This window comes from Streptomyces sp. BoleA5 (assembly GCF_000373665.1).
Classification (GTDB): Bacteria; Actinomycetota; Actinomycetes; order Streptomycetales; family Streptomycetaceae; genus Actinacidiphila.
Map to the genome: position 1 here is coordinate 285,626 of NZ_KB892091.1, position 461,373 is coordinate 746,998.

The 461,373-nt window shown below is 72.8% G+C and carries 390 protein-coding genes and 16 pseudogenes (1 of these 406 running past the window's edge); 227 read left to right on the plus strand and 179 right to left on the minus strand.

Annotated elements, in window-relative coordinates; genetic code table 11:
- The first annotated feature begins 65 nt into the window (after positions 1-65).
- A complete protein-coding gene (locus B085_RS0105250; protein WP_018557514.1) occupies positions 66-3,485 on the plus strand; it encodes a WD40 repeat domain-containing serine/threonine protein kinase in 3,420 nt (1,139 codons plus the stop codon).
- Between the two features lie 470 nt (positions 3,486-3,955).
- On the opposite strand, the gene B085_RS0105255 is transcribed toward B085_RS0105250, so the two are convergent.
- The 4 genes and pseudogenes from B085_RS0105255 to B085_RS0105265 all read right to left on the minus strand — a co-directional run bounded on the left by B085_RS0105255 (position 3,956) and on the right by B085_RS0105265 (position 6,007).
- Entirely contained in the window at positions 3,956-4,285 is a 330-nt protein-coding gene (locus B085_RS0105255; protein ID WP_018557515.1) for a hypothetical protein, read from the minus strand.
- A gap of 85 nt (positions 4,286-4,370) precedes the next feature.
- Positions 4,371-5,111, minus strand: a complete 741-nt coding sequence (locus tag B085_RS0105260) for a class I SAM-dependent methyltransferase (protein ID WP_026250700.1) — start codon at positions 5,109-5,111, stop codon at positions 4,371-4,373.
- A gap of 30 nt (positions 5,112-5,141) precedes the next feature.
- Positions 5,142-5,420: pseudogene (locus tag B085_RS50485) on the minus strand (IS5/IS1182 family transposase); the annotation flags it as partial.
- Between the two features lie 59 nt (positions 5,421-5,479).
- Entirely contained in the window at positions 5,480-6,007 is a 528-nt protein-coding gene (locus B085_RS0105265; RefSeq protein WP_018557517.1) for a YbhB/YbcL family Raf kinase inhibitor-like protein, read from the minus strand.
- 865 nt (positions 6,008-6,872) lie between these two features.
- Between B085_RS0105265 and B085_RS0105275 the strand changes: the two genes are divergently transcribed.
- The gene (locus B085_RS0105275) at positions 6,873-7,883 is read left to right on the plus strand and encodes an NAD(P)-dependent alcohol dehydrogenase (RefSeq protein ID WP_018557519.1); all 1,011 of its coding nucleotides are present in this window, start codon (positions 6,873-6,875) and stop codon (positions 7,881-7,883) included.
- Between the two features lie 513 nt (positions 7,884-8,396).
- On the opposite strand, the gene B085_RS0105280 is transcribed toward B085_RS0105275, so the two are convergent.
- The 6 genes from B085_RS0105280 to B085_RS0105305 form a co-directional block, all read right to left on the minus strand.
- On the minus strand, positions 8,397-10,817 hold the full coding sequence (locus B085_RS0105280; RefSeq protein WP_018557520.1) for a glycosyl hydrolase family 95 catalytic domain-containing protein: 2,421 nt from the start codon (positions 10,815-10,817) through the stop codon (positions 8,397-8,399).
- 204 nt (positions 10,818-11,021) lie between these two features.
- Positions 11,022-12,083 (minus strand): ABC transporter permease, encoded by a 1,062-nt coding sequence (locus B085_RS0105285; RefSeq protein ID WP_018557521.1) that lies wholly within the window; start codon positions 12,081-12,083, stop codon positions 11,022-11,024.
- Entirely contained in the window at positions 12,076-13,593 is a 1,518-nt protein-coding gene (locus B085_RS0105290; protein ID WP_018557522.1) for a sugar ABC transporter ATP-binding protein, read from the minus strand. Before B085_RS0105290 ends, B085_RS0105285 begins: the two co-directional genes overlap by 8 nt.
- A gap of 11 nt (positions 13,594-13,604) precedes the next feature.
- Positions 13,605-14,675, minus strand: a complete 1,071-nt coding sequence (locus B085_RS0105295) for a sugar ABC transporter substrate-binding protein (RefSeq protein WP_018557523.1) — start codon at positions 14,673-14,675, stop codon at positions 13,605-13,607.
- Positions 14,676-14,781: 106 nt separating this feature from the next.
- Entirely contained in the window at positions 14,782-15,537 is a 756-nt protein-coding gene (locus B085_RS0105300) for an SDR family NAD(P)-dependent oxidoreductase (RefSeq protein WP_018557524.1), read from the minus strand.
- Complete coding sequence (locus B085_RS0105305) at positions 15,534-16,841, minus strand: enolase C-terminal domain-like protein (RefSeq protein WP_018557525.1); 1,308 nt, start codon at positions 16,839-16,841, stop codon at positions 15,534-15,536. The genes B085_RS0105300 and B085_RS0105305 overlap by 4 nt, the downstream gene beginning before the upstream one ends.
- A gap of 305 nt (positions 16,842-17,146) precedes the next feature.
- Between B085_RS0105305 and B085_RS0105310 the strand changes: the two genes are divergently transcribed.
- The 15 genes from B085_RS0105310 (at position 17,147) to B085_RS0105380 (ending at position 34,330) form a co-directional block, all read left to right on the plus strand.
- The gene (locus tag B085_RS0105310) at positions 17,147-17,866 is read left to right on the plus strand and encodes a FadR/GntR family transcriptional regulator (RefSeq protein ID WP_018557526.1); all 720 of its coding nucleotides are present in this window, start codon (positions 17,147-17,149) and stop codon (positions 17,864-17,866) included.
- Positions 17,867-17,949: 83 nt separating this feature from the next.
- Complete coding sequence (locus B085_RS0105315; RefSeq protein ID WP_018557527.1) at positions 17,950-18,141, plus strand: hypothetical protein; 192 nt, start codon at positions 17,950-17,952, stop codon at positions 18,139-18,141.
- Entirely contained in the window at positions 18,141-19,130 is a 990-nt protein-coding gene (locus tag B085_RS0105320; RefSeq protein WP_026250702.1) for an aldo/keto reductase, read from the plus strand. Before B085_RS0105315 ends, B085_RS0105320 begins: the two co-directional genes overlap by 1 nt.
- Positions 19,127-20,080, plus strand: coding sequence for an amidohydrolase family protein (locus tag B085_RS41300; RefSeq protein ID WP_078619760.1), 954 nt, complete (start codon positions 19,127-19,129; stop codon positions 20,078-20,080). The genes B085_RS0105320 and B085_RS41300 overlap by 4 nt, the downstream gene beginning before the upstream one ends.
- Positions 20,077-21,357, plus strand: coding sequence for a nickel-dependent lactate racemase (larA, locus tag B085_RS0105330; RefSeq protein ID WP_018557530.1), 1,281 nt, complete (start codon positions 20,077-20,079; stop codon positions 21,355-21,357). The genes B085_RS41300 and larA overlap by 4 nt, the downstream gene beginning before the upstream one ends.
- Positions 21,354-22,043: a nickel pincer cofactor biosynthesis protein LarB gene (gene larB, locus B085_RS0105335; protein WP_018557531.1), complete on the plus strand. Its 690-nt coding sequence runs from the start codon at positions 21,354-21,356 to the stop codon at positions 22,041-22,043. Before larA ends, larB begins: the two co-directional genes overlap by 4 nt.
- A complete protein-coding gene (gene larC / locus B085_RS0105340; RefSeq protein ID WP_018557532.1) occupies positions 22,040-23,230 on the plus strand; it encodes a nickel pincer cofactor biosynthesis protein LarC in 1,191 nt (396 codons plus the stop codon). Before larB ends, larC begins: the two co-directional genes overlap by 4 nt.
- Positions 23,220-24,047: an ATP-dependent sacrificial sulfur transferase LarE gene (gene larE, locus B085_RS0105345; RefSeq protein WP_018557533.1), complete on the plus strand. Its 828-nt coding sequence runs from the start codon at positions 23,220-23,222 to the stop codon at positions 24,045-24,047. Before larC ends, larE begins: the two co-directional genes overlap by 11 nt.
- Before the next feature lie 212 nt (positions 24,048-24,259).
- Positions 24,260-24,583 (plus strand): hypothetical protein, encoded by a 324-nt coding sequence (locus tag B085_RS0105350; RefSeq protein ID WP_234018496.1) that lies wholly within the window; start codon positions 24,260-24,262, stop codon positions 24,581-24,583.
- A complete protein-coding gene (locus B085_RS0105355; RefSeq protein ID WP_018557535.1) occupies positions 24,580-24,951 on the plus strand; it encodes a hypothetical protein in 372 nt (123 codons plus the stop codon). The genes B085_RS0105350 and B085_RS0105355 overlap by 4 nt, the downstream gene beginning before the upstream one ends.
- 343 nt (positions 24,952-25,294) lie before the next feature.
- Complete coding sequence (locus B085_RS0105360; protein WP_018557536.1) at positions 25,295-26,545, plus strand: DUF418 domain-containing protein; 1,251 nt, start codon at positions 25,295-25,297, stop codon at positions 26,543-26,545.
- 883 nt (positions 26,546-27,428) lie between these two features.
- A complete protein-coding gene (locus B085_RS41305; protein WP_018557537.1) occupies positions 27,429-28,379 on the plus strand; it encodes a hypothetical protein in 951 nt (316 codons plus the stop codon).
- Between the two features lie 88 nt (positions 28,380-28,467).
- A complete protein-coding gene (locus tag B085_RS0105370; RefSeq protein WP_018557538.1) occupies positions 28,468-29,436 on the plus strand; it encodes a sugar phosphate isomerase/epimerase family protein in 969 nt (322 codons plus the stop codon).
- Positions 29,437-29,552: 116 nt separating this feature from the next.
- Positions 29,553-32,882, plus strand: coding sequence for a PQQ-dependent sugar dehydrogenase (locus B085_RS41310; protein ID WP_199789151.1), 3,330 nt, complete (start codon positions 29,553-29,555; stop codon positions 32,880-32,882).
- A 281-nt stretch (positions 32,883-33,163) separates the two neighbouring features.
- Entirely contained in the window at positions 33,164-34,330 is a 1,167-nt protein-coding gene (locus B085_RS0105380) for an ROK family transcriptional regulator (protein WP_018557540.1), read from the plus strand.
- 253 nt (positions 34,331-34,583) lie between these two features.
- Here the strand turns inward: B085_RS0105380 and B085_RS0105385 are convergent, their stop codons facing one another.
- Complete coding sequence (locus B085_RS0105385) at positions 34,584-35,270, minus strand: DUF6193 family natural product biosynthesis protein (RefSeq protein WP_158689662.1); 687 nt, start codon at positions 35,268-35,270, stop codon at positions 34,584-34,586.
- A gap of 572 nt (positions 35,271-35,842) precedes the next feature.
- Here B085_RS0105385 and B085_RS0105390 point away from each other — a divergent pair.
- Positions 35,843-36,772: a hypothetical protein gene (locus B085_RS0105390; RefSeq protein ID WP_018557542.1), complete on the plus strand. Its 930-nt coding sequence runs from the start codon at positions 35,843-35,845 to the stop codon at positions 36,770-36,772.
- Between the two features lie 348 nt (positions 36,773-37,120).
- Here B085_RS0105390 and B085_RS0105395 read toward each other — a convergent pair whose 3' ends face one another.
- From B085_RS0105395 to B085_RS45455, 3 genes are all read right to left on the minus strand, one after another.
- Positions 37,121-39,181, minus strand: a complete 2,061-nt coding sequence (locus B085_RS0105395; RefSeq protein WP_018557543.1) for a prolyl oligopeptidase family serine peptidase — start codon at positions 39,179-39,181, stop codon at positions 37,121-37,123.
- Between the two features lie 209 nt (positions 39,182-39,390).
- Positions 39,391-40,779, minus strand: coding sequence for a diaminopimelate decarboxylase (gene lysA, locus B085_RS0105400; RefSeq protein WP_018557544.1), 1,389 nt, complete (start codon positions 40,777-40,779; stop codon positions 39,391-39,393).
- Positions 40,780-40,783: 4 nt separating this feature from the next.
- Positions 40,784-41,323: a helix-turn-helix domain-containing protein gene (locus tag B085_RS45455; RefSeq protein WP_018557545.1), complete on the minus strand. Its 540-nt coding sequence runs from the start codon at positions 41,321-41,323 to the stop codon at positions 40,784-40,786.
- Between the two features lie 308 nt (positions 41,324-41,631).
- Between B085_RS45455 and B085_RS45460 the strand changes: the two genes are divergently transcribed.
- The 12 genes from B085_RS45460 to B085_RS0105465 all read left to right on the plus strand — a co-directional run bounded on the left by B085_RS45460 (position 41,632) and on the right by B085_RS0105465 (position 55,403).
- Complete coding sequence (locus B085_RS45460) at positions 41,632-42,660, plus strand: MurR/RpiR family transcriptional regulator (RefSeq protein ID WP_018557546.1); 1,029 nt, start codon at positions 41,632-41,634, stop codon at positions 42,658-42,660.
- Between the two features lie 133 nt (positions 42,661-42,793).
- Positions 42,794-44,167: a M20/M25/M40 family metallo-hydrolase gene (locus B085_RS0105415; RefSeq protein ID WP_018557547.1), complete on the plus strand. Its 1,374-nt coding sequence runs from the start codon at positions 42,794-42,796 to the stop codon at positions 44,165-44,167.
- 240 nt (positions 44,168-44,407) lie between these two features.
- Positions 44,408-46,255 (plus strand): ABC transporter substrate-binding protein, encoded by a 1,848-nt coding sequence (locus tag B085_RS0105420; RefSeq protein ID WP_018557548.1) that lies wholly within the window; start codon positions 44,408-44,410, stop codon positions 46,253-46,255.
- 3 nt (positions 46,256-46,258) lie between these two features.
- Complete coding sequence (locus B085_RS0105425; RefSeq protein ID WP_018557549.1) at positions 46,259-47,317, plus strand: ABC transporter permease; 1,059 nt, start codon at positions 46,259-46,261, stop codon at positions 47,315-47,317.
- Positions 47,314-48,279 (plus strand): ABC transporter permease, encoded by a 966-nt coding sequence (locus tag B085_RS0105430; protein ID WP_018557550.1) that lies wholly within the window; start codon positions 47,314-47,316, stop codon positions 48,277-48,279. The genes B085_RS0105425 and B085_RS0105430 overlap by 4 nt, the downstream gene beginning before the upstream one ends.
- Positions 48,280-48,284: 5 nt before the next feature.
- Complete coding sequence (locus B085_RS0105435) at positions 48,285-49,325, plus strand: ABC transporter ATP-binding protein (protein WP_051101983.1); 1,041 nt, start codon at positions 48,285-48,287, stop codon at positions 49,323-49,325.
- Complete coding sequence (locus tag B085_RS0105440) at positions 49,322-50,350, plus strand: ABC transporter ATP-binding protein (protein ID WP_018557552.1); 1,029 nt, start codon at positions 49,322-49,324, stop codon at positions 50,348-50,350. Before B085_RS0105435 ends, B085_RS0105440 begins: the two co-directional genes overlap by 4 nt.
- Positions 50,351-50,406: 56 nt before the next feature.
- Positions 50,407-51,201 (plus strand): hypothetical protein, encoded by a 795-nt coding sequence (locus B085_RS45465; RefSeq protein ID WP_018557553.1) that lies wholly within the window; start codon positions 50,407-50,409, stop codon positions 51,199-51,201.
- 32 nt (positions 51,202-51,233) lie between these two features.
- Complete coding sequence (gene menC, locus B085_RS0105450; protein WP_018557554.1) at positions 51,234-52,388, plus strand: o-succinylbenzoate synthase; 1,155 nt, start codon at positions 51,234-51,236, stop codon at positions 52,386-52,388.
- Positions 52,385-53,224, plus strand: coding sequence for a M55 family metallopeptidase (locus B085_RS0105455; protein WP_018557555.1), 840 nt, complete (start codon positions 52,385-52,387; stop codon positions 53,222-53,224). The genes menC and B085_RS0105455 overlap by 4 nt, the downstream gene beginning before the upstream one ends.
- A complete protein-coding gene (locus B085_RS0105460; protein WP_018557556.1) occupies positions 53,217-54,386 on the plus strand; it encodes a M20/M25/M40 family metallo-hydrolase in 1,170 nt (389 codons plus the stop codon). The genes B085_RS0105455 and B085_RS0105460 overlap by 8 nt, the downstream gene beginning before the upstream one ends.
- A gap of 87 nt (positions 54,387-54,473) precedes the next feature.
- Positions 54,474-55,403, plus strand: a complete 930-nt coding sequence (locus B085_RS0105465; protein ID WP_018557557.1) for a S66 peptidase family protein — start codon at positions 54,474-54,476, stop codon at positions 55,401-55,403.
- A 130-nt stretch (positions 55,404-55,533) separates the two neighbouring features.
- Here B085_RS0105465 and B085_RS0105470 read toward each other — a convergent pair whose 3' ends face one another.
- The 3 genes from B085_RS0105470 to B085_RS0105480 all read right to left on the minus strand — a co-directional run bounded on the left by B085_RS0105470 (position 55,534) and on the right by B085_RS0105480 (position 58,797).
- Positions 55,534-56,733 carry a serine hydrolase domain-containing protein gene (locus B085_RS0105470; RefSeq protein WP_018557558.1) on the minus strand — a complete coding sequence of 400 codons (1,200 nt, stop codon included), beginning with the start codon at positions 56,731-56,733 and terminating at the stop codon, positions 55,534-55,536.
- Between the two features lie 112 nt (positions 56,734-56,845).
- Positions 56,846-57,577, minus strand: coding sequence for a response regulator (locus tag B085_RS0105475; protein ID WP_051101954.1), 732 nt, complete (start codon positions 57,575-57,577; stop codon positions 56,846-56,848).
- Positions 57,574-58,797, minus strand: coding sequence for a sensor histidine kinase (locus tag B085_RS0105480; protein WP_018557560.1), 1,224 nt, complete (start codon positions 58,795-58,797; stop codon positions 57,574-57,576). The genes B085_RS0105475 and B085_RS0105480 overlap by 4 nt, the downstream gene beginning before the upstream one ends.
- A 1,837-nt stretch (positions 58,798-60,634) precedes the next feature.
- On the opposite strand from B085_RS0105480, the gene B085_RS0105500 reads away from it, so the two are divergent.
- On the plus strand, positions 60,635-61,369 hold the full coding sequence (locus tag B085_RS0105500) for a hypothetical protein (protein WP_018557564.1): 735 nt from the start codon (positions 60,635-60,637) through the stop codon (positions 61,367-61,369).
- A 367-nt stretch (positions 61,370-61,736) separates the two neighbouring features.
- Here B085_RS0105500 and B085_RS0105505 read toward each other — a convergent pair whose 3' ends face one another.
- From B085_RS0105505 to B085_RS0105515, 3 genes are all read right to left on the minus strand, one after another.
- Positions 61,737-62,243 carry a DUF1153 domain-containing protein gene (locus B085_RS0105505; RefSeq protein WP_158689663.1) on the minus strand — a complete coding sequence of 169 codons (507 nt, stop codon included), beginning with the start codon at positions 62,241-62,243 and terminating at the stop codon, positions 61,737-61,739.
- A 135-nt stretch (positions 62,244-62,378) separates the two neighbouring features.
- On the minus strand, positions 62,379-62,876 hold the full coding sequence (locus B085_RS48440) for a hypothetical protein (protein WP_234018497.1): 498 nt from the start codon (positions 62,874-62,876) through the stop codon (positions 62,379-62,381).
- 1,203 nt (positions 62,877-64,079) lie between these two features.
- Complete coding sequence (locus B085_RS0105515; RefSeq protein ID WP_018557566.1) at positions 64,080-64,601, minus strand: hypothetical protein; 522 nt, start codon at positions 64,599-64,601, stop codon at positions 64,080-64,082.
- 235 nt (positions 64,602-64,836) lie between these two features.
- Between B085_RS0105515 and B085_RS0105520 the strand changes: the two genes are divergently transcribed.
- Positions 64,837-66,249 carry a helix-turn-helix domain-containing protein gene (locus B085_RS0105520; RefSeq protein WP_018557567.1) on the plus strand — a complete coding sequence of 471 codons (1,413 nt, stop codon included), beginning with the start codon at positions 64,837-64,839 and terminating at the stop codon, positions 66,247-66,249.
- A gap of 287 nt (positions 66,250-66,536) precedes the next feature.
- Here the strand turns inward: B085_RS0105520 and B085_RS0105525 are convergent, their stop codons facing one another.
- The 3 genes from B085_RS0105525 to B085_RS0105540 form a co-directional block, all read right to left on the minus strand.
- Complete coding sequence (locus tag B085_RS0105525; RefSeq protein ID WP_199789152.1) at positions 66,537-67,193, minus strand: TetR/AcrR family transcriptional regulator; 657 nt, start codon at positions 67,191-67,193, stop codon at positions 66,537-66,539.
- Between the two features lie 196 nt (positions 67,194-67,389).
- Positions 67,390-68,325 (minus strand): SDR family NAD(P)-dependent oxidoreductase, encoded by a 936-nt coding sequence (locus B085_RS0105530; protein WP_018557569.1) that lies wholly within the window; start codon positions 68,323-68,325, stop codon positions 67,390-67,392.
- Between the two features lie 988 nt (positions 68,326-69,313).
- Positions 69,314-71,413 carry a restriction endonuclease gene (locus B085_RS0105540; protein WP_199789153.1) on the minus strand — a complete coding sequence of 700 codons (2,100 nt, stop codon included), beginning with the start codon at positions 71,411-71,413 and terminating at the stop codon, positions 69,314-69,316.
- A gap of 381 nt (positions 71,414-71,794) precedes the next feature.
- On the opposite strand from B085_RS0105540, the gene B085_RS0105545 reads away from it, so the two are divergent.
- On the plus strand, positions 71,795-72,448 hold the full coding sequence (locus B085_RS0105545) for a class I SAM-dependent methyltransferase (protein ID WP_018557572.1): 654 nt from the start codon (positions 71,795-71,797) through the stop codon (positions 72,446-72,448).
- A gap of 168 nt (positions 72,449-72,616) precedes the next feature.
- Here B085_RS0105545 and B085_RS0105550 read toward each other — a convergent pair whose 3' ends face one another.
- Both B085_RS0105550 and B085_RS41335 read right to left on the minus strand, forming a co-directional pair.
- The gene (locus B085_RS0105550; RefSeq protein WP_018557573.1) at positions 72,617-73,636 is read right to left on the minus strand and encodes a nitrilase-related carbon-nitrogen hydrolase; all 1,020 of its coding nucleotides are present in this window, start codon (positions 73,634-73,636) and stop codon (positions 72,617-72,619) included.
- Between the two features lie 550 nt (positions 73,637-74,186).
- The gene (locus B085_RS41335) at positions 74,187-74,384 is read right to left on the minus strand and encodes a hypothetical protein (RefSeq protein ID WP_158689664.1); all 198 of its coding nucleotides are present in this window, start codon (positions 74,382-74,384) and stop codon (positions 74,187-74,189) included.
- A gap of 346 nt (positions 74,385-74,730) precedes the next feature.
- On the opposite strand from B085_RS41335, the gene B085_RS41340 reads away from it, so the two are divergent.
- Positions 74,731-74,949 (plus strand): PLDc N-terminal domain-containing protein, encoded by a 219-nt coding sequence (locus tag B085_RS41340; protein ID WP_018557575.1) that lies wholly within the window; start codon positions 74,731-74,733, stop codon positions 74,947-74,949.
- A gap of 331 nt (positions 74,950-75,280) precedes the next feature.
- On the plus strand, positions 75,281-76,582 hold the full coding sequence (locus B085_RS0105565; RefSeq protein ID WP_018557576.1) for an amidohydrolase family protein: 1,302 nt from the start codon (positions 75,281-75,283) through the stop codon (positions 76,580-76,582).
- A gap of 117 nt (positions 76,583-76,699) precedes the next feature.
- Here the strand turns inward: B085_RS0105565 and B085_RS0105570 are convergent, their stop codons facing one another.
- A complete protein-coding gene (locus tag B085_RS0105570) occupies positions 76,700-77,089 on the minus strand; it encodes a hypothetical protein (RefSeq protein ID WP_026250708.1) in 390 nt (129 codons plus the stop codon).
- 82 nt (positions 77,090-77,171) lie between these two features.
- Here B085_RS0105570 and B085_RS51855 point away from each other — a divergent pair.
- The 3 genes and pseudogenes from B085_RS51855 to B085_RS46560 form a co-directional block, all read left to right on the plus strand.
- Positions 77,172-77,494, plus strand: a pseudogene (locus B085_RS51855) (IS982 family transposase); the annotation flags it as partial.
- 10 nt (positions 77,495-77,504) lie between these two features.
- A complete protein-coding gene (locus B085_RS0105575) occupies positions 77,505-78,368 on the plus strand; it encodes an LLM class flavin-dependent oxidoreductase (protein ID WP_018557578.1) in 864 nt (287 codons plus the stop codon).
- Between the two features lie 772 nt (positions 78,369-79,140).
- Positions 79,141-80,124 (plus strand): helix-turn-helix domain-containing protein, encoded by a 984-nt coding sequence (locus B085_RS46560; protein WP_234018514.1) that lies wholly within the window; start codon positions 79,141-79,143, stop codon positions 80,122-80,124.
- A 284-nt stretch (positions 80,125-80,408) separates the two neighbouring features.
- Here the strand turns inward: B085_RS46560 and B085_RS45470 are convergent, their stop codons facing one another.
- Positions 80,409-83,072, minus strand: a complete 2,664-nt coding sequence (locus B085_RS45470; RefSeq protein WP_158689666.1) for a PQQ-binding-like beta-propeller repeat protein — start codon at positions 83,070-83,072, stop codon at positions 80,409-80,411.
- A gap of 1,247 nt (positions 83,073-84,319) precedes the next feature.
- Entirely contained in the window at positions 84,320-84,592 is a 273-nt protein-coding gene (locus B085_RS0105590; protein WP_026250709.1) for a DUF3253 domain-containing protein, read from the minus strand.
- A gap of 133 nt (positions 84,593-84,725) precedes the next feature.
- Here B085_RS0105590 and B085_RS49155 point away from each other — a divergent pair, with 133 nt between their 5' ends.
- The 5 genes from B085_RS49155 (at position 84,726) to B085_RS0105610 (ending at position 88,342) form a co-directional block, all read left to right on the plus strand.
- Positions 84,726-84,989: a hypothetical protein gene (locus B085_RS49155; RefSeq protein WP_158689667.1), complete on the plus strand. Its 264-nt coding sequence runs from the start codon at positions 84,726-84,728 to the stop codon at positions 84,987-84,989.
- A complete protein-coding gene (locus B085_RS0105595; protein ID WP_018557580.1) occupies positions 84,986-86,104 on the plus strand; it encodes a sensor histidine kinase in 1,119 nt (372 codons plus the stop codon). The genes B085_RS49155 and B085_RS0105595 overlap by 4 nt, the downstream gene beginning before the upstream one ends.
- 15 nt (positions 86,105-86,119) lie before the next feature.
- Positions 86,120-87,250, plus strand: a complete 1,131-nt coding sequence (locus B085_RS0105600; RefSeq protein WP_018557581.1) for an endonuclease/exonuclease/phosphatase family protein — start codon at positions 86,120-86,122, stop codon at positions 87,248-87,250.
- A gap of 69 nt (positions 87,251-87,319) precedes the next feature.
- A complete protein-coding gene (locus tag B085_RS41355; RefSeq protein WP_158689668.1) occupies positions 87,320-87,499 on the plus strand; it encodes a hypothetical protein in 180 nt (59 codons plus the stop codon).
- A 270-nt stretch (positions 87,500-87,769) separates the two neighbouring features.
- Positions 87,770-88,342, plus strand: coding sequence for a TetR/AcrR family transcriptional regulator (locus B085_RS0105610; protein ID WP_026250711.1), 573 nt, complete (start codon positions 87,770-87,772; stop codon positions 88,340-88,342).
- 239 nt (positions 88,343-88,581) lie between these two features.
- Here B085_RS0105610 and B085_RS0105615 read toward each other — a convergent pair whose 3' ends face one another.
- Positions 88,582-88,773: a hypothetical protein gene (locus B085_RS0105615; protein ID WP_018557584.1), complete on the minus strand. Its 192-nt coding sequence runs from the start codon at positions 88,771-88,773 to the stop codon at positions 88,582-88,584.
- Positions 88,774-89,293: 520 nt separating this feature from the next.
- On the opposite strand from B085_RS0105615, the gene B085_RS0105620 reads away from it, so the two are divergent.
- Positions 89,294-90,127 carry a GNAT family N-acetyltransferase gene (locus tag B085_RS0105620; RefSeq protein ID WP_158689669.1) on the plus strand — a complete coding sequence of 278 codons (834 nt, stop codon included), beginning with the start codon at positions 89,294-89,296 and terminating at the stop codon, positions 90,125-90,127.
- A gap of 172 nt (positions 90,128-90,299) precedes the next feature.
- Complete coding sequence (locus tag B085_RS0105625; protein ID WP_018557586.1) at positions 90,300-91,034, plus strand: GNAT family N-acetyltransferase; 735 nt, start codon at positions 90,300-90,302, stop codon at positions 91,032-91,034.
- Positions 91,035-91,147: 113 nt separating this feature from the next.
- Here B085_RS0105625 and B085_RS0105630 read toward each other — a convergent pair whose 3' ends face one another.
- Positions 91,148-92,137 (minus strand): phosphotransferase family protein, encoded by a 990-nt coding sequence (locus tag B085_RS0105630; protein WP_026250712.1) that lies wholly within the window; start codon positions 92,135-92,137, stop codon positions 91,148-91,150.
- Positions 92,138-92,881: 744 nt separating this feature from the next.
- On the opposite strand from B085_RS0105630, the gene B085_RS0105635 reads away from it, so the two are divergent.
- From B085_RS0105635 to B085_RS0105645, 3 genes are all read left to right on the plus strand, one after another.
- Positions 92,882-94,963, plus strand: coding sequence for an NPCBM/NEW2 domain-containing protein (locus B085_RS0105635; protein ID WP_018557588.1), 2,082 nt, complete (start codon positions 92,882-92,884; stop codon positions 94,961-94,963).
- A gap of 629 nt (positions 94,964-95,592) precedes the next feature.
- A complete protein-coding gene (locus B085_RS0105640; RefSeq protein WP_037731232.1) occupies positions 95,593-96,258 on the plus strand; it encodes a maleylpyruvate isomerase family mycothiol-dependent enzyme in 666 nt (221 codons plus the stop codon).
- A 117-nt stretch (positions 96,259-96,375) separates the two neighbouring features.
- Positions 96,376-96,924, plus strand: coding sequence for a GNAT family N-acetyltransferase (locus B085_RS0105645; RefSeq protein ID WP_018557590.1), 549 nt, complete (start codon positions 96,376-96,378; stop codon positions 96,922-96,924).
- A gap of 57 nt (positions 96,925-96,981) precedes the next feature.
- Here B085_RS0105645 and B085_RS41360 read toward each other — a convergent pair whose 3' ends face one another.
- Positions 96,982-97,800 (minus strand): 2'-5' RNA ligase family protein, encoded by an 819-nt coding sequence (locus tag B085_RS41360; protein ID WP_018557591.1) that lies wholly within the window; start codon positions 97,798-97,800, stop codon positions 96,982-96,984.
- A 274-nt stretch (positions 97,801-98,074) separates the two neighbouring features.
- On the opposite strand from B085_RS41360, the gene B085_RS0105655 reads away from it, so the two are divergent.
- The gene (locus tag B085_RS0105655; protein WP_018557592.1) at positions 98,075-99,544 is read left to right on the plus strand and encodes a DEAD/DEAH box helicase; all 1,470 of its coding nucleotides are present in this window, start codon (positions 98,075-98,077) and stop codon (positions 99,542-99,544) included.
- Positions 99,545-99,672: 128 nt separating this feature from the next.
- On the opposite strand, the gene B085_RS0105660 is transcribed toward B085_RS0105655, so the two are convergent.
- On the minus strand, positions 99,673-100,545 hold the full coding sequence (locus tag B085_RS0105660) for a helix-turn-helix transcriptional regulator (protein WP_018557593.1): 873 nt from the start codon (positions 100,543-100,545) through the stop codon (positions 99,673-99,675).
- A gap of 189 nt (positions 100,546-100,734) precedes the next feature.
- Here B085_RS0105660 and B085_RS0105665 point away from each other — a divergent pair, with 189 nt between their 5' ends.
- Together B085_RS0105665 and B085_RS0105670 are read left to right on the plus strand one after the other, a co-directional pair.
- On the plus strand, positions 100,735-101,496 hold the full coding sequence (locus tag B085_RS0105665) for an SDR family oxidoreductase (protein ID WP_018557594.1): 762 nt from the start codon (positions 100,735-100,737) through the stop codon (positions 101,494-101,496).
- 137 nt (positions 101,497-101,633) lie between these two features.
- Positions 101,634-102,503, plus strand: a complete 870-nt coding sequence (locus B085_RS0105670) for an LLM class F420-dependent oxidoreductase (protein WP_026250715.1) — start codon at positions 101,634-101,636, stop codon at positions 102,501-102,503.
- A 163-nt stretch (positions 102,504-102,666) separates the two neighbouring features.
- Here the strand turns inward: B085_RS0105670 and B085_RS0105675 are convergent, their stop codons facing one another.
- The 3 genes from B085_RS0105675 to B085_RS0105685 are packed head-to-tail and all read right to left on the minus strand — an operon-like array spanning position 102,667 to position 106,103.
- The gene (locus B085_RS0105675) at positions 102,667-103,545 is read right to left on the minus strand and encodes a geranyl diphosphate 2-C-methyltransferase (RefSeq protein WP_018557596.1); all 879 of its coding nucleotides are present in this window, start codon (positions 103,543-103,545) and stop codon (positions 102,667-102,669) included.
- A gap of 52 nt (positions 103,546-103,597) precedes the next feature.
- A complete protein-coding gene (locus B085_RS0105680) occupies positions 103,598-104,647 on the minus strand; it encodes a family 2 encapsulin nanocompartment cargo protein terpene cyclase (protein ID WP_018557597.1) in 1,050 nt (349 codons plus the stop codon).
- Positions 104,648-104,663: 16 nt separating this feature from the next.
- Positions 104,664-106,103: a family 2B encapsulin nanocompartment shell protein gene (locus tag B085_RS0105685; RefSeq protein ID WP_018557598.1), complete on the minus strand. Its 1,440-nt coding sequence runs from the start codon at positions 106,101-106,103 to the stop codon at positions 104,664-104,666.
- Positions 106,104-106,899: 796 nt separating this feature from the next.
- Between B085_RS0105685 and B085_RS0105695 the strand changes: the two genes are divergently transcribed.
- Positions 106,900-107,319, plus strand: a complete 420-nt coding sequence (locus B085_RS0105695) for a hypothetical protein (protein ID WP_018557599.1) — start codon at positions 106,900-106,902, stop codon at positions 107,317-107,319.
- 40 nt (positions 107,320-107,359) lie between these two features.
- Here the strand turns inward: B085_RS0105695 and B085_RS0105700 are convergent, their stop codons facing one another.
- A complete protein-coding gene (locus B085_RS0105700; RefSeq protein WP_018557600.1) occupies positions 107,360-107,779 on the minus strand; it encodes a CoA-binding protein in 420 nt (139 codons plus the stop codon).
- A gap of 252 nt (positions 107,780-108,031) precedes the next feature.
- Here B085_RS0105700 and B085_RS41370 point away from each other — a divergent pair, with 252 nt between their 5' ends.
- Both B085_RS41370 and B085_RS0105715 read left to right on the plus strand, forming a co-directional pair.
- Positions 108,032-108,334 carry a permease prefix domain 1-containing protein gene (locus B085_RS41370; RefSeq protein ID WP_324603858.1) on the plus strand — a complete coding sequence of 101 codons (303 nt, stop codon included), beginning with the start codon at positions 108,032-108,034 and terminating at the stop codon, positions 108,332-108,334.
- 331 nt (positions 108,335-108,665) lie between these two features.
- On the plus strand, positions 108,666-109,034 hold the full coding sequence (locus tag B085_RS0105715) for a DoxX family protein (protein ID WP_018557602.1): 369 nt from the start codon (positions 108,666-108,668) through the stop codon (positions 109,032-109,034).
- A 73-nt stretch (positions 109,035-109,107) separates the two neighbouring features.
- Here the strand turns inward: B085_RS0105715 and B085_RS0105720 are convergent, their stop codons facing one another.
- Positions 109,108-109,818: a class I SAM-dependent DNA methyltransferase gene (locus B085_RS0105720; protein WP_018557603.1), complete on the minus strand. Its 711-nt coding sequence runs from the start codon at positions 109,816-109,818 to the stop codon at positions 109,108-109,110.
- 660 nt (positions 109,819-110,478) lie between these two features.
- Between B085_RS0105720 and B085_RS0105725 the strand changes: the two genes are divergently transcribed.
- From B085_RS0105725 to B085_RS0105740, 4 genes are all read left to right on the plus strand, one after another.
- A complete protein-coding gene (locus B085_RS0105725; RefSeq protein ID WP_004986771.1) occupies positions 110,479-110,682 on the plus strand; it encodes a cold-shock protein in 204 nt (67 codons plus the stop codon).
- 366 nt (positions 110,683-111,048) lie between these two features.
- On the plus strand, positions 111,049-112,548 hold the full coding sequence (locus B085_RS0105730; RefSeq protein WP_026250717.1) for a DEAD/DEAH box helicase: 1,500 nt from the start codon (positions 111,049-111,051) through the stop codon (positions 112,546-112,548).
- 45 nt (positions 112,549-112,593) lie between these two features.
- Positions 112,594-112,992: a CBS domain-containing protein gene (locus B085_RS0105735; protein WP_018557605.1), complete on the plus strand. Its 399-nt coding sequence runs from the start codon at positions 112,594-112,596 to the stop codon at positions 112,990-112,992.
- 48 nt (positions 112,993-113,040) lie between these two features.
- Positions 113,041-113,349, plus strand: a complete 309-nt coding sequence (locus tag B085_RS0105740) for an SCO5918 family protein (RefSeq protein WP_018557606.1) — start codon at positions 113,041-113,043, stop codon at positions 113,347-113,349.
- 398 nt (positions 113,350-113,747) lie between these two features.
- On the opposite strand, the gene B085_RS0105745 is transcribed toward B085_RS0105740, so the two are convergent.
- Positions 113,748-115,394: an alkaline phosphatase D family protein gene (locus B085_RS0105745; protein ID WP_026250719.1), complete on the minus strand. Its 1,647-nt coding sequence runs from the start codon at positions 115,392-115,394 to the stop codon at positions 113,748-113,750.
- A 274-nt stretch (positions 115,395-115,668) separates the two neighbouring features.
- Positions 115,669-117,285, minus strand: coding sequence for a purple acid phosphatase family protein (locus B085_RS0105750; RefSeq protein WP_026250720.1), 1,617 nt, complete (start codon positions 117,283-117,285; stop codon positions 115,669-115,671).
- Positions 117,286-117,498: 213 nt separating this feature from the next.
- Here B085_RS0105750 and B085_RS0105755 point away from each other — a divergent pair, with 213 nt between their 5' ends.
- Positions 117,499-117,756, plus strand: coding sequence for a hypothetical protein (locus tag B085_RS0105755; RefSeq protein ID WP_018557609.1), 258 nt, complete (start codon positions 117,499-117,501; stop codon positions 117,754-117,756).
- A 153-nt stretch (positions 117,757-117,909) separates the two neighbouring features.
- Here the strand turns inward: B085_RS0105755 and B085_RS0105760 are convergent, their stop codons facing one another.
- The 3 genes and pseudogenes from B085_RS0105760 to B085_RS41375 all read right to left on the minus strand — a co-directional run bounded on the left by B085_RS0105760 (position 117,910) and on the right by B085_RS41375 (position 124,940).
- The gene (locus B085_RS0105760) at positions 117,910-121,977 is read right to left on the minus strand and encodes a carboxypeptidase regulatory-like domain-containing protein (protein WP_018557610.1); all 4,068 of its coding nucleotides are present in this window, start codon (positions 121,975-121,977) and stop codon (positions 117,910-117,912) included.
- A 1,177-nt stretch (positions 121,978-123,154) separates the two neighbouring features.
- Positions 123,155-124,186, minus strand: coding sequence for a methyltransferase (locus B085_RS0105765; RefSeq protein WP_018557611.1), 1,032 nt, complete (start codon positions 124,184-124,186; stop codon positions 123,155-123,157).
- Between the two features lie 321 nt (positions 124,187-124,507).
- Positions 124,508-124,940 (minus strand): annotated as a pseudogene (locus B085_RS41375) (hypothetical protein).
- 495 nt (positions 124,941-125,435) lie between these two features.
- Here B085_RS41375 and B085_RS0105775 point away from each other — a divergent pair.
- Positions 125,436-126,035 (plus strand): hypothetical protein, encoded by a 600-nt coding sequence (locus B085_RS0105775; RefSeq protein WP_018557613.1) that lies wholly within the window; start codon positions 125,436-125,438, stop codon positions 126,033-126,035.
- A 107-nt stretch (positions 126,036-126,142) separates the two neighbouring features.
- Here B085_RS0105775 and B085_RS41380 read toward each other — a convergent pair whose 3' ends face one another.
- Positions 126,143-126,625, minus strand: coding sequence for an SDR family oxidoreductase (locus tag B085_RS41380; RefSeq protein ID WP_234018498.1), 483 nt, complete (start codon positions 126,623-126,625; stop codon positions 126,143-126,145).
- 257 nt (positions 126,626-126,882) lie between these two features.
- On the opposite strand from B085_RS41380, the gene B085_RS0105785 reads away from it, so the two are divergent.
- Positions 126,883-128,097 (plus strand): hypothetical protein, encoded by a 1,215-nt coding sequence (locus B085_RS0105785; RefSeq protein ID WP_018557615.1) that lies wholly within the window; start codon positions 126,883-126,885, stop codon positions 128,095-128,097.
- 208 nt (positions 128,098-128,305) lie between these two features.
- Here B085_RS0105785 and B085_RS0105790 read toward each other — a convergent pair whose 3' ends face one another.
- From B085_RS0105790 to B085_RS51375, 4 genes are all read right to left on the minus strand, one after another.
- The gene (locus B085_RS0105790; protein WP_018557616.1) at positions 128,306-129,106 is read right to left on the minus strand and encodes a class I SAM-dependent methyltransferase; all 801 of its coding nucleotides are present in this window, start codon (positions 129,104-129,106) and stop codon (positions 128,306-128,308) included.
- Between the two features lie 27 nt (positions 129,107-129,133).
- Positions 129,134-130,738 (minus strand): MFS transporter, encoded by a 1,605-nt coding sequence (locus tag B085_RS0105795; RefSeq protein ID WP_018557617.1) that lies wholly within the window; start codon positions 130,736-130,738, stop codon positions 129,134-129,136.
- Positions 130,739-131,387: 649 nt separating this feature from the next.
- Positions 131,388-132,512 carry a hypothetical protein gene (locus B085_RS0105800; RefSeq protein WP_018557618.1) on the minus strand — a complete coding sequence of 375 codons (1,125 nt, stop codon included), beginning with the start codon at positions 132,510-132,512 and terminating at the stop codon, positions 131,388-131,390.
- 25 nt (positions 132,513-132,537) lie between these two features.
- The gene (locus tag B085_RS51375) at positions 132,538-132,660 is read right to left on the minus strand and encodes a hypothetical protein (protein ID WP_018557619.1); all 123 of its coding nucleotides are present in this window, start codon (positions 132,658-132,660) and stop codon (positions 132,538-132,540) included.
- Between the two features lie 448 nt (positions 132,661-133,108).
- Between B085_RS51375 and B085_RS0105810 the strand changes: the two genes are divergently transcribed.
- Positions 133,109-135,472, plus strand: a complete 2,364-nt coding sequence (locus tag B085_RS0105810) for a glycosyl hydrolase family 95 catalytic domain-containing protein (protein ID WP_018557620.1) — start codon at positions 133,109-133,111, stop codon at positions 135,470-135,472.
- A 538-nt stretch (positions 135,473-136,010) separates the two neighbouring features.
- A complete protein-coding gene (locus B085_RS0105815; RefSeq protein ID WP_018557621.1) occupies positions 136,011-136,466 on the plus strand; it encodes a VOC family protein in 456 nt (151 codons plus the stop codon).
- Positions 136,467-136,488: 22 nt separating this feature from the next.
- Here the strand turns inward: B085_RS0105815 and B085_RS0105820 are convergent, their stop codons facing one another.
- Entirely contained in the window at positions 136,489-137,769 is a 1,281-nt protein-coding gene (locus B085_RS0105820; RefSeq protein WP_106434834.1) for an MFS transporter, read from the minus strand.
- Between the two features lie 418 nt (positions 137,770-138,187).
- On the opposite strand from B085_RS0105820, the gene B085_RS0105825 reads away from it, so the two are divergent.
- Positions 138,188-141,979 carry a S8 family serine peptidase gene (locus tag B085_RS0105825; protein ID WP_234018499.1) on the plus strand — a complete coding sequence of 1,264 codons (3,792 nt, stop codon included), beginning with the start codon at positions 138,188-138,190 and terminating at the stop codon, positions 141,977-141,979.
- A gap of 213 nt (positions 141,980-142,192) precedes the next feature.
- Entirely contained in the window at positions 142,193-145,630 is a 3,438-nt protein-coding gene (locus tag B085_RS51600; protein WP_051101957.1) for a phosphocholine-specific phospholipase C, read from the plus strand.
- 450 nt (positions 145,631-146,080) lie between these two features.
- Here the strand turns inward: B085_RS51600 and nhaA are convergent, their stop codons facing one another.
- A complete protein-coding gene (gene nhaA, locus B085_RS0105835; protein WP_037731239.1) occupies positions 146,081-147,397 on the minus strand; it encodes a Na+/H+ antiporter NhaA in 1,317 nt (438 codons plus the stop codon).
- 348 nt (positions 147,398-147,745) lie between these two features.
- Here nhaA and B085_RS0105840 point away from each other — a divergent pair, with 348 nt between their 5' ends.
- The 5 genes from B085_RS0105840 to B085_RS0105860 all read left to right on the plus strand — a co-directional run bounded on the left by B085_RS0105840 (position 147,746) and on the right by B085_RS0105860 (position 152,723).
- Positions 147,746-149,152, plus strand: coding sequence for a molybdopterin-dependent oxidoreductase (locus B085_RS0105840; protein WP_078619769.1), 1,407 nt, complete (start codon positions 147,746-147,748; stop codon positions 149,150-149,152).
- Between the two features lie 2 nt (positions 149,153-149,154).
- Positions 149,155-149,667 carry a lipoprotein gene (locus B085_RS0105845; RefSeq protein ID WP_037731241.1) on the plus strand — a complete coding sequence of 171 codons (513 nt, stop codon included), beginning with the start codon at positions 149,155-149,157 and terminating at the stop codon, positions 149,665-149,667.
- A gap of 386 nt (positions 149,668-150,053) precedes the next feature.
- The gene (locus B085_RS0105850) at positions 150,054-151,190 is read left to right on the plus strand and encodes a molybdopterin-dependent oxidoreductase (protein ID WP_026250726.1); all 1,137 of its coding nucleotides are present in this window, start codon (positions 150,054-150,056) and stop codon (positions 151,188-151,190) included.
- A 2-nt stretch (positions 151,191-151,192) separates the two neighbouring features.
- Positions 151,193-151,618 carry a hypothetical protein gene (locus B085_RS0105855; RefSeq protein ID WP_037731368.1) on the plus strand — a complete coding sequence of 142 codons (426 nt, stop codon included), beginning with the start codon at positions 151,193-151,195 and terminating at the stop codon, positions 151,616-151,618.
- A gap of 52 nt (positions 151,619-151,670) precedes the next feature.
- Complete coding sequence (locus B085_RS0105860) at positions 151,671-152,723, plus strand: NAD-dependent epimerase/dehydratase family protein (protein WP_018557630.1); 1,053 nt, start codon at positions 151,671-151,673, stop codon at positions 152,721-152,723.
- Between the two features lie 170 nt (positions 152,724-152,893).
- Here the strand turns inward: B085_RS0105860 and B085_RS0105865 are convergent, their stop codons facing one another.
- On the minus strand, positions 152,894-154,006 hold the full coding sequence (locus tag B085_RS0105865) for a sensor histidine kinase (RefSeq protein WP_018557631.1): 1,113 nt from the start codon (positions 154,004-154,006) through the stop codon (positions 152,894-152,896).
- On the minus strand, positions 153,996-154,715 hold the full coding sequence (locus tag B085_RS0105870; protein ID WP_018557632.1) for a response regulator transcription factor: 720 nt from the start codon (positions 154,713-154,715) through the stop codon (positions 153,996-153,998). Before B085_RS0105870 ends, B085_RS0105865 begins: the two co-directional genes overlap by 11 nt.
- Positions 154,716-154,832: 117 nt before the next feature.
- Here B085_RS0105870 and B085_RS41390 point away from each other — a divergent pair, with 117 nt between their 5' ends.
- The 9 genes from B085_RS41390 (at position 154,833) to B085_RS0105915 (ending at position 166,742) form a co-directional block, all read left to right on the plus strand.
- Entirely contained in the window at positions 154,833-155,561 is a 729-nt protein-coding gene (locus B085_RS41390) for a glycosyltransferase family 2 protein (protein WP_037731369.1), read from the plus strand.
- Positions 155,558-156,214, plus strand: a complete 657-nt coding sequence (locus B085_RS50500) for a TIGR04282 family arsenosugar biosynthesis glycosyltransferase (RefSeq protein WP_018557634.1) — start codon at positions 155,558-155,560, stop codon at positions 156,212-156,214. The genes B085_RS41390 and B085_RS50500 overlap by 4 nt, the downstream gene beginning before the upstream one ends.
- Positions 156,211-157,050 (plus strand): class I SAM-dependent methyltransferase, encoded by an 840-nt coding sequence (locus B085_RS41395; protein WP_018557635.1) that lies wholly within the window; start codon positions 156,211-156,213, stop codon positions 157,048-157,050. Before B085_RS50500 ends, B085_RS41395 begins: the two co-directional genes overlap by 4 nt.
- Positions 157,047-158,498: a glycosyltransferase family 87 protein gene (locus tag B085_RS0105890; RefSeq protein WP_018557636.1), complete on the plus strand. Its 1,452-nt coding sequence runs from the start codon at positions 157,047-157,049 to the stop codon at positions 158,496-158,498. Before B085_RS41395 ends, B085_RS0105890 begins: the two co-directional genes overlap by 4 nt.
- 424 nt (positions 158,499-158,922) lie before the next feature.
- Positions 158,923-160,029: a maleylacetate reductase gene (locus B085_RS41400; RefSeq protein ID WP_051101958.1), complete on the plus strand. Its 1,107-nt coding sequence runs from the start codon at positions 158,923-158,925 to the stop codon at positions 160,027-160,029.
- Positions 160,022-160,909 (plus strand): dioxygenase, encoded by an 888-nt coding sequence (locus B085_RS41405; protein ID WP_018557638.1) that lies wholly within the window; start codon positions 160,022-160,024, stop codon positions 160,907-160,909. The genes B085_RS41400 and B085_RS41405 overlap by 8 nt, the downstream gene beginning before the upstream one ends.
- Positions 160,890-163,802 carry a BTAD domain-containing putative transcriptional regulator gene (locus tag B085_RS41410; protein ID WP_018557639.1) on the plus strand — a complete coding sequence of 971 codons (2,913 nt, stop codon included), beginning with the start codon at positions 160,890-160,892 and terminating at the stop codon, positions 163,800-163,802. Before B085_RS41405 ends, B085_RS41410 begins: the two co-directional genes overlap by 20 nt.
- Positions 163,803-163,908: 106 nt before the next feature.
- Positions 163,909-164,403 (plus strand): flavin reductase family protein, encoded by a 495-nt coding sequence (locus B085_RS0105910; RefSeq protein WP_026250728.1) that lies wholly within the window; start codon positions 163,909-163,911, stop codon positions 164,401-164,403.
- A gap of 95 nt (positions 164,404-164,498) precedes the next feature.
- A complete protein-coding gene (locus B085_RS0105915) occupies positions 164,499-166,742 on the plus strand; it encodes a LuxR C-terminal-related transcriptional regulator (protein ID WP_026250729.1) in 2,244 nt (747 codons plus the stop codon).
- On the opposite strand, the gene B085_RS0105920 is transcribed toward B085_RS0105915, so the two are convergent.
- A complete protein-coding gene (locus B085_RS0105920) occupies positions 166,715-168,229 on the minus strand; it encodes a 4-hydroxyphenylacetate 3-hydroxylase family protein (RefSeq protein WP_018557642.1) in 1,515 nt (504 codons plus the stop codon). The two genes, B085_RS0105915 and B085_RS0105920, sit on opposite strands and share 28 nt — an antisense overlap.
- A gap of 158 nt (positions 168,230-168,387) precedes the next feature.
- Between B085_RS0105920 and B085_RS0105925 the strand changes: the two genes are divergently transcribed.
- The 3 genes from B085_RS0105925 (at position 168,388) to B085_RS0105935 (ending at position 173,222) form a co-directional block, all read left to right on the plus strand.
- Positions 168,388-171,213: a helix-turn-helix transcriptional regulator gene (locus tag B085_RS0105925; RefSeq protein ID WP_018557643.1), complete on the plus strand. Its 2,826-nt coding sequence runs from the start codon at positions 168,388-168,390 to the stop codon at positions 171,211-171,213.
- A 588-nt stretch (positions 171,214-171,801) separates the two neighbouring features.
- Positions 171,802-172,395 (plus strand): malonic semialdehyde reductase, encoded by a 594-nt coding sequence (locus B085_RS0105930; protein ID WP_026250730.1) that lies wholly within the window; start codon positions 171,802-171,804, stop codon positions 172,393-172,395.
- Between the two features lie 350 nt (positions 172,396-172,745).
- The gene (locus B085_RS0105935; protein WP_234018500.1) at positions 172,746-173,222 is read left to right on the plus strand and encodes a cupin domain-containing protein; all 477 of its coding nucleotides are present in this window, start codon (positions 172,746-172,748) and stop codon (positions 173,220-173,222) included.
- A gap of 199 nt (positions 173,223-173,421) precedes the next feature.
- Here the strand turns inward: B085_RS0105935 and B085_RS0105940 are convergent, their stop codons facing one another.
- Together B085_RS0105940 and B085_RS0105945 are read right to left on the minus strand one after the other, a co-directional pair.
- Entirely contained in the window at positions 173,422-174,342 is a 921-nt protein-coding gene (locus B085_RS0105940) for a MurR/RpiR family transcriptional regulator (RefSeq protein ID WP_018557646.1), read from the minus strand.
- A 62-nt stretch (positions 174,343-174,404) separates the two neighbouring features.
- Positions 174,405-176,183, minus strand: coding sequence for a serine hydrolase domain-containing protein (locus B085_RS0105945; protein ID WP_018557647.1), 1,779 nt, complete (start codon positions 176,181-176,183; stop codon positions 174,405-174,407).
- Positions 176,184-176,743: 560 nt separating this feature from the next.
- Here B085_RS0105945 and B085_RS41415 point away from each other — a divergent pair.
- Together B085_RS41415 and B085_RS51380 are read left to right on the plus strand one after the other, a co-directional pair.
- Positions 176,744-180,148, plus strand: a complete 3,405-nt coding sequence (locus tag B085_RS41415) for a S8 family peptidase (protein ID WP_018557648.1) — start codon at positions 176,744-176,746, stop codon at positions 180,146-180,148.
- Positions 180,149-180,246: 98 nt separating this feature from the next.
- Positions 180,247-180,372: a hypothetical protein gene (locus B085_RS51380; protein WP_018557649.1), complete on the plus strand. Its 126-nt coding sequence runs from the start codon at positions 180,247-180,249 to the stop codon at positions 180,370-180,372.
- 72 nt (positions 180,373-180,444) lie between these two features.
- On the opposite strand, the gene B085_RS0105960 is transcribed toward B085_RS51380, so the two are convergent.
- Positions 180,445-181,632, minus strand: coding sequence for an alpha/beta hydrolase family protein (locus tag B085_RS0105960; protein WP_018557650.1), 1,188 nt, complete (start codon positions 181,630-181,632; stop codon positions 180,445-180,447).
- A gap of 352 nt (positions 181,633-181,984) precedes the next feature.
- Here B085_RS0105960 and B085_RS41420 point away from each other — a divergent pair, with 352 nt between their 5' ends.
- On the plus strand, positions 181,985-182,437 hold the full coding sequence (locus B085_RS41420; RefSeq protein WP_051101989.1) for a MarR family winged helix-turn-helix transcriptional regulator: 453 nt from the start codon (positions 181,985-181,987) through the stop codon (positions 182,435-182,437).
- 22 nt (positions 182,438-182,459) lie between these two features.
- On the opposite strand, the gene B085_RS0105970 is transcribed toward B085_RS41420, so the two are convergent.
- The 3 genes from B085_RS0105970 to B085_RS0105980 all read right to left on the minus strand — a co-directional run bounded on the left by B085_RS0105970 (position 182,460) and on the right by B085_RS0105980 (position 184,947).
- Complete coding sequence (locus B085_RS0105970) at positions 182,460-182,759, minus strand: SDR family oxidoreductase (RefSeq protein ID WP_018557652.1); 300 nt, start codon at positions 182,757-182,759, stop codon at positions 182,460-182,462.
- Between the two features lie 83 nt (positions 182,760-182,842).
- A complete protein-coding gene (locus tag B085_RS0105975) occupies positions 182,843-184,339 on the minus strand; it encodes an FGGY-family carbohydrate kinase (RefSeq protein WP_018557653.1) in 1,497 nt (498 codons plus the stop codon).
- A 242-nt stretch (positions 184,340-184,581) separates the two neighbouring features.
- On the minus strand, positions 184,582-184,947 hold the full coding sequence (locus B085_RS0105980) for a DoxX family protein (RefSeq protein WP_018557654.1): 366 nt from the start codon (positions 184,945-184,947) through the stop codon (positions 184,582-184,584).
- Between the two features lie 104 nt (positions 184,948-185,051).
- Here B085_RS0105980 and B085_RS0105985 point away from each other — a divergent pair, with 104 nt between their 5' ends.
- Complete coding sequence (locus B085_RS0105985) at positions 185,052-185,426, plus strand: winged helix-turn-helix transcriptional regulator (protein ID WP_018557655.1); 375 nt, start codon at positions 185,052-185,054, stop codon at positions 185,424-185,426.
- A gap of 186 nt (positions 185,427-185,612) precedes the next feature.
- Complete coding sequence (locus B085_RS0105990; RefSeq protein ID WP_018557656.1) at positions 185,613-186,362, plus strand: lysophospholipid acyltransferase family protein; 750 nt, start codon at positions 185,613-185,615, stop codon at positions 186,360-186,362.
- 289 nt (positions 186,363-186,651) lie between these two features.
- On the opposite strand, the gene B085_RS0105995 is transcribed toward B085_RS0105990, so the two are convergent.
- The gene (locus B085_RS0105995) at positions 186,652-186,963 is read right to left on the minus strand and encodes a hypothetical protein (protein ID WP_234018501.1); all 312 of its coding nucleotides are present in this window, start codon (positions 186,961-186,963) and stop codon (positions 186,652-186,654) included.
- A 335-nt stretch (positions 186,964-187,298) separates the two neighbouring features.
- Here B085_RS0105995 and B085_RS41425 point away from each other — a divergent pair, with 335 nt between their 5' ends.
- Positions 187,299-187,667 carry a hypothetical protein gene (locus tag B085_RS41425; protein ID WP_018557658.1) on the plus strand — a complete coding sequence of 123 codons (369 nt, stop codon included), beginning with the start codon at positions 187,299-187,301 and terminating at the stop codon, positions 187,665-187,667.
- Here B085_RS41425 and B085_RS0106005 read toward each other — a convergent pair.
- Together B085_RS0106005 and B085_RS0106010 are read right to left on the minus strand one after the other, a co-directional pair.
- On the minus strand, positions 187,657-188,385 hold the full coding sequence (locus tag B085_RS0106005) for a DinB family protein (protein WP_018557659.1): 729 nt from the start codon (positions 188,383-188,385) through the stop codon (positions 187,657-187,659). The genes B085_RS41425 and B085_RS0106005 overlap by 11 nt on opposite strands.
- Positions 188,386-188,543: 158 nt before the next feature.
- On the minus strand, positions 188,544-189,569 hold the full coding sequence (locus B085_RS0106010; protein ID WP_018557660.1) for an NlpC/P60 family protein: 1,026 nt from the start codon (positions 189,567-189,569) through the stop codon (positions 188,544-188,546).
- 441 nt (positions 189,570-190,010) lie between these two features.
- Between B085_RS0106010 and B085_RS45480 the strand changes: the two genes are divergently transcribed.
- Both B085_RS45480 and B085_RS49160 read left to right on the plus strand, forming a co-directional pair.
- Positions 190,011-190,439: a hypothetical protein gene (locus B085_RS45480; RefSeq protein WP_018557661.1), complete on the plus strand. Its 429-nt coding sequence runs from the start codon at positions 190,011-190,013 to the stop codon at positions 190,437-190,439.
- 45 nt (positions 190,440-190,484) lie between these two features.
- Positions 190,485-190,748 carry a DUF6210 family protein gene (locus B085_RS49160; RefSeq protein WP_158689670.1) on the plus strand — a complete coding sequence of 88 codons (264 nt, stop codon included), beginning with the start codon at positions 190,485-190,487 and terminating at the stop codon, positions 190,746-190,748.
- A gap of 113 nt (positions 190,749-190,861) precedes the next feature.
- Here the strand turns inward: B085_RS49160 and B085_RS0106030 are convergent, their stop codons facing one another.
- From B085_RS0106030 to B085_RS0106050, 5 genes are all read right to left on the minus strand, one after another.
- Positions 190,862-192,094 carry a L,D-transpeptidase gene (locus tag B085_RS0106030; RefSeq protein ID WP_018557664.1) on the minus strand — a complete coding sequence of 411 codons (1,233 nt, stop codon included), beginning with the start codon at positions 192,092-192,094 and terminating at the stop codon, positions 190,862-190,864.
- Between the two features lie 26 nt (positions 192,095-192,120).
- Positions 192,121-192,918 (minus strand): L,D-transpeptidase family protein, encoded by a 798-nt coding sequence (locus B085_RS0106035; protein ID WP_018557665.1) that lies wholly within the window; start codon positions 192,916-192,918, stop codon positions 192,121-192,123.
- 422 nt (positions 192,919-193,340) lie between these two features.
- A complete protein-coding gene (locus tag B085_RS0106040; protein ID WP_018557666.1) occupies positions 193,341-194,573 on the minus strand; it encodes a CU044_5270 family protein in 1,233 nt (410 codons plus the stop codon).
- A complete protein-coding gene (locus tag B085_RS0106045; RefSeq protein ID WP_037731243.1) occupies positions 194,570-195,145 on the minus strand; it encodes an RNA polymerase sigma factor in 576 nt (191 codons plus the stop codon). The genes B085_RS0106040 and B085_RS0106045 overlap by 4 nt, the downstream gene beginning before the upstream one ends.
- 325 nt (positions 195,146-195,470) lie before the next feature.
- A complete protein-coding gene (locus tag B085_RS0106050) occupies positions 195,471-195,917 on the minus strand; it encodes a nitroreductase family deazaflavin-dependent oxidoreductase (protein ID WP_026250733.1) in 447 nt (148 codons plus the stop codon).
- Between the two features lie 250 nt (positions 195,918-196,167).
- On the opposite strand from B085_RS0106050, the gene B085_RS0106055 reads away from it, so the two are divergent.
- Positions 196,168-197,790, plus strand: coding sequence for a flavin monoamine oxidase family protein (locus tag B085_RS0106055; RefSeq protein ID WP_026250734.1), 1,623 nt, complete (start codon positions 196,168-196,170; stop codon positions 197,788-197,790).
- 126 nt (positions 197,791-197,916) lie between these two features.
- On the opposite strand, the gene B085_RS0106060 is transcribed toward B085_RS0106055, so the two are convergent.
- The 5 genes and pseudogenes from B085_RS0106060 to B085_RS0106080 form a co-directional block, all read right to left on the minus strand.
- The gene (locus B085_RS0106060) at positions 197,917-198,651 is read right to left on the minus strand and encodes a pyridoxamine 5'-phosphate oxidase family protein (RefSeq protein WP_420706577.1); all 735 of its coding nucleotides are present in this window, start codon (positions 198,649-198,651) and stop codon (positions 197,917-197,919) included.
- Between the two features lie 87 nt (positions 198,652-198,738).
- Positions 198,739-200,010 (minus strand): MDR family MFS transporter, encoded by a 1,272-nt coding sequence (locus B085_RS0106065; RefSeq protein ID WP_018557671.1) that lies wholly within the window; start codon positions 200,008-200,010, stop codon positions 198,739-198,741.
- On the minus strand, positions 200,007-201,158 hold the full coding sequence (locus B085_RS0106070; protein ID WP_018557672.1) for a PLP-dependent cysteine synthase family protein: 1,152 nt from the start codon (positions 201,156-201,158) through the stop codon (positions 200,007-200,009). Before B085_RS0106070 ends, B085_RS0106065 begins: the two co-directional genes overlap by 4 nt.
- Before the next feature lie 110 nt (positions 201,159-201,268).
- On the minus strand, positions 201,269-201,709 hold the full coding sequence (locus tag B085_RS0106075) for a hypothetical protein (RefSeq protein WP_158689671.1): 441 nt from the start codon (positions 201,707-201,709) through the stop codon (positions 201,269-201,271).
- 61 nt (positions 201,710-201,770) lie between these two features.
- Positions 201,771-202,550, minus strand: a pseudogene (locus B085_RS0106080) (glycosyl hydrolase family 65 protein); the annotation flags it as partial.
- 359 nt (positions 202,551-202,909) lie between these two features.
- Here B085_RS0106080 and B085_RS0106085 point away from each other — a divergent pair.
- The 3 genes from B085_RS0106085 (at position 202,910) to B085_RS0106095 (ending at position 204,607) form a co-directional block, all read left to right on the plus strand.
- Positions 202,910-203,176: an SHOCT domain-containing protein gene (locus tag B085_RS0106085; RefSeq protein ID WP_018557675.1), complete on the plus strand. Its 267-nt coding sequence runs from the start codon at positions 202,910-202,912 to the stop codon at positions 203,174-203,176.
- A gap of 33 nt (positions 203,177-203,209) precedes the next feature.
- On the plus strand, positions 203,210-203,851 hold the full coding sequence (locus B085_RS0106090) for a CBS domain-containing protein (RefSeq protein ID WP_018557676.1): 642 nt from the start codon (positions 203,210-203,212) through the stop codon (positions 203,849-203,851).
- An 84-nt stretch (positions 203,852-203,935) separates the two neighbouring features.
- A complete protein-coding gene (locus B085_RS0106095) occupies positions 203,936-204,607 on the plus strand; it encodes a helix-turn-helix domain-containing protein (protein ID WP_018557677.1) in 672 nt (223 codons plus the stop codon).
- A gap of 263 nt (positions 204,608-204,870) precedes the next feature.
- Here B085_RS0106095 and B085_RS50505 read toward each other — a convergent pair.
- Positions 204,871-205,234 (minus strand): annotated as a pseudogene (locus B085_RS50505) (zinc ribbon domain-containing protein); the annotation flags it as partial.
- 4 nt (positions 205,235-205,238) lie between these two features.
- Positions 205,239-205,630: pseudogene (locus B085_RS46570) on the minus strand (SAM-dependent methyltransferase); the annotation flags it as partial.
- Positions 205,631-206,330: 700 nt separating this feature from the next.
- Between B085_RS46570 and B085_RS0106110 the strand changes: the two are divergent.
- Entirely contained in the window at positions 206,331-209,960 is a 3,630-nt protein-coding gene (locus B085_RS0106110; RefSeq protein ID WP_018557680.1) for a S8 family serine peptidase, read from the plus strand.
- 461 nt (positions 209,961-210,421) lie between these two features.
- The gene (locus tag B085_RS0106115; protein WP_018557681.1) at positions 210,422-213,853 is read left to right on the plus strand and encodes a CARDB domain-containing protein; all 3,432 of its coding nucleotides are present in this window, start codon (positions 210,422-210,424) and stop codon (positions 213,851-213,853) included.
- A 48-nt stretch (positions 213,854-213,901) separates the two neighbouring features.
- Here B085_RS0106115 and B085_RS0106120 read toward each other — a convergent pair whose 3' ends face one another.
- The gene (locus tag B085_RS0106120) at positions 213,902-214,624 is read right to left on the minus strand and encodes a class I SAM-dependent methyltransferase (RefSeq protein WP_018557682.1); all 723 of its coding nucleotides are present in this window, start codon (positions 214,622-214,624) and stop codon (positions 213,902-213,904) included.
- A gap of 218 nt (positions 214,625-214,842) precedes the next feature.
- Here B085_RS0106120 and B085_RS0106125 point away from each other — a divergent pair, with 218 nt between their 5' ends.
- Both B085_RS0106125 and B085_RS0106130 read left to right on the plus strand, forming a co-directional pair.
- Complete coding sequence (locus B085_RS0106125) at positions 214,843-216,060, plus strand: lycopene cyclase family protein (protein WP_018557683.1); 1,218 nt, start codon at positions 214,843-214,845, stop codon at positions 216,058-216,060.
- Complete coding sequence (locus B085_RS0106130) at positions 216,051-217,619, plus strand: NAD(P)/FAD-dependent oxidoreductase (protein WP_018557684.1); 1,569 nt, start codon at positions 216,051-216,053, stop codon at positions 217,617-217,619. The genes B085_RS0106125 and B085_RS0106130 overlap by 10 nt, the downstream gene beginning before the upstream one ends.
- Before the next feature lie 35 nt (positions 217,620-217,654).
- On the opposite strand, the gene B085_RS0106135 is transcribed toward B085_RS0106130, so the two are convergent.
- The 5 genes from B085_RS0106135 to B085_RS0106155 all read right to left on the minus strand — a co-directional run bounded on the left by B085_RS0106135 (position 217,655) and on the right by B085_RS0106155 (position 224,268).
- Positions 217,655-218,671 carry a DUF5914 domain-containing protein gene (locus tag B085_RS0106135; RefSeq protein ID WP_018557685.1) on the minus strand — a complete coding sequence of 339 codons (1,017 nt, stop codon included), beginning with the start codon at positions 218,669-218,671 and terminating at the stop codon, positions 217,655-217,657.
- Complete coding sequence (locus B085_RS0106140) at positions 218,668-219,669, minus strand: phytoene/squalene synthase family protein (RefSeq protein WP_018557686.1); 1,002 nt, start codon at positions 219,667-219,669, stop codon at positions 218,668-218,670. Before B085_RS0106140 ends, B085_RS0106135 begins: the two co-directional genes overlap by 4 nt.
- Positions 219,666-221,183, minus strand: coding sequence for a phytoene desaturase family protein (gene crtI, locus B085_RS0106145; RefSeq protein WP_018557687.1), 1,518 nt, complete (start codon positions 221,181-221,183; stop codon positions 219,666-219,668). The genes B085_RS0106140 and crtI overlap by 4 nt, the downstream gene beginning before the upstream one ends.
- Positions 221,184-221,229: 46 nt before the next feature.
- The gene (locus tag B085_RS41440; RefSeq protein WP_018557688.1) at positions 221,230-222,294 is read right to left on the minus strand and encodes a polyprenyl synthetase family protein; all 1,065 of its coding nucleotides are present in this window, start codon (positions 222,292-222,294) and stop codon (positions 221,230-221,232) included.
- Between the two features lie 519 nt (positions 222,295-222,813).
- On the minus strand, positions 222,814-224,268 hold the full coding sequence (locus B085_RS0106155; protein ID WP_026250736.1) for an MFS transporter: 1,455 nt from the start codon (positions 224,266-224,268) through the stop codon (positions 222,814-222,816).
- A gap of 165 nt (positions 224,269-224,433) precedes the next feature.
- Here B085_RS0106155 and B085_RS0106160 point away from each other — a divergent pair, with 165 nt between their 5' ends.
- The 5 genes from B085_RS0106160 to B085_RS41445 all read left to right on the plus strand — a co-directional run bounded on the left by B085_RS0106160 (position 224,434) and on the right by B085_RS41445 (position 229,218).
- Positions 224,434-224,874 carry a MarR family winged helix-turn-helix transcriptional regulator gene (locus B085_RS0106160; protein WP_018557690.1) on the plus strand — a complete coding sequence of 147 codons (441 nt, stop codon included), beginning with the start codon at positions 224,434-224,436 and terminating at the stop codon, positions 224,872-224,874.
- A gap of 138 nt (positions 224,875-225,012) precedes the next feature.
- Positions 225,013-225,708, plus strand: a complete 696-nt coding sequence (locus B085_RS0106165; RefSeq protein ID WP_018557691.1) for an SDR family oxidoreductase — start codon at positions 225,013-225,015, stop codon at positions 225,706-225,708.
- A gap of 282 nt (positions 225,709-225,990) precedes the next feature.
- Positions 225,991-226,461, plus strand: coding sequence for a cation:proton antiporter regulatory subunit (locus tag B085_RS0106170; RefSeq protein WP_018557692.1), 471 nt, complete (start codon positions 225,991-225,993; stop codon positions 226,459-226,461).
- Between the two features lie 2 nt (positions 226,462-226,463).
- Positions 226,464-227,756: a cation:proton antiporter gene (locus B085_RS0106175; protein WP_018557693.1), complete on the plus strand. Its 1,293-nt coding sequence runs from the start codon at positions 226,464-226,466 to the stop codon at positions 227,754-227,756.
- Positions 227,757-227,934: 178 nt separating this feature from the next.
- Positions 227,935-229,218: an MFS transporter gene (locus tag B085_RS41445; RefSeq protein WP_234018502.1), complete on the plus strand. Its 1,284-nt coding sequence runs from the start codon at positions 227,935-227,937 to the stop codon at positions 229,216-229,218.
- 6 nt (positions 229,219-229,224) lie between these two features.
- Here the strand turns inward: B085_RS41445 and B085_RS0106185 are convergent, their stop codons facing one another.
- Positions 229,225-230,097 (minus strand): LysR family transcriptional regulator, encoded by an 873-nt coding sequence (locus tag B085_RS0106185; RefSeq protein ID WP_234018503.1) that lies wholly within the window; start codon positions 230,095-230,097, stop codon positions 229,225-229,227.
- A 328-nt stretch (positions 230,098-230,425) separates the two neighbouring features.
- On the opposite strand from B085_RS0106185, the gene B085_RS0106190 reads away from it, so the two are divergent.
- The 7 genes and pseudogenes from B085_RS0106190 (at position 230,426) to B085_RS0106215 (ending at position 242,774) form a co-directional block, all read left to right on the plus strand.
- A complete protein-coding gene (locus tag B085_RS0106190; protein ID WP_234018504.1) occupies positions 230,426-237,757 on the plus strand; it encodes a non-ribosomal peptide synthetase/MFS transporter in 7,332 nt (2,443 codons plus the stop codon).
- Between the two features lie 79 nt (positions 237,758-237,836).
- Complete coding sequence (locus B085_RS0106195; protein ID WP_018557696.1) at positions 237,837-238,757, plus strand: pyridoxal-phosphate dependent enzyme; 921 nt, start codon at positions 237,837-237,839, stop codon at positions 238,755-238,757.
- Complete coding sequence (locus tag B085_RS0106200) at positions 238,747-239,700, plus strand: fatty acid desaturase family protein (protein ID WP_018557697.1); 954 nt, start codon at positions 238,747-238,749, stop codon at positions 239,698-239,700. The genes B085_RS0106195 and B085_RS0106200 overlap by 11 nt, the downstream gene beginning before the upstream one ends.
- A 191-nt stretch (positions 239,701-239,891) precedes the next feature.
- Positions 239,892-240,341: pseudogene (locus B085_RS49910) on the plus strand (PAS domain-containing protein); the annotation flags it as partial.
- 195 nt (positions 240,342-240,536) lie between these two features.
- Positions 240,537-241,073 (plus strand): NUDIX hydrolase family protein, encoded by a 537-nt coding sequence (locus tag B085_RS49915; RefSeq protein ID WP_026250738.1) that lies wholly within the window; start codon positions 240,537-240,539, stop codon positions 241,071-241,073.
- A gap of 169 nt (positions 241,074-241,242) precedes the next feature.
- Positions 241,243-242,268: a hypothetical protein gene (locus B085_RS0106210; protein ID WP_018557699.1), complete on the plus strand. Its 1,026-nt coding sequence runs from the start codon at positions 241,243-241,245 to the stop codon at positions 242,266-242,268.
- A gap of 110 nt (positions 242,269-242,378) precedes the next feature.
- The gene (locus B085_RS0106215; protein ID WP_018557700.1) at positions 242,379-242,774 is read left to right on the plus strand and encodes an ATP-binding protein; all 396 of its coding nucleotides are present in this window, start codon (positions 242,379-242,381) and stop codon (positions 242,772-242,774) included.
- 66 nt (positions 242,775-242,840) lie between these two features.
- On the opposite strand, the gene B085_RS0106220 is transcribed toward B085_RS0106215, so the two are convergent.
- A complete protein-coding gene (locus B085_RS0106220; RefSeq protein WP_018557701.1) occupies positions 242,841-243,572 on the minus strand; it encodes an SDR family oxidoreductase in 732 nt (243 codons plus the stop codon).
- A gap of 176 nt (positions 243,573-243,748) precedes the next feature.
- On the opposite strand from B085_RS0106220, the gene B085_RS41450 reads away from it, so the two are divergent.
- The gene (locus B085_RS41450; RefSeq protein WP_018557702.1) at positions 243,749-244,588 is read left to right on the plus strand and encodes a helix-turn-helix transcriptional regulator; all 840 of its coding nucleotides are present in this window, start codon (positions 243,749-243,751) and stop codon (positions 244,586-244,588) included.
- A 288-nt stretch (positions 244,589-244,876) separates the two neighbouring features.
- Here the strand turns inward: B085_RS41450 and B085_RS51385 are convergent.
- Positions 244,877-245,023, minus strand: a pseudogene (locus B085_RS51385) (hypothetical protein); the annotation flags it as partial.
- Positions 245,024-245,115: 92 nt separating this feature from the next.
- Positions 245,116-245,211 (minus strand): annotated as a pseudogene (locus B085_RS46585) (carboxymuconolactone decarboxylase family protein); the annotation flags it as partial.
- A gap of 94 nt (positions 245,212-245,305) precedes the next feature.
- Between B085_RS46585 and B085_RS0106240 the strand changes: the two are divergent.
- The gene (locus B085_RS0106240) at positions 245,306-245,656 is read left to right on the plus strand and encodes a hypothetical protein (protein WP_018557705.1); all 351 of its coding nucleotides are present in this window, start codon (positions 245,306-245,308) and stop codon (positions 245,654-245,656) included.
- Positions 245,657-245,757: 101 nt separating this feature from the next.
- On the opposite strand, the gene B085_RS0106245 is transcribed toward B085_RS0106240, so the two are convergent.
- From B085_RS0106245 to mmsA, 3 genes are all read right to left on the minus strand, one after another.
- Positions 245,758-246,870 (minus strand): sugar-binding protein, encoded by a 1,113-nt coding sequence (locus B085_RS0106245; protein WP_018557706.1) that lies wholly within the window; start codon positions 246,868-246,870, stop codon positions 245,758-245,760.
- Between the two features lie 79 nt (positions 246,871-246,949).
- Complete coding sequence (gene mmsB, locus B085_RS0106250; RefSeq protein ID WP_018557707.1) at positions 246,950-248,248, minus strand: multiple monosaccharide ABC transporter permease; 1,299 nt, start codon at positions 248,246-248,248, stop codon at positions 246,950-246,952.
- Positions 248,245-249,792, minus strand: a complete 1,548-nt coding sequence (mmsA, locus tag B085_RS0106255) for a multiple monosaccharide ABC transporter ATP-binding protein (protein WP_018557708.1) — start codon at positions 249,790-249,792, stop codon at positions 248,245-248,247. Before mmsA ends, mmsB begins: the two co-directional genes overlap by 4 nt.
- 265 nt (positions 249,793-250,057) lie before the next feature.
- Here mmsA and B085_RS0106260 point away from each other — a divergent pair, with 265 nt between their 5' ends.
- On the plus strand, positions 250,058-251,248 hold the full coding sequence (locus B085_RS0106260; RefSeq protein WP_018557709.1) for an ROK family transcriptional regulator: 1,191 nt from the start codon (positions 250,058-250,060) through the stop codon (positions 251,246-251,248).
- A gap of 229 nt (positions 251,249-251,477) precedes the next feature.
- Here the strand turns inward: B085_RS0106260 and B085_RS0106265 are convergent, their stop codons facing one another.
- Positions 251,478-252,830, minus strand: a complete 1,353-nt coding sequence (locus B085_RS0106265) for a sensor histidine kinase (RefSeq protein ID WP_018557710.1) — start codon at positions 252,828-252,830, stop codon at positions 251,478-251,480.
- Positions 252,827-253,486 carry a response regulator transcription factor gene (locus tag B085_RS0106270; RefSeq protein ID WP_018557711.1) on the minus strand — a complete coding sequence of 220 codons (660 nt, stop codon included), beginning with the start codon at positions 253,484-253,486 and terminating at the stop codon, positions 252,827-252,829. The genes B085_RS0106265 and B085_RS0106270 overlap by 4 nt, the downstream gene beginning before the upstream one ends.
- 112 nt (positions 253,487-253,598) lie before the next feature.
- Here B085_RS0106270 and B085_RS41455 point away from each other — a divergent pair, with 112 nt between their 5' ends.
- A complete protein-coding gene (locus tag B085_RS41455) occupies positions 253,599-254,174 on the plus strand; it encodes a PepSY domain-containing protein (protein WP_018557712.1) in 576 nt (191 codons plus the stop codon).
- Positions 254,175-254,194: 20 nt separating this feature from the next.
- Here B085_RS41455 and B085_RS0106280 read toward each other — a convergent pair whose 3' ends face one another.
- The 3 genes from B085_RS0106280 to B085_RS0106290 form a co-directional block, all read right to left on the minus strand.
- On the minus strand, positions 254,195-254,818 hold the full coding sequence (locus B085_RS0106280) for a histidine phosphatase family protein (protein WP_018557713.1): 624 nt from the start codon (positions 254,816-254,818) through the stop codon (positions 254,195-254,197).
- Between the two features lie 89 nt (positions 254,819-254,907).
- Positions 254,908-255,285, minus strand: a complete 378-nt coding sequence (locus tag B085_RS45485; protein ID WP_158689672.1) for a hypothetical protein — start codon at positions 255,283-255,285, stop codon at positions 254,908-254,910.
- Between the two features lie 95 nt (positions 255,286-255,380).
- The gene (locus B085_RS0106290) at positions 255,381-256,391 is read right to left on the minus strand and encodes a hypothetical protein (protein ID WP_018557715.1); all 1,011 of its coding nucleotides are present in this window, start codon (positions 256,389-256,391) and stop codon (positions 255,381-255,383) included.
- Between the two features lie 251 nt (positions 256,392-256,642).
- Between B085_RS0106290 and B085_RS0106295 the strand changes: the two genes are divergently transcribed.
- Complete coding sequence (locus B085_RS0106295) at positions 256,643-260,395, plus strand: S8 family serine peptidase (RefSeq protein WP_078619776.1); 3,753 nt, start codon at positions 256,643-256,645, stop codon at positions 260,393-260,395.
- Between the two features lie 418 nt (positions 260,396-260,813).
- Here the strand turns inward: B085_RS0106295 and B085_RS0106300 are convergent, their stop codons facing one another.
- On the minus strand, positions 260,814-264,092 hold the full coding sequence (locus B085_RS0106300) for a GH92 family glycosyl hydrolase (RefSeq protein WP_018557717.1): 3,279 nt from the start codon (positions 264,090-264,092) through the stop codon (positions 260,814-260,816).
- A gap of 396 nt (positions 264,093-264,488) precedes the next feature.
- On the opposite strand from B085_RS0106300, the gene B085_RS41465 reads away from it, so the two are divergent.
- Positions 264,489-264,869, plus strand: coding sequence for a hypothetical protein (locus B085_RS41465; protein ID WP_018557718.1), 381 nt, complete (start codon positions 264,489-264,491; stop codon positions 264,867-264,869).
- Between the two features lie 456 nt (positions 264,870-265,325).
- On the opposite strand, the gene B085_RS0106310 is transcribed toward B085_RS41465, so the two are convergent.
- Positions 265,326-266,057, minus strand: a complete 732-nt coding sequence (locus B085_RS0106310) for a hypothetical protein (protein WP_018557719.1) — start codon at positions 266,055-266,057, stop codon at positions 265,326-265,328.
- Positions 265,991-266,718: pseudogene (locus tag B085_RS50515) on the minus strand (macro domain-containing protein). Before B085_RS50515 ends, B085_RS0106310 begins: the two are co-directional and overlap by 67 nt.
- 107 nt (positions 266,719-266,825) lie before the next feature.
- Here B085_RS50515 and B085_RS0106320 point away from each other — a divergent pair.
- The 3 genes from B085_RS0106320 to B085_RS0106330 all read left to right on the plus strand — a co-directional run bounded on the left by B085_RS0106320 (position 266,826) and on the right by B085_RS0106330 (position 269,542).
- Positions 266,826-267,713, plus strand: a complete 888-nt coding sequence (locus B085_RS0106320) for a hypothetical protein (protein ID WP_158689673.1) — start codon at positions 266,826-266,828, stop codon at positions 267,711-267,713.
- A 174-nt stretch (positions 267,714-267,887) separates the two neighbouring features.
- Positions 267,888-269,039 (plus strand): methyltransferase, encoded by a 1,152-nt coding sequence (locus tag B085_RS0106325; protein WP_018557722.1) that lies wholly within the window; start codon positions 267,888-267,890, stop codon positions 269,037-269,039.
- Positions 269,040-269,089: 50 nt separating this feature from the next.
- Positions 269,090-269,542: an archease gene (locus tag B085_RS0106330; RefSeq protein ID WP_018557723.1), complete on the plus strand. Its 453-nt coding sequence runs from the start codon at positions 269,090-269,092 to the stop codon at positions 269,540-269,542.
- A gap of 28 nt (positions 269,543-269,570) precedes the next feature.
- Here the strand turns inward: B085_RS0106330 and B085_RS0106335 are convergent, their stop codons facing one another.
- Positions 269,571-270,983, minus strand: a complete 1,413-nt coding sequence (locus B085_RS0106335; RefSeq protein WP_026250740.1) for an RtcB family protein — start codon at positions 270,981-270,983, stop codon at positions 269,571-269,573.
- Positions 270,984-271,276: 293 nt separating this feature from the next.
- Here B085_RS0106335 and B085_RS0106340 point away from each other — a divergent pair, with 293 nt between their 5' ends.
- The 6 genes from B085_RS0106340 (at position 271,277) to B085_RS0106365 (ending at position 276,420) form a co-directional block, all read left to right on the plus strand.
- Positions 271,277-271,633, plus strand: coding sequence for a PRC-barrel domain-containing protein (locus tag B085_RS0106340; protein ID WP_018557725.1), 357 nt, complete (start codon positions 271,277-271,279; stop codon positions 271,631-271,633).
- A gap of 33 nt (positions 271,634-271,666) precedes the next feature.
- Positions 271,667-271,834, plus strand: coding sequence for a hypothetical protein (locus B085_RS49920; protein ID WP_018557726.1), 168 nt, complete (start codon positions 271,667-271,669; stop codon positions 271,832-271,834).
- 88 nt (positions 271,835-271,922) lie between these two features.
- Positions 271,923-273,803, plus strand: a complete 1,881-nt coding sequence (locus B085_RS0106350; protein WP_018557727.1) for a transketolase — start codon at positions 271,923-271,925, stop codon at positions 273,801-273,803.
- 319 nt (positions 273,804-274,122) lie between these two features.
- A complete protein-coding gene (locus B085_RS41475; RefSeq protein WP_158689674.1) occupies positions 274,123-275,184 on the plus strand; it encodes a hypothetical protein in 1,062 nt (353 codons plus the stop codon).
- 169 nt (positions 275,185-275,353) lie between these two features.
- Positions 275,354-275,803 carry an SRPBCC family protein gene (locus B085_RS0106360; protein ID WP_018557728.1) on the plus strand — a complete coding sequence of 150 codons (450 nt, stop codon included), beginning with the start codon at positions 275,354-275,356 and terminating at the stop codon, positions 275,801-275,803.
- Between the two features lie 176 nt (positions 275,804-275,979).
- Positions 275,980-276,420, plus strand: a complete 441-nt coding sequence (locus B085_RS0106365; RefSeq protein WP_018557729.1) for an ATP-binding protein — start codon at positions 275,980-275,982, stop codon at positions 276,418-276,420.
- A 47-nt stretch (positions 276,421-276,467) separates the two neighbouring features.
- On the opposite strand, the gene B085_RS0106370 is transcribed toward B085_RS0106365, so the two are convergent.
- Positions 276,468-276,686 carry a hypothetical protein gene (locus B085_RS0106370; protein WP_018557730.1) on the minus strand — a complete coding sequence of 73 codons (219 nt, stop codon included), beginning with the start codon at positions 276,684-276,686 and terminating at the stop codon, positions 276,468-276,470.
- A 143-nt stretch (positions 276,687-276,829) separates the two neighbouring features.
- On the opposite strand from B085_RS0106370, the gene B085_RS0106375 reads away from it, so the two are divergent.
- Together B085_RS0106375 and B085_RS0106380 are read left to right on the plus strand one after the other, a co-directional pair.
- Positions 276,830-277,186 carry a hypothetical protein gene (locus B085_RS0106375; protein ID WP_018557731.1) on the plus strand — a complete coding sequence of 119 codons (357 nt, stop codon included), beginning with the start codon at positions 276,830-276,832 and terminating at the stop codon, positions 277,184-277,186.
- 48 nt (positions 277,187-277,234) lie between these two features.
- Entirely contained in the window at positions 277,235-277,774 is a 540-nt protein-coding gene (locus tag B085_RS0106380) for a hypothetical protein (RefSeq protein ID WP_018557732.1), read from the plus strand.
- A gap of 10 nt (positions 277,775-277,784) precedes the next feature.
- On the opposite strand, the gene B085_RS0106385 is transcribed toward B085_RS0106380, so the two are convergent.
- From B085_RS0106385 to B085_RS0106400, 4 genes are all read right to left on the minus strand, one after another.
- Positions 277,785-280,643 (minus strand): FAD-binding and (Fe-S)-binding domain-containing protein, encoded by a 2,859-nt coding sequence (locus B085_RS0106385; RefSeq protein WP_018557733.1) that lies wholly within the window; start codon positions 280,641-280,643, stop codon positions 277,785-277,787.
- Positions 280,644-280,685: 42 nt separating this feature from the next.
- Positions 280,686-281,864: an anhydro-N-acetylmuramic acid kinase gene (locus tag B085_RS0106390; RefSeq protein ID WP_018557734.1), complete on the minus strand. Its 1,179-nt coding sequence runs from the start codon at positions 281,862-281,864 to the stop codon at positions 280,686-280,688.
- An 85-nt stretch (positions 281,865-281,949) separates the two neighbouring features.
- Positions 281,950-283,536, minus strand: a complete 1,587-nt coding sequence (locus B085_RS0106395) for a sodium:solute symporter (protein WP_018557735.1) — start codon at positions 283,534-283,536, stop codon at positions 281,950-281,952.
- Between the two features lie 10 nt (positions 283,537-283,546).
- Complete coding sequence (locus tag B085_RS0106400; protein WP_026250743.1) at positions 283,547-284,542, minus strand: N-acetylglucosamine kinase; 996 nt, start codon at positions 284,540-284,542, stop codon at positions 283,547-283,549.
- Positions 284,543-284,747: 205 nt separating this feature from the next.
- Between B085_RS0106400 and B085_RS0106405 the strand changes: the two genes are divergently transcribed.
- The 5 genes and pseudogenes from B085_RS0106405 to B085_RS0106430 all read left to right on the plus strand — a co-directional run bounded on the left by B085_RS0106405 (position 284,748) and on the right by B085_RS0106430 (position 288,310).
- A complete protein-coding gene (locus B085_RS0106405; protein WP_018557737.1) occupies positions 284,748-285,698 on the plus strand; it encodes a MurR/RpiR family transcriptional regulator in 951 nt (316 codons plus the stop codon).
- 49 nt (positions 285,699-285,747) lie between these two features.
- Complete coding sequence (gene murQ / locus B085_RS0106410; protein WP_018557738.1) at positions 285,748-286,644, plus strand: N-acetylmuramic acid 6-phosphate etherase; 897 nt, start codon at positions 285,748-285,750, stop codon at positions 286,642-286,644.
- A gap of 171 nt (positions 286,645-286,815) precedes the next feature.
- Positions 286,816-287,408 (plus strand): annotated as a pseudogene (locus B085_RS46600) (ATP-binding protein); the annotation flags it as partial.
- Between the two features lie 102 nt (positions 287,409-287,510).
- Positions 287,511-287,885: a DUF488 domain-containing protein gene (locus B085_RS0106425; RefSeq protein ID WP_026250745.1), complete on the plus strand. Its 375-nt coding sequence runs from the start codon at positions 287,511-287,513 to the stop codon at positions 287,883-287,885.
- Between the two features lie 44 nt (positions 287,886-287,929).
- The gene (locus B085_RS0106430) at positions 287,930-288,310 is read left to right on the plus strand and encodes a thioesterase family protein (RefSeq protein WP_026250746.1); all 381 of its coding nucleotides are present in this window, start codon (positions 287,930-287,932) and stop codon (positions 288,308-288,310) included.
- 38 nt (positions 288,311-288,348) lie between these two features.
- Here the strand turns inward: B085_RS0106430 and B085_RS49925 are convergent, their stop codons facing one another.
- A complete protein-coding gene (locus B085_RS49925) occupies positions 288,349-288,522 on the minus strand; it encodes a hypothetical protein (protein WP_018557743.1) in 174 nt (57 codons plus the stop codon).
- Between the two features lie 134 nt (positions 288,523-288,656).
- On the opposite strand from B085_RS49925, the gene B085_RS41485 reads away from it, so the two are divergent.
- Entirely contained in the window at positions 288,657-289,034 is a 378-nt protein-coding gene (locus B085_RS41485; protein ID WP_018557744.1) for a hypothetical protein, read from the plus strand.
- On the opposite strand, the gene B085_RS41490 is transcribed toward B085_RS41485, so the two are convergent.
- Together B085_RS41490 and B085_RS41495 are read right to left on the minus strand one after the other, a co-directional pair.
- Positions 288,980-289,534: an SDR family NAD(P)-dependent oxidoreductase gene (locus B085_RS41490; protein ID WP_018557745.1), complete on the minus strand. Its 555-nt coding sequence runs from the start codon at positions 289,532-289,534 to the stop codon at positions 288,980-288,982. The genes B085_RS41485 and B085_RS41490 overlap by 55 nt on opposite strands.
- A 15-nt stretch (positions 289,535-289,549) precedes the next feature.
- Positions 289,550-289,999 (minus strand): hypothetical protein, encoded by a 450-nt coding sequence (locus B085_RS41495; protein ID WP_018557746.1) that lies wholly within the window; start codon positions 289,997-289,999, stop codon positions 289,550-289,552.
- Positions 290,000-290,189: 190 nt separating this feature from the next.
- Between B085_RS41495 and B085_RS0106455 the strand changes: the two genes are divergently transcribed.
- The gene (locus B085_RS0106455; protein WP_018557747.1) at positions 290,190-293,909 is read left to right on the plus strand and encodes a S8 family serine peptidase; all 3,720 of its coding nucleotides are present in this window, start codon (positions 290,190-290,192) and stop codon (positions 293,907-293,909) included.
- 548 nt (positions 293,910-294,457) lie between these two features.
- On the plus strand, positions 294,458-294,661 hold the full coding sequence (locus tag B085_RS41500; protein WP_018557749.1) for a hypothetical protein: 204 nt from the start codon (positions 294,458-294,460) through the stop codon (positions 294,659-294,661).
- Positions 294,662-294,728: 67 nt separating this feature from the next.
- Here the strand turns inward: B085_RS41500 and B085_RS0106475 are convergent, their stop codons facing one another.
- Complete coding sequence (locus B085_RS0106475; RefSeq protein ID WP_018557750.1) at positions 294,729-294,989, minus strand: hypothetical protein; 261 nt, start codon at positions 294,987-294,989, stop codon at positions 294,729-294,731.
- A 300-nt stretch (positions 294,990-295,289) separates the two neighbouring features.
- Between B085_RS0106475 and B085_RS0106480 the strand changes: the two genes are divergently transcribed.
- Positions 295,290-296,195 (plus strand): LysR family transcriptional regulator, encoded by a 906-nt coding sequence (locus tag B085_RS0106480; protein ID WP_018557751.1) that lies wholly within the window; start codon positions 295,290-295,292, stop codon positions 296,193-296,195.
- 73 nt (positions 296,196-296,268) lie between these two features.
- Complete coding sequence (locus B085_RS0106485; RefSeq protein ID WP_018557752.1) at positions 296,269-297,138, plus strand: alpha/beta fold hydrolase; 870 nt, start codon at positions 296,269-296,271, stop codon at positions 297,136-297,138.
- Between the two features lie 42 nt (positions 297,139-297,180).
- On the opposite strand, the gene B085_RS0106490 is transcribed toward B085_RS0106485, so the two are convergent.
- On the minus strand, positions 297,181-297,384 hold the full coding sequence (locus B085_RS0106490) for a CGNR zinc finger domain-containing protein (protein WP_018557753.1): 204 nt from the start codon (positions 297,382-297,384) through the stop codon (positions 297,181-297,183).
- Between the two features lie 98 nt (positions 297,385-297,482).
- Here B085_RS0106490 and B085_RS51860 point away from each other — a divergent pair.
- Positions 297,483-297,593, plus strand: a pseudogene (locus B085_RS51860) (short-chain dehydrogenase); the annotation flags it as partial.
- Positions 297,594-297,739: 146 nt separating this feature from the next.
- On the opposite strand, the gene B085_RS0106495 reads toward B085_RS51860, so the two are convergent.
- The gene (locus tag B085_RS0106495) at positions 297,740-298,384 is read right to left on the minus strand and encodes a DUF2238 domain-containing protein (RefSeq protein ID WP_018557754.1); all 645 of its coding nucleotides are present in this window, start codon (positions 298,382-298,384) and stop codon (positions 297,740-297,742) included.
- A gap of 195 nt (positions 298,385-298,579) precedes the next feature.
- On the opposite strand from B085_RS0106495, the gene B085_RS0106500 reads away from it, so the two are divergent.
- From B085_RS0106500 to B085_RS50520, 4 genes are all read left to right on the plus strand, one after another.
- A complete protein-coding gene (locus tag B085_RS0106500; RefSeq protein ID WP_018557755.1) occupies positions 298,580-299,053 on the plus strand; it encodes a carboxymuconolactone decarboxylase family protein in 474 nt (157 codons plus the stop codon).
- 26 nt (positions 299,054-299,079) lie between these two features.
- Positions 299,080-300,003: an RNA polymerase sigma-70 factor gene (locus tag B085_RS0106505; RefSeq protein WP_018557756.1), complete on the plus strand. Its 924-nt coding sequence runs from the start codon at positions 299,080-299,082 to the stop codon at positions 300,001-300,003.
- Between the two features lie 76 nt (positions 300,004-300,079).
- Positions 300,080-300,685: a GNAT family N-acetyltransferase gene (locus tag B085_RS0106510; protein ID WP_018557757.1), complete on the plus strand. Its 606-nt coding sequence runs from the start codon at positions 300,080-300,082 to the stop codon at positions 300,683-300,685.
- Positions 300,673-300,894 carry a hypothetical protein gene (locus B085_RS50520; protein WP_018557758.1) on the plus strand — a complete coding sequence of 74 codons (222 nt, stop codon included), beginning with the start codon at positions 300,673-300,675 and terminating at the stop codon, positions 300,892-300,894. The genes B085_RS0106510 and B085_RS50520 overlap by 13 nt, the downstream gene beginning before the upstream one ends.
- 152 nt (positions 300,895-301,046) lie before the next feature.
- Here B085_RS50520 and B085_RS0106520 read toward each other — a convergent pair whose 3' ends face one another.
- Positions 301,047-301,541 (minus strand): PaaI family thioesterase, encoded by a 495-nt coding sequence (locus B085_RS0106520; protein ID WP_018557759.1) that lies wholly within the window; start codon positions 301,539-301,541, stop codon positions 301,047-301,049.
- A gap of 94 nt (positions 301,542-301,635) precedes the next feature.
- Between B085_RS0106520 and B085_RS0106525 the strand changes: the two genes are divergently transcribed.
- Positions 301,636-302,103 (plus strand): winged helix-turn-helix transcriptional regulator, encoded by a 468-nt coding sequence (locus B085_RS0106525; protein WP_018557760.1) that lies wholly within the window; start codon positions 301,636-301,638, stop codon positions 302,101-302,103.
- Positions 302,104-302,433: 330 nt separating this feature from the next.
- On the opposite strand, the gene B085_RS0106530 is transcribed toward B085_RS0106525, so the two are convergent.
- The 3 genes from B085_RS0106530 to B085_RS0106540 all read right to left on the minus strand — a co-directional run bounded on the left by B085_RS0106530 (position 302,434) and on the right by B085_RS0106540 (position 306,290).
- On the minus strand, positions 302,434-303,534 hold the full coding sequence (locus tag B085_RS0106530; RefSeq protein WP_018557761.1) for a PucR family transcriptional regulator: 1,101 nt from the start codon (positions 303,532-303,534) through the stop codon (positions 302,434-302,436).
- A gap of 218 nt (positions 303,535-303,752) precedes the next feature.
- A complete protein-coding gene (locus tag B085_RS0106535; protein ID WP_018557762.1) occupies positions 303,753-304,577 on the minus strand; it encodes a helix-turn-helix domain-containing protein in 825 nt (274 codons plus the stop codon).
- 87 nt (positions 304,578-304,664) lie between these two features.
- A complete protein-coding gene (locus tag B085_RS0106540) occupies positions 304,665-306,290 on the minus strand; it encodes an FAD-binding oxidoreductase (protein ID WP_026250747.1) in 1,626 nt (541 codons plus the stop codon).
- A 115-nt stretch (positions 306,291-306,405) separates the two neighbouring features.
- Here B085_RS0106540 and B085_RS0106545 point away from each other — a divergent pair, with 115 nt between their 5' ends.
- Positions 306,406-307,017, plus strand: coding sequence for a TetR/AcrR family transcriptional regulator (locus B085_RS0106545; RefSeq protein WP_018557764.1), 612 nt, complete (start codon positions 306,406-306,408; stop codon positions 307,015-307,017).
- A 45-nt stretch (positions 307,018-307,062) separates the two neighbouring features.
- Here the strand turns inward: B085_RS0106545 and B085_RS0106550 are convergent, their stop codons facing one another.
- Positions 307,063-307,803 carry a sulfite exporter TauE/SafE family protein gene (locus B085_RS0106550; RefSeq protein WP_018557765.1) on the minus strand — a complete coding sequence of 247 codons (741 nt, stop codon included), beginning with the start codon at positions 307,801-307,803 and terminating at the stop codon, positions 307,063-307,065.
- Positions 307,804-308,092: 289 nt separating this feature from the next.
- On the opposite strand from B085_RS0106550, the gene B085_RS0106555 reads away from it, so the two are divergent.
- From B085_RS0106555 to B085_RS0106580, 6 genes are all read left to right on the plus strand, one after another.
- Entirely contained in the window at positions 308,093-309,730 is a 1,638-nt protein-coding gene (locus B085_RS0106555) for a phosphodiester glycosidase family protein (RefSeq protein ID WP_018557766.1), read from the plus strand.
- Between the two features lie 133 nt (positions 309,731-309,863).
- Positions 309,864-310,979, plus strand: a complete 1,116-nt coding sequence (locus tag B085_RS41505; protein ID WP_063740999.1) for a PP2C family protein-serine/threonine phosphatase — start codon at positions 309,864-309,866, stop codon at positions 310,977-310,979.
- Between the two features lie 42 nt (positions 310,980-311,021).
- Positions 311,022-311,243, plus strand: coding sequence for a hypothetical protein (locus B085_RS0106565; protein WP_018557768.1), 222 nt, complete (start codon positions 311,022-311,024; stop codon positions 311,241-311,243).
- A gap of 85 nt (positions 311,244-311,328) precedes the next feature.
- Complete coding sequence (locus B085_RS0106570; RefSeq protein ID WP_018557769.1) at positions 311,329-312,024, plus strand: TetR/AcrR family transcriptional regulator; 696 nt, start codon at positions 311,329-311,331, stop codon at positions 312,022-312,024.
- A 41-nt stretch (positions 312,025-312,065) separates the two neighbouring features.
- Positions 312,066-313,280: a cytochrome P450 gene (locus tag B085_RS0106575; RefSeq protein ID WP_018557770.1), complete on the plus strand. Its 1,215-nt coding sequence runs from the start codon at positions 312,066-312,068 to the stop codon at positions 313,278-313,280.
- Between the two features lie 51 nt (positions 313,281-313,331).
- The gene (locus B085_RS0106580) at positions 313,332-313,553 is read left to right on the plus strand and encodes a ferredoxin (RefSeq protein WP_018557771.1); all 222 of its coding nucleotides are present in this window, start codon (positions 313,332-313,334) and stop codon (positions 313,551-313,553) included.
- A 13-nt stretch (positions 313,554-313,566) separates the two neighbouring features.
- Here B085_RS0106580 and B085_RS41510 read toward each other — a convergent pair whose 3' ends face one another.
- Positions 313,567-314,514 carry a N(4)-(beta-N-acetylglucosaminyl)-L-asparaginase gene (locus B085_RS41510; protein WP_018557772.1) on the minus strand — a complete coding sequence of 316 codons (948 nt, stop codon included), beginning with the start codon at positions 314,512-314,514 and terminating at the stop codon, positions 313,567-313,569.
- Positions 314,515-314,624: 110 nt separating this feature from the next.
- Complete coding sequence (locus B085_RS0106590; protein WP_018557773.1) at positions 314,625-314,807, minus strand: hypothetical protein; 183 nt, start codon at positions 314,805-314,807, stop codon at positions 314,625-314,627.
- Between the two features lie 299 nt (positions 314,808-315,106).
- Here B085_RS0106590 and B085_RS51610 point away from each other — a divergent pair, with 299 nt between their 5' ends.
- Positions 315,107-315,982, plus strand: coding sequence for a DivIVA domain-containing protein (locus tag B085_RS51610; protein WP_018557774.1), 876 nt, complete (start codon positions 315,107-315,109; stop codon positions 315,980-315,982).
- Positions 315,983-315,991: 9 nt separating this feature from the next.
- Here the strand turns inward: B085_RS51610 and B085_RS0106600 are convergent, their stop codons facing one another.
- Positions 315,992-316,738, minus strand: coding sequence for a class I SAM-dependent DNA methyltransferase (locus tag B085_RS0106600; RefSeq protein WP_018557775.1), 747 nt, complete (start codon positions 316,736-316,738; stop codon positions 315,992-315,994).
- 145 nt (positions 316,739-316,883) lie between these two features.
- Here B085_RS0106600 and glgA point away from each other — a divergent pair, with 145 nt between their 5' ends.
- From glgA to B085_RS41520, 3 genes are read left to right on the plus strand one after another with little or no spacing between them, the layout of a single operon-like run.
- Complete coding sequence (glgA, locus tag B085_RS0106605) at positions 316,884-318,065, plus strand: glycogen synthase (RefSeq protein WP_018557776.1); 1,182 nt, start codon at positions 316,884-316,886, stop codon at positions 318,063-318,065.
- Positions 318,066-318,082: 17 nt separating this feature from the next.
- Positions 318,083-319,300, plus strand: a complete 1,218-nt coding sequence (gene glgC / locus B085_RS0106610) for a glucose-1-phosphate adenylyltransferase (RefSeq protein WP_037731253.1) — start codon at positions 318,083-318,085, stop codon at positions 319,298-319,300.
- Positions 319,301-319,302: 2 nt separating this feature from the next.
- Entirely contained in the window at positions 319,303-319,680 is a 378-nt protein-coding gene (locus B085_RS41520) for a hypothetical protein (protein ID WP_018557778.1), read from the plus strand.
- Between the two features lie 15 nt (positions 319,681-319,695).
- Here B085_RS41520 and B085_RS0106620 read toward each other — a convergent pair whose 3' ends face one another.
- Positions 319,696-320,115, minus strand: a complete 420-nt coding sequence (locus B085_RS0106620; protein WP_018557779.1) for a PPOX class F420-dependent oxidoreductase — start codon at positions 320,113-320,115, stop codon at positions 319,696-319,698.
- A gap of 945 nt (positions 320,116-321,060) precedes the next feature.
- On the opposite strand from B085_RS0106620, the gene B085_RS0106625 reads away from it, so the two are divergent.
- Complete coding sequence (locus B085_RS0106625) at positions 321,061-322,068, plus strand: zinc-binding alcohol dehydrogenase family protein (protein WP_018557780.1); 1,008 nt, start codon at positions 321,061-321,063, stop codon at positions 322,066-322,068.
- A gap of 100 nt (positions 322,069-322,168) precedes the next feature.
- On the opposite strand, the gene B085_RS0106630 is transcribed toward B085_RS0106625, so the two are convergent.
- The 3 genes from B085_RS0106630 to B085_RS41525 all read right to left on the minus strand — a co-directional run bounded on the left by B085_RS0106630 (position 322,169) and on the right by B085_RS41525 (position 324,370).
- Positions 322,169-322,630 (minus strand): group III truncated hemoglobin, encoded by a 462-nt coding sequence (locus tag B085_RS0106630; RefSeq protein ID WP_018557781.1) that lies wholly within the window; start codon positions 322,628-322,630, stop codon positions 322,169-322,171.
- Entirely contained in the window at positions 322,627-323,061 is a 435-nt protein-coding gene (locus tag B085_RS0106635; protein ID WP_018557782.1) for a hypothetical protein, read from the minus strand. The genes B085_RS0106630 and B085_RS0106635 overlap by 4 nt, the downstream gene beginning before the upstream one ends.
- Positions 323,062-323,698: 637 nt before the next feature.
- Positions 323,699-324,370, minus strand: coding sequence for a hypothetical protein (locus B085_RS41525; protein WP_018557784.1), 672 nt, complete (start codon positions 324,368-324,370; stop codon positions 323,699-323,701).
- Positions 324,371-324,629: 259 nt separating this feature from the next.
- Here B085_RS41525 and B085_RS0106650 point away from each other — a divergent pair, with 259 nt between their 5' ends.
- Positions 324,630-326,459: a glycoside hydrolase family 15 protein gene (locus B085_RS0106650; RefSeq protein WP_018557785.1), complete on the plus strand. Its 1,830-nt coding sequence runs from the start codon at positions 324,630-324,632 to the stop codon at positions 326,457-326,459.
- Between the two features lie 478 nt (positions 326,460-326,937).
- On the opposite strand, the gene B085_RS0106655 is transcribed toward B085_RS0106650, so the two are convergent.
- Positions 326,938-327,465, minus strand: a complete 528-nt coding sequence (locus B085_RS0106655; RefSeq protein ID WP_018557786.1) for a GNAT family N-acetyltransferase — start codon at positions 327,463-327,465, stop codon at positions 326,938-326,940.
- Positions 327,466-327,638: 173 nt separating this feature from the next.
- Between B085_RS0106655 and B085_RS0106660 the strand changes: the two genes are divergently transcribed.
- Positions 327,639-330,185 (plus strand): SpoIIE family protein phosphatase, encoded by a 2,547-nt coding sequence (locus B085_RS0106660; RefSeq protein WP_018557787.1) that lies wholly within the window; start codon positions 327,639-327,641, stop codon positions 330,183-330,185.
- A gap of 140 nt (positions 330,186-330,325) precedes the next feature.
- Entirely contained in the window at positions 330,326-331,270 is a 945-nt protein-coding gene (locus tag B085_RS41530; RefSeq protein ID WP_018557788.1) for a hypothetical protein, read from the plus strand.
- 28 nt (positions 331,271-331,298) lie between these two features.
- Here the strand turns inward: B085_RS41530 and B085_RS0106670 are convergent, their stop codons facing one another.
- The 3 genes from B085_RS0106670 to B085_RS0106680 form a co-directional block, all read right to left on the minus strand.
- Entirely contained in the window at positions 331,299-332,273 is a 975-nt protein-coding gene (locus B085_RS0106670; RefSeq protein ID WP_018557789.1) for an alpha/beta fold hydrolase, read from the minus strand.
- Positions 332,274-332,660: 387 nt separating this feature from the next.
- Positions 332,661-333,503 (minus strand): prephenate dehydratase, encoded by an 843-nt coding sequence (locus tag B085_RS0106675; protein ID WP_018557790.1) that lies wholly within the window; start codon positions 333,501-333,503, stop codon positions 332,661-332,663.
- Between the two features lie 451 nt (positions 333,504-333,954).
- Complete coding sequence (locus tag B085_RS0106680; protein ID WP_018557791.1) at positions 333,955-334,863, minus strand: helix-turn-helix domain-containing protein; 909 nt, start codon at positions 334,861-334,863, stop codon at positions 333,955-333,957.
- 196 nt (positions 334,864-335,059) lie between these two features.
- Between B085_RS0106680 and B085_RS0106685 the strand changes: the two genes are divergently transcribed.
- The 4 genes and pseudogenes from B085_RS0106685 to B085_RS41540 form a co-directional block, all read left to right on the plus strand.
- Positions 335,060-335,995 carry an alpha/beta hydrolase gene (locus tag B085_RS0106685; protein ID WP_018557792.1) on the plus strand — a complete coding sequence of 312 codons (936 nt, stop codon included), beginning with the start codon at positions 335,060-335,062 and terminating at the stop codon, positions 335,993-335,995.
- Between the two features lie 52 nt (positions 335,996-336,047).
- Positions 336,048-336,710 carry an MBL fold metallo-hydrolase gene (locus B085_RS0106690; RefSeq protein ID WP_018557793.1) on the plus strand — a complete coding sequence of 221 codons (663 nt, stop codon included), beginning with the start codon at positions 336,048-336,050 and terminating at the stop codon, positions 336,708-336,710.
- Positions 336,711-337,033: 323 nt separating this feature from the next.
- A complete protein-coding gene (locus tag B085_RS50535) occupies positions 337,034-337,294 on the plus strand; it encodes a hypothetical protein (RefSeq protein WP_237497620.1) in 261 nt (86 codons plus the stop codon).
- Between the two features lie 236 nt (positions 337,295-337,530).
- A pseudogene (locus B085_RS41540) lies at positions 337,531-338,079 on the plus strand (DUF1684 domain-containing protein); the annotation flags it as partial.
- A 158-nt stretch (positions 338,080-338,237) separates the two neighbouring features.
- Here B085_RS41540 and B085_RS0106710 read toward each other — a convergent pair.
- Together B085_RS0106710 and B085_RS0106715 are read right to left on the minus strand one after the other, a co-directional pair.
- A complete protein-coding gene (locus B085_RS0106710) occupies positions 338,238-339,650 on the minus strand; it encodes a CoA transferase (protein WP_018557798.1) in 1,413 nt (470 codons plus the stop codon).
- Between the two features lie 167 nt (positions 339,651-339,817).
- Entirely contained in the window at positions 339,818-340,330 is a 513-nt protein-coding gene (locus tag B085_RS0106715; RefSeq protein ID WP_018557799.1) for a DUF4863 family protein, read from the minus strand.
- Positions 340,331-340,695: 365 nt separating this feature from the next.
- Between B085_RS0106715 and B085_RS41545 the strand changes: the two genes are divergently transcribed.
- Entirely contained in the window at positions 340,696-341,739 is a 1,044-nt protein-coding gene (locus tag B085_RS41545; protein ID WP_018557800.1) for a PP2C family protein-serine/threonine phosphatase, read from the plus strand.
- A 94-nt stretch (positions 341,740-341,833) separates the two neighbouring features.
- On the opposite strand, the gene B085_RS0106725 is transcribed toward B085_RS41545, so the two are convergent.
- On the minus strand, positions 341,834-342,502 hold the full coding sequence (locus B085_RS0106725) for a TetR/AcrR family transcriptional regulator (protein ID WP_018557801.1): 669 nt from the start codon (positions 342,500-342,502) through the stop codon (positions 341,834-341,836).
- A 157-nt stretch (positions 342,503-342,659) separates the two neighbouring features.
- On the opposite strand from B085_RS0106725, the gene B085_RS0106730 reads away from it, so the two are divergent.
- Positions 342,660-343,538, plus strand: coding sequence for an alpha/beta fold hydrolase (locus tag B085_RS0106730; protein WP_018557802.1), 879 nt, complete (start codon positions 342,660-342,662; stop codon positions 343,536-343,538).
- Between the two features lie 51 nt (positions 343,539-343,589).
- On the opposite strand, the gene B085_RS0106735 is transcribed toward B085_RS0106730, so the two are convergent.
- Positions 343,590-344,867 (minus strand): FAD-dependent oxidoreductase, encoded by a 1,278-nt coding sequence (locus B085_RS0106735; RefSeq protein ID WP_051101962.1) that lies wholly within the window; start codon positions 344,865-344,867, stop codon positions 343,590-343,592.
- A 61-nt stretch (positions 344,868-344,928) separates the two neighbouring features.
- Here B085_RS0106735 and B085_RS0106740 point away from each other — a divergent pair, with 61 nt between their 5' ends.
- Complete coding sequence (locus B085_RS0106740) at positions 344,929-346,152, plus strand: cytochrome P450 family protein (RefSeq protein WP_018557804.1); 1,224 nt, start codon at positions 344,929-344,931, stop codon at positions 346,150-346,152.
- A gap of 88 nt (positions 346,153-346,240) precedes the next feature.
- Here the strand turns inward: B085_RS0106740 and B085_RS0106745 are convergent, their stop codons facing one another.
- From B085_RS0106745 to B085_RS0106755, 3 genes are all read right to left on the minus strand, one after another.
- Complete coding sequence (locus tag B085_RS0106745; protein ID WP_018557805.1) at positions 346,241-346,711, minus strand: SPW repeat protein; 471 nt, start codon at positions 346,709-346,711, stop codon at positions 346,241-346,243.
- Positions 346,712-346,914: 203 nt separating this feature from the next.
- Positions 346,915-347,304 (minus strand): hypothetical protein, encoded by a 390-nt coding sequence (locus tag B085_RS0106750; RefSeq protein WP_018557806.1) that lies wholly within the window; start codon positions 347,302-347,304, stop codon positions 346,915-346,917.
- Entirely contained in the window at positions 347,301-347,585 is a 285-nt protein-coding gene (locus B085_RS0106755; protein ID WP_018557807.1) for a ribbon-helix-helix domain-containing protein, read from the minus strand. The genes B085_RS0106750 and B085_RS0106755 overlap by 4 nt, the downstream gene beginning before the upstream one ends.
- Before the next feature lie 126 nt (positions 347,586-347,711).
- Between B085_RS0106755 and B085_RS0106760 the strand changes: the two genes are divergently transcribed.
- The 3 genes from B085_RS0106760 (at position 347,712) to B085_RS0106770 (ending at position 350,213) form a co-directional block, all read left to right on the plus strand.
- Positions 347,712-348,374 carry a maltokinase N-terminal cap-like domain-containing protein gene (locus B085_RS0106760; RefSeq protein ID WP_018557808.1) on the plus strand — a complete coding sequence of 221 codons (663 nt, stop codon included), beginning with the start codon at positions 347,712-347,714 and terminating at the stop codon, positions 348,372-348,374.
- A gap of 432 nt (positions 348,375-348,806) precedes the next feature.
- Positions 348,807-349,601, plus strand: a complete 795-nt coding sequence (locus B085_RS0106765) for an SDR family NAD(P)-dependent oxidoreductase (protein ID WP_018557809.1) — start codon at positions 348,807-348,809, stop codon at positions 349,599-349,601.
- 153 nt (positions 349,602-349,754) lie between these two features.
- Entirely contained in the window at positions 349,755-350,213 is a 459-nt protein-coding gene (locus tag B085_RS0106770; RefSeq protein WP_018557810.1) for a GNAT family N-acetyltransferase, read from the plus strand.
- A gap of 27 nt (positions 350,214-350,240) precedes the next feature.
- On the opposite strand, the gene B085_RS0106775 is transcribed toward B085_RS0106770, so the two are convergent.
- The 3 genes and pseudogenes from B085_RS0106775 to B085_RS46625 all read right to left on the minus strand — a co-directional run.
- Positions 350,241-350,936 carry a hemerythrin domain-containing protein gene (locus tag B085_RS0106775; protein WP_018557811.1) on the minus strand — a complete coding sequence of 232 codons (696 nt, stop codon included), beginning with the start codon at positions 350,934-350,936 and terminating at the stop codon, positions 350,241-350,243.
- A 136-nt stretch (positions 350,937-351,072) separates the two neighbouring features.
- Positions 351,073-351,864 carry a hypothetical protein gene (locus B085_RS0106780; protein WP_018557812.1) on the minus strand — a complete coding sequence of 264 codons (792 nt, stop codon included), beginning with the start codon at positions 351,862-351,864 and terminating at the stop codon, positions 351,073-351,075.
- 163 nt (positions 351,865-352,027) lie between these two features.
- A pseudogene (locus tag B085_RS46625) lies at positions 352,028-352,483 on the minus strand (RNA-guided endonuclease TnpB family protein); the annotation flags it as partial.
- Positions 352,484-352,716: 233 nt separating this feature from the next.
- Here B085_RS46625 and B085_RS0106790 point away from each other — a divergent pair.
- Positions 352,717-353,928, plus strand: coding sequence for a CaiB/BaiF CoA transferase family protein (locus tag B085_RS0106790; RefSeq protein WP_018557814.1), 1,212 nt, complete (start codon positions 352,717-352,719; stop codon positions 353,926-353,928).
- 79 nt (positions 353,929-354,007) lie between these two features.
- Here the strand turns inward: B085_RS0106790 and B085_RS0106795 are convergent, their stop codons facing one another.
- A complete protein-coding gene (locus B085_RS0106795; RefSeq protein WP_026250752.1) occupies positions 354,008-354,814 on the minus strand; it encodes a DUF6461 domain-containing protein in 807 nt (268 codons plus the stop codon).
- A gap of 120 nt (positions 354,815-354,934) precedes the next feature.
- Between B085_RS0106795 and B085_RS0106800 the strand changes: the two genes are divergently transcribed.
- The 3 genes from B085_RS0106800 (at position 354,935) to B085_RS0106810 (ending at position 358,149) form a co-directional block, all read left to right on the plus strand.
- A complete protein-coding gene (locus tag B085_RS0106800; protein WP_018557816.1) occupies positions 354,935-355,570 on the plus strand; it encodes a TetR/AcrR family transcriptional regulator in 636 nt (211 codons plus the stop codon).
- Positions 355,567-356,946, plus strand: coding sequence for an MFS transporter (locus B085_RS0106805; protein WP_018557817.1), 1,380 nt, complete (start codon positions 355,567-355,569; stop codon positions 356,944-356,946). The genes B085_RS0106800 and B085_RS0106805 overlap by 4 nt, the downstream gene beginning before the upstream one ends.
- A 279-nt stretch (positions 356,947-357,225) precedes the next feature.
- Positions 357,226-358,149 (plus strand): oxidoreductase, encoded by a 924-nt coding sequence (locus B085_RS0106810; RefSeq protein WP_018557818.1) that lies wholly within the window; start codon positions 357,226-357,228, stop codon positions 358,147-358,149.
- Positions 358,150-358,175: 26 nt separating this feature from the next.
- Here the strand turns inward: B085_RS0106810 and B085_RS0106815 are convergent, their stop codons facing one another.
- From B085_RS0106815 to B085_RS0106825, 3 genes are all read right to left on the minus strand, one after another.
- Entirely contained in the window at positions 358,176-359,102 is a 927-nt protein-coding gene (locus tag B085_RS0106815; protein ID WP_018557819.1) for a universal stress protein, read from the minus strand.
- 610 nt (positions 359,103-359,712) lie between these two features.
- Positions 359,713-360,600 carry a universal stress protein gene (locus B085_RS0106820; protein WP_018557820.1) on the minus strand — a complete coding sequence of 296 codons (888 nt, stop codon included), beginning with the start codon at positions 360,598-360,600 and terminating at the stop codon, positions 359,713-359,715.
- A 50-nt stretch (positions 360,601-360,650) separates the two neighbouring features.
- Complete coding sequence (locus tag B085_RS0106825; protein ID WP_018557821.1) at positions 360,651-361,223, minus strand: hypothetical protein; 573 nt, start codon at positions 361,221-361,223, stop codon at positions 360,651-360,653.
- 246 nt (positions 361,224-361,469) lie between these two features.
- Between B085_RS0106825 and B085_RS0106830 the strand changes: the two genes are divergently transcribed.
- On the plus strand, positions 361,470-362,378 hold the full coding sequence (locus B085_RS0106830; RefSeq protein WP_018557822.1) for an alpha/beta fold hydrolase: 909 nt from the start codon (positions 361,470-361,472) through the stop codon (positions 362,376-362,378).
- A gap of 161 nt (positions 362,379-362,539) precedes the next feature.
- Here the strand turns inward: B085_RS0106830 and B085_RS0106835 are convergent, their stop codons facing one another.
- The 3 genes from B085_RS0106835 to B085_RS49930 all read right to left on the minus strand — a co-directional run bounded on the left by B085_RS0106835 (position 362,540) and on the right by B085_RS49930 (position 365,574).
- Positions 362,540-363,646 (minus strand): type III polyketide synthase, encoded by a 1,107-nt coding sequence (locus tag B085_RS0106835; RefSeq protein WP_018557823.1) that lies wholly within the window; start codon positions 363,644-363,646, stop codon positions 362,540-362,542.
- A gap of 361 nt (positions 363,647-364,007) precedes the next feature.
- On the minus strand, positions 364,008-365,213 hold the full coding sequence (locus B085_RS0106840) for a cytochrome P450 (protein WP_018557824.1): 1,206 nt from the start codon (positions 365,211-365,213) through the stop codon (positions 364,008-364,010).
- Positions 365,214-365,418: 205 nt separating this feature from the next.
- Positions 365,419-365,574: a DUF6131 family protein gene (locus B085_RS49930; protein WP_018557825.1), complete on the minus strand. Its 156-nt coding sequence runs from the start codon at positions 365,572-365,574 to the stop codon at positions 365,419-365,421.
- A gap of 624 nt (positions 365,575-366,198) precedes the next feature.
- Between B085_RS49930 and B085_RS0106850 the strand changes: the two genes are divergently transcribed.
- Both B085_RS0106850 and B085_RS0106855 read left to right on the plus strand, forming a co-directional pair.
- Positions 366,199-367,560 carry a carbohydrate-binding protein gene (locus B085_RS0106850; RefSeq protein WP_026250754.1) on the plus strand — a complete coding sequence of 454 codons (1,362 nt, stop codon included), beginning with the start codon at positions 366,199-366,201 and terminating at the stop codon, positions 367,558-367,560.
- 137 nt (positions 367,561-367,697) lie between these two features.
- Positions 367,698-367,907: a hypothetical protein gene (locus B085_RS0106855; RefSeq protein WP_018557827.1), complete on the plus strand. Its 210-nt coding sequence runs from the start codon at positions 367,698-367,700 to the stop codon at positions 367,905-367,907.
- Positions 367,908-367,999: 92 nt separating this feature from the next.
- On the opposite strand, the gene B085_RS0106860 is transcribed toward B085_RS0106855, so the two are convergent.
- Positions 368,000-369,226, minus strand: coding sequence for an MFS transporter (locus B085_RS0106860; RefSeq protein ID WP_018557828.1), 1,227 nt, complete (start codon positions 369,224-369,226; stop codon positions 368,000-368,002).
- Positions 369,227-370,057: 831 nt separating this feature from the next.
- Positions 370,058-372,130, minus strand: coding sequence for a SpoIIE family protein phosphatase (locus tag B085_RS0106870; protein ID WP_018557830.1), 2,073 nt, complete (start codon positions 372,128-372,130; stop codon positions 370,058-370,060).
- Between the two features lie 188 nt (positions 372,131-372,318).
- On the opposite strand from B085_RS0106870, the gene B085_RS0106875 reads away from it, so the two are divergent.
- On the plus strand, positions 372,319-372,885 hold the full coding sequence (locus B085_RS0106875; RefSeq protein WP_018557831.1) for a DJ-1/PfpI/YhbO family deglycase/protease: 567 nt from the start codon (positions 372,319-372,321) through the stop codon (positions 372,883-372,885).
- 47 nt (positions 372,886-372,932) lie between these two features.
- On the opposite strand, the gene B085_RS0106880 is transcribed toward B085_RS0106875, so the two are convergent.
- Positions 372,933-373,592, minus strand: coding sequence for a response regulator (locus B085_RS0106880; protein ID WP_018557832.1), 660 nt, complete (start codon positions 373,590-373,592; stop codon positions 372,933-372,935).
- Positions 373,589-374,545, minus strand: a complete 957-nt coding sequence (locus B085_RS41555) for a HAMP domain-containing sensor histidine kinase (protein WP_018557833.1) — start codon at positions 374,543-374,545, stop codon at positions 373,589-373,591. Before B085_RS41555 ends, B085_RS0106880 begins: the two co-directional genes overlap by 4 nt.
- Before the next feature lie 263 nt (positions 374,546-374,808).
- On the opposite strand from B085_RS41555, the gene B085_RS41560 reads away from it, so the two are divergent.
- Together B085_RS41560 and B085_RS0106895 are read left to right on the plus strand one after the other, a co-directional pair.
- A complete protein-coding gene (locus B085_RS41560; RefSeq protein ID WP_018557834.1) occupies positions 374,809-375,090 on the plus strand; it encodes a DUF3040 domain-containing protein in 282 nt (93 codons plus the stop codon).
- A gap of 170 nt (positions 375,091-375,260) precedes the next feature.
- A complete protein-coding gene (locus tag B085_RS0106895; RefSeq protein WP_018557835.1) occupies positions 375,261-376,844 on the plus strand; it encodes a multicopper oxidase family protein in 1,584 nt (527 codons plus the stop codon).
- Between the two features lie 44 nt (positions 376,845-376,888).
- Here the strand turns inward: B085_RS0106895 and B085_RS48475 are convergent, their stop codons facing one another.
- Positions 376,889-378,136 (minus strand): DUF6777 domain-containing protein, encoded by a 1,248-nt coding sequence (locus B085_RS48475; RefSeq protein WP_078619780.1) that lies wholly within the window; start codon positions 378,134-378,136, stop codon positions 376,889-376,891.
- A gap of 274 nt (positions 378,137-378,410) precedes the next feature.
- Between B085_RS48475 and B085_RS0106905 the strand changes: the two genes are divergently transcribed.
- The 4 genes from B085_RS0106905 (at position 378,411) to B085_RS41565 (ending at position 383,349) form a co-directional block, all read left to right on the plus strand.
- Positions 378,411-380,504 carry a SpoIIE family protein phosphatase gene (locus B085_RS0106905; protein WP_018557837.1) on the plus strand — a complete coding sequence of 698 codons (2,094 nt, stop codon included), beginning with the start codon at positions 378,411-378,413 and terminating at the stop codon, positions 380,502-380,504.
- A gap of 123 nt (positions 380,505-380,627) precedes the next feature.
- Positions 380,628-381,188, plus strand: coding sequence for a hemerythrin domain-containing protein (locus tag B085_RS0106910; RefSeq protein WP_018557838.1), 561 nt, complete (start codon positions 380,628-380,630; stop codon positions 381,186-381,188).
- 186 nt (positions 381,189-381,374) lie between these two features.
- Positions 381,375-381,902 carry a hypothetical protein gene (locus B085_RS0106915; RefSeq protein ID WP_026250756.1) on the plus strand — a complete coding sequence of 176 codons (528 nt, stop codon included), beginning with the start codon at positions 381,375-381,377 and terminating at the stop codon, positions 381,900-381,902.
- 94 nt (positions 381,903-381,996) lie between these two features.
- Positions 381,997-383,349, plus strand: a complete 1,353-nt coding sequence (locus tag B085_RS41565; protein ID WP_037731407.1) for an FUSC family protein — start codon at positions 381,997-381,999, stop codon at positions 383,347-383,349.
- Positions 383,350-383,427: 78 nt separating this feature from the next.
- Here B085_RS41565 and B085_RS0106925 read toward each other — a convergent pair whose 3' ends face one another.
- The 3 genes from B085_RS0106925 to B085_RS0106935 all read right to left on the minus strand — a co-directional run bounded on the left by B085_RS0106925 (position 383,428) and on the right by B085_RS0106935 (position 386,385).
- Positions 383,428-384,255: an alpha/beta fold hydrolase gene (locus B085_RS0106925; protein ID WP_018557841.1), complete on the minus strand. Its 828-nt coding sequence runs from the start codon at positions 384,253-384,255 to the stop codon at positions 383,428-383,430.
- A 174-nt stretch (positions 384,256-384,429) separates the two neighbouring features.
- Positions 384,430-385,164, minus strand: coding sequence for an SOS response-associated peptidase (locus B085_RS0106930; RefSeq protein ID WP_018557842.1), 735 nt, complete (start codon positions 385,162-385,164; stop codon positions 384,430-384,432).
- Between the two features lie 624 nt (positions 385,165-385,788).
- Positions 385,789-386,385, minus strand: coding sequence for a TetR/AcrR family transcriptional regulator (locus B085_RS0106935; protein ID WP_018557843.1), 597 nt, complete (start codon positions 386,383-386,385; stop codon positions 385,789-385,791).
- Positions 386,386-386,545: 160 nt separating this feature from the next.
- Here B085_RS0106935 and B085_RS41570 point away from each other — a divergent pair, with 160 nt between their 5' ends.
- Together B085_RS41570 and B085_RS0106945 are read left to right on the plus strand one after the other, a co-directional pair.
- Positions 386,546-387,466 (plus strand): NAD(P)-dependent oxidoreductase, encoded by a 921-nt coding sequence (locus B085_RS41570; protein ID WP_018557844.1) that lies wholly within the window; start codon positions 386,546-386,548, stop codon positions 387,464-387,466.
- On the plus strand, positions 387,463-388,329 hold the full coding sequence (locus B085_RS0106945) for an SCO6745 family protein (protein ID WP_018557845.1): 867 nt from the start codon (positions 387,463-387,465) through the stop codon (positions 388,327-388,329). Before B085_RS41570 ends, B085_RS0106945 begins: the two co-directional genes overlap by 4 nt.
- Before the next feature lie 31 nt (positions 388,330-388,360).
- Here the strand turns inward: B085_RS0106945 and B085_RS41575 are convergent, their stop codons facing one another.
- From B085_RS41575 to B085_RS49170, 4 genes are all read right to left on the minus strand, one after another.
- Positions 388,361-388,762 (minus strand): SsgA family sporulation/cell division regulator, encoded by a 402-nt coding sequence (locus B085_RS41575; protein ID WP_018557846.1) that lies wholly within the window; start codon positions 388,760-388,762, stop codon positions 388,361-388,363.
- A 39-nt stretch (positions 388,763-388,801) separates the two neighbouring features.
- Positions 388,802-389,296 carry an ATP-binding protein gene (locus B085_RS0106955; RefSeq protein WP_018557847.1) on the minus strand — a complete coding sequence of 165 codons (495 nt, stop codon included), beginning with the start codon at positions 389,294-389,296 and terminating at the stop codon, positions 388,802-388,804.
- Positions 389,297-389,381: 85 nt separating this feature from the next.
- Entirely contained in the window at positions 389,382-390,716 is a 1,335-nt protein-coding gene (locus tag B085_RS0106960) for a PP2C family protein-serine/threonine phosphatase (RefSeq protein WP_018557848.1), read from the minus strand.
- Between the two features lie 599 nt (positions 390,717-391,315).
- A complete protein-coding gene (locus B085_RS49170; protein ID WP_018557849.1) occupies positions 391,316-391,909 on the minus strand; it encodes a TetR/AcrR family transcriptional regulator in 594 nt (197 codons plus the stop codon).
- 232 nt (positions 391,910-392,141) lie between these two features.
- Here B085_RS49170 and B085_RS0106970 point away from each other — a divergent pair, with 232 nt between their 5' ends.
- Positions 392,142-393,443 carry an MFS transporter gene (locus B085_RS0106970; protein WP_018557850.1) on the plus strand — a complete coding sequence of 434 codons (1,302 nt, stop codon included), beginning with the start codon at positions 392,142-392,144 and terminating at the stop codon, positions 393,441-393,443.
- 61 nt (positions 393,444-393,504) lie between these two features.
- Here B085_RS0106970 and B085_RS0106975 read toward each other — a convergent pair whose 3' ends face one another.
- Positions 393,505-393,957, minus strand: coding sequence for a lipocalin-like domain-containing protein (locus B085_RS0106975; RefSeq protein WP_018557851.1), 453 nt, complete (start codon positions 393,955-393,957; stop codon positions 393,505-393,507).
- 95 nt (positions 393,958-394,052) lie between these two features.
- Here B085_RS0106975 and B085_RS0106980 point away from each other — a divergent pair, with 95 nt between their 5' ends.
- Positions 394,053-394,682, plus strand: coding sequence for an isochorismatase family cysteine hydrolase (locus B085_RS0106980; protein WP_018557852.1), 630 nt, complete (start codon positions 394,053-394,055; stop codon positions 394,680-394,682).
- A 1-nt stretch (position 394,683) separates the two neighbouring features.
- Entirely contained in the window at positions 394,684-396,261 is a 1,578-nt protein-coding gene (locus tag B085_RS0106985) for an aldehyde dehydrogenase (NADP(+)) (protein WP_018557853.1), read from the plus strand.
- A gap of 211 nt (positions 396,262-396,472) precedes the next feature.
- Here the strand turns inward: B085_RS0106985 and B085_RS0106990 are convergent, their stop codons facing one another.
- Complete coding sequence (locus tag B085_RS0106990) at positions 396,473-397,498, minus strand: terpene synthase family protein (protein WP_158689676.1); 1,026 nt, start codon at positions 397,496-397,498, stop codon at positions 396,473-396,475.
- 290 nt (positions 397,499-397,788) lie between these two features.
- Here B085_RS0106990 and B085_RS0106995 point away from each other — a divergent pair, with 290 nt between their 5' ends.
- The 3 genes from B085_RS0106995 (at position 397,789) to B085_RS0107005 (ending at position 400,177) form a co-directional block, all read left to right on the plus strand.
- A complete protein-coding gene (locus tag B085_RS0106995) occupies positions 397,789-398,298 on the plus strand; it encodes a hypothetical protein (protein ID WP_026250757.1) in 510 nt (169 codons plus the stop codon).
- 117 nt (positions 398,299-398,415) lie between these two features.
- Positions 398,416-399,195 (plus strand): class I SAM-dependent methyltransferase, encoded by a 780-nt coding sequence (locus tag B085_RS0107000; RefSeq protein WP_018557856.1) that lies wholly within the window; start codon positions 398,416-398,418, stop codon positions 399,193-399,195.
- Between the two features lie 22 nt (positions 399,196-399,217).
- A complete protein-coding gene (locus B085_RS0107005) occupies positions 399,218-400,177 on the plus strand; it encodes a GNAT family N-acetyltransferase (protein WP_018557857.1) in 960 nt (319 codons plus the stop codon).
- 10 nt (positions 400,178-400,187) lie between these two features.
- Here B085_RS0107005 and B085_RS0107010 read toward each other — a convergent pair whose 3' ends face one another.
- The gene (locus tag B085_RS0107010) at positions 400,188-400,454 is read right to left on the minus strand and encodes a hypothetical protein (RefSeq protein WP_018557858.1); all 267 of its coding nucleotides are present in this window, start codon (positions 400,452-400,454) and stop codon (positions 400,188-400,190) included.
- Between the two features lie 401 nt (positions 400,455-400,855).
- On the opposite strand from B085_RS0107010, the gene B085_RS0107015 reads away from it, so the two are divergent.
- Together B085_RS0107015 and B085_RS0107020 are read left to right on the plus strand one after the other, a co-directional pair.
- The gene (locus tag B085_RS0107015) at positions 400,856-401,995 is read left to right on the plus strand and encodes a hypothetical protein (protein WP_018557859.1); all 1,140 of its coding nucleotides are present in this window, start codon (positions 400,856-400,858) and stop codon (positions 401,993-401,995) included.
- 1,145 nt (positions 401,996-403,140) lie between these two features.
- Positions 403,141-405,240, plus strand: coding sequence for a PhoX family protein (locus B085_RS0107020; RefSeq protein ID WP_026250758.1), 2,100 nt, complete (start codon positions 403,141-403,143; stop codon positions 405,238-405,240).
- 416 nt (positions 405,241-405,656) lie between these two features.
- Here B085_RS0107020 and B085_RS0107025 read toward each other — a convergent pair whose 3' ends face one another.
- From B085_RS0107025 to B085_RS0107055, 7 genes are all read right to left on the minus strand, one after another.
- On the minus strand, positions 405,657-406,901 hold the full coding sequence (locus B085_RS0107025; RefSeq protein WP_018557861.1) for a cytochrome P450 family protein: 1,245 nt from the start codon (positions 406,899-406,901) through the stop codon (positions 405,657-405,659).
- Positions 406,901-408,154, minus strand: coding sequence for a cytochrome P450 (locus B085_RS0107030; RefSeq protein WP_018557862.1), 1,254 nt, complete (start codon positions 408,152-408,154; stop codon positions 406,901-406,903). The genes B085_RS0107025 and B085_RS0107030 overlap by 1 nt, the downstream gene beginning before the upstream one ends.
- Positions 408,151-408,795: a GTP-binding protein gene (locus B085_RS41580; RefSeq protein WP_018557863.1), complete on the minus strand. Its 645-nt coding sequence runs from the start codon at positions 408,793-408,795 to the stop codon at positions 408,151-408,153. Before B085_RS41580 ends, B085_RS0107030 begins: the two co-directional genes overlap by 4 nt.
- Positions 408,776-409,135 carry a DUF742 domain-containing protein gene (locus B085_RS0107040; protein ID WP_018557864.1) on the minus strand — a complete coding sequence of 120 codons (360 nt, stop codon included), beginning with the start codon at positions 409,133-409,135 and terminating at the stop codon, positions 408,776-408,778. The genes B085_RS41580 and B085_RS0107040 overlap by 20 nt, the downstream gene beginning before the upstream one ends.
- Entirely contained in the window at positions 409,132-409,575 is a 444-nt protein-coding gene (locus tag B085_RS0107045; RefSeq protein ID WP_018557865.1) for a roadblock/LC7 domain-containing protein, read from the minus strand. Before B085_RS0107045 ends, B085_RS0107040 begins: the two co-directional genes overlap by 4 nt.
- A complete protein-coding gene (locus B085_RS41585; protein ID WP_018557866.1) occupies positions 409,572-411,113 on the minus strand; it encodes a sensor histidine kinase in 1,542 nt (513 codons plus the stop codon). Before B085_RS41585 ends, B085_RS0107045 begins: the two co-directional genes overlap by 4 nt.
- 462 nt (positions 411,114-411,575) lie before the next feature.
- Positions 411,576-412,820, minus strand: a complete 1,245-nt coding sequence (locus tag B085_RS0107055; RefSeq protein WP_051101995.1) for a YbfB/YjiJ family MFS transporter — start codon at positions 412,818-412,820, stop codon at positions 411,576-411,578.
- Between the two features lie 145 nt (positions 412,821-412,965).
- Between B085_RS0107055 and B085_RS0107060 the strand changes: the two genes are divergently transcribed.
- Positions 412,966-413,562 (plus strand): TetR/AcrR family transcriptional regulator, encoded by a 597-nt coding sequence (locus B085_RS0107060; RefSeq protein WP_018557868.1) that lies wholly within the window; start codon positions 412,966-412,968, stop codon positions 413,560-413,562.
- 25 nt (positions 413,563-413,587) lie between these two features.
- The gene (locus tag B085_RS0107065; RefSeq protein ID WP_018557869.1) at positions 413,588-414,553 is read left to right on the plus strand and encodes a phosphotransferase family protein; all 966 of its coding nucleotides are present in this window, start codon (positions 413,588-413,590) and stop codon (positions 414,551-414,553) included.
- Positions 414,554-414,575: 22 nt separating this feature from the next.
- On the opposite strand, the gene B085_RS45495 is transcribed toward B085_RS0107065, so the two are convergent.
- Positions 414,576-415,502: a hypothetical protein gene (locus B085_RS45495; protein ID WP_018557870.1), complete on the minus strand. Its 927-nt coding sequence runs from the start codon at positions 415,500-415,502 to the stop codon at positions 414,576-414,578.
- 149 nt (positions 415,503-415,651) lie between these two features.
- On the opposite strand from B085_RS45495, the gene lepB reads away from it, so the two are divergent.
- From lepB to poxB, 7 genes are all read left to right on the plus strand, one after another.
- Entirely contained in the window at positions 415,652-416,398 is a 747-nt protein-coding gene (gene lepB / locus B085_RS0107075) for a signal peptidase I (protein WP_018557871.1), read from the plus strand.
- A 133-nt stretch (positions 416,399-416,531) separates the two neighbouring features.
- Positions 416,532-417,320: an IclR family transcriptional regulator gene (locus B085_RS0107080; RefSeq protein ID WP_018557872.1), complete on the plus strand. Its 789-nt coding sequence runs from the start codon at positions 416,532-416,534 to the stop codon at positions 417,318-417,320.
- Positions 417,321-417,972: 652 nt separating this feature from the next.
- Positions 417,973-419,082 carry a PP2C family protein-serine/threonine phosphatase gene (locus B085_RS41595; RefSeq protein ID WP_018557873.1) on the plus strand — a complete coding sequence of 370 codons (1,110 nt, stop codon included), beginning with the start codon at positions 417,973-417,975 and terminating at the stop codon, positions 419,080-419,082.
- Positions 419,083-419,141: 59 nt separating this feature from the next.
- The gene (locus B085_RS41600) at positions 419,142-420,629 is read left to right on the plus strand and encodes an ATP-binding SpoIIE family protein phosphatase (RefSeq protein ID WP_051101964.1); all 1,488 of its coding nucleotides are present in this window, start codon (positions 419,142-419,144) and stop codon (positions 420,627-420,629) included.
- Between the two features lie 724 nt (positions 420,630-421,353).
- The gene (locus B085_RS0107095) at positions 421,354-422,349 is read left to right on the plus strand and encodes a helix-turn-helix transcriptional regulator (RefSeq protein WP_018557874.1); all 996 of its coding nucleotides are present in this window, start codon (positions 421,354-421,356) and stop codon (positions 422,347-422,349) included.
- Positions 422,350-422,396: 47 nt separating this feature from the next.
- A complete protein-coding gene (locus B085_RS0107100; RefSeq protein WP_018557875.1) occupies positions 422,397-423,749 on the plus strand; it encodes a DUF4419 domain-containing protein in 1,353 nt (450 codons plus the stop codon).
- Positions 423,750-423,845: 96 nt separating this feature from the next.
- Positions 423,846-425,585: a ubiquinone-dependent pyruvate dehydrogenase gene (gene poxB, locus B085_RS0107105; RefSeq protein ID WP_026250761.1), complete on the plus strand. Its 1,740-nt coding sequence runs from the start codon at positions 423,846-423,848 to the stop codon at positions 425,583-425,585.
- 28 nt (positions 425,586-425,613) lie between these two features.
- Here poxB and B085_RS0107110 read toward each other — a convergent pair whose 3' ends face one another.
- Both B085_RS0107110 and B085_RS0107115 read right to left on the minus strand, forming a co-directional pair.
- Complete coding sequence (locus tag B085_RS0107110) at positions 425,614-426,003, minus strand: hypothetical protein (protein WP_018557877.1); 390 nt, start codon at positions 426,001-426,003, stop codon at positions 425,614-425,616.
- A 124-nt stretch (positions 426,004-426,127) separates the two neighbouring features.
- On the minus strand, positions 426,128-427,006 hold the full coding sequence (locus B085_RS0107115) for a DMT family transporter (protein ID WP_018557878.1): 879 nt from the start codon (positions 427,004-427,006) through the stop codon (positions 426,128-426,130).
- A gap of 193 nt (positions 427,007-427,199) precedes the next feature.
- Between B085_RS0107115 and B085_RS0107120 the strand changes: the two genes are divergently transcribed.
- Positions 427,200-427,640: a GNAT family N-acetyltransferase gene (locus B085_RS0107120; protein ID WP_018557879.1), complete on the plus strand. Its 441-nt coding sequence runs from the start codon at positions 427,200-427,202 to the stop codon at positions 427,638-427,640.
- Positions 427,641-427,694: 54 nt separating this feature from the next.
- On the opposite strand, the gene B085_RS0107125 is transcribed toward B085_RS0107120, so the two are convergent.
- Both B085_RS0107125 and B085_RS0107130 read right to left on the minus strand, forming a co-directional pair.
- Positions 427,695-428,456 (minus strand): MBL fold metallo-hydrolase, encoded by a 762-nt coding sequence (locus tag B085_RS0107125; RefSeq protein WP_018557880.1) that lies wholly within the window; start codon positions 428,454-428,456, stop codon positions 427,695-427,697.
- A gap of 149 nt (positions 428,457-428,605) precedes the next feature.
- Positions 428,606-428,809, minus strand: a complete 204-nt coding sequence (locus B085_RS0107130; RefSeq protein ID WP_018557881.1) for a cold-shock protein — start codon at positions 428,807-428,809, stop codon at positions 428,606-428,608.
- Positions 428,810-429,258: 449 nt separating this feature from the next.
- Between B085_RS0107130 and B085_RS0107135 the strand changes: the two genes are divergently transcribed.
- Positions 429,259-430,227 (plus strand): Ppx/GppA phosphatase family protein, encoded by a 969-nt coding sequence (locus tag B085_RS0107135; RefSeq protein WP_202470447.1) that lies wholly within the window; start codon positions 429,259-429,261, stop codon positions 430,225-430,227.
- On the opposite strand, the gene B085_RS48060 is transcribed toward B085_RS0107135, so the two are convergent.
- Complete coding sequence (locus B085_RS48060; RefSeq protein WP_018557883.1) at positions 430,192-431,436, minus strand: PP2C family protein-serine/threonine phosphatase; 1,245 nt, start codon at positions 431,434-431,436, stop codon at positions 430,192-430,194. The genes B085_RS0107135 and B085_RS48060 overlap by 36 nt on opposite strands.
- Positions 431,433-433,148: an ATP-binding protein gene (locus tag B085_RS48065; protein WP_018557884.1), complete on the minus strand. Its 1,716-nt coding sequence runs from the start codon at positions 433,146-433,148 to the stop codon at positions 431,433-431,435. Before B085_RS48065 ends, B085_RS48060 begins: the two co-directional genes overlap by 4 nt.
- 116 nt (positions 433,149-433,264) lie before the next feature.
- Between B085_RS48065 and B085_RS0107150 the strand changes: the two genes are divergently transcribed.
- The 12 genes and pseudogenes from B085_RS0107150 to B085_RS0107200 all read left to right on the plus strand — a co-directional run bounded on the left by B085_RS0107150 (position 433,265) and on the right by B085_RS0107200 (position 441,587).
- Positions 433,265-433,651 carry a hypothetical protein gene (locus B085_RS0107150; protein WP_086020675.1) on the plus strand — a complete coding sequence of 129 codons (387 nt, stop codon included), beginning with the start codon at positions 433,265-433,267 and terminating at the stop codon, positions 433,649-433,651.
- On the plus strand, positions 433,651-434,082 hold the full coding sequence (locus tag B085_RS0107155; RefSeq protein ID WP_037731260.1) for a response regulator: 432 nt from the start codon (positions 433,651-433,653) through the stop codon (positions 434,080-434,082). Before B085_RS0107150 ends, B085_RS0107155 begins: the two co-directional genes overlap by 1 nt.
- A gap of 105 nt (positions 434,083-434,187) precedes the next feature.
- Positions 434,188-434,646, plus strand: coding sequence for an ATP-binding protein (locus tag B085_RS0107160; protein ID WP_018557885.1), 459 nt, complete (start codon positions 434,188-434,190; stop codon positions 434,644-434,646).
- A gap of 155 nt (positions 434,647-434,801) precedes the next feature.
- Positions 434,802-435,368 carry an NADPH-dependent FMN reductase gene (locus B085_RS0107165; protein ID WP_018557886.1) on the plus strand — a complete coding sequence of 189 codons (567 nt, stop codon included), beginning with the start codon at positions 434,802-434,804 and terminating at the stop codon, positions 435,366-435,368.
- 53 nt (positions 435,369-435,421) lie between these two features.
- Positions 435,422-436,273, plus strand: a complete 852-nt coding sequence (locus B085_RS0107170) for a PP2C family protein-serine/threonine phosphatase (RefSeq protein WP_106434840.1) — start codon at positions 435,422-435,424, stop codon at positions 436,271-436,273.
- A 9-nt stretch (positions 436,274-436,282) separates the two neighbouring features.
- Positions 436,283-437,512 carry a PP2C family protein-serine/threonine phosphatase gene (locus B085_RS0107175; RefSeq protein ID WP_018557888.1) on the plus strand — a complete coding sequence of 410 codons (1,230 nt, stop codon included), beginning with the start codon at positions 436,283-436,285 and terminating at the stop codon, positions 437,510-437,512.
- Positions 437,513-437,635: 123 nt separating this feature from the next.
- Positions 437,636-438,247, plus strand: coding sequence for a DUF1349 domain-containing protein (locus B085_RS0107180; RefSeq protein ID WP_018557889.1), 612 nt, complete (start codon positions 437,636-437,638; stop codon positions 438,245-438,247).
- A 46-nt stretch (positions 438,248-438,293) separates the two neighbouring features.
- Positions 438,294-438,530: a hypothetical protein gene (locus tag B085_RS41605; RefSeq protein WP_324603856.1), complete on the plus strand. Its 237-nt coding sequence runs from the start codon at positions 438,294-438,296 to the stop codon at positions 438,528-438,530.
- 366 nt (positions 438,531-438,896) lie between these two features.
- Positions 438,897-439,298: a hypothetical protein gene (locus tag B085_RS48490; RefSeq protein WP_106434841.1), complete on the plus strand. Its 402-nt coding sequence runs from the start codon at positions 438,897-438,899 to the stop codon at positions 439,296-439,298.
- Positions 439,299-439,660: 362 nt separating this feature from the next.
- Positions 439,661-439,921, plus strand: a pseudogene (locus B085_RS50540) (aldehyde dehydrogenase family protein); the annotation flags it as partial.
- Positions 439,922-440,000: 79 nt separating this feature from the next.
- Positions 440,001-440,564 (plus strand): aldehyde dehydrogenase family protein, encoded by a 564-nt coding sequence (locus B085_RS50545; RefSeq protein ID WP_018557893.1) that lies wholly within the window; start codon positions 440,001-440,003, stop codon positions 440,562-440,564.
- 252 nt (positions 440,565-440,816) lie between these two features.
- On the plus strand, positions 440,817-441,587 hold the full coding sequence (locus tag B085_RS0107200) for a hypothetical protein (protein ID WP_018557894.1): 771 nt from the start codon (positions 440,817-440,819) through the stop codon (positions 441,585-441,587).
- Positions 441,588-441,619: 32 nt separating this feature from the next.
- On the opposite strand, the gene B085_RS0107205 is transcribed toward B085_RS0107200, so the two are convergent.
- Entirely contained in the window at positions 441,620-442,543 is a 924-nt protein-coding gene (locus tag B085_RS0107205; protein ID WP_018557895.1) for an RNA polymerase sigma-70 factor, read from the minus strand.
- A gap of 411 nt (positions 442,544-442,954) precedes the next feature.
- On the opposite strand from B085_RS0107205, the gene lexA reads away from it, so the two are divergent.
- A complete protein-coding gene (gene lexA / locus B085_RS41620) occupies positions 442,955-443,653 on the plus strand; it encodes a transcriptional repressor LexA (RefSeq protein WP_078619785.1) in 699 nt (232 codons plus the stop codon).
- 21 nt (positions 443,654-443,674) lie between these two features.
- Here the strand turns inward: lexA and B085_RS0107215 are convergent, their stop codons facing one another.
- On the minus strand, positions 443,675-444,349 hold the full coding sequence (locus B085_RS0107215; RefSeq protein WP_018557897.1) for a ThuA domain-containing protein: 675 nt from the start codon (positions 444,347-444,349) through the stop codon (positions 443,675-443,677).
- 106 nt (positions 444,350-444,455) lie between these two features.
- Positions 444,456-445,391 carry a hydroxymethylbilane synthase gene (hemC, locus tag B085_RS0107220; RefSeq protein WP_018557898.1) on the minus strand — a complete coding sequence of 312 codons (936 nt, stop codon included), beginning with the start codon at positions 445,389-445,391 and terminating at the stop codon, positions 444,456-444,458.
- Between the two features lie 156 nt (positions 445,392-445,547).
- On the opposite strand from hemC, the gene B085_RS0107225 reads away from it, so the two are divergent.
- Complete coding sequence (locus tag B085_RS0107225; RefSeq protein ID WP_018557899.1) at positions 445,548-447,278, plus strand: phospholipid carrier-dependent glycosyltransferase; 1,731 nt, start codon at positions 445,548-445,550, stop codon at positions 447,276-447,278.
- Between the two features lie 50 nt (positions 447,279-447,328).
- Here the strand turns inward: B085_RS0107225 and B085_RS0107230 are convergent, their stop codons facing one another.
- Entirely contained in the window at positions 447,329-448,252 is a 924-nt protein-coding gene (locus B085_RS0107230; protein ID WP_018557900.1) for an SAM-dependent methyltransferase, read from the minus strand.
- 205 nt (positions 448,253-448,457) lie between these two features.
- Between B085_RS0107230 and B085_RS0107235 the strand changes: the two genes are divergently transcribed.
- Positions 448,458-449,366: an NUDIX hydrolase gene (locus B085_RS0107235; protein ID WP_018557901.1), complete on the plus strand. Its 909-nt coding sequence runs from the start codon at positions 448,458-448,460 to the stop codon at positions 449,364-449,366.
- A complete protein-coding gene (locus tag B085_RS0107240) occupies positions 449,363-450,256 on the plus strand; it encodes a phosphotransferase family protein (RefSeq protein WP_018557902.1) in 894 nt (297 codons plus the stop codon). Before B085_RS0107235 ends, B085_RS0107240 begins: the two co-directional genes overlap by 4 nt.
- Here the strand turns inward: B085_RS0107240 and B085_RS0107245 are convergent.
- Entirely contained in the window at positions 450,224-450,565 is a 342-nt protein-coding gene (locus tag B085_RS0107245; RefSeq protein WP_018557903.1) for a hypothetical protein, read from the minus strand. The two genes, B085_RS0107240 and B085_RS0107245, sit on opposite strands and share 33 nt — an antisense overlap.
- Positions 450,566-450,889: 324 nt before the next feature.
- Here B085_RS0107245 and B085_RS50555 point away from each other — a divergent pair, with 324 nt between their 5' ends.
- From B085_RS50555 to B085_RS0107255, 3 genes and pseudogenes are all read left to right on the plus strand, one after another.
- Positions 450,890-451,138, plus strand: coding sequence for an FCD domain-containing protein (locus B085_RS50555; RefSeq protein WP_026250765.1), 249 nt, complete (start codon positions 450,890-450,892; stop codon positions 451,136-451,138).
- A 15-nt stretch (positions 451,139-451,153) separates the two neighbouring features.
- Positions 451,154-451,441 (plus strand): annotated as a pseudogene (locus tag B085_RS49940) (FCD domain-containing protein); the annotation flags it as partial.
- Between the two features lie 71 nt (positions 451,442-451,512).
- Complete coding sequence (locus B085_RS0107255) at positions 451,513-453,090, plus strand: Na+/H+ antiporter (RefSeq protein WP_018557904.1); 1,578 nt, start codon at positions 451,513-451,515, stop codon at positions 453,088-453,090.
- A 57-nt stretch (positions 453,091-453,147) separates the two neighbouring features.
- On the opposite strand, the gene B085_RS0107260 is transcribed toward B085_RS0107255, so the two are convergent.
- From B085_RS0107260 to B085_RS0107285, 6 genes are all read right to left on the minus strand, one after another.
- Positions 453,148-453,420, minus strand: coding sequence for a UBP-type zinc finger domain-containing protein (locus B085_RS0107260; RefSeq protein ID WP_018557905.1), 273 nt, complete (start codon positions 453,418-453,420; stop codon positions 453,148-453,150).
- A gap of 114 nt (positions 453,421-453,534) precedes the next feature.
- Positions 453,535-454,062: a GNAT family N-acetyltransferase gene (locus B085_RS0107265; protein ID WP_018557906.1), complete on the minus strand. Its 528-nt coding sequence runs from the start codon at positions 454,060-454,062 to the stop codon at positions 453,535-453,537.
- A gap of 107 nt (positions 454,063-454,169) precedes the next feature.
- Positions 454,170-454,742 carry a Clp protease N-terminal domain-containing protein gene (locus tag B085_RS0107270; RefSeq protein ID WP_018557907.1) on the minus strand — a complete coding sequence of 191 codons (573 nt, stop codon included), beginning with the start codon at positions 454,740-454,742 and terminating at the stop codon, positions 454,170-454,172.
- 2 nt (positions 454,743-454,744) lie between these two features.
- Entirely contained in the window at positions 454,745-454,954 is a 210-nt protein-coding gene (locus B085_RS0107275) for an HTH domain-containing protein (RefSeq protein WP_018557908.1), read from the minus strand.
- An 88-nt stretch (positions 454,955-455,042) separates the two neighbouring features.
- On the minus strand, positions 455,043-455,402 hold the full coding sequence (locus B085_RS0107280) for a DUF6204 family protein (protein ID WP_018557909.1): 360 nt from the start codon (positions 455,400-455,402) through the stop codon (positions 455,043-455,045).
- A 42-nt stretch (positions 455,403-455,444) separates the two neighbouring features.
- Positions 455,445-456,596, minus strand: coding sequence for a PP2C family protein-serine/threonine phosphatase (locus B085_RS0107285; protein WP_018557910.1), 1,152 nt, complete (start codon positions 456,594-456,596; stop codon positions 455,445-455,447).
- A gap of 350 nt (positions 456,597-456,946) precedes the next feature.
- Here B085_RS0107285 and B085_RS0107290 point away from each other — a divergent pair, with 350 nt between their 5' ends.
- From B085_RS0107290 to fdh, 5 genes are all read left to right on the plus strand, one after another.
- Positions 456,947-457,324: a DUF2255 family protein gene (locus B085_RS0107290; RefSeq protein WP_018557911.1), complete on the plus strand. Its 378-nt coding sequence runs from the start codon at positions 456,947-456,949 to the stop codon at positions 457,322-457,324.
- 29 nt (positions 457,325-457,353) lie between these two features.
- Complete coding sequence (locus B085_RS0107295) at positions 457,354-458,025, plus strand: SDR family NAD(P)-dependent oxidoreductase (protein ID WP_018557912.1); 672 nt, start codon at positions 457,354-457,356, stop codon at positions 458,023-458,025.
- 162 nt (positions 458,026-458,187) lie between these two features.
- Positions 458,188-458,928 (plus strand): SDR family NAD(P)-dependent oxidoreductase, encoded by a 741-nt coding sequence (locus B085_RS0107300; protein WP_018557913.1) that lies wholly within the window; start codon positions 458,188-458,190, stop codon positions 458,926-458,928.
- Positions 458,929-458,988: 60 nt separating this feature from the next.
- The gene (locus B085_RS0107305) at positions 458,989-460,179 is read left to right on the plus strand and encodes a cysteine desulfurase family protein (RefSeq protein WP_018557914.1); all 1,191 of its coding nucleotides are present in this window, start codon (positions 458,989-458,991) and stop codon (positions 460,177-460,179) included.
- 81 nt (positions 460,180-460,260) lie between these two features.
- A protein-coding gene (gene fdh / locus B085_RS0107315; protein WP_234018505.1) for a formate dehydrogenase crosses the window boundary here: on the plus strand, positions 460,261-461,373 show its 5' end (the start). The gene runs 2,178 nt beyond the window's last position; only the first 1,113 of its 3,291 coding nucleotides appear in the window; the start codon lies at positions 460,261-460,263; its stop codon lies beyond the right edge, outside the window.

Here is a 461,373-nt window from a genome sequence, read left to right on the forward strand (position 1 = left end):
CGGGGTCTTCTGCGTCCATGCCCTCCAGGACAGCGACTCTGCCGCCACCACGAGGGGGAATCGCAGTGAACGCACCTACGCCGTCGGCCGTTTGGGCGACCGGCGAGACCGTCGACGGCCGGTACCGGGTGATCGGCGAGCTCGGCCGGGGCGGGATGGGCGTCGTGCACCGCGTACGGCATCTCGCCTGGGGCATCGACATGGCGGTGAAGAGTTCACGGCCCGAGCTGTTCCGGAGCTCCGGCGATCAGGAGCTGTTCGTCAGGGAGGCGGAGACGTGGGTGTCCCTCGGACTCCATCCGAACGTCTGCGCCTGCCATTACGTACGGGTGATCGACGGTGTCCCCCGCGTGTTCGCCGAGTACGTCGACGGCGGCAGCCTGGCCGACTGGATCCGCGACGGGCGGCTCTACGCCGGGGATGCGCGACAGGCCCTCGCCCATGTGCTCGACACGGCGGTCCAAGCGGCCCGTGGGCTCGAGCACGCCCATGGCAGAGATGTGGTGCACCAGGACGTGAAGCCGGCCAACGTGCTGCTCGACGGCACGGGGGCCGCGAAGATCACCGACTTCGGTCTCGCCCGGTCCAAGGCCACCACGGCCCTGACTGACCTCCAACTGGGCCCGGGTGTCAGCGTGCTGGTGCCATCCGGCGGCATGACGGTCGGCTACGCGTCGCCGGAGCAGCTCGCGGGGGAGCCGGTCGGGCGGCGCAGCGATGTGTACAGTTTTGCGGTCTCGGTCCTGGAGATGTTCACCGGCGGTGTGCACTGGGCGGCTGGTTCGGTAGCGGGTCTCGCACTGGAGGAATATCTGGCCGACCCCTCGAATCCGGTCGCGGCGCCGCCGGAAGTCGCCCACCTGCTCCGCCGCTGCCTGCGGCGGCACCCGGCCCACCGGCCGGCCTCGATGGCGGACATCGCGGACGTACTGACCGGGATATACGAGCAGGCGATCGGCTCGGCGTACCCGCGTCCCACGCCCCAGGCCGCCGATCTGCGCGCCGACGAGCTCAACAACCGTGGCCTGTCACTCCTCGACCTGGACCGGGCCGGCGACGCCGAGCAGGCCTTCGGCCAGGCGCTCGCGGTCGACCCGCACCACATCGGGGCCGTGTACAACGGTGGCCTGTTCAGGTGGCGTACGGGGGCGATCACCGATGAGGAACTCGTCTCCCGGCTGCAGGCGATCCCGCGCGGGTCCGGCGCGTCCTCCTGGCAGGTGCAGCTGTTCCTGGCCCGGGTTCACCTCGAACGCGGCGACCTGGCGGCGGCACGCGACCTGCTCCAGGCCCTCGCGCGCGAACGGCCCGACGACACCGACGTTCGGGCGGCGCTGCGGGTGGCGGCCTCAGGAACCGTGGCCGATGCCCGCCACACCGGCACCCGCGAGTTTCGCGAGCCATTCGCGGTGCCGTTCGCACCGGTGGAACTGCTGGCCCGGCACAAGGTGATGGGCTACCTGCCGGTCCGGTTCACTCCGGACGCACGCCTCGCGCTGAGCGGCCACTGGGACGGCGTGCTCCGTCTGTGGGACACGGCGACCCGCACACAGCGGTCGGCGGTCGAGGGCCACCGCACGCAGGTGCTCGGCGTCGACCTCACCCCTGACGGCTCGTACGCACTGTCCACGAGCCGCGACGGCACGGTGCAGTTCTGGGATCTCAGGGCGGGCAGGTGTACCCGCACCATCCGCTCCGCCGCGCGCGACACGGGGTGCCCGGTCAGGTTGAGTGCCGACGGGCGCGTCGGTGTGTGGCAGGGCGTGGACGGGCGCGTCCAGGTCTGGGAACCGCGAACCGGGACCTGCCGGCGGTCGCTCGGGGCGGCACTCAAGGACGGCGCCCTGGACGGCTCGCAGTACGAGGTGAGCGCCGACGGGCGCCATGTCCTCACCGCCGAGGAGGACGGGGCGCGGCTATGGAGCGTGGCCGATGGCCGGTACCGGGTGCTGGCCACCGGCTCGGCGACGCATGCGCTGTGCTTCAGTCCCGACGGGCGGATGGTAGCGGTGGCCGGCAAGGACCGGGTGATCCGGTTGTGGGATGTGGCGGAGGGTCGGCAGGTCCGCAAGTTGCGTACGTTGACGGGGCTGACCGCCGCAGCCGGTCACCTGGCCTTCGGCAACAGTGGGCGGCTGCTGATGTCCGGAACGGCCGGCGATCACACCGTTCAGATCTGGGAGCTGGGCAGCGGCCGGTGCCTGCGGACCTTCACCGCCCACGCGTACGGAATGCACCACGTCGGATTCCCGGACAGCCACGACCGTCTCGGCTGCTCTGTCGGCGGGCATCCCGAACTGCCCATGCATCGTTGGCGGTTGCCCGAGACCGAATACGCCGCCGAGCCGCACGTGATCCAGCCGCGCGAGTACGCAGAGGTCAACCGGCTCGGCGAACTGGCCGAGGAACTGCTCGCCGGCGCACGCCGAGCGATGTCGAACGGCCGACACAGGTCAGCCCTCGGCCTGCTGACCCGCGCGCGAGACGTACCGGGATACGAGCGCGCGCCCCAGGTCCTGGCCGCCTGGCACGATCTGGGCCGGTCGGCGCGCCACATACGGCTGCGCTCCGCCTGGTCGCGGCCACTGGACGCCGGCCACCTCTCCTTCGGCGCCATCACGGCTATCGGTGTCGCCGCGGGTGTCCGGCTCGCCGTCAGCGGGCAGAGCGACGGCACCGTACGGATCTGGGATCTGGACAGCGGCGCGTGCACGCTCGTCCTCGACGATCATCCGGGCAGGGTGGGCGGGGTGGCGCTGAGCGACGACGGCCAGTACGTCCTGTACGAGGGCACCAAGCCGCTCGCGATCATCCGGCGGCGACTGGCGGACGGCGAGTGCCGTCGGCTGACTCCGGACTGGGACATGAGGCGGACCATCAGATTCACCGGCGACGGAAGGTACGCCTGGCTCGGCGGCGGCGACGGTGTCCTTCGCCGATGGGACCTGGACGACGACCGCTGCGTGGCGACGATCAGCCGGAACGGCCCGGTCAACGCGATCTCCACGTCCGCGGACGGACGGCTCGCGGCGGTCGGGGACACCAACGGTGTGGTCCGGCTCCGGGATCTCGACACCGGAGCCTGCCTGCGGACCTGGACCGGCCCTCGGGAACCGATCCTGTCGGCGTGCCTGAGCGCCGACGGCCGACTGGCCATGTCCACACACCAGGTCATGTCCTCGGGCGCCGGGGACGAACCGATCCGGCTGTGGGAGGCCGGTGCCGAACGCTCCGTACGCCAGTTCGCGGGGCACGAGGGCTGGGTCTTCGCCGTGCGGTTCACACCCGACGCCCGGTTCGCCTTCTCAGCGGGCCGCGACATACGGATGTGGGAGGTCGCCACCGGCCGGTGCCTGCACGTGCTCGAAGGGCACCAACAATATGTCCGGCACCTCGAACTCACGCCCGACCTGCGCAACTTGGTCTCGGCGGGAGACGACGGCATCCGGCTCTGGGACCTCGACTGGGAGCTGGAGGCCGGCTGAGCGGAGTGGGACGCGTACTGTCCGACACAGCCGACAGGACGCTCACGTTCACCGTCTCATCCTTCGGAGGCGTTCGCCCTCCCCCACGACCCACGCCGCCCTTCAACCGGATACCAGTCGGCAAAGTGCTTATCTGTGAATAACTCGCCCAACCGGTCACGCACCCACACGGCCGCCGCGCCCCGCGGACACGGTGTCCAGGTGCGCTCCCGTTTCGCGGGCCGATTGCCGCGTTGCCCCGCCCCCGGGCGGCCCGCAGCACGATCTGCACCCGCAGGCGGTCCCGGTGCGGGGTCCTGTGGCCGTAGGCCGCTTTCTTCAGCCGGTGCCGTTCGGCGGCGGCCAGGACGATCGGGCGGGCGGGCGGGCGGGCGGTGGCAACGGGCAAGGCAGGCAGGCCGTTCAGCATAAGCGGATCAGGGCACCCGGAGCTTCCCGCATCCAGCCCGGCTGTTGGCCGCCCAGGTCCATCAGATGATGGACAAGCTGTCCGGCCCGCCGATCTGCCGGATCGCCTCCAGGGGATACGGGGTCTGTCTGCTCTTGAAACGGAACTCGCGGTAATAGTCAGTCATCACTGCGGCAATCGGGGCGTGGCGGGTGCGGATCGCCGCGATCTGCGACGGGATCCCCCTCGGACGTTCCCCTCGGGCGCAGGCGCGCACGAAGGCGGTGCGCTCGTCCCGCTCGTACCCGTACAGCGCAGCGACGAGCCACTGCACAAGGTGGGTGACGGTGTAGCAGCGGTCATAGGTCTGGTGTTCGGCGAAGAAGTCGAAGCTCTCGACGGCTACCTCCACAAGGGCACCACCTCTCTGAAATACCTGGGCCCGTCCCAATCGCTGTCCGGCGAGAGGCTGTCTCCGCGTCTCGACGCGGTGGAACTCACGGTTTGTGGGTTACCCAGAGGAGTTCCGCCGGCCAGCGGTGCGCCCAGTCGGGTGGGTCGGTCTCGTTGTAGCCGTTGGGTGTTCCGGCTTCGGGCCGCGGTTCGATGAGGTCGTCGATGACGAGACCCGCGTCGCGCAGAACCTTGACCCAGCCGCCGTAGGTGAGCTGATAGCTGGTCGCACCGTCGCCTTCGGCGATGGTGTTCAGCCCGAAGTAGTCCTGCTGCAGCGTCGTGGTCACGCGGCTGGCCGCCTCGTCGTAGCAGGCTTCGAACCATGGGCTGGCGACGTTGAACACCAGGCGCCCGCCTGGGCGCAAGACGCGTGCGGCCTGCGGGACAGCCAGGTGCGGGGGCGCCCAGCTGAGCCCACCGAAATCGCAGAACACCAGGTCGAAGCTGTCTGCGGCGAAGGGGAGTTGTTCGGCGGCGCCTTGCACGAGCCGGTAGCCGGCCGCTCCCATCGCGCTTGCCGCTGAGGCGAGTTGGGCTTCGGAAAGGTCGAGCCCGATCACGGTGGCGCCCTCGGCGGCGAGCGCCCTGGACCACTGGCCGGCGCCGCATCCGAGTTCGAGGACGCGCTTGCCAGTGACGTCGCCCAGGGCGTGCAGGTGCGCGTCGGGGATGGAGTACATGCCCCACAGCCGGGGTGCGGCGCCGATTTGCGCGTCGTGCTTGTGCTGGTAGGCGTTGCTGATCTGGTTCCAGAGCCGCCGATTGGCAGGGATGCTGTCCACGTGCCGACTCCAGCACTGCCTGCCGGGGCTGGTCAAGACGAGGTCCAGCCCTGGCCCGGCCCATGATTCCTCCCAGGCCGGGCAGTCGTTGCGGCCCACCGGTGGCGGTCGGCCGGACACCACGACCAGCCGCGTGTCGGCGTCGATGACGCCCTGGTGGTGGGTGGTGCAGGAGCAGTGGTTCTTCGACTGCTCTGCGACCTTGGCCAACTACCAAACGGGCTGAAGAGGATTCGGCCCGAAATGGTCGATCGCCCGGTCAGCGGCCGACCGCGACACCCCGAACAGCGGGGCGAGTTGCCGCGTGGTGGCCTGGGCCTCGTGTGCAACGAGCACCGGAACCTACCGCGGCCGGACGTCCGGCCTGCTCAGCGCTCGAAGGTGCCGTACATGGTCGCCCGCGCGATCGCGTGCGTGAACAGCTGGAAGTCCATCATGGCGGGGGCCGTCGTCTCGGACACGTCCAGGTTTTCCACGTCGACGGCGTGCACCACCAAGAAGTAGCGGTCCGGGCCGTTGCCCGGAGGTGTCGCCGGACCGAGGTACCTCCTGTAACCGGCGTCGTTGGGCAGCGTCACCGCGCCGCCCGGCAGCGCGCTTCCGTCTCCCGCCCCGGCCGGCAGGTCGGTCACGGAGACGGGGAGATTGGCAACGGCCCAGTGCCAGAAGCCCGAGGCGGTGGGCACGTCGGGGTCGAACATCGCGACCGTGAAACTGCGGGTCTCCCCGGGGAAGCCGGACCAGCTGAGCTGCGGTGAGACGTCCGATCCGCCCGCTCCCAGGATGCCGCTCACGTGCTCGCGCGCCAGTTGCTCCCCGTTCGCCAGGGACTGGGAGCTCAACGCGAACCCCGGGATCGGCGGCATGAAGTCGTAAGGCGCATACGGCTTGATCATGACGATCCCTCGCTTTCGCCGTCTTCGACGTGCCGTCCGCGCTCTCGCCGACCCAGACCGTCCTGGCGTTCGCTCACTCGCGCATGCCCGGATCCGTCAGCTCACGCCCGTATCCGCTGCGCTTCGCCCGCCGACGGGGATCTTCGGGTAGCCGGCCGTACATCTGCATGTCGGTCGTGTTGTCCGTCAGCGCCGTCGGCGGACGGAACCGGCCGGGGCGGTCCGGACGCTTGCCGCCCACCGACACCGTGACCCCTTGCTCACGGCATCATCCGCGTGAGCCTCCACGTCATGCGGGGCCGATTCGGTAGACCGGTAGGCCGATGTCGGGCGCCTCGTCCATCGGATACTCCACGACCAGCCGACTGTCACCGGGTCGGCGCCGAAGACAGATACGCCGGTACGGGCACGCTGCACACGGCACCGATACCGCCGCGCAACCACGTGTTCGACGTGGCACTCCCACCCACCAACCGTACGATCCCGCGGCGGAGTCAGCTACCGGGTGACCCGGCGAGCGGCTCAGCGGTGAGCCAGGGCGTGGTAGGAGGGGCACTTGGGACCCACGTGCCTTCTGTGGCGACCAATACATCCCGTGCGGTGCGGTCAGCGGACGACTTCGTGCACACGCGGCAGCGATCTCCCTCGCCCTCCCCCGACTCGGGATGCGCCGCGACGGTATGGGCAGGACCCTGAAGATGTTGGAAGCGGAGCGGCGGCCGTGCGGGCCGGCGAGGCATCCGTACCCTGTCACGCTGTACCGGCCCGCACGGCTGCTTGCCGGCGAAAGCGAGGCACCCCTATGCAGATGCAAGCAGCTCGGATGCACGGATACAAAGAGCCCCTGCGCATCGAAGAAGTCCCCATGCCCGACCCGGGCCCGGACGAGATCCTGCTGAAGGTCGCCGCGACCGGCATGTGTCGCAGCGACTACCAACTCCTCAACGGCTACTTCGAGGGCCCGTTCCCCGTGGACCTCCCCTACATCCCCGGCCACGAGGTCACCGGCCGGGTGGCCGGCCTGGGCAGCGCCGTACCGAAGTCGGTGGGGTACTCCGAGGGCGACATGGTCGTGGTCAACCCCAGCTGGGGCGACGGCACCTGCCGCCAGTGCCGGGAGGGCAACGAACAGCTGTGCAGCGGCAACGGCAGGTGGGTGGGCTTCGGACCTCCCGGAGGCTTCGCCGAGTACATGGCCGTGGAATGCCGCCACGCGATCCCCGTATCGGAGAACGCGGCAAAGGCACCTGAACTTCTCGCCCCGATGACCGACGCGGGCATGACCCCGTACCGCGGGATGCGCAAGCTCCGGGACACCGGCAAGCTCGGCCCCGGCCGCATCGTCGCCGTCACGGGCATCGGAGGGCTGGGCAGCTACGCCGTCCAGTACGCGAAGCTCCTCGGCGGCGGAGCGACCGTGGTGGCCCTCGCCCGCAAGGACGGCAAGCTGGACGTGGCGAAGGAGAACGGCGCCGACCACGGGATCAACGTCCGCGACAAGTCCACCGAAGCCATCCAGGACGAACTGGAACAGCTCACCGGCCGCAGGACGATCGACGCCATCCTCGACTGCGTCGGCAGCAACGCGTCCATCTCGATGGGGTTCGACCTGCTCGGCCCCGAGGGCGTGTTGGCGGCGGTCGGCCTCATGAGCCACCACGTCGAACACAGGCAGTTCCCCTTCGTGGGGACGGAGCTGACCTACATGGGCTCCTTCTGGGGCAACCACCTGGACCTGGTCGAGGTGCTCTCCCTCGCGGAAGCCGGACTCGTCAAGCACAACGTCACCAAAGTCAGGCTCGAGGACATCAACGACAACCTGGAGGCCCTCGGACGCGGCGACGTCGTCGGACGCCAGGTCATCGTCTTCGAGTGACGACCGCACGGTAGACGAGGCCGACGACAGGGCTTCCGTCGGCCGCAGAGATATGTGCTCGCCGCACGGGACGCCGCCAGGCGGCAGGCAGAGCGCGCCCTCGCCTGCGCACGCCCCGATCCAGGGCGTGGGGCGTGCGACCTGGCGACGTGCGAGCTTCCGGAGCGACGGCCACCCGGAAGCACGCCGACGGCCGCGAGTTCGTGCGCCTCCTGTTGTGGCATGCCCGCGCTGCCGGACGAACGGCGGCAGACCGTTCGAGGTGCGGGCGTCGGAAACTGACGTGAGCCCCTTCGCGAAGCAACTCCGCGAAGGGGCCGGGTCCGTGTCCGCCGTGGCGAGGGGCCGCACGGCCTGTTCACGGAATACGAGTCGTTCGAGCGGGGACGACAGCCCCAGGTGCAGGTGCAGGTGCGGGTGACAGCTCCGACGTGAGATCCAGCCGCTCGCCGCTGGTGCGCCGCCCGCGCCGGCTCCCGTCGGGAGGCCCTGCGCGGGCGGCGCCGCGCGGTGTCAGCGCGGCGTGATCACGTAGTCGCCGCCTGCCGTGGCCTCGAAGACGGCGAGGGTGCTCTCCGGACGTTCCACAGCGAACCGAGCAGGGGGGCCGGTGCGGTGCACCGCGACCGGGGCCGCGGTGCGCAGCCGGACGGTGCCGCCGTGCCCCGCCCTCAGGCGGGCACGGGACAGCACGCCGTCGCGCCAGGTGAGATCGACCGTGAGGCCCCCGCGGGCGAGCAGGCCGGTGACCCGGCCCTGCGGGAGCTCAGGCGGCAGTGCGGGCAGCAGATGGACCTCGTCGGCGTGGGACTGGAGCAGCCACTCGGTCACACCGGCGGTGGCGCCGAAGTTGCCGTCGATCTGGAACGGCGGGTGCAGGTCGAACAGGTTCGGCGCGGTGCGGTCGGGCGTGAGCAGGTCGGTGAGGAGCTTGTAGGAGCGGGCGCCGTCCTCCGCACGCGCCCAAAAGTTGATCTTCCAGGCGAGGGACCAGCCGGTGCCGGCGTCCCCGCGCATCTCCAGCGTCTTCAGGGCGGCCTGGAACAGCTCCGGTGTACCGCGCTTGGTGATCTGGTTGCTGGGGTGCAGGCCGTAGAGGTGGGAGACGTGGCGGTGCTGGCGCTCCGGGGCTCCCGCGTCCCAGTCCTGCTGCCACTCCTGCAGCTGTCCCAAGGCGCCGATCCTCATGGGCGGCAACTGGGCCTTTGCCGCCCGCGTCCGGTCGGCGTACGGGCTCGTCACGTCGAGGGCGTCGCAGGCCGCGAGGTAGCCGTCGAAGAGGTCCCGCAGGATCTGGTTGTCCATGGTCGGGCCCGCGCACACCGACACGCCGCCGTGGTGGGCGTTCTCGGGCGACACCGACGGGCAGGTGACCAGGTGTCCCGTGCCGGGGTCGGGAACGAGTGAGTCGAGGAAGAAGCGGACCGCTCCTTCGACCACGGGCAGGCGGCGGAGCAGGGCTTCGCGGTCACCGGTGAAGCGGTAGTGCTCCCATACGGAGGTCGCCAGCCAGGCGCCGCCGGTGGGCCACATCCCCCAGAACGCGCCGTCGACGGGCGCGGTCCCGCGCCAGGCGTCGGTGTTGTGGTGGGCCACCCAGCCGTCCGCGCCGTACTGCACCCGCGCGGTCCTCTGGCCGGCCTGTGCCAGGTCGTCGAGGAGCGCGAAGATCGGCTCCCAGCATTCCAGGAGGTTGGTGGTGGGCGCGGGCCAGTAGTTCATCTCCGTATTGATGTTGATCGTGTACTTGGCGTCCCAGGGCGGTGAGAGCTGGTCGTTCCAGATGCCCTGGAGGTTGGCGGGCTGGGTGCCCGGGCGGGAGGAGGCGATGAGCAGGTAGCGGCCGTACTGGTAGTGCAGGGTGACCAGTTGCGGGTCGTCCGTCTCGGTGAAGGCGGCGACCCGCCGGTCGGTCGGCGCGCCGGCCGCCTCCGTGGTGCCGAGGTCGAGCGTGACCCGGCGGAAGAGCGCACGGTGGTCGGACTCGTGCCGGGAGCGCAGCCGCCCGTACGGGGTGCCGGCGGCGGCGTTCAGCGGGCGCTCGGCGCGGGCACGGTGGTCGCCGGAGGCGTCCCGGTAGTCGTTGTAGCTGGTGCCGACGGACACCAGCAGGGTCACCGCGTCGGCCCCGGTCACCGCGAGCGTGCCGTTCTCGCTGCGTACGGTGCCGCCCTCGGCGTGGGCGCGGACCAGGGCGCGGAAGCGGACCTGGCCGGTGACGCCCTCGCGGGTCTGCCCGGTCCCTTCCAGCGCGGCGGTCATCGGGTCCGGGGACTCGGTCAGGGACTGCTGGGGGCTGTCGAAGGCCGCGGTGAAGGAGAGACCGCCGCGGGTGCCGGCGGTGAGCCGGACCACGATCACCTGGTCGGGGTGGCTGGCGAAGACCTCCCGGCGGTACGTGACTCCGCCGCGCGTGTACGTCGTGGTCGCGACCGCTGTCTCGAGGTCCAGATCGCGCCGGTAGCCGCTGACCTCGCCCGTGCCGGGGATCGTCAGCCGCAGGTTGCCCACGGTCTGGTACATCAGCTCGCCGACCGGGATGCCCATGAAGGAGGAGTTGATCAGGTTCTGGGCGGAGTTCCACTCCCCGGCGAAGACCCTGCGCCGGATCTCCGCGAGGTTGGCCAGGCCCTGGGGGTTGGCGGGTTCGTACGGGCCCCCGGCCCACAGCGTGTCCTCGTTGAGCTGGAGCTGTTCGGTCTCCACGCCACCGAACACCATGGCGCCGAGGCGGCCGTTGCCGAGCGGCAGCGCCTCCAGCCACTGCCCGGCGGGCTTGTCGTACCACAGAGTGAGGGGGGAGGGCTTGCCGGGGGGAGCGCCCGGCGCATCCGGGGCGGGCTGCGGGGCCGCGGTCGCCTCGGCGGCCGGGAGGCCGGCGGCGAGCGCGGTGGACGCGGCTGCGGAGGCGACGAGGAACTCTCTTCGTTCCATGGGTGTGCCAATCCATTCTGTCGCGGGTGTGGGCCGGTCATGGGAGGGCGCGTGCCCCCGGTGGTGCGAGCGCGGCTGTACGCGCGGGCGGCGGAGCCGCCGCCCGCGCTGGTCGTCCTCGGCCGGAGAACGGACCCCCCTTCCTCGGGAAGGCCTGTGGTCCCGGCTCGGTCGTCGTCCGGTCCGGCCGGACGAGGACACGGCCTAGTCCTGGACCTTGCCCCCGGTGATGCGGGACAGCGCCAGGGCGATGAGGATGATCGTGCCGTTGAGGGCGCCGATCCACTGTGCGGGGACGCCGCCGAGGGTGAGGACGTTCTGGATCATGAACAGGAGCAGGATGCCGGTGAAGGCGCCGAACATGGTGCCCTTGCCGCCGTTGAGGCTGATACCGCCGATGACCGCGGCGGCGAAGACGGTGAAGATGTAGCCGTTGCCCTGGGCGGAGGCCACCGAGGCCAGGCGCCCCGACAGGAGCAGGCCGCTGAGCGCGGCGAGGACGCTGGCGCCCACGATGACGGTCCACAGCACCCGGTCGGTGCGGATGCCCGCGGCCTTGGCCGCGTCGACGTTGCCGCCGATCGCGTACAGCGAGCGGCCGAAGCTGGTGAAGCCGAGCACCACGATCCCGACGGCGAAAAGGATCAGGCAGATCCACACCGAGGCGGGCATGCCGGCCCACTGGGCGGTGCCGAGGTAGAGCATCGACGGTGGCAGCTGGAAGAAGGTCTGGCCGCCGGAGATGCCGGTGAGGACGCCGCGCAGCACGATCAGCATGCCGAGCGTCACGATGAAGCCGTTGAGCCCGAACCGGATGATGAACAGGGCGTTGACCACACCGATCAGCAGGCCGACCGCCAGGGTGACGGGCACGGACCATCCGCCGGGCAGCAGACCGAGGCCGTGCGTGGCGCCCGCGGGGACGGTGAGCCAGGCCGCGACCCCGGGGGCGATCCCGACGGTGGACTCCAGGGAGAGGTCCATCTTCTTGACGATCAGCACCAGAGTCTGGGCGAGGACCAGGAGTGCGATCTCGGACATGGTCTGCAGAACGTTGATCAGGTTGTCGGCCTGCAGGAACACCGGGTTGACGAGCTGTCCTACGATCGCCATGACGATGATCGCGGGAACAAGCGCCAGGTCGCGCAGCCGCGCGAAGGCGATTCTGCGTTCCCCTCCTCCCCCGGTGGCCGGCGGCTCGCTCGCGGTGTCCGGCCGCCCGCCGTCCGGGCTCTTCGCGGAGGCCGCGGTCGCGCTCTCAGACATCGAGGTCCACTCCTTCCATCGCGGCCACGAGCTCGTGGTCGTGCCAGTCACCGGCCTTCTCGGCCACGACGCGCCCCTGGAACATCACCAGGACCCGGTCGCAGGTACGCAGGTCGTCGAGTTCGTCGGAGGCGATGAGCACCCCGGTGCCGGACTCGGCGATCTCCTCGACCTTGCCGAGGAGGAACTCCTTGGACCGCACGTCGACGCCGGCGGTCGGATTGATCAGCACCAGCAGTTTCGGGTCGTTGGCCATGGCCCGCGCCATGACGACCTTCTGCTGGTTGCCTCCGGAGAGCCCGGAGACGGGCAGCTGGGGCCCCGGTGTCTTGATCGCCAGCTTCTCGATCATGGAGCGTGCGTAGGCGTCGCGGCGGCGGCCGTCGATGAGCCCGCGTGGGCCCAGACGCTCGGGGATGGTCAGGGTCCCGTTGTCCGCGATGGACATCTCCGGCACGAGTCCTTGTTGGTGGCGGTCCTGCGGGACGAAACCCACCCCTGCCCGCAGGGCCGCCGGCACGCTGCCCGGCCGTGGGCGCACCCCCGCGATCCGCACCGTTCCCGTGTCGGCGGCCCGCAGTCCGACGACCGTCTCCGCGACCTCGGTACGGCCGCTGCCCGCCGCGCCGGCGAGACCGACGATCTCCCCGCCGCGGATCCGGAAGGACACGTCGTGGTAGGCGCCCTCGACGGCGGAGCCTTCCATCGCGAGCACCGTCGGGGACCCGGCGGCGACGGGGCGGCGGGATGGCCCGCCGCCCTTGGCTGCGCCCTCGCCCGTCATGGCGGCCACCAGTTCGGCACGGGGCAGTTCGGCCACGGGAGCGGTGAGGATGTGCCGGGCGTCGCGGAACACCGTCACCGTGTCGCAGATCTCGTAGACCTCCTGCAGGTGGTGGCTGATGAACAGGAAGGTGATTCCCTGCTGCTGGAGGTCCCGGATCCGGGCGAACAGCCGGTTGATGGCGGCTCCGTCCAGCTGTGCGGTCGGCTCGTCGAGGATGATGAAGCGTGCGCCGAACGACAGCGCCCGGGCGATCTCCACGAACTGCCTTTGCTCGATGTCGAGTTCCCCGGCGAGGGTGCGCACGTCCACGTCGACCGACCAGGTCCGCAGGACCTCCCGGGCCCTGTCGCGGACCGTCCGCCAGCTGATCAGGCCGCCCCGGCCGCGACCGTGCCGGTTCAGGAAGAGGTTCTCCGCGACCGTCAGCTGGGGGATGATGGTGGACTTCTGGTAGACACAGGCCACCCGCTGCCGCCACGCGTCCCGTTCGGCGAGCCGGGGAGCCGGCCGGCCACCGAAGGTCACCGATCCCTCGTCCGGTGCCTGGAGTCCGGTGAGGACGGAGACCAGGGTGGACTTGCCCGCCCCGTTGCGCCCCACGAGCGCGTGCGTCTCGCCGGGCCTGATCGTGATCCCGGCGTCGTGCAGTGCGACCGTGGGCCCGAATCGCTTCGTTATCCCCGTCGCCTGGGCGACGGGGGGAGCCGTAACCATGCTGTGCATCGCCCTTCCGGTCAGCCGAGGTTGTTGCCCCACAGGGAGGAGTCGTCGCTCTTGAGGCTGGGAACCCCGCCGTACGTGCCGCCGTCCGCGGTGACGAGCGGGGCGGAGAGCTGGTCCTCCAGCACGCCGTCGCGCACCTGGATGATCGTGCTGTCGTGGTCGGTCTTGCCGGGCTTGAACGTCTTCCCGTCGATCGCCGCCTTGAGGTAGTAGAGCGCGTACTTGGCGTAGAGGTCGGCGGGCTGGGAGACGGTGGCGTCGATCTTCCCCTCGCCGATGTTCTTGAGTTCCTCGGGGATCCCGTCGTTGGAGACGATGAACACGTGCTTCTTGTCCTCCGGACCCACCAGCAGGTTCTTCTGCTTCAGCACCTGGAGGGTGCCGGCGAGCGCGAAACTGGACTGCATGTACACACCCTTGATGTCGGGGTGCGCGGTCAGGTCGGTCTGGAGCTTCTGCGCGGCCAGCGCCCCGTCCCAGTTGGTCGCCTCACCGAAGACCTTGATGGCGGGGTAGTTCTTCTTCATGCACGCGTTGAAGGCCTCGGTGCGGTCGCGGCCGTTGATCGAGGCGAGGTCGCCCTGGAGCATGACGACCTTGCCCTTGCCGCCCAGCTTGGTGCCGAGGAACTGGCAGGCCTTCTCGCCGTAGGCACGGTTGTCGGCGCGGACCACCATGTAGACCTTGCCGGTGTCCGGCCGGGTGTCCACCGTGACGACCGGGATCTTCTTCGCCTCCATCTGCGCCAGCGTGGGCGCGATGGCCGCGGTGTCCTGGGGTGCCATCGCGACGCCCTTCACGCCCTGGCTGATGAAGGTCTGCGCGTTGGCGGTGAGCTTGGCGACGTCGTTCTGCGAGTTGGTGGTCTTCAGCTCCAGCCCGAGCTCCTTCGCGGACTCCGGCGTGTACTTGATGTACGAGTTCCAGAAGTCGGTGTCGGAGCGCGGGTAGTCGACCCCGATCACCGTCGAACCGCCGCTCGCGCCCGGCGCTGGTCCGGAGCCGCCGCAGGCGGTGAGTGCGAGGACGGTCAGGGCGCCGAAGCCGGCGAAGCATGCGTGCCGGGTGAATCTGAGCTTCATTGCTCGTTCTCCTTGCCGGTGGGTCGCGAGGACGTGTCGGATGCCGGGCGCCGGCGGGTGTGGGGGCGGTGCCGCGGCGCGGCGAGTCGGGGGAAACGGGCCGTGGTCAGGTACGCGGGCGGATCCGCAGGCCTTCCATGCCGCCGTCGACTGCGAGGGCGGTGCCGGTGGTGGAGCCCGACGACGGGCTCGCGAGGTGGGCGACGGCAGCGGCGACCTCGTCCGCGGTGACGAGGCGGCCCATGGGCTGACGTGCGCGGAGGGCCGCGCGTTCGGCTTCGGGGTCGGCCGCGCGGGCGAGCAGGCGGCCGATCCACGGTGTGTCGGCGGTGCCGGGGTTGACGCAGTTCACGCGGATGCCGGAGCGCACGAGGTCGGCGGCGGTCGCCCGGGTCAGGGCGAGCACGGCGCCCTTCGTGGCGGAGTACAGCGCCCTGTCGGGCAGCCCGGCGGTGGCGGCCACGGAACAGGTGTTGACGACGGCCGCGCTGCCGGAACGGCGCAGATGGGGCAGCGCCGCGCGGGTCACCCTGACCATGCCGAGGACGTTGACGTCGAAGACCCGGTGCCACTCCTCGTCGGTGTTGTCCTCGATCGTGCCCTGGGCGCCGATCCCGGCGTTGTTGACCAGGACGTCGATGCCGTCGAGCCGCCGCGCGGCCTCTTCGACGCCCGCCCGGACGCTCGCGTCGTCGGCGACGTCCGCGCTGATCCCGATGAGCGGTTCGGGAACCTCAGGCGTGAGGTCGAGGCAGGCGACGCGGGCCCCACGGACCGCCAGCAGACGGGCGGTGGCGAGGCCTATACCGGAGGCGCCGCCGGTCACCACGGCCTTCAGGCCCGCGAACTCGGGCGCGCTCATCTGCCGGTCTCCCCCCTCCACACGGGGCCGTCGGGGTAGCGGTGGTCCTCCCGCGACCGCCGGTGCAGTTCGGCGCTGATGCCGGGAGCCAGCGGCGCGAGGTAGCGGCCGTCGCGGATGCGCACCGGGTCGGTGAAGTGCTCGTGCAGGTGGTCGACGTACTCGATCACCCGGTCCTCGGTGGTGCCGGAGACGGCCACGTAGTCGAACATCGCCAGGTGCTGGACCATCTCGCACAGCCCGACCCCGCCGGCGTGCGGGCAGACCGGGACGCCGAACTTGGCGGCCAGCAGGAGGATGGCGACGTTCTCGGTGACTCCCGCGGTGCGGCTGGCGTCGAGCTGCAGCACGTCGAGCGCGCCCGCCTGGAGCAGTTGCTTGAACATCACCTGGTTGTGGGTGTGTTCGCCGGTGGCCACCTTGACCGGCGCCAGCGCCCTGCGGATGGCGGCGTGGCCGAGGATGTCGTCCGGCGAGGTCGGCTCCTCGATCCAGTACGGGTCGTAGCGCACGAGTGACGCCATCCAGTCGATGGCCTGCTGGACCCCCCACGCCTGGTTGGCGTCCACGGCGATCCTGACATCCGGGCCGACCGCTTCGCGCGCGAGCCGCATGCGGCGTTCGTCCGCCTCGCGATCGGCGCCGACCTTCAGCTTGATCTGGCCGAAGCCCTCGGCGACCGCCTCCTTGGACAGCCGCACCAGCTTCTCGTCGTCGTATCCGAGCCAGCCGGGGGTCGTGGTGTACGCCGGGTAGCCGTGCTCCAGCAGGCGCGCGGTGCGCTCGGCGCGGCCGGGCTCGGCGCGGCGCAGGATCTCCAGGGCCTCGTCACGGGTGAGGGCGTCCTGGAGGTAGCGGAAGTCGACCAGGTCGACCAGCTGCTCCGGGGAGAGTTCGGCCAGCAGCCGCCAGACCGGCTTTCCGGTGCGGCGCCCGTACAGGTCCCAGACCGCGTTGACGATGGCCGCGGCGGCCATGTGGATGGCCCCCTTCTCCGGACCGAGCCAGCGCAGCTGGCTGTCGCCGGTCAGGCGCCGCGAGAAGCCGCCCAGGTCGGCGAGCACCTCCTCCACCGGCAGTCCCACCACCAGCGGGGCCAAGGCCCGTACGGCGGCGACCTCCACGTCGTTGCCGCGGCCGACGGTGAAGGCGAGCCCGTACCCCTCGTCTCCGGCGCTGGTTCGGATGGTCACATAGGCGGCCGAGTAGTCGGGCTCGGGGTTCATGGCGTCGGAGCCGTCGAGTTCGCGCGAGGTCGGGAACCGTACGTCCACCGCCTCGACCGCGGTGATCAGGTCAGGCATGGCTTCCGGCACTTCCGGCTCGGAGGCTCCGGTGCTGTCCCGGCATCATCGCAACCACGCATCCTCATGTGTCAACGAGATGTCCGTACCGCCACAGCAGGGCTCGGACATTGGATGGATTTATAGGGTCGACCCGTCCCGGTGTCCATACCCTCGGAAGGCAAAGGTTTCAGGCACACCATCTGACCGGCCAATATCTGGTGCACTTGAATCTGGCCCCAACTGCAAGCCATCCCATCTCTTTTGCAGCGATGGGATGTATTGCTACGCTGCCGCCGCCCGGGCAACCATCAGGGAGCAGACGGATGTCATTGACCGACAAGGCGATCGACCGCATCAGGGACCTCATTCACTCCGGCGAGCTGCGACCGGGTGCCAAGCTCCCGCCCGAGCAGCAACTGGCCGCCGAACTCGGGCTGTCCCGCAACCTGATGCGGGAAGCGGTGAAGGCGCTGGTCGTCGCACGGGTGCTGGAGATCCGCCGGGGGGACGGCACATATGTGACCAGCCTCGAACCCGAGTTGCTGCTGAGCAGCATCGGGTCCGCGGTGGAACTGCTGCGCGGCGACACCCTGCTGGAGCTGACCGAGGTGCGCCGGCTGTTCGAACCGGTCGCCACCGGGCTCGCCGCCACACGCATCTCGGCCGAGGGGCTGGCGGAGGTCGAACGGCATCTGGACGCGATGCGGGCCGCCCGGGACGACGTGGAGCAGCTCAACCAGCACGACGCCGCCTTCCACCGTGCGGTCATCGCGGCCACCGGCAACGCCACCCTCGCCACCCTGCTGGAGGGGATCTCCGGCCGGACGCTGCGTGCCCGTGTCTGGCGCGGTCTGGTCGACGACGACGCCGCGGCACGCACGGTCGCCGAACACGAGGCGATCCACCGGGCGCTGGCCGCCGGGGACGCCCCCCTGGCCCAGGCGGCCGCCCTCCTGCACGTCAGCACCACCGAGCAGTGGCTGCGCGAGCACCTGGAACCGAACGGCGGCGTCCCGGGCGACGCCGCCGACCCGCGGCATTGACCTCACATCTCATCGCCACCCCGTGGCCGGCCCGAGGACCCGCCGTCCGCGGGCGGGCACGTGCCATCAGCGAGGAGCACCCCATGACCTTCCCGCGCGTCGGCCCGGCGGGCTTCGCACGTCCCCCCGCCCTCGACGCCGACGGCGTCGCCCACGACCTGACACAGCGCGCCGCCGGCATCGCCGGCGTCTTCCCGTCCGGCAACGGCCGCGACGTGGCCGAGGCGGACATCGACCGGCTCGGCCGTCGGCGGCACGTCCTCGGGCGGGGCTGATGATCCCCACCGAACGCCCCTGGTACGCGGAACGAGTTCCTCTGGGACGCTCCGGCGTGACCGTCAGCCGCATCGGGCTGGGCACCGCTCCGCTGGGCGGCCTGTACTCGGCTGTCGGCGGACGGCAGGCCGCCGGCACACTGGACGCCGCCTGGAGGGCCGGGATCCGGTACTTCGACACCGCCCCGCACTACGGTGCCGGGCTCGCCGAGCAACGGCTCGGCGCGTTCCTCACCGGAGCGGGCCGTCCGCGCGCGGAATGCACGGTGTCCACCAAGGTCGGCCGACTGCTCGTACCCGGCGCATCCGCACCGGGAGACGAGGCCTTCCACGGCGATCCCGGACTCGTCAGGGTCCGCGACTACAGTGCCGAAGGCGTCTACCGCTCACTCGCCGAGAGCCTGGAGCGCTGCGGCCTCGACGCCTTCGACGTCGTCCTCATCCACGACCCGGACGAGCACTGGGAGGAGGCCGTCACCGGCGCGTACCCGGCGCTGGCCCGGCTGCGCGACGAGGGAGCCGTACGGGCGATCGGCGCGGGCATGAACCAGACGGGGATACTCACCCGCTTCGTCACCGAGACCGACCTCGACTGCGTGCTCGTGGCAGGCCGCTACTCCCTGCTGGACCACAGCGCGGCCGACGAGTTGCTGCCCGCGTGCGCCGACCGCGGGGTGGGCGTCCTGGTCGGCGGTGTGTTCAACAGCGGCATCCTCGCGAACCTGGCCCCGGACGCCATGTACGACTACGCGCCGGCTCCCCAAGAGGTCCTGCACCACGCGCTCGCCCTCGGCGAACGATGCGCCGAGTACGGCGTCCCGCTGGCGGCGGCGGCGCTGCGGTTCCCGCTGCGGCACCCGGCCGTCACCGGTGTCGTCGTCGGGGCGCGCAGTGCGCAGGAGGTCACCGTGAACGTCGCGCACACCTCCGCGACGATCCCCGAAGAGCTGTGGGCGGAACTCGACGCCCTGGAACGGGACAGACGATGAGCAGGATCGACGCGCACCACCACATCTGGAGGCCGGCACCGGCGCCTCCCCCCTCCCCCGACCCATCCCCGCACAGCGGCCCCGGGCCGCGGCGTCGCGTGCACGCATGGCTCGACGCACCCGAAATGGCCCCGGTGCGGCGGGACTTCACCTTGGAGGACCTGGCACCTGCGGCCCTGGCGGCGGGCATCGACCGGACGATCCTGGTCCAGGTCCTGCCCGACGCCGACGAGACCACGGAGTTCCTGGCTCTGGCCTCGTCGGCGGGGACGGTCGCCGGCGTCGTCGGCTGGGCCGACCTCACCGCGGACGGCCTCCCCGGCACGCTGGACGCCCTGCGGGCGTCGCCCGGCGGCGACCTCCTGGTGGGCATCCGGCACCTGGTGCAGGCCGAGCGGGACCCGGGCTGGCTGACCCGGCCCGACGTGCACCGGGGGCTGCACACGGTCGCGGAGGCCGGCCTCGCCTACGACCTGCTCGTCCTTCCGCGGCAGCTGCCCGCGGCCGTCGCCGCAGTCAGGGAGCTGCCGGAACTCACCTTCGTCCTGGACCATCTGGCCAAGCCGCCCATCGCCGCGGGCGAACTGCGGCCCTGGGCCTCGTCGATCCGCGAACTGGCGGCGCTGCCCAACGTGTTCTGCAAGCTGTCCGGAATGGTCACCGAGGCCGACTGGCACGACTGGGACGTGGCCGCCCTGCGCCCCTTCGCGGACGTGGTCCTCGACGCATTCGGCCCGGAGCGGGTGATGTTCGGCTCGGACTGGCCGGTATGCCTGCTGGCCGCCTCGTACGAGGAGGTCGTCGGCGCCGCGGAGGAACTGACCGCCGGCCTGACCGGGACGGAGCGTTCCCACGTCTTCGGCACGACGGCGGAACGCGCCTATGGCCTGGGCGAGGGGCATCACCGAGGGCGCCCCGGCGAGGGAAGGGCCGCGGAGGGGGCGCGGTGAAGGTACGTCTCGCCTACGGGCGGTCAGGGCTGGACATCGAGGTGGATCCGCGGAGAACGACCGTCGTCGAGCCCGTCCACCACGCCGCGGCCGCGGACCAGCGGGCCGTCCTGCGCGCGGCCCTGCGCGACCCGGTCGCCGGGCCCCCACTGCGTGAGAGGGTGCGCCCTGGGCAGACGGTGGCCATCTCGGCATGCGACGGCACCCGGCCGCAGCCCCGGCACCTGATGATCCCGGCCGTCCTGGACGAACTCGACGGCGTCGTCCGCCGGGAGGACGTCGTGATCCTCGTGGCGACGGGCACCCACCGCGGCAACGACGAGTCCGAGCTGCGGGCGATGTTCGGCGACGACATCGTGGACACGGTGAGGATCGTCAACCACGACGCCCGCGACGCCGGGCAGCTGACATGGATGGGCAGGCACGGCAACGGCGTACCGGTGTGGCTCAACCGGGAATGGGTGGAGGCGGACGTCCGGATCACCACCGGCTTCGTCGAACCCCACTTCTTCGCCGGCTTCTCCGGCGGCCCGAAACTCGTCGCACCCGGGCTCGCCGCACTGGAGACCGTGCTCGTGCTGCACGACGCGGCCCGCATCGGCGATCCGCGCGCCACCTGGGGCATCACCCGTGGGAACCCGGTCCACGACGACGTGCGCGCCATCGCGCAGGCCACGGGGGTCACCTTCGCCCTGGACGTGGTGCTCAACCGGGACAAGGACGTCGTCGCCGCGTTCGGCGGCGATCTGCTGCCGATGCACGCCGCCGCCACGGCCACGGCCGCCCGGATGGCGATGCGCCCGGTGGAGGCGCCGTTCGACGTCGTCGTCACCACCAACTCCGGCCATCCGCTGGACCAGAACCTGTACCAGGCGGTCAAGGGCATGTCGGCGGCCTACCAGGTGGTCCGGCCCGGAGGGACGATCGTGTGCGCGGCCGAGTGCCGTGACGGCTTCCCCGACCACGGCGCCTACCGCCGGGTTCTGGCTTCCGCCCCGTCCCCCCAGGCGCTGTTCGCCGAGATCACCGCGCGGGCCGAGACGGTTCCCGACCAGTGGCAGGTGCAGATCCAGGCCCGCATCCAGTCGGGCAGCCGGGTCATCATGCACACCTCCTTCCTCAGCGACGCGGAGCTGGCGACCGCGCACCTGGAGCAGACCCACGACATCTCCGCCGCCGTCGCCGAGGCGCTGGCCGCCGCGGGCCCCGACGCCCGCCTGTGCGTCCTGCCGGAAGGTCCGCAGACCATCCCGTACGTGGAAGGGGCCCGGCCGTGAACGAGGTACTGGACCTGGGATACGCGCGACTCGACATCGGTCGCGAGGCACGGCAGGGACTGCCCGAGGTCGTGTACGGCCCCGGCAAGACCGTGGAGCAGATCGCCGGCATCGTCGGCGGCCTCCTGGAGCACAACTCCGGGCCCGTCCTCGCCACCCGCGTCGCCCCCGAAACGGCGGCGGCGGTCCTGGAGAGGGTGGACGCCGGCGCGTACGACGAGGAGGCCCGGCTGCTGCACTGGCGTCCGGCGGCCTCCGTGCGCTTCTCCGTCGTGGTGGCCGCCGCCGGGACGTCCGACCGTCCGGTGGCCGCCGAAGCCACCGCTGTGGCCTCGGCCGTCGGTCTGGACACAACGGTCGTGCACGACGTGGGAGTCGCCGGGCTCGACCGCGTCCTGCAGGTGCGCGGCCTGTTGCGGTCCGCCGACGCGGTGATCGTCGTGGCGGGCATGGAAGGCGCCCTGGCCAGTGTCGTGGGCGGACTGGTGTGCGCCCCCGTCGTGGCGGTACCGGTCTCCACCGGCTACGGCGCCTCGCTCGAGGGTGTGACCGCGCTGCTCGCCATGCACGCCTCCTGCGCGGCCGGGGTGACCGTGGTCAACATCGACTCCGGGTTCTCGGCGGCCATGGCGGTCCACCGCATCGCCCGGTCGCGCCCGGCGGCAGGTCGCGAGGACACCGGATGATCTGCTGGATCAACCCGTTCACCGGACTGGCCGGCGACATGCTGCTGGCCGCCCTGATCGACGCGGGAGCACCGCTCGACAGGATCCGGGCCGCCATCGCCGCCACCGGCCTGACCGGCTGGGGCCTGACGGCCGAACGCGTCACCGACCACGGACTGGCCGCCACGCGCGTACGCGTGGAGGTGACCGATCCCCGCACCGAGCGCCGCGCCGCGGAGATGGTCGAGCTTGCCTCCCGGGCCGCTCCACGTCCCGTCGCGGCCCTCGCCGTCGCCGCCCTCACCGCCGTCGCCGAGGCGGAGGGGCGACTGCACGACGCCGACCCTGCCGACGTCCATCTGCACGAACTCGGCGGCCACGACACCCTTGTCGACATCGTCGGCAGCGCCGCGGCCCTGCACGCCCTCGGCGTCAGCGACGTCGTCAGCTCGCCTCTGCCACTCGGCCGGGGCGAGGTGAACTCCGCGCACGGCGTCCTGCCCGTCCCCGCTCCGGCCACCCTCGCCCTGCTGGCCGGGGCGGCCGTCCGGGGCACCGACCTGCCGGGGGAAACGGTCACGCCCACCGGCGCCGCGCTGCTGCACGCCGTCGCCGCCCGCTACGGCCCGCCGCCGCCCATGACACTGGGCCCCACCGGCTACGGAGCGGGCACCCGCCGCCTGCCAGACCGGCCCAACGTCGTCTCCGTCACCCTGGGCTCCCCGGCGCCGGCCGCCCCGGACGCGGCGAACGAGGAGATCGTCGTCCTGGAGACCAATCTCGACGACGTCACCGGAGAGCTGCTCGGGCACGTCATCGCCCGCGCGCTGGACGCCGGTGCCCTCGACGCCTGGACGACCGCCGCGGTGATGAAGAAGGGCAGGCCCGCGCAGGTCCTCCACGTCCTCGCCACCCCGCACCACGAACGGCGGCTGCGCGACCTGGTGCTGGCCGAGACCGGCACGCTCGGCATCCGGCGCGTCGGTGCGACCCGCACCACGCTGCCGCGCGCCTTCGAGACCGTCGACGTCGACGGACACACCGTCCGGATCAAACACGGTCCGTACGCGGCCAAGCCCGAGCACGACGACCTGGCGGCCGCGGCCGGCGCGCTGGGTCTGCCCCTGCGCGCCGTCGCCGCGCGCGCACTGCGTCTGAGCCGGGGACCGGCAACGATGACGAGCCAGGAGGAGAACAGTGACGAGTGACGACGTCCTGGAGCGCCGGCTCCTGGACCGCGTGCGCGCGCTCGGCGGCCCCGTCGCCGTCGCCTACTCGGGCGGCGCCGATTCCGCCCTCGTCCTCGCCGCGGCCGCACGGGCTCTCGGGCCCGAGCGCGTCCTGGCCGTCACCGCCGTCTCGGAGAGTCTGGCCGACGGTGAGCTCTCCCGCGCGCGGCATCTCACCGACGACCTCGGCATCGTTCATCTGGCGCCGCGCACCGATGAGTTGTCCCAAGCCGGTTACCGGGCCAACGGGCCCGACCGCTGCTACTTCTGCAAGTCCGAGGTGCTGGACACCATCACCGCGCTCGCACACGAGCACGGCTTCGACCTGGTGGCCACCGGCACCAACGCCGACGACGCGGCCGATCCGCACCGTCCGGGCATCCGCGCGGGGCGGGAACGCGGCATCCGGACACCGCTCCTCGACGCCGCCCTGACGAAGGCGGACGTGCGCCGCCTCAGCCGGCACTGGTCGCTGCCCACCTGGGACAAACCCGCGACTCCCTGCCTTGCCAGCCGGGTTCGCCACGGCATCGAGGTCACCTCCTACCGCCTGGCACGCATCGACCGCGCGGAGAAGGCGGTACGGGCGCTGGCGGCCGGGGCCGGGGTGCGGGGAATGGGGGACCTTCGGGTCCGCGACCTCGGAGACCTGGCTCGCATCGAGGTGGATCCGGCCCTCGTGGTCCGGATCGCGGCACTGCCGGGCCTCGCCGAAGCCCTCACCGGGGCAGGCTTCGGAGGCGTGCCCCACCGCGTCGAGCCGTTTCGCTCGGGTCGACTCAACTTCGAGGCCTGATCGCGACGTCGGGCAGTAATCGATGGCCGGCAGGCGACCTGCCTGCCCCACCCCCGACCGCCCATGTCCACGGACCCCCGGGAGGCAATCCAGACGAACGGAAGCCAGAACCTGAGCTGCCGCCGGAAAACGCTGCGGCCAGTGGGAACCCGGCCGCCGACGGGGAACGGCAAGCCGCTCCTCACGTGGATACCAGTGATACCGTGGCTACCATGACGGCATCAGAGAAAACAGAGAAGAAGGCCATGAGCCTTCGCTTCCCTGACCCCGACCAGTACGCCGCCATCGCCGCGGCCGCGAAGGCAGCCGACATGAGCATGCAGGACTACGTGCTCTCCGCCGCCTACGAACGCGCCACCGCCGTCGAGCGGGTCTTCCTCGAGGCCGCCAAGCGGCACGGGGACTACACCCGGGATGCCTTCGCCGAGATCGGCGACAACGAGCCCGACACCGAGCGGCGCGCCGCCGCTCAGGCCGCGCGCCGCCGCCTGGACGAGCTGGACGGCGCCGGGGCCGGTCACGGGAACGCCGCGTGATCCACCGCATCGACGTACCGTTCCTGCTGCATGCCGCCGAACAGATCGATGGCGACCCGCAGGTGCACGAGCTGGGACCGCTGTACGCCGCGGTGGCCCGCGTGCAAGCCAGCGCCATGGAACGCGACGTGTACGGCTCCGTCTACCTCAAGGCGGCCGCGCTGCTGCACACCCTGGCCCGGCTGCCCTCCCTGGAGCACTCGAACCTGCAGTTCGCGTGGGTGAGCACCGCCGGATTCCTGACCCTGCAGGGCCACAGCCTGGACTACCAGCCCAAGGTCGCAGCCGCTCTCGTCCGCGACGTGGAGGCCGGCAAGGTCATCGTGGAGGAGATCGCCGTGACCCTTCGCGGCTGGACCGTCCGCTGAGCTCCGGCGAGAACCTTCGCCGCCACTACGATGTTCCGGCCCCGGTCCGGGACGGGTTCCCCACCGCACAGGGACGATGCGACAGGCACATTTCGACCGTGCACTCGTCGGCGGGCGCCCGGCCGGACATCGTCCCCTCACCGCAAACCGCAGACGGTGCGCCGGCCGCAGGAAGCACACGGCTTTCACCACTCGGCATCTCCGCGCAGGCAGGGGTGGCCCGTGCACCGGCGGGGGCGGGACGGTCTCGGGTATGCGTGGCGGAGGCCACAGCCGCCTGGCGGGGGAATTCCCGGCACCTGCCGGATGGCGTGGGACCGGTGACGTCGCGAGTCTGTTGCGCATGACCCACGCATCACCCGGCGCGGCCCAGGTTCCGGCATCGCTCGACAGGGTTTCGGAGGCCGGCTCCCGATTCCGCTCCGCGGCGGCGGGACGGCTGATCGGCGTCGACCTCGCGCGGGGTCTGGCCATCCTGGGAATGTTCGCCGCTCATGTGGGTCCCGACCCCTCCGTGGGCGGTCCGCTCGGCTGGGTGATGGAGCTGGCCCGGGGCCGGTCCTCCGCGCTGTTCGCCCTCCTCGCCGGGTTCTCCCTGATCCTGCTCACCGGCCGGCCGGAGCCGCGTGCCGGCCGGGCGGGCCGGCAAGCCGTGGGACGGGTGCTGATCCGGGCCGTCGTCCTCATCGTCCTCGGGTACCTGCTGACGGACCTGGGCACGTCCATCGACGTGATCCTGTCCTATTACGGTCTTGCCTTCGTCTTCGTCCTGCCCCTGCACCGGCTGCGGGCCCGCACGCTGACGCTGGTCGCGGCGGCCACCGCGCTCGTGCTGCCACAGATCCTGTACGTACTGCGGGTCGCCGTCGACAACGGCGGCTGGAGCGACGCGCTGATCGCGCACGATCCACTGGCCCGGCTGACCCGCTCGGACGGTTTTCTGGAGCTGCTGGTCACCGGCGACTACCCGGTGCTGACGTGGATGTCCTTCCTCATCGCCGGGATGGCCGTGGCCCGGCTCGACCTGCGGCGGCCCGGCGTGCGCGCGAAGGTCGCCGTGTGCGGGGCGGCACTGGCCGTGCTCGGCTACGGCGGCTCCTGGCTGGCCCTGCACCTGGCTCCGGGCGCGCGGGCCGCGATCAGTGCGGCCGCGGACGGCGCACCCGCCGCCTCGGCCTGGTGGTCGGACACGCTGTCCGGCGTCTACGGGGACCAGGTCGTCGACACACCCTCCTGGTTGCTGGTGGCCGCCCCGCACAGCCAGACGACGTTCTCGATCCTCGGCAACACGGGGATCGCACTCCTGGTGCTGGCCACGTGCCTGGCCGTGGTCGAGCGCTCGGCACGCGTGCGGTGGGCGGCCACGCCCTTGATCGCCGTCGGTTCGATCTCGCTGACCGCGTACGTCGGCCACATCATCGCCATCAAGGTCCTGGGCGTCGACGACATGCCCGACTCCGCCGCTCTGCCGGTCCTGCTCTGCTTCGCCGCGGCAGCGATGGTGCCGGCCCTCGCCTGGACCCGGATCTTCCGGCGAGGGCCACTGGAGGTCCTCATGCACGCGGCCACCGCCCCGGCCCGGCTGATCAGCTGAGCGACGGCGAGTGCTTCCGGCGTCCGGTGGCGGAACGCGGAGGATCGTGACCCCCGGCGGGAGCGCGAACGCCGCCCCGCTCTCGCCACCCGGGCACGGCTCCGCCGTGCGGGACGCGGACCGGATCGGGGTCGTGGGCCGGCTGATCCGGTCCGCGTCCGTGGTGGGCCGGGAGAGCTGCTACCAGCTGCTCTTGCAGGGCGGACAGCCGGGTGAGCGTCCCGGAAACCTCGGCGCCGCGGCCGCCCGGGTACGAAGTGGACCCCCTCCACACCGCCGTGGCCGCCGATCGCCGTCGTGGCAGTCCACGACCAGGCCGGACCGGTCAGGAAGGCCGGCATCGGCGAAGGGGGAAACACGGTCGCGCCTCCGGTGGGTACGGCCGGTCCGATCCGGTCCACAGACCGGGCAGACCGAGCAGACCGAGCAGACCGAGCAGACCGAGCAGACCGAGGACTGTCGTGGTGGCGGTTGGCGCAGCGTCACGAGCGTGCTGCAGAGCGTCACCCCTGTCAAGGCGCTATCCAACATTTCATTGAATTCATTTCACGGATGGCTGCGATCTTTTGACGGTTCGCCAAAAAGATTCTGCCGACTCCGTCCAAAGCTCTGGACAGCACTGGGGACCCTGGTTAGCGTTCCAGCCGATCCACACGATGTTGCGTCGATGTAACGCCAGTACGGCCTTGCAACCCACCCGCCCCGCACGCCGGGGCCATATGTGACGCGTCCGTACCGCCGACGAGAAGCCGACCTCCCACCCGCCGCGAGCGGCGGCTCCACCTCGTCACAGCTGTCCCGCACTCCGCAGCACCCCGCCCTGGCGGGGGTTCCCGGCCGCGGCATGTCGTCGCGGCCGTCAACGCAGCAGAAGGGAAGCCCCATGAAGATCCGTTCCTACCTCGTCGCAGTCTCGTTGGTGGCCTCGGGCGGGCTGGTCACGATCGCGGCGCCCGCGCAGGCGGCGCTCACGACGACCTGCGTGGGAGAAGGCGGGGCCGTCACCGTGAGCGGCGCCCTCGTGGTACCGGCCGGCGCGTCCTGCACGCTGACCGGTACGAAGGTCAAGGGCACGGTGACGATCGAGGCCGGCGCCGACCTCGTGGCGAAGGGCGTCACCTTCAGCAGCACCGTCGCCGTCGGGAACAACGCCTACCTGGACATCACCGACAGCAGCGTCAAGGGCGCGGTGACCCAGCAGGGAGCCTTCGGCGTCCACGTACAGAACACCGCGGCGAGCGGCGGCATTTCGGCCGTCGACGGCTTCCTGTACAGCGTCGACTCCACGGTCAAGGGAGATGTCAGAGCCTCCTCGGGCGAGCTGTACATCTCGGGCACCACCGTCTCCGGCGCCGTCACAGGCGACGCGAACCTCTACACCGACGTCTACGACACCACCGTCGGCAAGACGCTCAGCGTGAGCGCCAACACGCTCGGCGGTGTCCTGTGCGCAAGCGAGGTCGAGGGCGACACGGAGTACCGGAACAACTCCGACACCCTCCAGCTCGGCGGCGACGGCCCGCTCAGTTCCTGCGCGCAGGCCACCTACCTCCGCGGCGACCTCGCGGTCACCGACAACAACGCGAACGCGATCCTTGACAACACCATCGTCCGCGGCAAGCTCATCGCCGGCGACAACAGCCCCGCACTCCAGGTGGGCGAACTGGCCCGCGTCCGCGGCGGCATCACCGCGACCACCACCGCTCCCTCGGCGTCACTCGCCCGTGCGTCCAAGGCGGCCCCGCAGGACCGCGGCGCCGACCTCGCCGCGAAGGTGGCGGAGCGTACCGCGCAGGCGGAGGCCGCGGCGGCCGCCGCGGGCACGGGGCTGTGACCCCACTCCGTCCACGGGCGGAAAGCGCTCCGCACCACCGCACACCTCACACCCCACTCTGCTTCGCCGCATCCACCAAGGAGTGACCGTGGGCCACCTGAACAAATCCTTCGACCGCAGAGACTTCCTGCGGGCCACCGCCGGCGCCACCGTCGCGGTCGCCGCGGCCTCCGTCGTCGGCGCCGCGACGGCACCGGCCGCCTCCGCCGCGCCGAGCATCCTGTCCATCCCGAAGGACCGCATCTCCGTTCAGCTCTACAGCGTCCGTGACAAGGTCAGCTCGCTGGGCTTCCGGGTCGTCCTGGAGGAGCTGGCACGCATCGGCTACAAGGAGATCGAGTTCGCGGGCTACACCCAGAACACCTCGATCCTCGGCCGGCAGATCACGCTCCAGGAGATCCGCACGCTCCTCGACGACAACGGTCTGAAGGCGATCGGCAGCCACGTCGGCATCGGGGACCTGCGCTCCAACCTCCAGGCCCAGCTCGACGCGGCGCAGATCCTGGGCATGCCTCACGTCGGCACCGCCAACGCGCCGTCGAACTCCAACACGGTCGCGGGCTACCTCGCCGCGGCGGAAGAGTTCAACACCTGGGGGCAGGCGGCCGCCGCCCGCGGTCTGAAGCTCTACCAGCACAACCACGCCGGCGAGTTCGCCTTCGCCACCGACCAGCCGTCGGTCCGGCTGTACGACGTCTTCCTGCGCAACACCGACCCGCGCTACGTCTACCTGGAGATGGACGTGTACTGGGCCTACGTGGGCCAGCACCGCTGGCCGGGCTTCGACCCCGCGGCCTACGTGCGCAACCAGCCCTACCGCTACCCGCTGTTCCACATGAAGGACGGCGCCGCCAGCACGGGGGCGGACGGCTACTCCATCGTCGAGTTCGGCGCCGGCGTCCTGCCGTACCAGCAGTTCATCCGGGACATCGGCGCCCGCGGCAGCCACGTCGGCGTCTGGGAGCAGGACACCGCTCCCAACACCCAGCCCAACCCGCCGGGTTCGTTCGGCGCCGCGCAGCGCAGCTTCACCGCACTGCAGCAGCTGCTCGCCTGACCGCGGGCACCCCACCGGGCACAGCCCGCCATCGGCGTTCCGCTGCCACGGCCCGATCGGCGGGCCGGCCCGGCCGCGCACCTCCTGACCGGCACAGACCAAGGAGACGCAACACTGTGTACCGTACCCTGAGAGGCCTCATGGCCGGGGTGCTCCTGGCAACGCTGCCCATGCTGGGCGGTCTCGCCTTGGCACCGGCCGCGCAGGCGCGCCCGGACGACACGTCCGCCGCGCAGGCGAGCGCGGCCGCGGACCCCGCCGTGGACTGGTCGAACTACGAGAAGGCCACGCTCAGCAAGGACACCGGCGAGCCGATCGACCTCGCCGTGCTGCCCGATCTGCGCGTGCTGCACACCGCCCGCAACGGCGATCTGCGGATGACCGACCCCGGCACCGGAATCACCAGGGTCGTCAACCACATCGACGTCTACCAGAACTCAGAGATGGGTCTGCAGACCGTCACCCTCGACCCGGACTTCGCCACCAACCACTGGGTCTACCTCTACTACTCGCCGCCGCTGAGCACTCCCGCCGGCGCGGCCCCCGAGCGGCTGCCGTCCGGGCAGACCGACGCGTACTGGAAGCAGTGGGAGGGCTACGACGTCCTCACCCGCTTCAAGTGGACGGGCGACAAGCTCGATCTGTCGACCGCCCAGGAGATCATCCGCGTCACCACCAACCGCGGTCAGTGCTGCCACGTCGCCGGCGACGTCGACTTCGACGCGCAGGGCAACCTCTATCTGTCCACGGGCGGAAACACACCCGCGTCGGGCCCCAATGTCAACGGCTACACCCCGATCAACGACGCGGCCGGCTACAACCCCGGCCTCGACGAGCGCCGCGGCTCCGGCAACACCAACGACCTGCGCGGCAAGATCCTGCGCATCCACGTCCAGGAGGACGGGACGTACACCATCCCGCCGGGCAACCTGTTCCCCGTCGGCACGGAGAAGACCCGTCCCGAGATCTTCGTGATGGGCCTGCGCAACCCCTACCGGATGTCGGTGGACAAGGCCACGGGCGCCGTGATGTGGGGCGACTACGGCCCCGACGCCGGCAACGCCGACCCCAACCGCGGACCGATGGGCTACGTCGAGTGGGACACCACCACCACCGCCATGAACAGCGGCTGGCCGTTCTGCACCGGTGACAACACCCGTCCCTACCGGGACTTCGACTTCGCCACCCTCACCCCCGGCCCCGCCTTCGACTGCGCGGCGCCGGTCAACGACTCCCGCTGGAACACCGGCCTCACGCAGCTGCCCCCGTCGAGGGCGGCCACCTTGTGGTACGGCGACCGCGACAGCGACCAGCCCTGGCCGGAGCTGACCGCCTTCCGCGGTCCTGGCGGCCCCGGGGGCCAGGCCCCGATGGGCGGCCCGGTCTACCACTACGAGGCGTCCAACCCCGCTCCGGGCAAGTTCCCCGCCTACTGGGACGGCAAGGCCTTCTTCGGGGAGTTCTCCCAGGACTACGTCGCCGCCCTGACCCTGGCCGGCCCGGAAGGGCCGGTCACCAAGCTGGAGAACGTCCTTCCCAACAGCCAGCGTTCAGCGAACGGCATCCCGCCGTGGGATAACCCGATGGACCTGGAGTTCGGCCCCGACGGCGCGCTCTACGTCCTCGACTACGGCGACGGCTTCTTCCGGCAGAACCCCGACGCGGGCCTCTACCGGATCGACTACGCGGAGGGCAACAAGGCCCCCACCGCGGTGATCAGCGCCAGTCCCTCCTCGGGCCAGGCACCGCTGACCGTCTCCTTCAGCGCCACCGGTTCCACCGACCCGGATGGCTCCGCCCTCACCTACCAGTGGGACCTCGACGGCAACGGCACGTTCGAGACCTCCGGCCCCACGGCGACCCGCACCTATCCCGACAACGGGCAGCTCCAGGCGCGCCTGAAGGTCACCGACCCCGAGGGCAAGACCGGCCTGACCAGCAAGCAGATCACGGTGGGCAACACCGCTCCGACGGTGGCGTTCACCTCCCCGCCCAACGGTGGCTTCTTCACCTGGGGCGACGTGGTGCCGTACGCCACCCGGATCGACGATCCGGAGGACGGCACCAACGTCGACTGCACCAAGGCCGCCTGGACCCTCGGTCTCGGCCACAACCAGCACGGACACCCGGTGACCAGCGGGACCGGCTGCTCGGGTGCGATCACCACCCCGGCCGACGCCGGCCACGGTGACACGGAGAACGTCTTCGGCGTCCTCGGTCTCACCTACACCGACCGGGGCGCCGGCAGTGTGCCCCCGGCGACCAGCGACGCCCAGGTCGTCCTCAACCCCGCGGTGATGCAGGGCGAGCACTACGACTCGTCCCAGGGCGTCGTGATCACCGATGACGCCACCGCCTCCGGACAGCGCAAGCTGACCGCCTTCGACAACGGCGACTGGATCGGCTACGACCCGGTGTCCTTCGCCGGCATCACCGGCGTGCAGACTCGCGCCACCGGCGCCGGAACCCTGTCGCTGCGCTGGGGCACGCCCAGGTCCGACCCGTTCGCCACGATCACGGTCCCGGCCGGCGACGGCTGGCAGACCGTCAACACGGCGCTCAGTTCGGCTCCCACCGGCACCGGGCAGCTCTACATCACCTCCTCGGGCGACGTCGACGTGGACTCCTTCACCTTCCAGGGGTCCGGTATCGCCGACCGGACCCCGCCGACGGTCACGGCCGCCCTCAACCCGGCGCAGCCCGACGGCAGCAACAGCTGGTACACCGGCAACGTGTCGCTGACCGTCAGCGCCACCGACAACGGGACCGTCAAAAGCCGGGAGTACTCGCTCAACGGCGGAACGACCTGGCTGAGCGCGAACAGCACCGTCACCCTCTCCACGGAGGGGATGAGTTCCATCCGGTACCGGGCGACGGACACGGCCAACAACGTCTCCACGGTGGGCACCGTCGCCGTCCGGATCGACAAGACCGGACCCGCGGTGACGGTCACCGGTGTGACGGCCGACACCGCCTACGGGAACTCCCAGCGCCCGACGCCGGTGGTATCGGTCACGGACGCCGTCTCCGGGGGGCCGACCGCGACCGCGTTGCTGGACGGTACGGCGGTCACGCCGGGGCAGCCCCTGCTGCTGTGGCGGTTGCCGCTGGGCGGCCACGACCTGGTGGTCACAGGCCGTGACGCGGCGGGCAACACCACCACGCGCACGGTGCACTTCACCACCAGCACCTCCTTCGACGAGCTGGACACTCTGATCAGCCAGCTGCGTGCGGAGAACCGGCTGACCGAGCAGGGCCGGCAGCGGCTGACGGTCCGGCTCGCACAGGCCCGGGCGCACGCTGACGCGGGGCGCACCAACCAGGCGGCCGCGGTCCTGGACCAGGTCGCCCAACTGGCCGCGGACACCAAGCTGGTGACCGACGCGGCCGCACGGTCGGCGATCGCCCGCGATGCCCTCGCCGTGAAGGGAGGCCTGACCGGCTGACGCCAGGAGTGCTGCCCGGCGGTCGAAGGTGCCGGGCAGCACCCTGCCAGTGGCTCCAGGGCTCACCGGTGGCCGTCGCGGGACGGCGGCTGCCCCGCCCTGGAGTCCTTCCACATGCCCTCCGGTCCCGAGCTGAGATTCCCGTCGGGCGATTCCCGGCACCGATGCTTTTTTCGTTTCGGATTTAACTTTCGATGATCCGTGTGAAAGCCATTGACGCTTATCGAGTAACGCCCCTAACGTTTTGTCACACATTCGGCCGATACTCGGGAAGTGAGCCTGTGAGCATCCAGTACCGCGTGCTGAGCCTGTTGCGCGACCTCGGACCGCTGTCGCGCGCGCAGCTGTCCGACGAGCTGGAAGTGGCGAGGCCGAGGCTGCTGGCTGAACTCGAAGCCCTGATCGCGGCCGGGAGGGTACTCGAGGCAGGACGCGCCACCTCTCGCGGCGGCCGCCCTTCCACACTCGTCCAACTCGACCCCGAGATCCGGTTCGCGGCGGTGGACCTCGGGGCCAGTTCGATCGACATCGAGATCACCGACGGAGGGCTGAAACCGATCGCCTCCTATGCCGAGGCCGCCGACATCCGCAAGGGCCCGCGTGCGGTCCTGGACAGGGTCAACGAACTCCTGAACGAAATGGCGGACAAGTCCGGGTGCACGCGGTTCGACTCCATAGGCATCGGACTGCCGGGACCGGTCAGCTTCAAGGAAGGCATCTCGGTCTCCCCGCCGATCATGCCGGGCTGGGACCGCTTTCCCGTCCGGAACACCCTCACCGACGCGCACGGCTGCCCGGTCGTGGTGGACAACGACGTGAACGTGATGGCCCTCGGCGAGAGGTACGCCGGGGTCGCCAGGTCCGTCGACAACCTGCTCTTCGTCAAGATCGGCAGCGGCATAGGCTGCGGTGTCCAGGTCCACGGGCAGATCTACCGCGGGTCGGAGGGATCCGCGGGCGACATCGGCCACATCCAGGTCGCGGCGGAGGGACCGGCCTGCGCGTGCGGCAAGACCGGCTGCCTGGAGGCCTTCTTCGGCGGTGTGGCCCTGGCCCGGGACGCCACCGCCGCCGCCCGTTCGGGGCAGTCGCCGGCGCTGGCCGCACGCCTCGCCGCGGGGGGCAGCCTCACCGCGGTCGACGTGGCGGAGTGCGCGGCCGGCGGAGACGTCACGTGCGTCAACCTGATCCGGGACGGCGGCCACCGGGTGGGGCAGGTCCTCGCCACGCTGGTCAGCTTCATCAACCCGTCGATGATCGTGATCGGCGGCGGCGTCTCCGGGCTCGGCCATCTGCTGCTCGCCGAGATCCGCAGCGTCGTCTACAAGGGCTCGCTACCGCTCGCCACCGGAAACCTGCAGATCGTGCTGTCGGAACTCGGCCCGCGCGCCGGAGTGGCCGGCGCGGCGCTACTGGCCAGCGAACTCGATTTCAAGAGCCATCTCTGACGAAGAGGGCGTGTTCGCCGGCCACCCCGCCTGAAGGTGCCGCTGGGGGCGTGACGTGCCGATCCCCGGCGGCCATCTCCGCCTCTGCCTGACGGCATTGAGCGGGTCTACCTCAGCCAGGTGGCCATGGTGCTGCACCGACTCGGGGAGACGCCGCGTCGCTCGGCCCACATGTACGGAGCATGAAGCCTCGTCTGCCTGGGCTGCACGATCATCTGCTGGAGACGCCTCAAGAACTCATGAGGTCGCCGTGTCATGATCCCAAAGGTCGCGGGACAGCATCGTCGGGCAAGCCATCCACGATCATGGCGACCGTTGTTGCCGCACCGTCCACCTCCTGAACACGGCCGTCGGCGAAGGTCACCTCGAATCGGCCGTTGCCGAGCGGTCTGGTCCGCGGCAGGTCGTGACAGATGGGCGGCGCAGCCCGGCGGCTGAAGGTCAGCCAGAACATGGAGCGTCCGGGCGACAGGACCCGAAGTCGCGACTGCTCGAAGGCGGATTCGATGAGGTCCTGCCAATCAGCGTCCTGCCTGCGTGCGGCAGACTCGCGCATCTTCTGCCACCGAGCCGGCACGGCCTCACCTCGCTCATGGGCCTCGGCCAGCTCCCAGGTCCTCAGGAAGGCCCATTGCGAGGTCAGTTCGCGCACCCTGGCCCCCTGTACCCAGGTGCATAGTGCGCCGGCCACCTCGGCCAAGTCCTGCGTGCTGCCCGAGGCCATGAGGACTCCGTGGGCCCAGCAGTCAACCAAGAACTCGCGCTCGTCGCCGGCCAACAGAACAGTCGCCGAGCGGTCGTCGGCATCCATCTTCGCGGCGACGTAGCGCCAGCCCGGTGAGGACGTCAACTCGACCGGAAGCGCACGGCCCTCGCGATCGACCGCTGCCTGGAGAGCGCTCCGGAGCGAACCAGCCTCCACTACCTCGGGATAGATCATGGCGTACTTGTACAGGGGATGCGCGGCATCCGTCGACAGCACATGGCAGCAGCGCCGTGATCCTTATCGGTGTCGGTCCCCACCAGTCGTCCCACAGCCCCGCCGCAGTCGACACCACTGGCCACCAGGTGGCCCGGCGCCGGTCCGTCGTCAACGCCGGAACCTACGGTGAGCTGCATTGAGCGCCGCATCTCGGTCGAGGGCGCCGGCGGCCTGGGCCGCTCGCTCGTCGAGCAACTGGCCTTCGGAGGCGAGAACGTCGTCGACGTGCCCTCCGCTCTGTCGGCTCGAGCCCGACTGCCGGCCACCGGCGGAGGCCCAAGACCGACGTCAAGAGCCCTCGTCGCCCTCTTCCGGCCGCTACAGCCTCTTCCTCCGGCTCCGAACATGACTGCCCATGGTTTGGCTTGGCGTCCGTCCCGGCCCATGGGCTTGACCTTCACACGGTGTCAGGGTCTGCACTGGACGCGCTGGTGTGCTCCACCTACCGGATGCAACTTGAGGGCCACCGCGGGGTTGACGGGGCTGCCGCAACCCTCCATCGCTTCCCGACCGAAGAAGGCAGGGCAACAGTGACGCACTACATCGGCTCCGGCCCCTACTGCTACGCCAACTCCCTGTCCATGGTTCTCGGCGAGTCGTCCCCGTCTCCGGCAGTCATCGAGGTGCTGACCGGCTCACCGTTCGGCTTCGAGTTGCTCGGCGGCACTCTGCCACTGTTCGACCCCTGCGGCTGGGACCCGGATCACGGTCTGGACGCGGCCATCGGCCTGCTCGGCGCGCGCTGCACGCGTACCGCCGGCGGGACCGCGGAGGAGGCGGAAGAGCGGCTGCGCGAGGCCGTCGCCCGCGGTCCCGTGCTGGTCGGTCCCGTCGACATGGGGCTGTTGCTCCACCAGCCGGGAACGCCCACCGCCGACGGCGGCGACCACTTCGTGGTCGTGCTGGAGGTCGACGGCCGCATAGCGGTCTTCCACGACCCGCACGGTCATCCCTACGCGGCACTACCGGTCGCGGACCTCCTCGCCGCCTGGGAGGCGATGGCGGTCGGCTACAGCACTACCCCGTACGTGATGCGTGCCGGCTTCGTGCAGGAACGGAAGGTCTCGGCGAAGGAGGCGCTGCTCAGGTCGCTGCCTGAGGCGGAGCGTTGGCTGGCGGGCCGTCACGACCGGCCGGTGCCTCCGGGGACCCTCGCAGGCGCCGCCGGAGTGGAGGCGCTGGCCGCCCTTGTGGAACGAGGACCCGACGACGGCTTGCGTGGCTTCCTGGCGCACTTCGCGATCCGAGTCGGTGCGCGCCGTCTCTCCGATGCCGCGCGCTGCCTGGAGTCGCTGGGGCTCTCCGGCGCGGCGTCCGTAGCGGCCGGGCAGGCACGGCTGGTCGGCGGTCTTCAGCACCCGCTGGTCACGGGCGACGACCGGGTTGCCGCGGACGCACTGCGCCGGTTGGCGCCGACCTACGAGCGGCTGCGGACCGAGCTCTCGTCACGCACTGTGTGAAGCGTCTCCGGCGAAGTCGCCAGCGCGGCACGGTCACCGTGCACGTCGGTGCCCAGCGCTGCCATTCAAGCAGATGGGGCGGCAACACCGCCGCCGAGGCCGCTGTCCCCTGACCGGACGGGCCCGGCGCGCCTCAAGGTGCGCCGGGCCGCCCGGGGTCTACCACCAGGCGTCGTGTCCGCTGCCGCCGGCCTGGCCCGCGAAGCCCGCGGTTTCGACGGCTCCCGGCCGGGCGCGTCGACATCGGGTCAGGCGGCGGAACGATCGTCGCCGCCGTGTGGCACGGCGCGAACGGCGGCTCCTACCGCCCGATCAGGCGTCCGTGTCGGGGTTGAACCGCACCGGGAGCTACGACTCGGCGTCCAGGGGGACGTCGGGGGCGATGTGGGCGCCGAGGACTTCGCGGTAGAGGGCGACCTCGGCCAGCAGCGAACGGCGGACGCTGTCGGCGCGACGGAAGCCGTGTCCCTCGCCCTCGAAGAGCAGGAAGCGGTGCCACACTCCGCGTTCGGCCAGGTTGTCCACGATGCGCGTGGCCTGGTCCGGGCGGCAGATGAAGTCGTCCGCGCCCTGGAGCATCACCAGCGGCACGGTGATGCCGTCCGCGTTCGCGGCGGGTGAGACCTCGTCGAACCGGGCCTGGTCCTGCGGAAGCACACCGACCAGGGTGTCCACGTAGCGGGACTCGAAGTCGTGGGTCTGCTCCGCACGCCACCGCGCGGGTTCGCTGATCGGGTAGAGGACGGTCCCCGCGCAGAAGACGTCGGTGTGGGCCAGGCAGGCCAGGGTGGTCCAGCCGCCGGCCGAGCCGCCGCGCACGGCCGTGCGGGCGGGGTCGGCCAGGCCCTCATCGGCCAGTGCGCGGGCGACCGTGACGCAGTCGTCGACGTCCACCACTCCCCACTGCCCGCGCAGCCGGTCGCGGTAGGCCCTGCCGTAACCGGTGGAGCCGCCGTAGTCGACGTCCGCGACGGCGAAGCCCCGGCTGGTGAAGAAGGAGTACTCCAGGTCGGCGGTGACGCCGGTGGAACTCGTCGGGCCGCCGTGCACCTGCACCAGCAGCGGCGGCAGTTCGCCCTCGGCCGCGCTGACGGAGGGATGGGTGGGCCGGTGCAGCACGAAGTGGACGGGCCGGCCCTGCGCGTCGTACGCGGTGCGGCGTTCCGGCAGGGGCTGCCAGGGGGCCAGCGGATCCACGGACTCGGGCCTGGTGCGCCGTGCCGGACCGGAACCGGGTGCCACGGGCACCGAGAGCAGGGCCGAGCCGAGCGCCGGGGACGCGGCCCTGACCAGGATCCGTTCGCCGTCCGACCACAGGTCGCCCTGGAATCTGTCCCAGCCGTCGGCGAGGTCGGTCAGTTCGCCGTCCTCTGGCGACCAGCGGGCGAGCCGCTGCGTGCCGTTGCCGTGCGGAAGCACTACGCCGTGCGGTGTGACGGTGAACCAGCTCGCGCCGACCCGCCAGATGGGGCCGGCGCAGTCCTCCCGCAGGGGCAGGACGTTGGTGATCGCGATGGCTGTCGGCCGGTCGGTGGCCAGGTCGACGCGGTGCAGGTTCCACCAGCCGTCCGGGTCGGCCATGGCGTAGAGGGTGTCGGGGTTCGCCCACGCGGCCTGGGCGACGGAGACCTCGGTGCCGTCGTGGCTGCCGCCCAGGAGCCGGACGGGTTCTCCCGCGACGCCGTCATGCAGGTCGGCGACCATCAACTCGGAGCTGTCCCAGGGCATATGAGGGTGGTCCCAGCCGATCCAGGCGAGCCGTCGGCCGTCCGGTGAAAGGCGGTGTCCGCAGAGGAAGTGGTGCGAGCGGGCGACGACGCGCAGCACGCCTGGGTCGTCGGCGGCGGCGCCGGACAGCGGCACGGCGACGATCTCGCGGGTGGTGCGGACGGCCGGATCGGCGTCGTGGGCTCCGGTGGCGGCACGGGTGGTCTCGCGCACGCACCACACCTCGGTCCCGTCGGGCCCGGTCACGGGATCGGCCCAGCACGTCTCGCGGCCGGGCGGGTCGGCGGGGGTGAGCGGGACGGGCACGGGGAGCGCATCGTCCCCGGCGGTCCCGAGGCGGGGCACCTCCGCGCGGTACAGCCGCTGGTCCCGGTGGTCGGTGTAGACCAGCAGGTGGCTGCCGGAGGCCGGGGCCGCGGCGCGCACCCAGTACGGCTTGCCGCCGTAGCCGAGGGAGCGGTTGCGCACGGACACGCCGGGGGCGAGCACCGGGACGGGCTTCTCGTGGCCGGGGGCGTTGCGCAGCAGCCGTACGGTCGCGGTGGCCGGGTCGGAGGCGCACCACCAGTTCTCGTCGCCCGCTCCGCAGGGCCAGGCGGTGGATCCGGAGGCGTCGGCGACCGCTTCTGCGGTGATCGGGGACGGCCAGGTGCCGTAGGGCAGATGAGAGGTGGAGGGCATGGGGTGACTCCGAGTGCAGGGGTGGGGCGGCGGTGTGTGCGGTGGGGCGGCGCGGGCATGGGTCTGTGCGCGCACCGCCCCTGGGTGGATGCTTCCGGTGGCGTACCGGCTGGGGGCACGCGCATCTCCCCCACACGTCATGGGAGTCGGGCGTCACTCGATCCTGTCGGAGGACGGCCCGGCGGAGACGGGCGGACGGGCCCGGGGGCTCACCCGGCGGTGAGCCGCACCGGCTCGCCGTGGGCGTCGCGGCGACGCAGGTCGGCCGGGGTCTCCCGGCGGACCATGAGGCGGGCGCGGCCGTCCCGTACGGCGACGACGGCGGGCCTGGGCTGGGCGTTGTAGTTGCTCGCCATGGCGTGGTGGTAGGCGCCGGTGGCGGGGACGGCCAGCAGGTCTCCCGTGGTGACGCCCGAGGGCAGGGCGATGTCGGGCACGACCACGTCCCCGCTCTCGCAGTGGCGGCCGACGACCACGGCGTGCACCGGTTCGCCTTCGGCGGGGCGGTCGGCGGTCCACGCGGTGTAGCGGGCGAGGTAGAGGGAGGAGCGCAGGGCGTCGCTCATCCCGCCGTCGACGGAGACGAACCGGCGGCGCAGTCCGTCCTTGACGGCGCCGACGCGGTAGAGCGTGACCCCGGCCGTACCGATCATCGACCGGCCGGGTTCGACGGCGAGCCGTATGGGTGAGCCGGGCAGCACGCGCTCCAGGCCGGCTCGCAGGGCGGCGGTGAACGCCGCCGGATCCAGGCGGGGTTGGCCCGGCAGATAGGGAATGCCGGCGCCGCCGCCGAGGTCGATCTCCGCCACCGCGATGCCGTGCCGCTCGCCGAGCAGCGCGACGAAGGCGCCGACCCGTTCGGCGGCGAGGGTCAGCCCCTCGGTCGCGGTGATCTGCGAGCCGATGTGGGAATGGACTCCGGCGAGCCGCAGGGAGGGGCGCGCCGCGACGGCGAGCACGGCCTGCTCGGCGTGGCCGCCGCGCACCGGGAAACCGAACTTGACGTCGTCGCCGCCGGTGGCCATGTAGTCGTGGGTCTCGGCGGCGACGCCGGGGGCGATCCGGACGTAGACGTCCTGGACGCGGCGGGCCGCGGCGGCCGCGGCCGCCAGCCGGTCGATCTCCTCCAGGCAGTCGACGACGACCACGCCGACGCCGTGGGCGACGGCCGCCTCCAGTTCGGCGACGGACTTGTTGTTGCCGTGGAAGACGATCCGGGCGGCGTCGAAGCCGGTGTCCACGGCGAGTTGGAGTTCGCCGCCGCTGCACACGTCCAGGTGCAGCCCCTCGGAGTCGACCCAGCGGACCATCTCCGCGCACAGGAAGGCCTTGGAGGCGTAGTGCACCCGGTCCGCACCGGACTCGCGCCACAGCCGGGCGCGGTGGCGGAAGTCGGCCTCGTCCACCACGTACAGCGCCGTGCCGCAGGCGTCGGCCAGGTCGTCCAGGGCGACGCCTCCGACGTGCAGACGGCCTTCGACGGTCCGGGCGGTCAGCGGCCACACCTCGGGGGCCGACTCGGGTGAGGCGGCAGCGGCCAGTCCGTCGGGCAGCGGGGTCCCCGCACGCGGCGCGGGCAGGGAGGGAGCGGAGGACACGGGGCTACTCCTCGGTGAGGACGACGAGCATCAGCAGGTCGTCGCTCGGGTCGGTGAAGTGGTGTTCGTCGGTGGCGGCCAAGTGGCAGCTGTCGTTGGTGCGCAACAGGCGTCCGGTCCCCGCCACCGTCACCCGGCAGGAGCCGGCCAGGACGAGCACGAACTCCTCGCCGGGGTGGGCGGTGGGGCGGTCGTGGTCGCCGAGGTCGGCGTGGAGCAGCCGGGCGCCGACGCGGCTCGCGCCCGGTGCTGTCAGGTCCCAGATGCCGTGGTGACCGTCGACACCGGCGAGCAGCGGAGCGGGTGCGTACCGCGGCGGGAAGCCGGGGGCGGCGGTGCCCGGCCGGGCACCGCCGAGGAGTTCGGCGGCCGTGACGCCGAGGGCGTCGGCGATCTGGCAGAGGGTGCGGACCGTGGGATTGGCGGCGCCCGACTCCATCTGCGAGACGTAGGCCGGTGAGACACCGGCCCGTGCGGCCACCGCGCTGAGGGTGAGGCCGGCGGCCCGGCGCACACGGGCGACGGAGGCCGCGAGCACGTCCACGGTGTCGGCGCTGCCGGGGACCGTGGCGCGACCGGAAACGGTGGGGTCGACCGCGTCTGCCCCTGTGGCCGGTTCGGCGCGCTGTTGTCCGGGATCGTCCGGTGATGGCGGCGAAATCCGGTCCGGTGCAGGGGAATCGGCCGGGGAGTTTTCCACCCCTGTGACTCTTGACGAGGTCATGTGGCGACAGTAAGACTCACGCATCACTTAGATCAAGCAATCTGGCACCGTCGTTTAACTGTCAGCAGAGAGGCAGTTCGGCACCCGGACATCCGGGTGTGGACCGCCCCGAGTGGGAGAGGAGAGCAGTGACCCGTCCGCTGGCGCCGACGTCGACCCTCGAGCTGCTGCGTGCGGCGGCCGAGCTGTGCGGGCCCACCGCCCAGCGCCTGTTCGCGGTGCTGGCGGAGGACTACCCGGCCTCACTGGAGCGCCGCCCGGGGCAGTTGCTGCGCGCCGCTCGCGCGACCGCCGCGGACCTGGACGGGCTCCTGGCGGCGGCGGGAGTCGCCTCGACCGACGACCTGCGCATGCTGGCGGCCCGCGAGATCGGTCTGCGGCTGGCCGAGCCGGATCTGCGGTTCACCAGCCGTGAGCCGCAGTCCGAGCCGCGTGAGCGGTCGGCGCTTCGCCGGATGATCACCACGGAGGAGGACAACCTCCGCCGCACGCTGGCGGACCTCCAGGCCAACGGGGCCCTGGAGGTGGCGGCCGCGGCCCTGCTGCGGGCGCGGCGGAGATGGGTGCTGGGCGACCTGAAGTCGGCCGGTTACGCCTCTTTGCTGACCAGCGACCTCACCAGCAGCATGCGGGACGTGTTCCTGGTGCAGCCGGCCACGGGCGCCGCGGTCAACGCCATCAGCGACGCACACGCGGACGACGCCCTGGTCGTGTTCAGCTTCCGCAACTACAGCCGCCTGACGGTGGACGTGGCACGCGAGTTCCACGTGCTGGGCGCCTCGGTGATCGCGCTGACCGACAGCTACACCAGTCCGGTGTGCTCCTTCGCCTCGCACGTCCTCGCGGTGGACACGCGCAGTGAGTCGCCGCACCACTCCCCGACGGCGGTGGTGGCCGCGGCCCACGTCCTGGCGGCCCTGGCCGCCGCGGGCGCCAAGGGCGCCGCCCGTCGCAGCCGGCGTCGGACGGAGGTATTCCGTTCCCTGGGCAGCTACGGTCTCGGCCGTCCGGCCTCGGACGCGGCTCCGGACACCTTAGGGGACGCCGACGGCGCCACCGGCCTCCCGGCGACCGCCGCCGGCGCCCCCGGCACATACGCGCCGGACGCCGCCGACTCGCCCTCCTGCCCCGGCGACCGTCGCCCGCCCGCGCAGTGACCGTCCCCTCTGCCCGTGCTCGTCACCCGCCCCACCCGCTCCCCCACCTCCGCATGCCCGTCTCGCGGAGCCAACGGCGGCGCGAGGTTCGCCCTCAGCCTCTGCCGCCGGGAAGGCATCTGGTCCTCTCTGTATGAATGATCCCGCCAGCCATCAGGACAGCGCCGCCCTCTCCACCGCCGAGGACGCCGCCCTGACCGCGGAAGTCACCGAGCTGTGTGCCCGCTTGATCCGCTTCGACACCAGCAACTACGGCGCGGGCGACTCCCGCGGTGAGCGGGAGGCGGCCGAGTGGACCGCCGGACTGCTCTCCGACTCCGGTTACGAGCCCGTCGTGCTGGAGTCGGCGCCGCGCCGGGCCAGCACGGTGGTCCGCATCCCCGGCGAGGACCGCGCCGCACCCGCGCTGCTGGTCCACGGCCATCTGGACGTGGTCCCGGCCGAGCCCGCCGACTGGAGCTTCGACCCGTTCTGCGGGGAGATACGCGACGGGGCGATCCTGGGCCGGGGCGCGCTGGACATGAAGGACATGGACGCGATGATGCTGGCCGTCGCCCGCTCGTGGGCGCGCCGTGGCGTGCGTCCGCCGCGTGACGTCGTGATGGCCTTCGTCGCCGACGAGGAGGACACGGGCGAGCTGGGCGCGGGCTTCCTCGTCGACCGGCACCCGGGCCTCTTCGAGGGGGTGGCCACCGCGATCGGCGAGTCCGGCGGCTACTCGGTGCACCTGCCCGACGCCTCACGGCTCTATCCGGTCGCCGTCGGCGAGCGCGGCAGCGCCTGGATGGACCTGACCGCGCGCGGCGCGGCCGGCCACGGTTCCCGTCCCGGGTCTGACAACGCTGTCGCGACCCTGGCCGCGACCCTGGCCGCGCTCGCCGCGCACCGCTGGCCGGTCAGGACCGTGCCGGCCGTGGCCGCCCTGCTGGAGGGCCTCTCCACCCACCTGGGCATCACGGTCGACCCCGCGGACCCCGCGTCGCTGGCGCAGTTGGGCGAGGCGGCGAAGCTGGTCGGGGCCACGGTCGCCAACACGCTCAACCCCACCATGCTGAAGGCGGGTTACAAGCACAATGTGATCCCCAGCGAGGCGACGGCGGGTGTGGACGGCCGGATTCTGCCGGGCGCGGAGGAGGAGTTCTTCGCCACCGTTGACGCGCTGCTCGGCGAGAAGGTCTCCCGCTCCTTCCACAGCTTCGCCGCCCCGGTCTTCGCCGACCACACGTCCCGTGAGTTCGCGGCGATGGCGGCGGCGCTGCGCCGGGCCGATCCCGAGGCGCTGGTCCTTCCGTTCATCATGTCCGGCGGCACCGACGCCAAGGCGTTCGCCCGGCTCGGCATCGAGTGCTACGGCTTCGGTCCCGGCCTGACCCCGCCCGGCTTCGACGCCTGGCGGTACGTGCACGGGGTCGACGAGCAGGTCCTGGTGAGCAGTCTGGAGTTCGGCGTGCGGGTACTGGAGGACTTCCTGCGCAGCGACCCTCTCGCCGTGCGCACGGACGGGTGACCGGGTCCCGCACCGCCTGAACCACCTTGCCGCACCGTCGCCAGGTCCGCACCGGCCGCCCTCCGCCGGACTGCCCCGGGAGTACCCGCCCGCACCCGCACACCCCGCACCCGCACCCGCACGCACCGACAGATGCCATATACACCCGATCACCGCGCCCCCCACGGCCCGTACGTCACTCGTACCCCCTTCCCGTCCCCACGCGGCCCCGGCCGCCCGCACCTCCTGGAGAAGTTCACGATGACCACGTCCAGCCCCTCGCGCAGAAGCGGCCGCACCGCCGCCGCCGCGCTGGCCGCCTCCCTGCTGCTCGGCACCACCGCGGGCCTGCTCGCCGCGCCCGCCGCCTCGGCCGACGACGGCGGCAAGACGCTGCGGATGCCCATCACGGGCATCGGCATCGACTCGCTCAACCCGTTCCTCGCCTACTTCGCGGGCAGCCTCGACGTGTTCTCCGGCATCTATCCCACGCTGGACACGGTGGAGCAGGACGGCACCGTCAAGCCGTACCTCGCCGACTCCTGGACGACCTCCGGCGACAAGCTCACCTGGACCTTCAAGATCCACAAGGGTCTGAAGTGGAGCGACGGCAAGCCGATCACGGCCGAGGACGCCGCCTGGACCTTCAACCTGATCATGACGAACTCCACCGCGGCCACCGCCAACGGCTCGCTGGTCGGCAACTTCGCCTCGGTCACCGCGCCGGACGACACCACTTTGGTCGTCAGGACCAAGAAGCCGCAGGCCACCATGCTCTCGGTCAGCATCCCGGTGTCCGGCATCCCGATCGTGCCCAAGCACATATGGGAATCACACGTGAAGGATCTGAAGACCTACAAGAACGACAGCTACCCGATCGTCGGCTACGGACCGTGGACGCTGACGGACTACAAGCCCGAGCAGTACGTGAAGTTCGACGCGAACAAGGACTTCCTGCTCGGCGCGCCCAAGTACGACCACATGATCCAGCAGGCGTTCAAGAACACGGACGCCGCCGTCGCCGCGCTGCGATCCGGCCAGCTCGACTACGTCGGCGGTCTCAACCCCACCCAGTACAAGGCCCTCAAGGGCCAGTCCGGCATCAAGGCGTTCGAGGCTGTCGGCAACCGCTGGAACGGTATCGAGGTGAACGGCGGCGCCCGCACCCGTGACGGCAAGAAGATCGGCACCGGCCACCCGGCCCTCGGCGACGTCAAGGTACGAGAGGCGCTGGCCCTGGCCATCGACCGGGCGACGATCGTGAAGAAGGTCCGCGACGGCCTGGCACAGGTCGGCGCCAGCTACCTGCCGCCGTCGCTCCCGCAGTACGCCTGGCAGCCCTCCGAATCGGAGAAGTTCGGCTTCGACCCGGACAAGGCGAACTCGACCCTCGACGAGGCGGGCTACAAGAAGGGGTCCGACGGGATCCGGGTCGACCCGAAGTCCGGGCGCAAGCTCGAGTTCCGTCTCGGAATCCACTCCGACGACGACGGGGACGCCAAGGTCTCCACCTATCTCACGGGCTGGTTCAAGGAGATCGGGGTCAAGGCCGACATCCAGGCGATGAGCTCCTCCAAGCTCAACGCCGATCTGGCCAAGGGCGACTGGGACATCCTGATGGACTCCTGGTCCACCGGGCCGGACCCGACGTACCTGCTGGGCATCCAGACCTGCTCGGCGCTGCCCGACAGCAAGGGTGAGGGCGGCAGCACGGACTCGTTCTTCTGCGACAAGGACTACGACGACCTGTTCCTGCGTCAGCAGAGCGCCTTCGACGACGGGGAGCGCGCCGATCTGCTGAAGCAGATGCAGGCGATCCTCTACAAGGCCAACGAGAACATCATGATCTACAACGCCAGCGGCCTCGCCGCGTACCGCACCGACCGGGTGGACGGGATCGTGACGGGCAAGGCGGACTCCGCCGGCGCCTTCCCCGCGCAGTTCTCCTTCGCCCAGTACCTGAACGCGGCCCCGGTCAAGGCCTCGGCCTCCTCCTCCGGCGGCAACTCCGGCACGGTGATCGGCGTGTCCGCGGCCGTGGTCGTCGTCCTGGCCGCCGGCGGTGTGTTCCTGGCGCGCCGCCGCTCCTCCTCCGACGACCGCGAGTAGGCCGTGGCCGACACCATCGACGTCACCGGCGCCGTCGCGGCGGGGCCCGACGGCGCCCCGGGCGGCGGGCGCCGCAACGGCACCGGCTTCGCGCGCTACCTGGTCACGAAGCTGACGGCCGCGGCGGTCAGCTTCCTGGCCACGCTCGTCATCGGCTTCGTCCTGTTCAGCCTGATGCCGTCCGACCCCGTCCAGTCCATCACCCGCGGCCGTCCCACCAGCGACGCGCAGATGGCCCGGCTGCGGCACCAGCTGGGCCTCGACCAGTCGGTGCCGGAACGCTTCCTCCATTTCGTGACCGACACCCTGACCGGCCACCTCGGCACCTCCTGGGAGTTCCAGCAGCCGGTCAGCACCCTCATCGGCGACCGGCTCTGGCCGACGCTGCTGCTGATGGGCACCGCCACCGTGATCTCCGTCCTGCTCGGTCTCTGGCTGGGTGTCAGGTCCGGCTGGCGGCAGGGCAGCTGGCTGGACCGGATCGCCACCGGCGCCTCACTGACGCTGTGGTCGGTCCCCACCTTCTGGCTCGGCATGATCCTGCTGATCACCTTCAGCGTCGGCCTCGGCCCGTTCCCCGGCTTCCTGCCCGCGGGCGGCATGACCGACCCCGCGATCACCGGCGGCCTGGACCACGTCCTCGACGTGGCCGAGCACCTGATCCTGCCCTGCCTGACCATGGTCCTGGTGGTCTTCGCCCAGTACGTGGCCGTCATGCGCTCGTCGATCATCGACGAGCTGGGCAGCCCCTACCTGCTCACCGCCCGCGCCAAGGGACTGCGCGACGACGACGTACGGCGCAGGCACGCCGTGCCGAACGCCCTGCTCCCCTCGGTCACCATGATCTTCATGCACCTGGGCACCGTGCTCGGCGGTGCCATCACCGTGGAGACCGTCTACTCCTGGCCGGGCCTGGGTCAGCTCAGCTACCAGGCCCTCAAGGTCCCCGACCTGCCACTGCTGCAGGGCACGTTCATCGTGTTCAGCGCGTCGGTGATCCTCATGAACCTCCTCGCCGACGTGATCTACCGCTTCCTCGACCCCCGGGTGCGTGCCCAGTGACCGACCACGAACCCTTCACCAAGACCGACGCACCGGTCGCCGCAGCACCGCAGGCGGGCGCCGGCCCGGCCGTACCGGTCGCACCTGTCGCTGCGAAGCCACGCCGCAACGGATCCACCGGTTTCGTACGGTCCTTCGTGCGCATCCGGTCCGGGGTGGCGGGCCTCGGCATCCTGGTCGTGTTCGGCCTGCTCGCCCTGTGCGCACCGCTGTTCATCACCGGCGACGACCTCGACGTCATCAAGGTGGACGGACCCTCCCTGCACTCCCCCACCGACGGCTACCCCCTCGGCACCGATCAGGCGGGGCGCTCCATCCTGCTGCTGGTCATCTGGGGAGCCCGCTCCTCCCTGTCCATCGGTCTGATGGCCACCGTGCTGACGGTGGCGCTCGGCAGCGCCGTCGGCCTGGTCGCCGGGCACTACGGCGGCTGGATCGGCAAGGCGCTGATGCACCTCACCGACTGGTTCATCGCCCTGCCCAGCCTGCCCCTCGCGATCTCGCTGTCGGCGGTGATCGGGCAGGGAACCGCCTCCATCACCATCGCCATCGCGGTCACCAGTTGGTCGTCCACGGCCCGCCTGGTGCGGGCGCAGACCCTGGCCGTGGAGGCGAAGCCGTTCATCGAACGGGCCAGGGCGCTGGGAGCGGGCGGGCCGCAGGTGATGCTGCGGCACGTCCTGCCGAACGTCACCCCGCTGATCCTGGTGTCCTCCACGCTGACCGTGGCCGCGGCGATCCTGTCCGAGGCGACCCTGACCTTCCTCGGCCTCGGCGACCCGACCGGCATCTCCTGGGGCGCGATGCTGAACTCGGCGCTGAGCGGCGGCGCCGTCACCTCCGGCGCCTGGTGGTACCTGTATCCGCCGGGCGTCGCCATCCTGATCGTCGTCCTCGGCTTCACCCTGACCGGCCGCGCCGTGGAGACCATTCTCAACCCGAGGTCGGTGAAGACACGGTGAACGCGATGCTGGAGGTCAGGGACCTCAAGGTCACGTACCGCGGCGGCGGGCGCACGGTGCCCGCCGTGCGCGGGGTGGACCTCACGCTGGACGCCGGGCAGACGCTCGGCCTGGCCGGCGAGTCCGGCTCGGGCAAGTCCACCCTGGCGATGAGCCTGCTGCGGCTGCTGCCGGCCGCCGCCGAGGTCACCGGCCAGGTGCTGTACCAGGGCGAGGACCTGCTCACCGCCAAGTGGAGCCGGATGCGCGCGGTGCGCTGGGCGGAGGCCTCCGTGGTCTTCCAGGGCGCGATGACCGCCCTCAACCCGGTGCACACCATCGGCGACCAGGTGATCGAGCCGATCCTGCTGCACGGCCGGCGGGCCGGCGAGGAGGGTGGCCGGATCACCGAGAAGCAGGCCCGCGCCCGCGCGGCCGAGCTGCTGGAGTCGGTGGGCGTCCCGGCGCGGCGGATGCGCAGCTACCCGCACGAGTTCTCCGGCGGGCAGCGCCAGCGCGTCATGATCGCCATGGCGCTCGCCTGCCGCCCGAACCTGATCATCGCGGACGAGCCGACGACGGCGCTGGACGTGATGGTGCAGGCCCAGATCCTGGACCTGCTGACGGACCTGGTCCGCGAGGAGGGCATCGGCGTCATCATGATCAGCCACGACCTGTCCGTCCTCGGGCAGATGTGCGACCGGCTGGCGGTGATGTACGCCGGTGAGCTGGTCGAGTCCGGACCCTCACGCCTGCTCCTGGACGACCCGAGGCACCCCTACACCCGGGCGCTGTCCCGCGCCTTCCCGACCATCGGGGACCCCGCCTCGCGCATGGCACCGTCCGGGCTGCCCGGGGACCCGCCCGACCCGGCCGCGCTCGGCTCGGGCTGCCCCTTCGCCGCCCGCTGCCCCGACGTGCACGAGGTCTGCGACGGCGCCCCCGTCGCCCTGTGGCCGGCCGGCCCCGGACGGCAGTCGGCGTGCCTGCGGGTGCTGCCCGGATTCCCGAACGTCGCCACGGCCTCGGACGCGACCGGACCGTCCGCGGAAGGAGCCCGCTCATGACAGCCACCCCCATCGGCACGGTCACCGGACCCACCGCGGACACGGCGCCCGCGCTGGAGGTCCGTGATCTGCACATCACCTATCCACCACGAGCCGGCCGCGGCCCCGCCCGGGCGGTGGACGGCGTCGACCTCCAGCTGGGACGCGGCGAGATCCTCGCCCTGATCGGCGAGTCAGGCTGCGGCAAGTCCACCCTGGCACGGGCCCTGACCGGACTCGTCAGGCCCACGTCCGGCGAGGTGCTGTACGACGGCGTGCCGCTGCGCTACACCAGCGCCGCGCTCAAGGCGCACCGCCGCGAGGTCCAGTTCGTCCTCCAGGACCCCGGCGGCGCCCTGAACCCGCGCCAGAACGTGTTCGACGCGGTCGCCGAAGGGCCCCGGCTGCACCGGATGAAGGAGGGCCTCGAACAGCGCGTGCACTCCGCCCTGTCGAAGGCCGGTCTGCGCCCTCCGGAGCAGTTCCTCTCGCGCTTCCCGCACGAGATGTCCGGCGGTCAGCAGCAGCGCGTGGTGATCGCGGGCGCCCTGGCGCTGGAACCCTCGGTGATCGTCGCCGACGAACCGGTGGCCTCGCTGGACGCCTCCGTACGCGGCGAGATCCTCAAGCTCGTCCTCGACCTGCGCCGCGACCTCGGCCTCTCCTCCCTGGTGGTCAGTCACGACCTGGGCCTGGCCTGGAACATCGCCGACCGGGTGGCCGTGATGTACCTCGGCCGCATCGTCGAGGTGGGCACCGTGGAGGAGGTCCTGCTCGCGCCGAAGCACCCGTACACCAAGGCGCTGCTGTCGGTGGTGTCGGCGGAGGGCGCGCGCGGTGAGCGGCCCCAGCTCCTCCAGGGCGAGCCACCGGACCCGACCGCCGTACCCGGGGGCTGCCGGTTCCACCCGCGCTGCCCGGTGTGGGCCGGCCTCGACACGCCGGGTCGCGCGGAGGCCGGCTGCGACCGGCGGACGCTGCCGATCCTGCCCGCGCAGGCTCCGACCGGCGGTCAGGCCGCGTGCCATCTCGCGGGCGCGTCGTGAACTCGACCGCGACACCGAGGTCCGCCGCCCGCTCCCGGCAAGGTCCGCCGCTGGTCGTGCGCGATGTGGACGGCCCGCTGGAAATGGCGGACTGCGTCGCACTGTACGAGCAGGTCATGGGGCTGCGCCGCGACGACGGCAGTCTCAACCCGCGCCTGCTGACCGCCCTCCAGGACAACAGCGGCCTGGTGGTCGGCGCCTACCTCGGGGACGCGCTGGTGGGCTTCACCTACAGCTTCCTCGCCCGGGAGCAGAGCGCCGACGGGCAGGCCCCGCGCCTGTACCAGTACTCGCAGCTGGCCGTGGTGGCGCAGGAACGCCAGGGCCTGGGCATCGGGCGCCTGCTCAAGCTCGGCCAGCGCGACCGCTGCCTGGCCGAGGGGACGACGCTGATCCGCTGGGCGTACGACCCGATGCAGACCCGCAACGCCCACTTCAACCTGGACGTGCTCGGCGCGATGGTGGACGCCTTCAAGCCCGCGATGTACGGCACCTCGGGCTTCGGCGCCGCCACCGGCGAGTCCACCGACCGCTTCATCGTCTCCTGGCGGCTGGACACCCCGGCACGGCCGGAAGCGCCCGCTCCCCCGCCGCCCCCGGACGGGTGGAGCGTCGGCCGGGTGTACGACGACGGCGACGACCGGATCGTGGTGCTGCCCGACGACTGGCACCGGTTGCGCGCCGAAGCCGGGCCGGAGCACGCCGCCCGGCTGCGCGGCCGCCTGACCGACGCGTTCGCCCGGCTGCTCGCCGACCGCACGCTCGTGTCCTGCGTACGCCTGCCGGGCGGGCTCGCCGCTTATCGCTTCATCCCCCGTGCCGCCGCACACGGCACGGACCCTCGCCCCTGACCGGGGCCCCGCACGGTAGGACGACCGCACACATGACCGTCACCCTTGCCGAGATCGAGCTGGCGCTGGTCCGACTCGATCTCGTCCATTCCTTCGAGACCAGTTCGCACCGCAAGTCGTACCTGGAGCACATCGTGGTCCGCGCGACCGCCGAGGACGGCAGCGTCGGCTGGGGCGAGTGCGCTTCTCCGAGCGACCCGTACTACTGCGGCGAGTCCACGTGGAGCTGCTGGCAGGTGCTGGGCGAGTACTTCGCCCCGATGCTGCTCGGCAGCCCCTGGGACCACCCCGACGACGCCGCCCGGCTCACCGCCAGGGTGAGCGGCAACCACTTCGCCCGAGCCGGCCTCGACATGGCCTGCTGGGACCTGTACGGCCAGCGGCGGGGAGAACCGCTGGCGGACCTGCTCGGCGCCGGCGCCCGCAGCGTGCCCGCCGGGGTCAGCCTCGGCATCGAGCCGACGATCGACGCGCTGCTCGCCCAGGTATCCCGGCACGTGGCCGACGGCTACCGCCGCGTCAAGCTGAAGATCCGCCCCGGCTGGGACCTCGAGCCGGTCCGCGCCGTCCAGGACGCCTTCCCCGGCGTCGCCCTCCAGGTCGACGCCAACACCGCGTACCGGCCCGAGCAGGAGGCGGTACTGGCGGAGCTGGACGGCCGCGGGCTGCTCATGATCGAGCAGCCGTACGCAGCGACGGACCTGCTCTCCCACGCCCGGCTCGCCGCCCGCCTGGACACCCCGGTCTGCCTGGACGAGTCCATCACCACCCCGGACGTGCTGCGCACCGCGCTCCACCTGGGCGCGGCCGACGTCGTCAACATCAAGGTGTCCCGGCTCGGCGGGATCGGCCCGTCGAAGACCGTGCACGACCTGTGCCTGGACGCCGGGGTGCCGGTGTGGTGCGGCGGGATGCACGAGTTCGGCATCGGCAGGGCCGCCAACCTGGCGCTCGCCGGTCTGCCCGGCTTCACCCTGCCCTCGGACGTCTCCGGCTCGGACAAGTACTACCGGCGGGACATCGTGACGCCGGCGATCCGCGCCGTGGACGGCATGGTCCCCGTGCCCCGGTCCCGGCCCGGCATCGGCCTCGACGTGGACCTCGACCAACTGGGCCGGCACACCATGCGCACCTGGACCATCCGTCCCCGCGCCCGTCACACCACCTCTGAGGAGAAGGCAGCATGAAGGTCCTGATCTCCGCCGACATGGAGGGCGTCACCGGCGTCACCTTCCCCGACGACTGCGAGCCCGGTCACGCCCGCTGGGAGTACAACCGGCGGTTCCTCACCGCGGACGTCAACGCCGCAGTCGCCGGTTTCGCCGCCGCCGGCGCCACCGAGATCCTCGTCAACGAGGCCCACGCCGACCAGCGCAACCTGCTCCTCGACCGGCTCGACAAACGCGCCACGCTGCTGATCGGCACGCACAAGCCGCTCGGCATGATGGAGGGCATCGACCGCTCCCCGGACGCGGTGGCCTTCGTCGGCTACCACACCGGTGCCGGCCAGCCGGGCGTCCTCGCGCACACCTACCTGCCCAACACCATCACCGCCGTGCGGATCAACGGCGAGCCCGCCTCGGAGGGCCGCATGAACGCGCTGCTCGCCGACGAGTACGGCGTCCCGGTGGTCCTGGTCACCGGCGACGACCTGTGCTGCGAGGACGCCCGTGGCTGGGCACCGCACGCCGCCCACGCCGTGGTGAAGACCTGTGTGGACCGTTACTCCGCGATCTGCCTGCCGCCCGAGGTGAGCGGCCCCCGGATCACCGAGGCCGCCCGGGAAGGCCTCGCGTCCCTGCCCGCCGGCATCCGGCCGGCGGCCCCGCCCGCCGCGGGCTACACCTACGAGGTGTCCTTCGACGCCGCCCACCTGGCGCCGGCCGCGAGCTACATACCGGGCGTCGTCCAGACCGACCCGCTGACCGTGCGGTTCACCCTGCCGACGATGTACGAGGCGATCCGCTGCTTCCGCGCCCTGACCCGGGTGGTCACCTCTGCCGTGGAGAACTGCTATGGCTGACCCGCACGAACTCCTCGCCCTGGCCCGCACGATGGCCGACCCGGTCCTGGAACGCTGGCAGACCCTGGTCGCGTTGGAGACACCGTCCGGCGACGCCGGACGTGCCGCCGTGTTCGGCGAGCGGCTCGCCGCGGGTCTCGCCGCCACCGCCGACAGCGTCCGGCAGCCGCCGGGACCGGACGGCGCCCACCTGGTGGCGTACTGGAACGGCCGCGAGGCGAAGGACGACGAGGGGGACGGCCCGCAGGCGGGGCACACGCTGCTCGTGGCCCACAGCGACACCGTCTTCCCGGCCGGGACGATCTCCCGGCGCCCGTTCGCCCTCGCCGAGGACGGCGACACGGTCACCGGTCCCGGAGTCTTCGACATGAAGGGCTCCCTGGTGGCCGTCGAGCTGGCCATGGACCTGCTGTCCCGCACGGGCGCCTCGCCCAGGCGTCCGGTACGCCTGGTCGTGGTCAACGACGAGGAGATCGGCAGTCCCGACGGCAGCCGCCTCGTGGCCCGGCACGCCGAAGGCGCCCACGCCGTCCTCGGTCTGGAACCGCCACTGCCAGGCAGAGCGTTGAAGATCGGCCGGCGTGGCGTCGCCCGGGTGCGGCTGAGCGTGCGCGGGGTCAGCGCCCACGCGGGCCTCGACGCCGCCCTCGGCGTCTCGGCGATCGACGAACTCGTCGACCAGCTCACCGGGTTGCGGGCGACGGCCACCTCCCTCCCGGACGCCGCACTGAACGTCGGCACGATCACGGGCGGCACCCGCGCCAACGTGGTCGCCGACCACGCCGAGGCCGAGATCGGCCTGCGCTACACGACGCCCGAGACCGAACAGGCGCTGCTCCGGGCCCTGCTGGAACCGACCGCGGTGCGGGAGCGGGCCGCCCTGTCCGCCGAGCTGCTCTCCCACCGCCCGGCCTGGGCGATGGACCCCGCAAACCCCCTCGCGGCCGAACTGATCGCGCTCGCCGCCACACTGGGCATGGAACTGCCCATCGGCTCCTCCGGCGGTGCCGGCGACACCAACCTCACCGGCGCGCTCGGCATCCCGACGGTCGACGGCCTGGGCCCCGCGGGCGCCGGCGCCCACGGCGAGGACGAACACGCCTCGCTGTCCTCCCTGCTGGAAAGGGCCGCGCTGATCGCCGCGTTCCTCGACACCCACTGAACGCCGCACCGGCGTCCGGCGCAGCGTCCCTCGCGGGCACCGGCCGCCGGCCACTTCCGCACACCCACCCTTCTTCCAAGGAGCCGCATGCCCACCCTGCCCGTCGGGGGGCTCATCCGCCCCGCAGCGCCCAAGCCCGGTGACCGCGTCGCCGTCATCGCCGCCAGCGGGCCGCCCAACCAGGAGAACCTGAAGGTCGGCCTCGAGTCCCTGCGCGGACTCGGCCTCCAGCCGGAGGTGTTCGCCTCCGCCCAGGCGGACGGCGAGTACCTCGCCGGTGACGACGCGCTGCGCGCCCGCGACCTCACCGCGGCACTCACCGACCCGGCGTTCACGGCGGTCTTCTGCGCGGCCGGCGGCTACGGCGCCCAGCGCACCCTGGAGCTGGTCGACTGGGACGCCGTCGGCACGCCCACCCCACGTACCGTCATCGGCTTCTCCGACGTGACGGCGCTGCTGGAGGCGGTGGCGGTGAAGCTGGGCTGGACAGGACTGTTCGGGCCGATGCCCGCCATCCGCGGCTTCCATCCGGGCCGGGCCGACTTCGACGGGCTCGCCACGCTGCTCACCGACCCGGCATCCGTCAAGGAACTGCGCTTCCCCGACTCCCGCGCCCTGGTAGGCGGCACCGCCGAGGGCGTCACACTCGGGGGCACGGTCACCCTGCTCGCCTGCTCCCTGGGCACCGACACCTCACTGCCCGCGCGCGGCGGCATCGTCCTGCTGGAGGACGTGGACGAGGAGACGTTCCGGCTCGACCGGTTCCTCACCCAGCTGCGGCGCAGCGGGTACTTCGACGGCGCCGCCGGCATCGTCTGCGGCACCTTCACGGGCTGCGGCACACGCGAGCGCGTCGAGGAGCTGCTCCACGACCGCCTCGGCGACCTCGGCATCCCGGTCCTGGTCGGCGCCGACATCGGCCACGGCGTACCGCAGCAGACGTTCCCCATCGGCACCCCGGCCGCGCTCGACGCCGACGCGGGCGTCCTCACCTTCCTGCAGCCCGTGCTCGCTTGAGCCGTCGCGGGCGGACGACTCCCTTGTGTGGTCTGCCCGGAGTCCACGGCTGGAGGACCCCGGTGCCTGTGGCCTGCCCCTGGAGGGGCAGGCCACAGGCACCGGGTGACGGGTCAGGGCACCGGCGCGCTCAAGCGGACGGAGCGCCGAACGCCGCCACGATCAGGGCCAGTTCCGTGGAGTTCATGTCCTCGCCCTTCGCGTCCGTTGCTCCGACGTCGAGCACCATCGTGCGCGACAGGTCGCGGGTGGCGGCGATGGCGCTGGTGTAGCCGTACCGGCTGCCCGTCTTGCCCCAGACCTCGCGGCCGCCGAGTGTGATCACTGACAGCCCAGCACTGTAGGAGGCGGGGGCGCCGGAACCGTACTCGCGCACCGACGCCGCCGGCAGGGTGAACATCTCCTCCAGTTGCGGCCGGGGCACCACGCGGCCGGTGAACAGCGCCCGCAGGAACCGCTCCAGGTCGGCGGTGGTGGAGATGATGTCGCCCGCCGCCCAGCTCTCCGTCTGGCCCCATATCGTCACGTCGCGGAGCTCGGTCGTACCGTCGGCATGCGCGAAGCGCTGGTAGCCGTGGTTGTGGGGCCCCTCGATGCGCGGATCGGTGCCGGGGTAAGAGGTGTCCCGAAGCCGCAGCGGCCGCAGGACGCGGCGGCCGACCTCCTCGGCGTAGGGGCGTCCGGTGACCTTCTCGATGAGCAGACCGAGCACGGTGTAGTTGATGTTGAGGTAGTGCTGCTTCGTGCCGGGCGCGAACTCGGGTGCCTTCGCGGTCGCGTTCTCGACCATGCTCTCGGGCGGGTGCAGATCGAATCGGTGGGCGTAGGCCTCCTCGACGGTGCCGCCCGGCATGTCGGCCCCCGGGATGCCGCTCGTGTGGTCGAGCAACTGCCGCACCGTGACGTCCCCGTACGCCGCGGGGACCAGAGCCGGCAGGTAGCGGCGTGCGGGCGCGCCGAGGTCCACCTTTCGCTCGGCGGCGAGCTGCAGAACCACCGCTGCCGTGAAGACCTTCGTCACCGAGCCGGCCCGGAACCGGCCTCGGGGATCGGCCGGGCGTCCGGTGTCCAGGTCGTGCACGCCCGCGCTGCCGCGCCAGGTGCCGTCCGTTCCACCGACGCGTACGAGTGCGGCAGTGGTGTCGGAGTCGGGCAGGGAACCGAGCGCCGCGCACAACGCCGCTGTGTCGAGCCCGCCCGGGTCCGCGGCCGAGGTACACCTGGACGGCGACGGCGGCGCGGTTGATGCCACCGCCGCCTGTGTCACGGGGAAGGCCGCGGCACTCAGGGCGAGGAGGACGGCCAGGGCGGTACGGGTGCGGGCGTTCATCGGGTGATCTCCTGACGACGGGAAACGGCGCGTGCCGCCGTTGCCTGCCATCCTGTTGATCACAGCCCCCGAGGGGATCGCCCGGGCGAGCGGTCTTCTTGCGGGCCTCGACTCACCCCCGCGGGGGATCCGGCGACCCCTTCTCCCCCGGCCGAGGGATCGTCTGCGGGAGCCCCGCGGCGGCCGGTGCCCCCGCGGTCACGAGCCCGGTCTCGTAGGCGCAGATGACGGCCTGGATGCGGTCCCTGAGCCCCAGCTTGGCCAGCACGTTGCCGACATGGGTCTTCACGGTGTGCTCGCTGACCGTCAGCGCGGCCGCGATCTCGGCGTTGGACAGTCCCCGGGCCAGATGCAGCAGGGTCTCGCGCTCACGGGTGGTCAACGTGTCGAGCGCGGCCGAGGAAGGTGCCCACGCCGGCCGGGGCCGGCTCCTGAACTCCTCGACCAGCTTGCGCGCCACCGTGGGGGCGAGCAGGGAATCGCCCTCGGCGACCACGCGCACCGCGTGGACCAGGTCGTCGCGCCTGACGTCCTTGAGAAGGAAGCCGCTCGCCCCAGCGTGCAGCGCCTCGTACACGTACTCGTCGGAGTCGAAGGTGGTGAGCATGATCGTCCGGCAGTCGGTCGCCGTGCTGATGGCGCGGCACGCCTCGATGCCGTCCGTGCCCGGCATCCTGATGTCGAGGAGCGCCACGTCCGCGCCCTGGAGTCGCACGGCCTCCACGGCCTCGGCGCCGTCCGCCGCCTCCGCGACCACCTCGATGCCGGGCTGGGCGTCGAGGATCATGGCGAAGCCGCTGCGTACCAGCTCCTGGTCGTCGGCCACCACCACTCGAATGGTCACCCGTCCACCTCCGTGAAGACGTCGGCCAGCGGAAACCGCACTCTCACCCGGAACCCTGTGCCGTCCGGGCCCGGGCCCGTCTCGGCGGTCCCGCCGAGCGCCGCGGCGCGCTCGCGCAGCCCGATCAGGCCGTGCCCGGTGCTCCTGTCCGGCCGGCCCCCGGAGCCGACCGGGGCTCCCCTGCCGTTGTCGGTGACCGTGACCTCCACGGTCTCGGCACCCAACTCCACGCGCACGGTCGCGGATTCGGCCGACGCGTGTCTGACCACGTTGGTCAGCGACTCCTGCACGATCCGGTAGACGGTCGCCTCGGTGGCGGGCGGCAGCGATCGCGGAAGGCCGACGGTCACGTACTCGACGGCGAGGCCGCCCGAGGCCACCTGCTCCACGAGCAGCGGAAGATCGGCGAGAGCGGGCAGGGGTCTGCGGGACGCGGGCTCCGGCGCTCCCGTGTCCTGCCTGAGCACCCCCAGCATCCGGCGCAGCTGCGTCATCGCGTCCCGTCCCGTCTCGGAGATGGCCTCGAAGGCCGCCTCGGCCCGCTCCGGCGCCGTGCGGACCGCGACGGGGCCGGCCTCGGCCTGCACGACCATCAGGCTCACCGCGTGCGAGAGGATGTCGTGCATCTCCCGTGCGATCCGGGCCCGTTCGGCCGCCGCCGCCTGCTCCGCCTCGATGCGGTTCGCCCGTTCCAGCTGGGTCGCCCGGTCCTCCAGGGCCGCCGTGTAGGCCTTCCGGGTGTGCGTGAGACGGCCGAATCCGTACGCCGCGCCGAAGAGGAACAGCGAGAACAGCAGCTCCCTGGCCTCACCGGAGTTCAGCGCCACCGACGGAAAGATCAGCACCAGCGTTCCCGCCCCCACGGGGATCCGCCACCTTGCCGGGGTCAGCTCGGCGACCGTGTAGAGCGCCACCAACGCGTTGTACGGCAGGGGCTGCCCCGGCCCGTCGAGCGTGAACCGGTAGAGCACCTGAGCGGCGAGGACCGCGGCGAGGACGGTCACCGGCGCCCTGCGCCGCCACAGCAGCGGCAGCACCCCCAGCGTCGTGAGACCGTACGACGCCCAGGTGGCGGGCGGCAGTGACGGCGCACGCGGCACGACGAACGGGATCGTCTCGGCCGCCTGAACGAGCAGCATCAGCGCCGCGTCCACCACCCAGGGGTTGGCGAGCGGCAGTCGAAGGCGGGAGGCCGAGTGCCTCGAGCAGCGGGCTGCCATCACGGTGTACCGGCGGGCCGACCGGACCGCGCCGCCTCCCGGCCCTGTCGGGCCGGGTACACCGCGGTGATCCGGTCCCAGAACCCGCCGCGGCGCCCGTCGTCCCGGACACGCGCATGGTCCGCGGTGTCCGAACGAACGGCCTGCGGACCCCGCTTCCCACTCGCCGTGCGGCCGCTCGTCCCTGCCACTTCCGCTCCCCTGCGCCGTGAATGCCGGTGCTGACCTTGCCAGGCTCGGGCCCGGTACGTCGACCTGCCGCGAACGGTGACCGCGGGAAGCGGAATATCTCACGGCCCTCGAGCCCGCGAGGGGCCACGGCGCCGGCAGCCGTTCGCACCGCTGGGCGAGGACCTGGCGGTGCCCGCTCTACGGGGCGTCACGGACGGGCAGTTCCAAGGTCCGGGCAAGCCCCTGGATGCTCTCGTCCACGTGTTGCAGGTGACGCAGCACCCGCCGGGCCGTGTGGACGTCCACGGAACGCGCCCCGCCGGAACCGGCTCCGAGCCGGGCGGAGATCCCGCGGCCGCGCTCGAGCGGGGTGGGATGGCCGGTCTGGTACGAGGCGTCATCGAATTCCGGGCAGCAGTACGTACACAGGCGAGTAGGTCTCGGGCTACAGCCGGCATTGCGCTTTCCCTGACCGGAAGCGGAGCCGCGGTAGCATACGTGATCTTCGTCGTTGCTCATCCGTATGACGGCGTGCTGTGAGTCGTCGGGTGCAGAGAGCGCCGACGCCGTACCGACCGCTCGAGGACGCGCGGTCGCAAACGGGTTCTGGTACCGCCGCTTCAGGAGCGAGGCGGGACGATCAGCGGCCTGACCTGTGGATTCCCCACCTCGGACGTAGTGGGCGGCGTGTCCCCCTGCGCAACCGCGATTCTCCTTGACCTCCCGCATGTTCTGGCGGAGGCCCGCGCGCCAAGGCAGGATCGAGGGGACACCGGCCAGGAACCTTCGGCGAGGGCTTGTGACTGACGAAGACCCAACTGCGAACGTACCCCTTGGCGTTCGTGGATCTGCAGGCGTGATCCTGCTGATACTTGCGCTCGTTGCCGGTGCCGCGATCGTCCTTCTGATGCCCTACTTGCCGGCACTCGTGGAGTTGGTACTTGTGGGCGGGGAAGTGGAATAGCGCCTGCCCCGCTCCACGCGCGACCGTCCCGGCCACGCCGACCCGGGGTCTGACAGCCACGGAATTCTACGGGGTCGGCATCCCCCACAGCAGGACGCCCACGAAGATCAACGCTGGAATGGCGAGAGCCGCGACCATCCCGGCAAGGCACCCCCACATGGTCAGTCTGGCGCTCGTTCTCGCGTAGTCGTCGCTCTTGGGCACACCTCATTCAACCGTCACTCAGGTCTGCTGCACGATCGGAACCCCTCCACCACGCATCACGGCTCGGCATTGGCCATGTCCCGAGGCGCCGAGTCAGTCCTACTGGAAGTCGTGCGGCACCGCTCGAGCCCACGGAAATGGCGTTCTCAAGGGCCGAACCTTCCAAGTGCCCACGCTGTCGGCAGTGGCGACGTTCCCACCGCCGGCTGCGGGGAGGTGGGGTATGCCGTGTTGGTGTCCGGTGCCGGGGGCCAGACGGACTCGCGTCAATGGGCGGGCACCGGGTGCCTCTCCTCGCGGGTTTGCGAAAGCGGCCCCCCGACCACATGGTGCAGCGACACGCCGCCATCCCGAAGGCCTTCACCATGGCTGCGGATTCACCGGGCGGCATAAGCTGCGGGCGGTGCCCCCGTTCGATGCGTCACACGGATCGTCACCACGACCTGCGATGGCCCGGCCACGCAGCTCGCCGGCACCGGTGATGAGGAAGGTCAACCGATGAGCGCGCGTTTCGAGGAGATCGACTGGCGCCCGACGCCCATGGGCGAGATCAGTCTGCGCCGTCGGCGAGACCCGGAGACCGGCAACGACGTGTACGAGGTGAAGCTCGGTGACGAGTTCCTGATGTCCAGCCTCTTCACCGCAGGCGAGATCGCCCTCACCCGACTCGGCCTGGCCGAAGCACCGGGTACCGAACTGGACGTCGCAGTGGGCGGGCTCGGCCTCGGGTACACGGCAAAGGCGGCACTGGACGACCCACGGGTGCGCTCGCTCGTCGTGGTCGAGGCGCTTGCCGAGGTCATCGAATGGCATCAACGCGGCATGGTGCCGCTCGGCGCCCGATTGGCGTCGGACCCCCGCTGCCGGCTCGTCCAGGGTGACTTCTTCGCGATGGCCGGCGACCCGCACGGACTGGACCCCCGGACACCGGACCGTCTCTTCCAGGCCATCCTGCTCGACATCGACCACTCACCACGCCATGTTCTCCACCCACGCCACGCCGCGCTCTACCAACCCGCAGGACTACGCGCACTCGCCGAACACCTCCACCCGGGCGGCATCTTCGCCCTGTGGTCCAACGACGCGCCGGACGAGAACTTCACCGCCGTACTCACACAAGTCTTCGCGGAATCGGAAGCCCACGTCGTCGAATTCGACAACCCGCTCCAATCAGGCACAGCGGCCAACACCGTCTACGTGGCGAGAAAAGCAGCAGACGCACACCTCACCTGAGCAGGCCGCCGCCAAGGTCCCTTGCCCGCCTGCCCTGACCCCGGACACGACAGCGGTCCCCCACCCGGCGTAGGTACGGGAGCCGCTGCCCGTCGCAGCCGGACAGGCGACCGGCCCGGTCCGCTCCACCGCGGCGACCCGCACCGACTTGATGTCGGGCCAACCGGCGGCAACGGGGATCGGCAGGCACCCGACCACGCGCCCCCCAGTCTTCGATGCCGTTCAATTGAAGGACCGCAACGTTGCCGAACATTGCTTGAGCCGGTTGATGACTCGTTCGACGGCGTCGCATCCGAATGCCCCGGCCGCACCGGGCCGGGGCATATCGGCGGGTTCGGGGCTCACGGTCGCCCGCACGCCGGGGACATCAGGTCGAGAAGGGGAAACCCTGGCCGGACAACCCGAGCCAGTCTCCGTCCAGAACCTGTTCCTTCCATATGTCGAACGTCTTCTCGGGCACCTTGTACTTCTCGGCGACCTCGGCGCGGGTGGCACGGCCGGACGTCACGGTCAGGACGATCCGCGCCTTGTCCACCGCCGACAGCCTCTCTGCGGGTTCGGACGGCAGGTCAGCGAGCCGCAGACACGCGGCCCCACCCGGCTCGCCCGGCCGGCCCGGTTGCCCCGGCTCGCCGGGCCGGCCGCCCTGGCCGCCTTCCCCGCCGCGGGCGCAGCCCGCCAGAAGACCGGTGACGGAGTCGCTTCCGCGAGCACCGTCCCCGCCTGGGCTGCCGTCGTGGCGGGTCTGTGCGGGCGATGCTTCTGAGGACGAGCCCTGGAACGAGCAGGCACCGCCACCGGCGACCGCGGCCGCCATCACCACCAGGGCCAAAGGACGCTTCCATACACGATGTGACTGCATCGGCTTCTCCACATCCGTCGGAGAGGGACTTCGGGTCCCGTCCCGGCCCCAGGGGCCAGGCCGGGACGGGACTGAGGGTGCGGGGCCCGCACCTCACGGAGGGTGCGGGCCGTCCGCAACGGGTCGCCAGGGGATCGCAAGGGGTGCTCAGAAGATGCTGATCCCGCCGGCGCCACCGACACCGCCGGAGCCACCGGGGCCGAAGACGCTGCCGCCACCGCCGCCGGCCTTTCCGCCGTTCCCGCCGTCGCCGAAGACACTGTTCCCGCCGGAGCCTCCGTTGCCGCCGCCACCTCCCGCGCCGAAGACGCTGCCCCCACCGGAGCCCGCGCCGCCGCCGTTACCGGCGTTGCCGAAGATGCTGCCCCCGCCGGAACCACCGTTGCCGCCCCTGCCTCCGTTCCCGAAGACGCTTTCGCCGCCGCCACCCCCGCCACCGCCGCCCCCGCCGGGGCCGAAGACGCTGCCCCCACCGGCACCACCGGTCCCACCCGCCCCACCGTTGCCGAAGACGCTGCCCCCGCCGGAACCACCGGAGCCACCGGACCCGCCGGGACCGAACACGCTGCTGCCCCCCGCGCCGCCCTCGCCGCCCTTTCCGCCGTCGGTCACCACAGCTGCCGCGGCGGTGGTGCTCCTGCTCACCTCCACCGTCGCCGCCGAGGCCGGCAGTGCGATGGCTCCGGAGATCAAACCAGCCGAAGCGAAGAGCACCACCGCTCGAAGCCCACGCCGCGGGGAACGAACCTGACCAGAACTCTGAGTGCTGTGAAACATGACGGAACTCCTCAGAAAAGAGAATTCAATGGGATTGCCGGAGAAATATCCGGACCGACAACGGGAAATTTGGTCGTTGATTCCTGCTGCCGGGGCCTGCCTCGTATTTCCTGTCCGGCGAGGCCCGTATCTCCATTAGGCCCGGCCACAGTGCCGGGGTCACGTTCCGACAACACGGGACTTGACGTGGGCGAAAAGAGCGTTCAGACTCCGCGCGGTCGCGCGGCGGCGTCGTACCGCCCCGTCATCACGGCGCGGGCTGCGGCAGACAGCCGGCCGCGGGGGGCGCACGGCTGGGACAGCCAGAGCGCGGTCGTTGTCGGCGGGACGAACCCGATCGAGCGGGGCGTCACCGAAAGGCGCGGAAAACCGCGGGCCGGCCGGGCGTCGTGCCTGCGGACCGGCTCCAGAACGGCATCACGGACACCGCCTGACGCAACACCCCACCGGCTTCTCCTCTTCACGGGGGAGGCCGACGGCGGCGAGGGCAGTGCGGGGCAGCGACGCGCGCCGTGTGGGCCGCGTACTCCCGGGTTGTTTGCGGCAGATCTGCACGCGCTGACCGGCTCGCCGGGCGTTCGTGGTGCCATGGAGGCGGATACCCTCGCCGAACTGCGGGAACGGCATGAACCCGGCCCGGGCGTTCCCCTACAGCCGCACAACGGCCGGAAAGCCGGCCGCCGAACAGTGGCGCCAGGAAGCACGCCGGATCAGGCGAGCGAGCCAGGGCCGGTCCCGCAGCGGCGTGGCGACGACGGACGCGGAAGACGGCACTGGTGAGGGGCCCCACCGCGCTGCGGTCGGGCCCCTCGTGGTCCTCCTGCTCATCGTCCCGACAGAGGGTGTCTGCCGGCCGCGCCACCGTTCACCGTGTCGCACCGACGCCGTACGCCGATCGCGTCACGACGCGCCCGAGCAGTCGGTGGAGCCTGTGTGGGCAGGGCGGCCGCCCGGGGGCAGGCGCCCCCGAAGATCGAGAGCGGGACGGTACCCGGTCCCGGTAGGGCATCCGTCCTCCCGTCCTGGGGCCCAGGCCCGGGCCGGGAGGCACCCGGCGGCACGGTTGTGCCGTCAGCCGCTGCTCGCGGTGCTGATGCCGACGATGTGGTCGTACCGCTCCAGCAGCACGAAGAGCTTGATCTTCTGCGTCGTTCCCCCGCTGCCGAAGGTCAGCGTGACGATGACCTCGTGGCCGTTGCCCACAGCGCCGTTGTCGGTCACGGTCCAGCGCGCCGGGACGTTCTGGGCGCGCAGGACGCCGTCCACCCCGTTCTCCTCCTCCCAGGCCGCCAGGCGCCGGGCGAAGTCGGGCGTCAGGTAGTGATTGCGAAGAACCGTGGCCAGGGTGCCGTCCGGGTCCTCGTAGTCGCCCTTCGCGTCGATGTACGCGCCGTAGAAGTCCGCGACCCGGGTCATCGCCTGGCCGGGGGTGCCGCTGACCGACCGCGGTGCGACGGCGGACACCTTGGCGGGGGCAGGGGCGGACGCCTGTGCCGACGACGTGAGCCCCAGCGGGAGGGCCACGGCGGCGACGACACCTGCGATCAAAGCGGTGCGGCGGACGTGCTTGCGGGTGGTCGTGTTGCTCTTCATCAGTGTGCTTCCCCGATTCGATGGGTTCGGACGTGCGTCGCTGTTCGCGGGGCAGCTCCCTCGACCCACCTGGTGCAGGGGCGGCTCCGGCGACACCACGAGCGTCGGCGCCGGCGCGGTCCGGGCACAACGCACGGAGCCCCATCCGCAACGGTGGAACCGTCCCAGGCCTGTTGACCTCTCCTTATAGGGAGTGCCTGGGATGCCGTCCTGGGACACGAGACAGGGGGAAGCGGTGCCGTCCCAGGACGAGGTGGAGGAATTCGCGGCGCTGCTGCGGCATCTGAAGGCCCGCACCGACCGCAGTTACGCGGCACTCGCGCGCCGCCTGAACATGAACGCCTCGACGCTGCACCGGTACTGCGCGGGGGACGCCGTGCCGCTCGGCTTCGCACCCGTGGAACGGTTCGCCGCGATGTGTCAGGCCAGTGCCGCCGAACGGATCGAGCTGCACCGGCGGTGGGTCCTGGCGGTGGCGGCACGGCAACGGTCCCGCACGGCGACCGAGTCCGTCACGGAGGACGCCGTGAGCCGCCCGGCCGACGGCGAAAGCCCCTCGGCGCCCGGGGCGGACCAGCCCGCTACCGCTGCGGCCGCCGACTCCGTCTCCACGACGGCCGCCGACCCGGCGCCCGCAGAAGCGTCGGGCCCCCCGCACGACCGCCGGCAGACCACCGCAGAGCGCCTTGCCGACCCGTCTCACGAGCACGACCCTGCGCCGCGCCCCGCCTCGCGGCCGCCCCGGCGCAGGCGCCGCACGGCGGTCACCGCAGCTGTCGTGACCGCGCTGATCGCCACCCTGGGCACCCTGGCCGCCCTGCCGTCCGGGCTCTCCTGGACCACCGGTGACAACCAGGCGTCCGATACGACGACCACGAAGAGCGCGGGCGCAGGACACGGCCACACGGCACCGTCCCCACCCGTCACCCCCACGCGCAGCCGACCGCGCGGCACGCCCTCGCCTAAGACACCCGCCGCGGGCAACCCATCGCCGGGCCCGTCCATGAACTCCTCCGCCACGGCCGTCCCCGCCGCCCCGCCTCTCACCTGGACCGCGAACTCCCAGCTCTGGGAACTCGGTTGCCTGCACGACTACGTCATCGACAAGACACCCCAGCAGGTGCCGCCGCCCCCGGTCCCGCAAGACGCCGCCCCATGGGCGCGTACGCAAGGAGCGGTGCACGGCGGCCACACAATCGTGGGCATCTCGGTGCAGGGGCGCACCGACGCAGCCGTCGTCCTGGAAGCCCTGCGGGTCCGCGTCGTGGGGCGGGCCGCACCGGTGAAGGGCACCGTCTACTCCACAGGCCAGGGCTGCGGCAGCGACATCAGCCCCCGCTCGTTCACCGTGAACCTGGACATGGACCGACCGATCGCCCGTCCGTCCCCGGGCAGTGAGCACGCGACGAGCACCCCTGCGCTGCGCATGCCCTACCGGGTGTCCTCAAAGGACCCCGAAGTACTGCTGGTCGATGCCCGAACGGCCCACTGCGACTGCCGCTGGTACCTGGAACTCGACTGGTCCTCACAGGGCCACACCGGCACCGAGCGCATCGACGACCACGGCCTGGCATTCCGCACCAGCAGCATCGAGGGCCTGCCGCGCTACTGGTACGCACGTGACGGCTGGACCCCCCTCACAAGCTGAGCAGAACCGACCACGCACCGAGCCGCCTGCCCCGAATCAGAGCCAGGACGGAAGGCTTGGACACACGGCTCGGCGCCGGGGTTCCCGCGTGCCGTCCAGATCCGGATGACCACTCCGCACCCCGAACACCGGACGCCGAACGCCGGACGCAGAGCCCACCCGGTGAACCCGCCCCGGCAGCATGCAGCGCGGCGCGTCCTGGCGGGCCGGGGCGTCGTGGGGGAAAGCCGCGTCGAAGGCGTCGGCCCGGTCGGCGACGAAGGCCGGAAGACTTCGGCTCGTAAGATTCATTCGCGCCCCGTGCCCTGTCCGGCCTCCGTGGGGCGGCGGTAGGCGCCGTACCACCAGATCCGAGCGAGTTCGCGGGCGAAGGCCGCGTCACGACTGCCGTCGTCGACCTGGATGTGGTGCGCGATCGCCTGGGCGCCGCCCCAGACGATGATCCGGCTCGCGGAGACGGCGTCGAGGTCCGCCGTCGTCGCGCCGGCGGCCTGCTCGGACAGCACCGTGCGCAGCGTCGTCTCCTCGAAGCCTTCGAGATTGGCGGTGTAGAAGTCGCCCACCGCGGAGTCGTACGCCGCCGCCTCCCGGACGGCGGTGATCACGCCATGATGGGCGCGGTGGATCCTGATGACGTCCTCGAAGAACCGGGCGAAGCGGTCGGCCCCGTCCTCGCCGGCGGCTGGGTCCCACTGTCGTGCCAGTGCCAGCAGCGACTCTCGCAGGCCGTCGGTGAGCCGCACCAGAACATCGGACTTGCTCTGGAAGTGCGCGTAGAACGTGGCCCGCGACACGCCCGCCTCCTCCAGGAGCTTCTGGACGCTGATGTCGGAGAAGGCCGTACCGGAATCGAGAAGCCGCTCCAGGGTGGACGTCACCTGAGTCCGGGTCGCGGCCGAACGCGCGGCGTAGCTGTCGGCCTGGCGTCGGGTCACGGGTCTCATCAGGCGTCCTCCAGGGTGTGTCGTGCCTCGGATCGACCCGGCTCGGCGAAGGAGGTCCGTGATGGGGTGGCTGTGATCCTCCGGAGCGGCCGCCCCACCTTTCCCGAGGTGGGAGCGGCCACGTGCCGATGGGGGACCTGCCGACGGATCGCGCGGGCGTCGGGTCGGCCCCCCATTGTGCACGGCGGTCTCCGGGTCAGCGCACCACAGGGAGGGCGTAGTCCCACAGCCGGTCCGCGGCGGCCGGGTCCACCGACCACTTCGCGACACCCGCCATCACGTCGGGACCACCATCGACGACCGGTGATTCCTGATTGTCCTCGAAGTACCGCCCTGTCACGTCGTCGAGGAGCGGTGAGGCGGCCAGCAGCACCGTGGTGGCGGCTCCCTGGGCCGGGGTCTTGAAGTAGTCGGGGGTGAGCAGGTTGCCGTCCGCGTCCATGGCACCGATGGCTTGCATCGTCGCCTTGTCCATGTGGCGGGCCAGGTTGGTGTGGATCCACCCCGGCGCGCAGGCGTTGGCGGTGATTCCGTGCTCGGCCCACCGACGGCTGATTCCGACGGCGAGCAGCACGTCCGCGGTCTTCGACTGCGCGTAGGCGGCGAACGCGTCGTAGGGGTGCCGCTCGAACTGGGGGTCGTCGAAGTCGAACCCCGCCCGCAGCTGGGCGCCCGAGCTGAGCACGACCACGCGCGGCTTCTCGGCCGCCTGCAGAGCGGTGTGCAGACCGACCGCCATGGCGAAGTGGCCGAGGTAGTTGGTGGCGAGCTGCATCTCCCAGCCCTGTGCGTTGACCTTGTGCGTCGGGAGCATCATCACGCCGGCGTTGGCGACGAGGCCGTCGAGCGGCCCACTCCAGCCGTCGCAGAAGGCACGGACGGAGGCCAGGTCGGCGAGATCGAGTGCGACGGCCCGCGTGCCCGGCAGCTCCTTGACCAGCGGCTCGGCGTCAGCGGGGTTCCGGGTGGCGATCGTGACCTGCGCTCCCGCCCCGGCGAGCGCGCGCACCGTCTCGACACCGAGGCCGGACGCCCCTCCGGTCACGATCATCCGGCGCCCGCTGAGATCGACTCCATCGAGTACCTCAGCGGCGGTGGCCCGCATCCCGAACGGGGTGGTTATCAGCGTCATGGATGTGCCCTGCCTTCAAAAAGAACTGGTTCCTGGCCCGGCCGGTGACGTCTCTCACCGCCTCGGCCAAGGCATCACAGAAGAAACCATACACCGTGTTCAGACTTTGATTCTGAGTACGGCGTGCTGGCCTGCGACTCGGCCCCGCCACGACGCGGCGGGGCCTGGGGAAGAACCTGAGCAGGGACATCGGTGGGACGCGCAAGCTGGTACGTCGCTTCACGGACCCCAGTGTGGCCACCGACATCGGCCGGCTCGCCGACATGCTCCGGGACGACGTCCGCTGCTCGATGCCGCCCACGCCAGGCCTGTCCCTGGACGCAAGGCGGTGCTGACCGGCTGGTCGGAACGATGCGCGGCGTGCGGCGGTGCCAACGCCGGGCGCGCAGTAGCGGCAGAACTCCGGGAACTTCGACCCCTCGGTTTGCGGATGCGGGCCACCCTCGGGACTCACCTCGCGGCGTGAATGCAACCGCTCGACTGCGGCAGGTCGAGCTCGGGCACGACCAGTCGCCGTTGTCCGCGAGCCTCGCACGCACTGTTGAGCGGTGGCTCCATCCTCGCTCCCGTGATGGCCACTCGGCGACCAACACGCGTGCGCAGCACGAGCGACATCCCGTCTGTCCAGTCGCCGGCACGCCAGTGGCCGGTGACCTGGGTCTGACCGTCCGGCCGACGGTGCATCGCGACCACCATGAAGTGGAACCAGTCGCCATTGCCCCGACCCGCCCGCTGGTACAGCTCTCCGCACTGAGCGCACGCAACGGTCGGCCGGGACGAAGATGCGTCACCAGCAGTCACGAGGCCCCAGCCCTTCCTATGGGCGGCAAGGACTCATTCACGGAGGGCATTCCGCAGTTGCCGCTGCCTCGAGTCATCTGGTTTGCGTCGCGATGCTCCTGCGGGGGAAACCCCACTGCACGCGCCGAAGCAGCGCAGGTACGCGGCGTACCCCACGCGCCTCGCCACCAGGAGACGGAGCCGGCAGCTACGACACCTCGATGCCGTGCTCCTGCACCAGGGCTTCCAGGCCGCCGGGGTATCCCTTGCCTCCGATGACGAAGTCCCAGTCGCCGCTGGCGCGGCGGCGGAAGGAGCCGAGGACCAGGGCTGTTTCACCGCGGCGGCCGTCGGATACCTCGAGGCGGCCCAATTCCTCGCCATCGGAGCTCAGGAGCCGAACAAAGGCGTCGGTGAACCCCGACAGGTCTGCCTCAGGATTCATGACGGGGTCGATCGCCGCCGCAAGGACGAGCCGGTCCGCCTGCTCGGGCAGCGCGTCGAATGCCACGCGCAGGGCGGCCTTGTCCGGGACGAGGGCGGTCACCGACCGCACACTTCCGTCCGGGGTCTGAGGGTTGTTGAAGAACACGAAATGGTCGTCGCTCAACACCCGGGATCCCTGGCACACCAGGGCGCACACGTCCAAGGCGACACTTCCCGACCACGACATGCCCAGCACGTTGTCGTCGCGCGATGAGCCGGCGGTCTCCGTCGGCGCCGGCCGTTGCGGCGGGGCGCTCGGAGCGGCGCCGCCGAGCCTGCCGCTCAGTCCGTGGCGGTGCAGGAGGTCCACCAGTTCGGTGCCCGCGATCAGTTCCAGCGGTTTTCCGTTCGCGAAAGTGTGCGAGCCCGGCCCGAACTTGGAGGTGGTGACGAGCACGCCCTTGTTGGCGCCAGCGTCCTGCACGGTGCCGTACAGGTCACGCACGGCGCTTGGCGGCACCGTGTTGCGGTAGCGCTTGACCTGGACGACGACCTTCCCGCCGCGGATCGGGGCGGGATCCTCGGCCTGCACGTCGACACCGCCGTCGTTGGAACGCTGAGTCGTCACCGCGTCCATGCCCATGGCGCGGAACAGGTCCGCCACCAGCGACTCGAAGGCGATCGGATCCATCTCGTAGAGATCCGGCTCCTCCTGCCCACCGTGGCTGACCATGCCCGTCCCGCCGACGTCGCCCGGCAGCCGGTACGGCCGTATCGCGGTGCGCTGGTCAGGGCGGGGTGACAACTGCCCGCGCAGCCCGTCGGCCAGGCAGTCCACAGCGCTGACCTGCTCCAGGTTCAGCGGAGCAAACGACGTACGCGCGGCCATCACCGTCGCCACGAAGATTTCCGCGCGCCGGCCGGTCGCGGGATCGTGGTCGTCGACGAAGCCGTTGAGTGCGACCGATTCCAGAACCGCGAACTCGTCAGCGGCGAACAGGTCCCGCAGCGCCAGCAGGACGCATTGGGCGAGGACATCGCGGTACAGCTCCCGGCGCTGCGCCACAGGGCGGGCGGTCTCCTTGTCCTGGTCCGCGCCGGGCATGTACCGCACCAGCTTCGCCTCGGGGACGATGTCGTACTTCGGCAGCTCCCAGTTCACCACCAGCTGCCGCGCGGGCGCGTCGTACGCGGCAGTCAGCCGGCGCGGCAGGCCCTCCGGCCAGCCGGCCGAGGCATACAAGGCGGCCGAGAAGTATTCCACCACCGCCTCGGGGTCCCCGTCGCGAACGGCGCCGGCCAGCTGCGTGATGCCGGCGTTGTGGCCGCGGATCTCCGCCAGCCGAACGGCCGCCCACTCGTCGTACTGCTGCCGATAGGCCGCCAACTGCTGCTGACGCTGCGCTTCGGCAGCCTGGGCCGCATGCCAGTCACGCTCAAAGCGGTCCCGGGCCTCCTGCTGGGCCTGAGCCCGCCGGTTCGCCGTCCAACCACCGGGCGCCGCCTGGTACTGATTCGGGTCGGGCATCGCCACGGGATGGGCCAGCCGGCCGGGCGTGAACGGCTCGAGCTCCTCGGAACACGCCAGAGCATCCAGCCGGAACGCCGGCGCACGGCACCCGGCCGCCAGCAAGGTCCGCAGCTCCTCGACACGGGCCTCCAGCTCACGCGTGCGCCGCTGCGCATCGGCCTCCCGGTGCTGCCGATACGCCGCCTGCTGCTCACGTCGGCTCCGAGCCAGATCACGCTCGTATGCACGCTGTTGCCGCTCCGCACTCCTTTGCTGCTGCACCCGGGCCCGCTGTTGGGCCTCCACCTGCCGCTGCTGCTGACGCTGCGCCTCAGCCCACATCCCGATCAACCCACCGGAGCGACGACTCATCGCGAAACAGGCCCTCCCCTGGGACACCATTGTCCCACCCCACCCCCACGCCGGTCCCCCGACCAGCAACAACCAGACAACTCTAATCCGTAACCACCCGGTCACCCACCCCACAGCACAACATCCGAGCACCAGCACCAAGCGCGCAACACGATCAGCCTCACGACACTCAGCACGTACCGGACCCGGTGGACGGCACCCGCTTGCTCGCGATTCACGGGGTGATCGACCGGATCGTCGGGCGACGCACCACGGCCTTCCGGCTGAGCACGCTCGGACTCTCCGGTCGGACGGTCCATGGCAGAACGGCAGAAGCGCGGACAACGGACAGGCAAATCCCTGACACGGCCCGTCCGTTCGTTGGTCTATAGGGTCGCCCGCATGGCTGAGCCCTCCTTTCTGACCGCCGTGCGCGAGTCGTACGACACGGTCGCCGCTGATTACGTCGAACGTGTCCCGCCCCCAGCCGCGATGGACCCGCTGTCACGCGCGATGCTGGCCGGGTTCGCCGAACTCGTGCGGACGGCCGGTCCGGGGCCGGTCGCAGACCTGGGATGCGGCCCCGGCCGCGTGACGGCGCACCTGGCCGGGCTGGGGGTCTCGGCCTTCGGCGTCGATCTCTCGCCGAAGATGGTCGGGCTGGCCCGGCGCGCCTATCCCGACCTGCGGTTCACCGAGGGCTCGATGACCGTCCTGGAGATGACGGACGACGCGCTCGGCGGCATCCTGGCCTGGTACTCCACCCACCACACGCCCCCGCAGTGGCTGCCGGTGGTGTTCGCCGAGTTCAGCCGCACGCTCGCGCCCGGCGGCTACCTGCTCTGGGGAGACTATGTCGGCGATGAACGGCTGCAGCCGGCCCAGGGCTACGGCCGTCCGGTGTCCTACGAGTCGTATCTCCTGCCACTGGACCGTGTGGTCGGCCTTCTGGAGCAGGCCGGACTGGTGGTCATCGCAAGGCTGGAGCAGGAGCCCGGGGGACGGGGGAACAGACCGCGCGCCTGCCTGCTGGCCCGCAAACCCGAGAAGTCCTGACAGGGTTCGTTTCTGCGGCGAGCCCGCTCGCGTCCGAGCGCCGTCACGGCGCGGCGGTAAGGCCGCCGGGTTGAGAAGACGGGCTTCGTTCGGAAGCAACGCCCGCACCAGGTCCCGGCACGCGCACGCGCACGCGCGCCGGACCCGACGCCGACAGGAGGCGGCACCTCACAGAGGCAACGCCCCGGGGCCCGCCGCAGCCCCGACTTCGGAGTGCAGGGCGTCGCGAGATGCGTGAACGGGATGGACCGGCGTGTGGCTGCTGCGGTCATGCAGCGGAGCGGTGGGTGTGCGGTCGATCTGCAGGTTGAGGAATTCGGGGCGGCTGTAGTGTCCCCGGGCGTCCATCAGGCGCTTGCGCCGGTCGATCAGCGTCAGGTCCAGGTCCGCGATGACCTCTCCCTCACCTGAGGTGAGCGGCTCGCCGATGATGCCGCCTTCGGGGTCGACGATGGCGGTGAAGAACCCTTGGGAGAAGACCCCGGCCGGGGCACCGGTGTCCGCGTCGAGCTGCGCCTGCTGGTCGGCGTCGAGCCAGGCGGTGGCGTTGACCACGAAGGCAGCCGCCTCCAGGGCGTGCTGACGGATGGCGACCTCCATCTGCCCGGCGAACAGCGGGCCGCCGAAAGCGCCGGGGAACATCGAGGCGTGGATCTGCTCGCCGTCGGCGATCAGGGCGTAGCGGGCGAGGGGCTGGTAGTGCTCCCAGCAGGCGAGCTGGCCGACACGGCCGACCGCACTGTCCACGGCACGCAGCCCCGAGCCGTCGCCCTGGCCCCAGAGCATGCGCTCGTGGTACGTCGGCGTGATCTTGCGGCGCCGCTGGAGCAGCGTGCCGTCGGCGTCGAACAGCAGTTGTGTGTTGTAGAGGGAGCCCCCATCGCGCTCGTTGACGCCGATCGAGACCACCATGCCGGCCTCACGGGCTGCCGCGCCGATCGCATCGGTGTCGGCGGACGGCACGGTCACCGCCTCCTCCATCAATCGCAGGTGCTCCTTGGCCATGAGGTACGGCGGCTGCACGAAGGAGAAGTACGGGTAGTACGGGACCACGGTCTCCGGAAAAACGGCGAAGCGGACACCCCTCTGCCCCAGCTCCCGGATCTTGTCCACGACCTTCCCGATCGTGCCTGCTCGGCTGTAGAGGACGGGGCTGATCTGAACGGCTGCTGCCTTCACCAGGGTCATGATGCGGTTCCTTCTCGAGATGCGGGGTCGGCGCTCCGGGCGCCGTGGTGTCCGTGGACGGAGCTCAGCAGGCGGAGGGACCGACTGCTTCCGGCCCGGGAAACCCCGGCCCGGGCCGGCCCCCGGGGGGCCGAGCTGCACTGACGGCTCTGTCCAGGTGGCCTCTGCGGCCAGTCTCAATAGGAGCATATGCTCCTATTCGCGTACAGGCAATGGCCGGCTCCCCTACGGTGAGGATGTGGGAACGGGCTACCCGCGAGCACACGGCCGGCTTCCCGGGAATCCGCTGCACGATTGCGCCGTGCGTGGCGCGACGCGACCCGTCCCGCACTCCGCGCGACATCGCGGCCGAGGGTCCACGCCCGCTACCGCCTGCGACGCTGCCGCACGATCGAGGGGCAGCCCGCCGAAGACGACCCCCACCCCCGCGCTCCACGCCGGACTCCATCTGCCCGGCGAACCCGCAGGTCAGACGAGAAAGTCATGCCGGGGCAGAAGTACACCCCGGCCGGACTTCGCAGAGACCGCTACGCCGAAGCCCACACGAAGGTCATTTGTCGTACTGGTCGGTGTACTGCGGCCCGTCCGACTCGGCCTTGCATCCCTCACTGCCGTTCGGCTGGCCATGAGAGAGCACGAGAGCGTAGGACTGTGGAACGAAGTCGCAGCCCTTGCCGGACCACTGGGACGCGAGGAACGTCCAGCCGACGGCAGCAGCGGCGAGCGTGTATTTGGCCTTCACGTTCATACCAATGATCACGCCTCGGTCACACCAGGCCATCACGACCTGGCTTGGGATTTATGCGTAATTATGACCGGATTATGATCAAATGCGCGACCCGACCTTTCGATGCGCGTGCCGCACGGCAACCGCCCCCAGGCCTGGCCGAGGCCGCGGTGTCCGCGTCCACGGCGGCGCGCCGCATGGCGCAGGGCCACCTCCGAGGACGTCTGCGTGCCGTGCCCGCCGTCGTGGCCGTAGGTCGCCGGAGGGTGTCCTGAGCTCCATGAGATACGCGTTAGGATCACCCGGCAGTGGGGCCGGGCCGCGCCGCACGCAAGCGGGCAGGCGCCCTTCCACATGAGGTGACTCGATGACGTCAGTGCTGGTCTACGCGATGTACGCACTGGTCGCGGCGTTGTGGGTCTATGCCCTGGTCGACTGCATCAGGACCCCAGCGGCACACATTCGGGTGCTGCCCAAGATCGGCTGGCTGCTCGCCATGCTCCTGCTCCCCGTTCTGGGCGCCATCGCCTGGCGGAACGTGGGCAAGCGATCCGCTCCGGTCGAGGGCCGGCCGTCCACGGCCTGAGCTCGGCTCGGACGGTCGAGGAGCGCAGGTCGGAGACGACGGCCGTCTCGAAGTGCGCCAGCTGGTCCGGCTCATGGGTGACCCGGCTGGGAAGTCCGGCGGAGTGCCGCCAGGCGATGCTGCGTTCATGGCCGCGTAGGCTGGATGGGTCACCGGCCAGGGCGGCCTGCAGCGGGTTCCACAATGTCGCCGATCCCGCACACCGCGAGGCCGGTCATGCCGTGGAGGAGGGGCGGCTCCCTTCCCGCTGGGCAGCCCGTTAGCCTGACAGCGTGTGACGCTCGGGCGTCCCGCGCCTGCCCATCAAGCGCACCCGTTCGGGAGGGGCCTCGTGCCCAAAGCTACGGCGATCGTCAACGCGAGGGTCTTTGACGGCATCCGGCTGCGGGACTGGACGTCAGTCCGGTTCGCCGCCGGCACCATCACCGACTGCGCCACCGGTCCGACCGCCCACCACGGCGACGAGGTGATCGACGCGCATGGCGGCACCATCCTGCCGGGGCTGATCGACTCGCACATCCACCTGGTGCCCGGAGCTCTCGCGCAGGGGCTCACCTTCGGTGTGACCACCGCACTGGACATGTTCAGCCAGGCCGACGTCATGACCGCGGCCAAGCGACAGGCCGACGCTCGCCCGGACGTGGCCGACGTGCGTTCGGCGGGAATCGGTGCCACCGCGCCTGGCGGGCATCCCTCGGCGATGTACACCCCGTTCCCGACCCTGACCGGCCCGGAGCAGGCCGAGCGGTTCGTCGCGGACCGGGTGGCCGAAGGCTCCGACTTCGTGAAGGTCTTCGGCCCCTCGGGCCCAGCGGGTCCATGGGCGACGCCGTCTCTGAACCCGGCCACGATCACCGCGCTGACCGAGGCAGCGCATCGTCGCGGACTTGTGGTCGTCGCGCATGTCAACTCCCTGGCCGGGGTGCGTGAGGTCGTGTCCGCGGGCGTCGACGTCGTCGCACATGTGCCCGTGGACGGCGAACTGGACAGGACCCTGGCCGGGCGGATCGCCGAGGCCGGAATCGCGGTCGGCCCGACGCTGGCAACCGCCGAGAACGTCCTGGGCGAACCGGGCGGCGCCGCCGTGGCCGCGGACCCGCGACTCGCCGGAATGCTCGATGAGGCACAGGTGCGGAGGCTGACCTCCGGCGCGTCAGCGCAGCACGGGCGGAAGACGCCGCCCTATTCCCGTGCCGAGGAGAACGTCGGCCGCCTGGTGGACGCGGGCGTCACGATCCTGGCCGGAACCGATGCCCCGAACCCGGGAACCGTGTTCGGGGCGAGTCTGCACCGGGAACTGGAACTGCTCGGCCGCTGCGGCATGACGCCCGCTCAGGCACTGAGCGCCGCGACCGCCGCTCCGGCACGCGTGTTCGACCTCGCCGACCGCGGGCACGTCGCACCGGGTCAGCGCGCGGACCTCGTACTCGTGTCCGGCGACCCACTGACCGACGTCACCGCGACCCGGGCCATCGAACGGATCTGGCGGGCAGGCGTCCCCTGTGACCGACGTGCGTTCGTCGCCGACGCCGCCGAGACGCGGGAACTCGAGGCCTTCGACGCCCGGGTCGCCAAGGTCGTGGCGGCCGTCCGCGAGCGCCGCTACGGCTTCGGCCAGGCCAAGCCCCACTAGTTGATCAATTTCAGGCGATGCCTGTGGCAGGGTGCGGGGTGAGCGGCGGCCGAAGCCACCGCGAGACGGGCAGGCGGTGGGCTGCCGGGCCCCGGTGGTCGAGGTGGCGGCGGGCGGTCAGGCGTCAGGGTCGACTTCGGGGTGCGTGAAACGCACAGGTTTGCCCAGCGACCGGGCGTAGGCGATCTCGGCTCGGGTGCTGTCTCCGATGTAGTCGCCGACCACGAGGACCTCATCAGCGAGCCGGATCTTCGCCCGGTGCAGATCGTCGAGTCGGACCTTCAGCGCCTCGGCCTCGACAGGATCGGACCACAGTTCGTGCGGCGACTTCATGTCACAGCCCGGTTTGACGACGATCTTCCCGGCCGCGGTCTCCCGGAGATCGGCCTCGTTCATCTCGGCCATGAAGCGGGTGGAGCCGCAGATCACGACGATACGCGGGAGGCTCAACAGCTTCTTGGCGTCGGCGAGCTTCTCCTCGGGGGTGAGCAAGTGCGGGTATGACAACGGTTCCTCCTGGTGGCGTGGTCCATGGGGTGCCTGCGGAGACGAGAACAAGGGTGTCCAAGATCGTTTTGTGACGAACGACGTGGAAACCCTCTCGACAGCACACCATGCGACGAGCATCCCGACCTGGCCGGCCTGCGTCACGCCCCGCCTGGGCGATGCCGAACGGTCGCCCTCGCCGTGATGCAGGCCATTGTCGGCCACACCTCCGAGGCCGAACGGCTTCGCCATGCCCGTGCCCACCTTCCCCAGCAGCCCGGATGCGACACAGGGCTGCGCAAGGCCGCCGGTCAGATGCGAGACGGCAACCGGAACCTGGCCACCACCGTGGACTCCACGCCGGTGGAATGCGGCCGAAGCCGCCCGCCTCCGAAAGCGATTGCCCCGTCAGCGGCCGACTGGGCATCCTGCTTCGATGCGCTTCTCGATCAACATCCCCAACTTCGGTGATTTCGCCGACCCACGCAACGTCGCGACCGTGGCCGTTGCCGCCGAACAGGCCGGCTGGGACGGGCTCTTCGTCTGGGACCACGTACTGCACCGCAGGCATCAGGGGCGTCCCTTCGGCGACCCCTGGATGCTGCTGACCGCCGCCGCGCTGGCGACCTCCCGGATCCGACTGGGCGCTCTGCTGACGCCGGTTCCCCGTTACCGTCCCCAGCAGCTGGCCCGCCAGGTGGCCACCCTGGATCACCTCAGTGGCGGCCGCGTGATCTTCGCCGCGGGCCTGGGCGGTCCGGTCGAGGACGAATACGGCAGCTTCGGCGACACCGCCGAGCCGCGCCTTCTCGCCGAACGTCTCGACGAGGGGCTGGAGGTGCTGAGGCATTTCTGGACCGGGGAGCCGGTGAACCACCGAGGCCGGCACTACGAGGTCCGGGACGTGACGCTGCTGCCCGCCACCGTGCAACAGCCCGGCCCGCCGGTGTGGATCGGCGGTTTCTGGCCGCGCCGGGCACCCATGCGGCGGGCAGCGCGGTGGGACGGTGCGGTACCGCTGTTCGAGACGGCCCGGCATGGACATGTGCCGGATGTGGCGGAGGTACAGGAACTGGTCGGTTACGTACGCACACAACGCGCCACCGAGGCCGAACGCCCCTTCGAGATCGTGCTCGGCGGTGCCACGTCCCCGGACGCGGCGAAGGCCCGGGACGTGATCGGGCCGCTGTACGACGCAGGCGTCACCTGGTGGGACGAGCGACAGGTCCAGAGCGATCCGGACCTGGACCGGCTTCTTCCGGTGCTGCGCCGCGTCGAAGCGGGGCCGCCGGTGATCTAGCACCGCCTTCACCGGCCTCAACCGGGCCCTCCTCCGCCGCCGTCTTCGACAGATCCGCTACACCAACGGCCCCGTCGACGGCTGCCCCGCCGATTCGGGAGCGCGGGCCAGAGAGCGTCCAGAGCCTGCGACGACGCCATCCTGGTCCGCGCCACTCGAGCCGTAGGACGTAGTCGACGGAGAGACCGGAAGTCTCAGCCCAAGGAGGACCGCAGGACCGACTACCTGCCCGCAGGCATGGCGACGCTCAGCCCCGCCCAGAACCGCCTCGCGGACCCTGCCGCATGGAACATGCCTCCTCGCGGACCTCGGCATTCGACCGCGGACCATCAGCTTCGCCGAATGGCTCTGTCGCCACCTCATCGGCGAAGACATGACGGGCCCCAACAGGGCCTTCCATCCCGGTCTCGAGCGGATGCCACATCTGCCGATGCCGGCGGGCGAACACGCAGGCCCTGGCACGGCCCCGACCGGCCTGCGAAAAACCAACCGGGCCGACGGCGGCCCGCCCCTCAGCAACGTGAGGCTCCATGCCGACAGGTTGATCTGGCCGACGTCCCGTCGACCCGCGCAGACCTGCGCCCGGGTCGGACAGGAGCGCGAGTCGTTCGAGGGCGGCTGCGATCTCGCCTGTCCACGACCGGACCGGCAGCGCGGCAGAGCATGCAATGAGCTGCCGGACCTGACCTCAGGAACGGAGCCGCTCTGGACGAGCATCGGTTTCCCGACACGCAATCACGGACAGGCACCCTTATACACTTTGCACGTGACCATGCCAGACATCTCGGCCGTCGACTCGGCGTCCAACTCCAGTGCGCCTCGAGTGCACATCCAGGTTGCACTGGCCCACGCGAAACGCGACGAGTTGCTGCGGCAGCGGTGGCGGAATCTGAACGACGCTCGCCCATGGCATGCACACTCGCTGCGAGTTCCCAGACAGTACACGACAGGCCATTACCGGTGCTGGTTGGATTCCTCCACGATCGGGGACATCGCGGTAAGCGAACAATACGGCGACGCGGTGGAAGGCATCATAGGCATGAAGCGAGCCACGGAGCGACGTACAGTGGTTCACATCATGCAAAGCGGCGGGCTGAGTCTCACCGAGGCAGGTCGTACCGTTCAGGTCACACCGGGCACGCTGTGCGTCCGGGACGCACAGGTGCCGAGGGAGTTCTCGTACCGGCCCGGCACACGCGCGCGGGTTCTGCTGCTGCCCTCCGAAACACTGGCCGACACAGGACTCGATCGGTTGCCGACGCTCACGCTCATCTCCCAGAACGCACCCGAAGCGCGACTGCTACTGGGACAACTTCATCTGATCCGCGAAACGCGGAATGATTTGAGTCCGGCAGGCGTCCGCGCCGCTCAGCGGTCTGTGCTGCAATTGCTTGCCGGGGCACTGATGGCCCGTGGGGTCTCCGCCGATTCCACCTTCCGCCCTTCGCTTCGCACAGCTGCCCGCAACTGCGTGGAAGCCCGCCTCCTGGACCCCCAGTTGTCTCCCGCCGAGGTAGCAAAAACGCTGTCGGTTTCCGTCCGCACACTGCACCGAGCGTTTGCAGAAGTCGATGAATCCCTGATGGCCTATGTACGGCGGCGCCGTCTGGAGCGGGCACGCGAAGAACTCATCGCCCTTGACGGGAGATACACCGTGTCCGCCCTGGCCGCTCGATGGCACTTCGCCGATGTGAGTCACTTCAGCCGGGCCTTCAAGCGGCAGTTCGGCGAAACACCGAGTTCGCTCGCGCACTGACGCCGGAGCGCAGTCAAGTCCCGCTCCCGGCCCCTTGCACACGCCCTGTCTACCGGGCGTTCCAGGTCCCCGGCTGGACAGAGATGCGGTGGACCGATCTGCTGTGGGGGCGCCAAGTACGCTGCGGGAACGTCCTCCGGAAAAGCCGGAGAACCAAGCGAGTCCTGCGACTCTCAGTGGCTCGCCGCCGCGTCCTGCCGAAGCAGTCTTCGGCAGGACGCGGCGTGGTGTGCGTTCCATCCCATGCCGAGTCAGTGGGCTGGGCTGGGCTGGGCTGGGCTGGGCTAGTGAGCCGACACCGGGGTGGTGACGTTGCTGAAATGGTTGGCACTGGCAGCGTTGGGCGCCGTGACGGGGCCGTGTGTCCAGACGCCGAGGACGTTGTTCGCGATCGTGTTTCCGGTGATCTGAATGGACATCGGGTCCACCGTGCTCAACAGGATGCCGGTGGTCTGCAGATCGTCGGTGGTGCCCGTGTCGGTGTCGCCGACGGCGTTGTTCGTGCCGATCTGGTTGTCGTTGACGATGTTGTTGCCCAGGTCCAGACCGGACGCACTGCCGTGCACGGCCACAGCCGCCCAACCGTTGCCGGTCATCACGTTGCTCTGCACGGTGTTGCCGTAGACCGCGCCGCCGGCCACGGCCGAGGCGAGGGTGACGCCACCTCCGCCCGCATCGAGCCCGTTGTCGAAGACGTTGTTACCGGTGATGGTGTTGCCGAAGACGCCTCCGGCACTGGGGGCGCGCACGCCGCCGGGAGCCGCCGCGCCGTTGCGGGAGACCAGGGTGAAGCCGGATCCCGAGGCGTTGCCGTGAACGGAGTTCCCGCTGAAGGTGCTGCCCGACGCGGGACCGGTCTCGTCGCTGATGACGATGCCGGAGCCGTTGCCGCTGACGGTGCTGGCCAGCACCGTCGCGTTGGAGCTGCCGAGCAGGTGGATGCCTCCGCCGCAGTCACCGGGCCTGCCCGACGTCCGCCGGCACGAGAAGTAGGAGTTGGCGACGGCGTCCGCGCCCGTACCGGTGTTGTTGCCCGAGACGATGACGTTCGCGATGGTCGCGTTCTTCACACTGTTGACGAGGATCCCCTCGCCGACGGCGTTCTTCACCGTGAACCCGGTCACCGTGACGTCGGGCGCGCTGATCTCGATGCCGTTGATCAGGCCGGTGGCGTCGATGGTGACGTTCGAACGGGCTTCGAGGGCCAGCGGCTTGGTGACCGCGACGTTCTCGTGGAACGTGCCGTTGCAGACGACGACCCGACCGCCGCCGGCCACTGCCTTGACAGCCGCGTTGATCGAGCTGTACGCGGGAGTGCTGCAACTGGTGTCCGCCGCGGAGGCGACGGCGGTGGGCGAGACGTAGACCGTCTGCGGGAGGGTCTGCGGCAGGGAGAACGCGTAGAGCTTGTTGTTGTCGCCCTTGGTCGGGAAGAACGGGCCCATGTTCTGCGTGTGGTAGCCGGAGCCCCAGTAGACCGAGCCGTCCACGATCGACGCACCGCCGAGGACCGCGCCCCCGCTGGGGAAACCCCACTTGACGGCGCCGGTCGCGGCGTCCAGGGCGTACATGTTGTTGCCGGTCGGGTTCGTGGCCCCGCCGTAGACGACGCCGTTCGCGCTGGACACGAAGGACATGGGGGACGCCGAGTCGGGCGTCGCCGTCTCCCACAGGATGTTCCCGGTGGCCGGGTCGAGGGCGGCCCAGAACCCGCCTGTGGTGGTGGACTTCTGCCCGGTCGCTGACGTGAGGGTGATGGGCAGGTGGTTGGTGTTGGTGTTGGCGACGTAGATGCGCTTGCCGTCCACGGCCGAGCCCCACTGGAGGCCGCCGAGGTTGCCGCCGGGACCGACCGCCGTGGCCCAGACGATCTTCCCCGTGAGCGGGTCGAGCGTCCAGTAGACGCCGCTCTTCTGGCCAATGCCGAGCAGGTCGGTGGACTTGCCGTTGACCGTGGTGGTGAAGAGGTTGGGCGCGGAGCCGAAATCGAAGTCGTCACCGAACCGCTGGCCGACGGTCCAGGTGTCGGCGGTCAGGGTCTTGGTGGCCCAGGCGATCTCGCCGGTGTGCAGGTCGAAGGCGACGATGGAGTCCTGGTAGTTGTCGTCGGCCCCGGGATCGCAGCCGGTCTCGTCGGGGGAGGTGCAGACGCCGGGCGGTACGGTGTAGTTGTTGCCCGTGCCGACGTACACCAGTCCGGTCTTCGCGTCGACCACCGGGTTGCTGCCCCAAACGGCGCCGCCGGTGTAGCCCTCGGGGACCACGTACGTCTTCCACAGCTTCCTGCCGGTGACGGCGTCCAGGGCGACGACGCTGCCGCGGAACGTGTACGGCGGCGCGTACTTCTCGGCCTTGGACGACACGCCGACATAGACGACACCGTCGGCGATGACGGGCGACGACGTCACGACGGCGGCTGGATCCGCGTCGATCTGGGTCTTCCAGAGCCGGCTGCCGCTCAGGGCGTCGATCCCGAAGAGGTACGCGCCGTCCGTGCTGTTGCTGCGCTGTTCGCCCGATCCCGTGACTATCGTGCCGTTCCAGTACGCCGGGCTGAGCCGCGAGATGTCGCCCGCGATCCCGGTGTAGTCGCTGATCTGGTGACTCCAGATCTTCTGACCGGTCGTCGCCTGCACCTTGTAGAGGTTGCCTGCCCAGTCCGGCGCGTACACGTAGCCGCCCACCACGGTCGGCGTCGCCGAGACGCTGTCTCCTGTGGTGAAGGTCCACTTGGTCTTCAGATCGGCCACGTTGCCGGTGCCGATGGTGCGCTCGGCGGCCGCGTTGTGCGTGTCGCCGAGGTCGCCGCCCGCGTACGGCCAGTCAGCCGCGGCGGCCCTCGGTGCGACCGGGGTCGCGGCGGTCGCAGACGGTGCGGCCGCCACGGCGGTGGCGGGCAGGGCCGCTGCGAGTGCGGCCATCGCCAGCCCGGCCAAGTGGGCTCGCACCCGCCCTCGCCTTGCGGGGGCGGGTATCCGGGGTATGGACATGAAGAGGAGTCTCCCGTTGCTTGCTGATCTTGCGATCGAGAGCTTAGAGACACGCTGCCGAGCCAACCGGACACCTTCAGGGCACCGGATACGGCCTTCGTGCACAAGCAAGGGATGAGCCCGGCCCGTTTTCTTGAATGCTCCGGGAGGTTCTCGGGACGGTTCGCACGTGTGGGGCGGGGGGCTCCGCCTCGTAGCGCAAGGCTTTCCCGCACCAGTAGACGCAGAGAGTATCCGCGACGGAGTCCTGCACGATTTCATCAACGCCGCGAAGTCCCGAAGCTTCGTGGACGGGATTTACGGGATCGCCCTGAACCGGATGCAAGGGCGTCGCAACGTGTCTGGCGAAAGCGCAGGTCCGTCACCCAGAAGGCCGTGCCGAGACGTGCCTGAAGCGGCTACTCAGGCCGGGCAGATCAGCACCGTCCCCATGCGATCACGGCACGATTACCAAGACGTTTTCACGTGCCCATCAGTCTGCCCCCGGGTGAACATCACGCCCGGCTACGAGTCGGCGAATCAGCGTACGAGTTCATGGAATGTGCGTATGCGCGGAAGAGGCGAGGCTCATGAGTCGCAGGTCGCGAGGCAGTACGCGGCCGAGGCACCCATCGGCATCCACGCTCATCCCGGGGGCGCCGGGCAAGTGTGGCACGGAAGTTCATGTGCCTGGCACTCACCTTCCAGGTACCTCAGCAGGAGTTCGCCGTCTGTACCGTCGCGCTGGGGCTGATGCTTGCCGCGCGCCGTTCGCTCCCGCCGTCGGCAGGGGGTGCGTTTCCCGCCGGCCGACGTCGGCGGTTCAACCGGATCAACGGCTTCCAGTGGCTCCTGATCGTCGCCATCGCCGTGGTGTGCGCTCGCGCCGGGATGCCGGTGCTCGTTCCCCCGCTGGTGGCGATCGTCGTCGGGCTCCACTTCCTCCCTCTCGCAGTGGTGTTCGAGCAGCCCCGGCTGCGGGTGCCGGCGGCGCTGCTGATCGCGGCCGGGGTATCGGGCCTGGCCCGTATGGCTCGCGAAGGGCCCGGACGGGACCGTTCGCTTCGTGGTGGGCCTGATCGCCGCGCTCTCCCTGTGGGGTATGGCGATCTGGACGGTCACCGGTGCGGCATCCGATGCCGCGCGTGCCGTGAGGGAGTGAGGGTGCCCCGGCACGTGGTGGTCGTCCTGCCTGGGGGTGTGCCCCACGAGGAGCGCCCGCGAGGTCAGCGCAGGCGCCGGATACGGATGGGGCCGCGCGCCTTGGCCGGGTCGACGGGGCGGCCCGACTGAGTGATCTCCACCTCTCGCGCCGTGGCCAGCCGCCCGGCCGCGCGCCGGGCCGGTTCCATCAGCGCGCGCCAGCCGTCGTCATCCCCTTCGTAGACCGCCCGGGCGGCGTCGGAAGGGCAGATCGTAGAGGTCGGGGCACGACGGTCCAGCAGTTCCAGAATGGCTCGCTCCAGCCGCTGGTCCGTCTGCCTTTCGGGCTGCGGCACTCATCCAGTCTCCCAAAACCATGAGCCAGGTGCGTGGGCAACGCGCCCTCGCGCCCCGGGTCCGGGCGGGGGCGCCCGCACCTCCGGGATTTTCGATACGCCGACGATATGTGGCGACTCATACCCTCGGAACATGCACGTGTCGATCATCGAGGACGAGCCCGCACGGGCGACCGTGGCCAAGGGCCCGCGGCTCGATCCGTTCCGCCGTGGCCTCCTCCGCGACGGCCACCACGTCCCGTCGGCCGGGAAGCGGTACGTCGCTCTCGAAGGAGAAGCCGCGGACCCGTTCGCCCCTGCCGTACGCATCGTGGTCCCGGCTGTGCGCGAACGGCCCGGTGACCGCGTGCCGTGGCGAGACGCGGCCGGCGGCCGGCCACGAGGGAGGAGAGCGTGAACAGGCAGCCCGGGCTCAGCGTCCGTTTCAAGCTCACCCTCAGCTACGCCGGTTTCCTCATGTTCGCCGGCCTCCTGCTGCTCGCGGCGGTATGGGTGTTCCTCCTGCGCTACGTCCCCGATCGCGCGATGCTCATCAACCCCGATGACAGGCTCAACAACGGTGTCTTTCCCGTCCGGTCCGTGCTCCTGGACGTCTTCGTTCCGAGGGCGGCCGCGGTCCTGGCGTTCCTGCTGGCGTTCGGGCTCGTGGGCGGGTGGATTCTCGCCGGCCGCATGCTCGCCCCTCTCACCCGCATCACGGACGCCACCAGCACCGCCGCGAAAGGATCCCTCTCCCACCGGATCCGGCTGCCCGGCCGCAACGACGAGTTCCGTGAACTCGCCGACGCCTTCGACACGATGCTCGCCCGTCTGGAGGCGCACGTGGCCGAGCAGCGGAGGTTCGCGGCCAACGCCTCGCACGAACTGCGCACCCCGCTGGCGATCTCGCAGGCGCTTCTCGATGTGGCCCGCAGCGATCCGGCGCAGGACCTCGGCGAGATCATCGGCCGCCTGCACGCCGTGAACACCCGCGCGATCGACCTCACCGAAGCGCTGCTCATGCTCAGCCGCGCCGACCAGAGGTCCTTCACCCGGGAACCCGTCGACCTCTCCCTGCTCGCGGAGGAGGCCGTCGAGACCCTGCTCCCGCTCGCCGAGCAGCGCGGTGTCACCATCGAGACCTCCGGTGAGATCGCTCCGGCCTTCGGCTCACAGGCGCTCCTGCTGCAGTTGACGACGAACCTCGTCCACAACGCGATCGTTCACAACCTGCCCGACCGGGGGGCGGTGTGGCTGGAGACCACCGCCGGCCCCGAGACCGTGGTGCTCACGATCGAGAACCGCGGCCAGAAACTCTCCCCGCAGTTGGTCTCGACGCTCACCGAGCCCTTCCGGCGCGGCACCGAACGCATTCGCACCGACCATGCGGGGGTCGGACTCGGGCTGGCCATCGTCCGGAGGATCACCGAGGTGCACGACGGTGCCCTCACCATCACCCCGCGCCCTGAGGGCGGACTCCGTATCGATGTCCGGCTGCCCGCACCGCCGGCGCTTTCCCCGAAGGACAACTGACAGGTGACTGACGCTGTGCGAGAAGTTCCGGACACGCGGAAGCAGGACGACGTCCAGGGGCGCGCCGAGATCGTGGACACGGGCCGGGACGGGCAAGGCGGCGCCGCCCGCGGGGGCACCGGCTCGGGTGGCCGTCGGGCGCGTGTCCGCCGGGCGCTCCGCGGCCTGCGCGGGCCGGAACCGTGGAGACGTGGTCCGGTGCTCACGGCGCTGGCACTGCTGCTCGGCCTGCTCATGCTGCTGCACGCGGAGATCACGGACAGGGGCGGTCTCGGCAGCCTGGTGGAGACGTTCCTGCCCTGGTTCGGCCTGATCATCGCGATGCTCCTTGCCGTGGCCTTGTGGCGCCGCTCCGCCGCGGCGGTGGTCGCCCTGCTGCTGCCGGTCGTGGCCTGGCTGAACCTCTTCGGCGGGATGCTTCTCGACAAGTCCCAGCCGGGCGGCGACCTCACCGTGGTCAGCCACAACGTCAACGCCGAGAACCCCGACCCGGTCGGTACCGCCCGCGAGCTGGCCGCTTCCGGGGCGGACCTGCTCGCGCTCGAGGAGATGACCCCGCAGACCACGGTCGTGTACGAGCAGGCGCTGGCGAAGGCGTACCCCTTCCACACGGTGCAGGGCACGGTCGGGCTGTGGAGCAAGCTGCCGCTGTCGCACTCCTGGTCCGTCGACGTCCTGCGCGGCAACGTCGGGCCGCTGGCGAAGACCCGTAAGGCCGAGGACCTTCCCGTGGACCCGCCCCGGGCGCTGCGCGCCACGGTGGCGACGGAGCGGGGGCCGCTGGCCGTCTACGTGGCGCATCTGGGGTCGGTGCGGCTGATGCCCAGAGGGGGCTTCTGGACGGACTCGCGTGATGCCGGCGCGGTCGCCCTGGCCAAGGCCGTCGTCGCCGAGCGGAACGAGCGGGTGGTGGTGCTCGGCGACATGAACGGCACCGTCGACGACCGCGTCTTCCGCGGCCTCACCTCGCGGTTGCGGTCGGCCCAGGAAGCGGCCGGGAACGGCTTCGGCTTCAGTTGGCCGGCGTCCGTCCCGATGGCGCGGATCGATCAGATCCTGGTCAGGGGTGTGCAGCCGAGGAGCTCGTGGGTCCTGCCGGCCACCGGCAGCGACCATCTGCCGGTGGCGGCAGGCATCAGCTGGTGACTCCCCGGCCGCGTGGATGGGCGGGTCGCCTCAGTGGTGGGAGCCCGGCTCGCTCTCGTGGTGAGCACGGTGACGGGAATCGCCGGGACGGCGCTGGCCGCCGCGCGCGGCACCACGACCGCTGCCCTGGCCACCGCCGCGGTCGGCACCGTCCTCACGTCGATCGCGGGGTGGCTCCTGACACGGGCGCGATCCCGCCGCCGTGAGCTGCTGCGGCTGCGCGGCGTGCTCCGCGGGGACGGCGCGTGACGGAGCGCGTCCCGGTCGTGGGCGGGGGCTTCACGCGACGTGTAGCGGGGAGGCGGGGAATCGGGGCGGCGCGCAGGTTGGGGGCCGACGGCCGCCGAACGTACGAGCCGGCCCACTCGGCCGCGGGTGCCGGATCGTCCCCGCACGGCCTGTCGGGAGCGGGGGCGGTCACCGAGGCCGGCGACCGACGGCGGCAAGTGTTAGACGTCAGGCATAATCTTAGATGTCGGGTGTCGATACACCGGCCGTCGGCGCTACGGAAGGTGAAGGATGAGTCGCGTCTCGCAAGCAGAAGCAAAAGCCAACCGAGAGCGAGTGGTGGCCGCGGCATCTCAGCTGTTCCGCGAGAACGGTGTGGCCAAGGTCGGCATCGCGGACGTGATGAAGACGATCGGACTCACCCAGGGCGGCTTCTACAAACAGTTCGCGTCCAAAGCCGCGCTCGTCGACGAAGCAGCCGCGAAGGCTTTCGCCGACAACCTCGAGGAACTCAAGGCCCTGGACCAGGAAGCCGGGGAGCATCAGGCGGCCTGGCGGTCGCTGCTCGACTCCTACCTCTCCGTCGAGCACCGCGACGACCCCGGCCACGGCTGCCCCGCAGCCGGCTTCGCGGGCGACGTCGCGCGTGAACCGGAGCACAGGGAGACCTACGCCAAGGGCATCGGGGAGGTCGCGCAGTGGATCGCGCCCGGGGACGCCGGACTTGCGGCCTACGCCACCATCGTCGGCGCCATGCTCCTTGCCCGTGCTACCGCGGGCACGCCGCTGTCGGAGCAGATCCTTCGGGCCGCACATGAAGCGGTGGCGACGGCCGCCGACAGCCGGCAGGCGGCGACCGACTGACGGACCGCACGGTGGGGCGTGTTCATGTGCGCCCCCGTGTCGCCGCCGCAGTCCGCTGATACGGCATCGCCACTGGTCGTGAAATGACCTGCCCTCCCCCCTCGTTGATCGCGCCCCCGCCGCCTGTTCGGCGTCGCGACCAGCGCGGAGGGCCACCGGCCTGAGGCGCGCAGGAACAGGGACCGCGGGCCGGGGGCGGATGCCCCGGCCCGCGGCGGTGAGCGTGCCCGTCCCCGCGGTCAGCGGGCGTAGCGTCCGGCGGGTTGCGTGAGGGACAGGCCCGGGACGAGTTCCTGGCGGGCGTTCTCGTACGCCTCCCAGTCGGCGTAGTCCGGCAGCGAGGGAATCGTGACCAGCTCGCCGGCGTCGAGGCCGGCGAGCGCGGCGGCGAAGGCGGGGACGGGAACGCCGTCGCGGGTGGCGCGGGACACGACAAGGCGCCAGGGCAGGTGCGCGGTGCCCAGGCCGTGGCCCGGGCGCAGTCGACGTACTGCCCGAGCGTTCCGGTCGCCGGGACGTGCTCGATGTCGGCCTTCTGCGCCGCCAGTCCGGGGTTGACCTGCAATCCTGCCGCCGGACCGACCACCCGATCGTGACGCGCAACCCTCGCACCGTCGGGCGCCTTCCCCTTTACAGCGGGGCGATACGACCGGGCCCCATAGATCATGAGTGACATCTATCACGTGGACGCCGCGCACCGAGGGCCGTCATGATGGACTCGCACGTCGCGCGCGACACACATCCTGCTCTGACGAGGTTCCAATGACCCTGCCGCCACCCCGTAGCTGACCGCGGGCGCCTGGTTGACGTTTGCCGGTACGTACGTCATCCGCGGAGCGAACAAGGCCCTCCCGCCCTGCGCCCGGGCACTGAACTCCTTCGCGCCGACAAGACCCCGCCCCCTTCCCCGTGAGCAGGAGATCCCTTCTCGTGACCTGGTCCATCACGGACATGCCCGCAGTGTTTCGCTCCGAGGCCGGGGCGTTCCTCGACGCACGTCCCGATCTGCACACCATGCTGCTGTCCGGGCTCGACACGATCGAGCGTCTGCACTCCGCGGGCGACACACCGCCCACGGTGCTGGGCTGGTGGCGCGAGCCGGCCGAAGCCGCGACGTCGGCCGCGTTCGTGTGGATGCCACCTCACCTGCTGACCGCGAGCCGCCTTTCACCGGAGGCGGCCGCGGACCTGGCCGCACTTCTGTCCGCCCAGCCGCACCCGTTCACACAGCTCCTGGCCGACGACGCGTCGGTCCGCGTCTTCTCGACCGCCTGGCAGACGACCACCGGTTTCGCCCCGACGAACGGACCACACCTCCGCCTCCACCGCCTCCGGCAACTGGAGCGCCCTGATGTCGCACCCCCTGGGGCGCCTCGGGCGGCAACCGACGGTGACCGGGCTCTTCTCCACGACTGGTGCACCCGCTTCGTCGCGGAAGCCGGCTCGCTGGGGGCCGACCTCGGGGCATTCATCGACGAGCGGATCGCCCGGGCGGGCTGGCGCTTGTGGACCGTCGAGGGCGAACCGGTGGCCATGGCCGCCATGACGGCGGTGGTGGCCGGCATGGCGCGCCTCACCCCCGTCTACACTCTGCCCGAACACCGCGGCATGGGCTACGGCTCCGCCGTCACGGCAGCGGTCTCGCAGGCGGCTATGGACGCCGGGGCGGAACACGTACTCCTCTTCACCGATCTCGCCAACCCGACGAGCAACAGCGTCTACCGGCGTATCGGATACCACCCCGTATCGGATTACCGAATCGTGGTGACAGGCGCCCCAGGGTGAAGACGACCGCACGAAACACAGAATCCCTCGCGGACCGACCACGTCCGAGGCCCAGCCAGAAATGACACGCATGACGAACGCAGCAAGTGGAGCCGACGTACCGCTCACGGAGGGCGCACTCCCGGAAGAGCACACCTCTGGAGACCTTGGGCACGCCGGGACTCTGGCCCGCGTGACCGCCAACTTCCGGCAGTACCTGACCGGTTGGGGCCCAGCGGAACACGGGGACAGTGACCTCGAACACTTCCGCAGCGGCCTGGCCGCACCGCAGTTCAACGGGGTGGTCCGCGTCCGCTCCCTGGATGCGGCCGAGCAGCTCACGGCCACCGCGCGAGAGCGGCTCGCGGGAGTGCCCTGGTGGTGGTGGGTCGGCCCGGACAGCCCCGTGGACACGTCGGCGGCCCTCGCCGCACACGGAGCGAGGGAACTCACCACGATCCCCGTGATGGTCAGGCCGCTCGACCAGGAAATGGACCCGACGGAACCACCGGCCGGCCTGCGGATCGAAGCGGTGACCGATCGCGGCCACCTGCCGGAGCTGGTGCGCACCTACAGCGCGTCCATGGGGGTGGCACCCGGCCTCGAGTCCGACATCGTGCGGGTCGAGTCACAGCGTCGGGACAACGCGGACATCGTCCGACTGGCGGCGGTCCTCGACGGCCGCGTGGTCGGCACGACCGTGGTGATCGCGGCCCACGACGTGGCCGGGATCTTCATCGTCCACGTCGCGGACACGCACCGCCGACGCGGCATCGGCAAGGCGCTGACCGCGGCGGCGCTCCGCGTGGGACAGGACCGCGGTATGCGGCTGGCGGCACTCGCCGCCAGCCCGGCCGGCGAACCCCTGTACCGGAGCTTCGGTTTCGTCGAGGTCTCGCAGTACCGCCTCTTCGCCTTCCCCGCCTAGCCCGACCCTTGCGGCTGTGCGACCGGCCGTGGTTCGCGGCCCTTCATGCCCGCCGTGCCCGCCGCTTCGCCCGCGCACCACACGACCACACCCTCGCGTCGAGGCACGCGGCACTACCGGGTCAGCAGCGCGAGCGCCTCCTTCGCGTTGTGGTCGGCGATGCCCCGCATCAGTGCGCGGTGCGGGAAGTCGCCGTCCAGGATGCGCAAGGGGCCAGCCACCAGGGACAGACGCATCGCGAGCATGAACAGATCGAGCCGAGCGGGATCGAGCCCGGGGCGCGACAGGGCCGGGTAACGCTCACCGAAGCGGAGCTGCAAGAAGACGTGCTCCCACTCGACATCGAAGAACATCAGGCCCTCGATGTCGATGAGGACGGGGTGTCCCTGGGCATCGACCAGGACGTGGTCGGGCCCGAGTTCGCCATGGATCAGCCTGTGTTCCGTGCGCGGGGTGACCCGTGCGGCCAGCTCCCGCAGGCGGTCACGCAATGGGGCCGCGGCCGATCCGATCCGGGGGTCGCGTTCGGCCGCCTCCGCGAGATCCTCGAGGGCACGCTCGAACACGACCTGTTCGCAAGAATCGCCGCTCGCCTTGTCGCCCCGCTCCAGCACGTCCACCCTGCCGAAGCGGCGACCGCGCTGCCGGTGCATCACGCCGAGCATGGCCGCCAGTTCGCTCAGGGCATCCGATGCGCGTGCGGGATCCGTCCTCAGGAGTGCTTCCAGCGTGGGTCCCGCAACGTCCTCGACCACTGCGACGTCGGCAGGATGGCGGCGCCGGCTGTCGTCGGCCAGGACCAGTGCCGGAACCCGGACCCCGATGCGGTCCAGCGTCCGCTGAGCGGCCAGGAAGGGAACCAGTCCGGAGGCGGGAGCGAGCGGGTGGCCCGCGTCGACGCCCTCCGCGGACGGCCAGAAGTTCTCGCCATCGGCCCAGCTGTAGACGATCACACTCGCCGCACGTGAACCGCGCACATGAACCCGGTAGACCCCCTTCTTGCTCCCGCCACGCAACCGGTCCACCCCGACGACGTCTACTCCCGATCCCAGTGCCTCCCGCACGATCCCCGACAGCACTGCGATGTCCGTGAACTGGCGCATCCGCCGAGCCTATCCGCGGGCCGGCCCGCGGCGAACCCGGTGCCGTCCCACGGCCGGGGAGGGCCGAGCACGCGAGCCAGGCGGCCGTGAAGGGAGCACAGGGGCCGGGAAGGTGTCCGGACGACCAGTCGGTTGCCGGCGTGAGGACCACCCGGCGAAGTGTCCCGCACCCGCGCCGCGCCCCCCTCGCCTCCCGATCACACCGGGCAACCTCGTACAGCCGACGGAAGCCGAGCGCCCTCTTGTACCGGTCCCGGCACCGCGCCGATGCGGCCGTTCGTATACAGGGAGGCGGCCGGCACGGGGACGCCGTCGCGGCAACCGCGGCGGTGGACGACACCGGCCGGTACGTGGTTCGTCACGGTGAGACGTCGCGGGTCAGGGCCGTGGCCCTCCGCCGCAAAGGCTTCCGCCGGCACAGACACCGCGGGTCGCCTCATATGCCTTATCTGACGTCACCTCATGGATGGTCCGATTGGTGACGGTTGGATACGCGACGCGGTCCGTCGCGGTGTACGTCACCGGCGCCGTCCCCGCGACCCGGCCCCACCAGTAACTCTTAATTTAGGAATTATTATTGACGCACGCTCGTAACCCCTGCAGGATCCTGGAAACGAGATCGCAGGCGCGCGGGCATGGACGGATCCGAGGACACCACCGCACCCCCGACGAGGGAGCGGCACCTCAGGGTCATGACCGGGACGGGTCGGCACGCCTGATCGATCGGACAGCGAAGGATCCGATGTGAAACGACATCTCACCGCCCTCCTCGCCCTCGTGGCAGGCTTGCTGGCGCTGCCGGCACCCGCCTACGCGAGCCCGGCGGCCACCACCGCCACGGCAGAGACGCCGGCAACCGGGCAGGTGCTGAGCCCGACGCCGTACATGGGCTGGAACACCTACTACGCGTTCGGTGGCGATCCCACCGAGGCCGAGATCAAGTCGACAGCCGACTTCCTGGTGACCAGCGGCCTGCGCGACGCCGGCTACCAGTACGTCTGGATCGACGGCAACTGGGCGGCGCCGACCCCGCGCAGCGCTGCCGGCGACCTGACGCCCAACCCCGCCCAGTTCCCGAACGGGCTGTCGCCGCTGGTCGACTACATCCACTCCAAGGGCCTGAAGGCCGGCATCTACACCGACGCCGGCCCCTACATCCCGGGCAAGTGCGGGCTGGGCAGCCACGGCTACTACCAGCGTGACGCGGACCAGTTCGCGGCCTGGAAGTTCGACGCGGTCAAGGTGGACTACCTCTGCGGGATCGCCGCGGACCTCGACCCCGAGACCGTCTACACCGAGTTCGCGCAGGCGCTGCGGAACAACGCCGCCAAGCGCCCCATGATCTTCAACCTCTGCAACCCGGTGACCTCCCCGGACTGGGGCGACTACCCGGAGGAGCAGCAGTCGACGTACTCCTGGAGCTACGCGCCGAAGATCGCGCAGTCCTGGCGGACGTACACCGACGTGGGCTTCGTCGACGAGATCAAGTTCAAGGACGTGCTGCGCAACTACGACGCGAACGCGCGGCATCCCGAGGCCGCGGGTCCCGGGCACTTCAACGACCCGGACTACCTCGGTCCCGAGCACGGGATGTCCGACGAGGAGTTCCGCACCCAGATGACGCTGTGGTCGGTGGCGGCCGCCCCGCTGATCATCGGCAGCGACGTCACCAAGCTGGGCAAGACCTCGCTCGGCACTCTCTCCGACCCCGATGTGCTCGCGATCAACCAGGACCCCGCCGTCGTCCAGGCCGTCCGCGTCGGCCCCGCCGGTACGACGGAGACCTGGGTGAAGCGGCTGGCCAACGGTGACCGTGCCGTCGTGCTGCTGAACCGGGGCGAGAGCCCTGCGACCCTGACCACGAAGGCGTCGTCGGTCGGCCTCACCGGGGACCGGTTCACCCTGAAGAACGCCTGGACCAACCAGGTCACCGAGAGCGCCGGCACCATCAGTGCCGCCGTCCCGGCCCACGGCGCGGCTCTGATCCGGGTCGGCCGGGCCACCGGCAAGCCCGGTGTTCCGCACGTCGTCGCCGGTCTGCCGCAGCTGACGCAGGTCGGCGGCGACACGGTGCCGGCCGGAACCGCCCCGCTGGTCGCCGGCGGCGACCAGGCCCGGGTCGAGGTCACCGTCCGCAACGACGGTGCGCAGCCGGTCTTCACCCCGCGGGTCGACCTGGCGGTGCCCGCCGGCTGGACGGCCAGTCCCATCGGCAACGCGCCGAAGCTGCTGGACTCCAACCGCTCCGCGACCTTCGCCTTCACGGTGACCCTGCCGGCAGGCGCCGCGCCCGGCAACGTCACGCTGACCGCCACCACCTCGTACGAGGTGACCGGCAAGAAGCGGCTGCGGCAGGAGACGTCCACGGCGATAGTCGTCGCACCGGCGGCACCTGACGGCGACGTCGCGCTCTCGCACCACCAGTGGATCAGCGCCACCAGCGGCTGGATGAGCCCGACGGTCGACCTGAGCGTCGGCGGCTGGTCGCCGATCAGCATGCTCGGCCAGGTCCACCCGACCGGCATCGGGGTCGCCTCGCCGTCCACGATCCGCTACTACCTCGGGGACCGGTGCACCCGGCTGACCGCGACCGTGGGCATCGACGACGCGGTACGCAACGTCGGCCCGGAGGGCGGCACGTCCACCTTCCAGGTCATCGGTGACGGCAAGGTGCTGTTCGACAGCGGTGTGCTGACCCGTGACGACACCCGTCAGGCCGACGTCGACCTGACCGGCGTCCGGGTCCTCGACCTCGTGGTCGGCGACGCCGGCGACGGCGGCTACAACGACCGCGCCAACTGGGCGGGCCTCGACGCCACCTGCTGACCCGGACCGGCCGCACCCAGAGACACCACACCCGGGTGCGGCCGATCCGCCAAGCCTTTCGACACGCCTCTCGACACGCCGTGACGCGCTTACGCGTCACGGCGTGTCGCGTTGCCGGCCCGCGACGGGGAGCGCACCACTTCCGCGCCCAACAGCCCACGGCTTCGGCGTCGTGCTCGTCGGTCCGCGGAAGGAGCTGGTCCGCGATCCGGCGTGCCACGCACCGCAGTGCCCCACGCGGCCTCCTGCCATGGCCCGCCGGCTCCGAGATGTCGTCGGCGCGGCCGTTCGCCGACCACGCCGGCCGGTCGGCGACGTGCTGCTACTGTGCGGACGCCCTGCCCCCGGCCGACCACCGAGCCTGGAGAGCACCCGCAGATGGCCCACACCTCGGGATCCTTCCCCTCCGCCGCCGCCTACGCCGACGGCGTGGTGGGCGGCACCGCGCGACTCATGAGAAGGAGCATCACCAGCCTTGCCGCAACCGGACCGGATGCCGGAGAAGACATGACTCGCGGGCGATGACTTCGCCCGCAAGGAGGAGTCTCCCTCACGAATGCCCCTGCCGGAGGCCCCGCTTGGTACCGCCCGTGATGCAGCGCACGACCCGTGACAGGAGACACTTCCCCATGACCGATCCGGAGCTGACAGCAGACCAGGACCACGGGACCGGGGTCTGGCCTTTGATCCGCGCCGAGCGAGCGGCCCTGGCGGCCGACCTCGCAGATCTGAGCGACGAGCGCTGGACAACGCCATCGCTCTGCAGCGGATTGACGGTGCGTGAGGTACTGGCGCACCTCACCGCGTCAGCGAGCCTCAATGCCGTGCGCTGGATGGCCGGAGTGATCCGCTGCAGGTTCGACTTCGACAAACAGGTCGCCATGCGACTTGCCGAGCACCTGGGCACCACACCCGGCGAAACCCTCGAACGGTTCCGCCGCATCATCCCCAGCACCACCAAGCCCCCCTTGCCCGCCATCGCCATGCTCGGCGAGACAATCGTCCATGCCGAGGACATCCGGCGCCCGCTGGGCATCCGTCACGACTACCCCATCGAGGCCGTGACCCGGGTCGCCGAGTACTACCGGGGCTCCGACCTCGTGGTCCTCGCCAAGGGACGCATCGACGGACTGGAACTCGTGGCCGACGACGGCCCCTTCACCACCGGCACCGGGCCCCTCGTCTCCGGCCCCACCCTGGCCTTGATCATGGCAACGACCGGACGGGCTTCCTACTGCGACGACCTCGAAGGAGACGGCGTGGAACTCCTCCACGGCCGCTGCCAGGCCGCGTGACTCCGCGTCCCGGGTCGTGGTGTCGGGTCCGGCCCCACCCCGGCGAGCGACGGCACACCCGAGGCCCAGGGCCAAACCGCTGGACACGCCGCGGAGGGCTTCGACACCATCCGCACTGTGACAGATGAACCCACCCGCCGGTCCCCAGCCATCGCCGGCCTGCGGTCGGTGAGATTCGTCGATCTGACCGGCACGGCCATGAGCGCCCTGCTGGACGACGACCTCGCCCGTGCCAGTACCGAAGCCGGAGTCGGGCTCACGGACTACTTCCTCACTGATCAGGCGAAATGGGTCTGGCGGTATCGGGTAGACCAGTTGGCCTCGGACCCCCGTAGCGCAGGGTGGCTCACCCGAGCCGTGGTGGCCGAGCCCGAAGGCGTCGTCGTGGGGTACGCCGGGTTCCACGGGCCGCCCGATGAGGCGGGCATGGTGGAGATCGGCTATTCGGTGGCACCCGGCCACCGTCGTCAGGGGTACGCCAGGACGATGTTGACCGAATTGTTGCGTCGCGCCGCCGCCGAATCCGGAGTCAGGACGGCCAGGGTGACGATCAGCCCCCAGAACACCGCATCTCTGGCCACCGTTTCGGGATTCGGCTTCGTCGAGGTCGGAGAGCAGTGGGACGAGGTGGACGGCCTCGAACTCATTCTTGAAGTCCCGGTCTGAGTGAGCCGAGCCCGGATGGCGGATCTTCGCCCCACGGGGCCTCACGTGCCGACCCGTTCAAGGTTTCCGGTCACGCGGCTCCGCGCAGGTTGACGGAGCGGAGATCCGTGGTGCGCGCAGGGCGAAGTCCGCCTGCTCACGCCACGCGGTGCCGTCGAAGACCAGCAACTGCACCGAACTCACGCGTGCCGTGACCGGCGGCCGACCCGCCAGATCGGCCTCAACGGCGTCCAACACACCCGGCTCCTGGTCGTGCGCCACCGTCAGATGCGGAACGACCTCGGCGAACCGGCCTCCGTACGGCGGTGCCTCGGGCCACCGGTCGGCGACGGCCAGAGTGAGCGCCCGCAACTGCCCGTCCGGCTCCGGGGCGAGGTAGAGGACGCCCGGAAAGCGTCCGCACCTGCGGAAACGAACATCGAAAGCACTGTGGGAGCAGAAGAGTTCGCTCATGACGCCCAGGACCCGATCATCGACTTGGTCCTGGCTCAGAAACGGGTAGAGCACCGACACGTGCGCCGGGACCCCGGCCCTCGCCGAGGCGTCGAACAGCTCACGCCAGCTGCCCACGACGGGCTCGGCCTCGGGCACCTTGACGATCAGCGCTGTCTCGCCTGCCTGATACCGACCCACGCCGTCCGCCGCCATGGCGACATGATGCCGGCCGGTGAGATCAGGAACTCCACGAACGCCTGCGGAGCTGCGCGAGAGGTGCGGATCGCCGCCGCTGATCGCCCAGGCGGGATGTCCCCACTTGATCGCCTCGCTCGCCTCCGGAGCCCCTTCGAAAGCCGGCGCCCGTACCTGCTCGAGCGCCTCCCGGCTCTTCCCGGTGGTCCTTTCGATGTACGCGTCGACGGTCTGCGGCCTGTCCATGGCGCCAGTCTGGCACCTCCCGCCGCCTCGCAGCCGTGCTCAGCGCGGGCCCGCACGGAGAATCGGGCCGGGCGGGTAAACTCGCGGGGAAGTGCGATCCCGCAGGCATCGGTACCCGGCGTCGGCACGCACGACGCAGCTGGACCCCACGCGGTATCGACGGGACCACCCGCTGTCGGTCACCGTTTTGTCTTCGGCTCGTTCTGGCGACTCCCCGGCCGCGCATTCCGCCGGGAATTCCCTCGATGCGTGCCCCGTCGAGGAAGGTTCGCCCATGAACCGTTCGCCCCGGAACGACCACCGCTCCGGCCCGGCCGGCCGTTCGCGCCCGCAGGCCCCCGGCCGCTCCGGCGGCAAGGAACGGCCCGCCGGCCCGCAGGCAGAATTCTCGGCACCCGTGACGGTGACCCCGGCGCTGCCGCCGATGACGGCGTTCACCGAGCTCAAGCTGCCGCCAGCGCTGCTGAAGACCCTGACCGATCTCGGCGTGCACGAACCGTTCCCCATCCAGGCCGCCACCCTGCCGGACGCGCTGGCCGGCCGGGACGTGCTCGGCCGGGGGCGTACCGGCTCGGGCAAGACCCTGGCCTTCGGCCTGCCGCTGCTGGCCCGCACGGCCGGACAGCGCGCCGAGCCCAAGCGGCCCCGCGCACTGGTCCTGGTGCCGACCCGTGAGCTGGCCCAGCAGGTCACGGACGCGCTCACCCCCTACGCCCGGGCGCTGGACCTCCGGCTGGCCACCGTGGTCGGCGGCCTGTCGATCGGCCGGCAGGTCGGGGCGATCCGCGCGGGGGCCGAGATCGTCGTCGCGACGCCCGGGCGACTGAGCGACCTCGTCACGCGCCGTGACTGCCACCTGGACCACGTGCGCATCACGGTCCTGGACGAGGCGGACCAGATGGCCGACATGGGGTTCATGCCGCAGGTCACCGAGCTGCTGGACCAGGTGCGGGCCGGTGGCCAGCGGATGCTGTTCTCGGCCACGCTCGACAACAACATCGACCTCCTGGTCCGCCGCTACCTGACCGACCCGGTGGTCCACTCGGTCGACCCCTCGGCCGCGACCGTCGTCGCCATGGAGCACCACGTGCTGTACGTGCACGCCGCCGACAAGTACGCCGCCGCCACCGAGATCGCCGCCCGCGACGGCCGGGTGATCATGTTCCTGGACACCAAGCACGCGGTCGACCAGTTCACCAGGCACCTCGAGGGTTCCGGGATCCCGGCGGCGGCCCTGCACAGCGGGAAGTCCCAGCCGCAGCGCACACGGGCGCTGGCCCGCTTCAAGACCGGCGAGGTGACGACGCTGGTGGCCACCAACGTCGCCGCCCGGGGCATCCACATCGACGACCTGGACCTCGTGGTCAACGTCGACCCGCCCGGCGACTCCAAGGACTACCTCCACCGCGGTGGCCGGACCGCGCGGGCCGGCCGGTCGGGCCGGGTGGTGACCCTGGTGACCACTCACCAACGCCGCGACGTGACCCGGCTCCTGTCCGACGCGGGCATCCGGCCGACGATCACCCAGGTGCGTTCCGGCGAGGCGGCGCTGAGCCGGATCACCGGGGCCAAGGCCCCGTCCGGCGTCCCCGTCGCGGGCGCACCGGCCGCGAGCACGCCGGCCCGTGGTGGAGCCCCGTTCCGCGGCCTGGGCACGAGGCCCGGCCGGGAGTCGCGCAAGGCGGCCGAGGCCCGCCAGATGGCGGCGGCCCGCGAGGCCGCCCGCATCCGCCGGGGCAAGTGACCCCGCGCAGGCCGCGCCACTCCACCCGTCGCCCTGGCCCGGGCATTGCACAACGCGCCGGTGAGCGGCCCGCCGTCGGGTTCACCGGTCCGTAACGAAGACACGGTCGGCGGACCGGCACCCACTCGTCAGGGTGCCTTCGGATGTGGCGCGTCCGTCCGCCCGTCATGGGCCTCACCGGCGGACCCGCTCTGTGCGAGGGCGGTCAGGAGCCGCAGTTTCTCGTCGCTGTCGCTGTCCTTGTCCGGGTAGTAGACGACCAGGATGACGTCGTCGACGGGGAGTTTGTCGCGGTGGAGGCGGAGTTCACCGACGACGGGGTGGTTCACCGTGGCCGTGCCCCCGTCCAGACGGCGCACGTCGTGGCGGGCCCACAGGGTGCGGAACGGCTGACTGCTCAGCGCGAGCTCTCCGACGAGCTCGACGAACCGGGGGTTGTCCGTGTCGTCCCCGATCGTGGTGCGCAGGGCGGCGACGAAATCGGCGGCCGCCTTCGTCCAGTCGCGCTGGAAGGCCTGCTCCTCGGGGTCGAGGAACAGGGAGCGAAGCCGGTTCTCGCCCGGCCGCAGGCGGGGGGAGAGCGCGAGCGCCATCGCATTGGAGGCCAGGACGTCGAACGCGCGCCCTTCGACGAACGCGGGGATCTGAAGGTGGGCGAGCAGTTCGTGCACGCGTGCCGGTACGTGCTCGGGCCGCTTGCGGCGCGGCGCCCTGGGGCGTGCCGCGGTCAGGCCGAGCAGATACGTCCGCTCGATGTCGTCGAGCTGCAGGACGCGCGCGAGTGATTCGAGGACCTGGGGCGAGGGGTTCGTGTCACGACCCCGTTCCAGGCGCAGGTAGTAGTCGGGGCTGATTCCGGCCAGCAGGGCCACTTCCTCACGGCGCAGGCCGGGCACGCGGCGATTGCCACCGGGCGGGAGCCCTGCCTGCGCCGGGGAGACCAGCTCACGCCGGGCACGCAGGTAGCTTCCGAGCCGGTTGCCGGATTCCTCGTCCCTCATACCGCCACCGTAATGCGGTCCGCGGAGGTCAGAGGGGGCCCTGCCAGGACCAGGGAAAACCGGGGCCCTGCCACCCCCCGCGCATTCCGTCGAGACTTCGGTACCACTGCTTCGAAAAAGACAGCGGCCATCGCTGTCCGCGCCGCGGACCTGAGTTCCGCCGGCGCCCTGGACCGAAGGGAAGATCTTGTGGATCTCTCCAACCGCACCGTGCTCGTCGTCGGCGGAACCTCGGGTATCGGCCGAGAGCTGGCCCGCCGCTTCGCCGCGGCGGGCAGCACCGTGGCCGTCGGCGGCCGCAGCCCGCAGGCGCTGTCGGAACTCGCCGACGAGGGCTTCGGCACATTCCCCGTCGACGTCACCGACAGTTCCTCCGTCGCGTCTTTCCGTGACGTCGTGCTCGCCCGGTACCCGGGACTGGACACCGTGGTGACCATGTCCGGCGTCATGATCACGGAGGACCTGCGCGACCCCGCACACTTCGAGGTGGCCCAGAGGACGATCGACACCAACCTGGTCGGCACGATCAGGGTCGTCGACGCCTTCACCCCCCACCTGATCCGGCGGGGAGCCGGCACGTTCATCACCGTCACCTCGGGCATCGCCTTCCTGCCGTTCCCGCCCATGCCCAGTTACGCCGCCTCGAAGGCCGCGGTGCACGCCTACTCCGAGGCACTGCGGGCGCAGCTCGACGGCACCGGTGTCGGCGTCGTCGAGCTCGTCCCCCCGGCCGTCGCCACGGCGGGCCAGGAGAAGGTGAACCCGCACGCGCTGCCGCTCGACGGTTTCGCCACCGAGGTCATGCACCTGCTCTCACAGGACCCCACCCCGCGCGAGCTCCTCGTGAAGGGCGTCCTCATGCACCGCTGGGCCGAGCGGGACGGAACCTACGACGACCTCGTCGCACGGCGCTCCCAGGCCCTGACCATGCTCCCCGGCCGCGAAGGCTGACACCCCCACCGGGCCCGGGCAGGGGGTGCGGGGCCCCGGCCGTACGGGTGACGCGCCGTACCGCCTCCGTGAACGGCGTGCCACGTCGCCCGAACGCGTCCGCGCTCGCCGCTTAGGGTGCCGCCAGGAGGTGGCGGATGCGAGTGGGACTGCACGCGCTCGGCATCGGTGACGGTGCCCGTCCGCAGGTCATCGCGGCGGTGGCCACGGCGGCGGAGACGAACGGCTTCGCCAGGCTCTGGTGCGGCGAGCACGTGGTGCTGGTGGACGCGCCCGCTTCCCGCTACCCCTACTCCGCGGACGGCCGGATCGCGGTGCCCGCGGACGCGGACTGGCTGGACCCCCTGCTCGCCCTGAGCTACGCCGCGGCCGTCACCAGCCGGATCGAGCTCGCCACCGGTGTGCTCCTGCTGCCCGAGCACAACCCGGTCGTGGTCGCCAAGCAGGCCGCCACCCTCGACGTGCTCTCAGCCGGACGCTTCACCCTGGGGGTGGGTGCCGGCTGGTCCGCCGAGGAGTTCGCGGCGCTCGGAGTCCCCTTCGCCGGGCGCGGGCGGCGCACCGAGGAGTACCTCGCCGCGATGCGCGCCCTGTGGACCGGTGATCCCGCCTCCTTCGCCGGGGAGTTCACCCGCTTCGACGCGATCCGGGTCAACCCCAAGCCGCTGCGCGGCGGCCGGCTCCCGGTCGTGATCGGCGGCAACAGCGACACCGCCCTGCGGCGCGCGGCCGGGCTCGCCGACGGCTGGTACGGCTTCAACGTCCCCGTCGTCGACGTCCCCTCCCGTGTGGCCGTCCTCGCCGACGAATGCGCCCGCCACGGCCGTACCCCGGACGACCTCACGGTCGCCGTCGCCCTGAGCGACGGCACACCCGAGCACCTGCCCGCGCTCACCGCGGCAGGCGTCTCCGAAGTCGTCGTCGTCGCCGCACCCCCGCGCTCGCCCGACGCGGCGGCCGCCTGGGTCGCGGAACTCGCCCGGACGTGGATCGCACCCGGCCACTGAGCGGTTCAGGCGGCCGGCACCACCCGCCCGCTGAGGGGTCTCCTCGCGGGAGGACCCATTCGCCGCCGACACGGCGCCCCTCACCGGCGCGGCTGTCACGCGCCGGTGAGGGGCGGTTGCCCGTGGGCGGCGTCCACGGGCACGGGGATCGCCGTGCGAAGGGTCAGACCCGGTCGGCCACGATGAGCAGGTACTGGAAGCTGCCGTTGCGGTAGGCGGTCAGGAACGTGTCCTCGATGCCGGTGACCAGATGGTCCGCCTTCTTGCGCAGCTCCCAGTAGGGGATCGCGGCCTCGGTCAGGTCCTCGACGTGGACCGGTACCAGACGGTGGCGCGCCATCGCCCGGAAGTACGCCGAGCGTGGGTGGATGTCGCAGATGTAGTGCGCGTTGATCAGGGACACCTCACGTGAGGCCTGGCCGTAGGTGTCGTTGTAGCAGCCGGTGACGGTCACGTACCGACCTCCGCGCCGCAGCAGACGGGCGTGCTCGGCGAACAGCAGGTCCAGCTCGACGTACATCGTGGACTCGTTGTTCCAGGACGCCGCGTATCCGCCGGTCTCGAACCCCGTGTCGAGCATGTTGCGGTGGTGGTAGCGGACCTTGTGGCCGATGCCGCGGGCACGGGCCTGCTCGTTGGCGAAGTCGGCCTGCTTCGTGGAGAGGGTGACCCCGTCGGCGTGGCAGCCGTAGCGCAGATGCGCGACGACGCTGCCGCCGCCCCGTCCGCAGCCGGCGTCGAAGACGCGTTCGTCCGCGGACAGGTCGCCCAGGTGGGAGGCGAGGAGTTCGGCCTGGGCGTGCTCCAGGCGGTGCAGTTCAGCGGTGAGGCGCTTGCGCCGGATGCCGGGATCGGGTTCGTCGAGGACCGAGGTGTCGGCCTCCCCGATGCCGTAGTGGTGGTGGTACAGGTCGTCGATCTTTCCGAGTTCGAGGTTGACCGGGTTCTCCTCGGCGTTCCAGTAGTCCGCGATCCGGGTCTGGTAGGTCGACTGGGCCGGGACCGGAAGAACCGCGGGCCGGGCGGCAGGGGCGTTGGTCAAGTGGTGCTCCTCGTGGTGCGGGTGCCGTGTGCCAGTGGGTCACAGGCGGTGGTTACCAGTAGTCGGGCAGGTGGTAACGGTGGCTGTTGGTGGCGTGCCACTCGTGGTTGCCGGACACCCAGGCGGCGAGCCCCCGGGCGTAGCGCTCCACGACGGGCGAGGTCGCCGAGAGCAGGGCCGACTCCTCTTCGAAGGCCGCCATGATCGTGTTGTGGATCTCGACCGAGCGCAGGTAGGCGGCCTTCAGCCCGCACCGCTCGTTGGCGGCGACGACCTGCGGGAGGTTGAGGTGTGACGGATCGCTGGCCAGTTCCTTGGTGAAGGAGTACAGGTCGTTGACGATCGTCGTGGCGTTGCAGGCGAGGGCCGTGATCCGCTGGATCTCGGGGCGGGCGTAGGCCGGCTCGGGCAGTTCGTAGCCGTCGACGGCGTCCACGATGGACAGGCAGGGGCGGAAGTTGTTGAACTGCCGCATCACCAGGTACTCCCAGACCTGGGGCACGTACCGGGTCTCCGCCCAGGCGGCCTCGGCCAGGTAGCCCAGGTGCAGCCGGGCGACGTCGTGGACGAACCGGTCGGTCTGGCTGGGTGTCGCCAGCGCGGCGAAGTCCCGCAGCGCGAGGTGGTAGGAGCGCAGCGGGCCGTCCGCCCGGACGCCCTGCCGCCACTCCTCCTCCAGTTCGGGCGTGCCGTGGTACGGGTCGAGTGCCGACTGGGCGATGACCAGTCGTCCGCCCAGGCCCTTGCGCGCTCCCCCGCGGCCCTCGTCCTCCTCGCAGTAGCAGGAGTCGACGATGTTCTCGGCGAGCAGCAGCTTGCCGGCGGCGGTGAGGCGGTCCAGGTCGGCGGCGCCCGGGTGCTGGAGCACGACGGCGCGACCGAACTGGAAGCCGGCGAAGTCGCCCTGCCAGGCCGAGGGGAACAGGTCGTTCGCGCGGGCCCAGGTCTCCACCCGCAGGTCGACCTGCCGCACCTTCTCCGGGTCGGCGGGCACCGCGGGCCGGTACAGCAGCCCGGGGATCGCGCCGGTGCGCCGCGCTCTCGCGCCGCGCACCGGGCTGGGAGGTCCGGGCAGGGTGAAGGTGGTGGGGTGTGTGGTCACGGGGCGCTCCAGGCCGTCATTCGGGGAGCCGGCCGACCTGGACGTTCTCCAGGATCCCTGCCGCGTCGGGCACGAGGACGGCCAGCGAGTAGTAGGCGGTGACGAGGTAGCTGATGATCGCGGCGGAGTCGATGCCCATGAACCGGACGTTCAGGCCCGGCTGGTGCTCCTCGGGGATCCCGGTCTGGTAGAGGCCGACGACGCCCTGGTCGGCCTCGCCGGTGCGCAGCGCGATGATGCTGGTGGTCTGGTCGTCGCGGATCGGGATCTTGCCGCAGGGCAGGATCGGGACCCCCCGCCACGCCGGCACCTCGTGGCCGTCGACGGTCGCGGTGCCGGGCATCAGACCGCGCCGGTTGCACTGCCGGAAGAAGGCCGCGATCGCCTTGGGATGCGCGAGGAAGACCTTCGTCTTGCGGCGCATCGACAGCAGTTCGTCCATGTCGTCCGGCACCGGCGGGCCGGAGAAGGTGCTGACCCGCTGGCCGTGGTCGACGTTGTGCAGCAGGCCGAACTCACGGTTGTTGACGAGCTCCCACTCCTGGCGTTCGCGGATCTCCTCGACGGTCAGGCGCAGTTGCTGCTCGGTCTGGTCCATCGGGTCGTTGTAGAGGTCGGCGACCCGGCTGTGGAGCCGCAGCACGGTCTGGGTGAGGGACAACTGGTACTCGCGCGGCGCGAGCTCGTAGTCCACGAACCCGCCGGTGAGCGTCGGCTCGCCCACGTGGCCGGCCTGCACCGGCACATCGGCCTCGCCCTTGCGGTTCATCGGCCGGTGCTGCCGGTCCACCCAGGACCGCAGGTGCGTGCCGAGGGAGGGCGCCCGTTCGGTGAGGTCCTCGACGGCGGCCCAGGGCATGGAGAGGACCACCCCGGCCGTCTCGGCCCGCACCGAGGCCGACCACAGCGGATCGGACTGCCCCACGGCCTCGTCGCCCAGCTGGTCGCCGTCCGTGACGACCCCGATGATCCCCTCGTCGCCGTACTTGCCGCGGGTGTAGCGGGTGAACCGGCCGTGGACGACCAGGTACACCTCCGTCACGGGCTGGCCGGCCTCGAAGAGCACCTGGCCCGCGCGTACCTCCTGGGGCCGGAAGTGGCCGGCGATCTCACGCAGGACGTCCGTGTCGTCGTAGCCGCGCAGGACCGGCAGCTCGGTGAGCGACTGCGGGATGACGCGGATGTCGTCGCTCCCGTTGTGCTCGAAGTGCACGCGGCCGCGGTTCGTGCGCAGTTGCAGGCGCCGGTTGACCCGGTACGTGCCGCCCTTGACGTCCACCCACGGCAGGGCCTTCAGCAGCCATCGCGAGGTGATGGCCTGCATCTGCGGCTGCGACTTGGTGGTCGTGGCGAGCTGGCGCGCCGCGCGGGTGCTCAGGCTGGTGAGCTGCTCGGCCGTGGGATCACGGGCGGGCTCTTCGACGGCGGAACCGGTGGCGCTGTCCAGTGTGGACACATCCCCTCCAGCAGGGCTGGTGAACGAACGGAGGCGACCGCGGCGGCCGGTGACGACGTGACCGCGGTGACCCTGTGATCCACTCAAGCAGCCCGGATCCGGCGCGAGGTACGGCGTGAACGGGGCGGATCAGCGCTCCAGGGGTGGCAAACCTGCTGTTGGGGGCAGGAGTGGCCGAGAGAGTGCTCCTGCGCCACCGGACCGCTTCCGTGAGCCGTGTGACGTGTCCCCCGGCAGGGATTGGCGGGCGGGAACGCCGTCACCGGGACGCCGCCACGCGCCGCTCCGGCTCCCCGACGGCACTCCGGCGGCCGTCTCGGCGCCGCCTGGCGGGCCAGGCCGGTACCGGTGGCCGCCTGCGCGCCTGCCCGCCGCGGGGCCTCGGCCGCCCATGGCGCACGCCTCGTCACCCGTCCGGCGGGGGGCGTGCGAGCGCCGAACGCGTACGCCTGCCGGACCCGCGAATCCACGGTGCCCGCGGTCCCGGGCCGGCGGCGGCGTCCCGGACGACTCGCGACGCTACTCGCACACCCCTCGGGCGTGTCGTCGAATGCCCGCCTGCCCCGCGGCGCATTCGACGACACGCCCTGGGATGGCCCGGCCGCGCCGCCCACTCACCGCATGCGCGGCGCGGCCCGGGGAGGACGCCGATGACCGACCACACGGGCACACCCGCCACGGGCCGGGCACCGGCCGACCCGGCGCGGCTGCAGCTGGAGTTTCCGGCACCGTGACCGGCTGATGGACCCCACCGCGCCCGGCGCGCAGGTCTGGCAGGTGGACATCACTGCCGACGGTGAGCCTGCAGACCACCAGTGGCCTGTGGTGGAAGGCCGTCGACCTGCGCGAGCGCCTGACGGACGAGGGACCCTTCACCGCCGAAGTGGCACGGCAGATACTCCGACCGGACGGGGCGTTCACCGACGACTTCGACGACCTGATCCAGAGAGCCGGCTACCTGCTCGTCCTCTACCGATGCGAGATGAAACCACCGTGGGACGACCCTCTCACGGTGGCCGGGGTGGTCACCTCCGTCATCGACCGGCTCACCGACACCTTCTTCGCCGTGGTCCTTCCCCGCGCCGGCGCGCCCGGCAGCGTCGGCGCGCACCTGCTGGAACCGGCGGGGAGGATGCTGGCCGCCGTCGAGGGCCGCCGGCCGCGCCCTGGCGCATCGCACGTCCCGGTTCAGCGGCCACTGACGGGCGCCGCCTGAACGGTGGTGACGGGTGATCACGCCGGGCGGGCGGCGGGAGTCACCCCAGTCCCAGCCGGGGTATCTCCCGCCCCGGGGAGCGGTCCATCACCATCAGCAGGCCGGCGTCGCGCGTCCTGGCGTAGGCGGCCTCGTCGATGACGTCCACCTGGAACCAGACCGCCTTGGCGCCGATCGCCACGGCCTGGTCGGCGACATCTCCGGCGAGCGCGGAGTTCACGAACACATCGACCACGTCCACCGCGAAGGGGATCTCCGCCAGGGACGCGTAGCCCTGCTCACCGTGTACCGTCTCCGCCTTCGGGTGCACGGGCACCACCCTCTTGCCGAGCCGCTGCAGCTTCTCGGCCACGCGATAGGCGGCCCGATCCGGGTTGTCGGACAGACCCACCACGGCCCACGTGTCACCGGCCTCGGTGAGTATCCGCCTGATCGTCACGTCGTCGCCGTAAGTCGTCATACCCGGAACCCCCGTTCGCGGGTGGGCACCGCACCGCCCACCGCCGACCGCATCACCATGGAAGGGGCCGGGCCCCTGAGCTTCGTCTGCAGCATGGAGCAACTCTAGGCGGCTAGAATACTGTATGCAATACGTCCGTCGCGGCGATCGGATCGGTGCTGACCCCCATCTCACCACCCAGCGCGGCCACATGAACGCGCCGGCCGGCAAGCCGATCCCGTCGAGGACTACGTCACGGCCCTGACCGCCGCGCTGCACGGCCCGGCCCTGATCAAGGCCAGGATGATCGAAGAGATACGCGGCGGCCTCGCGGACACGGTGGCCGCGTACACCAGCGCGGGAACCGCGCACCCGCGCGCCGCCCGCCTGGCGGTCGACGAGTTCGGGACCGTCGACGAGATCGCGCCGGGCTGCCAACGTGAACTGACCGTCGCCCAGGCCCGGCACACCGCCCGGGCTGTCGCCCTCACGGCTCCCTTCCTGGTCGCCTGCTGGTATCCGGCCCGTACGACCCGTCAGGATCAGCCGGTGTGCGGGGATCCGGAGTCTCGGTGACGCAGGCCGAGGCGTCGGTCCACGGTCCGCCGCAGGTGCTGTCGCGGAGCATTGCGAACAGGTCGTCGGCCCGGCGGCCGGGTGGTGTTCGGCGTGCGTGCCCGTTCCCGAAGCCTTCGGCGGCTGCTCGTCCGGCGCCGTTTCCGCTGGTGAGATCTCGCTCACGATGGCGCGTCCCGACCGGTGGGAATTTGCTTGACGCGTCAAGTAATGTTCTCATGGGATCCGGGATCGAATCAATCCGGGAGCACCGTTCGCACGGGTGACCATCGGGCGCGCGGGCCATCGCGCCGCGCTTGCCTTCACTTCTTCTTCAGGACTAGGAACCATCGTGTACACAGCCGCTGTCATCCTCAGCGTTCTGCTCGCCCTCGTCTTCCTCGCCGCCGGCGCACCCAAGGTGCGGCTCAAGGGGCCCGTGCCCGAGGGCCTCATCCACAAGGGGCTCGGCTCCGGGCTGGTCCGGTGCGTGGGCATCGCAGAGGTTGCCGCGGCCGTCGGGCTGGGCGTCGGCATCTGGTGGCAGCCGCTGGGCATCGCGGCTGCCGCAGGCACGGTGGTGGTGCTCATCGGCGCGATCGGCTTCCACGTGAAGAAGGGCGAGTACGCCGACAGCGCGACCCGCAACGCCGCGGTGACCCCCATCGTGCTGCTCCCCGTGGCCGTGGCCACCGCCCTGACGCTGGCCGCGTCCCTGTAGCAGGTCGACCCGGCAGCCCGCATAGAACGCCGGAGGGTCCTCGGTTCCGTGTACCGGGATGAGGCGGCCGCCGTCAGCCCTTGCGGGCCATGACCAGCCGGGCGTACGGGGCGCCGTCCGGGCGGCGGCCGAAGTCGGGCAGTACCGCGGTCCGCACCGTGAAGCCCGCCGCGGTCAGTTCGGCGCGCACGGCGCGCAGCGGGAAGGTGCGGTAGTACATGATGAACGGCGGGCGCCAGACCGCGTTCCGTACGCGCATGGCCGCGTCGAACCCGGCGGGCACCCAGTACCTCCGGGAGGAGATGCGGGGCGGCGCGAACACCGGGAAGGCGAAGAGCCCGCCGGGCCGCAGGGCGCGGTGCACCCCGGCGAACAGGGCCGGCCGGTCGGTGGCCAGGAAGTGGCCGAAGGCGCCGAAGCTGACGGCCAGGTCGAACTCGGCGGCGAAGGGCGGTCTCCGCGCGTCCGCGCGTATCCATTCCCCGTCCGGGTGGGCACGGCGCGCCTCGGCGAGCATGCCGGCGCTGAAGTCCACTCCCGCGACCCGGCCCCGGCACAGCGGGTGCAGGACCCGCAGGCCGGCCCCCGTGCCGCAGCACACGTCCAGCCCGTCACCGAAGGGACCGAGCGGGCGCAGGGCGGTGGCGGTCGCGTCGAGGATCCGGTCCGGCGTGCGGAACGGCGTGTGGTCGAACCTCGGCGCGAGCAGGTCGTATCCGCGCTCGACGGAGGAGAAGGCCTGCACGGCCAGCTCGCGCAGCGAGGGCCCTTCGGGTGAGAACATCCCCTCAGGGTAGAGCCGTTGGCCACGAAGACCGGCGGCTGTCGGCGAAGCGGTCCGGGACCTCCGCGGGACCGGTGAGCCAAACCGTTCCGTAGAAACAATTCCTGACGTCGAATTCGAGCGCCCTCTGGACGCCGGTCAGGACGACGAGTTTGCCGCGTCCGCCTGAACCGGGCGGCCGCGAACGACTTCACCACGAATCGGCGGCGTCGGCCTCGTCGCGGGCGGGGGGCTCGGCTCCCGACGGTGCGCGACGGTCCTCGGTACCGAGGGTCAACGCCCTTGGTGGCGCCGGTCCCTCATTGACTGCTGTGCGCGGCGCGGCCCCGCCCCCTTCACCGAGTCCTCGTGGCGTTGGCGCCGCGCGAACAGTGCGTTCCGGGAGGCTCAATATCTGCGCTCGCGAAGTGAGAAATCGGCGCGACACGCGATGAGGTATCTCACGGGATCGCCGGTGCACGGTTATCAACCGTGCACAGACGATCGCACCGTGCTACTCTCAAAAAAGTTGCAGTTGTGGTTCCCGAAAAGTGCCCTCACCGGCCCGCGCCCATGAGAGCAGTCCTTTATACCGGTCATCTGCTGGCGGGGTAATCATTGCGGCGACGCGGGTTCCGTACCGTACGGGCTCCGGGCACTGCCCCAAAGGAGATTCAGCACATGGCTACTGGCACCGTGAAGTGGTTCAACGCGGAAAAGGGCTTCGGCTTCATCGAGCAGGACGGTGGCGGCGCGGACGTGTTCGCCCACTACTCGAACATCGCCGCCCAGGGCTTCCGTGAACTCCTCGAAGGCCAGAAGGTGAGCTTCGACATCGCACAGGGCCAGAAGGGCCCGACGGCCGAGAACATCGTTCCCGCCTGACGCTGAAACAGGCACACCGCAGCTGGGGCCCGCACCTTGGGTGCGGGCCCCAGCTTGCAGCGCGTCGGTACACACTCTGCCCTGCTCACGCCGTGACGATTTCACCGCGGGCAGGCTCTTGAGGGCGCCGCGATCCCCCATCGGCAGCAGATGTCCGCTCAAGGCTCCGGATGAAAATCCGTCAGAGCCTCTCGACGCCCAAAGCCTCGGTCTTGGGGACGTGGACCGGACCGCCCGACCCGTTCAGCGCTCTCAGCCCGCGGGCATCGCCCGCCGGCCATATTTACTTGGCCCATTCTTGCGATTCCCTGTACTGCGCAGCGCAGCAGAGTCCCTAGAATGCGGCCGCTTTGAGGAAGGTTCTGAATGAGCCGCACACGCATGAAAGACGGTTTCACCGCCACCCGCGGCGGAAATTCCGGCGCAGGAAAGAACGGCGTCCGCACGAGGACCAGCGACCCAAGCCGCTCCGGCGGCCATCGCCACCGCCCCGCCGCACCGCAGGGGGAGTTCGCCCTGCCGGAGACACTGACTCCGGCACTGCCCGCCGCTGGGGCGTTCGCCGACCTCGACATGCCCCGGCCACTACTGGTGACCCTCACCGCGGAGGGCGTGACCGTGCCGTTCCCGATCCAGGCGGCGACGCTGCCCAACTCCCTGGCGGGCCGCGATGTGCTGGGCCGCGGGCGAACCGGGTCCGGCAAGACCCTCGCCTTCGGCCTCGCGCTGCTGGCTCGTACCGCCGGACGGCGCGCCGAGCCCCGGCAACCGCTGGCCCTGGTGCTGGTGCCCACCCGCGAGTTGGCCCAGCAGGTCACCGACGCTCTCGCCCCCTACGCGCGTTCGATGAAACTCCGACTGGCCACCGCGGTCGGCGGGATGCCGATCGGTCGTCAGGCCGGCGCGCTCCGCGACGGCGCGGAGGTGCTCGTCGCGACGCCGGGCCGGCTGAGGGACCTCGTCGAGCGCGGTCACTGCCGGCTCGGCCAGGTCGCCGTCACCGTCCTGGACGAGGCCGACCAGATGGCCGACATGGGCTTTATGCCCCAGGTAACGGCGCTGCTGGACCAGGTTCGCCCCGAAGGACAGCGAATGCTGTTCTCGGCCACCTTGGACCGCAACGTCGACCTGCTGGTCCGCCGCTACCTGCACGACCCGGTGGTCCACTCCCTGGACCACTCCGCCGGCGCGGTCAGTACGTCGGAGCACCACGTGCTGCACGTGCACGCCGCCGACAAGCTGCAGACGACGACCGAGATCGCTGCCCGGGAGGGCCAGGTGATCATGTTCCTGGACACCAAGCACGCCGTCGACCGACTCACCGAGCACCTGCTCGACAGCGGCGTCCGCGCCGCCGCCCTGCACGGCGGCAAATCGCAGCCGCAGCGCACCCGAACCCTGGCCCGGTTCAAGTCCGGGCACGTCACGGTTCTGGTCGCGACCAACGTCGCCGCGCGCGGGATCCACGTCGACAACCTCGACCTGGTCGTCAACGTGGACCCGCCCGGCGACCACAAGGACTACCTGCACAGGGGCGGCCGCACGGCCCGCGCCGGCCGGTCCGGCATCGTGGTCACGCTGGTCACCCCCGACCAGCGCCGCGACGTGGCCCGTCTCATGCAGCATGCCGGAATCCGCCCGCAAACCACCCAGGTCCACCCTTCCGGGGCGGACCTGATCCGCATCACCGGCGCGCAGACTCCGTCGGGTATCCCGGTGGTCATCACCGCGCCCGTGGCCGAGCACAAGGACAACGGCCCCGCCTCCCGCGGACGACGCAACCGCGTCAGCGCTCAGGAGCGCCGCACCATCCGGGAGGCACGCCGCACAGATCAGTGGCGGTCCGTCGGCGACGCCGCGGCGTAGGACCGTCCCGGTCATGACGCCCACCACTACTCCAGGAGGCACCTCTTGACGCTGGCGCATTACTTGCCACGCCCTTCGGATTCCGCTCACGGGACCGTGGCCGAAGCCATGGACGCGCCCGGACCGCAGGTCTGGGACGACATGACCGTCGAGGTGGCCCTGTCGGTCATGGCCAGTGCACGTACCGGACATCTGATCGTCTGTGACGAGGACGGCCGGTGCACGAGTTTGGTCACCCTCGCCCAGCTCACCGCCTTCCGTGACGGCTGCACCTATACCGATCAGGTCCGCCTGCGGGAAGTCGCCCATGACGGGGGGCCGTTCGCCTCACCGATGACCAAGATGGCCGAGGCGCAGCACATCATGTGCCACCGCCGGCTCACGGCCGTGCCCGTCCTCGACGAGCACGGCTGCGCTGTGGGTGTACTCACCCGCTCACGTTGACCCGTCGCCCGCCGGTCCCACTGCTTTCCACTCCCCCTGTGAGGCACCATGCGCTGCGTCATCGCCCGTTTCGCGTTCGACCTGTCCAAGAGTGGGGTGGTGGCGTCGATGAAGGGCGTCAGACCCGAGCCGGTCACCGGTGAGTCCGTGATCATCGGCCGCCGTCGCTACTCCGTCATGCAAGTGGGCGAGGTCGTCACCCGGCAGGACCGACGTGACTTCACCTCCGGCGAGGTACTCCGGGCGATGGCCCGCCTCGGCTTCACCTGCCGCGACCTGCCTGCCGCGGCACCGGCGCGCGGGCTCACGCCGCTCCAGGAGGCCTCGGCTCTGCTCGGCGTCCCAACCGCCGGGTAGCCAGGGCGAAGGCCGGCCGGCGCGGCACGAGGGCTCGGCCGGCGCATGCCCGCCGGGGCCCCACCGTGCGGGAGGTCGGAAAGGCGTCGGCAGAGTCGGCGCATCCTGCGATCGGGCGGGACATCGGCTGGGCTCAGCGGCCCTCATCTCGTCGAACGGGACGAGCGCGGCATTCGTCCGGGGGCCGCGCCGCCGCGTCGGCAAAGCCAGCGGACTCGGTGTGAGACGGGTCGGCTCGGCCTGCGGGCCGGCCGGCATGTCCGTGGCTACCGCTGGTGCATGCCGCACGGGACGCTCAAGTCTGTCGAGTACCGCGTGCCGGCCGGGCCGAACGCCGCGAGACCCCCGGGGGACATCCCCCCGGGGGTCTCGCGGCAAAACCGCTACCTGCCGGACGGTCAGGCGGGCGTGAGTCCCGGGTTGCCGGCCTCGGTGACGAAGGAACCGGCCGTGGTGATCGGGGCGTCCGGCGTGGTCACCGCGGACACCGTCTTGAAGTCGGCGCGCGCCTCGTCCTTGCCGAGGGTCACCACGGCGTAGCCGCGGCGGCCGTTGTAGAACTTCAGGTGCGGGTTGGCCTGCATGTAGGTGGCCCAGTTGGACGGCTTGTCGGAACCGTCCTTGCCGCTGGAGATCGAGCTGGTGACGATCTCCGTGCCGAGGGTCTTCGACGCCGGGTCGTCGAAGTCCTTCTTGATGTCGAAGCCGTAGTGGACGTGGACGTCACCGGTGAGGACGACGAGGTTGTCCCGGCCCGCGGACTCCCAGCCGTCCAGGAGGCGCTGCCGGGAGGCCGGGTAGCCGTCCCAGGAGTCCATGGAGACCTTGAAGTCGGGCGTCGAGCGGTCCTTGCGCTGCGCGAAGGTGACCTGCTGGGGAACGACGTTCCAGGTCGCCTTCGAGGAACGCCAGCCGTCGACCAGCCAGCGCTCCTGGGTGGCGCCCGTCATCGTGCGAGCCGGATCCTGCGACTCCGGGCCCGGAACCTGCCAGCCGTCACCGTACGCCTGGTCCGAGCGGTACTGGCGGGTGTCGAGGATGTCGAACTGGGCGAGCCGCCCGAACTGCAGGCGCCGGTAGAGCTGGGCCTCGGGGCCCAGCGGGAGCTGCCGGCGGCGCAGCGGCTGGTTCTCCCAGTACGCGCGGTAGGCCGCGGCCCGCCGCAGCAGGAACTCCTCCGGGGGAACGTCGTTCTCGGGGGTGTCGTCCGCGTAGTTGTTCTCCGTCTCGTGGTCGTCCCAGGTCACCACGAAGGGGTGCGCCGCGTGGGCGGCCATCAGGTCGGGGTCGGACTTGTAGAGGGCGTACCGGAGCCGGTAGTCCTCCAGCGTGAGCGTCTCGCGGTTGAAGTGCGAGGGCAGCACGCGGTCGGTGTAGGCGCGGGCGCCACCGGTCGCGGTCACGGCGTACTCGTAGAGGTAGTCGCCGAGGTGGAAGACCGCGTCGAGGTCCTCGTCGGCCAGGTGGCGGTAGGCGGTGAAGTACCCGTCGTGGTAGGCCTGGCAGGACACCGCCGCGAGACGCAGCTCGGTCAGGCGGGCGCCCTTCGACGGGGCGGTGCGGGTACGGCCCACGGGGCTGACCCACTGGCCTACGCGGAAGCGGTAGTACAGGACGCGGTCGGCGTCCAGGCCGCCCACCTCGACGTGGACGGCGTGGTTGTACTCCGGGTGCGCGTCGACCGTTCCGCGCTCGACGACACGGGTGAAGCGCTCGTCGTGGGCGAGTTCCCAGCGCACCTTGAAACGCTTCTGGGGCAGGCCGCTGCCGCTCTCGTACGGACGGGGGGCCAGCCGGGTCCACAGCAGCACCGAATCGGGCAGCGGGTCGCCCGACGCCACGCCCAGCGTGAAGGGGTTCTCGGTGATCTTCACGGCGCCGGCCTCGGCCGCGGCGGCGGTGCCCCCCAGCGGGATGTTCACGGCGAAGGCCAGCGTGGCCGCCGCCCCGGTGACGGTCAGAAAACGGCGCCGGTCCATGTGGCGCACGGCGTCGCGAAGTTCGGCGGAGTGCCCGGACGGGGAAGGTGATGCGGAAGGCTGCATGAGCGTGCATTGCAGTGGCCCGGGGCGGCGTACAGCCACCGAAAGGTTGGCGCGTACATGTATGGAGGGTGACCGTTGGCCCCGTCACCGGCACGAAGCCCGTCCTTCACGAAACCCGCACGAACGCGCCATGTATCAGGGCCGGTTCGTTCCACGTCCCGCAGCCTTCAGCGGCTGCTCCGAGCGGCCGAGGGCTCCTGGCGGCAACGCCTGGGGCCCGGGACGTCGTCCCGGGCCCCAGGCGTTGCCCGCTAACGCTGCCGGTCGCGGGGGGTCAGTGCCGGCCGTGGCCGCCGTCGCTACGAGGGCGCTGGAGCGTGAACTTCTCGAAGACCGACAGCTCACCCGTGGGCGTGATGATGTTGTAGTAGGTGACGTGGATGCGGGTCATGTCACCGGGGTGCCGGCCCGGGTCGACGGAGAACTCGGCGAAGCCGTACGGATGCTCGGCGTCACGGACGCCGATCCAGACCGCCGTCTCCTTCTCCTTGACCGAGTTGTACTTGCCGACGTGCTCCATCTGGACGTACGCCGAGTGGTGCCCGTGGCCGTCGGCGTCGTCGGTGGTGAAGCTGTTGTTGGTGATGCCGGACACGCCGCCACCGCCGAGGACCATGTGCGTCGTGCCGTGCGCGCTGTCGATCACGTCGAGTGCGGTCTGACTGGGGTTGGGTGTGAGGGTGACGCTGCCGGGGACGACGCCGCGCACCGCCAGCGAGCGCTCGTAGTCGTGCTCGTGGCCACACACCACCAGGTCGACGCCGTACTCGTCGAACAGCGGGCCGTACGCCGCGCGCAGCGCGACGTCGGCGCCGTTCGCGCCGGTCGCGGAGCTGATCATCACCTGGTGCATGCAGACGACGATCCAGTCGATGTCCTTCGAGGCCCGTGCCGACTTGAGCTCCTTCTTCAGCCACGCGAGCTGCCGGCCGCCGGAGTAGCCGTTGATGTAGACGTCGCCGCCCTCCTGCAGGGCGATGTCGTCGTTCTGCAGGGCGATCACCTTCACCGAGCCGACCGTGAAGGAGTACCAGAGATTGTCCAGTTCGGGCTGGGTCTCGGTCGAGGGCAGCTCGAAGTAGGTCTGGTACGCGTCGAGACCGAGCTTGCCGTTGCCCAGCTCGATCTCGTGGTTGCCCGCGCACGGCATCCACGGACGGAAGCGCGCCGAGCGGCTGTTGTTGGTGAGGAAGTCGCGCCAGACGCGGATGCGGTCGGGCCCGGTGTTGGCATAGCAGAGGTCACCGTTGAGGAGGTGGAACAGCGGGCCGACCTTCTCGACGCCGGTGACGATGTCGGCGGCGGCGGGCGTGGCGTTGGGCTCGAAGTCCCGGCCCGAGGCGTCGGCCGGGTTCGCACCGGTCTTCCACGTCACACTGGGCGCACCCTGGTCGCCGAAGCTGGTGAAGGTGAACGGGGCCCGGCCGGACGGCGCCGTGTGGAAGGTGCCGGCGTCGGGGGTGGCGCCGTCGTGCTGGGCCGCGTACAGGTAGTCGGTGTCGGCCTTGAGCTTGCTGAGCAACGCGTGATGGACCCAGACGGTCCGCCCGGAGGTGCCGTCCACGTACGTCTTCGTCGTCGCGTGCGCGGTGGAGCCGAAGCCGCCGCTCAGCGTGCCGTAGACGACCCGCGGGTTCCTGACGGCCGCGTCGGTGACCCACGAGACGACCATCTGGCTGCGTGGGTCGGCGCCGAAGGTCAGGTGCAGGCCCTGGACGGGCGTGGTGGCCGAGCCGGTGGTGAGACCGGTGACCTCCGACGTCGCCGGGACCGCCTCGGCGGTTCCGGCGCCGAGGACAAGCGGCCCGGCGGCGGCGCCGGACACTGTCGCGCCGAACAGGCCGAGCGCGTTGCGACGAGAGATTCTGGTGTGCTTGGGTTCTTCCGACATTCCGGGGGCCTTTCGCGTCGTCGGGTGCAGTCGCACACCGACGGGACAGCGGCGCTCCGAACCTGACAGCGGGCTGCGGCAGGTCATCAGCGGTGCGCGCACTCACGGACGCTAGGAAGCACGGTCGACCGGAGCGGTGGGACAGGTATGAACGGCAGATGGCGGTCACCGCAACGGACGGTCGTGCACGGCGCCCTGGCTCTGTCTCGGCTCATGCCGTGGAGCGAGGCGCTGCCGCCGGACGAGGTGGACGACCGGGAGGTCACGATCGCCTGGCTGCCCGCTGACGACCGCACGGAAGAGGCCGTCGCCCGCCTCCGTCGGTGTCCCGGCCGCCGGGCGGCAACCGACCTGGTGCGCCTGCTCGTCCGGCAGGGCCGCCGCGCGGAGGCCGTGGCCGTCGTCCCCGACATGAGCACGCAGCGTGCGGAGAAGCGGCGCCGTCTCGGGAAGCGGGAGGAGGCCGAGTAGGCCCCCCGGGACGCCGGGACGCCGGGGGGCACGGGCACGGCCGGCCCCTCGGGGGGACCGGCCGTGCCCGTGCCGCGGGTCACGCCGCAGGGGTGCGCCGACGGCCCGTTCCCGGGGCCGTCGGCGCCGTTCCCGGCGCTTCCCCTTCTCGTGCTACTTGCGCTTCAGGGTGAAGTCGGCGGTGACCGTCGCTCCCTTCGTCAGTTTCACCGTCGTGACGGTCGGCTGGTAGCCGTCCTTGGCGACGATGACGGTGAGCGGGTTGTTGCGGACGTCGAGCCACAGGGCGTACGTCCCGTCGGCGGACGTGGTGAGCGTGTAGCTCGCGGCCCAGCTGTCGATCTGCACGGTCGCCCCGGCCAGCGGCGCGCTGCCGCCGGTGGCCTTGTTGCCCAGGACGACGCCGGTGATCTTGCCCCAGGTCTTGGGCGGGTTGACGTGCAGGCTCACCGGGATGGGCGCCGTGGAGTACGGCGTGTCGGTGCCCACGCTCAGGCTCGCGGTGAGGTCGCCGGGCTGGGTCACCGAGGCGGCCTTGGCGTCCAGCGTGACGGAGACGGTCGCGCTGGCGCCGGGCTGCAGCGTGAGCTCCTGGACGCTCTCGCTCAGCCAGTCGACGTCGCCCGCGCCGCCCTGGTCGTAGCCGGGCAGCACCTCGACCTTGGTGATCGGCCTGCCGGGGGCGTTGCCGCCGCCGACCTTGTAGAAGCCGGCCGCACCGCCGCCGCGGTAGGTGGCGACGTTGGCGTTGGGGAGGGTGCCCCAGGTGCCGGACTTCGGGTCGAAGGCCTGGCCGCGGTTGGTGAGGGCGTTGTTGCCGACGCCGCCGACCATCAGCAGACGGCCGTTGGCCGCGGCGTAGGAGGTACCCCACTGCGGGGCCGGGACGTCCGCGAGCTGCGACCAGCTGTCGGTGCCCGGGTCGTAGGCGTAGGAGTGGACGACGTCGTTCTCGCTCGCGCCGAGACCGCCGGCGCAGTAGATCTGGCCGTCGATGGCGCCGCAGGCCTCCCACGAGATGGGCTCGGGGTAGGCGGCGATCTGGGACCAGCTGTCGGTGCCCGCGTCGTAGACGCCGGCGTCGGTCGTGCCGCAGAAGTCGGCGCCGCAGCCGCCGATCATGTACAGCTTGCCGTCCAGGACGGCCGTGCCGGAGCCGGCGTACGGCTTGGGCGCGGACGCACCGGTGGTCCAGCTGTCCGACTGCGGGTCGTAGACCTCCAGCTTCGCGTCCGGGGAGCCCGACGCGCCCCAGCCGCCGACGGCGTAGAGCTTGCCGTCGATGACCCCGTGCGCGGGGCTCTCACGGGTGTCCGACGCGCTCGCAAGCTTCGTCCAGCTGCCGGCGACCGGGTCGAGGACGTACAGGTCCTTGACGTCGGCCGATCCGTTGTAGCCGAAGGCCGAGTAGACCTTGCCGTCCAGCGTGTCGACGGCGTTGTCCATGAGGGCGCCCGGCAGGTCCGGGGCCGTCTGCCAGGTGTCGTCGGCCGGGGCCGCCGCGGTCGGGCCCGCCTTGGCGGACGCCTTGTGGGCCTTGCTGGACAGCGGGTTGAAGTCACCCTTCACGGTCTGCAGGGCGGCACCCTCGGCCTGTTGGGTGAACCCTCCGGACTGTTCGCCGAGTTTGACCGTGGCGGCGGCGCCGCCGGTGTTCTTGACGGTCAGGTTCTGCGTCTTGGAGCCGCCCCAGGCGACGGTCGCGGAGACCGAGGCCGGGGTGATGGTGACCTTGCCGGCCTTGAGCTTGAAGTTCGCCTGGACGGCGCTGTCGGCCCCGACCTTGACGTTCTTGCTCAGGGAGGTGTACTTCGCCTTGGCCGCGGTGAAGGGGTGGCTGCCGAAGGCCGTCGAGACGAACGAGTAGAAGCCGTCGGAGAGGTTCGGGTCCTCCGGGGTGGCCGTCGTGATGGTCTTCTCGGTCGGCTTGTCCTGGCTGGTGACGGTGGCACCCACGACGCCCGTACCGGTGTTGGCGTCGGTCACGGTGCCCACGACCAGGCCGGCGGGGATCGCGGTCAGCTGCCGGTCGCCGACGAAGACGTCGTCGACGGCCCACCACCAGCCGAAGCTCCCGGCGAAGTGGAAGCGCAGCTGAACCTCGGGCTTGCCGGCGAAGTCGGCCAGCGACGCCTCGATGCGGTCGCCGGTGACGTCCGCGCCGGGCGACCAGACCCTGGTCCAGTGCTCGCCGCCGTCCGAGGTCGCCTCGAGGGCAGCGGACTGCCCGCCGTACTGCTTGTACTCGGTACTGAACGCCACCTCGGGGTCGTTCTTGCCGGTGAAGTCGTAGACCGGGCTGAGCAGCGAGCTGTCCTGGACGGCGCCGCCGCCGAAGTGGTCGCTGTCGATGACGGCGAACGCGCCGTCACCGCCGGTGTGGTTGCCCCGGTCGCCGGGGTCGTCGAACTGCCAGCCGCCCGTGGTGTCCTCGGCGTTGACCACCTTCCAGCCGGTGGGCGGGACGTCGGTGGCGTCGAACGGCTCGGTCGTGCCGGTCACGTCGACGCGGTATCCGGGCGTGTTCGCCGTCCAGGAGTCCGCCGGGACCGCGATGCCCACGGTCTGCGCGGAGTCCCCGACGGTGATCTTCTTGCTGACGGCCTTGTATCCGGGCGTGGCCGACGCGACGTGCAGGGTGTAGGAGTGCCCCTCGGGCAGGTCCATGCTGTACGAGCCGGTCGCGGGGTCGGTCCACACCACGCCGGGGACGCCGTCCGCGGTGATCTTGGCGTAGAGCGGCCAGCCGTGACCGGAGCCGTCGGTGACCTTGCCGGCGATCGTCTGGCTGGGCACCGCGGTGAGGGTGAAGTTCTCCGTGACCGTGGCGTCGTCGTCCACCACGACCCCGTCGGCGGAGTCGCCCGCGTAGCCGAAGGCCTCGACGGAGACGTCGTAGGTTCCGGTGGGCAGGGTCAGGGAGTACGCGCCGGAGGCGTCGGTGTGGGTGACACCCGTGCCCGCCGTCACCGTGGCACCGCTGACGGCCTTGCCGGTGGCGCCGTCGGTCACCGTTCCGGAGATCACGCCGTGCGCACCGGTGCGGAACGCGGCCAGACCGGCCGGCGTGCCGAGACCGGTCGGGCCGTCGAAGCCCTCGGCGCCGTTGCACAGGTACGACGGGGAGCAACTGCCGTTGCTGCCGGTGGTGATGTCGTTGATGCCGCTTCCGGCCGCGTAGGGGTACGCGTTCGGGTACGAGCCGGCTGCGGGGGTGCCGGCGGCGGCGTACACGGAGGCGATGATGGGCGCCGAGACGCTGGTGCCGCCGTAGACCGCCCAGCCGCCGTGGCCGTAGGTCTGGTAGACCGCCACGTCCTCGGCGACGGCCGAGACGTCGGCCAGTGCCCGGTTGTCACAGCCGGTGTCGTGCTGGAAGGCGGGCTTGGGCTCGTACAGCGAGCAGCCGGAACCCGCCAGGCTCCACGCCGACTCGGTCCATCCGCGCGTGGTGGACGGGGCGCGGGTCAGCGTGGTGCCGCCGACCGCGGTCACGTACTGCGAGGCCGCCGGGTAGCTGACGCCGTAGCCGTAGTCGCCGGTGGACGCGGTGATCGCGACCCCGGGGTGGTTGTAGTGGGCGTCCAGCTCCGTGGTCTCCGACGGGTCCTCGCCGTTCCCGCCGCGGTAGTCGGTGCCGTAGGAGTTCGACACGTACTTCGCGCCCATCGCGACCGCCTGGTCGACGGCGGCGGACAGGCTCTCGAAGCTGTTGTCGTCGGCCTCGACCAGCAGGATGTGCGCGTTGGGCGCGGACGCCGAGACCATGTCGAGGTCGAGCGAGATCTCGCCGGCCCAGCCGGGGTCCGGCGCGGGGTAGTCGGTGCCGCCGCGCTGGTCGACCTTGCGGAAGCATCCGTTGTCCGTGGTGCAGGCGGGCAGCCCGAACTGCGCCCGGTAGACGGCGAGGTCCGCTTCGGCGGTGGGGTCGTCGAAGGCGTCGACGATGGCGACGGTCTGTCCGGCGCCGCCGTCGGCCGGCAGGCCGTAGGCGCTCTGCAGGTCGCCCGCACCGTAGCCGGACGGTGTGTCGGCGGCGGGCATCAGGCCCTTGACCGGCTGCACGTCGGTGCGGCGCAGGGCGAAGCAGCTGAAGTGGCCGGGCTTGGCCGTGTCGCAGGTGGGTTCGAAGGAGCGGCGGACGCCGGTGCCCGAGGCGGCGGAGTTCGCGCCCGCGGCTCCCGAGGCTAAGGCCGGTGCCTGTACGCCGAGCACCGCCATGGCAGCGGCGCCGAGGACTGCCAGGCCTCTGGTCACCGTCCGGCGAAACGGGTGGGGGGTTCCTGCTGGTCTGCGCAACGTGACTCCCATGCGTGCTTGCAGGGATCGTGAGCCGTGCACGGCTCCTGGCGACGGCGGACGTCGGAGCGTTCGCCGGAGCCCATTAGCGTGTTCGGTTCTGTTCATGTCAATAAGGAGCCTGAGGCGACGAATGTGACGCAAGGTCATGACACGAGTGCGGAATGTGCGCGCCGCGTTGCGACTTTAGATGTTTTGGGCGAAACGCATGGTGCTTTCGTGTTCGCTGAGTGAACGCCACGCATTCGCTGTTCGAAACTGTTCACTGGGCGTATCGGGGGCGTGTATACGACACGCGACGCAAAGCCGCCAGCGCCCATCGGGCACCCGATCCGGCTCCCGTACGGCCATCCGCGCTGGTCAGCTCTCCCCTCCGGGGACAACTCGGCCGCGCCTGGGACCCGCTGGGCCGCAGAATACCTTTGCCGGCCCTTGACCTGCCCGTCTCCCCGCCCGATCGGGCCACAGGCTCCGTCGACGCCCGGCCAGCCGGGCCGGGCTTTCATGATCGTCCGCCATGGCGCCCGGCGGGCGCCGTGCGGGGACGTGACGGCTCCCGATGCCGGGGCACCCGCGGCCGATGCGCCGCGCTGGGCACCTACGAGAGCAGCCGGACAGAGGCGGCGCCGGCTGACCTGGCCTGCGCGCGGATGCCGCCCCCTCCCCCACTCGCAGGCGGTCCACAGTCACGACGCCGTCGCCGGCTGCTTGTCCGCCACCACCCCCCTTGTGGCTGCCCGTCCACGCGGACGCGGTGACTGTGCTGGTGGGGCCGGGCGCGTGGTTCATCGATCGCGTCCGGGTGCGGGGCGAGGCCGCCGCCCGGCCGAACCCGTCTCGGCAGGGCTGAGCGACCCGTGCGCAGCGCCGGCCGCCAGGCCCCCGCACTGCGGCGGCCATCCGCCGCACGGAACTGCTCATCGGCGCCTCCTCCCCCGCTCCCTCGGTCAGCGGGCCCGAGCCGCACACGCGCCTGATATCGGGAGACCTCCGACGCCTTCGACACCGGCACGCCGGCCCGGGTGCGTGACGTCGCAGAGCGCCCGCACCGACGTTCAGTGCCGGACGCTGCCGCGAAGGCTCCACCGAGGACCAGGGATCAGTCGGTCTCCAGCTCGATGATCTTGAACTGGAATCCGGTCGGGGTGACGGCCGTGCGCCGCCATCCGGATGCGGCGAAGAGCGTGTCGAATTCGGGGAGATCGCGCTCCTGCCCGGGCAGCATCGCCAGCATGTGCATGTCCGCGAGCGGTTCGAAGCCGGGCGCTCCTATCTCCCCGATCACGTTCTCCACGACGACGACCCGCGCGCCCGGGAGTGCGGCGGCACGGCAGTTCCGGAGGATCCTGACGCAATCGGCGTCGTTCCAGTCGTGCAGGACCATCTTGAGGAGGTACAGGTCAGCCGGCGGGACGGACTCGAAGAAGTCCCCGGTGACCGCTGTGAACCGGTCGGTCAGCCCCTGCTTCCCGGCCGAGGCCTGCGCCGCGGCAGCGGCATGGGGCAGGTCCAGGCTCTGCCCGCGCAGCGTCGGGTTCGCCAGCAGGAGTCCTTGCACCAGCGCCCCCGTACCCCCGCCGACGTCGACCGCGACCGTGCTGCGGGTGGTGTCGAGCGCCTGGGCGAGGTCGCGGTTGAGCTGTTCCGACATGCCCGACATGGCGACCGAGAAGAGTTCCGCCTCGGCGGGGTTGTCACCGAGGTAGGTGAAGAAGTCCGTGCCCAGCGCGCTTTCGATCTGGGTGCCGCCCTTTCGGACAGCCTCCGGGAACCGCTCCCAGGCACGCCAGTGAGAGGGCCCCGCCCACGTGAGGGCCACCTCCCGCAGGGTGTTCGGTGCCCCGGTGCGGAGCAGCCGGCTGAGCGGGGTGTCGGAGAACCGGCGTTCACCCTGGTACTCCACCAGGCCCAGCGAGGCGCAGGCGCGCAGGAGCCGGTACGTGGTGGCGGGGTCGCTGGACTCCCGTTCGGCTATCTCCTCCGCGCCGAGGGGCCCATCGGCCAGGTGGTCGGGGATGGAGAGGTCGACTGCGGCCCGAACGATCTGCGTCACCCAGTATCCGCTGAGCATCTGCAGCAGAACGCCGGCGCTTGCGGCTTCGGAGGGTGGGTTCTGGCGATTCTCGGTCATCGGAAAGCACACCAATCAGAACTGGTTCAACGGTCAACCAACTGTAGCCCGGGGTGAGACGCCGAACGTGTGCCCCCTACACCAAAAGCGCGCAATCGCAGAACATTCGGCACAGCTTCGGCGGAACGTTCACCGCGATTCACGATCCGGGTCCCGGCACGAGCCGAGGGCCCCGCGCGTCGTGACGGGAACGTGCGAACCATGCCCGCGCACGGCCCCGCCCGACTCCTCGGGCGACCCGCCACGACACGCGCGCAGTCCGCAGCCGGGCCACTGTCCTCGTGGCGGCCATCCACGGGCGGCCGTGATCAGCGCGCGTCGCTACAGCTCGTAGTCCCGGGCCAGCTCTTCCCAGCGAACGCCGCGCAGAGCAAGGTCAGCGTCCTCGCCCCGACGGCACGTCCCGGCCGGGCTGGAACCAGGCGACGGTGAGGACGGAACGGTGCAGCACCGGGTCGGCCTGAGGAGCGACCGCTGTCGAGTGGAAGACGCCTGTGCAAGCCACGGAAGGCAGCACCTCAACAGGACCGAAGGCGCCGGCGGTCTGGTCCGGGTACTCACGCGAGGGCGGAACGAGATGGAACGGCGTGGAAGGAAAATCGCGTTCGCCCTGCCGCTTGAGGCCTCTGACCTTCATGTCGTTGATGCGCTTGCACGGGTAGCCCTCCAGCATCCCCCCGTAGGTCGACGACATCCGCAGCTCGGAGAGCTCGATGGAACGACCGGACGAGAGGAGTACGTGGCTCAGGGACATGCCGACAGCCTATGCGCACGCTTCACTTCCGATACACGCCCTGGCTCCCGCCGCGGGTTCTGCGTACCGGGTTCGACAGCGAGCATGCCGTCCCCCATGAGGGCCTGCCGCCCGGCCTGGCGTGGCCGACCGAGCGGCCGGGCCGGGCCAGGCCGAGCCGGGCGCTTCACCGATCGTTGCGCGCGCCCCGAACCGCCCGCCGTACGGCAGGATTTCGGACCGCTTCCATGCAGGTGGGGGCGCCCCGCGCCGACGTGTTGTCAGACCTCCGCACTACACTCACCGCGCGTGGCTCCTCCTGCCCGGCGTGCTGTCTCTGCACGTACCGGCATGGGGAGCCGGACACCTCGGGATCCGTCCGGGGCGGCGCAGTCAACACGCCCACCGCTTGGCCATGTGACGCCCTGTCACCGGCAGGTCGTGCAGTGGGCGGTGGCCACGTCGCATGCCGCGGGTCGCCGAACCGTCCGTGGTTACACGAAGAAGGGAAAGAACGTGAACACCGAGAAGGTTGCAGCCCGACGTCTCACGGCCGAGGAGGTTTCGGAGCTGGGCCTCCAGGACGAGATCTTCGTCCCCGCGGAGATGGAGGAGCTTCGGCTCGACTGCTTCGTACCGGCGACTCTCACCAAGTCGGGCAAGAATTTCGAGGGCGGGTCCTTCACCGCGAGGACCGTCTTCGGCGACGAGGTCCACGTCCTGCCGGACAACGCCGAGGAGCGCGGTATATGGGTCGCCGACAAGGCGGGTGAGGAGATCGAGGTCCTGCAGAAGGCCGGCGTCCTCCTCAACCTCGCCCTCTTCGTGCCCGACGGGAACGCGGAGTCCCTGGCGTCGCTCTACGCCGCCGCCCGGGAGGCGTTCGGCGCGGGGATCGTCCAGCGCTGGAACGAGGAAGTCGTCGCGGTGCCGGACGTCAAGGTCGACCTGTTCGAAGAGCCGGCCCGCGGGCGGAAGGGCACGGGCGGCCAGAACCGCGACCGCCGCGCCCTGGACATCTACCCCACCCGCGTGCGGTTCATGGAGGCCAGCGCCGGCTGGAAGTTCGTCCTCGAGCCGCACCAGGAGCACGTCGACGACACGCCGACGATCTGAGCCGACGGGCCCCAGGCCTCCCATCGGCACGACGCCCCCTCCGGACCGGAGGGGGCGTCCTCGTGCTCGGCCGGGCCCGGCCCGGCTCGGCTCGGCTGTCGGCACCGTCAGGCGATGCCGCCGTTCAGGGTGAGGTCGATGGCGTTGGCCATCGGGCTCTCCAGCAGGAACAGGCAGCCGTCGACGATGTCCGCCATGGTCGCGAGCCGACCGGTGAGCGTCATCTTCAGTGCTCCGTCCTGCAGTTGTTCGTTGTCCACGACGAAGGGGCTGTCCACGATCGCCCACGGGTGCAGCGAGTTGACCCGCACCGGTGCCAGTTCGACGCTCAGCGTGCGCACCAGGCCCTGCACGGCGGCGTTGACCGCCGTCAGCGTCGTCGAACCCGGGTACGGGAAGTCCTTGGCCATGCCGCCGAACAGCAGCACCGAGGCGTCCGCGGACATCCGGGGATACAGCGTGGTGACCACGGCCGTGTAGCCGACGATCTTCGTCGTGGCCAGGGTCGTGGCCGCGGCCACGTCATAGGCGCGGGCGGTGTTCCTGTCGCGGACCATGCCGACCAGCGCCAACCGGTCCACCTGGGGCACCGGTTCGAGAGCGGCGGCGATGTCCGCCGGACGGCTCAGGTCGAGTGCCAGGCCCGTGACCGTACCGCTCGTGGCGGCGCCCGGACGAACCTCGAGAGGTCACTGTAGCCCGGCCGGTCACGCGCGCTGTGGCACCGCCCGGGAGCCGGGCGATTCAACCCGAGGACAGCCGAAGCGTCAGTCAGTGGGCGGGTCAGACCCCCGAGCGGTGCCAGGTCCCAATCTCCATGTCAGTGAGGGATGTCATCCTCGGCTCCATGGATCACCCTGCGCGGATCACCGCGTTCACAGGTCTTGTCGGACCGCCGCCCGGCCCGGCGCCCGCCGTCGACTGGACGGCGGTCGAGGGCTGGCTTGGCACCCCGCTGCCCGGTGACTACAAGGCGCTCGTGTCGGCGTACGGTGCGGCCGAGATAGGCGGCCCGGGTGCGGCGATCCGGCTGCACCCCCCGTGCGTCAGCACCGACGGCCGCTTCGAGTACGCAGCATGGATCGTCGAGACGCACCGGCACTCGGCGATCCGGCCCGGCATGTTCACCGCGCATCGGCGCCCCTTCCTGCCCGAGGAGGGCGGCCTGCTCGCCTTCGCCACGACGAGGAGCGGCGACCACCTCTTCTGGAACACGGGCGCGTCGGACGACCCCGACGAGTGGCCGGTCACCCTCATGACCACGAATGTGGCAGTCGGGGTGAGTGAGCCCTGGGTGGACTATGAAGTCCCGTTCCTGGAGCTGCTGTTCACGCTGCTGCGCACCGGCGTGCCGCACCCGGGCGAGCCCGGCGGGCTGCTGGGCCCGTTGTCCTCACAGATACGGGTCTGGCCGCCGCTGGCCGGGGCCGCACCCTGGTCGCCCCCGCCTGCGGGCACCGCCGTGGATGCGCGGCAGCGCGCGGCGCTCACCGAGGGTTCGGGCCTCGACGCCGTCATGGCGCTGGTTCCACCGCCCCTGGAGCCGTATCTGGGCGAGGGCACATGGGAGCAGGTCTTCGAGCGGCTCGGCACCCGGCTGCCGCCGGACTTCATGGCGCTCGCGGAGCGGTACGGGGCGGGCAACTGGAGCTGGTGGCTGGACATGAGCGCCCCACTGTCCCTTGACCGGCCACGGGAGCAGGGGCTCGCGGCCACCGTCGAAGGCATGCTTGACGGATACCGCCAACTGCGCGCCGCCCATCCCCAGTACTACCCGATGCCCGCGTGGCCCGAGCCCGGCGGCTTCCTGCCGTTCGCGTCGACGATCGACGGGGACCAGATCGGCTGGTGCGCGGACGGCCCGCCCGAGACATGGCGCGTAGCCGTCAACCCACGCCACTGGGATCAAGGACCGCCCCTGCCAGGCGACTTCACGGCGACCCTGCTCACGTGGTTGCGCGGCGGACCCGCCGGATCCGGCTTCCCCGGTCTGACCGGCCGGGACCTGCATCCGCTGGACGTCATGTTCTTCGAACCGTATGGGCCGGGCGCGCCGTGGTGAAGGCTCCAAGACCACGGGCTGGGGCCTCAGCATCGTTGCGGACTTTGATCAAACTTCTGGCCGCTCGTTGATCTACAGGAGTCCCTTTGCCGCCCAACCCCCTTGCCCCGCAGGCCGCAAACGCAACGCAACGGTGTCGATCTTGGCGTGTTTCCACCACGTCCGGCGGGGCGCGGGGATCCAGGGCGAGACCGGCCCGAACGCTGCTCTACGGGCTGCGGAGCGCCACGGCCAGGACGGCCGGGTCCCTCCTCCCCGGCAGGGGAACGAAGCCGTGCCGGGCGAGGTCGGCGGCCATCCGGGCCCTGGTGGCGGGCCACATCCAGAACGTCTCGGTGTGCTCGCGCAGCACCCGTCGCGGGTCGCGCACCCAGTAGTCGAAGCGGGTTCGGATGCGGTTCCCCTCGGCCGACATCACCAGCCGCCCGCCGTAGAGATGCCCTCCTACGCGCTGTTCGGGGTAGACCTTCACGACGTCCCGGGAGGGGAGCCGGGACGGGGGCAGTTGCAGGATCAGGGATCCGCCGGGCACGAGGGCCCTGGCCACGGAGGGCCACAGTTCGCGGCGGGCCGCGGGCGGCACGGCGGCGACCGTGTTGTGGCACACGGCGACGTCCGCGACCGACCGCAGCCCCGCCTGCCGGAGTGTGCTCGGGTGCACGGTGACCCTTCCGCGCAGTTCTGCGGGCAGCATGGCGAGCCGCGTCATCAGGGGTGCGCGCATGGCGCGGGCGGGCTCGACGGCGTGCACGCGCACGCCCGACTCGGCGAGGCTCATCAGCGTCACCCGTCCGGTGCCGGCGCCGATGTCCAGGACGCCCAGGCGGGCGTCGGCGACGTCACGGCCGTACAGGCGGCGGACCCGCTGCTCGTCCTGCCGGGCCTGGAGGAGGTCGTAGAACTCGGCGCTCACCGTGTAGTCGTCGTCCTCGGTCGACGGGGCCGGCGCGGCGTCCACGGGCGGCGCGGGGAACCTCTCGAGAACCACGGTGTGCTCGTCCTCCTTCACGGTTCGTTCCTTGATGCGGTTCGGGGGTCAGTCGGCGGCGCGGCGGTGGGCGAGCCGCGGCACCGGCGGGGGCTCCATGAGCCAGCCGTGCACCCGGACATGCAGGTGGTGGGGGGCCGTCGCGGTCTGCCGGAGCGTGCCGAAGGCCAGGGCCGCGCCGATGGCGAGCAGGCCCGCGCACAGGGGCATCGCCTGGCTGTACGACGCGTCGAAGGCGGTGGCCGAGCGGTAGGCGTCCGGGCCCATCCCGGCGAGCAGCGGCAGCGCCGCCACGGCGACCAGCCCGGAGGCCCGGGCCGCGGTGTTGTTGATGCCGCTGGCCAGCCCCGCGTTCGCGGCCCGGACCGACGACAGCAGTGTCACGGTCAGCGGTGCGACCAGGACGACCATGCCGGCGCCCATGACCAGCAGGGCGGGGAGGACGTCCCGCAGGTAGGAGGCGCCGGGGCCGACCCGCAGCATCATCAGCATGGCCGCGCCGCAGACCAACGGGCCCACGGTCAGCGGGACGCGCGGCCCCAGCCGCTTGGCGAGCTCTCCGGAGGAGGACGAGAACGCCAGCATCAGCACCGTGTTCGGCAGCATGGCGGCACCGGCCGCCAGCGCCGAGTACCCGACGACGATCTGCAGTTGCAGGGCGGTCAGGAAGAAGAAGCCGCCCGTTCCCGCGTAGACGCACACGGTGATGAGGTTGACCGAGGTGAACTGCCGGGAGGAGAAGACGGACAGGGGCATCATCGGGTCGGCGCTGCGCCGTTCCACGAGGACGAAGGCGGCGCCGGCCAGGACGCTGCCGACGGCGGCGGCGACGGCCGCGGGCCCGGCGTCACGGGCCTCGGTCAGCGCGTACGTGGCCAGGGCGAGGGTGAGCGCGCCCAGGGCCGCGCCCGGAACGTCGAAACCGTGGTGCCGGCGCACCGGGGCACCGGCAGCGGCGGCCGGCCGAGGGTCCTCGCCCGCGGACTCCGGGACGTGGCGCAGCGCGACCGGCACGCACAGGACGGCCAGCGGCACGGACAGCAGGAACGTCCAGCGCCAGCCGGGACCGTCCACCAGCCAACCGCCCAGGAAAGGGCCGAGAGCCGCGCCGACGCCGCCGAAGCCCGACCACAGGCCGACCGCGCGGGGCCGGTCGTCGGGGTGGAAGGAGGCCTCGATGATCGCCAGCGACCCCGGGGTGAGGAGGGCCCCGCCGACGCCTTGCAGGGCGCGGGCGGCGATCAGCGTGCCGGTGCCGGGGGCCAGTCCGCACAGCAGGGAGGCGACCGCGAACCACACGACGCCCAGGACGAAGATCCGGCGCCGTCCGAAGCGGTCCCCGAGGGAGCCGCCGAGCAGGATCAGCCCGGCCAGGGTGAGCATGTAGGCGTTCACCGTCCACTGCAGGGCCGCGAGGTCGGCGTCGAAGTCGGCCCCGATGTGGGGCAGTGCGACGTTGGTGACCGTCGAGCCGAGCTGGACCACGCCGGTGCCGAGCACGGTGGCGAGCAGGATCCACCGGCCCCGGGCGCTGGACGTGCGGATGGCGGGCTGAGCGTCCGCGGGCTGCTGCCGGGAGGACGGGGCGGGGGCGGTGCGTGCCGTGGCGTGTCCTCGCGTCGGCCGTGGACGTGGACGCGGGCGGTCCGTCATCGGGGTCCTCCGGGTTCCGGTGCGCGGGGCGGGCGAGGGGGCGGTGGGCGCGCGGGCCGGCTCGGGCGGCGCGGCGCGGTAGGTATGACAGCGGGGTGCCCCGAGGTGTGACACCGCCCCGGCCGCCCCCTCGTCCGGCGGGACGGCGGAACGACATCCCGGGACCGGAACCGCGGCCGCCCCCTCGTCCGGCGGGACGCGTCTCGGCGGACGATCCGCGCCGTCGGCCGTGGACTGCCCCATCATCGGGGGCGAGCGCGCTGAGGCCGCCGCGGGGCGTACGGCATGCGGCTCAGGAGCTGGTGGACGTGACCGCCGCGGCAACGGCCGGGGGGGGCGCGGGCCCACGTCTCGGGTCGCGGGGAATCCGGGACGGCCCGACGGCGTACTCGGGCCGTGCGGGATCACCGGGGCCGTCGGCGTAGGGGCCGAGGCCTCCCCTCACCGAGAGCCGCGCCTCCGGCGCGGGTCGCAGGCCCGCCCCGGTGGCCGGCGCCGGCGCCTGCTGCATGCCTAACCGGGGCGGCGTGGGGAAGACGCGCGCGACGGCCCGGTCCGCGCCGCGGCGGTGCACTCACCAGGGCGGGCGCAGCCGGGCCTGTTCGACCGCCTCACCGCTTCGTCGGGCGCGCCCCGGCCTGACTCGCCGTCACCCGCCGGTGCGGCCCCAGCGGGCGGCGCCCTCCCCGGTGTCCGGCAGTTTGCCGTTCGCGGCCTTGGCGGCGGCGATGCCGCGGGCGAGCTGGAAGGCGGCGACCGGGTCGGCCTTGTCGGTCCACGGTTCCGCGCCGCACCACGGGCCGATGAGCCGGAACTGCTCGAGCGCGGCCTCGTGGTCGCCGTTCTCGCCCAGATAGTGCGCGAGAAGGTGACGCAGGCGGGGCAGTTCCCGGGCGTCCCCGCGCGCCTGGGCGAGCGACCGGTCGACCTCCGTCAGGACGTCCTTGACCCGGGCCGTGGTCACGGGCGCCACGACGCCGTGGCGTTCGGTGAGTTCGGACAGGGCGTGCAGGTAGATGCCCGCGAGGGGACTGCCCTCCGGGGCGTTGCGCACGGCACGCTCGGCGAAGTCCATCATCTGATCGTCGGTGCCGCACCACTTGGCGCACCAATACTGCAGGGCCTGCCAGTGGCCCGAGTAGTGGTGCGGGGCGCGCTCGGCCAGTCCCTCCCACAGCGTGTGGAACCGCATGCCGCGGTAGTTCAGGGCGCGCGCGGTGGTGATCATGACGACCCACGGGCCGGGGTCGCGGGGTGCGAGCCCGGCGGCGTGCTGCGCGGCCTCCATGGCGGCGGGCAGCATCCGCTTGAAGCGGCGCATGCGCTCGGCGGGGACCTGGTTCGCGTACCCGGGTCCCCGGATCTCCCAGGCCCGGTGCACGAGCAGTTGCGCGTGGAGCGTGGCGGCGTCCCCGTTGTCCGGGTCGTTGCGGCGCCACTCGCCCAGCCAGTCGTCGTCCTGCCCGGCGATCTCCTGCAGCAGTTCCAGCCGGTGCCAGCGCTCGTCCCACTCCTCGCCCGCGCGGTCCACGTATGAGGCAGCCGTGCGCCAGTCGCCTTCCCAGGCGGCGTCCGCGACCGCCTGCATCTCCTCGATCCGGTGAGCGGGCAGGGGCGGCCCGGCCCGTCGGGGGTCGAGCATCGCGACGGGCACCATCCCGTACTCGGTGGGATCGAACCGGGTGCGGACCCATCGCTTGAGGCGGGCCTTGTGCACGGGGGCGAGGAGGTTCATCACACCGGAGATCATCCGGACGGCGGTCGCCCGGGGCAACCCGTCAACCTCCCCCTCCCGGGCGTCAGGCGTCCGCGTCCCCGGTGGGCTCACCGCTGTCTGCCCGGAAGCGGTGGAGCCGGGCAGGCGGATGCTCGATCGGCAGGTCGGGGCGCCAGGTGGTCACGTCGAGGAGCAGACCGAGCAACTCGACGTCCTCATCGCGTGCGAGGCAGCCGGTCTCCTCCCTCGGCGTCGCCGTGATGACCGTCGAGGCAAGCCCTCTGCGCCGGCTCGCCGGCCCGGTCGGCGTCCCCGATCGTCCGCTGCAAGCCCTGCGCCTGCCCCTGCGAGCCATTCGACACCGCGCCGCACGCCACCGTCGATGGTCCTGCTCTCCAGGGCGGGTGCGCACCGCTCCGGCTGCCCCGGAGCGCCGCCAGTCAACATGGCGATACATCCGACGTACTTGAGGCGTACCGCCCGGAACTCCCCTCCCCCGATGACGAAATCGCGAACCAAAAGGGCATAAGTTCAGCATGGACCACAGCAAAGGTCGGGTTAATCTGGCCGCAGCCGTTGACGTGGACGAAACAAGTTGATTATTTATGAATACTTTTTGTGGGCTCCTGCAACCCCGGAAGGGAAGCCTTGCCGTGTCCGCTTCTTCCCGTCGTGACTTCCTCCGCATCGCCGGTGCCACCGGCGGAGGCCTCGCCCTGTCGGGCGGTCTCCCCCCGTTCGCCGCGCACGCCGCTCCCGCCCGCCCGTCCAGCGTGGACATCGTCCCCGAGGGCAAGGCGACGTCGATCTGGTACCGCACGCCCGCCGACGAGGCGCGCATCATCCAGGAGGCCCTGCCGGTCGGCAACGGCCGGCTCGGCGCACTCGCCGGCTGTGATCCGGCGGACGACTTCCTCTACCTGACCGACGGCTCGTTCTGGACCGGCGGCCGCAACGACACCCTCACCGACGACGGCCAACTCCCCTACGGCCCCGATGACTTCGGCAGCTTCGGGCTCCTGGCCAAACTGCGCGTCGCACTGCCCGGCCACACCGCCGAGTCCGTGACCGCCTACCGCCGCCAACTGGACCTGAGCAACGGCGTGGTCTCCGCGGCCTACCGGCACGAGGGCAACACGTACCACCGCGAGGTGTACGCGAGCCACCCGGACGACGTGGTCGTCGTCCGGCTCACCGGAGGCCCGCACACCGGCACCGTCTCGCTGGCCGGCACCCACGGCGAGACCACGACGGGCGGGGGCGGGCAGCTCTCCTTCGCCGGGAAGCTCAAGAACGGCCTGCGCTACGCCGCCGCGGTCACCGCGGTCAGCGCCACGGGCCGGGTCAGCGTGCACGGCGACAAGCTGTCCTTCGCCGGGTGCCGTGAGCTGCTGATCGTGGTGTGCGGCGGCACCGACTACTCCCCCGACGCGGCGAAGGACTTCCGCGAGCCGGGCACCGATCCCCTCGCCGTGGCGCGCGCCAAGATCGCCGCCGCGGCGAAGGTGCCGGGGAACGAGTTGCTCAAGACCCACGTCTCGGACTACCACCGGCTCTACAACCGGTTCACCATCGACCTGGGCCAGTCCACGGCGCTGCAGCGGTCGCTGGACTCCTGGTCGCGCATAGCCGTGCGGTACACCGACGACTCCACGCCGGACCCGGAACTGGAGGCCGCCTACGTCCAGTACGGCCGCTATCTGACGATCACCGGCTCCCGCGACTGGCTGCCGATGAACCTGCAGGGCATCTGGGTGCACAACAACACCCCGGACTGGTACGCCGACTACCACACCGACATCAACGTCCAGATGAACTACTGGCTGGCCGACCCGGCGGGCCTCGGCGAGAACTCCCTCGCCCTCGCCCGCTACTGCGTGTCCCAGCTGCCCGTCTGGACCGACGTCACCAAGCGGCTCTACAACAGCGACCGCAACCGCTTCCGCAACAGTTCGGGGAAGATCGCCGGCTGGGCGGTCGCGTTCTCCACCAACATCCACGGCGGCAGCGGCTGGGCCTGGCACCCCTCCGGCAACGCCTGGCTGTGCAACTCGCTGTGGCGGCACTACGAGTACAGCCAGGACCGCGAGTACCTGGAACTGATCTACCCGGTCCTCAAGGGCGCGGCGGAGTTCTGGCAGGCGCGGCTGATCACCACCACCGTCAAGGACGAGGACGGGACCTCGCGCGAGGTCCTGATCGACGACACCTCCTGGTCGCCGGAGCACGGTCCTGACGGCAAGGGCAACACCTACGGCCAGGAGCTGGCGTGGGAGCTGTTCGAGGAGTTCACGACCGCCTCCCGCGTGCTCGGTCGGGACACCGAGCTGGCCGCCGAGCTGCACGCGATGCAGGCCGAGCTCTACCTGCCGCGGGTCAGCCCGAAGACCGGCTGGCTCGAGGAGTGGATGACGCCCGACAACCTCGGCGAGGTCACGCACCGGCACCTGTCCCCGCTGATCGGCTTCTACCCGGGCGACCGGATCGCCGCCGACACCGGTTCACCCGAGCTGCTCGAAGGGGTCCGCGCGCTGCTGACCGCCCGCGGCATGGACAGTTACGGCTGGGCGTGCGCGTGGCGGTCGCTGTGCTGGTCCCGGCTGAAGGACGCGGAGAAGGCCTACCAGCTGTACCTGACGGTCCTGCGGCCGTCCATCACCAACAGCAACGGCACCTCGGCCAACTGGTTCGACATGTACAGCCAGGGCAGTTACACGATCTTCCAGATCGACGCGAACCTGGGCGGTGCCGCCGCCGCGCTGGAGATGATCCTCTACTCGCGGCCGGGCGTCATCGAGCTCCTGCCCGCGCTCCCGGCCGCCTGGGCGGCCAGGGGTTCCGTGACCGGCGTCGGCGCCCGCGGCGGCTTCGAGGTGGACCTGGCCTGGCGCGACGGGAAGGTGACCGAGGCGACCGTCCGCAGCACCGGCGGGACCACGACCGAACTGCGCGCCGGCGGCGTCCGCAAGCGGCTCACCCTCAAGCCCGGCAGGTCCGTGACGGTGCGGATCTCCTAGTCCCGCCGCCGTCCGGTGTGCCGCACGCCTCCTCGCGGGTGCGCCGCACCGGACGGCCGTCGCACGTCCACAGCGGCCGCGGGAGCGGCGCCGGTGCGACGTCGTCCGCCACGCGCGGCGGCTGACCGGGGTACGACAGCTCCACGCCCTGCTGGGCGGGTTCCATCTGACCGGCCCCGCCTTCGAACCCGTCATCCCTCCCACGGTCCGCGCGCTCCGGGACTTCGCGCGCGGCTGGTCGCCCCCGGGCACTGCACCGGCCGGCGGGCGCAGCACGCCCTCGCCGCGGCGATGCCCGACGCGTGGGCCGCCGGCAGCAGCGGCACCACGCGTCGCCTCGTCCCGGCCTGGCCCGCGGCCGGACGATGGCGACGGTGCACGGCACAGGACCGCCCGCGTGTCACACAATCGCGGCCGCGCCGGTCGACCACTGCGTAACGGTGCGCACCCCGGACCGTGGACCTCTGCGCCGCACGGCTCGGCCGCGCACCGCAGGCGGGACCCGGGGCCACCCCACCTCGACGAAGGGTGACCAACGATGCCCGCTTCGCCCGCCGACCTCCCCGTGCCCGAGCACGGCCTGCTCCTGACGCACTTCCTGACCGTCCGGGACGTGGCGGTCTCACGCCGCTTCTACGCCGACGTCTTCGGCGGCGAGGTCGTGATGGAGGAGAACCCCGCGATCGTGAAGGTCGCCAACAGCTGGCTCATCATGAACCCCGGCGGCGGCCCCACCCCCGACAAGCCGGACGTGACCCTGGAGGTGCCGCAGGTGACCGACCGTGTGTCCGGCTTCCTGAACGTGCGCGTCGCCGACATCGCCGCCTTCCACGCGCACGCCGTCGCCAAGGGCGCCCGCTTCCTGACCGAGCCTTTGGACCGCGGGTCCGAACTGCGCTGCTACCTGCGCGACCCCGACGGCTACCTCATCGAGGTGGGTCAGGCCACCGGCCTGCTCCGCGGGATCCTGGCCGATCCGCCCGCCGCCTCCTGACCGGCCGCGTCCTCCACGCGCCTCACGGCAGCGCGGCCTGCGAGGCGGCGTGGGGGACGGTGCCGTCCGGGGCGTGGGGGGCCGCCGGGAGGCGCCTTACCTGGGGAACGCACAGCAGGGCGATGGCGGCGGCGACCCCGATGACCGTCATCGCATAGAGGGTGGGCCGTACGCCGAGGGCCTCGGAGACCGGGCCGGCGAGTGTCAGGCCGAGCGGCATGAGACCCGACGACAGCAGGTAGTCGTAGGAACTCACACGGGACAGGGCGGCCTCCGGCACATGCGTCTGCAGCGCGGTCTCCCAAAGGACGAAGAAGAGCGAGACGGCGACGCCGGTGACCCCTTCGAGGATCGCGATCAGGGCGACCGGGCCGCCGCCGCCGATGATGACCGCCTGGCAGGAGGCCACCGCCAGCGCGGCGGCGGCCAGGGCCATGGGGCGCGCGATCGTGAGGCGGTAGGCGCAGACGTCCCCGACGACGGAGCCGACGCCGAAGGCGGCGACCACCACCGACCAGCTCGCCGCGCCGCCCCACTCTCGTTCGGCCAGGACCGGTCCCAGCACGAACACCGACGGCAGCACGACGACGTGGTAGACCGCGATGGCCGCCATGCCGGACCACACCCAGGTACGGCTGCGCACCTGCGCCCAGCCGGCGCGCAGTTCCCCGAGGAACGTCGTCGCGGTGGCGGTCGGGCCCGTGCCGGGTTCCGTCCCGCGGGGGCTCAGGCGGGCCAGGAACGCGGCACTGACCGCGAAGGTGAGGGCGTCCAGAGCCAGTGCGCCGCCGGGGCCCGCCAAGGCGATCAGACCACCGGCCAGAGCGGGACCGAGCACGAGTCCGGACGACTGCACGAACCCCCGCAGGGCGTTCGCCTCGCGCAGCCGGTCGGGCGCGACGACCAGCGGCAGCAGGCCCGTCGAGGCGGGCATGAAGAACGCGTCCGCCGTACCGAACACGGCCATCAGCAGGACGAAGGCGGGGACCCCGGCGACGCCGGTCAGCAACGCCACGGCGAGGAGCCCCTGGGAGGCGAACCGCACCAGGTCGGACAGGAGCATGATGCGGTGCCGCCGGAAGCGGTCCGCCCACACACCGCCCACCAGGGTGAAGAGCAGCGTGGGCAGCAGCCCGGCGGCGGCCACCAGGCCGACGTCGGACGCGGACCCGCCCGCCGAGAGCACGGCGAAGGGCACCGCCACGAACGACACCCGGTCGCCCAGCACCGACAAGGACTGCCCGATGAACAGGCGGGCGAACTGCGGCTCGTCACGCAGCACGCCGGGAATCAGGGATTTCACGACTGACCGATCAGGGGCAGGGGGACACAACGGGCAGCGCCCGATCGTAAGGAACACCGGCTCGCCGGTCACCTGGTTTTCCCGGGGCGGCGGGGCGTGGCCCGCGAACCCCCGGGCGGCGTGTGGCGCCCTTGTGACATGGCCCAGTTGTGCCAGGCGGGATCGCTGACAGGGCACGCCGGCACACCGGATGATTCCGAACGGCTGCTGAACCGCAGTTGTACGAGGGTCCTCGGGCGCACCTGTGCGGGCTTCACCCGCGCGGGGCCCCGGCCTTACGTTCCCGGACCGCCGACGGCGGCGGGGTGTCACGACGACGGTCCATGCCACCCGCTCACGAACGCTCTGCCCGCGTGCCGGGATGACAGAAGGGGTGCAGACACCGATGAGACGGATCCGCCTTTGGGCGGCGATAGCGATGTCAGCGACAGTGGCGACGGGTGCTGTCGCGCCCGCCTCCGCCCAGGCCCCCTCGGGGTCCGCCGCACGGACGCCGGCGCCGCAGGACCGTACGACCACCGTGCGGTTGATCACCGGCGACCGGGTCACCGTCAGCGATGCGGCGAACGGCAAAAAGACGGCCTCGGTGCAGCGCGCCCCGGGTCGCGAGAAGGTGTTCTTCCAGATCGCCGAGAAGGATGGCGCCCTGACGGTGCTGCCCTCGGACGCGGCGGTGCTGGTCCGCGCCGGGCGGCTGGACGCGGACCTGTTCGACGTGACGGCCCTGGTCGCCCAGGGATACGACGAGGCGCACACCGACGCCCTGCCCATGATCGTGTCCACGCCGGGGAGTTCCGAGCGTGCGGCGGCCAAGAAGACCGACGCGCTCGCGAAGTTCCACGAGAACTCCGCCGAGCCGCGGCACCTGGCGAGCATCGACGCCCAGGCGCTGCGCGTGGGCGCCGAGGATCTGGCCGCGTTCTGGAGGCAACTCGCGCCCCAGGCGGGCGCGTCGGTGGCGAGCGCCGCCGCGGCGACCCCGAAGGTCTGGCTGGACCACAAGGTGCGCCCCACCCTGGACCGCAGCACCGCGCAGATCAACGCGCCCGCCGCGTGGGCGGCCGGTTTCCACGGTGAGGGCGTCAAGGTCGCCGTCCTGGACACCGGCGCCGACCAGACGCATCCGGACCTGGCGGGCCGGGTGAGCGAGGCGAAGGACTTCTCCGACAGCGGCTCGACCCTGGACCGCTTCGGCCACGGCACGCATGTCGCCGCCACCGCCGGCGGCAGCGGAGCGGCCTCGGGCGGCCTGCGCAAGGGTGTCGCGCCGAGCGCCGACCTGCTGATCGGCAAGGTGCTCGGGGACAACGGTTCCGGCAGCGAGTCGCAGGTCATCGCGGGCATGGAGTGGGCCGCGGCCGAGGGCGCCAGGGTCGTCAACATGAGCCTTGGCGCCGACATGCAGACCGACGGCACCGATCCCATGAGCCAGGCGGTCAACGAGATCTCCCGCAGCAGCGGCGCGCTGTTCGTCGTCGCCGCCGGCAACACCGGCGAGCTGGGCGAGATGACGGTGGGGTCGCCGGGCGCGGCCGACGCCGCCCTCACCGTGGGCGCCGTCGACCGGGACGACTCTCTGGCCTCCTTCTCCAGCCGCGGCCCGCGCCCCGGCGACAAGGCGGCCAAGCCGGACATCACCGCTCCGGGTGTCGGGATCGTCGCCGCGCGCGCCGCGGGCACGACCATGGGTACCCCGGTCGACGACAACTACGTCTCGGCGAGCGGTACCTCCATGGCCACCCCGCACGTGGCCGGCGCGGCGGCGCTGCTGGCCGGACAGCACCCCGATTGGACGGGCGAGCAGCTCAAGGACGCGCTGGTCAGCACGTCCCACACGGTGTCAGGGCAGGTGCCGACCGAGCAGGGCGGCGGCCGTGTGGACGTCAAGGCGGCGTTCACCGCCCCCGTGACGGCCACCGGGACGATCGTCCTGGGCCCGTTCGAGCGGGAGGGATCCCCCGTACAGCGGGCCGGCGTGGTCCGCTACACCAACCACTCCGGCGAGGAAGTGCCGCTGAGCCTGAGCGCCGCGCTGACGGCCAAGGGCGGCAAGGCGCTCCCCGCGCAGGCGCTGACGCTGGGCGCTGACACGGTCCGTGTCGCCCCGGGCGCGACCGTCGAGGTGCCGGTCGCCGTCGACCCGGCGAAGGCGGGCCGCGGCTCCTACTACGGCTACGTCACCGCCACGTCCGCGGACGGGACGTCGGTCCACACCACCCTGAGCCTGTGGGTGCGCGCCCCGATGCACAAGCTCACCACCGAGTCCTTCGGGCCCGACGGGCAGCCCACGATGTGGTCCCTGCTGAACGTCTACGGCGGGGACGCCGAGGTCCGGTTCACCGACCTGGGAGTCGCCGAGGTCGAGGAGGGCACCTACCTCGTCGGCGGCACGCTGGCCGAGGACACGAGCGACGGCGTCCGCCTGATCCAGGTCGTCGAGCCCGAGGTGAAGGTCACCAAGGACACGACCGTCACCCTGGACGCGCGCAAGGCCAAGCTGGTGCGGGTGCAGACGCCCAAGCCGGCCGAGCGGCGCAACAACGTGACATACCAGATGTACCGGAAGATCGACGGGGTGCCGCTGACGCTGGGCATCTACTACGAGGACGGCGGCGGGTTCGTGGACCTGTACGCGAATCCCACGTCGAAGGTCACCGAGGGCGACTTCGAGTTCAACGCCCGCTTCGAGATGACCGCTCCCGAGCTCAGGACCGAGGTCCGCGGCGCCGACTTCGACCTGCGGCCGTTCTACGCCAAGCACTCCACGCCGTTCGACCCCCGGGGCGAGCAGCTGGTCGCCGTGGACGCGGGGACGCGGGACAAGCCCGACCTGCGGCCCGCCACCGTGCGCGGCAAGCTCGCCGTGATCCGCGACGAGTACGCGCTGGACGGGTACGACCTGGCGGAGACGGCCGCCAAGGCCGGCGCCAAGGGCGTCGTGATCGTCCTGCCCGAGGGCCTCATCGCCTGGACCCGCTGGAAGCCGATGGACACCCGCTCGGCGCTGCCCGTCGTCAGGATGACCGCGGGCGACGGCGCCAGGCTGCTGCAGTACATGAAGCAGCGCAAGCCCGTCGTCGACATCTCCGGGACGGTCGCGAGCCCGTACCTGTACGACGTCGCGACGCAGTGGCGGCAGATCCCGCAGGACCTCACCTACACCGTCTCGGACCGCAACACCGCGCAGGTGAAGGCGTCCTACGCGAGCAACGGCGACCTGCACTGGACCAGCGAGCAGCGCTTCAGCTGGCGCCCCTACACCGACGTCGCGTGGGAGACCTCGCGCTGGGTGCCGACGGGAACGCCCCGTACCGAGTACGTCACCTCCGGCGACACGCAGTGGATGCACGACGTCGACTTCATGGCCGGTCCCGAGCAGTTCTACGCCGGGGCGCTGCAGTCGGGTCTGCGCGACACCCCGCGCACCTTCAAGGCGGGCGAGAAGGCCACCGAGGAGTGGTACAGGGCCGTGGTGCGGCCGTCCATCCCGCGCGGCTGGGACCGGCCCGCCGTCCGCGAGGGTGACGTCCTCAGCCTGGCGATCCCGGAGTACACCGACGCGGTCGCCGGCCACTGGGGCCGCAGGCAGGTCGCCTCCTTCGGGGGTGGCGTCGGCGCAAGGAGCGGGGCGCCCGGGACGACGGACGATCCGTCCTACATCGACGGCGACACCGTGGCGGCGGTCCTCTACCGCGACGGCAGGAAGGTGACCGAGGCCGCGGACGCCTGGCGGGACTTCTCCGTCCCCGCCGGAGCGGCCGAGTACCGTCTGGACCTGACGACCGAACGCGACACCGAGTTCTGGCAGACCGGCACGAGGACCTCCACGTCCTGGACCTTCCGCTCCGGCACCGCGGCGAAGAAGACGCTGCTTCCGCTCCTCCAGGTCGACTACGGCGTGCCCGCCGACCTGGGGAACACCGTCGGCGGCGGCAAGCGGCACGAGATCGGCCTGACGGTCCGGAACCAAGACGGCCTCGCCGCCCCCACCGGGGTCAGGCTCGAGGTCGAGGCCTCCTTCGACGACGGCAGGACCTGGAAGGGCCAGGTCCGCGTCAAGGACCGCGGCCGCGACCGGTTCACCGCCACCATCGAACGGCCGGGCGACCGGCGGGACGGCGGATACGTGACCCTGCGCGTCACCGCCGTCGACAAGGCGGGCAACTCGGTCCGGCAGACCGTGGAACGCGCCTACCGGTTCGGCTCGTAGGCACATCCGTCCGACCGGCGGAGCGGGTGCCGGGGCTCGGCCCCCGGCACCCGCTCCGTCATCACCCGCCCGTGGTCACCCGGCGCCGCGCGTGCCGAATGCACGTGGACACGCCGACCGGCAGGGGAACGTCCGGTGCCGCCCGGTGAACGGTCGACGAAGATCGGTGACCCAGGGTTATGTCACGCGGTGGAGGCGATCTAGCCTCCGGGCATGTCTGACGTTTCCCGCCGTAAGGTCCTCGGCGCCCTCGCCGGTGGAACCGCGCTTTCCTTGCTGCCCCCCTCCCTGCACCAGGCGATGGCCGCACCCATGCCGCGCGGCGGCATGCGGGCCATCGAGCACGTGATCATCCTGATGCAGGAGAACCGTTCCTTCGACAACTACTTCGGAACGCTCAAGGGCGTGCGCGGATTCGGCGACCGCACTCCGCTGCGGCTGCCCACCGGAGGAACCGTCTTCGAGCAGCCCCGGCCCGGCGGCGGCGAGGTCCTGCCCTTCTCGGCCCGGCGGGCGGCGCTCGACGCGGGCCGCCCCGAGAGCGACATCCAGTACCTCGGATCGCTCGCGCACGGGTTCTCCGACGCCAACCAGGCCCGGGGCGACGGCTGGTGGAACGACTGGGTCGCCGCCAAGAGCCAGAGCACCATGGCCTACTACGACCGGCACGACATCCCGCTGCAGTACGAACTGGCCGACCGCTTCACCATCTGCGACTCCTACTTCTGCTCCGTCCACGGCTCGACCAACCCCAACCGGAACTACCTGTGGACCGGTACGACCGGTTACGAGCCCGACGGCGTCAACCGGGCCGTCACCAACGCCGCGTACGACTACGGCCACGCCGGCTACGACTGGACGACGTACCCCGAGCGCCTGGAGGCCGCCGGCGTCTCCTGGCAGATCTACCAGGAGTGGGACAACTTCACCGACAACGCGGTGGAGTACTTCCGGCCCTGGAAGGAGATCGGGCGGAAGATCCTCGCCAGGGTCGGCGGCGGATACGCCACCACCGAGCAGTTCTACGACAGCCTGTGGGACAGGACCGCGGATCAGCGCCAGGCCGCGCTGGCGGAGTTCCAGCGGGGTGTCGACGCGCTGACCGAGGCCGAGCGGCGGCTGTTCATGCGCGGCGCGTACCGCTCCGAGCCGGACACCCTCGTCGGGCGGCTCGCCTCGGACATCGCAAAGGGCACGCTGCCGCAGGTCAGCTGGATCGTTCCGACGGCGGCCCTGTCCGAGCACCCGGGCAGCTCCACCCCTGTCGGCAGCGCCAACCTCGTTTACGACCTCCTCGACGCGATCGCCCGCGACCCCAAGACCTGGTCCAGGACGGCGCTGTTCATCAACTTCGACGAGAACGACGGCTACTTCGACCACGTGCCCGCGCCGGTCGCGCCGAAGCCGGCCTCGGGCAACGGCGACGACTGGTTCAAGGGCAGCCCCGTCGGTCCCGGCCCGCGCGTGCCCATGACGGTCGTGTCGCCCTGGACGGTGGGCGGTTTCGTCAGCTCGGAGGCCTTCGACCACACCTCGGTCATCCGGTTCCTGGAGAAGTGGACGGGCGTCCACGAGCCCAACATCAGCCCCTGGCGTCGCAGCGTCTTCGGTGACCTGACCTCCGCCTTCGACTTCGACCGCGCGCAGCGGCAGCCCGAGGTCGAGCAGCCCGCCGCGGTTCCGGCACCGATAGGCCGGTGGAACCCCGTACCCCCGAAGGACCAGTCGCTCCCGGAGCAGGAGTCCGGCACCCGACGCACCCGCCGCTCCCCGTACCGGCTGTCCCTGCGTGCGCAGGTCACCCGCTCCGCCGTGGAGCTGCGGCTCGGCAACGAGGGCGGCACCGGCGCGACGTTCACCGCCTACCCCGGCGACGGCTCCGCCCCACGGGCCTGGACCGTGTCCGCGGGCAGGAGCGCCGACGAGACGGTGGGGTACGGCGCCGACGGCTACGAACTGCAGGTCCACGGCCCCGGTTGGTCGGTGTGGGAGCTGCGCGGCGCCGGTGCGGGCGGCGAGGCGTACCTCGTCGAGCACCCCGCGCCCGGCCAGGTGACGGTGGTGTGCTCCAACCCCTCCCCCACCACCCGGACGTTCCTGGTCGGCGAGTCGGCCCACTCCGGGGGCCACGGCGACCGTGTGGAGACCGTCACCCTGGGGCCCGGCAGGTCCCACTCCGTGCGTCTGCGCCTCCCGGACCACGGCTGGTACGACGTGGTCGTCGTCGACCGGGACGACCCGTCCTTCCTGCGGCGTATGACGGGCCGTCTGGCCGACGGCAGGCCCGGCGTCACCGATCCGGAGACCGGCACGGCCCCCGCCCTCGCCGCGGCCATCGGCCTTCCGGCGCCGCCGCCGAACCTGGACACGCCGTTCGCCCAGGGCAACCCGACCGATGTCGTGGTCACCGTGCGGAATCAGGGCCGGCACCGGCTCGACGACCTGTCCGTCGCCCTTCTCGCCCCGTCCGGCTGGACGGTCCGGCGGGGCGGCGGGGCACCGACCGCGCTCCAGGCCGGTGACTCGGCCGACGTGCGCTTCACGGTCACGCCCGCCGGGAACGCCACCACCGGCCGGCTGGACGTCGCCGCGCACGCCGACGGCGACGGGCTGCTCCGGATCGCCGACGCCCGCGTCAGGACCGGGGTCGCCCCGGCCATGAGCCTCGCGCTCACCGGTCCGGCGAGCTCCCCCGGAACGGACGGCACGGTGCTCTCGCCGGGCAGGCCCCTCACCGTGACGGCCACCGTCACCAACGCCGGCGGCACGCCCCTCACCGGTGTCGCGGCCACGCTGGCGCTCCCCGAGGGCTGGACCGCGACCGCGAAGGGCAGCACGCCCACATCGGTGCCCGCCCGCTCGTCGGCCTCGCTGGCCTGGGACGTCGTCGCGCCCGCCGCCGCGGCTCGCGCCTCCGGCACTCTCAGGGCGACCGTCGCCGCGCAGCTGAACGGCGCCTCCACGCAGGCGTCGGCGTCCCTTTCCGCCAGGACCGGTCCCGTCATGACCGGCCATCTGCTCGCGGAGGACTTCGAGTCCCTCGCCCCCGCGCTCGCCCCGGCGGCCGATCTGAGCCGGCCCGGACTGCTGGGCTGGACCCGGACCGCCCCCGAAGGCTGGACGGTCACCAACGCCCCGGCCATGCCGCAGGGCACGCGGGAACTGCAGGGCTGGAGCTTCCTGTCCAAGCAGTTCTGGTTCCCCGCCGGGCAGGACCGCCCCGCCTTCGGCCGGGCCCTCGGCGTGGTGGCCGTGGCCGACCCCGACGACTGGGACGACACCGGCAGCCCCTCCGGCCGGGGCCGCTTCGACTCGACCCTCAGCACCCCGGCGGTGGCCATCCCCTCGGGCACGTCCACCCTCCACCTGGGCTTCGACTCCCACTACCGGCAGGAGAGCCCGCAGGAGGCCGAGGTCACCGTCACCTTCGACACCGGCGCCCCGGTCCGGCTGCTCCACTACAGCAGCGCGACGTCCGGGAACACCAACCTGGGCGAGGACCAGCAGAACCGGCTCGTCCGGCTCTCCTGCCCGGTCCCCGAGGGGGCGACCTCGGCGAAGGTCGGCTTCCGGATCTTCAACGCGGGCAACAACTGGTTCTGGGCGATCGACAACGTCCGTCTGGGCACCTCCTCGATCGCCGACGCCTGACCGAGCAGACCGGCCTTGGCGGGGCGGCGGGCAGCGACCCGCCGCCCCGCACCGCGCCCTCGGGGTATCAGCGGTGCCGAACGGCGGCGCGCCCCCTGCGCTCCGGGGGCACCCGCGCGCCGCGACGTCACTCGGACGGCCGCCGCGATCGCGATCGACTGATCGGCCTCGCGAGCGTGACCGCGGGGTTCCCGCCGTGGCGAGGGCGCCCCCGTGGACACGAGCGACCCGGGCGGAACGGCCCGCACCGGCACCGGCCGCTTCCTCGAAGCCGGCGCGCACACCCCGGACCGGGCGGACCACGTGTCCGGCCACGGTCGGTGCCGGCCCGGTCCCTCGGTTCCTCCCCGCGAGCAGGCCGCACAGGGCAGCCCCACAGGCTCCGCACGCTCGCCCGGCGCACGACGGCCACTTGCACACGGCTGAGGCGCGGGCCCGCCGCCCCGGCTTTCAGTCCGCCTGTTCGGCTGTTGCGGGGCTCGTGTCGCCGCGCTGGTAGATGTCGGGAATGCCGTCCCCGTCCGCGTCGACGTCCTCTTCCGCGCACAGCCGCCGGTACAGCCGGTTCCGCCGGTGCAGGAGCAGCGAGGCGACGCAGGCCGATGCCAGGGAGGCGACGAGGACGGCCGCTTTGACATGTTCCCCTTGGGCCGGGGGGAAGGCGAGTTCGCCGATCAGCAGGGCGACGGTGAAGCCGATTCCGCCCAGGGTGGCGAGGCTGAACACATCGGCCCAGGCCAGGTCCGGGTTGAGGCGGGCACGGGTGAAGCGGGCCGCGAGGTAGGTACCCGCGAAGATGCCGATGATCTTGCCGATGAACAGGGCCACGACCACACCCAGCGGCTCCGGGCGGGTGAACACCTCGCCCAGTGCGCCTGCGGAGACCGCGACGCCCGCGGCGAACAGCGCGAACAGCGGGACCGCGATCCCCGCGGACAGCGGGTGAAGCAGGAACCCGGTGCGCTCGGCAGGCGAGGCTATCTCGTCGTCGTCCCGTGTGGTGCGCAGGATCAAGCCCATGGCGACGCCCGCGACGGTGGCGTGCACGCCGCCGTTGTACATCAGCGCCCAGATCACCAGCCCCAGCGGCACGTACCACCACCAGCCGGTGACCCGCAGCCGCTGGAGCCCGTAGAAGACCACCAGCGCGGCCACCGCCCCCAGCAGAGCCCACAGGTTCAGGTCGGAGGTGAAGAAGACCGCGATCACCAGGATCGCGCCCAGGTCGTCCACCACCGCGAGGGTCAGGAGAAAGGCCCGCAGGGCCGCGGGCAGGTGGGTGGAAATGACCGCCAGCACGGCGAGTGCGAAGGCGATGTCGGTGGCCATCGGCACGGCCCAGCCCTGCAGGCTCCCGCCGCCGAGCGCGGCGACCGTCACATACAGCCCGGCGGGCACGATCATCCCGGACACGGCCGCGACGACCGGCAGCGCGGCGGTCGCCGGCGTGCGGAGTTCCCCGACGACGAGTTCACGCTTCAGCTCGATCCCGGCGACCAGGAAGAAGACCGTCAGCAACCCGTCCGAGGCCCAGTGCCCGACCGACAGGTCCAGCCCGAGAGCGGGAACGCCGAAGTGAAAGTCGCGTACCGCCCCGTATGCTCCGCTCCACGGGCTGTTCGCCCACACGAGCGCCACCACCGCGGCACCCAGCAGGACCAGCCCACCGACCGTTTCCGTCCGCAGGGCCCGGGCAACCGCCCGCCGCTCCGGCCATGGGAGCACACCGAGGAACAGAGGAGGGCGGGAAGGGGGGGTAGGGGCCACAGGGGGCGAACCTCCGGGGTGTCGACGACGGAGCGCACACGGCTCCACAACGCCGACCAGACTTCCCGGCACACCGGGCGCCTTTTCTTGACGCCTTACTGACACCCTAGCGACCGATCGTCACCGCCCCCAAGTGCTCCTGGCCGGGTCGCCGGGAGCCGTGTTCCGCGGCCGCCGTCGGGTGCGCAGAGGTCACTCGCCTGCCCCGATCACAGGTCCTTTCGGTCGGTGATTCCCGGTCCTTGGTGGCGGCGGAACGATCTGCGGCCGAGCTCGGGATATGTGTGGGTGGCTGGATCACGGCCGCTGCCCTGCTCGGCGCGCGCCCTGGCTGCGGAGGGTCGGTTCATGAGCGGACGCGGACAGCCATCGTCGGCCGGACGCCCGGAGGGTCCGGAGGAGTCCCGGCCTGCCCCACGGCGCCACCGCAGGAGGATCGTTCCGGCCCTTTCCGTCCGCGCGGGCGCGGTCGGGCGGCGGATCCGTTCGGCGCTTGCGCGTCCCGGTCCTGTACGGCCCGATTTCTGGCGCAGTCCCATCCGGGGGCCGTGGCTGACCTCGGTCTTCGGGCTCGTACTGCTGTTCGGCATCCCGGTGATGTTCGTGACCGGCGTGCTCTCCTACGCCGCGTACAACCCGGACCTGGGGCCGATCAACGACCAGACTCCCGACAAGGGCCTGCTGGGGTTCTATCTCTTCGACTGGCCGACCCGTCCTCAGTGGCTGTACCGGCTGACCCAGGGCGTCCATGTGACGCTGGGCGTCGTCCTCGTGCCGGTGGTGCTGGCCAAACTGTGGTCGGTCATCCCGAAACTGTTCACGTGGCCGCCGCTGCGGTCGGTCGCGCACGCCCTCGAGCGCCTGTCGCTGCTCCTGCTGGTGGGCGGGGTGATCTTCGAGTTCGTGACCGGCATCTTCAATGTGCAGCTCTTCTACGTCTTCCCCGGCTCCTTCTACACCCTGCACTTCTACGGCGCCTGGGTGTTCATCGCCGCGTTCGTCGTCCACGTGAGCCTCAAACTGCGCCGGATGACGCGCGCGCTGCTCAGTCGCGATCCGTTCCGGGAACTGCGCACCGGGGTCTCCGAAACCCGGCCGGAGCCCCCCGACCCGGACGGCCTGGTGCCGGTCGCGCCCTCCGCTCCCACCATGAGTCGTCGCGGCGCCGTGGGGATGGTCGGCGCCGGATCACTCCTGCTGCTGGTGGTCACCGCGGGGCAGAGCATCGGTGGCCGACTGCGGGACACCGCCCTGCTCGCGCCGCACAACCGTGATCCGGGCAGCGGTCCGAACGGCTTCCAGATCAACAAGACCGCCGCGTCCGTCGGCGTCACCCCCGAACTCGTCGGCCCGGCCTGGCGGCTCGAGCTGCACGGCAGCGGACGGCCCCTGGCCTTCACCCGCGAGCAGTTGCTCGCCATGCCGCGGTACGCCGCGGCGCTGCCGATCGCGTGCGTGGAGGGCTGGTCGACCACGGATCAGCACTGGGAGGGCCTCCGGCTCGCCGATCTCGCGGCCCTGAGCGGAGTACGCACCGCCGCGAGCGTGCTGGTCGAGTCCGTCCAGCCGCCCGGCCCCTACAGCTCCGTGATGCTTCGCGGAAACCAGATCCACGACCCGCGGGCCCTGCTCGCCCTGCTGGTCAACGGAGTGGACCTGTCCATGGACCACGGCTTCCCGGCGCGTGTCATCGTGCCGGCCAACCCCGGGGTCAACAACACCAAGTGGGTGCACCGACTCACCTTCCGGACGTGATCATGTCCCGTTTCCCGCGCTGGTACGGCGCCAACCCCCTCCACCTGCTCGTCCTGATCTGCTCACTTGCCGTCACCGGCTACGCCTGCGTCAGGCTGTTCGCACAGCGGCCCGTCGAAGTGGCGATCTGGCTGGTGGGGGCGGCGGTCCTGCACGACCTCATCCTGCTGCCGCTCTACTCGCTCGCCGACCTCTCGGCCCGCTCGGTGCTCCGGCACCGGGCCCGGCACATGCCGACACCGGCGTGGATCAACTACCTGCGGGTGCCCTCCTTCCTGTCCGGAGTGCTGCTCCTGGTCTGGTTCCCCCTGATCTTCCGGCTTCCCGGCCCCTACCGAGGCGCCACCGGGCTCACCGACGCCATCTACATCGGCCGGTGGCTCGCCGTCACCGCCATCCTGTTCGGCGTGTCCGCCTTGCTCTTCGCCCTCAAGCTGGGCCGGATCCACCGGCAGGGGCCGGACGACGAGGCACAGCCTCCGAGGGCGCCGCGGCAGCCGAGCAGTACCGGCTGATGCACCTGGCGGCGACTCTGACGCAGGCGAGAGGCACGCAGGACGTCGTCGATCCGGTCGCCGACCGACTGGTGCCCGCCTGCGGATCCCGGGGGCTCGCCCTGATGACGAGGTCCGGGCGGGGTGAGGCGCGACGTCCGACCTGGGCCCGGCTGAGCGAGGTGGCGGCCGGGGGCGGTGCTGGAGCCGTTGCCGATTCGATCGCCACGGCCGCGCTTCCCCGATTCCCTCGACGACCGGCAGCACCATGTGGCTGCCCGCCCGTGGCCATGGCGTCCGTGTGACGCCACGGCGCCTCGGCGGCGGCCTGGTGAAGGCTGGGACGTCCCTGTTCCGTAAGGGGCTCGGGTGTTCCGCGGCGGCGTGGCGGCGGCTGGGATGGACGCATGAGATCACGTTTGCTCCCCCCGCGGTTCAACGGCAGGCTGCACGACGCCCGAACGGCGACGTCGATCGGGCGATGGCTCGGGATCGCCTTCATGGTGTGTTTCGCCACCGGTCTGATCAGCCATGTGCTGCAGCATCCGCCCGCATGGCTGTCCCCTGATCTGCCGAGCCGTCCGGTGTGGGGTTACCGGCTGACGCAGGGCCTGCACGTCGCATCGGGTGTCGCGGCGGTCCCGCTGCTGCTGGCGAAGTTGTGGACGGTGTACCCGCGGCTGTTCTCCTGGCCCGCGGTCCGATCGGTACGGCACGCCCTGGAGCGGTCGTCGGTGGCCGTGCTCGTGGCGGCGGCGGTCTTCGAGGTGGCCACCGGTCTGCTGAACACCGCGCAGTGGTACCCGTGGCCGTTCTCCTTCGTACCGGTGCACTACGCCGTGGCCTGGCTGGCGGCCGGATCGGTCCTGCTGCACCTCGCGGTCAAGGCCCCGGAGATCCGCGCGCACTGGGGCCGGCGGTCGCCGGGAACCCTGGCCCTGCCCGAGGAGGACGGGCCCGACCGGCGCTCGCTGCTGGCCGCGGTGGCGGCGGCGGCCGGTGCGGTCACGGTGACCACCGTGGGCCAGTCCCTCACCCCGCTGAAGGACCTCACCCTGCTGGCGCCCCGCCACCCGGACCACGGCCCGAGCGGCCTGCCCGTCAACCGCACCGCCGCCGCGGCCGGCGTCGGGCTGATCACGGCCGACCGCTTCCGCCTGACGGTCACCGGACCGCGGCCCCGCACGCTGACACTCGACGAGCTGAGGAACCTCCCCCAGTACGAGGCGCGGCTGCCGATCGCCTGCGTGGAGGGCTGGAGCAAGTCGGCGCGCTGGGCGGGTGTACGGGTGGCGGACCTCCTGGACCTCGTGGGGGCCCCGCCGCACGCCGGGGTACGGGCGGTCTCCCTGGAGACGCACGGCGGCTACCGGGTCTCCGAGATGGGGCGGGAGTACGCGCGCGACCCGCTGACCCTGCTCGCCCTGCGCCTGAACGGCGAGGAACTCACGCCGGACCACGGCTACCCGGTGCGTCTGATCGCGCCGAACCGGCCGGGTGTACTGCAGACCAAGTGGGTCGGCAGGCTGGAGGTGACGGCGTGAGGGTGAGCGTGACGCGACTCCTCACGGGCGCGGTCGGTCTGGTGCTCGCGGGCGTGGGCGGCTGCCTCCTGGTGGAGGTGCCGGATGTGACGGGTGTCCTGATCTGGCTCGGCGGGGCGGTGCTGCTGCACGACGTGTTGATCGCGCCTTTGGTTCTGCTCATCGGGTCGGCACTGGTCCGCGGGTGCGTGCGGGGCGCTGTCCGCGGGGCGTTGCTGGTCGGCGGCGCCTTGACGACGGTCGCCCTGCCGGTGCTGCTGCGCCCCGGGAAGCCGGCCAACCCTTCGGTCCTGCCCCTGGACTATCCGCGCAACTGGCTGGTCACGCTGCTTGCGGTGGCGGTGGTCGCGGCCCTCGTACCGGTCTTGCGGAGTGCTCTTCGCAGCCGCCGGCGGTCGCGTGCGGCGGGAAGGCTTACGAACCGCTGACGTGTCGGCGTCGTACGGTCGCCGGGCGGGCCGGCGGCCGTACGGTCGAGGCATGTTGATCCTGCTCACCGGAGGCGCGGGCTTCATCGGCTCGCACATCGCCGACGCACTCACCGGCGCCGGGCACGAGGTGCGCGTCCTCGACGCACTGCTGCCCGCCGCGCACCGCACTCCCCCGCCCGTCCCCGCGGGGGTGGACTGGCGGCAGGCGGACGTCCGGGACGCCGCCGCGGTGTCCCGGGCGCTGCGGGGCGTGGACGCGGTCTGCCATCAGGCGGCGATGGTCGGCCTCGGCAAGGACTTCGGCGACGCGCCCGCCTATGTCGGCTGCAACGACCTGGGCACGGCGGTGCTGCTGTCAGGCATGGCCGAAGCTGGAGTCGGATCGCTGCTGCTGGCGAGTTCGATGGTGGTCTACGGCGAGGGACGCTACGAGTGCCCGTCGCACGGTGCCGTGAGCCCGGGACCGCGCACGGTGGCCGAACTGCGGGCGGGGCGCTTCGAGCCGCCCTGTCCGCGGTGCGGCGAACCGCTGGCGTCCGGGCTGGTGGCCGAGGACGCCCCGCTCGATCCGCGCAACGTCTACGCCGCCACCAAGCTGACGCAGGAGCACCTCGCCTCCGCGTGGGCGCGCGTGGTGGGCGGACGGGTGATCGCGTTGCGCTACCACAACGTGTACGGCCCGGGGATGCCGCGCGACACCCCGTACGCCGGCGTCGCCTCGCTGTTCCGCTCCGCGCTGGAGCGGGGTGAGGCGCCAAGGGTGTTCGAGGACGGAGGCCAGCGGCGCGACTTCGTCCATGTACGGGATGTGGCCGGCGCCAACCTCGCGGCCCTGGACGGTCTGCCCGGTCTGCCGGAGGGGACCGCGCGGGCGTTCAACGTGGGCAGCGGTGAGCCGCACACCGTGCTGGACATGGCCGCCGCCCTGGCCGAAGCGCACGGCACGCGGACACCGGTGGTGACGGGCGAGTACCGGCTCGGCGACGTCCGCCACATCACGGCCTCCTCGCGCAGGCTGCGCGAGGAACTGGGCTGGCGGCCGCGGGTGGCGTTCGCCGAGGGGATGGCGGAGTTCGCGACCGCTCCGCTGCGCGACGCCTGACGGGAGCTACGGAACCGGGGCATGCTCGGTTCCGTAGCCGTCGGCTGGTGAGCACGTTCGACGCAGGGCCTTCGAGTTCCGAGGTCGGACCGCGCCCCCGCCGGTCGGCCGGGATGCAAGACCGCTGATGGGGTGGTGTGCCCGTCCGGCCGCCCGGCCGCACAGGGGTCTCAGGCGGCGGCGGGCAGCCGCACCTCGAACCGGCAACCGCCGGGGACGTTGCACACCGCCGCCCGGCCCTTGTGCGCCTCCACGATCCCCCGCACGATCGCCAGGCCCAGACCCGCGCCGGCGGGCGGGGTCCGCGCGTCGGTACCGCGCCAGCCGGTGTCGAAGACACGCGGCAGGTCCTCCGCGGGAATCCCGCCGCAGCCGTCCGTGACAGACACCACGACGCTGTTCGCCTCCCGGCGTGCGGAGACCGCGATCGTGCCGTCCGCGGGAGTCCGGTGGATCGCGTTGACGAGCAGGTTGGCCAGTACGCGGGACATCTCGCGGCCGTCGACCTCGACCGGGACCGGCTCGACCCCGTCCCCGACGATTCGCACGCCGTGCTCCCTGGCGAGGGTGGCGGCACCCGCGAGCGCGTCGCCCACGAGGTCGTAGACGGACATGCGCGTGGTGTTGAGGGCGAGGACGCCGGCCTGGATACGGGAGAGCTCGAAGAGGTCGCCGACCATGCCGCTCATGCGTTCGACCTCCGCGCGGATGCGGGAGTGGTAGACGCCCGGATCGTCCATGATGCCGTCCTCCAGGGCCTCGGTCATGGCCTGCAGTCCGGCGAGGGGGGTGCGCAGGTCGTGGGAGATCCAGGCGACCAGTTCGCGGCGGGATTCCTCCAAGGCCCTCTCCCGCTCCCTGGACGCCGAGAGCTTCGCGCTCGTGGCGGCCAGTTCACGACCCAGTTCGGCCAGTTCGGCTGTCGGTGCGGCGGCGGGCGGGGTGAAACCGCCGCCGTCGCCGAAGGCGCGGGTGGCCTCGGCCAGAGCCCGGCTGCCGCGGACGACCCCGCGCCCGAGCGCGAGGGCCACCGCGAGTGAGACGACCGCCGCGATGGAGCAGACCATGGTCACGACCCACAGGTCGTGGTCGGACAGGAACATGGCCCAGGACACCAGCATGGTTCCGGCGAGCATGGCCGCGACCGTGACGACCGCGACCACCGCCAGGGAAAGCGCCACCGAGCGGCTGCGCAGCAGCCGCAGAACGCCGGTGCCGAGCAACCCGGCGGCGGCGGCGCCGATGGCCGCGTAGACCACGATGAGGAGGGTGTCATGCACCATCGAGGGCTCCCTCGTCCGCGGCCGGGGGGTCGAACCGGTAGCCCACGCCCCACACGGTGCTGATCAGGCGGGGGCGCGCGGGGTCCACCTCGATCTTCTCCCGCAGCCGTCGGACGTGGACGGTGACCGTCGACAGGTCGCCGAACTCCCAGCCCCACACCCGGCGCATGAGCTCCTCCCGGCTCGTGGCCCGTCCGGGATTGCGGAGGAAGAACTCCAGCAGATCGAACTCGCGGATCGTCAGGGCGAGTTCGGCTCCGTGGCGGGTGACACGGCGGGCGCCGGGATCGAGGGCGAGGGTGCCGGCACGCAGCCCGGATCCGTCCGGGGCACCCCGCGCGGCGCGGTCTCCGGTGCGGCGCAGCACCGACGCCACCCTGAGCACCAGTTCGCGGGGGCTGAAGGGCTTGGTGACGTAGTCGTCGGCCCCGACCTCCAGCCCGAGGACGCGGTCCTCCTCGTCGCCCCGCGCCGTCAGCATGATCACGGGGATCGGGCCGTTGTCGCGGATGCGGCGGCAGACCTCGAGGCCGTCCATGCCGGGAAGCATCAGGTCCAGGACCACGAGGTCCGGCGCCCGGACGGCGGCCAGGGCCACGGCGGAGGGTCCGTCGAAGGCCACCTCGGCGCCGAAGCCCGCCCGGTTCAGGTAACCGACGACGACCTCGGACACGGTGGCGTCGTCGTCGACGACGAGTACGTGTTTCACGTCGTCGAGTCTCGCACCCGGCCTTCGGCCGACGGCGGGAACGGTGGCGGACGTCAGGGATCCGTAAGACGCGTGGATCCCTTTTGGGGCTTTTGCACTCGTAGGGTGAGTGGGGTGATCGAGACTCCCCCTTCTCCTCCCGCCGCCGTGGACGTGGTACTTCCCTGCCTCGACGAGGCCGGGGCCCTGCCCTGGGTGCTGGAACGCATCCCCTCGGGCTGGCGCGCGATCGTCGTCGACAACGGGTCCACCGACGGTTCGGCGGACATCGCCCGCAGCCTCGGGGCGCACGTGGTCCAGGAGCCGCGGCACGGTTTCGGGGCCGCCTGCCACGCGGGCCTCACCGCCGCGACAGCGGACGTCGTCTGCTTCTGCGACTGCGACGCCTCGCTCGACCCCACGCTGCTGCCCGCCGTCGCCGGAGCCGTCCTCGCCGGCACCGCCGACCTCGTCCTGGGGCGCCGCAGGCCCGTGACACGCGGCGCCTGGCCCCTGCACGCCCGGCTGGCCAACCTGGAGTTGGCCCGGATGGTCCGGCGGCGCACCGGTCTGCGCCTCCACGACCTGGGACCGATGCGCGCCGCGCGCCGTGAGCCCCTGCTCGCCCTGGCCCTGACGGACCGTCGCTCCGGCTACCCCCTGCAGATGGTGGTCCGCGCCGCCGACGCGGGCTGGCGGGTGGCGGAGACGGACGTCCCCTACCGGCCGCGCACGGGCCGCTCCAAGGTCACCGGCACCTGGCGCGGTACGTGGCAGGCGGTACGGGACATGCGTTCCGTCCTCGCCGAGCCGCCGGCCGCCGACTCGGTGGCCGCCGCGGCGACCGGACGGGCAACGGAACGATGAGCGCCCGCGGTCCGGCCTCGGGAGCCGTCACACTGCTGGTCATCGCGAAGGAACCCGTCCCGGGGCGGGTCAAGACACGGCTCACCCCTCCCTACACACCCCGGGAAGCCGCCGCACTCGCGCAGGCCGCCCTCACCGACACACTGCACACGGTGCTCAGGGCCCCCGCCCGGCGCCGCGTCCTCGTCCTCGACGGTGCTCCCGGTCCATGGCTGCCGCCCGGCTTCGAGGTCGTACGCCAGGAAAGCGGCGGCCTGGACGAACGGATCGCGGCCGCCTTCGCCTGCTGCGACCGCGAACCGGCCCTCCTGCTCGGCATGGACACCCCGCAACTCACCGCGGACCTCCTCGCGGAGGCCGGACACGACGGCCACGACGCATGGTTCGGTCCGGCCGAGGACGGCGGATTCTGGGCGCTGGGCTTCGCCGATCCGGGCTGCGCCGCGGCCCTCGTGCGCGGCGTGCCGATGTCCACCGCCCACACCGGCGCGGCACAGCGGCGCCGGCTCGTCGAAGCGGGGCTCGACGTCGGCGACCTGCCGGTGCTGCGAGATGTGGACACCGCCGCCGACGCCGCGGAGGTGGCCGCGTGCTGCCCGCCGGGCTCGCGCTTCGCCACCGTGCTCGACTCGCTCGCGAGGGCGGGTCGGTGAGCGGCACGGCGGGCGGTCCGGATCCCGTCCTCGCGGAACGGACGCAGCCGAACGGGGCCCCGCGGAGGACCCGGACGACGGGCCTGCCGCCCGGCATCCCCGCGCGGCCGGGCGAGCCATGGTCCGACGACCCCTACGCGCACGCCCTGCGGACCGGTCGGGGCCCGCTTTTCCTGCGCCGCCTGTCGCCGCCGCCGCGGCCGTACGGCACCGCGGAGGAAGCGGATCAGCTGCTGCCGCTGGACGTGGAGCGCTGGTGCGCCGTGCCCGACGCCGCCGACACCGTCGTCCTGAACCGCTGCACCGGCCCCGTCCTCGACGTGGGCTGCGGACCGGGACGCCTGGTCTGCGCCCTCGCCGCCCGGGGCGTGCGGGCACTCGGCGTGGACGTGAGCCCCGCCGCGGTGGCCCGGACCCGGCGGCATGGGGGCTCCGCCGTGCGCCGTTCCGTGTTCGACCGCCTTCCGGGGGAGGGCCGCTGGGGCAGCGTCCTACTGCTGGACGGCAACATCGGCATCGGCGGGGACCCGTTCGCCCTCCTGGCCCGCCTGCGCACCCTGGTCGCGCCCGGCGGGCGCCTCCTGGCGGAGGCCGCGCCGCGCGTGGAGGAGGAGCGTCTGACCGTCCGGGTCGAGGACAGCCGGGGCCGGCACGGCCGCCCCTTTCCCTGGGCCCGCGTCGGCAGCGCCGTCCTGCTGAGCACCGCCGAGGCGGCGGGGTGGACACCGGCCGCCCGGTGGACCGCCGAAGGACGCCCGTTCGTCGAACTGCACCGCCCGCGTTCCGGGCACCGCGACGCCTGCCTCACGGCCGCCGAAGGGCCCGGACGGCCATGAGTGACACAGCCGCCGCACAGCACGGGTCCCCGCCGTCCGGCCGGCCGGCGGCCGCGAACCGGACACCTGCCCGACTCCGCACCGTCGCCGTCGCGGTCCTTCTCGCCGCACTGGCCGCCGTCGTCATCGGCACCCTGCGCGCGGGCGACAGCCAGAGCCACCCCGGCCGACTGCTGGCCGGATACGCCGTCGCCTGGACGCTGTTCGCCGCCGCTGCATGGGCCGTCCGCAGGGTCCCGGCGCGCGCCGCCACCGCGCTGGTCCTGGCCGGCGCCGCCGCCGTGGCGCTCGCCGGGCTCGCCGCCCCGCCGCGCACCAGCACCGACATGTACCGCTACGCATGGGACGGCCGTGTCCAGGCCGCCGGAATCTCGCCCTACGCCCATACGCCCGCCGCGCCGGAACTCGCCGGGCTGCGTGACGCCTGGCTGTTCCCCGCCGGGGGCTCCTGCCAGGGCTGGGGACTGACCCGAACGGACAGCGGCGTGTGCACCCGCATCAACCGCCCCGACGTCCCGACCATCTACCCGCCGGTGGCCGAAGGCTGGTTCGTCACCGTCCATGCCCTCTCGCCGCCCGGCAGCCGCCACAAACCGCTCCAAGCAGGCGGCGCCCTGCTGGCGTTCGCAACGACCGTCGCCCTCCTCGCGGTGCTGCGCCGGCGCGGCGACCCCCGCCGGGCTCCGGCTCGTGCCGCGTTGTGGGCGTGGTGCCCGGCCGTCCCCTTCGAAGCGGTCGACAACGCCCACATCGACACCCTCGGCGTCCTGCTGACCGTGCTCGCCCTCGGGACCGCCACCTCCGGCGCCCGGCGCGGAGCGCTGCTCGGTGCCGCCGTGGCCGTGAAGCTGCTGCCCCTTCTGACGCTGCCCGGCGCGCTCTCCGGGGAGCGCAGCCCTGCGCGTGTCCTGCGCACGGTGTCGGCGACGGCCGCCGTGGTCGCGCTCGCCTACGTGCCGTACGTCGCCGCGTCGGGCGCCGGCGTCCTGGGCTACCTGCCCGGATACCTGGCGGAGGAGGGCTACGAGCCCGGCGACGTGCACCGCTTCGCGCTGCTGCGCCTGCTGCTGCCGGACACCGCCGCGGGAGCGGCCGCGGTCGCGCTGCTCGCACTGCTGGCCCTGTACGTATGGCGGCGAGGCGACCCGGCCCGCCCCTGGCGCGGAGCCCTGCTGGTGACCGGTGCGGCACTGCTGCTGGTCTCGCCCAACTACCCCTGGTACTCACTGCTCGTGGTCGGCCTCGTCGCGCTCGACGGCCGCTGGGAGTGGCTGGCGGTCACCCTCGCCGGAACGGTCCTCTACCTCGGGGGCGGGCTTGTGACCGGTACCTCACTTCAGACGTGCGCGTACGGTGCGGCCGCCGTGTGCGTCGTGGTCGGCGCGTGTCTGCGCGCCGGCCCGCCACGGCGGCTCCTGGACGGGTTGCGCTTGCGGTCGCGCACCTGACCCACCTGGATCCGGCCTCCGGCCTGAAGAGCCTCACCCCGGCCGGGGGCGCACGGCGCACGATGGAAATCCAGGAGCGGGAAAAACCGCGCGCCAATACGCGGATCGACTGATCCGGAATTCGCCGCGCACCCGGGCCTGTCCACGGAGAGCGGCATTGTCGAATTGTTCCGCGCATTGCGCGTCCGGTGGGAGGCAGCCCGCACCCGGAGCGCATCGCGCACCTGTTCACAGCTTTCGTGCTGCGCGCATCACCAGCATGGGGGATATCCGCTCCCGTCCGGCGACCCGGGCGGCCGACCATCCGTCCCGTGAATGAGGTAATCGGATCGTGCTGAACACCGTCGCGCGAAGGATTCATTGACGCCGCACCGCACGGACGACAAGACTCCAATTCCGGTGAAGAAATATGCGAGGGGCAGTCATGAAGTCGTTCGTGCACAGAGGACAGATCACGAAAGTGGTCTTCGGCAGCGGAACGCGCGCCGGGCTGGCCACCGAGGTCGAGGCGCTGGGACGCGGCAGGGCCCTGGTGCTGTGCACCCCCGGGCAGACCGCCCAGGCGGAGGAGGTGAGTGAGATCCTCGGGGCGCTCACCGCCGGCGTCTTCGACCAGGCGGCGGCCCACACCCCCGTGGCGGTCACCGGGAAGGCTGTCGACGCGGCGCGGGCCGCCGACGCGGACTGCCTGGTCTCGGTGGGCGGCGGCTCGGCCATCGGCCTCGGCAAGGCCGTCGCGCTGCGCACCGGGCTTCCGCACCTCGCCCTCCCGACCACCTACGCCGGTTCCGAGATGACGCCGATCCTGGGCGAGACCCAGGACGGCGGGAAGACCACCCGGCGGCTGCCCGAGGTCCTGCTCGACACCGTCGTGTACGACGTCGATCTCACCCTCACCCTGCCGCCCCACGTCGCCGCCGTCAGCGGGCTCAACGCCATGGCCCACGCCGTGGAGTCGCTGTACGCCCAGGACGGCGACCCGCTCGCCTTCCTGACGGCCGGTGAGGCTCTCGACGCCCTCGCGGTGGCGCTCCCGGAGATCCTGCGCGATCCCGCGGACACCGAGGCGCGGGCGACCGCGCTGTACGGTGCCTGGCTGGCCGGGACCTGCCTGGGCACCGTCGGCATGGCCCTGCACCACAAGGTGTGCCATGTCCTTGGCGGTTCCTTCGACCTGCCGCACGCTCAGACACACGCCGTCGTACTTCCCCACGTCGTCGCCTACAACGCCCCGGCGGCCGAGACGGCCATGGCCCGGATCAGCCGGGCGCTGCCCGGCCCGGATCCCGTGGGCGCCGTCTTCCGCTTCGCGCGCGGCATCGGCGCCCCCCGGGCCCTGCGCGACCTGGGCATGCCCGAATCGGGCATCGCCGAGGCCGCCGACCTGGTCGTCCGGGACGGCTACTGGAACCCCCGACCCGTGCACCGAGACGCCGTGCGCGACCTCCTCCGACGGGCCTGGGCCGGCGAACCCCCGGCCCGGGCCGCCTCCGGCCCTCACTACGACCCGACGGGAGCCCGTCATGCGTGACCTCACCGACACCACCATCACCGAGGCCGTCATCTCCACCGTCAGCGAAGCGAAGGACGCCCGCCTCGCCGGCATCCTCGAGGCGCTGGTCCGCCACGCGCACGACTTCGTCCGTGAGACCGGCCTCACCGAGCAGGAGTGGGCGCGCGGCATGGACTTCCTCACCCGCACAGGGCAGAAGTGCACCCCCACGCGGCAGGAGTTCATCCTGCTCTCCGACGTGCTGGGGATCACGATGCTGGTGGACGCGCTCGGCAACCGCCGCGCGGCGGAGTCGACCCAGAACAGCGTCCTCGGCCCCTTCTTCCGCGACGACCGTCCACACGCGGCCGACGGCGCGGACATCTCCGGGGGACTGCCCGGCACACCCTTCTTCTTCGAGGGCCTGGTCACCGACGACCACGGCACACCGGTCGCGAACGCCGGGATCGACGTCTGGCACAGCGACGCGGACGGCCACTACGACGTGGACGTGCCCGGGCTGTCGGACCCCGCCATGCGCGCCCTGCTGCGCACCGACGACGAGGGCCGCTTCCGCTTCCGCTCGATCCGCCCGTCGAGCTATCCCATCCCGGACGACGGGCCCGTGGGCGAGATGATGCGGGCCACCGGCCGGTCCGTCATGCGTCCCGCGCACCTGCACGTCATGATCACCGCCGAGGGCTTCCAGCGTGTGACCACCATGCTCTTCCCCGCCGACGACCTCTACCTGGACCAGGACCCGGTCTTCGGCGTCAAGCAGTCGCTGGTGACGGAGTACGCGAGCCACCCGGCCGGCACCGGACCGTTCGGCACGCGGACAGATGAGCCCTACACCCTGCTGCGTCACACCTTCGTGCTCGAGCCGGGACGGTCGGCTCATGACCCGCGGCCTTCCTGACGGGCCGCTCCCGGGGCTGCCGGATCTTCCCGCCGGCGTCGTCCCGCGGCCGCGGGTGACCCGCCGCATCCTTCAGGCGCTGGCCGGGCGTCCGGTGCTCGTCGTCGCGGCCTCCGCCGGGGCGGGCAAGACGACCGCGGTGCTCCAGGCGGCACGGGCCCTGCCCGGCCCGGCCGCCTGGATCCCGCTGGGCGGCCTCGCCACCGGTGACATCGCCTCCGAAGCGCTGCGAGGCCGTCTGGCGCGGGCGGTGCCCGCCACCGGGACGGGGTCGCTCGTGGTCGACGGACTGGAGCACATCGCGGGCCGCGCGGCGGCCGAGGACGCGCTCAGTGCGCTCGTCCTGCAACCACCGCCGCGGCTGCGGCTGGTGCTCGTCACCCGGGCGGATCCACCGGAGGGCATCGCAGGTCTCGGCGACGTCCATCGCGTGGCCTTCCTCGACGACGCCGACCTCGCCTTCGACGTCTCCGAGGCCGCCCGGGCCCTGCGCCCAGCCGGTCTGGAGGAGCAGGCGCATTTCCGGGTGCGGGCCATGAAGGGCTGGGTCACCGGTGTCCTGCACGACTGGTGGGCCACCGATCCCGCGGCCGGCCGGCTCGACCTGCTCTGCGCCGGCCTGCTGCGGCAGCTCACCGCGGCGGAGGCGGCGCTGCTGGTCGCCACCAGCGTGCTGGACGAGGTGACGGCCGAGTCCGCCAACGCCCTCGGGCTGTCCTGCCCGGACCGCACCATGGCCGCCCTGCGCCACCGCCGGCTGCCGCTGGCGTGGTCCCGCGACGGCACGCGCATGCGGCCGCTGCCACGGTTCCGCGGGTACCTGCGCAAGCGCGCCGACACCATGGGCGAGAACGCCCGGCGTGAACTCAGGCGCCGGCACGCCACGTTGCTGGAAGCGTCAGGCCGTCACGAGGAGGCCGTGACGGAACTGCTGATGGCCGGAGAACCGGCGGCGGCACGGCGTGCCGCCGAACAGGTCCTGCCCGGTGTCCTGGACCGGCTGGACCTGGCCACGGCGGAGAGCTGGCTCGACCGGATGCGGCCCACGCCCGGCCCCCCGGCCCCGGAGCTCGTGTCCGCCGCACTGCGCGTCGCGTTCGGCCGCGAGCAGTGCTGGCGGGGGCTGCGGCTGGCCGACGAGCACGGGCCGTCCTGGTGGGGCGCGCTGCCCGGACAGCCCGGCGGCAGCGAGGACCTGGCGCTGCTGCTGTGGTGCTTCTGGCACGCGGGCAGGACCGACGAGGCCCGGCAGATGCTGCGCGTCATGTCCCCCGGCCGCCACCGCGACATCGCCGCGGCCCTCATGTCCCTGGCGGACGGCACCCCCCTCACACCGCTTCCGGACCTGCGGGCCGACGCCGCGGGCCCGGTCGAGGTCATGCTGATGCGGATCGCCTACATGGGCGGCAGAATCGACGAGTTGCAGGGCGACCCCGCTCCGCCAGGCGCCTGGCGCCTGGCGACCGGTGCCCCCTGGACGGTGGCGGCGCTCCGCGCGACGGGACGCATCTCCCGGGCCGGCGAGATGTACGCGTCCCTTGGTGAGGGACCCCGTCCGGTGTGGCTGACGGCCATCGACGACGTGGAGCTGATGGCCGACCTCGGACGGCATGAGGAGGCCTGGGCCGCACTGGAAGCCGGACGCCGGGCCGTCGCGGCGACCGGCTCACGTGTGTACGAGATTCTCAGCCTGCTGCTGGAGGCCAAACTGGCCCTGCGGCTCGACGGCGACGTCGCGCGCGCCACCCGGGCGCTGACCGAGGCGGCCCGCCACGGCAGTGCCCGGTACGCCTTCACCGGGGAACTGGCCGGCACCTGGCACGGACTGCAACTCCTCCTGGCGGGCCGGGACGGGGAAGCGGCCCACCGACTGGCCGTCACGGTCGCCGCCATGACCACGGGCAACCGGCTGCTGGAACTGCCCACCGCGGCCGTCTACCTGAGCGAGGCGATGTGGCGCGCCGGTGACGCGGAGGCCGCGGACGCCGCGGCCGACCTCGCCCTGGGTGTCGCATCCGCCCGGGGCGGCCGCCATCTGCTGCTGCAGGCGCTGGACGATGTCCCGGCGGTCGCCGTACGCAGGGCCGACGCCGAGCCCTCGCACTCCTCGCCCTGGCACGAACTCGTGGCGGCCTTGTCCTCGGGGCGGGTGGCACTGAGCGCCCCCGCCTCGCCGCGGCTGATCCTCGAGGAGTTCGGGGTGGTGAGGCTGTGCGCGGACGGGCGGGAGGTCCGTCCACGGCTGGCCAAGAGCACGGAACTGCTGGCGTTCCTGCTGAACAGACCGGGGGCGACCGCACGACGCGCGCTGCTGCTCGAGTCCCTGTTCCCCGGCCGGAGCGATGCCGCCGGGCGCAGCTACCTGCGGCAGGCGGTGTACCGGCTGCGGGAGGTGCTGCCCGAGGGGGTGGCGCTCCTGCAGGAGGATGACGTGCACCGGCTGACGCCCCATGCGTCCGCGGCCGGGTCCTCGGGCACCTTCGGGCGCCTGCTGGCGGAGGCCGGCAGGCAGGACGGCGAACACCGCTTCAACACCCTGCTGGAGGCGCTGCGGACGGCGGGAAGGGGCCCCTACTTCGAGGGCGTCTCCACCCCGTGGCTGGACGCCCGCCGCGAGGAACTGGCGGCGGCGTTCACCCAGGCGCAGGTCGACGCCGGCGCCGTCGCCCTGCGCCTGGGCCGGATCCGCGAGACCCGGGAGCTGGCGGCGGCGGCGCTGGCCCGCGATCCGTACCGCGAGCAGGCCTGGCGACTGGCGCTGGCGGGTGCCGAGGCGGCCGGGGACGACGGCGAACTCATCGAGCTGTACCGGGGCTACCTGCGGGCCATGGCCGATCTCGGCGTACGTCCGTCTCAGGATATGAGACGTCTGGTCGAGCGGCTGCGCCGATGAGACGTGAACCCTCCACCACAGTGCGGTTTCCCCGGCATTAACAGGTGGCGGCGCACAGTTCACCACGTCCACCAGGGCTCGGCTCACTCCTTCCCGGAGGTCTCCCATGACTGAAACCCTCGACATGTCCGTCGCCTTTCGCGCCACGATGGGACGCCTGGCCACCGGGGTCAGCGTCATCACCACCAGGACCGCAACCGCCTCTGTGGGCATGACGGCCAGTGCGGTCTCCGCACTGTCGCTGGACCCACTGCAGCTCATCGTGTGCATCGGCAACCACCTGTTCACCCGCACCGCGATCGCCGAGCACGGGCGCTTCGCCGTCAACGTCCTCGGCGAGGACTGCGAGCACCTGGCCCGCACGTTCTCCGCTCCGGTGCCGGACCGCTTCGCCGGCGTGGCCGTGGACGAGGACCACGGGGTGCCGGTGCTCCGGGACGCCATCGCCACGGTGGTCTGCGACGTCGCCCAGGCCCTGCCCGGTGGCGACCACACCATCTTCGTCGGCGACGTCAGGCACTTCGAGCACCGGGCACAGGCCCGCCCGCTGCTCTATTTCGCGGGCGGATTCGGTGTCCTGAGCCCGCAGAGCGGTCTCTGACGACCGCGACCCCCTCAAGTCCCCCCGGTGCCCGGTGCCGTGTCGTGCCCGCCGGGCACCGGGGGCCCCGACCGGTCGGCCCGATGGGAGGCCCCGTGCACACCATTGCCGCGCACAAGCTCCACCCGCCCACGCCGCCGAGGCAGTTCGTGCCGCGGCCGCGACTGCTGCGCCGCCTCGACACGGCGGCCGAACCCGTGGTCGTCGTCTCGGCGCCCCCGGGCGCCGGCAAGAGCGTGCTGCTCGCCGACTGGGCCCGCGCCCTCGAGGCCCGGGACGGCCGCGTGGCGTGGCTGGAGGTGGACGCGTACGACAACACCCCGGCACGGCTGTGGGCCGGCATCCTCGCGGCGCTGCGGCCTCTGCGGCCCGGGCTGCCCACTCCCCCACCCGCCGGGGCCTGGACGCTGGAGGCCTGGGTCGAGGACCTGCTGCCCCGCCTCCTGGGCGCGCTGGGCGAGGGCGAGCCGCTCACCCTGGTGCTGGACGGGCTGGACCGGCTCACCGACAGGGCGGCGCTGCGCTGCCTGGGGGACTTCCTGACCGCGCTGCCCGGCGGTGTGCGGGCCGTGCTGGCCACCCGTCACCTCCCCGGGGCGCCGGTCCCGGCGCTGCGTGCCCGGGGCCTGGTCGCCGACCTCGGGGCGGACGAGTTGCGCTTCACCCCCGCGGAGGCCGCCGACCTGCTGGCCGGCTCGCCCGGCGGTCCTCCGGGCGAGCGGACGCTGCGCGAGCTGTACCACCGGACCGAGGGGTGGGCGGCGGGTCTCTGCGTCCTGGGGCGCGCACACACCACGTCCGGGGCCGCCGCCCCTGGCGGCGGGGCCCGCGCCGTCGCCGACTACCTCGGCACCGAGGTCCTGGACCGGCTGACCACCGAGCAGCGCGCCTTCCTGCTGCGGACCAGTGTCCTGCACGAACTGACCCCGGGGTCGTGCCATGCCGTCACGGGAAGCCACCACGCCGGAGTCCTGCTGAGGGAACTCGCACGGACCGTCCAGTTGCTGCTGCCCTCCGCCACCGCCCCGGGGGCCTACCGCCATCACCGGGCGTTGCGCTCCGTACTGGCCGGGCTCCTGGCCGCCGAGGAGCCCGGAGGAGCAGCGGCACTGCACCACGCGGCCGCGCGCTGGTATCGCGAACAGCAGCGCACGACGTCCGCCGTACGGCACTTCGTCCAGGCCGGCGACTCCCCGGGCGCGGTCGCGACCGTCCTCGACGCCTGGGAGGAGGCACTGGCGGGGGGCCGGACCGCGGACGTCGCGCGGTGGCTCGGCATGCTGCCCCCTCGCGCGGTCCGCTCCGACGCCCGGCTGTGCGTCGTGGCGGCGATGACCGCGCTGTGCGAGGGGGACCCCGAGGCGGCGGAGCGCTGGCTCGACGTGGCGAAGGCCCGGCCCTCCTGGCAGGGCACCGTGGGGGACGGGGGGACCGTGGCGCAGGCGGCGGCCGTGGCCCGTGCCCTCGTCCGCTGTCTGCGAGGGGAAGGCCCGGCCCTGTCCGGCGCGGGCGACGTTCACGGTGCCTCTTCGCTGACCGGCTGGCGGGCGCTGGCCCTCGTCGCGCAGGGCACCGCACTGCTGTGGCAGGGGCGTACCGAGGAGGCGGACGTCCGCCTCACCGAGGCGGTCCGCGACGCGCACGGCGCCCGGCACACGCTGGTACTGGTCCGTGCCCTGGGCTCGCGGGCCCTGTGCGCCTATCTGGCCGGGCGCCCGGCACGGGCGCGTACCCTCGTGGAGCAGGCGCTGGACGCGGCCCGTGCCGAGGGGCTGACCGGCCACTTCACTACCGCGCCCGCCCAACTGTGCCGGGCGGGGCTGCTGTTGGACGACCTCGCCCCCGGCGCCCGTGCCGAGGCCGCCGAGGCCCTGGCCGGCGCCACGAGGGCGCTCACGGCGACCGTCCACGGCGGCGAGCCGCCACTGCGGGCACTGGCCGGCGTCATCGCGTCGGGGCTGCCGCGCGGCCTTCGCGGCACCGTGCCCTTGCCCGCACAGGACGAAGGGGGTGCCGTTCCGCAGGTGCTCGGCGGTCTGCTCGAGCGCCTGCGAACGGCCCGGCCCGCCCCGGCCGCCGCCCGGCCGCTGCCGCCGCGGGCGCAGGACCTGTCCCCCGGGGAGCGCCGGATCCTGCGCGCGTTGTGCGGCCCGCTCACGCTGCGGGAGATCGCCGCTGAGCTGCACGTGTCCCGCAACACGGTGAAGACTCAGGTGAGTGCGGTCTTCCGGAAGCTCGGCACGCACAGCCGCAGCGGCGCGGTGGCCCGGGCCCGGGAGTGCGGCATGCTGCATCCCGGGCCCGGCACCGCCTACGAGGCGTCCTGCCGGCGGGCGTAGTCCGCCTGGGCCGTGTACGCGGTGTCCTGCTCCTCGGTGGCGCCGTCGATGCCGCACAGCTTCCGGGCGAGGTCGGCGATCGGCCCGCTCGGGGACAGTTCGGCGCGCTTCATGGTGAGCGTGCGGATCGCCAGCAGCGGCGTGCCGTTGAAGTTCTCGAACGTGCTGATGCGGTCGCCCCAGTCGGACAGGAACAGGTCACGGATCACCCGGCTGATCTTCAGCCGGTCGTGCGGCCTGCCGGCCGGGCCGGTCTGCAGTGCCTCCAGCCAGGGCCGCAGCTCCGGGCGCTGCCACTGCCCCTCGGTGGGGAAGATCAGCGAGGCGCGTCCGGCCAGGTCGATCACCTCGTTGACCATGCGGGCGATGTTCTCCAGGTAGTACGCCCGCCCGTAGTCGAACATCAGGACGTTCGGCTTGTACAGGCCGCCCGGGGTGGTGAAGCCCTCCTCCTCGCAGGCGATCACATGGGCCTTCAGCGTCTGGTGGAACCCGGCGAACTGCGAGATGCGCGCCTGCACCGGGGGCAGTTGGTACGTGCCGATGTGCTCGGTGATCAGGAGAGTGAGCCCCAGCATCAGCTCGGCGCGCACCATCTGCCGCACCAGCGCCTGGTAGTGCAGCCAGTCGAAGACGCGCTGCGGGTACAGCGCGGCGTGCTGGGGGTTGCCGATGTGGAACACCCGGTCCCAGGGGATCAGCACGTCCTCGAAGAGGATGACGCTGTCCAGCTCGTCGCCCTGCGAGGCCAGCGGGTGCTCGACGTCCTCGCCGTCGCGGACGTTGCTCTCGCGGCAGATGATGGTGACGCCGGGCGCGTTGGGGGGGACGGCGCCGAAGACGACCTGCTCCGCCTGGATGCCGGGGCGGTAGAACACGCCGATGTGGATCCAGTCGCCGAAGGCCGCGCCGGTGCCGATCGCCTTCACGCCCCGCACGGTGATGCCCTCGTCCGAGGTGGCCACCACCTTGAGCGCGGGCGACTCCGCCTGCGCGGACTCCCGGGAGCGGTCGGTCTGCGGGTCCACGAACGCCGGCGTCGTGTTGAGGTCGCCGTCCCGAACGACGTTCCAGAAGTCGCGGATCCCCTCGGTGAGGTCACGGCCACCGGTGCCCACGGCCTGGCTGCTCCACGGCTCCGGGTCGTCGACGTACGTCAGCAGGACGTAGTTGTTGACGTCGGGCGTGCGCGGGGTCGCGCCTCCGCCCAGCTCGCGCAGCACGGTCTCGATGTAGCGCCGCTTGCGCTTGAGGTCGTCCTTGCTGCGGTGCTGGAACCAGGTCATGGACCGCCGGACGCCGTCCTCGTCCACGAACGTCATGACGTCCTGCAGGTCCGCGCGGTGGTGGAGGTCGTAGAACTCGGCGATCCGCCGGGCGTACGCCCTGGTCTTCGGGTGTGTGGCGACGTTGTCGACGAGTTCGTCGCCCACCCACAGCTTCCGGCCGTCGTCGAGCGCCGCCAGGTATTCCTTGCCTGTACGCACGTCGTGCTCCTTTCCGGGACACGCGATCTGGACGGGACGGAGCCTGCGCCCCGACGGGGTGAGAACGCGCCCCGCCGCGGGACTTCACCCCGGGTGAAACCACCGGTCGCGGGCTCTCCGCCGTTGAGGAGGCCGGGCGCCTGCGGCACGATTGCGGCATGCACGATGCGGTCTCCCGGACGACGTACTCCCCCCGCCTGAGGGGCCGCGACGACGAGATCGCCGCCCTGCGCGCGGCCCTGGACTCGGTACTGCGCGGGGAGGGCACGTGCGTCCTCCTGGAGGGCGCGTCCGGCACCGGCAAGAGCGGACTGCTGACCCGCCTGGACGAGCTGGCGGGCGCGGCGGGGTTCGACGTCCTGTGGGTGCGGGCGGACGAACTCGACCAGTACGCCCCGCTGGCCGCGCTGTACTCCGCGGTGCACGGCCCCGCCGCCGCTGCCGGCGGGTCCCCCGACATCGCCGGCGACCGGCGCCTGTGGCTGCTGGACGGCATCACCGACGCCCTGGAGGAGCGCTCGCAGCGCGCCCCGGTGGCGGTGCTCGTCGACGACGCCCAATGGGCGGACCCGGCCACCTTGTTCGCCCTGCGGACGCTGCCCGGACGGCTGGCGGCGTCCCGGGTCCTGTGGGTGATCGCCGTACGCTCCGACGCCGCACGGGCCGACGTCACCCGGATGAGCCGGGCGCTGCGCGACCGGGGGGCGCAGGGGGTGACCCTCGGGCCGCTGCCGGCCGCGGCACTGGGGCAGCTGGCGGCGGACGTCCTCGGGGCCGCGCCCACCCCCGCCCTGTCCCGGCTGCTGGACGGCAGCGCGGGCAACCCCTTCCTGGCCATCGAACTCCTGCGTTCGCTGCGCGACGCCGACGCGCTCGGATTCCACGGCGGCACCGCGACCCCCCTGACCCGGGAGATTCCCGCCGGATTCCGGCGCGGCGTCCAGGAGCGGCTGGACCGGCTCCCCGAGGACGCGCGGCATCTGCTGCAGATCGGCTCGGTACTGGGCCGCGCATTCGACCTCGGCACCGTCGCCCGCATGCTCGGCAGGCCGGTCGGCGGGCTGCTGTCCGCCGTGGACGGTGTCATGCGCGCGCAGCTGCTGGTCGGCGCGGGCCGCCGGTTCGCCTTCCGGCACGACCTGATCCGGCAGGCCGTCCACGACGAGCTCCCGCTGCCCCTGCGAGTGGCCCTGCACCGGGACGCGGCCGACGCCCTGCGGGACGGCGGCGGGGACCGGGCGGAGATCGCCTGGCACCTCGTCCTCGCCGGAGGGGCCATCGACGACGCGTCCCTGCACACCCTGACCACCGCGGTCCGGGACCTGTCGCGCACCGTCCCGGGCTCCGCCGCGGACCTCGCCCGCCAGGCCGCGGACCTGCTGCCCGCCCATGACGCGCGGCGCGTCGAGCTGCTGACGAACGCCGCCGAACTCCTCGGCTGGACCCGGCGGGTCACGGAGGCGCTCGAACTGGTCGACGCCACCATCTCCGAGGGGCCGGCACCCGCCCAGGAGGCCGCGCTGCGGCTGGTCGGCGGCGAGATCCACCAGGCGGCGGGCGACGACGCGGCGGCCATGACGCATCTGGAGCGGGCCCTGGAGCTGCCCGACCTGCCCGAGGACCTGCGCGTGCGGCTGCTCAAGGCCAAGGCGACCGCGCACATCCACCGCCGCGAGATCGCGGCCGCCGAGGAGACGGACACCGGGCTGGTCGAGGCGGCGTACCGCAGCCCCGATCCGGCCGTCGTCGTCAGCGCCATGGTCTTCCAGTCGCAGACCGCCTTCTACCGCGGCCACTTGTCCCGCGCCCTCGAACTCGCCGAGCACGCCACCCTGCGTGCCGCCACGACCGCCGACGAACTGCGGCTGCGGCCGCCCCGCATCCCCGCGCTGTGGCTCGCCGTCGCCCTGGTGTCCACCGACCGGTTGGAGGACACCACACGCGTCCTGCGCGAGGGCCGGCGGTCCGCCGAGTCCCTCGGCCTCGGCTGGTCGCTGCCCCACTGGCACGCCTGCCAGGCCGTCACCTTGCTGGAAGGCGGCGCCCTGGACGACGCGGCCGTGGAGGCCGAAGCCTGCCTGGCGGTCGCCGCCGAACTGGAGACCGCCCGCGCTGTGCCCCTCGCCCGCGCGGTCCTGGCCCTCGTCGACACCGCTCGCGGCGACATCACCCAGGCCGGGGCCCATCTGCGGGCGGCGACGGCGACCACCCCCGGCGGCACCCCCTACGGCCCCTGGACGGCGCTCGCCCACGCCCGCGTGCTGCGGGCCCAGGGACGCGCCGGCGCCGCGGCCGAGGCGATCGGCGCCTTCCGCTCCGGGGACCGAAGGGCCTGGCTGCTCTCCCTGCCCCCGGGCCACTGGCCCGCGCTGGCCCGCACGGCACTGCGCGGCGGGGACCGCGCGACGGCCGGGGAGATGGCCTCGGTGGTACACGCCGTCGCCGAGGAGAACCGCGACCAGGGCGTCGTCCTCGCCGTACGGGACCACATCGACGGGCTCCTCCACGACGACCCCGCGGCACTGCGGGCCGCCGTCGCCGGACACCGTCTCGACGCCCGCCTTCCGGCACTGGCCGCGGCCCACGAGGACCTGGGCGCCCTCCTGGCCGCGACGCGGGGCCGTTCCGACGAAGCGGTCGCCGCGCTGGAGGAGGCGGCACGCCTCACCGCCGCGATCGGGGCCGTCCACGACCACGAGCGCGTCCGCCGCCTCCTGCGGGACCTCGGGGTGCGCGCCGCCGCCATGACACGCCGGGCGACCGCCACCTCCGGCTGGGAGAGCCTGACGGAGTCCGAGCTGAAGGTGGTGCCGCTCGTCGCGGAAGGGCTCACCAACCGGGCCGTCGCCGACCGCCTCTACGTGTCCGTCCACACGGTCAACACCCATCTGAAGCACGTCTTCACCAAGCTCGGCATCAACACCCGTGTCGAACTGACCCGGTTGGCGGTGGAACGGGCGCGCGCCGGTACCGACCGGCCTTGAGCGAACGGGCCGCCGAGATCCCTTGAATGGGCGATGCCCGGCCCTGCCACCCCTCCCGATGCTGGTGACGGGGCAGGCCACCGGCCCGGTGGCCGCCCCGCCCAGTTCCGGGAGTGAGTGACCATGACGACCGCACGCGGATACCGCGGCTCTCTCCAGGGTGTCGTGGCGGCCGGCGCGGCACCTCACGGCTACACCCTGGCGCTGTGGACGGCCACCGCGGTCACCGTGTCCGCACGGGACACACCGTCCGCCACGCAGGCGCTGGCGCTGCTCACCGGCGCCACGCTCACCTACGTGGCGGTCGGGGCCGCCGCCCACGGAGGCGCCGGACGCCCACTGGCCCCCACGGCACCCCCGGCAGGGCCGGTGTGGGCCGCACTGCACCTGCCCACGGTCGCCCTCGGCGCCGCGCTGTGCCGGCTGCTGGCGCATACCCTCTCCGGCCTCCCGCTGTGGGGGCTGGTCGGGGCCACCGCCACCGGTGTGTATCTGCTCGGCGCGGCTGCCCAGTTCCGGTGGGCCGGGTCCGCCCGGCGTCCCTCACTCCCGTCACCCGTTCCGACCGCACCGACCCGAGGAACCGCCATGACGCTCGTGCTCGACCCCGCCGCACAGGACCTGCTCTTCCGTGAGGCGCGCACCGCCAACACCTTCACCGACGCCCCGGTCACCGACGAGCAGGTCCAGGAGATCTACGACCTGGTCAAGTACGGTCCGACCTCCATGAACCAGCAGCCGCTGCGGATGGTCCTGGTCCGTTCCGACGACGCCCGCGCGCGCCTGGTCCGGCACATGGCCGAGGGCAACAGGAAGAAGACCGAATCCGCCCCGCTCGTCGCCCTGCTCGCCGCCGACAACGAGTTCCACGAGCAGCTGCCCACCGTCTTCCCGCACTTCCCGCAGGCGAAGGACGTCTTCTTCGCCGAGCGCACGGTCCGTGAGCGCTCGGCCGCCCTCAACGCCGCGCTGCAGGTGGGCTATTTCATCATCGGCGTCCGCGCCGCAGGTCTCGCCGCCGGCCCGATGACCGGCTTCGACGCCGACGCGATCGACAAGGAGTTCTTCCCCGAGGGCGACCGCTCCGTCCTCGCCGTCGTCAACATCGGCAACCCGGGAACGGACGCGTGGTTCGCCCGCAACCCGCGGCTGGCCTACGACGAGGTCGTCAGCACCGTCTGACGCGGGAGGGCGGACAGACCGCGCTGACGCCCCCGGGCCCCGCCCCGGGGGCTCGGCCGTACCCGGCCACGTCGGCGTCACCGCACCCCCGTCATGGCGTAGCCCGTACCGGGGTCCTCGGGTGAGGACGGCGCGCATTCCCGGAACGGGTGGGCGGCTGCCGCTCCGCACGCGTCCACTCCTCCGGCCGGCATCCGCAGCCCGAGCGGACGGGCCGATTCCGTTTTAGGCTCCTCGACGGGTTCCGGGCGCCGCGGTACGCATGCGCGGACCGGAATCCGTCGAGTCGTTCCGGACCGGATCGCGCACCGTTACCTCGGAGAACGTGAAGAGGACAGGAGATCGCCGCCATGACCCGAATGGCGTTCCGTCGAGGCCTGCTCGCTGCGGGTCTCACCATGGCCGCGGTCGCCGCGTGCGCTCCCGCGGCAAAGGACGTCGAGGGCGATGCGCCCGCCGCCGCGGTCTCCTCGGAGCCGTCCACGAGGCCGCCCGACAAGCTGTCCATCCAGTTCGAGCAGGCTCTTCCGAACGTGAAGGGCAAGACGTTCACCTCGGCCGTCGTCGACTATCCGCCCAACGGGAGTACGCCCCCGCATCACCACGGGCAGGCCTTCGTCTACGCCTACGTGCTCAAGGGTGCCGTGCGCAGCCAGCTCGCCGGCGAGGCTGTTCACACCTACCGCCAGGGCGACTACTGGATCGAGCCGCCCGGGGCGCACCATGTCCTGTCGGAGAACGCCAGCCGTACGGAGCCCGCGCGACTGCTGGTCGTCTTCGTCAGCAACACGGGCGAAGCGATCAAGGTCAACGATCCGTCGAGCTAACGGAAACCTCCAGCCGTCGGAGGCCGGTCGTCCGCGTCGATGCGCGACTCGCACTCCGCACCGGGCGGGGCGACCGGGCAGGGCGCGGACGTCCGGTAGAGCAGCGGGGCCGCGCCGCGCTCGGTTCCGCAGACGGCTGCCACGAGATCCTCGAACGCGTACCTGACGGCGCGACGGCGTACAGGCCCCCCGACGCGGCTCACCTCGGCCGCCTGCCTCCGGCCGGGCGTGGGCCGAGACGCTGCCCGCTGACGGCTTCGTACGTCGCCGCCAGGGCCTTCCCCGACTGTTCCGGATGCCGCTGCGCGATCCCGATGAACAGGCAGTCGATGACCGTCAGCTGCGCGATGCGGCTGGCCATCGCGCCCGACCGGAACGTGGTCTCGCGCGCCGCGGTGGTCAGCACGAGATCGGAGACCTCGGTGATGGGCGAGCGGGGGAAGTTGGTCAGGGACACCGTGGTGGCTCCGTGCCTCCGGGCCACCCTCAGTGCCTCGACGGTGTCGGCGGTGGCGCCGGTGTGGGAGAGTCCGAAGGCCACGTCCCCGGTGCGCAGCACGGCCGCCGACGTCAGCATGATCTGCGTGTCGCTCCAGGCGAAGCCGACTCTTCCGATCCGGTGCAGCTTCTGCTGGAAGTCGGCGGCCACGAAGGCGCTCGCGCCCACTCCGTACACATCGACGCGTCCCGCGCCCGCCATCGCGTCGACCACGTCGCCGAGCACCGCCACGTCCAACTGCGCGCCGGTCTCCTCCACCGCCCGGGCGTCGGCGAAGGCGACCTTGCCGACGATGCCGGCCAGGTCGTCGGTGGAGGTGATGTCGTCGCCCAGGTGGCTCTCGGCGCGCGCCCCGGCGCGGGCGGCCTCGGCGGCCATGGCGATCCGCAGTGCGGGATACCCGTCCAGACCGACCGACTTGCAGAACCGGATCACCGTGGTCTCGCTGGTGCCCGCCGCGGCGGCCGCCTCGGAGATGCTCCGGCGGGCCGTCCGGGCGGGGCTGTCCAGCACCGCCCGGGCGACCCGCTGCTCCGCCCGGGCGAGGCCGGGCAGGAGCGAGCGGATGCGCACCAGGAGGGCGCTGTCCTGCAGGTCGTCAGCCGTGTTCTCGGTCACCACGCGGGAAACCTACTGAGGGCCCTGCCGCAGGTCAACGCGGAGCCGGCGCCCCGGCGCGGGCGTCAGTGCCCGCCGCCCGCCGGGAGTTCCCGCCAACCGGCCGAGGTCAGCGGGGCGCCCGGCTTGTCGCCGTCGAGCAGGACGTGTGTCCCGTCGGTGACCCGCAGCCCGCTGAGGTTGACACCGCGCCCCTCGTAGACCGAGTCGGTGGTGTAGCGCCAGCGCAGTTCCAGACCGGACGCCGCGTCCGGGACCTCCGCGTGCACCCGCCACCAGGCGCGTACGGCCTGCCCGGACAACGAGGTGACGTCGTCGGCGGGAGCACCGGTACCGGTGACCCGCAGCGCCACGGGCTGCCAGGTCGCGCCGCCGTCGGAGCTGGCCTCGAGACGGAGGCGATCCGTCGATTCGGTGTTCACGAAGGACCTGAAGTCGACGTCGACCGTCCCGGAGGCGTTCAGCGGACCGGTGGTCAGCGTGCTGGTGGCACCACCGCCCTGTCCCGAGAACCACGAGCGGCCGCCGCCGGGCGCCTTGACCGGCATCGCCTGGGCGAGGGCCCCGGCGATACCGCGGCGGGCGGCGTTGGTGGACGGGGTGGTGCGTGTGGCGTGGACCCGGTTGGTCAGCAGGACGGCGAACGACCGCGACTCGGGGTCGATGACCAGCGAGGTGCCCGTGAAGCCGGTGTGACCCATCGTGCGCGGGCCGGACAGACCGCTCATGTACCAGATCTGGTCCAGCTCGAAGCCGAGGCCGTGGGAGTCGCCGGGGAAGGCCTGGTTGAAGTTCTCCTCCAGCAGCGAGACACCGTGCCGGCTGAGGACCCGGTGGCCGCGGTAGGTGCCGCCGTTGAGGATGGCCTGGGCCAGTACGGCGAGGTCGTCGACGGTGGAGAAGACGCCCGCGTGCCCGGCGACGCCGCCCATGGCCCAGGCGTTCTCGTCGTGCACCTGACCGTGCACCAGGCCCCGTGCGGGGGTGGTCTCGTACTCGGTCGCGGCGATCCGCGGCAGCTTCGAGGCCGGTGGGTTGTATCCCGTGTCGGTCATGTGCAGGGGCCGGGTGATGTCCTCGCGGACGAGGGTGTCGAGGCTGCGGCCGGTCACCTTCTCCAGCACCAGCTGCATCGTGAGCATGTTGAGGTCGGAGTAGGTGTACGTGGTCCCGGCCGGGTTCACCGGCGTGGTGTCCAGAATGGCCTTCACCCGTGACGGGATGTCGGGGTAGCCCTGCCACAGCGCCGGCTCGGGGTCGGGTGCGAGGCCGGAGGTGTGGGTGAGCAACTGCCTGACGGTGATGGCGCCCTTGCCGTTCACCGCGAACTCGGGCAGGTACTCGGCGACCGGGCTGTCGAGCCGGATCCTTCCGGCCTCCAGTTGCTGTACGGCCACCAGGGACGTGAACAGCTTCGACAGCGAGGCCAGATCGTAGATGGTGTCGGTACGCGCGGGTGTCCACCGGTCCTTCGGCAACTCGGTCTGCGGGGCCGAGTACCGCGTCGCGTAGCCGGTGGCACCGCGCTCGACGACCTTGCCGTCGTGGACCATCAGACTGGTGGCGCCGGGGAAGAGGTAGCCGGCGCCGCTCGCCGGGTCCGCCCAGGCGGCGACCTGCTCCTCGAAGGCGGCGATCGGGGCGGGGTCGAGCCCGGCGGCCCTGGGAGAGGCCGGCCGCAGCACGGTGCCCGCGGGCGCGAACCCGGCATACGGCTGGTCGAAGCGGCGGCCGCCGCCGTCTGTCCCGGCCGCGGCCGACGTGGCGGCCGTGGCTCCGGCCGGCAGGGCGAGGGCGGCCACCATGGCCGACGCCGCGGTGAGTGCGAGTACAGGAATCCGCATGGGTACCTCGTTGGTGAGGAGTTGGCTTCGCTGTGCGGCACGCCTCCGGCCTGGCCGGCCGCCGGCCGGGTCGCGTGGACGCTGGGCGGTCAGGGGAAGGTGCCGTGGTCACTCGGCACGTCGGCGGGGAGGTCCGGCCCCCGGAGGCAGAAACTCGTTAACCAACTCGGAGCGATGTTCGTAAGTTAGTAACCAAACCGAGGACGGTCAACAGCCGGTCCGATGCGGGCCTTCGGACCGGCCGGAGCCGCGGCCCGCCCATCCGCACCGAACTGACGCACCGTCAACGCCGGTCACCGGCAACCCCGCCAGGCCGCGGCGCGGAACCGGGAGAGGAGGCCGATTCCCCCTGCGGCGACGCACACCGCTAGGCAACCTTGATCAAATGTGCTTTTCTCGTCGCTCGTGACCAGGACTCGATCCGGAGTTCGAACCGAGCGGGGCGTCAGCATCCAGGCACCCGGCTCCCGGACCGGGTCCCGGGTGCCCGGCGACCGCCGGGCCCCCAACTGCCCGCCGTCCGCGCACAGGTCTCCCGGGCGGCTCGAAGGTACTCATACATGCGCATACACGCCCGATGGGCCCTGCTGCCGGCACTCGCCGGTCTGCTCGCGGGGGCCGTGCCCGGGGCCGCCCAGGCGTCGCCGGCCCCCCTGCCCCTCCGACCCGACGCCGGTGCCGCGTCCTCCGAAGGCGGAACGGTCCGCACCCTCACACTGATCACCGGCGACAAGGTCACCGTCACCCGCGGCGCCAGTGGCACTCCCGGCGTGGGCGTGCGGCCCGGCCCCGGCCGCACCCGCGTCGGCTTCCAGGTGTCGCACCAGTGGCACGGGGCCGACCACCACATCTCCGTGGTTCCGTCGGACGCGCAACCGCTCCTGGCCGCCGGCAAGCTCGACCCGCGCCTGTTCGACGTCACCGAGCAGCTCGACGCCGGGTACGACGACGCCTCGAGCGACTCCCTGCGGCTGATCTACTCCGGCCGCCGCGGCACGTCCGACGCCGCCCGCGGCGCGCTCCTGCGGCACGGCGCCAGGATCACCCGGACACTGGACGTCCTGAACGGCGGCAGCGTGGCGCCGGCCAAGCGGGACGCCGCCGCGTTCTGGACGTTCGTCAGCGGCACGCAGGGGCTTCGCGGTCCGCTGGACAAGGTGTGGCTCAACGGCGTCAGCCGGGTCGCCCTCGCCGAGAGCACCCGCATCATCGGCGCCCCGGAGGTCTGGGACAGCGTCGACTCCAACGGTGTGCACGTCACGGGCAAGGGCGTCACCGTCGCCGACCTCGACACCGGCTACGACCCCACCCATCCCGACCTGGCGGACAAGGCCGGCGGCGACCGCGCCAGGGACTTCACCGGCACCGGTTCGGTGGTGGACGGCAACGGACACGGCACCCACACCGCTTCCACCATCGCGGGCACCGGCGCGGCCTCCGGCGGGACGTACAGGGGCGTCGCCCCCGACGCGAAGCTGCTGATCGGCAAGGTCTGCACCGACGACGGCTTCTGCCCCGACGACGCCGTCATCAACGGTATGACCTGGGCGGCCGAGGCCGGCGCGACAGCCGTCAACCTCAGCCTGGGCTCCGCCCCCTACGCGCAGAGCGACCCGCTCACCGAGGCCGTCGACGCGCTGACCGCCGAGCACGGCACCCTGTTCGTGATCGCGGCAGGCAACGAAGGCGCCCCGGCGGCCGACTACTTCGGCGGGACCGTGGGCTCCCCCGGCATCGCCGACTCCGCGCTCACCGTCGGCAGCACCACCAAGCAGGACGCGCTCAGCACCTTCTCCAGCCGCGGTCCGCGGATCGGGGACTTCGCCGTCAAGCCCGACATCGTCGCCCCGGGCCAGGACATCACCGCGGCCCGCGCCGCGGGAACCGCCATGGGCGACCCCGCCGGCCCCTCGTACGTCACCGCGTCCGGCACCTCGATGGCGACCCCGCACGTCACGGGGGCGGTGGCGCTGCTCGCGCAGAAGCACCCGCAATGGAAGGCCGCCGACTTCAAGTCGGCGCTCACCAGCGCCGCCAAGGGCCTGCCCGGCCTGACCGCCTACGACCAGGGCACCGGCCGGCTGGACGTGGCCCGCGCCGCCGGGCAGGACGTACGCGCCACCTCCGGCAGCGTAAGCCTGGGCAAGGCCGACTATCCGCACGACGACGTCACCCGGACCGGCACCGTCACCTACGCCAACGACGGCGCCGAGGACGTCACGCTCCACCTCTCCGTCGACGCGTACGGGCCCAGGGGCAAGGCCGCGCCCGCGGGGGCCTTCGCCCTGTCGGCCGACACCGTGACCGTCCCGGCCGGGGGCACGGCGTCCGCCGGCATCACCGCCACCGTGGACGACACGATGGCGGGTGCCTACGGCGGTTCGGTCGTGGCCACCACGGACGACGGCGCCACCACCGTCCGCGACGCCTTCGGCGTCTACGCCGAACCCCTCACCCACGCGCTGTCGCTGACCGTCCTCGGCCTCGACGGCAGGCCCGTCGGACCGGACATCAGCGTCTCCGCCTTCGACAGCCGGACCGGCCTGCAGTACAGCCTCCCCACGGACGCGGACGGCAAGGTGTCCATGCAGCTTCCGGAGAGCGAGTACGACATCTCCGCGAGCAAGTTCGACCCCGTGGCGCAGACCTCCGTCCTCTTCTCCCGGCCCGGCGTCGGCCTCACCTCCGACACCCCGGTCGTCCTCGACGGCCGCGAGGCGACGCCGGTCGAGCTCACCGTCGACAGGCGCGGCGCCCGGAACGACGGCATCTTCGCCAGTACGACCTCGATCAGCGCGGACGGCCGGTACGGCACACAGAAGTTCGTGCTGGGCTTCCCGGGCAGCCGCGTCTACGCCACGCCGACCACCAAGGTCGGCAGTCACCCGTTCTGGTTCCTGGCCACCCAGCGCTGGAGCGGCACGGTCCGCGGGATCGCCGGCCGGCCGGCCCGGAGCTACGCCTACAACCTGGCCGTCAACAGCAAGGGCGCGGTCCCCGCCACCCTGACCCGCCCCGTCCACGACCGCACCCTCGCCCGGGTCGAGGAGACCTACGCCGACCAGGGCGGCAAGCCGCTCGGCGTACGGATCGACACCCCGGTCCCGACCTACGGCGCCATCACCTTCGTCGACGGCAACCAGATCCCCGTCCCCGGCAGGCAGACCCGGTACTACACCGACGACCCGGCGATCGTCTGGGACCGCACCCTCGGCATGCGCGCGCAGGACACGGCGGGCTACGACGAGATCCAGTTCGCGGGCACCACGCGGTTCACGCCGGGCCGCAGCTACAGCCGGGGATGGAACCAGGCGCCGCTGCGCGCCCGGTCGGTGGAGGCCGTGCGCCTCGAGGACCGGATGGCCCTCACCCCCGGCCTGTTCTCCTCGGCCGCCGCGGACACCCCGACCCACTCCGGCGAGGCCCGGGACACCACGGGCTCGTCGGCCCTCTACCGCGAGGGAGAGAAGATCGCGTCGCTGGACTCCCTGGGCCGGCTCGAGACGGCGGTCCCGTACGAGAAGGCGACCTACACCCTGACCTCCTCCGGCACCCGCACGGTCGGCTGGTCGAGTCTGGGCAGCAGGGCGTCCGCCACCTGGACCTTCGCCTCGGCACGCCCGGCCGGACCGGAACCGGCGGAGCTCCCGCTGATGAACGTACGGCTCGGCGGCCCGGTGGGCGCCTCGGGCACCGTCACGGGCGGCCGCCCGTACCTCTTCACCGTGACGGCCGAGCGGGGCGGCGCGGCGGCCACCCGGAAGCTGGGTGTCCAGGTCTCCTTCGACGACGGCAGGAGCTGGAAGACCCTCGACGTCCGGCGTGCGGGCGACCACGGCTTCGTCAAGCTGACACCGCCCTCGGCCGGCGGTTACGCCTCGATCCGCCTCACCGGCGCGGACACCTCGGGCAACACCGTCGACCAGACCGTCATCCGCTCGTTCCGGGTGGCACGCGGCCGGTAGGGCGGCCGCGTACGACGACGCGACCCCGGCACGCGGCCTCTGCGCCGCGTGCCGGGGTCGCGTCGACTGCGACCAGGGCCGTGCCGCGGCTTCACCCGGTGAGCGCTTACACCGCGCCGGGGTGGGAGTTAGCGTCAAAAGAAGTCACTCATTTTGACTATTTCGCCCTCGACATGCCGTTCGCCGTCCTCGTCGGCCAGATCTCCGCCGCGTACGGCGATTGACTCCCTCCTCCCCCGGCGCCGGGGCCTCCGGTGCCGGGACCGCCGTCGGCCCCGGCACCGGACGTCGCAGGGCTACGCGCCGCTCGACCTCCACAGCCGAAGCCGCTCGTCCAGCCAGGCACGCGTCACTCCCCAGGCGTGTCCGTCCGGGTCGATCACGTCGAAGTGGTCCGCTCCGGGCGACACGACGAGCGTGACGTCCGCCCCCTTGGCCGCGGCGGCCTGCGCGTACGTCTGCGCGTAGGCCGGCGGGATCACCTCGTCGGCCGACCCGTGGACGATCAGGACGGGGACGGGGACCCCGCCGGCGGCGAGTTCGACGGGGGAAGCCGCCGCGTACCGGTCCGCGTGTTCCGCGACGCTCCCTCCGAGCAGCAGGCGGGTGATGCCGTCACCGGCCCGCTCCGCCACCGCCGGCCACGCCTCGGCGTGGGAGGGCGGCGGCACGTTGGGCGGGATGTCGGGGTCGGGATCCGTCAGGCCGTCGCCGAGTGCCACGGAGTCCGCGTCGACCAGGTCCAGCACGCCGGCCAGCGACACCACTCCGATGGGTTCGACCTTGGGATGCGCGCCGGGCAGGCCGTCCGGCTGGGCGGAGCGGTGCGCGACCCAGGCGGCCAGGTGACCGCCGGCCGAGTGGCCGACCACCAGGACGCGGGCGGTGTCGACCGCCGGATCGAGGTGCGCGACGGCGTCCACGGCCGCGGCCATGTCGTCGAAGGTCCCCGGCCAGCCGCCACCGGGTTCACCGATCCTGCGGTACTCCACGTTCCAGACGGCGAAGCCGCGCGACACGAGGTCCTCGGCGAGCGGCACGACCTGACGGCGGTCGAACATGGCCGTCCACCATCCGCCGTGCACCAGCACCACGACGGGGAAGGGCCCGTCACCCTCGGGCAGGTACAGCTCTCCGACCTGGGACGGCTCGGGTCCGTAGGCGATGGTCCGCACGGCCCGTGAGCCGTCGGCGGCGTCGTCGTAGCGCACTCCGCTCTCGGCGCCGACGAGTTCGTCGATGGTGGCGAAGAACGCGGCGATCTCCGGGAGGTTCGCCCCCTTCGCGCGCGACTCGTCGAAGGCCAGCGCATCCGCCCATTCGACGATGTCCAGCCAGGTGTCGTCGGCGACGCGTACGAGGCGTGCGGCGACGAAGCCCCGGCGGTCCTTCCGGAACGCCGACAGCATGCCGGACCGCGCCGACAGCATCTCCGACGTCCTGTCCGGTGCTACGACGAACCTGGTCAGCTCGATGACAGACATCCCCAGCTCCTGACGAGGTGGTGCAGCGAACGCATTTGGTAAGCAGATTTGATAGTCACTAATCTTGACTACTTACCCTAGGCGCCCGAGGGGACGGCCGCAAGCTCGAACGGAGCGCCCCGGCGAGAAGGCAGGCCGGGGCTCGAGACGCCGCCAGGACCGCGCCGCCGCGGGCTGGACGCGCCCCCCGTGCCGCCGCGGATCGGCGAGGGGTGACGCGCCCGGATTGCGGGGCCGTCACCCGGCGAGGCCGTCCCACTACGATCGGCCGTAGTCATGGACACACGACACAGAGGGGTGGCCGGCCGTGCGGCGCAGTGAACGGAAAGTGACGGATCCCGACATCGGGATCATGTCCGCACGCCTACTCTTCTCCGTCCAGAAGGAACTCTTCGAGAAGCTCGCGGAGCAGGGCCATCCCGAACTGCGCCCCCAGCACGGCGCGGTGCTGGGCTACATCGACGAGGAGGGCAGCCGCGCGACGGACCTGTCCCGGCTGTCGGGAACCCACAAGCAGGTGATCGGGAATCTGATCGACGAGCTCGAAGCCCTCGACTACGTGGAGCGCCGCCCGGATCCCAGCGACAGGCGCGCGAAACTGATCGTGCCCACGCCCCTGGGACGCGACCAGATGCGCAAGTCCGATGCCATCATGGCCGCCATCGAGCAGCGCCACGCCGAGGAGATCGGCGAGCGGGAGTACGCACGCTTCAAGGCGGCTCTGCGGCGGATCACCACACTTCAGACGGAGCACTTCGACGACGCCGCGGCCCCCCGCAGGCGCCGCTCCGCGGCCGGCGGCTGACGAACCGGCCGCCCGGCGGCTCTTAAAGGCGGGCCGTCATCCCGCCGTCTATCGCGAGCGCCGCTCCGGTGATGAACCCGGTCTCGTCGCTCAGCAGGAACGCCGCGAACGCGGCGATCTCGTCCGGCCGGGCCAACCTCGCCGGCGGGCGCATCCTTTCGGCCGAGCGCCAGGCTTCCTCCGGGGTCGGGGCGGGGTCGCCCCGCGCGAGTGAGCGCGACAAGGGCGTGTCGACGCCGCCGGTGATCAGGGCGTTGACCCGGTGCCGGTCGGGGCCGCGTCCAGGGCCGCCGAGCGCGAGGCGGAAGCAGACGGTAATCAATCTTGACTGTCCTGAATTTTACGATTAAGGGTAAACGTCCCCATGCTCGGCGGCAAAGGCCCTCGGCCGGCCCCGGGCCCATGTCATCCCGCTCTGCCGGACTCCTCACCCGCGGCTTCACGCTGGAACCGGGCGAGGGCGTGGACCGTGTCGCGTGTCGCCGGATACAGGTTCCGGTACAGGCCGTGCAGCCTGTCGTACGCGGCCTGGGCGGCCGGGTCCGGAACGCATCGGTCGCGGACCGGGTTCCACGACGCGGTCGCCGCCGGGTCCGCCAGGTCGGCGGCGAGCCGGGCGGCTCCGTAGGCGGCGCCGACGGTGACGGTGGGGACGTCCTGGGGCAGCCCGGTGACGTCGGAGACGATCTGCGTCCACAGCCTGCCCTGGGTGCCCCCGCCGACCGCGACGACCCGTTCGATGCCGGCGCCCGCGCGCCGCATGGCCTCGATGTTGTGACGTACGCCGTGCGCGGTGGCCTCCAGCGCGGCCCGGTACAGGTCGCCGCGGGTGTGCTCGACGGTGAGACCGGCGATCACCCCACGCGCGTCCGGGTCGGCGACCGGGGTGCGCTCGCCGGCGAAGTACGGCAGCATCACGAGGCCGCGAGCCCCGGCGCCGCTGTCCGCGGCCTCCGCCAGCAGGGCCGCGCGGTCGGGTGCGCCGAAGAGGCCGCGCAGCCAGTCGGTGACGGCTCCGGAGGTGGCCATGCCACCGGCCAGGGAGCGGGTGCCGGGGTGGGCGCCGACGGTGCTCCACAGCTCGGGCACGCGCAACTGCCGGGCGACGGTGGCGATGAGGAACATCGTCGTGCCGTACATGAGCATCAGGTCGCCCGGTCGTGTCGCGTCGACACTGACGGCCTCGGCCCAGGCGTCGATGGTGCCGGTGAGAACGGGTGTGCCCGGCGCCAGCCCGGTCGCGGCCGCCGCCCCGGCCGTCACCGTCCCGGCCTCCTCGCCCGGCCAGCGCAGCTCGGGAAGGTCCGCGTGCGGCCATACCGCCTCCACCCAGGGGCGGTACCAGTCCTGCGCCCGGGTGTCATAGAAGGGTACGGACTGGCTGGCCGAATGGTGGTCCAGCACGTAGGCGCCGGTGAGCCGGTGGGCGAGGTAGGAGGCCGGCATGAACAGCCGCCGTGCGGCGTGGAACACCTCCGGCTCGTGCTCGGCCACCCAGGCCACCTTCGGGCCCACCGCCTGCGTGGACAGCACGCTGCCGCACCGGTCGAGGACGGCCTGGCGGCCGAGTTCGGAGTCGAGCCGGGCGATCTGCGCGACGGCCCGCGTGTCCACGCCGTAGAGCACCGCGGGGCGCAACGGCCGGTTCGCGGCATCGGCCAGCGCGACGCACGGGCCCATGCCGCTGACACCGACCGCCTCCACCCGTGCGCCGCCGGAGAGCAGTTCACGGGTGATGCCGCGGAACTCCCGCCACCATGCCTCCGGGTCCATCTCGACGTGGCCGGGTCTCGGGCGGGAGACGGTGTGCGCGCGCACCGCGGTCGCGACCACCGCGCCCGAGGCGTCGACCAGGACGCCCTTGCTGCTGGAGGTGCCGATGTCGACGCCGAGGAAGGTCATGACCGCATGTCACCACACGGACCGGCTCCGACGCCGGACAAGCGGTCACCGGGGCGCGGACGTGCCCCTGCCGCCGAGCCCGCGCTCGGAACCGGTTCGTGTCGATGCTCCCGGCAGGATCTCGCGGGCGCGGTCCCCCACCGGACGGAACGCGGCGGGCCCACGCACCGACCGGAAACCAACGCATGGCAACGCTGCGGCAGCTGACCACTCGTCAGCGGTCCCGGAGGACGGGGCGGCGGTCAGAGCCGCGTCGTCCCGAGCCAGGCGACCGCGACGGCGGTCGCGAGCAGGACGATGTTCAGACCGATCTGCCGCGCCTCCCCGCGCGAGACGTGGACGACGATCCCGCCGACCTGGATCAGGGCGAGTCCGATCGCCGCCGCGGCGGCCAGCCAGGGCGCGAGCCCGGTCAGCGGCGGAAGGATCAGGCCCGCCGCGCCGAGAACCTCCGCCGTCCCGATGAACCTGACGAGCGCCATCGGAACGCGATCGACCCAGCCCATCATGGGCTGGAGCCGTTCCCGGCTCTGCGCGACCTTCTTTCCCCCCGCATAGAGGTAGAACACCGCCAGCAGCACGGCGACGATCCAGAAAGCGACGTTCACAGCGACCCCCTGGGGACGTGCCGGGCGTGAGTGGCCTCATCATGGGTGACTGTCGGCGGGCCTGCAAAAGGCACACGGATGTGCGCAAGGCACAGGGAGTTGTGATGTCGCAGTACGAGCACACCTGCATGATCCGCGGCGACGGCGGACGGACGATCCGCGCGGTGCTGGACCGTATCTGCGACAAGTGGACGCTGCTGATCGTGGTGACCCTCGACCAGGGGCGCCTGCGCTTCTCCGACCTGCACCGCCGGATACCCGGTGTCTCGCAGCGGATGCTGACCCTGACCCTGAAGAACCTGGAACGCGACGGCCTGGTGTCCCGCACGGCGTACGCCGAGGTCCCGCCCCGGGTCGAGTACGCGCTGACCCCCATGGGCCAGAGCCTCATTCCGCCCGCTCTCGCCCTCGCGGGCTGGGCCACCGAGCACATCGCGGAGATCGAGGCCAGCAGAGCCGCGTACGGCGAGCGCCTGTGACCTTTCCGGACCCGAAACGAGTTGATCGTTGCGTCATGCAGCAATTAGGCTCTTGCATGGTCAAGTAAATGGCCGGTCCCCGTCATGGGATCGCCGGGACACCTGACACGGCACCGGTCTGCCACGCACCGGGAAACGACAGAACGAGCGGCCCGACGGCGCCGCGCGAGCAGAGGAGGACCCGGGGTGACCGGCAGATCGCACAACCCGTACGGCTTCTGGTACCGGCTGGCCGCGGCCATCGCGAAGCCCGTGCTGTTCGTCCTGGTCAGACACCGGTGGCGCGGACACGAGCACATACCCGCCGAGGGCGGTTTCATCACCGCCGTCAACCACATCTCGTACTTCGACCCGCTCACCTACGGGCACTTCCAGTACAACAGCGGCCGGCCGCCCCGCCTCCTCGCCAAGGCGTCCCTCTTCACGATCCCCTTCGTCGGCATGGTGCTGCACAAGACCGGCCAGATCCCCGTCCACCGCGGGACCGCCGACGCCGCGCACGCGCTCCGGGACGCGATAGCCGCCGTGAACAGGGGCGAGTGCGTCGCGGTCTACCCCGAGGGCACCGTCACCCGCGACCCGAAGCTGTGGCCGATGACCGCCAAGACCGGTGCGGCGCGTATCGCGCTGACGACCGGCGCGCCCGTCATCCCGGTCGCCCAGTGGGGCGCCCACCGCATCGCACCGCCGTACGCGCGCGGAGGCCGCGGCAACCGCCGCGTGTGGCTGGTGCCCCGCCAGACGGTGCACGTCGTGGCCGGGCCGCCGGTCGACCTCAGCCGCCACCACGGCAAGGACATCACCCCCGACGTCCTCAAGGCCGCCACCGAGGACATCATGACGGCCATCACCGCGCTCCTCGCCGACATCCGCGGCGAGCAGCCGCCCGCCGAGCGCCACTCCACGCGCCGTGCCGCGCGTCAGCACGCCGAGTAGTCGTACGACCGCCGTCCACGGACGTCGCCACCGGCGGCGGGAACATGTCGCCGGTGGCGACGAGCCGACCCCTACGACGAAGCTGCGACGTTCGCTGATGGCGGGGAAGTACGCGGGGATCGTCGAGGGCCTGTACCGGTGACGGGCGGCGGGCCCCCCGGAGGCCGCTAAACGGGTACCGGCGGCGGGCCCCCCGGAGGCCGCTAAACGGGTACCGGCGGCGGCCCCGAGCGTGGGCCGCCTGCACACGCCGGATGACCAGCCGGAAACGCCCCCGCGCTGAGGCGGGTCAGACCGGTTCGAAGCCGCTCCGGAAGACGCCGCCGTACTCCCCTGGCGTCTCCCAGCACGTGTAACGGCGGCCGGGAAGATCGGGCGGGTCGATCCCCAGTTGCTCCGCCAGGACGTCGGCGCCGGTCCTGCGGGTCCGGGAGGGGTCGTCGGCGGCCTGGTAGAGGGCGTGGGCGCCGCGCAGTCCGATCACCAGGTACTCCACACGCCTCCCGGCGCCGACCGCCGGTTCCCCGTGGTGCTGTTCGTGCCGGCCGTCCATGGCCTGCCCGCAGAATCCGCATCGCGGGTCGTCCCGTGAAGTGTCCACGGCGGGCATCGTACGGCTTCCCCCGGACACGCGTGGCCACCATCCGTCCTCACCCCGGGATCGGGACTGCGGATCGCCCGGCGGCCGCACGCTCGTGAGCGATCCGGAAGGGGCGCCCTACCCGCACTGCCGCTCCCGCGCCTTGGCCGACGTGCGCGTGGTCGCGATGGGCTCGAGCAGCCGCCGCGGGGTGTTGAGCGCGCTGGAGACGGGATCGAGGTCGGTTCCCCCCGGCTTGAAGCCGGGTCCCGGTTCGATGCGGATGTCCGGGACCGGGACGGCCGCGCCGCAGGCTCGGGTTCGTCTCCGGCATCCAGGGGCGTCTGGTGCTGCCGATGGTCGGCGCCTACGGCGCCGGCACATGGGCGCTGGAGGCACTCGCCGAGACGCTCGCGATCGAGGCGGGTCACTTCGGCGTCAAGGTGAGCGTCGTACAGCCCGGCGCAGTCTCCTCCGGTGGCGGTGAGCGGGCGAAGGTGTTCCTGTCGGAGAACGATCCCTGCACCCCGCTCTACGAGGCCCTGCCCGCGCTCCGGGGCGAGCTCATCACCCCCGAGGACGTGGCCGCCGCGGTGGCCGACACGATCGAGCGACCCGTGCCCGCGTTGCGTGTGCCGGTGGGCGCACCCGCCGAGAAGGTCCTGCGCGCCCGCAAAGAGGCCCCGGAGGACGAACCCTTCCTCGCGACGGAGATCAACTGGTGAGGTTGCCGGAATTGCCGCTCGCCCGCCACAGGTCGCGGAGCAGCGCGATCTCGGCCATGTGGTGGATGAGTTCCAGGTTGGCCCCCGCCAGCACGGCGGCGAACGGCTCGGCGGGGTCGGAGCCGTACGGGTACTGGGAGAAGCCGATCGTGTCGAGTTGCTCCTCGGTGACGGTGGCGACGCTGTCACGCCAGCGGTCGATCACGGCCCAGAAGCGCTGGAGCGCCACCGTCGCGGACGGCGTGAAGTCGACCAGCAGTCTGGGATCCTGACGCCGTTCGCCGAAGGTCCACTCCCATCCGCCCGCGAAGCAGAAGTGGAGGTGCCCCAGGCGCCATGCGATCGTCGTGACCGGCGTTTCGTCGGGCTCCGTTGGACCGGTGTGGGCCAGCACCTCCTCGACCCGCGCGACACTCACGCTCCAGTCCTCGGCGATCTTGTCGACGCTCATCCCGTCGGCGGCCTGCCGGGCGACTTCGGCGTACTCGCTCGCCGGAATGTCCGGGGCGCCCAGGTCGAGCACCCACTCTCCCGGCCCGAACGCCCTGGGCGTCGTCGCCGCACCCCGCTGCCGGATCGACCAGCAACCGGGTACGGGCTCCCAGAGGTACTCCTCGTCGCCGAGGCCCGCCAGCCGTACCCGGGCCATCTCCCTGGCGTGGTCGAACTGGTCGAGCAGCAGACCCAGTCGGTCGGTCCGCGCGCCCTCTGTCTCCATGGGGCGGCTCCCTTCTCGTCGGTTTCACACCTCGTCGCGCTCCGGGAAGTTAGCGGCTCGCGGCCCGGGATGCGAACGAATTGAGTGCCAATAGATCTGTGGTGTGTATTTCTTGAGGTGTCGTCAGTACCTTGCGCCCGGTGTCCGGCAGTGCCGCATCAGATGCGGACGCCGAACTGGAACGGCATGTTGTTGATCGACTCGTAGCGCACGAAGGTGCCGGTGCGCGGCGCGTGCAGGACCAGGCCGTTGCCCGCGTAGAGCCCCACGTGGTGCAGATCGCCGTAGAAGAGGACGAGGTCGCCGGGCATCAGCTGGCTCATCGACAGCCGGGTGCCGGCGTTGGCCTGCCCCTGGGAGGTCCGCGATATCCGGGCACCGGCCTGGGCGTAGGCCCAGGAGGTGAGGCCGGAGCAGTCGAAGGCGCTGGGACCGGACGCGCCGTAGACGTACGGCAGGCCGGTCTTGGTCTTGGCGGCGGACAGGGCCGCGGCGGCCAGCGAGGAGGCCGGCAGGTCGTTGCCCAGGTCGACCCGCTCGTTGGAGCGGTTGGCGCGGTTCTCCGCGGCCTCAAGGGACGCCCGCTGGGCGGCGGTCAGCGAGTTGAGCAGCTTCTGCGCCTCGCCGAGCTTCGCCTGGACTTCCTTCTTCTTCTTGCCCAGTTCGGTGCGGGTCTCGTCGAGCTCGTCGAGCTTGCTCGCGGCCTCCGCCTTCTGCTGGTTGAGGGTGCGCTTCTTCTCGGCGATCTGCTGGAGNCCCTCGGCCTGCTTGGTGCTCAGCTGGTCGAGAGTGGACGCCTTGTCGAGGTAGCTGTCCGGNTCGGCGGAGAGGAAGAGCTGGAGCGAGGGGTCGATGCCGCCGCTGCGGTACTGGGCACTGGCCAGGGTGCCGAGGTCGTCCTGCAGGTCGTTGAGCTCGGACTGCTGGCGGGCCACCTCGTCCTGCAGGTCCTCGACCTGCTTCTGCAGCTTCTGCTGCTTCTCCTTGGCGCCGTTGAACTTCTCGGTCGCCTGCTCGGCCTGCTCGTAGAGGCCGTCGACCTTGGCCTTCACGCTCTTGACGGAGGGCTTGGCGGGAGCGGCCTGGGCCGCCTGCGCGGACAGGGCGACGGCTGCTGCGGCGGTCGCGGTGAGCACGGTGACACGTGTGCGACCGGCCTGCTTGGGACGACGGTGGGACGCCACTGGCGCGAGCTCCTTCTTCCTCCAGCCGCCTGCCGTATGCATCGCGAACTGTGTTCCCGTCGCACGCGCGGCATTTCGGATCGGCGGGACCTCCGCCGCCATCCTGAATGGATGATCGACCGGGCGGAGGTTCGGGGAATGACCTTAATCATCTCCGCGCGAGCGAATCAAACCCTCGGCCGGAAAAGGGAGTCGGACGGCTGTTTCTTTACCTGCCTTGACAGTTGACCGACGGTGTGGCGCAGGTCACATCTCGAGAAGTTGCCTCAGCGCCGGACGAATTTCGGCCGAATCGAGAACGACCCCGGTTACGCATGACCGATACCGCGGACGGGATTTCCCGGATTCACGTGCGATATGAAATGAGGAGGCCTTTCCGGTGACCCGATACCGGCGGTGCTGTACCCTCATCCGCGTCCGATCGAGGGGAGGGGTCGCCAAGTGAAGTTCTGGAGGAGCCTGTTGCTCTCCCTGGGTACGGCCGTCGCCATGTTCTTCACCTGGGTCTACGGGATCTTCAGCGGCGGCTTGGACGTGGCGGAGACTTGCGAGCTCTTGGCGGGCCGGACCTATGACGAGGCCTACCGGATCGAGCACGTGCGGGAGTACACACGGGTGTTTCCCCTGCACAACAAGTGCAATGCCTCATTCGACCTGGTCCCGGGCTGGGTCAATCCGGCCATCGTCCTCCTGGGACTGGCAACCGTGTTCCTGCTGGGCAGGGCGATGGTGGGGACCGTCAACCACATCAAGGCCCGCCTGCGCAGGAATTCCGGGGGCGCTGTAGGCGCCCCGCCGCACAATGACGACTGTGCGGATGACCGAGCACACCATCCCCCGGGCCCGGCACCGGACGCCGGCGCGTTCTGACCTGCTCGGCGACGCGATGCTCCCGCCGATCGGCACATCCACCACGTGGCCCGTGACCGTGCCGTGCGACGCGGTCACCGAGAAGGACTGGTAGGTGATGCCCGGCGCGACCGTCACACCCTCCGCCACCCGGACCCGCCCGGCGGCGTCCGCCTGGCCGGCGCCCGTCCCGAGCATCCGGACGGCACCTCGGAGCAGCCGCATGCGTTGCGGGTGGACGAGAGCCGGATCCGTGACGCCGACGAGGCCTGGATACCGGTGATCACACCGGACGGGCCCGCGGTGCTGGTGTGGTTCAACTCCGACTGAGACAGCGGACGTCGGGGTCTTCCCGGCACACGCTCCCCGGGCCCCTCCACGGGAGCGTCGCACACGACCGCGCCCGGTACCGCACGAGGTCGAGCACGGCCCCGCCCGCGCGCCTATGCGAGCGCCGACCCCGCCTTCCACCGCTCCCAGGACATGTTCCAGCCGTTGAGGCCGTTGTCGGGGGCGATCGTATGGTCGCGGGAGTGCTTGACGACGACCACGTCGCCGATGAGGGAGTTGTCGTAGAACCAGGACGCGTCCTGCCCGGAGTCGCCTCCGCCCCGCACGTCGTTGAGCCCCACGCAGCCGTGGCTGACGTTGGAGTGCCCGAAGACGGAGTCCGGTGCCCAGTAGTTGCCGTGGATGAAGGTGCCGGAGGTGGACAGCCGCATCGCGTGCGGGACGTCGGGGATGTCGTACTCCCCCGCGTATCCGACCGTGGCGCCGTCCATGCGGGTGCTGACGAGCTTCTGGGAGATCACCATCTGCCCGTTGTACGTGGTGCTTCCCGGCGCGCCGGAGGTGATCGGGATCGTGCGGACGGTGTCGCCGTCGCGGACGACGCGCATGATGTGCGTGCCGGCGTCGACGGTGGAGACCTGGCGGCGGCCGACGGTGAAGCGGACGGTCTTGTCCTGGGTGCCGTAGGCGTTCGCGGCGCCCTTCACCCCGTCCAGGCGCAGGCTCAGGGTGACCTTGGTGTGCGCCTTCCAGTACGTCTCGGGGCGCAGGTCCAGACGCTGGTTCCCGAACCAGTGACCGACGACCTCCTGGCCGCCGTCGCTGGTGACGCGTATGCCGCGTTCGACGGCCTTCTTGTCGGTGACGGGCTTGTTGAAGTTCAGCGATACGGGCATGCCGACGCCGACCGTCGAGCCGTCCTCGGGGGTGAAGGTGCCGATGAGGCGGTCGTCCTTCGTGAGGGTGGTGAAGGACAGGCTGCGGGTCTGCTTTCCGCCCGCTTCGTCCTCGGCGTGGACAACGAGACGGTACGCGGTGCCGTAGGACAGGGCGGCGTCCGGGGACCAGCGGCGGTGGTCGGCGGCCGCGGTCCCGCGTACCGGGGTTCCGCCCGCTGTGGTGAGGGTGACGGAGGAGATCGTCCCGCCGGAGACCTCGACGTCGCCCGCGCCGCCGACGGACGCGTGCCGGTCTCCGTCGGCGGCGCCCGTGCTGAGCCGGAAGGCGGCCGCCGCGGCCCGCGGCCCGGTCGAGGACGCCTTGGTGGAGGGCGCGGCCCCCTGCGCCGCGGGCGCGGTGGCGGGCTGCCCGGCGGCGCAGGCGGTGAGCACCGACGCCCCGACGACGGCGAGGGCGATCACGGTGAGGTTGGGCTGGGACGACACGCTTGCTCCTGTTGGCCGCGGAACTGTCATCGGGCGAGAGAGGCCGCGTCGCCCATGACGACGACGGGGTGGTCCGCGGGGTCCAGCACCCGCAGCAACTGCTTCATGTGCGCCTTGGCGATGCTGACGCAGGCGTGGGTGGGGCCGCCGTGGTCGACGTGGATCCATATGCCGCCGCCGCGGTTCGCCCCCATGGGCTGGGCGCCGTTCATCGGCGACGTACCGGGCTGCCGGTTGTAGTTGATGGCGATGACGTAGTCGAAGGAACCGGCGAGCGACTCACCCAGGAAGCCTCGGGCGTCGGTGGAGAACCCGTTGGAGCGGTGGTAGGTCAGCTTGGTGCCGGGGTCGGCCAGGAGTCCCCCCGCGTCGGTGAGACCGAACACCCCGATGGGGCTGTGCAGATCGCCCGCGTAGTGCTTGTCGGTCCAGCCCTTGTAGCCGTTGTGGGCGTCCCACACCGCTCCGGGACGCCAGCCGCCGTCGACGCGCTCGTAGAGCACGACCTTGGACTTCGCGGACTCCTTGCCCGCTCCCGTGACCAGGACGACTTGCCGGGTGTCCGCCGGGATCCGCGACAGTGTCCTGGGGCCGAGCCCCGGCAGCAGTTCGGGGTACTGCGGCTTCGGCGGGGCCGACGTCCGCGGCGTGGCGGGCGCGTCGGCGGGCTGCCCGGACGCCGGCGGCGCGGCGTCCTGGACGACCGCGGCCGTCTCGGGGGCCGGGGCGGGGTTCTTCTCGGGCAGGTGCTGGTAGGCGGCGATCCCCAGTGAGGAGACGACCACGGCGGCGGCCGCGGATATGTAGGGCCTGTGCAGGCGCATGGGTGCAAGCGCTTTCTCGGGAGGACGGGAGATCAGGAGGGGGAAGCCCCTCGGCGGGGCTCGCTGGACCGGATGACCGGGTGGTGTCCGTGGGCGATGCCCGTCCACGCCCACCGGCTGGCCGACCCGGTGCCGTACGCCCGGGGGCGCTGCCGGTGGCGTGGGCTCGCTCCTGGGCGGAAGGGGTGGTCTCACACCCGTTCAACCGGGCGGACGTCGGATCGGGTTGCCCGGATCCGGGGAGCCGCCGGGACGGTTCGGCCGTATCGGGCCGGGTCGGGCGGCGGCCGGGGGCCTCGGCGGTCGCCCGGGGATCCGCGGCGTCGCGTCAGCGGCGGATCCCCGGGTCCGTCAGTCGGCGCCCGCCGGGGGCCGGTCGCCGTGGTGCGGTGTTCCCACCGGGCCGGCGGTGCGGCCCGGGTTCAGCCGCGGGCGTTCTCCGGCACGGTGATCTGGTGCTCGCCCCAGCTCATCCTGGTGGTCGCGTTGTAGTTCACCGTCGTACCGGCGCCGAGCCCGGCTTCCTCGGCCCGGGCGGACGGTTCGACGAGCACGAGCACGTCACTGAGCATGGCCCCGGTCGACGGGTCCACGATCAGCCGCTCCCTCACCGTCCCCAGGGGTCCCGGGTAGCCGACGGGGAAGTCGACCCCGACGCCCTCGCGTCCCAGGGGATCGGTGACCCGTCCGGTCACCCGGACTCCGGGCAGATCGGCCATCACCCGGTACGCGGCCGCCCGGACGGCGGGCTGCACGGGCATCGTGACGAGGTTGCCCGCCTGGCGCAGCATCCAGGCGCTGCGGTTCGAGGTGCCGGTGTCGGCCCCGTTGTCCTGCGCGTACAGCCGCTCCAGGTACCGGCGCAGGCCCCCGCTGGTGGAGGGCAGTGCGCGCAGGTCCTTGTAGGTGACGTTGTCCGGGCCGACGGCGTAGATCTTGTCGTCGGCGTTCGTCCGCATGACCAGCGGCCGCCGCCCGGTTCCCATCACGGTGACGAGCCTGCCGCTCCCGGCCTTGTTCGAGACCTCGAACTCCACCGTGCGAGGCGAGCCCGCGGCCTGCCAGCGGGCGACGTCCGCCGCGGTCCGGGGCTCGGTCACGGAGTCCAGGCCGGAGACCTCCAGGCTTGCGGTGCCGGGCCGCACGCCCACCGACCACTCGTCGGTGGACGCGCTGCGCACGGCGAAGAGGTGCCCCTCGTCGCCGGCGACGTCCACGTTCTCCGAGCGCGTGGTGGTCTGCCAGTACGTGCCCTCGGCGACGGCGCTCTCGGCCTTCCTGGCCGCGCTGAGGAGTTCGATGTGGCCGTCGACGCGGAGGTCCGCGCCGTCGCCCGGCGCGGCCGTTGCGGCGGAGGACGGCGGCTGGGCGGTCGGACGGTCGGCGGGCTCCTGCCAGTCCACGGTGCTCACGACCACCACGGACGCCGCCACGGCGGCGAGGGCCGCGGCCCCCAGCGACCGGAAGGCGCTCCTGCGGCGCGGCGCGAGGAAGCGTGCCGCGCGGCCGTCCGTCGCTCCGGCGACGATGCGCGCGAGGTCCTCCCGCTGCCGCGCGGGGTCCACGAGCCGGGACGGGTCCAGTTCCTCGGGCCGCGCGTCGGCGAGCACCTTCAGGACGTCGGGCCGCCCGGACGGCTTGCGGGTGTTCTTCACGCGGGTGCTCCTTCGCGGTGGCTGCGGTACGGGGTCTCTGCGGGAGGTGCGGACGCCGGCTCCGGCTCGGGAACGGCGGGCGCCGCCTCCAGGGCCTTCTCCAGCCGGCGACGGGCCCGGTACAGGCGGACGGTCAGCGTGGCGGTGGTGCAGTCCAGGACCTGTGCGGCCTCCTTGGCGCTCAGGCCGTGCCAGGCGATCAGCGTCAGGAGCTCCCGGTCGGCCTCCGGCAGGCCCGCGAGGGCCTGCAGCGCGTCGTGCCGGCCGGCGACCTCCGCCGCGACGTCCGCGGTGTCGGTCCGGGCGCCGCTGCTGATGCGCTGCGCCTCCTCGGCGGCGAGGAGGTACTGGTGGGCGTCCCGGCGGCGCAGCTCGCGCACCAGGTTGCGTGCCACACCCAGCAGCCACGGCAGAGCGGGGTCGGGGACGTCCCGCACCCGCCGCCAGGCGACGGTGAACGTCTCGCTGGTGATGTCCTCGCCCACCTGCCGTCCGACCAGGCTGGTGGTGTAGGCGAGCACACGCGGATAGCACTCCTCGTAGACGTCCCGGAAGCGTTGGGCATGTGTCACGCGCCGTCCCCTCATCTCGCACTCTCACCATGCAATGAGCGCGGCGGCCCGCTTCTTACAGCCCGGGTCGAGATTTTCCGCGGATGTGGTCCACATCACGCCGGGGACGGGGTTCCCGGCGGCGGTCAACGGCCTGGAGGCGCAAGGTCGCCGTGGTGAGCGGGCGCGGGCGGCCGGTGGTCGGGCGTCGAGGGGCCGGAAACCGAAGCGGGCGACGGTCCGGACCGCGAGCGGCACGCCCGGCCGACCGCCGCTCGGGGACCCCGCCCGGACCGACGACGGCCGCCGCCCCTTCGCGGGGCGGCGGCCGTCGGAGCGGAACAGGTCAGTGGGGTGCGGCCGCCGGCTCCAGGACGAAGACCGGGATCTCACGGTCGGTGTTCTTCTGGTACTCCGCGTAGTCGGGCCACGCCTCCACCGCGCGCTCCCACCACTCGGCCCGCTCGTCCCCCGTGACCTCGCGGGCCGTCATGTCCTGGCGCACGGGGCCGTCCTGCAGCTCCACCCGGGGATCGGCGACCAGGTTGTGGTACCAGACCGGATGTTTGGGAGCGCCTCCCTTGGACGCCACGACCGCGTAGCGGCCGTCGTGCTCCACACGCATGAGCGGCGTCTTGCGGATCCTGCCCGACTTGGCGCCCAGCGTCGTCAAAACGATCACCGGCCTGCCGCGCAGCGTGGTCCCGTCGGTTCCTCCCGAACCCTCGTACAGCTCGACCTGGTCGCGGACCCACTGCTCGGGGCTCGGCTGGTACTCACCCACCAAAGGCACGTCGTTCTCCCATCTCTGCATGCGACTTCGCCAACCTCAACATCCTCACCCACCCCCCGCCTTCCCGGCGACACCGCCGCTACGCGCCGCCGGTCCCGCTGCCGATCACCCGAACGGCCGGGGGGCGGTCATCGACGTCCGTTCACACACACGACACGCGAAATGGCTCTGTCATGTCCCAGCCACACCATCCGTAACAGCCCGCCCTGAAGATCGGCATGCACACCGGCAGATCGAGAGAGGGCGACTCATGACGCAGGGGCAGCCAACAGGGCTCGACCGCAGGGGATTTCTGCGCGCCGTCGGCATCACCGGCGGTGCCGGAGCAATGTTCGCCACCATGGGCGCGCTGGGGCTCGCGCCGACGGCCGAGGCAGCCGGCCGAGGAGGCGACTTCCGCGCGCCGAGCACGGCCGACTTCCACCTCACGGGGCGCAGAGCGGGCAAGGTCGTCGTGCTGGGTGCCGGACTGGCCGGGCTGACGACCGCGTACGAACTGGGCAAGGCCGGATACGACTGCACGATCCTGGAGCCGCGCGACCGGCCGGGCGGCCGCAACTACACCGTGCGCGGCGGGGACACCCACACCGACCTCGACGGGCACACCCAGACCGCGGGCTTCTCCCGGGGCCAGTACCTCAACGCCGGACCCGCCCGGCTGGCGCAGTGGATGGTCACGCTGGACTACTGCCGTGAACTCGGCGTCCCCATCGAGGTCTTCACCAACTCCAACGCCGACGCGTACATCTACCACGAGTCGGCGGGCATGCGCCCCGGGCAGCCCGTGCGGTACCGCACCGCCAAGGCCGACACCTTCGGGTACGTCAGCGAACTCCTCGCCAAGGCCACCGACCAGGGCGCCCTGGACCAGGAACTGACCACCCAGGACAAGGAGCGTCTCCTGTCGTTCCTGGAGGACTTCGGCGAGATCGGCGGACGATCCGACGGATGGGCGTACGCAGGGGGCGCCAACCGGGGCTACGCCACCTGGCCCGGCGCCGCGGGCACCCCGGGTGCCCTGCTCGGGGACCTGCCCACCGCCTCCGAGGTCTTCGCCTCGGGTGTCGGGCGGCACTTCGCGTTCGAGTTCGAGTTCGACCAGGCGATGCTCATGTTCCAGCCGGTCGGCGGTATGGACCGGATACCGCGGGCCTTCGCCCGCGCCATCGGCGATCACCGGATCCGCTACTCCTGCCAGGCCACCTCGCTGGTGCAGTCGGCGGGCGGCGTCGCCGTGGGCTACACCGACCCCGGCGGACGGCCGCGGCGGATCGAGGCGGACTACTGCGTCGCGGCCATCCCACCGCATCTGCTGGCCAGGCTCACGCACAACCTGGGCCCCGACGTCCAGACCGCGCTCACCACCATCCGCCCCTCGTCGGCGGGCAAGATCGGCCTGGAGTACCGCAGCCGCTGGTGGGAGACCGACCACCGCATCTACGGCGGCATCACCGAGACCGACCTGGACCTCTCCCACATCTGGTACCCGTCCTACGGTCACCACGGCAGGCGCGGCGTCATCGTCGGCTACTACAACACCGGGTCCAACGCCGACGCCTATGCCGCTTTGACGCCCGCCGAGCGTGAGGCGCGCGCCGTCATGCAGGGCGTGAAGATCCACGGCGAGAAGTACCGCAGCGAGCTCTCGAATTCCTTCTCCATCGCGTGGAAGCGCGTCCGGCACCTCGAAGGCGCCTGGCACAGCATCCCCGGCGGCACCGACGCGGCGGTCTACAAGCCCCTCAACGAGCCCACCGGACGCGTCCTGTACGCGGGCGACTGGCTGTCCTACATGGACGCCTGGCAGCACGGCGCGATCCTCTCCGCGCGCAAGGCCGTCACCACGCTGCACAGCCGCGCGCTGAAGGCCTGATCGCCGCCGGCGCGAGACGAGGTGGCCGGCCGGGAGATCCGGACGGACACCTCGTCCCGGCGAGGGTGCCGCCCCGACGGTCGGCCGCCGCGCGGCCCGCTCGGGCGACCGGGCGCGCCAGTGGCGTCACCCGGGCTGTTCCGGGTCCTGGTCCCCGGCCGGGGGCAGCGACCGGATGGCGCGCCCGCTCACCTCGCCCGGCACCACGCGGATCCACAGCGGCCGGGTCCCCCCGGCCCACGGTTCGCCCCCGGGGCGCCTGCCGAGTGCCTCCGCGGCGGCGGTGTCGGTGATCGGCTCGGCGGCGCCCCTCACCAGGACGCTCCAGCCGAGACGCCTCTCCTCGTCGACGAAGTCGGTCTCGAAGGCGAGCTTCGTGCCGGGGGCGACGGCCGCGGCGCCGGCCGGATCCGTGCGGTAGACGACCGTCCGCCCGTCGACCAGGAAGTTGACGGGCACCAGCACGGGAGCCTCCTCCCCGGTCCCGGCCGTGTGGGCCACGCGGCCGATGCCGTGGGTGCCCAGCCGTTTCCAGCACTCGCCCTCGGACAGCCGCTGCAGCACCGGCCGGGCCGCCGGGCCGCCCCGTCCCGGTGGCGCTTGGCGGGAGCCCGAGGCCAGCTCCTCGTACGACACCCCGAGCACGTGCGCGACCCGCTCCAGCGCGGCGGCGTCGAAACCGGAACCCAGCTCCTCGACCTGCCGCAGGTACGCCGTCGACATCCCGGCCCTGGTGGCCAGTTCCTCGCGGGACATGTTCAGTTGCTCACACCGCACGGCGACACGACCGGCCACGTCCTCGCCGTTCGAAGGGCCTCCGCCCGCCGCTCCGCCCTGGTCCGGACCACCCTGCACAGCCACTCACCTCCCGCGTCACGTCTGTCTCTCCTCAGCCCAGCAGACGCACCGGCCGCCCGCCAGTCCAGAGCCGGCGGGCGCCGGCGAAGGTCAGGCGAGGGCCGGCTCGCGGGTGGCCGCGGCGAGCCCCCCGGCCCGCGACAGCAGCTGTACGCAGAGGGCGCACAGCAGGCCGGTCGCCGTCAGGGCCAGCCAGGGCAGCCACGGCTTGTGGCTGTCGTCGGCGATGCCCCAGACGGCGCCGGTCGCGAGGTTGCCCACGGTGATGCCCACGCCGGAGACGGTGTTGTACCAGCCGTAGTGGGTGGCGACGAGGCGCTCTCCCGAGAGGGTGACGATGGTGTCCATCTCGAAGGGGTAGACCACCGCACTGCCCACCGCCAGCAACGCGACGGCGGTGACGAGCAGGGCCACCGCGATCACGGCGCTCGGCGTCCCGCCGGACGGGTCGGGGCTCACGGCGAGGGGCGTGAAGGCCAGGCCCATCAGCAGGATCCCCCCGACGATCGCCTGTGGTCCGCTCCAGCGGGCGCGGACCCAGCCGGTGATGCGGAGCTGCCCGAGGACCGCCACGACCGCCGAGACGATGAACAGGCCGCTGGTGACGGCCTGTCCGCCGCTGCCGAGCAGTTTGTGCGCCTGGAGGGGAAGGGCCAGGTAGACCTGGAAGGACAGCACGTAGGAGCCGATCATGGCCAGGGAGAAGAGCATGAACGGCCGGTTGCCCAGCACCTGCCGCCAGGAGCCGAGGACGCCCGCCGCCGCGCCGGAGTCGCCGGCGTGTCCCGGCCTGCGGTCGGGCAGCGCCCGGCACTGCAGGACGGTGAGCACGGCGAAGACGGCCGCCGCCGTCAGGCACACGGCGCGGAAGTCCAGGGCGAGCAGGGCCAGGCCGACCAGGGGGCCGATCAGGACGCCCGCCTGGTAGAAGACGTTGAACAGGGCGAAACCCTCCACCCGCCGCTCGCCCGCCTGAACGGCCAGGTAGGCGCGGACCGCGGGGTTGAACAGCGCGCCGGCGAACCCCGCGGCGGCGGAGGCCGCCACCAGTGCGGGCAGTGAGTCGACCAGCCCCAGCAGCGCGAAGCCGACGGTGCGCAGGGTGCAGCCGATGATGATGGGCGTCTTGTAGCCGAATCGGTCGGCGATGGTCCCGCCGAGTACGAACATGCCCTGCTGGGAGAAGTTCCGTACGCCCAGGACGAGGCCGACGGCCCAGGCGGCCAGGCCGAGGCCGCCGGCCAGGTGGTCGGCGAGGTAGGGCATGAGCATGTAGAAGCCGAGGTTGATGGCGAACTGGTTGGCCATCAGCAGCCGGGCCGGGGTGTCGAAGGAGCGGACCTGCCGCCACAGGCCCCTCATCGGGCGCCCTCGAAGGACATGCCGTCGAGCCGGCTGTCCGGCGCGGCTGCCAGCGGGTCCCGGACGGTGGTGCAGCGCGTCCAGCGGCCGACGACGGTCTCGCCCGGGTGGGCGATCTCGTCGGGGTCCTCGGAGGGTTCGTGGTGCAGCAGGCCGTGGTCCCGGCAGTAGGGGTCGTCGAAGACGGTCCCTACGTAGCGTTGCGGGCCGTCGGGGAAGATCGTCACGATCCTGGTCTCGGGCGGCAGCGTCCGGGCCAGCCAGCGGGAGACCAGGGCGACGGCGCCGACACTCCAGCCGCCGGTGGCGTAGTGGTCGCGGGCGAGGCGGCGGCAGGCCCACACCGCCTCCGCGGCGGCCACCCAGTGCACCTCGTCGAAGGCGGGGTAGTCGACGTTGCGGGGGTGGATGCTGCTGCCCAGGCCGCGCATGAGCCGTGCGGCGGGCGGCTGGCCGAAGATCGTCGACCCGGTGGTGTCGACGCCGACCAGCCGCAGGTGCGGGAAGAACGCGCGCAGCGGGCCGCTGACCCCGGCCGAGTGTCCGCCGGTGCCGACGCTCGCCACCAGGACGTCGATGCGGCCGAGCTGGGCGACGAGTTCATGGGCGAGGACGGCGTAGGCGGCGACGTTGTCCGGGTTGTGGTACTGGTCCGGGCACCAGGCGGCCGGCTCGGCGGCGAGGAGTTCCCGCACCCTGTCGCGGCGGGCCTGCTGCCAGCCGCCGACCGGGTGCGGTGCGGTGACCACGTCGACGGTCGCCCCGTAGGCGGTGAGCAGGGCGACCAGGGGCGGTTCCATGCCGGGGTCGGTGACCACCGTGACCGGGTGCCCGTGCACGGCCCCCGCGAGGGCCAGGCCGAGGCCGAGCGTGCCGCTGGTCGACTCCACGATCGGGGCCCCGGGGAGGAGTTCGCCGCGGGCGCGGGCGGCCTCGATCATGTACAGCGCCGAGCGGTCCTTGATGCCGCCGGGGTTGAAGCCCTCGAGTTTGGCCCAGAAGCCGCGGCCGTCGGGGACGAAGGGCGATCCGACCCACAGCACGGGCGTGTTGCCGACCAGCCCGGCCGGGGTGCGGCGCGGGGGCGCGGTGGCGGCCAGGAGTTCGGCCGGGGAGGTGGGCGTGCCGGGATAGGGAAGGGTGCTCATAGGTGTCTCTCCTGCCGCCGTCGCCGTGGCGCGGCCGCTGCTCGTACGGGTCCTGGGAGCGCGTTCGGCCGTGCCCGCCGCGCGGTGCGCCGGGCGGGGCCGGGGTGCTCTCAGGTCCGCGATACGCAGAGCAGGCTCAGGGTCGCGGGGCCGGGCCGTGCGGGTGCGCAGGGATGCCCGGCGCCTCCGGGCGCGGCCCGGACGGGGTGGATCGCCGGTACCGGTGCCCGCGGCGTGCCCTCGGCGCCGGGGGCCGCGGGGGCGTCGGCCCATCGCAGGCGGGGATCGGGCAGCCGGTCGAGGGCGACCCCGCACAGCGCGTGGTGGTCGTCCTGCGGCCTGCCGCCGCGGGCGAGGTCCTGGTCCGCGAGCGAGGCGCCGCCCCCGGGCCGGCACAGGGCAGAGTCGGACGAGGCGGCGGCGAGGGTGTCGTTGCCCGCGCGGTCCGGGCCGTGCGCGCAGGCCAGCAGATGGACCCCTGTCAGCACGAGCATGCCCAGCAGCAGGAGAACTCCGCGCGGGGGGACGCGCCGACCCACTCGCCACATCATGCTACGTACAGTAGTCGATCATTCGCTGTGCGCATCCGTCCGTCCGCCCCGCGGGCATGTGTCATCGGGGCGGCAGGTCGAGCCGCCGGAAGCGGCCCGGCGGAACGGACCAGGTCCGGCCGCCGAGGCGGACCCGCAGGGGTGCCGCGGCGGAGGTGGGGACGGCGATGCTGACGAGGTCCCCGCCGACGTGGATCCGCACGCCCCAGTGGTCCCGATAGCGCACCGTGAAGGCGAACGGCGAGAGCTGCGGCAGCGGCACCGGATCGAGCCACAGGGCGTCCTCGCGGGCTTCCAGGCCGGTCAGGCCGCGCTGCACGAGGTCGAGGGTGCCGGCCATGGCGCCCAGATGGATGCCCTCCTCGGTGGTGCCGCCCTGGATGTCGGTGACGTCGCCCAGCAGTGCCTCCTCCGCGCACGACCAGGCGCCCGCCGGGTCGGCCCTGGCCGGCACCCAGGCGTGCACCAGTCCGCTGAGGGTGGATCCGTGGCTGGTGCGCCGCAGGTGGTAGTCGACGGTCGACCGCCACGTGCCGTCGTCCATGGGGCACCCCAGACGCCCGAAGAGGCGGTGCAGTTCGCCGGGTGGGAACAGGTAGCCCAGCATCAGCACGTCGGCCTGCTTGGACGCCCGGTAGCGGTTGACGGAGTCCCCCTCGGCCTCCAGGATCCGGTCCAGCCGGCGGATGTCCCCGTACCGTGCGCGGCGGCCCTCCCAGTCCAGCTCCTCCAGCTCGCCGTAGCCCGCGAACTGGCTGAGCACACCGTCGTGTCGGGGGACGTACAGCCTTCGCGAGACGTCCTCCCAGGATGCCCACGCCCCGCCCGAGGTGGCGGGGCGGGGCGGCCGCGACCGGCAGGTCCGCGTCATCGAGCGGAGTGGGCAGCACACCGCGGGCGTGCGCCATACCCGCGTACCGGCGGCGTGGACAGGTGCGCGCATGGGCCACTCGGCCCGGGCGGAGGGACGTCCGGCCGTGTCGGTGGCCCCACCGGCCCAAGCGGCGCCAGGTGGAATCGACCGACAGTGGGACCGGAGGGCACGGGCTCTACTGTGCGCAGGGAGGCGGGTCGACGCACCACCGCGGGGTCGGCGATCCGATGACCGGGGCGGGTCGCTTCCGTGCGGCCGTCCTCCCACAGCGGTGATCCGGCCGGCAACGGCGGCAGCGGTCCGGGCGCCGCGGTGAGGAGGACACGATGTTCGTCTACGGCGACATGAACGGCTGGGGCTGGGCCCTGATGTCCCTCGGCTGGCTGGTACTGCTGGTCCTCGTCGGCCTGGCCGTGACCGTGCTGCTGCGGCACGCCCCCGACGGCGGTGCGGATCGTATCGTCCACCGGCATCACCCGGAAGCGCGGGCGCTGCTCGCGGAGCGGTACGCCCGCGGCGAGATCGACGACGAGGAGTACTGGCGTCGGCTCGCGATACTGGAGGCCACGGCTCACCGGCAGGGGTCGAGGTGACCTGACCCGGCACGCTCGTCGAAGGAGGCGGCCATGAATGGCGACCGGCATCCGGCGTCGGTGGGCGACGTGATGACCAGGAAGGTCGTCGCGGTCGCCCTGGGCACGTCGTTCAAGGAGATCGTGCGGACCCTGGAGCGGTGGAAGGTCAGCGCCCTTCCCGTGGTGGCCGAGGGCACCCGGGTCGTCGGCGTGGTCTCCGAGGCGGATCTGCTCCGCAAGGAGGAACGCCGCGAGGACGACGCCCCACCGGTCGGCGCGGTCCCGGACAAGGCGTCCGCGGTCACCGCCGGGCAGCTGATGACGGCCCCGGCGATCACCGTGCGCGAGGACGCGCCCCTGGCGCAGGCGGCGCGGACGATGGCGCTGCACCGTGTGAAGCGGCTGCCCGTGGTCGACGCCGACGGCGCGCTGCGGGGTGTGGTGAGCCGGGGGGACCTGCTCAAGGTGTTCCTGCGGACGGACGAGGATCTCGCCGGTGACGTGCGCGGACTCCTCGCGGGTGAACTCCTTCCCGAGGCCTGGCAGTTCGTGGACATCGAGGCGGCCGACGGGGTCGTGACGGTGAGCGGCCTGCTCAGCGACCGGTCGCTGGTGCCGGTCGTGGCCCGGATGGTGCGCTCCGTCGAAGGTGTGGTGGACGTGCGCTTCGACCTCACCTCGGGCCGCGTGTGAGACCGGGCCGCCCGCGCGGCGCCGCCGGATCACGGCGATCGACCGGGGGGACACCCACTGGGAACAGGAAGGAACGTGACCGCCATGACGAAGCATCCCTCGCCCACCGCGACCACCGCGGCCGGGGACATCGGGCGGCGCATCACGATGCGCCGTGAGGAGCTGGGCCTGTCCCGGGAGGACGTGGCGGCACGCACGGGCATCGCGCCGGGCTATCTGCGGTACGTCGAGCATGATGCCACCGCCGCTCCCGGCGTCGCGACGCTGCGGGGCCTGGCCAGGGCGCTGGACACGAGTGTGTCCGCGCTCGCCGGCGGCGACGCCGACCTGCCACCCGGCCGCGGGCGGGCGGCGGGACACGCGGAACTGGTGGAGCTGGGCCGCGACGAGTGCTGGGAGCTGCTGTCCACGCACGGGGTCGGCAGGATCGCCCTGACGATGCCCGAGGGGATCACCGTCGTGCCGGTCAACTACTGCGTCGCCGAGGGCACCATCGCCTTCCGCACCTCTCCGGCCGCCACCCCGGCGGAAGCCACCGACACCAAGTGCGCCTTCGAGGTGGACGAGGTGGACGACGCCCTGAGCCAGGGCTGGAGCGTGCTCGTCCGCGGCATGGCGCACACCGTCACCGACCCCGCGGGCGTCAGACGGCTCGAGGAGCAGGCCTACACCGGGCCGTGGGCCGGCGGAGAGCGCGATCTGTGGCTGCGCATCACCCCGTCGACCGTGACGGGCCGCCGCATCGTGGTGGGCTGACACGCCGACGGCCGGAGGACGCGCGTGCCCCGTCGTCCTGGTCCCGATCGTCCGACCGCCGGGCCGCGCCCCCCGGTACCGGCCGGACCCGCACGAGGGCCGGAAGGCCCCTGCGCACGGCGGGGCCGGGGAAGCAGGCAGGGGACGGGGACCGGGCCCCGCCCGCGAGGAGGACGTCATGCACGGCAGCCCGCACGTCGTCGGCGACGTGATGACGCGATCCGTCGTCGCGGTCGGCCGGGACGCCTCGTTCAAGGAGGTCGTCACGACGATGGAGGAGTGGAAGGTCGGCGGACCAGCGGTCTGTCAGCGCTTGCACGATCGGCACCTGCCGGGTGAGACCAGCCCGGACCGGCATCACGCGCGCGGCGTTCTTGTCCCTGGGGGACACGGCTCCGACGCGGTGCAGGTGTAGGTACGTTCCGACAGCGGACGTGCGTTCTTGGTTCTCGCTCCGCGCGACGCGCAGTCCATGGTGGTGTACGCGGGATGCACCAGGCGCACGTCCCGCCCGTGCTTGCGGCCCATCTCGATCAGAGCCGCCTTCGTGGCGCCGATCGCCGAGTCCCCCGCCTTGCGCGCCATGGTCGTCTTCGCCAGGAACTTCGGCCGAAAGTCCTCCACCGCGCCGGCGGGCGTCGGCCTCGAGGAAGTCCGTGACGCCTTCGGGACGTCCGGTCAGCAGGGCCAGTGCGTGGTGCAGCACCAAGGGGTCGTTGTGCGTGCAGACGACCTTCGCCGCGGGGGTCAGGCGCTGGAGGATCTGGTGCGGGTCGGGTTCGGTGGGGATGCCCGAGCCGATGTCGAGGAACTGGTCGACGCCCTGAGCGGCGAGCCAGGCGTCGGCCGTCGCATGAACCGCCGGTTCTGCCGGGCGGCGTCACGTGCCTCGGGCGGCGGCTTCCCGCCCACGGCCTCGTCGGCGGGGTAGTTGTCCTTGCCGCCCGGCAATCAGCCGTACACGCGGACCGGATGGGCCCGGCCGGTGGCGATCCGCGGTGGACGGGGCGTGCCGATGGTCACGACGGACTCCGTCGCCCCGGGGGTCGGCCGTGCTGTCGGTCCCGGCGGTCTGGCAGAGCAAGCAGCCGCCGAGCACGGCGACTTGGCCGATGCGACGCCCCACCACGGGCTTTGGCGCCACAAATGGCGACATCTTCGGGTGCTCCCGGATTCACCGAACAACCATGGGCGCGTGTCTCTTTCCGCCCGCCACATCAAAGGGTGCGAGCGACCACCCCGCCCCATCGAAACTTTCGCGGGAGGCGGACCCCCGTGACCGTATCGACGTCGAATTCGAAAGCTTCCCGCGAGTAAACCTCCGGGCCGCTCCGCGACGCGTCGCGCACATCGCTGCCGTATGGGCGAATCCCCAGGTCAGCGAAGCTTTCTGAGGTTATTTCAGTTAATGTTCGACCGGTCGTCAACTCCGGATCCCCGGACCCCGCCCACCGGCTCGGAAATAACGCACGCTACAGTCCGTTAGTTCGGGGTTCAAGTGCTTTACACGAGCTCTTCAAGAGTGATCAGATTCCTCCGATCGTCCACTCTGGAGGGCAATGTGAGACCCCGTTTCCCCCGAAGATTCACAGCGGCCGCAGCCACAGCTCTCGTCGCCGCTCTCGTGACACCCGGAGCGGCGCACGGCGCTCCTCCCTCCGCGCCCGGCGCGACGACTACCGAAGCCGCGGCCGCGGGGCAACGCCCGCCCACGACGGTCACGTTGATCACCGGTGACAAGGTGACGGTGGCGCAGGGGCCGAAGGGCACCGCCCCCGCGGTCCAGGTCGAACGCGCACCGGGGGCCACGGGCTCGGTGCGGGTCGCCACCGAGGGCCGGGACACCTACGTGTACCCCGACGAGGCGATGCCGTACATCGCGACGGGACGCCTGGACAAGCAACTCTTCAACGTCACGCAGCTGCTGGCCCAGGGCTACGACGACGCGCATCTCGACGCGCTCCCCCTGATCGTCACGCGCACCGAGGGCTCCGCCGCCCTCGCGAAGAGAGCCGAACTCCCCGGGGCACGGACCACGCTCAGCCTCCCCTCCGTTCGTGGTGAGGCGGTCCGCACCGAGCGGTCGAAGGCCGCGGACTTCTGGGCGGCCCTCACCGGCACCGCGCAGGACGCCGGTCAGCCGTCGGCACGCCTGGCCGGCGGCGCCGAGGAGGCCGCGGCCGCGCCGCGCTTCACCGCCGGCGTCGACCAGGTGTGGCTCGACGGCAAGGCGAAGGCGACGCTCGCCGACACCACCGCGCAGGTCGGGGCGCCCGCCGCGTGGGCCGCGGGCGGCACCGGGGCCGGGGTGCGGGTGGCCGTCCTGGACAGCGGGGTGGACGCCGGCCATCCCGACCTGGCGAACCGCATCGTGGCGTCCCGCAGCTTCGTACCGGGCGAGAACGTCGTCGACCGCAACGGGCACGGCACCCACACGGCGTCCACCGTCGCCGGCACGGGCGCCGCCTCGGGCGGCAAGGAGCAGGGGGTCGCCCCGGGCGCCGACCTGCTGGTGGGCAAGGTCCTCGGCGACAACGGATTCGGGACGATATCCGGGATCATCGCCGGCATGGAGTGGGCGGCGCGGACCGAGCACGCCAAGGTCGTCAGCATGAGCCTGGGCGTCAGTGGCTGGCACACCCAGGACGATCCGATGAGCCAGGCCGTGAACCGGCTGAGCGCCGAGACCGGCGCGCTCTTCGTCATCGCCGCGGGCAACGACGGGCCCGGGGACTACAGCCTCGCCGCACCTGGGACGGCCGACGCCGCGCTCACCGTGGGCGCGGTGGACGCGTCCGACCACCTCGCCGAGTTCTCCAGCGCCGGGCCGCGCATGAACGACGGCGCCCTCAAGCCCGACATGACCGCCCCCGGGGTGGACGTACTCGCGGCGCGCTCGCAGTACCTGGAGTGGGGCGAGGGCTTCTACCGGGTCGACAGCGGGACGTCCATGGCCACGCCCCATGTCGCCGGGGCGGCGGTGCTCCTGGCGCAGAAGCACCCGGGATGGACGGCTCGGCAGATCAAGGACGCCCTGATGGGCACCAGCGTCCCGACCCCCGACTACAGCCCCTACCGGGCGGGTACCGGCCGGCTGAACGTGGCGGCCGCGTACGGCCAGGACCAGGTCGTCGCGACCGGATCGGTCGACGCGGGACTCGTACGGTGGTCGCCCGGTACGCAGCGGCAGCCGGTCAAGCGGAAGATCACCTACACCAACACCACGTCCCGACCCCTCACGTTGCGGCTCTCCGTCGACCGCGGCGACTCCCCGGCGCGGGTGTTCGCGGTGTCCGGCGACCGCGTCACGGTGCCGGCGAACGGCACGGCCACCGCCGAGGTCGTGGTCGACGCCCAGGGCCTCGCGGCGGGCCAGTACGCCGCCCGGGTCACGGCGCGCCACGCGGGCGGTGAGGTGCACACCGCGGTGGGGATCTCCGTCGAGTCCGAGAAGCACGACCTCACCATCCGACTGAAGGACCGTGACGGCCGGCCCGTGAGCGGCGAGGTCGAGATCAGGAGCACGGACGGCGCCTCCACGTACCTGTGGATCCCCGACGGGTCGCTCACCAGCCGCTGGGCTCCCGGTTCCTACATGGTCTCGTCGTTGGCGGACGTGCAGGGTGTCGGCGGCCGCCACTCCCTCGGGCTCGCGGTGCTGACGGCCCCCGAGGTCGAGCTCACCGGCGACCGGGTCGTGGAGCTCGACGCCTCCCGCGCCCGCCAGGTGAAGGTGGCCACACCCCGGCCGACCAGCGTGGTGAGCAGCAGGATCGACCTGTACCGCTCCTTCACCTCCGCCACGCCCACCCCCGGCGACGGGAACGCCCTGCGCGAGAGGATCTGGCCCTCGGCGGCCTACGACAGCCTGTGGGCGCTGCCGACCAAGGACAAGGTGAGAAAGGGCAGCTTCGCCTTCACCACCAGGATCCGCGCCGAACAGCGGCCGCTGGCGGTCACCTACCGCGGACGCCTCCTCGACGACGCCCTCGTGCAGCCCGGTTCCCGGCCGCTGCGGGACGGCACTTCCCGTCTCGACGCCGTCTTCGCCGGCAACGGCACGCGGGCCGAGTACGCCGGAGTGTCCGCCCGCGGCCGCGCCGTGGTGATCCGCGGCGGCGACGCCGTGTCCCCCGCGGATCGGGCGGCCGCCGCGCGTGCCGCCGGTGCGGCGCTGCTCCTCGTGGTCAACGACGGTGAGGGCCGCGGGAGCGACTGGTACGGGGACCCCGACAAGGTGACGGCCGGGCAACTCCCGGTCGCCTCGCTGACCCTGGACGAAGGGGAGGCGCTGATCAAGGAGATCGGCGCCGCGGGCCGGAAGGGCCTGCGGCTCGCGGTCGAGGCGCATCCGGCGCCGGCGTACCTGTACGACCTCCTCGACCAGCACCTCGGCGGGGTGCCCGCGGATCCCTCCGCGAGGACGGACGCCCGCAGCCTCGCCCGCGTCGACCTCGACTTCACCCCGCCCCCCGGACGGCGGGTCACCGAGTCGCGGCTGGACTTCCCGTCGTACGACTACCCGCCGTACAAGGGGTTCTCGCCCAACGCCCTTCCCGCCGACGTGGTCGCGCCCGGACGGCGCACCGACTGGGTCACCGCGGGTGTCCAGTGGCAGCAGAACGCCGGGCTGGAGGGCTGGGGCGGCTCGTCGACCGACCTGATGACCTACCGGCCGGGCAGTGCGCAGAAGGACCGCTGGTTCGGGCCGATCACCCGGCCCCGCATGATCGCATCCGATCTGCCGTACCGCGGCGAGAACGCGATGAGCGCCTACATCCAGGGGTTCGGCGACGCGGGGTCGGCGCACAGCGGCGGATCGGGCATGTACCAGGCGATCTCGTTCTACCAGGGCGACCGGGAGCTGTCCCGGATCGAGGGCTACCCCTGGTTCGGGGTCGGTGACCTGGCGCCGGAGAAGCTCCCGTACCGGCTGGTCGTCGACACCAAGGGTGACACGGCGCTCAGCCCCTACTCGACCGCCACACGCACCGAGTGGCGCTTCACCTCCGGCGCCCCCGAGAGCGTCCAGGCCGTTCCCTTGGTGCAGCTGGACTACGGCACGGACCTTGACGCGGAGGGCAGGGCGGAGCGCAGGACGGAACTCGGCGTCACCCCGGTCGTGCTCGGCAGTCAGGCTGCCGGGGACGCGGTCTCCGCGGTCCGGCTCGAGGTGTCCTACGACGACGGGGCCACCTGGCTGCGACAGGGGCTCAAGGCGAAGAAGGGCACCTGGCAGGCGGCCCTGAACGCGCCGGGCCGGGCGGGCTACGTGTCGATCCGTGTCACCGCCGAACAGCGCAACGGCGGCGGCGTCACCCAGACCGTCACGCGGGCCTTCGGCCTGAAGTGACACCGTGAGGGGCCGGTGCCCGGTGCGACCACGCATCGGGCACCGGCCCCTTCGCGTTCCCCGCAGCCGGCGATCTTGCGTAGTGCACTCAATAATTTGCGTTGACTGCGAGCGCCCTGCCCACCGATGCCGTCCCTCCCACGGACCGCCCGGAGGATCTGCCTGGCGCTATGCCGCAGGCGCTTCAGAGCTTCCGCGCGCAAGTGCTCCGCAAGCAGCGCAAGCACGGTCCACCCTCAAGTACGGCCGGATTACGAGCTGTTGACAAACCCGAGACGTCCGAGAAACCTAATGACGCGCTTTCCGCAAGAACTTGACTGCCTTACTCAATTGGCGTGCATGGCCGGCTCTTGTGTCGGGACGGCACCCGCCGGTCCCTGCTTCCCGCGCTTCCCCCGCTCCCCCTGGTTCCTCCTCGCCCGCCCGCCGCGCGCCCCGCCCCCCACGGAATTGAGGACCCCATGCGTTGGAGACCCCTCGGCCGACGGTCGCTGTCCGCCACCGCCCTGGCCGGGCTCATGACCCTCGCGCTGTTGCCGATGTCCGCCCCCGCACAGGCAGCCCCCACGGCCTCGGACGCTGCCGCCGCCGACGTCAACCTCGCTCTCGGCCGCCCCGCCACCGCGAGCGGCTCCCACGGCGAGTACCCGGCCGGGAACACCACCGACGGCACCCAGGCCTCCTACTGGGAGGGCCCGGCCGGCTCCTTCCCCCAGTGGGTGCAGGTCGACCTCGGCGCTACCCGCAGCGTCGACCGGATCGTGCTCAAACTGCCCTCCGGATGGGAGACCCGGACCGAGACGCTCTCCCTGCAGGGCAGCACCGACGGCTCCTCGTTCGGCACGCTCGCCGCCTCGGCCGGACGGGTGTTCAACCCGGCGCAGGCCAACGCCGTCACCGTGGACCTGGCAACCCCCTCCGACGCCCGGTACGTCCGGGTCAATGTCACCGGCAACACGGGCTGGAGTGCCGCGCAGCTGTCGGAACTGGAGGTGTACGGCGAGGAGGGCGGCCCGACCGACCCTCCACCCACCGGCACCAACCTGGCGCGCAACAAGCCGGTCGAGGCCACCTCGTCGGTGCACAACTTCGTGGCCGCCAACGCCACCGACGACTCCACCTCCACCTACTGGGAGGCGGCCGGCCACCCTGCCGATCTCACCGTCAAGCTCGGCTCGGCCGCGGACGTCACCGGCGTCGTGGTCAGGCTCAACCCCGACCCCGTGTGGGGGGCCCGCACCCAGGCCGTCCAGGTGCTGGGCCGCGCGCCGTCCGGGACCGGCTTCACCTCGCTGCGTGACCGCGCCGACTACTCCTTCAGTCCCGGCACGGGCAACGCGGTGACCATCCCGGTCAGCGGGCGCTGGGAGGACGTACGGCTGCGGTTCTTCGCCAACTCCGGCGCGCCCGGCGGCCAGGTCGCGGAGTTCCAGGTGGTCGGCACCGCCGCGCCCGCTCCCGACCTCACCGTCACCGGTCTGAGCTGGTCACCGGCCACCCCGTCCGAGCGGGACGCGGTCACCGTGAACACCGGGGTACGCAACGCCGGCACCGCGCGCTCCGCGGCGACGACCGTGGACGTGAGCGTGGAGGGCACGGTCGCCGGATCCGCCTCGGTGCCCGCCCTCGACCCGGGCGAGTCCGCCACCGTCGCCGTCTCCGCCGGCACCCGCGCGGCGGGCAGTTACGCGGTCTCGGCGGTCGTCGACCCGCGCAACACGGTGGCCGAGCTGGACGACAGCAACAACAGCCGCAACGCCGCGGACCGCCTGGTCGTCAGCCAGGCCCCCGGACCGGACCTCGAGGTCACCGGCATCACCACCAACCCTGCCAATCCGGCCGTGGGTTCGTCCGTCTCCTTCACCGTCGCCGTGCACAACCGCGGCACGACGGCCGCGGCGGCGGGTTCGGTGACCAGGCTGCAGGCGGGCTCCACCACGCTGAACGGCACGACCGGCCAGGTCGCGGCGGGCGCGACGGTGGACGTCGCCATCAGCGGCACCTGGACGGCGACCGCAGGCGGCGCCACCCTCACGGCCACCGCGGACGCCACCGGCGTGGTCGCCGAGACCAACGAGAACAACAACGTGCTCGCCAAGCCCCTCGTCGTCGGACGCGGCGCGGCCGTGCCGTACACCGAGTACGAGGCGGAGAACGGCCGCTACCAGGGCACCCTGCTCACGGCCGACGCCAAGCGGACCTTCGGGCACACCAATTTCGCGACCGAGTCGTCGGGCCGCAAGTCCGTCCGGCTGGACTCCGGCGGCCAGTACGTCGAGTTCACCTCCACCACCTCCACCAACTCCATCGTGGTGCGCAACTCCATCCCCGACGCCGCGGGCGGCGGCGGATCGGACGCCACGATCAGCCTCTACGCCGACGGCGCCTTCGTGCAGAAGCTGTCGCTGTCCTCCAAGCACAGCTGGCTGTACGGCAGCACCGACGACCCGGAGGGGCTGACCAACCGGCCCGGCGGCGACGCACGGCGGCTGTTCGACGAGTCGCACGCACTGCTGTCGCGCACGTACCCGCAGGGCACCACCTTCCGGCTGCAGCGTGACGCGGGCGACTCGGCGGCCTACTACGTCATCGACCTGATCGACCTGGAGCAGGTCGCCCCGGCGCTGACCAAGCCGGCCGACTGCGCCTCGATCACCGAGTACGGGGCCGTCCCCGGTGACGGGCTCGACGACACCGACGCCATCCAGCGGGCGGTCACCGCAGACCAGAACGGCCAGATCCCCTGTGTGTGGATCCCGGCCGGGCAGTGGCGGCAGGAGCAGAAGATCCTCACCGACGACCCGCAGAACCGGGGCCAGTACAACCAGGTGGGCATCCGGGACGTCACCATCCGCGGCGCGGGCATGTGGCACTCCCAGCTCTACACCCTGACCCCGCCGCAGAACGCCGGGGGCATCAACCACCCGCACGAGGGCAACTTCGGCTTCGACATCGACCACAACACCCAGATCTCCGACATCGCCATCTTCGGCTCGGGCACGATCCGCGGCGGCGACGGCAACGCCGAGGGCGGCGTCGGCCTCAACGGGCGCTTCGGCAAGGACACGAAGATCACCAACGTCTGGATCGAGCACGCCAACGTCGGCGTCTGGGCCGGCCGGGACTACTCCAACATCCCCGAGCTGTGGGGGCCCGGCGACGGGCTGGAGTTCACGGGGGTGCGGATCCGCAACACCTACGCCGACGGCATCAACTTCGCCAACGGCACCCGCAACTCCACCGTCTTCAACTCCTCGTTCCGCAACACCGGCGACGACGCCCTCGCGGTGTGGGCCAGCAAGTACGTCAAGGACACCTCCGTCGACGCCGGCCACGACAACCACTTCCGCAACAACACGATCCAGCTGCCCTGGCGCGCCAACGGCATCGCGGTCTACGGCGGCTACGGCAACACCATCGAGAACAACATCGTCTCCGACACGATGAACTACCCGGGCATCATGCTCGCCACCGACCACGACCCGATCCCCTTCTCGGGCCAGACCCTCATCTCGGGCAACGCCCTGTACCGGACGGGCGGCGCGTTCTGGGGCGAGGCGCAGGAGTTCGGCGCCATCACGCTCTTCGCCCAGGCCACCGACATCCCGGGGGTCACCATCCGGGACACCGAGATCCACGACTCGACCTACGACGGCATCCAGTTCAAGACGGGCGGCGGCTCCATGCCCGGTGTCAAGGTCACCGGTGTCCGCATCGACAAGTCCGTCAACGGCTCCGGCATCCTCGCGATGAGCGGCGCCCGCGGCAGCGCCACCCTCACCGACGTCACGATCACGAACTCCGCCCAGGGTGACGTACTGATCGAGCCCGGCTCCCAGTTCACCGTCACCGGCTCACCGAACGGCGCGTCCGCAGCACGCAGGTCCTTCTGAGAACGGCGGGGTCCCCGGCTCACCACGAGCCGGGGATCCCGCACCCTGTCACACCCGCCTGCCGGCCGGCGCCCGCGCCACGAACGTGTGCGCGACCCCGGTCTGCCAGCCCGGCAGGGGAAGAACCCGGACGTGCGTGAATCCCGCCCCCCGCATCCGTGCGGCGAAGGCGCCGGCGGTGTCGAACGCGAGAACGCTGCGCCACAGGTGCTCGTACAGGGGGCGGTCCCCGGCGAGTTGCCCGACGGGCAGCAGCAGTCCCCTGCACACCGCCGTCCACACCGCGCGATGGCGCGTCCGGCCGCTGAGGGTGTACTCGTGGATCGCGATGCGCCCACCCGGGGCCATCGTGTCCCGCACCCGGTCCAGGACCAGATCGGGATCGGCCACGTTGCGGAAGAGGTAGGCGGCGAACACCGCGTCGAACGGCCCGGCCGCCCCGGCTTCCGCGAGCCGCTCGGCCGGAGCGTGCAGGAACGTGACACCGGGGCCCCATCGCTTGCCGGCCGCCACCTGAAGCATGCCTGCAGAGGAGTCGACCGCGGTGATCCGGGCCCGCGGGGCCGCGGTGAGCAGGGCGGCGGTGGACGCACCCGTGCCGCATCCCAGGTCCAGCAGCCGCATCCCTCCCCCGCCGGCGTGCATTCCCAGCCGCCGGGCGGACCGTCGCAGATGAGCGTGGTAGCCCGGATTGGCGGCGACCATCCGATCGTAGAGCGTGGCGGCGTGGTCGAACGCGGACGCGAGTTCACCACCGTGCATCACGGTCATGACGGACTCCTCTGCTGCCGGGACAGGTGACGGGACGCACGCGCACCACGCCCTGCCGCTGTCCATCCCACCGCCGCTCCCGTCGGAACGCACCTCGGCGGAGCCGTCCACGGACGGGTCAAGAACCGCGTGTCCGACCCGGCCGTGCCCCCTTCCGGCGGCGGCAGGGGCGATCATCGCCACGACCGCTTCGCACCGCCGGCCTCCGGGAGGATCCATTGGACGATGCCGGTATCCGGGGTGCCGTCGACATCGCGATCGTCGGGGCGGGCGCCGCCGGACTGTCATTGGCGCACCGCCTGACGGCCTCGCCGGGCCCGGCCGGTCGCCCCGTCTCGCTCGTGCTCGTCGAGCCCCCGACGGGTTCCCCCGTGCGCTCCCCCGCCCGCACATGGTGCTTCTGGGGGGACGAGTGCGACGAGTTCGAAAGCCTGGTCACCGCCCGCTGGGACCGGCTGCGGATCACGGCCGGGGACGGCCGCCGCGTCTGCTTCACGTCCCGCCGCGCGTACCGGATGATCCGTTCGGCCGACTTCCTCCCCGGAGTCGAAGGCGTACTCGCCCGTCGGCCCGGCGTGATGAGGGTGGAGGCGACAGTGGACCAGGTGCGTGACGCGCCCGGAGGCGCCGAGATCACCGGCCATGACGCGGCGGGCCGTCCGGTCCGGCTCCACGCCCGCTGGGCCTTCGACTCGCGGCCCCCGAGCGAACTGCCGCCGGCCCGCACCACTCTCCTGCAGCATTTCAAGGGCTGGTTCGTCACCGTCCGTGCCGACCGCTTCGAGCCCGGTGTCGCCGATCTCATGGACTTCCGCACCCCCCAGCCCGCCCAAGGACTGTCCTTCGCGTACGTGTTGCCCTTCACGCCCCGCGAGGCACTGGTCGAGTACACGGAGTTCTCCGCCGCGCCATTGACCGGGTCCGCCTACGATGCGGCGCTGGAGGACTACGTCCAGCGCGTACTGCGGCCGGCCGGACACGTGGTCACCGCGGTCGAACAGGGCATCATCCCCATGACGGACGGGCGCTTCCCCCGGTCTGCCGGAGAGAGCGTGTTCCGCATCGGTGTGGCCGGCGGTGCCGCCCGGCCCTCCACCGGGTACGCCTTCGCGGCGATCCAGCGGCAGTCGGCCGCGATCGCCGCCTCCTGGCACGCGGGCCGGACTCCGCGTCCACCGGCGCTGCACGCTGCCCGCCACCGCCTCATGGACGCCGTCATGCTGCGCGCCCTGGCGACCGGCCGGGCCGGTGGGGCGGCCTTCTTCGAGGCCCTGTTCCGCCGCAATCCCCCGGAGCGGGTACTGCGCTTCCTAGATGGCACGTCGACGCTGCGCGACGAGTGGGCCATCGGTCTGGGCACGCCGGTGCCGGCCATGCTGCGTTCTCTCCTGGAACTCCCACTGCTTCCGCGACGAAAGGCCACCGCATGCCCCTGATCCGCCCGTTCCGGCCGACGCGCCCGGGCCGCGACCGCAGGGCCGTCCTGTGGCCGGCGCGGGACGGCGCCGACCGGGTGCCGGCTCCCGCACCACACGCGGCCGTCGTGGGTGGAGGCATCGCGGGGATCGCGGCGGCCGTCGCGCTCGCCGAGCGCGGCGTGCGCGTCGACCTGCTGGAACGGGAGGACGTGCTCGGCGGCAGGGCCGCAGGATGGCGGACCACTCTGGCCGACGGCCGGCAGGTCACGATGAGCAGGGGCTTCCACGCCTTCTTCCGCCAGTACTACAACCTCCGTGCGGTGCTCCGCCGGGCCGACCCGGGCCTCGAGCGGCTGCGGCCGCTCGCCGACTACCCGCTGCGGCGCGCCACCGGTACGAGCGACAGCTTCCGCAACGTGCCGCGTACACCGCCGTGGAGCGTGCTGGGTTTCGTCGCGCTCAGCCCGTCCTTCGGCTGGTCGGGCCTGGCGCGGATGAACCCGCGGGCCGCCCTGCCGCTCCTGGACGTCAGCATCCCGGACGTGTACGAAAGGCTCGACGCGGTGAGCGCGTCGGCCTTCCTGGACGACGTCCGTTTCCCGGAGGACGCCCGGGACCTGGCGTTCGAGGTGTTCTCCCGCAGCTTCTTCGCCGATCCGAAGGAACTCTCCGCCGCGGAACTGGTGCTGATGTTCCACATCTACTTCCTCGGCTCCTCCGAAGGACTTCTGTTCGACGTGCCCGGCGAGCCTTACCCGCAGGCGCTCTGGGACCCACTCGCCGACCACCTGTCCGGTCTGGGGACCGTCATCCGTACCGGCAGCACCGTCCATGCCGTGACCCCCGACGCGGGGGGTTTCCGCCTGTCGGTCGCCGCCACCGCTGCGTCCCGGACGCCGGAGGAGCACCGGTACGACGCGGTCGTCCTCGCCCTCGACGCAGGAGGCCTGCGGAGCGTGGTCGCGGCGTCGCCCGGTCTGGAAGGGGCCAGTTGGCGTGCGGGGGTCGAACGGCTCCAGCCGGCCCCGCCCTTCCTGGTCTCGCGCTACTGGCTGGACCGCCCCGTACGCTCCGACCGGCCGGGATTCCTCGGGACGAGCGGATACGGCCCGGTGGACAACGTCACCGTCCTCAGCCGCTGGGAGGGAGAGGCGGCCCGCTGGGCGAGGACGACCGGCGGCTCGGTGGTGGAACTCCACGCCTATGCCGTCGGCCCGGCGGCCGACCGCAGCGCCGTCCAGGCGGCCATGCGGCGCGAACTGTCGCGGATCTACCCCGAGTGCGCCGGGGCGGCCGTGGTCGACACCCGCCACGAATGGCGGCAGGACTGCCCGCTGTTCTCCGTCGGCGGCTACCGGGACCGCCCCACCGTGCGCACCCGCCACCCCCGCCTGGTGATCGCGGGCGACCACGTGCGCAGCGCGCTCCCCGTCGCCCTGATGGAACGCGCGGCCACCACGGGAACCCAGGCGGCGAACGCCCTCCTGGCGTCCTGGGGAGTGCGCGGCCACCCGCTGTGGTCGGTCCCGGTGGGCGGGCGCAACCGTGTCATGCGCGTCCTGTCACGCCGGGGCTGAAGGCGTCGCGCCGGCACCGCGCACGAGACGGGGCTTCAGCCGGGGAACCGGCCCTGGCTCCGCAGGGCGTAGCGGCGCTCGGCGTAGGCCAGGTCGTCGCGCCACAGGCGGGCGGCGCAGTGCCGCAGGACTGGCCGCAGCAGCGGCGCGCTCCGGCGCACGAGGGCGAAGCCGGGGCGCGCCGAGTGGGCGACGACGGCCTCGGTCACGGCGGTGCGCGGTCGTCCGTCGCTGCCGGGCCCCAGGGGGGTCGCGTGGGTCTCGACGACGCTGGTGGCCCCCTCCCCGGAGACGATGCGCATCACTACGGTGCGCGGCCCGGGTGCGGTGAACTCCGCCCGCACCGGAACACCGAGACGTCCGCGCACACGGAAGGAGACGTCGACCAGGAAGCGGTCCTGCGCCGTGTCGGAGGCGTCCGTGTCGTGGGCGGCGGGCGCCTCGACGACGGTGAGGTCGGCGAAGGAGTAGGGGTGGAACCAGGCCCCGTGCCACGGGTCCAGCCGGTTGGCGACGACGTCCTCGGGCTCGCACCGCCCGGCGACGGTCATGACGGCCGCCAGCGAGGCTCCCGGGGCGGGGCGCGCGGGCACGGCGGGCGCCGGTGAGGGTTCCTCACCACCGACGGCGTCCAGCCGCACCCACACCAGGAGGCCGTCGTCGTGGGCGGGGTAGGGTTCCCACCCCGGGCGTCCCGAGGGCTTCAGGTCGAGGCCGTGCCAGTGGCAGACGATCGTGCCGTCCCGCAGGAAGCTGTCGCACAGCGGAGCACCCAGGTGCGGGCAGGCCCCGGGGGCGGCTCGTGCGTGTCCTTCCCGGTCGCGCCACAGCACCACCTCAAGGCCCGCAACGCTCCTGCCGGTGACGCGGCGCCCGTCGACCTCCGTACTTGCGGCCACCACGTACCAGTTGCCGGACGGACGGGCCTGGGCGCGCTTCAGCGCGGACGCGATGAGGGCGGGCCTGGCGTCACGCCAGGTGGGCGGCTGATCCTGCCACTTGCCGGCGCTGAGCAGCGCCAGCGGATGCAGCGGACGGCCGGAGCGGCTCATACGGTCGACTCCTCGGGCGTGTCGGATGTGGCGCCGCACTGCACCGGCCGCGAGCGCGCACGGTGGGTGACGCGGCTGGAGACGACACCGACGAGCCCGCGGGCGGCTTCACGGGCGCGGCGGTGCCGGGGCACGGCCACGCGCCGGTGGAGCACCGGGTAATCGGCGGCCTCGATCTCGTCGAGGATGCCCCGGTAGAGCACCAGGGCCGTTCGGACGCAGGGGCGTGAGACGGGAGCGAGCATGGGAATGCCGACGGCGGCCCGCCGGTACACACCACGGGTGAGGGCGGCGGTCTCACGGAGGGCGCCGCGGACTCGCGGGTCGGTGGTACCGCGCCCGCGGCACCAGGTCAGTAGCGCGCGATCCGCCCCGTGGGCGGTCAGGATGTCACCGGGGATGTAGACACGGCCGCGGTCCAGGTCCTCCCCGACGTCGCGCAGGAAGTTGGTGAGCTGGAAGGCGACGCCGAGGGCGGCCGCGGCGGGGGCGGCCTCCTCCCGGGAGGTGACCGTCCCCAGGACCGGGAGGACTTGCAGGCCGATCACCGCCGCCGACCCGTGCATGTAGCCGGCCAGATCGGCGTATGTGGGGTAGCCGGTGACAGTCAGGTCCATCCGCATGGCGGCCATGAAGTCGGTGAACAGCGCGTGGTCGAGCCGGTGCCGGCGGACGGTGTCGGCGAGGGCGGTGACGACCGGATGGTCCGCCCGGCCCCTGCGCAACCCGTCCAGGAGCGCCGTCTCCAGATCGGCGAGGTCCCGTTGCCTGGCCGCGGGCGCTCCGCCGCCGGGGCCGTGGTCGACGTCGACGATGTCGTCGGCCCAGCGGGCGAAGCCGTAGAGCGCGTGGACGAAGGGGCGGCGGTCCGGTGTGAGCAGCCGGGTGGCCAGGAAGTAGGTCTTGCCGTGCCGCGCGTTCAACGCGCGGCAGCGCGTGTAGGCCTCCCGCGTCGCGGGCTCGGTGATTCCTGCGGCGTCGAGTTCCCGGGCCGTCACCGGACGCTCCTCCGCGGCCCCCGCCGCGCCACCGCGCGGTCCCCCGCGATACGGGCGGCGGCAAGCTTCCCGGAGATCAGCACGGTGGGCACTCCGACACCGGGCACGGTGCCGCAGCCGGCCAGGACGACGTTTCCGGCGCCGCGGACGAGGTTGCGGGAGCGGAAGGGTCCCGTCTGGGCGAAGGTGTGCGCGGCCGAGAAGGGTGTGCCCGCCGCATGCCCGTCCGCTGCCCAGTCGGCGGGCGACACGGTGCGGAGGGTCTCGACGGACGCCTCGAACCCCTCCAGTCCGCGCTTGTCGAGTTCCTCCATCAGCCGATCCCGGTAGGCGGGGGCCGCCTGGCTCCAGTCGACGCGGCCGGTGGCCAGATTGGGGCACGGGGCGAGGACATAGTGCAGGTGCCGGCCCTCGGGCGCGAGCGAGGGGTCGGTGGCGGTGGGCCTGGTGATGAGCAGGGAGGGGTCGCTCATGAGGCGTCCGAGACGGGTCAGTTCCTCGAAGGTGCGGGTCCAGGCGCCGCCGAATGAGAGGGTGTGGTGCGCCAGCTGCGGCCACGTCCGGCGGGTCCCGGCGTGCAGCACGAACGCGGAAGGGGACCACCGCAGTCGGACCGGCCGCCGGGGAACGCGGCCCAGGAGCCGGTGCACCACCGGTAGGTCGGGCGTGAGCACCACGGCGTCGCAGGGGATCCGTTCGCCCTCACTGGTGCGCACGGCCGTCACTCTGCCGCCGTGGCCGCGCTCCAGGGCGGCGACCTCGCTCCCGTAACGGAGGTCCGCACCGGCGCCGGTGGCTTCGGCGGCGAGACCGCGGGCGACGGCGTGCATGCCGCCCCGCGGGAAGTACACGCCGGCGACGGTGTCCATGTAGGCGATGACCGCGTACGCGGCCAGTGCCCGGGCGGGGGGCACTCCGGCGTACAGGGCCTGGAAGGAGAACACCCGTTGCAGGCGCTCGTCCTTGACGAAGCGCGCGATGCGCGGCTGGAGCCGGCCGAATCCGCCGAGTGCCGCCAGCCGGGCGAGGTCGGGGGTGAGAAGGGACAGGGGCGAGTCGAAGTTGACGTCGATGAAGCTGCGCATCTGCACCCGGTACAGCTCGCCCAGCCAGGACCGCAGCCGCCGGTACCCCTGCGCCTCCCGCCCGCCTGCGAACCGGGCGACCTCGGCCTCCATCGCGTCCGGCTCGGTGTGGACGTCGAGGGCGGTGCCGTCGGCGAAGCGCGCGCGGTAGGCGGGATGGAGCGCCTTCAGCTCCACCCGTGAGGCGAGAGAGCCGCCGGTGGCCGCGAACGCGTCTTCGAGAAGGTCGGGCATGGTCAGAACCGTCGGGCCGGTGTCGATGCGGTAGCCCTGGAGTTCGAGCAGACCGGCGCGGCCCCCGGGCCCCGCGGCTCGCTCCAGTACGGTCACCCGGCGGCCGGCGCCCAGCAGGTGGAGGGCGGCGGCGAGCCCTGCCAGCCCCGCGCCCACGACGACCACATGGTCGGTGCGGCCCTGGATGGTCCTCATCGGCGGTCGTCCTCGCGTTCGGGGGTCCGGCGGACCGTGGTGGAGGTCATACGAGGGCGACCTCGCCGATACGGCGGGCGAGCCCGGCCAGTGGGGGGATGCCCCGCGGCGCGAGGAGACCGGTCGTGAGGAGAGCGGCGGCCTCGTCGGCCAGCGCGGCGATGCGGGCCTCCACCGCCCGCACCGCACCGAGTTCCCGCAGCAACCCGCGGAAGGCCTTCATCTCCGCCTCGTCCGCGAGGGGGTTGCCGAGCGTGGCACGGACGCGGGCCTCGGTCCCGGGGTAGCCGGACCGCCGGGCCAGTTGCACCGCCACGGCGGTCAGGTAGGTCGGCTTTCCCGAGCGGATGTCGTCGCCCGACGGCTTGCCGGTCTCTGCAGGATCCCCGTAGAGGCCCAGCAAGTCGTCGCGGAGCTGGAAGGCCAGTCCGGCGCGGCGGCCGAACTCGTGCAGCACCTCGGTGGTGCGGTCGTCCGCGCCGGCGGCGGCGGCCCCCATCGCGAGGGGGCGGGCGACGCTGTAGAGCGCGGACTTCAGCTCGGCGGTGCGCAGCGCCGCCTGCGGGTCGTCGGAGCCTTCCGCCTGCAGGCGCAGCTCCATGTGCTGGCCCACCACCATCTCCGAGCGCATGGCCTGCCACAGCCCTTCGACCCGGCGCCGCACGGCGGTGTCCATCGGAACCGTCCTGAGCAGGTCTTCGGCCCACACCAGAGCCAGGTCTCCGGTCAGCACGGCTTGGGCGAACCCGTAGGCCGGCGAGTCCCCGGACCAACCCGCGCGGCGGTGCTCGAGGGTGAAGTGGGCATGCACCGCGGGGCCGCCGCGGCGGGTGTCCGAACGGTCCATCACGTCGTCGTGGATCAGCGCGCATGCCTGTAGCAGTTCCAGCGCCGCTCCCAGCCGCACCGGCACCGCCGTCCCGTCCGGGTGAGCCGAACCGCCGGCAGCGAGCCAGCCCCACCACACGCATCGTGCGCGCAGTCTGGCCCCGCCCCGTGAGACGAACTCCGTCAGGACGCCGGAGAGAGCGACGTCAGCGGGCAGCACACCCGATCCGGTGAGGCGCCGCTCCGCCATGTAGGCGGACAGCTCGGCCTCGACCGCTTCCACAACCTCGGTGTCCGCTCCCGCATCCGAGCTTCCCACGGCGGCCTCTCGGTCGGTCTCCCGGGCGGCCGTGCTCCGCGCGTGAAGACAACTCCCACTGGTGACCGCTTCCCGCCCCGGCGGCTTCGGCGCCTCGCGCCCGCCGGGAGGGCGGCACCCACCGCGGCGGCGCACGGACACCCAGCGGGGTCGCACGGTCGCTCCCGACTCTGGCACCGGCGCGGCCGCGGCGCATCCGCAGGCCGTCCGCGCGGGCGTCGGGCCCTCGACCGGCCTCGCCGCCGCTACCCGGTCCCACCGGGCGAGCGCCGTCAGGAGCAGTGAGACCCCGTGACACTCGAGCCGTTCGGGTCGAGGGCACTCGGCGGCCCCTGTCCTGTGGATCTTCCCGACGGGTGCGCGGCCGATGACGCTCGCGGGGCCGCACCCCGGCATCGGGGGTGCGGCCCCGCGGGCCTGCGGGCCGCTGCGCGTCGAGCGCCGCAGCGCGGGGTCGGTCAACGCGCGACGGCGGACAGCCGGTCAGCCGGCCGGCGCGGCCTTGCTGAGCTCGGTGGCCGGCTCGGCCCGCGCGTCGCCGGACGCGGCGCGGGCGGCGGGGATGGCCGTCGCGATGAGCGCGGCGAGCAGCGCGATGCCGCAGCCGATCACCAGGCCCGTGCGGAAGCCGCTCTCGGAGGTGAAGGTGTAGCCGCCCGCGGTCGTGGTCATCTGGGAGAGGACGACACCGATCACGGCGGCGCCGACCGAGGTGCCGAGCGAACGCATCAGGGCGTTGAAGCCGTTGGCGGCGGCGGTCTCCGACAGCGGGACCGAGCCCATGATCAGGGCCGGCATGGAGCCGTACGCGAGCCCCACACCGCTGTTGACGACCATGACCGCCAGCATCAGGCCCCAGGCGGTGCCCGTCAGCACCAGCGACAGTCCGTACCCGGCGGCGAGGACCACGGCGCCGGAGATCAGCGTGAACTTGGGCCCGCGGGAGTTGGTCAGCTTGCCGCCGAGGGGAGAGACGATCATCATCATGACGCCGCCCGGCAGGAGCCACAGACCCGCCGCCAGCATGGACTGGCCGAGGCCGTAGCCGGTCGCCTTCGGGAACTGCAGCAGCTGGGGGACGACCAGCATCCCGGCGTACATGCCGAAGCCCACGAAGACCGAGGCCACGTTGGTGATCAGCACCCTGGGCCGGGCGGTGGTGCGCAGGTCGACCAGCGGGTCGCGGGTGCGCAGCTCCCACCATCCCCAGGCCGCGAGTACGACGACGGCGGCACCGAACAGGCCGAGGGTGGTCGCCGACCCCCAGCCCCAGTCGGCGCCCTTGGAGACGGCGAGCAGCAGGCAGACCAGTCCGGCGCCCAGGCCGAGCGCGCCGGGCACGTCGAAGCGCTGGCCCTTGGCTCCGGCGGGAACCTCGGGGATGAAGAACCAGATCAGCACCGCGACGACGGCGGCCAGGCCCGCCGAGCCCCAGAACAGCACGCGCCAGTCGGCGTACTGGGCGATGGCCGCGGCGATCGGCAGGCCCAGGCCGCCGCCGATTCCCATGGAGGCGCTGACCAGGGCGATGGAGGAGCTGAGCCTCTCCGCGGGGACCACGTCGCGGAGCAGGGCGATGCCGAGCGGCACCATGCCCATGCCCATGCCCTGCAGACCTCGTCCGACGATCATCGGCACGACGGACGACGACAGGGCGCAGACCACCGAGCCCGCGATGAGCGGCACCGAGCAGACCACCAGCATGCGGCGCTTGCCCACCAGGTCGCCGAGGCGTCCGAAGACGGGCACGCACACGGCCGCCACCAGCAGGGTGGCGGTGATCACCCAGGCGGCGTTCGACGACGAGGTGTGCAGGATCTGCGGCAGCTCCGTCAGCAGCGGGGTGACCAGCGTCTGCATGATCGCGGCGGTGACGCCGGCCAGGGCCAGCGTGGCGACCACGCCCCCGGCGCGTGCTGTGGGTTGTGGGGCGTTCATGACGACACTCCTCGCCTGGCGGTCGTACGTTCGGGATCGGTGTGCATCGTACATAGGAAGTGCATCACGCACATGATGTGGCTGGTGCACGCCCTGTGCGAGGATGGCGGCGGGCGCCGAAGACGCACACCGGCGGCCCGGTGAACGGCAGGAGGCGGAAGGCACATGGGCAGGTCCACCCACGACGTCGAGTACGAGCAGATGCTCCTCAGCCGCCACGAACTGCTGCGCCACAGGTCCGGCGCCCTGGACCGCAGCGCCTACATCCTCCTCAGCCGCATCCGGGTCCAGGGGCCGATGTCGATCGGCGAGTTGAGCGAGGCCTTCGCACTCGACACCTCCACCCTCAACCGGCAGACCGCCGCGGCGATGCGCGCCGGCCTCGTGGAGCGCATCCCCGACCCCGAGGGCGGGATGGCCCGCAAGTTCCGCATCACCACGGAGGGCGCCCGGATGCTCGACGAGGAACGGGAGGCCATCATCAGCGGCCTGGACAAGGTCATGGCCGACTGGCCCGAGGAGGACATCACCGCCTTCGCCGGCTATCTCAGGCGCTTCAACGCCGACATCGAACGGCTCGCCGGGCGGCCCTGGCCCCGTCCATGAACCCTCGCGGCCGATCCACAGCTGCCTTTCATAATTAAATTCAGGTGTTAACCTCAGTACGTGGGCCGCCTGCGGGGGCCCGCGTCGTCAGCTGTGTACGGAGCCCTGCCGAAAGGGCGTTTCGCAAAGGAAAGCCGCATGGACATCAAGGGAACGGTCGCCCTGGTCACGGGGGCCAACCGAGGGATCGGGCACGCGTTCGCCCGGGCACTCCTGGAGCACGGCGCGGCGAAGGTCTACGCCGGCGTCCGTGATCCGAAGAGCGTGACGGACCCGGACCTCGTCCCGCTGCGGCTGGACGTGACGGACGAGGCACAGGTGGCCGCGGCGGCGGAGGCCGCCGGCGACGTCTCCGTCCTCATCAACAACGCCGGCGTCGGCGGGGCCACCAGCGGACTCCTGACCGGCGGCCTCGACGGCGCCCGCCAGGCCATGGACGTCAACTACTTCGGCACGTGGGCGGTCTCCCAGGCCTTCGCCCCGGTGCTGGCGCGCAACGGCGGCGGGGCACTGGTGAACATGCTGTCGCTGGCCTCCTGGGTCGGGCAGCCCCAGTTCCCCGGTTACGCCGCGTCCAAGGCCGCGCAGTGGTCGCTGACGGACGCCCTGCGCAAGGGCCTGTACGACCAGGGCACCCTGGTCGTCGGCGTGCACTGCGGATTCGTGGACACCGATCTGAGCGCCTGGACGGACGCCCCGAAGATCAGCGCCGCCAGCGTCGCGGAGCTCACCATGGAGGCGCTGGCCGACGACCGGTTCGAGGTCCTCGCCGACGAGCCGACGCGCAGCGTCAAGGCCGCCCTCGCACTGCCCCCGACGGTGCCCGCCGCCTGATCCGGCACCTCGACCACTTCGACCACTTCGACCACTTCGACCACGCCAGCGGTCCCGCCCCCAGGGGCGGGACCGCTGCGGCCGTCGTGCGCATCTCGCGACCGCGCCGCGGGTCGCCCGCACGCCCCGTGTCGCTCCGCATCGCCCCGGCCGGAATAGAACCGTCCGTTTGAACGTAATACGGACGTAAAAGCCGCTGGTCGAGGGCACCCCGCCGACAGTGAAGGCGCGAAGGTGGCCCTCACCGGCGTCCAGAGGTGCGGGCCTGCCTGGGAGGCAGCAGTGGGCATACGGCGGACGACCCTTCCGGGCATCGGGACGCAGTACGACGTGACGACGCGCACCGGGCGGAATCTGTCGGTGGTGGTGCACCAGGACGGGCGGCGGTTCCTCGGCTTCTACGAGGCGGACGATCCCGACGCCTGCGGCACGTCGGTCCCCCTGGAGGCCGAGGAGGCCGCCGGGCTTGCGCGGTTGCTGGACCCGACACCGCTGGAGGCGGTGCGGACGGACGGCATCGGACTCGTCACCGAGCAGATCCCGGTCGGCTCCCGGTCGCCGTACGCCGGGCGGCCGCTGGGCGATACCCGGGCGCGGACGCTGACCGGGGCCTCCGTCGTGGCGGTGATGCGGCGGACGAGCGCGCACCCCTCGCCCGGACCGGACTTCCGGCTCGCGATCGGGGACATCCTCGTGGCGGTCGGCACGCGTGAGGGCGTGGACGCCCTGGCCGCGATCGTGTCCGGGAGTTGAGGATGCACGACACCACCGCGCTTCTCGTGGAACTCGGTGCCGTCATCCTCGGGCTGGGCATCATCGGGCGCTTCGCGGGCCGGATCGGGCTGTCGCCCGTGCCGCTCTACCTGCTGGCCGGGCTCGCCTTCGGGCACGGCGGGGTCGTACCGCTGTCGGCGAGCGAGGACTTCATCTCCGTGGGGGCCGAGATCGGGGTGGTCCTGCTCCTCCTGCTGCTCGGGCTGGAGTACAGCGCCTCGGAACTGGTCGGCAATCTGCGCGCCCAATACCCTTCGGGGGCGGTGGACTTCGTCCTCAACGCGGTACCGGGCGCCGTGGCGGCACTGCTGCTCGGGTGGGGTCCGGTGGCCGCCGTCGCGCTGGCCGGGGTCACCTGGGTCTCCTCGTCGGGTGTCATCGCCAAGGTGCTCACGGACCTCGGCAGGCTCGGCAACCGCGAGACGCCCGTGGTGCTCGGCGTCCTGGTCATCGAGGACCTGGCCATGGCCGTCTACCTGCCGCTGCTGACGACCCTGCTGGCGGGCCTCGGCCTGGCGGCCGGAGGGGTGACGCTGGCGATCGCCCTCGGCACCGTGGGCACGGTCCTGTACCTGGCGTTGCGCCATGGACGGCTGCTCAGCAAGGCGGTCTCGTCCGACAATCCCGAGATGCTGCTCCTGGTCGTGCTCGGGCTGGCGCTGGTGGTGGCGGGCATCACGCAGAAGCTCCAGGTGTCGGCGGCCGTCGGCGCGTTCCTGGTGGGCATCGCCCTGTCCGGTGAGGTCGCCGCCGGTGCGGGCCGTCTGCTGACCCCGCTGCGCGATCTGTTCGCCGCCGTGTTCTTCGTCTTCTTCGGGCTGTCCACCGATCCGGCGGCCATACCGCCGGTGCTGCTCCCGGCGCTGGCCCTGGCGCTGGTCACCACGGCAACCAAGATCGTCACCGGCTGGTACGCCGCCCGCCGGGCGGGCGTCCATCCGCGGGGGCGGCTGCGGGCGGGCGGGGCGCTCGTCGCACGCGGGGAGTTCTCGATCGTCATCGCCGGCCTCGCCGTCGTCACGGAGCCCCGTATCGGGCCGCTGGCCACCGCCTACGTCCTGATCCTGGTCGTCGCGGGTCCGCCGGCGGCCCGCTACACCGAGCCCGCGGTCGCCGCGCTCGGCCGGCTGCTGGGTCGGGACGCGGTCTCGCGGCCGGTGCCGGAACCCGTCGAGGCCGCAGAGGCCTCCGAGGCCGCCGGGGCGGCCGGGGCGGCCGGGGCGGCCGGGACCTTCGAGGTGACGCCGCCCGAGGACTCCACCGCCCGGCGGTGAGGGCGATCGGCGGTCATCTCGGATCGAGATGACCGACATCGCAAGTCATCTCCTTCACGGAGGAAGCAATCCTCCGGCGCGGGCGCTGCAGCAGTCGGCCGGGCAGCGCGAGGCGTCGCCCGACCGACACTCCGCCCGCCCGAACCGCACCATCGGTTCCCGTCACGAGAAGGCCCTCGTGTCCCCCGCGTCCAAGAACCCCTCCACGCGGCGCCCCGCGCCGTCCGCGACCACCCACGGCGTTCCCGGATGGCTGGTCGCGCTGCTGGCCGTCGCCTCCGGGATGACCGTCGCCAACCTCTACTACGCCCAGCCGCTGCTGTCGTCGCTGAGCCGGGTCTTCCACCTCGGCACGGCGGCGGCCGGCACGCTGATCACGGTGACCCAGATCGGCTACGTCGCCGGGATGCTCCTCCTCGTCCCGCTCGGCGACCGGCTGGAGAAGCGCCGGCTGGTCACCGCGCTGCTCGCCGTCACCACCGTCGCCCTGGCGGTGGCGGGGACCGCCGCGGACTTCCCGGTGCTGCTCGTCGCGTCCCTGGTCAGCGGTGCGACCTCCGTCGTCGCGCAGATCCTGGTGCCGTTCGCCGCGGGTCTCGCGCCCGACCACGCCCGCGGCCGGGTCGTGGGCCGGGTGATGAGCGGGCTGCTCGCGGGGATCCTGCTGTCCCGCACGGTCAGCAGCCTGGTCTCCGACGTCGCGGGCTGGCGCTACGTCTACCTCGGCTCCGCGGTCCTGATGGCCCTCCTGGCCCTGGCGCTGCGCGCCGCCCTGCCGCGGCACGCCCCGACGACCTCCCTGCCCTACTCCCAGGTCCTGCGCTCGACGGTCAGGCTGCTACGGACGCATCCGGCGCTGCGGCGCCGGGGGCTGTACCAGGCGGCCATGTTCGGCGCGTTCAGCGCCTTCTGGACCACCGTCTCCTTCCTGCTCACCGGTCCGTTCCACTACTCGCCGATCGGCGTCGCGGTCTTCGCGCTCGTGGGCGCCGCGGGTGCCGCGGTGGCACCGACGGCCGGCCGCTGGGCGGACCGCGGACTCGTACGGCCGGTGACCGGGATCGCCTTCGGCGTGGCGGCCGCGGCCTTCGCCGTGGCGGGCTTCGGGCAGCACAGCATCGTCCTGATCGCCCTCGCCGCGATCCTGATCGACATGGCCGTGCAGACCGCCCTCATCCTCGGGCAGCACACCGTCTACCAACTCGACGCCGCCGCGCGGTCCCGGCTGAACAGCGCCTTCATCGCCGTCTTCTTCGCGGGAGGCGCCCTCGGGTCGCAGCTCGGGTCGCTCGCCTACCACGCAGCCGGCTGGACGGCGGTCAGCGTCCTGGGGGCCGCTCTTCCCCTGGTCGGCCTCGCTTACTGGGGGACCGAACTCCGGGCCGCCCGCAAGGGCACGCCCGCCGCGACCGCTCAGGGCTCGACCGGGCAGAACACGACCGGGCAGGCCGCGTCCCGCTGACCGCGCTCAGCCGCGTCCGCCGGCCGCGGTGCGAGCGGTGATGTGGCGCAGCAGCGCCTCGACGGCGGGCGCGGGATCGCCTCCGGGCCTGACCACCATGACCTTCCAGGAGGGCGCGTGCCGCTCGAAGCGGCGTACGGCGAGGTCCGGGAAGCGGGCGGCAAGCGAGGCGGGCATGACGCAGACCCCCAGGTCGTGCCGGACCAGTTCGGCCGCGGCGAAGATGTCGTTCACCTCGAACACGGGGGTCCGTTCGGTGGTGGCGGCCCGGAACGCCCGGTCCACCTCGGAACGGATCGCCCAACCGGACGGGAAGTCCACGAAGGGCAGGCCGGCGACCTCCTCGAAGGTCACCACGTCGTCCTCCGCGAAACCGCGTCCCGGCGCGGCGACCAGGAGCATCTGCTCGCGGGACAGCAGACGGGTCACCAGCCCCCGTTGCTGCTGCCGGTCGAGGGCCACAACGGCCAGGTCCACCGTGCCCTCCCGCAGGGCCTGCCGGATGTCGGCCACCGCACCCTGCCGCAGGCGCACGGTCACACCGGGGTGTTCCGCGCGCAGGCTGGCCAGCGCCCGGTGCAGACCGGCCCAGACCCCCTGCATCGTGCCCACCGTCACCAGGCCCCGCAGCTCGCCCCGTACGGCGTCGACCGCCGCACGGGCCTCCTCGGCCGCGCGCAGTGCCGCACGGGCGGCCGGCACGAACGCCTCCCCCGCCAGCGTCAGCGACACGCGGTGCGTGGTCCGCTCGAAGAGCGCGCTGCCCAGTTCCCGCTCCAGCGCCCGTACGGTGCCGGACACCGCGGACTGCACGACGTGCAGCCGGTGGGCGGCCGCCGTGAACCCGCCCTCCTCCGCGACCGCGACGACCACTTCCATCTGCCGCAGATCCATGCGTACCCAGCTGCCCTTCCGTCGGCCGGCCGGAAGCCGGTCATCTCCGCCGGCGATGATCCGCTGCTTCCAGCATCGCACCACCGCGGGACCGATGGCCGACCCGCGTGGCACGGATCCGGCAGCCCCTACAAAATGACCATTCGTCACAGCGTCGCATTTGCGTCAACTGCCTTTTCACCAGGCTCCATTCACGTGATCGCAGACGAGGTGACCGAGATCATTCACATCGTCGTCGCGCGCGTCCCACAAATTCACCGAGGCGTTCCGCTTGGTGCCGCCACAGTGCAGGGACAGCTCCCAGGGAGATCGCGTGCGCACTACACCGGCCGTGGACCCGGCCGCTCCGGCCGGACCCACGGTGGCCGATGCCGTCACCTTCGGCGCCATCGAGAATGCGTCGTCGGACGTGTTCGCCGCGATCGAGGAACAGGCTCGGCTGACCCCGGACGCCCCGGCCGTCGTCGACGCGACGGGCACTTCCACCTACGCCCAGCTGCTGGCCGCCGTCACGCCGTTGGCGCGGGCGCTGCACTCGAACGGGGTGCGCGCGGGGGACCTGGTGGGCCTGTCCCTGCCCCGGGGCCGGGACGCGGTCACGGCGATGCTCGCGGTCCTGCGGGCCGGAGCCGGTTACCTGCCGCTCGACCCGGGCTACCCGGCGGCGCGGCTGGCGGTGATGGTCGAGGAAGCCGCCCCCCGAGTGGTGATCGTCCCGGCCGGCGGCACGGACGGGATCGCCGGCTCCCTCCCGGCGGGGACGCCGGTCATCGCGGTCGACGCCGCCGGAACCGCTCGCCTGCCGGGCACCGCCGCGGCGCCGGAGGACCCCGCGTACGTCGTCTTCACCTCGGGCTCGACGGGTCGGCCCAAGGGCGTGGTCGTTCCGCGGCGCGCCCTGGCGCACTTCTGCCGGGCGGCCGGGGAGCGCTACGGCTTCTCCCCCACCGACCGGGTGCTGCAGTTCGCCTCGCTCAGCTTCGACGCCAGCGTGGAGGAGATCTTCCCGCCGCTCACCGCCGGCGCCACGGTCGTCGTCCGGGACGAGGACATGATCAGCCGTCCCGACGTCTTCCTGGACCGCTGCGCCGGACTCGGCGTCACCGTCCTCGATCTGCCGACCGCGTACTGGCACGAGCTCGTCGGGGCGCTCGAGCGCGGCGAGGCCGCGCTCCCAGCGGCAGTGCGCACCGTGATCATCGGCGGTGAGGCCGTCCACCCGGAGGCGGTCATCCGCTGGCAGGCGCAGGTCGGCTCCGGGGTGCGGCTGCTCAACACGTACGGCCCCACCGAGACCTCGGTCGTGGCGACCGCCGCCGACCTCACCACGTGGACCGGCGGCGGTCCGGTGCCGATCGGCACGCCCCTGTCCGGGGTGACCGTGCGGGTCGTCGCCGCGGACGGCACGACGGCGGCGCCCGGTGAGCCCGGCGAGCTGCGCATCGGCGGCACGGGAGTGGCCACCGGCTACCTCGGGCGTGCGGACCTGACCGCGGACCGCTTCCGGGAGGGACCTGACGGGCGGCGGGAGTACCTGTCGGGCGACCGGGTGCGGCGACTGGCGGACGGCGACCTGGAGTACCTGGGCCGGCTCGACCAGCAGGTCAAGATCCGCGGCTTCCGCGTGGAACCGGGCGAGGTGGAGAGCGCGTTGCGCGAGGTGCGCGGCGTCAGGGACGCCGTCGTCCTCGTCGACGAGGGCGCGGGCGCGCCGCGGCTCGCGGCCCACCTCGTCACCGAGGACGGCGCGCCGGGCACGGATGCCGTCCGTCGCGAGCTGGCCGCCCGGCTGCCGCACTACCTCGTGCCCGCCGTCTTCTCCGTGCACGCCGCCTTCCCGCTGACCGTGCAGGGCAAGGTGGACCGCGCGGCGCTGGCCGCCACGCCGCCGCCGGTGTCCCCGGTCGCGGCGGGCGACGCAGGGGGCTCCTCGCCCGAGGCGCTCGTGGCCGCCGTGTGGCGGGAACTGCTCGGCGCCGCTGACATCCGTCCTGGCGACGACTTCTTCGCCCTCGGCGGGGACTCGCTCTCCGCCATCCGCATGATCAGCCGGCTGCGGCACGCGCACGGCGCCGACCTCACGCTCAGCGCGCTCTACGCGGCGCCGACGCTCGCCGAGGTCGCCGGCGTCCTCCCCGCCGCCGACGCCGCTCCGGGGCCGGCTGCGGCCGCGCGCGACGCGGACGAACCCGCCGAGGAGCCGTCGCGGTTCCCGCTCACCGCGCTGCAACGGGACTTCTGGATGGCCGAGCAGGTGAGCCCCGAACTGCCGGTGCACACCCTCGGCATCCGCTACCGATGGGCGGAGCCCGTCCGCCCGGAGCTGCTGCCCCGGTGCCTCGCCGTGCTGGCCGCACGCCATCCCGCTCTGGTGTCCCGCTTCCCCTACGCCGGCGACGAGCCGGTGACGGACGTCGACCGCTCCGCGACGGTCCCGTACGGCGAGGTCGACCTGCGGGACCTGGCACCGGACGCGGCACGGGCGCGGGCGGCCGCGGAGCGCCGCCGGATCGTGACCGAGCGGACCGACCTGGAGCGCGGCCCGGTGGCGCGCGCGGTGCTGCTGCGCACGCCGGACGGGGACGAACTCCTCCTCGCCGTCCACCACCTGGTCTTCGACGGCTGGTCCGTGGGCGTCCTCGGGGACGCGCTGGCCGAGGTCTACGGCGACCTGAGCGCGGGTCTCGAGCCGCGCCACGCCGCCGCCGACCGCCTCTCGGAGGTGGCCCGGCAGGGGACGGCCGCGTCCGGTGACGCCCGGCTCGCGGCGTACTGGCGCGACCGTTTCGACGGCGCAGCGCTGGACCTGGAGCTCCCCGCGGACCGTCCGCGGCCCGCCGTGGCGACCCACCGCGCGGGCCGGGTCACCCGCGACCTCGAGCCGGCGTCGCTCGCGCTGCTGGACACGTGCGCCAGACAGCACCGGGCCAGCCTCTTCATGGTCGTCCTGGCGGGCGTGCAGGTCGTCCTCGGCAGGTACAGCGGGCGCACCGACGTGACGGTCCTGGCGCCGGTGGCGGGACGGGAGGATCCCGCGCTGGACGGCGTGGTCGGTTCCGTCCTCAACATCCTGCCGCTGCGCGGCGACCTGACGGGCGAGCCGAGCTTCGCCGCGCTGCTCGGCCGGGTACGGGACGCGGTCCTGCGCGACCTGGAGCACCAGGGCCTGCCGCTGCCGGAGATCGCGGCGGCGGTGCGGCGGGCCGGCGGGGGCAGGCCCGACCCGCTGAGCCGGGTGAGCGTGACCGTGCACAACACGGCGGCGCCGCGCGACCCGCTCCTGGCCTACGCCGGGGACGAGGCCCCCGCCGCGACCATGGCGGACCTGGCGATCGGCCTGGACTTCCCCGCGGACGGACCGGTCCTGACCGTCGACTACGCGGCCGAACTCTTCGACGCCGAGCGGGTCGAGGCCTTCGTGGACCACCTGCTCACCCTCCTGCACGCCGCGGCCGCCGCACCCGGCACCGAGGTGGGCCGGCTGCCGCTGCTCACCGAGGCCGAGCGCCACACCGTCCTCCACACCTGGAACGACAGCGCCGCGGCGATCCCCCCGGCGCACAGCCTCCAGGAGGTCTTCGAACGCTGCGTCGCACGGAGGCCGGACGCGCCCGCGCTGACCTCGGGCCCGCGCACCGTCAGCTACGACTGGCTCAACCGGCGGGCGAACCGCATCGCGCACCTGCTGCGCGAGCGGGGCGTGCGCCCGGGCGAGCGCGTGGCGATCTGCCTGGACCGCGGGATCGACCTGTTCGCGGCGATGTGGGGCGTCCTCAAGGCGGGAGGTGCCTACGTGCCGCTGGACCCGGCGTACCCGGGCGAGCGGCTGCGCTACATGCTCGAGGACAGCCGGCCGGTGGCGCTGGTCACCCGGCTCGACCTCGAGGGCGCCCCGGATGCCCCCGGGGGCACGACCGTCCTCGCGCTCGACCGTGACGCCGCGCTGGTCGACGCCGCGGCGGACGCCGATCCGGTGCCCACCGGGACGCCGGACGACCCGGCCTACGTCATCTACACCTCCGGTTCCACCGGCCGCCCGAAGGGCGTGGAGGTGACCCACCGCAACCTGGTGCACGCCGCCGCCATGTGGCAGCGCGCCTACGACCTCGACCCCGACTGGACGTACCAGCAGGCCGCGAGCTTCTCCTTCGACATGTTCGTCGGCGAGACGCTGCGCGCGCACTGCACCGGCGGCCGGCTCGTCGTCGTCCCGCGCGAGACGCTGCTGGACCCGGCGGAGCTGTACGCGCTCATGCGCGACGAGGGCGTCCAGTGCACCGAGCTGGTGCCGGCCGTACTGCGGGCGCTGCTGGCCCACGCCGAACAGGCCGGGGAGCGGCTGGACTTCGTGCGGCTGCTGATCGGCGGCGGCGAGAAGTGGCAGGTGCGCGAGTACCAGCGGGCGCGGCGTCTCGTCGGCCCCGGCAACCGGGTCGTCAACGCGTACGGCGTCACCGAGGTCACCGTCGACAACGTGTACTTCGACGGGGACGTCGACGACCTGCCCGCCGAGGCGCCGCTGCCCATCGGCCGTCCGTTCCCCAACAACCGGGTGTACGTGCTGGACGCGTACGGGGCGCCGGTGCCGCCCGGTGTGGTGGGTGAACTCCATCTGGGCGGCGCCGGGGTGTCGCCCGGCTACCACGAGCGGCCGGAGCTGACCGCGGAGCGGTTCGTCCCCGACCCGTACGCCGACCCGCACGCCGCCCCGGACGGCGTGGTCGGCACCGCGCGCATGTACCGGACCGGGGACAGCGCGCGCTACCGCCGCGACGGCACCGTGGACTTCCTCGGCCGGCTGGACGACCAGGTCAAGGTGAACGGCTACCGGGTGGAGCTCGGCGAGGTCGAGGCCGCGCTCGGCGCGCTGCCCGGGGCGGCGGCCTCCGCGGCCGCGGTGCACACCCTGCCCTCCGGGGCCGCCCAGCTCGTCGGCTATCTCGTGGCGGCGCCGGAGGCCGCGCTCACCGAGGCGGCGGTGCGCGAGGCCCTGGCGACCGGGCTGCCCACGCACATGGTGCCCGCGCGGGTGGTGTTCCTGCCGCGGCTGCCGCTCACCCCGAACGGCAAACTCGACCGGCGCGCCCTGCCGGCCCCGCCCGACGCCTCCGACGCCCCGGCACGCACTGCCCCCCGGAACGCGGCCGAGCGGCGCATCGCGGCGATCTGGGCCGGGACGCTGGGCGTGGAGGAGGAGGCGATCGGCATCGACGACAGCTTCTTCTCCCTCGGCGGGGACTCCTTCGCGGCGCTGCGGATCGTCCGGCAGATCGACCCGGGGCTGGCCCTGGTGGAGCTGTACCGCACCCCGACGGTGCGCGCGCTCGCCGCGCTGCTCGCGGACCGCGCGGAGCGCGGCGAGGAGCAGGGGGCCGAGCCGGCGCCGCTGCTGCACCGGTTGACCGGGAAGGACGCGGATCCGGCCGAGGGCGGCGTCACGGTCGTCGCTGTGCCGTTCTCCGGCGGCAGCGCCGTCGCCTACCTTCCGCTGGCCGACGAACTGCCGCCGCAGTGGGGGCTGTACGCGGTCGAGCTGCCGGGGCACGACATGAGCAGACCGGACGACCCGCTGCTGCCGGGCACCGAGGTGGCCGGCCGGGTGGTGGCGGAACTCGGCGCGGTGAAGGGTCCCGTCCTGTTCTACGGGCACTGCCTGGGCACGGCGGTGACGCTGGAGGTCGCACGCCAGGCGGAGGCCGCGGGCGTCGAGGTCGTCGGCGTCGGCCTGGGCGCGAGCTTCCCCACGGCGCGGCTCCCCGGGCGGTTCTTCGACTGGGTGCACCGGCTGGTGCCCACCGACTGGCTCACCTCCGACCGGGAGTACCTGTCCTACCTGCGGGCACGGGGCGGTTTCACCGACCTCGACGACCCCGAGCAGGAGCAGTTCGTGCTGCGCAACGTGCGGCACGACGCGCGGGACGCCGAGGAGTACTACACCAGGGCCTACCAGGACACCGCGGCCCCCAGGCTGCGGGCCCCGGTGCTCAGCGTGGTGGGCTCCCGGGACCGGGTCACCGAGCTGTACCAGGAACGCCACCACGAGTGGGAGCACTTCGCGGACGACGTCTCCCTGGCGGTGCTGCCGAAGGCGGGCCACTTCTTCGTCAGGACGCACGCCGAACCGCTGGCCCGGACGCTGGTGGAGCACGCCGAGCGGTGGCAGGGGCCACCTGCCGCGCAGGACGCCACACCGTCGGACGGAGTTCGGCCCGCCGGGCGGGCGGTCACGGACGGGCAGGGCGGGCGGCCGGCGGAACGCGCCAAGGGCAGCGAGGCCGCGGGGGACACCCGGCACACCACACCGAGCCTGTCCCGGTTCGCCGTCGTGGCACTGGGCCAGTTCCTGTCGATGATCGGCAGCAGCCTCAGCACGCTCGTCCTGAGCATCTGGGTGTACCAGCGCACGGGCTCGATCGCCGACTTCGCCGTGGTCAACGCGGTGGGCATGCTCCCCGGCATCCTCGCCGGGCCGCTGGCAGGAGCAGTGGCGGACCGCTGGAACCGCCGCATGATCATGCTGACCAGCGACGCGGTGGCGGGCCTGGCGATGGGCGGGCTCGGCCTGCTGGTCCTCGGCCGCGGCCTGGAGATGTGGCAGGTCTACCTGGCCGTGTCGGTCACCTCCGTCGCGGGCGCCTTCCAGCGCCCCGCCTACCTGGCAGCGGTGGCCCAACTGGTCCCCAAGCGGTACCTCGGCCACGCGAACGGCATCAGCCAGCTCGGTGTGGGGGTGGGCACGGTCTTCGCGCCCATGATGGGTGCCGGGCTGATCGGGGTCATCGGCGTCTCCGGCGTGATCATGATCGACGTGTGCAGCTTCGCGGCGGGAGTGGTGACCCTGCTGGCGGTCCGTTTCCCCGACACCCTCTTCCGCCGCCGCGACGAGTCGTTCGGCAGGGAGATCACCGGCGGCTGGCGTTACATCGCCCGCCGACCCGGGCTCCGCGCGGCGCTGCGCTTCTTCGTCATCGACCACGCCTTCTACACCCTGGGGTTCGCGGTCATCACCCCCATGCTGCTCATCGAGCAGTCCCCCCTCATGCTGGGCACGGCCCTCGGCGCCGCCGGTGTCGGCGGCCTGTGCGGCAGCCTGGTGATGGGGCTGTGGGGCGGCACGGCCCGCAGGGCGCAGGGCATGATCATCTCCATGGCGGTGGCCAGCCTGGCGATGGTGATGGTCGGCTTCGCCAGCCCGCCGCTGATCATCGCCGGGATGTTCCTGCTGGCCTTCGGCGAGTCCCTGGCCGACGGCCACTGGATCGCCCTCGTCCAGACCAAGGTCGGCCTGGAACTCCAGGGCCGGGTGCTGGCCATCTTCATGACGCTCATGATGCTGACCATGCCCCTCGGCTACCTGGTCGTCGGCCCCCTGGCCGAGCACTACGTGAAGCCGCTCCTGGAGCCCGCGGGCGCCCTGGCGGACACGGTCGGCGTGCTGCTCGGCACCGGGCCCGGACGCGGACTCGCGCTGCTCGTCGTCGTCAGCGGACTGCTGCAACTGGGCTGGGCGGCCCGCGGCTGGGCGAACCGCCGGCTGCGCCTGCTCGAGGACGACCTGCCCGACGCCCTGCCCCCGGCGGAGCTCGGCGATCTCGACGACCTCCAGGGCCACGCCGACTCCCAGCTGGCCGCGGCCCGCGTCTGACACCCCCGCACGCCGGTGCCCGGCACGACCGTGCCGGGCACCGCAGGCACGTCCGTCCACCACCCCCGAAGGAACCGTCATGCCCACCCCCGCACCGCTGTCCGCCGAAGCGCCCTCGGACGCCTTCGGCACCCCCCTCATCGACGTCTCCGCCCTGGTGCCCGGCGCCCGGGTCCTGGTCAAGGACGAGACGCGCTACGCCTCGGGCAGCCACAAGGAGCCCGCCGCCCGCGCCGTCGTCGCCCGCGCCGTGGCCGACGGCCACCGGCACGTCACCATCGCGACCTGCGGCAACTACGGGCGGGCCATGGCCACGGCCTGCCAGGTCGCCGGGGTGGAGTGCACGGTCGTCCTCCCTGCCGGCTGGAGCGACGGCGGCGAGGCGATGCGCGCCGCCGGCGCCCGCGTCCACCTCGTGGACGGGGCCTACGAGGACGCCGTGGACGAGTCCCGCCGGCTGGCCGCCACCGGGGACTGCGTCGACGGCAACGTGGACGGCCCTTACGTCGAGGCCGTGTTCGAGGGGCACGGCATGGTCGTGTCCGCGCTGCGGGCCGCACTGCCCGAGGCGCCCGCGGTGATCTGGCTGCCCGTCGGCAACGGCACGACCGCCATCGCGGTGCGGCGCCAACTGGAGCTGCTCGGCTGGGACACGGTGATCAACGGTGTCGGCTCGGCCGGCAACAACCCGATGGTGACCTGCTGGCCGGGCCCGTACCGGACCCTGCCGCCGGAGTCCGTCTCCACCACCGACCACAACCAGCCGCTCGTCAACTGGCACGCCCTGCAGGGCGACGAGGCCATGGCGGCGATCGCGGCCACCGGCGGTACCGTCATCGGCGCCGACGACCGGGAGCTGTGCGACGCCCGCGACGCGCTGGCCGAGTACGGCGCCTTCCCCACCGCCGCCGGGGCCGTCGCCCTTGCGGGACTGCTCCGCACCGCCCGGTCCGAGGGCCTGGTGCCCGGTACCCACGTGGTGGTGCTCAGTGGCCGTTGACCGGATCCTCCCCGAGCGCGAGAGCGCGCCGCCCGCCGCTGCGGCCGTCCTGTTCGCACGGCTGCGGGTGACGTCCTTCGACGAGCGGGTCTTCCTCGCCAAGCTGGCCGTCCTGGCGCTCCTCACCTGCGCCGCGGCGGCGCTGGCACTGCAGCGCAACCTGTGGGCGGCGGGTGCCGGGATCGTCCTGCTGGCGGCCATGTTCACCCACGCCGTCGAGCTGCAGCACCAGTGCCTGCACCACTCCGCCTTCCGGCGCGCGTTCCCCCACCGGCTGGTCGGCGTGCCCCTGGGAATGCCGCTCCTCGTGGTCTACAGCCACTACCGCGTGCGCCATCTGCAGCACCACCGCTACCTGGGCACCCCGCAGGACACGGAGTTCTTCGGCTTCGACACCCGGGGGCCGCTGACCTTCCGGGCGCTGCTGCGCGGGCTGCTGGACTACCCGCGCCTGGGCACCGTCGGCGCGGACGTCGTACGCGCGGTCACGGGACGCTGGACGTACGCGTTCGGGCACATCGCCCCGGCGATGCGACGGCGGATCGTGACCGAACACGCCCTGCTGGGCGCGGCGGTGGGAGGCGCGGTCGGCCTGGCGTTCCTCGGACACGGCGAGTACGTGCTGCGGTTGTGGGTCCTGCCGCTGCTGCTTGCCGTCCCGCTGCACTTCCTGGTGGAACTCCCGGAGCACCTGCTGTGCGACACGCAGACGACGGACGTGCTGCGCAACACACGTTCGATTCGCGGCAGTTGGCTGAGCACCTGGTTCACCAACGGCAACAACCTGCACATCGAGCACCACGCGGCGATGACGGTGCCGATCAACCGCCTCGGCGAGCGCCACGAGGAGACGCGGTCCCTCGCCGTCCACGTGGAGCGCACCTACGCGGACTTCTACCGGATGCTCTGGCAGGCGCTCAGGAACCGGCCCGCGGCCCCGTAGCGCAACGGTTCCGCCCGGCACCGCCACAAGACACGACGGCCCTTCCCCGCGGCACGGCCGGCTCGCCGGAGCCGCGGGGCGGTCGGCAGGGAAAGAAGGGCTTCCGGGTGGACGACGACATCGATGCGCGCGTCGCGCTGTGGGGGTCGGCCTGCGAGGCCGTGGCCAGGCTCCTCAGCCCGCACGCCGAAGTGGTCCTGCACGACGTCAGGGACGAGCGCGTCCTGGGCGTCTGGAACCCGGTCACGCGACGTACCGCCGGTGACCGGGCGCTGCCGGGCGAGCTGGGGCCGCCGGGGCGTCCGGCGGACGACGTCGACGGCCCGCGGGAGACGCTGCTCCCCGGCGGCCGGCGGGTGTCCTCCGTCAGCGCGGTGCTGCGCGACGCCGAGGGCACCGAGTCGGCCGTGCTCTGCGTCCACCTGGACCGCACACCGCTTGACCGGGCGGCCGCCGTCCTGACCGCGTTCGCCGCTCCGGCCGCCGCACCAGGCGAGCAGACGCCCCTGGCGGAGGGGTGGACCCGGCAGGTGGACCGGGTCATCGCCTCCCGCGTCCGCGTCCGCGTCCGCGCCCGGGGCCGGCCCGCCGAACGCCTGGACCGCACGGACCGCCTCGCCGTCCTCGGCGAACTCGAACGGGCCGGGGTCTTCGCGAGGCGCGGCGCCGTACCCGTCGTCGCCGAGGCCCTCGGGACGTCCCCGCTCGACGATCTACGCGCCGCTCGCCGAGCTCAGGGCAGGAGGGGAACGGGCCTGAGCGCACGTGTCGAGCAGGTTCGCGGCGCACGCCGTCGATCGCCCCCACGTGGCGTTCTCTCCGCGTACGATCACCCGATGGCCGACATGACCGAAACCACGCCCGGCTGGCTGTCTCCGGACGACCTGGAGCTGACCCGCGCACGCATGCCGATCCTCTACGTGGACGCCGTGCCCGTGCGGGTCGACGACAGCGGGGAGGTGACACACATCGGTCTCCTCCTGCGCATCGGGCCGGACGGGAGCGTCAGCCGCGCCCTCGTGTCCGGACGGGTGCTCCACCACGAGCGTGTCCGCGAGGCGCTGGTCCGCCATCTGGAGAAGGACCTCGGCCCCATGGCACTGCCCCGCATCCCGGTCTCCCCGCAGCCCTTCACCATCGCCGAGTACTTCCCGACACAGGGCGTGACTCCCTTCCACGACCCGCGGCAGCACGCGGTGTCGCTGGCCTACGTCGTCCCGGTGGCCGGCGACTGCCACCCCCGGCAGGACGCGCTCGACCTGGTCTGGTTCACCCCGCAGGAGGCGTCGTCGCCGCAGCTGCAGCAGGAGATGCAGGGCGGTCAGGGCGTGCTGCTGCGGCAGGCCCTCGCGCACGTCGGCTGCCTCTCCTGAGTTCCGTGGCGGCCCGGACGGCCCGCTGCCCGGGCCGCCACGCATAAGGGATCACCGCACGGGTACGGGGAGCCACGAGGGGGGCCGGCATCGGCTGCCGGCGCACACTCCGATCGCACGGGCCCCGGTCGCCTCGCGGCCTCGGGAGCCCGCTCCGGGAGGCACCCTGATGAAGCTGTCGTTCCTGCAACCGCTGTTCACCAGGCCGGGCCCGTGGGCGAGCGCCTACCTGGACACCTCCCGGGACATCGAGGATCCCGACCGCGTCATCGCGCGGCGCTGGCGGCACCTGCGGGACGACCTCACGGCCCACGGCGCCGACCCGGCCACCGTCCACGCCCTCCACGCCGCCGTGGGCACCGACGACGACCTGCCCGGACGGCACGGCCAGGCCCTGTTCGCCACCCGCGGGGAACTCGTGCTGGCCGAGGAACTGCCCGAACCGCCACCGCGCGACACGGCCGGGCTCGAGGCCCTGCCGGACGCCCTGCCGCTGGTGGTGCAGCGCGCCCCGGACGTGCCCTATCTGGAGCTGCTCGTCGGCCGCACCGAGGACGGCGAGGGCATCCGGGTCGCCGCCCGGACCGGACGCTGGCCGGCCGGGCGCCCCGACCCGGACCCGGCCGTCCGGCAGACCGTCCCGGTGCAGGAGTGGCCTCTGACCGCGCCACAGCTGGCCGGGGACCTGAGCGACCTGGCCGACCGCGGCGCGGCCGAGGTGCTCGTGCTGGGCCGCGACCCCGGCGACCCCCGGACGGCGGAGATGCTGGTCGACCACATGCCGGAACACCTGAGGAGCGACCTCGTCACGGTCGGCACCGCACGTCCCGCCGGCACTTCCGGCCCGGCCCCTTCGGAGGAGCTCCTCGCCCGTGCGCTCGGCGGCCGCCTCAACGCCGCCGACCGGGCCCGCCTGGAGGCCTACCGGGTGCAGCGGGCGCGGGACCGCACCGCCTGCGAGGGCACCGCGGCCGTCGTCGCCGCGCTGCGGGGCGCCCGGGCGGCGGCCGTGCTGGTCAACGATCCCCCGCCGCCGCCCGGGCAGCTGTGGACGGGGCCGGAGGAACCCGCCGGGGCCGCCCTGCTGCGCGCCGCGGCGAGCAGCGGTGCGGACCTCGTGGTCGTGCCCCGCGGCACCCTCGCCCTGGACGACGGAGTCGGTGTCCTGCTGCACCGGCGCGACCCCGTTACGTAGCGAGCAGCCCGCGGAATCGGCGGTGACCCAGCCTCGTTGTACCTACAGGTACAACGAGAGGGATGGGGATGGACACCGTCGAAGCGGGTCGATGTCGGGGCCGGCGGCCAGTGCCGGCCCAGGAAGAGAGCTGGACGCTCTCGTATCGGCCCGAAGCCCCCGCAGAGGCCCGCAGGCTCACCAAGGAAGCCCTCCGGCGCTGGCAGGTACCGGCAGTCACTGCCGACGGAGTCCTGCTGGTCGTCTCGGAACTCGTCACCAACGCCTTCGAATACGCCCGGCCGCCCATCGTGCTCCATGTGGACCGCGACCGGGGAACCGGACAGGTCCGCGTCGAGGTCACCGACGGCGGACCGGCTCCCTCCGTCGGGGAATGGGCCGCCAGCTGCGGCGACTGCGAACACGGCCGGGGCCTGACCATCGTGGACCAGGTCGCCTCGGCGCACGGCGACCGCTGGGAGACCGGCCGCGCCACCCACTGGGCCGAGCTCGCTCCCGCGGCCTGACAGCGGCGGTACGCGGCACCGGGCGGGCCCTCGGCCCGGTGCCGCCACGAAGAACGCCCAGCCCCGTCAGCCCTGCGCGGTGGGGCGTACGACGAGCTCGTTCACGTCGACGTCCGCGGGCCGGTCGATCGCGAAGGCGATGGCGTCGGCGATGGCGGACGCCGGGATCGCGAGAAGCTCGGCGGCCGCGTGGGCGGCGGCCCTGGCTTCGTCGGAGCCGCCCCGGTCGGTCAGCTCGCTCCGGGTGAAGCCGGGGCTGACCACGGTGACACGGACGTCCCGGCTCTCCTGGCGCAGCCCCTCGGAGAGCGCGGCCACGCCGAACTTGGTGGCGCTGTAGACCGCCGCCGTCGGGTCGACCCGGTGGCCGGAGACGGACGAGACGTTGACGATGTGCCCGCCTCCCTGCCGCCGCATGACGGGGAGCACCGCCGCGATGCCGTAGAGCACCCCGCGCAGGTTGACGTCGATCATCCGCTCCCACTCGTCGACGCGCAGGTCCGCGAGCGGCGAGAGGGGCATCACCCCGGCGTTGTTGACCAGTACGTCGATGCGGCCGTACTCCTCCAGCGCGGCGGCGGCGAAGCCGCGCACCGAGTCCAGGCTGGTGACGTCCAGCTCGCGATGGGCGGCCGAGGCGCCCGAGGCGCGCAGTTCCCCGGCGAGGGCGGCCAGGCGCCCGGTTCGCCGGGCGCCGAGGAGCACCGCGTGCCCCTGCGCCGCCAGACGGCGGGCGGTCGCCTCGCCGATGCCGCTGCTGGCACCGGTGATCAGGACGGTCTTGGGGTTCGACGGCATGGTGGTTCTCGCTTCTCGAAGGTGTCACGGCGGCGTCCTGCCGCGTCCTCCATCCGACAGGGCCGCCGAAGGAGGAGGAAGGGTGCGTGTACCTGGGTGCCGCACACCCACCCGGTGCCCGTGGCCCCGCACGCCCGCCCCCGCTCCCGCCGGCGGGCACCGTTAGCATCGGTGGCATGAGGCAGCCACGCGACAACGAGCTCGGCGCGTTCCTGCGCGCGAGCCGGGCGCGCGTCGAACCGGCCGACGCCGGACTGGCCGCCGGCGGCTCGGGGCGGCGCGTCCGGGGTCTGCGGCGTGAGGAGGTGGCGGTGCTCTCGGGGGTGAGCGCGGACTACTACGCCCGCCTCGAGCAGGGCCGCGAGCGCAACCCCTCCGCCCAGGTCGTCGACGCCATCGGCAGGGCGCTGCGTCTCGCGCCGGACGCCCGTGGGCACCTCCACCAGCTGGCGGGTCTCGCTCCCCGGCTCACGGCGCACGGCCCGCGCGAGCGGGTGCACCCCTCGCTCCTGCAGCTGCTCGGGGCGTTCCCCCGCGCCGCGGCGTACGTGCTCGGCCCGGCCTTCGACGTCCTCGCCGCGAATGCGGTCGCCGAAGTGCTGCTCTCCCCGTTCGGGGACGAGCGGAACATGCCCCGCATCCTGTTCACCCATCCGCGGGGCCAGGAGGTGTTCACGGACCGGGAGCTGCTGCGGCGCAGCACCGTGTACGCGCTGCGCCTCAACGCCGGCCGCTTTCCCGGCGATCCGGACGTCGTCGGGCTCGTCGCCGAACTGACCGAGGTCTCGCCGGAGTTCCGCGCCCTGTGGGAGGACCACACCGTGGGCAGCCTGCCGCGGGCCTTCAAAGTGTTCGTCCACCCGGTGCTGGGGCGGGTCGAACTCACCTACCAGACCTTCGACGTGGTCGACGCCCCAGGGCAGCTGCTGCACGTGGGGACCCCCGAACCGGGCAGCCCGAGTGAGGCGGCGCTGGCCTCCCTCGGTGCCGGCGGCGAAGGAAAGGCCGGTCGCTGACCGGCAACGCTTCGGACGTCGTGTTCTCCTTCGCCGCCGGCACCCCTGTCGCGCCAGGCATCGGCGGGGGGGTTGGTCACGTCGAAGCCCGGCTCCTGGTTCCCCCGCGTCCCCGCGGCGGCCTGAGGCACCCCCGCGTCAGGCGCCCGGGAGGGGTTCCCGCAGGAGGGCCTGTCCCGCGGCGCGGTGCTCGGCGGCGGCGGACGGGGCCGTGGCGTCGAGCACGGCCGCGATCCCCTCGTGGGCCATCGCCTCCTCGTGGCGGTGCCCCAGCCTCGGCGCGAGGTCCAGCGCCTGCCGGTGCAGTCGCAGGGCCTCGTCGGGCAGGCCCGCGAGGCGGCAGGTCTCCCCGTAGGCGTTGAGGAAGTGGATCTTCCACTGCTCCTCGAAGATCTCGTCGAGCAGCGCGAACGCCTCGCGGTGGCTGGCCAGCGCCTCCTCGTAGCGTTACAGTCCGCCGCCGGGACCGTGAGGGTCCGCCCCGGGCGGCGCGTCGGGGACGCGGCCCGGGAGCGGACGGCGCGGCCTCATCCCCAGGCGCCGGCGATCTGCCGGGTCGTGGCGTTGAGGCGGTTGAACAGATTGGTCACGCCGATCATGAGGACGATCGCGGCCAGCTGGCGTGTCACATCGACGGGAGCTGCCCGGTCAAGAGATAGACGGTTCAACTTCTTCTCGCGTGCCGTCCGGGTACCACCGGGGCTGAGGAGGCGCGCCATGCTGCACATCGCCAGGGCCGGGTCGGCGATCGGGGAACGGCGGGGACACGGCCACGAGGCGTATTCCCTCGCGCCGCGGTGCCCGCTCGCGACGGCGTGCCGCGCCACCTCGGCGGACAAGTGGCTGGTGGGGTTCCGGGTCGGCGCCGGGGGAACCGCGGCCACCTGGCTCTACTACGTGGTGGATCACGCGAACGACGCGATGGACGCGAAGGAGAAGGCGATCTCCATGGCCGGTGACGAGATCGACGTCCCGTGCCCGCTCGGGCGCGGGGGCGTGGGCAGGACGGAGATCCGGATCATCCACGACGACGGGATCGGGCCACGGCGTCTGCTGCCCTGCCCGTGACCGGGGCTCCCCCGGCGAGGTCGCCGCGCACGGGCCCGGGAACGCGGCCGCCGCCGGTGCCCGGACGTGATCCGGGCGCCGGCGGCGGCGGTGATGCGCTCCTACTTGGTGAGCGGGGAGAGCTTCGGGTCGTTGGCGTAGGCCTCGGCCGCGTTCTCCTTGGTCACGATGACCGGCGGGAGCAGGTACGACGGGACGACCTTGCTGCCGTTGTTGTACGACTTGGTGTCGTTGATCGTCGGCTTGTCGCCCTTCTGCAGGGACTGGACCATCTTGATGGTCTCGGCGACGAGCTTGCGGGTGTCCTTGTTGATGGTGGAGTACTGCTCACCCGCCATGATCGACTTCACCGACTCGACCTCGGAGTCCTGGCCGGTCACGACCGGGACCGGCTTGCCGGCTCCCTTCACCGAGGTGATGATCGCGCGGGCGAGGGTGTCGTTCGGCGAGAGCACGCCGTCGAGCTTCTTCTTGCCGTTGTAGGTGGAGTTCAGCAGCGAGTCCATGCGGCTCTGGGCGTTCTCCGCCTTCCAGCCCTGGGTCGCGGTCTGCTTGATGTCGGTCTGGCCGGAGCCGACAACGATGTCGCCCTTGTCGATGGCGGGCTTGAGCACCTCCATCGCACCGTCGAAGAAGACCTTCGAGTTGTTGTCGTCCGGCGAACCGGAGAACAGCTCGATCGTGTAGGGGCCCTTGGCCTTCTTCGCCTTCATGCCGTCCAGCAGCGCCTGGCCCTGCAGCTGGCCGACCTTGAAGTTGTCGAACGCGATGTAGTAGTCGACGTCCTTCGTGTTGGTGATGAGCCGGTCGTAGGCTATGACGGTGGCGCCGGCCTGCTTGGCCTGCGCGACCTGGGTGGACAGCTGCGCGGCGTCGGTCGCGCCGATGACGATGACCTTCGCGCCCTTGGTGACCATGGAGGAGATCTGCGCCTGCTGGTCCGCGACGGTGGTCGAGGCGCCCGCGTACTGCACGTCGGCCTTGAAACCGGCGTCCTTCAGGCCGTTGGTGAACAGGTCACCGGCGAGCACCCAGTTCTCCGAGGTCTTCGCCGGGAGCGCGACACCGACCAGGGCGTCCTGCGCGAAGCCGCCCTTGGCGTCGCTGGTGTCCTTGCCGGTGGAGCCCTCGCGTTCGTTGGAGCACGCCGTGCCCAGGGCGAGCAGCGCGGCGGCGCCGATCACGGCGATGCCTCTGGTGATGGTTCTGCGCATGTGGGTTGTGCCCTTTCCGGGTGATGCGGTGAGAGACGAGCGCCGCCTGTGCGGCACCCTGGGGGGTACTGCCGGTCGGTCAGCCTGCGACCGGAGCCTTGTCGGGGTCGGAGGCCGGGTTCGGCGGGTCGACCGGTGCGGACGTCTCGTTCTGGCGGAACGGACGCATCAGGGTGCCGATGATCGAGAAGCGACCCTGGCTCTTGCTGTAGACGTCGAACGCGACGGCGAGGAGGAGGACCAGGCCCTTGATGATCTGAACCATGTCCGAGCCCACGCCCTCCAGTTGGAGGCCGTTGTTGAGCAGCGCCATGACCAGACCGCCGACGATGGAGCCGCTGATGGTGCCGAGACCACCGGACACCGCGGCGCCGCCGATGAAGACGGCCGCGATGGCGTCGAGTTCCCAGCTCAGACCGTCCTGCGGGCCGGATGCCGCGGAACGGGCCACGAAGATCATGCCGGCGAGCGCGGCCAGCACGGACATGTTCATCATGACCAGGAAGTTGACGCGCCGGAGCTTGACGCCGGACAGTTCGGCCGCGCGGGAGTTGCCTCCGACGGCGTAGATGTGCCGGCCCCCGATGGTGTTGCGGGTGTAGTACGAGTACGCGAGCACCAGGGCGATCAGGATGATGCCGGAGATCGGGAAGCTGGTGCCGATCCGGCCGCCGGCGAAGCGCAGTGTGGTGAAGATGATGATGCCCACCATCACGGCCAGGCGGATCCCCGTCACCCACAGCGGCGCGGCGTCGGCGTGCATGACGCGCCGGGTCTGCCGGGCCCGCCACTCGCGCCAGACCACGCCCGCGCAGGCGAGCAGGCCGAGCAGCAGCGTCAGGTTGTTGTAGCCGGTGTCCGGGCCGACCTCGGGCAGGAAGCCGGCACCGATGTCACGGAACCCGGTGGGGACCGGCACGGTGTCCGCGTTGCCGATGTACTGGTTGCCGCCGCGGAACAGGAGCATGCCGGCCAGGGTGACGATGAACGCCGGCACTCCCACGTAGGCGACCCAGAAGCCCTGCCAGGCACCGATCGCCGCGCCGACGAGCAGGCCGAGCAGGATGCCCACCGGCCAGGGGAGCGAGTGCTCCTGCATCGTCTTGGCGACCACGATCCCGGTGAACGCGGCCACCGAGCCGACCGAGAGGTCGATGTGCCCGGCGACGATCACCATCAGCATGCCGATGGCCAGGATCAGGATGTAGGAGTACTGGCTGACCACGGCGATGAGGTTGCCGGAGGTCAGCGTCAGTCCCCCCGTCCAGATCTGGAACAGGAGCACGATCGCGACGAGCGTGGCGATCATGCCGAACTGGCGGGCGTTGGAGGCCGTGCCCCCGAAGAGGTTCTTCTGCAGGTCTGAGATGCGGCTCATGGGCTCGGTGTCTTCTTCATAGAGGTCATCTGTTTCATGAGGAGTTCCGGGTTCGCGTCGCGGCGCGTCACCTCACCGGTGATGGCGCCCTCGAACACCGTGTAGATGCGGTCGCACAGTCCGATGAGCTCGGGCAGCTCCGAGGAGATGACGATGACGCCCTTGCCCTCGCCCACCAGTCGCTGGATGATCCCGTAGATCTCGTACTTGGCACCCACGTCGATGCCGCGGGTGGGCTCGTCGAGGATGAGCAGGTCGGGGTCGGTGAACATCCACTTGGCCAGGACGACCTTCTGCTGGTTGCCGCCGGAGAGCTTGACGACCTCCTCGTCGACGCCGGGGGTCTTGATCCGCAGGCTCTGGCGGTACTCCTCGGCGATCCGGTGCTCGCGCACCGGGTCGATGACCTGGTGGCGGGAGATCTTCGAGAGCTTGGCGGCGACCATCGAGGTCTTGATGTCGTCCAGCAGGTTGAGGCCGATCGACTTGCGGTCCTCGCTGACGTAGGCGAGGCCGTGCCGGATGGCCTCCGAGACCGTCTTGAGGTGGATCTCCTTGCCGTCCTTGAAGACCCGTCCCGACAGGAAGGTGCCGTAGGAGCGGCCGAACAGGCTCATCGCGAGTTCGGTGCGTCCGGCGCCCATGAGGCCGGCGAAGCCGACGATCTCACCGCGCCGCACCGTGAAGGTGGAGCCCTTGCACACGAGCCGTTCCTCGGAGGCGGGGTGCCGCACGGTCCAGTCGCGGACCTCGAAGAACACCTCCCCGATGTCGGGCGTGTGGTCGGGGAACCGGCTGTCGAGCTCCCGGCCGACCATGCCGCGCACGATGCGGTCCTCGTTCACACCGTCGGCCTCGACGTCCAGGCTCTCGATCGTCCGCCCGTCGCGCAGGATGGTGATGGTGTCGGCGACCGCCTCGATCTCGTTCAGCTTGTGCGAGATCATGATCGAGGTGATGCCGCGGTCCCGGAAGCCGCGCAGCAGGTCGAGCAGGTGCTGCGAGTCCGTCTCGTTCAGGGCCGCGGTCGGCTCGTCGAGGATGAGCAGCTTCACGTCCTTGGCGAAGGCCTTGGCGATCTCGACGAGTTGCTGCTTGCCGACGCCGATGTCCTTGACGAGCGTGTCCGGGTCCTCCTTGAGGCCGACCTGCTCCATCAGCTCCAGCGCCCGGTGCTGTGCGGCCTTCCAGTCGATCGAGCCGCGCTTGCGCGGCTCGTTGCCGAGGAAGATGTTCTCCGTGATCGACATGCCGGGGACCAGCGCCAGTTCCTGGTGGATGATGACGATGCCGGCCTGCTCGCTGGCCCGGATGTCGTGGAACCTGACGGTGTCGCCCCGGTAGACGATCTCACCGGTGTAACTGCCGTGCGGGTGGACGCCGCTCAGCACCTTCATGAGGGTGGACTTGCCTGCGCCGTTCTCGCCGCAGATCGCGTGGATCTCCCCCTCCTTCACCACCAGGTTGACGTCCGCGAGCGCCGTCACGCCGGGGAACGTCTTGGTGATGGACCGCATCTCCAGCAGTACCGGGGTGCTGCTCATGCGCGGAGCTCCACGCCGCGGACGCCGCGCAGATCACGCGGGCCCGCCTCCCCAGGGATGCGACATTTCGTGGACATCAACTTGCCTCCGATGACACTGCGCCGTGCCTCCGTGCCGGACCTGTTACGGCTTGGGCACCGGACTTTAAATCCATTTGTTTTACTAAGTCAACGCCCTTGCGCGGTATCGTCATTGCGGCAAGAGAGGAACGCGCGTGCGGCAAGCAGGAACAAACCTCCCCAAAGTCGGGCGGTACAACCGGGCGGTGGTCCTGGACCAGATCCAACTCGCCGACGGGATCAGCCGGGTCGAGATCGCCCAGAAGACGGGACTGACCCCGCAGACCGTCTCGGGGATCGTGCGCCGTCTGCTGGACGAGGGGATCGTGCGCGAGGACGGGGCCAGCCGGGGCGCCGGCGGCGGCAAGCCCCGCACCACCCTGCGGGTCAACGCGGACGCGGGCAACGCCGTCGGGCTCGTCTTCGACCCGGTCGAACTCACCTGCTCCGTGGTCGACCTGCTGGGACGTCCGCTGGTCGTCAAACGGCGGCCCACACCCCCCGGCACCGATCCGACACACGTGGTGGCCGCCATGGCCGACCTGGTCGCCGAGGTGCTTGCCGAGGCCGACGTGCCGCTCGGCAACGTCCTGGGGCTGGGCCTGGCCACCCCCGGGCCGATCGACCAGCGGAACGGCATGATCGTCGCCCCGCCGCAGCTCGCGCACTGGACCCGGGTGCCGCTGCAGCAGATGCTCGGCGACGCCACCGGCCTTCCGGTGACCCTCGACAACGACGCCACCGCCGCCGCGGTCGGCGAGCGCTGGTCGGGCGCGGGCCGGGGCGTGGCGAACTTCGCCTACCTGTTCTTCGGCACCGGCATCGGCGGCGGACTGGTCCTCAACCACCAGGTGTACCGCGGTGGTTCGCTCAACGCCGGCGAGTTCGGCCATTCCACGGTGGTGTCGGACGGTCCTGAGTGCTACTGCGGCAACCGGGGCTGCCTGGAAGGGCTGGCGAACCCGTCCGCGATCGTGGCCGAGACGCACCGCCGCCTCATCGGCGATCCCGGAGGCAGCATGCTGTCACCGGCGTTCGGCCGGGACCCTGCCTCCGTCGACCACGCCGCGGTCCAGCTCGCGGCGGGAGCCGGTGACCCGGTCGCGGCCGCGGTCATCGACGAGGCCGCGCAGCACGTGGCCACGGTCGCGGTGACGATCGCCAACTTCATCGACGTGGACCTGATCATCCTCGGCGGTCACGGCATCCAGCACGTGGAGTCCCGCTACGTCGGCGCGGTCGCCTCCGCACTGACCGCGAGACCCCTGGCCCGGCACATCCGCGTCGTCCAGGTCGAGGCCTCCCCGCTCGGCGCCGACGCGGCCGTCGTGGGCAGCGCCGCACTCGTGCTGCACGCCACCTTCTCGCCGCAGTTGTCGTCGCTCGTCCTGGACTGACGGAGGGCGGACGACGGGGCGCACGGCGGCGCGCACGGCGGGAGTTCCACGAGGGGTGACGTCAGCGTGCCGGCGCGCCGATGAGGCGCTCGACCGCCGCCAGGTACCCGGCGGCGTCCCGTTCGGGATCCCAGGCGCTGTGCAGCGCCAGCCCCTGGTAGATCGCGACGACCAGCAGGAAGGGCAGGGCCGCGACGGCCAGGCGGCGGGGCCGGCCCCGCGCCTGCCGTCACGCCAGAGGCAGCCTGACCCGCAGCAACGCCCCGCCCTGCGGGGCCGATCCGGCGTCGGCGTGGCCGCCGTGCCGGTGGACGATGTCACGGACGATCGCCAGGCCGAGCCCTGCGCCTCCCGCGTCGCGGGTGCGTGACTCGTCCAGCCGGATGAAGCGGTCGAAAACGCGTTCCCGGTCTGCCTCCGGGATGCCCGGGCCGTCGTCGGTCACCTCCAGCACGGCCCACCGGGCGTCGCGGGAGACACGCACCGCGACGGAAGCGGTCGCGTGACGGCGGGCGTTGTCCAGGAGGTTGTCCAGGACGCGTTCCAGCCCCTGCCGGTCACCGCGGACCGTCACCGCCTGCGGGGCCTCGACGGTCACGGGCACCGCGCCCGAGCGCAGCGCGCCCCTCTCGCGGGCCAGTTCGTCCAGGGCCACCGGTTCCATGGGGGTCTCCTCCCCCGCGTCGAAGCGGGCGAGCAGGAGGAGGTCGGAGGCGAGCGCCTGGAGCCTCGTGACGTCGTCCACCGCGCTGTCCAGGTCCAGCAGGGCCGGGTGGGCGGCCGCCACCTCCAGTTCGGTGCGCAGCGCCGCGATCGGGCTGCGCAGTTCGTGAGAGGCGTCGGCCACGAAGCGCCGTTGCCTTTCGACGGCGGCCTGCAGGGCCGTGAGCGTCTCGTTGGTGGCCCGCGCCAGCCGGGCCACCTCGTCGCGGGCCGGCGGCACGGGCACCCTGCGGGACAGGTCGGTACTGGAGGTGATCGCCTCCATCTCGGCGCGGATGGCGTCGACGGGGCGCAGCGCGTTGCGTGCGCCGAGCCAGGTCACCGTCCAGACCACGGCGAGCATCACGGGCAGGCCGGCCAGCAGGAAGACGGCCGCCGTGCGGACGGCGTCCTGTTCGGCGGAGAGGGAGGCGCCCGCGGTGACGGTCCAGCGCTCGCCGTCGCGCTCCCCCGAGAGGACGGCGAACCGGTACGACGCCTGCCTGCCGTCCACCATCGCGGTCCCCGTGCCGTACTCCGCCTCGGTGTCGGCCTCGGTCCCGGTGTCGCCGTCGTCGTCCCGGTCCGGCACCGGCGCACCGGTGATCCGCCGGACGTCCTCCCCGGACGCGAGGAGGGTGCCGCCGCCGTCGGTGACCTGGACCGGGTACTCGTCGCCGTCCGGCAGGTCGAGGCGGTCGTACGGGGTCCCGGCGGCGATCCGCGCGGCGACCTCGCGCGCGGCTACCTCGGCCCGCAGGCCGGCCTGCCCGGTGAGGTTCGCCCGCAGGGCGAGGACGAGGCCGAGGCCCGCGAGGACCAGGGCGACGCCCACCACCGCGGTCGCGGACAGTGCCGTGCGGGCGCGGACCGACCTCATCCGGCCTCCAGCACGTACCCGGCGCCGCGGACGGTGCGGATGGTGGCGGCCCCGAGTTTGCGGCGCAGCGCGCTGACGTACACCTCGACGATGTTGGGGTCGCCGCTGTAGGCGAAGTCCCACACGTGCTCGATGATGTCGGCCTTGGTGACCACCTCGCCGGCGTTGAGCACCAGGTGCTCCAGTACGGCGAACTCCCGCGCCGTGAGCGGGATCTCGGTCCCGTCGCGGGTGACCCTGCGGCGGCCCGGCTCGACGGTCAGCGCGCCGACGGTCACGACGGGTGAGCCGCCGTGGGAGCGCCGCCGCAGCAGCGCGCGGACCCGGGCCAGGAGCACGACGTAGGCGAAGGGCTTCGTCAGGTAGTCGTCGGCGCCGGTGTCCAGGCCCTCCGCCTCGTCGTACACCCCGTCCTTGGCGGTCAGCATCAGGATCGGGGTGTCGTCGCCCGCGGCCCGCAGGGCGGCGCAGACGCGGTAGCCGCTCATGCCGGGCAGCATGATGTCCAGCAGGATCAGGTCGTAGGCCTGCTGCGCGGCCTGGTGCAGCGCCTCCACGCCGTCGTGCACCACGTCGACACCGAAGCCCTCGGCTGTCAGCCCCTTCGCCAGCGAGGCGGCAAGGCTGCGCTCGTCCTCCACGATCAGCAGGCGCATGGGTACAGGGTGCCAAAACGCTCCTGAGGATTCCTTCAGGATCCTTCAGCGTGGCTTCAGGTGCCGCGGGCGACGGTGGTGGTCGTCGGAACACCTACAGAAGGACACCATCATGAGGCGCAAGACGCTGATCGCCACCGCGGCCGCCGTCGCCGTCCTGGCCGGAACGGGCGGCGTCGCGGCGGCCACCATGGCGGACGACGACCGTCAGCGGCCCGCCGCCGTGGCCGCCGACGACCGCGACACCCGCGACGCGGGCGACGACAAGCCCCGCGACGGCGGCACCCGTACGGTGAGCCTCGCCGACGCGGTCACCGCGGCGCGGGCCGAGGCCCCGGGCACCGTGGTGTCGGCGGAACTGGACGAGGACCGCGGACGCACCGAATGGGAGGTCGAGACGCTCGCCGGGGACGGCACCTGGCACGAGGTGACGATCGACGCCGCGAACGGCAAGGTCGTCGCCACCCGCGAGGAGCAGGACCAGGAGGACGCCGACGAGGCCCGGGACGCACTGCGCGGCTCACGCACCGATCTCGTGGAGGCGGCCAAGGCGGCCGCCGGCGCCCGCCCCGGTACGGTCACCTCCGTCTCACTGGACGACGACACCCGCGCCTGGGAGGTCGAACTGACCGGGAACGGCGCCGAGTACGAGGTCCGCGTCGATCCGGCCACCGGCGACACCGCCTGACGCGGGGCCGGGCGGCGGCCTCAGATCCGCCCCCCGGGTGGGAAGCCCGTCCAGCGCAGTTCCTCCGGCAGGTGGCGCATGTCGTTCTGGACCAGGACCGACACGGGCCGCCCCGGCGTGTAGCGGATGACGGTGAGGGCCGCGTTGGCCTGGTTCACACCGAGCCACCGCCATGCCGGGGCGTCCATGGCATGCCTCACCAGCCAGCCCACCAGGAAGTTGTGGGTGACGACCAGTTCGTGCCGCTCCCCGTCGCCCTCGGCGGGGCCGGTGAACTGCTCCAGCGCGCGCAGGGCCAGCGAGGGACCGAGCGCGCGCTCCTCCGCCGTGGTGCCCTCCAGGAAGCGCAGGAGGTGGTCGGCGCTGTCGGGGGGCAGTTCCTCCCGCCGCGGGAAGTACGGGACGTAGTCGCCGGCGGTCTCCGAGACGCGGAGGTCGGCACCGTCCAGGTGCTCCCCGATCAGGGCCGCCGTCTGCGCGGCCCTGGGCAGCGGGCCGTGGTGGACCACAGATATCGGCAGGTCGGCCAGCCTGCGGCCGAGCAGGGCCGCCTGGCGGCGCCCGTCGTCCGACAGCCCGCTCTCGTCCGGCAGGGCCTCTCCGTGCCGGACCAGATAGAGGTAACGTGTGGCCGCAGCCGCCATGCCCGGGCTCCTTCGCGAAGCGTCATGATCGTGTGGTCGACCCTGGGCACGACGCCGCGGACGCCGTCCCGGTTCCCGCGGGCGGAGCGTCAGGGGAGCAGGGCGCCCCGGTAGATCCCGGTGCGCAGCGGCGCGTGCATCATGGCGGAGGGTTCGTGGCGGAACATCCGCTCGGCGATGGCGTAGTCGCCCATGAGGTCCATCACGAACGGCGTCGAGTCCCAGGCGAGGGTCATGAGCGCCGTTCCCGCGTTCTTCCGGAAGGTCATGGACCCGTGGGGCGCGTTGCCCGCGGCCAGGGCGAGGGCGCTCTCCCACGAGCCGCCGGACCGGACGATGGCGCGGACCTCCGCCGCCCGGTGGTCGGGCACCAGGGACTCGTGACGCCGCACGGCCTCCTCGAACGTTCCCGGCGGCGGGACGTCCAACCCGGTGACGCCGTAGTCGACCGATCGCGTCCGGGGCACCCGGACCACCTCGGACGGCGCGGCACACCGCCGCGCCCTCCTCCCATCGTCCCCCTGCGGCGTATCGGCGCGAGTCCGTGCTCTCACCTGCGTGCTCACACCCAGTTGCGCCGGGCCGCCGCGACGCCCGCGCCGAACCGGTTGGTGGTGCCCAGTTCCGTGTAGAGATCCTGGATCCGCCGGCGCAGGGTGCGCGTCGAGACGCCGAACTGGCGGGCGATGGCATCGTCCTTGACGCCGGCGGCGAAGAGCGCGAGCAGGTTCCGCTCCTCGTCGGTGGGTTCGCGCACCGGGTCGCCCGGGTCGCCCGGGGGGTACGGCTGCGGCGCCGGCGGCTGCTGGGCGCCCGGTCCGGCCAGCGGGGCGGCACCGGCCCAGTAGCGCTCGAAGAGCTCGGTCAGGGCCTCCAGCAACGGAGGCGCCTCGGTGTAGAGGGTGTCGGTGCTGTCGGGGCCCAGGCTCAGCGAGACCATGGCCGCCGAGCGGTCCGCCATCGTCAGCTTGACGGGCAGCGAGGACACGACCCTGGCCTCCTCGCCGCGCGACACGAGACTGCCCAGTTCCTGCCCGCCGCCGTCCTCGTCGAAGCTGGCGGCCGCGTAGACGACCCGCACCCGCACGCCGCGGCGTACGGCGGCCTCGTCGAGCGGCCCGTTCGGAGCGAAGAGGAAGGGCGGCCGGGCCAGGCCGCAGATCTCGTACGTGGCGGCCTGGTGCAACCGGTAGTAGCAGTCCCCGACTTCCTCGGGACCGCTGATCGTCCGGGTGGCGGGCTCGCCGGCGCTGGACCGCCTGGCCTCGTCGAACAGCGCGCCGAGCGGCCCGGTGGCGTCGCGTATGGCGGCCAGCTGGCGTTCGCGGGACTCCACCAGTGCCCGCAGCGCGTGCCGCGGATCCACGGTCAGGTACTCGCCGGAGGAGCGGCGGCTCAGCAGTCCGGAGTGGTGCAGGCGTTCCAGCAGGGCCACCGCCGCTCCGGTGCCCAGCCCGAACGCCGCGGTGACGTCGTCGGCCGTGCCGCCACCGCGCGCGAGCAGACCGCGGTAGACGGCCTCCGCCGCCGCGTCGAGTCCGACCAGCTCCAAGGGTACGGCGGCGTCCGTCATCGTTCTCCACCTCGTTCTTCCTGCGCGTGAGCGAATTGACGTCATATCGGCAACGTGTGACAGGTGTGCCGCGGCACGGCGACCGCTCACACCGTGCAGTGTGTCTCGCTTGCCGATCATTGCGCCAATTTGCGCTCTGTCCACTTGGTGACATGGCACAGAAGTGCCAAAGGGCCGCCTTTACAGGGATCCGAACGGATGGCTGACTGCGTTCAACCCCAGCCCATCGATTCCATGAGGTTCCCTTGCGCATGCCTCCGTCCCGCAGACGCGGGTTGACAGCCGCCGTCGCCGCCCTGGTGGTGCTGACGGCCACGGGTCCGGTCGCGTCCGCCGACCCTTCGGCGACGTCCCCCTCCCCCACCGCGACCGGCGCCGCTCCCGCGGCCGCGCGCACCGTCACGCTGATCACCGGTGACAAGGTCACCGTGACCGGGAACGGCCGCACCGAGTCCGTCACCTCGGTCACCGGCCCCAACGGCAGGACCGCCGGCGCCCACGTGATGTCGGTGGGCCCGGACACCTACGTGTACCCCGACGCCGCGGTGCCCTACATCGCGTCAGGAGCCCTGGACGAGGGGCTCTTCAACATCACCGCGCTGCTGGCGGACGGCTACGACGACGCCCGCACCGACCGGCTGCCGCTCATCGTGACCTACACCGATGCCGCGGCACGCTCCCGCACCGCGAAGACCCCGGCGGGCGCGCGCAGGACGCTGACGCTCGACAGCATCCAGGGCGCGGCGATCTCCGCCGAGCACGACCGGGCGGCGGACTTCTGGTCCTCGCTGACCGGCACCGGGGCGAGGGCCGCCGGGACGGCCGCGAAGGCGGCGGACGGCGCTCGACTGGCCGGCGGCGTCGCCAAGGTGTGGCTGGACGGCAAGGTCAAGGCCACGCTGTCCGACACGACGGCGCAGATCGGCGCCCCGGAGGTGTGGGGCGGCGGGGACACCGGGCAGGGCGTGGACGTCGCCGTGCTCGACACCGGCATCGACGCCGCGCACCCGGACTTCGCCGGCCGCATAGCGGCGACGCAGAGCTTCGTGCCCGACCAGGACGTCACCGACCGGCACGGCCACGGCACCCACGTCGCCTCCACCGTCGCCGGGACCGGCGCCGCCTCAGGCGGCACGGAGAAGGGTGTCGCCCCTGGTGCGTCCCTGCACATCGGCAAGGTCCTGGACAACGACGGCAGCGGCCAGGACTCCTGGATCCTCGCCGGCATGGAATGGGCCGCCCGCGACCAGCACGCCAAGGTCGTCAGCATGAGCCTGGGCGGCGGGGCCACCGACGGCACCGATCCGCTCAGCGAGGCGGTGAACCGGCTCAGCGAGGAGACCGGGGCGCTGTTCGTCATCGCGGCGGGCAACTCGGGCCCCTCGCCCTACACCGTGAGCGCCCCCGGTGCCGCCGACGCGGCGCTGACGGTGGGCGCGGTCAACGGCCCCGGCAAGGGGGTGGACCAGCTCGCCGAGTTCTCCAGCCGTGGCCCGCGCGTGGGCGACAACGCCGTCAAGCCCGATCTGACCGGCCCGGGTGTGAACGTGCTGGCGGCGCGCTCGCAGTACGCGCCGGAGGGCGAGGGCGCCTACCAGACGATGAGCGGCACCTCGATGGCGACGCCGCACGTGGCGGGCGCCGCGGCCCTCCTGGCCGCCGAGCACCCGGACTGGACGGGGCGGCAGCTCAAGGACGCGCTGATCAGCACCACGGCGAGCACCATCGACAGGTTCAGCCCCTTCGAGTCCGGCAGCGGGCGCGTGGACGTCGCCGCCGCCGTGAAGGCCACGCTGGTCGCCTCCGGTGACGCCTACGCGCAGACCCACTACCCGTACACGCCGGGTCAGACGGTCCGCAAGGACGTCACCTACACCAACTCGGGCGCCGAACCCGTCACCGTGGACCTGGCCCTGCGCCCGGGTCAGCTGCCCGAGGGACTGTTCACCCTCAGCGACTCGCGGCTGACCGTGCCCGCGCACGGCACCGCCTCCGTCGGCGTCATCACCCACCTCGACGCCGCCGAGGACAACGGCGCCTATGCCACCCGCCTCGTCGCCACCGACACCGACGGCGCGACCCTGGCCCGCACCACGGTCGGGGTGAACAAGGAGGGCCGCCGGACCGTACTGACGGTCACGGCGAAGGACCGGCGCGGCAAGGCCCTGCCCGGCACCCTCATCCTCAAGGACGTGGAGCGCAACACCGCCCCCAAGGCGTTCGCCGTCGACGCCTCGGGCCGCATGGACCTGCGCCTGCCCCCGAGCACCTACTCGGCGTGGTTGAACGCGGACGTGCCCGGCATCGACGGCACGCACACGCTGGGCTTCGCGATGTTCTCGGCGCCGCAGATCGACCTCGACGCCGACCGCACCGTCAGCTTCGACGCCGCGGACCTGCGCAAGGCCGCCGCCGTGACGCCGCAGCCGACCGCCAACCAGTTCATGCGCGTCGACCAGTACCGCTCCAACGGCGACCTGTACCCGTTCATGGACAGCTACATGCCGCAGTACTGGCTGTACGACAGCCTCTGGGTGACCCCGACTCCCAAGGTGAGCACGGGTTCCTACCACTTCGCGACCCGCTGGCGGCAGATCCAGGCGCCGCTGACGTTCTCCTCCGGCTCGCACACCTACGGCGACGTCACCATCCAGAGCCTGTCGCCCAAGCTGCCGGACGGCACGGGCACCTACCGGGCGGTCTGGGCGGGTGACGGCTCCGCGGCCGACTTCCGCAAGGTCAAGGTGCGCGGCCAGGTGGCCGTCGTCCGTCGCAGCGACAGCGTGTCGGCCCCGGACCAGGCCGCCGCCGCGGCGAAGGCCGGCGCACGCCAGCTGCTGATCCTGAACGACGGCTACGGCAAGTACGACCCCTGGGCCGACCTGCCCGAGGGCGCCCCGCTGCCCGTGGCCTCGCTCGGCACCGACGACAGCGCGCGGCTGCTGAGCCGGCTCCGCAAGCCCGGCACCGCGACGCTGAAGGTGGTCTCGCACCCGTACCCCCGCTACGCCTACGACCTGATCCGCCACAACGACGGGGCGGTCCCGAAGGACCCGTCCTACCGGCCCGGCCCCGGCGAACTGGCGCGCATCGACGAGTCGTTCCGCAACACCAAGCAGGGCAGGGCCGTGGCGTACCGCGAGGACGTCTCGGTCATCGGCAACCGGCCCACGCTCGTCGATGCGACGCAGGTCGCGGCCCAGGGCGCCCTCACCTCGTGGGTCACGGCGGGTGAGCGCTGGATCTCCGCGGCCGCCATGCCCGATCTCGGCCAGCGGGGCGTCATCCGCACGTACAAGGCGCGCAGCACGGCCAGTGAGACCTGGTTCGCGCCGATCCAGCGCCCGCGGGCGCTCAACGACGGCATCAGCTGGACGGCCCCCTTCCGGGTCGGCGACATCATCAGCACGTCCAGCCTGCCGGCCTGGGGCGACTCCGGCGGTCACGCGGGCGTGACGTGGGCCGACGGCGACACGTCGAAGATCTCGCTGTACCAGGGCGACGAGCTGCTCGGAGAGGACTACAACGAGCGGATCATCACGGCCGAGGAGCTTTCGCCCGACCCGCGGCCCTACCGGATCGTGGTGGAGGGCAAGCGGAACCTGCCGGACCGTCCGTACTCGACCCGCACCCGGACCGAGTGGGGCTTCGTCTCCAGCACCACGGACTACACGACGCTCACCCCCCTGCCGCTGGTCCAGCTCGACTACGCGGTGGCCACCGACCTGTCCGGCAAGGCGCAGCGGCGGACCGGGCTGACGGTCACCGCCTCGCACCTGAAGGGCGCGGCGGACGCCGGGGCGATCCGCACGGTGACCCTGGAGGTGTCGTACGACGACGGCGCCACCTGGCGCAAGGCGACGCTGCGGCAGTCGGGCAACGGCTGGAAGGCGCAGCTCGACGCGCCGTCGCGGGCCCGCTTCGCGAGCCTGCGGACGACGGCGCGGGACTCGAAGGGGAACAGCGTCAGCCAGACCCTGATCCGCGCCTTCGGCGTCAAGTAGCCGACGGCACGACGGACGAAGGGCCCTTGTCCCCGGTGCTGCACCGGGGACAAGGGCCCTGTCGTCGCTCGGCTTGACCTTGGTGTCGAGCCTGACGCCCACGTTCTTGAGCATCGCCGTGAACAGCTGCGCCTCGTTGGCGGCGCCTTCAACCGAGTCCGTCGCGGGCCCACGAACAATGGGTGGCCATCGCCCGACGGCTCGGAAAATATCCTCCTGCAGCCTGCATCCATACCAGGCGATCCACACCCAAAGAAATGACAATGCGCATTGCCGGACGGAAAAAGGGTTACAAGTCTTCGAGAATTCCCGCTATGACCTGCGCCACCTTATTCGACGCTTATCCGGCGCGCCGCTGCCGACAGCACGGAGGGCGGGCGCGGAATCGCTCCGCGCCCGCCCCTGGGGATCCCCCGGGTCAGTCCACCGCGAGGGTGAAGACGTGCAGGTCCGTGTCGGCCGGGAGCTTCACGCTCGTGATGGTCTTGCCGTCCGGCGCGGCGAAGGGCTTGGTGGCGAAGACGTACGTGGCCACCGGATCCTTGTCGGCGCCCGCCACGTTCCGGTACGCGGTCCTGGCGACCACCTCGTTGCCGAAGCGGACGCTGCCGCCGCCTCCTCCCACGGTCCAGTCGGTGAAGGACAGGTCGACGGAACCGGTGCTGCCGTCGGAGTAGGTGACCGTCGCCGTCGTCTGCTGGTCGCCGTTGACGGCGCTGCCGACGAACGACAACCGCGAGGCGGGAGTGGCCAGTTCGATGGTCTGGCCGGTCGCGGAGGCGTTGTCGGGGCGCCCCGCGGGCGAATCGGGCCAGGTGAAGCCGAGGCCTCCGGTGATCGTGCCCTGCGCGCCGCCGGTCAGGCCCGCCGCGGCGAGGGCCTGACGGGAGTAGCTCCAGCCGCCGCCGTCGTAGTCCGCCTCGTCGTGGTCACCAGAGTCGTCGGAGACGCCCGTGCTGTTGTACGCCGCGATGAGGGAGCCGGGAGCGGCGACCGTCAGGGACACCGGCTGCTCGTACGACGTGTCCCCGTAGGTCACCGCGACCTCGGCGTCGTAGAAGCCCTGCTTGACGTCTCCGGCGGTGGACAGGGTGATGTCCTGGGAGCCGTCCGTGAACGTCCCCTCCGCGGGGGACGCCGTGACGCCGTCGGGCACCTTCACGCGGAAGCTCACCCGCGGTGCCTGACCGCCGCTCAACGACAGGGCGCGGATGCCGACCCTGGTGCCGCCGCCCGGGGCGATCGTCGCCGTGGTGGGGCCGACGCCGACCTGGTGCGGCTGCTCGCCCTCCCGGAATGAGGGCGGCGCGTCCGCGGCGTCCGCTCCCCAGCCGCGGTCCGGGGTGCCCGACAGCGTGTAGTCGAGCCTGCCGCCGTCCTCGACGAAGGAGGCGGGCAGCCACGGCCGGTCGCTGGTGCGGCCGTCGACCTTCAGCGACCGGATGTACGGGGCGTCGGCCGCCGCGCCGGTGGCGCGTATGGAGATGTCGTTGCCGGCGGGGCGGTCGATCTCGATCCGCGGGAACAGCGGGGAGCCCAGGACGAGTTCGGCGCGGGAGGGCACCTGCGGGTACATGCCGAGGGCCGAGAAGACGTACCAGGACGACATCGCGCCGAGGTCGTCGTTGCCGGGGATGCCGCCCGGCTGCGTGGACCACAGGGCGCCCATCGCGGCCCGGACGGTCTCCTGCGTCTTGTAGGGCTTTCCGGCGTAGGCGTAGAGGTACGGCACGTTGATCGACGGCTCGTTGTCCATCTCGGACTTCCCACCGCCGCTGCCGGTGAACGCCCAGCTGCCGTCCGCCGTGTGGAAGAAGGCGTCCAGCCGGTCGAGGGCCTTGTTCCGTCCGCCCATCGCGGCGAACAGCCCGGCCGGGTCGTGCTGCACCATCCAGGTGTACTGGGCGGCCGTGCCCTCGACGAAGCCGTTGCCCGTGGCCGGGGTGAAGCCGGTGACCCAGCTGCCGTCGGCCGCGCGGTTGGCGATGTAGCCGCCGCTCGGGTCGGCCGCGAGGTTGAAGTTGTTCTGCCACCACTGGGAGCGCCGGGCGAAGTCGGCCGCCGTGCGCTTGTCCCCGGCGGCCTTGGCGAGCTGGGAGAGGGCGAAGTCGGCGCCCGACATCTCCAGGGTCTCGGCGGCGCCGCCCCAGGCGTTGGAGACGGACGGCATGTAGTGCAGCTTCAGGTACTTGTCCAGGGAGGGGCGCTGGCCCACGGAGAGGATGGGCTTGCCCGCCGGCGAAAGATCGCGCTCGGTCGGCACGGTCGCGGCCTTCACCAGGGAGTCCAGCGCGCCGCGCAGGTCGAAGTCCGTTCCGCCGAAGGCCCGGATCCCGGCGAGGGCGGCGGGCGACGGGTCGCCGTTCATGACGTGTGTGCCGGACGCGCCGTGCAGCCAGCGGTCCCAGACGCCGCCGTTCTGCCGGGCGAACTCGTACAGCGACTGGGCGATGTCGGAGCCGGTGCGCGGGCTCAGCAGGGTGAGCAGCTGGACCTGGGAGCGGTAGACGTCCCAGCCGGAGAAGGTGCCGTACTGGGCCTGGTGGCCGCGGGCGACCGTGTGGACCTCGCCGTCGCTGCCCCGGTATCTGCGGTCGCTGTCGCTGATGACGTTGGGGTGCATCATCGCGTGGTACAGCGCGGTGTAGAAGGTGGTGCGCTCGGCGTCCGTGCCGCCGCCGACCTTGATCGCGCCCAGCCGCTCGCGCCACGCGCGGCGGGCCGCGTCCCGTACGGCGTCGAAGGAGCGGTGCCGGGGGTTCTCCGCGGCGAGGTTGGCGGCGGCGCCGGCCTGGCTGACGTACGAGATGCCGACCTTGACGTTCACCGGTCCGCCGCCGGGCGCGAACTCCACCCAGCCGCCCGCGCCCTTGCCGGGAACCGGGTTCCCGCCATCGGCGAAGCCGCCGGTGCCGCCGGAGGCGCTGGTGGCTCCGGGGCTCACCTTGTCGTCCTGCCAGGTGCCGGTCGCCTTGAAGGCGCGGTCGAAGCGGGCGGTGAAGTAGAGGGTGTAGTAGGAGCGGCGGCCCTCCGGATCGAGGTAGCCGCAGAAGTTCCCGGAGGTGACGGAGCCGGAGACGGTACGGGTCTTCGGGTCGATGGTCACGGTCGAGTCCGTGGACCCGACCTCGGAGTTGGCGGTGCGGATCAGCAGGGAGGCCGGTTTGTCCGCGGGATAGGTGAAACGGCCGGAGCCCGTCCGCGTGGTGGCCGTCAGGTCCGCGGTGACGCCGGAGGACAGGCCGACCTTGTAGCGGCCGGGCTCGGCGGTCTCGTCGGCGTGCTTGAAGTCGGCGGCGTAGACGGCGTCCTTGGTGTCCGCGGCGGGCGAGGTGGTGACCTCCCCGGCGTACGGGAGGAACGGGATGTCGCCGCTGCCGCCCGCACAGCCGGTGCCCGACATGTGGGTGAGGCTGAAGCCCCGGACGCGGGGGGTGTCGTAGTGGTAACCGCCGGGCGCCGTGGTGCGGGTGGCGTCGCCGCCGGTGGTCTCGGGGCTCCAGGACAGCATGCCCTGCGGCATGACGGCGCCGGGGAAGACGTTGCCGCCGTTCCTGGTGCCGATCAGGGGGTCGACGTAGGAGGTGGGGTCCTGCACGAGATCGGGTGGCGGCGCGGCGGGCGCCGCGAGGGCGGGAGTGGCGCCGCCGACCGCCAGGACGGCGGCCAGCAGCACGGACGTCGGACGCAAGCGCATGACGCGGCCCTTCTTCTCACGGACGGGTCGCGCGCCACGGTCACACAAGCCGCGGGGACAGTAACGCGCCCCACCGGTGTCCCGGAAGACCGCCTCCGCCGCACGCCAACTCCCTTGACAACGTTGCCTCCTGGGCCGCTATAGTCATGACCGGATCAACTGACAACGTTGTCGCGCGCCACGGTTTCGTCACAAGCCCCCACGCCCGTTCCGGCTCCGCCGTCCCCCCGCCGCCCGCCTCACCGTTGCAGTCCCGGCCGCCACCGGCCCCGAGTAGACGACGCCGACAGCGTCCCCGCGTCCACGACGGACCACGTGGGCCGGCCCCGGCGCGCGATGGGCGAACTGCGACGCGTGGTGCGGCCGGACGGCTGGATCGCGCTCACGATCTGACCTGTGCCTCCTGCGGCAGGGCAGGACCTGCTCAGCCGTGCGATCCGGGCCGCCGGCGCTGTCCGGCCGGCCCACTTGCCGGCGCTCGCGCCCGAGGAGGACTTCCCACGTGACGAGGAGGGCCTGACCGATCTCCTCCGCTCGGCCGGCTTGCGGGAGACCGGCTGCGAGACGCTCCGGTGTGACCATCGGACCACTGTCGACGAATGGTGGAGCGGTCCCGCGGCCGGCGTGGCGTTCTCCGGACACCTCGTGCAGAGTCAGTCCTCGGGGACACGGTCCGCGATCGAGAGACACTTCCTCAGGTTCAGCGAGGAGTTCACCGACGCCGACGGCATGCTCACGCTGCCGCACGCGGCCTTGCTGGCCTGGGGACGCCGCTGAAGCCTTGCGCTCACCGTGTTCCGGGCGCCGTCGTCCATCACACACGGCCCCCCGGATGGACGCAGAGGTGACGGAGCCCGGGAGCGGTATCCAGCTACCCGGGCTCCTGAGGTGCCACCCAATTGCGCACACCGGCGGCGTTTAAGAGTCGCGGATCATTCTGAGATCGACGTGTTCTACCTTTGAACTACCGCGCCGCGAAGAGGCGCAGAGGGGAATCGAACCCCCATCCGTCGATGATCGTCCGCGCTCGGTCGATCCGGTGTTCGGCGGCGAATGCTGAGACTGGAGCGAGAGTCTGAGATTAACGGGGCTGCCTCTACCGGTTGGGCCACCCCGGCACGTGGTGCCGGGAGAGGGATTCGAACCCCCACTGATACCCCTGGTCAGCTTCAACGTCAGTTTCAGCTTGCGCTCTCGGCGCACCCCCCGCTCTCACGGGGGGCGTTGATGAGGCTACCCGAACAGGTAGCCGAAGACCGACTCGCCCACGCGCTGGTCGGCGACGTCCGCGCCGTTGGCCTCCTCGCGGGCGAACTTGACGGCCTGCTGCAGCTTCTCGACCCTGCCGAGCAGTTCGTTCACGCGGCGCGCCGGCAGCGCGCCGGAGAACTTCACGGTCGTCCAGTACCCGACGGGCACGTCCTCGTAGTACACCTCGACCTGCGCCGGGTGCTTCTCCGTGGCCTCGGCCTTCACGTGGTTGCGCGGCACCTTCCTGGTGCGGATCGTCCGGACCGGGTCGGTCTTCCAGCAGTCCGTCGACGGGTCCGGGTTCCACGACTCCGACGCGTCGAGGACCGGCAGCTTGCGCACGAACGTGTGCAGGTCGGTGAGCTGCTTCTCCAGGAACAGCAGGTACGGGACGGGGACCTGCGCGAGGAGCACCCGCCCGTCGACCACCACGTCCGCGGCCGCGGTCCGGTTGGCCCAGTCCTTGGTCGCCGTCACGTCGAAGAGCCGCGTCAGGGTGCCCCCGACCGCGTGCAGGACGTCCTCGGCCTTCACCTGGACCCGGGTGGACTCCGGGGGCAGTTGCTCGCCCTCCTCGTCCTTGGGCTGGTACGTCCGCGAGATCCCGGCGAGCAGCGCGGGCTTCTGGACGTCGTGATGGGCCTGGGTCAGTTCCTGGAGGGACTTGGACTTGACGCCCTTTTCCACGGCGATGATCTGATTGAGCTTCGGCACGTCACAGAAATTAGCAGTGCTCGGTGCGCACACACACCCGATTTTTCCGACGAGGGCGGACGGCCGTTCGAGAACCGCACGCGGATATCGTCCTCTCCTGCCTGCCCGAACTGGTCGCGCCCACCGTCCGTCTGCACTCCGCCTGGCTCGAGCCCCACGACGGGTGGGGGCCCGGCCGGCACGAGGACGGCTTCGGGCTGGGGCCGTCCGACGAGGTCGGCTCGCGGGACGGGTTCGCGGCCTGGGTGACGATGCCGGCCGGGCAGTCCGGCCCGGAGGCCGCGGCGGCGGGCCACGACGCCCGTGGCGATCGCGGGGAACTCGACGCTCGCCGCCCCGAGTTCGTCGGCGACCTCCAGGCAGCGGCGGTAACAGGGGGCGAGGACCTCGGCCTCTCCCTGGTCGCCGCCTTCCCCCATGGACCGCCCGCGTGGATCACGTGCCTGACCCGCGGTCCGAGGCCGAAGGCGGGCGCCGCCATCGCATCTCCCGGTGGGCAGGGACCGATGGCGGCACCCGCCTGTGCCAGTCGCGGACCCGCCGCCCGGTGGATGGCGCCGTCCACGCCACCGCCGCCCGTCAGCGACTCGTTGGCCGCGGTCACGACGGCGTCGGTCTCCTCAGCAGGTGATGTCACCTTCACGACGTCGATCAAAGGCATGCCCTGATCATGCCGGACCGCCTGATCGTTCGAGTGTCCGCAGGTTGCTGTATCGTGCAGGGCCGTTGATCGTTGTACAGATTTTTACCCCCAGGGGGGAACTTTTCATGCGTATTCGTCGCCTTGTGGCGATCACCGCTGCGACCGGCACGCTCGCGCTCGGTCTCGCGGCCTGTGGTGACTCCGGCGAGGACGCCGCGCCGAAGTCCGGGTCGACGCAGGGCTCCGCCACGCCGGAGAAGAAGGAGGTCACCCCCGTCGAGGCGCTGCGGAACGCCACCAAGGCGGTGGAGCAGCAGGCCTCCGCGAAGGTCAGCGTCGACTCCATCGATCCGGCGGAGGGCAACACCAAGGCCGAGGGCACGCTGAGCTGGGAGAAGGGCTCCGAAGGGGCAGAGCTCAGCGTGGACGCCGCTTCCGACCCCGACTTGCAGGACATGGCGGGCCCGGACGGCAAGGTGCACATGACGATGGCCGACGGCGGCGTGTACCTCCCCGTCGAGGGGGAGATGGCCGAGGCCGCGGGCGGCAAGAAGTGGCTCAAGCTCGACGGCGGCTCCGCGGAGGACAACCCGGCCGCCGACCTGCCGCACGGGCCCGCCGCGGCCCTCGCCGCCCTGTCCACCGCGGGGGACCTCACCAAGGCCGGTACGGAGCAGGTCGCCGGCGCCGAGGCGACCCACTACACGGGCACGGTGGACATCAAGAAGCTCGCCGCGGACACCGCCGTCCTCGATCTCATCAGCAAGGACGAGCGCGACGCGTACGTCAAGGAACTGCAGACCACCGGCCTCAAGAACACCGTCAAGATCGAGGCGTGGATCGGCGCCGACGACCTCGCCGTGCAGACCGTGGAGTCCGGTAAGACCGCCAAGGGCCCGGCCAAGCTGACGATCGGCTACTCCGGCTACGGCAAGACCTCCGCGATCAAGGTTCCCCCGGCCAAGGACGTCACCACGTTCGCCGAGATGGTGCAGAACGCCGCCCAGGGCTGATCCCCTCGCGTCGGTGGGTGCGCCGCGACCGCGCGCACCCACCGGCCGCGTGACGGGGCCCGCGCGACCTCACCGGCCTGCCGGCCGTACCGCCGGCCCGCGTCGCCGTTGCCGGCGGCGGCCTCGGAGCCCGCAGCCTGGGGCGGCGCGCGCAGCCCGTACCCTGAGGGGGCGATGAACCTCTTCAGCACGCCGTGGGGCGCACTCGAACTGACCCGATTCCCCGCGGAGCCGCGCGAGACGCTGCGGGCGTGGGACGCCGCCGACGACTACCTTCTGCGGCACGTCGCCGAGACGGGCACGGACCTGACGGGCACGACCGTCGTCCTGGGCGACCGCTGGGGGGCGCTGGCGACGGCGCTGGCCGCGTACCGTCCCGCGCAGATCACGGACTCCCACCTCGGGCAGCAGGCCACGCGCGCGAACCTGCGCCGCAATGTGCCGGACGCCGAGGTGCGGTTGCTGACCACGCGCGACGAGCCTCCCGCACGCATCGACGTGCTGCTGGTCCGGGTGCCCAAGAGCCTCGCCCTGCTGGAGGACCAGCTGCACCGGCTGGCGCCCGCGCTCCACCCGGACACCGTCGTCCTGGGTACGGGCATGGTCACCGAGATCCACACATCCACGCTGCGGCTGTTCGAGCGGATCGTCGGGCCGACCCGTACCTCGCCGGCGGTGCGCAAGGCGCGGCTGATTTTCAGCACGCCCGATCCGGCGGCGGCCCGCGGGACGAACCCGTGGCCGCTGCGGTACGCGCTGCCCGACGGCATCGGGCCGGTGTCCGGCCGTACCGTCACCAACCACGCGGGCGTGTTCTGCGCCGACCGCCTCGACATCGGCACCCGCTTCCTGCTCGAGCACCTTCCGGACCGCAAGGGCCCGGACCGCGTGGTCGACCTGGGCTGCGGCAACGGTGTCGTCGGCACCGCGGTCGCCCTGGCGAACCACGACGCAGACGTGCTGTTCGTCGACGAGTCGCACCAGGCGGTCGCCTCCGCCGAGCGGACCTTCCGCGACAACGCGGGCCCCGGGGGCAGGGCCCGGTTCCTCGTCGGGGACGCGGCCGACGCCGTGGACGCCGTCCGGCCCGAGGGGGCCGACCTCGTCCTCAACAACCCGCCGTTCCACTCCCACCAGGCGGTCACCGCCGCGACCGCCCAGCGCATGTTCGTCACCGCCCGGTCCGCGCTGCGGACCGGGGGCGAACTGCTGGTCGTCGGCAACCGGCACCTCGGCTACCACGTGCGCCTGCGGCGGCTCTTCGGGAACTGCGAGGTCGTCGCGTCGAATCCGAAGTTCGTGGTCCTGCGGGCCGTCAAGAGCTGACGGCGGGCCGCCGGACCCTTGAGGCCGCGCGAACCGGGCAGGCGTTCCTCATGGTGGACGAGACCTACGGCGGCGGCGGAGCGGAGGCGGGCGGGCACCGTACGGTGCCGCACACCGCCGATGTGCGGATCGAGGCGTGGGCGCCGACCAGGGAGCAGTGCCTGGTCGAGGCGGTGATGGGGCTGGTCGAGTGCTTCGCGGACGTCGCCGGGGTGCGGCCCGCGTGCGTACGGCGGGTGCCGGTGGCGGAGGCCCCCGACGACGATCTGCTGGCCGACCTCCTCGACGAGGTCATCTTCCGGCTCGAGGTGCACGGGGAGGTGCCCGTCGACGTCGAGGCCGAGTCGGACGACGACGGCGGCGGGCTGGACGTACGGATGGCGGTGGCCGACGTCGCGTCGGTCGAGGTCGTCGGCGCGGTGCCGAAGGCCGTCTCGCTGGGCGAGCTCCACCTGGCGCCCGGCCCGTACGGGTGGACCTGCGCGGCCACGGTCGACGTCTGAGACGTCCGACCGGTCCTCCGGGGCGTGGCTACCCCTTCACCACACCGAGGGGCACCAGGCGGACGACCCTGCGGCACAGTCCGGCGCCCTCGCTGGCCTCGACCACCGCCGAGACGTCCTTGTACGCCTCCGGCGCCTCCTCGGCGAGGCCGCGCCAGGACGAGGCGCGCACGGCGATCCCGCGGGCCTCGAGCCGCGCCCGCAGCTCCCTGCCGCTGACCCCGCGCGCGGCCTGGTGCCGGCTCTTCTCGCGGCCGGCCCCGTGGCAGGTCGAGTGGAACGCCGCACCTCGGGGGACTCCGGTGAGGACGTAGGAGCAGGTGCCCATGGTGCCGGGGATGAGCACGGGCTGGCCGACGCCGCGAAGGTCGGCGGGCAGGTCCGGGTGGCCGGGCGGAAGCGCCCGGGTGGCGCCCTTGCGGTGGACGCACAGGGTGCGCGGCGCCGCGTCCACCTCGTGCTCCTCGATCTTGGCCAGGTTGTGGGACACGTCGTAGACGAGCGTGAGAGGGACGCCCGCCTCGCGGCGGAAGACGCGGCGGGACAGCTCGCCCAGCAGCTGGCGGTTGGCCCGGGCGTAGTTGGCGGCGGCGGCCATCGCGCCGAGGTAGGCGCGGCCCTCGGGCGAGTCGACGGGGACGCAGGCGAGCTGCCGGTCGGGGACCTCGATGCCGTAGCGCCGCATCGCACGGTCCATCGCGCGCACGTGGTCGGAGCAGATCTGGTGGCCCAGTCCCCGGGAACCGCAGTGGATCATCACGCAGACCTGGCCGAGCGCGAGGCCGAAGGCGGCGGCGACCGGCTCGTCGTAGACCTCGGCCACCTCCTGGACCTCCAGGAAGTGGTTGCCCGAGCCGAGGCTGCCGACCTGCCCGAGGCCGCGTTCGCGGGCGCGTGCGCCGACCTGGCCGGTGTCCGCGTCGGCCACCGCCCCGCCGTCCTCGCAGCGGCGCAGGTCGCCGTCCTCGCCGTGCCCCTCCTCCACGGCGTAGCGGGACCCGCCCGCCAGCACGCGTTCCAGCAGGCGGTCGCTGCCCAGGTGCCAGACGGCTCCGGTGACCGCGCCGCGCGGCGTGTCCTGGCCCAGTCCGTCCATGATCGCGGGCAGGGCGGGTCCGATCGCCGCGCGGTCGCAGTCGGCGGCCAGCAGGCGTACGCCGCAGGAGATGTCGAAGCCCACCCCGCCGGGGGAGACCACGCCGCCGTCGGCGACGTCGGTCGCGGCCACCCCTCCGATGGGGAACCCGTAGCCCCAGTGGACGTCGGGCATGGCGTACGACGCTCCGACGATGCCCGGCAGCGCCGCGACGTTGACGACCTGTTCCAGGGCCTTCTCGGCGTGGCTCAGCAGGTCGCGCGAGGCGAACACGACACCGGGCACGCGCATCCGCGCGCGCCGGGTGATGCGGAAACGGTAGGGGTCCTCTTCCACGACTTCCATGACGGCTTCCATCACAGCCTCCGGGGCCGGTCGGCCGGCGAACTCACCCCCCAGGGGTCGCGTTGCCGCCCCCGGCGGCCTCAAACGGCGCCCGCGAGTGGCGGCCGGCACGTCCAGCCGTCCGTGGACGGCCACGGTTTCCGCGAAGGCCTGCGCCCCGGCCGGATCCGGGTTCCGGACGTAGCATGAGAAAACGAGCAGGAACGCACTCACCTGCGACGGTCCGGCCAGGGCGGTCCCGGCGACCGCGCCGGGGCACGGCGCCAGTCCGGCGCTCCACCGAGGAGCAGCTCATGATCCATTCAGCCGATATCCGCGAGTGGCGCGACCGCGACGTCATCGACCCCAAGGGTCACAAGATCGGCGCGCTGGAGGCGGTCTACGTCGACACCGCCACCGACGAGCCCTCCATGGCGACGGTGCGCACCGGGCTGCCCACGCGGCAGCGGCTGGTGTTCGTCCCCCTCGACGAGGCGGTCGTCGGGCCCGGCTACGTCCAGGTCGCCCTGTCCAAGGGACTGGTGAAGAAGGCTCCGTCCATCGGGACGGACGACGTCCTGCCCGTCGAGCAGGAAGGGGAGATCTTCCAGTACTACGACATGGCCTACCACCCGGGCGCCGGCGGCGAACGCAAACTCGCCCGGCGCTGAGCGCACCACGTCGCATCGGGGAGGTGTCCGGCCATGGCGCTCTTTCTCTTCCTGCTTCTGGCGGCCGTCGTCCTCGGCCTCATCGGCGTGGTCACCGACGGTCTGTTCTACCTGCTGATCATCGGCATCGTCGTACTCGTGATCGACCTGGTCTTCGTCGGGGTCAGGTGGCGGCGTTCGCGCCGCGGACTCCTGCGCTGACGCCGGCCGGCCGAGACGAGTGCCACCCGAACCGGTGGGTAGCAGGCATCAGGTACGAAGAATCCTCCGTACGAAGAGGGAATCCGTCATGACGGACCAGAAAGCCGCCGCCCGCCCGATCGGGCCCGACAGCGACCTGGAACAGGTCTTCGAACTCGCCCAGCAGCTCCGAGTGGACTCCGTGCGGGCCAGCACCTCGGCCGGCTCGGGCCACCCCACCTCCAGCCTGTCCGCCGCCGACCTGATGGCCGTGCTGATGGCCCGTCATCTCCGTTACGACTGGCAGCAGCCGAAGAACCCCGCCAACGACCACCTGATCTTCTCCAAGGGACACGCCTCTCCCCTGCTGTACGCGATGTTCCACGCCGCGGGCGCCGTCGACGAGCACGAACTCATGACGACGTACCGCACGTTCGGAGCGCGCCTGCAGGGCCACCCCACGCCCGTCCTTCCCTGGGTGGACGTGGCGACCGGATCGCTGGGCCAGGGCATCGCCTACGGCGTGGGCATCGCCACCGCGGGACGCGACCTGGAGCACGAGCCGTACCGGGTCTGGGTGTTGTGCGGCGACAGCGAGATGGCCGAGGGCTCGGTCTGGGAGGCCCTCGACAAGGCCGGCCAGCGTCAACTGCCCAACTTCGTGGCGATCGTCGACGTCAACCGGCTCGGCCAGCGCGGCCCCACGGAACTGCAGTGGGACACCGAGGCGTACGCCCGCCGCATCGAGGCCTTCGGCTGCCGCGCCCTGGTCGTCGACGGCCACGACCTGCAGTCCGTCGACCGGGCGCTGACCACCGCCGCCGACGGGCAGGCGCCCACCGTCATCGTGGCCAGGACCGTCAAGGGCCAGGGCGTCCCGGAGGTCGCCGACCACGAGGGCTGGCACGGCAAGCCGCTGCCGCCGGACCTCGCGGAGCACGCCATCGCGGAACTCGGCGGCGTACGCCACCTCACCGTCCGCGGCCCGCGGCCGCCCGACGCCGCGCCGCGCCCGCCGACGACGGCGCCGGCCCGCCTGGACCTGCCGCGCTTCCAGATCGGGGACGAGGTCGCCACCCGGGTCGCCTTCGGCAAGGCGCTCGTGGCGGTGGGCGTCCGCCCCGACGTCGTGGTGCTGGACGCCGAGGTCGGCAACTCCACGCACGCGGAGGACTTCGGCAAGGCCTACCCCGACCGCTACTTCGAGACGTACATCGCCGAGCAGCAGATGATCGCCTCTGCCGTGGGCATGGCCGTGCGCGGCTACCGTCCGTACGCCGCGACGTTCGCCGCCTTCCTCACGCGGGCCCACGACTTCATCCGCATGGCGGCCATCTCGCAGATCTCGATGGCCCTGTCGGGCAGCCACTGCGGCGTGGAGATCGGTGCGGACGGGCCGTCGCAGATGGGCGTCGAGGACCTGGCGATGATGCGCGCCGTCCACGGCTCCACGGTGCTCTACCCCAGCGACGCCACGTCCGCGGCCGCGCTGACGGCGGCCCAGGCCGACCTCGACGGCATCTCGTACCTGCGCACCACGCGCGGGGCGTATCCCGTCCTGTACGGGCCGGACGAGTCCTTCCCGGTGGGCGGTTCCAAGACCCTGCGGCAGTCCGGTGCCGACGAGGTCACACTCGTCGGGGCCGGGGTCACGCTGCACGAGTGCCTGGCGGCGGCGGACGCACTGGCCGGCGAGGGCATGGCGGCCCGGGTGATCGACCTGTACTCGGTCAAGCCCGTCGACGCCGACGCCCTCGCGCGCGCCGCCCGCGACACCGGTGCCCTCGTCGTCGCCGAGGACCACCACCCCGAGGGCGGCCTGGGCGAGGCCGTCCTGTCGGCCCTCGCCGCACGGCGCCAGGGGCCGGCCTTCGCGCACCTGGCCGTCCGCGACCTGCCCGGCTCCGGCACGACGGAGGAACTCATGGACGCCGCCGGCATCTCCCGCACCCACATCGCGGAGGCTGCGAGGCGCCTGGCCTCGGGCTGACTCCCCCTCGTCCGGTACGAGCACCGGCGGCCGCCGTCCCCGTGACGGCGGCCGCCGCCACGTCCGAGGGCCCCGCCGGACGCGCCGCATCGGGCAGCCCTTCACCTGGACGGTCTAACGGGTCCGCCGGCCAGGGCGCCCCTCGGCCGTCCGCCCGGACCGGGACCGGGGGCCGGAACACGCCCCGGCCCCCGGTCCCCCGCCGGGCGATCTTCCTCCGCGTCGCCCACGCTGGTGCCGGTGCCCGCCCACCCCGGCGGGCCCGCCGCACGGCAGGGCGGCCTTCGCTGCCGCCACGAACCCCCACAAGGGAGCAGGCATGACTTTGACGACGGATGCGCTCATACCCGCGCTCGAGGATGTGCGGGAGGCACACGCCGCGGTGGTCGACCGGTTCCGGGCCGACATGGCCGTCACCCCGGCCGGTCCCCATCGGCAGACCCTGGAACGTCATGCCGCCCAGACCCGGCACCACATCGCCCGCATCGACACCCACGTCCGGGACATGCGCCCGCGCCACCTGATCCGGGACACCGGCGACATGGTCCGCACCGCGTCGGCGGGCGCGTTCCACACGGCGATGGCGCCCCTGCACATCGGCGCCCGCATGGTCCGCGGGATCCTGCCGGGAGGGGCGCACGCCGACGAGCGCCAACTGCTCAGGAACACCGAGGACGAGTACACCGCCACCGCGCGGGCGCTCGCCGCCTGCCGCGCCGGCGAGAGCATCGCCACCCTCGCCCAGGACGACCGCGCCGCCGCGCTGCTGAGCACGCTGCGCCGGCAGGACGAACAGCTCCTGCGCGAGCTGGAGTCCAGCGTCGAGGACCAGGCGCTGGCGCTGGCCACCACGGCGGCCGGCGACGGCCACCACCCCCACGGTGCGGCCGGCATCGCCGACGTCGCCGTCCGCACGCTGCGCGCCACCGCCCAGCGCCTGCAGGCCGTCTGGACGGGCGGAGGGCAGGGCGGGCAGTCGACGGCCCGTCCCGCCGGGGACGCCGAGCGCCCGGCCGCGAAGGCCCCGAGGGCCCACGCGCCGCTGGCCCGCACCGTGGACCTGCCGCTGGCGGACTACGACCGGCTGCCCGTCGCCGAGATCATCCAGCGGCTGCGCCTGTTCTCGCAGGCGGACCTCTCCATGATCGAGGACTACGAACGGGAGCACGGCGACCGGGTCGGCATCCTCAACGCCATCGAGAACCTGCGCGGCAACCAGCCCTGGCCCGGCTACGACACCATGAGCCCGGATCAGATCACCGCGCGGCTGCGCGGAGCCGAACCGCTGATGGCCCGGCAGGCCATGGACTACGAGCGGCAGCACCGCGGGCGCCCTGACGTCATCAGCGCCGCCAAGCAGCGCACCCGCGCCGCCGTCTGAACCGCCGCCGCACGAGGGTCCCCGCCGTGGCTCCACGGCGGGGACGCTCGTACGGGTCCGAAGGCTGGTTCAGGCGGCGCCGTTTGGCACCGACCCGTTCGGGCAGGCGCGGGCCACGAGGCGAAGGACGCCGCATCCCGAAGCGGATGCCGACCCGGAAGGTGGGCACATGTCGACGGTTGAGGAGTCTGTCGAGGTCGCGGTGCCGGTCACGACGGCGTACAACCAGTGGACGCAGTTCGAGGAGTTCCCCCGGTTCATGGAGGGGGTGGAACGGATCGAGCAGCGCACACCGACCCTGACGCACTGGGTCGCCAAGGTCGACGGCGTCACGCGCGAGTTCGACGCCCGGATCAGCGAGCAGATCCCCGACGAGAGGGTCGCCTGGGCCACGGTCGGCGGTGACGTGCACCAGGCGGGGGTGGTCACCTTCCACCGCCTGGACGACCGGCACACCAAGGTGATGCTGCAGCTCGACCACGAGCCGCACGGCGTGGCCGNNACNGTGGCCGACAAGCTCGGCGTCGTCAGGCGCCAGGCCAAGGGCGACCTCAAGCGCTTCAAGGCGTACATCGAGGCCCGCGGCATGGAAAGCGGTTCCTGGCGCGGCGAGGTGTAGGGGACACTCCCGACCCGCAGGTCCCGGACACCGTCGGGTGTCCGGGACCTGCGCCGTCTACGGGCGACCGCGGCGAGCACCTCGTCCGCGGGCGTCCCCTCCGTTCGCGCCGTCATGGGCGACGGCGGGCGGGGTAGGCGTACCTGTGCCGTCAGGGAGCAGAAGGGAGCACTGCGATGACCGACGCATCATTGAGGGCCGTCGGCTGGGCGCGCTCGTTCCCCGTGTCCGGCGGGGTGAGGGCCGGCCGCAGGTGGACGCGGGACCATCTCGCCGCCCTGGACTGGACGAAGGACGCGCCGGGCACGGTGGACGACATCCTGCTGGCCGTGTCGGAGCTCATCACCAACGCGCACGTCCACGCACACAGCGACGCCGAGGTCGTCCTCACCTGGGACAGCCGGTGCCTGCACGTCAGCGTCCACGATGACGACGACACGGTGCCCGCGCCGCGCGACGCCGGCGTGGACGCCACCGGCGGGCGCGGGCTGGCCCTCGTGGACGGTCTCGCCGACCACTGGCAGACGCACGCCCAGCACCACGGCAAGACGATAACGGCGTGCTTCACGCCGCCCGGCCCGAAGCCGGCCGACCCCGATGACGAGCCGGTGCGCTGAAGCAGTGTCACCGGCGTTCCGGCCTCTGGCCGACCGCGGTCGGCCCGTCAGGGGCGGAACGCGTTCGGGTCGTGAGTGAGAGGGGCGTTGTGCACGGACGCCGAGTTGTACGTCCAACGGTCGTCGGTGGCCTGCCGGCGGCGGGCCTGCTCGATGAGCAGGCCGTCGGCGTTCTCGGTGCGGCGGTTGCTGCGGCGCAGGAGCTTGACGACCAGAAACGTCACGCAGGACACGAGCGCGAACAGAAGAATCCCGAGTTCGACCACAGCAGCTCTCCCCCATGTGTCAACAGCTACTTGACCTGCATCGTAGCCCCGGGACAGTGGCTTGTCCCTCCCCCTTGAGCCGCATTTGAGCTTGTGGGAAACCCGGTTGGCGTCGGAGGACGACGCTGCCATGATCGCCGGTCATGGGAGACGCGAGGACGGTGCGCGCGGTCAACGCGCTGACCGTGGAATGGGCGGGCCGGGCGCTGCGGCAGAGCGAGGAGACCGTGTTCTCCGCAGCGGGGCAGACGGTGACGGCCGCCTTCGGCGCCCTGGGCTACCGCTCGGCCGCCGTCACCGCGATCGGCGTCACGGCCGCGGGCGTACCCGCGTCCACGGCCAGGCGCGTGCGCGCCGAGTTCATCGGCCCGATCGGCTTCCTGACGGTGCACCGGACCTCCCGGCTGGTGCTCAATGCGGGATGGGTGGACGCCCGGCTTCCCGAAGAGGACGAGGACGGATGGGACGAGTCCGACGACGGCGCGGACGGGACGGCGTGACGCGGGCCCGCCCGGCGCCGCGCTCACACCCCCTGCCATGATCGAGACATGACATACGCTCGCCGCCGCTTCGCCGGCACGCTCGGACTGGTCCTGCTCGCGGTCGCCCTCGCGGGGTGCGCCGATCCGGCCGCCACTCCCGGGGCGGGGGGCCGCGACCGCGCGGGGAAGGGCTTCTGCCCGCCGCCGGAGGCACCGCAGGCGGATCCCTCGCCGTGCATCACCTTCGACTGGAACCAGCGGGTGGCGGAGAACCACGCCTTCCGCAGTCCCCTGCCGATCACCGAGGAGCAGCGGCGGCAGGCGGCGCCGAAGGCCGAAGCCCTGGCAGCGGCCCTGACGAAGCTGGCGGCCTCGGGCACCTCGCAGGACGCCCTGCGCGCGGCGGCGGCGCGGGCCCTGTCGCTGACGCCCGATCAGATCGAGCTGAGGGGTGCCCGCTTCGACCCTCTGCGCGACGTGCTGGTCGGCGGTGGCGAGGGGCGGGTCTGCGTCAACGGCTCCGTGGACGGTACGGGGAAGGCGGACGCCGAGGTGGTCGGGCGTACCGCGGACGGGACGTGCCTGCCGGGGCTGGGCGGGCACTGAGCCCGTCCCGTCAGGCGGTCGCCTCGTCCAGCAGTTCCAGTACGTGCCGGTAGGGGCGGCCGGTGGCGCGGGTCATGCCCATCTCGCAGGTGCGGTTGCACGAGGCGTACGCGTCGAAGGCGCCCGCGGTGATCTCCGCCGCCTGGGCGGCCGTCGCGGACCGGGTGACCTCGGGATGGAGCAGGCCGCGGTCCCCGGCGAAGGCGCAGCAGCCCCAGTTGTCGGGGACGGTGACCTTGTCACTGACCGCGGCCGCGACCTGGCGCAGGGCGGCGTCGATGCCCAGGTGGACGGTGGAGCAGGTGGGGTGCAGGGCCAGGGAGCCCGTGCGGCGCGCAGCGGGCAGGGCGGGAAGCAGGTGCTCGGCGGTGAAGGCGACGCTGTCGACGAACCGCAGTGCCGAGTAGCGGGCGCGCTCGGACTCCGCGAGGGTGTCGGCCAGTTGCTCGAGACCGTGGGTGCAGGAGGAGGCGTCGCACACGACCGGCAGCCGCCCGCCGTCGCTGGCCTCCCACAGGGCTTCCAGGGTCCGGCCGGCCATGGTGCGGTGCCCGTCGGTGTAGCCCTTGGACTGCCACGGCGTGCCGCAGCACAGGCCGGTCAGGCCGTCGGGGACCGTGACCTGGACGCCGGCGCGTTCGCACAGCCGCAGGAAGGCGGCGGCCGCGCCGCCGGAGTCCCCTTCGGGGGCGAAGACGCTGCCGATGCAGGCGGCGAAGAACACCGCCCGCGCCCCTTCGGGGCGTCGGGGGGCCGGGCGGGCCGGGCCACCGCGCGGGATGTCGCCGGACCAGGTGGGCACCAGCTCCGTCGCCCCCAGCCTGCGGACCGCGCCGGTGGCGCCGCGCAGGACCGGGGCGGGCAGGACATGGGCGGTGTTGAGGGCCGCGCGCTCCCCGGTGACCGCGCTCCCCCAGTGCCGGGCCGTGGTGTCGCCCAGGCGCTGGGCGGTGGAGCTGTGGCGCCGCGCGCGCAGGCGCTTCATGACCGCGCCGGTGTCGATCGTGACGGGGCACGCGGTCACGCAGAGGCTGTCGGCCGCGCAGCTGTCGACGGCCGCGTAGGCGTAGTCCGCCTCCAGGGTGCGGCGGCGTTCCTCGTCGCCCGCGGCGGTGGCCAGGGCGATCTCGCGCTGCAGGGCGATGCGCTGCCGGGGCGTGGTGGTGACGTCGGCGGTCGGGCAGACCGGCTCGCAGTAGCCGCACTCCACGCACGCGTCCACGGCCGGGTCGACCGCGGGGACGCTCTTCAGGTCACGCAGGTGCGCGGCCGGGTCGTCGGTCAGGAGCACGCCGGGGTTGAGGACGTCGTGGGGGTCGCACAGCCGCTTCAGCTCGCGCATGACCTCGTACAGCTCGTCGCCGTACTGGCGGTGGACGAAGGGGGCCATGGCGCGGCCGGTGCCGTGCTCGGCCTTCAGGGTGCCGCCGGCGTCCAGGACCAGGTCGACCATGGCGTCGGTGAAGCGGGCGTAGCGCTCGGTCTCGGCGCGGGTGTCGAAGTCCTGGGTGAGCATGAAGTGCAGGTTCCCGTCGCGGGCGTGGCCGAAGATGACCGCGTCCTGGTAGCCGTACCGGTCGAAGAGGCCGATCAGCCCCTCGCAGGTGCCGGTGAGCCGCTCCATGGGCACCGCGATGTCCTCCAGGAGCGCGGTCGTCCCGGCGGGGCGTGCTCCGGCGACGGCCGTGTACAGGCCCTTGCGCAGGTGCCAGAGGCGGCCGCGGACCGCGGCGTCGCGGGTGAGCGCGGCCCCGGTGACGGCGGGCAGCCGGTCCAGGACGGGCCGGGCGGCGGCGACGGTCGCGTCGAGCGCCTCGGCGCTGTCCTCGGCGAACTCCACCAGCAGGGCGGCGTGGCGCTCCACGCGCAGCCCGCGCAGTTCCTCGACGGGGTCGGCGGCCTGCTGTGCGACGCGCAGGGAGGCGGCGTCGAGGAGTTCGGCGGTGCGGGCGCCGGCGGCCAGCAGCGCGGGCAGGGCGTCGGTCGCCTCGGCGAGGCCCGGCAGGATCAGCAGGCCGGTGGCGGTGTGCGGCAGCAGGGGGACGGTGCGGAAGACGGCCTCGCCGACGAAGCCGAGGGTGCCCTCGCTGCCGATCATCAGGTGGGCGAGGATGTCGGCGGGGTCGGTGTGGTCGAGGAACGAGTTGAGCCCGTAGCCCATGGTGTTCTTCATCGCGAACAGCCGCTCGATGGTGGCGCGTGAGGCGGCCGAGCCGCGGACCCGGTCGCGCAGCCTGAGCAGCCCGGCGTGCAGGTCGGGCTCGTGGGCGCGCAGGGCGGCGTCCGCGTCGGGTGCGGCGGTGTCGACGACGGTGCCCGAGGGCAGCACGAACTGCAGCGACTCCATGGTGCGGTAGGCGTTGTCCCGGGTGCCGCAGTTCATGCCGCTGGAGTTGTTGGCGACGAGCCCGCCGATGGTGCAGGCGCTCTCGCTCGCGGGGTCGGGGCCGAGCCGGCGCCCGTGCCGGGCCAGCCGCGCGTTGGCCTGACGCACCGTGAGTCCCGGCTGCAGCCGGATGCGCAGGCCCTCGTCGAGGACCTCGGCGGAGCGCCAGTGCGTACGGACGTCCACCAGCACACCGTCACCGCCGGCCTGCCCCGCCAGGCTCGTACCGCCGGAACGCAGCGTCAGCGGCACCCCGGCCCGGCGCGCGCCGGCCATGAGCGCGCCCACCTCGGCGGCGGAGGCGGCGCGCACCACGGCCTGCGGCGTGAAGAGGTACGGCGAGGCGTCGTGGGCGGCCGCGACCCTGCGGGGCACGTCGGTGGAGACCCGGGAGGGGTCGGCCACGCAGTCGGCGAGCCACGCGGCCGGGGCGGGGTCGGCGGTACGGGACGTGATGGCGGGGGTGCCTGCGGAGGTGCTCATGGTTCCTCGGGTACGACGGTGCGACGCGACGGCGGCCGACGGTCAGCGGGCGGGGTCGGTGATCCGCAGCAGGCGGGGCGGCTGTGCGGCTGGTTCGGGCAGGCGCAGCGGGGCCAGGCCGGGGGTGATGCTGCCCAGCAGCGTCGCGCGGCGGGCGCCGGTGCCCGAGGTGAGGGTGCCGGGCAGGCCGTTGACGGTGAGGAAGCCGAGCACGGCGAACGCGAGGGCCTCCTTGGCGTCGGAGGGCAGGCCCAACTCGTCGCTGGGCCGCAGTGTCACACCGGGCAGTTCCTCACCGATCATGCGCATCAGCACCGGGTTTCGGGCGCCTCCGCCGGACACGACCAGGCTGGTGACCCCGTGCGCCCGGCAGGCGTCGGCGACGGTGACGGCGGTGAGCCTGGTCAGGGTCGCGAGGACGTCGTCGGTACCGGGTGCCGGCACGGCGGCCAGGGCCCGCTGCAGGTACGGCAGGTGGAAGAGTTCCTTGCCGGTGCTCTTCGGCGCGGGCCTGCGGTAGTAGGGGTCGTCGAGGAGGACCTTGAGCAGGTCGGGGTCGGTGCGTCCGGCGGCCGCGCGGCGTCCGTCCTCGTCGTAGGCGGCGGCGCCGCCGGTGAAGTGGCGTACGGCCGCGTCCAGCAGGGCGTTGGCGGGGCCGGTGTCGAAGGCCAGGGGCTCCGCGCCGGGGGCGACGACCGTGATGTTCGCGATGCCGCCGAGGTTGAGCGCGGCGGGCACGCCCGGGAGCCCGCGCAGCAGCAGGGTGTCGGTCATGCCGACCAGCGGGGCGCCCTGGCCGCCCGCGGCCACGTCCCTGCTGCGCAGGTCGGACACGACCGGCAGCCCGGTGGCCTCGGCGATCCAGGCCGGCTGGCCCAGTTGCAGGGTGCCGCGGACGGTTCCGTCCTCGACCCAGTGGTGCATCGTCTGGCCGTGGGACACGACCAGATCGGCGTCGCCCCCGCACAGCTCGCCGAGCGCGCGTGCCGCGGCCCCCGCGAAGGCCTGGCCGACTCCGGTGTCCAGGGCGCAGACGTCCCGGGTGGTCGTCGTCGCGGGCGGCAGCGTGGCGGTGATGAGGTCCCGCAGTGCGTCGGCGTAGGGCACGGACAGATGGCCGAGGGGCCGCATGAGCAGGTTCTCGCCGTCCAGGGTGAGGTCGGCGGCGGCCGCCTCGATGGCGTCGTACGAGGTGCCCGACATCAGGCCGATCACGCGCATTGCTTCTCCCAACTCGTCTGTGCGGGCGGTCGTGTGGTGCCCCGGGGTGGGGGCCGCCCGTCGGCGGCCCCCACCCCGGGAGTCCTCATTCGACGCCGGCGCCCGCCGCGACGCGACCCGGACCGCTACCGGACTCCGGTCCGCCGTCGGTCAGCTCGGCCTCGTGCACCTCGCGGACCTCGGGGGCCTTGTGGAACAGGCTCATCACACCGCCTATGACCAGGGTGATCACCACGCCGATCGGCACCAGCCACTGGGCGGCGATGGCGGTCGGCACCGTCGCGCCCGCCACGGTGACGTCGATCTTCACCGAGCGCACGATGTAGGTCATCACGCCGACCGTGACCAGGAAGGCGACGACCGCGTCGATCTCGTTGGCGCGCCTGACGATCCGGCCGAGCAGGAAGGCGCCGAGCAGCGCGCCGTAGGTGTAGCCCGCGATGGTCAGTCCGGTGATGTACACGTTGCCGGTGCTGGTGCTGAATGCGCAGGCGAAGACCGCCATCAGCACGGCCCAGACCAGCGTCATCACCCGGGCGAGCTTGAGCAGCGACTCCTCCGACGGGGTGCTGCGGAAGAAGCTGTGGATGATGTCGGCGACGGTCGAGTTGGACATGGAGTTCAGCGCGGAGGACAAGGAGCCCATCGCGGCGCCGAGGATGCCGGCCACGAGCAGGCCGGAGATCACCACGGGCAACCCGTGCAGGATGAAGTTCGGGTAGAGGTTGTCGGAGCTGTGCAGGCCCAGCTCGGAGAAGCTCTTGCCCTTGTTGTACGACCACAGCAGCGCGCCGACGAGGGAGAAGGCGGCGAACTGCAGGGTGACGAAGACGCCGGAGGCGATCATGGCCTTCTGGCCGTCGCGCAGGGAGCGGGTGGCCAGGACGCGCTGGACGATCAGCTGGTCGGAGCCGTGGCTGGCCATCGCGAAGATGGCGCCGCCGATGATCGCGGTCGGCAGGGCGAACGGGCTGGTGAGGATGTGGGCCAGGTCGAAGTTGGTGTCGAACAGCTTGAAGTGGCCCGAGTGCAGGGCGTCGGAGAAGCCGCTGGTGCCGACGTGGCCGGAGAGCACGGCGATGGCGAGGATGGCGCCGCCGAGGTAGAGGCCCATCTGGATGGCGTCGGTCCAGATGACCGCCTTGATGCCGCCGAGGTAGGTGTAGACGACGGTGATCAGCGTGAGGACGATGATGATCACGCGGTAGCTCGCGTTCACGCCGAACTCGTCGAGCAGCAGCTTGATCGGGATCGCGGAGGCGAACAGGCGGACGCCCTCGGCCAGGAGGCGGGTGAAGACGAAGGTCACCGAGGCGAGTCCTTGCAGCTTCAACCCGAATCTGTTGCCCAGGTACTGGTAGGCGCTGACGAACCCGCCGCGCTTGTACAGGGGGATCAGCACGGTGGCGACGACCACGCGGCCGATGACGTAGCCGAGGGCGAGTTCGACGTTGCCGAAGCCCTGGCCGCTGTAGGCACCGCCGGGCACGCTGATGACGGTCAGCACGCTGGTCTCGGTGGCCACCACGGAGAAGGAGACGGTCCACCAGGGCATGTGGCCCTCGCCGACGAAGTAGTCCTTCGCCGTCTTCTGCCGTCCGGCCAGTCGCAGTCCGATCCAGGCGATGGCGACCAGATAGACGACGATCACGACGAGGTCGAGTTGACGCACGCGCTCGCTCCTAAGCAACAGCCGGCGGGATCACCGGCGTGGTGGGGACAGTGGGTGACGTCGTCCGGCGGACTCGGACGACGTGGGGTTCGTGCGGCACGGTGGCGTCCCGTGCCAGCAGGCGCGCGCCGTCCAGCGGGTCCCCGAGCGGGGGCCGCGGGTCCAGCGGTCGCGCGGAGGCCTCGAGCGCCGCGCGCAGCGGTGCCATGAGCGGTTCGCCGAGGCCGGTCAGCCCGCCGGTGACGGTGACGGGCAGGACCTCGCCGCCGATCCGGGCCGCCGCGGCGAGGACGGCCTCGCCGAGTGCGGTGGCGGCGTCCCGGACGATCTCCCCGGCGACGGGGTCGCCGGACGCGGCGGCGTGGGCCACGTCCGGGGCGAAGGAGGCAGCGGTACGAGCCGGGTTGCCGCCGGCGGCCAGCGCGGCGGGCAGCGTGTCCGGATCGCCGAAGCGCCGGCCGGCCGCGGCCAGCAGCGCGGTGTCCGGTCCGCGGCCGTCGTGGGCGCGCAGCGCGGCCCGCAGGCCGGTGACCCCGATCCACGCGCCGCTGCCCTCGTCGCCGAGCCACGGGCCCCAGCCGTCGACGCGGGCGTACGAGCCGTCCTCGCCGATGCCGATGGCGACCGAGCCGGTGCCGATGGCCAGCACCACGCCCGTACGGCCGCCGAGGGCGCCCGCGTGTGCGGTGACGGCGTCGCTGGTGACGGCGACCTCGTCCGCGGGCAGGTCCTGGAGCAGCAGTCCGGCGAGGGCGCGGGCGGCCTCGGGGGCCGCGGCCGCTCCGGCGGCACCGACACAGACGGCGGCGAGCCGGCCGGGGGCGTGCTGCTCGATCAGCGGCCGGACGGCGGCAAGCACCGCGCCGTGCGCGGCCTCGACACCGCCCTCGGCTGCGAGTCCGGGTGCCCCCGGAACCTCGTGGACGGGGCCGGCGGTGCCGTCCGTGCTGATGAGCACGGCACGGCAGCCCGTCTTCCCCAGGTCCACAGCCACTGCTGCTGTCATGCGGCACGCCCTCGTGTCGTACGGGATCCGGCACGGCGGGTGGTCACGGTCGGCGGTGACCGGCGCGGATCGCGGTGCAGCGAGTATCGGAAGGTAGACCTCCGTATGTCAATAAGTAACTTCACGAAATGCATCACGTAAATTTTTGACGCAGTCGACGGGGCGTGGTTACGCTGACGCCACCCACTCAGGAGGGAACCCATCCATGGCCTCCCAGGACCCGACCCGCACCTCCGCGCAGCCGGCACAGGAGACCGCCTCAGGCGGCGACACCCTGGCCCGCATCCGCGCGGCCCTGCCCGGCCTGGCGCCCTCCGAGCGGCGGGTGGCCGAAGCCGTCCTGGCCGATCCGGCACAGGCGGCGGAGCTGTCCATCAGCGCCCTCGCCGAACGGGCTACCACCTCCGTGGCCACCGTCATGCGCTTCTGCCGGACGATGAAACTGGGCAACTACCCCCAGCTGCGGCTCGCCCTGGCCGCGGCCGCGGCCCGCGAGCACGCGCTCGGCGGCGAGCGCCCGACACCTGGCACCGACATCAGCGCCACCGACACCCTCGAACAGATCGTCCACAAGATCGTCTACAACGAGGTCCGCGCCCTGGAGGACTCCGGGGCCGGACTGGACATCGAGGCGCTCGGCCGGGCCGTCGACGCCGTGGCGGGCGCCCGGCGCGTGGACATCTTCGGCATCGGCGCCAGCGCCTTCGTCGGGCAGGACCTGCACCAGAAGCTGCACCGCATCGGCCACATGGCGTTCATCTGGACCGACCGCCACGCGGCCCTGACCGCCGCCGCCCTCCTCGGCCCCGGCGACGTGGCACTGGCCGTCTCCCACTCCGGGGAGACCGAGGACACCGTCGAGCCCCTCCAGGCGGCCGCCGAACGCGGCGCCACCACCATCGCCCTCACCAACGTCCCGGGCTCCACCCTCGCCGACAGCGCCGACCTGGTGCTCGCGACCTGCGCCCGCGAGACCCCCTTCAGGTCCGGCGCCACCGTCAGCCGGATCGCCCAGCTCGCCGTGATCGACTGCCTGTTCGTCGGCGTCGCCCAGCGCTCCTACGACGCCACGACCGCGGCCCTGCAGAAGACCTACGGAGCCGTGCAGCGCCGCAGGCGCCCGCAGCCCCAGCGCCGCACACCGGCCGACGACTGACGGCCGGCCCCGCACCACACCCCAGCACCACCGAAAGGACGACCGCGCCGTGGACCTCAGCACACTCGGCACCGAGACCCGCAACGAGCGGACCGCCGAACTGGACCGCATGCCGGTCTCCGAGCTCCTCACCGTGATGAACGCCGAGGACCAGACCGTCGCCCTCACCGTCCGGGAGGCGCTCCCCGACATCGGCACCGCCGTCGAGGCCATCACCGAGTCCCTGCGCCGCGGCGGCCGCCTCATCTACCTCGGGGCCGGCACCAGCGGCCGCATCGGCCTGCTCGACGCCGTCGAGTGCCCGCCGACCTTCGGCACGGCGCCCGAGCAGGTCGTCGGCCTGCTCTCCGGAGGCCCGGGCGCCTTCGTCGTGGCCGTCGAGGGTGCCGAGGACGAGCCCGCCCGGGCGGTCGCCGACCTCGACGAGATCGGCGTCGACGAACGCGACACCGTCGTCGGCCTCGCAGCCAGCGGGCGCACCCCGTACGTCATCGGCGGCCTCAAGCACGCCGCGACGCGAGGTGCCGTCACCGTCTCCGTGGCCTGCAACCGCGACGCACTCGTCAGCCGATACGCCGACATCCCGATCGAGGTGCCGACCGGCCCGGAGATCCTCACCGGCTCCACCCGGCTCAAGGGCGGCACCGCCGAGAAGATGGTCTGCAACATGCTCTCCACGGCGTCCATGGTCCGCGTCGGCAAGGTCTACGGGAACCTCATGGTCGACGTGCGCGCCACCAACAACAAGCTGGTGGACCGCGCACAGCGCATGGTCGTCCAGGCCACCGGGGCCGACCCCGACACCGCCGCCGAGGCCCTGACCGCCGCCGGCGGCCACGCCAAGACGGCCATCGTGATGCTGCTCACCGGCACCACCGCCGAGGACGCCGCCCGGCGCATCGAGCAGGCCCACGGCGACACCCGCACCGCCGCCGGCCAGGCCTGAGACCGGCGCCCGCCGGGCCGGGCGGCCCGGCGGTCCCCGTCCACTCACGCCACGGGCGCCACATCCGGAACGCCGCCGTCCGTGCAGGCCCCGGTGATCGGGGGAATCTGCCGCACAGCGCGGCAGTTTCCGCGTGGGGAGGCGAGCCTCCCCACCACACGGCCAAGGCCGACCCTGCAGCAGAGCCTGCTGCCCAGGGAACCGCCCGCCCATAACGCGGTCGACGCCGCCTACGGCTACCGGCCCGCCGACCTCGCCGCGGGCGTGGGCGGCGACTGGTTCGACGTGATCCCGCTGTCCGGGGCGCGCGTCGCCCTGGTCATGGGCGACGTCGTGGGGCACGGGGTGCGGGCGGCCGCGACGATGGGCCTCGCGCGCTCGCCGCGGCCGACGGCGCCCACTGGGACGTACCGGCCGATCCCGCCGCCGTAGCGGCGGTACGCGAGGAGGCGAGCGCGCAGCTCGCGGCCTGGGGACTGCAGGACCGGGCCTTCGCCACCGAGGTCATCGTCAGCGAACTCGTCACCAACGCCCTGCGGCACGGACGCGCCCCCATCCGTCTGCGGCTCATCAGGGACCGATCCCTGATCTGCGAGGTCACCGACGGGAGCAACGCCGCGCCCCATCTGCGCCGGGCGCGCACCTACGACGAGGGCGGCCGCGGGCTCTTCCTGGTGGCACAGCTCTCCTCCCGCTGGGGCAGCCGGCCGACGGACTGCGGCAAGACCATCTGGGCGGAGCAGCAGCTGGACCAGGCCGGCTGAGCCCTGTCGCCGCCCTTCGGAACTCCGGACGGGCCGCAGCGTCGCACCGCCGATAGAGTGAAGATCACGGGGCCCGGCGACCACGGGAAGGCGGCGACGGCCATGGCCGGACGGTTCGGCTACCGGCGGATCTACGAGGACTCCTCGGCGCAGGAGGGCAAGCGCGTGCTCGTCGACCGGCTGTGGCCCCGGGGCGTGAGCAAGGAGCGGGCCCACCTGGACGAGTGGCTCCGCGACGTGGCGCCGTCCTCCGACCTGCGCCAGTGGTACCACCACGACACGGAGCGCTTCTCCGAGTTCCGCGACCGGTACATCGCCGAACTGCAGGACTCCGATCACCGGCCCGCCGTCGAGCACCTGCGCGACCTCGCCGCCCACGACCGGGTCACCCTGCTGACCGCCACCAAGGACGTCGACCACAGTGAGGCGGCCGTCCTCGCCGGCTGGCTGGACTCGGCGGGGGCCGCGGGTCACTAGGCCTCCTCGTCGCCCGCCTCGCGACGGCGCGCTAGCGTGGTGCCATGCGTCATATGGTGACCGATGCCGACACCGCGACGACGGTGGGCAGCGGCGACGTACCCGTCCTGTCCACACCGCAGTTGATCGCCTGGCTGGAGGCGGAGACGGTGCACGCCGCGGCGCCCTTCACGGCGGCCGGCCAGACGACGGTGGGGACGGCGCTGCGCGTCGAGCACGTCCGCGCCACCCCGGTCGGCGGCAAGGTGGACGTCTCCGCGGACCCGCCACCCTCCCCCACCGGGCGCCGCCTCACCTTCCGGGTCCGGGCCGTGGACGACGCGGGCCAGCTCGTCGCGACCGGCGAGATCGACCGTGCCCTCGTCGACCGTGAGAGTTTCCTGGCGGCCGCACTCGGCCCGGAGCAGCCGGGCGAGGCTTCCTGACGAAGGGGGCGACTCGCCCGGCGCCCGTAGTTCATTCATCAGTGCTTGAAGACGTCCTTGGTCCTCTCCTTCGCACCCCGCATCTTGCCGCGCGATTCGAGGGCCGCGCCCTTGGCCGCGAGCTTCTCCTTGTGCATCGCGTGGGCCGCCTTCCGCACCGACTTCCCGACGACCTGCTCCATCTTCGCCTTGGTCTTCTCTCCCGCGCTCATCTCGGCACCTCCACGACCTCTCACCGGCCGCGTGCCCGGGCGGCGGTGACCCAAACCCCCTGCCGGGCACGCGGAGGCGCGGGATCCGGGCCGTCGGATCCCGATGAACGCATTCGTCGCGGACAGGGGGCTCGATGACGTGGCGGCTGGTGCGGGGGGACACCGTGATCGGCAACCTCGGCCATGACGGCTGCGACATGCCGTTCATCCTGCTCCGCTTCACCCCCGAGCCGGGTCGGGAGGCCGTCCGGCCCCACTTCGAGGCGCCGGCGGCGGCCGTCGGCGGCACGGACCCAGACGGCCGACGGCTCTCGGCCGTCGTCAAGGCCTTGCGGGAGATGGAGCTCACCCTCGAGGACGCGGAGGGTCGAGAGCCCTCCCTGCGCGTGTGGCGCGACTGCTTCCTGCACATCCACGGAGCAAACGGCAAGCTGCGCTCTGACCCGGCTCCGCCGGGTCAGAGCAGTGAGGCGGTGACCTCGGCGAGGCGCTTCCGGTACTCCGCGTCGTAAGCCTCGGCGGCCGCCCGGGCCTCCTTCCCGCCCTCGAAGTACCGACCGGTGACGCCCGCCGTCTCCGGCGCGTCGACCAGGCGCCGGGTGGCGGCGACGCCCTGCTCCGGGGAGTCGACCACCTCCATCCCCGAGCGCCGCGACATGGCGGTGGGCATGTAGGTCGCCGGGTGGACGCTGTTGACGGTGATGACGGTGCCGGAGAGTTCCCCGGCGAGGTCGAGGCTGTGGCAGATGAGCGCCAGCTTGGACCGGCAGTAGGCGGCGACGTCGGTGTAGGCGCGGGTGAGCTCGGGGTCGTCGAGGTCGAGCGGCTGCTGGCCGATGGAGGCGACGTTCACGATCCGGGAGGGCGCCGCGCGGTGGAGCAGCGGGAGGAGTTCCCGGGTCAGTACCGGTGCCAGGTAGTTGACGGCGAGGCGCAGTTCGTGTCCGTCGGCGGACGTCTGGCGCCGGGTGCCCTCGGCGTGGAAGCCGACACCGGCGTTGTCACAGCACATGTGACGACGCGTCCGCTACCGCCCGGATCGGGGGTCCACCAGGAGCAGCACGCGGCCGGCGGCCGATGGCCCGGAGAAGGCGCACAGGACGTCCATGCCCCTTCGACCCCGCAGTTCGCGGAGGTCGACGTCGAAGCCGACTTCGCCGGCCGAGAGGAGCCGGAAGACCGCAAGCGCACCGGGAACCGGCGAGACAGGCGGCATCGCCGTCTCCGCGCCCTCCTGACGTGCCAGGACCTCGGCGGCCCGGGGCAGCCGTCCGGCGACGCCTCCCTCCAAGTACGTCCACGCCCATCCGCGCGACCGGACGAGATCGAACACCGCCCGCCAGTCCTCGGCCATGGTGCCGGGCAGGTGGACGTCCGGCAGAGCCCCCGTCAGGTCGGGGTCGAAGAGGTCCTGGACGTCGTCCCACAGCAGATCCGGCAGCGCACCATGCTGCCCGCGGACGCCTACCGGCCGCATCCTGGTCTCGCCGTGTCCCCGAACTCCCGGCCATAGCGGGTCTTGTCGGCACACGACGCCTTTCGGGCGGTCCCGTGATGACACAACTGTGCCATGGCACAAGAACGACGCCTGGATTCCCTTGAGCGCGGGACGCGGCCGCCTCCAAGATCAATGGCCGTCCACTCTTCACATGGCTTGAGGAGTTTCCTTGCCCACGGTTCACATCCCCCGGCCCAGGCCCGGGGCGATCGCGCTCGGCGTGGTCGCCGCCCTGGCACTCGGGGTCATACCGGCCACGGCCGCCGTATCCGCGGACCACGCCGGTCGCGGGCCCGCCGCCGGTGCCGCACAACGCCCGCCCGGCGACGGCGGCACGCACACCGTCACCCTGATCACCGGTGACAAGGTCACCATCGGCACCGCACCCGACGGCACCGCCGTCCGGTCCTTCGAGGGCGTGAACGGGACCACCACCGGTTTCCACCGCGCCGTCGTCGACGGCGCCACATACGTCTACCCCGACGCGGCCCTGCCCTTCGTCGGCGCCGGCACGCTGGACAAGCAGTTGTTCAACGTGACGAAGCTGATCGCAGAGGGTTACGACGACGCGCACTCCGCCCGCCTGCCCCTCATCGTCGGCTACACCGACTCCGCGGCCCGGTCCCGGACCCTGCCGGCCATGGCCGGCTCGAAGGTCGTCCGCCGACTGGACAGCGTCCAGGGCGCGGCCGTCACCCAGGACCGCGCGCAGGCCTCGAAGTTCTGGTCCGCGCTCACCGGGGGTTCCGGTGCCGCGGCCCGCTCGGCGAAACCCTCCTTCGCGGGCGGGATCGCCAAGATCTGGCTCGACGGCAAGGTGAAGGCCGACCTGGCCGACTCCACGGCGCAGATCGGCGCGCCGGAGGTGTGGGCGCAGGGCAACACCGGAGAGGGCGTCAAGGTCGCGGTGCTCGACACCGGCGTGGACGCCGAACACCCGGACCTCGCCGACCGGATCGACACCAGCGCCAGCTTCATCCCGGACGAGCCGGACACCCTCGACTACCAGGGTCACGGCACGCACGTCGCCTCGACGATCGCCGGTACGGGCAGCGCGTCGGACGGCAAGGAGCGGGGCGTCGCCCCCGGTGTCCGCCTGGACATCGGCAAGGTGCTCAACAGCGAGGGCAGCGGCCAGGAGTCCTGGATCATCGCCGGCATGGAGTGGGCGGCCCAGGACCAGAAGGCCAGGATCATCAGCATGAGCCTGGGCGGCGGCGGTGACCACACCGACCCGATGAGCCAGGCGGTCGACCGGCTCAGCCGCGAGACCGGCGCGCTGTTCGTCATCGCGGCGGGCAACAGCGGCCCGCACTCCATCGGCAGCCCCGGCGCGGCCGACTCCGCACTGACCGTCGGCGCCGTGGACTCCGCGGACCGGCTGGCCGACTTCTCCAGCACCGGCCCGCGTGACGGCGACGCCGGGCTGAAGCCGGAGATCACCGCGCCCGGCGTCGACATCCTGGCGGCCCGTTCCCACTACAAGCGGGGCTCGGGCTACTACACGACGATGAGCGGCACTTCGATGGCGACGCCGCACGTCGCGGGCGCCGCCGCGCTGCTGGCCGCCGCCCACCCGGACTGGACGGGCCCGCAGTTGAAGGAGGCGCTGGTCAGCAGCGCCAAGGCCACCCCGTCGTACTCCCCCTACGAGGCGGGCGCGGGCCGGCTGGACGCGCCGGCCGCCGTCCGCACGTCGGTCTTCGCGACCGTCAGCGCCTTCTCCGGCTTCTACGCCTGGCCCCAGAAGCCGGGCGAGACCGACGTCCGGAAGGTGACGTACACCAACACCGGCGGCGCACCGGTCGGCCTGGACCTGGCGATCGACTCGAAGGCCCCGGCAGGGCTGTTCACGCTCTCCGAGGACAGGGTCACCGTCCCGGCGCACGGCACCGCCACGGTGTCCCTGACCGCCGAGCTGGACCGGCTGCCGCTCGACCAGTCGGTCAGCGGCATGATCACCGGCACGGACGGCACCGGAACCGTCCGGGCCCGGACCCTGATCGGCGCCGCCAAGGAGGGCCGCCGGCAGACGCTGACGGTCAACGCCAAGGACCGCTCGGGCAAGCCCCTGGCGGGCCGGGTCATGCTCACCGCCAAGGGCCTGTTCACGACGATCGACCTCGACGAGGCGGGCACCGGCACCGCGCGGCTGCCCGTCGGCACCTACAGCGGGTGGCTCACCGCGGACGTCCAGGGGGCGGGCGGCCCGCACTCCCTGGGCATGGCGCTGCTGCCCTTCAACGACGTGAGCCTGGACCAGGACCGCACCGTCACCCTCGACGGCCGCAGGATGCGCCAGATCCTGGCGCGCGCCCCGCAGCAGACCACCGCTGTCGCCCCGCGCCTGGACGTCCACCGCTCGTTCGGCGACAGCCTCGTCGAGTCCTCGATGCTGCCCAACGAGACGTACGACAGCATCTGGGCACTCCCGACCGGCAAGAAGGTGACCGACGGCGAGTTCGAGTTCGGTGCCCGCTTCCGTCTGGAGCAGCCGGCGCTGACGGTGGGCACGGCGACGAAGACCTACGCCGACCCGCTGGTCAAGCGCGGCGCCGAGCCGCTGCCCGCCGGCACCCGCACGCTCACGGCCGTCTACGCCGGTGAGGGCACGGCCGCCGAACTGGCCCGCCTCAAGCCGCGCGGCAAGGCCGTGGTGGTGCGGGGCGGCGACCCGGCCGGAATCCAGGCACAGGCGGAGGCCGCCGCGGCGGCGGGCGCCCAGGTGCTCGTCGTCGTCAACGACGGCATCGGCCGGCTGCAGCCGTGGGACGAGTCCCCGTGGAGCCCGGAGAGCCCGGCGCCGCTGACGGTGGCGACCCTCGACGCCGACCAGGGCGCCGACCTGATCGGAGCGCTCGGGCGCGGCACGGTCAGGCTGAAGGTCACCTCCAACCCCACGACCGACTACGTCTACGACGTGGTGCACCACTGGTCGGGCGCGGTACCGGCGGATCCGACCTGGCGCGTCACCCGGCGCGACCTGGGCAAGGTCGACGTCTCCTTCCGCAATCACCGTCAGGGCAAGGCGCTGGAGTTCCGCCCCGACGTCTGGCGCGGCTGGGTCGTCGGCAACCAGCTCACCGCTCCCGCCCAGGGCGACCGGACCGACTGGGTCACCGCAGACGCCAGTTGGCTGGACGACGCCTTCATCGCGGGCGAGACGGGGCAGCACTCGATGGACCTCCTGCGCTACCCGGCCGGGAAGACCGGCGAGGTCAGCTGGTTCGGCCCGATCCAGCGGCCCCGGATGGGCCCGATCGGCTACCAGCCGGTCCGCTACCTCGACGGGGTGTACATCCCGGCCCCCGGCTGGGGCGACTCGGGCTCGGGCCACGTCGGCGAGGCCTACGCCAACTTCAAGGTGAAGGACTGGATGTCGCTCTACCAGGGCGACCGGCAGCTCGACTGGGGCAACGCCGAGTACCTGCCCGTCACGGGGCTCGCCCCCGAGCGGCTGCCCTACCGGCTGGTGGTCGACAACGACCGTGCGGAATGGAAAGCCCCGTACTCGACGCACACACTGACGGAGTGGAACTTCACCTCCGCGGTCACGGGCAGCGAGTCGGCGGTGTCCCTGCCGCTGATCCAGCTCGACTACGGCGTGGACACCGACAAGGCCGGCCGGGCCGACCGGCACGCCGGGCTGACGGTGACCGCCTCGCACCTGCCCGGCACGACCGCCGCCATCGGGAAGCCCTCGCTCGAGGTCTCCTACGACGACGGGAAGACCTGGCAGCGGGCCGGCCTCGACCGCCGCGGTGACGGCTGGCGGACGGATCTGCGTGCCCCGAAGTCCGCGGGCTTCGCCACGCTCCGGGTCACCGCCCGGGACGACGCGGGCAACACCGTCTCTCAGACGATCACTCGGGCGTTCGGTCTGCGCTGACGCACCGGCGCACCACCCGGCGGGCGGGACCGCGAGCAGCGGTCCCGCCCGCCGGCGTCTGCGGGCGGCTCCGGGCGCGCGACGGCACTGGGTCAGCGGGCCCGCGGGCGGAACGCCGGCCCCGAGCACGGCACGAGCGTCGCCCGGCGCATCCGCAGCGGCACCGTCGGGATGAACGGATACGTGATGCCGGACATCGGCTCCCCGTACGGGGGCGTGAAGTCCAGCGGCCCCGTACGGGAACCGGCCCGGAGGGAGTCCAGGCGTACCAGCAGTCGCAGTCGGTCTACCGGCCGTGACGTCCGCGTCGTGTCGCGGGGGCCGTCCCCGGCCGGAAGGTCGTCACCTTCTTGACAGGTGACGATGACTGTGCGACCGTCGGCATCAGCCGCGGTGGTATCCGACTCCGCCGATCCCCCACCGGAGGATTCCCGTGAAGGTGCTCAACGTCATGAAAGTGGCCACGGTGGCCGTGGCCATCGTCACCGTCGCCTGCGGGTGTTTCCTCCAGGTCTTCTGAGGACGACGCAGCGAGAGAGAGGACCGGCATGCCGAACACGCAGAATGCGGTCAAGGTCGTGAAGGTGGTCGTGGCCGCGGACAGCGGCGCGGCGACGCGGCAGGCCCGCTTCGGCGCCCTGCCCGCACGCGTCCGGCCGGAGGACACCACCGAAGTGGTCCCCATAGTCGAACGCTACCCGTCGCAGGACCTCTACGACCCCGAGAAGTGGCTCACCTGCAGGTGGGTGTAGCCGCGGGCGCCGCGCCCCCGGCCGGACCCCGGTCCGGCCGGGGGCGCGGCCATGGGTCCGCCGCGGCTCACCGCCGCCCGGCCGGCCCGAGGAGCCTGCCGAGGGGGCCCTCGTGGAGGCCCTCGCAGGTGAGGGCGTGGGAGAGGATCACCACGGCGATGCAGACCACTCCCACTACGGGGGCGATGAACCAGCCGCCGATGCCGCAGACCGCGTACATGGCGAGACCGGTCAGCGGCCGGATCCGCTGCGTCCGGAGGTAACGGGGCGACACCCGGGGCTGCAGCAGCTCCGGACGGTCCCGCGGATAGGTGAACACCCCCACCACGGAGCCGACATGACGGCCGCGAGGTGCGGCACAAATGGCCGTTCGGGGAATGGCGGGGCGGTTTCCGGCCCGGGGTGGACCCGGAGCGCCGTGATTACGCCGGCCTCGTCGGCTTCGCCGACCCGGACGGCAACACCTGGGTGGTGCGGGAGCGAGGTTTCCGCCGAGCGGCATGAGCCGCGGGGAGCCGGCGTCCCTGCGGAGGCTCGTGCGCGCCCACAGGACGCAACGGGGCCCGCCGTCACGCGGGGGTCGTTTTCGGCTTGTGTACGTTTCGAACAGTTCGGATAGATTTTACGTATGGCGACACTGCGGGCACTGGAGTGCCTGGTGGCCCTGGTCGACGAGGGTTCGGTCACCCGGGCCGCGGCCTCCCTGCACATGTCCCAGCCGGCGCTCTCCCACCAGGTCGCGGCACTGGAGCGGGAGCTCGGCACCCCCGTCGTCGAGCGGCTGGCCCGCGGTGTGCGGGTGACGGCGGCCGGACGAGCCGCGGCCGAGGAGGCCCGGATCGCGCTGGACGCCGCGGCCCGGGCCGTCCGCGTCGGACGGCAGGTCGGCGCGGGCAACGACGGGCGGCTGCGGATCGCCTGCGCGGAGACCATGACCGCGTGGCTCCTGGTGCCGGTGCTGCGGCGCTGGCACGCGCGCCGCCCCGGGGTACGGCTGGAACTGGCGGAGTTCACCAGCGCCGACCGCATGGTGGAGCACCTGATGAACGGCGCCACCGACCTTGTCGTGGGCCCGGAACCCACCGCGACCACGGCCCATGTCGAAACGCTGGGACGGGAGGAGATCGTGGTGGTCACCTTCGCCTCCCATCCGTTCGCCTCGCGGGTGTCGGTCGCGCTCGAGGAACTCGCCGACGAGCCCTTCGTGCACTACGACCCGGACAACGGGATGGCGGTCTGGGTGGACCGGTTCGCCGCGGCGCACCAGGTGAGCCTCAGACCCGTACTGCGCACCCGCAGCCCGCGCACCGCCGCCCAGCTCGCGGGCGCGGGCATGGGGGTGACCCTGGTGCCGGTCTCCGCCCTGGCGGGTCGCCCGGCGGCGGTCGTCCGGCGGCTGGAGCCCCGTGTCCACCGCGAGATCGTGGCACTCACGCTCACGCCCTCCGACGCCCTGGTCCGGCGGTTCGTCGCCGACCTGCGCGGCCGGGGGCTCCCCGAGGTCAACACGGCCGCCGCCCTCCCGACCGCTTAGGCCCGTGCGGCTCGGCGGTCCGCAGGTGGCCAGCGGACACACAACCCGATCGCATCGCCCGAGGAGGCCCGAGATGACCGGCACCGTCCACTACCGCACCGTCGAGGTCGACGGCCTGGAGGTCTTCCGCCGGGAGGCCGGTGACCCCCGGGCCCCCGTCCTGCTGCTGCTCCACGGCTTCCCGACGAGCTCTCACATGTTCCGGAACCTGATCCCCGCCCTCGCCGACCGCTACCGGGTGATCGCCCCCGACCACATCGGCTTCGGCCAGTCCGCCATGCCGGCGGTGACGGACTTCCCGTACACCTTCGACGCCCTCACGAAGGTCACCTCCGGGCTGCTCGAACAGCTCGGCGTGGACCGCTTCGCCATGTACGTCCAGGACTACGGGGCCCCCATCGGATGGCGGCTGGCGCTGGCGGACCCGCGGCGGATCACCGCGATCGTCAGCCAGAGCGGCAACGCGTACACGGAGGGCTTCGCGAGGCCCTTCTGGGACGGCCTGTTCGCCTACGCCGAGGACCCGAACCCCGAGACCGAGGCCGCGGTGCGCGTAGCGCTCACCCTCGAGGTCACACGCTGGCAGTATCTGAACGGGGTGGACGACCAGAGCCTGGTGAGTCCCGACAACTGGGTCCACGACCAGGCGCTGCTGGACCGCCCGGGCAACGCCGAGATCCAGTTGAGCCTGTTCCGCGACTACCCGCGCAACATCGACGCGTACCCGGCGGTCCACGAGTACTTCAGGAGCTCCCGGGTCCCGCTGCTGGCGGTGTGGGGCGAGCGTGACGAGATCTTCGGACCCGACGGTGCCCGCGCCTTCCGGAGGGACCTGCCGGACGCCGAGGTCCACCTGGTGGAGTCGGGGCACTTCGCGCTGGAGAGCCACCTGGAGACGGTCACGGAGCACATCCGGGGCTTCCTCGGCCGGGTCCTGGCCTGAGCCGCGTGACCCCGCCGGGGCGCCCTGCCGGGAGCCGGCGGCTCAACCGGGCGCGGTGCCACCGGCGCGGCTGCGTCGGCAGTGGCGGGCCACGCGCGTCCGGTTCCCGCAGATGTTGCCGGTGCACCACTTGCGGCGGCTGTTCCCCGCCAGGAACAGCATCGAGCACTCCGGGTTGGCGCAGCGCCGCAGGAGCCCCAGCCGGCCGGGACTCCCGAGCAGCGCGACGGCCTCGGCCGCGATCACGGCGAGGGCGGCGTTCCCTCCGTACTCGGTGTGCCACCGGGAGGTCTCCCGCAGGCCCTCGGGGGTGACGACGGCTCGCCCCGATCCGCGTCAACGCCGTGTCGCCCGGCACCATCGACACCGGCGCATGGGACGGACTGGGCGACGCGGGCAAGTCCGAGCTCTTCGCCCGCCTGTCCGGGAGCAGTCCCGCGCGGCGGAGCGGCACGCCGCAAGACGTCGCCCAGGCCGTGGTGTTCGCGATGACGAACACGTTCATGACCGGGGTCTCCCTCGCGGGTCGACGGCGGCCAGCCGCTCGTGTGAACGACGACCCGTGGCCGGGCCGTGGCGGTCCCGCTTCCGCCTCGGCCCGCTACCGGTCGCCGCGCGGCTCGAGGAGGTCCAGCTGCCGGTCGTGCACCCTGCCGAGCAGGAGCAGCGCCAGCACGGAACCGACCAGGGCGCAGAACATGTCCCACTGGGTGTCCCAGACGTCCCCCTGCGTGGCGAGGAAGGCGTCCGCGGCGTCGCCGCCGATCAACGCGGCCCACCACTCCAGCAGTTCGAAGAAGGCGCTGAAGGCCATGCAGGCGCACACGGTCAGCGGCGCGAGCCACCTGCTGCCGCGCAGCGGCGAGGTGCGGACGAGGACCTCGCGGACCAGCACGGCGGGCACGAAGCCCTGCATGAGGTGGCCGATCCGGTCGTAGGGGTTGCGCGACAGGTTCAGGGTGTCGCGCAGCCACTCCCCGAACGGCACCTGGGCGTAGGTGTAGTGCCCCCCCACCGACAGGACCAGGGCGTGCAGGGCGAGCAGCGCGCACAGCAGCCCGGTCAGCGGGAACCTGCGGCGCAGGGCGACCGCGATCGGCAGCCCGATCATGATCCAGAAGGTCTCCAGCACCCATGTGCCGCGGTCACGGGGCTGGATCCCGGACACCACCAGGGCGGCGAGCGCGAAGGCGGCGGCCGCCACGGGCAGGCCGAAACGCCGGACGGGGACGGTGAGGTCTGTCATGCCCCCAGGGTCGCGAGGTGCGGCACGAGGGCGCATGAGTACGCCTACTCAGCTTGGAGACGCAGCTCACACCAGGCCGTGTCACAGGGCCGCGGGCTGCCTCGTCCCAGGAGGTGAGTCCGTGGACGGCCACGGACGCCGCACGACGCCGCACGACGCCGGACGACGCCGGACACGACACCTGAGGAGCACACCATGGACGCGCGACTCGACTACTTCGCCGACCCGACCGCGGGCCGGGCCCTCAAGCACTTCATGGCGGTGGGCAGGGCCTTCAAGGAGTCGTCGCTGCCCGCCGCGACGCAGGAGCTCGTCGCGCTGAGGGTCAGCCAGATCAACGGGTGCGCCGCCTGCCTCGACATGCACACCAAGGAGGCCGCCGCCGCGGGCGAGACCGCGGTACGGCTGCATCTGGTCGCGGCGTGGCGGGAGGCCACCGTCTTCACCGAGGCCGAGCGTGCCGCGCTGGAACTGGCGGAGGAGGGCACCCGGATCGCGGACGCGGGCGCCGGGGTCCGCGACGAGGTGTGGGCTCGGGCCGCCCGGCACTTCGACGGCGAGCAGCTCACCACCCTGGTCCTCCTGGTCTCCTTCATGAACGCGGTGAACCGGCTGAACGTCATCGCCCGGCAGCCGGCGGGTGACTACGAGCCCGGCCGGTTCCACTGACCGGGACCGGGGGAAGGGGGTCGGGTGTGAGCAAGGTGGAGGACTTCGAGGAGCTGCGGCCGCTGCTGTTCTCGATCGCGTACCGGATCCTGGGCAGCGTGGGCGAGGCCGAGGACGCGGTGCAGGAGACGTGGCTGCGCTTCGACGCCTCGTCGACCCGGCCGGTGTCGACGAAGGCGTTCCTGTCGGCCGCGGTGACACGCGTCTCGATCGACGTACTGCGCTCCGCGCGGGTGCGGCGGGAGGAGTACGTCGGACCGTGGTTCCCCGAGCCGCTGCTGAGCGACCCGTACGAGGATCCGGCACGTTCGGCGGAGCTCGCCGACTCGGTGTCGATGGCCGCGCTCCTGCTGCTGGAGCGGCTCAGCCCGCTCGAGCGGTCGGTGTTCGTGCTGCGCGAGGTGTTCGGCTTCGGCTTCGGCGATGTGGCCGAGGCGGTGGGGCGTTCGGAGGCGGCGTGCCGTCAGCTGGTGGTCCGGGCGCGCCGGCACATGGAGGCCGGGCGGCCGCGGTTCGCGGCGGACCGCGGGGCACGGCAGGAGCTCGCGCGGCGGTTCTTCGGCGCGCTGAAGGACGGCGACGTCGGCGCGCTCCGGGAACTGCTCGCCGCCGACGTGCAGCTCGTCGGGGACGGCGGCGGCAGGGCACCGCAGCTGGCGCGGGCCGTCGTGGGCGCGGAGAACGTGGCCCGGGTACTGGGCGCGGTCTTCCCCCTGTTGAGCCGGGTCGACGTGACGTTCGAGCCGCGCGAGGTCAACGGCCAGCCCGGGGCGGTCTTCCGCGACCGGGACGGCAGGGTCCTGTACACCCTCGTCCTCGACATGCTCGACGGAAGGGTCCAGGCCGTCCGCACGGTGCTCAACCCCGACAAGCTGGGCCACCTCGGCCCGGTCGCCGACGCCTGGGCCGTCCACCGGGAGGTGCAGCGGGCACGCCGGCCGGTCGATTGACGGGTCGCTCCCCGGGGTCGCCCCTCCGGCTCAAAAACCGTGTGCGCCGGCCGGGACGGGAACCTACCCTCCGGGCATGGACCTTCGTGAGGAACTGCCGGGGGACGCCGAGTCGGTGCGGGACGTCCATCTCCGGGCCTTCGGCGGCCACGGCCCGGTCGTGGCCGGTCTGGTGGACACCCTGCGCGGGAGCGTCACGCCCGCCGACGGACTCTCGCTGGTCGCCGAGCACGACGAACGGGTCGTCGGGCACGTCATGTTCACCCGCGGCCTGCTCGACGCCCCGCGGCGGCTGGTCGACGTGCGGGTGCTCAGCCCGCTGGCCGTCCTGCCCGGGCATCAACGGACCGGCATCGGCGCGGCGTTGGTCCGGCACGGCCTGCGGACCCTGGCCGCGCGGGCGGTGCCCGTGGTCTTCGTCGAGGGCGATCCCGCCTACTACGCACGCCTCGGGTTCCTGCCCGCCGGTGACCACGGCTTCCGCAAGCCGTCCCTGCGCATCCCCGACGCGGCCTTCCGTGCGATGACGCTCCCCGCGTACGAACCCTGGATGACGGGCACCCTCGTCTACTCCGAGCCGTTCTGGCGGCACGACGCGGTCGGCCTCCGCGACCCGGCGGCGCCGGAAGACCATCTGCCACGCGGCGAGCGGTGCCCGACAATCCACGCGTGGCCACCATGAACGCCGACGGCACCGAACGGGGCCGGCGTCCCCGCCCCTCCCTGACCGCGCGGTCCGGGCGCGCCTACGGGGCGATCCCGCCCACGGCGCTGGTGCTGCTCGGCATCGTCGTGCTCCAGGAGTCGCTGCACGTGTCGCAGTGGATCGCGGTGCTCTGCGTGGTGGCGGCGTCGGCCGGTGCCGCACGCGAGGCGCGCCCGGACGTGTGAGCGCAGGCAGCGGGAACCGCATGCGGCCGGTTGACGCGGGGCGGGCCCGCCCGGAAGGGTTCCGCAGCCTGGCGGAGGCGGTCGGGGCGCCTGCCGGGTCGGACCAGGGGGCACCCGGCGCCCTGCTCCCGTGCCCGCGCACGGGAGCCCGCTCAGCGTGCGGGGACGGGGAAGAGCATGCAGCTGCTCGTGGCGTGGGCGAGGAGGCGGTCCGTGGCGTCGAACAGCTCGGCCTGCGCGAGGGCGGTGCGGCGGCCCTGGTTGAGGACGGTGCCTACGGCGCGGACCTTGCCGGTGTCGACGGTGATCGGGCGCAGGAACTTCAGGTTCAGGTCGAGCGAGGTGTAGCCCATGCCCTCCGGGAGGACGGACTGCACGGCGCAGCCGGCGGCCGAGTCGAGGAGGGTGGCGTAGACGCCGCCGTGCACGCTGCCGATGGGGTTGTAGTGCTCCTCCCCCGGTTCCATGGCGAAGACGGCGCGGCCCTCCTCGACCTCCTCCAGGGTGAAGCCGAGGGTCGAGGCGATGGGCGGCGCGGGAAGGCGCCCGGCCAGCACGTCGCGCAGGAACTCAAGACCGCTCGTGCGGCCGACCGCGGCCGCGGAGACCTTGGGGTCCCCCCACTCGAACGTGCGCGACCTCGCCATGGGGCGTTCCCTCCCTGACCGACTGACTTTGACATACGAAGTTAGCCAGCCGCACATCTGGATGTCAACGCCGAAGCCAGCCTACGATGACCGCATGACCTGGCTGGACACCAGTACCGAGAACTGCACGGTGCAGCGCACCCTCGACCTCGTCGGCGAGAAGTGGTCGCTGCTGGTGCTGCGGGACGCCATGAACGGCGTGCGCCGCTTCGACGACTTCCGCCGGCACATGGGGTTGTCCGAGGCGGTGCTGGCCGACCGGCTGCGCAAGCTGGTCGCCGCGGGGATCCTCGACACCGTCCCGTACCGGGAGCCGGGCAGCCGTACCCGCAACGAGTACCGGCTCACGCCCAAGGGCTGGGACCTGTGGCCCGCGATGATCGCCCTCAAGCAGTGGGGCGACCGGTACACCGCCGACCCCGAGGGCCCGCCCCTGGAGGTCCGCCACCGCGACTGCGACGAGCCCGTCGAGGCGGTCGTCGTCTGCGCCGGCGGCCATGACGCGCTGGCACCCCGGCAGGCCTACACCCGGCCCGGCGCCTCCGCCCGCACGCCGGGCTGAACCCCGTAGCGGGCGGCGTCGGCGAAGCCCTCCGCCCCGCAGCCACCGTGACGGGCGTCGACGCCCTCTCCCCCGTGCCCCCGTGTCCCCCGCCGGGGGCGTCGACGTCCAGGCCATCCGTCAGGACGCTCCCCCGGTCCCCGATGGCCTCACGAGCGCGAAGCCGAACGGGCAGGGCCCCCGCCCTCCCCCGCTTCGTGCGGTGGCTCCGTTGTCGGTGCCATGACGATGATGGCAGGGCGGACGGTCCGTGCGCATTGCCGGTTCCCGGCAGCGTTGACGCCTTGTTGGCGCCTTGTTGACGGCCTGCCGGCGGCGGTACGCCCGGAACTAGAGCGGCAGGTCGGGCCAGCCGAGCAACCGCGCGCCCATCGCCGCGGTCTCCAGGGTGTAGCGGTGCAGCGGGTCGCCGGGGTCGTAGCCGGTCAGTACCTTGATGCGCTCCAGGCGGTACGTGAACGTCCGCACGCCGAGGCCGAGCCGGCGCGCGGCCTCCGCGTTGACGTGCCCGGCCTCGGCGTGCGCGGTGATCGTCTCCAGCAGCGGTCCGGCCCCGCCCCGCGCCTGCTCCAGCGGCCCCAGAACACTGTGGACGAGGTCGGCCATGGCGGCCCGGTCCCGCATCAGCACGGGGAAGACCAGCAGTTCCTCGGCCCGCAGTACTGGGGCATGCAGCCGCAGCCGGTCGGCGACGTCCAGCGCCCCCAGGGCCTCCTCGTAACTGCGCACGATGCCGCTCGTACCGGAGTGGGTTCGGCCGACCGCGACGCGGCGGGCGGCACCGTACCCGGGGCCGGGGCGCAGCGCCGTGTCGGCGAACGCCTCGAAGACGGCGCGCTCGCCGCCGGGCGCGATGCACACCAGCCGGCCGTCCTTGCCGGCCACCAGGACGTCGCGGTGGCCGAAGCGGCCCACCAGTTCACGCTCGACGCGCCGCACCACGGGCTGGCTGTCCTCGTAGGCGTCCTCGCCGCGCGCCACCGCCACCGCGTGCCCGCGGCCCAGCCGCAGCCCGAAGCGCTCGGCGCGCTCGGCGAGGCGTCCCGGGTCGCTGCGCCCGTACAGCAGGTCGTCGACGAACTCCCCACGGGCCGCCTCGTCCTGACGGACCAGAAGCCGCTGCCCGCGCTGGTGGCCCTCGCCGATCGCGAGCACCGCGGCGTCCAGGGCGGTCAGCACCGCCTCACCGGCCCGCTGCACCTCCGTGGCGGTGTCGGCGGCCGCCACGCCGCGCAGTGTGCCCCACGCGTCGCGAGTCGCCGCCACGTACGCGCCGACGAGGCCGCGCAGTCCGCTCCCCCCGCCGCTCGCGCGCCCGCCGGAGGCGCGGAGCGCGTCGAGTTCGTCCCGTCTCAGCCGCCGGCCCGTCGCCGAGACCTCGTCCAGCATCCGCGCGTACGCCTCGAACTCCTCCCCCGGTACGCCCCCCATGATCCGGTCTCCCTCCGGGCACCCGCAGTTGCCGTCCCCCGGCGACCTGGACCGTATCAACCCTGCGCGGTCCGAAGGTCGTCGCCCCAACATCGATTGGCGTACCCGGCGATGCCCAACGCCACTTCTTCATCACCGACTTGACGCACAACCGTTCGAGGGGCGATGATCTCCGCACACTCCCCAGGTCTCCCCCCGTGGCCTGGGGAGTGCCGCGTTCAGCCGTCCGCGCCTCCGGCGAGGAGGTCGGCGGAGGCGGTGCGCCGGTAGACCACGCGGCGGTCGACACGGGTGCCGGTGACCAGTCCGGCGTCGCGCAGCACCGCCAGGTGGCCGCCGACGGTGCCGAGCGACAGGCCGAGGTGGGCGGCGAGCTCGCTGGTGGTGGCGGGGCGCCCCAGTTCGTGGAGGATCGCCGCACGGCCGGTGCCGATGAGGCGTCCCAGAGCGTGGCCGGGCCCCGTGCGGCCCGCGGTCGCGGCGGCTCCGCGCGCCGGGTCGACCAGCGCGTACGACGCGGGCGGCGCCTCGCACAGCCACGTGCCCCGGGACACGGCGGCGACCGGCACGAACAGCATGCCCTCGTCGCCGACAACCCGGTCCGGGGAGCCCTGGTGGCTGAAGCGAATCACGTCCGCGCCGACCCAGGCACTGTGCCGGTTCATCTGCTCCAGGGCGCGGGGCCAGCCGTAGGCGGCGAGCAGCCCGGCCCGGTAGGTGACGTCCCGCTCCAGCAGTGCGCGACGGCGCGGCCAGTCGGCGGCGACGTGCGCGGTCCAGGTGCGCCGGAAGAGCTCGGCGGTCCTGGCGGCCCAGTCGCGTCCGGTCAGCCGGCCGAGGTCGTGCTCCTCCCGGCTGTGCGCCACCGACTTCTCCAGCTCGGCGCGCACCAGTGCGTCGGGCGCCCGGGCCACCTCGGCCAGTTCGCCGTCGATCGTGGTCCGCATACCGCCCGCCGGAGGCAGGACGATGTGCGCCGGCATCCACTTCGTGGACCTCAGCAGCCGCACCAGGCCCTTCGCGAAGGGGTCGGCGTCGAGCACGGCGCGGAAGGCGCCATGGTGGCGGTCGTACCCTCCATCGCGGCTGCGTCGGCTGAAGGTTGCCTGCCCGCGAGCGGCCCTTCGCTCTCAACGCGCGGGCAGCAGGACGCCCGGGTTGAGGATGCCCGCCGGGTCGAGGGCGGACTTGGCGGCGGTGAGGGCGGCCGCGAAGGGACCGGGGCGCTGGGTGTCGTACCACGGGCGGTGGTCGCGGCCGACCGCGTGGTGGTGGGTGATCGTGCCGCCGTGGTCGGCGATGGCCTGGGAGACGGCGGCCTTGATGTCGTCCCATTGGGCCACCGTGCTGCCCCAGCGTCCCGCGGCGTAGACCCCGAAGTAGGGGGCGGGCCCGTCGGGGTGGACATGGCTGAAGCGGCAGGTGACCACGCCCGTGCCGCAGACGGTGCGGATCGCCTCGTTCGCGGCGTGGGTGACCGCCGCGTGGAGTTCCTCGAAGCGGTCCCAGGTGCAGGCGGTCTCGAAGGTCTCCACGACCAGGGACTGCTGGGCCAGGGCGTCGCGCTGGTAGGGCATGCGCAGGAAGGACGAACGCCAGGAGCGGTCGGTCCCGGCGGAGGCCCCCGCGTCGTCTGCGCCGTCCGCACCCGCGTCCGTGTGGCGGGCCGGCGCGGGCACGTTGCCGCCGTGGTCACGGCACAGCTCCAGGGCGCGGTCCATCCAGGGCCCCAGCGGGTGGTCGGCGGACTCGAAGGCCAGGATCAGGACGCTGCCGCCGGTGGTGACGCCCGCGTTGACGAGCGCCTCGGCGGGGTCCAGCAAACGGCAGTTGGACGGGTGGAGCCCGGACTGCGCCAGGGCGCGGGTGGCGGTGACGGCGGCCGTGAAGTCGGCGAAGTGGACGGAGGCGTTCGCGCGCCACCGGGGGCGTCGCTGCAGGCGCATCCAGGCCTCGGTGATGACCCCGAGGATTCCCTCGGAGCCGAGGAACATCCGGTCGGGGGACGGCCCCGCGCCCGAGGCGGGCAGTCGCCCGGACTCACCGGTGCCGGACGGCGTGACGACGCGCAGCGCCTGCGTGAGGTCGTCGATGTGGGTGTACAGGGTGGCGTAGTGTCCGCCCGCCCGGGTGGCCAGCCAGCCGCCGAGGGTGGAGTACTCGAACGACTGCGGGAAGTGACGCAACGTCAGTCCGGCGGGCCGCAGCTGGTCCTCCAGGTGCGGGCCGAGCACACCGGCCTGGATGCGGGCGGACCGGCTCACGGGATCCACCTCCAGGACGCGGTCGAGGCGCCCCGTGTCGAGGGTCACCGCCGGCCGGCCGCCGGCGAGGCGGGGTTCCACGCCGCCGACGACGGAACTGCCGCCCCCGAAGGGGATGACGGCGATCCCCTCGCGGGTGCACCAGTCGAGGAGGTCGGCGACGTCCTGCTCGGTGCGGGGGCGGGCGACGAGGTCGGGGGCGTGGCGCAGGTCGCCGTGGAGGTTGCGGACGACGTCCCGGAAGGCCTTGCCGTGGGTGTGCGCGGCGCGGTCGTGCGGGGTGGCGGAGCACAGGTGGGCCAGTGACCGCGGCGCCGTGACCCGTACGGGCGGCAGGGCGAGGGAGGCGACGTCCGGGGGGAGGTGGACGCTGAGGTCGGCGTCCGGGAGCAGTCCGGCCACCCGGTCGGTCAGCGCGGTGCGTTCGGCGCCGCGCACCGCGTGCTCGATAGTGCCCCACCCCCACCACGAGCGTGTTCCGGCGTGCGTCATGCGTGTCCCGCCCCTCGCCTCGGTGCGATATGACCAGCGAGTAAATTACCACCGGGTCATATCCTGCGGGAGGCGAACTGACCATAAGGTCAGTTCCTTGCCTACAATCACGGACGTGGCGAGCGCGCGAACCCGTACCGCCGGGACCAAGGGCGTACCCCGCGCCGAGCGCGAGGAGCAACTGCTCACCGCGGCCGTCGAGGAGTTCGGCCGCCGCGGCTACGGCGGCGCGTCGATGGCGGCCGTCGCCGAGCGGGTCGGGGTCACCAAGCCCCTGCTGTACCAGTACTTCGGGTCCAAGGACGCGCTGTACGCCGCGGCCCTGGAGCGGGTCGCCGGCTCGCTGACCCGCGCGCTCGACGGCGCGCTGGTCCCCGGTGCGACCTCGCTGGGGACGCCGCTGTCCGTGCTCGGCGCGATCTTCGGCACGCTGGAGGGGCAACGCCACGCCTGGTTCGTGCTGTACGACCGGACCCTGCCCGCCACGGGTGCGCTGCGCGAGGCGGCCGAGCGCCACCGTGCCGCCATCGACGGGCTGGCGGCCGCGGGCAGCGCGGAGTTCCTCGCCGCCCGCGGGATCGGCGACCCGCTGGACTGCGACGCGCTCAAGCACCTGTGGACCGGCACCGTCAGCACCCTGGTCACCTGGTGGATCCACCATCCCGGCGAGTCCGCGCAGGAGATGGCCGAGCGCTGCCGGCGCCTCATCGCCGCGATCGTCGCCTGAGGCGCCACACCCCGTCGCACGCCTCCGTCCCCGCCCCGGCCGCGTTCAAAGGGTGACGAGCCGTATCGCCGCGAGCAGGGTCAGGGCGACCGTGACGCGCTCGAAGACCTTCGGGCTGATACGGCTGATGGTCGCGCGTCCGGCGACGGCACCCGCGAGCACCGCCGGGGCGGCCATCGCGCCGAAGAGGAGGGTGTCGGGCGTGATCAGCCCCAGGGCGGCGCTGAAGGGCACCTTGAAGGCGTTGAGCAGCAGGAAGAACCACGCGCTGGTGCCGAGGAAGCCCAGCATGGGCAGCCCCACGGCCAGGAAGTACAGCGCCATGATCGGGCCCGCCGCGTTGGCCGTCATCGTGGCGAAGCCCGCCAGGATCCCGGCGCCCGCGGCGACGGCCCGGTGCTGGGCGACCGGGTCGTCCGGGCCCCGGCGCCGGCTCCACCAGTGGACGGCGAGCATCGACAGCAGCAGCGCGCCGATCAGTTCGCGCATCCGCGCGTCGTCGACCCGGTCGACGACCACCGCGCCCAGCAGCACCCCGACCACGACCCACGGGAAGAGCCGGACCAGCCGGCCCCAGTCGGCGTGCCGGCGGTAGGCGGCCACGGCGACCACGTCGCCGACGAGCAGCAGGGGCAGCAGCACGCCGGTGGACAGCTTGGCTGGCAGGACCAGCGCGAACAGCGCCACCCCCACCGTCCCCGCCCCGGACACCCCGGTCTTGGAGTAGCCGACGAGGAAGAGGGCGAGCAGCGCCACGGCCCACTGCGCCGGGTCGAGCGAGGGCATCAGGACCGCCGGGGGGCGGAGAGTGCGAAGGTCACGGCACGTTCTTACCTGGCCCGGGCCGCGCCTCCGCGGCCGGGGTGGGTGCCACGGAGGGGGCCGGGGCGGGGCCGGGCGGGCCCCGCCGCCGTGGCCGGGCCAACTGCGCCGTGACCGCTCCCGGTTTGTCACCGAGGGTTCCCCGCGGGTCCGTCGCCGCGTGGGCTGCCCGTCCCCGCGCGGGTCTGGGATGAGGATCAAGGACCGGGCGGCGCCACGCACCGCCCGGTGGAGACGAACGTCAGGAGAACGCATGTCCGTCACAGCCGCCGAACCGCGCGACAGGGCACGCCGGGCGGGGAAGGCCGCGCGGAGGGGTGCGGTGTTCGCCGCCGCCCTGGCGCTGGTCGCCGTCGTCCCGCCGGCCCTCGCGGGGGCGCAGTCGCCCGCGGACTCCGGCACGCACGGGATCGCGTGGACGACGCAGCAGGTGGCGCCCGGCCTGGAGGTCCGCAGCGGCGTGCTGCGGGACCCGTCGGCCGCCGGGGCGTGGACGGTGACCGTGCAGGCCCCCGCTGTCAACCGGCTGACGGGCGCCGCCACGTGGGCCCCGCTGGGTGACCGCGCCTGGGCCGACGCGACCGCCGGGCGGCTGCGCGAGGCCGGGCTCGAGCCGCGGCTGGAGGCGGTGGAGTGGGACACCTACGCCGACACCCCGCGCGGCGTGATGGGCTGGCAGGTCCGGGTCGGCCGGTACGCCACCCAGGCCGAGGCGGGAACGGCGAACGCGGCGGTCGTGGCGGCCGGTTTCCGCACGTCGACGGAGTGGACGGGCTACGACGGCCGGCAGGCCGCCGACGGCGAGCGCATCCACGTGGCCGTGGTGGACCCGGCGCGGCTGCGCGGGTCGGTCGCGGTCAGCGACGGCGGCAACGTCGCCGACCGGGAGAAGACCTCGGCGGTCGCCGGGCGGCTGGGATCGCTGCTCGGCGTCAACGGCGGCTTCTTCGTCACCTCGGACTCCGACGGCGTCCAGGGCACCGTCGCGGGTCTGTCCGCGGTGGACGGCAAACTGGAGTCGATGGCGGTCGGCTCGCGGGCGGCGCTGGTCCTCGGCGACGGCGGACGGCGGCCGCGGATCGCGGACCTGTCCACGACGGTCACCGTGCGGGCCGGCTCCGCCCGCCACGCGGTGCAGGGCATCAACCGCCTGCCCGGCAAGGCCCGCAACTGCGGCCGTCCCGGTGGTGTCCCGACCGAGCAGCCCCGCCACGACACGACCTGCACCCTGGCGGACGACCTGGTGGAGTTCACCCCCGCGTTCCGTGCGCCGCTGCCCACGGGCGGCGGCGCGCAGGTGGTGCTCGACGCGCACGGGATCGTGCTCTCCACCGGCGCCCGCGGCGGGTCCGTCCCGGAGCGCGGCACGGTGCTGCAGGGCACCGGCGCCTCCGCGGCGTGGCTGACCGAGCACGCGCGGACCGGCAGGCGGCTGGTCGTGAAGGAGGTCGTCCGGGACGCCGAGGGGCGTCAGGTCCGGCTCGGCCGCGGCGACAGCATCGTGAGTGCGGCGCCCACCCTGGTGGAGGACGGCCGTGTCCACATCGACGCCGCCGCCGAGGGCACCCTGGACCCGATGGACCTCTCGTTCGGTTTCGCGTGGTCCAACGTGCGCCAGCCGCGGACGATGGCCGGCATCGACCGGCGGGGCCGTCTGCTCCTGGTGACGGTGGACGGACGGCAGCCCGGGGTGAGCGAGGGCTTCACCCTCGGCGAGGCGGCCCGCTTCATGAGGTCGCTGGGCGCGGTGCAGGCCCTCAACCTCGACGGTGGCGGCTCGTCGGCGATGGTGGTCGACGGTGTCCTGGCCAACGTCCCCTCCGACGCGACCGGTGAGCGGGCCGTCGGCGACACGATCCAGGTCCTGCCGGGGCGCCGCGGCGAGGACTGAGCCGGGGCCGGTACGCCCGGCCGCCGCCGGCGACCCACGGCCGCCCCGGGGCCCGACCCCGGGGGCGGCCGACTGCTCCGTCCGGCCGGGCGGGCCGGTTCTTCATCCCTTTTGCCCCGGTATGATGCGCTTCGTGATCATGTCCGGATGGCTGCGGCGCCGACGTGCCCGCCTCGGCGGGCGCTGGGGGGTCGGGCGGCCGGCCCCGGTGATCCTGACCGTGCTCATCGCCGCCCTGGCCTTCGCCACCCCGCGCGAGATCGCGATCAGCCGTCTGCTGCCCGTGGCCCCCGCCCTGGCCGCCGCGATGTGGCCGGTACTGGCGACCGTGCTGCTGGGCGCGTTCTGCCTGCTCGTCATGGTGGGCCTGAGCTTCGTCTACACGGACCTGGGAACCCCGTACACCGGGGCCGCCATCGTCGCGGTCACCTTGGCGGCGGCCTACGCCAGCCATGTACGGATCCAGCGCGAGGAGGCGCTCTTCCACGCCCGGACGGTCGCCGACGCGGCGCAGACGGTACTGCTCCGGCCGCTGCCGCGGCACATCCAGGGTATGGAGATCGAGTCGCTGTATCTGGCGGCGCAGGAGCATGCGCGCATCGGCGGCGACTTCTACGAGGTGGCCGACACCCCCTACGGGGTGCGGCTGCTGATCGGCGACGTACGCGGCAAGGGACTGTCCGCCGTGGGCGCGGCCTCCGCCGTGATCAGCTGCTTCCGGGAGGCGGCGTACGACGAGCCGGACCTGCGGGGCATCATCCACCGCCTGGAGACGAGCATCGGGCGCCACAGCTCCGGCCACCCCGGCCAGGACCTGCCGGAGCGCTTCGCCACCGCCGTGATCGCCGAGATCCCGCACGACGGCGGCCGCCTGAGGCTGCTCAACTGCGGGCATCCCCCGCCGATCATCGTGCACGCCGGCCGCATCCGGGTACTGGAGCCGAGCGCCGCCTCCCCGCCGCTGAACCTCGCCGACCTCATCGGGGACGACTACTTCGTCGACACCCATGCCTTCGCCCCCGGCGACCAGTTGCTGCTCTACACCGACGGCGTCACCGAGACCCGCGACCGCACCGGGGCGTTCTTCCCCCTGCCGGAGTGGCTGCTGCGCCAGGGCCCGGCGGCGCCCCGCGAACTGCTGGACCGGCTGCACCACGAACTGGTCCGCTACAGCGGCGGGCGGCTCGAGGACGACATCGCAGCGCTGGCCGTGCGCCGGCCGCACCTCCCGGCCGGCGACGCCGCGTAAATCGCTGCCACTCCGGCCCGGTCCGGCTCTACGCTCGCCGCCATGCCCCGTCCTCACGGATTCTCCTACCGCCGGTACGGCGACGGCACCGTGGTCGTCACCCACGGCGCGCACACGGCCGCCGTCCTGCGCGGGGAGCGCGCCGAGCGGTTCCTGGACGAGGTGGAGCGCGGCGACGCCCAGTTGGTCATGGCCCGCTGGACCGGCAACCACAAGCGCGGCAACGAGCGCGGCGCCCGCGCCCACCCCCGCAACCAGGGCTGACGGGCCACGGCCCCGCCCCCGCACTCGCTCCCCCTCCCGCCGTACACAAAATGTATAGACTCACTCCCTTTTGTACGCTTTCCCTATGGAACGTCGTCGGCCGGCCGGTGCCGGATCCGCGACCGCGGTGGGCGCACCGCGGGTGAGCCTGCGGACCGAGCAGCGTGACCTGACCCGCAACCGGGTCCTGGACGGTGCGGTCGAGGTCTTCGCCGCGAAGTCGTCCGTCGCCGCCACCATGGAGGACATCGCCCGCGCCGCCGGCGTCACCCGGGCCACGGTGTACGCGCACTTCCGCGGAAAGGCGGAGATCGCCGCCGCCCTGACGGACCGGGTGTACCAGGCCACCGACGCCCTCTACGCCGAACTGGCCGCCGTCCCCGAGTGGACCCGCGCCGCCGTGCGCGAGTGGCTGGAGCACGCGGCATCGAGCTGGCGGGCCCTCGCGCCGACCATCCGCGTTCTGCTGGCCGCCACCCCGTCGGCCGCCGGTGACGAGGGCGGCGCCCGCGACCGCTACCTCGCGGCGCACGAACGCTACGTGGCCCTGCTGACCGCCGCGCCCCGCCGGTGGCGGCGCGTCACCCCCGCGCAGGCACGGCAGCGCGCCCTGATGGCCGTGCTCCAGACCGGGTCGTTCCTCACCGCCTGGATCGCCGGCGGCCTTCCGGTCGACACCGACGACCCGCTGGAACTCCTCGCCGACGACCTGTGCCACCTGCTGCGCCCCGCCCTCGCCGGCCGGCCCGCCGCGCCGCGCCGTACCCCCGGCCCGACGTGAGGGCCGCACCCGACCCCCCGAGTCCATTGGAGGCATGCGCCATGGCCGCGACCGAGCCCCGGAACTACCCCTTCACCGAAGCCGACCGGCTGACCGTCGACCCGGCCTTCGCCGGACTGCGCAAGGACGAGCCGCTGTGCCGGGTCCGGTTCCCCTACGGGGAGGCCGCCTGGCTGGTCACCCGGTACGAGGACGTCAGGACCGTCCTGGGCGACCCCCGGTTCAGCCGGGCCGAGGCCGTCCACCGCGACGAGCCGCGCCTGCGGCCGCACCGGGGCCTGGAGGGCAGCATCCTCGACCTCGACCCGCCGGACCACACCCGGCTGCGGCGGATCGTGGCCAAGGCCTTCACCGCCCGGCACATCGAGCGCCTGCGGCCCCGCACCGAGCAGATCGCGGCCGAACTGGCCGACGGGATGGCCGCCCGCGGCGCGCCCGCCGACCTCGTGGCGGACTTCGCCCTGCCACTGCCCGTCACCGTCATCTGCGAACTGCTCGGCGTCCCCCTGGCCGACCGCGCCGACTTCCGCACCTGGTCCGACGCGCTGCTGTCCACCACCAAGTACACCCCGCGGGAGATCCAGGACTGCACGGACGCCCTGATGGCCTACATGGCCGGGCTGATCGCCGAACGGCGCACCACGCCGCACGACGACCTCCTCGGCGCGCTGGTCGACGCCCGCGACAACGACGAGCGCCTGTCGGAACGCGAGCTGCAGGTCCTGGCTGTATCGCTGCTGGTCGCGGGCCACGAGACCACCGCCTCGCAGATCCCGAACTTCGTCTACACCCTGCTCACCCACCCCGGGCAGCTCGCGGCGCTGCGCGCCGACCCCGGCCTCGTCCCCGGCGCCGTCGAGGAGCTGATGCGCTACGTCCCCCTGGGCAACGGCGCCGGAATGCCCCGCTACGCGCTGGACGACGTCGAACTCAGCGGCGGCACCGTGCGCGCCGGGGAGGCGGTGGTGGTCTGCCCCGTGTCGGCCAACCGCGACGAGGCGGTCTACACCGACCCCGACCGGCTCGACGTACTGCGCCAGGAGTCCTCCCACGTCGGCTTCGGGCACGGACCGCACCACTGCCTGGGCGCCCAACTGGCCCGCATGGAACTGCAGGTGGCGCTGAGCACCCTGCTCGACCGGCTGCCCGGACTGCGCCTGGCCGGGCCGGAGGAGAGCGTCGTGTGGAAGTCCGGCGTCGCGCTGCGCGGACCCGAACGGATGCCGGTCACCTGGGACGGGAGCCGAGACGCCTGACGACACCCGACGGCACCTGATGACACCTGACGACCCCGAAGGAGGCGCGCCATGACCTGGCAGATCGAGGTGGACCGGAACACCTGCATCGGCACCGGTTCCTGCGCCGGCATCGCCCCCGAGCACTTCGAGCTCCGCGACCGCAAGTCCTGCCCCAGGCACCCGACGGCCGAACCGGACGAGCTCCTGGTCGACGCCGCCGAGTCCTGCCCGGTGGAGGCGATCACGATCCGGGACGCGACCAGCGGGGAACTGATCGCGCCCGAGCCGTAGGCCCGGGCGGCCCTCAGACCAGCGTGCGGGGGCGGAGCTCCGGCTCGGTGGAGGCATCGGTCATCACCGCGTAGACGCTGCCCTCCTGCCCCGCCGCGCCCCCGTGCCGCCCGTCCGGCGTCAGCGCCAGCGCCCGCAGCTCGGACCGGAACTCGTCGGGCAGGCCGGCCGCCTCCTCCAGGGCGACCCGGCACGCGTCCGCGGGCTCCTTGCCCAGCGCCAGCAGGTCGACCACCGTGCGCGCCGTCCCGCCGCGCAGGCTCAGCTCGCCGCGGCCGGTGCACGCCGCCCCGCCACCGCGCAGATCGCACCAGTTGCCCGCCCCCGGGACTGCGGAGTCGCCCACCCGTCCCGGGTACTTGAAGGGGTAGCCCGAGGTCGAGACGCCCACGCACATCTCGCCGTGCGCGTCGAGCGCGACGATGTTGATCGTCCCCCACGGCCCCTCGTGCGGCGCCATCCGCCGCACCAGCTCCAGCGCCGCCCGGCGGTAGCGGTGGTCGCCGTCGACCGCCGGGGTGTTCTCCCCCTCGACCGCCTCGGCGGCGGTCAGCAACTGCTCGCGCCACATGGCCCGGGACTCGTCGGTCAGCAGTTCGGCGCCCTCGAACCCGTTCTCCCGGGCGAACAACGCGGCACCCTCCCCCACCAGCAGGCAGTGCTGAGGCAGCCGCTCCATCACCGCGCGCGCCACCGAGATCGGGTTGGGGAACCCGCGCAGCGCGCCGACCGCGCCGAACCTGCGGTCCGAGCCCGTCATCACGGAGGCGTCCAGCTCGACGACGCCCTGCGCGTTGGGCAGCCCGCCGGTGCCGACGTAGTGGTCGGTGAGGTTGTCCTCGCAGCGGCGCATCGCCGCCTCCACGGCGTCCAGCGCCGTCCCGCCCCGCCGCAGCACGTCCATCCCGGCCGGCAGGCCGACCTCGCTGCGCTCGCTTCCGATGATGACGGGCTGCGTCATGGCGTTCCCTTCGACGGTGGGTCGGGCCGCGCGGGCCGCCGGCGGGCCGACACCCGCGACGAACTGGTCCGACGTCGCCGCGAGCCTAGCGGGAGGCTCGCTGACTCCGGTCAGCGCCCGGGGCCGGCCGACAGGGCGCGCGGTTCGTCGCGGATCCGGCCGACGTGGGCGTGCCGGTCGGTGCGGTCCTCGTCGGGCGCTGGTACCGGCGGGTCGCGCAGCGCCCCGTACCCCTCCTGGTCCATCGCCAGGGGGACGAACCACACCCCTTCGTCCCCGCCCGGCGTCCCCATGCGCGGTCCGTACCCGGGCCCCGGGGGACCGTATTCACCCGTCCGGCCCTTTCGCCGAGCGCGGAGGGAAATCCACGCTGTCTGCGGGCGCAGTGACGACGCGCATGATCACAGTTGCCACTGCGCCGCCCGTAGTTGCGCCCTCCACGCCGCTCACCCGGGTCCCACGATCGGCGCTGGTGACACCGCCCGCACCGCGCCCGCGCGGTGTTCCCGGGCTGCCCCGGCCCGGCCCGCCGCCCAAGCTGGAGTTGACGGATGCGGTCAGGACTTGTCGACGAACACCTCGAGGTGAGCAGATGGCACAGACGCCGATTACCCCCGAGAACGTGCGCAGGACGCAGTTCACCACCGTCCGCCTCCGCGAGGCCTACGACGAGCGCGAGGTCGACGACTTCCTGGACGAGGTGCAGGCCGAGCTGACCCGGCTGCTGCGGATCAACCAGGACCTGCGCGCCGAGCTCTCCGCCGCCGAGACCGCAGCCGCCCGGCAGCACGAGGAGCCCGCTCTCGAGGTGGCGTCCGCACCTGAACCCGAGCCCGAGCCGGAGCCCGAAGTGGTGCCCGAGCCGGAGCCCGCCCCCGTCGCGGCCGATGCCGAAGCGGAAGCCGCAGCCGCAGCCGCAGCCGCAGATCCCGCGGCAGCCGAGGAGGCCGAGGAGGCGACCGAGAAGCAGCCCGGGTTCGCCGTCGACAGCACGGCCCGTCTGCTCGCCCTGGCCGAGCACACCGCCGAGCGGGCCGTCGCCGAAGCCCGCGCCGAAGCCCACAAGATCGTCGGTGAGGCCCTCGGCCAGGCGGAGAACCTGCGCCGCGACGCCGGCGAGCGCGCCCAGGCCCTCGAGCACGAGGCCCGCGAGAAGCACCGTCAGGCGATGATCGCGCTGACCTCCGCGCGCACCGCGCTCCAGCGCAAGGTCGACGACCTCCGCACCTTCGAGCATGCCTACCGCGGCCGTCTGACCGCGCACATGCAGTCCCAGCTGCGCCGCCTCGACCGCGACCTCGCCCGTTCCCTCGCGCCGCCCCCCGCTCCCCCCACGGTCTCCCTCACCCGCGCCACCGCCAAGCGCGTCGCGGACGCCCACCCCGTCCCCGCGGCCCCCACCCCGGACTCGGCCCCGGACACCGCCGCTCTCACCTCCGCGGGCGCCCTGAGCGGGGAGGAGGACTAGACCCGCCGGTCACCGCTCGGCGGCGGGGAGCCGGTAGACGGAGACATGGGAACGGGATTCGGCGGTGAACTCGCCTCCGCTCCAGTCGGCGTGGCGGGACTCCAGGCCGAATCCCGCGAGGCGGGCCATGAGGTCGAGTTCGGCGGGCCAGATGTAGCGGTGCGGGGAGCGGAACAGCCGTGCCCGCTCGCCGTCGGCGAAACGGAAGTGGTGCGAGACGACCTGCTGGCGCAGGACGTCGTAGGTGTCCACGCCCATGGAGCCGGACTCGGAGTGCCAGACCACGGCCTGCTGGCCGGGCGGCAGTTTGCGCAGCTCGGGGACCCACAGTTCGGTCACGAAGCGCCCGCCCGGTGCGAGATGGCGGGCGGCGTTGCGGAAGCAGGCGACCTGTTCGGCCTGGGTGAGCAGGTTGGAGATGGTGTTGTAGACGAGGTAGACCAGCCGGAAGGTGCCCGGGGCTCGGGTGGTGGCCATGTCGCCGGTGACGACCGGGATCGTCGCGTCGTCCGCCTTGGTGCGCAGCCGGTCGACCATCGGCCCTGAGAGCTCGATGCCGCTGACCGGCACGCCTCGCGCCGCGAGCGGCACGGCGACGCGGCCGGTGCCGATGGCGAATTCGAGCGCCCGTCCGCCGTCGGCGAGTTCGGCGAGACGGTCCACGGCCGGGCCGAGCACCTCCGGGGCGAACATGCCCGTCCCGGGGGTGTCGTAGCTCCGGGCGGTCGCCGCGTCCCAGATGTCGTCCTGTCGCATGCGTCCGACGATCCACGAAGCGGACGGAGAAGTCGAAGGAATTGCGCGCGGGGAATCAGGCGGCGAAAGGCGGGGAACACGGATCGAACACCGTTCTGCGGGGCATGGATGTCCCAACACGGCGACGGGACCCGGGGAGGCGCCCGTGAAGGTGGCACTGCTCACGAGGGAGTACCCGCCCTACGTCTACGGCGGGGCGGGCGTCCACGTGGAGTTCCTGGCCCGCGAGCTGCGATCGCTGACGGAGCTTCAGGTCCACTGCTGGGGGGCCGGGGCGGACGGCGGGGACGCTCCCGGCGTCACCCGGCACGCCGCCGCCGCGGAGCTGGAGGGCGCCAACGAGGCGTTGCGCAGCCTGTCGGTGGACCTGTCGATGGCGGCCGCGCTGGCCGGACGGGACCTGGTGCACTCGCACACCTGGTACGCCAACCTCGCCGGCCACCTGGCCAAGCTGCTGTACGGCGTGCCGCACGTGCTGACCGCCCACTCCCTCGAACCGCTGCGCCCCTGGAAGGCCGAGCAGCTCGGCGGCGGGTACGCGCTCTCGAGCTGGGCGGAACGGACCGCGGTCGAGGCCGCGGACGGCGTCATCGCCGTGTCGCACGGGATGCGCGCGGACATCCTGCGCAGCTACCCCGCGCTCGACCCGGCGCGGGTGCACGTCGTCCACAACGGCATCGACACCCGGCTCTACCAACCTGACGCGTCCACCGCGGCACTGATGGCGCATGGCGTCGATCCCGGCCGCCCGTACGCGCTGTTCGTCGGGCGGATCACACGGCAGAAGGGGGTCCCGCACCTGCTGCGGGCCGCCCGGCGGATCGATTCGGGCCTGCAGATCGTGCTGTGCGCCGGGGCGCCCGACACCCCGGCGATCGACCGGGAGTTCCGCGAACTGGTGGAGGAACTGCGGGCGGTGCGCGGCGGGGTGATCTGGATCCCGGAGATGCTCCCCCGGCCCGAGGTCGTGCAACTGCTCACGCACGCCGCAGTGTTCGTGTGCCCTTCGGTCTACGAACCGCTGGGCATCGTGAACCTGGAGGCGATGGCGTGCGGCACCCCGGTGGTCGCCTCCGCGGTGGGCGGGATCCCGGAGGTGGTGGAGGACGGCGTCACCGGCCTCCTGGTGCCGTACGAGGAGAAGGACGCCGAGGCGTTCGAGGCGGGTCTGGCCGCGGCGGTCGACGCGCTCACCGGCGATCGGGCGGCGGCGGCGCGGATGGGGGCCGCGGGACGTGAGCGTGCGGTGGCGGAGTTCGGGTGGGACGCGGTGGCCCGCCGCACCGTGGGCGTGTACGAGGAGATCTGCAATTCGCTAGGGCGGTAGCGGCAGAGGGGGCAGGGATGCGTGGCGGACCTTCGGTGCTCGGAATCGTGCTCGCGGGCGGGGAGGGCAAGCGGTTGATGCCGCTGACCGCCGACCGCGCCAAACCGGCGGTGCCGTTCGGCGGCGCCTACCGGCTGGTGGACTTCGTCCTGTCCAACCTCGTCAACGGCGACGTCATGCGCATCTGCGTGCTGACGCAGTACAAGTCGCACTCCCTGGACCGGCACATCACCACGACCTGGCGGATGTCGAACCTGCTGGGCAACTACGTCACCCCCGTCCCCGCGCAGCAGCGGCTGGGCCCGCGGTGGTTCCTGGGCAGCGCGGACGCCATCTACCAGTCGCTGAACCTGGTGTACGACGAACAGCCCGACTACATCGTGGTGTTCGGCGCCGACCACGTGTACCGCATGGACCCACGACAGATGCTGCGCCAGCACATCGAGGCCGGCGCGGGAGCCACGGTCGCGGGCATCCGCGTCCCGCGCGACCAGGCGCCCTCGTTCGGGATCATCACCCCGGGACCCGGCGGGGTGCGGGTGGAGCGGTTCCTGGAGAAGCCCACCGATCCGCCGGGCCTGCCCGGCGACCCCGACCGGGTGTACGCCTCGATGGGCAACTACGTGTTCACCACGAAGGTGCTGCTGGACGCGCTGGCCCAGGACGCCGAGGACGACGCGTCGGTGCACGACATGGGCGGCAGCATCATCCCGCTGCTGACCGCCAAGGGGCAGGTGCAGGTCTACGACTTCGACGACAACCACGTGCCCGGCGAGACCGCCCGCGACCACGGCTACTGGCGGGACGTGGGCACCCTGGACGCGTACTACGACTCCCACCAGGACCTGATCTCCGTCCACCCGGTCTTCAACCTGTACAACGACCAGTGGCCGCTGTACACGCACTCGCTGCGGCTGCCCCCGGCGAAGTTCGTGGCCGGCGGGATCGCGAGCGAGTCGATGGTCAGCCCGGGCTGCATCATCTCCGGGCAGGTCACGCAGTCCGTGCTGTCGCCGGGTGTGGTCGTCGAGGAGGGCGCGGTGGTGCAGGGGTCGGTGCTGCACGACAACGTCCGCATCGGGCGGGGCGCGGTCGTGCGCCGCGCGATCCTCGACAAGAACGTGGCGGTGCCCGCGGGCGCCACGGTCGGCGTCAACCCGGAGCGCGACCGCGAGCTCTACCACGCCTCCGCGAACGGGATCATCGCGCTGGGCAAGGGGCAGCGCGTGCTCTGACCGTGGCCGGTCCGCCGGCGTTCCGGGCACCACCCGCTCAGGCCGCGGGTGCGGACTACGCGGGCCGAGCGGTCTACGACGGCGGGCGTTCCCTCAGCGGCCGTCAGCTCACCCTCACCGGTTTCGTCAGCATCGGCCGCGACGGCACCCCGTTCCTGACCCGGATGGTGCTGAACTGCTGCGCCGCCGACGCCCGCGCGGTCAAGATCGGCCTGACCGGGCAGGTGCCGCCCGTCCTGCGGCCGGACGCCTGGCTGGAGGTGACCGGGACCCACACCCCGCGCCGGGCCAAGAATCCGGTCAACGACGGTCCCGTCCCCTTCCTGGACGTGAGCCGCGCCCGGCCGGTTCGGGAGCCGGCGGAGCCGTACGAGGGCTGACGCGTCGGCGCCCGGTCAGCCCGGCTGGCCGCTGTCCTTGAGGGCGCCCCAGCCGTGCCACCGCTCGACCTCGATGAAGGCGCTGAAGCGCTCGCGGTCCCGCTGGGGGTAGGCACGGTCGAGGTACTGCTGGGCCAGCCGGTCGATGTCGGCGAGACCGGTGTCCTCGCGCAGTTCGGCGACGCGCCCGATCAGGGTGACGTGGGTGTACCAGTTTCCCTCGTCCAGGACGGTGAGGGTGACCCGGGGGTCGTTGCGCAGGTGGTCCAGACGCTTGCGGCTGCCGTCCATGTTGACCAGCACCCGGCCGTCGTCCCACAGGTACCAGGTGGCCGTGGAGACCGGCTGGCCGTCGGACCGCAGTGTCGTGATGACGGCCGGGTTCGGCTTCTTCAGCATCTCGATCGCGGCGGGGGGAAGCGGGGGCTTGGACACGGGGAGCTCCTTCTCGGTGATCTTCGGCGCTGCGCCTCACGGTGCCACATCCCGTCCCGCCGGACGGCGGCCCGGGCCCGGCGCGCCCTGTGCTGTCCGCCGAAGGGGCGCGCCGTGCCCGGGCGGCGCCGGGCGGAGCGCCGCCCGCGTTCCGTCGACGGCCGAGACCGTGCGCCCATGCCTGAGGGCGGCCTGATCGACGTGACCCTGGTACGCGCGGCGGCCGGCCGAGCCGGTGGAGCGGCGCCGCAGCGCTGAGGTCCAGGCGCGACTTGCCGCCGTCACACGGGGCGTCCGGGGGCACACGCGGACGGTCGGGGAAGGCAATTCGGCGGTAGGGGTGTTCGACGGTAGGGGTGTTCGGCGGGCTCCGTCTGCGGGAGACCCCGGCGAGCGCAGGCGCCGGCCGGCGCGCTCACCCGGCGGCGGCTGTTCCAACTGCTCCCGGCAGCAGAGGCGACGGTGGCAGCGATGCCGGGACTGACCGCGCTCCTGCGGGAGTTCGGGCTGGTGCCCGCCGACTGGTGCACCGGTGCGGTGCGAGGAACCGCCCCAGCCGGTGGCCGGGGCTCTCGTGGCGGGGGCCCTCAGGTCCCCACGCCCGGGTCGGCCCCGCGCCGTTCGACGAGGTCCGGGGCGTCCGGTCGACGGCCTCGGGATCGAGGCGGGCGCGCCCGCGGGAACTCCCGGGAGTCGCGGAGGTGGTACGCGATCCCCGGCATCTCACCGTCCGCACGGGCGCGCCGGCTGCCGCTCGTCGATGGCGGCATCACGATGACGCGACGCTGCATGCCGCAAGGATGACCCGTCCGGCCCGGCCCCGCATCCCGGCCGCCGGACGGCGACCCCGCGGCGGCACCCGGATGGCCCGTCCGCCGCTGCCGGGGGCGGCAGGGCGTGCCAGGCTGGCCGGGACCCGTCAGCCCAGCGAGGGAGCCTCCGGTCATGACCGAACGGACGATGCGGGCCGTCGCCTCCTACCGGGGTCTGCCCGTCGGGGACCCCGAGAGCCTCGTCGACGTCGACCTGCCGCTGCCGGATCCCGGGCCCCGTGACGTCCTGGTCCGGGTGCTGGCGGTGTCGGTCAATCCCGTGGACGTCAAGGTCCGCGCGGGGCTGCCCGCCTCCGAGGAGCCCCGCGTCCTCGGCTTCGACGCCGCGGGCGTCGTCGAAGCCGTGGGCGAGGAGGTGACGACCCTTCAGGCCGGGGACGAGGTCTGGTACGCCGGGGACCTGAACCGGGCCGGCAGCAACGCCGAGTTCCAGGCCGTCGACGAGCGCCTCGTGGCCCGCAAGCCGCGCACCTTCGGCTTCACGGAGGCCGCCGCCCTGCCGCTGACCGGCATCACGGCCTGGGAGACCCTCTTCGACCGGTTCGCCCTCGACGGCAGGTCGACCGGCACCCTGCTGGCGCTGGGCGGCGCCGGCGGCGTGGGCTCGATCCTCATCCAGCTGGCGAAGCAGCTGACCGGCCTGCGGGTGCTGGCCTCGGCCGGCCGTCCCGAGACGGCGCAGTGGGTCACCGGGCTCGGGGCCGACGCCGTGGTCGACCACCACGAGCTCGCCGCGACCGCCGCCGCGGCCGCCCCGGAGGGCGTCGACTACCTGCTCTCCCCGCACTCCGCCGGCAACGTCGGCACCTACGCCCGGATCATGCGCCCCGGCGGACACATCACGGCGATCGACGAACCCGAGGGCCTGGACCTGCTGCCGCTCAAGGCCAAGAGCATCGCGTGGCACTGGGAGTTCATGTTCACCCGGCCGATGTTCCGGACCCCCGACATGATCGAGCACAAGAATCTGCTGCAGAAGATCGCGGCCCTGGTGGACGACGGCCGCATCCGCAGCACCGTCACCACCACCGTCGAGGACTTCTCGGCCGCCGGGCTGCGCCGCGCCCACGAGATGGTGGAGTCCGGCCGGAGCATCGGCAAGATCGTCGTCACCCGCTGAGGGCTCCCCGCCAACGGGCGCGCGGGCCCCCGGCATGCACGGCACGCGCTGGTCCTCGCCGCTGCCCGGCGATAAGCGGGGCCTTGGGATCCGGCCGTGCTCAGACGGCCTCCCCGCCCTCACGGCGGCGGATGGTGACGTACTCACTGGCGTCGCGGCCCGCCAGGCGGCGCTGGAGGGATCCCCCGATGCGCCCGGCCTGCAGCTTGGCGAGTTCGGCCTTCTCACCGTGGAAGAGTTCGTCCACCGTCAGCGACCACAGCGCCAGCCAGCGGCCGAAGTGCTCCGGGCCCAGGGGGGCCATGCGGTGCAGGGCCAGATGCGGGGCGAGCGCGTTGCGCCGGTACCGGCCGGCGGCGAACAGCACCGATTCCCAGAAGTCACACATGACGGGCATGTGCGCGTCGAGGTCCATCCGGGCCACCTCGGTGAAGACCGGGCCGATCAGGGGGTCGGCGAACGCCCGGAGGTAGAAGGCGGTCACCAGCCGTTCGACGTCCGTACGGTCCGCGAGGTCGCGCCCCGCGCCGCCCTGCGCGGCCACGGGCCCGGGCGCGCTCACAGCCGCTCCAGGACGAGCGCGGCACCGCATCCGGCCAGGCACAGCGCCTTGACCACCTCGAGCGCGACGTACCGCAGATGGGCCCGGCTTCGCGGTCCGCCCTCCCCCGCGAGGACGGCGGCCGTGCGGCGGTTCAACGAGGGCCGCACCACCAGCAGTTGCACGAGAAGCATGGCGACGGCCCCGGCCCCCAGACCCAGCGCGACGGGCCCCGGCGCCTCCCACGCCACAGCCACTGCGGCGATCGCCGCGAGCACGGCCTCGACGCGGTTCAGCGCGCGGAAGACGATCCGCCCGATGCCCAGGCCCAGGGGCACGGTGATCCCCTCGGCGCGGAACTTGAGGGGAGCCTCCAGGAACGAGATCCCGAGCACCATCCCCAGCCATACGAAGACCGCGGCCACCTGCGCCAGCACGGCGCCGGCGTTCACCGGGCCCTCCGCTCGCGGCGGCTCCGGGCGGTGCGCACGGGATGACGTCTGCTGCGGTGAAGGTCCATGCCTCCACCCTAGCGTAAATTTGCATCTCAGCTGCGTATTAGAGTCCCGTCACATCCCCCAACCGGCTTGGGATCCGCCGGATCGCGGCCGAGAACGGCCCGATGACCTCGCCCGATCTGCTGCCCGACCACCGGCTCGAGCTCACCTCCGTCGTCGCCAACAGCACCATGAACCGCGAGCGGGGCCTGACCGGCGCCAACAGCTACGCCCGCGAACTCGGCTTCGACCCGGCCGACCACCTGCTCTCCCGCGCCCCCGAACCGCGCCGGCTCGACCTGTGCAGCGGGGAAGGGCTCGCCCTGCGGGAGGCCGCCGGACGCCTGCCGGCGACGGCGCGGCTCACCGGTGTCGACCTGGTGGGGACCCTGGCGGTCGCGCCCCCGCCGCCCACGGTGGACCTGGTCACCGCGTCGGTCGCACACCGCCATCGCACTCGGACTACGAGCCCGAGCGCACGCGCGGTGACCGGACGGAAAGCCGACGACGGCGCCGGAGGGGCACCAGGGGCGCGTCGAGCGCAAGGCCGAACACACCGAGTCACCAGGAACGGAACGGGGGTTGGCGGGGGTCAGTTGCCGTCGGCGTGGAGGTTCTTGACCTTGATCCAGTCACGGCTGCGGCGACCGGGCAGATACGTACTGGTCAACCGCTTGGCCACCACCCCGTCATACCCCTCCTGCCGGATGTAGTGCAACGCCTCACTCGCCATCGCCGGCCAGTACGGCGGCACCACCACATGCGGCCCCGACACCCCCAGATCATCCAGCAACGCCCGCCGCGCCGTGAACGGCGAATGCAACACCGGCTCCCCCAGATGCAAGATGTCGTACACCACCAACTGCACCGGCATCGCCGCCGCGGCCTCCGCCACCGCCGCCGGATGCCGCACACTCATCCGCCGCTGCAACCGCTCCACCGACACCCCGCCATGCTTCCCCAACGCCACCACCTCCCCGTCCAGCACCCCCACCAGACCCGGCGGCAACACCCCCGCCAACCCCACCAGCTCCGGATACCCCGCCGTCACGTCCTGCCCGATCCCCGACACCAACCGCACCCGCCCGTCCCCCGGCAGATACACCAGCACCCGCGCCCCGTTGAACAACGGCTCGAACCCGTACTCCGCCTCCGCCTCCGCCCCCGGCAACGGCCCCGCCACCGCCAGCATCGGCGACCACGCAGGCAGATCGGCCCGAACCACGGAATCCGCAGGAACACGCGTACCCATATACACCAGCATCCCCCCACACCCCCCGACCGGCGAATCAAACACCGCGGAGCCCCGCACACCGCTCGCACACCCGGCGCCCGCCGCCTCCCGCGGCACACTGGAGGCATGGACGCGGACTGCGGGACCGGTCTGCCGTGACAGGCCGGGGACATCGGGCCGGTCGCGACCGAACTCCGGCCGCCAGGTGTGGCGTTCGCCGACTGCCACATGCCCGCCGGGTACGGCGCCGGCCGGCCGGTCCGCCGAGGCACCGTCCGTGGGAGCAGCCATGAGTTCGACCGCGATCGCAGACTACGCACTGATCTCCGACCGGCACTCGGCCGCGCTGGTGAGCCGGGACGGCTCGGTCGACTGGTTGTGCTTCCCCCGTTTCGACAGTCCCTCGGTCTTCGCGCGACTGCTGGACGGCGCGGCAGGGCACTGGTCGGTCCGGCCCTCGGTCCCGTACGAGGCCACGCGGCACTACGTGGACCGGTCCATGGTCCTGGAGACGACCTTCCGCACCGGATCGGGGACGGTCACGCTCACGGACGCGCTGCTGACCGGCCCGGACGGCGACGCCCACAGCCTCGGGGCCGGCGCGCCGCGCATGCTGGCCCGCCGGCTGACCTGCACCGAGGGCGAGGTGCCGATGGAGACGGAGTACCGTCCGCGCCCGGAGTACGGTCTCGTGGCGCCGATCCTGTCCGAGACCGAGGGCGGGGTCACGTCGCGGGGCGGGGCCGAGTGGCTGGTGCTCACCGCCGCGCACCGCATGGACTTCGCCGACTCCACGGCCCACGGCGCCTTCACCCTGCGGGCCGGGCAGTCCGTCTGCCTCGGTCTGCAGCGTTCGACGCTGGAGGAGCCCCCGGCCCACGTCTGGACGCAGGAGGACCTCTCCGGCCGCCTGGACGCCACGATCGGCGCGTGGCAGTCGTGGTCGGACGTGCACCAGGCGTACGACGGGCCCTGGCGCGACCTGGTGCACCACAGCGGCCGGGTGCTGCAGGCGCTCTCGTTCCAGCCCAGCGGCGCCATCGTCGCGGCGGCGACCACCTCGCTGCCGGAGGGCGTGGGCGGCGAGCGCAACTGGGACTACCGCTACGCCTGGGTCAGGGACGCGTGCCTGACGATGGAGGCTCTGTGGGTGGCGGCCTGCCCCGACGAGGCGCACGACTTCTTCGCCTTCCTGGCGACCGCCGCGCCGTCGCTGGGCGCGGACCGGACGCCGCAGATCATGTTCGGCGTGGGCGGCGAGCACGATCTGAGCGAGCGCACCCTGCCCCACCTGCGAGGATGGCGGGAAAGCCGGCCGGTGCGGGTGGGCAACGGGGCGTGGTGCCAGCAGCAGATCGACGTCCACGGGGAGCTCCTCGACGCCGCGTACCGCCTCGCCGACCAGTTGGACCGCATCGACGACGACACCCGGCGCTTCCTCGTCGCCTGCGCGGACGCGGCGGCGGAGCGCTGGACGGAGAAGGACCAGGGCATCTGGGAGGTCCGCGGCGAACCCCGCCACTTCCTGTACTCCAAGGTCATGTGCTGGACGGCGCTGGACCGGGCCATCAGACTCGCCGGGCCTCTGGGCGCGCCCCGCGGGAAGGTCGCGGCCTGGCGCAGGACCCGGGACGAGATCCACCGGACCGTGCTGCGCGAGGGCTGGAGCGAGGAGGCGGGTGCCTTCACGCAGCACTTCGGCTCGACCGCCCTCGACGCGTCGAACCTGATGATGCCGATCGTCGGTTTCCTGCCCGCCGACGACCCGCGGGTCCGCGCCACCATCGACGCGACGGAGCGGGACCTCACCGATGACGCGGGTCTGGTCTACCGGTACCGCACCGAGGAGGGCGTGGACGGCCTCGCCGGGGAGGAGGGCACCTTCCTGCTGTGCACTTTCTGGCTGGCCCAGGCGCTGGCCCTGGCCGGCCGGGCCGAGCGGGCCAGTGACGTCTTCGCCCGGGCGGCGGCGTACGTCAACGACGTGGGCCTCCTGGCGGAGGAGATCGACCCGGCCACCGGTGAACTGCTCGGCAACTTCCCGCAGGCGTTCAGCCACATCGGTCTCGTCACGGCCGCCTGGGCGATCAGTGAGGCCCGGCAGCCCATCGCCGCATGACGATCCGTCAGAATCGTTGCCGGGGGGGCGGAGTCGGCCGGAAGCGTGGGTCTGGGATGTACGAAGCGGGCCCGGGGCCGTTTCATCGGGGGCCACTCCGGGGCCCCGGGCCGCTGATGCCATCAGACACCCGCCGGGGCGTTCCTGCGACCCGGACTGACCCACCCGGGCTCAACCCGGCGTCGCACCGGTGGGTGTGACGGGGCGTCCGGTACGCGTCCGGCGCCGTGCGGCACCGCTCCCGACGCGCCCTCGCCGCTCGCCCCTCGCCACGCAAGCGCACGACCGGCGCCGGCCGGGAAGGGGGCCAGGCCGGCGCCGAATCGGAGCGGGGCCGTTCTCCTGCTCCGCAGTCTCCGTGGGGACCGGACCGCTCGTCGGTTCCCGCGGAGCCCCCGGGAGCAGGTCTCCCGCGCCTGGTGCAACCGCGAAGCGGACTCGGCCATTCCCTGTCCGGTCCGCAGTGGTCGTGACGCCGCTACCGGTCGTCCGCGAGCAGACCGAACAGCAGGTCGTCGGTCCATTCGCCCTTGATCCAGGAGTGGGCCGGGCGGCGGCCCTCCAGCCGGAACCCGACGCGTTCCAGCAGCCGTGCGGAGGCGGTGTTGCGGGCGTCGCACTCGGCGGACACGCGGTGCAGACCGCCCTCGGTGAAGAGCCGGTCCAGCAGCGCGGTGACGGCCTCGGTGGCGTAGCCGTGGCCCTGGTGCGCGCGGGCGAGGGTGAAGCCGAGGTCGGCCTGCATCCGGTTGTCGTGCAGGCGCACGCCCATGTCGCCGATCAGCTCGCCGGTGGCGGTGAGCTCCACCGCGTACTGGAACCAGCCGGGCTCCCCGGGATCCGCCGCGGCGAAGCCGGCGACGAGGCCGGCGGCTTCCTCGCGGGACACCGGTTCGCTCCAGCCCTGGTAGCGGGCGACGGCGGGGTCGGAACGGTACGCGGCCAGGGCGGGCGCGTCACCGGGGCGGAAGCGACGCACGCGCAGGCGGGAGGTCTGCAGGAACATGCCCGCGATGCTCTCACGCCCCGGCGCGCCATCCGGCGGCCCGCCCGGTACGCGGGTCCGCTGCGTTGGTGCTCGCTCTGCGCAGGCACGATGCTGGTCAGTGGATGGCCCGGCCGAGCCCGGTTCCCCCGCCCCGGCGGGGGAAGGAACCTAGCGAGGGCGAGATGACAGCCATGGAGCCACTTCCCACCGCCGCCGGTGGACAGCCGCAGTCGCGGGGCGCCGACGGCGGCAGCGCCTACACCGCCTCCGCCACGCTCGACGACCACGGGGTCGTCACCGGCTGGAGCGCCCAGGCCCACCATCTGCTCGGTCACACGCCCGCCGAGATCATCGGCCATCCCGCCACGCTGCTCCTCGCCGGACCCCCGCCGCACGCCCCGCCGCCCTCCACGTCGCGCTGGGCCGGGACGCTCGCGCTCCGCCACCGCGACGGACACACCCTGCGTCTGCGAGTGCTCGCCCACCGCCGCGGGACCGACGGCGGGGGCGACGGCACGGGGGCCGGCCGGGCCGGCGGCGGTCACGACGGGGGCGGCTGGCTCGTGGTCGCGGCGGTCCCAGCCTCCTCGGGCGACCCTCCGGTCCACGAAGCCGTCCGCGGCTGGGCGTTCGCGCAGTCACCGTGCCCCCAGGCGGTGTTCGACTCCGGCCTGCGTCTGACGTGGGCCAACGCGGCCTTCGAGGACACCCTGGGCCTGCGCGAGGCCGAGATGCGCGGCCTGCGACTGGCCGACCTCGCCCCCGGTGACACCGCCCGGCAGACGGAGACGCACATGCGGAGCGTGCTGGCCACAGGCCGTCCCCAGCATGCCCCCGCGCCCTTCGCGGCGGACGGCGCCACCGCCGCCAGCCGCAACGGAAGCCCGGACACCCGGCGCGGGGACGAAGACGGGGCGCGCGACGGGACGGGCGCGGTGGACGGCGCCGACGCGAGGTACGCCCTGCGGGCGACGCTCACCCCGCTCGCGGATCCGGCGGGGACGGTCCGCGGGGTGGTGCTCACCACCCACCCGGCCGCCGAGGACCCCGAGGTCCGGCGCCGTGCGCATCTCCTGCACGACGCGGCCACCCGCATCGGCACGACCCTGGACACCACCCGCACCGCGCAGGAACTCACCGACCTGGTGGTGCCCGAACTCGCCGACTACGCCGCAGTCGACCTGATCGAGCCCTCCACCCGCGCCCGGGCGTCCGGCCCCGACGGTCCGGTGACCGTGACCCGCACCGCCGCGAGGTCCATCCTGCCCGGCACGCCCGAGGCCCTGATCGCCCTCGGCGACACCGCGACCTATCCCCCGGGCTCACCTCCGGCGCAGACGCTGGCCACCGGGAAGGCCGCGCTGTACGACATCACCGAGGCCACCCTCGCCCGCTGGGCCGCCCAGGACCCGCGGGCCGCCTGGATCCGCGAGGCGGGCACCCACTCGGTCATCGCGATCCCCCTCACGGCCGGCGGCAGCACCCTGGGGCTGGCGGTCTTCAGCCGGCACCGCAATCCCGTCCCGTTCAACGCCGACGACCTCGCACTGACCGGCAGACTCGCCCACCGGGCGGCCACCGCGATCCACAACGCCCGCCGCTACGCCCGCGAGCGCACGACGACGATGACGCTGCAGCGCAGCCTGCTGCCGCACACCCTGCCCGAGCAGGCCGCCCTGGACGTCGCCACGCGCTACCTCCCCGCGACGACCCATGCCGGAGTGGGCGGCGACTGGTTCGACGTGATCCCGCTGTCCGGGACCCGCGTCGCGCTCGTGGTCGGGGACGTCGTCGGGCACGGCATCCGCGCCTCGGCCACGATGGGCCGGCTGCGCACCGCGGTGCGCACCCTCGCCGACGTGGACCTGCCTCCGGACGAACTCCTCACCCACCTCGACGACCTGGTGATCCACCTCTGCTCCGACGACGCCGGGGACGACCAGGACGCGGAGACCGCGGGCGGGATCGGCACCACATGCCTGTACGCGGTGTACGACCCGACGACCCGCCAGTGCAGCCTCGCCCGCGCCGGGCACCCGCCGCCCGCCGTGGTGACCCCCGACCACGCCGTCCACTTCCTGGACGTCCCTGCCGGTCCCCCGCTGGGCCTGGGCGGGCTGCCCTTCGAGACGATGACCACGAACCTCCCCGAAGGGACGGTCCTCGCCCTCTACACCAACGGGCTGCTTGACCCGCACCACCACGACATCGACCAGTCCCTGGACAAGATGTTCACCGCCCTCGCGCACCCGGCGGGGTCCCTGGACGCGATCTGCGACCGGGTCCTGACCACCCTCATCACGCACCGTCCGACGGACGACATCGCCCTGCTGGTCGCCCGGACCCGAACGCTGCCGCCGGATCACATCGCCACCTGGCAGCTGCCCGACGACCCCGCCACCGTCGCCCAGGCCCGCCACCACGCGACGACTCAGCTCACGGCATGGGGCCTGGAGGAGACCTCGTTCACCACCGAACTCCTCGTCAGCGAACTGGTCACCAACGCCATCCGCTACGGCAAGCCGCCCATCCGGCTGCGGCTGATCCACAACACCACGGCGCTCATCACCGAGGTCACCGACACGAGCAACACCACCCCGCACCTGCGTCGTGCCCGTACGTACGACGAGGGCGGGCGGGGTCTGCTCCTGGTGGCACAGCTCGCCCAGCAGTGGGGCACCCGCCACCATCCGCGCGGCAAGACGATCTGGACCGAGCAGGCCCTGACGCCCGCGTGACGCACACCTGACAGCCATACCCCCGCCCGGTATCCGCTATAGGCGTCCGCACGCCTTGGAATATACCCCCTGGGGGTATATTTTGGGGTCCCGTGCCCGCCCGGCACGCGAACCTCGGCAACGGCACCCACGGAGCACCCTTGAACACCGGAACGAAGATCACCGCGTTCGCCGTCGTCCTGGCGGCCTCCTTCGGCACCGCCTACGGCGTGGGCGCGGCCCTCGACCCGGTCCGCACCCCGGCGGCCGGCGCGAACGCGCCGGGGGCGGCGCACGCGCACGACGACACCGCCGGCGAGGCATCGGCCGCGCCTCCCGCGGGCGGCCTGGCGGTCAGCGAGGCGGGCTACGCCCTCGAACTGCTCACGCCGCACATCGCGTCCGATCGCCCGGCCGAACTGCGCTTCCTCATACGCGACGCCGACGGCCGGCCGCTCACCTCGTACCGGCGCGCCCATGAGAAGCAGCTGCACCTGATCCTCGCCTCACGCGACCTGACCGGCTACCGCCATCTGCATCCCGTCCGCGCCGCCGACGGCACGTGGAGCACCGCGGTCAGCCTCCCCCGGGCCGGCGGCTACCGGGTCTTCGCCGACTTCACCCCCGCCGTGGAGGGCGGCCGGAACCTCACACTCGGCACGGACCTCTCCGTGGCCGGTGACTACCGGCCCGCCACCCCCGCGCCGACCTCCCGGACGGCGACCGTGGACGGCTACACCGTCACCCTCGGCGGGACCCTGCGGCCCGGCGCCGAGCGGGAGCTCCGGCTGACGGTGGCCAAGGAGGGCCGGGAGGTCACCGATCTGCAGCCGTACCTCGGCGCGTACGGCCACCTGGTGGCGCTGCGCGCCGGCGACCTGGCGTATCTGCACGTGCACCCGGGCGGCGCCCCGGGCGACGGCGGCACCGCGCCCGGGCCGGACGTCTCCTTCGACGCCACGGCCCCGAGCGCGGGCACCTACCGGCTCTACTTCGACTTCAGGCACAAGGGGACGGTCCGCACCGCCGCCTTCACGGTCACGGCCGGTCCGGACGACGGACATGCCGACGCGGACGGCGGCGGTACCGGCGGGCACGGCCACTGACGGCCGGGGCGGTCCGCGGGCAGGCCCCTCAGGCGAAGCGGCGCCGCAGCCGGCGGGCGCCGAGAACGGCTCCCGCGCCGGCGATCAGCCCGCCCGCGGCCAGGCCGGCCAGAGCGCCGGCGTCGGACCCGCGCCCGCCGGAGCCGGTGTCCGCCAGCGCCGGGGACGACCCGGTGGCCGTGGCGGCCTGGAGGATCAGGTCGGCGACGGCGTCCGGCCGCGCGATCAGTGACACGTGACAGGTGTCGAGCTCCACGGTGTGGGAGTGGGCGCGCTTAGCCTGGAAGCGTTCCTGGTCGGGGTTGATGGTCATGTCCTGGCGGCCGACGAGGGCCCAGGACGGAATGGTCTTCCAGGCCGCGACCTTGGCCTTCTCCGAGAACGCGGTGGTGGCCGCGGGCCGCTGGGTGACGCCCAGCAGGTTCGCCTGGCTCGCCGGCAGGCAGGCGGCGAACACCGGGTGCACCTTGTCGCGCTTGAGGTAGAGGTCGGTACCGCTCACGCCGCCGCCCGCCCGGTACGGCACGGACCTGGTGGCGGTGCCGAGGGCACTCGGGAACCGCTCGCCCAGCGACATCCCGCTCTCACCGACGTCGGGCATCAGCGCCGAGACGTAGACCAGCGACTTCACGTGGGGGTTCCCGGCCGCGGCCGTACTGATCACCGCACCGCCGTAGGAGTGTCCGGCCAGGACGATGGGTCCCTTGACGCTCTTCAGCACAGAGGCGATGTACTCGGAGTCGCTGTACAGCCCGCGCAGCGGGTTGGCGGGGGCGATGACGGGGTAGCCGTGGGCCTCGAGCCGCTCGATCACCCCGTTCCAGCTGGAGGCGTCCGCGAACGCCCCGTGGATCAGGACCACCGTCGGCTTCGTCCCGGTCGTGTCCCCGTCGGCCGCGGCGGGGACCGCGGCGGACGCGCACAGGGCGAGGGCGCAGCCGGCCGCAGCGGCGTGGGCGCTACGTATGCGGCGCCGGGAGCGGGAAACGAGTGTTGCCGCCATGCCGTATCTCACTTTCCTCGGTGCTCTGGGCGGAGGCCCTACGGCACCTGAGTGTTCACGGCTCCCCGGCGACAGGCCCGGCCACGTGTGCCGACCGGGTCACACGCGTGGGCCGTCGGGGTGAAACCCGCCACGCGGCGGTGTGACGGCTGCGGCGCGCCCTCTGCGGCCGCGCGGGATGCGTCAGGGATACGCGGTCCGCTCCGGCGGACCGGCGGCCGCGCCGGAGCGGTGCGCTCGCGCACGACCGGGCGGGCGCAAGGCGCCCCGCTCAGTGCCCGCAAGCGCATCCAATGTGTCCGGCGACGTTCCCGCGGGACCATGACGCGGCGCCCCGCCCGGGTCCGTGCGATCGGCAGGGGCCTCGTCGGGGCGCCGGAAACGGCGTCAGCCGTGGTCCAGGGAGCGGTGCGGATGCGCCGCGTAGACGCCCATGATCCGCACCTCGGAGGAGAAGAAGCGCAGCTCCTCCAGGGCCAGCGCCACGCTGCTCTCCTGCGGGTGGCCCTCGATCTCGATGTAGAAGCGGCTGGCCTTCAGCCCCGCGCCCACCTGGTAGCTCTCGATCTTGGTGAGGTTCACCGCGTTGCTGGAGAAGCCGCCGAGCGCCTTGTAGAGCGCGCTCGGGATGTTGCGCACGGAGAAGAACAGGCTGGTCATCATCGGCGTGTCCGAGACCGGCGGGAACTCGGCGTCGCGGGCGAGGACGACGAAGCGGGTGGTGTTGTCCGAGGTGTCCTCGACGCCGCCGCGCAGCACCTCCAGCCCGTACAGCTCCGCGGCACCGGGCGGGGCGAGAGCCGCGTGCCGCGGGTCGCCGAGCTCGGCGATCTCGCGGGCGGCGCCGGCGGTGTCATCGCTGACCAGCGTCTGCCAGCCGCCCTCGCGGATGATCTTCCGGCACTGCCCCAGGGCGTGCACATGACTGCGGACGAAGGCGACGTCCTCCAGCGTGGCGCCGGGCACGGCCATCAGGTCGAAGCGGATCGGGAGGAAGTACTCCGCGATGATCGCGAGGTCCGACTCCGGCAGCAGGTGGTGGACGTCCGCGACGCGGCCGGCGGCGGAGTTGTCCACCGGGATCACGGCCAGGTCGGCGCTCTTCAGCGCCACCGCCTCCAGCGCCTGCTCGAAGGTCGTGCAGGGCAGCTCACGGCTGTCGGGGTACAGCCTGCGGGCGGCGGCGGCCGAGTTCGATCCGGGCTCTCCTTGGTAGGCGATGGTCACCATGTGCGCGTCGGTATCTCCGGATCGGTGGTCTGTGCGTGCGGCGGGGCCGTCCTTCGCATGCTACTGCGCGCGGCGCGCGGACCTCGTATCCGTCCGAGGGCCGGACGACCGCGGACGGATCGGGAGGCCCGGGGTCACCGGCGCCGGGGCGGGTGCCCCCACCGCCCGGGGGTTCCGCGTTCCGCGCCGGCCGGGCCGGCCGGCGCGGCGTTCACCACGGAAGCGGCGCGTCAGGTGGTGACGAACCGGTCGGCTCCGGTCGACCTCCACTGTGCGTGGCGCCGGGCGCGGATGGGAGTGCCCCGCTGCTCCTGGGGGCGCGGGGACCAGGCACCTCACCCGGGAGGACGCATCGCGGCGGCCGTGCCGTGCGTCGCCCGCCGATCCGCCCCGCCCGTGACGCCTCCTTGCGGCCCCGCGGCGGCGGTTCGGGTCCGCCGCCGTCGGGGTGTCAGGAGCCGGGCTCCGACGCCCTCCCGCCGCCTCGGGGTGCCCGGGCGCGGGCTTCGATCGCGTCCGGGCATCCCGCCGTCCACGAGGCCAGGATGCGCAGGGCGTCGTAGGACGGGGTACCGGGCTCCGCGGTCAGCACCATGAGGCGCTGCCCCGAGTCGTCGGGGCTGCTCCATGTGTCGCAGTCAAGCGTGAGGTCGCCGACCACCGGGTGCCGGTAGTGCTTGGTGCCGTACGCGGTGGCGATGACGCGGTGCTCCGCCCACCACGTACGGAAGTCGGCGTCCTGGCCCGACAACTCGTCCACGAGACGGGAGAGTTCTGGATCGCCGGATTCCGCGGCGGCCTGCATGCGCAGCGCGGCGACGGCGTCGCGGGCGTCGTGCTCCCACTGCCGGTGCATGCCGCGGACGGCCGGGTCCGTGAAGAGCAGATGCACATAGTTGCGGCCCTCCGGCGGGATCGCGGAGAAGTCCGTGTAGAGGGCCGCGGCGGCGTCGTTCCAGGCCAGGACGTCCATCCGCCGGCCGAGGACGAGGGCGGGCGTCGCCGTGAGCTGGTCCAGCAGGCGCCGCATCGCCGGACGTACGCGCTGCGGAGGAGGGCGTCGCGGATGCGCGTCGGCCTTGCCGGCCAGCTCGTACAGGTACCGCTGCTCGTCGTCGTCGAGGCGCAGCGCACGGGCCAGCGGGGCGAGGACCGATGCCGACGCCCGGACGCGGCCCTGCTCCAGCCGCGTGTAGTAGTCGACGCTGATCGCGGCGAGCTGGGCGACCTCCTCCCGGCGCAGGCCGGCGACCCTGCGCGCGGAACCGGTCGGCGGCAGACCGCATTCGTGCGGTGCGAGCTGTGCCCGGCGGGCCTTCAGGAAGGCTCCGAGTTCGCGAGGGCCGGATGCCGCAGTCATGTGCCCCATTCTCCCGCGAGCGCTCCCGGTTGTGAGGGGGCAGGTTTCTTCTCGGGCGGGAACCCGCCTCTTCCGCCTGCTCCGACCAGGGCGGATGGTCGGGAAGTGCCCGGCGCGGATCCGGGCGGCAGCGGGCCCGCCGAACGGGCGCGGCCCGACGGACAACGCACGCCGAACAACGAACACGGAGCATCCTGTGGCCAAGACGACCGTCACGTTCGACAGCGCCGGCATCCCGCTCGCCGGACACCTCTACGTCCCCGACACCGCCGGCGTTCCGGGTCCGCTGCCCGCGATCGTCGTCGGCCACCCCGGCACCGGCGTGAAGGAGCAGACCGCGGGTCACTACGCGCGGCGCCTGGCGGAGCGGGGCTTCGTCACGCTCGCCTTCGACGCGGCTCACCAGGGCGAGAGCGGCGGCGAGCCGCGCGGCCTGGAGGACCCGGCGCAGCGCGTCGAGGACCTCAAGGCCGCCGTCTCCTACCTGACCACCCGCGGCGACGTGGACCCCGAGCGCATCGGCGCCCTGGGCATCTGCGCCTCCGGCGGCTACGTCCTTCCCGCCGCGGCCGGCGACCGGCGGATCAAGGCCGTCGGCACCGTCAGCGCGGTCGACGTCTCCCGCCAGTTCCGCCTGGGGGCGGACGGGACGCAGGACGCCGCCGTGTTCCAGGGCATGCTGGAGGCCGCTGCCGCCGCCCGCACCGCTGAGGCCCGCGGCGAGACGCCGCCCGTCCTGACCCTGTTCCCCGACACCGCGGACCAGGCCCGGGCAATGGGCGGTGAACACGGCGTCGACGGCTTTGACTACTACCGCACCCCGCGGGCCCGGCACCCCCGGGCGGCCGACTTCTTCACCTGGTCCAGCGTCGACAGGATCGCGGCCTTCGACGCCTTCGCCGCCGTCCCGTTGATCGGCCCGCGTCCGCTGCTGATGGTCGTCGGCTCCCGCGCGGTCACCGCCTGGATGAGCGTCGACGCCTTCCAGCACGCCACCGGCCCCAAGGAGTTGCACTGGATCGAGGGCGCCGGTCACGTCGACCTCTACGACCAGGAGCGGTACGTCGACCCCGCCGTCGAGAAGCTCGCCGGCTTCTTCACCCGGAACCTGGGCCCGGTCGCGGTTGGCTGAACCGCGGCGCCGGACCGGGGCGGCCGGGGCCACACACCGGTAGGGTCCCGGCATGCGCGAACCCGCCACCGGCGTCTGGCACTGGCAGGCGCCGCACCCGGACTGGTCGCCCGACGACCGGTGGCCGCGGGAGGTGTCGTCGTCCGCGGTCGACGACGGCACCCGGCTGCTCCTCTTCGACCCGCTGTCCGTGCCGCCCGGACTCCTCGCGCTCGCCGCGGACCGGCGGCCGGTGGTGGTGCTCACCGCGCCCTGGCACGAGCGGGACACCAGGAGTCTGGTCGAGCGCCTCGGCGCGCCGGTGTTCACGCCCCCGCCGGACACCGCCGACGACCTCGTGCGGAAGTTCGGCGTCACCCGCGAACAGGCGGGCGCCGGCAGCCTCGACCTCACGTGGCTGCGCACCGGCGCCGGCGGCGCGGGCCGGCTGTACGCGGCGGGCGACCGGCTCCCGGTGGGGATCGATGCGTGCGCCGGGCGGGAGCACAACGACCTGGTGCTCTGGGACGGCCGGGTGCGGGCCGTGATCGCGGGCGACACCCTGGTCGACTTCGGCCGGGGCCTGCAGATCAACGACCGGCTGCGGGGCGGCATCACGCGCGAGCAGGTCGTCCGGCGCCTGCGGCCGCTGCTCGCCCTCCCCGTCGAGATCGTGCTCCCCGCCCACGGCGCACCGGCCGACCGGGAGGCGCTGGAGCGTGCGTTGTCGCCCTGACCTCACCGCGCGCTCCGCGAGCCGGTCGTCGGTGCCCTCGACCGTTCACGGAGGTCGAGGGGGGAACCCGCGCTCGGACGGGGAGCCGCACGCCCGTCAGCCGCTCGCTCGCCGTCCAGCCATTCGCCCTCGGCCGTGTCGTCCGCGCCGCGCGGCAGCGGAACCTGGACGGGGGTACCGGTGGTCAGGTCGCGTCCGGCGGGGCCGATGAACCGCCCGCTGCGGACGGCCGGGCTGGTCGCGGCGTACAGCGGGGGCCACGCGGCAGCCGGCCGCCTCCACGACACCGGGCTCGACCACCCCCAGGTGACACGCTTTGTGACCTGGTACTTCGTCGAACGCGGCGACGGCCGCGAGGTCCGGCCTTTCGTGGCCGCGTCCGTGGCCGACAAGTCGCCGCGATCGAGGACGCCCAGCGGCGCGGGACCGTCACCGACCGCATGGGCGCGGGAGGGCTGCTCGCCCTCGTCCTCGTGATCGCCACCATGCGGCGGCGCCACGGGGACGACATCCGATCCCTGGTCCCCACATCGGAGCGCAGGCGGGTCGTCGTGGAGTCGGTCCGGCAGCTCGCCACGGCCTGATCGCGGTGGGCGGCCCCCTCCGCTGAACGCCGGCCGTCGTACGGGGCAGGGCCGCTGACCTCCCCTCGGTCGTCGGCCCGACGCCACCGGCGCGAACGAAGGCCACGGCGCCACCCCCCGTCCGGAGCAATAGCCACGCCCTCAGGCCTGCGCGGCGATCACCCCCGGGGCAGCCTGGGAGGCGGAGCCCGCCCGGCCGCCCTCGCACGCCGACCGGGCGGGCCGCCACATCCGTGGGCGGCGGGAACGCCGGTTTCGGCGCCGCCGTCGTCGAGGTCGCCAAGCGCGGCGGCCACGACATCCTGCGGCCGCGCCACCCGGACAACCCGCTGCGCACGGGTTTCACCGGGACGCCCGCCTAAGCCCCCGATCCCCGCTGGGTCCGCGAGGGCCGGTTCGTGCCCTACGACGCCCCGCGTCCGGTGACCGTGGGCGCGGCGGTCGAGGGCCTGGAGCACGTCTACGACTCCCCCGGGCAGGTGGAGTTCGACATGGACGGCGCGACGTACCGCCTCACGGTCTTCAACGGCTCACGGCCGGGCGCCCTGATGGCACTGTTCACGGACGCGACGTCCGGGGTGACCACCTACGCGGCGAACCGCTCCCTGCAGATCGACCCGCCGGACGCCGGGGGCGGGGTGCGCCTGGACTTCAACCGCGCGGGCAACCTGCCCTGCGCGTACACCGACCTCGCCACCTGCCCCCTCCCGCCCGCCGGCAACCGGCTGCCGTTCGCCGTCGAGGCGGGCGAGAGGATCCCCCTGGAGCGGGGCGGGCAGGTCTGACGCCGGTCGTGATGCCGCCCCGGACGTTCCAGTCGCACGACGTGCACCAGACCACGAACCGGTCGTCGTCCGTCAGCCGCTGCCCGCACTGCGGGCACGGTCTTCCTCCGCCGGTCTCCATGCCGCCCCTCCCCTTGATCGTCCTCGGCCGGGGCATCCTAACGGCGGTCCCGGACCGGCCCGCACCACACCGCGGGGTCCGTGCCCCAGCGCCCCGGAGGGCGGCTCCAGTCCTGCGGGGCGCCGCGGTAGCCCAGTGGCGGCCGGGCGTGGACGAGGCGTCCGTACGCGGAGTCGGCGACGGTGAGCCGGCGCGCGGGGTCGTACTCCTCCCCGGAGCGGGTTCCGGTGCCCGCGTCGCCCGGGCCGACGCCGTGGATCAGCCAGGACGCCGTGCCCGCCAGCGACAGCCGCAGCAGCCGGCCGCCCCCGTGGCGGCGGGCGTCGGTCAGGGCGCGCAGGACCGCCGCGGCCAGCAGGTAGCCGGTGCCGTGGTCGAGGGCCTGGGCGGGCAGGACGCCCGGACGGCCGTCCGCTCCGGCCTCGATCGAGGCGATGCCGCAGCGCGCCTGGACCAGGCTGTCGAATCCGCGCCTCCCCGCCCAGGGTCCCGACCGCTCCCAGGCGCGGAGCTGGGCGACCACCAGTCCCGGCCGGCGCTCGCGCAGGGCCTCCGGCGCCAGGCCGAAGCGGTCCAGAGCGCCGGGACGGTAGCCGGTCACGACCACGTCGGCGGAGGCGAGGAGTTCCTCGAGAACCCTACGGCCGGGCCCGGACAGGTCGAGCCGCGCCGACCGTTTGCCGAATCCGGTGTCGGCGTGGGCCCACTCGTCCTCCGGCAGACGGGGGCTGTCCACCCGCAGTACGTCCGCGCCGAGCAGGGCCAGCGTGCGCGTGGCGACGGGTCCCGCGATCACCCGCGTCAGGTCGAGCACACGCACGCCCTCCGCGGGCAGCTCCGCCGGCAGCAGGGGGCGCACCGGGGTCTCGTCCGTCCGCTCGGTCTCCACGAGGGGCCGCGCGCCCGGGCCGGAGTCCCGTACGGCGACGGCCAGTCCGCCCGCCGCGTAGACGGTCTCCTCGACCTCCGCGGCCGTGCGCCCGGCCAGTTCGCGCGCCAGCCGCCGGGAGAGGGCGTCCGCGTCACCGGTGGCGCCGGCATCCCCGCCGCCGGGAATGCCGAGGGCGGCCGTCAACCGGGCACGGTGGTGCGGGTAGTTGGCGTGGGTGCGCACCCACCCGTCGGCGGTGCGCCAGAAGCCGGACAGGGGCGCGAAGGAGCTGCCGGCCCGGCCGTCGATCCGCAGGTGCCGCTCGCTGGTGAACGCGGTGGCCACGGCGCCCTCGTCCACCAGCACCGGGCGCGGCGGCCCCCCGGAGCGCAGCGCGAGCAGCTCGGCGGCGGCCAGCGAGCAGACCCCGACCGCGGCCCTGGCCATCCGGCGTACCGGCAGCCGTGCCGGCAGCACCCCGGCCACCTCCCGGTACGTCACGTTCTCCACCCACTCCGGGGCACCGCCGAGGGCGCTCCAGGCGTCGGCGGTCGGATCGTCGGCCGGATGCGACAGCACGTCATACCTCGCTCGGGGCAGGGAGGTTCAGCGGGCCGGCCGCCGCCGGTACAGCCCCTCCTGAACGACGGAGGCGACCAGGCGGCTGTCCCTGGTGAAGAACTGGCCCCGGGCCAGACCGCGGGAGGACGCGTACGCTCCGCCTCGGCGCCGGCGTGAGTGACGTCCTAGTCCACAGGCGGCGCGGTGACGTCGTACGAGATGCGCCCGGCGGGCAGGTAGAACAGCGCGATGAGGGCGCCGCCGCGGACCTCCGGGTAGTGGTGGCTGCCGGGGGCGGGGGCGGTCCAGCCCGGGCCCTGCCAGCCGCTGGGGCCGGCCAGCTGCGCGTCCGGGTCGACGGGGGCCACGAGGTTGATCTCGCCGTAGGGGTGGGCGTGGTACTGGCCCCGGAAGCGGGCCTGGCTGTTCATGTACACGGCGGTGATGCTGAAGTACCGCGTCTCCGCCGACGGCGGTGCGATGAGGCTGCGCCGGTAGTTCGGGCCGTCGACCTCGATGTTCGCGGCCCAGCCCTCCTCGACGCCGCGCTTGATCAGGCGCGAGAGGTGCCCGTACAGCTCGCTGTGCGGGCCGTGGGTGGTGTTCAGCCAGTCCTCCAGCTCCTTGCCCGGGGTCCGGTTCCTGACCGCGTCCAGGAACGGGATGCTGCGCTCCATGAGCTCTCGCTCGTGATCCATCGTCCGTCCTCCTGCCCGGGGTGGCGGTCGCACCCCGTCGGAGCCAGCGTGGCAGCGAGTTTCATTACAGTCAACACATGTAATGCAATCCACTCGACCGCAGGGAGCCCTACGTTCCGATTTCCGTTACAGTCCCTAGATGTAATGAAATGTTCACCTTCACCCCCTCAAGGCGCGGGTGGAGGGCCAGGCAGGAGGTCAGCCCGGTGCACACGTTCACACGGCGTGCGGAACGGCCCGCACCCGCCCCGATCGGCGCGGGAACACCTCAGGGCCACCCCGCCAGGGGCGGCCCGGCGCCCCGCAGCAGGCAGCGGTCCGGGTCCTGGCGGGCGTTGCGGCGGTCCGAGACGGGGGCCCCCGCCATGCTCGTGCTGATCATCACGGCGATCGGTTTCGTCGCGCCCTCCGACGTCCACCTGGCATCCCTGCTCATCGCCGCGCCCGCCCTGATGGCGGCGATCTCGACGGCGCGCGCCACCTGCGCGGTGGCCGCACTGTCGGTGGCGGCCGCGGTGATCTGCGACGTCCACGACGGCCTGCTCCGCTCGCCCGTCCTCCCGACGCACATCGCCGCCCTGATGGTGGTCTCCGCCTTCCTCGTCGCCTTCTGCAGCACCCGCGACCGCAACCGCCGCGAGGCGAGCCAGTTGCGGGCGGTCTCCGCGGCGGCGCAGCAGGTCGTCCTGCGACCCCTCCCCCGCCGGATCGAGGACCTGAGGGTCGCCGCGGCGTACCGGGCGGCGGAAAGAATGGCCGAGGTCGGCGGCGACCTGTACGCCGCGGCGCGGACGCCGTACGGCGTCCGGCTGCTCATCGGCGACGTCAAGGGCAAGGGCCTGCAGGCCCTGGACGACACGGCGGCGCTGCTCGGCGCCTTCCGCGAGGCGGCGCACCAGCACCGCACCCTGCCCGGCCTGGCCGCGGCGCTCGAGGGCAGCGTGCGCCGGCACGTGGCCGAGGCGTCCGCGACCGACGCCCACGCACCGGAGCGGTTCGTCACCGCGCTCCTGGTGGAGTTCCCGCACTGCGGGGGGCTGGCGCGGACGGTCAGCTGCGGGCACCCCCTACCGCTCCTGCTGCGGGACGGCCGCATCACCTCGCTCACCTGCCCGGCGCCGGCGCCGCCCCTCGGACTGGCCGGTCTCGACCCGGCCGAGTTCCAGGAGGACAGCTTCGCGCTCGCCCCGAACGACCTGCTGCTGCTCTACACCGACGGACTCGCCGAGGCCCGGGACCGCTCGGGCGCCTTCTATTCGGTGGCCGACCGCGCGATCCCCCGGGACGCGTCCGCGTGCGACCCGGATTCGCTGCTCGAGGAGGTCCTGGCGGACCTGCTGCGCCACACGGAAGGACGGCTCAACGACGACGTGGCGCTGGTGGCCGTGCAGTGCCCGCCCGCCGCCTGACACACGGCGACGGCGACGTCGCTCAGGACGCCGGAGGATACAAATACTGCCCGTAACACGAACCGCTGTGGCCCACCCACGCCCCGCGGCCCCGTCAGCCGGCGTCCCCCGGATGCGCGGCGATGGCGGGCCAGAGGATACCGACGACGCGGTCCGCCACGTCCGCACCGGAACCGCCGGTGCGCAGGTAGTCGGCGAAGTAGCTGCCGAAGCAGAGCGTCACGACGGTGTCGACGTCGACGTCCTCCCGGACCTCGCCCCGGTCGCGGAGCCGCAGCAGGATTTGCGTCAGCTCACCGCACCGGGGGCGCACGCCGTGCTCGCGCAGTTGCTCCAGCAGGCCGGGGGCGCGTTCGACCTCCGCCATGAAGTTGCCGTGCAGGGCCATCGCGCCCCTGTTGTGGTAGCGCGGGTCGAGGCGGCGCACCGCCTCCCGGAACGCCTCGACCGCGGGCAGCGTGTCCATGTCGACGTCCGGGTACGCCTCGCGCTGGGCACGGAAGCCGTACGCGAGGGCGTCGACGACCAGGTCGTACTTGTTGGCCCACCGCCGGTACAGCGTGGGGCGGGTGACCCCGGCGTCGGCGACGATGTCCCCGATGGTCATCTGCGAGTAGCCGTCGGCGACCAGGCGCTTGCGGGTCGCCCGGATGATGGCCTCCTCGATGGCCGGGTCCCGCGGCCGGCCCCCGGCCCGCGAGCCGGCGCCTCGGCCGGTCTCCTTGCCGTGCCCGGCGATCCCGGCGCGGTCCTCGCCGCTCATCCGCGTCCTCCCTGTACGGCCGTTACATTACATAAGCGTAATGTAACGGCCCCGCGGGAGGCATGTCAGCGCCGGAGGGTGCCGAGCGGGGAGGGCGAGGCTATCGTACCGACTGGACGGTATGAGCCGATCCCCCGCGAGCCCCAAGGAGCCCCGCATGCCGCGCGCGAAATCCAACGGAATCGAGCTCGAGTACGACACCTTCGGCAGCCCCGGCGATCCGGCGCTGCTGCTCGTCATGGGCCTCGGTGCGCAGATGACCCTGTGGCGGCCGGAGTTCTGCGCCGCGCTCGCGGACCGCGGCTTCTTCGTCGTGCGCTACGACAACCGGGACGCGGGGCTGTCGACCGGTCTCGACGAGCACCCCGTCCCGGACATCGGCGCCGTCCTGTCCGGCGACCACTCCGGCGTCCCGTACCTGCTGGCCGACATGGCCGACGACGCCGTCGGTCTGCTGGACGCGCTGGACATCCGCGCCGCGCACGTCGTCGGCGCCTCGATGGGCGGCATGATCGCCCAGCAGCTGGTGATCGACCACCCCGACCGCGTGCTGTCGCTGTGCTCGGTCATGTCCACCACCGGCGACCGGTCGGTCGGCCGCGCCTCGGCGGCGGCCATCGCGGCGATGCCCGGCTCGAACGGCGTCCCCCTGACGCGCGAGGCCGTCATCGACGAGGCGGTGCGCCGGGCCGCGGTGATCGGCTCCCCCGCCTACCCCCCGGCTCCCGAGGAGCTGCGCGAGCGCGTGACCGCGGCCTACGACCGCGCGTACCGGCCGGAGGGCTACGTGCGCCAGTACGCCGCGATCCTGGCCTCCCCCGACCGCACGCCGGGCCTGCGGTCGGTGACGGTGCCGACGGTGGTCGTGCACGGCGAGGAGGACCCCCTGGTCGACCACAGCGGCGGCCGGGCCACGGCGGCCGCGGTCCCCGGCAGCGAGCTGCTGCTGATCCCGGGCATGGGCCACGACCTGCCGGAGCAGGTGTGGCCGGCGGTCGTGGACGCGATCGCCCGCAACGCGGCCAGGGGCATCTGAGCCCGCACGCCCTCGCCGGACCCGGCTCCTCCCGCGGGATGGGGCCGGGTCCTACCGCACGGAGGCCGCGGGCGGGCGCTCGCGCAGGGCGCCGTAGGCGATGAAGTACGCGGGCAGGCGCTTCAGCCAGGGCGTGGAGTTGAGAAGGCCGGCGAGCCGCCCGGCGCGGTCGGCGTCGCCGAGGGGGGAGGTTCCGGCCAGCACAGGGGCGATGAAGCGGCGGTGGGCCAGGCGCTGCAGTGCCTGGGTGGCGGCCGCGGTCGGCCACCGGCGGAGCTGCACGGCGCGCACGTCCCGCAGCCCGACGCTGCCGCGGCGCAGCGGCTCCTCGAGAAGGCGGGCGGTCGCGACGGCGTCCTCGACCGCCAGGTTGATGCCGATCCCGAACACGGGCGACATCGCGTGGGCGGCGTCGCCGATGCACAGCAGACCCGGACGGTGCCAGCGCTCCAGCCGGTCGCAGCGTACGTCGAGGAGCTTGACCTCGTCCCAGGAGCGCACCGCGCGCACGCGGTCGCCCAGCCAGGGCACGGCGGCCGAGAACGCGGCGAGGAAGCGGTCGAGGCCAGCGGCCCGGCGGTCGGGGTCGCTGCCCTTGGGGATCAGCGCGGCGCACTGCCAGTACTCCCCGCGGTCGATCATCGCGGTGAGGAAGCGGTCGCCCACCCCGGCCACCAGCCCCTGCGGGTCGCCCGGGTGCCGCGGCACCCGGAACCACCACGCGTCCATCGGGCAGCCGAACTCCCGCAGGCCGAGTTCCGGCCGCGAGCGCGCCAGTGAGCCCCGGCCGTCGCAGGCCACGGTCAGAGTGGCCCGCAGTTCGCCGTCGCGGCCGTCCGCGGTGCGGTAGCGCACACCCGTGATCCGGCCGCGTTCCTCGATGAAGGAGGTCGCCTCGGTGCCCATGCGCAGCGTGAACGCCGGCTCGCGTCCCGCCTCCTCCGCCAGGAGGTCGAGCAGGTCCCACTGCGGCACCATCGCCACGTAGTTGTACGGGCCGCTCAGCGTGCCGACGTCCGAGACGGTGACCAGGGACCGCCCGGGGCCGATCGGCAACTGGACCGTGGTGAGGCGGCGCTGCGGCAGCGCGGCGAAGCGCTCGGCCAGGCCCAACTCGTCCAGCAGGGCGAGGGTCGAGGGGTGCACGGTGTCGCCGCGGAAGTCGCGCAGGAAGTCGCCGTGCCTCTCCAGGACGGTGACCTCCACGCCTGCCCTGGCCAGCAGCAGGGCGAGCACCATGCCCGCCGGGCCGCCGCCCACCACACAGCACGTCGTGCGCTCCGTCACCCCGCCGTCCACCGCCGTCCCCGACTCAACATAACCGGACATATTACCCTTGAACGGTGCACATTGATGCCGTCATGAAGTGCCACGCACTCCCGGAGGCCTGATGAGCCAGCAGCCGGTCACCCTGCCCTTCACCGATCCGGCGTTCGTCGCCGATCCCTTCCCCCTCTACCGGGAGCTACGCCAGGAGGGCCCGGTCCGCCGCGCGGTCGTCCAGGGCGAACTCGAGGCCTGGCTGGTCACCCGGTACGAGGACGGCCTGGCGGCCCTCACCGACCCGCGGCTGAGCAGCGACGTCCGCGACGCCGCGGACCCGCGGCTCATGCAGCGGCTGCCGACCACCGAGCGCGAGTCGATGATCCGCACGATGCTGCGCGCCGACCCGCCCGACCACACCCGGCTGCGCCGGCTGGTCTCCAAGGCGTTCACCGCCCGGCGCGTGGCCGAACTGGAGCCCCGCGTCCAGGCCATCGCGGACGAACTCCTCGACGCGATCGTCCCGGCCGGGCGCGCCGACCTCGTCGAGGACTTCGCGGTGCCGCTGCCCGTGACGGTCATCAGCGAACTGCTCGGCGTGCCCGTCTCCGACCGCTTCGACTTCCAGCGGTGGACCGACGACATGGTCCTCCAGGGGCCCCAGCCGCCGGACCCCGCCAAGATCGAGGCGGCCTGGCAGCAGATGCACGGCTACCTCACCGCGCTGCTGGACGCCAAGCGGGCGCACCCCGGGGACGACCTGCTGAGCGCCCTGATCGCCACCCACGACGACGAGCAGCGGCTCGACCGGCACGAGCTGATCTCGATGGCCTTCCTGCTCCTGGTCGCCGGGTACATCACCACCGTCAACCTCATCGGGAACGGCATCGCCGCGCTGCTCACCCACCCCGAGCAGCTGCACATGCTGCGCGAGGACCCGGAGCTGCTGCCCGGCGCGATCGAGGAGTTCCTGCGCTACGACGGACCGGTCAACCCGGGCATCGCACGCTTCGCCCGCGAGGACCTGACCATCGCGGGGGTGGCGATCCCGCGCGGGGCGACCGTGCTGGTCGCGTCCGCCATCGCCGACCGCGACCCGGCGCGGTTCGCCGACCCGGACCGCCTCGACGTCACACGGTCGGACAACGCCCACCTCGCCTTCGGCCACGGCATCCACTACTGCCTGGGCGCGCCGCTCGCCCGGCTGGAGGGCAGGATCGCCATCGGCACCGCCCTGCGCCGCCTGCCCGGCCTCGCGCTCGCCGTGCCGCAGGAGGAGCTGCGCTGGCGGCCGCGCGTGCTGCGCGGCCCCTCACGGCTGCCCGTCACCTTCGGTTCCGCACAGGGATAGGACGGGGCGCCGGGGCACCCGGACACGCGGACCGCCGGGCGAGCACGCGAGAGGCTCGCCCGGCGGAGCGGATTCCGGCGGGAGCCGGTCAGATGCGTGAGCCTCCCGTGGGGCCCCTCATGTCCGAGGACTTCCCCCGGCCGGTGCCCGGCCGCATCGAGGCCGCCGCCAGCGCGAGCAGCAGCGCGATGACGCCGACGACCACGTTGTTGACGATCGTGCGCGTCGTGCTGACGTCTCCCGCGATGCACCAGGGCGAGATGATCGTCCACAGCCCGATGACGGCCGCGGCCCACGCCATGGAGTGGGTGCGCTCGAAAGCCCTGCCCACGCCGCCCATGAGCATGGCGTACGCGACGCCGGCGATCAGGTTGCCGACGGCTATCGTCGACAGGCCGTTGAAGCCCACGATCCAGGGGGACGCCGCCAGGTAGGTGCCTGTCACCAGGCCCATCGCCTCGATCGCCTGACCCCGGTTGGTGGCGGTCGTCCGTTCGTACTCCGCGCGCAGCGCCAGCAGGTCGGGGTGCTGCTCGATACTCGGTCGCGTAGAGGCCATCTAAACCATCCCCACTCATTTCGGACCTTTCACCCGACACTTACCCACGTGGCGGCGGCCGAGACGTGGAGATTCCCGCGGAAGGCCGGAAGCCCGTCCGACGGGCCTTCCCCCGCCGTTCAGGCCTTCCGCCCCGGTTCCGCGGAAGCAGCGGACGCACGCCCGGCTCACGGGCAGGGCGCTCCGCAGGCCCGCCGCGGGGATCAGTCGATCTGCTCGGTGTCGATCCGGGCGTCCACGCGCTTGTACGCGTCGGGTTGCTGGGTGAGGACCGGCAGGCCGGCGGAGAGCGCCAGGTGGGCGGCGTGGGCGGTGGCGATGTCCGTCGCCCGCTCGTGGGCGATCTGCGCGACGGACCAGCAGGTGGCCTCGCCGAGCGCCCGGAAGACGAAGCACGGCGCCGCCAGGGCGTCCTGGAGGCGTTCGTACACCTCGCCGAGGACCGACTCGGTCAGTCCCTGCGCGAAGGGGACCGCCGGGACGTACAGCGGGACCGCCGTCTGCGCCGAGCGGATGACCCGGGCGACCATGTACGGCCGCCCCAGAGCCAGGGCGCGGACGGCGGTGTGGTCGAGGATGTACCCGCCGCTCACGCCGCCTGACCCGGGTCGGCGGAAGGAGAGGTCTCGAAGCCGCGCCTGGCGTCGGCGGAGGCGACGGCCTCGAGGGCGGCCTCCCACTCGCCGGGGTGGTCCTGGCGGGCCCGGGCGGCGAGCCAGTCGACGGCTCGCAGGGCGCGTTCGGTGCGCTGGAGCCGTTCGGTGACGGCCGCCTCGATGAACGCGGACCGGTTGCCGCCGGGGCCGCCGGCCAGCTTGTCGACGGCGGCGACCGTGTCCTCGTCGAGCGTGATGGTGACCTTCTGTTTCGCCATACCGCCACCTTACCGATGTATGGCCGGATGGGCGACGATCGTCACCCGGCCGGGCGACCGCGTCGTGTCGGCGCCGGATGGGACGATGTCCCCCGCACGCACGGACTCAGGGGAGGCTCCACCGGCATGTCGCTCATCCACCGCACGACACTGACACCGACCAAGCTGGAACTGCTCACCGACTGGCTCCCCCGGCAGCCCTGGTACGCCGGCTCGGGGCGGCGGCCGGAGCTCGCCAAGGCCGGCGGCTTCCGCCTGGACGACCCCCTGGGCGAGGTCGGGGTGGAGTTCATGGTCGTCACCGACCAGGACGGCGCCGCCTACCACGTACCGATGGCCTACCGCGGCGCGCCGCGGACCGGCGCCGAGGACGCCCTCATCGGCACCACGGAGCACGGGGTGCTCGGCAGGCGCTGGATCTACGACGGCGCCCACGACCCGGTCGTGGTGGCCCAGTTGATCGCCCTGGTGCGCGGTGAGGCCAAGGCGCAGGCCCAGAGCGTCAGCGACACGCCCGACCCGAGCGTCGCCCGCCACTACGCCGGGCCGTCGGGCGCCGTGTCCGGCGCCGGATCCGTCACCGACGGCCCGCAGGCCACGACCGACGTCACCGTCGACGCCGGACCGGCCGGCCGCCTGGTCCTCCGCGTGACGCGCGCCCTGCGGCCCGGTGCGGCCGACGACGGGGCGGGCGATGTGCTGGGCCACGTCGAAGCCCCCTGGCAGCAGCCGGACGGCACCGGGGCCCGTGCCGTCCTCGCGAGCCTGCGGAAGGCCGCGAACGGCTGATCCCCCGGGGCGGTGATCACCCAACGGCGGTGTACGGACCGCGAGTTCGCCGCCCTCCCGGCATGAAGATCATGGGGGGCCCGCCATGGGAGCCGTCTGCGGGGTGTTCACCTCGCTCGCCGACGCGCTGTCGTCCCCGGACACGGCGCTCGGGCGCGCCGAGCGGACCACCTTGGCGGACGCCGGCTCGGGCTTCCTCACCCGGGCGGCGTCGCCGTGTTCCTCGGACCGCTGCCGGGATGGCGGGGCCCGCCGTCCGGCGCGCCGGACCGACCGGCCCCATGGCCGCGTTGACGGTGCCGGATGCGTGCCGTCAGGGCCCGGTGACCAACTGCGGTCGCTCGCCGCGCGGCGGGATGGGGCCGGGCGGAGACTGGGAGGAGCACACTCGTGCTGCCGTGATCGCCGGCCGGCTCGCCCCAGGGAGCGGACATGCGCATCGACCTCACCGGACGGACCGCCTTGGTGACGGCATCGACGCAGGGCATCGGAGCGGCCGTCGCGGCCGGGCTCGCGCGTGCGGGAGCCCGCGTGGGCGTGAACGGCCGCGACCCGGAGCGGGTGGACCAGGCCCTCAAGGAGCTACGGGACGAGCTGCCGGACGGCGAGTTCGTCGCCGTCGGAGCCGACGTGGCCACCGACGAGGGCGCCGAACGGGCCCGCGAGACGGTGCCGGACGTCGACATCCTCGTCAACAACCTCGGCGTCTTCGGCGCCAAGGACGCACTCGACATCGACGACGCCGAATGGCGCCGGTACTTCGAGGTCAACGTCCTGTCCGCGGTGCGCCTCACGCGGATGTACATGCCGCGCATGCTGGAACAGGACTGGGGCCGCATCCAGTACATCTCCAGCGAGTCCGGCGTGGCGATCCCCGTCGAGATGATCCAGTACGGCATGACCAAGACGGCCATGCTCGCCCTCGGCCGCGGCTTCGCCAAGAAGGCCGCGGGATCGGGCGTCACGGTGAACTCGGTCCTGGCGGGCCCGACCCGCACCGCGGGGGTGGAGGAGTTCGTCCGGGGGCTGGTCGGCAGCGAGCTGCCCTGGGACGAGGCGCAGCGTGTCTTCATGCGCGAGCACCGCCCGCAGTCCCTGCTGCAACGCCTCATCGAGCCGGCGGAGATCGCCAACATGGTGGTGTACCTCAGCTCCGACCTCGCCTCGGCCACCACGGGCGGCGCCCTGCGCGTCGACGGCGGCTGCGTGGACGCGATCGTCCCCTGAGGGGACGTCAGCGGGACGGCGGCACCGTCCGTGCCGGGCGCCCCGGCGCCTCGTCGAGGACGGCGAAGGGCACCCGACCCGGCGCCGCACGGGTCCCGTCCCGGCGGCTACGCGGCGGTGGAGCGCTCCGCGCGGCGCAGTAGCCTTGCGATCATGACGGACTGGGACCTGCGGCCGGCTGCGGCCACGGACGTCGAGGCGGTGGCGGAGTTGCGGGCCGTCGTGCTGCGGGCCGACCTGGAACGGCTCGGGCGGTACGACCCGCACCGCGTACGGCAGCGGCTGCGGGACGCCTTCGCGCCGGACCACACCTGGGTCGTCGACGTGGACGGCGCCTTCGCCGGCTGCGTCGCTCTGCGGCCCGCCGTGGACGCCCGTTGGCTGGAGCACTTCTACCTGGACCCGCGTCTGCAGGGCGGCGGCATCGGAACGGCCGTACTGCGGGAGCTGCTGGAACGGTCCGACCGGGACGGCGTCCCGGTCCGGCTCAACGTGCTGCGCGGCAGTGCGGCCCGGCGGCTGTACGAGCGGCACGGGTTCACCGTCGACACCGAGGATTCGGTCGACGTGTTCATGGTGCGCGAGCCCCGTGCCGCCGCGTCCGGCGGTTGACGCGCGGCGGCCGTCCGGGCGCTCCGGTCAGCCGAGCCGTCCGGTGCGGGGCGGTGTGGCCGTGCCGTGCAGCTTCCTGGCGTAGGCGCGGTACCGGCGGCGGCACCGTATCGGCATGAGCACGCGGACCCGCAGCGGCGCGCCCTTCAGGAGCCCCTTCATCACGGCGGGGTCGCCCTCGTAGAGGGTCATCCCGAACTGGAGGTCCAGCCGGTCCGGGGCCGTCCTGGACATGCCGTGGGCCCCGAGTTCGGCCCACTCCGCGGCCGTGACGTGCTTCTCGGCCAGCGGCAGGATCGACTCCTCCTCCAGCCGCATGTGCTCGAACGCGATGCGGTTCAGCCGGTCGGCGATCTCGGCGACCTCCTGCCCCCGCACGGAGTCACCGCCGACCCGCCAGCTGCGGACCGCCGCGGCCAGTTCGTCGCAGACGGCGTGCAACTGCGAGTGCTGCTCCTCCATCACGTGTACCAGCGGGGCGAGTTCACCGCTGACCCGCTCCAGGAGCCGGGGCCACAGCCCGATGTCCTCGCCTTCGTGGTGCCCGACCAGCGCGGAGAGCATGATGTCGATGTGCTCGGCCACGACGCGGGTACGCGCCAGGTCCCCGTCGGCGACGCCCCGCACGAGTGCGGGCGTCAGCCCGAACTCCCGCCGGAACATGGTGTGCACGACGTGCATCTCCTTGACGTTGGCCATCGGCACGGCGTTGTCGGTGCTCATCTGCTCTTCCTGGTGGGAAAACACGATCCGCGGCGGACCCCGGGGCGCGGCGCGGGCACGCGGCGGCGGCCCGGAAGTCACATACTTGCCTCGTCAAGTACATACGCGCCCCGACGCGCATGTCAACCCGGCCCGGTCACGCCCCGGCCCGACCCCTCCCGGCCCCGGCGCGGGCGGCGCCCCTGTCACGCCCCCGCGGACGCATCAGTGCCAGGTCCTCGCCCCACGCGTCCAGCACGGCGCCGTGCCCGGCGCGGCGGGCCACCGCCTCGACGCGGGCGAAGAGCTCCCGCTGCACGGACACCTCCCCCGTCGCGGAGACGGCGTCCGCGGCGTCGAGCAGCGTGCGGGCGTCCCAGCCCGGCAGCGGGTACCGGGCGAGTTCCCACTCCAGGTATTTGTTGTAGGGGCGGGGGCGCCGGTCGAGGGCGAAGAGCAGTTCCAGCAGGAACCCGACGCTGTCGGCGGCGTCGAGCCGTGCCGCGAGCGCGTGTCCGTCGCGGTCGTTCTTGACCGAGCGGTAGAGGGAGTTGGCGTAGGCGTCGAGCCACAGACCGGCGTCCCGGGACGCCTCGTCGGCGTCGAGTCGTGCCTTGGCCGCCAGGATCCGGGCGATCCCTCCCCCGAGCCGGTCCAGCACGATCCGCGCGCGGGCGAGGGCGTAACGCTCGAACCCCGGCATCCCGGCGGCGCGGAACTCCTCCAGGGAGACGATGACCAGGTCGAGTTCGGCGGTGCGGTGCCCGGCGAAGCGTGTGAGATCCGTCGTCGCCCCGTCGGCGACCACGACGTACAGGTCGTGGTCGGAGTGGTCGGTGGTCATGCCCTCGTGGGCTCGCGAACCCTTGAGGACGAGGCCGACGACGGCGGGATCGGCCGCGGCGGTCTCGACGAAGGCCTCGTAGGCGAGGGGCTGCTGTGAGGTCACCGTGCGCTCTCCCGGGGATGAGGTGGGCGTGCCGGGGCGCCCGCCCCGCCATCGGTCCCAGGGGAGGCTACGCCCAGCCGCGGGAGGCGTAGGCCTTGTCGTCACATTCCCGCCTGCTCAGCGACGCCTGGCACGGCACTCCCCCAGCTCCGCTGGGAGGTGCTACCCGCACCGACGTGGGTGCGGACGGCAGGTCGCGGGACCACACCACCGTCAGCACGATGCCGCCCGCCAGGCGCAGGCGTCCGTCCTTGAGCCGAAAACCCCGGGTGGTGTAGTTCAGCGACGGTGCAGCCTCGTGCTTCCGCTTGATGCGAGGCATCCCGGCCCGACCCCGCATCGGCAGCCGCGCCGCGATGTCCTTCAACGCCTTGGGCCGGGATTTCGCGAAGTCCCGGATGACCTGCTGCTGCGGCACCGAACTGCCCTCCCGCAGCCACGCCATCGACCGCCGCGCCTCGGTCAGCATCCTGTCCAATTGCGCCGGGCCACACGTGATCTTCTGCCCGCCGATCCTGTTCAAGCCATGGACCCTGCGGGACACCGCCACACACTCGTTCCACCCCCACCGGCACCGCGCCCACTCCGCCTCCAAACCGGCACCCGCCGACGACGACACCCGCAGCCGGTAGGTGAACCGGGCATGCCCAGAACACTGTCGACGTCACGCCCCGGAAGCTAACAGCCCCCACCGACAATGAAGGGAGCAGTGCCGGTAGGAACGGATACACAGAGAGCTCCGCCGCTTCGCGGCTCCGCTCAAGGACCCATTCCTTCCCGGCCTCAAGGCCGCGGCATCCTGGGAGAAATCAGGTGAACGTTCCCGTCCGCACGCAGACCAGGAGCACGACCTTGCAGCCATCACAGCAGCAGTCACAGCGGCAGTCGGAGGGGCCGGCAGAGCGGCAGCCGCTGGAGGGCGTCACCGTCGTCTCGGTGGAGCAGGCCGTCGCCGCGCCGTTCGCGACCCGTCAGCTCGCGGACCTCGGGGCCCGCGTCATCAAGGTCGAGCGGCCGGGCGGCGACTTCGCGCGGGAGTACGACAGGGCCGCCAAGGGTGAGTCCGCGTACTTCGTCTGGTGCAACCGCGGCAAGGAGAGCGTGGTCCTGGACCTCAAGCAGGAGGCCGACCGGGCCCTGCTCGACCGGATCCTGGCCGGGGCCGACGTCTTCGTGCAGAACCTCGCCCCCGGTGCCGCCGAGCGGCTGGGCCTGGGGGCGCAGGCGCTGCGCGCGCGGCATCCGCGGCTGATCTGGTGCGGTGTGTCGGGTTACGGCGACGACGGGCCCTACGCGGCGAAGAAGGCGTTCGACCTGCTGGTGCAGTGCGAGTCGGGGCTGGTGTCGCTCACGGGCACGTCGGAGAGCCCCGCGCGGGCCGGGATCTCCATCGCCGACATCGCGGCCGGGATGTACGCGTACACCGGTGTCCTCACCGCCCTGTACGAGCGTGAGCGCACGGGCGAGGGCAGCGCCTTCGACGTGGCGATGCTCGACGCGCTCGGCGAGTGGCTGGGGCAGCCGCTCTTCCACGGCCTGTACGGGCGGGCGCCGCTGACCCGCAGCGGCGCCCGGCACCCGTCGATCTCGCCGTACGGCCACTACCGGGCGGGCGACGGCGGCGAGGTCTTCATCAGCGTGCAGAGCGACCGGGACTGGGTCGCCCTGTGCGAGAAGGTGCTGGAGCGGCCCGAACTGGTCCGCGACCCGAGGTTCGCGGACAATCCGCTGCGCCACGCCCATGACGACGAGCTCACCGCGATCATCGAGGAGCGCTTCGCCGCCCTCGCGGCGGACGAGGCCCTGGAGCGCCTCGACGGCGCCGGGATCGCCACTGCCAGGCTGCGGTCGGTCGCGGAGTTCGCGGCCCATCCTCAGCTGGAAGCCCGCGACCGCTGGCGGGAGTTCGGCACGCCGTCCGGCCCGCTGCGCGGGCTGCTGCCGCCGGTGACGGTACGCGGGCGCGAGGCGCTGATGGGGGCGGTGCCGGCGCTGGGCGAGCACACGGACGCGGTGCGCGCCGAGTTCTCCGCCCCGCCGGAAGGGACGGGGGGCGGCTCGTGAGCGGCCACGCGGCAGTCCCGTCGGAGTGACGGCTCCTCACCCAGGGAGGTCCGCCGGCCCAGGCACTGCGCTCTGCGGGTCAGGGAGCGGGTGACGAGGGCCCGCGGACGACCGTCGGTCCCGCGGATTCGGCGCGGGCGCGCGCCATGGCGCCCTCGACCTGGTCACGGGTGACTTCCCTGGTGAAGCGTTCGCCCTGGGCGTCGGTGATGTCGATGCTGATGCCGGTCCACTCCTCGACGGGCTCCTCGGGTACATGGCCGAGCTGGTATTCGGCGACACGGAGCAGTTCCTCCGTCACGCGGACGCCGGTCAGCCGCTCGGCGAGGGCGAAGGCCGCCGCCTTGGTGTCGACGAGCTCTGCTGCCTCTTCCTCGTCGCCCGACAGTGGCCAACCAACCCCGCGGATCATCGAGTTGAGGGCATCGGGGGTGCTGCCTTCCCTACGAGTGGGCCACTCGAACGTGGTGCGCAGTTCCGCGTCCTCGTACCAGTGGAAGAAGTGCATGGGCTTGCCTCCGTTGCTGGAGTGCACCACGGCGCGCCCGCCCGCCGACAGGGTCTCCAGGAAGCGCTGCCGCATCCCCGTGCCCCCCTCTTCGAATTGCAGGACGAGCGTCCAGTCACCGCCTTCGCCCGGGACGGTGAACGCGCCGGCGACGAAGGAGTCGTCCCAGTAGTCCCCCGGGTCGCGCAGCTCGTCCTGCCGCTCGATCAGCGCGTCGGCTCCCGTGCACGTGCCCTGGGGCTCCGCCTCCATCACGCGCAGCACCTCCCCCGGGGTGGCACCCCGCACCAGGGTCAGGGTGTACCCGCACTCCAGCGCGTAGCCGAACAACGGAGAGGAACGTATCCAGGCGTAGTCATCTGCGGTCGCCGAGGTCATGCGGCACAGTCTGCCCGCCGCCACCGACAAGCCCGCGGAACGGGCCTGGGCGTCGGCGCGGACCGCGGACACCGACCCGCCCGTAGACAGTGTCTACGCCGAGCTGGTAGACACTCCCCCATGACGGACGGCGGCTCCCTGCGGGAGCGACTTGTCGATGCCGGCGTGGACCTCGTGCTGGCCGGGGGCACCGCGTCGGTGGGGCTGCGTGAGATCGCACGGCGGGCGGGGGTGTCCCACGGCGCGCCGCGGCGCCACTTCCCCACGCACGATTCCCTGCTGTCGGCGATCGCCCGGCGCGGCTTCGAGGACCTGCACGCGCGGTTCGCGACCGCGACCGCGGACGCGACCGGGCCGCGCGCCCAACTGGCGGCCGCCGCACGGGCGTACGTCGGGTACGCACTGGACCACCGCGGCATGTTCGAGCTGATGTTCCGCCACGACCTCCTGGACGGCGCGCCGCAGGCGGACGGCGGCCCGCGGCTGCGGGAGACGTCGCTGCCCCTGTTCCGGGCCATCGTCGACCTCGTCGTCCGGTGCCGGGCGGAGCAGGACGCCGCAACGGCCGCCGCCCCGCCGCCCGCCGCGGTGACGGCGGCGGCCCTCTGGTCGAATCTGCACGGTCTCGTCCAGCTGTGGACCTGGGGCAGTCTCCAGGCCGTCCTGGGCGCTGACGGCCCCGGCGCGGAGTCGCCGGGCTACGAGCCGCTGGTCACGGCGGTCATCGACGCCCATCTCGGGCCGGTGCCCGCGTGATCTCCCCCGCGCGGCGGCGGATCGCGCTCGCGGCCGGCGCCGCGGGCGCCGCGATCGTCGCCCTGGACGGCGGAGTCCTGCTGGTGGCACAGCCCAGCCTCCAGCGCGACCTGGACGCGAGCGTGACCGAGGTCCAGTGGACCAGCACCGGTTACCTGGTGGCGGTGGCGGCCCTGCTCGTGCTCGCGGGGCGGCTCGGGGACCGCTACGGTCACCGGCGCCTGCTCTGCGCGGGGGTGCTGGGTTTCGGGGCGGCGTCCGCCGGGATCGCCGTCGCGGGCAGCGTCGGGTGGGTGATCGCGCTGCGCGTGGCCCAGGGCGTGTTCGGGGCGCTCCTGCAGCCCGCGACGCTCGCGCTGCTGCGGCTGGCGTACCCCGAGGACCGGCTGGGAAGGCCGATCGCCGTCCGCACGAGCGTGCTCGCGGTGGCCGCGGGAGCCGGCCCGGTAATCGGCGGGCTCGTCGTGGCGCACCTGGGGTGGCGCGCCGTGTTCTGGATCAACGTTCCCGTCGCGCTCGCGATCGCCCTGCTCACGCTCGCCGTCCGGGTGCCGTCGCCGGAACGGCCGGCGGACGGCGGAGGGCGGGTGGGACTGGCCGGCGCGGCCCTGCTCGCGACGGCGCTCGCGGCCCTCGTCCACGCGCTGGCGGGCATCCCGGAGCGCGGGTGGACGGGCACCGGGACACTGCTCGGACTCCTCGCCGCGGCCGGGGCCCTCGCGCTGCTCGTCGCGTACGAGCGGCGCGCGGAGCACCCCAACGTGCCCCGCGCGGTGGCCCGTTCGGTGCCCGTGACGGCGTCCGTCGCCATCCTGCTGGTGACGACCGCGGGGCTCTTCGGCACGTTGTTCCGGGCCACGTTCCACCTGCAGGACGCGCTGCGTCTCGATCCGCTGGCCACGGGCCTGAGGGTGCTCCCGCTGACGGCGCTCATGGTGCTCGGCGCACCCGTCGCCGGCGCCGCGCTGCGCCGGTACGGGCCGCGTCGCACCGCGGTCTGCGGCACGCTCCTGGTCGTCCTCGGCATCGCGCTGCTGTCGCGGTCCGGCCCGGGCGGTGCGTGGGCCCCGATGGCCGCCGCGTTCGCGGTGCTCGGCGCGGGCTTCGCGACCGTCATGGTGACGGCCACCGCCTCCGTCGTGGGCGACGCCCCGCCCGGGTACGCCGGGGTCGTCGGGGGCCTGAAGCAGACGGCGATGAACGTCGGGCCGACCCTGGGCATCGCGGTCGCGGCCGGGACGGCGGGAGCGGCAGGAGAGGCGGGGGTGCCGGACGCCGCGATGGGTACCACCCTGCTCCTCCTCGCCGCGGTCGCCGCCCTCGGCCTGCTCCCGGCGTCGCTGCTGCCCCGGCCGGGCCGGGCGCCCGCACGGTAGTACGAGGTGAACGCCCGGTCGCCCGGGCCCGCCTCGTAGACCCTCTCCCCGCCGGCGGAGCGGACGAGGCGGGCCCCTTGGGCGCGGCGACGTGACGGCTCGTCACCGGAACGTGCACCTCGGCTTGGTGCCGGGTCCGAAAGGGATCGGCAAGCGCGGTCATCGTCCCGCATCGCGGGTTCACGGGCTGCCGTGGGCACGGCGGTGGGCGCACCGCCGCTTTCCGGCGGCGCGGGACGCCGGGGGATACTCCGGGACGGCGAAAGGAAGCAGTCACCCATGACCACTGACAGGATCTCCGCAGCCGCAGCCGCAGCCGCCCCCGCGGCCGGCACCTGGCTCCTCGGCGACATGAGGGTCAACCGCATCGGCTTCGGCGCGATGCGGCTGACCGGCAGCGCCGCCTTCCACCTCGGTACGCCCAGCGACCGCGACCGCGCGATCGGCGTGCTGCGCCGCGCCGTCGAACTCGGCGTCGACCACATCGACACCGCCGCCTTCTACTTCTCACGGCTGCGTTCGGCCAACGAGCTCATCAACTCGGCCCTGGCGCCGTACCCCGAGGACCTGGTCATCGCCACCAAGGTGGGGCCCGCGCGGGACGCCTCCGGGGAGTGGGTCACGGCCGCCCGCCCCGACCAGCTGCGCGGCCAGGTCGAGGAGAATTTGCGGCAGCTCGGCCGCGACCACCTCGACCTGGTCAACCTCCGCTTCATGGCGAGGACTTCCGTCGCCGAGCACTTCGGCGCCCTCGCCGAGCTGCGCGACGCCGGGCTCGTCCGCCACCTCGGGCTCTCCAACGTCCGTCCCGAGCACCTGGCCGAGGCGCGGGCCATCGCCCCCGTGGTGTGCGTCCAGAACCCCTACGGCGTCGACGCCCGCGACAGCGACGGCCTCCTGCGGGAGTGCGGTGCCCAGGGCATCGCCTTCGTGCCCTTCTACTCCATCGCCGGCGGGGGCCGCGACCGCGGACCGGACGCCGCCGGTGCCGAGAGCGACGCCGTGCTCGCCGTCGCGGCCGCCCACGGCGTCTCGCCCGCGCGGGTGCGGCTCGCGTGGACGCTCGCCCAGGGCGACCACGTACTCGCCATCCCGGGGACGGGCGATCCGGAGCACCTGGTCGACAACCTGGCGGCGGGCGCACTGCGGCTGACGGACGAGGAGACGGCGCTCATCGACGCGGCCGGCCGCCCCGCGCGCTGACCCGGGCCGCGCCGGGGTGCCCGGGGTCAGTCGTGCGGGACGACCGCCACGGGCGCCTTGGCGTGGTGCAGCACCCCGTGCGTCACCGGGCCGACGTGCAGTCCGGCGGCCGCGTGCCGGACGCGGCGGCCGACCACGACCAGCGAGGCGTCGGCCGCCGCCTCGATCAGATGGTGCGCCGCCCCGCCGGTGAGGGAGTGCTCGACGACCTCGACGGCGGGGTACTTGGCCCGCCACGGCGCCAGCACCTGCGTCAGCGCCCTCGCCTGGGCGCCGGTCAGCTCGTGCTCCAGGTCCAGGGCGACGGCCGCGGGGTTGTAGCCGTAGGAGGCCGGCAGGTTCCAGCCGTGGACGACGCGCAGGCCCGTCCCGCGCAGCATGGCGGCCTCGAAGGCGAACGCCAGCAGATCGTCGTGGGGCCGGGTCAGGTCGATGCCGAGCACCACGTCGCGGAAGGGCGTGTACTGCGAGACCAGCCCGTCGAGGTCCGGGCGGTGCTCGTCCTCGCCCTTCTCGCCGGCCCGTACCAGGACGACGGGCCGGACGGCCTGGGCGACGGTCGCGGAGGCCACGGAGCCGACGAGGAACCCGGCGAGCGCGCCGAGGCCGCGGGAGCCGAGGACCAGCAGTTCCGATTCCTCGGCCGCCGCCGCGAGGGCCGCCGCCGGCTGCCCGCTCACGAGATCGGCGGTGATCTCGAGGTCCGGATGGCGCCCGCCCAGTTCGGCGGCGGCGTCGCGGGGCACGGACTCGGCCCACTGCCGCTGGGCGTCGGGGTCCACCGCGGCGACCGCACCGGCCAGCGGGGCGTAGACGGAGCTGTACGGCTGCCACTCGTGGACGTGCACGAGCCGCAGCGCCAGCCCGCGGCGCAGTGCCTCGCGGGCGGCCCAGTCCGCCGCGGCACGGCTCTCGGGCGATCCGTCGAGACCGGCGGTGACCGTACGGGACATGAGGTGCCTCCTGGCGAACGGGACGAAGGACATGGGCTGTTCGCCCCCAGCTTCCCGGCGGCCGCGGACCCCGGGCAGGGGCCGCCGGGCCCGGTCGGGGGCCGAACGGCCCATGGGCGACGGCACGCGCCATTCGGGACAGTCGGGGGCAGGTCACCGCTGCGATCAAGCGTACGGGGGCGGGCCCGGGCGCGGCGGCAGGGGGTCACGCCGCAGCGACCGGGGACATCGGGCGCCGGCTCTCCGGCCTCCGGGGACCCGGGGATCCGCGAACCCGGGCCGACCGTCGAGGAGACGGACGAGGCCCCGGGGCAGGAGATCGTCTCGGACGTGGACCGCCCCCAGTGGGCGTGGCCCAGTTCACGAGTACGCGACCGCCCCGCTTCGACCTGAGCGCCGGCCACGTGTTCACGCACGCCCTCGGCATGGGCCGGGGGAGGACGTCAGTCGTGCGCGCGAAGGCGGCGACGTCCGGCCTTCGCGCAACGGCGATCCAGACCACGTCGGCGCAACCCCCCCGACAAGACGGCCCCCTCGTCACGGTGGGCGGACGACCGCGGGAACCCGGGGGCGCCCCGCGCCGCCCCACGTCACGGCGGCCGACCCGCCCTCACCGCCCGGCGGCGGACCCGCGCACCACGGCTATCGGGCAGTGCGCGTGGTGCAGCAGCGCCTGGCTGACGGAGCCGAGCACCAGCCCGGCGAAGCCGCCCCGTCCCCGCGCGCCGACGACGAGGAGCTGTGCGGTCCGGCTCGCCTCGATGAGCGTCTCGCGGGTCCCGCCGCGCACCGCCCTCGTCCGGACCTCGACGCCGGGGTGGGTCTCCCGCCGCCCCGCGATGGCCTCGGCGACCAGGCGTTCCTCGGTGCGGGCGAGTTCGCCGGGCTCGCCCGCGTACGGCATCGCGGGGTCCTGCGGCGGCGGCACCGGTGTGTGCCAGGGGGTCCACGCGTGCAGGACGAGGAGTCCGGCGCCGCGCAACGCGGCCTCGGCGAACGCGAAGTCGACCGCGTCCGCGCCGGCCGGGGAACCGTCGACGCCCAGAAGGACCGGGCCGCCGGCGGCCGACTGCTCCCGGACCACCATCACCGGGCACTGGCCGTGGGCGGCGAGGTGCACGGCCGTCGAGCCCAGCAGCAGGCCGATGAAGCCGCCCATCCCGCGGGATCCCACGACCACGAGTTCGGCGGCGCGCGACTGGGCCTCCAGCACCGTGAGGGGTTCCCCGGTCACCACGGCGTGGGTGACGTCCACCTCCGGTGCCACGCTCCTGGCGCGTTCCACCGCCTCGGCCACCACGCGCTGCGCCGCGTGCCGCAGGCCGCCCTCGGGCGGTCCGAGGCCGGAGGGCCCGAGGGGCACGTGCATCGCCGGCCACAGGAAGGCGTGCACGATCCGCAGTCCCGCGCCGCGCAACGCGGCCTCCCGGGCCGCCGTCCCGACCGCGGCGAGGCTCGAGGCCGAGCCGTCCGCTCCCACGACCACCAGACCGCTCACCGCGCCTCCTTCGCCGCACTGCCGACCGTCCGCCTCTGGCCTCCCCGGGCTCAGGCCCTGCGGTGGCCCCACGAGGGGCCGGTCTCCTCCCACTCGCGGGCCCACGCCGCCGCGCGGTTGCGGTCGATCTGCAGGCGGACGACCCAGCGTCCGGCGAGGACCAGCGCGCAGGCGCCCGCCGCGGCGACCGTGCCGAAGACCACGCCCTGGGCCTCGGCCTGCGCGGGGGTGAGCCGGTTCTGCTGCAGCCGGCCGCCGGCGTCCAGCCAGACGGTGGCGGGGGATCCCGCGGGGCTGCCCGGTTCGACGCGGGCCTGACCGGTCCGGGTGGAGCCGTCGGGCGCGGTCCACCGGACGGGGGTGAGGACCTTGCCGATGGAGCCGGTGTACGGGTTCTCCACGGCCCTCGCGGCGTCCTCGGTCAGGAAGGCCGTCGCCAGGTGGGTGCCCTGGCTGCGCCGGAGCTCGGAGTCCTCCACCGCGGCCGCCGTGGCCGCACCGGCCGCCGGGGCCCCTGCGGCGATCAGCAGGGCGGCCGCCACGCCCGTGCAGGCCTCCACGACGTCGCACCGGCGCCGCAGCGGATTGCGGCGCCATTGCCAGAACACCGCCCTGCCGCCCATGGCCGTGCTCCCTTCCCTGTCCGACGACCGTCGCACGCGCCGGCTCTCCCGCAGCAGGGGCCGCACGGATCATTTCCGCCACAGGAGGGGGCCGACCGGCCCATCCGTGCGTACGCGCCGGGCGTGCCCGGCGCCGCCGCACAGGATGTGACGACCGTCACCCGCCGGCGATCGAACTTCACGTGCCGCCCCGCGTCCTGTCGGTGTCCTGGACCGTCCTGGACACCTTCCGGATACGGAGTACCGATGCCCGCCCCCCTGACCGGCCCCCTGTCCCCCGGCACCCACACCTTCGAGGTGGACGGGGTCGTCCAGCGCTACCACGTCCACGGCACCGGCCCGGTGTGCATCGCGCACTCGGGCGGGCCGGGCGTGTTCTGGGAGTACCTGCGCATGCCCGAGGTCGAACGGCACCTCACGGTCGTCTACCCGGAGCCCGTCGGCACCGGCGGGTCGGGCCGTCTCCCCTCGCACCCGCACGGGTACACCCGTGAGCTCTACAGCCGCTTCCTGGACGCGCTCGTCGACCGCCTGGGCGTCCCGCGCGTGCACCTGCTCGGGCACTCGCACGGCGGGTTCGTCGTCCAGTACCACGCGTTGCGCCGGCCCGCGCGCGTCGCCGGGGTCGTCCTGTACGACAGCGCGCCGGTCACCGGCCCCGAGCACGGCGCCGAGGCGATGCGCATGGTCCAGGAGTTCGCCGCCCGGCACGCGGGCCATCCCGGTCTGCCGGAGGTCCTGGGGGCCCTCCAGGGGGTGTCCGCGATCTCCGACGACGTGGAGATGACGGCCGCCCTCAAGGGGCTGCTGCCCGCGTACTTCGCCGACTACTGGGGCCGGGAGGAGGAGTTCGCGCCGCTGCGCGCCGCGGTGGCGGGTACGCACATCTCGGGACTGGACGAGCACCTCGTCCCCGATGCCATCGACGACCGGGGGCAGCTGGGGGCTCTCACCGTGCCGGCGCTGGTCGTCGCCGGCCGGTACGACGTGATCTGCGGGATGCGGTGGGCCGGTGAACTGCACGAGCTGATCCCCCAATCGGAACTGGTGGTCCTGGAGAACAGCGGGCACTTCGGCCACCTCGAGGAGCCCGGGCGCTTCGCGGAGGCGGTCGTGGGCTTCGTGACCGCCCGGGAGCGGGTGGTCCCCGCCTGACGGTCCGGCGGAACGAGAGCGACGCGGCGGCCGCGTGGCCGCCGCGTCGCGAGCCCGTACGGGCCTCACCCGGCCGTCGGGGGCCGGGCCGGCCGGTGGCGGGGACGCCGTGGCGTCCCCCATCACCGCCGGCCCCGACCGCCGCCCGCCGGGGCCGCGGCTCAGGTGATGACGTCGTACTCCCCGTAGGAGTGCTGGGGCGCCATCGTGGAGTCGAGCCCGTTGGTGACCCATGTCCCCAGGACCATCTCCGCGGTGATGCCCGGGCCGAAGCCGGCCAGCAGTCCGCGGTGCCCGTCGAGGGCGGAGCCCTCCTCGAACATCCGGTACAGGGCGTCGAGGACGACGGCACTCGCGATGTTGCCGTACTCGGTCAGCGTCGCCCGGCTGAACCGGAACGACTCCGGCGGGACGCCGAGGAAGCGGCACAGGTCGTCCAGGATCCGGGGGCCGCCGGCGTGGATGATGTAGTAGTCCAGCTTGGCGGCGTTCCACGCGTGGTCCTCGGCGACCTGGCGCAGCACCGGTGCCAGGGGCTCCATGGTGCCGGGTACGCGCTTGTCGAGCTGGAAGTGGAAGCCCGTCTGGCGCACCGCGTAGGAGATCCACTCCTCGGTGTTCGGGATGAGGTAGGAGGCGTTGCGCTCCAGCCGCATCCCGGTGCCGCCGCTGCCGCGGACGACGGCGGCGGCGATGCCGTCGCCGAACAGTCCGTTGGACAGCAGCGTTCCGACGCTGAGGTCCGTGGGCTGGTAGCACAGCGAGCAGAACTCGCATGCCACGATGAGGGCGTTGGCCTCGGGGTACGCCGTGCAGAAGTCGTGGGCGCGGTTGATGGCCGCGCCTCCAGCGGCACAACCCAGCTGTGCGATCGGCAGTTGACGGGTGTCGTGGCGGAAGCCCATCTTGTTGATGAGCCACGCGGTCAGCGAGGGCATCATGAAGCCCGTGCACGACACGTACACGATGATGTCGATGTCCTCGGGCTCCAACTCGGCCTGGTCGAGGGCCTTTCGCACGACGGCCGGTACCCGTGCCTTCGACTCCGCCTCGTAGATCTGGCTGCGCACGTCGAAGCCCGGATGTTTGAGCACCTCTTCGATCGGCTGGATCAGGTGCCGCTTCTGAACGCCCGTGTTCTCAATGAGCCTGAGGGTCAGGCCGAGTTGCGGGTGGTCCTTGTGCAGCCGTCGTGCCAGCTCAAGCGTTTGTTCGCAGGTGATAACGTTGTCGGGAACCGATATCACCGGCTTGCACAGAACAGCCATGGGTGGCTCCATTTCCTGCCCCTCGGCGGGCTATGGTCCATCTGGTGCGCTGCTCCGGGATTTCCGGAGCAGGCCCGTACCTGTCACGAAAATGCGGTAGGGGGTACGGGCGCATTCATCGGCGCACCCACAGGGGACTTTCAGGAGTCCCGGCAAAAGTCGGTTCACAAGAAGGGACCGGCCGCTGTCGAAGTGGATTCATGGCCTGTTCGGATTTGCGTCCACCAGGAAAACGTACGTCACTTGGGCGGATTTCGCATGTCGGAGCGGCCTGCACCACCGCTCACAAGGGACGACGTGACGAAGCCGGCCCCGCACCCGTGAGGGGTGCGGGGCCGGATCGGGGGCCGGAGCGGGCGGTTCACCAGGCGACGTGCAGGGCCACCGGGTAGCGCCAGATCGACGTGGCGCTCCACCGCACCTCGTCGGCCGGCTTGGCCAGCCTCAGGTCCGGGAAGCGGCGCAGCAGCTCCCTGAAGGCCACCTGGAGCTCCATGGTCGCCAGCGGCGCGCCCAGGCAGTGGTGGCCGCCCCAGCCGAAGGTCATGTGGGGCGTGCCGGTACGGTCCAGGTCCAGCTCGTCGGGGCGGTCGTACTTCTCGGGGTCGCGGTTCGCGGTCAGGTACGAGACGTGGACGACGTCACCGGCCCGGATCAGCACGCCGCCCATCTCCACGTCCTCGACGGCGATCCGCGGGATGCCGACGCCCTTGCGGAACGGGATGTACCGCAGCATCTCCTCGATGGCCTGCGGGATGCGGTCCGGCCGCTCGCGCAGCATGGCCAGCTCCCGCGGGCGGGTGAGCAGGGTGTACGCGATGTTGCCGATCTCGTTGGACGTGGTGTCCTGGCCCGTGATGAGCAGGACCATGGCCATGACGGCGAGTTCCTTGTCGTTGAGGATCTCGTCCCCGTCACGGGCGGTGGCCAGCACACTCACCAGGTCGTCGCCCGGGCGGGCGCGCCGTTCGGCGGTGAGCTTGGTGAAGTACTCCCGCAGGTAGGCCTTGGAGTGGACGGCGGCGTCCCGGTTGTCGGGGCTGAAGTCCATCATGGTGCGCGCGTGGCCGCGCAGCTCCCAGCTGTCCTCGTCGGGGATGTCGAGCACCTCGCAGATGGCGGCCAGCGGCAGGGGCGCCGCCAGGTGTTCCACGAGGTCCGCCGGGGAGCCGCTCTCCTCCATTCCGTCGAGCAGTTCGGCGACGACCCGCTCGATGCTGGGGCGCATGTGCTCGACGTTCCGCGGGGTGAAGCCCTTGGAGACCAGCGAGCGCAGCCGGCTGCTGTCCGGCGGGTCCATCACGTTGATGGCCTCGTCCTGGACGATCGGCTCGGGCGTCATGCGGGGGAAGTCCTTGCCGACGACGGCGGCGCGGCTGAAACGCCGGTCGGTCGTCACCGTCCGCACGTCCTCGTACCGCGTGACGAGCCAGGCCTCACCCTCGCCGTGCGGCAGCTTGATGCGGGAGATCTTCTCGTTCTCCATGAACTGCTTCAGCTGCGGGTCGAACTCGAGGGCCTCGGCGAAGTCGAAGGGGCAGTTGTGCGCGGAGGAACCGGATTCCATGCGAATACTCCAGTGCACCTGGGCGTCGGGGGGACATATCACAACCAATCCCCCGGGCGCGCCGGTGACCACTGCAGGCGGCCCATCCGGGCGAACCCCGCACCGGTCCGCACGGGCGGGGCCGCGTCACACCCCCGCCCGCGGTCATGAGGGCGCCGCGCCCTCGGGGACACAGGGCGCGGCGCGTACTCGGGCTCACCGGCCGTCAGTAGTAGTGGCGGCGCCCCGCGACGGCGTGCCCCATGGCACCCAGGACCCAGAGCACGAGGCCGATGACCACGAGGATGACTCCCAGGGTCCACAGGATGGAGATTCCGGTCAGGAATCCGATGATGAGCAGGATGATGCCGAGGATGATCATGATGCACTCCCTTGCTCGGCCCTGGTCGCCTATGCCGCTTCCCGGGCCGGACGTGCCTCGGGGGCGGGCCCCGGGGCGTTGACCGCGCGGTCGCGGTCGCGCCCGGCCCCGCTCGGACGGGACCGGCCGTCGGCGCCGCCGGCTGTCCGCACCCGCGGCACGAAGCTGCCGGCTTCGCATTCACACCCATTCGTACACGGATCGGCTACCCGGCTTCTCGCGGTTCATGACTGCAGGATTCGCCGTGTGTGCCGCCGGCCGGTTTCGCGACCCCACGTGAGAGAGCGCTCTCAACAGCACGAACGCCGTCGGCGCGGCATTCCGTGAGGCCACCGGCACCCCTGCGCCTTCCGGCGCCCACGCTCCGCGGCGCAGCGCGAGCCTCCCCGCCCGGCCTCGCCGACTCCAAGCAGTGAAGGCAGAGAACCGCGCACGACTTCTTTTGTTCCATGTATTGACCGCGGTTCACCCTGGCGGGAAGGTGTTCCCGCCATATGAGAGCGCTCTCAAAGGCTCTCGGACCTGAACCGCACCCTTCCCCGGCACCGATCCCGAGGAGGCATCACACCCGTGTCCGCGCGAACGACCACCGGCAGGCGGTACGCCGCCAGACCGCTCACCCTCATGGTGGCCGCGGCAGCCACCGTGACCGCGCTCTGCCTGGGCCTGCTCGGCTCCGCCAGGGCCGCCGTCCCGTCCGCACCGTCCGGCTGGACCACCGTCTGGAGCGACGACTTCACCGGCGCCGCCAACTCCCTCCCGTCGAGCGACGACTGGATCATCGACACCGGCACCAGCTACCCCGGCGGCGCAGCCAACTGGGGCACCGGCGAGGTGCAGACCTACACCTCCAACACCGCCAACCTCCGCCAGGACGGTTCCGGCAACCTGCGCATCACCCCGATCCGGGACTCCGCCGGCGACTGGACCTCCGGGCGCATCGAGACCCGCCGCAGCGACTTCGAGCCCCCTTCGGGCGGCAAGCTCCGCATCGAGTCCCGCATCCAGATGCCGAACGTCACCGGCGCGGCCGCGGCGGGCTACTGGCCGGCCTTCTGGACGCTGGGCGCGCCGTACCGGGGCAACTACTGGAACTGGCCCTCCATCGGCGAGTTCGACCTGATGGAGAACGTCAACGGCGTCAACCAGGTCTGGGGCACCCTGCACTGCGGCACCAACCCGGGCGGCTACTGCAACGAGACGAGCGGCCTCGGCGCCACCCGGACCTGTCCCGGCAGCGCCTGCCAGGGCAACTTCCACACCTACGCGTTCGAGTGGGACCGCAGCGTCAGTCCCCAGCAACTGCGCTGGTACGTCGACGGCGTCCAGTTCCACACGGTGAACGCAGATCAGATGGACGCCTCCACCTGGAACGCGGCCACCGCCCACGGCCACTTCATCCTGCTCAACGTCGCGATGGGCGGAGCCTTCCCCGACCCGGTGGCCGGGTACAGGACGCCGACGGCCTCGACCGTCTCCGGCGTGCCGATGCTGGTCGACTACGTCGCCGTCTACAGCTCCGGCGGTGGCGGCACGCAGCCCCCCACCTCTCCCCCGCCGTCGGGGAACACGGGCAGCGCGTACGGCACCCTCCAGGCCGAGTCGTACACGCAGCAGTCCGGCACCACCGTGGAGAACACGACGGACAGCGGTGGCGGCCGGAACCTGGCGTCCCTCGCCAACGGCGACTGGGCGCTGTACTCCGGCGTCGACTTCGGTACGACCACGGCCCGGCAGTTCAAGGCCCGCGTCGCCTCCGGCGCCGGCGGCGGCGTCAGCGGTCTGGTCGAGGTCCGGCTGGACAGCCGGAGCAACGCCCCGATCGGCAGCTTCTCCGTCGGCAACACGGGCGGCTGGCAGAACTGGACGACGATCCCCGCCAACATCTCGGGCGTCACCGGCAAGCACGACGTGTACCTCACGTTCACCAGCGGCCAGCCGGCCGACTTCGTGAACGTCAACTGGTTCACCTTCAGCACGACATGACACCCCGCCGCCCGCGGCGGTCCCGGCCGGCCGCCGCGGGCGGCACCCTGTCAAGCCCCGATGACGGCAGCCGGCCTTCGCCAGGTGATCGCCACTTGCGCCTGGCCCGGCGCCACGAGATGAGCGATGCTCCCCGTATGTGGATCTTCTGGGCGCCGCTCGCACTCGTCATCGCACTCGCCTCCTGGGCCGGCTGGAGGGCGCGCCGGCACGGCGAGCACCCCTTCCGCGACGGCGCGGCCATGTCGCGGGACGTACGGGACGCCCGCCGCGACATCCGCGCCTGGAAAGCGGGATCCCTGGGGCACAGCGGCCAGGACATCTCCTGGATGACAAAGCGTCACTGACCCGGGCACGCCCGTCCTCGGCGGTGCCCCGGCACGACCGGGACCGGGCAGCGAGGCCCGGGCCGGTGCTCGCCGTGGCGGGGCCGCACCCGTCACAGCGGTTCCGCGCGCAACCGCTCCCGCCGCGGACCGCGCAGCAGACGCAGGCCTGCGAGGCTCTGGAGCACCATCACGGCGGCGGCCACGGTGGCGACCGTGAAGCCGCCGCGCGACCCGAGTGAGTCGATCGCCCAGCCGGACAGTGCCGCCGCGGCGGCCGTGCCCGCGGCACTGGCGGAGCCGAGCCAGGAGAACGCCTGGGTCAGGACGGCCTGGTGGACGGTCGACTCGGTGAGCACGGAGCAGAGCACCAGAAGGGGTGGGACCGTGGCGCCGGTCAGCACCACCACCAGTCCGAGTCCGAACGGTGAGCGGACGGTCGGCAGGAGCAGGGTACCGAGCATCAGCGCGGTGGTCGCCACCAGCAGTTGTACCGGAGGTGCGGCCCGCCACCGGCGCAGCCCGTACAGCCAACCGGCCAGCAGTCCGCTGCAACTGGAGACGGCGAAGACCGGGGAGGCTGCGCTCGGTGCACCGTGCTCCACCACGAAGGCGGTCACCGAGACCTGCATCGCGCCGAAGAAGACCCCGAGGGCGAGATTGAGGCCCATGAGTACGAAGACCCCGCTGCGCAGCAGCGACCGGCCCGCAGGGGCGTGGGCGCCGGCGCCGGCAACCGGCGAGGGCGCGCTGCCGCGCTGCGCCGCGAAGACCAGGCCTCCGGCCACCGACAACGAGACGGCCAGGACCGGGCCGGCCACCGGATGTCCGGCCGCGGCGAGGGCGCTGACCAACGCCGGGCCCACGAGGTAGGCCACCGCGTTGCCGAGGGACTCGAGCGCGAAAGCGGTGGGCAGCTCCGCCGACCGGCCGGTGCGCAGCAGTGCCGCCCAGCGTGCCGCGGACATCGCGCTGAGCTGCGGAACACTGGCTCCGACCAGCGCACCGCCCACGATCAGGAGCGGGTCGGAGGCATCCGCGGCGACCAGGGACACGAGAGCGGCCACCGCGAGGGAGTGGGCGAGCAGTGCGGGCGGCAGGATCCGGGTCTGCCCGAACCGGTCGACCAGTCGCGCCAGTTGGGGCGCCACGAGCGCGTCAGTCACCGCGAACCCGCCACTGACCAGGCCGGCCGAGGCGAAGCTGCCGGTGTGGCCGTGCACGAGCCAGACGATGCCGAGGCCGGTCATCGCGATGCCGACGCGTCCGAGCGACGCCGGCAGGAAGAATGCTGCGGCGCCCGGGGTACGCAGCAGGGAGCGATAGTTCGCCGATGACACGGCGAGTCCCTTTCGCTGCCCGACGGGACGGCCCACCTCGGTCGCCGGTGCCCGGATGTACCGACCTGTGGTCGCCGCCTGGAACCGTCCAGTGTTGGCGCGGAGAGGGGGCACGCGCCCCGCACCGACTCCATCACCGGGCAGAAGTCCTGAGGTCCTGTTGGTTGTTGTGATCGCGGCGATTGTCATCGCCGGGGCGGGCGATGTCCATCAACGACACGGATCAGGACCGTCCCCCGCCGGGTCCGCCGGCACCCGGGTCAGTCCGAACGGCCGTCAGCATCCTGCGCCCGGCCCGCGAGCCAGTCGGCGATCCGCTTGTGCAGCTCGCGGTTGGTGTAGGCAGAGTCCGACTGCGCGAGCCATTCCAGGTGGCGCAGTATGTTCTCCCCTCCATGCCCCGATCCCACACCACCGCACGGGCCGCCCGCCCGGTGTTTCCCGCGGCATCCGTGCCGGATGCGGGTGAGAGCGCGGCCGGACCGGGCGACAACCTCCCTGCCGTCACGCCCCTGCCGTCAAGCCCTGGACGGTCGCCCGGACATGAAGTACGGGCGCGGCAACGGGAGGGACCGCAGTGGGTACGTGGCTGGGGGCGGTGTACGACACCGGGTCCGGAGTGGTCCTGATGCCGGCGGCGCTCGACGTGGGCGACATCGCGGGGCGGCTTCACGGCCGTCTGGCGCGTCGTGCGAGGGTCGGCGGTCGGCGCCGTCCTGACTCCCCTGGTTCTGAGGGCCACATGCGCGGGCCTCGGAGCGATCGGGATGGCGATCGGTGCCGTAGGCCTGATCATCAGGTACCGCGTCGCGGCGTAGCTCCCGCGGCCCGTCACACGTCCCTGGGGCGCGCGATGAGGAGGGCCACGTCGTCGCGGTCGGCGGGGTGGCGCAGTGCGGCGAGGAGGCGGTCGCAGGTCTCCTCGACCGGCTCGTCGGGGGCGTCCAGGAGCCGGAGCAGGTCGTCGAGGCGTTCGTCGATGGCACGGTCGCGGGTCTCGACCAGGCCGTCGGTGTAGAGGACGAGGCGGTCGCCCGGGACGAGGTCGACGGTGGTGCTCTCGAAGGGCACCCCGCTGACCACCCCCAGCGGGGTGCCCGTGGGCAGGTCGAGCAGTTCGGGGCGCTTGCCGGCGCGGACGACGACCGGGGGGAGGTGCCCCGCGTTGGCGAGGTGGCAGACTCCGCGACCGGGGTCGTACACCGCGTAGACGCAGGTCGCGATGTAGGGGTCCAGCCCGTGGGTGATCCGGTCGAGGTGGCCGAGGACCTGGTCCGGGTCGAGGTCGAGGCCGGCGAGGGTGGAGGTGGCGGTGCGGAGCCGCCCCATGGTGGTGGCCGCGGGGACGCCGCTGCCCATGACGTCGCCGACGACGAGGGCGACCCTGCCGTCGTCGAAGGGGATCACGTCGTACCAGTCGCCCCCCACCTCGCTGCTGGCCTGGGCCGCGCAGTAGCGGGCGGCGAGTTCCAGGCGGGGGTGGGCCGACGGGAGTTGGGGCAGGAGGCTGCGCTGCAGGGTCTCGGCGGTGCTGCGCAGCCGCTGGTGGAGGCGGGCGTTGTCGATGGACACCGCCGCGCGGGAGGCCAGTTCGCAGGCGAGGGTCTGGTCGTCCTCGTCGAAGGGCTCGGCGGTGCGGGCGCGGGCGAGGCCGAGGACGCCCAGGATCCGGCCTCGGGCGATGAGCGGGACGGCCAGGGCCGTGTGGACGCCCGCCCGGGCCAGCAGTGAGGCGGCGTCGGGGTCGCGGGCGATCTGCACCAGGCTCCGCTCGTCGGCGTGGGTGAGCAGGCCGGGGCGCCCGGTGTCCAGGCACCGCGCGGCCAGGTGGTCGGGACCGTACGAGACGAGGCGGCCGGGTCTGCCGAAGGCACCGGCCGCCTCGCCGGCCTCGACGCATTTCGCGGAGAGCGCCCGGAAGCGGGTGCGGTCGTGGCCGGGCTCGCCGCCGTCGTCGCGCAGAGCGGAGTCGAGGACGTCGACGGCGGCGAAGTCGGCCAGCTCGGGCACGACGACGTCGACGAGTTCCCGGGCGGTGTCCTCCACCTCCAGGGAGTTGCCGATGCGGGCGGAGCTGTCGGCGATCACCGCGAGACGCTGCCGGGCGCGGTCGGCCTCCTGGGCCGAGCGGTGCCGGTCGGTGACGTCCACAACGGAGGTCGCGACGCCCAGGACGAGGCCGTTGCGGTCCTCCAGCCGGAAGTAGGAAACCGACCACGCCCGGTCGGCCGTCGGGTCGGCGGGCGTGCGGCCGACCACGTACCGGTCGACGATCGGCGTGCCGGTCCGCAGGACCTGGCGGAGCGCGTCCTCCGCCGTGCGGAACCTGGCGCCGGGGAGCACCTCGCGGAAGGGGCGGCCGACGTGGTCGCACTCGGTCATACCGTGCATCGCGGCGAGTGCCGGGTTGACGGACAGGTAGCGCAGGTCGGTGTCGAGGACGGCGAGACCGATCGGGGACTGCGCGACCAGTTGGAGGGAGAGGGCGAGACCGCGCTCCAGCCGCTGCAGCACGGGCCGGTCGGTGGCTATCCCCAGGGCGTAGACGCGGCCGCGGCTGTCCGTCAGGCGGACGTTGCGGAACTCCGCCAGGCGGGTGCTGCCGTCCTTGTGGCGCACGGGGAACGCCCCCGACCAGCTGCGGCCGGTCTCCAGCACCTCCGTGAACAGCCTCATGGCGGCGTCGCGGTGCTCGGGACGGACCAGCAGCGGCGCGGCGTACCGGCCGACCGCCTCGTCCGCGGTGTAGCCGAACAATTGCTCCGCCTGCGGGCTCCACATGTCGATGCGACCGTCCGACTCGAGCAGGACCGCGGCGACCCCCAGGAGGTCCATCAGTCCACTGGGGCCGAGTGCCCTGGCCTCGAGCTGGTCGGCGCCGAGCGGCGTCCGCGCTTCGCTCATCGCAGGCTCCCTCTTCGCCCGCCCCTTCGCCGATCCCTTCCTCGCTTTCCGTCCGTCCGCCTACCCCGGCTGCGGCGAGTGAGTCCTGCTCTTCGGCGCCTCCGGGGGACGGTGCGACCGCGTTTCGCCGGCCCACTCCCGGGCAGGCGCCCATATCGCACGAGAAGCGAACAGAAGAGGGAAATCCCATGGCTGCAGAGTTCCCGGGCGGCCGCCGTGTCCTGGCGGTCGTCTCCAATTACGGGGTCGAGCAGGACGAGCTGGTCGTCCCCGTCGAGCACCTCCGTGACAAGGGTGCCGACGTCACCGTCGCCGCGGCGCGGCGTGACGTCGTGCGGACCCTGGTCGGCGACAAGGATCCGGGCAAGGTCGTGGAGCCGGACACCACCCTCGACGAGGTGGACCCGACCGGTTTCGACCTGCTGCTCATCCCCGGCGGCACCATCAACGCCGACAACCTCCGCCTCCAGGGGAAGGCGATGGACGTCGTACGGGCGTTCGCCTCGTCCGGGCGTCCGATCGCGGCGATCTGCCACGGCCCGTGGGCGCTGGTCGAGGCGGGCGTCGCGAAGGGCAAGACGCTCACCTCGTACGCCTCGGTGCGGACCGACCTGCTCAACGCGGGCGCCGCGTCCTGGGTCGACGAACCGGTGGTGAGCGACGCCTCCGCCGGGTACCCGCTGGTCACCTCGCGCACGCCGAAGGACCTGGACGCCTTCCTGGGCGAGGTCGACAAGCTCCTCGCCGACGCCTGAGCGGGATCGGGATCGGCGGCTCGGGTGCACGGTCGCGGGGTTGAGGGTCAGGGCTCGATGAGCCCGGCCCTGATCGCGTAGCGCGTGAGTTCCAGGCGGTCGCGCAGACCGAGCTTCTGCAGGAGGTTGGCGCGGTGGCGCTCGACCGTCTTGATGCTGATGAAGAGCAGGTCGGCGATCTCCTGGGACGTGTGGCCCTCGGCGACGAGCTTGAGGATCTCCTCCTCGCGTTCGGTGATGGCGCGGGACGGCAGGGGTTCTCCCTGGCGGGCGCGTTCGAGGTAGCTGCGGATCAGGGTGGTCACGGCGCCGGGGTAGATGAAGGGTTCGTCGCGTACGGCGGCCCGGCAGGCCTCCACGAGATCGCGGTCGGCGACGGACTTCAGGACGTATCCGCTGGCCCCGGCTTTGAGCGCCTCGAAGAAGTACTGCTCGTTGTCGTACATCGTCAGGATGAGGATGCGCAGGTCGGGACGGAGCCTGCTCAGTTCCCGGGCGGCCTGCAGGCCGGTCATCCGGGGCATGGCGATGTCCAGGACGGCAAGGTCGACCGGCTCCTCGCGGGCCTTGGCGACGGCCTCGGCGCCGTCACCGGCCTCGGCGACGACGGTCAGGTCCGGTTCGCCGTCGAGGATCAGCCGGACGCCCCGCCGCACCAGCGCGTGGTCGTCGGCGAGGAGGATGCGGGTGGGCGGCGGAGCGGTCATGGCGGACCGCCCACCGCCGGGGCGGGTACGCCGAGCCGGATGTCGGAGCCGCCGCCGGGGGCGGCACCGGTGGTCAGCGTCGCGCCGATGAGCAGGGCCCGTTCGCGCATGCCGCGCATCCCGGCGCCCTCGGGCGCGTCGCCGATGCCCTTGCCGTTGTCCCTGACCAGGAGTTCGGCCCCGCCTCCGGGGGCGGCGCCGAGGTGTATCTCCACCCGGTCCGCGCCGGAGTGCCGGGCCGCGTTGGTGACGGCCTCCTGGGCCACCCGGTAGAGCACCAGCTCGGTCTCGTCGTCGAACGCGGGGAGCGCGGGCCCCCACCGCTCCACGACCGTGAGCCCGGGGCTGGTGAACTCACCTGCCAGGGCGCGCAGGGCGCTGTGCAGGCCGAGTTCCTCCAGGACACCGGGACGCAGACGGCGCGCGATGCGGCGGATCTCGTCCAGCCCGGCGCGCGTGGTCTCCTGCACCTGCCGCAGGTCGTCCTTGAGCGGGTCGGGGGCCAGGTCCGCGCTGCGACCCAGTTGCAGGACGACGGCGGTGAGGGTCTGGCCGACCTCGTCGTGGAGTTCCTGGGCGATGCGCTGCCGTTCGGCCTCCTGCGCGGACAGCACGCGGGCACTGGTGGTGGCGCGCTCGGACTCCAGACGGTCGAGCATGGTGTTGAACGTGGAAATCAGTGCGGACATCTCACCCGATCCGGTGACGGCGGGCCGGCCGCCGGGGTGCAGCAGGTCGGCGGAGTTCATCGCCCGGCTCAGTCGCTGGAGCGGCGCCAGCCCGACGCGCAGCAGCAGGGCGTTTGCGACGAGCATCGCGACCAGCCCCACGCCCAGCACCAGCGCCTCGCCGAGCAGCACGGGCGTCGAGACCGTGACGGGGCCGAGCAGGAGCACCGTGGCGACGACCAGCACCGCGCCGTTCAGCAGGAAGATCCGCCAGTACAGCGACATGGTCCCGCCTCCCTCGGGGGTCTTGCCTCCACTGCCCGCCGGCACCGCCGTGCCGTCCTGGCGGGCGGTCCGGCACGCCCCTCACGCCGTGGGTGGCGGGCACCCGGGTCCCGCTTCCAGCCTGCCCCGGCCGGGGGGCCGCGGCCATCGGGGCCGGCACCCAATTCCGGGCCGCGGGATTGGGTGCCGGCCCCGATGGTTCCGCGGCCGGGCACGGGCGACGGTGGTGGTGACAGGGCCCACCGCTCCGGGAGGAGGACACCATGCCGCACCTGCACAGGGCCATCGAGGACCTCGAGGCCGAGACGAGGCGCACGGACCCCCGCTTCGCCGAGGGTTTGCGGACCGGCCGCCCCTGCGCGCCACGCGAGTACCGGCGCCGCATGGGCTGGTTCCTGCAGGCGGTGGCGCTCGCCTGGATCCTGGTCGGCATCGTGCTGCCGCAAGGGCTGCTGCTGGCGGCCGGACTGGTACTGGCCGGCATCGGCACGGGGGTCCTGTCCCCCCGGCACGACGCAGTGGGGCGCGGCCGCCGGCGGTCCTGAGCCGGGGGCCGGGACGGCGGTTCCGGGGGTCGCGGGCGCGGTGGGCGGGCGGCCGGCGGGTCCGAAGGTTGTTCGCGGGGCCCGCGTGTGGCGCCGTTGCGCGGGCCTCGGGCGGGCTATTGTGTCGCCGACCGAAAAATTGCGCAAATCGTCACATTTGGGAGACCTACGTGATCGAAGGCATCGGCAGGCGCCGTCTTCTCGCCGCGGGGGCGGCCGTCGTCGGGGCGGGCGCGGCGGCGAGCCGGGCCTGGGCGGGCACACCGCTGGCCGATGTACCGCCGGGCGGGGTCCTGCGGAGCAAGGCCCGCCTCCCCCGCCCGTTCCAGGTACCCCTGCCGGTCCCGCCGGTCCTCGAGCCCACGCTGCGGACCGCGACGACCGACTACTACAACATGACGCAGCGCGAGGCGAGGCTGGAGATCCTCCCCGGACTGCGCACCAACTGCTGGACGTACGACGGCTACTTCCCCGGGCCCACGATCGTCTCCCGTTCGGGGCGCCGTACGGTCGTCACGCACCGCAACGAGCTGCCCCAGCCGACCGTGGTCCACCTGCACGGCGGTCACACCCCCGCCGAGAGCGACGGGTACCCGATCGACCTGACCATGCCGGTCGGCAGCAAAATGTCGTACGACGACGCGATGGCGGGCATGCCGGAGATGCACGGCTCGTCGGGGAACCTCAGCCACGGCCAGCGCAGCTACACCTACCCGATGCTGCAGCGCGCGGCGACGCTGTGGTACCACGACCACCGCATGGGCTACACCGGCCCTGCGGTGTACCGCGGGCTGGCCGGGTTCCACCTCCTGACGGACGACGAGGAGGACGGGCTCGACCTGCCGCGCGGCTCCCGCGACATCCCGCTGCTGCTCGCTGACCGGGCGTTCGCCGAGAACGGGGCGCTGATGTACCCCGCCAGCGACCCGGGCATGCGCAAGCCGGGCGTCGTGCACGCGCACCACTTCGGCGTGATGGGCGACGTCATCCTCGTCAACGGCGCCCCGTGGCCCGTGCACCGGGTCCGGCGGCAGCGCTACCGGTTGCGCTTCCTCAACGGCTGCAACGTCCGGGACTTCCGCCTGGAGCTGGACCCGCCGCCGCCGGGCGGCAAGGGCCTGCTGCAGATCGGCAGCGACGGCGGACTGCTGGGCAGCCCGCTGCCCCACGACAGCCTGCGCATCGCCCCGGCCGAACGCTTCGACGTCATCGTGGACTTCGCCCGCTACCGGCCCGGCACCAAGGTGCGCCTGATCAACCGCTTCGGCAGCGGCAGCACCGCGCAGGTCATGCGCTTCGACGTCTCGCCGTCCTCGCGGAAGCCGCACGACGACACCCACATCCCCAGGCGCCTGTCGCGCTACCCGGCCACCGTTCTCGACCCCAGCAAGGCCGTGGCGCACCGGACCTTCGCCTTCCGGCACTCGCGCGACGGCTGGACGATCAACAATTTTCCGTACAAGCCGGGCCGCTCACTCGCCGACGTGAGGCTCGGCAAGGTCGAGATCTGGAAGTTCACCTCGGTGTTCTTCCATTCCGTGCACGTGCACCTGGACGCCTTCCGGGTGCTGTCCCGCAACGGCAAGAAACCGGGCGCGTTCGACGCGGGGTGGAAGGACACCGTGGCCACGGGCCCGGGCGAGACCGTCGAGGTGGCGGTCCGCTTCACCGACTACACGGGCAAGTTCATGATCCACTGCCACAACCTCGAGCACGAGGACATGGCGATGATGGCCGACTTCAGCACGTACTGAGCGGACCCGGGCTCAGCCGCGGCGGCCCGCGGCCCGGCACGGCCTCACCGCGACGCCGCCGGGCCGGTCGGCTGTCCGGGGCCCGTACCGCCGGGCGGGGGGCTCTCCCCGCCCGGCGGTCCCGGCGTTCCGGGTTCGGGGCTGCGCGGGACGGGGCCCGTGCCGGACGGCGGGGACTGCGGAGCGGTCCCGCCCGGTTCGCCCGTCGGCGTGGTGGGACCCTGCTCCGGGGCGGCCGGCGAGCCACCCCGCGGCGAGCCGGACGGGCTGCCGGACGGTGCGTTCCGCGGGGGTGTCGTCCGCTCGTCCCCGGAGGCCTTGCCGTCGCCGCCGGTTCGGGTGAACCACTCGCCGGTGTCCGGGTCACGGACCACGAACTTCCGCACCGGCTCCGACGCCGGGGCCACCACGACCGTCCTCGACGGCTGGTAGCCGGGCCACGCGCGGCCGACGGTCGTGGCGCCGCCCCTCTGCTCGACCGGCCGGGTCAGCGGGTTGCCGCAGGCGCAGCGCACCCGGGGCAGGCCCCGGTCGTCCACCAGCACCGCCGTCCCGGCCTGCAGCACCGCCTGGAAGGCGGTGGGCCGGCCGCCGCGGTAGCCGTGGTTCGTGACCCGGGTGTCCGCACGCAGCTGGAGCGGGGTCAGCTCCCGCAGGTACGCCGGCACGCCGGACGGCTCGAGGCCCAGCACCCCGGCGAACGCCTTGTTCTTCGCCGGGTCCGCCGACAGTGCGCTGATCTGCTTCTCCACGTCGCAGCTCGCGGCGTCGCGCGTTCCGCCGTAGAGGCCGGGCGTGGCGCCGCTGTAGACCTGCCGCACGGCTCCTCCCGTCGTCGACGGGCTCGGCAGGGCCGGTGTCGCCGAGGGGGCGGCGGTCTCCTCGGCCGTCGACCGCGTGAACGGGTTCGGTCCCGCACTGCCCGCCGTCTGCAGGAAGAGCTCCCCCTGCTTGCCGCCCGACACCCCGCCGGGCCGGGTGAACACCACGGCCAGGGCCACCGCGGCGACCACGACGGCGGTGATCGCGGCCACCTTGGGCACCGATCGCCACCAGGGCCCTTCGCGTCCTCCGCCGTCCCCGTCGCCGTCTCCCCCGCCCCCACCGCCGCCGTCGTCCGGAGGTTCGCCCGGTGGCGGGGGCGGTTCCCCCACGACGACCGTCGGGGTCCGGCGCCGCCGTCCGGGCGGTTCCCGGCCGGGTGGCCTCGCCTCGTCCGTTCCGTCGGGTCCGGACAGCGGGCCCGCGGGCGGGCCCTGGGGGCGGGCGAGCGAGGGCGGTAGAACGCTCACAGGGCTTTCCTCCACTCGTCCCCGACCGGCACGCGGGGCGAACGGCGCCGCCGTCCACCCAGAAGCCCCACCCGCTGACCATTGTGTGCGCCCCCCACACAGTCCCCGCAAGCCGACGTGCGCCGGTACGGCAAGCGCGCGTACGGGCCCCTCGCCGGGCCCCCGCGAGGGGTGCGCCGCCCCGGCTCCGGGGGGACCATGGAATCGCGTCGGCGGGAACGGCGGGGGACGGCGGACCGACCGGCCGGAACGGCAGGCGGAAGAGGCGCCCACCATGAGCGACACGGATCGGTACACGACCGGCCCGGAGCGGCTGGAGGGACTCTCGACGAGCCCGAGCGGGCTGATGGACCTCCTGGGTGTGGCCGCGGTGCTCCTGGAGGGGGACGGCCGGGTGGACATGTGGAGTCCGCAGGCCGAGGAGCTGTTCGGCTACACGGCTGAGGAGGCCGTCGGACGCTACGCCGCCCACCTGCTGGTGCACGACGCGCACCGCAGGCTCGTCGTCCGGCTGTTCGCCGAGGTCATGAGGACCGGCGAGAGCTGGGCGGGGTCCTTCCCCGTACGCCGCAAGGACGGCAGCCGCCGACTGGTGGAGTTCCGCAACATGCGGCTGATGGACAGCCTCGGCGACCACTACATCCTCGGGCTCGCGACGGACCGGTCCACCATGCTCGAGGTGGAACAGGAGGTCGCCCTGTCCACACGGCTGATCTCGCAGTCGCCGATCGGCATCGCCGTACTGGACACCGGGTTGCGGTACCTCAGCCTCAATCCGGCGCTCGCACGGTTCCACGGCATCTCGGTCCAGGACCACCTCGGGAGAACGTTCCGCGGCGTCCTGCCCGGGCCCGAGTTCCGGGCGGTGGAGGCGGAGATGCGGCAGGTGCTGGCGTCGGGGGAGTCGATGGTCGACCGCTACATCGTCGGCCGTGCCCCCTCGGGCCCGCGTGACGAGCACGCCTGGGCGGTGTCCCTCTACCGGCTGGAGGACCACCGCGGACACGTGCTGGGCATCGCCGAGGTCGTCGTCGACATCACCGACCGGCACCGCGCGGCCGCGGAGGCCGACCGCGCCCGGCGCCGGCTGGCGGTGATCGCGGACGGCTCCGCGCGGATCGGCACCGCCCTGGAGGTGGAGCGAACGGTACGGGAACTCGCCGAGGTCGTGGTGCCGGAACTGGCGGACCTGGCGGTCGCCGACATCCTCGACGCCGTCCTGGACCAGCGTGCCCCCGCCCCGCCGCCGGACGCGCCGGTCTTCCGCTCCCTCGCGGTCAGGAGCGCCTACCCGACGGAGGCCGTCCGGGCCGTCCCCGCCCCCGGCGATGTCGTCACGTACCACGCCGGGCACCTCTCGGCGCTGTGCGTGCGCACGCTCCGCCCCCACATGATCGCCCGCGCCGGCCGGCACGACCTCGAGCGGATCAGCTCCGGCCCCGAGTCGGCGCGGCTCCTGGCCGGGGCCGGGGTCCACTCGTACATGGCGATCCCGCTCATCGCCCGCGGCGAGGTGCTGGGCGTGCTCGGCATGTGCCGGGCCCGTACGCGGGCGTCCTTCGACGAGGACGACCTCGCCCTCGGCTGCGAGCTGGCCGCGCGAGCGGCCGTGTGCATCGACAACGCCCGCTGGTACCAGCAGGTGCGCGACACCGCCGAGACCCTGCAGCGCAGCCTGCTCCCGCAGCCGCAGCCGTACCACCCCGGTCTGGAGGTCGCCGCGCGCTACCGGCCCGCGCAGGCCAGGAGCAAGGTCGGCGGCGACTGGTACGACGTCATCCCGCTCGACGACGAGCGGACCGCGCTCGTCGTCGGCGACGTCATGGGCAGCGGCATCGAGGCCGCCGCCACCATGGGCCGCCTGCGCACCGCCACCTCCACGCTGGCCGAGCTGGACCTGGACCCCGCCCAGGTGCTGGCCCACCTCGACAAGATCACGCGCGGCCTCGACCCGTACATCGCGACCTGTGTGTACGCCCTGTACGACGCGCGCAGCGCGGAGTGCCGGCTGGCGACCGCCGGGCACCTGCCCCCGGTCCTGGTGCACGGCGACGGCTCCCCCGAACTGCTCGACCTGCCCACGGGCACGCCCCTGGGCGTCGGTGGCGTCCCCTTCGAGAGCGCGAGCATCACGCTCGTGCCCGGTGACCGTCTGGTGCTGTACACGGACGGGCTCGTGGAGACCCGCGAGGACCCGATCGACGAGCGCCTCGGGCTGCTCCTGACCCTGCTGGGCACGCCTGACCCCTCGGTGGAGGAGACCTGCGACCGGCTGCTGCGGGAGCTGCCCGGCGCGGACGAGCACGACGACGTCGCCCTGCTGATCGCCCGCGCGGACGCGGACCGCCGGCCGTGGGAACGCCCCTGATCAGGTGCCGCCGGGCGGGTGGTGACCGCGTTCCCGGGTGGGCTGGGCCCCGGGAGGGTGGAATGCATGGGGTTCGGCCCCGGCGCACGCCGGGCCGTACTGCCGCACGAAAGGCGTGAGGGAATGGGACACGGCGGAAACGTGATCGCTGAGCTGCTGGCCGACCACCGCGAGGTCGAGGAGATCTTCGACCGCATGCAGTCGATGTCGACCGGCAACCCGGCGCTGCGGGAGCTGGTGGACGAGGTGACCATCGAGCTGGTGCGGCATTCGGTGGCGGAGGAGCAGTACCTGTACCCGGCCGTCCGCGAGCACGTCGAGGGCGGGGACCGCATCGCGGACAAGGAGATCGCGGACCACGCCAGGATCGAGGAACTGCTGAAGGAGCTGGAGCAGCTGCCGCCGAACGACGGCCGGTTCCACCCCCTGCTGATGCGGCTGATGGACGAGGTCACCGCGCACGTCCAGGACGAGGAGGGCACGCTCTTCCCCAGGCTCGGCAGCGCCTGCTCCGCCGAGGCGCTCGACGATCTCGGCGACAAGGTGCGCCGTGCCAAGTCCCTCGCCCCGACCCGGCCCCACCCCGCCGCGCCGGACACGCCCCCCGCCAACAAGATCATCGCCCCGGGCGCCGGCCTCGTCGACCGTGCCCGCGACTTCGTGAGCGGCCGCGGCCGGTCCTGACCGCCGGGCCGCGGCGGCGCAGGGTTCCCGTTCCTCCCGGAGCCCTGCGCCGGGTCCTCCGGGGGGCCCACCGGGGGGCGGGAGTGATGCGGCTCATGTCGCGAAAGCGCTGTTTTGCGTACGCTGGGCGCGCCGCGCAACCGGACGGGCGCGGCACCCCCGCGCACGGAGGACGGTTCGTTCCGCATGCACAGTGAGTTCTCGTCGGTCATCGCCGCGGCCACCCGGTGGCTGCTGTCCGCCTATCCGGCGACCGGTGGAGCGCTCAGCCGTGCCCTGGCGGAGGCCCAGGCCCGCCAGGCGGCCATGGTCGCGGCCGCGCTGCGCCATCCGACGGTGGTGGACGCCGCCCTGCTCGGGCTCCTCGCGCCCGGCGGCGCCGACCGGCTGGACCGGATCGCCGGAGCCTGGATCGCCGAGGAGGACGGCGCGGACGGCTGGCGGACCTGGGTGGACGAGGTCGTCGTGAGCTGGGCGGCCTGCCTGCTCTCCGACCCGGGCCTGGCCGCCTCCGCGGTGACGGCCCTCGCGGCCACCGAGCACGGCCCCTCGCTCGCCGGCGACGCCCTCCGGCTCACCGGCCCGGGCATCCACGACCGCGCGGCCGCCGCCCTCCTGCGGCACCCGGACCTGGTGGCACCGATAGCGGACCTGCACCGCGCCGAACTGACGGCCCTGCTGGCTGCGGAGCCGCTCGACAGCTTCCCTGCGTAGCCGGCCGGTTCCCGCCGCGCCCCGGACCCACCGTCCGCGCGCCGGGAGTGACGTTCGCAGGTGTATGCGGCGTTTGATCGGGAACAGGCAGAAGATGCCTCTACGTGATGCCCTGGCCTGGTCGGCCCGCCGCTGCCGGGACCCGGTCGTCACACTGACCGCGCGGGCGACCGTCGCCGCGACCATCTCGTATGTGATCGCCCTGCACGTCAGCAGCGAGTCCGCCCCGCTCACGGCGCCGCTCACCGCGCTGCTCGTCGTGCAGGTGACGCTCTACTCGACGCTCACCACCGGCATCCGCCGGGTGAACTCCGTGGTGGTCGGTGTGCTGATCGCCGTCGGGTTCAGCGTACTGGTCGGGCTGACGTGGTGGAGCCTGGGGCTGATCATCCTCGCGGCGCTGGTCATCGGGCAGTTCGTGCGGGTCGACGAGTTCGTCAACGAGGTGGCCATCAGCGCGATGCTGGTGCTCGGGGTGAGCCAGTTGACGGTGCAGGCGTGGGACCGCGTGCTGGAGACCCTCATCGGGGCGGGGGTGGGCCTGCTGCTCAACGTCCTGTTCGCGCCGCCCGTATGGGTGGGGAGCGCCGGGGCGTCCATCGAGGACCTCGCCCGCCGCATGCGCCATCTCCTGCTGTGCTGCGGCGAGGAACTGGGCTCGCCCACCCCGGTCGAGCGGGCCGCGGCCCGGCTGCACGAGGCGCGCCGGCTGGACCAGGACGTCGCCGAGGTCGACACCGCGCTGCGCAGGGCCGAGGACAGCCTGCGGCTCAATCCCCGCGTCAGGGAAGGGCTGTTGTCGCGGGTCGTGCTGCGGACCGGTCTGGACACCCTGGAGATCTGCGTGGTGGTGCTGCGCGTCCTCGCGCGGTCGCTGACCGACCTCGCCAAGCGGCGCGGCGCCGGCGAGCCGCTGTTCGACCGCGACGTGGCGGTCGCCATGGAGGAGCTCTTCGCGCATCTCGGAGGGGCGCTGGTCAGCTTCGCCGTCCTGGTGACGACGCAGGTGAGCAGCAACGCCGAGGAGGCCGAGGCCCGGCTGGCCACGGAGCTCGCGGCGGCCCGCGCGAGCCGGGAGAAGGTCGCCGACATGCTGCTCGACCGGGTGCGGCAGCATCCGGGGGCCTGGCAGCTGCACGGGTCCCTGCTCGCCGAGGTGGACCGGATCCTCGACGAGCTGGCCCTGGAGCACCGTTCCGACCGGCTGATGGAGGAGCTTGACAAGGCCGCCCGCGCACAGCAGGAACGTTTCGCCGTGCTGGCCCGATTGCGGCTGCTGGCCCGCGGCGAGCACGTCCGGCGCCGCCGTCGCGGGCGGGGGGCGCAGACGCCCGCCGGGGAGACGCGGACGGGACCGCCGCCGGTGCCCTCGGCCCGGGCGGACCGGCCGGGGCGCGCGCCGGGCGACCGGCGCCGCCCGGCACATGACCGGTCCCGCCCGGGGTGACGTCAGGGCCCCTCCGGGCCGGCCCGGGTCGCGACTGGTGAAGGCCGCGCCCGGTCGGCCCGGGAGGCCGCGGACGGCTCAGCCGCGCGCGAACTCCAGCAGGTCGGCGTTGAAGCGTTCGGCGAACCTGGGCACCATCGCCAGCCCGTGCGGGGCTCCCTCGTACACCTTGTAGACGGCGCCCTTGACGAGCTTGGAGCTCTTGGCGCCCGCGGACACGATGGGCACGATCTGGTCGTCGTCACCGTGCACGATCAGCGTCGGGACGTCGATCCTCTTGAGGTCCTCGGTGGTGTCGGTCTCGGAGAACGCCCTGACGCAGTCGTACGCGCCCTTGATCCCCACCGTCATGCTCCACAGCCAGAACTCGTCGCGGGTGCCCTGACTGACGGTCGAACCTTCGCGGTTCGCGCCGTAGAAGGCGGTGCTGAGGTCCCTGTAGAACTGGGACCTGTCGGTCGCCACGCCTTCGCGGATCTCGTCGAAGACCTCGATCGGAAGGCCCTCGGGGTTGGCCTCCGTCTTCAGCATCAGCGGGGGGATCGCGCCCAGCAGCACCGCTTTGGCGACCCGGCCCGTCCCGTGCCGTCCCATGTAGCGGGTGACCTCGCCGCCGCCGGTCGAGTGCCCGACGAGGATGACGTCGCGCAGGTCGAGCTCCTCGATCACGGCCGCCAGGTCGTCGGCGTAGGTGTCCAGGTCGTTGCCGTCCCACGGCTGGCCGGAACGCCCGCCGCCGCGGCGGTCGTGGGCGACGCCCCGGAAACCGTTGTCCACCATCCACTTCATCTGCGGGTCCCAGGCGTCCGCGGTCAGCGGCCACCCGTGGGAGAACACGACGGGCTGGCCGGTCCCCCAGTCCTTGAAGAAGATCTGGGTCCCGTCCTTGGCTGTTGCGTACGGCATGATCCTGAGGCCTCCTCGCTCCGGTGGGAACGCAGGGTTTCGGGGCTTGCCCGCACTCGGTCCGGACACGGGCCGGGCCGAGTACGCCGTTGGTCAAACCGTAACGTCGCGACGATGTCCCGGCGCGCCGAGACCGGGCCGGGCTGGCCCCGGGGGTGCGCCCGGGACGCCCGGTCAGGAGGGTGCGTCCAGCAGGTGGGGGCCGTTGTTGCGGACGCTGTTCACCGCCGTGCCGACGGCGCGGGCGGCCAGGTGGCCCTCGGCCGGCGCGGTCAGGAGGGCGCGGAGCTCGCCGGGGTCCTGGTGCTCAGGGTCGAGCCAGGCGTCGTAGTCGGCGGCCGCGATGGTGAGCGGCATCCGGGGGTGGACGCGGCCGGCGGCGTCGGTGGCATCGGTGGTGATGATCGTGCAGGTGGCCAGCCAGGCGCCCGGGTCGTCGTCACCGGCGACCTCCTTGTCCCGCCACCATTCGTACAGGCCCGCGAAGGCCATGCCCTGGTCCTGCTGCTCGGGCGCGATGAAGTAGGGCTGCTTGTAGGCCTTGCGGTCCTCGGTGGCCGGGACCGGGACCCACTCGTAGAAGCCGTCGGCCGGCAGCAGGCAGCGGCGCCGGGTGAACGCGCGGCGGTAGGCCGGCTTCTCGTGGACGGTCTCCATACGGGCGTTGATCATCCTGGAACCGATCGCCGGGTCCTTGGCCCAGGACGGGACCAGGCCCCACCGCAGCGGCCGCAACTGCCGCTCCAGCGCGCCGGTCTCCCGGTCGACGCCCTCCAGGACCGACCAGACGCTGTCCGTCGGGGCGACGTTCCAGCTCGGCGCCACGAGGGCTTCCGGATTCCATTCGGTGACCCGGAACTGCTGCACCAGGTCCTCGGGGCGTCGGGTGGAGACATAGCGGCCGCACATGCGCACCAGCCTGCCACGCCGCACGGACACCCATCGCGGGGCACGGCCGGCCTGACGCCGGCGCCGGACGCCGAGGTGTCGTGCTAGCGGCCGGGCTGGGAGCCGAGGGCGGGGAGGCTGCGTCGGGTCTCCCGGCGAGACTCTCCAGCCATGCGCGCCACTCGCGCAGCGCCGCGACGACCCGGGCGAGCGTCTCCTCCGGGGTGGTGATCGAATCACGGGGGCAGCACCAGCTCCCGACCGGCCCGCCGTCGAAGTCGCCCTCGTCGTGCGCCCACCGCCAGCCCACAGCCCAAGGGCCATAGCGTCCCACGAGGGCATGCGACATGGCGTCGGCCCGGAGTCTGCCCTCGCCGTGGCTCCAGGCATGCATCGCCGGGTCGGCGACAGAGACGTCAGGGCGGCGGGGCACGCGCCAGGCCGGCCCGAGCGAACGCACCACCTGCGCTGCCGACGCGCTGTCGAAGGGATGGCGGGTGGGGTCCACTTCGTCCCAGCTCAGATGGCCGGGGGCCGGCATGGGAATCGCCGCGCAAGCCTGCACGTCCACCGGCACCCGTTCAACCGGATTACGCACGGACACTCATCGCGGCGGGCATCCACGGACGGCCGGAGGGGGCGGGTTCAGCCGTGCGATGCGACGGAGGCGTCCAGCAGGGGGCCGAGTTCGCGCACCACGGTGGTCAGGGCGCGTACGTCCCGCTCCGCCCTGGCGATGACGATGGCGCCCTCGATGGCGCTGATCATCAGCGTCGCCAGCGACGGTGCCCGCCCGGCCGGCACGCCCATCTCCTCCAGCGCCCCGGCGACGGGGCCGGTCCAGGTCTCGAAGGCGGCGGCCGCCGCCGAACGGGTGGCGGCGGAGGTCCCGGCGCAGTCCACGGTGGCCGCCGCGACAGGGCAGCCGGCGTCGTAGCCGGAGGTGAGGAACTCGTCCGTCCACTGGCCGACCATGGCGGCGAGCAGCCCGGCGGGGGTCGGCTCGGGCAGGGCGGCCAGGAAGCGGGCCACCCGGTTGCCGGCGTAGCGGCCCGCCCAGCCGACGGCCTCGCTGACCATCTGCTCCTTGCCGCCGGGGAAGTAGTACTGCAGCGATCCTCTGGGGGCCCCCGCGTGGGCGGCGACCTCGCGCATCCCCGTCGCCGTGACACCGCCGCGCCGGATGAGCTGCGCGGCGCTGAAGACCATGCGCTCGCGCGGGCCCCGCTCGGAACCGGTCATCGCGGACCTCCCACTGTCTGCCCTTCCCGCCGTCCCGTCCTACCCGCGCACGGGCCGACGGCCGGCGCCGAGAGGTCTATTATGACGGCTGTCATAGCGTTATGACAGCCGTCATAACGCTACGGGTCGATCGGCCGGAAGGCCGGAGCGGCGGTGGGCAGTGGCGGACGTGGGATTCATCGGCCTGGGGATCATGGGGCAGCCCATGGCGCTCCGTCTGGCCGGTTCGGGGACGCGGCTCGTGGTCTGGAACCGCACGGCCGCACGCTGCGGCCCACTGCGCGCTGCCGGGGCCGACGTCGCGGACGGGCCCGGCGCGGTGTTCGACCGGGCCCGCGTGGTGGTCCTGATGCTCGCCGACGGCGCCGCCGTCGACGCCGTCCTCGGCCGCGGCACCCCCGACTTCGCCGCCCGGGTGGCCGGGCATGTCGTCGTGCACATGGGGACCACCTCGCCCGCGTACTCCCGCGGTCTGGAGGCCGACGTCCGCGCGGCGGGCGGGCGCTATGTCGAGGCCCCGGTCTCCGGCTCCCGCAAGCCCGCCGAGGCTGGGCAGCTCGTGACGATGCTCGCCGGGGACCCGGAGACCGTGGAGGAGGTGCGGCCGCTGCTCGCGCCGGCGTGCCGGGAGTCGTTCGTCTGCGGGCCGGTGCCCGGGGCGCTGCTGATGAAGCTATCGGTCAACCTCTACCTCATCACGATGGTCACCGGGCTCACCGAGGCCTTCCACTTCGCGGAACGGCAGGGCCTGGACACCGGGCAGTTCCTCGACGTCCTGGACGCGGGGCCGATGGCCAGCGCGGTGTCGCGGATGAAGGCGCCCAAGCTGCGGGAGCGCGACTTCTCCGCGCAGGCCACCGCGGCGGACGTGCTGCACAACAACCGCCTCATCGCCGAGGCGGCCCGCGCGTCCGGCCTGGCCTCGCCCCTGCTGGACGTCTGCCACGCCCTCTTCGACGAGACCGTGGAACAGGGCGGCGGACGCGCGGACATGGTGGCCGTCCTGCGGGCCATCGAGGCCAGGACGGACCTCGACGGCGGTCTGCCGGCCGGGCTGCCGGCGGGAGGTGGCCGGCGGTGAGCGGGACCGTCACCCCCGCGGACGCCGCCGTCGCCGCGCGGCGCGTGTGGCGGCTCGCCGAACCGGTGCACGCCGTCACCTACTTCGCGTCCGAGGCGCGCGCCGCGTACGAGGAGGCGGGGCTGCGCGGCTACTGGCGCGGCTACTTCGCCGGTCGCGCGGCGCCCCTCGGCCCGGTCGGCCCGGAGCCCGTCGTGGCCGCGTTCTTCGGTTTCGCGCCCGCCATGGTGGCCCGCGCGCTGCCCGGCGTCTGGACGCTCGCTCCGCCCGAACGCGCCCTGGAGGCCCGCCGGCTCGGGGCGGGCGCGGCACTGCGGCGGCTGCTGGCGGGGCGGGAGGCCGAGGTGGCGGAGGCGGTGGACCTGCTGCGTCCGGTCACCGGCGGCCTGGGCGTCGCGGGACGGGTGCTCGCCGCCGCGAACCTGGCGCTGCCCTCCCCCGGCGACCCGCTCGACGCCCTCTGGCACCAGGCCACTCTGCTGCGGGAGCACCGCGGGGACGGCCATGTCGCGGCGCTCGTCGCGGCCGGCCTGGACGGGTGCGAGGCGCTGGTGCTGCGCACGGGCATCGACCTGCCGCGTACGGAGCTGCAGCCGCACCGCGGCTGGAGCGACGAGCAGTGGGACGCCGCCGCGGCGCGTCTGGCCGCCCGTGGTCTGCTCGGCGCGGACGGCGCCGCGACCGCCGCGGGCCGGGCGGCCCACGGCGCGCTGGAGGAGGCCACCGACCGTGCCGCCGCGCGGCCTTGGGAGGCGATGGCCCCGGAGGCCGTCGAGCACCTGGTCACGCTGCTGTCCACGGTGGCGCGGGCCTGCGCGGGGGCGCTCCCGTACCCGAACCCGATGGGTGTGCCCGCACCCTGACGGGCGCCTCAGGGGACGCGGGCAGGCTCCCTCAGGCGGAGAGGAGCCCGGCGATGCAGGCGTCCCAGTCGATGCGGGTCCCCTCGGTGCCGAGGGGGACGAGTTCCGCGGTCGCGGCCAGGAAGCGGGCGAGTTCACCCGTGGCGACCTGGAGGACGGCCGCGCCGCCGGGCCCGGCGAGGACGATCAGGGTGTGGGCGTGGTCGCCGGGTTCGACGTGGACGTCGCCGTCCCCGGCCGGGGACGCCAGCCCGGCCAGCAGCAGCTCACGGGAGAGCACCCACTCCGCCTCCTCGCCACCGTCGCCGTGGCCGAAGCGCATCCGGACGGTGTAGGGGTCGTCGGGACGGTACTGGCAGTCCGCCGACAGATCGAGGACCCGCCGGGTCCCGGTGATCAGCCGGAGGGACAGGTGCTCAGTGAGTGCTCGCATGGACGCCCCCTCGTGGGCCCGGTTCGGCCGCGTTGCCGTTCAGCAGCATGTCGTTGCCCTGCGCTTGCCCCGTGTCGCGCGGTCCGGGCCGGGGCGGCCGGGAAGATTTGGTGAAGGCTCGGCGTGCTCGCCGCCGGGCGGGGTGAAGCAGGCCGTGATCGTCTTGCCCTTCGCCTGGGTGCGGGCGTGGCAGTGGTCCGCGACGGCGTTCACCAGCAGCAGGCCGCGCCCTCCGGTGGCGGACCACTCGGGGAGCCGCGCGACGGGCACCTCGTCGTCGCGGTCGTGGACGCTGACGTGCAGGCGGCTGCCGTCCCAGGTGAGGACGAGGTCGGCTGAGGTGCGCGCGTGGACATGGGCGTTGGTGACCAGCTCCGAGACCGTGAGCAGCACGTCGTCGACCGTGCCGGGGGCGTCCGCGGTCCAGCCGAGGGTCGCGAGGTGCCCACGCGTCCAGTGGCGGCCCGCACGTGCTCCGCCCGCCGCCGGGAAGGACCTGGCCCAGCCGACCGCCTTCAGGGAACCGCCGGTCATCGCAGTCCTCCCTCCGCCGCGGGATCCGGCCCCACGCCGTCCCGGTCGGGGCTCCTGCCCGGGGCGGCCCGGGGAAAACGGCGGTTCACCCGGGTGCCCGGTCAGGAGCGCCGGTCCGGCGCCATGACCTCGGCGGGTCCGGGAAGTCCACCGCCGAACCCGCGGACCGGGGGAGGTCCGCGTCCGGGGTGGACTGCGGGAGCGGTACGCCGGCGACGGCCGCCGCCCGTTCGGTGTCGTCCGGGAAACAGCCCAGCCACGCGCAGAACAGGACCGTCGCGTCGTCCTGGAACTCGCCCACCTGGTGGTCCGACACCCGGCGCATCAGACGGCACAGGGTCTCCGGGAGGGGCAGCCGGTCGGCGTGGTGCCGGATGAGGAAGTCGAGGAAACCGGTGAGCCCGAACTCTCGACCGGTGACCGTACGCGCCTCCGGGATGCCGTCGGTGTAGAGCACCAGGCGGTCGCCGGGCTCCAGTTGTTCACGGCACACCTGCGGTGCCACACCCAGGCCCAGGCCCATGGGGTCGCCGGGCGCGCAGGCGAGTTCGGCGACCCAGCGGCCGCCCCGGATGAGGATCGGCGGGTGGTGGCCGCGGTTGACCCATTCGAAGAGGCCGGTGCCGGTGTCGAGCCGGGCGACGACGCCGGTGGCGTAGCGCGTCCCCTCGAACTGCTCGACCAGCACCCTCTCTATCTCCTCGGTGGTCTCGACGAGTTCTGCCTTGCGGCGGCGGGCGTTGCGGCCGGCGCCCATGGCGAGGCTCGCGGTCAGGCCGGCCGCGGTGTCGTGCCCCATCGCGTCGAAGATCGACAGGTGGACCAGCGGGCCGTCGAGGGCATAGTCGAAGGCGTCGCCTCCGACCCGGTACGCGGGTTCCAGCGCCGCGGAGATGACGACCCTGCCGTCCGCGTACGAGCGGGGCGGCAGCAGGCGCCACTGCATCTCGGCGGCCACGTTCATGCTCTCTGTGCGCACCGTGCGCGCGTAGGCGTCGCTGTAGTCGCGCTTGACGGTGACGATGAGTGCCACCGCGTCGGCCAGCGCCTGCATGTCCTCGCGGGTGCGGCGGTCGTCGGCGTCGGTGGTCACCCGGAGCAGTCCGAGCCGCTCCGAACCGCCCAGCAGGGGCACCCACCAGCGGCACTTGCCGGGGCAGGCGGAGGCGGCGGGGAGCAGCCGGCCGTACTGGAAGGCGCGGCCGGGCACCGTGCCCTCGATCCTCAACTCGGAGCTGTGGTTCCGTTGCCGGCACTCGTCCGCGCCCTCCTCGGCGAGGTTGCGCAGCACACGGCGCTGGAGGTCGGCGAGGTAGATCGTGACGTGGGCGAGACCTGCGGGTTCGGCGTGCTCGGCGGCCTTGGCCGGCAGCTGCTCCAAGGGCATCAAATGGCTGTCGGCCAGCAGACCAGCCAGCATCCGGTGACTTCGCCGATCCCTGTCCTGAACCGTCACCCTTGCTCCTCGCCGCCCGTCGGGAGGCCGCCGTTCCGGCGTCCCCGCCCGGGCCGGGTGGCCCCGCCTGAACCTTTCCCATCGTACGCACACCACCCATAAGTGATGTAAGGGATGGCGGGGCGCCGCACGGACCGCGGTTACGTACTTGACGGACGCCTTTCGTCGGCTTTCGCCCTGGTTTTTGCTGTGTCCATGGCCGGGACCGGACGACCGCGGACGCGTCGACCCGGAAGTCTGCGATGGCGGCTTACGACCGCATCGCCGTCGGTGGCGGGAACGCGGGATGCGTACTCGCCGCGCGGCTCTCCGAGGACGGACGGGCGGGGTGCCACTCCTGGAGGCGGGGCCGGCCCGGGCAGGGCTCGGCGCGCCGCCGCGGTGGATGCGGCCGATCGGCAGCGGGATGGACCGGGGCGACCACACCGCCATGGTCCGCCCTCGCGGATTCCCGGCACTCGTATGACACCAACCACCACACAAGGGGAGGAGAGGGTTCATTCCCTCGCGGGCCGGGCCATGGCCGCCACCCGTGGGTACCGGTGCGTCAAGCGGGGATGCGGTCAGACCTCCGCGGGTACGTGCGCGTCGGCGTCCTTCAGCCGTCCGGCGACCGTCGCCAGGATCTCGTCGGAGAACTCCGGGTCGGCGACCGCGCGCGACATCAGCATCGCGCCGACAAGGGCGCTGAGGGTGACCATCGCATCGGCCTGCGCCGCGCCGGGGTCATCGCCCTGCGCGGCCTCGCCGATGAGCGCGAGGTACTTGCGGACCTGCTGCTCGTACGCCTCCTTCAGCGCCTCGTCGCCGCGACCGGCCGCGGCGCCGAGGGTCACCAGGGCGCAGCCGGTACCGGGAGCGTCCCGGTGGCGGGCACTGAGGTAGGCGTCGATCAGCCCCGACCGGGGCGCCACGGGGTCCCTGCGGGCGGACTCGGCCATCTTGCCCTCGCCGTCGGCCAGCGCCAGCGCCGCCGCCTGGCCCATCAGGTCCTCACGTGACGAGAAGTGCTTGTAGAACCCGCCGTGGGTCAGCCCGGCCTCCTTCATGAGGTCCGCGACGCCGGGGCGGTTCATGCCCTCCTCGCGGATCCGGCGGGCCGCGATCCGCAGGACCTTCTCGCGCGACTCGGCCTTCGCTGCCTGCGAGTGACCCATCGCCTGACCTCCCGGATGTACGTCGGGCCGTCCCGACCCATGTGGATGACGGACATCATACACCTCCCCTCGGACTCCGTCCGGGCCTTTGACATGCAGGATGACAGGCATCATCCTGCATGTGTGGATGACCCAAATCATCCAGAAGACGCGGCGCGCGGGCCTCCATCGCAGCAGGCCCGGCGTCCGCCGCCCCACCGCCCCATCGCCCGCGACCCCTCCGCGAGGACCCATGACCACCGCAGCAACCCGGCCGGACGTCAAGCGGGGAACCCTCCCCGTCTTCGCCACGGCGACGGCGATCACGGTCGCCAACATCTACTTCACCCAGCCCCTCCTCGACCAGATCGCCCGCGGATTCGGCATCTCCGCCTCCGCCGCCGGGCTCGTGGCCACGGCGGGGCAGATCGGCTACGCGCTGGGCATCGTGGCCGTCGTACCGCTCGCGGACCGGGCCCGGCTGCGCCGGCTGTCCCGAGTCCTGCTGGCGGTGACCGCCGTAGCGCTGCTGGCGGGCGCCGCGGCGCCCTCCGTCGCGCTGCTGGGCATGGCGACCCTCGTGCTCTCGGCGAGCACCGTGCTCCCGCAGGTGATCATGCCGACGGTCGCGTCCATGGCCGCGCCCGGCCAGGCCGGACGGGTCCTGGGGGCGGTCGGCACGGGCCTGACGATGGGCGCCCTGCTCTCCCGCACCGCCTCCGGGCTCATCGCCCAGGCCGCGGGCACCTGGCGGGCGGGCTTCCTGGTCGCCGCGGCGGCCACGGCGGCGCTGCTGCTGGTCCTTCCCCGCTACATGCCGGCCGGGCGGCCCGCCGGAGCCGAGGCCTCGGGGGGTTACGGGCGGTTGCTGGCCTCGCTCCCCCGACTGCTGGTGGACCACGCCCCGTTGCGCCTGTCGGCCGCGCTGGGGGCGACGGTCTTCGCCTCCTTCTCCGCCTTCTGGTCCACGCTCGCCTTCCACCTCACCGCGCCGCCGATCGGTCTCGGCCCGGCGGTGGTCGGCCTCTTCGGCCTGTGCAGCGTGCCGGGCGCGCTGGCCGCCCGCTACTCGGGCCGGCTGACCGACCGGTGGGGGCCGCTGGCGGTCAACACACTCTCCGTCGTCGCGGCGGTGGCGGCCTTCGCGCTCTTCGCGGTCGCGGGCCGATCGCTCGTCGTCCTCGCCGTCGGCTGCAACCTCCTCGGTTACGGGGTGACCAGCGGCCAGATCGCCAACCAGGCCCGCATCTTCACCGCGGTGCCGGGGATCCGGGGCCGCCTCAACACGGTGTACATGTTCGCCGTCTTCGGTGGCGGCGCCGTCGGTTCGGGCGTCGCGGGCGTACTCTTCTCGGCCTCCGGCTGGCACGGCGTGGTGGCGGGCGGCCTCGGCTTCCTGCTCCTCGCGGGCCTGACGCTCGCCTGGCACGGCCTGCGCGCCCGGAACGGCGGCAGCGGGAGGGGCGCCCGGCGGGACGACGGCGCCGGACCCGGCCGTACCGACGCGGAAACCGAGACCGCCACCGAAACCCCAGCGCCCGCCGTACGGGGGTAGCGAACCCCCGCGGAGCACGGGCCGTAGGGCCCGCGCTCCGCGGGGGCACGCACGGCAGCCTCTAGCGCCCCGCGCGCTCCCAGGTCAGGACGCCGGTGCGGAGCGCACCCCAGATCCTGGCTGCGCCGGGAAGGCTCAGCCGGAGCCTGCGCCCGTCCAGTTCGGCGATCCGCGTCTGCGAACCGCCCACCCAGTTGGGGAACAGGCTCAGTTCGACCCGGTGCACGACCATGTCCTCCGTCGGGACCTCGAAGGTGCCCGCGTACGCGAGATAGCCCGCGGCCGCCGCGGCCAGTTCCTCGGACAGCCCTTCCTCGAGCCGCCCGTGACGGAAGTCCGGCCGTCCGACCCTCATGATCTGGGCCGACATGTGGCCGTCGGGGCCATAGGTGATGAGCCCCCGGGGCCGCGGCCCGAAGGGCTCGACGACGTCGCCGGTGGCGACGTCGGTGGCCGCGTAGGACACCAGACGCCAGGCGCCGATCAGGGATTCACGGAGTTCGTCAGGGGCCATCTCGCTACCTCGCATTCGTTCCTTGACTTTCAGGATGACGAGAGTAATCCTGAATGAGGATGATGTAAATAATCCAGATTGGGAAAGGACGCGTCATGACCGACACCTACGACCCCACGCGCACGGCGATCCTGCTGGTCGACCCCTACAACGACTTCCTGTCCGAGGGCGGGAAGGTCTGGCCCGCGCTCGAGCCCGTCGCCACCGAGGTGGGCCTGCTCGACAACCTCCGCGCCGTCGTCGGCGCCGGGCGCGCGGCGGGCCAGAAGGTCTTCTTCGTCCCCCACCGCCGCTGGCAGGAGGGTGACTACGAGGGCTGGGAGCACCCCAACCCGACGCACCGCATCATCCAGGAGCGGCACACCTTCGCCCTCGGCACCTGGGGCGGCGAGTTCCACCCCGACTTCCGGCCCGCCGACGGTGACGTGGTCATCCAGGAGCACTGGTCGCAGAGCGGTTTCGCCAACACCGACCTGGACTTCCGGCTCAAGCAGCAGGGCATCACGCATGTGATCGTCATCGGGCTGCTCGCCAACACCTGCATCGAGTCCACCGGCCGCTACGCCATGGAACTCGGCTACCACGTGACGCTCGTCCGCGACGCCACCGCGGCCTACCGCCCCGAGATGATGCACGCCGCCCACGAGCTCAACGGCCCCACGTACGCCCACTCCATCACCACCACCGCCGACCTGGTGAAGACGCTGGAGAACGGAGACCACTGACATGCGACTGACCGGAGAGATGCTGATAGGCGCGACGTCCGTCCCCGCGTCCGAAGGCACGATGAAGGCACTCGACCCGGCGACCGGCGAGCTGGTCGGGCCGGAGTTCGCGCTCGGCGGTGCCGCCGAGGTGGACCGCGCCGCGCGTCTGGCCGACGAGGCCTACGACACCTACAACCGCACCGGTCTCGAGGAACGCGCCGCGTTCCTCGAGCTGATCGCGGAGCGGCTGGAGGCGGTCAAGGGCGAACTGGCCGAGCGGGCGGCCCTGGAGACGGGCCTGCCGGTCGCGCAGCTGGAGGCCGAGGCGGTCAAGTCCGCCGGGCAGTTCAGGCAGTTCGCCGAGGTCGTCAGGCAGGGCCGGTTCCGGCAGGCCGCCGTCGACCCGGCCCAGCCGCAGCGGCTCCCGAGGCCGCGTATGGACCACCGCATGCAGAAGATCGCGATCGGACCGGTGGCCGTGTTCGGCGCGAGCAACTTCCCGATCTCGTACTCGGTCGCGGGCGGCGACACCGCCGCCGCGCTCGCGGCGGGCTGCCCGGTGATCCTCAAGGCGCACAACGCCCACCCCGGCGCCTCGGAGCTGCAGGGGCGCGTCATCCAGGGCGCCGTCGCCGACTCCGGGCTGCACGAGGGCGTGTTCTCGATGCTCCGGGGGGCCGGCAACGCGATCGGCGAGGCCCTGGTGGACCACCCGCTGGTCAAGGCGGTCACCTTCACCGGCTCCGAGGGCGGCGGTATGGCCCTGTACCGGCGGGCGCAACTGCGTCCCGACCCGATCCCGGTCTTCGCCGAGATGACGAGCGTCAACCCGACCTTCGTCCTGCCGGCCGCGCTGGCCGCACGCGGTGGCGAGATCGGCGACGGTTTCGCCGAGCGCATGCTCGTCAACGTCGGCCAGGCCTGCCTGAAGCCGGCCGTGCTGCTCGCCGTCGACGGCCCGGGGTACACCGCGATGCGCGAGGCGGCCGCGGCACGGGTCGGCGCCATGGGCGCCCGGACGATGCTCACCCCCGGCATCCACGACGCCTACGGCCGCGGGGCGCAGCGCCTGCGCGACGCGGGTGCCGCGACCGTGGCGGTGGGCCCGGAGCCGGAGGGCGCGTTCGAGGGCCGCGCGCAGCTCCTCGAGGTCGACGGCGACCGGTTCCTGGCCGAACCCACCCTGGCCGACGAGGTCTTCGGGCCGGCCGCGCTGCTCGTCCGGCTGACCGGCGTGGAGCAGATGACCGAGGTGGCCCGGAGCTTCCGCGGCCAGCTGTCGGCGACGATGCACCTCGATGACGCGGACCACCCGCAGGCCGCCCGCCTGCTGCCGGTCCTGGAGCGCCGTACCGGCCGGATCGTGGTGAACGCCTTCGCCCACCCGCAGGAGGTCGGCCACGCCACCATCCACGGCGGTCCGTTCCCGGCCACCACGGACAGCCGTTTCACCTCCGTCGGCATGAGCTCGATCGAGCGCTTCCTGCGACCCGTGACCTACCAGGGTTTCCCGGACGCGCTGCTCCCGGAGGCGCTGGCCCCCGACAACCCGCTGGGGCTGTGGCGGCTGGTCGACGGGCACGTGACCCGCGACTGACGAAGCGCCCGGCGCGGCGGGCGGGGAGCCGCCCGCCGCGCCGGCCGAACAGGTCCGGGCGCCAGGGCCGCTGATGGTGGAGCAGTGGTCGTCGCCGAGGACGCGGGCGCGGTCCTGGCCGGGGATCCCCAGCAGGTCCACGGCAGTGGGCAGCGTCGCGGCGGTCGCGTCAGAGCGCCGAACAGCGCCGCCGCGCGTCCGGGGGCGCCGGCTATCCCCCGGAGGCGCCGTAACGGGCCGAGTCCCGTGAGAAGTCGAGGAATCCGCGGGCCCAGGCGTGGATGCCGTCCGCGTACTGGCAGACCGCAGAGAGCTGCGCCGGGGTCAGGTCGGCCGCGAGGGCAGCGGCGTAAAGGTCGCGTGTCGCGGTGCGCAGGGCGGCGACACGGTGGGCGTGCCACAGCCGTGTCTCGTCGACGGCCTCGTCCAGCGTCAGAGCGTGGTGGTGGCGCAGGACGAGGACCAGGTTGGTGGTCTCGCCGGAGCGCAGCTCCTTCTCCACCGAGAACAGATCGTTGGTCCAGCCGATGACGTCGGCGGCGGCCTCCCGCAGCGCACGGCAGGCCGGCGAGTACCAGACCGCCGCGGGAAGTTCCGACTCCTGGGCGTACTCGATGAGGTCGAAGCACCACCCGGTGGCTCCGGAGACCCGCCGCCAGGCGATGTAGGCCTCGGGGGTGGGCACCTCGTGGCCGCCGCGGAACCGGAGCATGTCCTGGTTGGTGCGGATCCACGCGACGAGGTGGCGGCGGAAACGGTCGCCCCAGGCGGGCCCCATGACTCCGGTCACCCGCGGCACCACCTCGTCCAGGACGCGGACGGCCGGTGGCGCCGACGCGGGAACGGCGCGCGCCCAGCCGCCGACGGCGTGCGCCATGGCCTCGAGTTCCGCTCCGGTCCCGTGGGCCGGGCCCGCGTCGCTGTCGTCGTCGACGGCGAACATCCACAGCGTGAGCCGGGCCAGCTCCGCCAGGCGTTCCGGGGCCGCCCACGGCCACACGTGCGCGGCCATGGCGGCCTGCCGCTCCCGGCCTGCCTGACCCGAGGTCAGCGCGGACAGCAGACCGGCGCGCCGTGCCCAGGCCATGACCTGCGGCTCCACCTGCGGCAGACCGGGATTGAGCAGCGACGGGCCCGGTACGCGGACGGGCCCCCCGGCCCGCTCCCGTACGGTCCCGCTGTGCGAGGCCCGTCCCCCCGGGCCGTCGGCACGGACGAACGCAGACGTCTTACCCACCGAGATCCCCCCTTCCCGGGCCGTCGGCGGCCCGGGCAAGGACTACGACTTCCAGCCATCCCCGTCCCGGTTCCTACCCAGCGTTCGGCCATCGGACGCCAGGAACGGGCAGGTTACGTCAGGGCGCGGCACACTCGGGCGCGCGACGCGGGAACCCGGTCCGTCCGCATCGCGTCATGATCCGGGTGGGCACCGACCGCCCGGGACACCGTTCACCTTCACCTTCGCCGTCACCATCACGTCCATCGAGGAGAGCAGTGCACAGACACCGCCGCCCGTACCCCGCCGCCGTGACCGCCGCGCTCCTGGCCGCGCTGCTGGGTGCCTGCGGGAGCCCGGACACCGTTGCCGTCGCCGGATCCGGACCGTCGGCCACCGCTTCCGCGGACACCCGTACCCCGGTCGCGAAGGCGGAACCGGCCGTCACCGGAGCACTGGACGACCACCGGCACGTGGCGCGCAGGACGACCACGGGGCGGCGCCCGCACATGGTGCAGCGGTGCACCGACCGCACCCGGCGGGTGCGGCACACGTCCTCGAGCGGTTCCGGGAAGCGCAAGTCGACCCGGACGTGGTACACGACCGAGCACTACAAGGACTGCCGGAAGGTGCAGCAGGGCACCGAGTCCTACACACGCGTGGTGTCGGCGGAACGCTGGTGCGTCGAACTGGACGACCTCGGCGGCGACCGCACCCGGGACGACGTCTGGTACAAGGTCGACTCCGCCACCTACGGCAGGGCCGTCGACGCGGAAGAGGGCACCCGGATGTCCTTCACCCCTCTCGCGACCGGCTGCTGACGGCCCGACGCGGGGCGGGACCACGTGGGACGGCCCCGCAAGAGCGCACGCGGGGCGGCGCCGGGACCGGCGTAATCCGGATGCGCCCCGCCGGGGGCGTCTGCCATCCTCGCGCCCATGTCCACGTTCCGAGACCTCCTCGCCGAAGGGGAGGCCGTTCCGACCGAGGGCTGGGACTTCTCCTGGTTCACCGGCCGCGCCACCGAGCAGCGCCCGTCCTGGGGTTACGCCCGGCTCCTCGCGGACCGGGCCGCCCGGTCCGAGGCCCTCCTCGACGTCCAGACCGGCGGCGGGGAGGTCCTGGCGACCGTGCCCTTCGCCCCGCCGGTCGTCGCGGCGACGGAGTCATGGGCGCCCAACCTGGAGATCGCCCGCCGCAATCTGGAACCCTTCGGCGCCACGGTCGTCCGGGCCGAGGACACCGCCGACCTCCCCTTCCCCGACGGCCGCTTCGACCTCGTCGTCAGCCGGCATCCGGTGGTGACCCGCTGGGACGAGGTGCGCCGGGTGCTGCGTCCCGGCGGCACCTACCTGTCGCAGCAGGTCGGCGCGGGCTCGGTGCGGGAGCTGACGGACTACCTGATGGGGCCCCGCCCCCTCGCCACGCACACGCCGGACCCCTTCACGACCACGGCCGGCTCCAGCGGGGTGGAGGCCACCGCCCGCGCCGAGGCAGCGGGCCTGGAGGTCGTGGACCTGCGCCAGGAGGCGCTGCGCATGGAGTTCCACGACATCGCCGCCGTGGTCCACTTCCTGCGCAAGGTCATCTGGATCGTGCCGGGCTTCTCCGTGGACGCCTACCGCGAGCGCCTCGCGGAGCTGTACGGCTTCATGGAACGGCACGGGCCCTTCGTGGCCTACTCGCAGCGCTATCTGATCGAGGCCCGCAAGGGCTGACCCCGGAAAGCAGGCATCCCTGGTGAAAGCGCCGACGACCAGGCCGTTCGAGGCCTCCGACGTCGATGGAGCGGCGGGCCTCCTCGCCGCCCGCCACCGCCGCGACCGCGCCGGGGAAGCGGCGCTCGACCCCGGTTTCGCCGAACCGGCGGTCTGCGCGGCCCTCCTGCGGGACGCCTGGGAGCGGGGCGCGCGCGGCGCGGTCGCGGAGACGGCGGACGGCGCACTCGCCGGGTACCTGATCGCCGTGCCCGGCGACGACGTGCGCGGACGCCATGTGTGGACGGGGCCCGGGCACTACGCTACGCACGACGGGGACGTCCTGCGTGGCCTGTACGCGGACCTGTCGGGTCCATGGCTCGGCGAGGGGCGCCTGCACCACTACGCCGTCGCGGCCGCGCACGACCTGCCGGTCTGGCTGTCGCAGTGCTTCGCCTACGAGCAGGTCCACGCGGTGACGGACCTGACGGCGGGGGCGGCGGGCTTCCACGACGACGTGCGGGCCGCCCGGCCTTCGGACCTCGCCGCGCTGGAGCCGCTGTTCCGCCTGGTCGCCGACGCGCACACGGCCCCGCCGGTCTTCGCCTTCATCGAGCCGTCCTTCCACGAGGGCCTGCGGCCGGGCCACTTGGAGCTGTTGGAGGACCCCGCCGTGTCCTACTGGCTGGCCGAAGGGCCGGAGGGGGTGAGGGGCTTCTGCGTCATGCGGCCCGTGCCCGACGACGAGGTCTCGCTGACCGCGCCGCGCGGCTCGGTCGAACTGCTCCTCGCCGCGACCGCGCCCGGGTACCGGGGCGGCGGTGTGGGGCGCCGGCTCACCGAGCACGCCCTCGCGGACGCGGCCCGGAACGGCTTCCGGGTGTGCGTGACGGACTGGCGGGCGGCGAACCCGCTCTCGTCCGCGTTCTGGCCGCGCCGCGGCTTCCGTCCCGTCGCCCACCGGCTGCACCGCCTCCTCGACCCGCGGCTGTCCCGGGGCTGAGCCGGGCCGGCTAGTCCACGACGCCGAAGTCCTCCGGGAAGTCCTCCAGGAACGCGCGGCGCCCGGGATCGGTCTCGGCGGCCGTCATCGCGGCCAGCACTTCGAGGAACCCGTCCCGCTGGCCCTCCGTCATCCGGTCGACCACGGCGGCCACGCCCTCCAGGGCCTTCAATGCCTCGTCCTGGTCCATGCGCTCGTCGTCCGCGTCCTCCACGAACCAGGTCAGGTCCACGAGGGCCGCCACGAGGGCGTGGGTCAGCGAAGGGTACGGAGGCATCGGCGTGTTCTCCCTGCGGGCTGCGGCTGTGACGTTCCCCGGCATCCCATCACGAGGCGCCGACAGTGCCGCGCCCCGGTCGGTTCCGCCGGTGCCCGAGCGTGTCACGGGGCGGCGTCCACGACCGCCCGCGTTGTCAGCGCGCGGCCCAACTCCCCTTCGCAATGCGCCTGTTCGTTACGGACTCGACCTCCGGACAGTCCGGACGACTGCACCTGACGGGACGTCATTCATTTTCCGTTGACTCACCGTTCCCGTACGGTTCCGCAAGGCCGGAACCCCGGGGGCGGATTGGCGCGGGCACGTGGGTGACCGTTTATGCTCTGCACCGTCATTGGGAATGTTGTGAACTCAACCACGTTTGGCCGTCGAGGGGACAGCGCGCCATGAACCGTCCGGGGATGTCGATCAACCAAGTGCGGATAGCCGTGGCCTTGCTCAGCCTCGCGCTGTTCGCCCAGACGGCGTTCTGGCTGCTCTACGACATCGTTGTCCGCGGTCTGCCCGGCGCCTGGTCGCTGTGGACCACGGGGTGGGTGCCGGGGCTGTCGGCGACCTCGTCGCTCGACCTCGGCCTCGCGGCGCTGCAGCTCTGCGCCGGTCTGGCGGCCCTGTTCCGCACCCGCGGCGCCGGCGGCCTGCTGATGACCTCGTGCACGGTGACCCTCGGCTTCCGCCTCCCGGCGGTCTGGTACCTGCTGCTCGACTCCCCCTCCGACCCGTGGTTCGGCACCCTGAAGGGCGCCTCGCTGAACGCGGTGGGCAGCACCGCCGTCCTCGCGGTGGTCCTCTGCCTCGTCCTGGGCGGGCTCCTCCTGCTGGCACGGCACATGGAGTACGAGGCCGCCGCCTCGAACGCGGTGACCGGCGGCGTCCGCCCGGTGAAGGTGACGGCCACCGCCTCCGGCCTGCTGCTCGCGGTGCTCAACGTCTTCTACATCGGCCGGAACGCGGTGACGGCCTTTCAGGTCGGCCCGAGTGTGCTCACCGACCTGATCGTCGGCAAGGGAAGCGGCCGGGCCATCCTCGCCGTTCCGTCGCCGTACCAGTGGGTCTGCCTGACCGTGCTGTGCGGGGCCGGCATGCTGCTCGCGGCCAGGCGGCGGCCCACCGCCCCGGGCTTCTCGGTGGGTCTCTCGCTCTTCATGATGCCGTCGGCCTTCACGGAGCTGTGGGGCTACGCGGTCGGCTCGATGCCCGTGACCGCCGTGGACACCTCGCAGAGCCTGCTGGAGTTCGTCGGTTCCGCGGCGGTGGTCGCCCTCATCGTCGGCGACGTCCGCCGCGACCGCCGACCCGCCGACCTCGACGTCATGACACCCGCCGTGCCGATCGGGACCGCGGCGGCCGTACCCGCCGTGCCCGCCACGCTCGCCGTGCCCACCACCCCCGCCGCACCGGCCGCCCAGGACGACGAGGACGACGACCCGGCGGAAGCGGCCGTCGAGGCCGTGGAGGTCACCGTCCCCGCCCAGCGCGACAACGACGGCGACGCCACCGCTGAGGCAGAGCGTCCGGCGACCGAGGCCGCCGGCGCCTGACGCGGGCACCCTCCCGGCCGGACCGGCTCCGCCGCGAAAAGCGTTTGCGCGGAGCCGGTGCCGGTGCCGAGAGTTGCGGCAGGCCCATCACCGTGCGGCCGGCCGCGCCCGAGGCCGCTCCCGTCATCTGCGACCTGCTCAACGCCGTCGACGTCATGGAGCCCGGGCGGCCGGAGACCGACCTGGCGACGGTCGAGTCGTCGCTGGTCCATCCCGAGGCGGACCTCGAGCGCAACTCCTGGCCGGCCTTCGAGGACGGCGCGCTCGTCGCCTACGGGCTGCTCTGGGACGAGTCCGGCGCCGAACGCATCGACGTCGACCACTACGTCCCGCCCGCCCACCAGGAGGCGGGCGAGCGGCTGCTGGATCTCCTCCAGGCCCGGGCCGCCGAACGCGCCGCGGAGAACGGCGCGGAGCGGGCCGTCGTCCATCTCGCCCTCGACACCGCGCCCACCGTGGACACGGCCCGCCTGGCACGGCGCGGCTGGAGGACCGTACGGCGCTCCCACATGCTGACCCGCCCGCTGTCGGCCGCCGCGGACCCCGTCCCCGCACTCCCGCCCGGACTGACACCGCGCGACTGCACGGCGGAGGCCGACCGCCGCCGCGCCCACGAACTCCTGCAGGAGAGCTCCGCGGAGCACTTCGACCACCAGCGGCGCACCTACCGGCAGTGGCTGGACGACCTCGGCCAGGGCATCGACTGGTCCCTGGTGTGGATCGCCTCGCTGGAGGGCGCCGGGGACGTGGGCGCGGCGCTGACCCGTGACGACCGCGCGGCCATGGCGTGGATCCGGAGCCTGGGCGTGCGCGAGGAGGCGCGAGGCCGGGGTGGACACCGACAACCCCACAGGGGCCCCGCGGCTGTACACCACGCACGGCATGACCCTCCACTTCGCCGTGGACACCTGGGAACCGACGCTGCCGGCGGCCATCCCGGCGGCGTGACGCGCCGCGCGCGCCGCCCGCCGCGCCGTTGGGACGTCGCAGAGGTGAGGCGGCGTCCGTCGGGCGCGCGGGGCACGGGAACCCCTTGCCGCGCTCACCGGTTCATGCGCGGTTCACGTTCCGGCCACCCCCGCGAGAACAGGGCTCTTTACCGTCCCTTTGTACTCGCTATACCGGAACATAGACTTGGAGGCACTGTGCGGCCGCACAGACTTCTTCCGCTGCTCCCCCGTCACGACGGCGGCAGGTCCGCGCTCACCTGCCGGTTCAAGTGCGGTGACGCCTGCGCCCACGAGGCCCCGAACACCAGCGGGAACGCCTACCTCGGCGACGTCGTCGCCGAGGCGCTCTCCCGCCGCACGGTGCTGCGGACCGGCGCCGTGGTCACCCTGGCCGCCGCCGCGGGCGGCATAGCCGTCACGTCCGGCACCGACGTGGCCGCCGCCGCGCCCGAGCCGCCGCACGGAGGCCATGGAGGCCACGGCGGCACCGCCGACCCCGACGCTGCCAAGGGCCTGCGCTTCCGGCCCGTCTCGCCGAACACCGTGGACGCCGTCGTCGTTCCCGAGGGCTATGCCCAGAGTGTCGTGATCCGCTGGGGCGACCCCATCCTGCGCGGCGCCCCCGCGTTCGACCAGGCGCGGCAGACCGCCGCGGCGCAGGCCGGCCAGTTCGGATACAACAACGACTTCCTGCACCTGTTCGACCTGCCCGGTGAGCGCGGCCGTCAGGTACTCGTCGCCAACCACGAGTACACCGACGAGATCCTCATGTTCCCGGGCTACGACGCGGCGAACCCCACCCGCGAGCAGGTCGAGATCGCCTGGGCCGCGCACGGGCTCAGCGTGGTCGTGGTCGAGGAGGAGCGGCACTCCGGCCGCCTGTACCCGGTGAACCGGCACGGCCTGAACCGCCGGCTCCACACCCGCACCGCCTTCCGGCTGACCGGCCCCGCCGCGGGCAGCCCCCTGCTGCGCACCAAGGCCGACCCCACCGGCACGAAGGTCCTCGGCACCCTCAACAACTGCGCCGGCGGCACCACCCCGTGGGGCACCGTGCTGTCCGGCGAGGAGAACTTCAACCAGTACTTCGGCAACGCGGCCTCGGTCACCGACCCGGTCACCGCGGAGCGGCTGAAGCGCTACGGCATCGCCGGCGCGGCCAGCGAGCGCAAGTGGGAGCGGTTCGACGACCGCTTCGACCTGGCCAAGGAGCCCAACGAGGTCAACCGCTTCGGCTGGATCGTGGAACTCGACCCGCTCGACCCGGACTCGACGCCGCGCAAGCACACCGCGCTCGGCCGCTTCAAGCACGAGGCCGCGCAGCCCCGCCTCACCGAGGACGGCCGCCCCGTCGTCTACATGGGCGACGACGAGCGCTTTGACTACATGTACAAGTTCGTGGCGCGCAAGGCGATGCGGCACGGCACCGGACGGGCGGTCCGCGAGCACAACCTGTCGCTCCTGGACGAGGGCACGCTCTACGTCGCCCGGCTGACGGGCGACAGCCCGGCCGCCGAGTTCGACGGCAACGGGAAACTGCCCTCGGACGGCGAGTTCGACGGCTCCGGCGAGTGGATCAAGCTGGCCGACGGCACCACCTCCTTCGTGGAGGGCATGACCGCCGAGGAGGTCTACCTCTTCACCCGCATGGCGGCGGACAAGGCCGGAGCCACGAAGATGGACCGCCCCGAGGACGTCGAGCCGAGCCCGCGCACCGGTCGCGTCTACGTGGCGCTGACCAACAACACCAACCGCGGGAAGGCCGGTTCCGCCGGTGCCGACGAGGCCAACCCGCGGAACAACAACAAGCACGGGCATGTGCTGGAGCTGGCGGAGTCCTTCGACGACCCCGCCGCCGACCGCTTCGCGTGGCGGCTGTTCCTGGTCGCGGGCGACCCGTCCGACCCCGCCACCTACTTCGCGGGCTTCCCGAAGGACGACGTCAGCCCGATCTCGTGCCCGGACAACGTGGCGTTCGATCCGCACGGCAACCTGTGGATATCCACCGACGGCGCACCGGGCACCCTCGGCACCCACGACGCCCTCTTCGGCGTCGCGGTCAAGGGTGACAAGCGCGGTCAGGTCCGGCAGTTCCTGAGCGTCCCCAAGGGCGCCGAGACGTGCGGCCCGATCGTCCAGGACCAGCGCGTCCTGGTCGCGGTGCAGCACCCCGGCGAGACCGACGGCTCCACGTACGAGAACCCGTCCTCGCGCTGGCCCGACGGCGGCCGGCGGATCCCCCGCCCCTCCGTCGTCGTGGTGTGGCGCAAGGACGGCCGCGACATCGGCGTGTGACGGGAACGGCCCCGCCCGTCCGGTGCTCCGGACGGGCGGGGCCGTCACCCGTCCGGCACGCTCGCATCCCCATCGGGGTGCTCGCGGGCCGCCCGGCCGATGGGACCGGCGGAAGCGGCGGGGCGGAACGGCCCCGGGTGGGTGGTCCCAGTCCTTCGTGGCGTCGTACTCGACGCGGGACCGGCTGATCTCCTGGGCGTGGGCATCGGCCCAGCCGGCCAGGTCGCGGACGACGTGGAGCAGCGAGCGGCCGCTTCCGGTGAGCGCGTAGCCGACCTGCGGCGGGACGGTGGCCCAGACCCCTCGCCAAGCGGCGAGGCGTCCGCCACCGGCCCGGACGCCGGCCACCGGAGCGGACCGGCACCTCCCCGCACCGGCACGAGCGGCGCGGGGAGGTGCCGGACACCGACGGTAGGTCAGTTGACGGTGACCGGCAGCTCGTACAGGTCGTTCTGCGTGACCACGGGCTTGTTGCGCAGCTCCGACGCCGGGACCGCCAGGTCGAGCTTCGGGAAGCGCTCGAACAGGGCGGGCAGCGCCACCGCCGCCTCCAGCCGGGACAGCGCGGCGCCGGGGCACACGTGCGGGCCGTGGCCGAAGGCGATGTGGCGGATGGGGTGGTCGCGGGTGATGTCGAAGACGCCGGCGCTCGGGCCGTGCTGCTTCTCGTCACCGCCGATCGCCGCGTAGGAGACGATCAGCGCCTCGCCCTTGGCGATGACCTTGTCGCCGACGGGGACGTCCTCGGTGGCGAAGCGGATCAGCACGTGCGAGGTGGGCGTGGAGTGGCGCAGGGTCTCCTCCACCACCGACTCCCAGCTCGCCTTGCCCTCCCGCACCAGCGCGAGCTGGTCGGGGTGGGTGAGCAGGTTCACGACCGCGTTCACGATGAGGGAGATGGTGGTCTCGTGCCCCGCGGCGATCATGAGCTGCAGGGTGCTCTGGATCTCCTCGTCGGTGAGGTGGTCACCGTCCTCGGAGGCCGCGATCAGAGCGCTGGTGAGGTCGTCGCCGGGCTCGGCGCGCCGGTCGGCGACGGTCTTGGCCATGAGGGCCGCGAGCTCGCCGAGCGTGGCGAGGACCTCGGCGGGCGGGGTCTGGGTGGAGAAGAACTTCTCGAACAGCACCTTCAGCCGGGGCAGGTGGGCCTTGTCGATGCCCATCAGCTCCTGCACGACGTACATCGGCAGCGGGTAGGCGAAGGTGGCCTTGAGGTCGAGTACGTCGCCCTCGCGTGCGGCCTCCTCGACGCGGTCCAGGAGACCGGCCGTCAGCTCCTCGATCCGGGCCCGCATCTGCTCCACGCGGCGCGGGGTCAGCGCCTGGGCGACCAGGGCGCGCATCCGGCGGTGGTCGGCGCCGTCGACGGTGAGCATGGAGCGGCCCGGGTTGGCCAGGCCGATCAGCGCCCAGTCGGCGGGTATCTCACCGCGGGTGAAGGCGTCCCAGTGGGCGATGTCCTTCACCAGCCGCGGGTCGGTCAGCAGCGCGCGGGCCTCGGCGTGGTGCGTCACGGCCCACACCGGCACACCGCCGGGGAGTTCGACCGCGGCCAGCGGGCCCGCCTCGCGCAGCGCGGTGCTCTCGGCGACGAGGTCGCCCACCAGCGGGTCCAGCACGATCGGGGAGGCCGCGTGGTGGCCGGTGACCGGGCATTCCATCAGAGTTCTCCTAGCACGGGGGTGGGTGTGAAACGCACGGGGAGCTTGGTCATGCCCCGCAGCCAGGGGGACGGACGGCGCACGAGATCGGCGGGGTCGACCGCCAGTTCGATGTCGGGCAGCCGGTCCAGCAGCACCTCGATGCCGGTGCGGGCGATGGCCTCGGCGATCTCCTGAGCCGGGAACGGGCAGCGGTGCTCGCCGTGCCCGAAGGAGAACCACGCGTTGTTGCCGTTGGTGGAGGCCCCGGCCTCCAGGTGGACCTGGGGGTCGGCGTTGGCCGCGGCGAAGCCGAGGATGAGCAGGTCGCCGGAGGCGATCTGGCGCCCGCCGAGCCGGGTGTCGCGGCTGGCCCACCGCCCGGCGATGTTCTGGCTGGGGGTGTCCTCCCACAGCACCTCGTTCATGGCCTGCCCGACGCTGTGCCGGCCGCCGGTGAACGAGGCGGCGAAGCGGTCGTCGGTGAGCATCAGCCGCAACGAGTTGCCGATCCAGTCCGCGGTGGGCTGGTGCCCGGCCACGGTCATCACCATCAGGTCCTGCACGATCTCCTCGTCGGAGAAGTCGTACCGGTCGGCGAGCATCCGCGACACGACGTCCGCGCCCGGCTGCTCCTTCTTCGCCTCGAGCAGTTCGGTCATCGCGGTGTAGACGTGCGTCTGACCGGCGATGGCGTCCGGGCCGCCGTCGACCAGGTCCTTGACCGCCTTCACCAGGAGGGGCCCCTCCTCCTCGGGGAAGCCGTACAGCCGGGCGAGCACGCGGACCGGGAGCAGCATCGCGAACTCGTCGAGGATGTCCGCCGTGCCGCCGCCGCAGAAGGTGTCGACGAGCGCGTCGGCGTAGCGCTCGGCGTAGCGGCGCAGTTCGACCGCGTCGATGGCCTCCATGGCGTTGCCCATCATCGCGGCACGCTGCCGGTGGCGTTCGCCCACGGTGTAGAGGATCGAGGGCTGCTTGCGCCCGATCATGGGCAGCAGCGGCCAGTCGTCGGGGATGCGGTCCCACTGGTTCCACAGGTCCGAGTCGCGGCTGAAGAGCACCGGGTCGCCGGTGACGTGCAGCAGTTCCCGGTAGCCCAGCACGAGCCAGGCCGGTATGCCGCCGTCGAGCGTCACGGGTGCCAGGGCGCCGTGGTCGCGGCGCAGTTCCCGGTAGAGGGCGGCGGGTTCGACATGGAAACGCGGACCGCTGAACGGCACCGCCCCGGCGAACGGGTCGGTGCCGGCGGCCGCGGTGGGCTGGCTGGTCACGGAGCGGTCATCTCCCGGGCGCGCGGGTGGGCGGCGGACAGGGTCTGCAGGTGCTGGACGAGGGTGATGAGGACGTCCTTGGAGGACTGCCGGGACCGCGCGTCGCAGTCCACCAGCGGCACCCCGTCCGCCAGCGACAGCGCGTCGCGGACCTGTTCCTCGGTGTGCTTGGGCCCGCCGAAGTCGTTGCGGGCCACGACGAACGGTGTGCCGTGGTGCTCCAGGCGGTCGATGGCGTACCAGGAGTCGTCCAGGCGGCGGGTGTCGACGAGCACCACCGCACCGAGCGTGCCCGAGAACAGCCGGTCCCAAAGGAACCAGAACCGCTCCTGGCCGGGCGCGCCGAACAGATAGAGCACGGTCCGCGCGTTGACACTGATCCGGCCGAAGTCGAAGGCCACGGTGGTGGAGGACTTGGTCCCCACACCGGCGAGGTCGTCGACCCCGGCACCGGCCTGCGTCATGGTCTCCTCGGTGTTCAGCGGGCGGATCTCGCTGACCGAGCGCACCATGGTCGTCTTCCCGACACCGAACCCGCCGGTGATGACGATCTTCAGCCCGTTGTCGGCGCTCGCGTCGAGCGGTGCCCGGGGCTCCGGCCGGCCGGGAACGAGGCCGGGGTCAGAGGTTGCGTAGTCCAACGAGCACCTGCTCCAGGATCTCGGGGTCCGGAAGTTGAGCCGCCGTCCGGACGGTACGGGGGTGCCGGGCGCTGATGCGGCCGGTGTCCAGCAGGTCACACAGGAGCACCTGGGTGATGCCGACCGGCAGCCCCAGGTCGGCGGCGAGCTCGACGACGGCGGTGGGCCGGCGGCAGATCCGCAGGATCGCCGCGTGCTCGGACTGCATCCCCGGGACCGGATCGCACTCGGCGACCACCAGGGTCACCAGGTCGAACGCGTCGGACACGGGCCGGCTGCGACCCGACGTCAGGGTGTACAGCCGGTCCGGGTCCTCCTCCCGGCCCGGGCGGGGTGTCATGCGCCGTCGCCGTCCTCACCGGGCACCTCGCGCGGGGGCGCGCTGAGGTGCTCGCCGAGCTGCTCGACCAGCTCGTGCATGTTGTGGCCGATCAGGCCGACCTCGGCGTCGTCGTCGGCGACGACCGCCAGGTGGGCGCCGTCGCCGGCCTCGACGATGAACAGGATCCCGCCGTAGAACTCGGCCATGGCCTGCCGTACGCCGCCGCTGCCGTCGCCGAACTCGATGGACGCGCCCTGGGACAGGCTCTGGATGCCGGCGGAGATCGCCGCGAGCTGGTCGGCCTGGTCGACCGAGAGCTCGGGGGTGCGGCACAGCTTGAGCCCGTCGCGGGACAGGACCAGGGCGTGGCGGGCGCCCGGGGTCCGCTCCAGCAGGTTCTCCAGCAGCCAGTTGAGCCGCTCGTCCGTACTGGTGTGGCCGGTGGCCGGTGCGGTCATCGCGCGTCGCTTTCTGGGGATGGGGCCGTCGCGTTGTGCTCGTCGCGGTCCGCGCCGGGCGCGGACGCGGGGGACTCGTGGTCGGGTGCGGGTGCGGCGGGGGTGGTGCCGTGCACCGCGCTGCGGAAGGTGCTGAACCTCGCGGCCCGTTCGGCCGCCGTTCCGTGGCCGGCCGAGCCGGAACTCGGACGTGCGGCGGGCCGGTCGTGGTGGGGCCCGTCGTGGCCCGCGGCGGACAGCGTCTGACCGCGGCGGCGCTTGGGCAGGCCGCTCTCGCCCAGCTCCGGTGCCGTGGGCCCGGCCTCTGGGCCCGTTTCGGGCGGAGCGGCGGGGGCCGGGACGGACGGGGCGGCGGCCGGGGCCTCCGGGGGCAGGAGGGGCTCGGCTTCGGGGCCGGCGTCCGTGCCGGGGCGCGGGACGGTGAGCAGTTCCTGCGGGATCATCATGACGGCGCCGGTGCCGCCCCGGGCCGAGGGCCGGAAGGAGATGGTCAGGCCGTGCTTGCGGGCCAGCCGGCCGACGACCGTCAGGCCGAGCCTGGTCCCGGACAGGCCGGTCAGGTCCCCGGACCCGGCGGCGACGGCGCTCTGCGCCCGGCGCAGCGCGACCTCGCCCATCACCAGTCCGCTGTCCTCGACGGTGATGACCGAGCCCGCGGGCACCTCCTCCACGTACACGTGGACCTCGGCGGTGGGCGGGGAGAAGTTGGCGGCGTTGTCCATGAGTTCGGCCAGCGCGTGCATGACACCCTCGGCGGCGTGGCCGACGACGGCGACCTCGCTGGTGGAGTGGAGCCGCACCCGCTGGTAGCCGGCGATGCGTCCCATGGCGCCGCGCAGGATCGACTCCATGCGGATCGGCTTGGCCCACCGGCGTCCGGAACGGGCCCCGGTCAGCACGGCGATGCTGTCGGCGAGGCGGCCGGCCTGGGCGGTGCGGTGGTCCAGGTGCAGCAGGTCGTGCAGTACGGCCGGGTCGCTGTGGCGGTGCTCCATCTGCCGCAGGTCGGCCAGCATGCCGGTGGCCAGTGCCTGCATGCGCCCGGCGGCGTTGGCCCCGACGGCCATCGCCGCGGCGCGGCGCGACTCGCTGCTGCCCACGCGGTCGGCGATCAGGGTCAGCATGCGGCGCTGAGGTCCGGTCAGCGGCTCCCGTACGGCGGTGAGTACGCGGTCGACGGTCTCTCCGCCGGTGATCCGCCGGACGGCGGCGGGCAGCACCTCATCGGCGAAACGTTCCGCCTCGGCCCGCAGGGTGTCGAGCTGCCCGGCCAGCCGCCGTGCCCGCCAGCGCTCCTGCGCCGCCACGGCCACGGCCACGACCAGCGCGAGGATCCCCGCGGCCGCGCCGGTCACGGCGGGGACCCGCAGCGACCCGGGAGCGGCGACGACCAGCCACACGGCCACCGGAACGGTGACCACCAGGGGTACCGCCAGGGCCCGCGCCAGGTACGCGAGCGGAGCACGCTGCTCACGCGGCCGTGCCGGGATGCGCAGGCGCCCGGTCCGCGGGCGCGGTAGCGCGGTCTGCGCTGTCATCGATCAGGACCTCGGGACCGTCTGGACGGATGGGATGGGCGAAGCGGGAATCCTGCAGAAACGGGCACCGCCGCGCACACGGATCCCGTACGGGCTCCGTGTTCGCGGGGAACTCGCGGTCACTATATGCGAGTTGCCGAGGCTGTTGATCAATGAGCCGACGACATTCCTCGGCTGGTGGGGACATGTGGAGCAAACGCGGCATGCGGCGGTCGCGATGCCGGGGAACCGGCGCTTCCGCTCCCCCCGGGGCACCGCCGGCGGCACGTCCGTGGGCGCCATGTCGTCACCGCGCCACTGACCACGTCTTTCACCGTGCCACCAGGGCCGGGGCGGGATTCCCGGGACGGGGCCGCCGCACCGCCCGCGCACCGGCGGGCGTCTCGGCCCCTGCGGCCGGCGGGGAACGCCGGCGGTCTGTCCACTCTGAGACATGTCGCAACCCCGCCACACCCCGGCGCCTCATTCCCGGACGGACGCGCCCCGAACCCCGGCGATGTGGTGCGCGGCTTCCTCCTCGACCGCGGGCACACGGGCGAACCGCGCGGCCGCACCGACGACCAGCGCCAGGCCGAGCGCCGCCGCTCCGATGAGGAACAGCGTGCGGTGGTCCTGGCCGCTGCGGGCGAAGACATAGGAGTAGAGATAGGCGGAGAGAGCCAGCGACAGCGCACCGGCGACGGTCGCCCTGCCCCATGCCGCCGACTGCGCCTCGGGCCGCCGCCCCACGAGTTCGTGGACGCGGCCCAGCACGACCGGCACGACACCGGGCGGGAAGGACCCGATGACGACGCTCAGCACCGCGATCTCGGGCAGGCTGTGCGCCGCGGCGAGCGCGGCGAGGGCCCCCGCCTGCACCAGGGTGATCAGCAGCAGGGCCCTGGCGAAGCCGAGGCGGTCGCCGAGCAGGCCGTAGAGAGTCGGGCCGACGAGGGCGCCGAGCCCGTACAGGATCCAGACCGTGGAGCCCGCGGACCCGCGGCCCAGTCCCCGGCTGACGAAGTCGGCGAGGAACGCCATGGCCGGGGTGAGCCCCATCGAGATCAGGGCGTACTCCACGAGCAGCAGCCTCAGCCGCGCCGGCCGGACGGGCCTGCCCTGACCCTCCCCCGGGGCCGAGGGGACCGCGGGTGCGGTGGGCCGGGGCCAGCCGTTCCAGCTCAGCGCGGTGAGGAGGGCACACAGGACGGCCAGCCCAGCCCAGGTCCGGCTCAGGCCGAGGCGCAGCAGCAGGGGCACCAGCGTGCCCGAGGCGGCGATGCCGACGCCGAGCCCCGCGAAGATCGCGCCGCCCGCCAGCCCGCGCCGCTCCCCCTTCAGGTACGGGAGCACCGCGCCGGCCACCCGCACCATGATCACGCCGCCCGCGAGCCCCGAGGCCAGGCGCCAGAAGAAGAACCAGGGCACCGATACGGGAACGCTGCAGGCCAGCAATGCCAGTGTGGCCAGCGCCATCATCCACCGCAGGGCCCGGCGGTCCCCCAGCCACCGCCCCACCCGCCGGGCGCTCAACGCGCCGGCCAGGTAGCCGGCCAGGTTGGCCGCGCCGAGGTAGGCCACGGCGGACGGCGAGAACCAGTGGGCGTTGATCAGCTCGGGGACCAGGGGCGTGTAGGCGAACCGGGCGAGGCCGATGCCGACGAAGCTCGCGCTCGCGCCCGCCGCTGTCGCCCGCCACGCGGCGGGTCCCGGTGGTGTGGTGCTCATGTGCTCGTTTCCGCTCTCCGCCCGGTCGCGGCGGATCCAGGCACCGCCCGGCCCGTCCGCCACCGGGCCATCTTTGACAACCCCGTCATGTTTGACAGCCTTGCAAACTTTGACGGGGCCGTCAAAGATTGCTTACGGTGGGGCCATGGCTGGACGGCGTCAGTTCGATGAGCAGTACACCCTGGGCCGGATCCTGGACGTCTTCTGGAACCAGGGCTACGGAGCGACCTCCATGCAGGACCTGGCGACCGCCAGCGGAGTGCAGCGCGGCTCGCTCTACAACGCGTACCGCGACAAGGAGACGCTGTTCCTGCGCGTCTTCCGGGACTACGCGGACGCCTTCGTCGCCGAGGCCGCCGCCACCCTGGACCAGCCGGACGTCCGGCAGGCGCTCGAGGACTTCTTCGACTTCACCATCGCCTCCATGACCCGCGGCACCCCCGCCCGCGGCTGCCTGTCGACCAAGACCGCCACCGACACCCAGGCGGACGCCGAACCCATCCGGATCGCGATCCGCGGCATGCTGGACCGGCTCGAGGGCGTCATGGCCGAACGGCTCTCCCGCGAGGACGCGGCCGGGCTGCTCACCGTCCCGCCCACCGAGGCCGCTCGGGTGCTGGTCACCATGACCCGGGGCACCGTGGTCATCGAGCGCGTCTACCAGGACGCGGACCGCCTCCGGGCCACCGCGAGGTCGCTGATCGCGATATTGCTCGGCGCACGGCGGCAGGCCACCGTCTGACCAACGGGCCCGGTAGGGTGCCCCGATGACCGTGTCGGAGGGGGACGAGCCCGGCTGGACGGCCACCCGCGCCTGGGTGCACCGGCACCTGCGCGAGGGCGAACGCGTCGACTCGGCGGAGCGGCTGCGCGGCGGCTGGACCTCGCAGATGCGCCGTCTGCGGGTCACCGGGCCCGGAGCGGGACGCCAGTTGGTGCTGCGCTCCTTCGTGAAGCCCTTCTACCTGCGGCACGCGGAGGGCCTGCTCACCCGTGAGGCGCGCGTCCTGAAACTGCTCGCCCCCACCGCCGTCCCCGCCGCCGAGTTCCACGCCGTCGACGCGACGGCGGAGCACTGCGACCACCCCTCGCTGCTCATGTCCCACCTCCCGGGCGGCGTACGCCTTCAGGACGCGGAGTCCGGAGCGCGGGCCTGGCTGCTGGCCCGCCAACTCGTGCGCATCCACGGCCTGTACGTCGGCGAGGAGGACAGGCCGCGCGCCTACCAGGCCTGGACGGCGGCCGAGCGCGTCCGGCCGCCCGAGGGCACGAGCCGTCCCGATCTGTGGGCCCGCGCGGTGGACGTCATACGCCGTGACCCGCCCGCCCACGAAGCCGGCTTCCTGCACCGCGACTTCCACCCGGGCAACGTCCTGTTCACCGGGCACGGCGGGCACCTGCGCATCACCGGCGTCGTCGACTGGGTCGAGACCTCCTGGGGCCCCGCCGACCTCGACGTGGCCCACTGCGCCACGGCACTCGCGCTGCTGCACGGGCCCGCGGCCGGGATCCGCTTCGCCGACCTCTACACCGCCGCGGGCGGCCATCTCACCGGGTCCCCCGGCGCCCACCTCTACTGGCGGCTCCTGGACGCCCTCGCCTTCGCACCCGACGCCGAGAAGGTCGCCGTCCCCTGGCGCGAACTCGGCCGCCGCGACCTCACCCCGGAGGTGCTCACGATGCGCCTGGAGGCCTACATCGCGGCGCTGCTCGCCCGCTACGGCGGAGCCTGACCGAAGGTCGGAGCGGGAGTTGTCAGCGCGGCATCGGCAGCTCGACCAGCGCGGCGAGTTCGGCCCGGGTCGCCGGGCGCAGCGTGGCCAGGACGTGGCGGGCGGCCGGGAGCCCGGTCTCGCCGGACCCCCGCACGGTCACGGTGCAGACCAGGCCGCCCTGAGGCAGCCGCAGTTCACGCAGGGGGTAGGCGCCGCCGCGGGCGATCAGCAGGCGGCCTCCTCCGTCGTCGCGGCAGTGGATCTCCTGGCCGAACGGGACGGGGCAGCCTCGCGCGTCGACACGCCGCGTGTCGGCTCCGGCGCGTTCGACCCGGATGCTCAGCTCTGGGGAGTCCCCGCTCTCGTAGCGGGCGCCGAAGCCGTCGGCGCCCGCGCCCCCGACGCGCAGCGTGTAGCCGGGCGGCGGGTCGCCGACCAGCAGCAGGGCGTGGTCCACCTGGTTGGCGCTCATCCACTCGTCGAGGGTGGGCGGGCGGGCGGCGTCCCAGGCGGCGTACGCCCCGCCCGCGGCAAGGACGACGGCCGCGGCCAGTGCGGCGAGCCGGGCCCGCGCGCCCGGCAGGAGGAACGCGGCGGCGAGGGCGTGGCAGGTCCCTCCTGCGGGCGACAGCACACCCCAGTCCGCGAGCGCGCCGACGTGCTCGAGCGCCACCGCCACGGCGAGCGCCCCGGCGGTGCCGAACGCGTACACCGCGGCCGTCCAGCCGCACAGGCCGGCCCTCCGGCGGGTGAGCGGTACGACGGAGCGGGCGGCCCTGCCCAACGAAGCGAGCAGGGCCGCCGCGAGGGCGACCGAACAGACCGGCACGACGGCCAGGACCGCCGGCCTGCCGAGGAACAGCGCGACCGACACCGCCTGGAACTGGACGGCGGTCAGAGCACTGCCCGCGAGCCAGACCGCCGCCAGATGCGCGCCCACCGCCGCCGCGCGTCTCTTCCCGATCATGCCCTGTGATCACGCGCGGGCGGGTCTCCCGGTTCCACGCGCGCGGATTCCGGGACCTCGGGCCACGGCGAGGAAGCGGGAACTCCTGATCGTTCTGGTGTACGGGGCACGCACCGCGCCCGTCGTACCGACACCGTGAAGGAGCAGCCATGACCGCTGGGGAGGACGGCCGGACGAGTGTCCGCGGCACCGGCGAGGACGATGCGGAGGGGCCGGCCCGCAGAAGACGGCCGCGCAAAGTCCGCGCGCAGCGCCCCTGGTGGCAGGAGCTGCCGATCCTCGTCGTCGTGGCCCTGGTCATGGCCCTGGGGATCAAGACCTTCTTCGTGCAGGCCTTCTCCATCCCCTCGGGTTCGATGCAGGACACCCTGCAGGTGGGCGACCGGGTCCTGGTGGACAAGCTCACCCCGTGGTTCGGGGCGACGCCGCAACGCGGCGAGGTGGTCGTCTTCCGCGATCCCGGCGGCTGGCTGGACGACCAGCCGAAGCCGGCCGGCGGGAACGTGCTCACGAAGGCGCTCGCGTTCATCGGGCTGGCGCCCTCCTCCGACGAGCAGGACCTCATCAAGCGCGTCATCGCGGTCGGCGGCGACACCGTGGACTGCGAGCGCGGCAAGCCGGTCACGGTGAACGGGAAGGCGCTGGACGAGCCCTACGTCTACCCCGGCGCCACGCCGTGCGACGACATCCCGGTCGGGAAGGTGACCGTCCCCGCGGACCACCTGTGGGTGATGGGCGACCACCGCAACGCCTCACAGGACTCGCGCGCCCACGTCGGCGAACCGGGCGGCGGCTTCGTGCCGCTGGACGACGTGGTCGGCCGCGCCTTCGTCGTCGCCTGGCCGGTGCCGCGGTGGTCCACGCTGCCGGTGCCCGCGACCTTCGACCGGTCGTGACCTGCGGCGGCCCCTGCCCCGCACGGCAAGGGCCGCCTTGCTTGACCCCTCGCAGCACGGCACCGACAGTGGGGAGGTGCCACGATGCGGGACGGTTTCCCGCGATGCGAGGACGAGAGAAGGCGATGCGGCCATGACCGCTGATCGCGATCGCAACGGGGCGGCGGACGGTTCCGTCCAGGTGGTCCGGAAGTCCGCGCAGATCCTGGACTGCTTCTCCATGACCACCCCCCGCCTCCAGGCGTCGGAGATCGTCCGCAGGACCGGTCTGCCGTCCTCCACCGTGGCGCGCATCCTGCGCACGCTCGTCCGGGAGAACCTCCTCCAGCGCCACGGCACCGCGTACGGCATCGGTCTGCGGGTGATCGGCTGGTCGGCGGCGGCCGACGCCGCCTCGGACCTCATCACCGCGGCCAGACCGCTGGTGACCGCGCTGCGGGACCAGTGCGGCGAGTGCTGCGGCCTGCAGGTACGGCAGGGCGGCAGGCGGGTCACCGTTATCTGGGCGCAGTCGACGCACTCGATCGTCTACCGGGGCCACGTCGGCCAGGTCATGCCGCTCCAGCCCAGCGCCGCGGGCAAGGTCTTCATGGCCTTCGACCCCGACGTGCTCGCCCTCGTCCTGAACGAGGGCCTGACGGCCCGCACCGCGCGGACCGTGGTGGATCCGGCGGTGCTCCTGGGGCAGCTCGAAGAGGTCCGGGAGCAGGGCTGGGCGTTCTCCGAGGAGGAACTCGAGCCGGGGCTGAACTCACTGGCCGCGCCCGTGCGCTCCGGCGACGGACGCGTGATCGCCGCGGTGAGCGTCGGGGGGCCGTCCCACCGTCTCACCCCTGCCCGCGCCAAGGACCTCGCGGCCCAGGCGATCGACTGCGCCTCGGCCATCGCCGACGGGCGGATGTGGAGGGGCAACGGGGCGTAGCGCGGGTCGCCGCAGCCGCTCCCCCGGCCTCCGGCGGGGCCCGTCCTCCCCGCGCCGAACGGATCGCCTTGACGATGCCCCATGCGGGTCGCACAGTGGATACCGCATTGCGGCAATGGCTTCCACGATGCGGCAAAGTAAGGACGGTGGGGCCGTGATCCTGACGAGTCCGCACGCCGGCGGCCGGTGCCCGGACGCACACGGTGCCGGCTCCCCTTCGGTGCTCCCGGTACCTGGCCATGACGGATGCCCCGTCAGGCACCGGCGGCTGCCGGTGTTACCGCCCGCCCCCCACGGTTCCGCCACGGCGGCCGTGTCCCGGGCCCCCAGCGCAGGCCGCCCCTGACGTTCCGGCCGAACGGCCGGAACACCACCGGGCCGGGTGACGTCCCGTCCGTCAGCAGGTCCGTGGCCGAGCGTTCCCACCGTGCCGGAGGGCGCACGCGCACCGCACGCGCACCGTCCGTGCCCGGCGTACGAACCACCCGCAGGACGCCACATGAATCTCTTCTCTTCCCCTGTCCCGGCAGCGGCGCAGGCAGGGCACCGCACCCGCCCACCCGGAGCGCGTCTCGCCGGCGGACGGGGGAGGCCTACGCGGCGCACCGGCCGGGCCGGGGAACACGTCCCGAGGGCGGGCACCCGCATCCAGGTGTCCCTGCCGGCCGGGCTGATCGCGGCGATCACACTGGCCGGAGCGTTCGCCCCCGTGGCCATCCACCTGTCCCCGCTGCTGGTGGCCGCCCCGACCTCCACGGCCGCGTTCGCCCGCGCCCGGGTCACCGCGTGCGTCGCACTCGTCGCCAGCGCCGCGATGCTGGTCGTCGACCGCCACGACGGGCTGCTGCACTCGTCCATCCTGCCCATTCACATCGGCTCCCTGCTGGCGGTCTCCGGCTTCGTCATAGCCGCGCGCACCCTGCACGACCGCGACCTCAGGGAACTCCACGAGGTGCGGGCGGTGTCCGAGGCGGCCCAACGGGTGCTGCTGCGGCCGATCCCGGAACGTATGGGCCCGCTGCGGGTCGCCTCCGTGTACCGCGCCGCCGCCGCGCACGCGCTGGTGGGCGGGGACCTGTTCGGCGCCACCCGCACCGACCACGCGACGAGATTCCTGATCGGCGACGTCCGCGGCAAGGGGCTGCCGGCCGTCGAGGACGCCTCGTCGCTCCTCGGCGCGTTCCGCGAGGCCGCCCACCACCACGCCACCCTGCCCGCGCTGGCGGCCTCCCTGGAGCTCAGCCTCGAGAGGCACCTGGCCCAGCTCACCGAGGCGGACCCCGAGGCCGGTGAGCGCTTCATCACCGCCCTCCTGGTGGAGGTGCCCGACGACGCCGGCATCGTACGGGTCGTCAGCTGCGGGCACCCGCCGCCGCTGCTCCGGCACCGCGGCCGGGTCATGGCCCTGGAGGCCCGCCGGCCCGCTCCTCCCTTCGGCCTGGCCGGCCACTCCCCGGACGACTACCACCTCGACGTCTTCGTCTTCGGCGCCGGGGACACCCTCCTGCTGTACACCGACGGCGCGATCGAGGCCCGGAACGCCTCGGGCGACTTCTACCCCCTCCACGAAAGGGCCGGAACGTGGGACTGGGAGGGGCCGGACGAACTCCTGCGGCTCGTCGGCGAGGACCTGGACGCCCACACCGGACAGCGCCTCGACGACGACCTCGCGATGGTGGCGGTGCAGCGCCCGCCGGTGCCGGGCGCCGGCCAGGGTCCGCCCCCGCCGCGGTCCCCGCATCCCGCGGAGGCCGCCCCGTGAGCGGCGGGCGTACGGTGCCGTCCCAGGGACGCACCGGGCACGGCAGGACGCCGGCGAGCATGATCGTGCCCCGGGTGCCGTGGGGCGTCGGCCCCGTACTGCTCCTGTGCTACCTCGGCGCCGTCTGCGCGGTCCAGCTGGAGGCGTCCGAGGGCGGCCTGGTCCGGTGGTCGCCGTACTCGGCGTTCGCGCCCCTCGTGGCCGCCGCCCTGCTGCCCGTCAGGCGCACCTTCGTCATCGGCGTCGCCACGCTCGGTGCCAGCGTGGCGATCTACGGCTTCGCGATCCGCGGGGTGTCGGTGGGCGGCCGCACGGTCGTCATCCTGGCGGCCGCGCTGTCCTTCGTCCTCAGTCTCGTCCTGTGCCGGGCACGGCTGTGGCTGCAGCGCCGGCAGTGCGCGGCCGCCGGTGCGTGCTTCCCCGCGGAACCCGCCGTCACCGCCACGGCGCGCCCCGCGCACCACGGGACCGGCACCGCCCCGGCGGCTCAAGACGGCCTGCTGGTCACCGCCCTGCCGGGGTCGGCGGCGGTGGAGGTCGTCGGCCGCTGCATGCCCGCGCGCGACCGTCCCGGGCCCGGCGCACACTGGCTCGACGCCATCCCGCTGCCCGGCGCCCGGGTCGCCCTCGTGGCGGGCTCGGTCTCCGCGGAGACCGGTTCGGCGGCGGGCGCGGCGGCCGCCGAACTCCGAGCGGCGGTGCGCACGCTGGCCGACATCGACCTCCAGCCGGACGAGCTGCTCACGCACCTCGACGACGTGCTCGGCCGGCTGCGGCCCGCGGGAACGGGTGTCAGCGCCGCCTGCCTGTACGCGGTCTACGACCCGGTGTCGGGCCGCTGCTCCCTCGCCGCCACCGGGCACCCCGCGCCCGTGGTCGTCACCCCGGAGGGCGCGGTCACGACCGTCCTGCTCCCGCCGTCCCGGCCGCTGGGTCAGGCACGGCCGTCCTCGGAGGCCACCGTGGTGAACCTCCCCGCGGGCAGCCTGCTGCTGGTGCACACCGGCACCCGCCTCGGCGGGCCGGCCGCCGAGAAGGTCCTGCGCACCCTGGCCCGCACCCGGGAGGACCGTCCCTCTCTCGACACCGTGTGCCGCACCCTCCTGCGCGCCCTGCCCGAGGCCGAGCGGCCCTGCGCCGCGATCCTCGCAGCCCGTACCCGCACCTTCGACAGCGGTGCCGTCGCCACCTGGGACCTGGCGCCCGACCCCGCCGCCGTCTCCCACGCGCGCAAGCACGTGGCGGGCAAGCTCGCCGCCTGGGGGCTCCCGGACGCGACGCAGACGACCGAGCTGATCGTCAGCGAACTCGTCACCAACGCCATCCGCCACGCGCTTCCGCCGTTCCGGCTGCGGCTCATCCGCCACGACGACGGGCTGACCTGCGAGGTCTCCGACAGCAGCAGCACCACCCCGCATCTGCGGCGGGCCCGCACCCTCGACGAGAGCGGCCGGGGGCTGTTCATCGTCGCCCAGCTCACCCAGCGCTGGGGCTGCCGCCACACCGAGGAGGGCAAGACCATCTGGGCCGAGCAGCCCTGTGCCTGAGCAGGGCGCTGGAAGGGCGCCCCCCGGCCGCGTGAGGCGGCGGATGCACGGCCGTCCCACCGCCTGCCGTCCGGTGGTGCACCCCGGGGTGGCAACGACGGCGCGGCGGTCCCGCGCCCGGGGGGACCGGGGCGCGGGACCGCCGTGTCAGGCGTCCGCGGGGATCACTTCCGTACGGTGAACTCCTGTTGAGCACCCCGTCGCCGCGCGACTCGACGAGGTCCACGACCGGGGACTGCACGGACCGTGCGCTGCGCGTCAGTTCGTCCCGCACCGTGCCGGGGTCCGCGCCCCGCTCGGGGAGTCCGGTGCGGTCGCGCAGCACCACGGCCGCCTCGACGCGTCCGTCACCCCGGGCCCGGACGGCGTCCATCCGGAGGAGCAGCGTGGGGTCGATCTTCTCCCGCCCGGCCTTCGCCGGGGCGGGCGCCGGCTCGTTCTCCTGAGCCGCGGCCGGGAGCGCGGTCAGCAGCAGCGAGCACAGGCCGACGGCCGGCAGCCACGCGCGGTGGCGTCGTCGTCGGAGCGAGCGGCGGGCGGGCGGGCGGGCAGCGGCATGGCGCTCCTTCGCGACGTGGGTCCACGTCCTCGAGCCGGAATGACGGCGTACCGCGGGGAACGCTGACAGCCGCTTCACCGGACTGACAAGATGATCGCGGGGCGACTTCCTGTCAGGTGACGGGAGTACGACACGTGAAGAGAGCACGAAGGCGGACCACGGACCATGCTCGAATCCATCGGCCTGAGCCGGCAGGACGAATCGGTGTACGAAGCCCTCGTGCGCCGGGTGCACGCCACGGTCGCGGAACTGGCGCACGACTGCCGGCTGCCCACTCCCGCGACCCGCCGCAGCGTGCGGTCGCTGGTCTCCCTCGGCCTCGCCGTACGCTCCACCGGGCGCCCCGTCACCTACGCGGCGGTCTCCCCGGACAGCGCGCTGGAGGCCGTACTGCGCGACCGGGAACGGGCGTTGAACGACGTGCGCTCCCATGTCTCCGGCCTGATGGAGCTGTACCGCGCGGGCACGCGCTTCGTGAACCCGGGCGAACTGGTCGAGGTCGTCTCGGGGCGGGACGACGTCAACCGCCGCTGGGCGCAGTTGCAGCAGAGCACGCGCACGCAGGTCCGGGGCTTCGACCGGCCGCCGTACGCCTCGCACGAGGAGCACACCGAGCCCAACCCCATCGAACTCGAACTGCTCAAGCGCGGCGTCGCCTACCGCGTGATCTACGACAGCACCGTGCTCGCCCTGCCGGGCTGGCTCGCGGACGTGACCGTCGGCGTCCGGCACGGCGAACAGGCCAGGGTCGCGGCCGACCTGCCGATGAAGCTGGCGATCTCCGACGACCGGCTCGCCATCATCCCCCTGCTGCGGCCCGGCGACCACGCGGTGACGGCGTCGTACCTGATCCACCCCTCCCCCCTGCTCGACGCGCTCATCGCCCTCTTCGAGGCGTTGTGGGAGCGCAGTGTGCAGGTACGGCTGCCGTCGAACGGCGGCTCCGCGGGGCGGCTGGAACAGGCCCCGGACGAACTGACCGCCGAGGAGGCGAAACTGCTGACGCTGCTCGCCGCGGGCGCCACCGACAAGTCCGCCGGCCGCGCCCTGGGCTGGAGCGAACGGACCGTCCAGCGCCACGTGACCCGCCTCATGCAGCGCTTCGGCGCCCAGACGCGTTTCCAGATCGCCATGGAGGCCACCCGCCGCGGGTGGATCTGAGCCCCCCTCGGGGCGACCCGGCGGGCGGTCCTGGGATCATCAGCCTGGTGGCCAACCCGGGGGTGCGCATGGCTTTCGAGATCAATCTGCCGCTCGACGCGGACGCGGAGCGGGACGCGGAGGCGGACCGGCTGGCCGGCGCGCTCACCGAGGTCGGCAACGATCGCTTCCTCCGCGCCGCCCTCAGGGACCCGGCGCGTATCCACCACCGCAGCACGGCGAGCCTGTCCGGCAGGCCGACCGACGCCCCCGAGGTCACCGAACCGACGTCGAGCCTGCTGCTCCGCGCTCTCCACACGGCCTTCACCGCGCACCTCCCTCTCAGCCTCTCGCCGGACGTGCTGTGGTACGCCGTCGTGCACGAGGTGGCCGTCCATGTGCGCCTCGACCCATCGGCGTACGCGGGGATGTTCACCCGGACGCCCGGCCACCGGCAGACCATCCTCGTCCGGGACGACAGCGCCCCTGAGGACTGGGAGCGCTCCGTCAACCTCGTGCGGGAGCCCCTGCGCGCCCTGATCGGCGAGGGGACGGCCGAGCTCTTCCTGCCCGCCTTCTCCACCACGACCCCGGCCGACGCCACCGCCGCCCTGGTGGCCCTCATGGACGTCGTCAGCCCGTACTACCGCTTCCGCTGGCAGTCCCTGTGCGGCATCCCCCGGATCCGGCTGGAGGGCACGCCGGAGGACTGGCGGCTTCTGGCCGCGCGGGCCCGGGAGCTCGCCGGCCGGTTCGAGGGGCTGCGCCCGTACTTCGGGGGCCTGCAGCCCGTCCTGGACACGGTCGCGGAGACGGCCGAGGGCCGGGGCGTCGACGAGGAGTTCTGGCGATCGCTCTACAAGTACCGCTCGGAGTCGGGTGGTTCCTGGGTCACCGGCTGGATCAACGCGTTCTTCGCCCACCGCTACACCGACGACGGGCCCGTACCCAAGAGCGCCTTCGGAGCGGGCCGCTCGGACGAGACGCACTTCCCCTCACACGTCTCCCGTGTGCCGTTCCGCTGGGAGACTCCCGCACTCACCCTCGACATGGCCTTCCTGGGAGGCGTGCTCGGCCTGGAGCGGGACGGCGCCTGGCTTCGGCCCCGGCTGGGACACGCCGTCGTGGAGCTGCTTCCCGAGTCCGAAGGGCGCGACGAACGACTGCCGGAGCCCTGGAACCTGGCCGACATACAGCGCGTCACCGGCTGCCCGCGGGCCCGGCTCCTCGACACCATCGGCACGGTCACCCACCAGGGCGTGGCCCTCCGGGCCGACCTCGCGATCGACCTCGACGGCATCTGCGTCGTCCGCGGCGCGGACGGCGACTGGCACCTCGGCGACCTGATCGGCGACGACGGCGAGATCCAGTGCTGGCAGAACGCCGGCCCCGACCTGGGTGTGGCCCTGCGGATCCTCTGAGCGCCGTGTCGCTTCCCCCGGACCGTGTCAGATGTCACAAAATGTCCGGGGTGCCGCGGGCACCGCGCCCCTCCGACGAGCCGCCAGGGAGTCCTCTTGGGTACCACCGTCGCAGATGTCATGGTCGCGGCCCTCGCGGCCTCCGGCGTACGGCGGGTCTACGGCCTGCCGGGGGATTCCCTGAACGGGTTCACCGACGCCCTCCGCCGCAACGGGGCCGTCTCGTGGGCCCACGTACGGCACGAGGAGACCGCCGCCTTCGCCGCGGCCGGCGAGGCCGCCGTCACCGGGCGGCTCGCGGTGGCGGCGGGCAGTTGCGGTCCGGGCAACCTCCACCTCATCAACGGGCTGTTCGACGCGCAGCGCAGCCGCGTGCCGGTGCTGGCGCTCGCCGCGCACATCCCGCGGGCGGAGATCGGCGGCGAGTACTTCCAGGAGACGCACCCGCAGGAGCTGTTCCGCGAGTGCAGCGTCTACCGCGAGATGGCGAGCCTGCCCGAGCAGGTCCCCAGGATGCTGCGCATCGCGATGCGCTCGGCGCTGGAGCGCAGGGGCGTCGCCGTGCTGGTCGTCCCGGGCGAGTTGTTCCTGGCCGACATCGACCTGCCCGTGCCGCCACGTCCCGTGGTCGGGACCTCCTCCCGTGTGCGGCCCGACGACGCCGGGCTGGCGCGCGCCGCGGAGGTCCTCAACAGGGCGGAACGGGTGACCATCCTCGGCGGCGCGGGCTGCCACGACGCGCACGACGAGGCGGTGGCCCTGGCAGACGCGCTGAAGGCGCCCATGGTGCACGCGCTGCGCGGCAAGGAGTTCCTGGAGCACGACAACCCGTACGACGTGGGGCTGACCGGACTGATCGGCTACAGCTCCGGCTACCGGGCGATGGAGCACTGCGACGCCCTGCTGATGCTCGGCACCGACTTCCCCTACCGCCAGTTCTACCCGGGCCCCGACGTGCCGGTCGTCCAGGTCGACGTGCGCGGTGAGCACATCGGGCGGCGCACCGAGGTCGAGGTCCCCCTGGTCGGCACCGTCAAGGACACCGCGGCCGCGCTGCTCCCGCTGCTGCGGCCCCGGACCGACCGCTCCTTCGCCGACCGGATGACCGGCCACTACCGGAAGGTGCGCGGCCGGCTGGACCACCTCGCCGCGGCCGGGCAGTCGGACAACCCCATGCACCCGCAGCACGTGGCCGCCACCGTCGACAAGCTCGCGACCCGGGACGCCGTCTTCACGGCCGACGTCGGCACCCCCACCGTGTGGGCGGCACGCTATCTGACGATGAACGGCCACCGGCGGCTCATCGGCTCGTTCAACCACGGCACGATGGCCAACGCGCTGCCGCACGCCATCGGGGTCCAGGCCTCCCACCCGGGGCGCCAGGTCGTGGCGCTGTGCGGCGACGGCGGCCTGAGCATGCTGATGGGGGAACTGCTGACGCTGCGCCGGCTGGACCTGCCGGTCAAGATCGTGGTCTTCAACAACACCGCGCTGTCCTTCGTGGAGCTGGAGATGAAGGCCGCCGGCATCGTCAACTTCGGCACCGACCTCGGCGAGACCGACTACGCCGAGGTCGCCCGGGCGGCGGGGCTGTTCGGTGCCAGGGCCGAGCGGCCGGGTCAGCTGGAGGAGGCGCTGACGACCGCGCTGGAGCACGACGGCCCCGCCCTGGTCGACGCGCGCACCGCACGCCAGGAGCTGTCGCTGCCCCCGAAGATCACGTACGGCCAGCTCAAGGGGTTCACGCTGTTCGCGACCCGCACGATCCTGTCCGGGCGGGCGGACGAGATCGTGGAGCTGGCGAGGACGAACCTGCGCGACCTCGGCTTCGACTAGCCGCCGAGCCGTTACGGAACCCGCGCCGTCAGGGCGCCGGCCACCAGCTCGGCGGAGTAGGCGGCACCCAGGTCGTTGCAGGGGTGTCCGGCCGGCCCGGGCTGCCCGTTGGGCTGCGACGGGTCGAGATGCGCGGCACCACGCGGGCGCCGTCCTCGACGTCGAGCGGGACGGTGAACTCGGCCAGGCTGCCGGACGTGGCCGGGACGACCTCGGCCACGGGCGGCGCGCCGGAATCGGGGCGGGGCACCTGGAAGTCCAGGGGCTTGCCCAGCCAGTCGGGGCCGCGTTCGAGGTCCACGGCGAAGCGGACGTGGCCGGACGCGAGCGACAGGACGCCGCCCATCTGGACGCCGCCCGCGGTGGCGTCCAGCCGCAGCCCGGAGAAGCGGGTGGCGAGGAAGCGCCTGGCGCGCATGGCCTCCGGCACGCCCGCCCGGGTGGTCTCGGTGACCCAGAGCCCGGCGGGCCGCTTGACAGGGGCATGGCCGAAATCGCGGGTTCCCGGCGCGGGTGAACGCCTCGCGCCCGCGTGGTGCCGCTCAGCGGGGCGCGTCGGGCGCCACCAGCGTACGCACGAACGGGACGCGGACGAGAACGAACGCCCCCGCCACCACGAGCAGCGCCCCCAGCAGCATGGGAAGCAACCACCAGCCTCCCCGCAGGTCCTCCTCGAACACCGTCACACCCAGCACGAGGCTCACGGTCGCGTCCCCGAGCGTCAGCGCGGGCTGGGAGGCCACCAGGGGGCCGGACTGCATGGCGTTCTCCAGCAGGAAGACGGCCGCGACCCCGACGAGGGCGAAGCCGTACGTCTGCCACGCGGTGAAGAAGGCGGCCGCCCCGTCGCTGTCCCACAGCTGCGTGGCGTCCTTGAGCAGGCCGGCGGTGAGCGCGTAGCAGACGGCCGCCGAGAGGCCGAAGCAGGCGGCGCGCACCCGGCCCTCCGGGCGCCGGACGGCGATGAGGACGAGCACCAGGACGGCGGCGACACAGCCGGACAGCGCCAACATCCACGTACCGATACCCGGCCGGTCCACCCCGGCGCCGGGCGAGGCGGCCCACAGCCCCACACCCAGCCCGGCCACCATGGCCGCCACGGCGGCCCAGCCGCGCGGCGGGAGCCGGCGGTGCAGCACGAAACCGCCGATGAACAGGGCGAAGGGCAACTCCAGGACGAACAGCGGCTGGACGAGCGAGAGCGCGCCGTTCAGCAGCGCCAGGGCCTGGAACGCGGCGGCCGCCACCACGGCGCCGAACCCGGCCAGCCAGACGGGCTTGCGCAGCAGTTCGCCCATGAGGGCCGGCCGCAGCCCCGCCGAGAGCGGAACCGTGCGGGCGGCGTAGCGCTGCAGCACGGTGGCCAGCGCGTTGCTGACCGCCGCGAGCAGCGCGAACAGCACGGCAAGGATGGTCTGCACCAGCGGTCTCCTCCGGCTCCCGGCCCACGCTAACCGCTGCGCTCACCCACCGGCCCGCGCGACGCGTCGGAGCGCGGCGGCCGGCGTGGCCGGGGAGGCGAGCCGGGGGCCGGGCCGCGGGCCTGGTCGGGACCTGGTCGGGGGCCCGTAAATGCGGTTGACGACGCACGCCGCGCACCGGTTTTCTGCTGCGATGTCGACCCTTCGCATCGAACGGCCCCATGGCGACGCCATGCTCGAGGACTGGCGGTTCGTCCACAACACGGTCATCCCCACCGGCCCGCTCTCCCTCGACGACGTGCGCGAGCGCTCGCGGCGCAACCATCTGGAGGTCGCCTACCTGGGCGACGCCGTCGTGGGCTGCACGACCGTGCGCCCGCCCACCGCCGAGGACGCCACGGCCACGGTCATCGCCCGGGTGCTGCCCGGCCACCGGGAGCAGGGCTTCGGCACGGCGCTCTACACCCGGGGGATGGACCGGGCGCGCGAGATGGGCGCGGCGGCGGTCGAGACGGTCGTCCTCGCGTCCAACTCCGAGGGGTTGCGCTTCGCCGGGGCGCGGGGCTTCGTCGAGGTCGAACGCTATGTGCTGCCCGGGGACACCATCGCGTACGTCACCCTGCGACTGCCCTGAACCCCGGTCCCCGGGGCCGAGCGCCGGGAGCGCCCTCGGCACACCGGCGCCCGCTCAGGCGCCGTCCGCGGGCGCGCTGCGGCGCAGGTAGCGCTCCGTCACCTCGCGCAGCCGGTCGCGGCCGAAGCTCCGCCCGTGGCCGGGGTGGACGACGCGGACGTCGAGGCCGGCGAGGAAGGCCGCGGTGCGCCGGTAGTCGGCCACGTCGGACTCGGGCAGGTCGTCGATCAGGTACCCGTCGTAGACGGCGTCACCGGAGTACAGCGTCCCGGTGCGCTCTTCGAGGAGGGCGACGGACCCGGGCGTGTGGCCGGGCAGATGGAGGACGGTGAGGACGCGGCCGCCGAGGTCGATCCGCTCGTCCCCGCTCAGGGTGCGGCTGAGGGTCACCGGGCCGATGCCGTAGCCGCCGGGGTCGTATCCGGGGTCGGGCAGGGCGTCCAGGAGGAGGTCCGGGAAAGACGCGCCCACGTCCTCGGTGCCGATCCGTTCCGCGAGTTCGGGCCCGTCGAGGCTGGCCGGCACGCCCCGCGCGAGGGCGGCGGCGTCCGCGGTGTGGGCTGCGCGCTCGGGGAACTCGCGGGCTCCGCCCACGTGGTCGAGATGCGCATGGGTGAGGACCAGCAGCGGGTCCCGCGCGAGGATCTCCGGGACCTCCCGGCGCAGCGGCACCACCCCGAGGCCGGCGTCGACGACGAGGTCGCGCTCGGAGCCCTGCAACCACCACACGTTGGCCCTCACGATCTCGTGGGCGTGCGGCTCGCTGATGCGGACGAGGCCGTCCTCGACGTCGCGTCGCTCGTACCAGTGCGTCATACCGGCCCAGTGTCCTCGCCCCGGGCGCGGGTCCGACGGCGGGGTCCTGCGGGAGCGGGGCGGGGCCGGAGACGGGGACGGGGTGGCCGGGCCTCCCCGGCAGCGTGTGAGCGCCGCCGGCGACGACCCGGCCACCCCGTCGCGGACCGTCAGTTGCGGATGATGTTCTCCGCCTGCGGCCCCTTCTGTCCCTGGGTGACGTCGAACGTCACGGCCTCACCCTCGACCAGTTCGCGGTAGCCGTTGCCGGCGATGTTCGAGTAGTGCGCGAACACATCGGGGCCACCTCCGTCCTGTGCGATGAAGCCGAAGCCCTTTTCCGAGTTGAACCACTTCACGACGCCTGTCGCCACCGCGTCCATCCTTCACGTGCCAGCTGAAGAGCCACGCCGACTGCGTGACCCGAGGTCGCCTCCTGCCGGAGACGGCCTCGGAGCCCTCTTTACCCGATGCAGGGCGTTTTTACGCCGGGTCCTCGCATCTGTACGTCCCCTGCCGCAACGGACCGCCCCCGGGCGGGCGCTCCGGGCGCCGACGGCGGGGCGCCCGGCGGCGTGCGGCGGCGCGCGGACGGACCCCGGTGGGAACCCCGCGGGGCACCGAGGTGCCCCTCCGCCGACCCGGACGGCACGTCGAGAGCCGTGAGCGCCTGTGTGCTCTCCGCTACTATCTCGTCAAAAGATCTTGACTTGGCGGCGCGCCGGGCCGTGAATGGGACGGCGCGCCGCCCGTTCCCGGGAGGAACAGCCGTCGATCCGGGGAACGAGGACAGTGCGGTGCCGATACGGGGTGGAGGCAAGGATTGAAGGCCCAACGGAAGGTCCGCAGAACGGGAGTGCTCGACGTCGGGTGCCACAGCGCCCTGCTCACGGTCGTGGAGCGGCGGGAGGACTCGCCGCTGGAACCCGTCCTGGCGCGGAAGGTGCGGCTGCGGCTGCACGAGACGCTCGACGCGACGGGACGGCTCGACCGCTCGGGCGTGCGCAGCGTCCAGCACGCGGTGGCCCGGACCCTGGCGGCGGACGAAGGGCGTTCGCTGCCCTCGGTGTACGCCTTCGCCACCTCCGTCATCCGGGACGCGCCGAACCGTGACGAGGTCATCGCACAGGTCGCCCGGACCACCGGCACGCGGCTGCGGGTGATGTCGGGCGAGGAGGAGGCCCGGCTGGCCTACGTGGCCGCCCGCCGGTGGGCCGGGGAGGACGGAATGCCGCTGCTGGTCCTGGACATCGGGGGCGGCACGGTCGAGATCGCCGACGGTACCGGGGAGCAGCCGCGCGCGGTCCACTCGCTCCGCCTCGGAGCCCGTGCCGTCAACCGCCGTTGGGACCTGGTCGAAGCCGTCACCTCCAAGCGACGGCTGCACGAGGTCCGAGACCGGCTGCGTGCGTCCGTCGCCGAGCTGGGCGACGCCCTGCCCCGGGCGCCGCGCGACGGCCGGGTCCTGGCCTCGTCGAAGACGTTCACCCAGCTGGCGCGGCTCGCGGCCGCCCGCGGTACGTCCGACGAGGGCCTGGACCGTCTGTCGCTGCAGCAGGTGCGGGAGATCGTGCCCGTCCTGGCCGCGAACGGCCCGGCGGGGCGCGCCAAGCTCCCGGGCATCTCACGGCACCGCGCCGGTCAGTCCCTGGCGGGGGCGCTGGTGGCCGAGACCCTGATGGAGATGTGCGGGGTGGAGAGCGTGGAGATCTGCCCGTGGTCCACACGTGAGGGACTGCTCCTGGAGCGCCTGGAGTCAGCGACCCCGGCCGCTCACCGCCGAGTCGTCTGAACCGCCGCCCGGCACGGCCGCACCGGGCGCCGACGTGTCCCAGTCCAGGCGCAGCACCGCAAGGTCGTCCGTGTGGCGTTCCTCGTTGAGCTCGCGGACCTGCCCGATGAGCGCGTCGAGGTGGGCGTCGGGCCCCGCCACGGAGGTGCCGCCCAGCAGGCGCAGCAGCCCCTCCGAGCCGAGCCGCTCACGGCCCGGGCCCGCGTGGCCTTCGATGAGGCCGTCGGTGTAGAGGGTCAGGGTGCCGCGCTCCGGCAGGTCGAGGACCGTGGCGGGCCACTGGTCCAGGCCGGGCGCGATGCCCAGGGCGACACCGTGGGCCGCTTCGGCCGGCCGCGTCACACCGCCGGTGGTCAGCAGGGGCTCGTGGTGCCCGGCCAGGTGCACCGTCGCCCGCCGCGCGGCGAAGTCCAGCGTGAGCAGGGTGCACGTGGTGAACAGGTCGGGGTGCGAACGTTCCGCGACGAGCATCCGCTCCAGCAGACGCAGGAGTTCCGGGCCGCGGTGACCGCCCAGGGTCAGCGCCCGCCAGGCGATGCGCAGGCAGACGCCGAGTGCCGCGGCGTCCGGCCCGTGACCGCTGACGTCGCCGATCACGGCGTGGACCCGCCCGTCGTCGGTCTGCACCACGTCGAGGAAGTCGCCGCCCAGCAGGGCGCTCTCGCGTCCGGGGAGGTAGCGGCTGGTGGCGGTCACGGCGGGGGTGGTCAGCAGCGGCTGCGGCAGCAGGCCCCGTTCGAGGCGTGCGTTCTCCTGCGCCCGCAGCCTGCCGGCCTGCAGGTCGGCGCCGGCCCGTTCGACCTGCTTGCGCTGGACGGCGTAGCGGACGGCCCGCTGCAGGAGTTCCGGCTCGACCTTGCCCTTGACGAGGTAGTCCTGGGCTCCGGTGGCGAGGGCCTCGGAACCCGCCTGCCCCTCCGCCAGACCGGTCAGCACGATGACGGCCGTGTTCGGGTCGGCGCGCTGGATCTCGGCGACGGCGCCGAGGCCCGCGGCGTCGGGCAGGTGCAGGTCGAGCAGGACGCAGTCGGCGGCCCGCTGCGACAGCTCGAAGCAGGCGTCGGCGAGGGTCTTGTGCCAGACGAGCGTGTACCGCAGCGAAGTGTCGGCGAGCAGTTCGGTCACCAGCAGGGCGTCGCCGGCGTCGTCCTCGACGAGCAGGATCCGGTGGTGCGCCACGGGTGCGAGCGGGGTGAGGGGTGTCGTCACGGTCGCGGCTCCGGCGTGGCCCCGTCGGCGTCCGCCGCGGTCGCCTCGGGCGCCGTCTCGGGCGCATGACCGGTCTCGGACGCGGCCTCGTGACCGGTCTCGGGCTCGGGCTCCGCCGGCTGCGCGGGGAGGGTGAAGGTGATCCGGGCACCGGGGCCGTACTCCGGGTCGATGGCGATGGCACCGCCGTGGAACTCGACGATCTTCTTGCACATGGCGAGCCCGATGCCGTTGCCCGGGTAGGCGTCCTTGGTGTGCAGCCGCTGGAAGATCACGAAGATCTTCTCGGCGAACTCGGGGTCGATGCCGATGCCGTTGTCCGAGACGGAGAACCGCCACAGGTCGCCGTCGCGCCGGGCCCCGACATGGATCCGGGGTTCCCGATCGGGGTGGCGGAACTTCACCGCGTTGGAGATCAGGTTCTGCCAGAGCATACCCAGTTGCGTGGAGTCGCCGACGACCGTGGGCAGCGGGTCGCGGGTGATCCGGGCGCCGGACTCCTCCACGGCCACGCTCAGCGCGTCCTGCGTCGCTTCGGCGATCCGCTCGAGGTCCACGGTGCTCTGCTGGTTGTGGACCCGGCCCACCCGGGAGAAGGCCAGCAGGTCGTTGATGAGGGTCTGCATGCGGTTCGCGCCGTCGACGGCGAACGCGATGTACTGGTCGGCGCGCTCGTCCAGTTGGTCCCCGTACCGGCGCTGCAGGAGCTGGGTGAAGCTCGACACCTTGCGCAGCGGCTCCTGGAGGTCGTGCGAGGCGACGTAGGCGAACTGCTCCAGTTCGGCGTTGGAGCGCTTCAGCTCGGCGGACTGCTCGTCGAGCTGTTCCCGCGCCCGCTCGGCGAAGGAGAGCTCCTCCGCGAGCCTGCGCCGCATGGCCTCCACGTCCCCTCCCAGCCGCCGCAGGTCGGCGGGGCCGGTCGCGGTGATGGCCTTGTCGAAGCGGCCGCGCGTCACCTGCCGGACCTCGGTGCCCAGCCGTTCCAGGGGCCCGTTGATGCCGCGCCGCAGCCCCTCGAAGACGAGCACGGCCAGCAGCACGATGACCACGGCGATGGCGGTGAACACCCCGTTGCGCAGCCGCACGGCGGCGTCGAGCTGGGTGCCGGCGGTGACGCGTGCCTGCCGCAGGTGCTCCTGCTGGCCGGTCAGGGCGTCGCGGACCCGGTCGAAGGCGGCCCTGCCCTCGTCGGCCCGCGCGATGGCGAGCGGCACCGGCTTCCCCGGCGTGGCGGCGGCGGCGGCGACCGGCCGGGCGATGAGCCCCTGCCAGGCGGCGGCCGCGTCCACGACGCCGTCGAGGTCGGCGCGGGCCCGCGCGTCGTTCCGGACGAGGGGACGCAGCCGGTCCAGGGCGGTCCGCTCGTCCGCCAGGCCCTGCGTGTACGGATCGAGGAACTGCCGTTGCCCGCTCAGCCCGTATCCGCGGACACCGGTCTCCTGGTTCACCAGCGCGGCCTCCAGGCGGATGGCGTTGACCAGGGCCGGGGACCGCTGGTCCACCAACTGGTCGGTGAGCGAGGTACTGCGGTCCAGCGCCCATGTCCCGAGCGCGCCCAGCGCGGCGAGGACCGCGAGGGCGACGCTCACGCCGACGCGGAGCCACCGTCGGGTCGTCCACGCCGACAGTCGGCCCGGGCCGCGGTCGTCGACCGGGACGTACGCCGCCTCCGGGTCGCCGGCCGCCTGCACGATCGTCTCGCCCGTTGCCACGCTGAACGCCCTCCGCTTGCCTCGCCGCCGTCGGATGCCCGAGGGCGGTCCCCACTGTAACGGGCGCGCGACAACACTTGTTGTCGTACGTTTCGGCAGGTCCTAAGGTGGGGGCCATGCCTGGCACCCACTTCGCTCCGCGACCGCCGGAGGAAGAACTCGCCGCACTGGCGATCGGCACGGTCGACGACCTCGCCCGGCGCCTTGCACGTCATGCCCTCCGCCCGCTGACCGTTCCCGGGACCGCCGCCGACATCGACGGTACCCAAGCACGCGGGGAGGCCCTGGCGTACCTGCACATGCTCAACCTCCTCCAGCAGGCGATCGCACACCTGGAGAACCTCGCGGCCGAGCAGGCGGCCGCCGCAGGTGCCGGATACCCCCAGATCGGCCGACCCTGCAACATCAGCCGCCAGGGCGCCCGCCGCCGCTGGCCCGGCCTGGTGACCAGCGACACCCCCCACCGTCCCCCGCGGCGCACCGACCGGACCCGGAGCCAATGATGATGATCGCCCCAGCCCGCCCCCACGACGTGCTGCTGGTCGAGGACGACCCCGCGGACGCCATGCTCATCGGCGACGCCCTCGCAGAGCGCGGCGCCCGCAACCTCACCCAGGTCGAGGACGGCCTCGCCGCACTGGAGTACCTGCGCGACCCGGCGAACCGGCGCCCCGACCTGATCGTCCTCGATCTGAACATGCCCCGGATGAACGGCCACGAACTGCTGGCGATCCTCAAGAGCGACGAGGAGCTGCGCGCGATCCCCGTGGTCGTCCTCACCACCTCCGCGGCGCCCGACGACGTGACCGGCGCCTACCGGCAGCACGCCAACGCGTACGTCACCAAGCCCGTCAACCTCGACGATTTCGAGCGGGCCGTGCACAGCATCGACGCCTTCTACCTGGACACCGTCACCAAACTGCCCCGCCGGTGAGCATGGCCGGAAGCGGATGAGCGTCATACGCGGAATACGGGGTAGACGGACGGCTGGCCGCATCTGAGCGCGGCCGGCCGGGGAAGCAGTACGAAAGGCACCACCATGGAACCGAGGCTGGACGGCCGCACCGCCCACCTGGCCGACTGGCCCTGTATCCACGCGGGATTCGCGCACGAGGGGGACTCCGAGGCGATCTCCGCGGCCCGGCGCTTCGCCGCCGGGTTCCTCGCCCGCGTCCAGGGCGAGCACGGCGTGCCGGTACCGGTCGAGACGGTCGAGACCGCGCAGCTCGTCGTCAGCGAGCTGGTCACCAACACCTGCAAGTACGCTCCCGGCCCCGGTCTGCTGGACCTCGAGGTGGACGTCGACACGGCGACGCTGCTGGTGTCCGTGTGGGACACCAGCAGCACCCTCCCCCTGGCCCGCGCGGCCGAGCCGGGGCGGATCGGCCAGCACGGTCTGGAGATCATCCTCGCGCTGTGCGAGGGCTACGAGGTGCAGCGCCAGCCGGTGGGCAAGCGCATCACGGTCCGCATCTCCCTGGAGCCCCGGGTCCGCTGAGGCGCGTCACTCCCCCGCTCCGACGGCGATCGGGTGAACCCCGGGCCCGGCCGGGTTGGCCGGCGGGCACCCATGGAAGGTGCCTCAGGCGCCGGTCCGCCGATTCCGGCGTACCGCCCGGCCACCCGGAAACAGGACCGTCCAGGAGCCGCACCATGACCAGGATCGCCGTCATCCTCGGCAGCACACGCCCCGGGCGCATCGGGGAGGGCGTCGCCCAGTGGGTGTACGAGAACGCCGCGCTCCGCGACGACGCCGAGTACGAACTGGTCGACGTCGCCGACTACGCCCTCCCACTGCTCGACGAGCCGGTGCCGCCGTCGATGGGCCGGTACAGCCGCCCGCACACCTTCGCGTGGGCCGAGAAGATCGCCTCCTTCGACGGCTATGTCTTCGTGACGGCCGAGTACAACCACTCGATCCCGGGGGCGCTGAAGAACGCCGTCGACTACCTCTTCGCGGAGTGGAACAACAAGGCCGCCGGGTTCGTGGCGTACGGCAGCGCCGGCGGCACCCGCGCCGTGGAGCACCTGCGGCTGGTGATGGCCGAGCTGCGGGTGGCCACCGTCCGTGCGCAGGTGGCGCTCTCCCTCTTCCGGGACTTCGCCGACATGAGCCGCTTCGAGCCCGGTCCGCGCCGGGCGGGCGAGCTGGGCGTCGTCCTCGACGAGGTCGTGGCCTGGAGCCAGGCCCTGGCGCCGCTGCGCCACGCGCCGTCCTGACCCCGGCCCCACCAGCCCTTCCTCGTACCGTACGGCCCTCGTAGGGTCCTCCCATGGACGGACGGCAGGGGGGCGCGCCCGGGTGCGCGCGGTGCGGTGGGACGGTGGCCCCGGACGGTCACTGCTGGGACTGCGGCGTCGCGCAGCCGGCGTTCCGGTCGCGGGTGGAGGCCATCGCGGGCGGTGCGGCGGGCGTCAGCGACCGGGGGAAGCGGCGCGAGGTGAACGCCGACGCGATGGCCGTGACCACGGCCGGCGCGTGGACGATCGGCGTGGTGTGCGACGGGGTGTCCATGTCGCCCCGGTCCGAACGGGCCGCCCGGCTCGCCGCCGAGGTCGCCTCGGGCGCGCTGGCGCCGGCGCTGCTCTCCGGGACCGCGCCGGAGATCGCGCTCGAGGACGCCACCCGCCGAGCGGGACGCGCGGTCGCCGCGCTCGCCGTCTCTCCGGACGAGGCACCGGCCTGCACCTTCGTCGCGGGCGTCACCGGTCCGGGCGGCCTGTGGTGCGCCTGGATCGGCGACAGCCGGGCGTACTGGCTGCCGGACGAGGGCCTGGCCATCGCGCTGACCGACGACGACACCGGTGAACTGGACGCCCTGACCGGCTGGCTGGGCGCCGGGAGCGGCGAGCCGGCGCCGCGGGTGCGCAGCGGCCGGCCGTCCGTCCCGGGCCGCCTCCTGCTGTGCACCGACGGGCTGTGGCGGTACCTCCCCGGTGCCGAGGCCCTGCGCGACCGGCTGGCCGCCGCACCCGCCTCCGGGCTCGGCGGGGGGCCGCTGGACGGCGCGCGTTCGCTGGTCGGGTACGCGCTCGACGCGGGCGGCCACGACAACGTGACGGCCCTGCTGCTGCCCGTACCGGCCGGAGTTCCGCCACGGGCGGGGTCGGCGGGAGAGGTGTAAGCAAGAGGTATGCGTCTTGCACCACGCGCAGGCACCTACTGGTCCGCGGAGCGGAATCCCGCCCTGATCGCGGTCCCGGTTCTGCTGATCGTGGCGATCGTCATCAGCGATCTGCTGATCCCCACGGAGGGCCACCTGGGCCCGCTCCTGGTGGTGGCGCCGGCGCTGACCGCGTCGTTCGGCGGGCTCCGGCTCACCGCCCTCATCGGGGGGCTCGCGGTGGCGGCGCTCACCGTGGTGTCGGTGGCCGACGGCACCATCACCACCTCGTACCGCCAGAGCGAGATCATCGCGCTGGTCCTCGTCTCCGCCTTCACCGTGGTCTTCGTCAGGCTGCGCGAACGCCACCAGGCCGAGCTGCAGCAGGTGCGCTCGGTGGCGGAGGCAGCGCAGCAGGTCGTCCTGCAGCCGCTGCCGGAGCTCATCGGCCCGTTGCGGCTCGCCTGCGACTACCAGGCCGCCGAGGACCAGGCCCGGATCGGCGGCGACCTGTACGCGGCGGTGCGCACGCCCGGCGGCACCCGGCTGCTCATCGGGGACGTCCGGGGCAAGGGCCTGCCCGCGATCGGCGACGCCTCCCTGCTGCTCGGAGCGTTCCGCAGCGTCGCCTACCGCGCTCCGCCGCTGCCCGCGCTGTACGCGCACTTGGAGGCCACGGTGTCCTGGAAGGCCGCGCAGGCCGGCGGTGACGGCCTGCAGGAGGACGCCGCGGTCGAGTCGTTCATCACCGCGATCCTGGTGGACTTCCCCGACGACCGTCCCGAGGTACGCATCCTCAACTGCGGCCACCCGCCCCCGCTCCGGCTGGCCGCCGACGGCCTGACGCCGCTCGACCCCAGCCAGCCGGCGCCGCCCATCGGTCTGGGGCTGCTGCAGCCCTCGCACCCGGGCGTGGACACCTTCCCCTTCGCTCCCGGCGACATCCTGCTGCTGTACACCGACGGCGTCACCGAGGCCCGTGACGGGTCCGGCCGCTTCTACCCCCTCGCCGAGCGCGTCGCGTCCTGGCGGGGTCGCGAGACCCCGGAGGACCTGGTGCGGCACGTACGCGAGGACCTCCTCGCCTATTGCGGCGGACGGCTCGGCGACGACGCCGCGTTGATCACCGTGCGGCGGGAGCGTGCGGGCATCGTCCTGTCGCACGGACCGCAGACGGTCGACGCCCCGTCGGCGCTGTCCGGCGGCCCCGAGCCCGGTCCGTCCACGAGGGTGCCGCCCTCCACCCCCGAGCGGGAATGAGCCGCGGCCGCGCCCCGCCCGTGTGTTCCGCGGCCGGAACGCTGATCTACGCTGGGCCCGCCCCACGCCAGAGGCGGCCCGCGGCAACGTGTCCGCGGGCCCGTCCCACCGGAAGGACGGACCATGAACGAGCAGCGCCCGGTCGACTGGGACGAGGCCACGTGGCTCAACGCCCCGCAGCACGCGGAGGCGGACGGATCGGGGATGCTGGTGACCACCCGCGACCGCAGCGACTTCTGGCGCACCACCGCTTACGGCTTCGTCCGCGACGACGGGCATGCGCTGCTCGCCGCGTTCCCGGCGGACTCGTCGACGGAGGTGACCTTCCGCGCGGACTTCGACACGCTGTACGACCAGGCCGGGCTCATGATCCGCGTCGACGCGGAGACCTGGGTCAAGGCCGGGATCGAGATGTCCGACGGTGTGCCGCACCTCGGCGCGGTCGTCACCCGCGGGGTGTCGGACTGGTCTCTGGCGCCGGTGCCCGACTGGGCCGGGCACTCCGTCACCGTGCGCGCCAGCCGCTCCGGGGACGCGGTCACGATCCGCGCACGCCGCGACGACGGCCCCTGGCGGCTGGTCCGGCTGGCCCCGCTCGCCCCGGACGCCGTCGCCACCGCGGGACCGTTCTGCTGCTCCCCCGAACGCGCCGGCCTGCGCGTGTCGTTCACCGGTTTCACCCGGGGCGCGGCCGACTCCGCGCTGCACGAGGAGCCGCAGCAGGCGGGCGCATAGGGGGCCCTGAGGGCCACGGAGGGCTGGTGAGGACACGATGGGGTTCGTGGGCGAGACCTGGCGGGTGCTGAGCGACGGGGAACCCGTCTGGGAGATCACGGTCGAGGAGGCCGGCTTCCCGTGGCTGTCGGGGCGGTTCGCTCCCGCCCCCGTCTTCGCCCGGGTCGGGCCGCTGTTCGCCCGGGAACTCGCACTGATGCAGGCCGCGATGACCGCACCGGCCGATGAGGACGAGCCCTGGGCCGCGTGGGAGTCGGCCTACGGCGAGGTGCGCGCGCGGTGACGCTGTGCTCGCCCTCGGGGCCCGTGGCCGAGTTCCTGCTGCACATCGAGGACGACCAGGCCTGGTTCCGGTGGAGCGACGAGCCCTTCGACGACGACTCGCCGAGCGGCTGACGCCCCCGGTTCCGGCGCTTCCCCCCTGAGCCTGGTAGTGGCACTACCAGGCTCGCTCCTTGACGTCACGACCTGGCGGTCGGAGCGTGGGGGACGTGGACGAATAGTGGCAAAGGCAACATTTCGAACATCACCACTTGACTGTGGGACTCACAATCCGCAGCGGGGGGTGGGGCGCCGACCGGACTGTCCGGCGTAGTTGCCCTTGAACCGTGTCCACGCCCAGGAACCCGACCTGGCTAGGAGAGTTCTCATGCGTATTTCCAAGTGGCCCCTCGCCGCAGTGGCAGGCCTTGCGCTCGCCCTTGGGGGTGCGGCCTCAACGGCCGTCGCGGCACCGACGAGCTCACCGGCCTCAGCAGCAGTCAGTTACGCAGAACACGGCGGCGGTGGCGGCGGTGGCGGCGGCCACGGCGGCGGCGGCGGTGGCGGTCACGGTGGTGGCGGCTACGGCGGCGGCTACGGCGGTTACGACCGCGGCTACGGCGGCTGGGGCGGCTGGGGCGGCTACGGCGACCACGGCGGCGGCTGGGGCGGCGGCGGCCACGGCGGCGGCGGTGGCGGCTACGGCGGCGGCGGTGGCGGCTACGGCGGCGGTGGCGGCGGCCACGGCGGTGGCGGCGGCGGCCACGGCGGTGGCGGCGGCGGCCGGTAAGACCCCCCACCGGGCACCGGTCCACGACCGGCACCCGGCGCCGTCCGAACGTCCGGCCACCGGCAACCACAGGCCTGCGACCAGCGTTTCGGCGGCGCACCTCACGGAAGCGGAAGCCGCGCCCACGGGAGACCGGTGGGCGCGGCTTTCGCGCGTGACTTCCCGCGCGGCGCCCGGCAGATCGAACAAGTGACGAATCATCTCTTACGGAATGTTTCCCGTGAAAAATTCCGTAAGTGGCATATCGGCACCTGCTCGGGTCACCGGACCCGGCCGCCCGGGTCGCGGCGGTCCGGCGGGTTCGGGGAGCCGCCATGCGCGGAGGAAGGACTGCCGCACCCGCCCGAGCGGGCCGCCCGTCCATGGCGACCGGCCGACGGGGCTGCGCCGGCCCGGGCCGCGCTGAGCAGGGCCGGCGGCGGGCGCCCGCCCGCTCCCCGCACGACCGCTCCCTGCTCGGGCGCGCCGCGCAGGCCGCACCGGGCGACGCCGACGTCGCCGTCGCGACGGCGCGCGCGGCCTTCAACAGCGGGCCGTGGCTGCACATGGACCCCGAGGAGCGGCAGGAGGTGATCCGCCGCGTGAACGGGCTGCGCGAGGAACGCGCGGCGGAGGCCGCGGCGCGGGTGTCCGCCGCGACGGGGACGCCCCGCCGGTTCGCGGACGCGGAGCAGGCCTCCCTCACGCGGCGGGTCGACGCCTGTGAAGGCCGCCGAGGAGCAGGGCTGGGAGGAGACCGTCCGTTCCCGCGACCCCTCCCCGGCGTTCGACACCATCGTGCGGCGCGAGGCCGTCGGCGTCGTCGCCGCGCTCATCCCCCGGGAGGTCGTCGCGGCGGTCGCGGAGGCCGTGGGATCCCTGAAGGTGGGCGACCCGGCCGATCCGGACACCTCGATCGGGCCGATGGCCGGCGGTGAGCGGCGGGAACGCCTGATGTCGTACATCGACCTCGGTGCAGAGGAGGGCGCTCGCCTGGTGACGGGCGGTTCCCGGGTCCCCGCCGGTCTGGAGCAGGGCTACTACGTGACCCCGACGGTCCTCGCGGACGTCGACCACCGCATGCGCATCGCCCAGGACGAGATCTCCGGCCCGGTCCTCACGGTCATCGCCCACGACGGGGACGACGACGCCGTGCGGCTGGACAACGACTCCGAGTACCGCCTGCCAGGCGGCGTCTGGTCGGCCGACCCCGAACACGCCGTCGCCGTCGCGCGCCGGCTGCGCACGGGCGCCGTGGCCGTCAACGGGACCGCGACGGGCCGGTAGGGGACGGCCGGGCTCGACGGGTACGTCGTCCACCGCACGATCACCCTGCCCCGCTGAGCGCGCCCCTATTTCCGACCTCCGGTGTCCTCCGGCCACGGAAAGGGGCCTGGAACCGCGCCGATTCCATCCCACCGGTCCCTCCGGCACCGCACCGGGACGGAGGCGGAGTGAGTAGCCGTACTCATGCCCGGGCCCCGACCGGGCGGGACGATGAAGGCGACGAGAGCTCGGATGGGGGGGGTGGAGGCGGGCATGGGGAGATTCCTGGGCGCGGCGCTGGCGTCGGCGGTGACGGCGGGTGCGCTGGCCTTGGTCTACGCGGTGGGCGCGCCGCTGCCCGTGGTCCTGGGTACGGGAGCCGGGGTGCTGTGCCTGCTGTGGCTGCTCGTCCTGCTCACGGTGCCGTGGAACGTCTACTTCCGGGCACGGTCGGTGCTGGCCGAGATCGCCGTGAGCCGGGAGAAGGGGCTGACGGTCCCTCAGGCACGGGACGCCGAGGCCGCGCGGATCGCCCGGACGATGCTATGGGTCGCCCTGGCGGGTCATCTGCTCACGGCGGCCGGGGTGGTGGCGGCAACGGTGGCGTCCGGCCGCGGCGCGGGGTACTGGATCGCCGGATTCTTCCTCCTGAGCACGGTGTTCCGTCCGGCGGGCGCGTGGTTCGGACAGCTGCGGAGACGGCTGGGCACCCTGCTGAAGGACGTCACCCATCCGCGGGACGACGTCCTGGCGCTGAAGCAGCGCGTCGAGCGCACGGACAACGGCGTCAAGGTCCTCGAGGGCAAGGCCGAGGAGCAGTACCGGGCCCTGGCCGAACTGCGGCGGACGGTCGACGCGCTGGGTGTCTCGGTGTACGAGCGGGCCGAGGACGCCGACCGCCGGATCACCGCGCTGGCGCGGGAGTTCGAGGCCACGATCGACCGGCTCACGGACAACGAGGAGATCATCACGGGCCTCAAGGCCTTCCTCCGCCTGCTGCGCGCGGGGGACGTCGCCCCCGGCCGGACCGCCGCCGACGCCTGACGCGTCGGCTCCCGGTACGACCCGGGCCGGGCCTACGCGGACGGCTCGGCCGGGCCCGCCGCCACGGAGCTGAAGCCCGTCAGCTTCGCCGGGTTCAGCACCCACATCAGCTGGTCGATGCCCCGCTCGGAGGCGGTGATGCTCAGCAGGGCCATCGGCGTGCCGGCGTGGATGACGAGTGCCGCGGTCTGCCCGTTCGCCTCGACCCACACCACGTCCGTGTCGAGCCAGAAGCGCGGGGCGAAGGCGGTGATGAACCGCGCCACCTTGGCACTGCCGAAAACGGGGACCTTGGCGGCGTTGCGCACGGCGCCGCCACCGTCGCCGTAGTTCACCACGTCCGTGGCGAGCAGCTTCTCCAGGCCGGCCATGTCGCCCGCCCGGGCGGCCGCCACGAACGCCTCGAGGAGGCGGCGGTGCTCCGCCGTGCCCACCTGCTCGCGCCGCCCGGCGGCGATGTGCTTGCGGGCGCGGCTGACCAGTTGACGGGAGTTGGCCTCGCTCAGGTCGAGTACGCCGGCGATCTCGCGGTACGGGTAGTCGAACGCCTCGCGCAGCACGTATGCCGCCCGCTCGGTGGGCGTCAGCCGCTCCAGCAGGAGCAGCACCGCGATCTCCACCGCCTCGCCGCGTTCGGCGCCCAGCGCGGGGTCGGAGCGGGTGTCGACCGGTTCGGGGAGCCAGGGCCCGACATAGCCTTCGCGCCGGACGCGGGCGGACTGGGTGACGTTGATGGCCAGCCGGGTCGTCGCGGTGGTCAGGAACGCGGTCGGGTTCTCCACCGCGTCGCGGTCCGTTGCCTGCCATTTGAGCCAGACGTCCTGGACGACGTCCTCGGCCTCCGCGGCGCTGCCGAGCATCCGGTACGCGATGCCGAACAATCGGGGGCGCAGGGCCGTGAACACCGCCGCGGCCTCGTCGAGCGAACCGTCGCGCTCCGCGTCCCCTGGCTGCATCGTCGCGTTTTCCTCCACCGTCACATCTGCCCTGCCAGCCGTTCCAGCCTACACAGAGGGCGATTTCCTCCGGGCCGGGGGGCACGCCGTCCCCGAGCCCGGTCCCCGTGATTCCGGGCTTGCCATCGCCGTACGGGTCGCCGGGCGGATGTCCCCGCCGGGGCCGGGGAATTGCGGCCGCATTCCGGTCCGATTCCCGCCCCATTCCGCTCCGGCCCTCGAACATACGACCCCCAATAGCCGACCGGGCGGCCGCTCGGTTCGTGACAGCGAAATCAGCCCGCGATCCCCGCCCGTTCCGCGCGGCGTGCGCACGGATCTTCACTGAATTTCGCACACGCGTTCCAAAAGCGTCCTGGAGCAGGGTAACGTTACGTATCGCAGCGAGATCCGCACAGGGAGGGACGGGGCATGGAGCCCACCACTACGACAGTGCGCCGTGGGCGTCCGCAGGGCTCGGACAATCCCGGCCCGGACGGGCTGACCAACCGTCAGACCCGCATCGTCGAGGCGATCCTGAGCTCGGTGGAGAACCGCGGATTCCCGCCCTCGATGCGCGAGATCGGTGAGGCCGTGGGCCTGGCCAGCACCTCCTCGGTCGCGCACCAACTGGCGGTGCTGCAGCGCAAGGGCGTCATCGAACAGGATCCGCACCGCCCGCGCGCCTACCGCGTGCGGTGCTCCTGGCCCTCGCAGCACGACGCCGAGCCGGGCGCGCAGCCCGTCAGCGCCTCGCCGTCCGCGCGGGTGCCGGTGATCGGCCGCATCGCGGCCGGTACGCCGATCCTCGCCGAGGAGCAGGTCGACGAGGTCTTCGTGCTCCCCCGGCAGATCGTCGGCGCCGGCGAGCTGTTCGCCCTCAAGGTGGTCGGCGACTCCATGACGGGTGTCGCGATCTGCGACGGCGACTGGGTCACGGTGCGCAGTCAGGACGCGGCCGACCACGGCGACATCGTGGCCGCGATGATCGACGGCGAGGCCACCGTCAAGCGGCTCAAGCACGAGGGCGACCGGGTCTGGCTCATGCCGCACAACCCGGCCTACGACCCCATCCCCGGCGAGGAGGCGGTCATCCTGGGCAAGGTGGTCGCCGTGCTGCGGCGCCTCTGAGCGCGGGCACGAAGGCCCCGCTCAGTCCGCCGCCCCGGGCAGCACCGACCGGAGCCCGCCCAGCAGGTGGGCCCGGAAGGCGGCGTCCTGGTAGGCCTCCGCGGAGTGGCCCAGCGCCGTGTAGAAGACGGGCCCTCCGCCGTACTCGTGGCACCAGACCAGCGGATGGTCGGCGCCCATCGAGCCACCCGTGTACGAGGACTCGTCGGCGGAGGCCAGGACCCGCACCCCGGGGCGGGGGCTGCGGTCGAAGTCGTACCACTCGTCGGTGACCTTCCAGGCCCCGCCCAGGTGCGCGGTGGCCGGATGGGCGGCGTCCTCGACCAGGACCGTGCCCTTCTGCAGGGGCGGATGCCCTGTGAAGCGCGCGCCCAGCAGCTCCCCGTAGTACGGCCAGTCGTACTCGGTGCAGGCCGCGGCGTGCACGCCCATGAACCCCGCGCCGTCCGCGTGGTGCGCCGCGAGGGCGGCCCGGCCCGCGTCGCCGAGCACCTCCCCGCTGGTGGAGAGGAACACCACGGCGTCGTACGGGCGCAGGCGCGTCCCCTCGAAGTCCTCGGGCCGTTCGGTGGCGTCCACCCGGAAGCCTTGCTGCTCCCCCAGTTCGGTGAGGGCCCTGACCCCGTCGGGGATCGAGTCGTGCCGGTAGGCGGTGGTACGGGTGCAGACGAGCACGCGGGGGTGGCGGCGGGACAATCGGCTCTCCCAGGGCGGTGACGGACGGCGGCCGGCAGTTGTCGGCCGGCGGCGCCCACCAGTCTCCCCGGCGCCGCCGCGGGGTCAAGAGCCGCCCCGGGTCCCGTCAGTGCCCGATGCTGTCGATCAGCTCGCGGGCACCCTGCCGCAGCAGTGCCACCGCGACCGACGTCCCGAGGGTGGCGGGATCCAGGGGGCCGGCCCACTCGTGGGCGTCGAGGACGGTCTTGCCGTCCGGTGAGAAGACCCGGGCCCGCAGCGAGAGCCTGCCGTCGCGTTCGGCGCGGGCGTAGCCGGCGATCGGGCTGTTGCAGTGGCCCTGAAGGACGTGCAGGAACATCCGCTCGGCCATGGTCTCCCGGTGCGCGGCCGGGTCGCCGAGGTCGCTCACGACGTCGATCGTCTGGGCGTCGCCCTCCCGGCACTGCAGGGCCAGGACGCCGGCACCGATCGGCGGGATCATCGTCTCCACGGGCAGCACCTCGCTGATGACGTCGGTCCTGCCGATGCGCTCCAGCCCCGACACGGCCAGGAGCAGCGCGTCCGCGTCGCCCGCCGCGAGCTTCTCCAGCCGCCGGTTGGCGTTGCCCCGCATGGGGACGCAGGTCAGGTGCGGGTGCGAGGCCATGATCTGCGCGATGCGGCGCACGGACGAGGTGCCGATGCGCGTGCCGGGAGGGAGCCGGTCGAGCGTGAGCCCACCGGGGTGCACCAGCGCGTCGCGGATGTCGTCCCGCTTCAGGAACGCGGCGAAGACCGTACCGGCGGGCAGCGGACGGTCGGCGGGGACGTCCTTGACGCAGTGAACGGCCAGGTCGGCCCGGCCCTCCAGGAGTGCGGCGTCCACCTCCTTGGTGAACGCGCCCTTGCCGCCGAGCCGGGCGAGGTCGCCCATCCAGCGGTCACCGGACGTGGTGACGGGCACGACCTCGGTCCGGATGCCGGGGTTGAGCGCGGCCAGTTCCGCGCGAACGCGCTCGACCTGGGCCAGCGCCATCGGGGAGGAGCGGGAGACGATGCGGATCAGCTCGGGGACTGCCATGAGCCCACGGTACGGCGTCCCGCACGCGTCCCGCGCAACAGCCCCAACCCCGCGCGTGGGGGCGACGGCGGGGCTAGTCTGTCCCGCGGCGCCCACCCGCAGGGCGTCGGCGCGGGGACACGGCGCCACAGGGACACGCGACGGGGTAAGCGCACCATGACGCAGGAACGGCCCTCGCCCGCCGCGGTGTCCCCCGATCCGGCGACACCCGCCGCCGTCGTCACGGTGCCGGTGCGCCGCCTCCCGGTTCCCGCGCGGCACCGCAGCACGCTCTACGTCCTGGCCGTGCTGGCGTTCCTCGCGCAGATGGCGTTCGCGATGGTCACGACGGCCGTCCGGCAGACGCCCACCATCGACGAGCCGGTGTACGTGGGCACCGCGACGGTCTATCTGCGGGAGCACAGCCTGCGGTTCAACCCCGAACACCCGCCGCTCGGGAAGCTGGTCATCGCCGGCGGCCTGGCCTTCGCCCACCCGCGCCTCGACCCGGCCTTCGAGGGCGACCAGACGGAGCTCGGGCGCAGCGTCCTGTACGAGTCCGGCAACGATCCCTGGCGCCTGATGCTGGCGGCCCGGCTGCCGATGATCGCACTGACGCTGCTGTTCGGACTGGTGGTGCTCGCCTTCGCGCGCGATCTCACCGGGCCCCTCGGGGGGCTGCTCGCGCTCGCCCTGTACGCGTTCTCCCCGGACGTGATCGCGCACGGCTCGCTCGCCACCCTCGACGTCCCGGCCGCCGGTTTCCTGCTGACGTCGGTGTGGGCGCTGTGGCGGGCCCGCGAGCGTCCCCGGCTCCATCTGCCGCTCGCCGGGGCGGCGTTGGGCGCGGCGCTCGCCACGCGGATGAGCGCGCTCCCCGCGGTGCCGGTCCTGCTGCTCCTGGCCGCGCTGTCGGTACGGCACGCGGACGGGCGGGGGACGGAGCGGCCCGGCACCGCACGGTCGCTGCGGCGCGCCGCGGTCGCGGCGGGCGTGGTCGGGCTCGTCGCCGTCGCCGTGGTGTGGGCGGCCTACCTGGCCGTCGACCCGCGGCTGCGCTGGACGGCGCCGGACACCCTGCCGGACCTGCACGGCCTGCGGGCCCTGGCCGTGGACGCCCTCCCGCTCCCCCGGGCGTACGCGGACGGGATGGCGGTCCAGTTCGGTTTCGAGGACTCGACGTTCGAGGGCTTCCTCTTCGGCCGTCACTACAGCGGGGCGCTCTGGTACTACCTGCCCGCCGCGGTGCTGGTGAAGACCCCGCTCGGCATGCTCGCCCTGTGGCTCGCCGGCACGGCCGCGCTGCTCGCCGTTCCCCGGCTGCGCGCCGTTCCCCGGCTGCGCGCCGCCGCGCCGTATCTGCTCGTCCCCGCCGCCGTGCTGACGGCGGCCGCCATGACCGGATCGCGGGACTTCGGCGTCCGCTACGTGGTCTTCCTGCCGGTGTTCGGGGCGGTCGCGGCGGCCTGTGTCACCGCCCTGCGGCGCCGGTGGGCGGACGTGGCCGCGGCGGCGCTCGTCGCCTTCGTCGCCGTCAGTTCGCTGCGGACCTTCCCGTACTACCTGCAGTACTCCAACGAGGCATTCGGCGGCACGTCGAAGACCCATCTGCGCCTGCACGACTCCAACGTCGACTGGGGCCAGGACCTGGGCCTTCTCGCCGACCGGCTCCGTGAGAGGTATCCCGGGGAGCGGGTGTGGCTGGTCTACAAGGGCAGCGGAGTCCCCGCCCACTACGGCATCGACGCCGCCGACCCGCGCAAGGTACCCGAGGACCGGGTGCACGGGCTGCTCGTGGTGTCGGACTCCTCGGTCGCCAAGGCAGAGGGCCGACTGGCCGAACTCATCGCCGGCAGCGAGCCGATCGACGAGGTGGGGCACTCGATCACGATCTACCGCCGCGGCTGACGCACGCCGCCGCGTCCCCTTCCGGGAAGGCGGCGCCGGGCGCCGCGGCGTCAGGGCTTGCGCGCCACCACGGCGTAGACGTTGATGTCCGCGTCGGTGACGTCGGTGATGCTCCGGTAGCGGATCTTGTCGATGTCCTCGAGGCCCTCGACGAACTCCGGGGAGGCGTCGGCATGGGCGGCGAGGGTGTCGTCGGCGTCGTCCGGGCGCCAGTGGTGCACCGGGACGAGGCCGGGCTCCACGATCTCCAGGCCGTTGTCCGTGACGAAGCGCAGCACCTCGGCGTGCTCGCGGAGCACGAAGGAGAAGCCGCGGTCCTGGTAGGTCTTGGCGACCTTGGCGATCTGCTCCGCGTTGAGGTCGGAGGTGAGGTGGCTGAGCACGAGGTGGCTTCCCGAGGGCAGCGCGTCGACGAGGTGCTTGACGATGCCGTAGGCCTCGTCGTCCTCGACGAAGTGCAGGACGGCGACGAGCACGAGCGCGACGGGCTCGGTGAGGTCCAGCGTGCCGGCCGCCGCGCGCAGGATCGCGGCGGGGTCGTGCAGGTCCGCGTCGATGTAGTCGGTCCGGCCCTTCGGTCCGCTGGTCAGCAGCGCCCGCGCGTGAGCCAGGACGACCGGGTCGTTGTCGACGTACACCACGCGCGCGTCGGGGACGATGCGCTGGGCGATCTGGTGCACGTTCTCCTGCGTGGGCAGCCCGGTGCCGATGTCGAGGAACTGGCGGATGCCGGTCTCGCCCGCGATGTGGTTCACCGCGCGGCGCAGGAAGTCCCGGTTGTGCCGCACGTCCAAATAGCCGCGGGGATTGGCGGCCAGCGCGGCCGCGGCCGCCTCGCGGTCGACGGGGTAGTTGTCCTTGCCGCCGAGGAAGACGTCGTACACGCGCGCCGGATGCGCCTTGGTGGTGTCGATCCGCCTGCGGAGCTGCTCGGCGGAGTCGTAGTCGTTGGGAGCTTCGCTGCCGCTGGTCATGGCCATCCCCTGGGGACTCGAATACGCGATCTGATCTGCACACAACTTAGCTGGTGAAGCAGCGAGTTGGTGCCACCCCCACGGACTTGTCCCAGCGGTCCGCGGGGGGGGTGCGCGCAGAAAGGCCGGAACGGGCCTGCCGTCGGACGTCCCCGATCGTTGACCTTGGTGACCGCACGTCCCCGGAACCGCCCTGGAGGCTCGCTTGACCTCGGTCCACGCCGCTGAACCGGCCGCAGAACCCCGCAACGCCTCGGTGCTCGTCCACAACGACCGCGGCGAGTACCTCCTGCACCTGCGGGACCGCGGTCCCGGCATCCGGAACCCCGGCACGTGGTCGCTGCCCGGCGGCGGCCGTGAACCGCACGACGTGTCCCTGGAGGCGACGGCCCGCCGTGAACTGCGCGAGGATGCGGGGCTCGACCTGCCGGCGCTGCGCGCCTTCGCGGTGGAACTCGTCCACGACCAGGAAGGGTCGTTCCTCCCGGTCCAGGTGTTCACCGCCCGCTGGAACGGCGACCCGGACGCCCTGGAACTCACCGGAGGCGTCATGCTCCGGTGGTTCCGGCCCGAGGTCATGCCGCGGCTCCGGCTGGGCCACTCGACCCTGGAGCTCGTCCGCCGGCACGCCGGCCCGGCCGCCGCGCCCGGCGCCGGCACGGTGGCGGGCGGCCGGAGCGAGCTGCACATCGTCGGCGCGCACCTGTACCTGGAGAACCCCGCCGGCGAGGTCCTGCTGGGGCTGCGCCACCCCGACTCCGCGTTCGCCGGCGGTGAGTGGCACTTCCCGGCCGGGCACTGCGAACGGGAGAGCGCCGTGGCGTGCCTGGTCCGGGAGGCGGACGAGGAGGCGGGCCTGCGGATCAGCCCGCAGGACGCAGAGTTCGCGCACGCCGTGCACCTCCTGGACGCGGCGGGCGGCCGGCCCCGGATGCAACTGGTCTTCCGGGTACGTCGCTGGCAGGGCGAACCGGTGGTCCGTGAGCCCGACAAGTGCCTGTCCTGGCGCTGGTGGCACCCGGACGCCCTCCCCGAACGCCTCGTGCCGTACACCCGGGCCGCGATCGAGGGCATCCGGGCGGGCCGCGCCTACACCGAGTCGGGTTGGGCGTGAACTCCGCACCGGGCGGCCCGGGATCCGCGGTGCGCCGCTTCGCGGAGCGCGCGGTCGGCCCGATCGCGCGCTGGACGGACGCGTCCTGGCCCCGTGAGGGCAGCCGGGTGTGGCGGGCCGACGGTGCGGACGGCCTCGTCAGGTACGTCAAGGTCCACCAGAACGACCGCTTCCACGGCCGGGAGGTGACCGCCTACCGGACGTGGGTGCCTGCCCTGGGAAATGCCGCACCGCGCCTGGTCGCGGCCGACGAACGGCTGCCGGCGGTCGTCGTCACCGCCGTCCCCGGCCGCCCCCTCGGCGACGGTGTGCTCCGCACCCCGGAGGAGGAACGAGCCGTCTTCGTCCGCATCGGCGCGCTCGCCGCCGCCGTACACGGCAGCACGCCGCCCCGCACCCCTTCCGCGGGCGAAGGGCAGCCTGCCGTGCGCAGGCTGGACCGGCACCTGGACGGCGCCCGTGCCCACCTGGGCCCGGGGGACGAGGAGTTCGTCCGGGCTCTGGCGGCCCGGTCAGCCGGCCTTCCCGCCCTCGACCTGGTCCCCACGCACGGCGACTTCCAGTTGCGCAACCTGCTGTGGTCCGGCCGGCTCGCCGTGATCGACTTCGAGCGCAGCGAGCCGCAACCGGCTCTCCGGGACCTCGTACGGCTCTCCGACGCCTGGACCGGCCGGCCGGACCTGCACGAGGCCTTCCTGACCGGCTACGGGCGCCGGCTCACGCCGCTGGAGGAGGAACGCCTGGCCGTGGACAGCGCCCTCGACGCCGTCTCGGGCATCCAGTACGGCGCCGCGCACGACGATCCCGAGGTCCTCGCCCGCGGACTGCGCACCCTCGCCATGCTCCGCTCCTCGTCCTCACCCGGGTTGCGAGAGCGTGAGAGGCGGTGAGGGCGGCCCGAAATGAGCGGCGATGATGCGCACGGTGTGGGTGCCGTCGGCGTTGAAGGCGGGGTCCGCGTCGTACCGCGGGGTGTCGCGGCCCACGATGCCCGCGTCGAGGAGTTCACGGACGAGCAGGTCGGCCGAGCCGCCCGCGCGCCGGGACTCGCGTCGCATGCCGAAGTTGAAGTAGGTCCCCTCGAAACCGCCCGAAGCGTGGGTGAACTGGATCGGGTGCTCGTCGCAATGGGGGACCACGTAGTTCTGCCCGTGCGGGCAGGGGCATGGTGGCGTGGAGGCCAGGAAGACGCTTTCCACCGACGCACCTCCGGGGTCGCTCGCACGATGCGCGTGGCGGAAGCCGGTGAGATCGCGTGCCAGTTCCCCGGCTTGCGACCGGCGGGGAGCAGTGTAGGCGTCGTGGGTCAGCCAGACCCAGCCCGCCCCCGATCCGCTAGCGAGGGCACCCCGGCCCTGGGCGGCATCCGCCGCCTGTGCGCGCTCGACACGGTGCGCGCCCGGATAGACATGGCCATTCGATCTAGGCCTGCTCGCCCCCGGCGAGCGGCTGCCCGCCGCGGCGGTGATCGCCACGGCGCTGGACGTCGGCGAGATCACGGTGCGCCGGGCGCTGGTGGCCCTGTGCGACGACGGGCTGCTGGAGCGCCGCCGCGGCCACACGGCGGCACGCTGGTCGCGCAGCATCCGGCGAAGGGCTCGGTCAGCGCGGTCGGCAGCTACCGCTCCGACACCGACGCGGTGCGCCGGCTGATCGACCACCGGCTGGTCCTGGAGTGCGGCATCGCCCATCTCGCCGCCCGCCACGCCGACGACGCCGCGCTGCGCGAACTGGAGCGGCTGGTCGACGTCATGGACCGGGTGACCGGCTGAGCCGAGTTCCACCGCCATGACGAGGAGTTCCACCTCCCGGTCGCCTCGGCCACCGGGACACCGTCGGTCGTCGTCCCGTACGCGGCGGTCGTCCGCGAGCTCTACCGGTACTACCTGCCCTACCCGCTCGACGCGCTGCGCGCCTCCAACGCCGAGCACCGGGCCCTGGTCCGCGCCCTGCGCCAAGGGGACCGCGCGGCAGCTGCCGCGGTCGCCCAGGAGCACGTCCAGACCCTGCACCGAACGATGTTCATCGGCCTCCCCGACGCCGTGCCCGCCCCCGCGGCCACCACCGGGGGCTGATCCGCCCGCCCCACCAGTACAGTCGTGCCACACGTGCGGCGTGCGCCGCCACAGGGCTGGAGGGGACGTCCGTGGAGGGGCTGGCACTGGTCACGCTCATGGTCGGTGCGGTGCTCGTCACCGCCGTCGCCCGGCGTATGGGGGTGTCTCCCCCGCTGCTGCTGGTCGCCGTCGGCCTGTGCGCGTCCTTCGTGCCGGGGATCCCCGCCTACGCCATCGAGCCCGAACTGGTGATGGTGCTGGTCCTGCCCCCGCTGCTGTACTCCTCGGCGCGGGAGAGTTCCTACCTGCGCTTCCGGGACAATCTGCGCCCCATCGGTCTGCTGGCCGTGGGGCTGGTGCTGTTCACCACCGTCGCGATCGGCTATGCGGCGTTCTGGCTGGTTCCGGGGCTGCCGCTGGGCTCGGCGCTGGTGCTGGGCGCGGTGCTGTCGCCGCCCGACGCGGTGGCGGCGACCTCCATCGGGCGCCGGCTGGGGCTGCCGCGCCGCCTGCTGACCGTACTGGGCGGCGAGAGCCTGGTGAACGACGCCACCGGGCTGACGGCCTACCGCGTGGCCATCGCGTCCGTGGCCGGCGCCGGCTACACCCTGCTGCAGGGCGTGGGGGTCTTCCTGATGGCGGCGGTCGGGGGCTCGCTGATCGGCCTGGCGATCGGCTGGCTGGCCCGCATCGGCCACCGCTTCCTGCCCGGTGACCTGGCCAGCGCGCTCGGGCTGCTCGTGCCGTTCCTCGCCTATCTCGCCGGCGAGGAGGCGCACACCTCGGGGGTACTGGCCGTGGTCGTGGCCGGCCTGTACCTGGGGCACCGCTCCCCCGACACGGAGGCGACCTCCCGGCTGCAGGTGTACGCGGTGTGGAGCGCCCTCGACACGGTGCTGGAAGCCCTCGTCTTCGCCCTGATCGGCCTGCAGGTGCGGGGCATCGTCGACACCGTCGACACGGGCGTGGCGCGACTGGTCGCGGCCGGTGCCGCGCTGACGGCGGTGACCGTGGCCGCGCGCGTCGTGTGGGTCTACCCCGGGACGTACCTGCCACGGCTGATGTTCCCGCGGATCCGGGCACGCGACCCGTATCCCCCCTGGCAGTACCCGGTGGTGCTCTCCTGGGCGGGCATGCGCGGCGTGGTCTCGCTGGCCGCCGCCTTCGCGGTGCCGGAGACCACCGACAGCGGCGCGCCGTTCCCCGGCCGCGACGAGATCCTGTTCCTGACCTTCTTCGTCACGGTCGGCACGCTGCTGCTGCACGGCATGACGCTGCCGCCGCTCATCCGGCGGCTCGGCATCTGCAACAAGGAGGCGTACGAGGACGCTCTGGCCGAGGCGAACGCCCAGCACAGCGCCGCCCGTGCGGCATTGGCGCGCCTGGAGGAACTGTCCGGGAACCAGGGCTCCCACCAGGCCGTGCTGGAGACTCTCCGGCAGACCGCGGAGGCCCGCCGCAACGCCGCGTGGGAACGGCTGGGCGGCCCGACCGGCGGCGGCGCGGAGCCGCCGAGCGTGGCCTACCGGCGGCTGCGCCGCGCGATGCTGGACGCCGAACGGCAGGAGTTCGTGCGCTTCCGCGACGAACGGCTCATCGACGACGAGGTGCTGCGCCACGTCATGCGCGAACTGGACCTGGAGGAGGCGGCGCTGCAGCGCGAGTAGCGGTGGGCCTTGGCCTCAGCGCCCTGCCCTCAAGATCCTGGCCGCAGGATCCTGGCCTCAGCCCATGGACTCGTGGACGAAGCACCAGCGCCATTCCTCGCCCGGCTGGTACGAGCGGATCACGGGGTGGCCGGTGGCCTCGTAGTGCGCCGTGGCGTGCCGGCCCGGGGAGCTGTCGCAGCAGCCGATGTGGCCGCAGGTGAGGCACAGCCGCAGATGGACCCAGTCGTGGTGTCCGGCGGCCAGGCAGTCGGCGCAGCCGTCGTCCGGCGGCGTGGCGGCGACGTCGGCCGGGGCCTGCTCGAGATCGGGACATGTTGCTGTCGTCACGCCGGCCCCCTGTGCCGTCTGCGGATCACTGCCGATGGAGGCCCCAGGCTACGTCAACCCCGCGCCGCGCGCGATCAACGTCGTCCCGGGGCGTCCAGGCGCGGGGGCCGCGGCTCAGTCGCGGAGTTCGCCCTCCAGGAGGCCCATCGTGAACATGTCGTACCACCGGCCGTCGCGCCGGAAGACCTGGCGCAGCCGGCCCTCTTCGACGAAGCCCACCTTCCGGTAGACGTGGTGCGCCGCCTCGTTCTCGGTCACGACGGTGAGCGAGATCTTGTGCAGGCGCATCTTCTCGAAGCCGTAGCGGCACATCGTGCGCATGGCGTCCGTGGCGTAGCCGCGACCCCAGTACTCCTTCTCGCCGAGGTAGATGTCGAGTTCGGCGCACCCGGTCTCGGGCTCGGCGTCGCGCAGCCGCACGAGGCCGATGAGCCGTCCGTCCTCCCGCACCTCGATCCCGTGGAGCACGTCGCCGTAGGCGTTGCGGGGCCGCTCCTCCATGCGCTTCCTCACCTGCGCGAGGGGCTGGGCATAGCCGTCGTCCATCCAGCGCATGACCTCGGGGTCGTGGTTCCAGCGCCACAGCGCCTCGGCGTCCGAGGGCTCCATCGGGCGCAGGGTCACCAGTCGTCCGGGCACCATGGGGCGGCCCCCCTTCGGGTCGGCATGATCGTCGTCACGGAAACCCGCCAGAATTAGCACGGCCGCCGTCGCACGATCAACCCGATTGCCCTCCGCGGGCCGCGCGTTCAGCTCGCCTCGGCTCTGCCCCCGCCCTCCGCCGCGAGCACGCGCTCGACGTCGGCCCACGAGGCGCCGTGCTCGGCGAGGACGTCCGCGACCACGCCGGGGCCGACGGCGAGGGCGAGCAGGATGTGCTCGTCCCCGATGTGGCGGTCACCCCGGCCCACGGCGGCCCGCAGGGAACGCTCCAGGACGCCCTTGGCCCCGCGGCTGAACGGACGCCGCCCCGCCGGCCGCCACCGGCGGGGCCCGCGTCCGGTGGCGAGGGCGCCGGCGCCGTGGGCGTCCTCGACACGGGCGACGATCTCGGCGACGTCGATGCCGAGTCCGGCCAGCGCCTCGGCATCGGCCCGCGAGACGCCGCCGCGCCGGCGGGTCTCGTCCAGCGCCTCCTCCAGGGCCGCGCGGCGCCGGTCGACGCCCAGCGCGGCCAGGGCCGCGGAGGCCCGGGTGCCCTCCCGGTCGAGCAGCGACAGCAGCAGGTGGTGCTCGGTGACCGCCGGGTCGCCCGCTCGCTCGGCGTGCCCGACCGCGCCCTCGACGACCCCCCGCGCGCTCTTGGTGAACTTCTCGAACATCCTCAATGCCTCCCGTACTTCTTGTGCACGGCCTGCCTGCTGACGCCGAGTTCGTGGGCGATCTCCTGCCACGACCACCCCTGCGCCCGCGCGCTCCTGACTTGTACGGTCTCCAGCTGCTCCAGCAGCCGCCGCAGCGCGGCGACGGCCCGCAGCCCGACCCTCGGGTCGCGGTCACCCGCCCGCTCGGCGAGATCGGTTGCCTCGGTCATGTCTGTCAATTTACGTTGACACACATGGGGGTGTCAACCCGAGTTGACAGCGCGGTGGGGTCAGGGGCGATGTGTCAGGGGCGAAGTGTCAGGCGTCCCCTCGCGCGGCGGCACGGCGCTGCCTCTTCCCCAGCGGTGCCTGGGAGAGGTCCTCGGCCTGGGACCTGAGGTTCTTGTGGCCGTAGCCGCGCTCCCCCAGCCACGCCCTGGCCGCCTCCTCGGCACGTTCGGTCGCCTCGAGGATGTCCTCCTCCGCCTCCCCGGAGTCGAGGAAGCGGAAGGTGAAGGCGGGGCGTGCCGCGATGTCGTAGGTGAGGTGGCCCTCGGGGGTGAAGGCCGCGCGCAGGACGTCGTGTTCCGGTGCGCGGGAGAGGAGTTCCGAGCGCTGCTCGGCGGTGAGTCCGTCGAAGACGCCGCGGACGGTGACGCGGAAGGTGCGTGTGCTCATCCGCCGACTCTAAGCAGCGGGTTCCTACCGCTCCACCGCATTTCACGAGGCCCGGCGACGTGGACGGGAGCCCGGCGACAGGGGACGGTCGTCGCGCATCACCGCCAGGAGTGCCATGTCGTCGTCCGTCGGGCCGCCCGTGTGCCGGTGTACGTCCGCGAGCAGCGCCTCCAGCAGACCGGCCGGACTGTCGCGCTGCACCCCGGCCAGCCGGGCCTGCGGGTCGTAGAAGCGGCCCCGCGCGTCACGGGCCTCGGTGACGCCGTCGGTGCACAGCAGCAGCGTCGAACCCGGCGGGAACGGCACCGTGTCCACCACCACGTCCCCCTCCCCCACGGCCTCCCCCAGCCCCTCCACCAGGAGCAGCCCGTACTCCGACGGCTCGGCGGCGCGCACCTGTCCGCCCCGCAGCAGCAGCAGCGGCGCCGGATGGCCGAGGTTCACCAGGCGGACGTACTCGCCGCCGTGCGGGAACTCGGCCAGCACCGCGGTGGCGAACCACTCCAGCCGTTCGCCCTCATCGCGCCGCCCCAGCTCCCGCCGCAGGGCCTGGTGCATCTGCCCCGCCACGTCCGAGAGGGTCGCCCGCTCGTCGGCCGCCATCCGGAAGGTCCCCAGGACCAGGGTCGCCGCCTCCACGGCGTCCAGGCCCTTGCCCCGCACGTCCCCGACGACGCAGCGCAGCCCGTACGGCGTGTCCTGGACCGCGTACAGGTCCCCGCCGATCTCGGCCTCCGCCTCCGCGGCCTCGTAGCACGCGGCGATCCTCAGGTCGCCCACGCGCGCGGGCGGTTCGGGGAGCACCGCACGCTGCACGGTCGCGGTGACCGAGCGGGCGGAGCGCAACCGGGACTCGCGCACCTGCAGCAGCCGGTTGATGAACACCGCGACCACGGCGACCAGCGAGACCGTCAGCAGCTCACTCATCCCGCTCAGCCCCCGCAGGCGGCCGAAGTGGGCCAGGACCGCCCCGTCCGCGGTGATCGCCACGAGTCCGACCACCATCGTCCCCTGCAGCGACAGCAGCGGCGCCGCGAGCACCGGCGCGACCGAGTAGAAGGCGGCGCTCGTGTACTGCGTCGGGTTGAGCATGTCGACGAGGAAGCCGCCGACGAGGACCACGACCGGGAGGAACCTGATGTACCAGGCCACCTCGGCCGGACCGCAGAGGCCCCCTTCGTCGGCCCTCCCCACGCACCCTCCCGGTCTCTGCCGCTGGCGATCCCTTCAGGCTCCCCCGGCGAACCGCTCCGCGGCCACCGCAGGCCCTCCCCCGGAGTGAACCGCCCGGTGGGAGGCCCGGCCGGCGTGGGCCACGGGGCGGTCCTGCCAGCGCTGTCCCGTTCCGGTGACCGGGCCGCCGCGGCGGTCTGCCCGGGCGTCAGCTGGTCCCCCACCCCGCCGACGCGGCCGGCCACGGCCGGTGGGCCGGCGGGGTGGTGAACCCGTCTGGCCCCACACGGCTTCAGCCCGGGGCCGAAGTTGTCGATCATTGCGCCAGGAAGCACGGAACTGGTTCCCGACACCGCCGAGGAGTCGCGCCGATGACGACGTGGACGATGGACGAACTGGACCGCATCGAGAGCGCCGACGAGCTCTCCATCGCGCCCCGGCGCGACCCCGGCACCCTCGACCCGCCGACCACCATCTGGGTGGTCCGCGACGGTGCCGACCTCTACGTACGGGCCTACCGCGGGCGCGGCGGCACCTGGTTCCGCGCCGCGCAGGCCCGGCACGAGGGCCGGATCAGCGCCGGCGGGGTCGAGCGGGACGTCACCTTCGTGGAGGTCGACGACCCGGCCGTCAACGAGCGGCTCGACGCGGCCTACCGCGGCAAGTACGGCCGCTACAGCGCGGAGTACGTGGAGCCCATGGTGGCCGGGACCGCGCGCGCCGCGACACTCAAGCTCGTACCGCGCTGAGCGCCCGCACAACGGAGCACGGGACAGACATGACGACCATGGTCATCGTCGGTGCGGGGCGGGGGCTGGGCGCCGCCGTGGCGCGCCAGTTCGGCAGCGACGGCTTCGACGTCGCGCTCGTCGCCCGGGACCAGGACCGTCTGGACACCCTGGCCGCCGCCCTGGACAAGGACGGCGTGACCGCACGGGGCTTCGCGGCCGACGTCCGCGAGCCGCCGGCGCTCGGCGCCGCGCTGGACGCCGCCGCGGCCGCGCTCGGGCCGATCGAGGTGCTGCAGTACAGTCCGGCCCCGCCCGCCGACTTCATGAGGCCCCTCCTGGAGACCACCCCGGCCGACTTCGCGGGGCCCCTGGAGTTCTCCCTGTACGGCGCGGTCACCGCCGTCCACGCGGTGCTGCCCGACATGCGCTTCCTGGGCCGCGGCACGATCCTCTTCGTCAACGGCGGCAGCGCGGTGCGGCCGCTGCCCGCCCGCGCCGGGACCTCGGTGGCGTACGCGGCGGAAAGCGCCTACGCACGGATGCTGCACGACACGCTGGCCTGCGAGGACATCCACGTCGCGCAGCTGGTCGTCCCCGGGGTCATCAGACCGGGGCACCCCCGCAACGATCCCGCCACGCTGGCGGGCGCCCTTTGGGCGTTGCACAGGGACCGGACGGGGTTCCGGCACTTCGCGGGCGTGCTGGAGGGCGAGGCGTGAGGACGGCACGGCCGCCGCGGAACCGCCGGGCGCGACCGCCCCGAACGGCCGCCCCGGCGGCGAGCCGACCCGGGCGGTGACGGTACGTGAGGTAGACAACCAGCGCGGACACCGACGGTGACGGGGGTCCGCCGATCGCGACGCCGCGCCGAGGAGCCAGCCGTGACCCAGGAGTTCTCCGGATCCACCGCCCTCGTCACCGGGGGCACCGCCGGCATCGGGCGCGGCGTCGCGCTGCGGCTGGCCGCGCTGGGCGCCGACGTCGTCGTCCACGGGCGGGACCCCGAGCGCGGCGCGGAGGTCGTCGCGGAGGCGGGCGCCGCGGGCGGGCGGGCCCGGTTCGTCGCCGCCGACCTGTCCGACCCCGGCGAGGTGCTGCGCCTGGCGGCGGCGGCGGGCGCGGTGGACGTGCTGGTCAACAACGCGGGCGTCTACCGCTTCGCGGCCGCCGCCGATTCCACGGCCGAGATGTTCGACCTCCACATGGCCGTCAACGCCCGCGCGCCGATGCTGCTGGTCGGCGCCCTCGCCCCGGGCATGGCGGAGCGCGGCCGCGGGGCGGTCGTCAACCTGAGCACCCTGGCGGCGAGCATCCCCGCGCGCGGGGCCGCCGTCTACGGGGCGTCCAAGGCGGCGCTGGAGATCATGACACGTGTCTGGGCGGACGAGTTCGGGGCCCGCGGGGTACGGGTGAACGCCGTGGCGTCGGGGCCGGTCCGCACTCCCGGCACCGTGGAGATGGGCGAGGACACACTGGCGGCCGTCGCGCACAGCACGGTCCTCCACCGGGTCGGCGAACTCGACGAGATCGTCGAGGCGATCGTCTTCCTCGCCTCGGAGCGCGCGGGATACGTCACCGGCACCGTCCTCGGCGCGTACGGCGGTCAGCAGGCGATCGGCTGACGGCGGCGACCGCCCGGCGCGCCGCCCACGCCCCCTCCGGACCGAAGGGACCCACCCCCGATGAAGGTGCCGCCGCATCCCGGCCTCGACGAGGACACCGTCTACCTGGACCACAACGCCACCACACCCGTCGACCCGCGGGTGGCGGAGGCCATGGGGCCCTGGTTCACCACCGGGTTCGGCAACCCCTCCAGCGGCCACGCCTGGGCCGCCGAGCCGGCCGCGGCGCTCGCGCGGGCCCGCGCCCGGGTCGCCGCGCTGATCGGGGCGACGGCCGAGGGGATCGTGTTCACCGGATCGGGGTCCGAGGCGGACAACCTCGCGCTGCGCGGCGCGGTGCTCGCCGCGGATGCCGACCGCCCCGAGGTGATCACCCAGGTCACCGAGCACCCGGCGGTCCTGGAGACCTGCCGCGCGCTGCGGCGGCTGCACGGGGTGCGGGTGACGTGTCTGCCGGTGGACCGGGAGGGGCGCCTCGACCCGGCCGTGCTGGCCGGGGCCCTGAGCGCGCGGACCGTGCTGGTCTCCGTCATGGCCGCCAACAACGAGACCGGCACGCTGCAGCCCGTCGCGGAGCTCGCCCGGATCGCCCGCGACCGGGGCGCGCTGTTCCACTGCGACGCCGCCCAGGCCGCCGGGAAGGTCCCGCTGGACGTGGAGGGTCTGGGCGTGGACCTGCTGACGGTGGCGGGACACAAGATGTACGCGCCCAAAGGGGTCGCCGCCCTGTACGTGCGCCCGGGCCTTCGTCTGGAGCCCCAGGTGTACGGGGGCGGGCAGGAGGGCGGACTGCGGGCCGGCACCGAGAACGTCGCCCTCGCGGTGGCCCTGGGCGCCGCCGCCGAGCTGGCCACCGCGGAACTCGCCGACGGCGCCCCGGAGCGCGCGGCGGCCCTCCGCGACCGCCTGCACCGGGGACTGGCCCGGGCGCTGCCCGGCCGGATCCACCTCAACGGGTCCGTCCGCCACCGCCTGCCCACCACGCTGAACGTCCGCATCGACGGCGTCCCGGGCCACGAGCTGCTCGCCGCGGTGCCCCGGATCGCGGCCTCCACCGGGTCCGCCTGCCACGCCGGCGGCCGGGCGCCCTCGCCGGTGCTGCGGGCGATGGGCCTGTCGGACGACCGCGCCCTGTCCGCCGTACGGCTGTCGGTCGGGCGCTGGACGACCGGGGACGAGGTCGACCGGGCGGCGGGGCTGCTCGCCGCCGCCGCGGGCGCCCTCACCGCGCGCTCCGGCTCCGCCAGCTGAGACCTCCGCCGGACTTGCGGGCGGCTCCACGCCCGGTAGCGTCGGAAGGAGGTGGGGACCACCGCACGAAGGAGCAGGCGGATGGGCGTGAAACGGTGGCTCGACGCCTGGCCGGTGTTCCGGCAGCTCACCGGGACGGACCCGCTGGGGCGGGGCGCGGCCGCTCAGTCGGCCCGCTCGGCCGGGCTGGGCGCCCGTACGGAGAGCGCCGACCGGGTGGCCGGCTCGGTGTGTCCCTACTGCGCCGTGGGCTGCGCGCAGCGCGTCTTCGTCAAGGACGAGAAGGTCGTCCAGATCGAGGGCGACCCGGACAGCCCGATCTCGCGCGGCCGGCTGTGCCCGAAGGGCTCGGCCAGCAAGCAGCTGGTCACCGGTCCGCAGCGGGAGCAGCGGGTGCTCTACCGCCCGCCGTACGGCACCGCCTGGCAGGAACTCGACCTGGACACGGCCATGGACATGGTCGCCGACCGGGTGCTCGACGCACGGCGCAAGGGCTGGCAGGACACCGACGCGGACGGGAAGACCCTGCGCCGCACCATGGGCCTGGCCAGTCTCGGCGGGGCGACGCTGGACAACGAGGAGAACTACCTCATCAAGAAGTTGTTCACCGCACTCGGCGCCCTGCAGATCGAGAACCAGGCCCGTATTTGACACTCCGCCACGGTTCCCGGTCTGGGAGCCTCGTTCGGACGTGGCGGCGCCACGGACTACCAGCAGGACCTGATCAACTCCGACTGCATCGTCATCATGGGCTCCAACATGGCCGAGGCCCATCCGGTCGGGTTCCAGTGGGTCATGGAGGCCAAGGCGCGCGGCGCCAAGGTCTTCCACATCGACCCGCGGTTCACGCGCACCAGCGCGCTCGCGGACCAGCACGTCACCATCCGGGCCGGCACCGACATCGCCTTCCTCGGCGGCGTGATCAACCACGTCCTCACGCACGGCCTGGACTTCCGGGAGTACGTGGAGGCGTACACCAACGCGCCCTACCTGCTGAGCGAGGACTACCAGGACACCGAGGACCTGGACGGGCTGTTCAGCGGCTACGACCCGCACACCGCGTCCTACGACGCGTCGAGCTGGTCGTACGCGAGCGTCCCGGCGGAGGCGCAGCCGGGCCACCGCCACAAGGAGGTGTCCGCCCCGTTCCAGCACGGCGCGGGCGGCCCGTTCATCGAGGGCGCCGCGGGCGGC

What these genes read in the sequence shown, in the direction of transcription:
- B085_RS0106970 (WP_018557850.1), top strand. Translation starts at nt 392,142, where the DNA reads ATGACCACCGCAGCAACCCGGCCGGACGTCAAGCGGGGAACCCTCCCC.
- B085_RS0107055 (WP_051101995.1), bottom strand. Translation starts at nt 412,820, where the DNA reads ATGAGCACCACACCACCGGGACCCGCCGCGTGGCGGGCGACAGCGGCG.
- B085_RS41500 (WP_018557749.1), top strand. Translation starts at nt 294,458, where the DNA reads ATGCCGAACACGCAGAATGCGGTCAAGGTCGTGAAGGTGGTCGTGGCC.
- B085_RS0106580 (WP_018557771.1), top strand. Translation starts at nt 313,332, where the DNA reads ATGACCTGGCAGATCGAGGTGGACCGGAACACCTGCATCGGCACCGGT.
- B085_RS0106680 (WP_018557791.1), bottom strand. Translation starts at nt 334,863, where the DNA reads ATGACTGCGGCATCCGGCCCTCGCGAACTCGGAGCCTTCCTGAAGGCC.
- B085_RS0106955 (WP_018557847.1), bottom strand. Translation starts at nt 389,296, where the DNA reads ATGACCGGCGGTTCCCTGAAGGCGGTCGGCTGGGCCAGGTCCTTCCCG.
- B085_RS41400 (WP_051101958.1), top strand. Translation starts at nt 158,923, where the DNA reads ATGAAGTCGTTCGTGCACAGAGGACAGATCACGAAAGTGGTCTTCGGC.
- B085_RS0106770 (WP_018557810.1), top strand. Translation starts at nt 349,755, where the DNA reads ATGACGGACTGGGACCTGCGGCCGGCTGCGGCCACGGACGTCGAGGCG.
- B085_RS0105670 (WP_026250715.1), top strand. Translation starts at nt 101,634, where the DNA reads ATGCGAGTGGGACTGCACGCGCTCGGCATCGGTGACGGTGCCCGTCCG.
- B085_RS51610 (WP_018557774.1), top strand. Translation starts at nt 315,107, where the DNA reads ATGGCACAGACGCCGATTACCCCCGAGAACGTGCGCAGGACGCAGTTC.
- B085_RS0105300 (WP_018557524.1), bottom strand. Translation starts at nt 15,537, where the DNA reads ATGAGCGCGCCCGAGTTCGCGGGCCTGAAGGCCGTGGTGACCGGCGGC.
- B085_RS0106855 (WP_018557827.1), top strand. Translation starts at nt 367,698, where the DNA reads ATGTGGATCTTCTGGGCGCCGCTCGCACTCGTCATCGCACTCGCCTCC.
- B085_RS0106985 (WP_018557853.1), top strand. Translation starts at nt 394,684, where the DNA reads ATGCGACTGACCGGAGAGATGCTGATAGGCGCGACGTCCGTCCCCGCG.
- B085_RS0105305 (WP_018557525.1), bottom strand. Translation starts at nt 16,841, where the DNA reads ATGCCTGACCTGATCACCGCGGTCGAGGCGGTGGACGTACGGTTCCCG.
- B085_RS0106330 (WP_018557723.1), top strand. Translation starts at nt 269,090, where the DNA reads ATGGTGGACGAGACCTACGGCGGCGGCGGAGCGGAGGCGGGCGGGCAC.
- B085_RS0105395 (WP_018557543.1), bottom strand. Translation starts at nt 39,181, where the DNA reads ATGCCCTCCACCTCTCATCTGCCCTACGGCACCTGGCCGTCCCCGATC.
- B085_RS0107160 (WP_018557885.1), top strand. Translation starts at nt 434,188, where the DNA reads ATGGAACCGAGGCTGGACGGCCGCACCGCCCACCTGGCCGACTGGCCC.
- B085_RS0105700 (WP_018557600.1), bottom strand. Translation starts at nt 107,779, where the DNA reads ATGACGACTTACGGCGACGACGTGACGATCAGGCGGATACTCACCGAG.
- B085_RS0105825 (WP_234018499.1), top strand. Translation starts at nt 138,188, where the DNA reads ATGTCAGCGACAGTGGCGACGGGTGCTGTCGCGCCCGCCTCCGCCCAG.
- B085_RS41405 (WP_018557638.1), top strand. Translation starts at nt 160,022, where the DNA reads ATGCGTGACCTCACCGACACCACCATCACCGAGGCCGTCATCTCCACC.
- B085_RS0106265 (WP_018557710.1), bottom strand. Translation starts at nt 252,830, where the DNA reads ATGAGGTCGGTCCGCGCCCGCACGGCACTGTCCGCGACCGCGGTGGTG.
- B085_RS0106335 (WP_026250740.1), bottom strand. Translation starts at nt 270,983, where the DNA reads ATGGAAGTCGTGGAAGAGGACCCCTACCGTTTCCGCATCACCCGGCGC.
- B085_RS0106815 (WP_018557819.1), bottom strand. Translation starts at nt 359,102, where the DNA reads ATGTCCCGTACGGTCACCGCCGGTCTCGACGGATCGCCCGAGAGCCGT.
- B085_RS0106160 (WP_018557690.1), top strand. Translation starts at nt 224,434, where the DNA reads ATGGGCAGGTCCACCCACGACGTCGAGTACGAGCAGATGCTCCTCAGC.
- B085_RS0106425 (WP_026250745.1), top strand. Translation starts at nt 287,511, where the DNA reads ATGGCCGGACGGTTCGGCTACCGGCGGATCTACGAGGACTCCTCGGCG.
- B085_RS0105930 (WP_026250730.1), top strand. Translation starts at nt 171,802, where the DNA reads ATGACGCTCGTGCTCGACCCCGCCGCACAGGACCTGCTCTTCCGTGAG.
- B085_RS48490 (WP_106434841.1), top strand. Translation starts at nt 438,897, where the DNA reads ATGCGTATTTCCAAGTGGCCCCTCGCCGCAGTGGCAGGCCTTGCGCTC.
- B085_RS0107270 (WP_018557907.1), bottom strand. Translation starts at nt 454,742, where the DNA reads ATGTTCGAGAAGTTCACCAAGAGCGCGCGGGGGGTCGTCGAGGGCGCG.
- B085_RS0105925 (WP_018557643.1), top strand. Translation starts at nt 168,388, where the DNA reads ATGCACGATGCGGTCTCCCGGACGACGTACTCCCCCCGCCTGAGGGGC.
- B085_RS0106590 (WP_018557773.1), bottom strand. Translation starts at nt 314,807, where the DNA reads ATGGGGACGCCGGGCGGGGACGAAGGGGTGTGGTTCGTCCCCCTGGCG.
- B085_RS0107170 (WP_106434840.1), top strand. Translation starts at nt 435,422, where the DNA reads ATGGACGGACGGCAGGGGGGCGCGCCCGGGTGCGCGCGGTGCGGTGGG.
- B085_RS0106525 (WP_018557760.1), top strand. Translation starts at nt 301,636, where the DNA reads ATGACCTGGCTGGACACCAGTACCGAGAACTGCACGGTGCAGCGCACC.
- B085_RS0106690 (WP_018557793.1), top strand. Translation starts at nt 336,048, where the DNA reads ATGCGCGAACCCGCCACCGGCGTCTGGCACTGGCAGGCGCCGCACCCG.
- B085_RS0105265 (WP_018557517.1), bottom strand. Translation starts at nt 6,007, where the DNA reads ATGATCAAGCCGTATGCGCCTTACGACTTCATGCCGCCGATCCCGGGG.
- mmsB (WP_018557707.1), bottom strand. Translation starts at nt 248,248, where the DNA reads ATGAGCCGCATCTCAGACCTGCAGAAGAACCTCTTCGGGGGCACGGCC.
- B085_RS0105725 (WP_004986771.1), top strand. Translation starts at nt 110,479, where the DNA reads ATGGCTACTGGCACCGTGAAGTGGTTCAACGCGGAAAAGGGCTTCGGC.
- B085_RS0106510 (WP_018557757.1), top strand. Translation starts at nt 300,080, where the DNA reads ATGGACCTTCGTGAGGAACTGCCGGGGGACGCCGAGTCGGTGCGGGAC.
- B085_RS0106280 (WP_018557713.1), bottom strand. Translation starts at nt 254,818, where the DNA reads ATGGCGGCTGCGGCCACACGTTACCTCTATCTGGTCCGGCACGGAGAG.
- B085_RS0106980 (WP_018557852.1), top strand. Translation starts at nt 394,053, where the DNA reads ATGACCGACACCTACGACCCCACGCGCACGGCGATCCTGCTGGTCGAC.
- B085_RS0106650 (WP_018557785.1), top strand. Translation starts at nt 324,630, where the DNA reads ATGAGTTCGACCGCGATCGCAGACTACGCACTGATCTCCGACCGGCAC.
- B085_RS50500 (WP_018557634.1), top strand. Translation starts at nt 155,558, where the DNA reads ATGAGCGCCCGCGGTCCGGCCTCGGGAGCCGTCACACTGCTGGTCATC.
- B085_RS0107060 (WP_018557868.1), top strand. Translation starts at nt 412,966, where the DNA reads ATGGCTGGACGGCGTCAGTTCGATGAGCAGTACACCCTGGGCCGGATC.
- B085_RS0105415 (WP_018557547.1), top strand. Translation starts at nt 42,794, where the DNA reads ATGAATGATCCCGCCAGCCATCAGGACAGCGCCGCCCTCTCCACCGCC.
- B085_RS0105785 (WP_018557615.1), top strand. Translation starts at nt 126,883, where the DNA reads ATGGATCACCCTGCGCGGATCACCGCGTTCACAGGTCTTGTCGGACCG.
- B085_RS0105540 (WP_199789153.1), bottom strand. Translation starts at nt 71,413, where the DNA reads ATGAGTCGTCGCTCCGGTGGGTTGATCGGGATGTGGGCTGAGGCGCAG.
- B085_RS0106760 (WP_018557808.1), top strand. Translation starts at nt 347,712, where the DNA reads ATGTCGCTCATCCACCGCACGACACTGACACCGACCAAGCTGGAACTG.
- B085_RS0106625 (WP_018557780.1), top strand. Translation starts at nt 321,061, where the DNA reads ATGACCGAACGGACGATGCGGGCCGTCGCCTCCTACCGGGGTCTGCCC.
- B085_RS0106755 (WP_018557807.1), bottom strand. Translation starts at nt 347,585, where the DNA reads ATGGCGAAACAGAAGGTCACCATCACGCTCGACGAGGACACGGTCGCC.
- B085_RS0106365 (WP_018557729.1), top strand. Translation starts at nt 275,980, where the DNA reads ATGACCGACGCATCATTGAGGGCCGTCGGCTGGGCGCGCTCGTTCCCC.
- B085_RS0107120 (WP_018557879.1), top strand. Translation starts at nt 427,200, where the DNA reads ATGTCGACCCTTCGCATCGAACGGCCCCATGGCGACGCCATGCTCGAG.
- B085_RS0106075 (WP_158689671.1), bottom strand. Translation starts at nt 201,709, where the DNA reads ATGATGTGGCGAGTGGGTCGGCGCGTCCCCCCGCGCGGAGTTCTCCTG.
- B085_RS0106830 (WP_018557822.1), top strand. Translation starts at nt 361,470, where the DNA reads ATGCCCGCCCCCCTGACCGGCCCCCTGTCCCCCGGCACCCACACCTTC.
- B085_RS41360 (WP_018557591.1), bottom strand. Translation starts at nt 97,800, where the DNA reads ATGGACAGGCCGCAGACCGTCGACGCGTACATCGAAAGGACCACCGGG.
- B085_RS0105455 (WP_018557555.1), top strand. Translation starts at nt 52,385, where the DNA reads ATGAAGGTCCTGATCTCCGCCGACATGGAGGGCGTCACCGGCGTCACC.
- B085_RS0107165 (WP_018557886.1), top strand. Translation starts at nt 434,802, where the DNA reads ATGACCAGGATCGCCGTCATCCTCGGCAGCACACGCCCCGGGCGCATC.
- B085_RS0105660 (WP_018557593.1), bottom strand. Translation starts at nt 100,545, where the DNA reads ATGAGGGACGAGGAATCCGGCAACCGGCTCGGAAGCTACCTGCGTGCC.
- B085_RS0105575 (WP_018557578.1), top strand. Translation starts at nt 77,505, where the DNA reads ATGCGCTTCTCGATCAACATCCCCAACTTCGGTGATTTCGCCGACCCA.
- glgC (WP_037731253.1), top strand. Translation starts at nt 318,083, where the DNA reads ATGCGTGGCGGACCTTCGGTGCTCGGAATCGTGCTCGCGGGCGGGGAG.
- hemC (WP_018557898.1), bottom strand. Translation starts at nt 445,391, where the DNA reads ATGGCAGTCCCCGAGCTGATCCGCATCGTCTCCCGCTCCTCCCCGATG.
- B085_RS0106530 (WP_018557761.1), bottom strand. Translation starts at nt 303,534, where the DNA reads ATGGGGGGCGTACCGGGGGAGGAGTTCGAGGCGTACGCGCGGATGCTG.
- B085_RS0106090 (WP_018557676.1), top strand. Translation starts at nt 203,210, where the DNA reads ATGAATGGCGACCGGCATCCGGCGTCGGTGGGCGACGTGATGACCAGG.
- B085_RS49170 (WP_018557849.1), bottom strand. Translation starts at nt 391,909, where the DNA reads ATGGGTCACTCGCAGGCAGCGAAGGCCGAGTCGCGCGAGAAGGTCCTG.
- B085_RS0106245 (WP_018557706.1), bottom strand. Translation starts at nt 246,870, where the DNA reads ATGCGCAGAACCATCACCAGAGGCATCGCCGTGATCGGCGCCGCCGCG.
- B085_RS0106960 (WP_018557848.1), bottom strand. Translation starts at nt 390,716, where the DNA reads ATGCTGGCTGGTCTGCTGGCCGACAGCCATTTGATGCCCTTGGAGCAG.
- B085_RS0106660 (WP_018557787.1), top strand. Translation starts at nt 327,639, where the DNA reads ATGGAGCCACTTCCCACCGCCGCCGGTGGACAGCCGCAGTCGCGGGGC.
- B085_RS0106485 (WP_018557752.1), top strand. Translation starts at nt 296,269, where the DNA reads ATGACCGGCACCGTCCACTACCGCACCGTCGAGGTCGACGGCCTGGAG.
- B085_RS0106195 (WP_018557696.1), top strand. Translation starts at nt 237,837, where the DNA reads ATGCCCACCCCCGCACCGCTGTCCGCCGAAGCGCCCTCGGACGCCTTC.
- B085_RS0105420 (WP_018557548.1), top strand. Translation starts at nt 44,408, where the DNA reads ATGACCACGTCCAGCCCCTCGCGCAGAAGCGGCCGCACCGCCGCCGCC.
- B085_RS0107080 (WP_018557872.1), top strand. Translation starts at nt 416,532, where the DNA reads ATGACCGCTGATCGCGATCGCAACGGGGCGGCGGACGGTTCCGTCCAG.
- B085_RS41420 (WP_051101989.1), top strand. Translation starts at nt 181,985, where the DNA reads ATGTCCGCACGCCTACTCTTCTCCGTCCAGAAGGAACTCTTCGAGAAG.
- B085_RS0107150 (WP_086020675.1), top strand. Translation starts at nt 433,265, where the DNA reads ATGCCTGGCACCCACTTCGCTCCGCGACCGCCGGAGGAAGAACTCGCC.
- lexA (WP_078619785.1), top strand. Translation starts at nt 442,955, where the DNA reads ATGGAGCCCACCACTACGACAGTGCGCCGTGGGCGTCCGCAGGGCTCG.
- B085_RS0106930 (WP_018557842.1), bottom strand. Translation starts at nt 385,164, where the DNA reads ATGTGCGGCCGCTATGTCTCCACCCGACGCCCCGAGGACCTGGTGCAG.
- B085_RS0106185 (WP_234018503.1), bottom strand. Translation starts at nt 230,097, where the DNA reads ATGGAAGTGGTCGTCGCGGTCGCGGAGGAGGGCGGGTTCACGGCGGCC.
- B085_RS0106880 (WP_018557832.1), bottom strand. Translation starts at nt 373,592, where the DNA reads ATGACCGCTCCGCCGCCCACCCGCATCCTCCTCGCCGACGACCACGCG.
- B085_RS0107280 (WP_018557909.1), bottom strand. Translation starts at nt 455,402, where the DNA reads ATGAGCACACGCACCTTCCGCGTCACCGTCCGCGGCGTCTTCGACGGA.
- B085_RS0105720 (WP_018557603.1), bottom strand. Translation starts at nt 109,818, where the DNA reads ATGTTCTCACCCGAAGGGCCCTCGCTGCGCGAGCTGGCCGTGCAGGCC.
- B085_RS0106325 (WP_018557722.1), top strand. Translation starts at nt 267,888, where the DNA reads ATGAACCTCTTCAGCACGCCGTGGGGCGCACTCGAACTGACCCGATTC.
- B085_RS0106270 (WP_018557711.1), bottom strand. Translation starts at nt 253,486, where the DNA reads ATGCGCCTGCTGATCGTGGAGGACGAGCGCAGCCTTGCCGCCTCGCTG.
- B085_RS0106740 (WP_018557804.1), top strand. Translation starts at nt 344,929, where the DNA reads ATGAGCCAGCAGCCGGTCACCCTGCCCTTCACCGATCCGGCGTTCGTC.
- B085_RS0106870 (WP_018557830.1), bottom strand. Translation starts at nt 372,130, where the DNA reads ATGAGCGAAGCGCGGACGCCGCTCGGCGCCGACCAGCTCGAGGCCAGG.
- B085_RS0105750 (WP_026250720.1), bottom strand. Translation starts at nt 117,285, where the DNA reads ATGTCGGAAGAACCCAAGCACACCAGAATCTCTCGTCGCAACGCGCTC.
- B085_RS0105640 (WP_037731232.1), top strand. Translation starts at nt 95,593, where the DNA reads ATGACCGATCCGGAGCTGACAGCAGACCAGGACCACGGGACCGGGGTC.
- B085_RS0107180 (WP_018557889.1), top strand. Translation starts at nt 437,636, where the DNA reads ATGAACGAGCAGCGCCCGGTCGACTGGGACGAGGCCACGTGGCTCAAC.
- B085_RS0107305 (WP_018557914.1), top strand. Translation starts at nt 458,989, where the DNA reads ATGAAGGTGCCGCCGCATCCCGGCCTCGACGAGGACACCGTCTACCTG.
- B085_RS0106385 (WP_018557733.1), bottom strand. Translation starts at nt 280,643, where the DNA reads ATGAGCACCTCCGCAGGCACCCCCGCCATCACGTCCCGTACCGCCGAC.
- B085_RS0106115 (WP_018557681.1), top strand. Translation starts at nt 210,422, where the DNA reads ATGCGTTGGAGACCCCTCGGCCGACGGTCGCTGTCCGCCACCGCCCTG.
- B085_RS49930 (WP_018557825.1), bottom strand. Translation starts at nt 365,574, where the DNA reads ATGATCATCCTCGGCATCATCCTGCTCATCATCGGATTCCTGACCGGA.
- B085_RS0105310 (WP_018557526.1), top strand. Translation starts at nt 17,147, where the DNA reads ATGTCATTGACCGACAAGGCGATCGACCGCATCAGGGACCTCATTCAC.
- B085_RS0105350 (WP_234018496.1), top strand. Translation starts at nt 24,260, where the DNA reads ATGACGGCATCAGAGAAAACAGAGAAGAAGGCCATGAGCCTTCGCTTC.
- B085_RS0105730 (WP_026250717.1), top strand. Translation starts at nt 111,049, where the DNA reads ATGAGCCGCACACGCATGAAAGACGGTTTCACCGCCACCCGCGGCGGA.
- B085_RS0106175 (WP_018557693.1), top strand. Translation starts at nt 226,464, where the DNA reads ATGCACGACACCACCGCGCTTCTCGTGGAACTCGGTGCCGTCATCCTC.
- B085_RS0106220 (WP_018557701.1), bottom strand. Translation starts at nt 243,572, where the DNA reads ATGCCGTCGAACCCCAAGACCGTCCTGATCACCGGTGCCAGCAGCGGC.
- B085_RS0106390 (WP_018557734.1), bottom strand. Translation starts at nt 281,864, where the DNA reads ATGCGCGTGATCGGCCTGATGTCGGGCACCTCGTACGACGCCATCGAG.
- menC (WP_018557554.1), top strand. Translation starts at nt 51,234, where the DNA reads ATGACCGTCACCCTTGCCGAGATCGAGCTGGCGCTGGTCCGACTCGAT.
- B085_RS41335 (WP_158689664.1), bottom strand. Translation starts at nt 74,384, where the DNA reads ATGAACGTGAAGGCCAAATACACGCTCGCCGCTGCTGCCGTCGGCTGG.
- B085_RS0105630 (WP_026250712.1), bottom strand. Translation starts at nt 92,137, where the DNA reads ATGCGCCAGTTCACGGACATCGCAGTGCTGTCGGGGATCGTGCGGGAG.
- B085_RS0106575 (WP_018557770.1), top strand. Translation starts at nt 312,066, where the DNA reads ATGGCCGCGACCGAGCCCCGGAACTACCCCTTCACCGAAGCCGACCGG.
- B085_RS49925 (WP_018557743.1), bottom strand. Translation starts at nt 288,522, where the DNA reads ATGAGCGCGGGAGAGAAGACCAAGGCGAAGATGGAGCAGGTCGTCGGG.
- B085_RS0106005 (WP_018557659.1), bottom strand. Translation starts at nt 188,385, where the DNA reads ATGGAGACAGAGGGCGCGCGGACCGACCGACTGGGTCTGCTGCTCGAC.
- B085_RS0107045 (WP_018557865.1), bottom strand. Translation starts at nt 409,575, where the DNA reads ATGACCGCACCGGCCACCGGCCACACCAGTACGGACGAGCGGCTCAAC.
- B085_RS0105850 (WP_026250726.1), top strand. Translation starts at nt 150,054, where the DNA reads ATGAGATCACGTTTGCTCCCCCCGCGGTTCAACGGCAGGCTGCACGAC.
- B085_RS0105440 (WP_018557552.1), top strand. Translation starts at nt 49,322, where the DNA reads ATGACAGCCACCCCCATCGGCACGGTCACCGGACCCACCGCGGACACG.
- B085_RS0106120 (WP_018557682.1), bottom strand. Translation starts at nt 214,624, where the DNA reads ATGACCGTGATGCACGGTGGTGAACTCGCGTCCGCGTTCGACCACGCC.
- B085_RS0107225 (WP_018557899.1), top strand. Translation starts at nt 445,548, where the DNA reads ATGACGCAGGAACGGCCCTCGCCCGCCGCGGTGTCCCCCGATCCGGCG.
- B085_RS0105460 (WP_018557556.1), top strand. Translation starts at nt 53,217, where the DNA reads ATGGCTGACCCGCACGAACTCCTCGCCCTGGCCCGCACGATGGCCGAC.
- B085_RS0107230 (WP_018557900.1), bottom strand. Translation starts at nt 448,252, where the DNA reads ATGACCAGCGGCAGCGAAGCTCCCAACGACTACGACTCCGCCGAGCAG.
- B085_RS0106430 (WP_026250746.1), top strand. Translation starts at nt 287,930, where the DNA reads ATGCGTCATATGGTGACCGATGCCGACACCGCGACGACGGTGGGCAGC.
- B085_RS0105945 (WP_018557647.1), bottom strand. Translation starts at nt 176,183, where the DNA reads ATGCGGATTCCTGTACTCGCACTCACCGCGGCGTCGGCCATGGTGGCC.
- larC (WP_018557532.1), top strand. Translation starts at nt 22,040, where the DNA reads ATGATCTGCTGGATCAACCCGTTCACCGGACTGGCCGGCGACATGCTG.
- B085_RS0105290 (WP_018557522.1), bottom strand. Translation starts at nt 13,593, where the DNA reads ATGCACAGCATGGTTACGGCTCCCCCCGTCGCCCAGGCGACGGGGATA.
- B085_RS0105480 (WP_018557560.1), bottom strand. Translation starts at nt 58,797, where the DNA reads ATGGCAGCCCGCTGCTCGAGGCACTCGGCCTCCCGCCTTCGACTGCCG.
- B085_RS0105910 (WP_026250728.1), top strand. Translation starts at nt 163,909, where the DNA reads ATGACTGAAACCCTCGACATGTCCGTCGCCTTTCGCGCCACGATGGGA.
- B085_RS0107175 (WP_018557888.1), top strand. Translation starts at nt 436,283, where the DNA reads ATGCGTCTTGCACCACGCGCAGGCACCTACTGGTCCGCGGAGCGGAAT.
- B085_RS0107110 (WP_018557877.1), bottom strand. Translation starts at nt 426,003, where the DNA reads ATGCGCGCCAGGCGCTTCCTCGCCACCCGCTTCTCCGGGCTGCGGCTG.
- B085_RS0106775 (WP_018557811.1), bottom strand. Translation starts at nt 350,936, where the DNA reads ATGAGCACCGACAACGCCGTGCCGATGGCCAACGTCAAGGAGATGCAC.
- B085_RS0106155 (WP_026250736.1), bottom strand. Translation starts at nt 224,268, where the DNA reads ATGAACGCCCCACAACCCACAGCACGCGCCGGGGGCGTGGTCGCCACG.
- B085_RS0106670 (WP_018557789.1), bottom strand. Translation starts at nt 332,273, where the DNA reads ATGGCGGCAACACTCGTTTCCCGCTCCCGGCGCCGCATACGTAGCGCC.
- B085_RS0106095 (WP_018557677.1), top strand. Translation starts at nt 203,936, where the DNA reads ATGACGAAGCATCCCTCGCCCACCGCGACCACCGCGGCCGGGGACATC.
- B085_RS41495 (WP_018557746.1), bottom strand. Translation starts at nt 289,999, where the DNA reads ATGCGGCCGGTAGGCGTCCGCGGGCAGCATGGTGCGCTGCCGGATCTG.
- B085_RS0106570 (WP_018557769.1), top strand. Translation starts at nt 311,329, where the DNA reads ATGGAACGTCGTCGGCCGGCCGGTGCCGGATCCGCGACCGCGGTGGGC.
- B085_RS0107065 (WP_018557869.1), top strand. Translation starts at nt 413,588, where the DNA reads ATGACCGTGTCGGAGGGGGACGAGCCCGGCTGGACGGCCACCCGCGCC.
- mmsA (WP_018557708.1), bottom strand. Translation starts at nt 249,792, where the DNA reads ATGAGCAGCACCCCGGTACTGCTGGAGATGCGGTCCATCACCAAGACG.
- B085_RS0106300 (WP_018557717.1), bottom strand. Translation starts at nt 264,092, where the DNA reads ATGCGCTTGCGTCCGACGTCCGTGCTGCTGGCCGCCGTCCTGGCGGTC.
- B085_RS41475 (WP_158689674.1), top strand. Translation starts at nt 274,123, where the DNA reads ATGACTTTGACGACGGATGCGCTCATACCCGCGCTCGAGGATGTGCGG.
- B085_RS0106655 (WP_018557786.1), bottom strand. Translation starts at nt 327,465, where the DNA reads ATGTTCCTGCAGACCTCCCGCCTGCGCGTGCGTCGCTTCCGCCCCGGT.
- B085_RS41485 (WP_018557744.1), top strand. Translation starts at nt 288,657, where the DNA reads ATGACGTGGCGGCTGGTGCGGGGGGACACCGTGATCGGCAACCTCGGC.
- B085_RS0106915 (WP_026250756.1), top strand. Translation starts at nt 381,375, where the DNA reads ATGCACAGTGAGTTCTCGTCGGTCATCGCCGCGGCCACCCGGTGGCTG.
- B085_RS0106600 (WP_018557775.1), bottom strand. Translation starts at nt 316,738, where the DNA reads ATGCGACAGGACGACATCTGGGACGCGGCGACCGCCCGGAGCTACGAC.
- B085_RS41300 (WP_078619760.1), top strand. Translation starts at nt 19,127, where the DNA reads ATGAGCAGGATCGACGCGCACCACCACATCTGGAGGCCGGCACCGGCG.
- B085_RS0106715 (WP_018557799.1), bottom strand. Translation starts at nt 340,330, where the DNA reads ATGGATCACGAGCGAGAGCTCATGGAGCGCAGCATCCCGTTCCTGGAC.
- B085_RS0105865 (WP_018557631.1), bottom strand. Translation starts at nt 154,006, where the DNA reads ATGGTGCATGACACCCTCCTCATCGTGGTCTACGCGGCCATCGGCGCC.
- B085_RS41565 (WP_037731407.1), top strand. Translation starts at nt 381,997, where the DNA reads ATGCCTCTACGTGATGCCCTGGCCTGGTCGGCCCGCCGCTGCCGGGAC.
- B085_RS0106675 (WP_018557790.1), bottom strand. Translation starts at nt 333,503, where the DNA reads ATGGTGACCATCGCCTACCAAGGAGAGCCCGGATCGAACTCGGCCGCC.
- B085_RS0106905 (WP_018557837.1), top strand. Translation starts at nt 378,411, where the DNA reads ATGAGCGACACGGATCGGTACACGACCGGCCCGGAGCGGCTGGAGGGA.
- B085_RS0106130 (WP_018557684.1), top strand. Translation starts at nt 216,051, where the DNA reads ATGCCCCTGATCCGCCCGTTCCGGCCGACGCGCCCGGGCCGCGACCGC.
- B085_RS46560 (WP_234018514.1), top strand. Translation starts at nt 79,141, where the DNA reads ATGCCAGACATCTCGGCCGTCGACTCGGCGTCCAACTCCAGTGCGCCT.
- B085_RS0105860 (WP_018557630.1), top strand. Translation starts at nt 151,671, where the DNA reads ATGTTGATCCTGCTCACCGGAGGCGCGGGCTTCATCGGCTCGCACATC.
- B085_RS0105435 (WP_051101983.1), top strand. Translation starts at nt 48,285, where the DNA reads ATGCTGGAGGTCAGGGACCTCAAGGTCACGTACCGCGGCGGCGGGCGC.
- B085_RS0106070 (WP_018557672.1), bottom strand. Translation starts at nt 201,158, where the DNA reads ATGAGCACCCTTCCCTATCCCGGCACGCCCACCTCCCCGGCCGAACTC.
- B085_RS0106975 (WP_018557851.1), bottom strand. Translation starts at nt 393,957, where the DNA reads ATGGCCCCTGACGAACTCCGTGAATCCCTGATCGGCGCCTGGCGTCTG.
- B085_RS0105610 (WP_026250711.1), top strand. Translation starts at nt 87,770, where the DNA reads ATGAGTCGCGTCTCGCAAGCAGAAGCAAAAGCCAACCGAGAGCGAGTG.
- B085_RS41450 (WP_018557702.1), top strand. Translation starts at nt 243,749, where the DNA reads ATGAGGCAGCCACGCGACAACGAGCTCGGCGCGTTCCTGCGCGCGAGC.
- B085_RS41415 (WP_018557648.1), top strand. Translation starts at nt 176,744, where the DNA reads ATGCGCATACACGCCCGATGGGCCCTGCTGCCGGCACTCGCCGGTCTG.
- B085_RS0107275 (WP_018557908.1), bottom strand. Translation starts at nt 454,954, where the DNA reads ATGACCGAGGCAACCGATCTCGCCGAGCGGGCGGGTGACCGCGACCCG.
- B085_RS0105285 (WP_018557521.1), bottom strand. Translation starts at nt 12,083, where the DNA reads ATGTCTGAGAGCGCGACCGCGGCCTCCGCGAAGAGCCCGGACGGCGGG.
- B085_RS0105320 (WP_026250702.1), top strand. Translation starts at nt 18,141, where the DNA reads ATGATCCCCACCGAACGCCCCTGGTACGCGGAACGAGTTCCTCTGGGA.
- B085_RS0106825 (WP_018557821.1), bottom strand. Translation starts at nt 361,223, where the DNA reads ATGGGCGGCAGGGCGGTGTTCTGGCAATGGCGCCGCAATCCGCTGCGG.
- B085_RS0106765 (WP_018557809.1), top strand. Translation starts at nt 348,807, where the DNA reads ATGCGCATCGACCTCACCGGACGGACCGCCTTGGTGACGGCATCGACG.
- B085_RS0106550 (WP_018557765.1), bottom strand. Translation starts at nt 307,803, where the DNA reads ATGCCCTCGCTCGACCCGGCGCAGTGGGCCGTGGCGCTGCTCGCCCTC.
- B085_RS41410 (WP_018557639.1), top strand. Translation starts at nt 160,890, where the DNA reads ATGACCCGCGGCCTTCCTGACGGGCCGCTCCCGGGGCTGCCGGATCTT.
- B085_RS0107155 (WP_037731260.1), top strand. Translation starts at nt 433,651, where the DNA reads ATGATGATCGCCCCAGCCCGCCCCCACGACGTGCTGCTGGTCGAGGAC.
- B085_RS0105280 (WP_018557520.1), bottom strand. Translation starts at nt 10,817, where the DNA reads ATGGAACGAAGAGAGTTCCTCGTCGCCTCCGCAGCCGCGTCCACCGCG.
- B085_RS0106495 (WP_018557754.1), bottom strand. Translation starts at nt 298,384, where the DNA reads ATGACAGACCTCACCGTCCCCGTCCGGCGTTTCGGCCTGCCCGTGGCG.
- B085_RS0106085 (WP_018557675.1), top strand. Translation starts at nt 202,910, where the DNA reads ATGTTCGTCTACGGCGACATGAACGGCTGGGGCTGGGCCCTGATGTCC.
- B085_RS0106035 (WP_018557665.1), bottom strand. Translation starts at nt 192,918, where the DNA reads ATGCGCCTGCACAGGCCCTACATATCCGCGGCCGCCGCCGTGGTCGTC.
- B085_RS41600 (WP_051101964.1), top strand. Translation starts at nt 419,142, where the DNA reads ATGATCGTGCCCCGGGTGCCGTGGGGCGTCGGCCCCGTACTGCTCCTG.
- B085_RS0106840 (WP_018557824.1), bottom strand. Translation starts at nt 365,213, where the DNA reads ATGGAATCCGGTTCCTCCGCGCACAACTGCCCCTTCGACTTCGCCGAG.
- B085_RS41555 (WP_018557833.1), bottom strand. Translation starts at nt 374,545, where the DNA reads ATGTCGCTGTACTGGCGGATCTTCCTGCTGAACGGCGCGGTGCTGGTC.
- B085_RS41560 (WP_018557834.1), top strand. Translation starts at nt 374,809, where the DNA reads ATGCCGCACCTGCACAGGGCCATCGAGGACCTCGAGGCCGAGACGAGG.
- B085_RS0106520 (WP_018557759.1), bottom strand. Translation starts at nt 301,541, where the DNA reads ATGGCGAGGTCGCGCACGTTCGAGTGGGGGGACCCCAAGGTCTCCGCG.
- crtI (WP_018557687.1), bottom strand. Translation starts at nt 221,183, where the DNA reads ATGAGGACCATCCAGGGCCGCACCGACCATGTGGTCGTCGTGGGCGCG.
- B085_RS41575 (WP_018557846.1), bottom strand. Translation starts at nt 388,762, where the DNA reads ATGCGAGCACTCACTGAGCACCTGTCCCTCCGGCTGATCACCGGGACC.
- B085_RS0105525 (WP_199789152.1), bottom strand. Translation starts at nt 67,193, where the DNA reads ATGAGACCCGTGACCCGACGCCAGGCCGACAGCTACGCCGCGCGTTCG.
- B085_RS0107015 (WP_018557859.1), top strand. Translation starts at nt 400,856, where the DNA reads ATGTCGATCAACCAAGTGCGGATAGCCGTGGCCTTGCTCAGCCTCGCG.
- B085_RS0106810 (WP_018557818.1), top strand. Translation starts at nt 357,226, where the DNA reads ATGACCACTGACAGGATCTCCGCAGCCGCAGCCGCAGCCGCCCCCGCG.
- B085_RS0107290 (WP_018557911.1), top strand. Translation starts at nt 456,947, where the DNA reads ATGACGACGTGGACGATGGACGAACTGGACCGCATCGAGAGCGCCGAC.
- B085_RS0106910 (WP_018557838.1), top strand. Translation starts at nt 380,628, where the DNA reads ATGGGACACGGCGGAAACGTGATCGCTGAGCTGCTGGCCGACCACCGC.
- B085_RS0106725 (WP_018557801.1), bottom strand. Translation starts at nt 342,502, where the DNA reads ATGAGCGGCGAGGACCGCGCCGGGATCGCCGGGCACGGCAAGGAGACC.
- B085_RS0105760 (WP_018557610.1), bottom strand. Translation starts at nt 121,977, where the DNA reads ATGGCGGTGCTCGGCGTACAGGCACCGGCCTTAGCCTCGGGAGCCGCG.
- B085_RS0105550 (WP_018557573.1), bottom strand. Translation starts at nt 73,636, where the DNA reads ATGACCCTGGTGAAGGCAGCAGCCGTTCAGATCAGCCCCGTCCTCTAC.
- B085_RS0105545 (WP_018557572.1), top strand. Translation starts at nt 71,795, where the DNA reads ATGGCTGAGCCCTCCTTTCTGACCGCCGTGCGCGAGTCGTACGACACG.
- B085_RS41545 (WP_018557800.1), top strand. Translation starts at nt 340,696, where the DNA reads ATGCTCGTGCTGATCATCACGGCGATCGGTTTCGTCGCGCCCTCCGAC.
- B085_RS0107125 (WP_018557880.1), bottom strand. Translation starts at nt 428,456, where the DNA reads ATGACGCACTGGTACGAGCGACGCGACGTCGAGGACGGCCTCGTCCGC.
- B085_RS0105795 (WP_018557617.1), bottom strand. Translation starts at nt 130,738, where the DNA reads ATGACGGACCGCCCGCGTCCACGTCCACGGCCGACGCGAGGACACGCC.
- B085_RS45495 (WP_018557870.1), bottom strand. Translation starts at nt 415,502, where the DNA reads ATGATCGGGAAGAGACGCGCGGCGGCGGTGGGCGCGCATCTGGCGGCG.
- B085_RS0106800 (WP_018557816.1), top strand. Translation starts at nt 354,935, where the DNA reads ATGACGGACGGCGGCTCCCTGCGGGAGCGACTTGTCGATGCCGGCGTG.
- B085_RS41490 (WP_018557745.1), bottom strand. Translation starts at nt 289,534, where the DNA reads ATGTGCTGTGACAACGCCGGTGTCGGCTTCCACGCCGAGGGCACCCGG.
- B085_RS0106320 (WP_158689673.1), top strand. Translation starts at nt 266,826, where the DNA reads ATGCGTATTCGTCGCCTTGTGGCGATCACCGCTGCGACCGGCACGCTC.
- lepB (WP_018557871.1), top strand. Translation starts at nt 415,652, where the DNA reads ATGACCGCTGGGGAGGACGGCCGGACGAGTGTCCGCGGCACCGGCGAG.
- B085_RS41425 (WP_018557658.1), top strand. Translation starts at nt 187,299, where the DNA reads ATGGTCGGCGCCTACGGCGCCGGCACATGGGCGCTGGAGGCACTCGCC.
- B085_RS0105845 (WP_037731241.1), top strand. Translation starts at nt 149,155, where the DNA reads ATGTCCCGTTTCCCGCGCTGGTACGGCGCCAACCCCCTCCACCTGCTC.
- B085_RS41525 (WP_018557784.1), bottom strand. Translation starts at nt 324,370, where the DNA reads ATGCTGGTGTATATGGGTACGCGTGTTCCTGCGGATTCCGTGGTTCGG.
- B085_RS0106295 (WP_078619776.1), top strand. Translation starts at nt 256,643, where the DNA reads ATGCCTCCGTCCCGCAGACGCGGGTTGACAGCCGCCGTCGCCGCCCTG.
- B085_RS0107025 (WP_018557861.1), bottom strand. Translation starts at nt 406,901, where the DNA reads ATGGAATGCCCGGTCACCGGCCACCACGCGGCCTCCCCGATCGTGCTG.
- B085_RS0106745 (WP_018557805.1), bottom strand. Translation starts at nt 346,711, where the DNA reads ATGGCCTCTACGCGACCGAGTATCGAGCAGCACCCCGACCTGCTGGCG.
- B085_RS0106240 (WP_018557705.1), top strand. Translation starts at nt 245,306, where the DNA reads ATGCTGCACATCGCCAGGGCCGGGTCGGCGATCGGGGAACGGCGGGGA.
- B085_RS0105500 (WP_018557564.1), top strand. Translation starts at nt 60,635, where the DNA reads ATGAGCGCGCGTTTCGAGGAGATCGACTGGCGCCCGACGCCCATGGGC.
- B085_RS0106290 (WP_018557715.1), bottom strand. Translation starts at nt 256,391, where the DNA reads ATGACGGACGCCGCCGTACCCTTGGAGCTGGTCGGACTCGACGCGGCG.
- B085_RS0106400 (WP_026250743.1), bottom strand. Translation starts at nt 284,542, where the DNA reads ATGACAGCAGCAGTGGCTGTGGACCTGGGGAAGACGGGCTGCCGTGCC.
- B085_RS0105890 (WP_018557636.1), top strand. Translation starts at nt 157,047, where the DNA reads ATGAGTGACACAGCCGCCGCACAGCACGGGTCCCCGCCGTCCGGCCGG.
- B085_RS0106500 (WP_018557755.1), top strand. Translation starts at nt 298,580, where the DNA reads ATGGACGCGCGACTCGACTACTTCGCCGACCCGACCGCGGGCCGGGCC.
- B085_RS41305 (WP_018557537.1), top strand. Translation starts at nt 27,429, where the DNA reads ATGAAGATCCGTTCCTACCTCGTCGCAGTCTCGTTGGTGGCCTCGGGC.
- B085_RS0106835 (WP_018557823.1), bottom strand. Translation starts at nt 363,646, where the DNA reads ATGGCTGTTCTGTGCAAGCCGGTGATATCGGTTCCCGACAACGTTATC.
- B085_RS0106165 (WP_018557691.1), top strand. Translation starts at nt 225,013, where the DNA reads ATGGACATCAAGGGAACGGTCGCCCTGGTCACGGGGGCCAACCGAGGG.
- B085_RS0106375 (WP_018557731.1), top strand. Translation starts at nt 276,830, where the DNA reads ATGGGAGACGCGAGGACGGTGCGCGCGGTCAACGCGCTGACCGTGGAA.
- B085_RS0105935 (WP_234018500.1), top strand. Translation starts at nt 172,746, where the DNA reads ATGACCCGAATGGCGTTCCGTCGAGGCCTGCTCGCTGCGGGTCTCACC.
- B085_RS0105745 (WP_026250719.1), bottom strand. Translation starts at nt 115,394, where the DNA reads ATGCAGCCTTCCGCATCACCTTCCCCGTCCGGGCACTCCGCCGAACTT.
- B085_RS0105755 (WP_018557609.1), top strand. Translation starts at nt 117,499, where the DNA reads ATGCCGTGGAGCGAGGCGCTGCCGCCGGACGAGGTGGACGACCGGGAG.
- B085_RS0106480 (WP_018557751.1), top strand. Translation starts at nt 295,290, where the DNA reads ATGGCGACACTGCGGGCACTGGAGTGCCTGGTGGCCCTGGTCGACGAG.
- B085_RS0106730 (WP_018557802.1), top strand. Translation starts at nt 342,660, where the DNA reads ATGCCGCGCGCGAAATCCAACGGAATCGAGCTCGAGTACGACACCTTC.
- B085_RS0105465 (WP_018557557.1), top strand. Translation starts at nt 54,474, where the DNA reads ATGCCCACCCTGCCCGTCGGGGGGCTCATCCGCCCCGCAGCGCCCAAG.
- B085_RS0106055 (WP_026250734.1), top strand. Translation starts at nt 196,168, where the DNA reads ATGACGCAGGGGCAGCCAACAGGGCTCGACCGCAGGGGATTTCTGCGC.
- B085_RS0105740 (WP_018557606.1), top strand. Translation starts at nt 113,041, where the DNA reads ATGCGCTGCGTCATCGCCCGTTTCGCGTTCGACCTGTCCAAGAGTGGG.
- B085_RS49155 (WP_158689667.1), top strand. Translation starts at nt 84,726, where the DNA reads ATGCACGTGTCGATCATCGAGGACGAGCCCGCACGGGCGACCGTGGCC.
- B085_RS0106540 (WP_026250747.1), bottom strand. Translation starts at nt 306,290, where the DNA reads ATGACGCACGCCGGAACACGCTCGTGGTGGGGGTGGGGCACTATCGAG.
- B085_RS0105620 (WP_158689669.1), top strand. Translation starts at nt 89,294, where the DNA reads ATGCCCGCAGTGTTTCGCTCCGAGGCCGGGGCGTTCCTCGACGCACGT.
- B085_RS0105385 (WP_158689662.1), bottom strand. Translation starts at nt 35,270, where the DNA reads ATGATCTATCCCGAGGTAGTGGAGGCTGGTTCGCTCCGGAGCGCTCTC.
- B085_RS0105960 (WP_018557650.1), bottom strand. Translation starts at nt 181,632, where the DNA reads ATGTCTGTCATCGAGCTGACCAGGTTCGTCGTAGCACCGGACAGGACG.
- B085_RS0106405 (WP_018557737.1), top strand. Translation starts at nt 284,748, where the DNA reads ATGGCCTCCCAGGACCCGACCCGCACCTCCGCGCAGCCGGCACAGGAG.
- B085_RS0107265 (WP_018557906.1), bottom strand. Translation starts at nt 454,062, where the DNA reads ATGGTGCCCGGACGACTGGTGACCCTGCGCCCGATGGAGCCCTCGGAC.
- B085_RS0106935 (WP_018557843.1), bottom strand. Translation starts at nt 386,385, where the DNA reads ATGACCGGTTCCGAGCGGGGCCCGCGCGAGCGCATGGTCTTCAGCGCC.
- B085_RS0107200 (WP_018557894.1), top strand. Translation starts at nt 440,817, where the DNA reads ATGGGGAGATTCCTGGGCGCGGCGCTGGCGTCGGCGGTGACGGCGGGT.
- B085_RS0107205 (WP_018557895.1), bottom strand. Translation starts at nt 442,543, where the DNA reads ATGCAGCCAGGGGACGCGGAGCGCGACGGTTCGCTCGACGAGGCCGCG.
- B085_RS0105295 (WP_018557523.1), bottom strand. Translation starts at nt 14,675, where the DNA reads ATGAAGCTCAGATTCACCCGGCACGCATGCTTCGCCGGCTTCGGCGCC.
- B085_RS0106555 (WP_018557766.1), top strand. Translation starts at nt 308,093, where the DNA reads ATGTCCGTCACAGCCGCCGAACCGCGCGACAGGGCACGCCGGGCGGGG.
- B085_RS0105765 (WP_018557611.1), bottom strand. Translation starts at nt 124,186, where the DNA reads ATGACCGAGAATCGCCAGAACCCACCCTCCGAAGCCGCAAGCGCCGGC.
- B085_RS0106565 (WP_018557768.1), top strand. Translation starts at nt 311,022, where the DNA reads ATGCCCCGTCCTCACGGATTCTCCTACCGCCGGTACGGCGACGGCACC.
- B085_RS0106380 (WP_018557732.1), top strand. Translation starts at nt 277,235, where the DNA reads ATGACATACGCTCGCCGCCGCTTCGCCGGCACGCTCGGACTGGTCCTG.
- B085_RS0105515 (WP_018557566.1), bottom strand. Translation starts at nt 64,601, where the DNA reads ATGAAGAGCAACACGACCACCCGCAAGCACGTCCGCCGCACCGCTTTG.
- B085_RS0105975 (WP_018557653.1), bottom strand. Translation starts at nt 184,339, where the DNA reads ATGACCTTCCTCGGCGTCGACATCGGCACCTCCAGCAGCAAGGGCGTC.
- B085_RS0105840 (WP_078619769.1), top strand. Translation starts at nt 147,746, where the DNA reads ATGAGCGGACGCGGACAGCCATCGTCGGCCGGACGCCCGGAGGGTCCG.
- B085_RS0107295 (WP_018557912.1), top strand. Translation starts at nt 457,354, where the DNA reads ATGACGACCATGGTCATCGTCGGTGCGGGGCGGGGGCTGGGCGCCGCC.
- B085_RS0107000 (WP_018557856.1), top strand. Translation starts at nt 398,416, where the DNA reads ATGTCCACGTTCCGAGACCTCCTCGCCGAAGGGGAGGCCGTTCCGACC.
- B085_RS0107010 (WP_018557858.1), bottom strand. Translation starts at nt 400,454, where the DNA reads ATGCCTCCGTACCCTTCGCTGACCCACGCCCTCGTGGCGGCCCTCGTG.
- B085_RS0105985 (WP_018557655.1), top strand. Translation starts at nt 185,052, where the DNA reads ATGTCGCAGTACGAGCACACCTGCATGATCCGCGGCGACGGCGGACGG.
- B085_RS0105655 (WP_018557592.1), top strand. Translation starts at nt 98,075, where the DNA reads ATGAACCGTTCGCCCCGGAACGACCACCGCTCCGGCCCGGCCGGCCGT.
- B085_RS49915 (WP_026250738.1), top strand. Translation starts at nt 240,537, where the DNA reads ATGGCCGACATGACCGAAACCACGCCCGGCTGGCTGTCTCCGGACGAC.
- B085_RS0106135 (WP_018557685.1), bottom strand. Translation starts at nt 218,671, where the DNA reads ATGAGCCGCTCCGGCCGTCCGCTGCATCCGCTGGCGCTGCTCAGCGCC.
- B085_RS0106875 (WP_018557831.1), top strand. Translation starts at nt 372,319, where the DNA reads ATGGCTGCAGAGTTCCCGGGCGGCCGCCGTGTCCTGGCGGTCGTCTCC.
- B085_RS41455 (WP_018557712.1), top strand. Translation starts at nt 253,599, where the DNA reads ATGAGGCGCAAGACGCTGATCGCCACCGCGGCCGCCGTCGCCGTCCTG.
- B085_RS0106340 (WP_018557725.1), top strand. Translation starts at nt 271,277, where the DNA reads ATGATCCATTCAGCCGATATCCGCGAGTGGCGCGACCGCGACGTCATC.
- B085_RS0107040 (WP_018557864.1), bottom strand. Translation starts at nt 409,135, where the DNA reads ATGACACCCCGCCCGGGCCGGGAGGAGGACCCGGACCGGCTGTACACC.
- B085_RS0106350 (WP_018557727.1), top strand. Translation starts at nt 271,923, where the DNA reads ATGACGGACCAGAAAGCCGCCGCCCGCCCGATCGGGCCCGACAGCGAC.
- B085_RS49920 (WP_018557726.1), top strand. Translation starts at nt 271,667, where the DNA reads ATGGCGCTCTTTCTCTTCCTGCTTCTGGCGGCCGTCGTCCTCGGCCTC.
- B085_RS0106065 (WP_018557671.1), bottom strand. Translation starts at nt 200,010, where the DNA reads ATGAGGGGCCTGTGGCGGCAGGTCCGCTCCTTCGACACCCCGGCCCGG.
- B085_RS0106850 (WP_026250754.1), top strand. Translation starts at nt 366,199, where the DNA reads ATGGTGGCCGCGGCAGCCACCGTGACCGCGCTCTGCCTGGGCCTGCTC.
- B085_RS51600 (WP_051101957.1), top strand. Translation starts at nt 142,193, where the DNA reads ATGTCTGACGTTTCCCGCCGTAAGGTCCTCGGCGCCCTCGCCGGTGGA.
- B085_RS0105470 (WP_018557558.1), bottom strand. Translation starts at nt 56,733, where the DNA reads ATGAACGCCCGCACCCGTACCGCCCTGGCCGTCCTCCTCGCCCTGAGT.
- B085_RS0105530 (WP_018557569.1), bottom strand. Translation starts at nt 68,325, where the DNA reads ATGACGCTGATAACCACCCCGTTCGGGATGCGGGCCACCGCCGCTGAG.
- B085_RS0106925 (WP_018557841.1), bottom strand. Translation starts at nt 384,255, where the DNA reads ATGCCGTACGCAACAGCCAAGGACGGGACCCAGATCTTCTTCAAGGAC.
- B085_RS41340 (WP_018557575.1), top strand. Translation starts at nt 74,731, where the DNA reads ATGACGTCAGTGCTGGTCTACGCGATGTACGCACTGGTCGCGGCGTTG.
- B085_RS0106795 (WP_026250752.1), bottom strand. Translation starts at nt 354,814, where the DNA reads ATGACCTCGGCGACCGCAGATGACTACGCCTGGATACGTTCCTCTCCG.
- B085_RS0107095 (WP_018557874.1), top strand. Translation starts at nt 421,354, where the DNA reads ATGCTCGAATCCATCGGCCTGAGCCGGCAGGACGAATCGGTGTACGAA.
- B085_RS0105275 (WP_018557519.1), top strand. Translation starts at nt 6,873, where the DNA reads ATGCCCGACCCGGGCCCGGACGAGATCCTGCTGAAGGTCGCCGCGACC.
- B085_RS0106210 (WP_018557699.1), top strand. Translation starts at nt 241,243, where the DNA reads ATGAAGCTGTCGTTCCTGCAACCGCTGTTCACCAGGCCGGGCCCGTGG.
- B085_RS0106735 (WP_051101962.1), bottom strand. Translation starts at nt 344,867, where the DNA reads ATGTCCGGTTATGTTGAGTCGGGGACGGCGGTGGACGGCGGGGTGACG.
- B085_RS41510 (WP_018557772.1), bottom strand. Translation starts at nt 314,514, where the DNA reads ATGACGCAGCCCGTCATCATCGGAAGCGAGCGCAGCGAGGTCGGCCTG.
- B085_RS0105315 (WP_018557527.1), top strand. Translation starts at nt 17,950, where the DNA reads ATGACCTTCCCGCGCGTCGGCCCGGCGGGCTTCGCACGTCCCCCCGCC.
- B085_RS41585 (WP_018557866.1), bottom strand. Translation starts at nt 411,113, where the DNA reads ATGACAGCGCAGACCGCGCTACCGCGCCCGCGGACCGGGCGCCTGCGC.
- B085_RS0105815 (WP_018557621.1), top strand. Translation starts at nt 136,011, where the DNA reads ATGCCCGCTTCGCCCGCCGACCTCCCCGTGCCCGAGCACGGCCTGCTC.
- B085_RS0105360 (WP_018557536.1), top strand. Translation starts at nt 25,295, where the DNA reads ATGACCCACGCATCACCCGGCGCGGCCCAGGTTCCGGCATCGCTCGAC.